A 440,674-nucleotide genomic window follows, 5' to 3' on the forward strand; every position below is an offset into this window, starting at 1 on the left:
ATGACGGAAAAGGGACTTAAAGAGGTGCTTAATCCCAGCGAAGTATTTTTATCTCAAAGAAATTATGGTGCTTCAGGTTGTGTTATCTCCTCTGCTATTGAGGGGACGCGTCCCATTCTTATTGAAGTCCAGGCACTTGTTGCATCAACCTCCTATGGTGTCCCGCAAAGAACTGCAATGGGTTTTGACTATAAGCGATTAAGCATTCTTAACGCTGTCATTGAGAAAAAACTTGGCTTGTTCTTAAATAAACATGATGTCTTTCTTAATATTGCTGGCGGCGTTAAGATTGATGAGACCGCCGTTGACCTTGCTGCAGCTATGAGTATATTTTCGTCTGCAAAGGATATTCCTGTTGATTCTGAGACCGTAATAATAGGCGAGGTAGGGCTTGCAGGAGAAATACGAACAATCTCAAGTATTGAAAAAAGAATAAACGAAGCTGAAAAACTTGGTTTTAAAAGAATTATATTACCAAAGAATAACTTAAAACATTTAAATATCAAAAAATATAAGATTGAAATAGTCGGTGTCGAAAAAATTAAAGACGCTGTTTCAGTTTTAATGTAATATATTATTAGCGGAGGTTAAAATGATTAAAAAGCTCACTACTTTATACAGACACATTATCGCCGAAGAGAGAAAAATCCCGGAGGCTACAGGACAACTTTCGGATTTACTTAGTGATATTGCTCTTGCATGCAAAGTGATTTCATTGGAAGTCAATCGTGCAGGATTGATTGATATTCTTGGGCTTACAGGTGATGAGAATGTTCAGGGCGAAGAAGTTAAAAAACTCGATGTTTACGCAAACGACACTTTAAAGAGCATAATGAGAATGGGCGGGCATGCATGCGCACTATGTTCCGAAGAAGAAGAAACCTTCGTTCCTATTGATGAAGTTTACAACGATTATTCGCATAAATACATTATTCATTTTGACCCGCTTGACGGCTCTTCAAATATTGACGCCAATATATCTATTGGAACAATTTTTTCTGTTTATAAAAGACTTTCTGCTCATGGTCCCGGCGAAATACATGACTGCTTGCAAGTAGGCTTAAAACAAGTTGCAGCTGGGTACGTTGTTTATGGTTCCAGTACTATTATGGTTTACACCGCAGGAAACGGTGTGCATGGATTTACACTTGACCCATCCGTTGGTGAGTTTCTAATTTCATATGACAACATGAGAATTCCTCAGAAATCAAAAACATATTCTGTTAATGAGGGTAACTATACAAAATGGTCAAAAGGAATACAGAAGTATGTTGATTACTTAAAGCAGCCCGATAAAGAAACCGGTAGGCCCTACTCATCCCGATACGTCGGTTCTCTTGTTGCGGATTTTCACAGGAATCTTTTATATGGCGGAATATTTATTTATCCTGCAGACGATAAGAACAAAAACGGCAAACTTCGCCTAATGTATGAAGCTAACCCCCTTGCATTTATTGTCGAACAGGCAGGTGGAATTGCAACAGACGGTAGAAATAGAATCCTCGAAATTATCCCTAAAGGACTACATCAACGCACCCCACTCTTCATTGGAAGTCCTGATGATGTCAAACTCGCAATGAAATTCCATTCAGAGGAATAAGTGTTTTTTACGTACGAGAGTATATAAATTATAATATTCTTAATGCTTTGTTTTTAGAATATCATTCTTATTCTATTCAACATTAACAGCTATGTGCCGAAGGTATGGAATAATTACGAAATAATATCTTGTTTGTTGAGGAAAGATTATTTAGTTTTAATTTAAATAAATTATTAAAAATCATGAAATGTAAATTATTTACTATTTTAATAATTACTTTCTTTATTTGCCCACCATTATTTTCTCAATTCTGGTCACAGCAGTACAGCAGTACAAATAAAATTCTCGGAGAATCTTTCTTTTTCAATCAGGATTCCGGCTGGATTGTCGGAGAAAATATTGTGATGAAATCAACTAATGGAGGTAGTAATTGGATTAATCTTATCGTTCCTTCTTTTTATACTTACGACGGAATACAATTTTTGAATTCTCAAACTGGTTGGATTGCAGGTTCGTACGGAGATTATCTGACCTCTACCGGCACTCTCCTTAAAACAATAGATGGTGGTGTAACATGGAGTACCGCATATAATTTTAATTGTGGTCTATGGGATGTAGTTTTTATAAACCCCGACATAGGATTTGTTTGTGGTGACAGGAAGTTCTTTGCTAAAACTACAAACGGAGGAGTAAACTGGGTTCAGAAAAACTTAGGTTTTACAATAAGCGAGTTTTTCCAAATGGCATTCCCGGATACTCTTACAGGATATGTCGTTGGAAGCCATAATGAAATATTTAAAACATCGGATGGGGGTGATACTTGGTTTCAGCAGATTGTGAATCACGAAACATGGTTACGTGATGTCTATTTTTTCAATGTCGATACTGGTATTGCCGTCGGTTCTTACGGTGTAATCGTTAAAACAACTGATGGCGGTAATAACTGGGTTCGGAAAATTATTCCCGGAATCTCCTCCTATCTTTTTTCGGTTCAATTCTTTGAATCTGGATCGGGTTGGGTTACAGGATGGGATAATACCCTGTTGAAATCAACTGATTACGGAGAATCGTGGGAGTCAGTAAATGGATTGCCGGGCAATAATAATATGTTAACCGATGTCAATTTCATTAATTCAGGTACCGGATGGTTACTTGGGTATGACGGAATTATTTTAAAAACTACTAATGGCGGTGTCACAATAAGCGCCCCTCAATTAGTATATCCATTAAATAATTCTACTATCCACACTGTTCAGCCGGGTCTGACTTTTACCTCAGTAGCAGGCGCATTCAATTACTTTATACAGATTTCTCCTAATAGTAGTTTCACTACACTTACCGATTATGCATATACAACCTCAAACCAATACCTCGTTCCCGCAGGGAAATTAATCGGTGGAAATAATTATTACTGGAGAGTGAAATCAATCGCAGGAACTATTGAAAGTCAATGGTCTTCAATATGGAGTTTCTACGTTCATCCGGACGCAATTATCAATATTAGTTCTGAAATTCCTAAAGATTATACTCTCGAACAAAATTACCCAAATCCTTTTAATCCTTCAACTAAAGTGAAATTTGGTATTAAAGAAAAGGGAAACCTTAATATAACAATCTATGACGCAAACGGTAAATCTATTATAAATGATAATAATAAAATGGTTAGTCCTGGATTTTATGAATACAATCTGAATATGAGTAAATATGCTAGTGGTGTATATTATTTCAGTTATTCAGTTAATAATATCCGAAAAACGATAAAAATGCTGCTTGTTAAATAAGGTCATAGGGAAATATCGGTTTGTATTTACCGTATACTACTGTCATGTCCCGGGATAAGCATTTGTATTATGTAATTTGAATTACAATTAATTTTTATATGATTTATATTGTGACATTATTTCTCAAAGTTTGATAGAAAAGAAGAAAATTGTCATAATTGGTCCTGCTTATCCTTACAGAGGCGGAAATTCACTCTACGTTTCATTTCTGTATGATTTGCTTAAAGATAAATTCGATGTCACAATAGTAAATTATACACTGTTGTATCCTTCAATTTTTTTTCCCGGTACAACCCAAAATGATACTAGCGGACACATTATAAAGGAAGTCGAAAGTAAGCGATTAATCAATTCCATAAATCCTTTTACTTGGTTTAAAGCAGCTAAATTCATAAATTCTCATAAAGCGGATTTAGTTATTTTTGATTGGTGGAATCCATTCTTTGGACCATCACACCGTGTAATCTCATCATTGATAAAAAAGCACTATCGCAATAAAATAGTTTTTATCACAGAGAATGTTATTTCTCATGAAGCAAGATTTGTTGACCGGCTATTAACAAAGATTGGGCTTAAAAATGCAGACACTTTTATTGCTCTTTCTAACGTTGTTGAAAACACGCTCAAAAATATTACACACAAAAAGATTTATAAGTCAGCACTGCCAATATATGGCTGTTACAATCTTGATAAGAATATTGATGTAAGAAAGCAAAAAGAGATTCTTGGCTTTTCTAAAGACGATGATGTATTGCTTTTCTTCGGTTATGTCAGGAAGTACAAAGGACTAAACGTTTTGATTGATGCCTATCCGGGTATTTTAGAAATAAATCCGAATGCAAGACTTCTCATTGTCGGTGAATTCTATGATTCCTCAGATAAATATTATCAGCAGATTGAAACTCTTGGAATAAAAGACCATGTTAAAGTTGTTCAAAAATTTGTTCCGAATGAAGATGTAGGTAGGTATTATTCTGTTGCAGACATCGTCATTCTTCCTTATTTATCAGGTACTCAAAGCGGTGTTTTGAATATTGCTTATGGGTTCGGAAAACCGGTAATAGTCACAAACGTTGGAGGGCTTGCAGAAGATGTCATAGATAATAATACGGGATATATAATTGAACCCAATAGCCCTTCCGAAATAGTAAATTCTGTAAGAAAATTCTTTAATGAAAGAAATAAAACAGATTTTAAATCTAACATAAATAAGAAACTTGAAGATAACTTATTTAATAAATTTCCTGAACTTGTTGTGAAAATAATGGAGGATATGAAATGATATTAAAACATGATTGCAGGTATTTTTCGGGAGACAGACCATGCAAATTTCACAAAGCTGAAGGAATTGTTTGCAGTGATTGTCCGCATTTTTCTCCCAAAGGGAAAATGATACTTATTATTAAACTCGATGCCATTGGTGATGTTCTAAGAACAACGTCTTTACTGCATTCTCTTAAAGAAGCAAATCCGGGTTCTTATGTATCATGGCTTACCAAATCAAATGCTTCCGACATGTTTAGAAATAATCATCTTGTTGACGAAGTATTGATATATGAAAGCGGTAATCTGAATGCTGTTCTTTCTATTATTGAGTATGACGTCATAATTAATCTTGATCCTTCCCCTGTGTCATCTTCCCTTGCCTCATTTGCAAAAGGTAAAACTAAAATCGGGTTCGGACTTGATTTAAAAGGCAATGTTTATCCATTTAACAAACAAGCAGAGGAATGGTTTGAAATGGGTGCTTTTGATAATCTGAAAGCTAAGAACACAAAAACCTATCAGCAAATTATTCACGAAATATGTTCTCTCCCTTACAGCAAAGGGAAAATAATATTTAATATTACTGAAGACGAGTCGCTTTTCGCAAAAGAATTTTATGACAAAAACTCTTTGTCGAAGTATAAGAAAATTATCGGCATAAACGCCGGTGCCAGTAACCGTTGGCAGTTTAAGAAATGGCGTCTTGAAGGCTATGCCGAACTGATAAAAGCCCTGCACAAAAAATACAACTGCGCCTTCCTGCTCTTTGGCAGCAAGAACGAAAAAGATATAAATGATTACTTAAGCAAGGAATGTAAAAATGTATTTGATACCGGTAGTGAAAATTCTCTTAGGGAATTTGCATCGTATATTAATCTTTGCGATGTACTTGTTACTGGTGATACTCTTGCACTTCATGTAGCCACAGCTTTGGAAGTACCGTCTGTTTGTATTTTTGGTCCCACTTCTCATACAGAAATCGAGGATTATGGTCTTGTCCGAAAGATTTATCCGAACATGGATTGTCTTGTGTGTTATAAAAATAAATGTGATTTTAAACCTAACTGTATGGAATTAGTTACAACAGATATGGTTTTTAATGAAGTAGTTAACATTTTAGAAAATTAATTTTTAAATATATTGAAATACGATCCGATTAAGAAAGTTTTTGGTAATATAGTGTCAAGAAATGTCTTCCTTAGAAGAATATTTTACAAACTTCTCGATTTAATGTTTCTGCGCTCATGGCATGTTAGAAAAATGGTTAAGCAGTTGTTTAAATCAGATGACACCTTAAATATTTTTGATGCGGGAATGGGTTTTGGTCAGTATTCATACTTCATGGCGAAACATTTCAGGGGCTGCAAGATACTTGGTGTTGATGTTAAAGATGAACAGGTCGATGATTGTATTTATTTCTTCGATAAACGTGGTTTTAAAAATGTGAAATTCGAAGTCGCCGACCTGACAGCAATAACAAATCAAAACGAATACGACTTCATTCTGAACGTAGATGTTATGGAGCACATTGTGGAAGACGAACTCGTACTTAAGAATTTTTCTAACGCTCTTAAACCCGGGGGCAGACTTTTAATAAACACTCCATCAGACCTTGGAGGCAGTGATGCTCATGACGAGCACGATGAAAGCTTTATTGAAGAGCATGCACGCAACGGTTATTCGAAGGAAGATATAACGGCTAAACTTGAAAGAGCAGGGCTGAAGGTAACTCATTTTAAATATACTTATGGAAAATACGGTACAATATCGTGGAGATTTGGAATAAAATATCCTATTCTTATTGCAGGGGTTTCAAAAGTATTTATACTTATACTACCGTTCTATTATCTGTTTACTTTATGGTTTGTGCTGATTTTTATGTGGCTTGATACAAAGACTGAAAACGAAGCGGGGACAGGTATAGTTGTTGTAGCACAAAAATAATTTATTCTTGAATCTCTTTGAAATACGTTAGTATAATAATAGCATTCGTTTTTAAAAAGTATTCCTCTGTTCTTGCTGTAATTATATTCCTGTTTTCATCTTCTCTATATTCTCAAACTCTAGTGGGTTCAATTAATCTTGAAGGAAATCATTTCTTTAACGACAACGAAATCAAGAACTCAATGCTTCTTAAAATTGATAAACCATTCCTTCAAGAACAGTTTAACTCAGACCTGAAATCCATTCGTGCTAAATATCGTGATTATGGATATCTGTACGCACGCATTGTTAACCCGAATTACGTGTACAACATCGATTCTTCCTACGTTGATATTTCGATTACTATTGATGAAGGCAAACAGGTTAAACTTGGCGAAATCATCATAACAGGAAATAATGTCTTTACAGTCGAGCAGATAAAAAGCAGTTTCGATACAAAGGTCGGTGTTATACTAGATCAAAACACACTCAACGGCGACATAAAATACTTACTCGATGAATACGAGAAAAAGGGAAGTCTGTTTACGAAGGTGTATATCGATGAAATATCTGTTTATGATGAAAATACTGAGCCCAAAATCCGCCTTAAAATTTCTGTAAAAGAAGAATCAAGTGTTATAATTTCCAACGTTCGAATTAAAGGAAATACAGACACGAAAGATGATGTAATTCTTCGGGAATTAAAGATTGAAAAAACAAAATCTGTTACTCGCGAAGATTTAAATAACATGAAATTTCGACTTGAACGTCTTAATATCTTCGAAACTGTTGACCAGCCAATGATTTATACACTCACCAACAAGAAGGAATCGGGGCTGCTTATTAATGTTAAAGAAGGAAATACAAATACCTTTGACGGTATTATCGGGTATGTACCTCCCGCTAATGAAACGGAAAGCGGCTACTTTACAGGATTGATAAACCTTTCGTTCCGAAACCTATTCGGCACGGCAAGAAGGCTGGATGCCCGCTGGCAGCAAGAAACCAAGTCTATTCAGGAACTTGAACTTAAGTACGGAGAGCCGTATTTCTTTGGTTTACCACTTAATTTAAGTGCAGGATTCTTACAAAGACTTCAGGACACGAGTTATACACGCAGAAAGTTTGATGCAAAAGGAGATATTCTTCTGACTGATAAGTTTACATTTGGTTTTACTGCTGGTATTGACAGGGTTATTCCGCCTGAAGATTCCCTTGCTTTGTTTACTGTCGCAGACTCAAGAATTCTTTATGCAGGGACGGAGATTCGTTATGATAGTCGCGACAATGTCTTTATTCCAAATAGTGGGTTTCTGTATAGAGCCATGTTTACATATGGCGATAAAAGAATTTACAACAGAAGCGGTTCAGTAAATTCTGCAGATCAATCCTTTTCTCTGCAGAGATATTCAATGGATGTTGATGTTTTCTTTTCGTTTTTTAAACGGCAATCATTACTTATCAGGCTATTTGCAGGACAGATTGACTCAGATAAGCTCGAAGACGCGGATTTTTACAAAGTTGGCGGTATTAAAAATATTCGCGGATATCGCGAAGAACAGTTTAGAGCCTCTCGATTCACGTACGGCACAATTGAACTACGGTATGCGTTTTCCCGTAAAAGTTTTGCCTCTGTATTTGTTGACCCGGGTTATTATTATAGACCCGAAGATCCATTAAACAACATTACAAAGCAGGAAAGTTTCCTCTTGGGATATGGACTTGGAATCAGAATTGAAACTGCCATTGGACTTATCGGCGTTAATTATGCAATCGCAAAGGAAGATGGTATCCTCGATGGAAAAATACACTTTGGTTTGATAAATGAATTTTAAATTACATGCCGGCATAACCGGCATGTAATTAATAAAATTATTTTTTAGGCTGTTCTACTTTAGGATTTGGAACCAGAGGGTCGTTATCTTGTGGTGGCATTGAAGCATCAACCTTTGCCATACCCTCTTTCTGAAATTCCATTGCTATTTCAGACATCGCTTTGTCAATCTTATCGGTTAACTCTTTTACATCAGGTTCCGTAATGTACTTGTTTACTAAAGTACCCGCTTCTTCCCTGTCTTTTAAACCAACCGACTGACAAATTTCCATATCTTTAGCTTCTACTAATCCGATTACAAGTTCGTTAAATTTATTTTCATCAAATGATTTTTCACCATTAGGTGAAACAACAATACATTGATCTATAAAACTCATACCTGCCTTCTTGTATTCATCTGAACTCACATATTTTTCGATTTTCTCTAAATAATTAATAACTTTTCCCTTTTCACCACCGCAGGATGATAAACCCATTGTTAATACTAAAACTATTAATACTAACCCAAACCTTAAAATTCTCATTACATATAATTTTATATTTCTAAAAGTCTGAAAAATTATGGAAGTTGCTTTTAAATTTCAAGTGTAATTAACTGTGATTTGTGTATCCTGAAACACCCGACCTACTGCAATCTAGTCACAACGTTAAATATTCTCTCACTTTTTCCTTATTAAAAAAACCTCAATTCTGTGCTGTTTTTAAGGATTCAAAACTATAGTTTGTTTTTATAACTTGCCTCAAACCGGCCTATGAATAGCCTCAAAAATATCCCGACTTTACCATAATCAAAAATCGCTCAAAATCGCAATATTTACATTTTTCTCATATTTCTTCGCATTGTTAATGGATTTTGATTTGTTTATATTTCATGTTATTTCTTAAAATACTGAAAATTATTAAATATTAGAAAGGATTAATAGTAATGGCATTAAAAATTGGAGATATTGCCCCCGATTTTAAGTTATTCTCTAAAAATACGACAGGCGAGCCAAAAGAATTCTCGCTTTCAGATTACAAAGGTAAAAAAGTGGTTATTTTATTTTACCCTTTATCATACACAGGTGTTTGTACAACAGAAATGTGTACAGTATCTGAAGGATTCGAGAAGTATTCAGTAATGGACGCGGTTGTTCTTGGTATTAGTGTCGATTCGATATTTACACAGGAAGCATGGGCAAAAGCTAACGGAATTACAATTCCTTTATTAAGCGACTTTAACTCAACGGTTTCTGAAGCCTATGGTACAAAATATGCAGATGGAGGTTTTGTTCTTGGAATGAATGGTGTCTCAAAACGTGCAGCATTCGTTGTTGATCCAGAAGGAAAGATTGCTTACGCTGAAGTTCTTGAGAACGCCGGAGATCTTCCAAAGTTTGATGCTATCCTTGATTGCTTAAGGAGCATTAAGTAAAGAACATTATACAATAATCCGTGGAAGGTTGTAAAACTTACCAGTTTATTAAATTTAATGAAAATATACAGACATTTAGATAAAAGTAATTACGACAAGAAAAGTATAGTTACAGTAGGAACATTTGACGGTGTGCACAGAGGTCATAGAGTTGTTATAGATAAACTTCAGGACTTAAAGAATAAATTTGGCGGGAGAACGGTTATTGTAACGTTTGACCCTCATCCGCGTCTGGTTCTTAGAAACCGCACGAATGAGATAAAACTGTTGTCAACAACTCATGAGAGGCTCGAGATATTTGAGCAACTGAATGTAGATGTAGTATATGTATTGAAGTTTACTACCGAATTCTCCGAGCATAGTGCTGAAGAGTTCCTGAGAGAGTATCTCGTTGGGGGAATCGGACTCGAACATCTGGTTCTTGGATTTGACCATTCCTTCGGCAAGAACAGGGAAGGCAACTATGAATCCTTGGTAAATCTGACAGACAAGTATAACTTCGATTTGTATAAAGTTGATGAACTTAAAGGCGAATCAAGAATCAACAGTACTACTATTAGAAATCTTTTATTGGAAGGAAATCTTTCCAAAGCAAAGGATATACTTGGTGAAGATTATACGTTCGAAGGAAAGATAGTAACCGGTGACAGAAGGGGAAACACATTGGGATTTCCTACTGCAAACGTTCATCTTTCGGACGAACACAAACTCTTACCTAAGAACGGAGTTTACTTTGTTAAGGTTGTTCTTGAGCATGGTGAGTATTACGGTATGATGAATATTGGTCATAGGCCTACTGTCTCATCAGGTAAAGATATCTTTATAGAAGTAAACATCTTTAACTTTGATATGGATATCTACGGTCAGAAGATTAAGGTAATACTTAAGGAGTATATAAGGGATGAGAAAAAATTTAATTCTCTGGATGAGCTTGTTATACAGCTGAACAAAGATAAAGAAGAGTGCAAAAAACATTTAATTAATAATTTAATTCATTAAAATGGGATTAACAAAAGAAGACAAACAAGCAATTGTTTCAAAATTCGGTAAAGCCGAAAAAGATACAGGAAGACCTGAGGTTCAGGTAGCAATTCTAACAAGAAGAATAAATGAACTTTCAGCTGAACATTTCGCAAAACACAAAAAGGACAATCATTCAAAAACCGGTCTTTTAAAGATGGTTGGTAAAAGAAGAAGGCTTCTGAAATACCTAGAAAAGAAAGACATTACGCGTTACAGACAGATTGTTAAAGATTTAGAATTAAGAAAGTAAACTTTAAAAAGAAAGATAAAGATGGTTTTTAGAAAAGCTATTGAGATTGGCGGAAGGAAACTTACGCTTGAAACAGGTAAATTAGCAAAGCAGGCAAACGGGGCAGTATTAGTTTCTTATGACGACAACGTAGTATTATGTACTGTTGTTGCAAAAGAAGAACCCAATGAGGGTCAGGATTTTTTTCCCTTATCAGTTGACTTCAGGGAAAAAACTGCCGCCGCCGGTAAGATTCCGGGTGGATTTTTCAGAAGGGAAGGAAGACCTTCAGAAAAAGAAATCTTATCCTCACGTCTTATAGACCGACCGATTAGACCGATGTTTGCAGAAGGATATTTTTGTGAAACACAAATTAATGTTACAGTATATTCATCAGACGGCGAATTCGATTGTGATGTTATAGGAGCAGTAGGAGCTTCTGCAGCATTGCTCATATCAGATATTCCATTCAACAATCCGATATCAGAGGTAAGGGTAACAAAGGTAAACGATGAATTTATCGTTAATCCAACATTCAGCCAGCTTGAAGCAGGTGATTATGATATTACAGTAGCAGGCACAGTATCTTCTATCGTTATGGTAGAGGGCGAAGCAAAGGAAGTTTCGGAAGAAGAACTTCTTGCTGCCGTGGAATTTGCACATAAACATATTATAGAACTCTGTAATTTTCAGAAAGAATTTGCATCAGAAGCAGGTAGACCTAAAAGAACTGTTGTGGTCCCGGAAGAAAATACGGAAATGCTAAATGACGTAAAGGCATTGTACGAAGAGGGTATTAAGAAACTTGACAGAACAATTCTCACTAAAGAAGAGAGACAGAATAAATCAAAAGAGCTTTCTGAACTCGTTCTTACATCACTTGCGGAAAAATATCCTGAGTCCGAGAAGAAACTGCATGAAATAATGCACGACATACAGCAGGTTGACATGAGAAAGATGATAGTTGAAGAATCAATCAGGCTTGACGGGCGTACTGCAACAGATATAAGACCGATAACGTGTGAAGTAGGTGTATTGCCAAGAACTCATGCCTCAGCTCTTTTCACAAGAGGAGAGACACAAAGCTTAACAACAGTTACGCTTGGTACGAAACGCGACGAACAGATTGTTGAAGGACTTATTAAGGATGAAGAAAACAAAAGAGTCATTCTTCATTACAATTTTCCTTCATTCAGTACCGGTGAAGTCGGTGGGCGTCCGGGTCCGGGCAGAAGAGAAATTGGACATGGAAACCTCGCAGAGCGCGCCTTAAAGAAAATGATTCCATCAGAAGCAGAATTTCCTTACACTATCAGAATTGTTTCAGACATACTTGAATCGAATGGCTCCTCATCTATGGCAACAGTTTGTGCCGGTTCGTTAGCCCTTATGGACGGGGGAGTGAAATTAAAAAGACCGGTTGCAGGAATTGCAATGGGACTTATTAAAGAAGAAGATAAAGTTGTTGTTCTCAGCGATATACTCGGTTCAGAAGACCATTTCGGAGATATGGACTTTAAGGTTGCCGGAACAAGCGAAGGAATAACAGCTATACAGATGGATATCAAAATTCAGGGCATTTCATTTGAAATAATGAAAACAGCTTTAACACAGGCAAAAACCGGTAGAATGCATATTCTTGGAATAATGAATGAAACTCTTGCTGAAGGAAGAGAAAGTATTTCTAAATATGCTCCACAATTATTTACGATTGAAATTCCAACCGATATGATTGGACTCGTAATCGGACCGGGAGGTAAAACTATTAGACATATTATTGCTGAAAGTAATGCGGAAATAGATATTAATGACGAAGGCAAGGTTACAGTTGCTGCAGTTAACAAGGTAGATGCAGACGTTGCAATCAATATGATTAAAGCTCTTACAGCGACTCCCGAGATAGGTGCAATCTATGACGGAACAGTAAAAGGTATTAAAGAATTTGGAGCATTCGTTGAAATCATGCCTGGTAAAGAAGGGCTTCTTCATATTTCAGAGATTGATGTAAAGCGTGTTGAAAAGGTTGCCGACGTTTTAAAAATGGGCGACAAGATACAAGTAAAGCTTCTTGGAATTGATGACAGCGGTAAACTAAAGCTTAGCAGACGTGCATTACTTAGAAAAGAAGGTGATGGAGGCGATAAAGAAGGACACAAGAGAAGAGATGGGCATTCAAGACCACCTCACAGAAAACCAAGAGAAAACAAATAAACATATAAAGCCGGTTTAAGCCGGCTTTTTTATTATATGATTTTATAAACTTCGTATTGTTTTGAAAGTGTGAATAATAAAATATAACTTTAACAAATATTGAATTATGAAAAACTTATTAATCGGATTAATTTTTCTATCAGTAATTGCTTCCTGTACAAATTCACAGGATGTGACCAAAAGTGACTGGTCTGCACTACAGTATTTTTATAATTCGGGACCACTTCCTCCTCCTTATCATTACAGTTATGAAATAACGATAAACAATAACGGCGAGTCTTCATTGAATTACCGTCTGGGGTATGACGAGCAAAAGCCTCCGATTAATTACAGTTTTAACGTATCGAAACAAGACCTCAAGCTGCTTTCGGAAAAAATAACTACTTCACAGCTTGCAACAGGAAAGATAAAAGCGGTTCCAGAGAATCAGCATCCTGTAGGTGGTTCACTTGAACGAGTGAAACTTATAATAACGAAAGAGAATCCTGAATTAGATCAACCGCCTGTTGCATTTGAGTCGCCGTATTTTCCTATAGAGATGTACAAGAAAAATCTGGATGAGTTGTATTCTTTTATTAAAAAACTCGTACCCGATAGTATTTGGGCAGATGCAGAAGCAAAGAAATCAGAATTCGAAAACAATCATAAAGAATAAAAAAAGAAATCTATTATTCTATTTTATTTCAGTATTGCCGACAAGTTTTTAACTATCCGGGGTCTATTACCTTTCAAAGTTTAAATTTCCATACTTATTTTCGGTAAGTACAGTTCAAGATTCATAAATATTGTGGATGATTTGCTTTAGATATATTACTAATATGAAACTGAATTAGTATTGTATTAGTGCTGTATTAGTACTGTATTAGTATTGTATTAGATATTGTGTAATATATGAAAAAACAGTGTATTAAGAATTTATTATTGAGAAACAGATGGTTTCAGGTTAAATTATTGATAAATCAGTGTTTTGCGTAGAATTTGGGAACATTTGAATTTTCGGATGGGAGATAAAAAAACCCCTTGGTTAAGGGGTTTTTTTATTTATTATTCTTGAAGTTTAATGTTTGTGAATATCTTTGTGCATTATTCTTTTCTTTTCTACTATCTTACCTTTACCATAGAGTTCTGAAATTGTTTTATGCATTTCTCTGTCGTTTTCTGCTCTCAACTGAGCAATTGAATAATCAATCATACTTTTAGGGAAAACTCCTTCTCTTTCGTAAAGTCCTCTTTTCTTTTCAAGAATATCGGCAGAATCTGCACAAGTTGTCGGTAAACTTGGAAATTCCGTATCAGTATTTTCCTCTTTTGTTTTTCCCTTGAAGTAAAGTTTCTCGGTTAGTTTCAGCGATTCTTCTGATTGTGTGAACCCATACTCTGCAGCCATTGTTATACCCGCCAACACCTGATGTACATTCGCACTTCCATCGGGAACTCGAAACTCTATGGTCTGCATACTATCAATCTTCATTGGTACACTTTTTTCTCCCGGGTTAACAAGTTCTGCAAGATTGCTTATCTTTGACCATCCAAGCGGTACTCTAACCATAGCTTTTCTGTTTGAATCACTCCAGAAAAATTGTGTGGGTGCTTCCATATTTGGCACAAGCCTTAAGTACGATGAAGGAACCGTATTTCCGAAGGCAGTTAAAGAGTCGGCAAAATGTAACAAACCTCCAATTAATTTATTTGAATGAGTTGTTAAATCTCCCTTCTCATCTACCATTATGCTCTTCCCGTCCTTCATAAGCTTAAGATGAAAATGCATTCCACTTCCTGCATAACCCTCTTCGATCTTAGGTGCGAATGTAGCAAGTATTCCATTTTGATATGCAATATTCCTAATGAGCCATTTTGCAATTACTATGTCGTCAGCTGCTTCTTCGATTGGAGTTGAAAGAAATTCTATCTCAAGCTGCTCTGCCATCTTGCCGTCAATTTCCGGATTTGCACTTACTATTTTTTCTATAAAACCTACTTCGCTATGTGCATATTTTACCTGTCCCGCTATATGTGTTATAATTCTTAGCATGTCAGATAATATTTTGCCTGATTTCAGGTAAGGACCTGAAGCGTGATAACCCTGCTGTTTGGGCGGGAAATACATATTGTTTATCGGATTAAACATAAGATAGAATTCAAGTTCCCCAAGTGCATGAAGCTCAATTCCTGTATTTTTCTTAAATAAATTTGCTGCTTTGTGCAGTATATTATCAGGTGTAAATGGTGCTAACTCACCATTCGCGGTAACATATCTGCATACTAAGTCAAGACTTGTACTGTTAAACGGATTAAGAAATGCAGTTTTATATACAGGTACAACATACAAATCCGACAGTCCGGAATCGACAAGACCTTTAAATAATGATGAACCATCAACTCTTTCACCCTCAGTTAAAACTATTTCAGCATTTTTTCTGTCAGGCAGGGGAATTCTTAATTCTTTCAGCTTACCGTCTAAGGCTATATAGTGAAACCTAATTGTCTCGATTTGTTTTTCTTCGATGACTTTCAGTAAGTCTTCCCGTGTAAAATCTTCCTTTGGTTTATCTAAAATCTTACTTAAAGGACTAGTTAACGCGTATTTTGTCATGATGCTTTGGGTTTTTAAGTTTTAGTAAATGAGAACTAATAAAATACTCTTTTTAAATTTCATTTTCTATGCGAATTTTCAGAACCACCAAAAAGGATTCGTTTAAGTGAAACAGGTTCTATTTAAGGAAAATAAGTTTTCTTGCCTGGGTGAAATTTTCTGCTTTAATCACGTAAAAATAAACTCCGCTTGAAAGTCCCGATGCGTTAAAACTAACCTCGTGCGAACCAGCTCTTTTATTCTCGTTTACCAGAGTAAGCAAATGTTTTCCTGTTAAATCATAGATTTTTATCGATACAAAAGTATTAATGGGAAGTTTGTAACCGATTGTTGTTACAGGATTAAAAGGATTCGGATAATTCTGTTCCAGCGAGAAATTTCCAGGAATTATGTTATAGGGATTATCAGGTGGAATCACGTCTGATAATGAGTATCTGAATGTTCGCCATTGTTGTGCATTAACCGGTGCAAAAGGCAATGTTGTCGAAATCGCTGACGCCAGCTGATATCCGCCTTTTCTAAAAATGTTTGTAAATGTATTTCCACCGTCAACAGAAATGTTTACTTCCAGACTGTCTGAAAATGTTGAAAGATAAACAGCATATGCCCAGTCAAATGTCAGAGTGTCAAAAGTTGATACACTGTCAAAAACCACGCTGAAAAGAGTATCTTTTTCTCCGATATTTGCATAGTCATAAAATGGCATTTTCACCGAACTGTATCCCCCAAGTGTTACACCATTAACTCCTTTTACTTTCTCAAATGTCAGGAAGCCATCAATGTTGTTAATTTTCCACCCTTTTGGAAGGAATTGTCCCTCGAAGTTTTCATAATTAAAGTATGAGACGGTATCATCAATAGCAGGTGAATATGAAAGCATTGAATAAGATTTTGCGGATCTATACTTGTATTCAAACTCGGGTTTAACAGTTTTGGGTGATTGTATTTTTACATTTTTTGTGTTAACAATCGAGGTGTAACTTTTTGCAGAGTTGTAAACAGTTCTATCAACATCGCTTTGAATAAAAGCAACGGTATAAATAGAGGTATCTTTCCATAATGTATCTATATGAAATCTTATTACAAACTGCTGGCTTCCAACATTTCCCGTAAGCGGAAACCCGTTTGCGTCGGGATACATTCTTCTGCATACGTCATAAAATATACTGTCGCCGCTTGCACCGATTGAATACTGATAATTCACTTGCCTCTCAACCGCTGCAATTCTTAACTTTAAATTTTTATTCAGCAAAGGATAGAGAAAATTCACTGTAACCACGGATTCAATCGTGTCAGGAGCAACCTGAGTGTTGGTAACAGATAGTCCTACCGGGGAACCTTCTTTAATAGTATTCTCATAAGGTATAAAAAGATTTGAATCGACATAATACGGCAATAAAATTCTTTCTCTTCCGTTAATTATTGAAACAGGAATCGAGTTAGAAAAATAATATGCTCTTCGTTCTTCAACCATAACGGTATCGAAGAGATACATGGAATCAATTCCCGGAGGTGGAAATCCGACGTGATATTTAATCGCGGATATTTTATTAAAATTATTATTTATAAAAGTATCCAGAAATAAGTTGTTAGAGCCGCAAGCAGGTGAGGTTGCTGCCGTAAACTCTTCGAGAAGAACGTTTCTTGAGGATCCGGTCAGAAAAAGAGAGGTCTGGCGTATAGTATCATTTAACTCTGTTGAATCTACAGTGCTTGCCAGATATGTCGTAAGCGTAATTTTCTGGTTTGCCGGAATTGACACAAGAGGGAATAAAGCATAACTCACCTGTCCCGAAGTTAGGGGCGGTACTTTAACCGAATCGTGATATCCTACTTCGGGTATTTGCAGAAACATCATTGTACTGTCAGTGAAGCTGTTTAAACCTATGTTTGATACAGTAATTTCCGGCGAAACATCATAGGAATCGGTGCCAGGAAGAAACGTTGTATCACTTTGAATGTTGTTAAACGATGTCACTGCAAGATCATAATTTACCCGGTTTCCCATAATCACATTATCGATGTATAAATTATTTCCAAAACCATTGTATACTACAAATTGCAGCATGACACCTTTTCTTGCCTGCAAGGATAGGTTGTTGGGAAACAGGAATGAAGTACCCATAAAGAACACAAACAAGACGAGATATTTAATACTTATTCGACTCAATCTAATTCATCCTTGTTTGTCTGAAATAAAATCTATAAAAGAAATACTCTATAGTAGTCAGTACGATTAAAGAAACAGAATCTTTCGGAAGAATTCTGCCGTAGCCATTTCCGTAAAGCTGTATAAAGCCTGTTATTTTCAGAAAGAACATTGCCACTTTGCCTGTAGGCAAAAATATTTCATAACCCTCGCTTGATATTATAAATCCAACAATGAGGTCTGAGATTGTCCATCCGACAGTAAACAGTATCACGATGAAAAATAAATTCAAAAAGGCCTGAACTATTCCATCTATCTGGTAAGATTTAGCGAAAGCCCAGACAGCAAATATTGCATGTGCAAAGAAAATTAATACCGGTATCAAAATTTAAACATATAAATTTTTAAAAAGCACTTTTAGAGAAAAACATTTCCTTTAAAGTCTTCAATATTATCTTAATATCAAAAACTAATGACCAATTTTCAATATAATAAATATCGTATTCAATTCTGGTTTGCATCGGAGATTCAGAACCTCTTAGACCGTTAACCTGAGCCCAGCCAGTTATTCCACATTTAACTCTGTGTCTTTCAAGGTATTTGTTCACAGTATTTTTCATGATATTAATAAAATACTCTCTTTCAGGTCTCGGTCCAACTATGCTCATATCTCCGCGAAGAACATTTAGGAACTGGGGTAATTCATCAAGAGAGAATTTTCTCAAATACGTTCCAATAGACGTATGCCTGCTATCATGCTTGGACGCAAATTTCGGCGTTCCGTCTGCCTCTGCGTCTATTTTCATAGACCTGAACTTAAGCATATCAAACTTGCTTCCGTCGATGCTTACTCTTTCCTGTTTGTAAAACACCGGTCCTTTAGAAGTTAGTTTTATCAGTAATGCTATAAACACTAAAATAGGTGAAATCATTATAAGGAGAAACAAAGAAGCAAAGATATCAAACAATCTCTTAACTATCCTATCCCAAGCACTCAGCGGGAAAGTTTTGATTATCATTAGAGGTATTCCGTGCAGCTCGGTAATCTTAATCCTGCTTGAAATAAGCTCCATGAAATCAGGAACAAGCATAAACTCAACATTAATGCCTTCACAGTTTTTGATAATTGTGTATAAATAATGGTTTTGTTCATGCGGCAAGCAGAATAAAAGATTTTGAATCCTGTTCTCTCTTATCATTTGCGGAATGCTTTCTATGTTTCCGAGGTATGTTTTAGCCTCTGCAAATTCACTTTCATTTTTATCATTCGCAAAGAAACCCACCATTCTGAAACCTGTAAACTTATCCTTTGATAATGTTTTGTATATTCCATCGGCTATTTCCGACATACCGACGATTGCTATGTTTCTTAGTCCGACGTTATTGTTGTAAAATGTCTTTTCAACTTTAAGCATTATGTATCTGCCGATTGTAATGTATAAGATGCCGAAAGTCCATATAAGCACAAAAACAAGCCGTGAATAAGACTCATCCCTGAAAAAAAAGGTTATTCCAATTGAAAGCAAGATGCTTACTGATACACATTTGACAATATGTATAAATTCATCTCCGATAAAAACAGTCCTTCGTAACTTATACATCTTGAAGTTCTGCAAAGTAAGTATCCATACCGGTAGAGTAAAAAGAGCAAAATATATATACATCGATAGTTCGGGAAATCCTTTTTCGACAGAAAATATGTTCGTGAAAGTTGTGTAAAACCTTACGTAATAAGCCGATAAAAATGCACCAAGTATAGCAGCAATATCCAAAATAACAGTAATTAAAGGTACTGTTATCTCAATTTTTGAAAGCTTTTGATTCAATTATTTAATGTTTATAATCTACAAAAATATATCTTTAATCTTTAATACTAAATGTAAATTAGAATAATAAATTCAGTTTGAATATCAGGCAATATTCATCAAATACATTGCGTCTTTGTAAGATGTAAGCAGCATTTTCTTAATAACCTTGTGTTCTTCCATTCTAAGTTGAGGATCTTTATCAATTATACCAAATGCGATACTTCTTGCAGAATTCAGAATATCCCTGTCTTTGTTAAGGTCGGTTAAGGCAAAATTCAATACTCCTGACTGTCTTGTCCCGAAAAATTCACCTGGTCCTCTTATTTCCATATCAACTTCTGATATTTTAAATCCATCCGTAGTTTTACACATTGTATTAAGCCGTCTTTTTGAAATTTCATCCAGATGTTTTGCTATTAAAATACAGTAGGACTGTTCTGCCCCCCTTCCAACCCTGCCTCGCAGTTGATGAAGCTGTGACAACCCAAATCTTTGTGCATCCTCGATTATCATGATTGTGGCATTTGGTATATCCAGTCCTACTTCAATAACAGTGGTTGCAACGAGTACTTTTATCTTTTGGGCTTTAAATTCATTCATCGTTTCTTCAATCTCATACCAGAACTTTCTTCCATGCACCATACCCAGATTATATTCTTTGAACACTCCGTTTCTCAAAATCTTAAAATTTTCTTCAGCAGATTTAAGGTCAAGTTTTTCTGATTCTTCAATAATCGGATAAATAATAAACGCCTGTCTTCCTTCGTTAATTTTTTCCTTTACAAAATCCCATATCTTGAACTTGTCTTCTTCTTTTCTCAGATATGTTTTTATCGGGAATCTATTTTTAGGAAGTTCATCGATAACCGATACATCCAAATCACCGTAATAAGTTAGTGAAAGTGTTCTTGGAATTGGAGTTGCAGTCATAACGAGTACATCAGGATTTAAGCCCTTATCTTTTAGTTTTGCTCTTTGCATTACACCAAATTTGTGCTGTTCATCTATTATTACAAATCCGAGGTTTTTAAACTCAACTGCCTCCTGAATAAGAGCATGAGTTCCAATTATAATATTTGATTTTCCAAGTCTTATGTCCTGTAAGATCTCCTCTCTTAATCTTTTCTTCTGACCTCCTACCAATAATGAAATCTTATAAGTTGTTCCTGCAGTTTTATTAAACTCATTAATAAAATTTGAAATTGTGTAATGGTGCTGCTCGGCAAGTATTTCTGTCGGGCACATCAGCGCTGATTGGTATCCGCTTTCAACGGCTATCAGCATTCCAAAAATTGATACAATAGTCTTACCGCTGCCGACATCACCCTGAAGAAGTCTATTCATAATATTTTTCGACTTCATATCCGAGTAGATTTCATTTATAACCTTCTTCTGGGCATTTGTCAATTCGAATTGCAATGCTTTTGTAAAATGTTCCGAAAGCCGTTTTATGTCAGTTGAAAACGTAATATTCTTAATCTCATTTTGAAGACTCTTTTTCTTAAGCGCCATTAAAAGCTGTACATAAAACAATTCTTCAAACGAAAGTCGTCTTCTTGCGGACTCAATATCATCAAACCGGTTCGGGAAATTAATTCTTAATATTGCATTTTTCTTTGCAATAAAATCATACTGTTTGATTATTTCTTCCGGTATGGATTCCTCAACAAATTGCGGATTCTGTTTTGTCAATGCTCTGAATGCATTAAAAACTATCTTCGATAGTGTGAGCGGTTTTATCCAGGTTGCTTTCAATACTCCTGATAGTTCATAGATAGGAATAATGTTAAATTTTAAGAAACCCGAATCTGCTTCATCAGATGTATTTATTTTCAAATGGTCTTTGTAATCAAGCCGTAAATTAAATGTCTTAAACGCCTCCGAGACCTTTCCATAAAACAGATAATCTTCGTTCAGTCTGAACTGCTTTGCTCTGAATTCAGTTGCCCCAAATATAGGTATTTCAACCGTTCCGGTTATATCTTCCAGAAGTATTGTGGTCGGATGATTAGGTCTAGCAGCTCTTTCAACCCATTTAACTTTTCCCAGAAGTAAGACAGTTTCCCTAAACCTTTCTCTTGCTTCCTCAATCGTTGCTCTGAATACGTAGGTTCTTGGAATAAATTGTAAAAAATCCTCAAGCTTACTTATCCCAATCTTTGCAAAAGCCTCTGCTCTTTTATCACCAACACCTTTTAAATACTTTATATCCATTGTATAAAGTTAAGTATTTTAAAAAAGATAATAAGTGAAGAAAAATAGTTTCATAATTCAAAATTATTTCATGAAATTAAATGTTATAATAATTATCTTATACAAATTTTAAATTAGTTATTATGCCATATTATCATAAACTCGGGAAAATACCGCAAAAGCGGCATACACAGTTCAGACAACCCGACGGTTCATTATATAAAGAAGAACTTTTTTCAACCATCGGTTTTGATAGTGTCCTGTCGAATGCTTATCATATTTATTCTCCGGCAAAAATTGAATCTATTGATACTGAGATAGTTGACCTTACTCCTAAGGAATGGTCAGATGCGGGTTTGAGACCCTATCATTTCAAAACAAAGGACACTCCTTTTAAGTCAGACTTTGTTTTTGGAAGAAACCAAATCATGTATAACAGTGATGTGATAATGAGCACTTGCCGTCCCGAATCGCAGACAGATTTTTTCTATAAGAACGCATCATGCGATGAGCTTATATTTGTTCATGAAGGCGAAGGTACACTTGAAACTAATCTTGGTATCCTGAATTTTGTTAAAGGTGATTATCTTGTCATTCCGAGAAGTATAATCTTCAGACTTGTTCACAAAACTCCTTTGAGATTGCTAATATTCGAAGCAGCCGGACCCATAACAACACCGAAAAGATACCGTAATGAATTTGGTCAGCTTCTTGAACATTCTCCTTATTGTGAGCGTGATATTCGTGTACCTCAAGAACTAATTACTTACTCGGGAAAAGGGGATTATGTAGTTAAAATTAAAAAAGAGAATAAAATACATTCGGTTCATTACGATTATCATCCGTTTGATATTGTCGGATATGACGGTTATTACTTTCCGTGGATTTTTAACATAGACGATTTCATGCCCATAACAGGAAAGATACACATGCCACCTCCAATTCACCAGACATTTGACGGACCGGGTTTTGTCGTTTGTTCGTTTGTTTCACGTATGCTTGACTACCATCCTCTTGCGATTACGGTTCCTTACAATCACAGCAATATAGACAGCGATGAAATGCTCTACTATGCAGACGGAAATTTCTTTAGCAGAAGAGGTATTGATTATGCCTCCATCAGTCTGCATCCCGGTGGACTCACTCATGGACCGCATCCGGGTACTGTTGAAGCATCACTTGGAAAACTTGAAACTGTTGAAACCGCAGTAATGATGGATACTTTCCGTCCGTTAAAGTTGACGGATTACGCTAAGCAGATTAATGATGCTGGATATTATTTAAGCTGGAAAGAATAATAGTTAATTAGTATCGCAGCTGCGTTTCATGCTTTAAAAAAGAAGTATGTTGTTTGCAGCCGCCATGAATTCTTTCTTGGTCATGATGCTGTCGCAGCCGATTTCAAAAAGTTGCTCTTTAATTTCGTTTGTTATGTCTGTTATTACTGAGAAAATTTTTATATTTCTGTTTTGTCCGGATTGTCTTGCGTTTTTTATAAAAGCGAAGTTGTTTTCCGTGTTTGTATCCATGTCGATAATTATCCAGTCTATTTGTCCGTCATTTTTGTTTTCCGTTATGGTTATCTGATGATTCAGCTTTGTCAGTGTAAGCGCTGCAATATTTAAAAAACCTTTAAAATCCCCGTCATCAGATATCAGCAAGATGTTTCTTGTCATACATTAACCGTTATACTGTATGTATGTGTTTAATATGTCAATCTTTTCCTCTTTGAGCTTCACGTCAACGAGCATCATGTCTCGCATCGAAACCATACCTATCAGTGAATTATTTTCAACAACAGGCAGGTGTCTGATTTTTTGCTGCTTCATTATTTGTAGTGCGTATTCAATAGTATCGCTCGAATCTATAACAATTACCTCCTTTGTCATCACTTCCTCTACTAAGGTCTTTTTAAGGTCGAGTTCTTTTACTATACATCTTCTAAGCAGGTCCCGTTCCGAAAATATTCCAAGCAGACCCGAAGAACTGTCAAGCACCGGAACAGCGCCGATATTGTGCAGGTCCATATACTTTGTTACATCGTACACACTCATTCCGGATTTTGCGAACAACAGTCTTATATCGGTTAAATAATCCTTTAGAGTTTTCATATATTATCCTTTCTAAATTTCATTAAAATAATTAATTAAGCTAATTATTGCAAGATGCGAAAGGAATTTATTTATGTATTTTACCTAATTTCCAAAATTCGTTTTTTAAATAAATTGACGGATTTGTCACTAAAAGGGGGAGTATTATTTAAGGCTATCTAAAGGCAAGTTAGAGGCAAGTTAGGGGCAAGAAAAGATTATGGGTAAATAAAAAATTTGAGACAAAAAACCTCACAAAAAAACCAACAATTCCACCAAACCCAAGTTTGACTGTTGCGGGCAGGCAAAGAAAACAAGTGGGCGGATTAATATATAAAAAGACTCCATTATTTTATGAATTACATAAATAATTTGCATTTTACTATAATCCAGAATCGAATTGATTGTCTTGAGTTGGTTGAGCAAACAAAAAGGCGGACTTTCGTCCGCCCTTTTGTTTGTTTATTATCGCTCTCTTGTTAATCCATATTTTACTTCGCGTTGTTAACTGTTCACAGTTTACAATTCTCTGTTTATTTTACAAGCATCATCTTCTTGGTCATTATATAATCCGCAGCAGAAGATTTAGTCATTATCCTGTAGAAGTAAGTTCCGCTTGAGAGGTCAGATGCATTGAACTGAACAGTGTAATAACCTGCCGTTCTTGAATCATTCACAAGTGTCTTTACTTCCCTGCCTGTGATGTCATAAAGTTTAATGCTTACTTTTGCATCTAGAGGTAATGAGAAATCAATCTTTGTTGTCGGATTGAACGGATTCGGATAGTTCTGACTAAGGTCGAATTTAGTCGGGAGTCCGACTTCAACTACGTTTGAAAGGTTATAATACTCAAAGTTTCCGTTGTTATCAATCTGCTTTAAGCGGTAGTTATACTTGCCGCTGTTGAGCTTTTTATCTTCAAACGTATAGCTAACAGGTGAAGTTGAATTTCCTTTACCGGTGATGTAACCAGCTTTTACCCATTGGTTAAGTCCCGTAACACTTCTTTCTACCTCAAATCCTGCATTGTTCATTTCGCTTTCGGTTTTCCAAGTAAGTCTTACATCTCTGCCATTTATTGAAGAAGTGAATGAAGAGAGCTGAACCGGCAGCGGATTATCGCTATCCGTAACAGTAAATGTAGAAAACGCTGTTAACCCAAATACTTTAATAGTGTTATTTGTAGTGTTTAATTGATACATTCCGGGACTTGTCCCTTCAATAAGGTAAGGAGTCCAGGTAACACCATTGTCGTCTGATTTTGCAAGTCTTACCTTACTTTCATCACTAACCGTACCAAGCTGAGCTTCTGAATAGGTGTACGTAATATCATATGTATATCCTGAACCGCCTGTTTGGGTAACGACAAAATAGCCGTTCATATACAAAGCCTCTTCGCCACCTGTTCCCGGAGGAGCAACACCCTGATAATAGTCAACATTCAGGTTAGTCATACCCCCGAGATTACTGAAATTAACATCAATAACCGGTAAACCGTAGAATGAAATAATATTCGGACCGATAACAGGAACAATAGATGCTGGTATTGGGTTAACCGAAGGTTTGCCGAATTCATAGGCACCTATATCGGGTGTACCAGCTGCAACTGTCAAAGGTCTTGGGTTTCCTGCATAATCCGTATTAATACCGGCGATATGAGAACCATTATTATAGACAGTCCAGCTGTTTACGTTTGTACCGTCAGGAATTAAATTAACGTCAGAAGTGAATCCAGGATTACCAGAAACTGAATAAGCGTCTTTTCCTGTAGCGGTTCTCCAGTCAGCCAGAGTAGTTTTGTCAGTCTGAACTGAGGCTTCATTAATGTTACCTAATATTGCCGGCTCACCAAAAGCATAATAATCATTAAAATCAATATTCGCGTAACCAGTATTAGGTGCAGCTGAATAAATAGAATAACTCTTATCTCCGGCTCCAGCTGAATTATCGTATGTATTAACAAAAATATTGTTTCCTACATCAATCGAATTTGCAGCAGAATTCATAACACAGAAAGCGGCTGATAGAGTAGCAGAGGCATGGCCAGCATAAGAGCCGTAAAGATTAACAGTATTATAATAAATATTTACGCCTCCTGTAGCACCGTCTATAGCAAGACCTAATACCCAGTAAGTACTCGAAGCATCAGAACCAGCCTGTACATTGTATATCAAATTATTGTAAACGTAAATATTGCTTGAATTCACGCCGGTAGATAGGTACAAACCTCTTGCACCGTATCCGCCTGTATGAGAATTAAGAAGACCGCTGATAGAATTATTAGCTATTAAAAGCCCTCCTGCACCGCTTGTATTTATACCATAAGGAATACCAGTTCCGGATGCCGTGACACCTGCAATAACATTGTTTGATATAGTGTAATTCTGAATGTAGCCGGATGAAACTGCAATGCCTCTTGGAGCGTAAGAACTAGTTCCGGTATAACTTAAATTCGAGATATTGTTTCCGGAAATCGTACCGTTAAAAGTACCTGTTGCAAACCAGACACCCGTACTGTTTGTTGTAAGCGATCCATGAGTAATGTTTGCAATGGTGTTATTTGTCACGGTTACACCGTTCACACCCTGAACGTAAACACCGGTTCCTGAAATCGGATTGACTGCGGAATTTATGGTGTTATTCGTCACGAGTGTACCTGAGCCATTAGTTTCTGTCATGACAGCAAGAATGTAAATAGCATGATAAGCTTTCTGAATATCATTATCCTGAATAGTGATATCATTAAAATATCCGGCAGCACCATTAGCACCATAAACAGTAATAGCCGTACTCGAGTTAACACCGTTTATAACGTTACAGTTTTTAATTGTAGTATTTGTAAGAGGTGTAGTGCCGGTTGAACCGATTCTAATAACCTGCGGAGAAGTAGTACTCAGATTCTCGACTGTTAAGTCTTTTGTACCTGCAGGAGAGTTTGAACCGTCAATAGTGACATAGCTATTCTTAATCAAGAATATCTGCGATGAAGCAGCCGTTCCCTGAATTAATGCAGTAACACCCACATTAGGTTTTATAGTAACAGTATTTACTGCAGTCGGCATACCTTCATTCTGAATATCTACTACTAATGGGAAAGTTTCAGAAGGATATGTTGCATCGTTTAGCAAGAACCGCGTAGCCCCGCTAACACCCCTTAGGTTGAGGTCAGTAAGAGCGGCAGTAATAGTCGCATAAATACCATTGACGCCATCCGGGAAATTTAATGACGGAGAATCACTTCTCTTCACGAAGAGTTTTCCATCATATGTTTTGCCGTTTTCCATTGGCACCCATTCAACTTCTTCGACTTCAATTAATTTTTTAACAATTGGTTTATCAAGGTTTTCACCGCTTGTTTCCGTGGACAGAAGCCCCTTGGAATTAGTTTTATTATTAGTTTTTGAATTAACATCCTTTTTATCCTGTATTTTTTCTTCCTTTAAGTTTTTATTATTATTCTGAACATTGGAAGTTATTTCTTCTTCGGCGACAGTTGCGTCGAAAGTAACTTCTTTCATTACTTTTTTCACAACCTTTTCGAAGTAAACGTTTTTACCGGATACCTGATTGAACAAGGTTGTACCGACTGTATAATCTCCTGCGAGAGAAGTGTTAGAGATAGTATAACTATTAGGTGTTGTCGGCGGAGTGGAAACAGCCGGCGGATTAAAAGTAAATCCGCTTGCACCTTCTGAAGGTGAGGCGCTCAGATTTGGTGTTGGAGCGATTATATCCTGTGCAACGATATAATAAGATACAACATCACCAAGTACAACACCGGAACCAAATGTAAAAGTATATTCATTTCCGCTTACGAAGGTTCCTGCCACTGAGTTATAAGAACCAGCGTTAATTTTCCAGTATAAAACCGGTAAACCCGTACCAGATGTCGGAACTCCGGATGCATCTGAAATGTCTGTAGAAAGAACTCTGTTTGAAGTAGATGCGGTATTCAACAGTGGAGTATAGACGATAGTCGGTCCTGATTGATCTACGCCTTGCTCATACGCTCCTATGCTTGGTGTGGTTCCGCTTCTGGGAATTCCGAGTATGTCCGTTAAAATACCTGCAATCGGTGTACCTGCTGCCAATACAGGAGATGTCAGTTGAGGCTGAAGATTAGTTCCTGAATTAAGCAGAGGATCCATATTAATAGTATTATCACCTTCGCCTGAACCTTCTTTCCACGCAGCATAAGTTGCTACTTCGGCTGCTCCATAGTATCCAAATGCAGCACCGGTCGTGTAATATGCATTATAATTAAGATTTGTAAATGTTGTTCCGGTTGGTGCATAAATTGTGTAATTTTTGGGAGTAGTACCGGATTTAGCGTTGTAGAGAATATTATTCCTCAAATCAATATTAGTTGCAGCGGTTGAAATATATAAACACATTGAATACAATCCTGATCCGGTATTTGCATAAGTACCTGTCTGGCTAATTGTATTATAATATATTTTATACCCGTCTCCACCGACTAATCTTATACCAGCGTTATAGAAATTAGATGTGCTTCCATAATATTGCAAATCATAAATAATGTTATTGTATATTTGATTATTGGAGTTTCCTGTTGCACTCGCAAAATACATTCCCGTAGCATAGTAGGCTGTCGTATTAGTTTGATTAAATGAATGAATCTTATTGTAACTAAATATAGAATTTGAAACATTAGCATTCAGATACATACCGTATTTACTCCCGTTATATATCATGTTATAAATTTCATTTTCAGAAACACTTGCCCCGTCCATTTCGGATAAATACATACCGTATCCTGTTACATAATCAGTTTCTACTGAAGAACCAATCGAATTACCTGAAATAATTAATCCTTCCAATATTCCTATTGAAGCAATTCCTCTTGCATAAATACCGTAATATACTTTTGAAATAGTGTTATTCTGTATCGTTAAATTATCGTTATCTGCCCCTGTTCCCGAGGTTGAGATTGAAGCACCGCCTGCATAAATCCCAAATATTGACGTAACTGTGTTCGCTCCGCCCATAATAATGCAATTTCTGATTGAATTATCCGTAGCACCTGCATTGGCTCCAAGACTGATAATTTGAAATACCGCAGAGTTTGAAGTTGAACTTGCGTTTGTAAAATTAAGATATTTCCCGCTGCCAGTATAACTACCGTCAAAAGTTATTCCGTCTGCACCGTTAAGCCTAATTAGCCCCCCCGTTTTCGTGCCTGAGATTGTTTTTAGAGTAGCATCGTTAGGCTGGATTGTAATTGTATATATTGCTTCCTCGCTTGTTTGATTCAAAGCAACATCTCCTGTTTCCGTCAGGTCAGAAGTGATTTTAACGGTTAAGTTTCCGGTAACTACCTTTTCGTTAATTGCTTTAAAAAGACCTGCCGGAGAATCTTCCGTTAATGAGGTGTATGTCTGTCCCGTACCGACTAAAACCTCTCCTGTTATTGCACCAGCAATCGAGTATTGATTAATAGAACCCGTTAAAGGGAACTCATCTGCCGTCAAATCAACAGATGTCAAAGACTGAGCAGGTATTCCTGAGTTTATATTTGTATTGCTTAACAAATCCTGAGCAATGACAAAATATTGTATTATTTCGCCGGTTGCAACTCCACCACCGTTTAGTATTGAATAGTCAATGGTAAAACTGAAAGGAGAACTTCCGCTTGATGTTTCAACCCATTTCCATCCGTCATCTGTATCAGTATTACCGGCATAAGTATTAGCATCAATAGTTTTCTTGTAATACACTCTTGGTTTTGTACCCGGGTCTACGCTAACTCCCGACGGGTCGGTAATAGTAACGTTACTGAAGACTCTTGTTGTTGTAGATGCTGAAGTACCAAGCGGTGTATAAGATATTACCGGTCCGGATAGGTCCTTTGGAATTCCTGCAAACTCATCAGCCCCAACGTCGGGTGCTGTTGCAGGGAATGAAGGATTATTCGGATAACCCGGGTTTGGAAATCTTGCATGACCGTCAAAATCTTCGTTGATATTTGGAGTGCTTATTGTATTACCTCCGCTTTCCAATTGAGTAGCTGTTATAGGATTAATGTGTAAATCATAAGGAGCAGCTGCAATATTAACGAAGTTGGGTAATGTTGAGAATGAAGAAGCATCTCTCGGGGTTACCCTGGCTTTATAAGCATCCATCGTCTGGTCAGAATTTGTTCCGTCATAAAATATTAAATTGCTTGCAGATGGAGAACCGGCATAAAGGTCATTATTGTTTGACTCACTGCCAAAATTAACTAAGTCTGTTGAACTACTTCTTCTGAAAGCAACCGTTAAGCCTGTTCCGGCGGGCACTGAGTTATTAACGATTATATTATTCCTCATATCCAGAACAGCAGTTGTTGGTGTTGCGCTTCGTGAGTGATAAATACCCGTTGTTCCAAAATTTGCCCCTGATGATGAAGCATTTAAATAAACTGTATTGTTATACACACCGTATGTGGAATTTGTGGAAGTGCTTGAAATATCAATACCCCTGACTGCATCAACACCTGCTGCGGAAGGGGCTTTTAAATCAGAGATAAAATTGTTGTAAATATATACTGTCGTTCCGGAACTTGCGGTTAAACCTCTTACGAGGCCTGTTGTCGTTCCTGTTGATGTTGATGAATTATTATAGATTTGATTCTTATACACATCAGCAGATATTCCTAATGTTTGAGTGAGAGATTGTAAAGAACCGCCTGAAGTATTATTATAAATATTATTTCCATAAATGTTTTTTGTTGCAGTCGAAACTGAATTCGTATACAAACAGTAAACAGTTCCTGTGCCTGAGGCAGAATTGTCATAAAGATTGTTGTTATAAATATTCTCAAAACCATTTGCACCCAAACCATAACTATACAGAATATACGTCGCGCCGGACGTACCTGACTTTATGTTGTTACGAATAATGTTATTATATATATTTACATTAAAAACATTACCATAACTATATAATAAATACATTCCACCAGATGTTGCAGTTGGGTATGTGCAATTTTCGATAATATTATCGTACAAATTTAGAGTATTTGTCGTACCTGTAGTACCCATATCATTTCTAATCGCATAAATCGTACTGGTAGTTGCACCGCCTTGAATCGTGACATTATTTCCGCGTATAGTAACATTCGAATTAATTCCCGTCGAAGTATACATACCGTAAAGAGTAGTTGTAGTTCCTGCACCTCCGTTAATAGTATTATAATTGACTGACAAACCATTTTGATAAATAGCATAAATACCGTAAGCTGTGGAACCAGCACCGCCGTAATTTGTAATGCTGTTCCCGGTGCCGGAAGCATTACCGATTTCGTTATTCTGGTCATAAAGTGTGTATGGAGATGATGCACCATATCCTGCAAGTCTGATACCAACATATACATTAGAGATTGTGTTATTATAAAACTTGCAATTATTTAGAGCATCGGTTTCGGCGGTTATTGTCAACGAAGTAGTAGCCGTTGCAATATGATTCCCTGCATATATACCATAAGAACCTGTATTAGTTTTGTTCAAAGTAATATTACAATTCTGAATCGTTACATACTGGCACCCGTCGAATGGTGATACATTTTGACTTTTAACTAATGCATATCCCCATTCCATCAGCTCCGTTGGAGTAGTGTTTGCGGCATTCTCCTGTAAATCAATGCCGTTTATCGTAACATAGTCAGTACCCTGAATTATCCAGATACCGTCAACTGAAGTAGATGTACCGGGAGTAAATGCGGTAATCAAAGGATTTAAGCCAATCACCGTTTTGTTAAATGTTATCGTATTGGTTGCGGACGTTAATCCGTTAAGTGTTGCATTTCCCAGCAGATAACCGCCCGCAGGCGCAGTTTCTGTACCATTTGCTGCAAGAGTAAACGTTACAGGACCGGTCATACCGGTTATAGCGTTAATTGCCGTAATAGCATCGGCAAGAGAAGTATAGCTTGCAGATAACGGAGGTGTTGTATTGGCCGGATTATCAACCGTCACCGCAATCTGAGCATTTGCACTACCCGCTAATATTAATGCAGCGAATAGTATAGTAAAGAGAGCGAATAAGTTTTTCATATATTTTTAAATTAAGTTTGAAAAATATTTGAATTAATTAAATAATAAATTGTTCTTTAAATTTTCTGATTCTTAATTATCAAAGTATTGTATAAACTTTTTATAGCAATAATATGATTAAGTGCATCTAAAACTACATGAATATAAACGCGTATTCATTTTTAAATCTATTATTTAAGTTTTCTTTGTTTTTGTATTTAATTTGTTATATGGGTAAAGCTTCTGGTTAGTAACTCCTGTTCGGCGTGACTGAATGATTAATGTAGTTATTCCGTATTTATACTTATAGTATGTCATCTGGAAATTTATTGTAATATAAAATCTCTTTTTATTAAATTCAATGTTTTATTGTTATCACAAATAAGTTTTTTTCTTATATGCGGGGAACCGAATGAACAATTGTAGTACAAACAAAAAGGCGGACTTTCGTCCGCCTTTTTAAAGCTTTCATCTGTAAGCTTACAGCGTTAAGTTAATCTCTGAACGCTATATCGCCTGTTCACTGTTTGCCGTTACCGGTTTACAGTTTCTATCTATATTACTTGACAAGTACCATCTTCTTCGTCATGATATAATCTGCACCCGAAGATTTTGTCATTATTCTGTAGAAGTAAGTGCCGCTGGAAATATCCGAGCCATTAAACTGGACAGTGTAATAACCTGCAGTTCTCTGGTCATTCACAAGCGTCTTAATTTCTCTTCCTGTAATATCATAAAGTTTGATGCTCACTTTAGCGTCAAGCGGCAGCGAGAAATCAATCTTCGTTACAGGGTTAAACGGATTCGGATAGTTCTGGCTTAGTTCAAACTTCGTCGGTAATCCAATTTCCACTACATTTGAAAGAGCGTGGTATTCGAAATTGCCGTTGTTATCTATCTGTTTCAGCCTGTAGTTGAACTTTCCGCTAGTTAGCTTTTTATCTTCAAATGTGTAGGTTGTAGGCGTTGAGATTGTACCCTTACCGGATACATATCCTGCTTTAACCCACTGGTTCATGTCGGCTTCGCTTCTTTCGATTTCAAATCCGGCATTGTTTGTTTCGCTTTCGGTTTTCCATGAAAGTCTTACATCTCTGCCGTTAACTGAAGACGTGAATGAAGCAAGTGATACAGGTAATGGAATATCCTGATCTCCAAATGCAAGTGCCATAGCATTCGCACCGTTCGGGCTTAAAGCAACACCGTCAAACATCGGACCGCCAATACCTAAGTAACGATAATTGAATCCGACAGTACCTCCGGGTCCGTTAACACCGAGAGAAGCGAGTGTAACGACTGTATTCGTTGCAAGCGGAGCATAAGACATTTCATCATTATAATTAATTATACACAATGAATTCAATGTCGGTGCATCCGAAATGTAAAGAGCAATTTGTACAGAAATATAATTTGTACCGTCTGCGCCTGTCCTGTCATAAAGATTATTGTAACTGATAACTATTTTGTCAGCAAAGATTTTATAACTAACGCTTGATGCCGGTGTATATGTTGTCCTGTTGTACATATCTCTGAAAGCAAATGCTATCATATTCGGAGGGTCACCGACTTGCGGTAAAGCTCCGGCAGGCGTCCAATTTGTCGCGCCCGCACCAAAAGTCAGATAACCATTGACACCAACGAAAACAGAAGTATAATCAGTACCAAAGAACTTAAATTTCTTTGAACCGCCGAATAGTACCTCTGTGTTTCCGTCATCATTGTCTACGAATGTTATAGGTGTAAAGTCAGTAGTCGGGAGCCATTCATAGCTCGGCTTACTTTCCGGGCTTCCGTTTGCTGTACTGTTCGAGTATTTATAGAAACCGCCCAATCCGTTACTGAAGGTTCCGTAATTCGGATTTTGCGGAAGAACGCTTACTTCATTGGAATGTTCTGAAGTACCTTCTGTATAAACAGCATCGACAACGTAATAATACCTCGTTCCGAGTACTGCACTAATGTCGTCGTAGGTTAATGCATTTATTCCCGTAAAGTCTTGTGTGTAAACACCCGTCTCAGTACCGCGTCTTAATGTATAGCTTGAAAGAACTTTCTCACCGTTTCTACCGTAGATTAAAGCCGCCGGTACACTGTGCTGAATTTCCTTTTTATTCGTATTTTTTACTTCTGAATCCTTTTTGACGTCTGTCAGGGTTTTAATCGGTATCAGCTTCATATCGGGAGATGGATTACCGGAAATTAAGTTATCACCCGATGTATTCATATATGCACGCATGAAGAAGTTACCAGGAGCGTCCGTCCAGTTTGCACCTGCATCAACTGAGTAAAAACTCCTGCTGTGCAATACTGTCATATCAGTTCCAACATAAGGTCCCGTAGTACTGCCCTCAGGCCACTGTACTGCAATATAAAATGTCTGGCCTGCTGTAACAGCAATCGGAGTCGTTAAGGTACAAAATACCCATGCTGACGATGTACCTACCCCCACATTGCTGAATGTTGCGTAAGGTGCTGCTAAATTTGGTTTACCCGTTCCGTCATCAGGACAGACCACTACCGAATTAAACATATTGCCTGCGGAACCTGCATAAGCCGTTATGGCAATTTGTGTTAAATTACCCGCGTGAGGCGCTGTAAGTTTATTCGTAAAATAATGATTTGTACTGGATGGACTGCTGAGCCAGTAATTTCCCTCAACAGTACCGTCATCAATTTTTATTTCACTGCCCGGCTGCGGTGCCTGCCAGCTTAATGAAGGTTTGTATTCTGCTGTTATTCCGCCCAATAATGACTGTGCAGGATTAACCGCACTTGTTCCTGTTAATGGAATATCATGAACAGATTTAACAATATTATCAACGATATGTAAGTTAGCTGTTTTATCTCCGATTGAAGTATTCGGTATAAACTGAACTCTTACCGTTCCTGATTGACCGTTGGTAAGATTCAATGTAGAAGCTCCTAATATCTGGAACTGTGTCGGATCCGTTCCTGTCAATGAAAAATCAGAGCTGTTAATAGTCAGTGTACCTCCGCCTGTATTAGTAATCGTAAACGTCTGGTCAACCGAACCTCCGCCGATTGTAACATCTCCATATGCCATCGATTCTGGTGAGATTGAGAATATTGGCACAGTCGGCGCTTCTTCTACTCTTATATTATCTAAATACAGATTATTTCCGTATCCACTAATTCCGACAAATCTAAGTTTATTCGCTCCTTCGGGAATAATGACACTCTTTGTTGCCCATTGTCCGGCAGTTGGTACGAAAGCACCCGAATTAACAGCACCACCGGTATTAAGAGGTCCGGAAGTTCCTCCATCATACAATACCAATTGAGTCCAGTCGGTTCCTGCGTTAGTAGAATAATCAATCCTTAACTGGTCATTTTCTCCGGAATATGTAGCATAAGCGTGGTCGAACTTAAGTAAAGGAGTAGTAAGTGCACCTCTATTAAATTCAAATGTTGTCATTTCACGGCTGCCGGAAGAGATACCATAAAAATTAACAAACGTTGAAGCTGTTCCTACTCCATATCCGCTGGCAGATGTTGACCTTGCCCAAGTGCTCGATAGTCCGTCAATTGCCCAGCAATTTGGCGGGAATGTAGCAAGTTCAAAGTCTTGTACAAACGGAGCCGTTGTTACACCGCAAAGAGTTGTTGCATTTGCGGTTACTCCGGGAGAATACAGAAGCTCCGACGGGTCGAACGGTTCGTTGTAAGAGAATGCCTTATAATAATAAGTTGTAGATGAGTTTAATCCTGAATGTGAATAAGAACCATCAGGACCTTTATAAATAATCGTTGCAGTTCCAAGAGGATCATCAATGTTGTATTCTTGACCGTTCACGGGTTCTCCGAATGCATCTGTAGTATTAACCGCTATCATCACAGGATTTGCACTGCTATTAGGTGTCCAGCCTAAATTAATCTGTGAGCCGCTGAATGGAGTGGCTGCGAAATCAGTCGGGTTCTCAATTGAAGGAGGTGTATATGTGTATTCGTCCGCTCCTATATCAGGAGTGGTAACGTCTCTTGCATCCCCGTCAAAGTCTGTAGTAATACCCGCAATAGGAGTTCCTGCATTGTTGACAGGCGATAACTCTGTTGGTGGGATGTGTAAATCTGTGTTGCTCGTGAATCTTGGGTCGCCTGATACTGAATTTGCGTCCTGACCTGTTCCTGTGGTTCCGCTTTTCCAATCTGCTAATGTAGTTACGGCTGCTCCCCTAATATAACCAATATTATTGGTTGTATTTGAATTAATGTAATAATCGTTATAATTAATTGTTGTAAATGGCACGGTTGGTGATGGTGCAGCCACAACAACACCGTTCGCGGATGGGGTACCGGATGTCATTCCTAATGTATTAGAGAAAACATTATTCACTGCATTTACACCGCCTGTAATTCCGCTTTGCAAACTTAAACAGGAAGAACCACCCCCTGTTAAAGTAGTACCGTACATGTTAATACTATTGTAATAGAGATTGATACCTGCATTACTGCTGGTACCTTCTATCATTATTCCAATAGGGTTATAAGTACTTGTAGGACTGGAATAGCCGTCCGCAGTTATATCATAAATGAAATTATTGGAAATTGTAATTCCCAAATTCGTTGCACCGATATTCATTCTTATACCTGCTGTTCCCCAACCACCAGTTCCTTCATATTTAATTCCGGATATTGAATTTCTTGTTATGTTGCTATTCGTTACACCGGTTGTTATGTATATACCCGCTTTACTGTATATAGAACCTATAAAGTTCCTGATCGTATTCTGAGAAATCAAAGTATTATCAGTATGGGTCATATAAATCCCATAATAACCTATATAATCTGTAGTTGTACCGACTGGGGCTCCAATAGTATTTCCTGTTATAGATATATTATCAGAGACGGAACCTGAAACACCTGTAATGTTAATTCCATGGTAAGCTTTATAAATATAATTATTACTAATTGTATTGTAATCGTTATCACTGCCGCTGGCTCCTATTGTTGCACCACCAACATATATTCCGTAATTCGTCGATACTGTATTTATTCCGTTTTTAAGAACACAATTCTTAATTGTGTTATAGGTAGCACCTGCACCCACACCTGCACTTCCTAACCATAAAGTGGCAGTTGAAGATGAGGTATTTGTGTTTTCGATAGTCAGACTCCTATCTGTACCGCCTGCATTCGAACCGTCTATAGTCACGTAGTCAGCACCGTTTAATTTAATAATAGATGTACCGCTGCCCACAATACTTGTAGTGACTCCTGTATTCGGTTTTATAGTTAATGTATTTGTGGCACTTCCGCCATCGAAAGCATTAATAGTAATAGGGAATGTCTCACCTGTTGTATACGGACCTGCGTCCATAAGCAAGAAATTAGTAGCCGCGCTTACCCCTCTTAAATTGAGGTCGGTAACAGCCGCTGTTAAAGTTGTATAAACTCCGCTTAGCCGCGAATCTTTAAACAAATCAGGACGTTCAGATTTCTTTACGTATAATTCACCTTTATATTCCTTACCGTTTTCCATAGGAATCCACGAAATTTCTTCAACCTCTGTCAATTTTGTACCTGTCATCTTTGTTTCGCCGCCGTTTTCTTTTGTTCCTTCCTCATAAACAGGAATTTCCTTCATTACCTTTGTTACAACTTTTTCAAAGTAAATATTCTTTCCTGTTAATTTATTGAACGTTCCGGCGCTGATTTGATAATCCCCCGAGAGAGGAGCTGCAACTATTAAGTATGAGCTTGGTGTAGTCGGCGGTGTAGAGGCTGCAGGTGGATTAGCAGTAAATCCTGCTGCTCCGCCAGCTGGATAAGCACCGACATTAGGTACATTATCCTGAGCAACAACATAATAACTTACAGTATCGCTAACAACTACTCCCGAACCCAATGTAAATGTATATTGATCACTGCCGATTGAGATCCCTTGAGCACTTGAATATGTACCGGAGTTTATTTTCCAGTAAAGAACCGGAAGACCGATACCTGAAGTAGGAACGCCTGAGGCATCCGTTATTGTTGATGTCAGTGTTCTATCGGTTAAACTGCTTGTATTGCCAAACGCAGTATAAACAATATTAGGAGGTGTTAAGTCCTGAGGAATACCGTCGAATTCATCCGCACCGATATCGGGTGCTGTACCTGTTCCGGCATAAGTTGGTTCTCCCCATCTAATATTGTTTTCAAAGTCAGTAGTAACAGCGATTGGAGTTGTTACTCTCTGTCCGCCGCTTTCAACCTGTGTTGCGACGTCAGTTTTAAGTTTTAAGTCATAAGGTGAAACTGCACTCACAAAAGGCGGATTTTCGGATGCCGCATTCTGGTCGCGTGTTGACATCCTTGATTTATAACCCGCGAGTGTCTGTTCGGGATTTGTTCCGTCATAGAATATAAGATTCTTCGCGCCGGGTGTGCCCGCATAATAGAGGTTATTATTTGAAGTCGTTGCAAAGTTTGTTAATGAAGTAGTTGTTTTATAGAATGCAACTGCTCTGGTTCCCGTTGTAACATCTGCATTGTTCACAAAAATATTATTTCTGAGGTCCAATGTGGGTGATGTACCTACATAAAGAGCCGCACTCTGGTTAGTGGCTCCGGATGAAATATAATCAAGATAAACTGTGTTGTAATAAACGTAAGCATTCGTACCTCCCGTCAGACTTAAGCCGCGAACCCCGGGAGAACCTGTTGATGCTGGAGCTTTAATATCATATATAAAATTATTGTATATATAATGATTCGTACCGCCGCCTATGTACAAGCCGTAAGCATAATAAGATGATGTTCCGCTATATGTAATATCGTATATTTTATTATTATAGATATTTGTTGTTGTAATAGTAGTGATATATATTGGGGCAACAGTGTACGCTGCCGTGAAAGTTTTGAAAACATTATTATATATATCACAAGTACCATCACTGGTATTGTAAATACCATAAACACTTGAAGAAGTGCTTGTACCTGTAACGTTTGTAAATGTATTATTATATATCTGATGAGATGATGCCGTTCCTAGTCCATCATAGAAACAATATATCGTAGTAGAGGCCGTAACATTGCTTATTGTTGTGTTAAACAGTTTGAAGTTTGTTTCGTATGGTGCATAAACTCCATAAACAGTTGAACTTGAACCTCCAATATTATCGATTAAGCTCGTACCGCCGTCTATTCCAACTTCATTCCCATCATCAAGATAGGTTGAATTACCTGAGAAGTAATAACCGTAATATGTATCCTGTATTGTATTATTGTAGAATTTATTAAAGTTATTCGCATTTGCTACTGATGTAGGAGCATTGGCATACGTATATACACCCCGTGAATTTATATTTGCTTTTGAAAGGTCAATTGTAGAATTTTTAATGGTGTTATATTTACAGCCGTCATCAGTTGGTCCCTGTATATAAATACCCCGATCAAGGTAATCTGATGAAGATGTTCCTGCGTCAAAAATGTCTATACCGTTAAATGTTGTGTAATCGCCGTAAATCCAAACGCCCATATCACTTGTTGCAGAAGTACCCAGAATATTTAGTTTAGGATTTGCACCTTCACCCGATTTTTGAAATATTATCGGATTTGTTTCTGTTCCGGTTGTGAATATAATGTAAGCATAATTATATGGACTTGCGGGTACAGTTTTATCCCATGTTTGTCCTGCCGCTACGTTGAAAGTAACGGGACCTGAGATGCCGAGTAAATTAAGATCATCGATTGCTGCTGTAAAAGTAGTATAGTTTGTAATTCCGCTGCCGCCCTGGTCGATTGTATATGTACCGGAGAGAGGAGCTCTTACCGTTCTGGAGCCCGGGGGATCTATAATGTCTGGTATTCTGATCAGTGCTTTTGCTTCAGAAGTAACAAACTGTGTGCATTGTGCGTCAACAACGTTATAAGGTGTGGCTGTTCCCGATATATCATATGCGAGCCAGAAATAGTTAACCCCACTTGATAAAGTCTGGGTACCATTTACTGAAAAAGAGCCATTAGGATTTGGAACTGCAATTCCAAATTGTGTGGCTGTAGAAAATTCTGTTGAAGTAGTATAATATACTCTCGCATTTGTTAAATCACTTGTGGATGTTGTTCCTGTTGTATTAAATGTAACTGAAGTAACGTCTAATGGATTTAAAGGTCCATCGGTAACTACTTTCAATCTGACAACTTCATTATTTGTTGAACCCTGTATTACCGGTGATGTAGTTGCTTGCTCCGTTGTTGATGATACGAAAATCATTCCTGTATTTGAAATAAGAGATATATCATCAATAGATATATACCATGGTGTGGAAGTAAGATCCGCTCTGATACCAATGTAATAAGTACCTGTTACGGCGGGTGTAAAAACACCTGAGAACAACTGATAATCTCCGTTTATGACTGCTGTCGAAGAAATTATACTATTTGTCATTCCGGCACTTGTTGCCTCGGTTCCATAACTTGCTAAAACATTCGTCCCGCCTGTTACATCCTGCCTTGCATAAAATGATAGTGTGTACTCTTGTCCTCCTGTTAAATCAACGCTTCTAAACATCCAGTCTGTGTTGCTGTATTTTAAATATGCGTTCCAGGAACCCGTTCTTGGTGTTCTGTTATAATTGACGAGTGATGTGTTAGCTAACCAAGAAGCAGTACCCGCAATAGACTCTTGTGTCCAACCGGTTATTGCAACATCTTGTACATTCCCTGATTCGAATCCTTCGTAAAATATTTCTGCATCCGGACTCTTAACCGGATTAATATTATCCAAGGGTTTTCCATAATCAAACGGATTAGCCAATGGGGTCTTTATGTCTTGTTGAAATGAATTTAAAGGCCGTGGAGTTCTCACTTCATCTTTAGGAGTAACTTCCTGCCTGAATTGTTCATCTTGCGAAAAAGCATAGTTAATGCTGAATAAAAAAGCAAAAACTATCAAGAGAGAGGATAATTTTTTCATGACATTTTTATTTAGTTTGTTAAAATATTAGTTAATAGCTGTTATTTAATAGTTGTATAGAATGAGAATAAGAAATACGATATAAGTATGTATTATATAATCGGAAAGAACAAGAAATGATTTCTCCAAGTTCTGCTCTCCGATGATTTTTACAGTGTGTATAAATGACCTTATAATTTTTATTCTCCTGTTTATTTAATTTACTTTTATAAATATTTCTTTAATTTTCGCAAAAACAAAACTAATTAGCGGATTTAATTCCTATTTCGTTTTAACTTATCCGCCCCTATCTATAATGAAGTAGCTAAAGATGTAAAATAAAACATTATTTCTTTTCAGTAAATACAAAGTTTTTTTAAAATAAAGATATATATTCGCTATTGTAACGGTTAGTATTAATTTATTTTCTTTCCATGGGAAAAATTATCGGTTACAATTCGTTTATAATATCTTTTACATTTTAAGAATTCTTTGAAATTATTTCAAAAATGAGAATTGTATGTAATCTTATGTTTAATTTTATTATTATTTAGCAGTTACAATTAGAGGATAATTCCTGGATAAAATTTAGGTATTGTAATATGTCTGCTTCAGAAAGGAAAATTAAGTCCGACATTCTTTTAGAGAGTTTATCGTCGAGAGAAATCGAACAATTTGATAAATACATAAAATCAAAACTTGACGGCAGCGGCGGCAGGATTTTGAATTTCTGGCGTAATAAGTTCAACACACTTAAAAATCAGGCCGAAGTCCGTCCAAAAAATGCTTCCGAAAATTATTCCAGAAAAACAATATCGGATTTTGTAAAGATTCTTGAATCGTTTATCGCGAAAAAAGTATACGATAAAGATTTATTGATTCAGAAGATTTACCTTGCTAAAGAGCTCCGCAGCCGTAATGTAGATAAATATTTTGAAACTTTGATTGATGATGTTTGTTCGATTAATTCAGTTAAGTTCTTAAAGGGATATTCATATATGTCGAATCTTCAAAAGCTTTACATAGAGGAATATCTTCTTTGCAATTCCCGAAACGAGGAAAGTAGTATGCACGATATAGCGGTAAAGATTCTTAAAAACGCGGAAGCCGTACTGATAAAAAGTGTACTGTTTGAATTCGTAAACAGAAAATTATATTCTACCGATTCAAAAAGGTTGAAAGATGAAATTCTTTCTGCCGATGATGCAGCACGCATCGTTGAGAAAAACTCCGCGGTTTATTCAATGAATTATCCGAATGTATACCTTGACTATCTTTTGTATAAGATGCTCAAAAAAGCCGGGGATTTGCAAAGAGTTTTTGACGTTCTGAAATATCTTAAAGAAAGAGAAAAAGAATTAGCGTATGACTTTGTGCAATTTGTGTATGAAACGCTCATACGGTTTCTTTCGGGAAGAATTAATTCAGGCTGTTCAGAAAGCCAAAGAACTCTTTACGAGCTTTTTGTAGAGATCGAAAGCAAGGGGCTGTTGAACAAAATCGGTAATTTTCAGCCTATGATATTTGTTTCTGCAGTAACAACATCGCTCTCTTATAACGACATAACTTTTGCCAATAAATTAATCACTCTGTACAAAGGGAAGTTAAATTTAAGGTATCGCGATGACGTTATAGCCGTATCTCAATCTTTAATCGACTTCGCCTCGGGTAAATATGAGAACGTGAAAAAGATTAACGGCGATTTTAAAACGAAAAATGTTTCTTTGTATTTATTCTCAAAGACGGCATTACTGAAGGCTTTGTTCGAGCTGAAGGAGGACAGGAATATAGTGCCGTTGATAGATACAACGAAACATTTTCTAAACAGAAAATTCCCAGGCAAGAATGTTCAAAAAGATAGTATTTTTAAGTTTCTGAATTATCTTAACGCGCTTTGTTCGGTCAGAAGAAAGAACGGTAGAGGCGCAGAGATGCTTATGGATAGAATACATGACGAAAAAACCTTTTTCCAGAAAAAATGGATTTTTTCTAAAGCAGAAGAAATGGCTGCAGAAGACAAGGAGTTACCAATAAAATACGAATAGTCGCGGATTAAGCAGAATCTATTGCCTGTTGAAAAAAAGCGGAAAGGCACGGAAGTAAACAAAAACTTAATGAAAAAACAGCTCACCGAAAAAACTATTGTAATGTGATTCGAGCTGATTTAACGAAAAAAGTATTTGATTGTCTGAGAAAACTGCCTATTCTTAGTCTTTTGGTAACTATGTCTTCTCGAATACTATATTATCTATCAGCCTTGTCTTACCGCAGAATACTGCAAGCGAAATCAGCATCTCGCCGTTAAAGTTTTTTAAGTCGGTAATCTCATCCAGCATTTTGTTATCCGTTATCGATACATACTGTACCGATAAATCATCGGATTTTGATTCTATCGTTTTCTTCATTTCCGACTTAATATCCTCTGAGTCGTAATAATTACCGTCTGTTATTCTGTCCTTTGCCTGATTAAGGGACTGGTTGATTACCGCCGCATTAGACTTCTGCTCATCGGTAAGGTATGTATTCCGCGAACTCATTGCCAATCCGTTGTCTTCACGCATCGTTTCGCAGATTCTAATCTCTACGTCGAGATTCAAATCGTTAACCATTTTTTTCAGCAGCGAAACTTGCTGTGCATCCTTCTGTCCGAAATATGAGAAATGCGGTTTTGTTATGTTGAATAGCTTCAATACAATTGTAGCAACTCCCTTAAAATGCCCCGGTCTGTACTTGCCTTCGAGCTTTTCAGATAGCTCCTCTACGTTTACATAGGCTCTGTAAAACTCGGGGTACATTTCTGTATCCTCGGGATAAAATATGTAATCTACCCCTGCCTGTTTGCAGATGTAATAGTCTCTCAGGAAATTACGCGGGTACTTCGTGAAGTCTTCGTTTGGCAGAAACTGTGAGGGATTTACAAATATGCTTACAGCAACTATGTCGCATTCATCCCTTGCAGCAAGCATTAGTGATACATGCCCCTCGTGCAAAAAACCCATCGTCGGAACAAAGCCTATAGTCTTGCCGGTACGTCTGTAATAATCGGCAATTTCCTGCATCGGCTTGATTTGCCTTATTACTTTCAATTATCCTGCAAAGTGTTTTAAAAGCTGAGCAAGCTTTTCTTTCAGGTTCTTTCTGTCAACTATTAAATCAAGGAATCCGTGCTCAAGCAGGAATTCCGAGCGCTGGAAACCCTTCGGTAAATCTTTGCCGGTCGCCTGTTTTATTACTCTCGGACCTGCAAATCCGATAAGTGCGTTCGGCTCGGCAATGTTAAGGTCGCCCTGCATCGCATAAGAAGCACTCGCTCCTCCCGTAGTTGGGTTCGTTATGAGAGATATGTAAGGTATTTTTTCTTCTGCAAGCTTTGCAAGTCTTGAAGAAATTTTCGCGAGCTGCATGAGTGATATTCCGCCTTCCATCATCCTTGCTCCGCCGCTTGATGAGATAATGATAAGAGGTGTTTTTGTCTTAAGGCATCTGTCAACTGCTCTTGAAATTTTTTCACCCAGTACGCCGCCCATACTGCCGCCTATGAATGAAAAATCCATCGCACAAACTACCGCAGGCATCTTGTTTATTTCTCCTGTTCCCCATCTTATGGAATCGAACAGCTCGGTTTTTTTAATCGTCTCGTCAATTCTTTTGTCGTATGGTTTAGTGTCCGTAAACTGCAGCGTGTCAACGGATTTCATCTTCTTGTCAAATTCTTTGAATGTTCCCTCGTCAAACAGAAGCTTGAAATATTCTTCGCTGCCTACCCTGAAATGATAACCGCATTTTATACAAGTGTATGAATTTGATTCCCACTGTTTCTTGTGCATCATCTCGCCGCACTCATCGCACTTTGTCCACATCCCGTCGGGAAGGTCTTGCTTCGGTGTGTCAGTAAGAATATTCTTTTCAGATCTTTTAAACCATGCCATTTTTTCTAAAATTTAATTTATAAAATTATTCCGCCTCAAGTTCACAATTCCGCTCCTCGCTCCCGGTTTCCTGACAGGGAACGCTGGGTTTATTTTACCTCTGACGTTTTATTTCCTAAAAATTGTTTCATGTAAAAAGGTTCGCTCGTCATGTAATCGCTTATTCGACCCGCTTTTATACACTTAACTGCAAGACTGTATAGAGCAGTCAGGTTTGTCTTGTCAAACATATTAACGGTACTCCTATCCGCGGGAAAATCATGAACGATATTATCATTAAGCAAGAGCAAACCTTCAATCTTCCCAAAATCTTTGGGTATTGCCGTTTGATAATCCGTTATTCTTTTACCATTCTCAAACACGGCATAGTAAAACTCACCCGATTTCATTCCCGAGGTTATGAGCGGTATAACTTTAGCTTTTCCGCCATTGCTCAGGTAGTACTTTTCAGCGATTAAATCCAGCGAATTAACCTCTATCAAATTAGCACCCGTCGCAAAACACATTGCCTTCGAAATTGCAGAACCAATTCTTAAACCGGTAAATGACCCGGGTCCGTTTGAAAGTCCTATAAAATCAATGTCTTGAAAGCAAAATCCCTTCTCGTCAAATTCAGATTTAATTTCATAAACGAGGTCATCAGCGTTTTTGCTGACATCGAGTGTTTTCAATATACAAAAATCGCTTTTCTTGTTATATGCAAATTCAATTTTTCTTGAGGCTGTGTCTATCAGCAATATGTTCATATTATTCGTGTTTCTTGTCAGTTTTAATGAAATTTATTAATCTTTCCTCTGTTTTTGAGCCGTATTCAATTAAAACCTTGTCAATTTCTTTATTCAGATATTCTTCTGCTATCTCAGGCCACTCAATAAGTACTATCGAATTAGTGTCTATATATTCATTAAACCCAATTACCTCAAGTTCAGCGGGGGACTTTAATCTGTACAGGTCTAAATGATATATTTTTATTTCATTATTATCTTTGTCAATGCCTTTGTATTCATTAACAAGTATAAATGTCGGACTGTTGACAATATCCTGAACTTTGAAATAATTGCAAATGCCTTTCACAAACTGGGTCTTACCGGTTCCAAGATTTCCCTTAAGCCCTACTAAACTTCCTCGCTTCAGTTCATCTGCGAATTTTCGTCCTGCGGCAATCGTTTCTTTTTCGCTCTTGGAAACTATCATTACCCCTTGCTTTCTAATATGGCTATCGGTAGTATCATTTCTTCCATCGATATCCCGCCGTGCTGGAATGTGTCGTTGTAATAGTTCAAATATTTATGGTAATCGGTCGGATAGACAAAATAAAAGTCTTCCTTCGCGATTATGTAATTCACAATACCATTCCTGACGGGTAGCTTGTAATCAGTTGGGTTCTTTATTAAAACAGCATTTCTCGGTTCCGCTTTTACGTTTCGTCCGTATTTATACCTGAGGTTTGTTGCTGATTCTCTGTCGCCCATCGCTTTTACTCCGTGCAGACACCTTATGCTGCCGTGGTCAGTGGTTATAATTATCTTAACTCCGGATTTTGTCGATAGCTGTCTCAGCATTCCGAAAAATGACGAGTGTTCAAACCACGACTCCGTAAGCGACCTGTATGCAGACTCGTCGGGAGCAATTTCCTTCAGAATTGCTGTATCGCTTCTGGAATGAGATATCATGTCAAGAAAGTTTATTACTATCGCATTCAAATGATTATTGCAGAACGAAATTATCTTGTTTTCTACTCCTCTGCTGAAATCCGAATCCATTATTTTCGTGTACTTTAACTCATTGCGAAGTTTTACTTTCTTACGTTCAAGAAGTTTCTGGAGAAATTCTTTCTCAAAATTGTTCTTTGAGTTTTCATCGTCGTCGCTCGTCTTCCATAGATTCGGATAGTATTTCTCAATCTCAGACGGATACATTCCTGCGAATATCGCATTCCTGCAGTAGGGTGTTGCAGTTGGTAAAAGGGAGTAATAATAATCTTTTGAAATTTTAAAATACCTGTCCAGATATTTTTCCATCATTACCCACTGGTCAAGTCTCATGCAGTCCACGACAAAGAAGAAAACAGACTTGTTCTTTTCAATCTCCGGTATAAGGTACTTCTCGGCAATCTCATTCGATAGCACAGGCTTGCTTTCACCGTTATTTACCCAGTTCAGGTAATTCCTTTCAACGTATTTAGAAAATCCTACATTGCACTCTCTTCTCTGATCTAATGCAGTCTGCTTTAGTCCAATCTCCGGATGTTCATCAAGTTCCATTTCCCAGTTTGTCATTTTAGCATGAATGTTTGCCCACTCTTCCCAGTCAGGATCATTCATCAGAGATACGGAAATCTGATTGAACTCCTGTATATAATCCCTCGAAACCTGATTTCCCTTAAGTTTACTGCCTTCAAGAAATTTCTTGCAGACAAGGAGTACCTGTTTTGGATTTACGGGTTTTAGCAGGTAATCATTAATTTTTTTGCCTATAGCATCTTCCATTAAACTTTCAGTCTCATTCTTCGTAACCATCACTACCGGCAGATTTGGCTTTAAGTCTTTAATCTCGGAAAGTGTCTCAAGCCCGCCCTTGCCGGGCATCATTTCATCCATGAAGACAAGGTCAACATTATTCTCTTTTATAAATTGTAAAGCGTCAACGCCGTTTGTCGCCTCTAATACTACATACCCCTTTTGTTTGAGGAACATAATGTTGGATTTCAGTAAATCTATTTCATCATCTACCCATAGAATGATTTCTTTGTTTTCCATGTTTTTTGCTTTAGTTAGAAAAATGGTATCAACTCGTCATTTATTCTTGTCTTATTCCTTTGTTTTCTGTTTAATGTTTTCTGTTTTAATGTTTTCTGCTTAATTTATAATTCCGTTTGTATTGCTGTCTTTTTGTTAATTTATAACAAATTTTCCTCAAATTCATTCTTATAATTCATCTCCATATTTCTGCCCGCTAAACGCTGCCCGCTATCTCTCTTGCCCGCTGTTTTCTTGTCCGCTGTTCTCTAAACGCTGCCCGCTGTTTTCTTGTCCGCTGCCCGCTGTCCGCTATCTCTTATGTCCGCTATCTCTTATGTCCGCTATCTCTTATGTCCGCTTAACGCTTTACGCTAATCTCTTAAAATCTCCACCACATTCTCCACATGATACGTCTGCGGAAACATATCCACCGGTTGTACTCTTCCTATCCTGTACTTTCCTTTGTTCATTATTATACTCAAATCCCTTGCTTGTGTTACAGGATTACAACTTACATAAACTATTTTCTCAAAATCCGAACCGCTCAGCACTTCACATATATCAGGATGCAGCCCCGACCTAGGCGGGTCAAGTATTACTTTGTTATAAGTACTATCTTTAAAATTCAATAGAAAGTCTTTTATATCCGACACTTCGAATTCTGCATTCTCAATACCGTTCAGCTTTGCATTCTCTCTTGCGCTTTCAATAGATTCTACAATCAGCTCCACACCCTTGACTTTATTCACCATCTCGGAAATGTAAATAGATATCGAACCCGTTCCGCAGTAAAGGTCAAGTATATTATCGCCTTTGGTAAAACCACCAAATTCCGTCGCGGTACTGTAAAGTTTTTCCGCTTGTAGAGTGTTAGTCTGGAAAAAAGAATTTGGCGAAATCTTAAATAAATATTCTTTGCTTCCGCCTATCAGCTTTTCGGTTATATACCCATTTCCATACAGTATTTTTACATCCTCCGCAAAAGCAACCTGCGCTTTCTTCTGTGTAAATGAGTTTATCAATGTCGTCACCAACGGAAATTCTTTCTTCATCTCTTCCGTGTATTCATTCATCAGTACTTCATTGTAATCGTACGTAATCAGATTCACCATCAAATCATCAGTCCTCTTGCATTCCCTTACTATCAGAAACCTTAAATATCCCGAATGCGTCTTTGTTGTATAAACCGAAACTCCTCTCTCCTTAAAAAACCTCCTTGCATGATTTAAAATATTGCTCGTAACCTCAGATTGTAAAAAGCATTCCTCAATATCAAGTATCTTGGTGTGAAATCTCGGCAGATGAAACCCAACCGCAAAGTTTTCCTTTTCTTTATTCTCATCAAGGTTCGTCAGCCATTTCTCGTCCGAAAACGAAAACTCCATCTTATTCCTGTAATAATATTCATTGTCAGATTTTATCGCAGGAGAAATTGTCAAATCTTTAATCCCGCCGATTTTATCAAAAGCATTCCTGACCGCATCGGTCTTATACTCTGCCTGCTTGTCATAACTGTAATTCTGAACCTTGCACCCGCCGCATACTCCGAAATGCTTGCACCTCGGCTTAACCCTGTGCGGCGATTCCTTATTAATATTTATCGCTATTGCCTCTGCATAATTCTTCTTTACTTTTCTTATCTTTGCAGTCACCTCGTCACCCGGAAGTGCATCCTTGCAAAACACTACAAACCCCTCACCTACCCTCGCCACCCCCATTCCTTCTGAGTTCAGCGACTCAATCTTTAGTTCTATTTCCTGATTCTTCTTTACCATTAAGTTTTTATAATTAATATCAAATTAAACATCCTGCCCTTCATAAAATATCCACAATTGCTTGTCAAAGCCATCTTCTCTGTTCTCTTTGCGACCTTTGTTCTTCTTTGCGGCCTCTGCGTTAAAATCTTTTTAAATAATCTTATTAGCTATATTATTCTATATATCGTCTTTGTGGCCTCTGCGAACTCAGCGGTTAAAATTCTTCAACATGTGTCTTCTTTCTTTTGTTTGTAGATTTATCTACGCCGAGTTCTCAGTGGAAAATAATTTTTTGTTTGCTTCTTTGCTGCATCGTGTTTTTGGTGTTTTAGTGATGGAAAATTTCCACTTTTCGAATATTGTAATTTAATTATATTACATCTAATTTTCATAAATTTTAATTACATGGACAGACTAATTTCGGTTAAATCACAAGACGACATACTCCAGCAGTACAGGCAGACTCCCATCGCCTCACTGCTCGAATACCATAACCTGAAAAAGTCATTTTCCTCTTATAACAAAGCCGAACTCCTTATCGGCATGTGCATGGATAACCGTAAACACATGCGTATTCCCGATAACTTTGCATTCATTATCCGTGCAGGCGGTGCGAACCTCCGTTACAGCGAGTTTAAAGTTTCATTCGCCATTGCAGTCGGTAAAGTTCAGAACATTGCTCTCATAGGACATAACAAATGCGGCATGGTGAACCTTGTTTCCCGGAAAAATGAATTCATAAATGGTCTCGTCGAAAACGCAGGATGGGATATAGAAAAAGCCGAAGAACATTTCAACCGGTTTGCACCCATGTACGAAATCGGAAACGAGATAGATTTTATACTCAGCGAAACAGTTCGGCTTCGCAGCAAATACCCGAAAGTTAACATTGCTCCTTTGCTCTATCTTGTTGAAGACCATAACCTTTATTTTATAAAAGAAGACTGAGAGTATAAATGAAAATATGTGTTTACTGCGCCTCAAGCCCCAAAGTCGATAAAATATATTTTGATGCCACCGAACGGCTCGGACACGAACTCGTACGCGAAAATGTAGAGGTTGTCTTCGGAGGCGGTGCACACGGACTAATGGGAATGCTCGCCGATACAATCCTTAAACACAACGGGAGAATTAAAGGCATTATGCCCAGATTCATGGACGATGTAGAATGGGGACATCCGGGTGTCTCAGATTTTGTTTACACCGATACAATGCACGAACGCAAAGCAAAATTCCTTCATGGCGTTGACGGACTCGTCGCACTCCCGGGCGGAACAGGCACGCTCGAAGAACTTCTCGAAGCCATTACTCTCAAACGTCTCGGACTATTCCTTAAACCTATCGTCATTCTTAATACAAGCGGATACTACGACCCATTGATTCAAATGCTTGAAAAAGCCGTCTCGCAAAAATTCATGAACGAAATCCATCTCAAAATGTGGCGCTTCGTATCCGAACCCGAAGAAGTTATCCCCGCCATAAAATCACACCCCGAATGGGATTCCGGCGCCATCAACTTCGCCCTCAGCAAATAGCTCTTCTCTTAATCCTGCTCCTCTGCCCGCTGCACGCTGAACGCTGTACACTGTCCGCTATCTCTTCTGCCCGCTGCCCGCTATCTCCCTGTCCGCTGCCCGCTATCTCTTCTTTCTTCTGTCCGCTGTACGCTGCACGCTGCACGCTGAACGCTGTACACTGTACGCTATCTCTCCTGTCCGCTGTCCGCTATCTCTTCTGCCCGCTGTTCTTAACTCGCTCTGTGCGTTCTTTGCATCCCGACTTGTCGGGATTCTTAACTCGTTCTTGTTCTTAATTCGCTCCTGTTCTTAATTCGTTCTTGTTCTTAACTCGCTCTTGCTCATAATTCGTTCTTGTTCTTAATTCGTTCTTGCTCCAAAAATTCATTTTATTAACATCATTTTTTTGGTTGAAGAAAATTTCTCGGTCTGTATTTTGTAAAAATATATTCCTGTCGGAAGTGCCGAAGCATCCCAGTTTACAGAATAAACACCCTGATTCTTTTCTTCATTCACAAGTTTTGTGATTTCCTTTCCGAGCATGTCATAAACTGTAATTTTCACAAAAGTCCTTTCTGGAATCGAATACTTTATAGTCGTTGCAGGATTAAAAGGATTTGGATAATTCTGCATCAGCTCATATTTTTCAACAGTATTGTTTTCATTCTGATTTACTGAAACAGGATTTGAATACTTTATCTTTAAACCCCAGTTCAGCAGAGTTCCTGTATTGCCGGTACTTTTATCAAATATTCTTAATACCCAGTATCCCTCAGTTTGTTCATTTGCAAAACTACCAAGCGGCTGCTGTGGCCTGTAAGCACCCGTAAATGGCGGTGTTCCCTGTGTTATTGAAACTGCTGCTGTATCAGTAAACATTGTGTTTGTAAAATTTTGTCCGTTGTTTCCGTTGTACTGACTCAGATATTTTACATTATTGCCTTTTATTAACGAAATCTGCAGTTCACCGTCGTTCGGATGAATTAGATTCAGGTCAACAGTTAAATCCTCAACGTTACCTGTCAGAGGTACATATATTGTATCTCTTGTTGACTGAAGGTCAAGTATTGGCTTTTGATTCGAAGATGAATATGAACTATGTGAACAAACAAAGTATCTCAGCAATTGCTGTGGAGGATTACTCCCGGGAGGATTCACACCCGTTGCACCTTCAGGAAGCGAAGTTGAATAAAGTCCCGATGTATCCTGTGCAGCTATGTAATACGTAATCTGCGTACCCGCGGGCTGTCCCGGAATTCTGAACCTGTAAATCTCACCGGCTATTTCGTAAGGAGTAACATAATTGAAATTTCCGTTCCCAACCTTGTAATAAACTCTCGGTGCCTTTAATCCCGTACCGACTGGCGCGCCGAATATCAGAGCCGCCTCAACAATCCTCGCGCTTGTATCGAATGAGGATACTACGGGCTGATGATTAATCATGTAAAATGATTCATCGGCAATTGAAAGTACTGCAGCAAGGTTTGCCTTAGCATTGTTCTTGAAATAGTTCATATTGAATAAACTGAATACATCTCCTGTTGTGTGATAATTAGGATGAAAATCGCTCGCGGGCTCAATCGAAGAAATAGCACCGATACCGTTATTCCAGAAAGCTAGATGGTCTGAGCCCCCTGAATTGTAAGATTTCAGCGCCGTCAGATTTAAATTGTACATTGAATAAGTTCTGATCAACATGTTTGCAAGATAATCGCAGTTCAGGTGAGTCATAATTCTTATCAGTCCGTCATTATTCCCGTCCCATGCAATCATATCCATGTTAATCAATCCAAATACAAATTCGTTGGGATTGGTTCTGCACGAATCCGCATAACCGTATGCACCCAGCAGACCAACTTCTTCCTCATCGAAAGCTATAAATTCAATCGTGTACTTCGGATTAAAATTTGCAACCAGTCTTGCAGACTCTAAAACAGCAGCCACACCCGAACCGTTATCATCCGCTCCTTTCATTGTATCGAGCGGACCAATACCCGCCCTTATATTGTCATAATGCGCACCTATCAAAATCTTAATTTCAGGATGCAGATAACCCGTTTTTCTTGCGATAACATTCACGTTATGCGAATTGTTTGCCTGATATCTGACCTGCAATCCAAATGACTGAAACTTTTCATAAATATACTGAGCCGCCATTTGATTGCTCGGCGAGCTTGCGTGACGAGAGTAAATCCCGTAAGGTACACCGCCTATCGCAACGACGGTATCACCGCTCAATTCCCTCACATACCTGCCCATATTCTGCTCAGACATAAGATTGATAATAGAATCAACTTTACTGCTGTAAATAATTTGTGAAAAGAGTATTGCAGGTGTAATAAGGGAAACCAGTATAAAAAGTATGTACTTTTTCATAACCGTTTATTTAAGTTGTTTTTCATAAACTTTCCTCCCCGTCCTTAAAAAAGCGGCGGTTTATTTAAAATACGTTCTCATAAAATTATAGTTTCAGATTAATAATGTCAGAATTCAAACCATCCGGAAAAAGTAAAATCAAAGTAGTGCTTATATGTGAAAGGTAACATCAAATTTCTTCATGCTCTAAAATATTGCCGTTGCCTTCAGGCAACGGAAAAAAGAGATGCCAAAAAAGAAAGGGCTTCAGCCCCATAACAGTCGCAGTGATCATTAAAAATATCTTGTTTTTATCTTTCTTTATATTACTTTGTTGTTTTAGTCATTTCTTTCTTCGACCTGTCATCCCCTGATGTTCTTACAGGGGATCTCATCAATTTATCTTCTCTATCTTTTCCCTTTTAAAGTTCACAGTTCTTCCCTCCGTTACTCTTACTTCTTACAGTTTACAGCTTTATTCTTACTGCTTACAGCTTACTGATTACAACTCACTGCTTACAGCTTACTGTTTACTGTTTTCTGTTTACTGTTCTCAGTTTACAGTTCTCAGTTCACGGTTCTCCTCCTCCTTTCCTCCTTCAGCTCTCTTAAAAATCTCTTTAACCTTCTCAAAATCCTTTTTAGACTCTTCCTTCCTGCCAAGTACCGATAATATAAGCCCCCTAATTAAATATAACGAACAGTCATCCTGAATCTTTGATATCAACAAATTCATATCTTCAAGCGCCTTCTCACTTTTCCCGATGCGGCAATATGCCGTTGCCCTCTCTTCATATGCAGTCACGCTGTCAGGGTCCCGCATTATTGCTTCATCAAAAAAGGGCTCTTCAAGTTCAAATTCCTGTCTTGCACAAAGTAATTCCCCAATCGAGCAGTAGCAGTCAGCGTGCTCATAACCCAGCTTCAGTGCATCCAAAAAATTCCTCAGCGCCTCATCATTTCTTTTCATTCTCTTCAAAGCAATTCCCATATTGTACCTGTACTTTCCCTCTTCGGGACACATATCAACCGCAGCACTGAAATATTCAACCGCCTCGACATGCTTCATTCCTCTGCCGAGAATCTTTCCCCTGTCATTCAATCTTTCTGCTTCTTCTTTCCCCATAAAATTATTAATTATATTTCTCTAAATACTCCTTTGCTTTATTCAAGCCAAGCAAATAAGCCTTTCCCAAAACAAATTACACTCATTAAAATACGCATCTGCATAATCAAGGTCAACTTCTATGTCCTAAAATATTGCCGTTGCCTTTAGTCTTATGTTCTGAGGTATCAACAATCAACCGACAACTAACAACTACATGCTCCCTTCATTATTAATCACAACATTTTTCGAAATTGTGCCACGAAAATTCTCATTTCTAAAAAATTTCTCCCCTTAAAAAAATCTTTTTCTTAAAATAAATCCCTGTTTTTTCTTTTTCTTAAAATCCGTACAAAAAAATCGACAAAAAGTTGCCGTGTCCAGATTTTGGTTTTTGTTGTGATTAATAATGAAAGGAGTATGTAAAATATGTTAATATAAATTTCCCTGTTATTTTTTAAATATCAAATCCCTGAAAATGCTCAAAAATCGCACTTTCATTTTTTCTTAATCTTTCGGTTATCTTGTACTCAGATTGGTCTTAAATTGGTTTCTGATATTTCTCAGGCCTTTTTATCAGAAAAATTCAGCAGCATGTACAATAAAAAAACCCGCATCGGCGGGTTTTCAAACTTATTAAATTTTCTGTTCACAGATCACTGTTCACAGTTCACGATTTACAACGCACTTTTATTTTACTAAAATCATTTTTCTCGTTTCAGAATACTTTCCTGCTGTCAGTCTGTAAACGTACATTCCGCTCGATAGTTTACTGCCGTCGAATTCGTATGCGTAGCTGCCTTCCGTTCTCGTTTCGTTGTTTATCAGTTCCGCTACCAGCTTGCCGCTCATGTCATAAACGCTCAGCGATACTGCCGATTTCTGCGGTATCACAAAGTTTATCATCGTCGTCGGATTAAAAGGATTCGGGAAGTTCTGCGATAGTTTAAATGTCAACGGCTCTGCGCCCTGGTTCGATATTCCCGATACTGTCGTTATTGAAAAGTTTATGTTTGATATGTCAAAGAAAATATTGTCGGCTGCTTCAACTTTTATTCTCGCCGTGCTTGTCGATACCATAGGAAGATTAACTGTTTCGCTTCCGTCATTCGGTGTGTTGGCTAGAAGCATTGTCTCAAATGTGTTGCCGCCGTCTGTTGAAAGTTTAATGTTTACGTTTGCGCAGTTTACTGGTGCTGTGTTTGTGCTCGCAACATCCCACGTTACCGTCTGCGGTATGTTTGCGTTTAGCGTTACTGCTGTGTTTGGTGATAATACCAGAAATGGTCCTGCCGATGCCGTAACGCCGTATGATATGAATTCAAACCCTTCTCCTCCGCCTCCAACTTTGTTATCCCTTGCAACAAGTACGAATGAAAGGTTTCTCGTATATGTCGGAAGTACTTCGCCTATTACCTGCACGTTGTTTAGCAGGCTCGATAGCTTTGGAAAAGTTCTCGTGCCCGTTGTAACTGGATTGAACGACCTGAATAAAGGTGCATTTCCCGTCGGTGCGTTCCAGCTTCCTGCAGGTCCTAAGTCATACTGCTCCCAGCAATAGGTCAGCGGATCGTTGTTTGCGTCTGTCGCTGTTCCTGTCAGCGTAAACGGTGTAGATTTAGGAATCGTCTGTCCTCCGGGTCCAAGCGTTACCACTGGATTGAAATTTCCCGTGTTTGTTACTACGGCGCATGAGTTTCCTCCGCCGTTTGAAAATTGTATTATCTCGTCAAGACTCTTTGCTAAAAAGTACGCGTCGCTGTTGTTTTGTAAATCATTCGGTGAACATATTCCCGCGTAAGCCATTATCGTCGAACCGCTTCCGGGCTCGTATGCTGTTACTGCATTCCTGTTTCCTCCGCCGCAGCTTCCTGTAGTTGAGTTAAATGTGTGGTTGGCGCCGTACTGATGTCCCATCTCATGTGCTACATAGTCTATGTAAAATGGATCGCCTATCGGTGATGGAAGTCCCGTAACTCCGCCTGCTTTCTGGCTTCCGCAAACACTGCTTAGGTATGCAACTCCTCCTCCGCCCGTGCTGAATACGTGTCCTATGTCGTAATTTGCTGAACCGATTATGTTATTGCATGTGGTTATGTTTTGACTAAGCATTGCATTTCCGTTCGTGTTTGAATATGGGTCGGTTGATGCATTCGTGTATATGAGTAAATCATTGTTAGGTATAAGCACCATTCTTATTGACACCTCTTTCTCATATACACCGTTGACTCTGTTAAGTGCCGTTACAACCGCCGCAAGACCCGCAGCCACGGTTCCTCCGTGGTACGTCGTGTATTCACCCGTTGTCGCTATCGCCGTTCTGTAGGTTCTAAGCTGTCCTTCAAGCAGCACCCTTGTTGTTCCGTGCTCGTGTTTTGAATCTTCTTCCTTGTTTATTACATCACATTGAAAGCTTTCTCTTGGTATTATTTTGCTCTTGTAATAGCTTATGTAATTTAATATGTCTCCCTTTGCATACGGATCTATAAATATTGAGTTTCCAGCCGTAAGTATCATTGCATGAAATCCTAAAGGTGTTATATCAATCTTTGCTGTTGCATACGGGTCATCAATTCCCTGCGCCGTGTATGTTTTAATTTCAGGATACTTAACTGCAAGCCCCTCATCCATTGTTGGCGACTCAACTATCCTGAATTTGCTGAATCCTCCCTCAGGCAGCGGTAAATAAAGTATTGTGTTTGAGTTGCTCGCAAATACGTTTTTCTCCTGCGGTGCCGAATTAAGTACATTCCTTATTTCAGGTATGTTCAGCGTTAATGTCCTGTATTCTTCAGGAATAATCACCCTCTCTCCAAGCGTCTGTACATTCTGTTTTGAAATATCCTGCCAGTAAGAAGTGTTCTGTGCATTAAGTGTAATAAAAGTGCCTAAGGTTACCATAAGCACCACCAAGTAATGAAACGTCTTTGCCATTTGTTAATTTTTTAAATTATGAGTATTATATTAAAACATTTTTTCTCAAATAATAATTCTTATTTTTCTTTTACTCTGTCATCCTCTCCGCTGTCATCCCCTCCGCTGTCATCCCCGCATGTTTTTAGCGGGGATCTAATCATGATTCAGACAGAAAGTCCAGTGATGCAAAAACAATAATCCCTGTCAACCCCGCATGTCTTTAGCGGTGATCTTATCTCATACCCTGTCATTCCAGCATGTTTTTAGCTGGAATTCAGTTACAAACATAGATCTATCCTCATCCATCAGCTCAATCTGTGCAGATTCGCGTTCTATTTCTGTTATTATTTCTCTGCATCCATCATACGCATTTATCTATTATTTTTTAACCTCAAATAACTTATTTTTAAAGAATTATTTATTTGAATGCAAAAAGATATAAGAAACGCCAGGGACGTTGTCCTTAAAGAAAAGAAAGAAATTCAGCTCCTCCTTAATAGGTTTGGAGAGAAACGATTTCAAAAGAATTTTTCCTCTGCAATCGATTCTATCTTTAAATGCAAAGGTAAAGTTGTTATCTCGGGAGTCGGTAAAAGCGGTATCGTAGCTCAAAAAATGGTTGCCACTTTTAATTCAACCGGCACCCACTCCGTATTTCTTCATTCTGCCGACAGCATCCACGGCGACCTCGGTATCGTTGAAAGCGGCGATGTCGTTATACTTATTTCAAAAAGCGGTGAGTCGGAAGAAATAAAAAACCTTATTCCTTATTTAAAAAATATCAAGATTAAAATAGTTTTAATCACTGGTAATCTTAAGTCTTCTCTTGCTAAAAAAGCCGATATTGTTATAGATGCCTCGGTTAAAGTTGAAGCATGTCCGCATAACCTTGCACCTACTTCTTCATCAACTGTAACTCTTGTTATCGGTGATGCTCTTGCTGTTGCTCTTCTTCAAAAACGCGGTTTCACAAAAGAAGATTTTGCATTCCTGCACCCGGGCGGAGTTCTCGGAAGAAAACTTCTTCTTAAAGTTGAAGATATTATGGTGCGTGATAAGAATATCCCCGTTGTTAAAAAGGATACTAAACTTAAGGATGTTATTTATGAAATGTCTTCTAAACGTCTCGGTTGTGCCGTCGTAATGAATAAAGATAGGATTGAGGGCTTTATAACAGATGGTGATATCCGCCGCCTGCTTGAAAACGATGTTGAGGTAAGGTCTGTCCTCGCAAAAGACCTCATGAACAAAAAACCTAAAACCATTCAACGTCAAACCCTCGCTAAAACTGCTCTGGAAATAATGGAGAAGAATAAAATTACACAGCTTATTGTCGTTGATAAATCAAAAAAACTTTGCGGCATTCTTCATATTCATTCTCTTATTGAACTTGGACTTTGATGCGTATTGCATATCCATACATATTAATCCTGCTCTTTGGGATTCTGCTCTCTGCCTGTGAAAATAAGTTCGTGCCGCCTAAAACCGACCTGAAATCTGAAGATATTCCCGAACAGGAAAGCTGGCATTCGTCTGTCGCATTCTCTGATTCGGGTAAGGTTAAAGCCATCCTTCGTGCAGGTCACATAATGGCTTTCAATAAAAAAGGTTATACCCTTATCGATAGCGGCGCCAAAGTTGATTTCTACAGGGATAAGGCTATTGTGTCAACTCTTACAAGCAAAAGAGGTAAAGTAATTGAACCGTCTAAAAACATTGAGATCTATGACAGCGTCGTTGTTGTGAATAATGAAGGAAGCATCCTGCAAACCCAAAAACTCTTCTGGGATAATCAAACTCAAAGAGTTTCGACCGAAGAATATGTAAAAATTAAAACTCCAAAAGAAGAAGTCGAAGGTATCGGATTTATTTCTGACCAGAACTTGAAGAACTATACTATTTTCAAAGTTACAGGAACGTTCGCTAAGTGATTAAAACAATCTTACATATTATTCTTCTTCTCTTCTTTGTTACCGGCATCTCTTTTGCTCAGGAAAAAATTGAACTGAAGAAGAGCGATAAACTTACAGGTAAAACGATTGACGGGAAGTCTGTACGCGAAGCAATCGGTAATGTTCACTTCGTGCAGGGAAACGTCGATGTTTACTGCAATGAAGCCGTTCAGTACATTGACGACAATAAAATTGAACTTAAAGGAAATGTTAAGATTTATCAGGACACTCTCTCGCTTTTTACCTCAAAAGCTACTTATATCGGTAATGAAAAGAAAGCAATCTGTGAAGGCAGCGTTACTCTTAAAGATAAAAATGCTACTCTGCGGGCAGACGGCGGAGTCTATTTCTTCAATGAAGCAAAAGCAATCTTTAAAGGTAATGTTATTATCATAAATCCCGAATATAAAATCACTTCAAGCGAACTCATTTACCTCCGTAATACAGAAGATTCTTTCGCAAGAGGAGATGTTATAGTTAATACTGATTCAGCCGTCATCAAAGCTCAGAGCATTGATTTCTTTAAACGGCAGGGTAAGACTTTTGCTGTTGATAATGTAAGCATTGAATCTGATTCTTCTATTATCTATTCAGATACTCTAACTGATTTATCCCTCGAAGACAAAAGCATTGCCTCCGGTAACGTGAAGGTTGTTAATCTTTCCAATAACCTTGTAGTCACCGGCGCTTATGCAGAAAATTACGATACAAGAAAATATTCTTTCGTCAAAGGTAATGCTCGTCTTACGCAGGTTGAAAACGAACGGGATACGCTGTTTATTTACAGCAGTATTCTTGAAACTTACAGGAATAAACCCGAACGATATGTGGCTAAAGAAAACGTTGAGGTTATTCGAGGTACCTTCCTCGCAAAGAGCGATACTGCAGTCTTTGCCCGTACTCTTGACGAGAATAAAGATGAAGTCTCCTTGTTTCCAAGGCCCGTCGTCTGGCAGGATAATCTTCAGCTCACCGCAGATTCGGTCTTTGCCTTAATGGAAAACAAAAAACTCTCTGAAGTCTTCGCAAAAAAACTCGAAGGTTATCCGGGAAGTAAGTATTCATTCATGCTGATTGCGAACAAAGACCCCTTTTTCTCTGAAAGGTTTGACCAGATTACTGGAAAGGATATTAAAATTAAATTTGAGAACGATTCTTTAAAGTATGTTGACGTTTACAAAAACTCATACAGTATTTACTTTGCTTTTGAAAATGAAAAAGCGAATGGAGTTAATCTCGTTGAAGGAGAAAATATGTACATCACTTTTGATTCACGTCAGCAGGTCTCTAAAATCAAAGTCGAGAAGAATATCCGTGGTCAGTATGTTCCCGAAGCAAAAATGGCAGAAGTCTCTATCCGTCTTCCCGGTTTTAATCTTAGAAGCGATAAACCAATCAGGAAACCCTAAATGCTCGAAGGTCTGTCTGAAAATAATATCCGCCCGAAAAGTAAAGTGGGACTAACTTCAGTTCCTTCCTATATCTGGTTTCTGCTCATTGTTTTCGTTACAGGAATGTTCTTATTCCTCGCTTTCAGAGTGCTTCTGCTTTACCTTAATTTTGAACAGGCAAAAGATATTCCGTTAAATACTGTTATCTACGCTTTATTCAACCGTGGAAGCCTTTTTGATGCGGCAGTTAATTCTTACATTCTTTTAATTCCTTTTCTTCTGCTTTCATTTGGTTATTTCTTTAAGATTAACTCTATACATTTGTATAAGTTATCCGTGATTATTATAAATGTTTTTTATGTTTCTGCAGTTGCCCTGTCGTGTGTTGATATCCCTTATTTTGCTTATTTTAATTCACGGCTGACTACAAGTATTCTTAACTGGAGCGATGAACTCTGGCTGAGTGTTTATGCAAGGTTTTCTGTTCCTGTTTACTATCCTTATGTCTTCTTATTTCTCGTATTGTCAGTGGGATTATGCTTCTGGTTTGTGTATATCGCTAAAAGAACAATCTATAATGTCCGCAATGAATCCGGTTCTGTTTTTAAGAAAATCGTTGTCTTTTTTGCTGCCGGTGTTTTACTCATTCTCGGTATGAGAGGGGATTACAAATCCAAAAACATGCCCTTAAATGTTGCTGACACGTTCTTCTCGGATTTCTCAATTACTAATCAGCTTGGTTTGAACCCTGTTTACAGCTTTGTGTTGAGCATGATGTCGGAAAATGAAACTATGTTAAGTCAGGAGGGTTTCCTTCAGATTACACAGAACTACATGAACATCAAAAGTAATTATGATTCTCCCGTTGCGAGAGACGTCTTATTTTCTGCCGAATCCCCTAAATGTAACGTTGTATTATTCATTGTAGAAAGCATGAGTGCTTTTAAATTCAAACGTTACGGCTATAAAGAAAATATTATGCCTTTTATGGATAGCCTCGCTAACGCATCCGCTACGTTTGATAATGTTTATACCTCGGGAGTGCATACTTATGACGGCATTTATTCATCACTCTTTTCAATGCCGTCTGGTCTCGATTTTAAAGCTATGACTTATCCCCTGACTGCAGGTCAGAAGCATTCCGGGATTTCGAATGTTCTGAAAAATTATGGTTACACTAACGCTTTTTTCTGTACCGGTAACAAAAACTTTGATAATATGAACGGCTTTCTGAAAAATAATGAATTTGATTTTGTCTTCAGTCAGGATGATTATCCCCCGGAATTTAACGTAACCGAATGGGGCGTACCCGACCATGTTATGTTCGATTATTCTTTGATTAAATTCAATGAGTTTTCAAAATCGGGAAATCCGTTTTTTGGTGTGTTTATGACCGTTTCAACACATGAAGCAATTGCTGTTCCTGACTGGATTCCGTTTAAACCTGCAGCCGAAGATTCATACGATAAAAGGTTTCAGTATTTTGACTGGTCTGTTTCTGAGTTCATGAAATCAGCACGTAATTCCGACTGGTTTAATAATACTATATTTATTTTTATTGCTGACCACGGACAGAATTTCGACCAGACTTATGATATGTCGCTTTCTTATAATCATACTCCGATGATTTTCTTCGCTCCCGGTATCATTAAACCCGGTCGCTTCGATAAACCGGGACTGCAGATTGACTTATTCCCGACTCTTATGAGTTTTCTTCAACTGCCTTATGTTAATAATACTCTTGGTGTTGACCTCAGAAACGAAGGACGGAAATATGCGTATTTCTGCTCTGACAATAAAATCGGCTGTCTGAACGACGAATTCTTTCTCGTCATTCGTAAAGAGGGTCCTAACTCTCTCTACAGGTATAAGAATAAAGAATTAGAGAATTATTATAACAGTAATCCCGTTCTTGCTGATGATATGAAAAAATATGCCTCGGCTATGATTCTGACTTCGTACTGGCTTGGCGGACACAATTTGTTACCCTTGCCGAAATCTAAAATAATGAAGCTTAACACTAATTGAATTTTGAAGGATAATATAAACATTCTTGTTGTTCAGATAGGTAAAATAGGTGATATGATCCTTACTACCCCGCTATTCGGAAGTCTTAAAAGAATTTTCCCCGATTGCTGTCTAAGTGTTCTTGCGAGTAAAAGTAATTCTGTAATTACTAAAAACCTTAATTGCATTGACCGGACTTATGTTTATGATAAAAAGACAATATCTACGGCAAGTCTTCTCATTAAACTTAGAAAGAAAGCTTTCGATTACTGGATTGACCCTAAAGACGAACTGTCAAGTACTTCTAAAATTCTTGTGAATTTATGCAAACCAAAACTGTCTATTGGTTTTAACTTTAATAAAAAAGTTTTCGATATTGACCTTCGAACTTTTGTAAAAGGTGAGCATCGGGTTGATATTAATCTGTCACCCGTTAACTATCTTTCTGATAGCGATAGGCTTAAGACACCGATTCCTCATGTCGATATTCCGGAAAAAGATTCTAAGATAATTTCTGAACGTTTAAATGTAGTAACTGCCCCCTTCGTCCTTCTGAACCTATCCTCTGGCGTTAGTTCACGATATCTGAAATTGGAAAAATGGATTGACCTTGTGGACGGTATTAATCCTGATAAGTACGTTATCTTAACTGGGATAAATAAAGATTATGATAACATTCATGCAGTTATAAGCTCTGTTAAACGGAAGAATGTTTTCTTCGTTGAAGCTAATACTATTTTTGAATTCGCTGAATTGATTAGAAAATGTAATTTGCTCGTTACCCCTGATACTTCAGCCGTTCATCTTGCTTCTTGCTTTAATGCACCGGTCGTCGGTATTTATCATAATGTAAAGTGGAACATAGTTAAGTTCGGACCACTTTCCGTTAAAAAGAGAATTGTTGTTTCAGCACACGAGAATTCATTGGATAGTATTGAATCGAAAGAGTTGATTGAGGCAGTAAATGAATTACTTCCCTAAAACCTTTTCATAAAACTTTTCGTATTCGCCGATTATTTTGTCGTCCTTAAAGAATTCTGCCCGCTCCCTTGCGTTCTTCTGGAATATCTGATATTTCTTTTCGTTCGAAAGAAGCTCTACGGCATATTTTGCCATTCTTTCTACGTCTCCGAACTCTGCTATATAACCGGTTTTTCCGTGAAGATTTAATTCGGGCAGTCCTCCTACACTCGAAGATATTACCGGTACCTCGCAGCTCATTGCCTCAAGTGCAGAGAGTCCGAAACTTTCCGACTGTGAAGGCATTATAAATAAATCTGCTATCGAGAGTATTTCTGGCAGTGAATCTTGCTTGCCCATAAACTTGACGTATTCTGTTATTCCCAGTTCCCTGCAGAGTCTTTCACATTCGCTTCTTTCGGGACCGTCACCCACTAATATCAACTTGGCTTTTATGCTTTTTCTTACTAATGAAAATATCTTTATTACATCAGGAACTCTCTTTACTGGCCTGAAATTCGATACGTGTATCAGTATTTTTTCATCCGTACTGGCGAAATTTCCCCGGAAACAGTCTGAACCCTTGTCCGTCTTTCTCTTGTATTTCTCTGTGTCTATGAAATTCGGTATAACCTCTATTTCTTTCTCTATAGAATAACTCGATACTGTTTTGTCTTTCAAAAATTTTGATACGGCTGTAACCCCGTCCGACTGCTCTATGCTGAACTTCATCGTGGAAAGAAAACTTGGCTCAAGTCCTACAAGTGTAATGTCCGTTCCGTGTAACGTTGTTATCATCTTTATGTTCTTCTTGTCTTTACTCCCGCTCTTAAGTATTTCTCTTGCTAGAAATGCACTCGTCGCATGCGGGATCGCATAGTGCGCATGTATTAGGTCAAGGTCGTTAAACTGTACTACTTCAACCATCTTGCTTGTCAATGCTATTGAGTACAAAGGGAATTCAAACAATGGATAGCTGTACATCTCTACCTCGTGATAAAATACGTTTCCGATGTATGTGCTTAACCTTGACGGCATTGCATAAGAAATGAAATGTACTTCGTGTCCTTTTAATGCCAGAGTTTTTCCGAGCTCGGTTGCTACAACTCCGCTTCCTCCGTATGTAGGGTAACATATTATTCCGATTTTCATATAAGGTTCTTTGTTAAGTTGTAATGTTATCAGTATTAAAACAAAAAATATATGTAAAAGATTTACATTGTAATTTTTATACAGAATAAATACAATGTTCTAAAAATAAAATTATGGACGTTAAATGGTTTCTCGCTCCTCATAAGAAGGAAATTAAACTAAACGATTACGATACCTCTTTCACCGGGAAATTCAAAGGGAAGGAAGAAGCTCAGCAAAAACTTCAGGATGATATTAATGAGATGGCTCATTTACAGGACGTTCTATATGCAAGCAACAAATATGGGCTTCTTCTGATATTTCAGGCAATGGATGCTGCCGGAAAAGATGGCACAATTAAACATGTTATGTCTGGAATAAATCCGCAGGGATGTGAAGTCTATAGCTTCAAAGCTCCCTCACAGCAGGAACTTGACCACGATTATATGTGGCGATGCATGAAATGCGTTCCCGAAAAGGGAAGGATTGGAATTTTTAACCGCTCATACTACGAAGAAGTTCTTGTCGTAAAAGTCCATCCTGAACTTCTGAAGTATCAGAACCTAAGAGAGAAGGATTTCAATAATGGTTTTTGGAATAAACGCTATGAGGATATTAACAACCTAGAAAAATATCTCGTCAACAACGGAATTGTAATATTGAAGTTTTTCCTGAATGTTTCAAAGAATGAGCAGAAGAAAAGATTCCTCGAAAGAATTAATAAAGAAAACAAAAACTGGAAATTCTCAGCTTCTGACGTTAAAGAAAGACTACATTGGGACGATTACCGTAAAGCTTATGAAAAAATGTTCAGCAAAACCAGCACCGAATACGCACCATGGTACATTATACCCGCTGATAAAAAATGGTTTACACGTGCCGCTGTTTCTGAAATAATTGTTAATACTTTGAAGAATCTCAATCTCGAATATCCAAAAGTTTCCGAAGAGCACAAATCAGAACTTCAAAGAATTAAAATAGAACTCGAAAAGGAATAAAACAATATTATTTTCGCTATAATAAAAATTATGTTGCTCTTGCCTTTAGTCCTGACTGTAGTCCTGACTTTAGTCAACGGATTATTTCTGTAATAATCCCCGGGTTTCTTCTTACTCTATTTTACTCTTGGGGCTGGGGCTATTAATTATCATTTTTCCGTGTTCCTGATTAATCTTGCTAATAAATAAACATTATTGAACTTTTCCTTTCTGGAAGGTTTTTGAATTGTAACTATACTGCCTTTAAGTTAATTTATTTGTTATTTATACTTAAAAGTTGTTGAATAATCTGCATTTTAGCAGATAAAATATGGCAAAATCTATAATTGGCATTTTATCGGTGTTCTTTTCCTTTTTTCTGATTGCGGATTCGTATTCGCAAGTTGATACCCGAAGTTTGCCTAAAAATAACTTTGCCCTGTTTTCCGACCTTTCTTCGAAAGGTCTCGATGAACTGCAGGATATAGTGACAGTTCTCGGAAAAAATAAGATCTTTAAAATCAGTATTGATGAAAAGTCGGAAGAAGCCGAATTTCTGCTTAATAATATAAAGCAAAAATTCTCTTCTTATAACTTTATCTACGGAAAAGAAGACGGTTTTGACTATAAAGTAATTATAAGCAGCATTAAGTTTTCTGTTGGTTATTCTGAACCGGATGCCGATAAAATTATAGGTGATGAAATGTTTGTGCGTGATTTATCGTCGGCTTTTAAGTTTTCTGTGCTGAATTCAGGTAACGATCAGCAGTCGGTCTTGAAAACTTACAGGGATGAAGTAAAAATTGAGTATTTTGATTACATTCAGGAAAGCAATTATGGATTTATGAAATCTGGTCTGCCGGATAAGCCCTTTTTGAAAAAGATCATCGTTCCTGCGATTATTGTTGCCGTATCAGCAATTGCTGCAATATTATTTTTTACAATTAGAAGCAAATAAAATTAACATATTAATGAAATATTATCTTTTTTTAACCGTTGTGATTCTTTCTTACTTTGCTGCGGGTTGTTCCGGTTCGGGTACTTCGGATATTAGCAAAATCGACGACCCCGAAAAGGCTTTTGCCGTTGCCATGAATAATTACAACAACAAAGATTATGTAGATGCCATTGAAGATTTTTCTCTTATGAAAGTTAAGTTTTCCGGCACGAGCATCAGCGATAAGGTTCAGTATTATTTGGCTATGAGCTACTTGAAGCAGGAAGAGTACATTCTCGCAGCCTATGAATTCGAATATCTTCTGAAAAATTACGCGACCAGCACTCTGGCTGTTGAAGGAAGATATCGGCTTGCTTTGTGCTATTACGGTATGTCTCCGCAGTATTCTCTCGACCAGACGTATACCTATCAGGCTATTATGGAATTAAAAAACTTTCTCGAGCTCTATCCGACTGATAAAAACGCTCCGGAAGCCGAAAAGAAAATTCGTGAGTTGCGCAACAAACTTGCTTACAAGGAACTTAAAGCAGCCGAACTGTACTCAACTTTGGGAGATTATAGGGCTGCAACAATCTATTATGAAAATGTTGTTAACGAATATTTTGATACAGACTATGCGGATGACGCCCTTTACGGGAAAATTACAATGCTTATTAAAAGGAAAAAACCGGCAGAAGCGAAAACTGAAATCGAAAGATTTGAAACTCGGTTTCCTAAAAGTCCTTTTCTGCCGAAAGTTAAATCAATTAAAAGTACATTGCCGAAATGATTATAAAATCTAAATTTGTTAGAGAGTCTCAGGTCCAGATGGTCGAACTCGTTCTTCCAAACGATACGAATATGCTCGGTAATCTGCTCGGCGGAAAACTTATGCACTGGATTGATATCGCGGCTGCACTCGCTGCCTCAAGACACTGCAATAATATTGCCGTTACCGCTGCCGTTGATAATCTTCAGTTTCACAAGCCGATTAAACTTGGCGATATCATTCGGCTTAAAGCTTCTGTAAACAGGGCGTTTAAAACTTCTATGGAAGTTGGTGTCAAAGTTGAAGTCGAAAACATTAAATTTGGTGAGGTGTTCCACTCGAATAGCGCTTATTTAACCTTTGTGAATGTTGATAAAGAATCGGGAAGACCAATCCCCGTTCCGGAAATTATTCCCGAATCCGATGAGGAAAAAAGAAGATTTGAACATGCTAAGAAAAGACGCGACCAGAGAGTTCAGGAACAGTCAGGTTTCATTCAGTAAATTATATACTTATGTCCGGAGTTTTTCTAAAAACTGTTGATCTCGAGAAAAGTTTTCTGAATAAAGTTATATTCAGAAACGTTAACCTTGAACTTAAATCAGGGGATTCTCTCGCCGTTACCGGACGAAACGGGTCGGGTAAATCAACCTTGCTGAAGGTTCTTGCAAATCTTATGAAACCAAATAAAGGTAAGGTCATTGTTAGTAATGATTCGGATGTGATTCCTGCGGATAAGTTGCATCTCTGTTTCGGTATGATTGCTCCTTATCTTAATCTTTATGACGAACTGACCGCCCTTGAAAATCTTGAATTCTTCTATGACCTTAAATGCGGTAATCTTCCCGATTCAAATAAAAAAGAGCATCTGAAATATCTGCTCAAAAGGATAAATCTCTTCAACCGCAGGAATGACGAGGTTAAGAATTTTTCTTCGGGCATGAAGCAAAGGGTTAAGCTTGCATTCGCAATTATTAACAATCCGGAAATTCTATTAATGGACGAGCCCCGTACTAACCTCGACGTCGAGGGTATTGACCTGGTCTATAAAATTGCGGATGAACATAAAGAAAACGGTATTCTTATACTCGCAACAAACGAACCCGAGGATACAAAGCTCTGCTCGGGCGTAATTTCAATTGAAAATTTTAAAACCGATGTCCAGAAGTAGATGACCGAAAATAATCCTGAACATAATAATAAAAGTGCTTCAAAACTTGAAGATTACAACCTGATTCAAAGTGCCCTGAAAGGCAATCAGGCTTCTTACGACCGTCTGATGAAGAAATACTACCGGCTTGTTTCTAACCTTATTAACCGGATGATTTATAACAAAGATGACGTTGAAGACCTTGCACAGGAAGCGTTCATCAAAGCATTTAATTCTCTCGATAAATTCGATCACCAGTTTGCTTTTTCAACATGGTTGTATAAAATAGCTTCTAATAATTGTATTGATTATCTCAGAAAAAAGAAACTTAGTACTGTCTCTATTGACAAGGAAATCGACAGTGAGGACGATGACCTCAGATTCGAAATTCCTGATAATGATTATAAACCCGACAGGAGAATCCTCGAACGTGAAAAACAGAAAATTTTGCTCGACGCTATAAACAGCCTGCCCGAAAAATATAAATCCGTTATTATCCTGAGGCATCAGGAAGAAATGGAATACGAAGAGATTGCTTCTAAGCTTGACCTCCCTCTCGGTACAGTAAAAGCACACATATTCAGAGGTCGCGAGCTGTTAAATAAATTTCTTAAAGATAAAATTCACCATTTTTAAGAAGATGAAGAAGCATGAAACACCTTTAATGAGGCAATACCGTCAGGTTAAAGAAAAATATCCTGATATGATTCTGTTGTTTCGTATGGGTGATTTCTTTGAAACCTTCGAAGATGATGCCGTCACAGCCTCTAAGGTTCTCGGTATTACTCTTACAAAACGCTCTAACGGAGGTGCATCTGACGTTCCTCTCGCAGGTTTTCCTCATCATGCACTCGATAATTATCTTCCTAAACTCGTTAAAGCAGGGTACAGAGTTGCAGTTTGTGAACAGCTCGAAGATCCTAAGTTTGCAAAAGGTATCGTTAAACGTGATGTTGTTGAAGTCGTTACTCCGGGTGCTAATTTCTCCGATAAGCTTTTAAACCATAAGTCAAACAATTTTCTTGCTGCTGTTTATCTGAAAGATAAAGTCTGCGGTCTCGCTTTCTGTGATGTTTCAACCGGAGAGTTTGCTGCTACCGAGGTACTCGATAAGAACCTTCTCGAACAGATTGAAACAATTAATCCGGCTGAAATTCTTATTCCTAAAAAGAATAAAGAGGCTGTATTAAAACTTCTTAATATTAACAGCGGTCCCCTCTACGACGGTGAGACACCTAAGCATACAATCACAAAAGTCGATGATTGGGTATTTAATCTTGACTATGCAAATGAATTACTTACAAACCAATTTGGTACTCAATCACTCAAAGGCTTCGGTATTGACGATATGAAAGAGGGTGTCATAGCAGCAGGTTGTGTTATGAACTACCTCAACGAAACACAGAAAAGTAAGCTCGAGCATATTAAAAAGATTTACAAATATAATTATACCGATTATATAATCCTCGACCCGTCCACAAAGCGCAACCTTGAAATCACTGCATCTATAAGTGAAGGCGGCAGGGAAGGCACACTTATTTCTATTCTTGACAGAACTCAAACACCGATGGGCGGACGCCTTCTAAAAAAATGGGTTTCTCGGCCGCTTAAACGTAAAGAACAAATTGAAAGACGTCTCAATGCTGTAAAAGATTTTTATGATAATAAAGGATTAAGAAAATCAGTTATCGAAAACCTCAAGTCTATCGCTGACCTTGAGCGGCTCCTTTCTAAAGTTGCAACGGGGAAGGCCGTTCCCAGAGATATTGTCCAGCTTAAAATCTCTCTCAAAAATGTTACGGCTATTAAAAAACTTCTCACTGATTTCAAATCTGATTCTGTTCTTGCACTTAAGAATTCTCTTATAGAATGCAATGAGCTTATAAACGAAATTGAAACCGTCGTAAATGAAAACTTCCTTTCAGGCAGCGATAATTACGGTGTGATAAATAAAGGATACAACAAAGAACTCGATGAAATTAAAGAAATTCATATAAACGGAAAAACATGGATTGAGAATTTTCAGAGCAAGGAACGTAAAAGTACGGGTATCAGTTCTTTGAAAGTCGATTATAATAAGGTGTTCGGGTATTATATAGATGTTACAAAGGCTAACCTCGATAAAGTACCCCCCTCCTACATTCGCAAGCAGACTCTCGTTAACAATGAGAGGTTTATCACGGAAGAACTTAAAGTTTACGAAGATAAAATCTTCAATGCCGAAGAGAAGATAGTTGCTATAGAAAATAAAATATTTCAGGAACTTCGCGAGTTTATTCTTAAGTTTACCGACAGCATTCAGAAAAATGCTTTGTTAATCGCTACAGTAGATACGCTCATTAGCTTTGCCGAAGTATCTGAATTGTATAACTATGTAATGCCGGAAATCTACGATAACGAAGAACTTGAAATTATCGAAGGCAGACATCCCGTTATCGAACAGCTGCTTTCGGCAGGCGAGAAGTACATTCCAAATGACACAAAAGTTGATACTGTTAATAACCAGATTCTTATTCTCACAGGTCCTAACATGAGCGGCAAGTCAAGTTACTTGCGCCAGACAGGGCTAATTGTTCTTCTTGCCCAGATTGGCTGCTTCGTTCCTGCTAAGTCTGCAAAGATTGGAATCGTTGATAAGATATTCACACGCGTCGGTGCTTCCGATAATATTGCTAAAGGTGAAAGTACTTTTCTCGTTGAAATGCACGAAGCCGCTAACATCCTGAATAATGCAACAGGAAAAAGCCTTCTTCTCCTCGATGAAATAGGCCGCGGCACAAGCACTTACGATGGAATCTCAATCGCTTGGGCTATAACGGAATATCTTCATGAAAATCCTAACATCCGCGCCAAGACACTCTTTGCAACGCACTACCATGAACTTAATTCGCTCGCTGAAAATTATGAACGCATTAAAAACTACCGTGTCGAGGTACGTGAGTATGGCGATAAGGTTATCTTCCTCAGAAAGATTACAGAAGGTACCGCAGACCATAGCTACGGAATTCAGGTTGCACAGATGGCAGGTCTTCCCGAAACAGTCACAACTCGTGCAAAGGAAATCCTGAAATCATTCGAGGATAAGAAATACCGCAAAACCCATAAAGACGATATTCAAATCAGTCTCTTTGAAGTTACAAAAGATACTGTCCTTAAGAATAAACTTAAAGATATTGATATTAACACAATTTCTCCCCTTGAAGCACTTAATTTGCTGAAGGGTCTTAAAGATGAACTTTAAATTTATAAACTTAAACCGGTAAAAATGAACGACCTCATACTAACTGAAGTAAATGACAATATCGGGATTATTACTTTCAATAATCCATCCAAAAAGAATGCATTAAATTCTGAATTACTTTTGCGGATTGTATCGGCATTAAAGGAATTTGAATCTCTGAAAGTTCGTGCCGTTATAATTAGGGCAGAAAAGAATGCAAAAGTTTGGTCTGCCGGCCACGACATAGACGAACTTCCGTTAAACGGCATCGACCCTCTCGGACAGGAAAAACCACTCGAACAGGCATTGAATGCTATCCAGCTTTTTCCCGCTCCCGTTATAGCAATGGTTGAAGGAAGCGTCTGGGGAGGTGCTTGCGACCTCGCTATTACGTGCGATATGGTTATTGGTTCTCCCGATTGTACTTTCGCAATCACACCCGCAAAGATTGGAGTACCATACAATGCAAGCGGTGTTCTTCATTTTATAAACCGTCTTGGTCTCAGCCATGCAAAGGAAATGTTTTTCACTGGTTCTCCGATTGACTCTATAACAGCTCTTTACTTCGGTATAATTAACCACATCATTGAAAACGATAAGATTGATGATTTTACATTCAGTCTTGCGAAGAAAATTTCCTATAACTCTCCGCTTTCTATAAGCGTAATCAAAGAGCAGTTCAGAATTCTAACTAACGCTCATCCAATAACCCCAAACGCTTTTGAGCATATAGAATCACTCAGACGAAAAGTCTATACAAGCGAAGATTATCTCGAGGGCATTAAGTCCTTTAAAGAAAAACGCCGACCGTCCTTTAAAGGAAAATAGCAAAATTTTAAAACCCATATACCGAAAACCCTCCGTCTACGGCTATGCACTGGCCTGTTACATAGGTTGATGCATCCGACACTAGAAATGCTGCCACCTTGGCAACTTCCTCTGTCTCGCCGTATCTTCCCATCGGAGTTCTTTCAAGTATGGATTTTAAATACTTGTTGTCATTAAGTAGTTTCTCTGTTAATGGAGTCTTTATATACCACGGTGCAATTGCATTCACTCGTATCCCGTGCCGTGCCCATTCAACCGCAAGATTCTTTGTAAGTTGTATTATTCCCGCCTTTGTCATCGCATACGGTGACCCCGTCCTTAATGCCGTGATTCCGGCTACAGATGAAATGTTGACTATTGATGCACTTTTTGCTTTCATCAGCAAAGGCAGCATCCTTACCGATATTCTAAAAACACTTTTGAGATTAGTGTCTATTATTGTATTAAATTCTTTTTCCGTGTATTCGTCCGATTTCTTTCTTATGTTAAACCCGGCATTGTTTACAAGGATGTCAACCCTGTTCCACTTCTTAGTTACTGCTTTCATTAGTTTCTCAATCCCCGCCGGTTTGCTTATATCCGCAGCAACCCCCGAAAGCTCTTTGCCTTTGTATGTTTTTATCATATCGTCAATCAAACGTTTGTTCCTCGCTGCAATAAATACTTCAGCACCAAGTTCAATGAATAACTTTGTTATCGCAAGCCCTATACCCTTACTTCCGCCTGTTATTAATGCCTTCTTGCCCTTTAGAGAATAAATTTCTTTCATATTATTATATTTTGTTTTTATAAATATATCTTCTTCGGTTTTCAAAAAATACTTAAATAATTTTCTGTTTCGTAACGTTTGTACACAGTTAATCTTTGGAAATCTTTTGTTATTAACCTCAATCTGGTTTCTTCTCACGTCCTGCAACACCCTATTTCCATATTTTGTTATTAAGATTAGATGTAAATTGTTCCAATGAAGGTCAAAAAAGATAAAGTAAAGATTATTACACTCGGGTGTTCAAAGAATCTTGTGGATTCCGAGCATATTTCCGCTCAGCTTAAAAATGGAAACGTTGAAATTGTTGAAGATGAAAACAAGGCAAACACTGTTATTATTAATACTTGCGGATTCATCCAGCCCGCTAAAGAAGAGTCTATTAACACTATCCTTGCCGCAGTTGAAAACAAACAGCAGGGCAAACTTAAAAACGTTTATGTTGCAGGGTGTCTTTCTGATAGGTATATGGAGGAACTTATAATTGAAATTCCTGAAGTAGATAAATATTTCGGTGCTACCAGCAAACCTAAAACAATGTATGATATACTCAATGCAATGGGTATAGATTATAAAAAGAATCTTGTCGGTGAACGCTCGCTTTCAACAAAACATTATGCATACCTGAAAATCAGCGACGGCTGCGATAATCCTTGCTCTTTCTGCGCCATTCCTATAATGCGCGGCGGTCATGTTTCAAAACCTTTAAAAGAAATTATTAACGAAGCAAAAAAGCTTGCGGATAAAGGTATTAAAGAATTACTCGTTATCGGACAGGATACTACCTACTGGGGTATGGATATAAACCGCAAACGTGAAATAGCAAAAGTCCTGAATGCTCTTTCTGATATTAATGGTATTGAATGGATTCGCCTAATGTATGCATACCCATCCCGTTTTCCCGATGGGCTGATTGAGGTCATTGCAAACAATGAAAAAGTATGTAAGTATATCGATATTCCCATCCAGCACATATCTGATAATATGCTTAAAATAATGAGGCGCGGTATCACAAAGAAACAACAGATACACCTTCTCGAATCACTAAGAAACAAAGTTGAAGATATTGCCATTCGTACAACCCTCCTCGTCGGTCATCCCGGCGAAACGGAAGAAGATGTACAAGAACTTGCTGACTTTGTCAGAGACTTTGAATTCGATAGGCTCGGCGTTTTCACTTATTCCCATGAAGAAGGCACTTATGCGCATACCTATAAAGATGATGCTTCCCAGCGTGAAAAGAATAAACGTCATAAGAAAATTCTTGATGTTCAGAAAAAAGTCTCCGAGAAAAAGAACAGGGGAATGCTTAACAGGGTTTGCAGGGTTATAATAGATAGAAAAGAGTTTGATTACTACATCGGAAGAACCTATAAAGATGCACCCGAAATTGACCAGGAAGTTTATATTAAATCTGAAAAGAAATTGATTGATGGTAATTTTTACGACGCAAAGATTTATGATTACGAAGAGTTTGATTTGTTTGGAGAAATAATTCATAACTAAATATTTAGGATTATGAAAAACAAGATTATTTTACTCGCTGTTATCGTTTACTGCCTGTCTGCTTTGGAGATTCAGGCACAGGGCAAGGAAAACCCGCTTCAGAATTTGAATGTCGGGAAGGAATATTTCTATCTCGACCCCCTCGTTTTCTATCCTCTCGATTCGGCAGTTGGCAGACTCGATGTTTACATCGAAATTCCTCTTGAAAACCTTCAGTTTAAAAAAGCCGGCTCAAACGATAACTATGAGGCTTCTTTTGACCTTAGAATAATAATTAAAGATTTCCTTGATCAACAGATTTTTACGCAGACCTATACCGAAAAAATTAACAGCACAAAAAACGAACAGAAAAATATTTCCGAGCAGTCTGTTTCAAACCTTAAAAATTATTTTCTGAAATCTGGTTTCTATAAGATTAATATTTCTCTTAAGGATAAGAATTCGGGAAATGAATACATTAAAGATTTTTCTGTTAATGTTAGAGACCCCAAAATAGACAGGATTCTTGCCTCTGATATTATGCTTCTTTCAGACTATTCCATAGACTCGAAAGGTGAACAGGAAATAACTCCCCTTATTAGCGGTAATATCGGAACTATAGAAAGCTTCTATATATTCTCTGAAATTCAAAATAATACTGAAGAAGATGTTACAAAAGTTTTCAGGATTGTTTCAGTGGACGATAGGGAAAAAGTTATGTTCGATACCACTATTTCTGTCGATATTAAAAAAGGAAAGAATCCCGTTATAGTAAAGATGGATGCGGCCGATTATTCAATCGGCAGTTATACACTCAAAATCTTTGAGGGATCAAAAGAGCTCACGGAAACTAAGTTTGTTTACAGATGGGGAGATGTTCCTATTTCCGTGAAAGACCTGGATGAGGCCGTAAGTCAGCTTCAGTACATTGCCACAACTAAAGAGCTCGATCATATAAACGATGCTGCCAATAATGAAGAGAAACTAAAAAGGTTTGTAAGATTTTGGAAAAGTATTGACCCGTCTCCGCGAACACCGAAGAATGAAATTATGATAGAGTATTATAATCGTATAAAAATCGCCAACGAGAGATATTCACATTATACTGAGGGCTGGAAAACTGACATGGGTATGGTTTTTATAATTTACGGAAATCCCAGCGTTATTGATAGACATCCTTTTGAAAGTGATTCCAAGCCTTATGAAATCTGGACCTATTATGACATTAACAGGCAGTATATTTTTGTCGATTATACTGGCTTCGGCGATTATCGCTTGACTACTCCTATCTGGGATGAAAGAACTCGAATCAGATTCTATAATTAACTTATAATCTGATTCTTCAAATTTTTTTGTTACACAACATTGATCTTAATCAGTGCGCACTCTTTATGTTTTGTTCTAAAGCTCTAAAATAATTCCGTGCTTATCTGCACTCTGTAATTTTATATCAGTAACTCTTCCTGCGCTTGTTAAGGTATTTCAGTAATGCCGTATCAAAAGGTGTTTCAGTCGTGAGCAAAACATAATCTATGTTGTTCTTTACGCACTCGGATTTATATTTCTCCGTAAAATTTATCATAAGCTTTTCATATTCCTTCCTAACATCCGATGGCTGCGAAAATAGTTCTTCTTTCGTTTCCGAATCAATAAGCCGCACGGGTGCCGAATCTATAAACGACATTTCTATCGGGTCAAGTACATGAAAAAGTATTACCTCGTTCTTATCATACCTGAAATGCCTAAGCGATTTCATCACTTCTTCTTGATTGTCGAACAAGTCGCTTATAATGATTATTATTCCTTTCCTGTTTATCTTATCCGCAATTATATTCAGGCATTCAGCCGTTCCCGTTGCTTCTGATGATTTTACGCTGGCGAGCTCTTTTAATATTAGTTTCAGATTTGCATTCGTCGAACGGGCAGGTATAAATTTTCTTATCTTCGTGTCATACACAGTCAGTGAAACTGCGTCTCTTTGAAGTAACATTAAATACGCAAGCGATGCCGCTATGTATGACCCGTATTCAAGTTTTGTAATTCCTGTGTCTGCTCTTTCTTTCTTTTCCTTTGAAAAAAGTTTTTTCAGCGAAGAACTCTTTGTGGCTTTTGAATATGAAAAATCCATCGACTTACTGATATCAAGAAGTATGTATGCTTTCAGATTCGTCTCTTCTTCATACTGCTTTATAAAATATTTATCCGTTCTTGCATATACCTTCCAGTCAAGATGTTTAAGGTCATCTCCGGGCATGTACTGTCTGTGTTCCGCAAATTCAACGCTGAAGCCATGATACGGTGATTTATGCAGCCCTGTCATGAATCCTTCTACCACAAACTTAGCTTTCAACTCAAGGTTTGAAAGTTTTGATAATGCCGCCGGATTTAAGTATTTAGTATATTCGCTGTTATTCTTCACTTAGTATAAATAAAAATGCCGTCCCAAAACAAACTCTGAAACGGCATATATAATATTCCTGTTTATTTCTTTGCGTCTTCCTTCTGTTCTTGCATCTGATGTTCCTCTATTGCTCTTGTTTTTGGAGGCTTACTGTCAACATTAGGATCTTGCTTCGTTTCCTTTTTTACTTCTGTTTTTGTTTCTGTCTTTGTTTCTTCATTCCCCGCATTCTGTAGTATTAACTCCTCAATCGATTTTCCGGTCTCAAGTACTTCAAGCATTCTTCTTGCTGATTCGCTCATCTTGTCATTTTCGTCTGCATCCTTCGGATATTTTTCAAGGAAAAGTCTGTAACTTGCCATTGCGTTTTCTTTGTCCTTTAAAGTCTCATCATAAATAAATGCAACCATAAAAAGTGATTGCTTTGCTTCTTTCTTGTCCGGATATTTTTCGTATATAGTCTTGTATATGTTTATTGCTTCGGGATAATTCTTCAAATTATCAAAGTTAATCCCTGCCATCTGATTGTATGCAAATATTACTTTATCTGAGTTTGGATATTTTGCAATAAATTCTTTGTATTTTGTTATAGACTGATTAAAAAGTTCGTTGTCGCTCTTCGCTACTGCACTGTCATACAAGCTCTTTGCCGCGTTTAAATACTCATCCTCAGTGTTTAAATTCTGCTCCTGCTTACCGCAGGAGATTATCATGGTCGCAAATAATATTGCTAATAATAAGTTAAATCCGGTTTTTATCATTTTCTTATTTATTTGTTTTTTAATTAAATTTGTGTAATTTAAACAATTATTCCTTAAATATTAATGAAAAAACTCAACCTGAACGAGAGCTTTATTTCCCGTATCTGGACAAATGAAGCGTATTATAAGGGACTAAAAACTACGGGTGGGAAGCCTGTAAAAATCATAAACTTCGGAATCCCGAATTCTGATTCAGGAGCAGATTTTAAAGATGCACTCGTTCAAATCGACGACGTTCTTTTTTCTGGCGACATTGAGATTCATCAATCCTTCAAAGACTGGGATTCACACAAACATAAATCCGATCCGAAGTATAATAAAGTAATTCTTCACGTTGTCTTCTGGGGCGATAACAACTCTGTTTCTTCATCCGAAAGCAAACGCGTTATTCCGACAGTCGTTCTTTCTGAGTTTCTTTCACAGTCAATTCACGATATATGGAAAGATATAATTAATAATCCTTCGCCGAAATTTAAACTCCCTTGTTTCGGACAGAATCATGTTGTAGGTGCTGAACTGAAAAAAGACTGGATTACCGACATGGGTATGCTTAGACTGAATTACCGCGCTGAGCGTTTGTATTCCCGCATCTCTCATCTTGAAAATGATTTGCACTATGATTCTAAAAAGGATGTCTGGGAAAAAGTCCTCTTTGAATATGTTCTCGAAGCGCTCGGTTTCTCTAAAAATAAATCGCAGTTCCTGACTCTTGCAAAATCAATAGATATTCGAAAACTTAAAAAGTATTCCGACGTTCTTACCCATATTGAAGCAGTCTTGTTCGGTACCGCGGGATTCCTGTCACATGATTCCGATAACGATTACTATATAAGTCTTTCCGCTGTTTGGAAATCCATTCAGCCTAAACTTAAATTCGAAACCATGCACCGCTCGGAATGGCAATTCTTCCGCCTGCGTCCGTTAAATTTTCCGACCCTTAGAATTGCCTATGCATCTGCATTCCTTAAAGAATTGATTAAAGAAGAACTTCTCAAACGTATCGTCTTCTGTTTTAAAAACAGCCCCAATGTATTTAAAGACTTAACAAACATTTTTCTTTCTATCGAAACTTCAGAGTTTTGGAAACATAACTACGATTTTAATAAACCATCTAAAAGTGAGTTCGCCGCCATCGGAAAAGACCGCGTCCGCGATGTAATCGTTAATGTAATCGTTCCTTTGCTGTACTCATATTCAAAAGTCTTCTCTGACGAAGACCTTTTTATTAAAGTAAAAAAGTTTTACAAAACTTCAAAAGACGGCAGTACTAACAGCATCATTAAAGTCATGAAATCTCAGCTTGAATATCCCTCAAAAACTGTCGCCGAGTCTCAGGGACTAATTCACCTCCATAATTTCTTCTGCGTTCACGGCAATTGCGGCGAATGCAAAATCGGTGAAAAAGTCTTCGATAAGTTCGCAGTTTCAGAAGCCCTCCGCATCATCCTGTATTAAATATAATATTGATTTATAGCTTGTCATCCCCGCATGCTCTTGGCGGCCTGCCTGCCGCAGGTTCACCTTTAGGCAGGGGATCTTATCAAGCACCTTTCAGAAACATACTCTCTTTCTCAATCTCATCCTTGTAAATCATACTCTTTCATTGTTATCAGTGTGCTAATTTCTTTCGTTCTTCATTACTTTCTCATACGATGTAAATTATGATTTTTGGTGTCTTTGGTGTTTTGGTGTTAAAAAGTATTTTTGATTAATGCTCTTAAACCCCTTAAACCTATTCTTTCCTCATCATCAGTGTGCAGCTCTTATTGTAAAATACTATCCTCGTTCATCCGCGTTTTTCTCCCCCTCGTTTCTTTTATACTAAAATATATTCCCAAATTTTACTATCTTGCTTTAATTCAAATAAAATAATTTATAACTCTAAAAATGAACAACATAGAAGAACAAAAGGAAAAGCTTAAAAGAGTACAGGACGTATTCAAACTCATCAAGGAAAAAGAAGTTAAAATGATAGATTTTAGATTCACCGATATGCCCGGTCAATGGCAGCATTTCTCCATTCCGGCAGATAAACTCGAAGAATCTCATTTCTATGAAGGTCTCGGTTTCGACGGTTCTTCTATTCGCGGTTGGAAGTCTATCAATGAGTCTGATATGCTTGTCATGCCCGATGCATCCTCAGCTAAGATTGACCCATTCATTAAACATAAATCGATTTTCATTATTTGCGATATCGTTGACCCTATGACAATGAAGCCCTATGATAGAGACCCGCGGCTTATTGCCCGTAAAGCCGTTGACTATATGAAATCAACAGGCATCGCCGACGTCGCTTTCTTCGGTCCCGAAGCTGAGTTCTTTATCCTCGATCACGTTGCATATAATATAAACGAATACTCAAGCTGGTATAGAATTGATTCCCGCGAAGGGTTCTGGAATACTGGCTCCGAATCTGAAGCAAATCTTGGTCATAAAATAAAAATTAAAGAAGGCTACTTCCCTGTTCCTCCGTCGGATTCTACAAATGACCTCAGAAATATGATGGTCGAAAATCTTATTAATCTCGGTATTGATGTCGAAGTTCAGCACCATGAAGTCGCTACCGCTGGTCAAAGCGAAATTGATTTCCGCTTCGGTCCTCTGCTCGATGCTGCTGATAATCTTCAGACTTTTAAATATGTTGTGAAAAATACTGCCCGCGAAGCTGGCAAAACCGCCACATTCATGCCGAAGCCCATTTTTGGCGATAACGGTAGCGGTATGCATACTCACGTTTCGCTCTGGAAAGACGGCAAGCCTCTCTTCGCTGGTGATCAATACGCAGGTCTTAGCGAAATAGCAGTTCATTTCATCGGAGGTATTCTAAAGCACGCTCCTTCTCTGCTTGCTTTTACTAACCCGACTACAAATTCTTATAAACGTCTTGTACCCGGATACGAAGCCCCTGTAAACCTCGTGTATTCAATGCGTAACAGAAGCGCCTGTATCAGAATACCATCGTATTCTAACAACCCAAAAGCAAAGCGTGTTGAGTTCCGCTGCCCTGACGGTACGGCAAATCCTTACCTTGCTTTCTCTGCTATTCTGCTTGCAGGTCTTGACGGTATCGAAAATAAAATCGACCCGGGTCCGCATGTTGATAAGGATATTTACCATCTCAGCGAAGCTGAGAAAAAAGAAATTCGTCAGGCTCCCGGCTCTCTTGAAATTTCTCTTGATAACCTTAAGAGAGACCACGACTTCCTGCTTAAAGGCGGGGTCTTCACAGAAGATATTATTCAGACTTGGATAGATTATAAGATGGATAAAGAGGTTAAGGAGGTTCAGCTTCGTCCGCATCCTTATGAATTCCATCTTTATTATGAAGTATAAAAATTATTTATTGATCTAATGACAGAAAATATTCAGAAAAAAACAGTTCTTGATAAAGGTTTTGTTGAAGTTATTGATAAGCTCGGCTCTGACTTAACAGTCGTTAATTCCGCTCGCGTTTCTTTCGGGAAAAAGAAGCAGGAATTTACGCAGAGAGACAGTGTTCTCGTCAGGTATCTCGCCGAAAATAAGCACTATTCACCGTTTCGGCATATAGTCGTTCAGTTTCATGTTAAAGCTCCTGAATTCGTCATGCGCCAGTGGTATAAACATGTCGTCGGTATTGAAACTTCTTCAAGCTATCCCACTAAAGACCATGCGTGGAATGAAATCAGCGGCAGATACGTGCCCGTTAACGATTTCTACACACCCGATGTCTGGCGTGCGCAGTCAGAAGATAATAAACAGGCTTCCGCAGGGGAAATAGAAAATCAGTCTGAAGCAAAAAAGATTTTCGACAATGCCATGAAGGAAATTCTTGGATGCTATGATAAACTTCTCGGACTCGGCGTAGCTAAGGAACAGGCGCGTGTTATTCTGCCCCTGAATCAGTTTACCGAAGTTTATTGGACAGCATCCTTTCAGGCAGTCATGAATTTTCTTGACCTGCGTGACAATGCCCATGCACAGTGGGAAATCAGAGAGTATGCTAAAGTCATTAAAGAGTTTATGCTTGAACTGTTTCCGGAAACAACAAAAATTTGGTTCGAAGTTCAGAATAAATAAAGCATCGTGAATATGAGTTTCTTACTCTATATACCTATTTGGCTGATGGTGATTATCGTTGCTCTGCTGAGCGTCGTAATCGCTTTCATTGGCTTTTATCTTATTCACAGGTTCTATGATTATGAACACCTCGAAAAATACCATAACGTTACAAGCTATCTTTTCAATGCCTATGGTTTGCTCTATGCTGTCCTCATCGCATTCGTTGTTTATATAAACTGGACTGATTATAATAACGCTCAGAATCATATCTATTCTGAGTCTAACCAGATTTCAAACCTGTTTTTTACAGTGCAGGGACTCGATGAACCCGTTCGTACTGACCTCATGATGAGTATTTATGACTACACTGAGATTATTAATAAAATGGAAATTCCTGAAATGCAAATGGGTGTTTATTCTTATAAAAGTAATGCGGCGTTTAATCGAATATGGGAAGACTTTATTAAAATCGATATTAAAACAATCAGCAATACAATCCTGTACGATAAGTGCCTGAATGAACTCAAAGGCATCAGCGAAGCCCGACGTTTCAGGTATTTCTACATAACAAACTCAATCCCGACTATTATTTGGGTTGTTATGATTCTCGGCTGCTTTATTTCATTCTCGTTCTCTTTCTTCTTCGGCGTGCGTGTCCGTTTTCCGTATTTCTTTCTCGCCATCGCGTTCACATTCATCAATATAATCATCCTGTATCTGATATATGTTCTCGACCATCCCTACGAAGGTGCTAACGCAATCTCCTATCACACAATGTCAAAGATTCTCGAAAATTTCAGCACCGTCCTGCAATCCCCAAATTAATTTTTAAAATAAATAACATTTTATTAGAACCACTTCCTGTTTGACATTACCGAATGCTCTTGGCGGGGATTTCATCACGTAATCAATTATTTTAATCACACATATGCGTACTTTGTCTTAAATCAGCTATGGAAAACACCCTTTGTGCAATTTATCATATCTTACCCTGTTTGTCATCCCCTCATGTTCTTAGAGGGGATCTCATCATGAAATCAATTTAATTTCTTCTCTTTTGTTTGTATCACTTGTCACGTCTAATGATTAGTCGTAAATTCCCTTAATACACAATATGACATAACCTCAAAAAATCAATACTCCGGATTCACCATCACCTCATCCGCGAATATCCACTTCCTCGCCGTGTTCACCGCGAAAACCCTTATAAACCTTGCCTCTTCATCAATGTCAATCATCGCCACATCAATCCAGCAGTCATAATAATCATAAGTATAATTATCAAATGTTATCACTGGCAGCTCTCTGAAATCATAACCGTCATTCGATAATGAAAACCGTACACTTCCGGGTAGAAATACCTCGTACGGTCTGTAATTTAAAAACCGTGCTCCAAGTGTTTTTATCCTCTGTACTGTTCCAAGGTCAATCGTTGCTATCAAATCGTTCTTGTCAAAACCAAGCCAGTTCTTATCGTATGTCGTCTCTGCTCCTAAAAGCCCGTCCGTCAGGTTTCCGCTTGAATTTTGTTCAGCAGGAGCAAACCCGTATGTTACTTTACTCGATATTCCTTCATGTTTTAAATTACCCATAAAAGTTGCACCCAGCAGCTTCCATCTTCCTTTTCCGCTCTTCCAGTCCATGTAATCTTTGTAAGCGCTCCCCGCATATATCGGATGCCCTAAAGGATATTCCGAACCCGGCTTATCAAGTATCCCGCATACCGCAAAACTTATTATCTCATCTACCCCTGCCTTGGTATGTCCTGCTAATTGTGATAAAAATCTCGGCAGTGGCGCAGGTATCAAAGCAGAGTTTCGTACGTTTAATTCTTTCTCCCAGGTGAAGATTTCACTGTTCGCCCAGAATGCAATGTTATTTGTATTGTGCATTTCTCTTAATCTTGCAAAGTTCTCTTTCATTTTTGGCAGCGGCAGTTTTTCTACTACACAGCCAATCTCATCCTGATAAGCAATTATATCTACATTCAATTTCGAAATCTGTGCTGAAAATAAACGCTCTGAAAAATCAACTGAACGTATTCCATACGGCGAAACCATTATCTTCGCACCGGGTGTTAAACTCCTTGCCTCAGCACTTAACCTGTTCGTTATATTTACATGCTCTTGCGATAAATACGGTACTATCACGCCTTCACAGGGATAGTACCATCCGTAAAATGATTTATGTTTTGAATAAAGCCCCGCAGTCTCCCGCAATATTTTTAATTGTGTCTCCAGAATTTCCTGCGTTAGTATATTGTCATCCTGATTAACCGCCCAGCCGGTACTCATAAATACTTTTAAGTTGTGCTCGTCCGCTGCATTCATCACCGCATCTATTGGACTCTCTCTCCCCGATGTGTATGCTGGCGGCATGAATGTTGAAGGGTAAAAAGATTTTCTTTCATTAGCGGCATACATTATAACGATATACTCCATTCCCATTTCCGATAGCTCTTTAATCTTCAATCTCCAGAGTTCCGGCGACGTCATATCAATACCCGCAGGATTCATATATTTATTCCTTTCGTCCTGATACGCAAAATTTATCCACGTACCCCTAACGCTCTTTATCGGATTCTCCGCCTGCCCTTTGCTGATTATTGGAAAAAGCAAAATCACCAAAATAACTGCTTTTAAAATCTTCATATCTGTATTATTAAAATATCATTAATTAATATTCATTAAATTAATCTCATTAATAAAATCTAAAAATTATCCCTTCCCAATTTAAAATTATTAATCAAAATTCATTAATGAAACTCAATAATAATATTCATTTAATCGCCCTTCTTAAAAATTCCGCAATGGCTGTACTCAAATAATTCGCGATGATATCATTGCCATAAATCTCCCTTGTGTCTCTCCCTCCATAATTTCCAATTTATACATTTCATATTATGGATAGTATTTCCACTCCTGCTTCCTTATATCCTTGTAAATATCATATTTTTCGTATGCCTGCGATATGCCTGCGATATGCCTGCGATATGTCTGCGTTATGCCTGCGATATGCCTGCGATATATTTATATTGCGTTTTATCTCCAAAATCACCATATTTAATCAAAAATCAAATACTATGGCAGTTAATAAGAAACAAGTCCTCGGAAAACCAACAGGCAGAGTTGGTGATGTCGTTTATCGCAATGTTAACGGCAAAACCGTCATCTCGGAATACGTAAAAACCATCAAAATCTCAAAATCAAAAAATTGTGTCAGCAATCGTAGCCGATTTGCTGTCTGCACCGATTTTGCCGTTGCCGCCTCTTCCGTTAATCCCATAAATAAAATATGGAAATATTCAAACGCTCTCGGAAGAAGCGCCTATACTAAACTGATTAAAGCAAACATAAAATCAGTCGATGACAGTAAGCCCTCTTCTGCATCAACCATTACCCCTCAGGGCGGTATAGACCTTTCTCTTTATAATGTTGCTGTTAGCAATAATTCCATTACCGTCGAATACAAAATCAACCGCGTCGCAGCCTCCGGACTTCTGCCGCCTTACACTTGCACTTTTCTCGCATTTTGTTTTGATAAAAGGTCTGATAATCTTGAAATAGAAGATGATTATTTTTCCATAACCGCAAACATTCCAAACGAATCAGGTGGGAGCACCGACTCCGTTTCATTCAATATAAATGATTATACAAAAAACTGTATCAATAGTTTTAAAAAAGCCCGCATCTATTTTGCCGCCGTAAAACCAAACGCTGGCTCCTCTAATGCGGAGTGGTCATCAACATCTTATAGCGAAATTGATTTACCCGTAATATAATCCATTTGCAATTGAAATTATTGCATAATTTTATAATCATAGCGGATATTATTTTGCCTTATGAAGAAATTTAAGATTAAGATTCACAATCAGATTCTGCTTGGTCTCATTCTTGGCGCCGTCTTTGGCTCCATCTTTCACATGAGCTCAAGCGATATTGAAGTCGTCTCAAAAGCTGGTATCGAAAAGGTTAAAGGTTTTTCTGAAGTTAAATTTCTTCTTGGCGATTCTGTGCTCAGCTCTTTCGACTCAAACTCTCAGCTTGCAATCATCAAGTATTCAAAATCATTCACAGATAAAAAACTCAAAGAACAGGTTAAAGTTAAAATCACTACTTTCGATAATCAGGAAAAAGTTTTTACCGAAGTCCGCGAAATCACAAAGTCTAAAACCCTCGGCGCTCTTATAAAGCCTGTCGGTGATATCTTTGTCCGCCTGCTTAATATGATTGCCGTTCCGCTCGTCTTTGCATCACTGCTTGTTGGTGCCGCATCTCTTTCCGACCTGAAAAACGTCGCACGTATCGGCGGCAAGACGGTTCTACTGTTTATGTTCACAACTGTTATTGCAATCACAACAGGTCTTTTGTTTGCAAATATTTTTCAGCCGGGCAATTTTATGCCGCCTGAAACAAAAACTATGCTCCTCCAGACTTTCAGCGACGAAGCATCGTCAAAAGTTCAGCAGGAAGTTTCGGTAAATATAGTTGACTTCTTCGTTAATATCGTCCCGCGGAATCCGTTCAAAGCCATCGCTGACGGTGATTTCCTGCAGGTGGTCTTCTTTGCTATTCTAACGGGAATATTCTTAACGCAGATTCCTAAAGATAAATCAAAAACCATTATCAATTTCTTCGATGGTCTCAGCAGCGCTATGATTCTTCTTGTTGAAAAGGTTATGCTCATAGCTCCGTTCGCTGTCTTTGCCTTGATATCGGCTACTGTCGCGGAGTTCGGCTTCAACATACTTCAAACCCTGCTTATGTACGTTGTTACTGTAGCATCAGGGCTTCTGTTTTTAATGATATTTGTTTACCCGACTCTCTTAAAAACTATCGCTCGGCAAAAAGTCCTGCCTATTTATAAAGCCCTGCGGCAGGTCATGATTGTTGCATTTTCAACCAGTTCCTCTGCTGCCACGCTTCCTCTCGAAATGGAAGTTGCTGAAAAGAAGCTCGGCGTCTCGAATAAAATTGCCAGCTTTGTACTGCCTCTCGGAGCTACTATAAATATGGATGGTACTGCATTATATCAGGCGGTCGCAGCAATGTTTATCGCTCAGGTGTACGGCATAGAAATGGACTTAACTAAACAAATCACAATTGTTATCACAGCCGTCCTTGCATCAATAGGCACAGCACCCGTTCCCGGCGTTGGACTGATTATGCTAATCATAGTTCTGCGCTCTGTCGGTATTCCCGAAGAAGGCATTGCCCTTATTCTCGGTGTTGACCGCGTTCTCGATATGGCTCGCACTATCCCGAACGTTGTCTCCGACTCATTCACGGCAGTTACCGTTGCAAAGAGCGAAGGCGAACTCGGCAAAATGCATTCGGACTAATGATTTCTTCCTTTAAAAACATGTTTCCTATTGCTATTTTTGTATAAATCATCTCATTAATAATATGATAAGCATTAAAGACGTAAATCCAAATCTTATTGAAGCTCAATATGCCGTTAGAGGTAAGATAGTTATAAGAGCACAGGAACTCGAAAACCAGGGAAAGAAAATTATTTATTGCAACATCGGAAACCCGCAGGCACTTAAACAAAAGCCAATAACCTTTATAAGGCAGGTGCTGTCTTTGCTTGAGTATCCTGACTTGATAGATAATAAAGATGCCGCAAAAATCTTTCCTTCAGATGTTATTGAAAGAGCAAAATATATTATGCAGAAGAATCCCACGGGTACAGGTGCTTACACCCAGAGTGCAGGCGTTCCTTTTATCCGTGAAGCAATCGCAAACTTTATCTCCCAAAGAGATGGTATCCCCGCGGATAAAGATAAAATAATGCTTACCGACGGTGCAAGTAAGGGTGTTCAGGCTGCTCTCACTCTCTTGCTTAAGAACTCTAACGACGGCGTCATGATTCCAATACCCCAGTATCCTTTGTACAGTGCGACTATCGCTCTTTATGGTGCTAAACAAATCGGTTACTTTCTCGATGAAAAGAATTCTTGGCAGTTAAATGAAAGCGAACTCGAAAAAAGCTACAGCAAAGCAAAACAAGAAGGTATAAATCCCGTTGCTCTTGCTGTCATAAACCCGGGAAACCCAACAGGCGCAGTTCTTTCCAAAGATAACATGGAAATGATTGTCCGTTTTGCTAAAGCTAAAAACCTCGTATTGCTTGCAGACGAAGTCTATCAGGAAAACGTTTATATCAAAGGTCTTGAGTTTACTTCCTTTGCGAAAGTAATGCACAGCATGAACGAAAAAGAGGTAACTCTATTCAGTTTCCATTCGGTCTCTAAAGGTTTTCTCGGTGAATGCGGTCATCGCGGCGGATATTTTGAAGTTAGAAATATTCCCGATGATGTGTTTGCACATCTTGTTAAGCTTCTGTCTATAGGGCTTTGCTCAAACGTTGACGGTCAGATCGTCACTTACTTAATGGTGGCTCCTCCTAAAAAGGGCGAACCAAGCTTTAACCTTTATATTAAAGAGCGTGATGGCATTCTTAAAGAACTCAAAGAGAAGGCTGAAATTCTCGGCAAAGGTTTAAATCAGATTGATGGAATGACATGCGAAATCCCTCAGGGTGCAATGTATGCATTCGTTAGGTTCGAACTGCCGCACAGCAAATCTGTTGATGTTAATAAGATGTCAGAAGAAGAAAGAGTTGCTTACGATTCCAAACGCGATTCAGATTACTGTTTTGCACTCCTCGAAGAAACAGGTATCTGCGTTGTACCTGGTTCTGGCTTCGGTCAGCTGCCATCTACAATGCACTTCAGAACAACATTCTTGCCGCCAAGAGAAGATATTCAGGCTCTTGTTGATAAAGTCAAGAACTTTCACGTTAATTATGTAAGGAATATTAGTTGATATAACAGCACTTTAATAGTGTGATAATTTTTGGTATAGAACAATTTTTGAAAAATAAGTAATTTATATCTGTTGTTTTTCATTTTTATTGTTCTCCTCCTTATTGACAGATGCGTTCCTCCTTAATGCATCTGTCTTTTTTTATGCCCAAAATTGTGTTCTGTTTCTAAGGTAACGCAAGCATCAATGCTTGCAACAATTTAAATATACTTATAGCTCTACCCTATGCACCTCTTCAAAATAAGACCCCTTGCTCGTCAGCGTACTCTTCATCAGGCAAACATTGTTAACAGTAAACTTTTCGTTTTCGCATTCAATCATCATATCTCTCATATGTATTCTCTCATTCTTTCTTACTCTGCCTAAAGTTATATGCGGTACAAACTTCTTACTCTGTTCAAATCCCAATTTATACATTATCTCATCAATCGCTTTGCTAAGCTCGTATGACTTTCTCTCTTTATCTCTTACATCCAGAAATACTACTCTCGGATTTCTTAAATCAGGAAATGCTGATACTCTGTCAAACTCAAACTCTATCCTCCCAATATTCATGCTTCTGATATTATCAAGTTCTTGTATTATAATATTCTTCAAACCGTCTTTTATATCTCCGATGAAGAACAATGTTATATGATATTTATCTTCTGCTTCCCATTTTATCTTCTCGGTTTTATCAGTATCCATTGTGCTTCTCAGTTCATCTTTGTATTTCTTAACAAGCTTTTGTGTACCTTTTTCCAGATTCAAAGATATAAATACCCTCATAACACTCCACTATAATTTTAATTTATTGATAAAATAAGACACCTATTAATCTAAAATTTATGATCTTCTAAATCAGTGCAAAATCTCATATTAATCTGTTGGATATCCCGTTTCAAAAGATTTTAACTATTTTTAAATACGATTTTATTGTTCTTTATATTACTCTTTTGGCTATAATATACCTATATTGCTATCTGGAGTGAATAGATTTATATTCCTAATCTTAACAAAAATTAATTTAGTATTAAATTAAGTCTTTGTTTTCTGACGAATTTATATTTTGAATTGATTTGTACTCTTTTTTAAAATAACTTATTAAAATTATCATGAAATTTTTAAGCAAAACTTTTTTAAGCACGACAATCTTATTCTTATTTATTCTCGTTTCATCAGATTTATTTGCTCAAACGCCTCAATATTATAATTTTACAGGTGCAGGTACAAGTAATAATTCTTTCCCGTTTGCTCAGACACCAGGTAAAGCAGTTCAATGGGTCTTTTATCCGGGGGATTTTACTCAACCATCGCCACTACCGGCGGGGAAGATGATAACAACAATCTATTTTGAAACAAGCACTACAGGTACAGGAAGCCGCACGTATACTGATCTTGTAGTGATGATGAAACAAGATACAATCACAAGTTTTCCACTCGGTACTTTCTATTCACCGCTTGATACAGTTTATTATGAACAATCTGCAACGCTTACATTTACCGCAAACACCTGGTTTTCAATAACACTTGAAAAACCATTTGTATATGATCCTACTAAAAGCTTGATTGTTTTTGTCGGTCAATGCGGCGGTTCAGGTACTGGAGGAAATATCTGGCAGCTGGACATTGCCCTTAATAGAAGAAACTGGTCCGTAGGAGGTTGTCCGTTTGTTCCTTATGTTGGATCTACTCCAAATTCAGCTGCTGCTAATTTCGGAGTTGATGTTACCGAAGCTACTTCGGTTACCCAAATATCCGCGGAAATTCCTTCAGAATATAAACTTTCTCAAAATTTCCCAAATCCGTTTAATCCCGTTACCAGTATTAACTTCTCCATGCCTAAATCTGGTATGGTCAACCTAACAGTTTATGATGCTATGGGGAGAAGGATATCGGAACTGGTAAACGGTTATCATAATGCTGGAGAATATAAGATCAACTTTGATGCATCAGCACTCGTGTCAGGAACATACTTTTACAAAATGACTGCTGAGAATTTCGTTGCATCAAAAAGAATGATTCTTCTAAAATAAGCCGTTGCTTCGTTATGATTGCTTTTGCTAATAAATGGAAAAGCAGAAAATAAATTATAATAAATATTAAGAGAGTTCATATAACCGATTCTGTCGCTTATATGAACTCTTTGATTTTACATCTATAATCTTTCTGAAATTTGTCACCTGTTTTTAAATTGAAAAACCTTTTTTAAATTAGTAATATGCTTAATTATTGAAAATGTAAATATGGCATATTGAACGAATCAGAAAAACTGCTTGCAGATAAGTTTATAGAGTTTGTGAACGTTGTCAGAAGATTAAGAAAAGAATGCCCCTGGGACATTGAACAAACACACAAAAGTCTTCGCCGCTGCCTTCTCGAAGAGTCTTACGAGGTTATTGAAGCTATTGATAATAGTGATATGACCGAACTTAGAAAGGAACTCGGCGATTTAATGCTGCAGGTTATTTTCCACGGTATTATGGCTGAAGAAACAAACGATTTTAATCTAATACAGGTTATTGAACAAGAAACAGCTAAACTGATTTACAGACACCCTCACGTTTTTGGTGACGCTGTTATCACAAACAGCGATGATGTTAAAACCAACTGGGAAAAACTGAAAAAACATGAAGGACGTAACTCTGTTCTTGACGGCATTCCAAAAGAACTGCCCGCTCTGTTTCGTGCATACAGGGTTCAAGAAAAAGCTGCTAAAGTTGGTTTCGACTGGAAAGACGTAAAGCCTGTTTACGATAAAATTCTCGAAGAAATAAACGAACTAAAACATAATATTGTGCATCATATATCACAGGATAAAATTGAGGATGAATTCGGAGATGTGTTGTTTTCAATCGTTAACTATGCCAGATTCCTTAAAATAAACCCCGAAGATGCTTTAAGAAAGACTATAGAAAAATTTATGTATAGGTTTCAAAAGATTGAAGAGTATGCTAAGACAAACGACCTTGAACTCGACCATATGACGTTTGAGGAAATGGATGAAGTATGGGTTAAAGTTAAAAACAATAGCAAGAACAATTTATAAATGATAACCAAGAACAATCATTCTGTAGGTATTATTCTGTTTCATAGGTTTCCTCGGAAGGTCATGTACCTTTTATTGAAGCAGCATCAAGGTCATTGGGGATTTCCTAAAGGTCATATAGAAAAAGGTGAGAGAATAATCGATACCGCTGTAAGGGAACTGAGGGAGGAAACAGGAATTAAGAAAATAGTATTTGTTAAAAAGAAAATTCTTCTCAGAGATAAATATTCTTTCAAGAACGGGAAATCTAAAGTAAATAAAAATGTTGATTATTATGTGGCCGAATCTCTCGTTGATAAAGTCAGGATTGACGGCAAGGAAATTCTTAACTATAAATGGTTATCCGTAGAAAAAAGTTTTGAAAGACTTACTTTTAGCAAGTCAAGAAAAATATTGAAAAGAGCAAACAAAATAATTAATGAGTATATTTCAGATAAGTAAAAAAGCAATCCTTACAGCTTTATTGCTGTCCTTCGTTTTTGTTGCGTCATTATCTGCGGAGAAACATGATAAAATATCGCAGCTTAAAGACAGTATTGATGCCATTGTAAAGACTATAAACTGTGACGTATCAATCCAGGTTGCAAGTGCTAATAAATACGACTTGCTTTATGAATACCAGCCCGAAAAGAAAATGATACCGGCATCAATATCAAAATTAGTAACTTCTGCAATAGCACTAAAATTTCTCGGGCCCGGGTACGAGTTTAAGACGGTTCTTTATACAGATGATGTAAATATTAGTGATGGTGTAATAAACGGAAATCTTTATATAAAAGGTTATGGCGACCCTGAATTTGATACGGCAGACTTATTCACCCTGATAAAAAAGTTTCTTGCCCAGAATATAACTGAAATCACAGGTAATATCGTATACGACGACTCGTATCTCGACAAAGAGTATTTTGGACTAGCCGACTATTACTCTGGTGATACCAAACTTCAGTACTGGCCCTTCGTTAACGCTTTATGCATTGATAGAAACGCTAGCAGAACAAACCCTTCCGTTGTTATTGCCAACACGATTGAATATGAATTCAAGGATAAAGGTGTAACGCTTGGAGGTATTATTGTTGCGGGAACAACACCGGACTCCCCAAAGGAAATAGCGCGTATTACTCATTCAATGGCAGAGGTTCTTGTAAGCATGAACAAGCCAAGCGATAATCAATATGCTATCACACTCTTTAAAGTGGTTGGAGCTGTTCATGATTCTGCTCCGGGAACACTTAATAAAGGAGCTGACGCTGTGGTTGAATTATTCACAAGCATTGGAATATCACGTAGTGAATATGAATTCCTTGAAGGTTCAGGATTAACAAGGTTTAATTATGCTACATCAAACGTCTATATACAACTCCTTAAATATATGTTCGATGACGTTAAAACATTTGATATTTTTTACAACTCCCTTCCTGTGGCAGGTGTCGATGGAACACTTAAGAAAAGAATGATCGATACCGAAGCAATGTACAATGTTCATGCTAAAACCGGCTCAATTAATGGTGTCAGCACTCTTGCCGGTTACGCTATATCAAGAGATAATGAACTGCTGATTTTTTATATTGCAATGAACGGATTCAAAGGTGCAAACTGGACACCTTATAGAGATAAGCAGGATGAAATTTGTGAAGTTCTTTGTTCATTCTCAAGAAATTAAATTTTGTATGAGCACTAAAGAACAGGAATTATCGAACACAGATATTGATACACCAACTCAGAAAAAACTTCTGATATTTAACTCCACACATTTCTGGGATCAGGTGATTCTTCAGCTTCAGAAAGCAACCGGATTTGATATTATACAGTGTGAACAGATTGCTATAATAGCTCACACAAAGGGTAAAGCAGTTGTAAAATCTGGTGAAATGGAGGAGCTTGTCAGAATAAATAAAGTTCTTAAAGAAATCAACCTCATTACAGAAATTCAGTAAATCTAATTTCGAAGTGTTTAGACCTTAAAAATAATCTTACAAAAGATTATCTTTATTCATGAACTTTAAACTCGAATCAAATTATAAACCAACCGGTGATCAGCCAAAAGCCATTGAGGAATTAACACGGGCTTTAAAAAGAGATGAAAAGTATCAGGTGTTTCTCGGTGTTACAGGCTCGGGTAAAACATTCTCAATTTCGAACGTGATTGAGAATATAGGCAAACCCGTACTTGTAATGTCGCACAATAAGACGCTTGCAGCTCAGTTGTTTGGTGAGTTTAAAAGATTCTTTCCCGAAAATCGTGTCGAGTTTTTTATATCTTATTATGATTACTACCAGCCCGAGGCATACATTCCTTCAACTGATACATACATTGCTAAGGATTTATCAATCAACGAAGAAATTGACAGGTTAAGACTACGGGCTACTGCATCACTGCTTGAAGGTCGCAGTGATATTATTATAGTTTCCTCTGTTAGTTGTATTTACGGCATTGGGGCTCCGGAAGATTATGCTGAACAGGTTCTTGTGCTTCGTAAAGGGCAAATGATTTCAAGAAAGCATTTGCTTACAACACTTGTTAATATCCATTACGTTAGAAACGATTCCGATTTCAGAAGAGGCAACTTCCGTGTAAGAGGAGATACAGTCGAAATCGTACCTGCTTACGAAGATGAAAAGGGTATAAGAATAGAGTTGTTCGACAACATTATTGAAAGAATTAGTTATATTGAAAGGTTAACCGGAAGAACAATTGGCGTTGATGATAGTGTATCAATCTATCCCGCAAAATACTTCGTTACAACTCAGGAAAAAATTGATGAGGCAATTGATGATATTAGAAAAGAAATGTACGAACAGATCCAGTATTTCCAGAAGAACGATAAACTTATTGAAGCACAGAGAATAGAGCAGCGTACAAACTTCGATATTGAAATGATTAAAGAAGTTGGATATTGTACGGGTATTGAAAACTATTCAAGACATCTTGACAGGCGTGCTGCAGGAACAAGACCTTCATGTTTGTTCGACTATTTCCCTAACGATTTTCTTTTGGTTGTTGATGAGTCCCATGTGTCTGTTCCGCAAATCAGGGGAATGTATAACGGCGACAGAATGAGAAAGAAGACTCTTGTTGAACACGGATTTCGCCTGCCGTCAGCTCTTGATAATCGGCCAATGACTTTTGAAGAATGGGAGGCAGCTATAAATCAAGTTATATTTGTAAGTGCAACTCCAAGCGATTATGAGCTAACTAAAAGCGGCGGCTCAATAGTTGAACAGGTGATTCGTCCAACAGGTCTTCTTGACCCCGAGATACAGGTAAGGCCGGTGAAGAATCAGATTGATGACCTTATAAATGAGATTAGAATAAGAAGCACTAAGAAAGAAAGAGTTCTTGTTACAACCCTCACAAAAAGAATGAGTGAAGACCTTACGGATTATTTAGAAGGTATTGGTGTTAAAGTTAAATATATGCATTCTGAAGTTGATTCCCTCGATAGAGTTGAAATACTTAGGGGACTCAGACTTGGAGAGTTTGACGTTCTTGTTGGCGTTAACCTTCTGCGCGAAGGGCTTGACTTGCCGGAAGTATCATTAGTCGCAATTCTTGATGCCGATAAAGAAGGGTTTCTGCGTTCCGAAAAGTCATTGCTTCAGACAGCGGGTAGAACAGCCCGAAACGTGAACGGACTCGTCATAATGTACGCCGATAAGGTTACGGATTCAATGAGGAAAGTTATAAACGAAACCGCAAGAAGAAGAAAGATACAGAATGATTACAACAAGGAACATAATATTGAACCTAAGACTATATATAAGACTTACGAGGAAATTATGTCGACTACTATAGTAGCGGATTCTAAAGCAAAATATGACCCTAAGAGAAAGTCAAAGAGTGACGAGAAAACCTCTCTGTCAGTTCTTACGGAGCCGCTATTCAAGAAGATTAATAAAGAACAGCGCAAAGAATTAATTGAGCAGCTAAGAAAAGAAATGATTAATTCTGCAAAAGACCTTGAGTTTGAGCGTGCTGCTGAACTAAGAGATGAAATTAAAAGACTTTCAGACGAATAATAATTTTATAATTTATGAGGAAAATCATAATAGTGTTACTCTTTATTTCAAGCGTCGATGTCTATTCACATACGATAGCAGGAAAAGTACTGGATGAAAGATATTTTCCTGTACCTAATGTAACAATTGCCATTACTGGAGGCGGATCTGCAAGTACGGGAAGTGACGGCAAGTTTATAATTTCAACTGACGACTGGAATTATGACCTTCTTCTTTATGATTTATCTTCAAATATCGGTGTTCTGTACAAAGACCTGTCTGTTAAAAATCCGGAGCTGATATTTTTTGGACTTAACGCATCACGTAATATCAATACTGAGTTTGTTAAAGTAGAATTTCCAATCTTGTCGAGCGGAAGAAGTGCAATTATAAAATTCTTAGCCGAGGATGTTTTCAGCTGCGAGGATGTCTTTGCCTCTGCGGGTGAAAGGACAAAAGTTGTTAACATTAACTTTCCCTCATACATTACAAGACTTAACGGCAGAATGATATACCTTGAAAAAACTCCGACAGCATACATAAAGTATTTAGAATATCCGATGACTATAATGAAAGAAGGATATCCGCAGACAGTAGTCTTCGATTCTTTGTCATACGGAAGGACACCAGGCACATCAAGCGTTACAATATATCCTCCTGCATTTGCTTATGATATGAAGGGCTTTTCTGTCTTTGCAGATTTTCTTTCACAGCACAGGAATGCAGAACTGACTTTAAACGTAACGGAAGGCGATATAATATCTTCCAAGATTATTGTACCTCAGAACTTACCGTATGGTTACAGATTAAAGATTGAAGGCAGGGGAGGATTAAAGAATGGCGGAAGTTTTGTCAGTAATACTTACTCTTATCCCGGAGCAACATACAACATAGGAACAGAAACCGCACCAAGACTTGATGCTCCGCAGGATAAATACTGGGGAGTTTCGAACAACACGATGTTTTCATGGGACTGGGGTACCGGAACAGGAATCTATGTCGTTCATTTCCATGCCTTCATGCCTGTGGGTGATTTTTATGTTGTTACAAGAGAAAGGGAACTTAAAAATCCTAAGGATATTGCTCGAAGCATTCTTGAAAGCAATGAATATTCATGGGAGGTCAGCAAATACCTAACTTATACTTCAGTTGATGATTACGTTAAGCCGAGATTGTTTGCAAATGACCTTGGATACAAGGCGGTTCTTACCTCAGAAATGAGAACGTTCAGGATTAATCCTTTTTAAAATATATCCTTCAGGAAGCGGTTATCTTTTCGCCAGTCTTTTCTGACTTTAACGAATAGTTTTAGGAAAACTTCTTTACCGATAAATACTTCAATATCTTTTCTTGCACGTTCACCGAGCTTTTTAATCATTTCCCCTTTCTTGCCAAGAAGTATAATCTTTTGTGTTTCTCTTTCAAGAATTATGTCAGCGTTAATGAAATCCTTCTGACTTTCTTCTCTTTCTTTAAACTCCCGCACTTCAACATGAACACTGTATGGAATTTCTTCTTCATATAGTTCGAGAATTTTTTCTCTGATTATCTCTGAAACGAAAAACTTTTCGGGTTTATCTGTAAGTGTTTCACGGTCGTAGTAAAAGTCACCCTCGGGCAGATGCTCAATCAGTTTAAGCTTAAGTAAATCAAGGTTTAAGCCCGTTACTGCCGATATTGGGATAATTTCTTCAAACTTTAATTCCTGCTGAAGCGTGACTATTTTGTCGGTAATCTGTTCCTGCTTAAGATAGTCACATTTGTTCAAAGCTATTATTCTTTTGAATGACGAAAACTCTCTTATAAAATCTTCTTCAATCTTCTTCAGGTCCTTAATAGTTATATTCATGCCGTCAATAAGATAGAGAACCAGGTCGGTTTCAAGAAATGATGACCTGATTTCTTTCTTCATAAATTTCTGCATTTCATACTTTGGTTCAAGAACTCCGGGTGTATCAACAAATATAATCTGATAATCTTTGCCTGTAAGAACTCCCTGTATTCTGTTTCTTGTAGTCTGCACTTTTTTGCTGACTGCCGACAATTTGAAATCAAGAAACTTATTCATAAGGGTGGACTTTCCCGCATTGGGTTTACCTATTATAGAAACATATCCGCTTTTAGTTACCATTAATTTATCACCCTTAACTGATTTTTATTATTTAATATTATCTGGGGTTTGCCGTTATATTCACCAATCTTACCTTTGACTTCAACTGTCTTGTTTTTATAATCCATTAAATCGCCGAAGACCTCAAACTTGTCGGGGAATATAACTGCCGTAAAAGTATTTTTTGGATACTTGTTGTCAAAGTTCAGGTAAGAAACCTTTTCACGAACAACCACATCTGCCACATAGCCCGTTACTACAGCATAGGAACCTTTTTTCCCGGCAGTCTCCGAGCTTTTTAATGTTATGTACTGTTGCGAGGTGTTCTTTTGGGGTTTTGAAACAGGTTCCTCCTTTGTTTCGATTTCTTCAGTACTTTCAGTTTCAGCAGTTATATTTTTCTCTTCAGCGGCGGCTTCTTTTTTCGGCTCTTCTGTCTTTATTATTTTAACTTCTTCCTTTTTCTGCCCGCAGGCTGTCAGTAAAACAAATGTAAACAATATTATGAACAGGGATTTCATAACAGATTTATTTAAGTTTATCTTTTGCTTCTTTCAGATAGTTTGATACCGACGCATCGTTCCTTAGTTCGGGTTTAAGCTTCAAACCATACTCAATGTCTTCGACTGCCTTGCTGTAATCACCAATGGCAAGATACAGAATTCCTCTGCGTATGTACGCTTCGCCGTCGGACGAGTCGAGCTCTATTGCCTTTTTATAATCTTCCATTGAAAGTTCATACTTCATAAGATACTTATAAATAGTTCCTCTGAAATAATAACTCTTAGCGATAGAAGGATCTGTCTGTATAGCTTTGTTAGCCTCAACGAGAGCTTCTTCAAACCTGTCAAGATTCAGCAGCAGTGCTCCGCGGTTCCAGTAAGTATCGACCTTTGAGGGGTCAATTTCTTCTGCTTTTGCGTAAGTATCAAGTGCTTCGTTAATTTTGCCAAGCTGTCCGTAAAGCGTACCAAGGGAGACCAGCGACATGATATCGTTCGGGTTTATCTGTAAAGCATGGTTCAAATCCTTGTAAGCGTTCTCAATATCATTCATGAATAAATAAGCAGCTCCGCGGTTTGAATAAGCCCTTCCGTAGTTAGTATCTAAATCGATTGCCTTGGTGAAATTTTCAATTGATGTTTCATAATTCTTCTGCATCAGATGGATAAATCCTATTGAGTTGTAAGCTGTTGATTCTTTTGGGTCTTTGCTGATGATTATTTTAAAGTAACTGAGAGCTGCTTCATAATCTCCTTTAATCAGAGCGTCATCACCCTTTTTGTAAAGTGTATCAATCGGCTGTGAATGCAGTAATGATGCGCAGAATAAGATGCTGATAAAAAGTGAAGTAAATAATTTAATGTTCATAATTTATTCTTAAAGAAAAACCCGCAGTGTAAAATATCCGCGGGTTAATAAATAAAATAAAATTAATAATTATCTATTTGTGCTCTCTGAAGTTTGCCCGAGTAGTCAATATAAACTGCTTTCCATTCAGTATAGAAATCATACACCGTCCAGCCGCCTTCTCTGTGTCCGTTACCCGTTGCTTTAACACCACCGAAAGGCATGTGCGCTTCCGCACCAATCGTTGCTCCGTTTATGTATGTTATGCCTGCCTGTATGTCGCGGACTGCTTTGAATGCATCGTTTACGTTGTTAGTAAATATGCTTGATGAAAGACCATACTCGGTTCCGTTAAGTATTTCTATACCTTCTTCGAGTGATGAGCATTTAAGAACAGCGAGAACAGGTCCGAATATTTCTTCTTTTGCAATTCTCATATCGGGAGTTACATCCTTGAATATCGTTGGTTTATAGAACCAGCCTTTTGCAAGAGAGCCATCCTTTGCATAGTCGCCGCCTGCAACGAGAGTTGCTTTGTCTTCGTTGAGCCCTATCTTAACGTAATCATTTACTGTCTCTCTTTGTTCTTTGCTGACGCAAGGACCTACATCAACGCCTTTGTCATTTCCGTAACCGAGTTTTAGTTTGTTTACTCTTGTTACAAGCATATCAAGAAATTTATCATGAATGTCTTTATGGAGTATCAGTCTTGAAGTTGCGGTACATCTCTGTCCCGTTGTTCCGAAAGCTCCCCAAAGAACAGCATCGAGAGCGAGTTCGAGATTTGCGTCGTCCATGACAATCTGAGCGTTCTTTCCGCCTAATTCGAGAGAAACTCTTTTTAGTTCTCTTCCGCCGACTTCATTAATTCTCTTTCCAACTGCGGTTGAGCCCGTGAATGAAATTAAATCTATATCCTTGCTTTCAAGAAGTGCCTCGCCGACAACTCTTCCGCTTCCATGGACAATATTGATTACTCCGGGGATATAATCCTTGCCGAGCACTATATGCATTGCCTCGTCAATAATCTTAACGAGAGTATTTGCAGTCTTTGGTGTTAACTCTGCAGGTTTGAAAACCACAGTATTTCCGCAAACGAGAGCAGGAAATATTTTCCATGTTGGGATTGCCATTGGAAAGTTCCAAGGTGTGATAATTCCGGCAACTCCAATAGGTACTCTAAAGCTCAGGTTCATTTTATTCGGGAGTTCGCTAGGTGCATTTATTCCGAAAAGTCTTCTGCCTTCTGATGCTGCATAGTATGCAGTATCAATGCCTTCCTGAGTGTCGCCTTTTGTTTCAGCGAATACCTTGCCCATTTCCCTTGTCATTTCATGAGAAATATCATCTTTTCTTTCGAGCATAATATCGCCGACAACTTTAAGAACATCGCCTCGTTTGGGTGCGGGCACGAGTCTCCATTTCTTTAAAGCTTCTTTTGCCGCTTTGATTGCTTCCTGAACATCGTCGTTTTCCGATGCTGGAAACATTCCTATTAAATCATCCACATCTGCAGGATTTCTATTCTCTGTATATTTGCCGCTCTTTGGTTCTTTCCATTCGCCGTTAATAAAATTTTTGAAGTGTTCCATATTGTAAAATGAGTTTATATATTAAGGTTTAATAAAATTTGTGAATTAATTAAAGAAAATATGCATTCGATATGAGATTAAAAATTCAAATAATATTAAATGAATTCAACCTGTAAATATCTCCTTCCAACTTTTGTCAAACGCCTATACTTATTTGCAGAGTGTTTCATTAATTTATTCGCTTATAATCAACACCTACGAACGAATACTACTTATTACAGTAAATAGAGAAAATCTGAAGTGTCATTATTTAACTAAAAGCATCCTCTTCGTTTCGCTAAAACCCTCCGTCATCAATTTGTAAAAATATACGCCGCTGCCGAAGGTCCGCCTATGCTCTGTGGCAGATTCAATATTAAACGTCACTTCGTACGTGCCGGGTGCAAGTTGTTCGTTTACCAAAGTTTCAACTTCTCTTCCAAGTGCGTCAAATACTTTTAATGTTACTACTGAATTCTGACTTCTGGATTCTGACTTCTGAATATCAAACCTTATCTTCGTCAGTGGATTAAACGGGTTTGGATAGTTCTGCCCCAATGAATATAAAGAAGGAATTTCAGTACTGACATTTTTAACAAAAGTAATACCTGCTGTCGTTGTTTTCATTATTTTTTTATTCAGCGGGGGAGGTATTCCCCATGTGGAAAGTATGACCCATCCCGTACTTTCATTAAGAAAGAATATTTTGTGAACACTTGAATTATAACCCCTTTTCTGTAAAATCCAGTTTGTTCCTGCATTCGTAGTATAAGATATTATGCAAGAATCAGAGCCAAAGAATCCACCGCACCATCCGGTTGAAGGATTAACAAAGAACATATCATTATATCTCTCGTTTTCTTCCGGGGTAAAATTCCAGTTATCTCCGCCATTTGATGTTTTGAAAAACCTTGTGGAGGTACCCGTACTGTTTAAAGCATAAGCTGTGTTATAATCAAATGCTTGAATTTTAAAAAAATAGGAGCTTACGTTTGCGGAATCACGATGCTGTACCGTCCACGTATCGCAACCATCTGTTGTTTTCAATATCCTCGTTACACTTGGTTGATAATCGCTTGTTCTTTTCGAAACCACATATCCTGTGTTCTGGTTTATAAAACTTAAACTATTGCAGTATTCCGAGAATTTCTCGCTGAAATTAATCCCTCCGTTCGTTGATTTATAAATACCCCCTTTATAAAAAACCTCAATATAAGCAATGTTGGAAACTATAATATCATTTACGTTAAAAGGGATAATGTTGGAAATAGCTCCGTTCATTGTATAAGATGAATCGTGAAAAATTTTTAACCAGTTATTACCGCTGTCCGTAGTTTTAAAAAGATATCGTGTATATGTGTATTCACTTATGTGGTGTCCACCTCCTGCAAATCCTGTGCTCTGATTCAGAAAAGAAATTGTTAAAAGTTCAGCCGGCGAAGTAAGGTTCAGTGGAACGGAAAACCAGTTCAATCCACCGTTCGTTGACTTGAAAATACAGTTTGTATCAGCCGTGATGAATCCGGTATTTGCATTTATAAATTCAATATCTTTAAGTTCCGCATTGATACCTGTACTATATACTATCCACCCGGTTTGTGACTTCAGACTAACACTAAAGATTAATAAAACAGTAAAAACAAAAACTATTCTCTTCATATATTATTTAATTAAAATCATCTTTCTTGTTTCACTAAAACCCCCCGTCACCAGTTTATAAAAATACACGCTGCTATTAAGTTCTGAACCATCGAAAGTGGTTTCATACGTGCCGTGCTGTAATCTTTCATTCACAAGTGTTTGGACTTCGCGGCCCATTATGTCATATATCTTCTAATGAAGAGGGAATCCAAGAATTTCCATTGTTAGAAAAATAATAAACTCCAGAATAATCATATCCTATTATGATTTTATTATCTGATACTATAATTGGATTAACAGCATTGTTATAAGTAACTGGAAACCCATTACTTATCTGCTCCCACTGGGCATTGGCGCTCATCGCCGCGAACATCATTAAAACAACAAATAGTTTTTTCATGATAGTAAAATTACTTAATATGACGGTTGTTTTCTGCTTTAAACATTCTTTAAATCTGGAATTAAATATTTAAAACGGGAGTCCGGCAAGTCGGTATCTCTCGGTTAAAAGTAAAAGAATTTCTTGTAATTATAAATGCTAATTATTTACCGTACAAAATATGATAGGATGAAAGAGTATAATCTACAAAAAGATATGTCAGAAATACAGACCTTCTACGAACTTTGAGAAGTTTTCGCCTATGTAGCGGAAGTTGTTCAATACGTGGAGTAAGAACTCGTCATCGGTTCTTTGTTTGTAGTAAGGGTTGCGTGTGAAGTAGCCGTAAAAGCGGCCGTTCTCATCAATAATCATTGGGGGTGTTGTTCCGTACTCATTCCATGGGCTGAGATGGCTGAACTCGTTCCCGAATTCGCTGAACTCGCTCCATATAGAGAGATTGTTTAACTTTGTGCCATAGATTCCATATTCATTCCAGATAGATTCGGAATGATACTGAGTACATGTTAGGCATCCGAGATATACGTCGTGGTTCTCTCCGCCGAAGAGCATTAGTTTCTGGGCGAAGAGCGATGAAGAAATCAAAAGGAACAATATTACGAGTAAACTTTTCATTGTGTTAAAATAGAATAAATACGGGAATAAAGCAAGAAAGCAAATCGCTTGAAAAATCGAATTGCAGATTAACACGGATGAAAAATATTAAAACAGAATATTTCAAATCGAAGGATTCAAAGCTTTCAAAGAGAAAATGAAAATTAGTAATTACAACGAACAGAAACTCTTTACCACCAAAACACTAAAAGAATATGGGGATTTTCTTTGTGAAAGAGCGAAAAAATATTAAAAAATGAGGGTATTGAATAAACAGCAAGTTAGTGAAGGCAGGATAAGACCAAGTTAAGACTAATTAGAGGCCAATTAGAGACAAGTTATGAAAAAGAAATAAGAGGGTTAAGAGCGAATTTTGAATTTGTTGTATTAACAGGTGTTTATATTTTGAGATTTTTGGTGAAAAGACAAGGAGAGTAGGATTTGAGATTTGATAAAAATCTTGAAGTGGAGTAAGAAATCGGTTGAAAAAAAGCGGAGAAATAGTTAATTTATATGTTCGGGCGGTTAGCTCAGTTGGTTAGAGCGCCACGTTGACATCGTGGAGGCCATTGGTTCGAGTCCATTACCGCCCACAAGAGTTTTATGAAGTAAGTTCTGTAATTCACACCTTATCAAACACTTCTTTTGGTATTTTTCGGGAACTTGCAGAACAGAAAATTATAATAATTTGGATAACATAATAAAAATAACGTTTCCTGACGGGACTGAAAAAGAATTCAGCTCAGGTGTAACATCTTTTGAAATTGCAAAAAGCATAAGCGAAAGATTTGCACAGCAGGTTTTATTTGCCGAAGTGAACGGAGTTCAGAAAGATTTATCAGCACCTATTACAAAAGATGCAAGGATAGTTTTTCACAAGTTTGATTCGGATGAAGGCAAAGAGCTTTACTGGCATTCATCTTCGCACGTAATGGCGCAGGCGATAGAAGTGCTTTATCCGGGCGCAAAGTTCGGCGTGGGACCTGCTATTGACAGCGGCTTTTATTATGATATTGATTCAGAGCACAAGTTTACCGAAGAAGACCTCAAAAAGATTGAAGAGCGCATGCTGGATATCGCAAAGAGGGATATTCAACCCTTGAGGGAAGTAATGAAAAGAACCGATGCTATAGAATTTTTCAAGACAAAGAGAAAAGACGAATATAAGGTTGAGATACTCGAAACGATTGCAAAAGATGAGGACATGGTCTCGCTGTACCATCAGGGCGGGTTTACAGACCTTTGCAGGGGACCGCATTTGCCGAGTACAGGTAAGATAAAAGCAGTAAAACTGATGTCAATCTCGGGTTCGTACTGGAGAGGTGATGAGAAGAACAAAATGCTTCAGAGGATATACGGAATAACATTTCCCTCTCAGAAGGAACTTGACCATCATTTAAAGATGCTTGAAGAAGCGAAGAAGCGTGACCACAGAAAACTCGGGAAGGAACTTGATTTGTTCTTCTTCCACGAAGTGAGTCCGGGTGCGCCTTTCTGGCTTCCGAACGGAATGATTATTTACAGAGAGATAGAATATTTTTCAAGACAGCTTCATGACAAATACAGGTATGACGAGATAAGCACACCGATAGTTGTGAAAGAGCAGTTATTCCAGACATCGGGGCACACATCACATTATCTTGAAAACATGTTCAAGATAATAACCGATGACGAGCCGATGTATCTGAAACCGATGAACTGTCCTGAGGCGACAATAGTCTATTCATCAAAGATGAGAAGTTTCAGAGACTTGCCTCTGCGTTTAAGCGAGCTCGGCAGGATGCACAGGAACGAGATACGCGGTGCACTTGGCGGGATGTTCAGAGTAAGACAATTTACGATGGACGATGCTCATATATTCTGCACTTACGACCAGATTCTTGAGGAAATAACTAAAGTGCTTCAATTAATGACAGAGACTTACTCAACATTTGGTTTTACTCCGATGTACTATCTTTCAACCAGACCTGATGAGGCAATGGGTGAGGTTGAAGTCTGGAATAAGGCGGAAGAATCCCTTGCACAGGCGCTAAAGGCGAATAACCTTTCTTATAAAGTAAATGAGAAAGACGGGGCTTTTTATGGACCGAAGATTGATGTACACATAAAGGATGCATTAAACAGAACATGGCAGCTTGCGACGGTACAGCTTGATTTTAATCTTCCCGAAAGATTTGATTTAACTTATGAAGGTTCTGACGGACAGAAACACAGACCGATAATGATACACCGGGCGATATATGGAAGTTTTGAAAGGTTCGTAGGAATACTGACCGAGCACTTTGCGGGAAACTTCCCTGCATGGATAGCACCTGTACAGGTTGCAGTACTGCCTTTAACAGACGCACAGCAGGAATATGCTAAGAGCGTTTACGATACATTGTTCAACGAAGGATTCAGAGTATATCTTGACGACAGAAGCGAAAAAGTTAATTACAAAATACGCGAAGCTGAGAACAGAAAGATACCATATATGCTCGTGCTCGGACCTAAAGAAGCACATAGCGGCAGCGTATCGCTCAGGATACACGGTGCGGGCGATAAGGGTGCTTTTGAATTGAAAGAATTCATGCAAAGAGTTAGATTAAACGTTACGGCAAAAAAAACAAAGTACGATTTTTAAATTTTAGGAAGGTTAAATAAATTAAAGACAAAAAGTACAAGGAAAGAGTAAACCAGGAAATAACCGCTTATCAGGTAAGAGTAGTAGATGAAGACGGGCAGCCGCTTGGAGTTATGCCGCTGCATGAAGCGTTAAGAACAGCAACCTCAAGAGGACTTGATTTAGTGGAAATTGCAGCAGGCTCGAAGCCTCCGGTGTGCAAGATAATAGATTACGGAAAGTATACTTACGATAGACAGAAGAAAGATAAACTGACGAAGAAGAATCAGAACGTAATGACGGTTAAGGAAATAAGATTCAATGCAAACACTGATTCGCACGACATAGAATTTAAGACGAAACATTTAAGACAGTTTCTTCTTGACGGACACAAGGTAAAGACCTCAGTGCTTTACAAAGGTAGAATGATAACGCATCCCGAAATAGGGCAGAAACTGATGAGCGACGTACTGGAAAAGCTGAAAGACATAGGGAAGATAGATTCAAAACCGAAGCTCGAAGGTAAGATGCTCACATGTTTTTTAGTACCGGATAAGAATAAAATACTTTCATACAGAGCGAAGCTTGCGAAAGAGATTAAGAAAGCAGATGTACCGGCTCTGACCGAAGCCGTTAAAGAAGAGACAACTGCGGAAGAGCAAAAAACACAAACAGAAAATTAATTAACAAATAAATAAAGCACAATATGCCTAAGATGAAAACGAACCGTGCATCAGCCAAGAGATTCAAGGTTACAGGCTCGGGGAAAATCAAAAGAGAGAAATCCGGCAGAAGTCACATTTTGACAAAGAAGTCACCTAAGAGGAAGAGACAGCTTGCAACGGCAACGCTCGTATCTAAAGGCGACGAAGGAAGAGTCAAAAGAATGATTCTTGCGGAATAACTTTCTGAAAGAAGTCTTAAAGAAAGACTATAAAGTTCTTTAAAATATTTATTCCTCCGAAAACAGGAATAATTTAAACAAGAAGAGGTCTCGAAATTCCGCAGCGCGGGATGCCTCAATTTTTAAATTAAACGAAAGGTAATATCAATGCCAAGGTCTAAAAACAAAGTCGCCGCACACAGGCGCAAAAAAGCAGTTCTAAAACAAGCCAAAGGATACGTAGGGGCAAGAAGCAAGGTTTACACTGTTGCGAAGAATGCAGTTGAGAAGGGCTTATCACACTCATACAGAGACAGAAAACTTAAGAAGAGAGTTTACAGAAATCTCTGGATAGTCAGAATCAATGCAGCAGCAAGAATAAGCGGAGTATCTTATTCGCAGCTGATGGGCGCATTAAGCAAGAAGAAAATAGATGTAAATAGAAAAACTCTTGCGGATATGGCGTACAACAACATTGATGCATTCAATGAATTTGTAAAATTCGCAATGAGCTAAGAGAAGAAAAAATTTTCTTATAAAAAGAAAGCGGACTTATAGTCCGCTTTTTGTTTATGGATGAAAGTTATTTCAAGGTTGAGCCTTTTGCCGCCCACCATTCGAGGATTTCTACTTTAAGGCGGCCTGCTATTACTGCCGGGTCTTCGTTGGCGAGGCGTTCGGCTTCTTCTTTAGATTTAACGCTGAATATTACGATGCCGCGAAGGTCGCCGTCACCGCCAAAGGGTCCTGCGATTTGTGTGTGTCCCTCTTTGTAAAGTTTTGAGAGGTGCTCCATGTGTCCTTTCTGTATGAGTGCTGTTTCAGCGGAGTCCTGAGTTCTATTATCACCGCGTTTAAGAAAACACATATAGTACTTTTTCATGATGAATGTTTGATCACCATCCTTCATTTCGAATTCGTCCTGAGAAAGGGCGGTGTTTGATATCATGCAGGATAGGAATATGAGAAGGAAGACAATGATTGTATTTTTCATAGTATTTAATGTTTATTTTTAATTGAATTAAGAAATAAAAAGAGTCTTTAATGAATATTAAAGACTCTTTTGTAAAACGCAAAATATAAATATTATTCCTTATCCTCAAGTACGAACTTCCAGACAAGACCAGCTAAGGCAGCTCCGATAAGTGGTGCAATAATGAACATCCAGAGTTGTTCGATTGCCGCTCCGCCAACGAACAGTGCGGGACCTATACTTCTTGCGGGATTTACAGATGTACCCGTAATAGGAATTCCGACTATGTGAATTATTACGAGAGAAATACCAATAGGTATTCCTGCAAAACCTGCAGGTGAATTCTTTGCCGTTGCACCGAGAATAACGATAAGAAAGATGAATGTTAAAACGACTTCAGCAATGAAACCTGAAATCAAAGGATATTTCATAGGTGAATATTCAGCGTACCCGTTTTGTCCGAGCCCGTTAGCAGCGATGTTATACGAGCTGAGACCTGATGCGATTAAATAAAGAATACCCGCACCTATGATAGCACCGATAATCTGAAATACAATATACATACCTGCGTCTTTGCCGCCGATGCGCCCTGCAACGAGTGCACCGACTGTAACAGCAGGATTAATATGGCAGCCGGACACGCCTCCTATTCCGTAAGCCATAGCAAGTACCGCAAAACCGAATGCAAATGAGATTCCGAGGAATCCAACTGAACCGCCTGATATAACTGCGGATCCGCATCCGATAAGAACAAGCACCATTGTTCCGATTAATTCGGCAATGTACTTTTTCATCTAATACTCCTTTTTAAGTTTTGAAATATTAAGGAATCACTCAGTTTCAATTTCATCAACAAAAATAAAAGCATCATCTCCAGCACCCGGGTGCCAAGCTGGAATTTTACCATAGTTAACAGCTGTAACTTTAATGTATCTTGCTTTGTGACTCTTATCAAGTTTTAAGATAAAATCTTTTATATTGATGTTCAAGTCCGTATCTAATATAGTGTTTTCGATTGACCCTATTTTCTGATAATTCATGTTATCGATTGAAGAATAAATATCGACGTACTTTGGCATCCATATCCAGCTTCTTGCGTCTTGAAGAAAACCTATGGAGATTTTACTAACATCATTTTCTTTTCCGAGGTCAACTACTGCTGAAAAATCCTGCCCCTGATAGCCCTGCCAGTTACCGAGCCGCCAATTCTTTTCTCCGCGTATATGGTCAATAAGGGCTTCCGGACCGCCGGCTGTGTATGACATGTTAGGAACAGACAGTAATTGAACTTTGATATCTTTTAAAATTTTGTAATAAACAGAGCTTATGGTTTCACTTTTATTTCCCTTGCTATCTACAGCGTAAGCAGATATTGAAGTGTTATCGATTATAGAAATGGGGTTTAAATATTCGGTAAACTGATTCGGAATTATATTATAATATATTTTCGCGTTTGGATAATTTACGAAAAGAGAAATACTTAGAGAGTCTTTAAATGTAAGACGACTTGTGTTTGTGTATGGAGATGGGATTATTTCATTATCAATAGGATTATCAGAGAGGAGATATTTATTAACTCCGCCAGTGCCGAATGATTTAGAAGGAAAATTTTCCATGTCGAATGTGATTGTGCCGCCGCTGAAAATATCATCCCAGTTTATAAAGGGACGTTTGTCTTCGTTTGAAACATTTTGAATATAAATGTTTTCATCCGATTGGTTGTTAGTTTTTATCGTGAAAGTTTTTCCGTTTTCGAGATTTATCTTTACTTCGTCGAATATAGGGCTGCCGAAAAGAAACTTCCCTGAGCCGGGTGTTACAGGATAAAAACCCATTGCACTAAGAATATACCATGCTGACATTTGCCCGCAATCTTCATTGCCTATGAGTCCATCGGGACTATCTTTATAAAACTCAGACATAATCTTTCTAACGATTTTTTGAGTTTTATGTGAGCTGTCAGTATAATTGTATAGATATGCAATATGATGAGAGGGTTCGTTGCCGTGGGCGTACTGTCCGATGAGACCTGTTATGTCAACCTGTTCGCGTCCTGTTGTTTTTGTATCGGCAGAGAAAAGTTCATCGAGCTTCTTTTCGAGATTACCGTCAAGATAATCATTCAATTGTTTAATATCATGCGGGACATAGAAAGAATACTGCCACGAATTTGCTTCTGTGTAGTTATTATCAACGTCTGTTGGATTAAAAGGGTCTTTCCAACCGTTGTTGAATCGAGGCCGCATAAATCCTGTCTGGGGATCAAAAACATTTTTATAAAACTGTGCTCGCTTTTCATATTCATCTTTATGAATATTTTCTTTAAGCGATTTTGCGAAATTTGCTATACACCAATCGTCGAAAGCATACTCAAGAGTTTTTGAGACAGACTCGTGCTCTTTATCGGCAGATATGAAGCCGTCGTTTCTATAATGCTGAAGCCCGTAAATATCGAGATTAGAGCTGTGCATCATTGCCTTTAATGCGAGTTGTTTATCGAAATCAGTTATACCGCTATTGTAAGCATCGACAATTACCGGCACGGAATGATAGCCAATCATGCAATCTGTTTCATTCGCTCCAAGTTCCCAAACCGGAAGTCTTCCGCCCTGTTCGTATTGAAGCAAGAATGTTTTAATGAAATCGGCAGAGCGTTTTCTTTCGATAATGTTTAATAAAGGATGTAAAGCCCTGTACGTATCCCAGAGGGAAAAGACAGTATAATATTCATGATTAGCTTTGTGAACTTTAAAATCTCTTCCCAAATAAGAACCATCAACATCGTTAAAAATATTCGGAGCTATTGCGGTGTGATACAAAGCAGTGTAGAAGATGCGGAGTTTATCTATATCTTTTGTCTTCACCTGAATTTTATTTAAATAATCATTCCAGAGTTCATTTGCATCTTTTCTGACCTTATCGAAATCTTTATTGCCGATTTCGGCTTCAAGATTAAGCTTTGCATTTTCTTCGCTAATAGCGGAGATGCCGACTTTTACAAGTAAGGGTTTTTGCGGGTTATCAAACTCGATGATTGCTTTTATGTTTTTTCCTTCTGCATAAGACTTTTCAGGAAGAAAATTATCATCTGAATATATACCTGCTCTTTTGAAATTGTCTGAGAATACAGCGTAGAAATATATACGCTGGTCTTGTGCCCAGGACTTTGACCGGCGGAAACCCGATACAGAATTATTGTTGACTATTTTAATATGAGATTCGAGAACTTCGTCGCGGTGCTTTAAATCGATAAAAACCTTTGCTTCATTACCTTCAGGGAAAGAATATTTGTGAAAACCAGCGCGGGTACTTGCAGTTAGCTCCGCTTTAATGTTAGATCGATTGAGTAGAACAGAATAATATCCCGGTTCGGCTAATTCGTTAAGATGAGAAAAAGATGAAGTAAAATTACGTATAGTATTTTTGTCAACTTCTATGAATTTATTATCAGTAAAAGGCATAAACAGGATATCGCAATAATCGGGTACACCGGTGCCGCTAAGATGTGTGTGTGAGAATCCGTAAATAATGCTGTCGGAATAGTGATAACCCGAGCATCCGTCCCAGCCTTTAAGTCTTGTGTCAGGGCTGAGTTGTACCATACCAAAAGGGACGGTTGCTCCGGGGAACGTATGACCGTGACCTCCGGTACCGATAAAGGGATTGACGTACTTAGTAAGATATAATTCATCTGATTCCTGAAAAGAAAAAGATGATAGAAAAACAAAAACCAAAGCTGGCAATATAAATCTTTTCATTGTGTTATTATAAGAATTAGTATTAATGTATAAATTATATATATAATGTTAAATTGCATTATTTGGTGGAAAGGGAGGATATAAGGCGAAAAACAGGGGTTATAAAATAGGGGCAAATAAAAAATCACGGGAACTTAATCCGCAATATATATGTATATACATATAAAGCAGGAAAGAATATGAAATTAGAAGAAGAAATAAAACAGAAATCATTCAAGAATCCTTACCAGAAACTGATGGTAAATATATTGTACACAGGGAGTTGGTTGGAACTAATGGAAACGAACTATTTAAAAGCTCAAGGATTGACCCTGCCTCAATTCAATGTGTTAAGGATACTAAGGGGTCAGTTCCCGCAACCTGTGACAGTTAATGATATAATAGACAGGATGCTTGATAAATCTTCGAATGCATCCAGAATTGTTGACAAACTTGTTGCAAAGAATCTGGCTGAAAGAAAAGTATGCAAGCAAGATAAACGAGCTGTTGACGTCATTATAACAAACAGGGGTCTGAAGGTATTATCTGAAATTGACAAAGAGCTTCCTAAATGGGAGAAAAGAATGAAATCTCTTTCCAGAGAAGAGGCGGACAAACTGAATCTTTTACTGGATAAACTAAGGGATTGTCCTATAAAGGATTTGAAATGACAAATTATATAAACTAAAATAAAACCAAAACAATATGAAGAAAAACTTATTTAAATTAACGCTGATAATAATTACAGCCTCAGCATTCATAATCACAGGATGCGGAAAATCAGAGAAAGACGTTAAAGTCGGTGAAAAGCAGACGGCAGGTGAAACCAAAGGAAAATCGCTTGTTGTTAGCACGACTGACAGCAAGGTAAACTGGCTGGGAAAAAAAGTTACAGGACAGCATAACGGCACTATTAATATACTAAAAGGTGAAGTAATGGTTGACAACGGAAAAATAACCGGCGGTAAGATTGAGATAGATATGAAAACGATAAAAAATCTTGACCTGACAGATGCAGAATTAAATGCAAAATTAGTAGGTCACTTATCATCCGCAGATTTTTTTGAGGTTGAAAAATACCCGACATCAAAATTGGAGATAGTTAAAGTAGAGGAATTGAAGGATGCAACAAAGCCAAATGTTAATTCAACTGTAACGGCAAACCTTACTATGAAAGATGTAACAAAAAGCATTACGTTTCCTGCAGAAATCAAGATAGAAAACGGTGTTTTGACAGCGAAGGCAGATTTTGATGTTGACAGAACAGACTGGAATGTAAAATATGGTTCAGGGAAATTCTTTGATAACCTTGGCGACAAGATGATTAATGACAAGTTCAACCTGAATATTTCAATATTAGCAAAGTAATAATAAAACAGAACATTGAGGGAAGCCTTTTGAGGTTTCTCTTTGATTAAATTATAATAAAAATCATGGCGTATAAATTTTCGGAAGAGTTTTTAATGAAGTCTTTATCATACGACGAATACATAAGACTGACGGACAGACTACTTTCAGAGGGAAAAACAACGGGTGAAAATCAGGAACCAGAAATGATTGAATATACGAAGCTTAATGCACAAAGGATGAACAGGATTTACAAAACATCGGAAGTAAAAAAAGAGTTCAAGGATGTACTCAAAGAAAATCAGCACTGGGTATTAATAACTGAACCATGGTGCGGTGATGCAGCAAATTCAGTTCCTGTTATTGCAAAGATTGCAGAGAGTTCTGATAAAGTAAAGTTGCACATACTATTCAGAGATGAGAACCCGGACGTTATGAATGAGTATCTAACAAACGGGTCTAAATCAATTCCTATGCTTATAATACTGGATGAAAATTATGAAGAAAAGCACGTATGGGGACCGCGTCCTGCAGAGATTCAAAACATGGTTCTCGAGTTTAAAAAGTCGGGAGAGTTTAATATGGATGAGTTGAAGAAAAATCTTCAGCTATGGTATTTTAACGACAAGACACATTCAACACAGAAAGAAATAATAGAATTACTAAAGAAATGATTACAACAATACATAAAGCTGATACAAGAGGATTTGCCGACCATGGATGGCTGAAAACAAACCATACATTCAGTTTTGCATCGTATTATAATGAGAGCAGAATGAATTTCGGAATGCTTAGAGTTCTTAATGACGATATAGTAGAAGGCGGAATGGGATTCGGGAGACATCCTCATAACAACATGGAAATAGTCTCAATTCCTATTTCAGGTGCGCTTGAACACAAGGATTCTATGGGGCATGTAGAAGTGATAAAAGAGGGTGAAGTGCAGATAATGTCAGCAGGTACCGGAGTGATGCATTCTGAATACAATCACTCAAAGACGAAAGAGGTTAACTTTCTGCAGATATGGGTATTACCCAAAGAGCAAAACATAAAACCAAGGTACGAACAGAAAAGTATTAACGATTCTGATGCGAAGAATAAGTTTTTAACCATAGTATCACCCGATGAAAACGATGACAATGCTGTTTGGATAAACCAGGATGCATATTTCTCGATTACTAAGTTAGACGCTGATACAGAAGTCAGTTACGATATAAAGCAGGAAGGAAACGGAGTGTATTTTTTCGTGATTGAGGGAGATGTTACTTCTGACGGAAATGAACTCGGAAGAAGGGACGGTATAGGAATTGAAGGCGCAGAGAAAATAAAAATCAAATCAAACTCTGACAGCCGCTTGCTTTTGATAGAAGTACCGATGAGATAAAATCAATAGCCCAATTGCTTCAGGATTTGATTTTGCAATTATGTTTGCCTTTGCAAGCCCTCTAACACCTCCTGCACAGCCGAGTCCCCAAAGCGGATAACGGTAAACGTTTGGATTAAGTCTGAGAAAATTAATAAGCAGAGCATCTAATGATGGTGTGCTCAAACCGGTTGTATTGACGAGAATAATATCGGTGATATCTTTGAAGCTGACGCCTGCAATTGACAAGTTTTTCATGAATGGCTCCCGCATACAATCCAACGCGATAGTTTTAAACAAATTATTTTTCTTGGTAAAAGATTTATCGCTTTGAAAAAAATCTATGAGAATACAAAAGTTTCTTTCCTTGATACCTGAATTGTCGAAAACTCAAGCAGCTTTTCCTAATTCGGCAGAACATCACCGAACAGAAATTTAGAGAAGGTTTTTGTTTCACCCTGCAGCAGCATACAATTGAAATCGGTTTTATGAATACTAAGAATTGTGCCCAAATAATTTTTAGTATGAAAACACATAAACCCTCTTATAAATTGCAGGCCAGCTTAGCCCCACAATTACCGGTTTTTATTATAACCGGTTTAAAGCCTTAAACTACTTTTTCTTTTTAGCAGTTTTCTTTGCTTTTTCTTTTTCCTTTTTGAGTCTTAATGCTCTTTCCTTTGCCCGCTGGATGGTGCGTTCGCGGTACTCGGGGTCATTGTAATATCTGTTACGAGCATTTTCCAGAGTCATTTTCTTGTACTCAGGGTCATTATGGTATTTTTCCCTGTAATACTTTTTTAGTTTTTCTCTGTACTCTTTGTCCTTTCTGTATTTCTCCCGCACCTTTCTGCGGATTTCTTCCCGGTTTTCATAATAATAATTTTCAGCCATGATACTATTATTTTTATTTATGAAAAAATAAGTTTGTGTTTTTATTTAAAGAACGACATACACAAAAATCGGTTAAACCTAAAACTAATTTTTCTTGTTATAATGTGTAATTATTCAAATCAAGAAAAATCACGCTCAATAATATAATAAAAGATTTTTTTAAATAAAAGCAAGAAAAAAATTGTTTTAAAACATTTTAAATTTACGTATACGGATAAAACAAAAATATACTGGGACTCTCAATATGAAGAGAACAAAGCAAGCTGGGATATGGGTTATGTTTCCACACCTCTCAAGGAGTACATAGACCAGATAACGAACAAGAACCTGAAAGTACTAATACCGGGTGCGGGAAACGCACATGAGGCGGAATACATGCATCTGCAAGGATTTCGTAATGTTCATGTTCTTGATGTATCAGAAGAAGCTCTCAAAAATTTTAAGGGCAGGTTTTCGGATTTTCCCGATGCCCATATTGTGTGCGGTGATTTTTTCTCGCATGAAGGCAATTACGACCTGATACTCGAGCAGACCTTTTTCTGCGCAATAGATCCTTCGGACAGGAAAAGATATTCCGATAAGATATACAACCTGCTGAAAGAAAACGGCAAATTAGCGGGAGTTCTTTTTAATCATGAGTTTGATAAAGCAGGACCTCCTTTCGGGGGTACTGAAAAAGAATACCGAAAATACTTCGGCTTGCGGTTTGAATATAAAGTATTTGAGACGTCTTACAATTCTATTAAACCGAGAGCGGGTCGGGAGCTTTTTATGATACTGGTGAAGAAGAATTAAAAGATTGTCACGAATTATTTAAGTAAATTGATTAAAATTGTTTTTTAGCACTAATTAAATTATTTTAGTTTACTTAATAATTAAATCAAATCTTTATGAAAAATAAAGCAACTATTTTCGTTTGTTTAATACTGGCTGCAACAGCCGCCTTCTTTATCATTTCCTGTAATACTAATGACAGCAACGTGATAAAGATAGGGCAATTCGCTTCATTAACGGGAAGCGAAGCGACGTTTGGAATAAGTTCTGATAACGGTATTAAACTTGCGGTTGAAGAGATAAATAATTCAGGCGGTGTGCTCGGAAAAAGAATAGAACTAATAACAGAGGACAACCAAGGTAAGCCAAATGAAACACAGACTGTAGTGCAGAAATTAATAAACAGGGATAAAGTAGTAGGCATTATAGGAGAAGTTGCTTCATCGAGGAGCAAGGCGGCTGCACCGATATGCCAGAATGCAAAGATTCCGATGATAACGCAGGCATCGACGAACCCAGAAGTAACCGCCATAGGTGATTACATATTCAGAGTATGTTTCATTGACCCATTTCAGGCAACGGTAATGAGCAAGTTTGCATTGAACTCGATGAAAGTAAAGAAAATTGCTTTGTTAATAGACCAGCGGAATGCATATTCGACGGGACTTGCGGAGAATTTCAAGAGGACATTCATAGAAATGGGAGGCGAGATAGTTGAAGAGCAGAAGTATTCGGCGGGTGATAAAGATTTCAAAGCACAGTTGACAGCGATAAAGTACAAAAATCCAGAAGCGATATTTATTCCCGGTTATTATACGGATGTTGGATTGATGGCGATACAAGCAAGAGAAATTGGTTTGAATGTGCCGTTGTTTGGGTCAGACGGCTGGGAATCTGACAAACTGACAGAAGGAAAAGCAAAGGACGCATTAGAGGGAAGCTTCTTTTCAACTCACGTATCATCTGAAGACCCGAATCCATTAATACAGAATTTTATAAAGAAGTACAGAGAAAAATATAAATCTGAACCTGATGCATTCTCATTTCTTGGATACGATGCAATGATGCTGATGGCAGATGCAGTAAAGAGAGCAGGTTCAACGGACGGAGACAAGATAAGGCAAGAACTTTCAAAGACGAGTAACTTCAAGGGAGTTACAGGAAACATTTCGATAAATGAGCAGAGGAATGCAATAAAGCCGGCAGTAGTGCTTGAGATAAAGGACGGCAAGTTCAGGTATAAAGAGACAATAGCTCCATGACAGAATTCATACAGCAGTTTATAAACGGACTTTCACTTGGGAGCATATATGCGCTTATAGCGCTCGGGTATACGATGATATACGGGATACTAAGGTTTATAAACTTTGCACACGGCGATGTGTTTATGATAGGAGCATATTCAGGATATTACCTTGCGATGCTGTTTGCGTTTACTACTTTTACCGGCGGTGCTTCAGTATGGATGGCAATACTTATACTAATTGGTTCGATGGCAGTCTGTTCGATACTCGGGTTTACGCTCGAAAAGCTTGCTTATAGACCTCTGCGAAATTCTCCGAAGCTAACTATATTAATCACTGCGATAGGTGTTTCGCTGTTTCTTGAATACGGCGGACAGCTAGTATTTGGTGCAGATCCGAAATCTTTTCCGACGTTACTTGAGAACAAATCATTATTCAGTATAGGCGGTGCAGCAGTATTTTCAAATTCGATAGTTGTGATAATAGTGTCGTTAGTACTTATGGTTATACTAAGATTCATAATTATGAAGACGAGGATAGGGACTGCGATGAGGGCTGTTTCGTTCAATCATAATGTAGCAAGTCTAATGGGAATAAACATAAACGGAGTAATAAGTTTTACGTTTATAATAGGTTCATCTCTTGCGGCAGCAGCGGGAATACTATTCGGATTGAACTATCCGAAAATTGACCCATTGATTGGAATCATATACGGTCTGAAAGCTTTTGTTGCGGCAGTGCTGGGCGGAATTGGAAACATAACCGGTGCGGCACTTGGCGGATACATACTCGGAATTGTGGAGACGTTTGTTTCGGGGTATTTATCATCGACTTACAGGGATGCGATAGCTTTTGCGATACTGATTATAATATTGTTATTTAAACCGACCGGATTATTAGGAAAGAAAGAAATAGAAAAAGTGTAAACAATACCCCCCTTGCTCGCAAGGGGGGGGTGAATTATTTATTTGCTATAAATATTTTTTACAAGGTTAATGTAGGCTTCTGACATATCGAATCCGCGCCTTTTCATCACCATCTTTGCAGTTTCAAATGCCTTATCAAGATTATACTTTTCCTTTTCACTACCTATTATATTCCACTCGAAGGATTCAATCAGCTTATCAGGGAAACCTCCTCCGGCTACGTTTGCGAATATACCGCATATTGTACCTGTGTTCAGCATAGTGTTTATTCCGAACTTTGAATGGTCGCCAACAATACTTCCGAGGAACTGCATGCCAGTATTTATATTATTACCGAATTGATTGACGCGAATTTTTGAATAATTATTTTTCAGGTTACTTGTAACAGTATCGGCACCGAAGTTTACGAATGGACATGCATAGGTATGACCGATAAAACCATCGTGCTGCTTGTTAACACAGCTGTGAAATACAGAGCTTGAAATTTCACCTGAGACTTTTGATGAATGACCTATAGAGCAAGGACCATAAATTTTAGAGCCAGATTTAACAAGTGCGTTCTTGCCGATATAGATTGGACCTTTTAAGTAAGTGAGGGGTTCGACGACTGCGTTATCATCGATAAAGATTTCTCCGCTTACAGTATCAAGTATAACGCCCGGATATACTTTAGCGGAGGGGCTTACAAAGTTATTATCATTATCCTGATTAACGTCGGTGTTTTTATCTTTACCTTTAACGCTATCGAGAAGGTAACTAAGGTCGAAGCCGAGGTTAACATCAAGCGATTTAAGAATATCCCATGGATGATTAATAATCTCGAAAATATTCTGGAATTGGTAATTAGTGTTATTAATCTTTTTCAAACCGAGGAAGAAATCGTTATTCAAACAAAAACTGAACTTATCTTTACGATTATTGATTTCATCGACGGATAACTTGGCGGCGACAATTGTATCCTCAAAGTCAATGACGCTATTGACGGACATGGAATCATTAATCCAATCGATAACTTTTTTAGAGAAGACAACTCTTCCATTGAGGAATATAGAATCTTCAGCGGGAAATTTATTAACGAGATTACTGTTGTTTTGAGTGACAAACTCAGCGATAGAATCTCTAACGAAGAGTTCGATCCTTGAATCAGCTGGCAGATAGTGTTCGATTCTTTCTTTCATAGAGAAAGCCCCGGCTTTAATATCGAAAGAAGCTCTTAAAAGATTTAAGGGATAGAGGTCTTTATATTTAGGGTCTTCAAAAATTATGTATTTCATAGTTTCAGGATTTTGATTCAAAAATTAAAAAAGCCGGCTTATTATACGAAAATAAAAGAGCCGGCTTTAAAAAGCGAGAACTATGTATTAAGCGTCTGTAGTCTTTTTGGTTTTACCGAATTTCTTATAGTATTTTTCAACACGTCCTGCTGTGTCAACGATTTTCTGTGTACCGGTAAAGAACGGATGACAGAGAGAACAAATTTCAACTTTTATTTCAGGAACAGTGGAACGAGTTGTGAATAAAACTCCTCTATTTTCACCACAATTGCAAATCACATTGCATTTATAATATTTCGGATGTATTTCCTTTTTCATAATTAGCGTTAATACTTTTACTTGTAAAACACATAATATAACATAAACGCAGTATATTTTCAAGGTTATTTGGAAAACGAGCGGTTTAAAGCGAAAAAATTGTGATGGTATTAAGAGGGTGAAATATTTTCTGTTTCACAAGTATTATTAAGATTAATATTGAAGAAATTGATGTAAATAGGGTGGTGAGTCTTTAATGAGATGTATTTTTATGCAGGATAAATCAAACTGTGTTAATACTGTATTAGTACTGTATTAGTGCTGTATTAGTACTGTATTAGATATTAATTAATATATGAGAAAACAAGATATTATTAAATTATTTATGATTAAGGGGTCGAAAATGTAATTAATATATTGATAAAACAGATATATAAGGAGGTATTTTGTTAATTTTAATGCGAAGGAGGGGATTAAACAAAATATTCCGGTTTTGCAGAAAAGTTAAATCGATTAAAGGTTAATGAAGGAGAGAAAAGAGAGGAGGTACGATTATAAATCCGAAGAATTTTAAGGATGAAATGTACAATTTATATTTTAGACTTGTAAAGGAAGGAATTAATAAATAATATTGAAATAATTAAATTAAAAAACAGAACGATGAAAAAGTATACGATGTTTTTTAGCTTATTGACACTCATAATTTCCTCTGTATATTCACAACAAGTAACACAAAATAATTTCACGGGAATCCTTGTACCAAACGGCAAAACCTGTATGCAAGGAATGCCACGACGATATGATGTATCCTCAGTTTTCACCTGCACGAAAGAAGTAGAAACGAATATACCCCTGCTTGCTAAAAGCGGGCAGGGGGTTTAAAACCATGTCTTTTTCAGAAAAATGGGTAAATGCAATCTACAAGATTGTAACGGGAGGGAATAAGTCAAAGTATATTCTTACACCTACCGGCGGGCTTATTTTTGTAACTTTTATTTTGTCATTTATCTTCCTATCATTTTATTTAGACAGAATTTTTAGTTTTTCTGATTTTCTACCTGCAACAACAGCTAAAATAACCGGTTTAGTTCTTATTATACCAGGGATAATATTTTCAGGGAAGAGCATATACATTTTTATCAAATCAAAAGGCACTCCTGTACCTGTTAATCCTCCATCTGAACTTATAACGGATGGAATATATGGTTACTCAAGAAACCCAATGCTTGCAGGATTGATTATGCAGTTATTTGGATACGGAATTTTCTGTAACTCAATAACACTTACTTTTATAGTTTCACCAGTGTTTATGCTCTTAAGCATTGCAGAACTAAAGTTTATAGAAGAACCAGAGCTTGAAAAACGATTCGGTGAAAAATATATATCATACAAGAAATCTGTCCCGATGTTTTTTCCGAGAATCTTTAAGAAATAAACCAGGAAATATTTAATCTTGATTATTTTTTAATGTTAATCAGATGTACTAAATTTTTCTTTCTCGAATTTCTTCCACTGCTTTTTTGCATAGTCAAGAAAACCCGCTGGTGCTGCGTCAAATGACGGGTCAACCTTTATTTCGCCGCCGTATGGTTCAACGTCTTTTATTGCAATAAGACGCGTTCCTCTAATTGCATACTTATCCTTTCCTTCATGCATCAGCAGTTTATACCCAAGCGGACTGACATCGCTTCTGCAGCCAAGTGTGTAAAGAAATGTACTTTCACCAATTCCGTTTTTGTTGATGTCGGTCACTGATATAGAATTTGAGATGTAATCAAGCGTCAGGTCAGCATCGCACTCCTTTACCAAGTCTTGTATCTTCCAGAAAAGCACAGCCGAATCACCCCGCACTAAAAACTGATAACCGAATAATTCCTTTGAATACGCTGCTTCCTGATCAAGATATTGACCGTCCATTTTTTCTTCTCTGACTTTTTTATCCTTAGTCTCGGTAATAAGAAGTACATTCAGACCGTTCTTGTCTTTCCAGCTTGCGCTCCCTTCAATTTTACCGGTGTACTTCAATGATTTGGGAATCTCTTTTATTCCGTATTTAACTTCAACTAATGAATCAGATGCGTCCGGATTATTAAGTCCAGCTCCTTCAAAAGAAGCACTATCGTGAGATTTTTTATGAACAGTCTCGGTGCTATCAACCTTTGGTTTTTCAGGTTCTGTTTTTTTCTCTTCCTTCTTTGTACAGCCGGAAAACAATGTTAATACTAAAATTAATAATAAAACATTCTTCATGATGATAAGTTTAATTTTAATTGTTTTATATTTAGTTTTGTTTTATCCCGCACAGTGAATATCGTTGAAAAACTCTTCAAAATTACAGCATTCAATAAGAAGCCACCCGCTTTTGCCGTTTGGTCTTTTGATTTTAAACCAGTTATAACATCTGTTTCCATCTTTAATTTCTTTCTTATCAAAACCAATCAGAACAACTTTCTCGTTTTGTTCTATAATTGTTGCAGAGCCTGAATTCTCATTACGTTCTTTTAAAAGATTAACAGGTACTTTAGCAGTAGCACTTTCATTTATTTTATAAAAATCAACAGGAACCTCCTCGAGTTTCAAACCGTCTTTTGAATAGATGTATGTTTCGTTTAAAGATGTAAACAATTTTGAACTTGTTGCAGAGACTTTACCTTTACCGTCAGGAGTAAAGTATTTTGAGTATAGGAACTTATCGGTTATAAGAACTGGTTTATCCGTAAATTTGTAAACCCTGTATTCCTGTATGAGGTCTGATCCTGTCTCCTCAGAGCCCGGATTTATCTTAAGAAGAAATTCTTTATATCCATCTTTTTCATCAATGTCTATTAATTGGGTTTCGATGTCTGTATAAGAGCTAGCTGTATCTGTAATACTTTTCCCGTCAAAGTCGATTACATATACAATATTTTTTGGCTCGACACCGGATTCAGGGGTGTAGGTTTTGAAAGTGACATTGTTTTTAATTGATTCAGGTGTTAAGCTCTCACTGAAAGTAAATTCTTTGCTAATATTTTTTTTAATACTATCTTCTTGTTTATAAAGCGAACTGCCAGAAGTATCTGTTTTAGTTTTCTCTGAGGTCTGAGGTGTCTTTTCTTTCTTCGTGCAGCCAATAATAATTAAAGCTGCCAAAATAACAAAAACAATCTTTTTCATTTTATGTTTACCCCCACAAGGTCTGCGTATGCTTCAAAATCGAGTACGCGTTTTTTCACGATTTCAATTCTATCGGATACTCTCATTGGTATGTACATGGTACCTTCAAGCTTTGCATAGATTGCGTCGATAAGTTTAAACTCTTTATCTCTAAACGCTATCCATTCGAGCTGTGCAGACTTTAGTTCTTTAGCTGATTCTTCATCAAGCTCTTTCATAAGAATTTTGTAAAGCCTGTTTAACTCGTTATCGTATTTATCATAGGCTTCGTTTAAACACTTGACCATACCAGCTGTTGACATATCTTTCTCCATGCAGTCTTCGATATATTTATCGATAGGGTGGTCGTATTTTTGCGCCATAAGCGGCATGGCAGCAAATAAAAACAAAATAATAAGTAATAATTTTTTCATAATATTTTGATTTAGTTTGTATGCAAGTAAGAATTATGTATAAGAAAGTAAAGCGGGGATTCGTTATTCGTCCGGCAATCGAAACAATCATTTCTAAAATAAATCATAGCTTAGAAACCATAAATTTATGGTACAATGTATGAATATGCTTTTTAATAATCAACATTAATATTTTGTGTGCTAATAATATGAAATTGAAATATTGATAAAAAGGCTTACCTAACCAATTAAGGATAATGGACATCAAATATCTTGAACTATATTTCATTTAAAAAGGTATCAAATTTGAAATGTTTTAATTTTATTTTAAAAGCATTATATTGAATGGTGGTTTTACAGCCTTTAAAAAAGCACATGAAAAAACCGATAATTTTATATATTATTTTTGCGTCACTGCTGTTTGGTATAAAAGCAAGTGCTTACGATACAACGTTTGTTTACGGAGTAACTGTTGATGATATTTCTGGTCTTACGAATGTCGTAAATGCTTTAAACAGACACGATAAAAAAGTAACCGTTCGTATTGTGTTCGACGAATGGATGCCCGCGACTTACTACCAGAATGCTGTTAACCAGATATATGATTCAAGTTACATCATGGGGGAATTGCTCGATAGCTACGTTATGAGTGAGTACAGCCTCGCACAGTATGTTGCACGTTCGAATGAATATCTCAGCCTTCTTGGCTCAAAAGTTTATATCTGGGAAATCGGAAATGAAATCAACGGCGAATGGCTTGGTACTACTTCATCTGTTGTTGCTAAAATGGATACTGCTTACAAAATATTCAAAGCAGCCGGTAAGAAAACGGCTTTAACTCTTTATTACAACAAGGACTGTTGGGAAAATCCCCTCAATGAAATGTTCCGATGGGTTAACACAAACGTTCCTTCCCACATGAAAACAGGACTAGATTATGTCTGGCTGTCTTACTGGGAAGACGACTGCAATGGGTTGCAGCCCAACTGGCAGGTTGTGATAGATAGCGTAGGCAAGATTTTTCCGAATGCAAAAATCGGAATCGGTGAATGCGGTACTTCCGACACATCAAAAAAAACACTTTATGTAAATAAATATTATGGCATTCAGGTAAATCATCCACGTTACGTCGGCGGCTGCTTCTGGTGGTATTACAGACAGGATTGTGTTCCGTACACAAAACCTCTTTGGACCGTCATTAATAATGCAATGAATAATATTATACTTCCTGTATCCGGAGAAAACGAAACTGAACTACCCACTCAATATATGTTATTTCAAAATTATCCAAATCCTTTCAACGCCGGTACAGTTATTCGATATCAACTGCCAATGGTAAGTGATGTATATATAGCAGTTTATGATGTATCGGGAAAGAATGTAAAGACACTTGTTAATGAACACAAAACAGCCGGAACATACAGTGTTTATTTTGATGGGTCAAAATTACCGAGCGGAACATATTTTATGAGAATGATTGTAAATGAGGGAAAAGAATACAGTTCAGTTAAAACGATTATTTTGCTGAAATAAATTTTTAGATTAACAGATTACTTCGCTAAACCGATAACAAAAGAATTTAAAGTAGAATAAATTTTTGAAATATTATTAATAATAATAAGTCCGGCAATTTTTACAGGGCTTATATTTTATTAACCAGTATGATTTGTTTAAGGCAGAGTACTCAAATCGTCTTCGTTAATGCCTCCCCATTCAATAACCGTAAATCCTTTTCTTTCAACCTTCTTAATTATCGGCGCTATCAATTCAGATTTTACGCTTACAGGTTTAAAGTAGAAATTAAGCCGAAGAATAGTTTCGGGTTTCGGTGAAACAATTAAATCCATATTCTCACTAAGAAACTTATCGTCAAGCAGCCGTATTTCATAATAGTTTTCTTTTCTTAAATCTTTGAGCCAGTATTCTTTGAACTGGTCTTTTTCCTTTTTGTTCAAACCCATTTGAGGCAGATATTCATCAAACCATTTTTCCAGTTCTTTGAAAGCGACAACCCAGCCCTCTGCGGGTAGTTCGACCTTATTCAGCTCAGCTTCATAAAACAGGTAATCGTACCTGTTGTCAATCAATCCATCCGGAGCAACTGTAACGTACCATCCGTTTTCATAGAGCGGTTCTGTTATAGTAAGTTTTCCATTTACTTTAACTTTTACTTCGACGCTCATAGTCTTTGCTGGATATAAATATACAGCAGGTTTTTTCACCGGTAGTGGTTTTGGGGATTCTCCAAAGCATAGTTCTTTGTATGCCTTAACAAAAGTACCGTTAATCGAATATTTGCTATCGATGTTATCGGTTAAACCTTGCATAGCGCACTCCATAACGTCGTCAGTATTTTCGGCAAGAAAAGAAAACGAAGTGTTTATAAGTTTTTTATAATCTTCGTTCATGTTTTTACATCCAAAAACGATTAGACCTATAATAGATTTATTATCATAAGCATTTTCATTATCCCCCTTGACAAGGTCTTTTATTTGAACCTGGACATAAAATCCTTTACCTTCGGCATCCTGAGGTGCAACAACAATTTTGCTTTTTTCAATCAGAGAAAATTCGGGTATATATGCAGTCTTTTCGTATGAAGCGGTTTTTCCTTCTTTGATAGCAGCCAGCAGAGAGTCATAAGTTCTGCATTCAACTTCTTTCTCCTGTCCGTAAGCGATAGAACAAAATGTTAGAGTAAATAACACAGCTAAAAAACTCATTCTATAATTATTCATATTATTATTTAGATTAGATATCTATGATTTAAACCATTGATGTATTAAAATGTTTCATGGATTACGGCGGGATGAATTTAAGTATAAAATATAAACGACAAACCCTCCATTTAGGAGGGCTTAGTCGGGATGATCCCGATTTATCGGGACGACCATATCGAGCTAAAGTTTATCTAAATTGCGTAAAATGAAATGGGTGTTTTTTATCTTCTTCAGTTTTAATTCATGTATAATGGCTTCAGACCTTGTTTCAAACATTTTTGAATAAATTAAATCCCATGGTCCTTTACCTTTTGTAGATGGATTTAGTATTATTATATCTGAATATTCTTTTTTCAAGATTATTAGTTTGTCCAATATACAGCTTTCCTGTTTTAGAAGATTTCAATATATACGTGTGATACATAAACGACAAACCCTCCATTTAGGAGGGTTTAGTCGGGATGACTGGATTCGAACCAGCGACCTCATCGTCCCGAACGATGCGCGCTACCAGGCTACGCTACATCCCGAAAATAATAACACAATATAATGCTTAATAATAAAACATTTAAGTCATTCAAGTTAATATTTATACCAAAACCATATAACCAATATCTAAAATCTTTTTAAGTCAGATCTGATTCCCTATTGTTTCATAATAGAGTATAATTGCGAATTTATAAGCTATTGTATTTACAGTGTTTGTCATTTTTGTCACTTTTATTCCACCTTGCTCTCTAATTTGTCTCAAATTAGTCTCGAATTAGTGTTAGCTTTGAGCCAAAGTTAATTGATATTTTTTTACCACAAGTTACTTTTAAAAAATAATAATTAAGTTCAAATTTAATTTTAAATTAAGGATTTCTAATTGCTTGTTAAGAAATTCTTGAAATACTTATTTTGCAGTTATGTTAGTAAACGGAAAGAAATACAGGACAATCTGGACAGATAAGAGCAACAAAGAAACTGTTTTTGCAATTAACCAGAACAAACTTCCTTTCAAATTTGAGGTTGTTAAAATTAAGTCTTCAAGTGCTGCTGTTTCAGCCATAAAAAATATGATAGTCAGAGGTGCCCCATTAATAGGGGCTGCAGGAGCATACGGTATCTATCTATCTCTGCTTGAAGCTGAAAAAAGATATAGCAAGCCCGACGACATAGATAAATACGTTATTGATTTTAGCCGTGTGATAATATCTGCAAGACCTACAGCAGTGAATCTCAAATGGGCTGTCTTTAAAACTCTTGATAATGTTTTAAAACATAAATCCATTACAGCAAAAATTCATTCTGCTTTAAAAACGGCGTCTGATATTTGTGAAAACGATGTTCATGCGTGTTTGAATATCGGTAAGTTCGGCTTAAAAATAATCAGGAGTCTGTCGGTTAAGAAAGGAAAAGAAAATATTAATATACTCACACATTGCAATGCAGGTTGGCTCGCTGTTATTGATTATGGTACGGCACTTGCCCCTGTTTACCTGGCGAAAAAAGCAGGTTTAAAAGTTCATGTATGGGTTGAAGAAACACGACCGCGGAATCAGGGAGCAAGATTGACTGCGTGGGAGCTCGCACAGAACGGTATAGACTATACCTTAATTACCGATAATGCAGGCGGTTATGTAATGCAGAAAGGTTTGGTAGATATGGTTATTGTCGGTTCTGACAGAACAACTCTTACAGGCGATGTATGCAACAAGATTGGTACTTATAAAACCGCTCTCGCGGCTTACGATAATAAAATTCCGTTCTATGCCTCTGTACCTTTGTCGTCTTTTGACCTGAATATGAAAGATAGCTTGAAAGAAATCCCTATAGAAGAAAGGAGTCCCGATGAAATTAAATATGCCGAATATTATGACGGAAATAAGATAAACAAAGGGTTAAGCACTTTTGACACTGCAAATATAAGAAATTTCGGGTTTGATATTACACCATCAAAATATGTAACGGGTATTATAACAGAAAAAGGAGTGATAAAGCCTAACGAAAGAAGTATAAGAAAACTATTCAGGTATGCATGATATGAAGATGAAGGAAGGTGTAATTAAGTATAATTATAAATGGAACAAGAAACCGCTTCCGTCTTCCTTAGATATTCACGAATTAATTTCATACCGAAACAAATTGTATCGCCTCGGACTTATAGGCGTTGATAAAGAGGGAATCGGTTATGGCAATATTAGTGTTCTGCATAATCCAACAGGTTCTTTTATTATATCAGCTTCGGGTACCGGCAGGATCAAAGTTGCCCGCAAATTCCATTTTACCATCGTTCACTCTGTCTCAGCGAATAAGAATTTTGTTTCTTGTACAGGCATGAAACCCGCATCTTCAGAGTCTATGACCCACGATGTTATTTATAAACTTTCAACTGATATAAAATGCGTTATACACATTCATAATCTTAAGCTCTGGAAAAAACTCTTTGACAAAGTTCCTACCTCCTCAATAAACATTCCGTATGGAACCCCCGAAATGGCTTTAGAAGTTAAACGTCTTTGGCTCAAAACGAATTTGGAAGAAAAGAAATTTCTTGTAATGGGCGGACACAAAGAAGGGCTTATCATTTTCGGTAATAATATTGAATCAGTATTCAATTTGCTAACGGGTAATTTTCTGTAGATAAATACATATTTTATATTGCGATAAATTTTTATTTTAATTAAATTTGATGAAATAAAAATTAATCTATTCGAATTTTTAATTCGGTAAAATAATCATTCTAATAGATAATCTAATAGATAATATAGGGGGAATATTATGAAGAATCCTTTGTTCAATCCTGTTGATTTGTACAGAATGCCATGGACATTACCCGATAATGGTATTTCATGGCTGGAACCAACTTCAAAATGCAATCTGTCATGCTACGGTTGTTACCGTAAGAATGTTCACAACTCTCATAAATCAATCGAGCAGATTAAGCATGAAATTGATGTTATTCAAAAACTCAGAAAATCGGACTGTATCTCAATCGCAGGCGGTGAACCTTTGTTGTATCCACATATAACTGATATGGTTGCTGAGATTAAATCACGAGGAATAAAACCTATAATCAACACTAACGGAATTGCTCTCACTAAAGAACTTCTTTCTGAACTTAAAAAAGCCGGAGTCTATGGTTTTACTTTTCATGTCGATAGCAAACAGAAGAGAGAAAACTGGACGGGTAAAACAGAACTCGAACTGAACGAACTGCGCTATCATTTCGCAAAAATGGTTGCCGATGCCGGAGGTATCGCTTGTTCTTTCAATGCTACCGTCTATGGGGATACTTTTAAATACATACCTGAAATGGTAAAGTGGGCGCAGAAAAATATTGATATCGTTAATACAGTGGTTTTCATTCTTTTCAGGTATGCAACTCCAGGACTTGGATACGACTTTTATTCAGGTGCGAAGAAAATTGAACTCGAAGGCGTTCATTATCATTCAGACAAAGAAGAAATTACAAGCATTCTATCTCCTGATGTTGTGGATGAAATCAGAAAATCCAATCCTGAATTTTTCCCCGCAGCTTTTTTAAATGGAACACACAAATCTGATTCTTATAAGTGGCTTCTCACTGAAAGAATAGGAACAAAGGATAAGATTTTTTCATATCTTGACCCTAAATTTATGGAGCTTATTATGGCAGGATATCATTATCTTTATGGCACTTATCTTTCTTACGGTTCTTCTAACAGCATTAACAAAGGAAGAACAACCATATTTGCACTATGGCCTTTCAATAAAAGTGTGAGAAGAGCTTTCAAAAGATATTTAGGATACCTGCTGCGAAACCCGTTTAGAATCTTCAAAAAGGTATATCTGCAATCCATTATGGTTATACAACCCATAGATGTTATGGCAAACGGCGAACAGAATATGTGCGACGGATGCCCTGATATTACAGTTTGGAAAGATAGAAACGGAGTTGACCAGCTTGTTTGGTCATGCAGACTTGAAGAACCTATGCAGTATGGTGAGTTCCTGAGAACAGTCCCCAAAGAAACTGTATCAAATAACTGATCAAATCAAATTAGTTTTTCCTGTTATTCTTCAGCTCTGAATAAGTAATAGGCGGAAGCTCAGTATTCATGTTTTTTGAATACTGATATTCCCACATTTTAAGGTAAGCGGTAAATTTATGTATTGCTGAAAATGATGCAAGTATAAATCCCTGAATCCCGTCTTTATAACCTTTCGCGAGGAAATACATCTTTATAAATTCGGCAAGCGGATTCAGTATGAAGTTTCTCTTTTTTACAATCAGGTCAGGAGTGTTTCGGAATTTGGTGTTTACGTCAAGAGAGCTGTAAATGTTCATTCTCCCGATGTAATCATATATATTATCGTATGTAAAATGATTTATGAATGAATTTATGTATTCAGGCTGAAAATCAGATTTTGTTGACCAGTGTGCGTCATGGTTATGAAGGAATTCTACATAAGATTTGTTCATAAGCCTGAATTGAAAGTCGTTTCCCCATCCGCCGTATTTAATCCATCTGCTAATAAAGTACGTTCTTCTTTGTATCTTATATCCGCCTTTGTTAAAATTTCCGTTGTTGAGAATTTTCTTAATATCATTTTTAAGTTCTTCAGTAACCTCTTCATCTGAATCAAGAATTAGTACATAATCATTAGTCGCAAGAGATACTCCGTACTCAAGCTGTCTCGAAGAACCCTCATAAACACGATAAAATATTCTCGGATTATATTCTTCGGCAATTGAAATTGTCTTATCCTTGCTGTACGAATCAACAACTATAATTTCATCGCACCATTTAACGCTCTCCAGCGCACGTCTGATATTTTTTTCGCTATTAAACGTCGTTATAAGAACGGAAATTTGTAAGTCCATATACAAATATATCTTATGCGGTTTTTAATAACTATGAACAAACAACTCGTATTGTACTGCGGGATAAAGTTGCTTAGTGACTCATAGTAAATTCCGATTGCAAAATTATATATATAACACCCAAAGTTCCAAAAGAACGAAATATCAATTTATGATATCCTAAAGCTTGGCCGTCAGGAAACTTTCAACATCGGTATCGCTTACAAACGGCTCACCGGGCGAAACATTGTTCACTTTGCCGTCTTTTACCCACTTTTCAAGCTCATCAACTAACGAAAACAAATGGTCAAAAGAATCAACAATAAATAGCAACGGCTGATAATGGTCTATTTCAAAGTACTGATTAACCGCCCATTCAAGCTGTATCGGATATCTCTGGACTTCCGGGGATTCTATTGAGTGTGTTATTTCTCCGTATGAACTTAAGAGACCGCTTCCATATACCCGTAAATCTCTACCTGAACGTATTAATCCGAATTCGACCGTAAACCAGAAAAAACGTGCCATTGCTTTAATCACTGACTTTGCTCTTTGCACCTGAAGTTCTTTATCTTTAAGTTCCTGTATCACCATCGCAGCTGATAATGCACACTCTCCGAATCGTACCAATGTATCTGCAAATGCCCCGTCAGTGTGCATCGGAACGTGTCCTGCTACGTCATGAAACATGTCGGGTTCGGGAAGGTAATCAAGTTTTGAAATGTCTCGGACTGTTATTGTAGTCGGAAAATCTCTGTTTCTTAAGCAATCAAAAAATATAAATGCGGGTATGTATCCGCTTACCGGCTTTGCTGAAAATCCTGTTAGAGGTCTTAAAAATGTATTTATCTCTTCAATTTTCGGTACTCGGTTCGGATCAAGGTTTAATTTCCCTACTCCTTCCAGGAATTTTGGATTAGCATATTTTTCCCACCGATCCTGAATACGTGCATAAAGATTCTTCCATGCCTCGTGGTTTTCTTCTGAATAAAGCTCGTACGGTTGATGAATAAACCTCTGTCCGTCCTGTTGAGCTTTCTCTATGAATGGAGCCTTTGTTGTTGTTAATCCTTCCATTTGATTACCCCCGTTATTTTATGATTTTTATTAACAGTGTATTACTAACTCGCGTATTGATGCTGTCGGTCCAAGACTTAGTAAATAACGTATTGTTAATGCTATGTCATTAGTTTGAATCATTTCTTCTGGTTTTAATGAAGCTCTGCCTGCCTTCTCGGTATTTACCCAACTTGGGCATAGTGCCGTTACTTTTATTCCGCTCGATGAAAGTTCCTGAGCAAGTGACGAGCTGTATCCTACCAATGCATACTTAGATGCGCAATAACCTCCTACATCGGCAAATGCTTCCACTCCGCATATTGATGCTATGTTAAATATGTATCCTCTGCCATTTCTCTTCATTGAAGGAAGTACACCTTGCACAAACCTTGTAGCTGCAAGAAAATTCACATCCATCAAACGCTGTAGCTCATCTGTTGGCATATCTGATGTTCCAGTTGGATAGTCACCGGCATTGTTAACCAGCACTGCTACCTCTCCGAGTTCGATATTCACTCTTCGGATAAACTCATCCGTACTCGCTCCGTCAGCAACATCAAACGCAGCTGTTATTACTTTTGTTTCTGGAAACAAACTCCTTATATCCTGTGCTGCCTTTTTAATATTCTCTTCTGTTAGTGACATCAAACCCAGCGAATAACCCTGACTCGCAAGCTCTGCGGCTGCCGCAAAACCAATCCCTCGGCTTGCACCCGTTACTATTGCAGCATTTTTCTTTTCAGATGTCACTATCAGATTTGTAATTGTTTTATATTTTTGAATATATCAATTTGAATTTATAAAATATATAAGGAAAATAATTCAGCGTAAATCATAAACTCATCATTCTTTTTGATATATTAAGTAAAACCAATTATAATCAGCAAAGAGTTTCAAATATAAATATTTTTCTATCCATATTTACTTTTAATTCTATTCTTCCTTAATTTTTAAAGTGTTTGCTGAATATGTACATGTTTACGTATTTATTATATCTTTTGCATTCCCGTTGGACAGGTGAACCATAATCTTCTGAAATAACATTTCTTTATTTTACAATCCCTTTTGTATCCAATTCAAATACAGTTGAAATTTGATACACATTCATACTAATTTGGTACGGAAAGACTTTAATTCTTTGTAAACCAGTCTAAAATTAGCTTTATTCTGAATAAAAGCTTGGTTAGCGTCTCAGAACCATTGAATTAATGTTTTATCAACTTTTACCCCCTTGTCAGTAGTATAAGTTTTCTCAGGAATGTGGGATTTCTCAATTGATAATTAATATTAAAAATTATATATTTATGTTTGTCAAAATTTTATAGATATTTTTGTTATGTCAGAACTTATATTAAAAGCCGAAAAAAGAAGCGGATTTAAAAGGTCAACCTCAAGGCAAATGAGAAACGACGGTTATGTTCCGGGCATTTATTATATTAATGGTGGGGAAAACATTGCTATTAAAGCAACCGAATTATCTTTAAGACCGGTCGTTTTTACAGATGAATCGCACGTTATTAATCTTGAAGTTAAAGGCGAGCCTAAACCTTTCAGCTGTATTTTAAAAGATGTTCAGTTTGACCCTATAACCAGTCGTTTAATCCACTTTGACCTGCTTGGTCTTAAAGCCGGTGAAATGATTAACCTTGAAATACCTGTTGCCTTAACCGGTAACGCTCCCGGAGTCAAAGACGGTGGTATATTACAGCACATTTTGCACAAACTTGAAGTCAAATGTCTGCCCCAGAATATTCCTTCGCACATAGAAATTGATATCAACGCTCTTTCTATTGGTGATGCAGTAAAAGTAGGCGATATTAAGATTGATAATGTTGAAATATTAAATGAAGCTAATGCAACAGTCGTGTCTGTCGTTCAGCCGGCTGCAACAACAGAACCGGAAGAAACAGCACCCGCAGAGGAAGGCACAGCGGAACCTGAGGTTATTACTAAAGGAAAGAAAGAAGAAGAAGCAGCAGCAGAATAATTTAATCATTATAGTTTTTAATAACCCTTTAACTAATCTTAGGTTAAAGGGTTTTTTAATTATTAAATCAGTATGAAACTTATAGTCGGCTTAGGAAATCCCGGCACTAAATACGAATTAACAAGGCACAATGCAGGATATATAATCATTGATTATGTTGCAGAATACCTTAATTCGACCTTTAAAGCCGGTAAAGGCGAGTACTATTTTACTCGTGCTAAATATAAAGGTGACGATATCATTCTTCTTAAACCCTCTACTTACATGAACAATAGCGGAATAGCTGTCTCCCAATTCTTTGAACTTCACCCCGAAATTAATCTTCGTGACTTATTGATAATATACGACGATTTCCAGTTAGAACTTGGCACTATCCGCATTAGGCAAAGCGGAAGCGACGGTGGACACAATGGCATTGCAAGTATTATCTATCATCTTAATACTGACGATTTTCCAAGAATGCGCGTTGGCATTGGCAAAGACGAGGTTATGAAGAAAGAAGAATTTGTGAATTTTGTTCTTTCAAATTTTGACGAACCCGAATTAGAAAAAATTAAAAATATGTTACCCGTTTACAGAGATTGCGTGTTTGCCTACATTAAACAGCCTTTAAAGTCTGTAATGAATATGTACAATAAGAATTTTCTCGTGAATGATAAGCCAAAACAGTCTTCAGATAGAAATACCTATGACGATACCCTCAAAATAGATAATCCTTAATTTAGCAGGAATGTTACGCCTGCAGAATTCGTACATTTTAAATTACTTTTATATTTTCTTTATTCATTTTATTTAATTACATTTACGGAATTTTACCGAAGGTAAATACTGCAAAATAGTAATCTTAGATAAAGAAAGAATTAATTTTATGTATAAACTAAATTAAAAACCATGTCACAAGAATTACTACTGATTTTTGGCGTTAGTATCTTTGCCATGGCATTCGCTGTTTATCTTATAAAGAATGTCATGAAGCGCGATACAGGAACTGCTAAGATGCAGGAAATTTCTAATGCTATCAAGGAGGGTGCGGAAGCATTTCTGAGAAGACAGAATAAAACAATACTCTGGCTTGCTCTTGTCACTACATTGCTAGTTTATTTGTTGTACACTTTCCAGAAACCCGAACTCGCACTGTGGGCTTCATTGTCTTTTATTCTCGGAGCATTGAGCTCTGTTGTATCCGGATATATTGGCATGTGGATTTCCATAAGAGCGAATATCCGTACTGCTTCTGAAGCAATGAATTCAATGAACGGAGCTCTTCAGACTGCATTAAGGGCAGGTGCTGTTTCAGGTCTCTTCATCGTTGCTTTATCATTATTAGGTGTTGTTGGTTTATTTACAATTGCTCTTTATTTAGGAGGATTAGAAACAAGTAAGATTCCGCTTTATATTGCAGGTTATGGTTTCGGAGCTAGTTTCGTGGCACTCTTTGCTCAACTTGGAGGCGGTATTTATACAAAAGCTGCCGACGTCGGTGCAGACCTCGTTGGTAAAGTTGAAGCAGGGATTCCCGAAGACGACCCGAGGAATCCTGCTGTTATTGCTGACCTTGTCGGAGATAATGTTGGTGACTGTGCAGGTCGTGGTGCAGATCTTTTCGAATCTACAGCTGCCGAAAATATCGGAGCTATGATACTTGCAGCAATGCTTTACAACGGTAATTCCGCAATATTTGGAAATAATCCGGAAATATTACTGCTTATAATTTTGTTCCCGCTTATTGCTCGTGCATTCGGATTAATATCTTCTGTTATTGGTATTATGTCGGTAAAGACGAAAGAAGATAAAGACCCCATGGATGCTCTTAACAGGGGTTACTATATAACTTCATTCCTAGCAATGGTTGGTTTTGCAGTTGCTTCATACTGGGTGTTCGGTACAGGTCCAGTTGCTTCTGCGGTACCAAACGCATGGTGGCATTTCCTTCTTTGTGGTATTATTGGTATTTTAACATCAGTATTATTCCTATGGATAACTCAGTATTATACAGAATATAAATACAGCCCTGTTCAGTCTATTGCTGAAGCATCAAAAACAGGTCCCGCAACAAACATTATTTCAGGTATCGCAGTTGGTTTTGAATGCGTTGCTTATCCTGCTATCGTAATATCAGCAGCTATTATCTCATCTTTTGCACTCGGAGTTTCAAGCGGATTAGAAAATGGTGGTTTCTTCGCAACCGCAGTTGCAACTATGGGTATGTTAGGTCCTGCAGCTTACGTGCTTGCGATGGATACATTCGGACCTATAACTGATAACGCAGGTGGTATTGTTGAAATGTCTCAGCAGCCAGAGGAAATCAGAGTTAAGACTGACAGGCTTGATGCAGTTGGAAATACAACGAAAGCTCTGACTAAAGGGTATGCAGTCGGTTCTGCTGCACTTGCAGCATTCTTGCTTTTCCAGGCTTTTATTGTTGAAATAAAAGAATACAGCCATAACTATAATTTCCCCGGAGTTGACGTATCTCAACCACCGGTATTTATTGGTGCTCTTATGGGTGCTATGCTTGTGTTTCTATTTTCTGCCTGGGCTATTAAAGCAGTTGGCAGAGCGGCACAAGCAATTATACAGAATGTTCGCGATCAGTTTAAACGCGACCCCGGTATTCTTGCAGGAACATCCAAGCCAAACTACGGCGAGTGTGTTGACCTTGTAACAAGAGCCGCCCTGAGAGAAATGGTGAAACCGGGACTACTTGTAGTTCTTACGCCCATATTAGTCGGACTTATTTTCAAGTGGCTCCACAAAATGGACCCTGTTGTATTTAAGGCAACGGGTGCTGAGGTTGTTGCCGCAATGCTTCTTATAGGAACTATCGTCGGCGTTATCGTTGCCCTGTTCTTGAATAATGCAGGAGGTGCATGGGATAATGCAAAAAAGTTTATAGAACTCGAACCGAGAGACCTTGCAAAGAATATGGGTAAAGGTTCTGATAAACACAAAGCAGGTGTCGTCGGTGATACCGTCGGCGATCCGTTCAAGGATACAGCCGGTCCCTCACTGCATGTGCTTATTAAACTTTTATCAACAGTTACGCTTGTATTAGCTCCTCTGTTTATTTAAATTTATTTATTAAATATTATACGAAACCCCGTTTATGCGGGGTTTTTTTGTTTGCAGTACTATTCCCTTTTAAAATTGCAGTACAGTATATAATTTACAATATGATATTACTGAAGAGATTTTTTAACGAGTATAAATTAGCTGACGAACAGAGATACAAAGATACTTGTTTGTACAATAAATTAATTCTCGAATGGAATTCAAGAGTAAACGTGATATCAAGAAAGAATACGTCGATTGAAAATATTGTATTAAATTCAATTTTCTTCCTAACTAAATATGATTTTAAATCGGACACTAAAGTACTGGATATAGGTACAGGCGGCGGCTTTCCCGGGATTCCGCTCAAGATATTATATCCCAAAATCAATCTTACACTATGCGACTCCATTCAAAAGAAGATTAATGTAGTTGACGATATTATAATAAGAATGAATATGGGAGATACTAAAGCAGTTTGCTGCAGGGCAGAAGAACTGAAGAAAAATAAGAAACATTTCAGAGCTTATGATTATATAGTCTCAAAATCAGTTGCTCCGCTTTCCGACTTGTATAAATGGGGTAAGGATTTGTTAAATAAGAATGGATTGTTTCTGTGTATTAAAGGGGGCGAAATGTTAGACGAAATACAAAATTTAACAAAGCATAATAATAAAGTATCAACAGAAATTATAGAATATGATTTCCCTGAAGAGTATAATATCGAAGACAAAAAACTCGTATTAATAAAAACTAAAGACTCTGTTATATGAAGTACAAATTACTTATTCTGTTTTTGTTTTTTGCAGCTTGCGTGTATTCACAGAATTACAGAATTACAGGAAAAATACTCGATGCAAAAACTAATAAACCCCTCAGATATGCAACAATCAAAGTCATTGAAACGGGTACCGGAACTAACGCAGACGATAAAGGAGAGTTTATTCTAAACGTAAAGGAGGGTTCTTACAATTTAGTTACTTCATACATAGGATATTTTACTGATACCTCGTCATTTTTTATTCAGGGGGAAAGTTCTGAACGAAACATATTTCTAAATCCAACGGAAATCTATACAGAGGTTATTGAAGTAGCAGGAGAAGACCCTGCCTATGAAATCATACGTAAAGCAATTAAATATAAACAAATATTTAAAAGAGATTTAAACGAATATAACTTCGATGCTTATTCCAAATTTGTGGCAAGGTCTAATTTGAATCTATACAATGACCCATCATTGAAGAAAGATTCCACAGGAATGAATATATTGGGGATACTCGAATCAGAAACTGTCGGATATTTCAGAAAACCGGATGAAGAAAAACAAATAGTTAAGTCAAAACGTGAAACTGCTAATATAATACGGGGATTTGCAATACCTATGATTGTGAATTTCTATGATGAAAGCATTGACCTTGGTGAAAATAAAATACCCGGTCCTGTTGCTGACGATGCTTTTGACCACTACGAGTATAAACTGATTGGAACAACATCAATAGACTCTACAATAGTATTTAAGATAAGCGTTATTAATACATCATCACTTTTGCCGCAGTTCCTCGGAAATATATATGTTATTGATAGTCTCTTCGCTCTCATAAAAGTTGACCTTGAAACAAACAGTGAGGTTGTAAAAGGTATCAACAAACTTACTTTCAGACAAAAGTTTTCTCCGGAGAAAGATAATGAAAAGAAAAATTTCTGGATGCCTACGGATGTTGAAATATTCGGTGAGGGAAGATTTGCAGGAATTGTAAAAGTTAAGATAGATGTATTTACAATTATTTCAGATTACAGATTAAACGAGAAAGCTCCTCCGTATATCTGGGATGATGTTATAGTAAAAGTTGAAAGGGATGCAAAAAAAGACACATCATATTGGAACAAAAACCAACTAATAAAAAATACAGCTGACGAGAAAGTAGCGTACAAAGTTATAGAAAAATCAATTAATGAAAAACCGGATGTAACATTGGGGCTTACCGGAATAAGTTTCGGTAAAAATTTCAAACTCGACCTGCTTGAAACGTACAAGTTTAACAGTGTTGCAGGTCATCAGCTCGGATTAAAGCTTAATTATGCTAAAGATTTCGGAAGAGTAAATTCTTCTTTGTATTATGGTTACGGTTTTGACGACAAAAAAGCTAAAGTTAAGTTTGATTTATCAACCCAACTTTTAAGAGACAGGAGCTTACGGTTTAATTTTTCAGGCGGAAGTTATCTTTTCTCACCGTTTATGAAGAGGGGGCTGATGGATGATTTGTTAAACATTCTTTACACGCTGGGTACAAAGAAAGACAGGTATGCTTATTACAATTATCTGGGTTTCAACGCGGATGTAATTAAAGGAATTATCCCTCAGATTGCATTAGGACTCGGGTATCAGCAAGCTGAAAGAACTTCTGCTAAGGTCAATTCCGATTACAGTATTATCAAAAGACCAAACAGCTATTCTATGCAGCCTGTAATAAACGATGATATCAGACGCTCAATCAGTATTATCCTAAGAATTGATCCTAACAATTACAGGGCTATTGACTGGGGAGACGGTGATTTCACAAGGTTCAGAATAACTGAATTTCCTTACATAACGATGTCTTATGAAAATGCTTCAAAAGATTTATTAAATAGCACTTTTGATAACAGGAAATACAGCATTGAGGTATACGGTTCTAATAAATTTTCATCAAGAATACGTCCAACATATAAGATGGGATTTAAATTTATGAATGGCTCAGTTCCTTTTCAGGATTTATTATACTTCGATGTGTTTAAATCGGCTGATGATGCTATGACATTTGCCGCGATGGATTACAATGAATTTGCAGGAACTCAGCTTGCATACTTTAACATTGAGAACAACTTCGGAAAATTCTTTCCAAGGAGCGTACCTTTGCTTAATACAATTGATTTAATACTATTCTTTAATGCAGGACGGAGTCTGATTTCTGACGATGCCCAAAAAATACTGCTTAATGACTTTGTTAAAAGCACTGATGGTACGTTTTTGGAGGCGGGATTTGCTCTTGCTAATGTTCTGGACGTAGTGAGATTGAACTTTGGCTGGAGACTTAATAATTACAAACCGGGAAGCAATTTTATATTCTATTTAAGTTTCTTCTAACAGTTTTACAAATGATATTATTTGTATGTTTAATAATTACTTAATATTAATTATTATTGACTGGAAGTGTATAATAAATACACACTATATTTAAAATCACATTTTCAAATTTAAAATAAAAATGAAAAAGAACATCTTTGTAACTACGGCTGTTGTAATAACAGCCTTTTTCTTTATTGTATCTGATTTACCGGCTTATCCAAATGGTTTTACGGGCGGGACCAAAAAGAATCCTGGTACAAGTGGATGCGCCAGCTGTCACGCATTTAACACTGTTATTTCGGGTTTAATTACTGGTCCGGATACAGTAACAGCAGGTCAAACGTACACGTATACATTGACAATTACAAACTCTGGGGGGAGCGGTGATTTAGGTGTTGACATAGCGGCAAAGGTCGGATCATTATCAATTATTGCCGGACAGCAGCTAAAAGTAATGGGTACGGAATTAGTTCATCAAAACGGAGGTATTCCATATTCAAGTCCCAAGAGTATTACATTTAGCTATTCGGCTCCCAGTACTGTTGGATCAGACACCTTATACGCAACTGTTGATAGAGGATATTCAGGACGCTGGAATTATGCCCCCAATAAAGGAATCTATGTAAAACTTGCTACCGGTATTATTAACAATGAAATTCCTGTTAAATTCTATCTGTCTCAGAATTTCCCAAATCCATTTAATCCGGTAACTAAGATAAAATATGGAATTGCAAAAGAAACAAACGTGAGTGTAAAAGTTTTTGATTTACTTGGCAAAGAAGTTGCATCACTTGTGAATGAATATCAAGCTTCGGGCAATTATTTTACAACATTTGATGCGGCAAAATATCCGACAGGAATTTATTATTACAAGATACAAGCAGGCGATTTTACAGAAGTAAGAAAAATGAGTTTGATAAGATAACTGTTGAACGTATTTTTATTATAAAAGTACAGAGATGTAATTCTGTACCTGTTTAATTTAAAAACTAATACAATCAGAATTGTAATAATGTTTTAAACGTTATATTTTAATATAAGTAAAATTCAATTGAGCATGAAATATCTAATTATTTTTATTTTAATGATAAATTCTAATATGCTGTTTTCACAAGATTATAAGTTAACAACTGACGAGAAAAAGAACGCTCCGATGCTGGTCGGTTCAATCACCCGCACATTGTTAACTGAGGGTGCTTTTGGTGAATGGTTTAATAAGAGCTATGATATACATAAACTTGACCAGAGATCTCTTGATAAAGTAAACAGAGATTTCTTAAACCTAAACATTACCATTATTCTTGGGACATGGTGTGGAGACAGCAAAGAGTTTGTTCCGCCATTTCTGAAGATTCTTGATACGCTTAACTTTCCCGAGTCAAACCTTCGTCTTATATGTGTTGACAGGCAAAGGCAGGGAATTGCCGATGAGGTAAAAGACCTTGATATAAAGCTTGTACCTACATTTATATTTTACAAAGACGGAACGGAAATAGGGCGGATAATAGAAAGTCCGAAACTAGGACTTGAAAAGGATTTTTTAAAGATAACAACAGAATAAACATAATTTAAATGAAAAGGTTAGTACTAATAATATTACTTGTTTCAATTGTATATTTTGGGTTTAACGACAAACCTGAGATAAAATATGCAGGTGTTGATAGAATAAAATCGGAGAATCTGATGAAGACGGTTGAATATTTATCATCACCGGAATTAAACGGAAGGCTTGGAGGCAGTGAAGGATATTACAAGGCCGCAGCATTTATAGCAGAGGAGTTTAAAAAACTCGGATTAAAACCTATTGGAGACGAAGGGTACTATCAAAACTTTACCGTTGAGTACAATGAAATACTTGCCCCATGTATATTTGCAATGATGAATGAAGACGGAACGATGAATGCTTACAAATTGGGGGATGATTTTGTATGCAGAGGATTTACGGGTTCCGGTAAGTTTAATACAGAAGCAGTATTTACGGGATATGGATTTTCGGATAAAGCTAACAACTTTGATGAGTATGCAAATATTGACGTGCGGGGAAAAATTGTGATAATGTTTAAACAGGCACCATCCTGGAAATTTGGAGAAGAAAACTGGAATCAATCATTAAGATACAGAGCAAAGAATGCTTATGAAAAAGGAGCGGTTGGAATTATTTTTGTTTCAAAGCCGAATGATAAAAATCCTCAGAAGCCAATCGGCAGTGTGATGGACGGTGAGGGAGAGCAACTTGAAAATTTTCCTATGATACATGCCGATATTTCTGTGGTTGACAGGATACTTACTTCATCAGGAAAGAATTTAAAAGAACTACAGACGGAAATAGACAACGGAAAAAAGCCTTTATCGTTTGTTACAAAACAGAAAGTTTATCTCGAAGTGACTGCAAAATATGATAAAGCGAGAAGGACTATGAATGTGGCAGGACTTCTTGAAGGCAGCGATGAAAATTTGAGGAATGAATACTTAATAATCGGTGCACATTTAGACCACGCGGGCGGACAAGCAGGGGAAATATATTTTCCCGGAGCGAATGATAACGCATCGGGGTCTGCGTCTGTTTTAGAGATAGCAAGAGCTTTTATCGAATCAGGAGTTAAACCAAAGAGGTCAATATTATTTATTCTATTCTCAAATGAAGAATCGGGGCTTAACGGTGCAAAGTATTACACTGACAATCCACTTGTGCCGATTGAAAGAACCGTGGCTATGTTTAATAATGACTGTATAGGACACGGAGACAGTATACAGATTGGAAACGGAAAAAGTGCACCAATATTGTGGCAGTTAGCAAATTCAATTGATTCTGTAAATTCAAATTCTATGATAATGAGAACGTGGAACGGCGGCGGAGCAGATGCAGAGCCATTTCACAAGAAGAAAATTCCAAGCTTGTACTTTGTTACTTATTTTAGTTATACACATCTTCATTTACCGAGTGATAAACCAGAGACTCTAAATCCAATATTATTTGAGAATATTAGCAGGTTAGGTTATATGTCTGCGTATGAAGTTGCGATGGGTAATTACAGCAAAGAAACAATAATTAATTAGAATAGCTTTACTATTTAATATTTAGTAATATCTTTATATCTTTAAAACTTATATAGATAAATAAATAACAAAATTCATAAAATAAACTGGAGAGAAAATGAAAAAGATCTTTACAATTCTGTTAATATTAGTAACAGTATCAGCTTTTGCACAGACTGCACAATGGTCTTTTGTAAGCTATTTGCCGGCGCCTAATCCACCGGTTAATTCAATTACAGTACCGGATGCAAACACAATTTGGGTTGTTTGTGATGCTTCAGGTGGAGCGGCAAGAGTATACAAATCAACAAACGGCGGAGTAAACTGGCTTTTAAGAAATGGCGGTTTACCTTCAGTAAATGGTTATTCAATATTTGCTTTTGATACTACAACGGCATTTGTTGGAAATACTAACGGATCGTTGTTTAAAACAACAAACGGTGGATTCAACTGGACAAGTGTTTTAACCGTATCGGGTTCTTTCAGCAACGGTATACACATGTTCAACACTAACTACGGTATTTATTCAGGTGATCCGACGGGTTCTGGAGTTCCTTACCAATTCAGAATTACATCTGACGGCGGCAATACATGGGTGTTAGCACCTAATGCTCCTATTGCTACGAGTGAGTGGGGTGTAATTAATGCTTGGGATTTCACGGATTCATCACACGTATGGATTGGTTCAGCAAACACCGTAGCAAGTGCAACAACTGCTAAAATTTTCAGAACATCAACAGGATACTTCGGTTCATGGGCAAACACAGTTGTTACAGGAACAGGCGGTTCGAGTGGATGTTACTATCAAGCAGTTGGATTTGTAAATAACACAAACGGTATGGTCGGTTCAAGCGGAGGCGATTTAAGAAAAACAACAGACGGAGGTGTTACATTCACGGCAGTTACTGCTCCATGGACAACGGGAACAGTTGCGGTAATAAACATGAATGCATTGAAAGACGGTTCAAACACCATCAGAGTGACAGTTGCAGGTGATACGACAAGGATGTTCAGAACAACAAATCTCGGAACATCATGGATAAGAGAGCCATTACCGACAGAAGCAACAACAGGTCAGGTACAGCATATTCAGTTCCTTTCTGCTAACGTTGGTTTTGCAGGTCTTGGTGCATCCGGCGGTATAGGTGGATTCATTAAATACTCAATTCCGACAGGAATAACACCAATAAACAGCAATGTACCTGCAGAATTCAGTTTATCGCAGAACTATCCAAATCCATTTAACCCTTCAACGTCGATTAAATTTGCATTACCTAAATCAGGAAATGTAACATTAAAGGTTTACAACGCAATCGGTAAAGAAGTTGAAACACTGATTAGTGAGGAAATGGGTGCTGGTAATTATGAAGTTTCTTTTGATGCTTCGAGGTTAAACAGTGGAATATATTTCTACAGGTTGAACACGAATGGTTTCTCAGAAACAAAGAGAATGATGCTTGTCAAGTAAATTTTCTTAAATCATTAACAATAATTTTTATGAAGGGGCATCTTGAGGGGTGCCCTTTTTTAAATTAAACATTATGAACAATACAAAATATTTCGCAACTGCAATTCTTTTAATATCATTATCAATGATGGGTTTTAATGATGCATATTTACCAAAGTACAAGATGATAAATGATGTAGTTATAAAGAGGAATGACGGAGCGCTTTACATGAAGGGTATGATAAACATTAAGTTTAAGGACGAAGCAGGCGGTTTTTCAGTAAAGGTATTCAATATAGAAAAACTTGATAAATCACTTTCTGAAATTTCTGTTTCAAAACTGGAGCAGCGTCATCCTTTAAATCCAGTGATTGCTAAACGGATGATAGGCGATGAAGAGCTTGCAAAAGTTTTCGCTGTTTACTACACAGGAGAGATAGATCCGACAGAAGCGGCGAGAAAAATACTTGATGAGAATAAGGACATAATTGAATGGGCAGAACCTGATTTTGTTTATGAGGCAGATTTTATTCCGAATGATCCCAATATTGCCAGTCAATACCATTTATCAAGGATAGCAGCTTACACGGCATGGGATATTTCGCAAGGGGATACAAATGTAGTTATAGGGATAGTGGATTCAGGCAGCGATCTTGACCATCCCGATCTTACGGCGAACATAAAGTATAATTATGCAGAGATACCAAATGATATGATAGATAACGACGGGAACGGATATATTGATGACTGGAGGGGCTGGGATTTTGCAGGACCAAATTATTTATCGCTTTCTGAGGATAACGATCCGAATATTGTTTCATCATACTGCGAGCACGGGTCTCACGTATCAGGGTGTGCTTCGCAGGTGACCAACAATGGTGTTCATGGAGCAGGAATAGGATTTAAATGTAAGCTGCTTATAAGTAAACATGGTGCGGATAATGACAATACTGGAAGCGGTTATTCTTATGTTTACAACACAAACGCAGGGCTTACATACTGCTATCAGAATGGTACAAAAGTTATAAACTGCAGTTTCGGAGGTACGGCACCATCTACTTATACACAACTTGTGATTAACAATGCATGGGCAAATGGAGTTATAACAGTTGCTTCTGCGGGCAATGAGGGAGTAAATTCACCGAGGTATCCTGCATCATATCAGAACGTTATTTCCGTTGCATCGACGACATCTTCGGATACGAAGTCCTGGTTTTCAAACTATCATTCGACTGTTGATGTCTGTGCACCGGGTTCAAACATTTTAAGTACGTTATACAATAATTCCTATGCATATTTTGACGGAACATCGATGTCAGCACCAGTAACATCAGGGACGGTTGCGCTCATATGCTCGAAGTTTCCCAGTTACACACCAGAACAGGTTGTAACAAGACTTTTAACAGGCTGCGACAGTATTTACAATTTGAATCCGGGTTATGTAGGATTGCTTGGTGCGGGAAGAATAAATGCATTTAAATCACTGCAGCCATTGACATCAATATCACAAAACGGAATGGAAGTACCTACTGTATTTAAACTTGAGCAGAACTATCCAAATCCATTTAACCCAATTACTAAGATTAATTTCTCATTACCTAAATCGGGAGTTGTAAAGCTTACAGTCTATGATTTAAAAGGAAGCGAAGTGGAAACGCTTGTTAATGAAAACAAACAGGCAGGAAATTATGCCGTTAGTTTTAATGCCTCAATGCTTTCCAGCGGACTTTACTTTTATAAATTAAATTCAGGAAGTTATTCTGAGGTTAAGAAAATGATGCTTATCAAATAGAGGTTTTTTTACATGTATTCCCAGATGGATATTTTTAAACGGATACAAATTAATCGCATAAAACTGTTTTAAAGTCAATTGAAACTATTTAATATTATACTTAATTTGTTTCCAATTAAAAAATAAACATGAAACCTTTTATTGCGATAGTAATAATTATAAACACAATATTTTTCGGAGCGATGGCATATTACTCAAAGTTAACGTATGAGCTTACCGAGGTACAGACAATAGTCATAAAAGCGGAAATGGATACAACAAATATCCGTTTGAAGAGCATTAACACAGCGCTTGATGACAAGCTGTACGGGATAATGCATAACATATCGAATCCTAATACGAACAAGTAAAGGAGTTTTCTTAATTACATTATGTAGCAACCCTGTGAGTAAGGATAGGGTAATTTAGTGATTTAATAAGGTGCCTTTATTTATATACATTTCTTTTAACAGTTATTCCTTTTTTTTCAATTGAATATCTTGATTATTTTGTTTATTTTAAACAAATTAATTTCTTATAGATGGCTAAAGGGTACAACGTTCTTTTTGTAACCAGTGAGGTATTACCATATTCCAAAACTGGGGGTTTGGCAGATATATCAAATTCATTACCACAGGCGATGAATTCCTTAGGGAATGAAGTCAGAATCATAACTCCGAAATACGGACCGCTCGATGAAAGGCGCCTTCAGATACACGAGATAAAAAGACTTAAAGATCTCAGCATATCAATGCATGACAGGAATTACAAGTTCAGTATTAAGTCTTCTTTTATTCACGGGAAAAACACTAAGGCACAGATGTATCTTCTGGAGAACAATGATTTTTTCAAGAATAAAGGGATATATTTAAACAGTCGAACAAAAAGAGATTTTGATAATAATGACGACAGGTTTTTATTCTTTTGCAAGACTGTTATAGAGATTCTTGAAGTTCTGCAATGGAAGCCAGACGTGATACATTGTAACGACTGGCAGACGGCGCTTATACCTGCATTGCTGAAGACTGTCTATAAGGATAACGAACACACCAAAGGAATTAAGACCGTTTTAACGGTTCATAATCTTGGATATCAGGGAGATTTTCCTTATTCAACGTTTACAAAAACGGGATTATCTGATGAGGTATATAAAGAAGTAGGATTTGAAAAGGGACGGTTTAATTTTTTAAAAGCAGGTTTGCATTATGCAGATAAGATAACTACTGTTTCCGAGAAATATGCGGAAGAAATAAGAACTGATAAAGAATTTTCTTTTGGTATGGATGACGTACTAAACAAGAGGAAAAAAGACATATTTGGAATACTTAACGGAATAGACAGAGTTACATGGCATCCTACATTTGACAAGATAATAACTTATAGATACACATTACAGGAAATACCCCTAAAATGGGAAAATAAGAGAGAGCTCCTTCACAGGTTTAATTTCGAGATGAAGGAAGATGTACCATTAATTGGTTTCATAAGCAGGCTTGTAGAGTCGAAAGGTTTTGAGCTTATGAAGAAAGTACTTCCAGCGCTTATGAAAGAGGATGTACAGTTGATAATACTCGGCACGGGAGAAGATGAGTACCACAAGTTTCTCACTCAAAGCAAGAAAAAATATCCTAACAAATTAATAGTTGTACTTGATTTTAACGAAGATCTTGCACATCATATTCAAGCGGGAGCAGATATGATGCTGACACCATCAAAGTACGAACCCTGCGGGTTAACGCATTTATACAGTCTTACATATGGGACAATTCCTGTAGCGAGAAATACAGGCGGATTAGCTGACACTATAACTGACTATAAAAAGCCTGACGGCAATGGAATCCTTTTTAACAAGTTTGATGCAAACGAATTTCTTAAATCGATTCAGACTGCGATAGGAGTTTACAGGAAGAACAGGCAGAGATGGAACCAGATGATAAGGAATGCAATGGCACAGGATTTTTCGTGGAAAGTATCAGCAGCAAAATACATGCACATGTATAAGACTTTAATATCCTCGAAATAGAGTTTATACGCTGATTTCATGAAAAGGGCTGTTTTTCTTGACAGAGACGGGACGCTTAACTATGATGTCGGGTATCTTTCAAAACTTGAAGACATATACATTTTTGACGGGGTAGTAGATTCTCTTAAGCAGCTAAAGGAATCGGGATTCTTGAATATTATTGTAACAAACCAGTCAGGCATTGCAAGAGGTTATTTCAGTTTATCAAACCTAAAAACCATTCACGAAAAATTTCTCAATCTCCTTTCATACGATGGTGAATGTTTAATAGACGATGTATTCTTTTCGCCTTATCATATTGACGGAGTTATTGAAGAATACACAAAAGCGAGCGACTGTAGAAAACCTGGAACAGAGATGATAGAAAAAGCAGTGGACAAATATGACATTGACCTTTCAAGATCATACTTCATTGGCGACTCGCTTGTGGATATGCAATGCGCCCAGAATGCCGGTTTGAAGAAGATACTCGTAAAAACAGGATACGGCACAAAAACAATTAACGAGTGCCATAAGCTAGGTGTAGAGATTGATTTTATATCCGCAAACTTTTCAGAAGCTGCTTCTTACATCTTAAAATCAGGATAAATAGGTAAATACCGGGTTGTAAAAGTCATGACAAAGTCTCTACAAATTAACAATTGATTATATTATCTTATCTATTTAATATTAATATTTTACGTCAAAATTTGGGAATAACAGCAAATATATTCAATAAAATTATAACTTTAGTTGTAATTGTTGCATGTTTGGCAACAATACAGTCATGCGAGAATAATCCGAATGATTTGGGGCTCGAGTTTATTGTATCAGATACGCTAAGCACAAAACTTCTGGATTCAAACAAGGATTCAATACAGATAACAAACAACAACTTCAAGAAATTCGTGAACACATTTCCATCACCGTATATACTTGTTGGTTCATATTTGCAAAACGGAGCAATTTATACATCAAGAGCATTCGTAAGAACTCTTGGGGTATCGAATTCTTACGCAGGAGCAACCGTACTTTCTGCGAGAATAAAGATAAATTATGCTTCTTATGATTACAGAGATTCTACGGGAACAGTGGGTTTTAATGTATATTCGATATTAAGCCAGTATAATTTTACAACCATTACTAAAGATAGTATTTCCGAATCAAACATAGGAACGACAGTTCTTGGTTCTTATAACGGAACAGTAACAGATACGAATTCTATTTATATACCATTTGATAACGCAACTGCGAAGAACTGGCTCGAATACGCAGCTGATACGAATTACGCTCAGAAGAATTACGGATTAGCATTTGTTCCTAATGCAAGTTCTAATACAATAAAAGGTTTTGGAGGTTATTTCAATAGTGTCTCAAACTTAACGCCGCAGGTGATAATAGTTGCCAACAAAAACAATGTAACCGATACTTTATCGTATCCGCTTGAAACTATTTCTTTCCCTGACGTTATAAATCCTTACTTTCCGACGGATAGAATTGTAATTCAAAACGGAATAAGTTTAAACAGCATTATTAATTTCAACCTTAATAAACTTCCCCCGAGGGTAATTGTAAACGATGCGTTTTTGAGACTTAAGATTGATTTGCCAAATTCATCATTGAGGTCGATATCATCGAAAACGATGCAGTTCTCAATGATGACTGATACATTGGCAAAAACAAATGACGGTACAGCATACGAAACGTTACTTGAGGATTCCATGACGGTTTCGATCCATCTAACTCCTTATTTTCAGAAATGGAATTACGGAACAGCCGTAAATTATGGCGTTCTGATAAGAAATATTTATAACGTGATTAATCTTGACAGATTTGTATTCTATGGACCGGGTGTTCAGGACACGACTTTAAGACCCAAGCTATTAATTAGATATACACCGAGGGGATAAGATGATGAAAAAGACAAAGATAATAATAGGAGTCATATTAATATTTACGGCAGTGAATCTGCTAAAGGCCCAGGAAGAATTCAGTATGGGCTCTTTGTATTCAGCATATGGTGTAGGTTTAATGCGGTACTCGGCAAGCCACAGAACTGACGCAATGGGAATACAGGGTATAGGGTTACTCGGGAATTACATAAACAACCTTAATCCTGCATCGAACACATACTTAAGGAATACACTCGTGACATTAGGCGTGTCGGGACTTCTGCTAAAAACTTCAAACGATGAGAAGTCTGTTTCAATGTCGGACGCAAACGTAACAGGATTTAATATTGGGGTGCCGGTTTGGGATAATTACGGAATGGTATTGCTGTTTGGATTTAATCCAGTGTCAACGGTTCAGTATAAAATATCGGGAATAGTCGATCAAGCAGGAACAACTTTTACGGAAACGTTTGCGGGACTTGGTGGGCTTTCGAGAATAAACTTTGGTGCGGCAGGAAAACCTTTCAGGTTTTTAAGTCTTGGTGCCGAGTTTGATTATACATTTGGAAACGTAAAAGAACTATCGTTTTTTAATTTTAATACATCAACAACTTTAAATACATACATAAAAACAGAAAACGACCTTAAGGGAAGTTATTTCAAGGGAGGCGCAGTTCTTGAGTTCGGTTATATATTTCCGAAAAGTGTTATATTTGATAACCTTAACATTGGTTTTTACTTCCAGACAAACTACAAACTAACGTCATACGTCGACAAGATAAGTTTATCAACTCTCGGTTTTGATACTACTAACACAACGTATCCAGATGTAGAAATGCCGGAGAGTTACGGATTTGGCATATCGAAAAAGATAGGCCGGCAGCTTATTATTTCATCGGACATAATGTTTCAGAAATTCAGCAAGTTTAAATCGACCTCACTGGTTCCGGGAGAATATGCGGATAATTTCAGAGTAGGTGCAGGATTTGAAATACTGCCGAATCCTGAATCCGACAAAACTTTCTGGGAGAGTTTATATTACAGGGGCGGTTTTTCTTATGATAATTCGATAATGAAGATTAACAACGAGCAAGTTAATAATTATGCCGTAAGTCTTGGTGTTGGAGTACCTCTAAACAACGAGGCTGCAATTGATTTTGATGTTACAGCAGGAATGCGAGGCAATACTGATATCGGATTAGTAAAGGACAGTTACATTAAATTTAATTTAGGACTTAATTTTGGGGAATTTTGGTTCTTAAAATCAACAAGAGAAGATTTATAATTTTAATATAGAGATGAAAATAGTAATAGGATCTGATCACAGAGGGTATCCTCTGAAAGAGCAAATAAAGAAATATTTCGATAACAGCAAAATCGAATACAAGGATATAGGGACAACATCTACTGAAAGTGTTGACTATCCTGATTATGCAAAGCTTGCCGGAACAGCAATCAATGAAGAAGATTTTGATTACGGTGTTTTAATTTGCGGAAGCGGAATCGGTGTATCTATAGCAGCAAACAAGGTGAAAGGACTCCGTGCTGTAAATGCGAACAATAACAACATGGCTGAGATGGCTAGGAAGCACAACAATGCCAACGTTATATGTTTCGGTTCAGACTTTATTGATTACGAAAAAGCGATAAGATTTTTTGAGATATTTATTAACACCCGTTTCGAGGGCGGGGAGCGGCATGAACGCCGGCTTGGTAAATTAGAAAACAATTAAAATTTATTTTTATGGACAACTTAATAAATAAAGATCCAAAGATTTATGAAGTAATAGAAAATGAGACAAATCGTCAAGCACAGAAGCTTGAAATGATTGCCTCTGAAAACTTTACATCAGAAGCGGTGATGAAAGCACTTGGTTCAACACTAACAAACAAGTACGCCGAGGGGTATCCGGGTAACAGATATTACGGAGGCTGCGAGCACGTTGACGTAGCAGAGAATCTCGCTAGAGACAGAGCAAAAGAGCTGTTCGGAGCGGAATATGCAAACGTTCAGCCTCATTCGGGAAGTACTGCAAACATGGCAGTTTATTTTACATTCCTGAAACCGGGTGATAAAGTTATGGGTATGGACCTTTCACATGGCGGTCACTTAACTCATGGTTCTCCCGTAAATTTTTCAGGACAGCTTTATAATTTTGTTCCTTACGGAATAAATCCGGAAACAGAAATGCTTGATTATGATTTAGTGATGGATGCCGTTATTAAAGAGAAGCCGAAGATGATTACTGTTGGTGCGAGTGCATACTCGAGGAATATTGACTACAAAAAGTTCAGAGAGATTGCAGATAAGGTAGGAGCATTTTTATTTGCTGATATTGCTCATCCTGCAGGATTGATTGCAAAGAAGTTACTTAATGACCCTATTCCTTACTGTCACGTTGTAGCAACGACGACACACAAGACGCTGAGAGGTCCAAGAGGTGGAATGATACTGATAGGAAAGGATTATGAAAATCCTTTTGGCAAAGTAGCACCAAAATCAGGTAGAGTGAGAAAGATGTCAGAGCTTGTTGATTCAATGGTTATGCCGGGAGTGCAGGGTGGACCTTTGATGCATGTTATAGCCGCAAAGGCAGTAGCTTTTCTGGAAGCCTTGCAGCCGGACTTTCTTGAATATGCTAAACAGGTTATAAGGAATGCGAATGCATTAGCAAATAAACTTGTATCGCTTGACTTTAAGATAATCTCGGGGGGGACGGATAATCATCTTATGCTTGTTGATTTAAGAAACAAGAACATAACGGGAAAAGCAGCACAGGAAGCACTAGACGAGGTTAGCATTACCTGCAATAAGAACTCTGTACCTTTTGATGACAAGAGTCCTCTGATAACGAGCGGTATAAGGCTTGGAACTCCTGCTCTTACGACAAGGGGAATGAATGAAGCTGATATGGAAGTGATAGCAGAATTGATTAATAAGACAGTTTTGAATCCGAAAGACGATAAAATAAAAGCAGAAGTAAGAGAAGCGGTGGCAGCGCTATCGTCTCGTTATCCGCTTTATGGCAGAAAATAGTGACATGGGTTTTCTCGACCATCTTGAAGAATTAAGATGGCGATTAATAAAAGCGCTTATCGGAATTATAGTTGGTGCAATATTGACAGGTATTTTCATTGACTGGATTATGAATATTATACTGTTTGCACCCGCAACAAAAACGACACCTCCGTTGTCCATTATTAACTTAAGACCCTACGGACAGTTTCTGATTTACATGGAGGTAATCTTCATCGGAGGTGCTGTTATCAGCGTACCGAACATTATTTACCAGATATGGAAGTTTATAGAACCGGCTCTGAAGCCTAATGAAAGAAGGTATGTTACATCTGTTGTAATGTTTACCTCGGTATGTTTTTTAGGCGGAGTAGTATTCTCATATTATCTTATGCTTCCTGCAGCACTTGGTTTCTTTGCGAATTTCGGCTCGACAATCATAGAGAACAAGATATCAGCGGATGAGTACATGAGTTTTGTACTTTCGATGGTCTTAGCAGCAGGGATTGTATTTGAACTACCAATGCTTTCATTCTTTCTTTCAAAGATAGGTATATTGAAGCCTGAATTTATGAGGAAATACAGAAAGCATGCGATTGTTGCCATACTGCTACTTGCGGCAATAGTAACACCGGGTCCTGATATAACGAGCCAGCTTATGCTGGGGGTACCGTTATTGTTATTGTATGAAATTAGTATTTTAATTTGTAAATATTCTCAAAAGAAAACGACGTGAATTTAAACAAAATAGCATCGCCGATTAAGAGTGAGCTTGGAGAGTTTCAGAAAATATTTTCGGGTACGCTTAAGTCAAACGTTGCACTTGTTGACCTTATAACAAAGTATATTCTAAAACAGAAGGGAAAAAAAGTAAGACCGATACTTGTCCTTCTATCGGCAAAACTTTGCGGAAAGATTTCTTCAAGAACGTATGTGGCAGCAACGCTTGTTGAACTGCTTCACACAGCAACACTTATTCATGACGATGTTGTTGATGATGCAAAAACAAGAAGGGGTATTGCATCAATAAATTCCGTCTGGAAGAACAAAGCTGCTGTATTGATGGGTGATTTTCTTCTTTCGAAGGGATTACTTGTATCGCTTGATAATAACGAGCCGGATTTCCTAAAAGCCACTTCCGAGGCTGTTAAAAGGATGTCTGAAGGTGAACTTCTTCAGATACAGAAAGCACGGAACTTTGATGCAACAGAAGAAACATATTTCAGGGTTATATCAGATAAGACTGCATCTCTTATAAAAACATGCTGTAAGATAGGAGCAATGAGCTCATCGAACGATAAAGATAAAATTAACAACTTGGCAGCATACGGCGAAAATCTTGGTATTGCTTTTCAGCTGCGTGATGACTTGCTTGATTATACAGGCAGAAAAAAGCTCCTTGGTAAAGCTACAGGGAATGATTTAAAAGAAAAGAAATTTACTCTACCGCTGCTTAAAGCATTAAAAAATGCACCGACGAAGAATTCAAAAGAGATTATGAGACTGATTAAAAGCGAATCCCACAAAAAATTTGATTCAGTTTATTATTTTGTCGAAGAATACGGCGGTATTGAATATACGCAAAAAAAGATTTCAGAATATTCGGAACGGGCTCTTGCATCACTTAAAAGTTTTGCAAACAACGAATCAAAGGAGTCTCTTAAAGAGCTTGTATCTTTTGTTTCTACCAGAGAGCATTGATTTACATGCATTTGAAAAGCATCTTACATTCTTGAAAATATGAGAAGCAGCATTTCTAGAATTATTTCTGGAGGTCAAACAGGATCTGACAGAGCAGCTCTGGAAGCCGCTAGGCTTCTGAATATTAACACGGGCGGATACTGTCCCAAAGGCTATAAAACAGAAGATGGTTATGACAAATCTTTAAAGCAGTTCGGACTCAAGCAAACCCAGACAGATAATCCCACAGAAAGAACCATATTAAACATAAAGGTTTCTGACGGTACTGTAATATTTGGGAAAATATACAGAAGGAGGAAAGTAATAAGTCCGGGGACTTTGTTAACTCTTAATTCGGTAAAAGAATATCATAAACCTTTTCTCGTTAATCCCACAAGAAAACAATTTCAAGACTGGTTATTTAAAAATAGAATTAAAATACTGAATGTAGCAGGGAACAGACTTAGTGAGAATCAAAAGATTTATGATTCGGTATTTAATTTCATGATGAAATCATTTATAGATACTGCTCTTATTGAATTTAGGAAGAAGATGCTTATAATTAGGGAGAATAACATTTTAGGTTCAAAAGATATGCTGAATAACATAATATCTGCTTCAATAAAGTATTTAAGGAATACTCATATCGAACAGCAAAATGCTATTTCTGTAATATTAAAAGAAACAGAATCGTTTACTCAAGGTAAGAATTCTGAGATGATGATTCTATACAGATTTATAAAAGAATTAAAACACGAGATTAAGAGTAACCCTAAAAAGGATATTTTGAATTATCTTATTGCCAGAAGAAAAAGTTTAAAGGATTCGTCTAAAAAGCTGACTCTTTCTACAATGAAGGAAATACAATTTGAAAACAAAACGGTACTACTTATAAGCAATAGTTCAAGTATTACTTCTTTATTTAAAGAACTTTCAAAGATGGAAATCCGGGTAAATGTATTACAGTGCAAATCTTATCCAGGTTGTGAAGGAATAGTACAGGCGGAAGTTTTAAAGTCTTATGGCTTTAAAGTAAAACTGATTCATGAAAGAGATATTAAATATTATGTTCAAAAAGCTGACATGGCTTTGCTTGGTTGTGATGCTTACAACAAAACGTACTTTTCTAATAAAACAGGTTCTTTGGAAATAGCAAAAACATTTTTTAAGTTTAATAAGCCTGTGTATGTGTTGTCAGAAAAGGCAAAGTATTCTTCTGGTTTTTATAAAAAGCATAATTTATCCGGAATGTTTGATACGGTGCCGCAGGCGTATGTGACAAAGTTGATAAAGTCATAACTTTTGAAAAATTATGTTGTACATATTTTATAAGCAATGTCAGATGAGAGCAAATGAATTGTTTATGAATACGGTAATAGATAGTTTTGATTCAATAATTAATTTAAGAAAAATATTTATTAAAAAGCAAACCAGTATTCTTAAATGGCGAAAAAGGCTTTAATAGTTGGAATATCAGGACAAGATGGTTCGTACCTTTCCAGACTTTTAATAGAGGAAGGATTTGAGGTTAACGGCTCTTCACGAGATGCAGAAGTTACTTCCTTTTCCGGATTAAAGAAGCTTGGAATATTTGACAGGGTTAAGCTGGTATCTATGTCACTTACTGATTTCAGAAGTACAATGCAGGTAATTTTGGACCTTAAGCCAGACTATATATTCAATTTAGCTGGACAGTCATCTGTCGGACTTTCGTTTATGCAGCCAGTTGAAACTTTAGAAAGTATTAGTCTCGGAACACTTAATATTCTTGAGGTAATAAGGTTTCATAGACTAAATGTAAAATTCTACAATGCAAGTTCAAGCGAATGTTTTGGAAATATTAAAAGCGAATATGCTGACGAATCGACTCCATTTCATCCCTCAAGTCCGTATGCAGTGGCAAAATCGGCTGCATACTGGCAGGTGTCAAATTATAGAAGTGCATACAATCTTTTCGCGTGTTCGGGTATTTTGTTCAATCATGAATCTCCTCTGAGGCATGAAAGATTCGTAACAAAGAAAATTATTAAAGCAGCTTGCAGAATAGCAAAGGGCTCGGATGAAATACTCAAACTCGGGAATATATCGATAGTTCGTGATTGGGGATGGGCACCGGATTTTGTTAAGGCAATGTTTATGATACTTGAAAATGAGAAGCCTGAGGATTTTGTGATTGCAACAGGCAAAGCAATTTCACTCGAAGAGTTTGTAAAAATTACTTTCGAACAGCTGAATCTGGATTATAAGAAGTACATTGAAATTGATGAAAGCTTATTCAGACCGGATGAATTAATGTACATCAAGGGCAATCCCGGTAAGGCTTTAAAATTACTCGGATGGAAGCCAATATTTTACGTAGAGGATGTAATAAAGAACATGATTCAATATGAACTAAATAGTAGTATAGTTTGAAAATATATAGAAAAAACCTGCATATATTCTTCTTAAAAGTTATTAAATCTTTGGACCGGGTAAAATAAATTATGAAGTTTATAAAATATCATCTGCCACTTATACTGTTCCTTCTGTTAATATTTATAATGTCTTCGCTACCCGGTGAAACAATTTCAAGTATATCCTTCAAATTCAGTGATAAGATTTTGCATGCGGGTGCATACTTTATCTTGTACTTCCTTTTTCATCACTCTTTAAGTAAGCAGGGGAAGTTCGAGTTCATAAAGGAAAATGCTTTTTTGTTTGCCTTCCTGTTTACTGTGCTGTATGCTGCCTCTGATGAGTTTCATCAAATGTACAATCCCACAAGGAATGCCGATGTATATGATTTAGTTGCCGATGCTGTAGGCGGACTCATTGCTTATTTTTCGGCAAGGTTCATTATTTTCTTAAAAAGCCGGAATGTAGATAACATATCAGCCTGACATAATTCTTTGAGGATTTTATATACAGAAACTTTGTTATAAATAACATGAAGAATTTTATATTAATATTCATTTTAACGGGTATTGTTATTCTTAATTCCTGTTCGGAAAACCCTCAGAATATTGGATCCCGAAATCAGTCCCTTCTATATCAGAAACAGGGACTTGTTGATAGTCTTGTTGGAACTTGTTCTTCATATCTAATTAGAAATTTCACTCTGGATACTATTGATTTCAGTGGTTACTCAAATGGAGTTTTTGAGAAGGATTCTTATACCGACGGGGACTTATCGGAAATTATAGTATACTACATAAATGCAGATACTAGCGTAAATATTGTCCATCTTGAAGGACAGTCGCAAATTAATTCAACAACACAAATCAAATTTCATCCTCCCAGCACAAAGAATAAATATTATCTTCGACTGAAACTATTTTCAAGCGTTTGTACAGGTCAGATGTATCATCTAAAGCTAAGGAACATCCGCATTTACGGTGAAGGATTAAAATAAGCCCACTATTTGTGTAATAATCTATTTTTGTAAAATTTAAATCTTTCATTAAAATCCGGGGATATTTTTAATAATAACATTAAGAAAAAATAAATAACAGTCACGATGGTACTTCTAATAAATATGTCTAAAAGAATATTATCTATTACAGGAATATTATCACCAATTAAATAGATAACTGCACCGCAAATAATTATAACTATTTGCTTATAGCTAAATGGCTGCATTTGATACTTTCTAAACAGGAAAAGCCATTTAAGAAAATTGAAGGACAAATATGCTAGAACAAACCCCAATGCTGCACCGATTCCTCCAAAGACAGGTATTAATACTAAACCCGCTGAAATGCAAATTATTAACAATAGAACATTAAAAAAAGAATCATATTTATATTTTGGTGAATTTAATATTATGTCCGAATTTAATCCGGTAGCTACATCAATAAGAATTCCCAAACCAATTATTGGAAAGAAAACAAAATTTACATTATAGTCTGAGTTTTTTACAAAATGAAATAGATTGTTTCTATTAATAATAACACCAACATAAATAAGTAGGCCGAATATCAGTTGAATTATAGATGTACGTACATAAATATCTCTTATTTGATTCAGATTGTTTTCTTTCCAAGCAGTTGCAATTATGGGGACTGCTATTCTTGACATAGCTCTTAATGGTATATATATTACCGATGCTAAATGATAATACAAATTATATATTCCCACCATTGATAATCCTACCATTGAACCAATCAAAAGTGCGGGAATTCTGAGACCGGTCTGCATGGCTGCACCCGATATTAGTGTGTAGAAACCATACTTTGTTATTTCGACTAATTTGAAAAAATGAAGATTCTTAAATGACACATTAAGTGAATACTCACGGGATAAAATAATTTGAAAAAGAATTAATAAAGCACACACCAGAAAAATGGAAATATAATATATTATGAATTCGTGGAAATTAATTATTCCATAGATGTAAAGAAATATCCCAATTGTTGTCAAGATACGCAAAACAACTTCCCTAACGAATACTGAAAAGCTTGTCCTTAGCACTGCTCGAACTAGAACTTCAAAAATGTTGAATACTAGAGATAAAAAAGCAAATGGGATTAGAATGAAATAATAATCAATAAACATAGAAGATTTTTGTATGTAAGCACTGACTATCAAGGGTCTAAAAATAAGATACAATATTGATATTATTGTAAATCCAGAAAATGTAATTAGAAAAACATAAATAAGAAATCCCTCATGCTGCTTATCCACTGATTTATAAAAAGGGAAAAATCTTATTACGCTAGTTGTAAGCCCTCCAGCTGAAAGGAGAGAATACACTTCCGCAATAATAATTAATAATTGAATTAGCCCAAACTGTTCTGTTGTAAAATAATTAGGAAACAAAAGGATAAGATTTATATATCCAAGTAAAACTCCTATGTATGAAAATATTGAATTTTTTATCGATTGAGTACGTATAATTCCCAATGTATTAGTATTAATTCTTATTTATATTATTTTAATCACATAAATAAAAATAATCATTTTTAAAAGAATATAATAGGAAAGGACACTTATTATAAAATCACAACTCATTTAAATTGGAATCAACAATTTAGTGTTTGTAAAATTGAAACTCTGGTATTAATGAAATTCCTTCCTGTTTTTTTCTGCAGGGGGTAAATATTACCTTGAATATAAAAGTATAGATTTATAAAATTACTCATTGATACAGGGTGTTTGTTTAAAGCGTTAAATTCAAATGAACTTTTTATTGTATATTTAGTAGGTATTATTTACCCTGATTTTAAACGCAAAATTCATTTTCAATATGAAAAGTTTAATTTATATCGCTTTGGTATCGTTGGCATGTGCCAATATTTCATTTTCTCAAACTGGTTGGTTTAATCAATACAGCAATACTGCTAATCATCTTAGGGATATTCAGTTTGTAAACCAGAGAACTGGATGGGCTGTCGGCTGGAATAATACAATATGTAAAACTACAAATGGAGGACTGTCATGGTTTCCAGTGTATTCCCCGTCGTCTCAAAACAGTTTTCAATCCTGTTTTTTTGTTAATGAACTGACAGGCTGGGTAGGTGGTGGAAACGGTAACAGCACCTCATATATTTATAAAACAACAAACGGAGGGGGGAACTGGAATATTCAATATAATTCAAGTTCCCAAATGATAATGAAGATTTATTTCTCGGGAGTTTCTGATGGAACAGCGGTAGGCTTAGGAGGTAAATTACTTTACACTACTAATGGAGGTTTAAACTGGATAAATAAATCTTCCGGTGTATCAAGAAATTTTACAAATGTCTTCTTTGCTGATTCAAATTCTGGGTGGGTAATAGGTGACAGCGGTGTTGTTTTGAAAACAACAAACGGAGGAACGATATGGTCTCCTTATTTCAGCGGGTCAAATCAGAACCTTGAGGGTATGTATTTTTTATCTACACAAATAGGATTTATTGTGGGTTATAACGGTGTTATACTAAAAACTACAGATAGCGGTATTAACTGGATTCCAAAATATTCAGGTTCTTCAAACTGGCTTAATTCAGTTTGCTTTGTAAACGATAATACAGGATGGATATCTGGTGGAAATTACTATAGTTATGGAGAAATATTAAAAACTACCAATGGAGGGGAAAATTGGATAGGTCAGACAATACCATATGTTCCCTGGCTTGCCGATATTTATTTCCATAATTCTGACACTGGTTGGGTAGTAGGAAGCAACGGTACTATACTAAGTACAGTAAACGGGGGTATGCCGGTACCTTCAGCTCCAAACCTTATTTTTCCCTCAAATAATTCGATTAATTTACCACTAAACACAACCTTTAGGTGGAGCAGTGTTGCAGGAGCGGAACAATATTCAATCCATATTTCAACAGTTCCTCATTTTGCCGTAATTGTTGATACAGCAACTGTTGACACAAATTATTATAATATTCCTGAAGGTAAACTTATTAATAATCTTACGTACTTCTGGCACGTAAAAGCATCCAACCATGTAGGAACAAGTCTATGGTCGGCAACTTTTATGTTTTCATCAATTACAACAGGGGTAAATACTATATCACAGTCTATACCAAAGGAGTATAAATTATACGATGCGTATCCTAATCCGTTTAATCCAGTTACAAAAATAAAATTTGATTCACCTAAAAATTCTTTTGTTCAATTAAGGATTTTTGATTTATCAGGAAAGCTTATTGAAACTTTGTACGAAGGAAACAACATACCAGGAACTCACGAGTATAGCTGGAACGCAGATAAATATAACTCAGGTGTGTATATTTTTCAGCTAATTTCTAAAGAATATAATTCTTCAAAAAAATTAGTATTAATAAAATAAAACACACACTTTACTAATTTTATTTTATTATTCTCTTATGGTCGTCAAACCTCGGGAAATTGTAAATCACTGCTCCTATCATTACCAGGAATCCTGCGGAAGCGTATATTAAATTCTGGTTTACAAATAATGAAGTTGTTATGCATAACAATCCCCCAAGGTCGCAAAGAGCAAAAGGTAAAACATGAGCATTAAAATAACTTGCTTCGAACTTTTCATTAGTGACTTTCTTTAAAAGCAGTTTTTTCAGGAGCACTGAAAACCCGCAGCACGCAAGGCAAAAGACAAAAGTTGAAATATTCAGGTATTCTAAATGAGGATTAATATTCGTTGATGATACAAATATCCCGGATGCAAATATTAAAAATACTCCAAACAGAATTATTAGCCCGAGAAACCGTATCTTTCTTGCTACTATCAGTATCTCAACTTCTTTAACCAGATTGTGTTTCTCCATAATTATAAATTAATTCTTTGTTTATGTTCAAATTTAACATTATTTTTATACATATTTTATGTCAAATGAATAAAGAAAGAAAAGGAATAAACAATCCGAACATTCTGGCGGACGACGAAAGGGATTATATTTCACAGGTTCGCCCTAAAAGTTTTAAGGATTTTACTGGACAGTCGAAAATTAAAGAAAATTTATCTGTATTCATCAAGAGCGCCAAGAAACTTGGCGAATCTCTTGATCACGTTCTTTTTACAGGTCCTCCGGGTCTCGGTAAAACAACTCTCGCTAACATAATAGCAAATGAAATGAAGACTGATATTATAAGTACTTCAGGACCTGTAATTGAAAAACCGGGAGACCTTGCGGGAATGCTGACTAAACTTAAGAGAAATCAGATTTTATTTATTGATGAGATTCACAGAATCCCAAAAGTAGTCGAAGAGTTCCTTTATTCAGCTATGGAAGAGTATAAGCTTGATATCATGATTGACCAGGGTCCGGCAGCACGCAGCATCCCGATAAAACTTGAACGTTTTACACTTATTGGCGCGACGACAAGACAGGGTTTGTTATCCTCCCCAATGCTTGATAGGTTTGGAATAACATGCAGGCTGGAATATTATTCCATTGAAAATCTTATTGATATAGTAAACCGTTCTGCCGGTATTTTGAAAATAAAAATCACAAAAGAGGGAGCGGCTGAAATTGCTAAACGCAGCCGTGCTACTCCGCGGATTGTAAACAGACTGCTTAGAAGAACTCGTGATTTTGCTATTGTTAAAGGTGATGGTACTATTGATACAGATATTGCAAGGTATGCTTTAGAGTCTCTTGGAGTTGATGAATATGGACTTGATGCTATCGATAAAAAGATACTCGAAACAATTATCTCAAAACATAATGGCGGTCCCGTAGGACTTTCAACAATTGCCGCTTCAATTGGAGAAGATGCAGGTACGGTAGAAGATGTCTATGAACCGTTTTTGATGATTGAAGGATTTATAAAGCGGACTCCTAAAGGGCGTGTGGCTGCTCCTCTGGCTTATAAACATCTGAATCTTTCAAAACAGAAAGGGGATACACTTTTTAATGATTAATTTCTTGTAAAAAAATCCATTAAAAACTCTTGCTTTATTTCCTTAAAAATAAAACTAAAAGTTGTTAATTTTGGTTATAATTATTAATGGCAAAAATCTATAAACAAATACTAATAATCATCGCTGTTAGCATTGTCTTGGGACTAACTGCAAATGCTATAAATCCCTACGGTGTTAAAATTATACTCGATAAAAACATTTATGCCCTCGATACTGCAAAGCAAAAAAAGACGTTGAATGATTTTGTAAATGATCCTTATGATACAACATCAAACAAGAATCACAACAATGTTTTAAAAGGACAGATGAACAGGGAAGGATTTATTGAACCGGAAAATATTACAGTCGAACTGGCAAAAAATGTTTTTGATAGGAACGCTTTATTTATCGATGCAAGAACAAAGGAAGAGTTCGATTCTTTGCATGTTAAAGGAGCAATTAATCTTCCTTATGAAGAATTCAGAAACAAACCCTATTACCAGAAAATCGAAACAATGAAGAAATACAATAAAGACGGTCTTATTGTTGTTTACTGTAATGGCGATAAATGTGAAGTTAGTATTGACCTCGCTTATGAAATTGCAAAGCTTGGCTTTACAAGTGTCAATATTTATCGTGGCGGTATTAAAGAATGGAGTTCGAAAGGATTTCCTACAGAGCCATAAAACATGAAAGAGTTTTTATCAAATAAATACGTGGTTGTTACTTTAAGAGTTTTACTCGGATTAATTTTTATTTATTCTTCAATCGGTAAACTCTTTAATCAGGCGGATTTTGCTAAAGCAATTTTGAGATATGATTTTCTGCCGATTTATTTCGTTAATCTTCTTGCAATTGTTTTACCATGGCTTGAGTTTATCGTCGGTTTGCTTCTTATTGCAGGTATCTACAAAAAAGCCTCAGCCTTTCTTGCAGGTGCCTCACTGGTTATGTTCTTAATAGCATTAATATCAGCAGCTGTGCGTGGACTCGATATAAGCTGTGGTTGTTTTTCACTTGAAGAATCCTCCTCAAAAGGCGATATTATATTTAGGATAATTCAGGATTTCTTCATGCTTGCAGCTGTTATCATTGTGTATAAGTTCGGAGATGATAAGAAAGAAGAAGCACCCGAAATTTCAACAGGAATAACTAATTAATTAACTTATAAATAAATATTATGAGCAAATTTTTCGAATCAAAAACAGGGAAAACTACTTATTTCGTAGTTGGAATGGCAGTTATTGTCACGATTATATTTTTCGTATTGAACAACTCAAAGTTAACTGCATCATTGAAAGCTCCGAAAATTGTCTTCAAAGAGGATGTACATGACTTTGGAAAAGTACCAAGAGGTCCAGAACTTCAATACAATTTCAAGTTTACTAACAAAGGAAATGCTAACTTAATAATTGAAAGAGTGCAGACTTCCTGCGGTTGTACGGGAGCAACTGTCGGAGAAAAGACCGATTACAAGAAAAATGAATCAGGTGAAATTAAGGTTAACTTCACTACTCAGGGTAGGGAAGGACATCAGGAAAAAACAATCATAATCTATTCCAATGACCCTGAAAACCCTCAGAAAGTTCTGACTGTCAAATGTGATATTGATCCGGCTATGACTTACTAAAATTTTTATATCAACAAAAAGCCGTCTTTATGACGGCTTTTTTGTATCTAATTTCCTGTTGAAAACAACTTACAGTTTTCTATATATTTATAAGAAAGTGTTACAAGTTTTGAATTTACGTTTTGTGAATATTTTATCGCACTGTTAAAATCTTCTTCCGCATGTGTAAAATTTCTTAGTAAGTAATAATTAAATCCTCGCCTGAAATAAATAAAACTGTCCTGAGGATATTCCAGCATTTGCCTCGTTAAATTTACAACGTTTGTATTTATATTATCGAGAATCAAAACGACGTATTGTGACTTATAATTTGAAAAAAATGAGCTTGCATACAAATTCGAAAGTAAATCAAGGTCTCTGAAAAAATTCGTTGTATCCCCGATTGTAGTGTATAGTATCGCTCTTATGTATAAATACATTGCGTTTGAAGGATCGATGTTTAATGCTGAGTTTATGTCCTTTAGTGCCATGTCGTATTTCCCTAAATCTGTATAAGCATTTGCCCTTCCCCAGTATCCCTCTGAACTAAACGCATTTTTCTGTATTGAGCGGTTGAAATCATCAAGAGAATTTTGCGGCATGTTCAGCTTCAAATAAGCATATCCTCTGCTTTCATAATACTTGTGGTATCCGGGGCTTAGATTAATCGCAGTTGAATAGTCCCTCAATGCATTATCAAACCGCCTCAAAGATTCATAACATACGCCTCTCTCATAAAAAGCTTTATCATCATTTGTATACGATTTCAGATATTCATTATAATATTTAATTGCCTCTTCAAAATTGCCAGAAATATAGTTTCTTCTGGCATTGTCGTAAATATTATTTCCTGTTACCTGTGCTTTTACTGCTGTAACATACAGTATGGCAAAAACCATTAGAAGTAAAATTATTCTCATTGTTCAATTTGGTTACTTTATTCAATATAAAAAATTGTCTGCAAATTAATCAGAGAAATAATTATACCTAAATTTCCGTCTCTGTATACGACAATAATTTGCTAAGTGTATTAAATTCATTTAAGTAAGTTAAAATATTGTTTACTATGAATGATAGATAATCAAAACCTTTCTTGAAGATACTTATTGACTTCCTTCCAGGGTTTTAAATTTTCAGAGGATTAATATTATCAAACCGGATACCCGTCATAATGCCCCCCAATAAGCTATGCTTACGACTAGCAATAATTTATTTATTCTTTCGAGGCCTTTAAAGCGAGTATCCTCAAAGTTAAATCCTTTGGTTTTAAAAGCTCCGAATATACTCTCTATGTTGAAGAGTTTCTAATTGTTATTTAATTAGTGGAAACATTCGATGAACCGGCTTTGTGTTATCTTTTCAAATTATTGTCGTGTAAAAAGAATTTCCGTTCAATCTATTTTGGTGTACCTGATTATCTCTTTTCCTTTGCTTCTTAATGATAGTTGCATCTTTTCCAGTTTCCATGAGTCAACTTCCTTTAGCAAACTTATATATCTGCTCTCAAAATTCCCTTCGCAGAATTTCTTAGTCTGTGAAAAGTTGTTAAAATATAAATATGAATCGCCCGTATATATGTTCCCGGATATATCGTTGCAGTTTGTCGTTCCATAAAACTTTCCATCGTTTAAATGTAATTCGATGTAGGGAATTCCTTCAGGAAAGTCTTCCCTTCTGATTTCCTTTCCGTCCATCCACTTAATCGCCCATATATCGTTTAACCTTTGTGTTTCTCTTGAAATCAGCGGATTGCTGGTTGCAATTATATACCTGCCGCAGCCTGTATAACGTTTATCTCTTCTGCTAAGCATTACCGAAAACACATTCTTCTCACCGCTCATGCTGTTAACGCATTCCTCTGCCTTTATGCTAAGCGTTACTTCATCATCGAACTTATACATAATAATATTAGCAGCGGTATCGATAACAGGTGTCGTTGCAGGATATCTTAATGTTCTTTCTCCTGCAATAAATATTCTTATCGAATCTTCAACGTCAAGTTCTGCGCTCCAGAACGGTTCATTTCCCGAAGCAAAAAAATCTATTCCAAGCGCTCGCTTCTTACTGTAATCGTTGGGTTCTGTCTTGTCCGTATCTTTGAAATCCTTTTGAGTTGAACATCCTGCAAATACAAAGATTAGAATAAGTATTAATATATATTTTATCATACTTCAGTCTTCCTTCCTGAAATAATATTCTCTGTCATCTCCCATAATTTTTTCTGAAATTCTTTGTTGAACGTAAATTCTTTTGATAACTTTTCCTTTCCCTTTATGAAGTATTTTCCCGTGACATTCCTGAATTGTTCCGCCGATACAAGAGGATATATGTATTCTGCTGACTTATCAGCCGATATAAAAAATGGTTTTATCACTGATATCAGAATCTTCGTTATAAACGGGACGTTGTCATAAATTCTCGTTCTTACTACTCCGGGATGCAGACAATTTACGGTAACATTACTACCCTTTAGTTTTTCAGCAAGTTCATACGTGAACATGATGTTTCCCGATTTTGAACTGCCGTAAGTTCTTAACTGATGATAATTCCTCTCCGACATTATATCATTAAAATTAATTTCCGAATGTGCCTCTGATGCAATATTTATTATTCTCGAAGGTGCTGAGGATTTCAGTAAATCAAGCAATAGTTTTGTCAGAAGAAAATAACCTATGTGATTTGTGGCAAAGACTTTTTCAATTCCATCTATCGATAGTTCTCTCTTGGGAAGGCTCAAACCTGCATTGTTTACGAGCACATTCAGGTTTTTATAATTCGATTTCACCTCATTAGCAAGCTTCTCGATTTCTTTTAGTGAGGAAAGGTCTGCAAGAAACAATCGCACTAATTTACTTCCTGAACAGCTTGTCACATCTCTGAAAGCCACCTCTGCTTTTTTCCTGTTTCTCCCAACCATAATCACTTCATAACCTGCTTTAGCGCATATTTTCGAAAGCGACTTACCGACACCCGAAGTTGCCCCTGTTATAAGTACTGTCTTATTCATGAATATATAATTAAAGGAACAGCGAAATAATCCAGTAAAATCCGGCACCCGATAACATCGAAAGCGGTATCGTCAAAACCCATGCCCAGACTATCTTTCCGGCTACACCCCATCTTACTGCCGAAAGTCTTTGTATGCTTCCAACCCCCACAATCGCTCCTGTTATTGTCTGCGTTGTACTTACAGGTATCCCAAGTATGGCTGTCCCGATTAAAGTTGTCGCACCCGCAAACTCTGCACAAAATCCCCCAATTGGTTTCAGTTTTGTAATTTTCATCCCCATCGTTTTTACTATTCGCCAGCCGCCATACATCGTCCCGAGAGCTATTGCTGCATGACAAAGAAGAACCACATAAAAAGGTATATAGAATGAATCAATAAAGTTAGCAGAAAACAAAACTCCTGCTATTATTCCCATCGTCTTCTGTGCATCATTCGTTCCGTGACCAAGACTGTAAAATCCCGCCGATACTAACTGAAGCTTCCTGAAGACTTTATCCACCTTCACAGGTTTCATATCCTTTACTACCCACGTAATAACGTACATGTTTATTACTCCAAGTACCAGACCAATTACTGGTGCAAGAACTATAAATGCAATCACTTTTATCCAGCCCGGTAATATTAAAACTCCCCATCCTAATTTCATCACAGCCGCTCCGCCGTATCCTCCTATTAGTGCATGCGACGAACTTACAGGCAATCCGATATACCAGGTAAATAGATTCCAGAAAATAGCGCCAAGTAAGCCTCCCGTTAATACCCACGCATCTATATCAGTAATATCAACAAGCCCCTTGCCGATTGTCTTTGCTACCGCTACATCAAATGTAAATGCAGCTACGAAATTAAAAAAAGCAGCGAATAATACGGCTTTTTGTGGTGTCAGTACCTGTGTTGATACTATCGTTGCAATAGAATTTGCTGAATCATGAAATCCGTTTAAGAAATCAAATACAAGTGCTATGAATATTACAATAAGTACAATTTCTATCATCCTACATATTTTTGATTAATGCTCCCTCAATAGCAAGTGTTGCCGTCTGGCATTTATCTACTGCCTTTTCGAATTTTTCCAGAATCTCTTTCTTCTTAATCACTTCAATCACATCGCTTTCATTATCAAAAAGATATATTATCGAATCTCTGAATATTGTATCACCCTCAGTTTCAAGATTCCTGACCGAGATAAGTTTATCCAGTGTTTCCCTATACTTGTTCTTAGTCATGCTTCTCACGGCTGAAACAAGCAACTCTGTCTGAGATAGTATTATAGAGGCAAGTTGGGGACCGTACTTTAAGTTAGTTTTAACCTTGTACATTTTAAACTTTGCTGCAATACTGTCTATTCCGTCAACAACATCGTCAAGACTGTTTGTAATAGCAAATATATCCTCTCTGTCAATCGGAGTTATAAATGTATCGTTCAGCTCATTTTTGACAGTGTGAGTGTAGTCATCGCATTTGTTCTCAATAATGTGTATCTGCGAAGCAATGTCTTCAATGTTCTCTGGCTCCCTAACTATCTTATCAAGTAGTTTAGCAGCTTCGAATGATTCTTCGGTAATTTTCAGGATAAGTTCAAAAAATTTGGGTTGTTTAGGTAGAAATCTTTTTAACATTTAAGCAAGATTTAAATTATTAAATTCCTTTTGAATACGTGCAAAGTAATATTATTTGAACATAAAATACATGTAAAATTCAACTTCTCTTTTGCTGATTTTTATCACTTTCCTTCGTGTAATAAAATCAGTTCTTAATTCGTGGTAAACCGCCTCATCCTTGCCCGTCAGTCTGCCTGCCACAAGCAGGTGTTTTATTGCTTTAATCTCTAAATCAGTACAAATTATAATTCATCAGTTCTTACAACCTACGCTCTTAATAGATTGTTACATTATTAATTGAATTTTTCTAATCATTCTAATTCCTTATTTTTACTAAACATTTTATTAACCCTATCAAACAATCATGAAACTTGAACATTTAGGCATAGCAGTTAAATCACTAGAAAACTCCGTCCCCCTATTCGAAAAAATCTTCGGAGTCAAAGCCGGTGATATGGAATACGTCGCCGAACAAAAAGTAAACGTCAGAAAAATTAGACTTGAAAACTTTGATATTGAACTTCTCGAAGCCACCTCGGAAGATTCACCCATCGGTAAATTCGTAGAGAAAAGAGGCGAGGGGATTCATCATTGCTCTTTTAACGTTCCCGATGTTGCTTCTAAACTCGAAGAGCTAAAACAAAATGGTATTCAGTTAATCGACCAGCAGCCGCGTGTTGGTGCGGAGGGTATGTTGATTGCATTTCTTCATCCTAAATCTACTAACGGAATTCTTATGGAACTTGCTCAGCATAACAAATGATTTTTATTAACACCTGCTGCTTGTAAAAGTAGCAGGTGTTAAAATCTATATATCCAGATAGCTCTGCTCTTCTTCTACAAAGAGTTTCAGCACCTGTTGTTTCGTCTCAGCCAAAAGTAATTTCGCCCTGAACTCATCCTTGTTCATTAATCTCGATATCCTGCTCAATAATTTTATATGTAAATTCAACATGCTGTCTTTTCCGACTAAAAGAAATACAAACTTTACCGGTTCCCCGTCAATCGAATCAAAATCTACCGGCTCCTTTAGAATTGCAAATGCTGCAACTATTTCCTTTATCTCATCCGATTTACCGTGAGGTATAGCAAAACCCTTGCCGACACCCGTCGATACCAGCTTCTCCCTCTCAAATACGCACTTGCTCACTGCTTCATAATCCAATATGTTGCCCGAATTTTTTGCCAGCATTAACATCTTCGCTATGGCATCATTCTTGTCTTTTACCGCCAGATTTACTTCTATTATCTTTTCAGATAATATATCGCTTACTTTCATTTCAAATATATTAAATTTCTAAAATTAGCTTATATAGTCTTGTATTATATTCTTGTATAAATTTAAAAGATGGTCTGTCTTTTCTTCAGTGTCCGTCTCCACGTTTAAATGCACTAAATTCCTTGATTTATCTGGAATGCATAGTACTGTATCAGTCTCGTTTAAAAACACCTTCACTCCGTCTATCAGCTGTTGTTTATATTGTATCGTGTCTTCCATAAACAATCGCATAATCTTTCCCTTGTCTTCCCTCGTGCAGGGTATGTTTACTTTCTTCATCATAAGGTTCGGTATTAGATTGTCCACATCCTCCACAGTCATTTTTATCTTTGCCTGCATCTCAAGTATTTTTGCTATCGCAAACATTCCGTCTGTTGCATATATAAATTCAGGGAAAAATACGCCGCGCCTTGTCCCGCCTACAAACCTTACTTCCTTGTCATTGCATGCTGTCATCATGCTGTAATGTGAATCTTTCACCCTTATCACTTCCGTCCCGTATTCTGACGCTACCATGTCAACCTCTCTCGATGCTTGTACTGGTACGGCAACCTTCTTTACTCCCGGCGTTGACATCAAAAACATCTTAAGCACTACCACAAGAAATCTGTAATCATTCAAAACCCTTCCCTCATGTGTTGCCAGCCAGAGCTTCTCCCCGCCCGCATCTACCATAAAACCAAGGTCAAAATTCAATGACTTAACTACATACCTGAAGTTCTCAAACGATTTCTTAAATTCATTCTCTTCTCTCGTAATCCTTTCCTTGTCAAGATGTGCCGAAAGCGAAACAACCTCGCAGTTGAACTCTCCGAGTATGTTCGGAAATATAGTTGACGTTATTCCGTGTGAATAATCAAGTACTAGCTTGAATTTTCTTTTCCTTATAATCTCTATGTCTAATGAATCAATAAAATGCTCTTTGTATTTCAAGTTTGTTCTTTCGGGATATTTCAGTGTTCCTACGTTTAAAAAATCCGCCCTCTTGTATTCCTCACTGAAAAATGACCTCTCTATCGATTTTGTCTTGCTGCTCGATAAATCCTTGCCGTCTTTATCAAGAAATATTATATCCGTCGAACCCGGGTCAAACGGCGACTTCCTCACAAATATTCCTCCCGAATGTCCCCCGCTCTTCAGCTCTTGACGTAAAATCGGAATCGGTATCACCTGTAAATCCGATACGTTCACACCCGCCGATAACGCACCTGATGTTATCGAACGCTTTATCATGTTTGAAATGTCGTCTATGTCCCGTCCCGCAAGCATGCTTTTGTTCTGTCCTAAAAACGCTCCGTAAACTGAACCAAGCTTTGCCGCAAACTCTGGATTTATCTGTAGGTTTGAAAGCCCCGTTATTCTTGAATCCGTGAAAAGGTCATTGAAGAACGTGTCTTCCTGTATTAAGCTTCTTGTTATCTTTGCATTGTTGTCTATCGTCTTCTTGTCCCATATCTTTATGCTCGAACTGATAAACACATTCTTTCCTATCAAACAATTGTCGCCGATAAAAACAAAATCATTTATTCTCGTGTTCTCTCCGACTTCGCAGTTCTTCCCTATCACGTCATAAAGCACTTTCGCATTCTCATGGATTATTACATTGTTCCAGATTATTGAGTTTTTTACTTCTGCTCCCTTCTCAATCAACACTTCATTACCTATCACAGAGTTCTCAACTGTCGCACTCGCCTCTATCATCGCAGTACTGCTTATGCAGCTTCCGTTTGTATCGTTAAAACTTATATGACTCAGCTTTCCCGCAAGCACATCAAGGTTTGCAGATATGTATTCTTCTAAATTCCCGACATCCCTCCAGTATCCCGTGCTTTTAAAACCGTACAAAGGAATCTGATACTCCAGTAGATAAGGAAATAAATCTTTTGAGAAATCATAATTTTCACCCTCGGGTATGTATTGAAACACATCTTTGCTGAAACAGTAAATGCCCGTGTTTATCGTATCCGAAAAAACCTCCGATGAAGATGGCTTCTCAAGAAACCTCACTATCTTATCGTCGTTATCAGAAAGCACAATTCCATATTGTAGAGGATTCTCCGAACTGTAAAGAGATAATGTAGCAACGGATTTTTTCTCCCTGTGATATTTGTGTATCGCTCCAAGGTCAAAATCTGTCAGCACATCTCCGCTTATTACTAAGAAATCATCTTTTATGTATTTCTCGGAAAGCTTTACTGCACCCGCCGTTCCGTAATCTTTGTCGGGCAGTACATAATTTATGCTTACTCCGAACTGGGAACCGTCATCAAAATATCTTCTTATAATTTCAGGCTGGTAATAAAGCAGCATCACGAAGTCAGTAATGTCATGCTTCTTAAGCAGTGTTATAACATGCTCAAGCATTGGAACATTAACAATCGGAACCATTGGTTTCGGTATGCTGTTCGTCAAGGGTCTTAACCTTGTCCCAAACCCGCCTGCCATTATTACCGCCTGCATAACTTCTTTGTTTAATTTATATTATATATTAAATCTATTTCTTTTCCTTCTTATTAAAATCAAAGTCTACGCCAGGTGCATTCTCGCTGCCTTCCTTGCCTTTGAAGTACGGCTTTTCTTTAAACCCGAAAATCTTCGCTGTTATTATCGTTGGAAAACTTCTGACCTGAGTGTTGAATGCCTGTACTGCTTCGTTAAACTTCTTTCTCTCTACTGATATCCTGTTCTCTGTTCCCTCAAGCTGTGATTGAAGCTGAAGAAAATTCTCGTTCGCTCTTAATTGTGGGTAGTTTTCCGTAACAACAAGCAGTCTCGATAACGCCGATGAAAGCCCGTCCTGTGCCTGCTGGTACTTTGCAAATTTCTCTGGGTCGTTTAGGTCTTCAGCGCTTAGCTTCACCTGTCCGACTCTGCTTCTCATTTCTGTTACTTCTGTCAGTACACTTTTTTCAAAATCTGCCGCACCCTGAACCGTCTGTACAAGATTCGGTATAAGGTCTGCCCTTCTCTGATATTGGTTCTCTACTTGAGCCCATGCTGAACTTATCGTCTCCTCTGAAGATACTAATGAGTTGTAACCGCATCCCGAAAATGAAGACGCTACGAAAAGTATTACAACTACTGATAACAAATACTTTGTAAGTTTCATATTAATTTAAAATAGTTTAATTGTTAAAGTTAACTAACAAAGTATTAATTTTAAACATTATAAAAACTATAAATCGCACTTACCCGATTACAAACAAAAAAATCTTCGTTAATCCTTTTCCTCATAGTTATATGTCATTTTAAAGCTTAACAAATTGTTCTTCGCACTCGAGTCGCAGATCTGTCTTCTTTTTGGCAGAGAACCTTTACATTCTTTGCGTCCTATGTACATCTTTGCGATCCTTGCGTTGAAATTTTTTATATGTTTTTTCTTTGTTTGTGCGTCTTTCAAAAATTTACTAATAAATACTCGCCGATAATTCCTTTTCCCTCTAAAAATCCTTCTTCATCTGCATATTATAATACAGGAAATAAAAAGTAAAGACCTCTTGACAATCACAAAAAATTATATTATCTTCATAAAGTTGGACACACAATCAGCTGTTTATTACCTAAAACATTAAAAACAGCTAATCGCCCACATAAACACCTATATTTTAAAATCCACTCTAAACCCACTCTAAATCCACTCCATATTCACTCTAAAAAAATTTTAATTAGTCCTTACTCGGTTCTTCCTCCCTCCTTAATCAGGTGCGAATCATCCCTTCTCGTCATTCGGTAATTTTCGAACAATTTTCCCCCCGCATTACTAATTAGATTTTCTGCTATTTTTGTTTTTAGTAAATTATCTCTTTTACTTATTTACTGCAAGAATATACGTTGAATGAGAATTCTCTACGATAATGAAATATTCCTGATTCAAAAATACGGAGGTGTCTCCCGCTATTATTTTGAATTAATAAGAAGGATGCCGGGATTTAATACTCAGGTCCTTCTCAATATGGGAAGGTTTATAAATGAATATGGTCTCGAAAATTATTCCGATAAGTTTTCAGTGTTTTACGGCTCTAAAATAAAGCACATTCCCAAAACTAAACTTCTGTCCATTACTCTGCAGAAACCTCTCTTTGAAAGGTTTGCCGCAAAACAGAATTTTGATATAATGCACCAAACTTACTTCGGTGATATAAACGTAAGTAATGAACATAAACGAATCGTCACCGTCTATGACTTTACTCACGATAAGTTCTCCGAAAACTTCTCGAAACTTGATAGGTCTGCAAAACTTAAGAAAATTGCAATCGATAAAGCTGACGGTGTTATTTGTATCTCTGAATCAACCCGCAAAGACCTTGAAGATATGTATGACCTTAAAAACAAAAAGATTAAAGTTATATATCTCGCAAATTCTCTTAAATATGATATTAACGAGAAGTCAATCATAGATGGCAACTACATTCTCTACGTCGGCGACAGAAGAAGCTACAAGAATTTTTCTGTCATGATAAAACTGTTTGAAGTTAATAAAGCCCTCAATAATAAATATAAACTCATTTGCTGCGGTGGAGGTGCATTCACAAAAGCCGAATCGGAAATGATTTCCAAGGCCGGACTTCAAAACACATTCGTGCAGGTCGGAGCAAATGATAAGAAAATGGCTAACCTCTACAAATATGCAGCCGCATTCGTTTACCCCTCTAAATATGAGGGTTTCGGAATACCCCTGCTTGAAGCCATGTACTATGGCTGTCCTATCGTTGCATCAAACGTTGGTTCTTTACCCGAAATTGGCGGCAATGCAGGTCTGTACTTCAATCCCGATTCTCCCGATGAACTTTCCTCTTGTATTGATACCATTATAAACGATGCAATTATTCGTAACGATTTAATTCAAAAAGGGTACGATAGAGAAAAGCTATTCTCTTGGGATAAATGTGCCGAAGAAACATATAACTTCTACAGGGAGGTTTTATCTTAAATGAACAACTTTAACCCAAAACCAAAAGTTAGCATCATTACAGTTGTTTTTAACAATAAAGAGAACCTCCTCAAAACAATTAATGCTGTCCGTTGTCAGAAGTATGATAATCTCGAATACGTTATTATTGACGGTGCTTCTACCGATGGCACTCTCGATGTTATTAATTCAAACAAAGATGTCATCAGTTATTTAGTAAGCGAAAAAGACAAAGGCATTTATGACGCTATGAATAAAGGACTTAAGGTCTCTACGGGAGATTATGTCTGGTTCATAAACGCTGGCGATATACCCACCGAAGATGATATTCTTAATAAAGTATTCTCTGAATTTACTGACGCCGACTTGTATTACGGCGATACAGAGATGGTTGATGAAACCGGACAAAGCTATGGTAACCGTACCCTGAAGATTCCTCCCAAAGAGCTCAACTGGAAAAAAATGATTGACGGTATGCTTGTGTCTCATCAGTCTATGATTGCAAAGCGAAATCTTTGCGAAGAGTATGATATTAATTATAGGTTTGTCGCCGATATAGACTGGGCAATCAAACTTCTTAAAAAATGCACTAAAGTTGTAAACACAAAACTTACCCTGTCTAAGTTCTTAATCGGCGGCTATTCTCGGCAGTACACAATTAAATCTTTAAAAGAAAGATTCCGTATGCTCTGCACTCATTTCAGTTGCATAAGCGTCATTTTAAATCATGTTAAACTATCTTTAAAATTCACTGTTTATATCATTAAAAGAAGAAAATTATTATAATATGTCAAAACTAAAACTGTATAAGATTAAGTCTGAAATGGCTTTAAGAAAAATTGGCAATAAGTTTGGAGTAGATGTAAAAATGACTGATGAAGAGATTCTTGTTAAGCAGTTACATAATAACAATGTTGACATGATATTCGATATAGGTGCCAATACAGGGCAGTTCGGCGAGCTGATTTATAAACTTGGCTACAAAGGAAAGATGGTTTCTTTTGAACCTCTTAAAAGTGCTTATGAAGCCCTGTCAGCAAACAGTAAATCCTACCCTGACTGGACTCCTGCTGAACGTTGTGCCATAGGTGAAGAAGACGGTGAAATAGAAATGCATATATCCGAAAACTCCATAAGCAGCTCGGCTCTTACTATGCTTGAAGAACATGAGACCGCCGCCCCCAAATCCAAATATGTAGGAACTGAAAAAGCAAATGTATATAAACTTGATTCTGTTTTCGATAAGTATTCTTCAGGATGTAAAAACATTTTAGTCAAAATTGATACACAGGGCTATGAAGATAAAGTTCTGAACGGTGCCGTCAATTCCATGTCCAAAATCAAAGGTTTTTATTTGGAAATGTCTCTTGTAAAACTTTATGATGGACAGGTTCTATTTAAGGAATTGTATGAAAGAATTCTTTCCTGTGGTTTTGAATTATATGGTATCCAGCCGGCTTTCGTCAATAAGAAAACAGGAAGAGTCCTGCAGGTCGATGCCACTTTCTTCAGGTCATAATAAATGAAGCGGATTCACTTTTCGTAAACCCGCTTCATTGAGAACATAACGGATATATATCAGCCATGAAAAACAATCACTAATTGTTTGAAGGAAGCAATATCTCATTTATCGCTTGTACAAAACCCTCTTTAGGCATTGCTCCTGCCGACATCTGCGGCTGCCCATCTTTAGGAATAAACAAAATCGAAGGAATGCTTCTTATTCCAAAAACTGCTGCAAGCTCTTGCTCGACTTCGGTGTCAACCTTGTATATATCTACCTTGCCGTCATATTCTGTCGCAAGCTCTTCCAGCACAGGGGCTACCATCTTGCACGGTCCACACCAGTCTGCATAGAAGTCTATTATTGCGGGCTTGTCACCCTCAAACTTCCAGTCTTTATTCGTTTCGTAATTAAATACTTTTGACTTAAATGTTGCTGCTGTTAAATGTTCCATCTTACCTTTTTTATCCTTTTGATTATTTAAACTTGTTGTGTTTACAGTATTCTTATCTCCGGTTTGTGTGTTTCCTTCCTTAGAGCAGGAGGTAAACATCCCGAATCCTGTAACCAGTAATACTGTCGTTATTATATAATTTACCTTTTTCATTCTTTATTTAGTTTAATATTAGTTGCTATTAGCAAGTTATATATATAAAGACATAAAATCAACAGTAAAAGTTCCGCAAGACAATCCACGATTTCGATACAAAAATCTTATCAGCAATTACTCTATATATTACACCATGTGTTAATAATAAATATTGACTATTAAAGTTATAATGTTATATTTGTTTAAAATTATTTTGATTAATTGTAAATATTTTTGAGATTAGCACTTACATACAACGTTAAAAACGATAACGGCGGAAACATAGAGCAGACAGGCATTTCGGGGAATGCGGCAAAATACATTAACCGTAACCTTGTTGAGAATTATCCCGAACGTCTTGACGATACTTATGCTGAATGGGATTCAATGGAAACTATCGATGCTATTCGCAATGCTTTTGAATCACATGGGCATACTGTTGAACTTGTCGAAGCTAATGAGGATGCTTACAAGAAACTCAGAAACCTTAAGCCTGATTTTGTTTTTAATGTTGCAGAAGGATCTAACGGTGCTTCACGAGAGTCGCAAATACCCGCAATGCTCGAAATGCTCGGCATTAAACATACAGGCAGCGATTCAATCACAATAGGTGTCTGCCACGATAAGTCCCGCTGCAAAGAAATACTTTCTTACTACAACATTCCTAATGCGAAATTCTTCATTACTGATAAAACTATAAAGAATGATTCTGGATTTAAATACCCCAAGTTTGTGAAACCTTTGCATGAAGGCTCCTCAAAAGGTATTTATGACTCATCCCTTGTTAATAGTCTCACCGAATTAAATAGTGAGATTTCAAGAATTAAAGAAAGCTACAATCAACCCGCACTCGTTGAGGATTATATCTCTGGCAAGGAGTTTACCGTTGCAATGCTCGGTAATGGTGATGATGTAAGAGTATTGCCAATTGTGGAAATAAATCTTGATACAGTTCCTGAGGGCTTTAATAAAATATATTCTTACGAAGTAAAATGGTTCTTCGATACTCGCGAAAACCAGCTCGATATTTTTAAATGTCCTGCTGAAATAGATAAAAACATTTATGAGAGTATTGAAAAAGTTTGTAAAGATACATTTAATGTCCTTCGACTTAAAGACTGGGCTCGTATTGATATTCGTCTTGATGAAAACAATGTTCCAAACGTTATTGAGATTAATCCTTTGCCCGGTATTCTTCCTAATCCTCAGGACAATTCCTGTTATCCAAAGTCCGCAAGGCATGCAGGCATGGATTACAATACGATGTTAAACACAGTATTAAATGAAGCAGTTAAAAGATACTCAGTATATTAAATGAAAGTTAGCATATTATATAACGACCCGCTGCAATACACAAAAGACCGCATCTGGGATGACGGTGTTACTGATATAGATAAAGTCGATGAAGCAATAGATATGAGCGAATATGGCGTTCTCGATGAAATGAAATCTGTTCAGCGTGCTCTTAAAACAAGCAACCACGATACAAAAATTGTTCCTGTCGCTCTCGACCCTTACAAACTAATTGATGAGCTTCGCAATAACAGACCCGATATTATTTTCAATCTTTGCGAATCACTCGACGGCGACCCTACTCAGGAAATGACAATAGCCGCGCTGTTTGAAATACTCAAGATTCCTTATACCGGCTCGCGTGCATTAACTCTCGGTCTTGCTTTAAATAAAGCACGTGTAAAAGAGATACTTAATTATTACGATATACCAACAGCATTACATTTTATTTCCACAAGTCCTTCAAAGCTAAACGAAGAAGGTTATTCAAAGCTTAAAGATAAATATCCATTAATAGTAAAACCATCCCGAGAAGATGCAAGCATAGGCATAGAGAATAATTCTATCGTTCACGACGAAACCCAACTAAAAAATAGAATAGAGTTTGTACTCGATAAACATAAGCAGCCCGCATTAGTTGAACAGTTTATAGACGGTCGTGAAATAAACGTTAGCGTTATCGGAAATGTAGTCAAAGATATCAACGACTTGATAGTATTTCCTATCTCGGAAATTGACTTCTCTGCATTGCCTGCAGACCTTCCGAAGATTGTGAGCTACAACAGCAAATGGATGTATAACACTGTTGAGTTTGCAGGTACAAAAGCTGTGTGTCCGGCAAAGAATATGTCTCCCGAACTAGAAGCATTGATTCAAAAGACGGCAAGGACTGTTTATCACCTCGTTGGTGCATCCGATTATGCACGAGTTGATTTCAGGGTTAAAGACGGTGTTCCTTATGTTCTTGAATTAAATCCCAATCCGGATATCTCATCTGACGTAGATGAAGATACAGGTTTTACTCGCAGCGGAAAAGCATACGGCTGGTCTTATGAACAGCTTATTTCAAACGTAATTGATTTTGCCTGGGAAAGATGGCAAAGAATATTTGCAGAAAAGAATTAGTTTAATGATACGCAAATTTATAAATACTGACAGAAACAAAATTGAGAAAATACTCGTAGATACGAATAACTTTAATCCAGATGAGATAAAGATTGCTATGGAACTTGTAGATGTTTACATTAACGACCCCGCTCAAAAGGATTATGAAATATTTGTCGATGAAGCCGAGGACAAAGATATTAATGGCTACGTATGCGTTGGTCCAAGACCTTTAACAGTAGGCACTTACGACCTTTACTGGATTGCGGTTAATCCGAACGTACAATCAAAAGGTGTTGGCAGTAAACTGATAAATTACATAGAAAATTATTTAAAAGAGAAATCGGTAAGATTAATCTTAATAGAAACAAGCGGTAAACCTTCTTATGAGAAAGAAAGAAAGTTTTACCTTAAAAACTTATACAAAGAGTTTGTTGAAATAAAGGATTTTTACAACGTAGGGGATTCTCTGGTTATTTACGGAAAGTATCTCTGAATAAGAGTTTAAATTATTTAAAAACTAATATAAGGAAAACTTTATGGAACTTTGGCAACAAATGATTCGCGACAGTGTTCATTCTGTTGACCAGCTCGTCGAGAAATTTGGGATTAAGCACGAGGTTGCATCTAAGCTTGATAAATTCTTTCAGGCAAGGATTAACCCGTACTACTTATCCCTTATCAGAGAACCAAATGATCCCATCTGGCGTCAGTGTGTTCCTGACGAAGTTGAGCTTGAAGATATCGATGCTCCGGAGGACCCATTGAACGAAGATGATATGAGTCCTGTTCCGAACATTACTCATAGATATCCTGATAGAGCTCTCTTTCTCGTGACTTCGCAATGCGGACTCTACTGCAGGTTCTGCACCCGTAAGCGTAAAGTCGGCGACTCGCATAAAATATCTATGAGAACTTTTGAATCTGCTTTCAACTACCTCGAACAGCATACAGAAATCAGCGATGTTATTCTTTCCGGCGGTGACCCGTTAATGCTGACTGATGCTATGCTTGAAAAAATCCTTGTGCGTCTTCGTGAAATAAAGCATATACAAATTATTCGGCTTGGTACAAAAATGCCATGCGTCCTTCCGCAAAGAATAACACCTAAACTCGTGAATATGCTGAAGAAGTATCATCCTATTTATATTAATACTCACTTCAATCATCCTTGGGAAATTACAGAAGAGAGTAAAAAAGCATGTGCAATGTTGGTTGATGCCGGATGCCCGGTTGGTAATCAGTCTGTATTAATGAAAGGGGTTAATGACAATGCTGATACTATGAGAGAACTGATGAAAGGACTTCTTTCCATAAGAGTACGACCATATTATATATATCAAGCCGACCTTACTAAAGGCGCTAACCATTTCAGAACGCCGTTAAGCGTTGGACTCGATATTATGGATAAACTCCGCGGACACATATCGGGACTTGCTGTTCCTCAGTTTGTAATCGATGCGCCCGGTGGAGGTGGTAAGATACCAATGCTTCCGAATTATGTAATATCAAAAGATGAAAACAAAATTATACTTCGCAACTTCAAGTATAATATATATGAATATCCTGAAGCTAAAGATGAATCACATATAACAGATAAAACAGTTTATCTTAGAAAGAATAAAAGAAAGAAGCAGCAGGTCATTACCGATACTGAACTTGTTAAGAATCTGAAACAACCTGTAATGAGTACAGAAAACTGATACTATTAATTATATAGCTTATACCAAAGGTCATCATTCGATGACCTTTTCCATTATTACTTGATTTTACAAGACATTAACTTTAAATTTGAATGAGGTCTATCCAATCAAAAACTAAAATAATATATTATGAAAAAGATTATTATTTTTACTCTACTTTTATTCCTTTTTGCCGGATGCAATAAAATCAAATCATTGCTTCAGGACGATAAGAAAACGGATTCAGACAAAAAGGAACAGGTTACTACAGAAAACCAGGAGCTGCCTCCCGACAAATCAAACTCGGATAATGAGCTCAGAAAGAAAGAACTTGAACTGAAGGAAAAGGAACTTGAGTTGAAAGAAAAAGAGCTTGATATAGAAAAGAACAAAAACGAATCACGAGAAGATACCCGCAGAAACACTTCTTCAAACCAGAACACAAGAGTTGAAAGAAATAATTACGGTACCCCGGGAAGTTATCCTGAAGGTTCTCTTAGATATTTGAATTATAATGATATTTCTGGCCGCTCAAAATGGGAACTTAGTGTTATGCGGAATGAAATTTATGCCAGACATGGTTATATTTTCACTTCAAACATGAGTATTAAGAATCATTTTGAAAGCAAATCCTGGTATGACCCGAGATATTATAACGTAGATAAAAGGCTCTCAAAAGTTGAGAAGTGGAATATTAACTACATAAAATCCTTTGAGTGATATGAAACCTTTTGGTGCCGTAACACGTCTCAAACAGAAAACATGAAAGGAGTTTTAAAATGACAGGACATGATCTTTCGGAAATTTTAGTTCCCATATTCGGGATACTATTTACAATCGGATTACCTTTGCTTCTTGTTTTCTGGATTATTTACACAAAACACAGGGAAAAAATGAGGCTAATTGAAAAGGGCTTTACTCCCGAAGAAGCAAGAAAATTCTTCTCCGAATCAGAAAAGAGACCCAGAAATCCATACGGAGCATTAAAATGGGGTATTCTCTTCCTATTTCTCGGAGCTGGTATTTTTACCGCAAACGTACTTCAGGAATTATACGACTTTAATGACGGCGTTACATTCGGACTTATAATGCTTTCAATAGGTCTTGGATTCGTTGTCTATTATTTATTGGTTCGCGGAAAGCTCAGCGATGATGCATCGAAGAAACAAAATATTACTAACAATTAATGCAGACTGACATGAAGAACAATAATAAATACTTCGTCTGGATTGCCTTAATTGTGATCATTACAGTAATGCTTATTGTATTTCAGGGATGCAATCTAATGAAAAAAAGGTATCCAAAGACCATAACGAAAGAACTTGTTTTTAATTCTGCTGATTACCAAAAACTTATTGTTGATAATCCGAATGGAACTGTCAATGTTAGAAAAAACGAGAATGACAGTTTGATTATAATTAAAGCAGAAGTAACAAAAAATTTAACGAAGAAAGAACTTGATAAACCAGTTGAAGATGTAATGTTAAATATTGATACAACCGGTAGAACCATATTTCTTTCAGCAACCAATGTAAGAGAAAAATCCGGTTTTCGAATTCAGTGGGATTTTAACTCAGGAGAGACAATCTATACTATCTATGTTCCTGCTGGAATTGAAATAGAAGTTGAATGCACAAACGGCAAGGTTGACCTCAGGGATTTCAACAACAATGTTTCTGCCGACCTTACAAACGGAAGTATTAAGGTTAAAAATGTTTACGGCAATATAAAAATTGAATTAACAAACGGAAATATTAGCGCAGAACTTGATTCTACAAAAAGCATTGATTTCAGAACAACAAACGGAAGTATCAAACTTGCAGTAGGGGATAAATTCTCAGGATTATTTGATGTTCAGACGAAAAACGGAAAAATAAACCATAACGATATCGAGTTTACCAATACCACTGAAAGAAAGAATGAGTTTAAAGGTTCGCTTGGTAATGGTGATGAAAGAGTTAAATTAGAAACAACTAACGGCAGAATTACGATTGATAAAAAGTAACTGATTGAAGTGGAAGTCAACCTCGATATAGTAAAACGAATACAAAATGGAGAATCACAACTTTTTGCAGAGATTGCTAATGCTTACAAGGATAAGGCTTTTTCCCTGACTATGAAGATACTTAAAAACAGGGAAGAAGCCGAAGATTCACTTCAGGATGCTTTTATGAAATTGTACAAAGCGATTATTAACGGAAACTACGAGGCGAAATCAAAATTCTCTACATACTTTTATTCAATTGTTTACAACTCGGCTATTGACCTTTACAGAAAGTACAACGTAAGAAGTTTCAACATAACATCAATCGAAATAAACGATTCAAACTACAACGAAGGTGATGAACTCAGTTTTAATTTTGAGACAAAGATTGACAAGAATCAGGTTAACACGGCAGAATATTCAACAGATAAGAGAGTTACAGAATCAGAAATTAAAAATATTATAAATCAGTATATAAATGCCATACCGGAGCAGTACTCGGTAATACTTAACATGTTCTTTCTTAACGACCTCTCGCACGAGGAAATATCGGTTATTCTAAAGATACCCGTTGGTACCGTAAAGAACAGAATATTCAGGGCAAAAGAGAAAATGAAAGAGCTGCTGTTCAGGCATTTTAATAAAGAAGAATTGTTAGAATATATTAAGGTTTGATTATGGAAAACAATAATAATATAAACAGGTTTATTGATAAAAGCTTTGAAGGGGCGCTGCTTGAAAAAACAGGCACCAACTTTACGGAGAACCTGATGAAAGAAATAGAACTCACTAAAGTATTCAAGAAAGAAGATAAAAGAACATTCGGTTATCTTAATATTTTAATTATTTCTATCGCGGGTGCAGTTATAACTTCAGGAATAGCCCTGCTGGTTTTACTCGGTTCGGGTGCAAGTGAAAACGGTGAAAGAGAAGGGGTGTTTTCTGTATTAACAAGTATGTTTGATAACATAAATCAACGGCTCTATTCGCTCATAGGAATTTCATTCACGGAAAACATACTCCTTTATTTTGGCGGTATAGTTGCTGCGATAATCCTGTTTACTTTTCTTGAAAAGGCAGTACTTAAGCGAGGTTACAACTAACTGAAGTGTGTTAGAAAGAATTTAAACGCACCTTCTATCAGTATAAATGTAGCCAGTACTCCTCCAAACGCTCCGCCTAAATGTGCCTCATGTCCTATGTTACCAAACTTATTTTTAACTCCGTAAATTGATACCCCTACGTACACGAATGCAAAAAGAAAAGCCGGCATAGGTATGAAAAATACAAGCAATTTGCTGAACGGAAAAAAGAGCACATAGGAAAATATAATTCCCGAGATTGCCCCCGAAGCGCCAACTGCAACGTAATTCGGATTCTTATAATTAAAAACCAGTGTTAACAGTGAGCCTGACAGTAAACTTATAAAGTAAATTAAAAAGAAGTAAAGACTCCCTAAAACCTGCCCGAAGTTCATAACAAACATTCCTTCCAGTACGGTTCCGAACGAAAAGAGAGTAAACATGTTAAAGGCAATGTGCATAAGGTCTGCATGCAGGAATGCAGACGTCACTACTTGATAGTATTTATGATGATTGACTATCTCATACGGCCACTCTGCAAACTTTTCAAAGAATTCGGGCCTCATGTATTTTATCCATACATAAATAGCAATGTTAGCGAATAGTAATGTATAAGTTACGGGTGCGTCCATTCTTATTTTAATATTTTATTTGTGATGCCGAATCCTTCATAAATTAATCCGGTATAAATTTGTACTATCTCAGCGCCAAGTATCATCTTATCTTTGTAATCAGATTTATTAAAAACTCCACCGACACCTATTAAAACAAAATCCTTTTTTCCTTCATTAAGTTCATTAAGTTTCTTTAAAACGATATCCGAAATTGCCTTTACAGGTTTGCCGCTCAGTCCGCCATCTTCTACAATTTGTGTTAATAGATTTTCTCTTGAAAGAGTTGTGTTTGTTGCTATGATACCGTCAAGTCCGTAATACGTTGCGGCATTATATATTGTTTCTATCTCATCATCATTCAAATCGGGTGCAATCTTTAGAAATATGCATTTCTCGGGAAGTTTTTTTGATTTTACAATCTCATTTCGCTTCATTATAATTTCAAACAGCAGGTTGTTTAAATGCTTATCACTCTGCAGTGTACGCAGACCTTCCGTGTTTGGGGAGGATATATTAATTGTGAAGTAATCGCCCGCCTCATAAAGTACATCAAGGCATTTTATGTAATCTTCCGCTGCCTTTTCAATAGGTGTATCTTTGTTCTTTCCAATGTTGACACCAACAATAAAATCCTTTCTCGTATTCTTCTTTGCTTTAAAAATTTTCTCTTTTAATTTCTCCGCACCTTCATTATTAAACCCCATTCGGTTTATTATTCCCTCATCCTTAATAAGCCTGAAAAGACGCGGCTTTGGATTTCCCGGCTGAGGAAGGGGAGTTACTGTCCCAACCTCAACGTGTGAAAAACCTACCACATCCCAGAACTCAATCAGGTCACCGTTTTTATCAAGTCCTGCAGCAACGCCGAGCCTGTTCCTGAATCTTAAATCTCTAATCGTAAATTTGTTCGAAACATCCTCGAATGAATAGAAAGGTCTCAACATAGGGAATGACCATCTGAAAAGAGGTAAAGTCCCGAAAATCAGGTTATGAACTGTTTCGGGATTAAACCTGAAAAGCAATGACCTTATTATTTTATATATCAAATGAAATAATATTTACTTTATCATCGGAATTCTGATACCGAACTTCCTCATTTCATCTTTTGCCTGCTCGTATCCTGCATCTGCATGTCTTACTATACCCATTGCAGGATCATAAGTCAGGCATCTTTCAAGCCGTGTCTTTGCATTTTCCGTTCCGTCTGCAACAATCACCATTCCCGAATGTATTGAATTTCCGATTCCCACACCGCCTCCGTGATGAAGCGAAACCCAGCTTGCACCGCCTATGTTGTGAAGCGCAAAGTTCAGCACAGGCCAGTCTGCAATGGCATCCGAACCGTCCATCATCTTTTCTGTTTCGCGGTTTGGCGACGCCACGCTTCCGCAGTCAAGATGGTCGCGACCTATTACTATTGGTGCTTTTACTTTTCCTGTTCTTACAAGTTCATTGAAAATAAGTCCAGCCTTTGCTCTGTCGCCGTAGCCCAACCAGCATATCCTTGAAGGCAGCCCCTGAAAGTGCACCTTTTCTTTTGCGGCTTTCAGCCATTTGTGAAGAAGTTTGTTATCAGGAAATGCTTCCATGATTGCATCATCCGTTGTAAAGATATCGTTCGGGTCGCCAGAAAGCGCAACCCATCTGAAAGGACCCTTACCCTCGCAGAAAAGCGGACGAATGTACTCGGGTACAAATCCCGGAATTTCAAACGCCTGTGCAAATCCGTTAGCTTCTGCTTCTCCACGCAGGTTGTTTCCGTAATCAAAAGTTATTGCACCCTTCTTCATAAACTCCCACATAGTCTTGCAATGAACAACAGCAGTCTTGCGGGCAAGCTCCTGATACTTCTTCGGGTCTGATTTTCTAAGTGCCAATGCTTCTTCAAAAGACATTCCCATAGGCACGTATCCGTTTAACATATCATGAGCAGAGGTCTGGTCAGTAAGAACATCGGGAATAATATTTCTTTTTAAAATTTCCGGAAGAACTTCTCCTGCATTGCCTTCAAGCCCAACCGAGAGTGCTTTCCCGTTTTTCTTAGCTTCCATAATAAGTTTCAACGCTTCATCAAGGTCTTTGGCAAGAACGTCAGTGTAACCCGTATCAATTCTTTTCTGAATTCGTGATTTATCAACGTCAATGCCAAGTATCGCACCGCCGTTTAGCGTTGCTGCAAGCGGCTGTGCACCACCCATTCCGCCGAGTCCGCATGTAAGCACGAATTTACCTTTCAGGTCGCTATTGAAATGCTTTCTTGCGCATTCGGCAAATGTCTCGTAAGTACCCTGAAGTATCCCCTGCGTGCCAATGTAAATCCAAGAACCCGCTGTCATCTGACCGTACATTGTAAGCCCGAGCCCTTCGAGTCGTCTGAACTCGTCCCAGGTCGCCCACTTCGGAACAATTTGCGAATTCGAAATAATAACTCTCGGTGCGTTTGTGTGTGTTTTGAAAACGGCAACTGGCTTTCCCGATTGCACGAGCATCGTTTCATCATTCTCAAGGGTCTTCAGTGTCGCAACGATTGCCTCATAGCATTCCCAGTTCCGAGCTGCCTTGCCGCTTCCTCCGTAAACAATCAGGTCATCGGGTCTTTCCGCTACCTCCGCATCAAGGTTGTTCATCAGCATCCTCATAGCAGCTTCTGCCTGCCAGTTTTTGCACGACATTTTATTTCCTGTTGGTGCCTTTATATTTTTTGCCATAGTATATTATAAGAAAAAGTTAAGTTCAGAAATTGTATACAAAAATAACAGTTATATACCTCAAAATATATTTATAAATTGGGTACACAAGGATCGAATATAAGACCGTAATACAAAGACCTAAAATGTTTCCTTTTGTCTTCTAGTTCGATTACCCAGCTTCATGAAACGAAAAGTTATTATGCTTTAAACTCTCAGAGTAGGTTAAATGTGATTAACTAAAGGTGAAGCCGTGGTACAAACACAAAGGCAAACTGCATCTGCCTTTGTGTTAATGAACATTTGTTATTTATATCTACTTTAATAAAATCATTCGTTTTGTTTCCGAAAATTCTTCTGCGGAAAGTTTATAGAAATAAATGCCGCTGGAATATGCCGATGCATTCCAATCCGCCTGGTAGGTGCCAGGCTGAAGCCTTTTGTTAACGAGCGTTTCGACTTCGCGTCCCATTACATCATAAACTTTAAGCGACACATTGCTGGCAGCGGGCAAAGAAAAACGGACAATTGTTCTTGAATTAAACGGATTCGGGTAATTCTGCTCCAATGAGTAAGACGCAGGTGTTTCTGTTGAAACGCTCTCAACTCCGGTCAGCAGGGTGTCTCCGTATGTAAAGCCGTTTATTCTGCAGCCGACAAGGTAAGTAGTAAAGCCGGATATTTCCCAAGTATAAACGCTTGTTATGCCGAAGTATTTTGATAAGGTCCTTTCAATCAAAATAAGGCCGTCTTCGGAAAACGTTTTCTGTTTTGAGGAGTATCCGAATACGGATAAATTTGCAGTGTCTTTACAAATTGAACGAAATGGACCGTCGCATTTCCATAGTGTATCACCTTTTCTTGAAAAAAGTGAATCAGTCCTTCTTTCGTTTGACAGATTATTGCAGGTGTATCCCGCGGCATATCCTGTTAACAGCCCCGTCTGAGTGTCCACTCTGTACCAGTTTCCGTAGTTCCACATACCCGGCAAAGGATTTGAAAAATAATAAAATCTCTTACCGTTCATTACGCTGTCTTTTACAATTGTAAACTTCTGTCTATCATAATATGGAGGGTACATAGAAGGTGTATGATAGACATACATATTGCCCACACTCATCGGGAAATAATCCAGTGCCTCGTTTTCTTCACCGCCAGTAACTGTTTTATAAACTCTTCCTATTTGACCCGAAAACCATGCCGTACCGACAGCCCAGCCTGTATGATTGTTCACAAAATATAAAGAGTATAAATTTGCGTTTCCTTTTTTCTGAATTTGCCAGTTTGCTCCGCCGTTCGTGGTTTTTAAAATCATAACGGAATCGGGATAGTAATTCCCTGAAACCCACCCTGTATTAGCGTCTGCAAAGTATAAAGACAAATATTTATTATAAGGCATTGCAGATGTATCCCATGAAACACCGCCGTTCGTAGTGCGAGCAAACTTAGTGTACAAGCCCCTATTGTAAAGAGCAAAACCTGTGTTAGCGTCTTTAAACATCATGTTATGGTTTCCTTGAGCAAAGACGGTCAGGATTGAGGAATCCCTGAATGCCATGCTCCAGTTAGCACCGCCGTCTGTTGTTTTGAATATATGCCTTTTCATATAAGGAACATCAGTGCCGTAAGTTGTGCTTACATATCCCGTCATCTCATTAATAAAACTCAGTTTATCATGTCTTGTATCACTCAAAAATGTTGTTGAATAAAAATTTGCCCCTGCATTTGATGAAACAAACATCCAGCCCGCCGAGCTCATCGATCCGCTTCCGCCTGCTGCCAGATATATTCTGTTTCCGACCGGGAATACATCTGTAAAAGAAACATCACACATTAATCCCGATGATTCGTATAACCGTGACCAGCTCTCACCGCCGTCTGTTGTCCTGAACAGATACTGCCTCGATACATAAGGGTTAATATATCTTCCTCCGCATGCATATCCTGTCGCCGCATTTAAAAATCTTATTGCAAGAATGCTTGATGTATCCGGCAAAACCTTTTGCTGCCATGAGTTTCCGCCGTTAGTGGTTTTAAGAATTGACATACCTCCATCAGCAAATCCTGTATTCTCATTAATAAAATATACAACATTAAAAGAGTTTGCTGTACCCGGGTTTTGCTGAAACCATCCGGATTGTGATATTGCAGCCGTGTTGAGTGTTAAAAATAATGAAACAATCGTAAGAAAAATTTTCATAACTTTAAGAAAATATATTTTTGTTTCCGGTAAAAATTTCAATGCCAGATATCTTCACCGTTTCTGTGGTAAGCAATTTTAAGATTATATATAAACAGGTACTTTATAATATTCAAAAATATTTCATAAAATAAAACACCTATTTCTGTCTCTTTTTTATTTATGAATTTATAAACGCTTATTTTTTAAAAAACGATTTCTAATTAAACACCAATTCAAGACCAATCTTAGAACAGTAAATAGTAATCTGTGATCAGTAATCAGAGGGAATTATAAGAGACCAATTTAAGACCAATCTGAGTACAAGGAGAGCGCAAGATTAAGAAAAAATGAAAGTGCGATTTTTGAGCATTTTCGGGGTTTTAAAATTAAAAAAATAACAGAGAAATTTTATGCTTGTATTACAGACCCCCCTCATTATATATAACAACAGAAATGAAAACGGGGTCACTCCTGAAATTTTTGAAAATTTTTTGAAGAGTTATAAGTGTATGGAAAACAAGGGTTTAGGTCAGAGCATAAAAAATAACGGCTTAAAAATAAAGTTGTATTTAATCTTTGCATGACCCCATTTTTAAAATAATTGTTATATACCTCAAAATATATTTATAAATTAGGGTACACAAAGATTGAATATAAAACCGTAATACAAAGACCTAAAATGTTTCCTTTTATTATCTAGTCCGAATTCCCAGCTTCATGAAACGAAAAGTTATTATGCTTTAAACTCTCAGAGTGAGTTAAATGTGATTAACTAAAGTCGAAAAAATTGTACAAGTAAAAAGGCAGGTTGCAAACCTGCCTTTTTGTCAATAAGCATTTGTTATGTATATCTACTTTAATAAAATCATTCGCTTTGTTTCTAGAAAATCTCCTGCGGAAAGTTTATAGAAATATACCCCGCTGGAATATGCTGATGCATTCCAGTCTGCCTGGTATGTGCCGGGCTGAAGCTGTTCATTCACGAGCACTTTCACTTCGCGACCCGTGGCATCGAATACTGATATTTTTACTGATGATGCACGAGGTATTGCGAACTTTATGTTGGTTGTTGGATTAAACGGATTCGGGTAGTTCTGTTCGAGTGAAAACTCCGAAGAAACTTCTGTCGAAATATTTTTTATGCCGACATTTCCAGTCGGGTTGCGTTTGTAGTAGATTTCATGGTTGCCGTCGCGTAAGTCAATCCATACTACATGCACGAGCAAACCTGAGACAGCGATAGAGGGCAAACTGGAATAATCATTGTTATTTGTCAGACGCGTATCTGCTTCCCATGATGCTCCGCCGTCTGCGGAGCGTTTGTAGTAGATCTCAGATTTGCCGTCGCGCCAGTCTTCCCAAATTACATGCACAAGTAAACCTGAAACTGCGATGGAGGGATACCTAGACCATTCAGTGTTATTCGTAAGGCGTATATCTGCTTCCCAGGTTGTTCCGCCGTCTGCGGAGCGTTTGTAGTATATTTCGGCATTTCCGTCTCGCCAGTCACACCATACTACATTGATGGGTGTATCCGAGACTGCGATGGAGGGTGAATGGGAATCATCTGTATTATTCGTCAGACGAGTATCTGCACCCCAGTTTGTTCCGCCGTCTGTTGAGCGTTTGTAGTAGATTTCATTGTTGTCGTCCCGCCAATCATACCATACTACATTTATGAGTTTACCAGAAACTGTAATAGAGGGTATGTAGGAACCTGCATTGTTGTTTGTCAGGCGAGTATCTGCTCCCCAGTTAATACCGCCGTCTGTTGATCGTTTATAGTATATTTCCCAGTTGCCATCGCAAATGTCTTCCCATACTACATGCACGAGTGAACCGGAGACTGCGATGGAGGGAAAATCGGACCAAGCATTGTTATTCGTCAAGCGAGTATCAGGTCCCCAAGTTGTTCCTCCGTCTGTGGAGCGTTTATAATAGATTTCAAAGAAGTTGTCGTTGCGACTATCCTTCCATACTACATGGATGTTTAAACCAGAAACTGCAACGGAGGGAGACTCAGAATAAGCCGTGTTATACGTCAGACGAGTATCTGCTTGCCAGATTGTTCCGCCGTCTGTTGAGCGCTTGTAGTATATTTCCCAGTTCCCTTCGCGATTGTCATACCATACTGTATGCACGACATTTCCGTTTGTAGCAATACACTTTGTATTATTCAAAGAGGTATAAGAACTTCCGGAGGCATTCGTCAGCCTCACATCCGGCTGCCACTGTGCATTTGCCAAACCTGCAAATGTTAAAAACATTAACACGTAAATTAACTTCTTCATATCCGATTTATTTTATAAAACCTTTCATTTCAATCCTCACAAAGTTTGAGTTGAGTAAGGAGAATAAAAAATATTATCGAAAATCATTTGTTAAAATAAACTAATTAAAATAACAGTTATATACCTCAAAATATATTTATAAATTAGGGTACTCAAAAGAATCTTTTTCCTTAATGATATTTTTTGAAAGAAATTTGATTTTTTCGATGTGCGACAACATTTTTGCAAGTTATTTTTTATATTTTAACCCGAGAAAATTCAACACCAATTTAAGACCAATCAGAGTACAAGGAGAGTGCAAGATTAAGAAAAAATTAAAGTGCGATTTCGGAGCATTTTCAGGGTTTTAAAACTTAAAAAATAACAGAGAAATTTTATGCCTGCGTTACAGACCCACCTCATTATATATAACTACTGTAATCAAAAAAGGGTCACGGCTGAAATTTGTGAAAATTTTTTGAAAAATTTTAAGTGGCTGTAAGACAAGGGTTTAGGTCAAAACATAAAAAATAACGGCTGAAAAATAAAGTTGTATTTAATCTTTGCATGACCCCATTTTTAAAATAATTGTTATATATAATAAGGGAAGACAATAGAAATCAGCGTACAGGAGAGATAGCGTACAGCGTTCAGAAGAGCCGTGAACTGTAAACTGTGAGATGTAAACTGTGAGATGTAAACTGTGAGATGTAAACTGTGGAAAAGTGAATATACACCTTTCATTAATAATCACAACAAAAACCAAATTCTGGACACGGCATATTTTTGTCGATTTTTTTGTACGGAATATAAAAGACGGGAGATACAGAGATTTATTTTAGGAAAAAGATTTTTTTAAAGGGAAAAATTTTTTGGAAATGAGAATTTTCGTGGCACAATTTCGAAAAATGTTGTGATTAATAATGAAGGGAGCATGTTAGTTGAGGATTGTTAGTTGTCGGTTGTCAGGGAAAGAAAAATAGTATACCACCAAAACACCAAAAGAGCAGTAAATAGTTGATAGCTCATATGGAGAGATAAAATATTTTAAATACATCAAATTGAACAATTTGTATTCGAGCACAAATGGAAAATGTAATACGCATTTTTTGAAGATACACCTTTCATTATTAATCACAACGAAAATTGAAACTCTATTAATTTTCACCACTAAGATACGGAGGGCACAAAGAAGAAAATAAAATTTCAGGATACAAAGTGGACTAAGAACACGGCGCAGCCGATGACTACAAATAAAACAGAGAAAAACAAATGATAGAAATTTTTTCCGCAAGGTCGCAGAGAAGAACAAAGGACGCAAAGGAGGCAGAGAATAACAAGTTATCTTGATAAGATTCCCTGTAAGAACATCAGGGAATGACAGGCAAAATAATGCAAGATGGAATACCTAACGGCATTCTTTTGGTTGGAAGGATTGTTTGCTACAGACGAGAGAGACAGTGTACAGCGTTCAGCGGACAGAAGAGATAGCGTTCAGCGGACAGAAGAGATAGCGTTCAGCGGACAGCGCTCAGCGGACGGAAGGGCAAAGAGACAGTGTACGAGTATAGCGTTCAGCGGACAGATGTAAATTTTAATTGAAAAGGCTGGATGAAGTGTGAGGTATAAACTCTCATGGTAAAAATTATTTGTGCTTATGGTTTTAACCTTTAATTTATTTTTTAAAATAAACATCTTTCTTATTGTTAAAAAACTAATTATTAAAAACTGATAGTCAAAAAAACTGATTGTTAAATAAATGATTTTATAAATATGAAGTTAGCTACTGTAATAATGGCTGCGGGCAAGGGCAAGAGGATGCGTAATCCTGAAAAATCAAAGGTTATGTTTGAATTGAAAAGTAAACCGATGATTGAATATGTTATTAACCTAGCGCTTAAAATTCATTCCGACCTGATTATTCCTATTGTAGGTCATCAGAAGCAGTCGGTGATAGATTTTCTATCGGAAAAGTTTTCACACGATATAGATAGAATAAAGTTTGCTCATCAAGACGAGCAGCTGGGTACGGGCCATGCGCTAATGCAAACGAGGGAGCTGCTTGAAAATTTTGACGGCGACGTGCTGATACTTTCGGGAGATGTTCCGCTGCTGAAATATGAAACAGTTATGAAGTTTCTGAACTACCACTACGATAATCATTTTCAGGCAAGTATGCTTTCTGCAATGTTTGAGAATCCATTCGGTTACGGAAGGGTGATTAGAGATGAAAACGACACGCTTTTGGAAACCGTTGAAGAAAAAGATGCAACGGATGAGCAGAGAAAAATTAAAGAAATAAATTCCGGCATTTACATCGTAAACTGCAAGCTATTGTTTGAAGCTTTGCAGACTCTGAAGACAGACAACGCTCAGGGCGAGTATTATCTGACGGATATATTCAAGTATTTCAGAGACAATAAGATTAAAATAGGTGCTGTGCCTGTTGATGATAACCTTGAAATAACGGGTATCAACACGGTAGAACAATTGGAAGAATTAGAAAAATTAATTGATTAAAATATGTCAGAGATTATTTTCAGTGTTTCGGGAGTAAGGGGTATTTACGGCGATTCGCTTACGCTTCCCGTTGTGGTTCATTACACGCTTGCCTTTGCAAAATTTTGCAGGGATAATAAGAAAAGCAAAAAGATTGTTGTCGGACGCGACGGCAGACTTATGGGCGACGAAGTATCTGCGGTTGCGGTATATACCTTATCCATAGCGGGTTTTGAGGTGATTGATATCGGTGTTGCACCGACTCCTACTGTACAGATTGCAGTTGAGAAACTAAAAGCAGCTGGAGGGATTGCAGTTACGGCTTCGCACAATCCCCAGCAATGGAACGGACTGAAGTTTCTGGATTCAGACGGAACGTTCCTTAAGAGCAGACAGATAGACGAAGTGAAGAAGAATATCAAGACAAAGAAATTTAATTTTGTAAACGCAGATAAACCCGCAAAGGTAAAGGGAGACAAAGCATGGCTTGATAAGCATGTAGACCTTGTACTGAAGCAAAAGAATATTAACGTAAAGAAAATACAAAGCAGAAAATTCAAGGTTGTTGTTGATGCTGTGAATGCTTCGGGTTCTGTGATAGTTCCTAAACTGCTGAACAAACTCGGATGCAAGGTCACTGAGCTTTACTGCAACGGGTCGGGAAAGTTTCCGCATACACCCGAACCATTGCCGCATAATTTAAAACTTTTATCGAAAGCAGTAGTAAAGAATAAAGCCAATATCGGTCTTGCGATTGACCCGGATGGCGATCGCCTTGTATTGATTTGCGAAGACGGAAAACCTTTTATTGAAGAAAATACGATTGTTACGGTAGTAAGAAATGTCTTGAAAACATCGTTCAAAAAAGGAAATAAGGTTTGCGTAAACATGTCAACAACAAGAGCAGTTGAAGACGCTGCGAAAGAACACGGTGCGAAAGTGAAGAGAACGCCTGTCGGAGAAATAAACGTAGTTAACGAAATGAAGAAAGTAAAGGCAATCGTCGGCGGCGAGGGCAGCGGAGGCGTGATAGTCCCTAAGGTACATTACGGCCGAGATGCAAGCGTTGGTATAGCTTATGTTCTTAATGAACTTGCAGATTTCAAGGGTAAGGTCTCTGAATACAAGAAGACAATACCGCAGTACCATATAGAAAAAGCAAAGATTGAAACTAAAGGAGACCCTTCAAGACTTCTGAAGAGAATTGAAAAAGAATACAGAAAGAAGGAGTGTAAGGTCTCAACCATAGACGGTGTAAAGCTTGACTTTCCTGAATACTGGATACATCTTAGAAAGTCGAATACAGAGCCGATAATTAGAATTATTACGGAAGCAAAGAGCAAAGCAGAAGCTGTTAAAATACAAACAGAATTTTTAAAGAACCTGAAGTATAAATAAGAAATTGTGCAGAGCATACTTTCAATAAAAGACTTACGGACTTACTTTCATACCGACGACGGAATTGCAAAGGCAGTTGACGAGGTGAGTTTTGATTTGAAACAAGGCGAAACACTTGGTATAGTCGGTGAATCGGGCTGCGGAAAGAGCGTTACGGCGCTTTCAATACTGCGGTTACTTCCGAAGGATATTGGTATAATTGAAGGCGGAGAGATTTTATTCGAGGGAAAAGATATAGTAAAGATGACGGAAAAGGAAATCAGAAGCATACGCGGGAACAAGATAAGTATGATTTTTCAGGAGCCTATGACGTCTCTCAACCCTGCTTATACATGCGGTAACCAGATAGTTGAAGTGTTGAAAACTCATCAGAATTTATCGGGAAGTGAAGCAAAATCAAAGACTATTGATATATTAAACAGTGTCGGAATACCTTCGCCCGAACAAAGGTTTAAAGAATATCCGCATCAGTTATCAGGAGGGCTAAGGCAGAGGATAATGATTGCAATAGCTCTTGCCTGCGAGCCGAAAATACTCATTGCTGATGAGCCGACGACCGCTCTGGACGTGACTGTACAGGCACAGATACTTGATTTGATAAAATCAATGCAGGAGAAATACAACATGAGTGTTATACTTATAACGCATGACCTTGGAGTTGTGGCGGAAACATGCAGCAGGGTGATTGTAATGTATGCATCGAAAATAGTTGAGGAAGGACTTGTTTCTGAAGTCTTTAAAGAGCCAAAACATCCATACACCCTTGCTTTGATGGAATCTATTCCCAAGCTGAACGAGAAGAAGGAAAGATTATACACAATAGAAGGTTCAGTTCCTTCGTCAATGGAGTACAATGCAGGTTGTCATTTTGCAAACAGGTGCAATCTTGCAGATGAGAAGTGTCATGCTGAAGAGCCGTTATTAATAAGGCTTTCGGAGACTCACAGTGCTTCATGTTTTAAAATTAAAGAGACAGTACAATGATATTACTTAAGAATATTTCAAACCTTGTAACATGCGCTAATCCCGAAGGTAAAGCAAAGCGCGGAAAAACTCAGGGTGATATTTACAACATTAAGAACGGTTACCTGCTTTTTAACGGAACGATTATATATTCCGGAAATGAAAATGGGTTCAGCAAATTCATAAAGCAGAACAAAGTTAAGAATTACAAAGAGATAGACTGCAAAGGAAAAACCGTAATGCCAGGGTTTGTTGATTCGCACACACATCTTGTTCATGCGGGTTCGAGGGCAGATGAATACGAGATGAAGATACAGGGAAAATCCTACGAAGAAATCGCAAGAGCAGGGGGCGGTATTTCAAATACAGTCAAAGCAGTCCGCAAGGCATCGAAAAGTGAACTGAAAAAGATTTCCGAAAAACGCCTGTACAATTTTATTAAATACGGCACTACAACACTTGAGGCAAAATCAGGTTACGGGCTTGACGTAAAGAATGAAATTAAACTGCTTGAAATCATAAATGAACTCAACGAGAATAACAAGTACGGTGCGGATATTCTTCCCACATTTCTTGGTGCACATTCAATTCCACCAGGCGTAAGCAAGAAAGAATACATCGATATCATCTGTTATGAAATGATTCCGCAAGCTGCAAAAAGAAAACTTGCGATGTTTATAGACATATTTTGCGAGAAGGGTTACTTCGACGCGAAAGATACAGAACAAATACTTTCAATCGGTGCAAGATTCGGAATGATTCCCAAGGTGCACACTGACCAGTTTTATTCGATTGGCGGTATAAGTGCAGCAAAGAAAGTGAAAGCAATATCAGTTGACCATCTGGAGGTTTTAAATCATAAAGGAATAAATCAGCTCAAAGGAACGGATATAATTGCGACACTTTTACCGGGATGCTCATACTTTCTGAATATGGTATATCCTTCTGCAAGGAAACTTATAGAAAGCGGCATACCCGTTGCACTTGCGACAGATTTCAATCCAGGGAGCTGCAACACTGAAAACATGCAGATGATTATGTCGCTTGCCTCTTTGAAAATGAAAATGACAGCAGAAGAAATAATAAACGCTGTTACAATAAACGGTTCTTTTGCATTGAATATCCAAAATAAAACAGGTAGTCTTATTCCCGGAAAACAGAGCGATATACTCATTTTTGATTTTCCTGCTTATAAGGATTTGATTTATCATTTTGGTGTAAATCAACTGGTGAAAGTATATAAAAAAGGGAAAAGTATCCTTTAAGACTAATTTAATTACAGTTAACTAATATAATTTACTGATTTAATGGAACACATGGTACATAGTGAATCAGAAAAGTATAAATCTGATTTACATAATGCACTTAAGCAGAGATTCGCGGATAAACTGAACGATGAAGACCTTGATTTTATCACAAGGTCTTACGATAAGTATATATTTGAAATGATTAAGCTGATGAGGGAGGGAAAAAGCGCCCACGAAAAGTTCTTTTCGGATATAATTCTAAAATCAATAGACGCGATCATAGGTTTCAACAAGGAGAGACAGATTTTCCTTTGGAACGAGGGTGCTGAAAAGATATTTCAGTACACCAAAGATGAGATTACTGACAAGAATATTGGTATGATTTTACATTCCCATACAGGAGCATGGGAACGAGGTGAAGAAGAGCTGAATTCTCTTCAAAAAGAAATAGATGAAAAGGGATTTGTAACAAACTACGAAACACTTGGTCTTGCAAAAGACGGAAGAATAATTAACATAAGCTTGTCCCAGTTTCCTATTTTTGGAGAAAAGGAATCCTCCAAGGCGGACGGTCAGAAGGCGGAATTTCTTGGAAATGTATCGATCATAAGAGATATTACCGTAGTCAAAGAACTTGAAAAGGAATTAAGAGAATCAGAAAATCTGGCTCTTATAGGGCAGGTAGTATCTTCGATTGCACACAACCTTTCTAATCCTCTTAATATTATTTCCGGTAACGCCGATTATCTTCTTCTCGAAAAGAAAGAGGGTGACCCTGACTATGAAGAACTTAAAGTAATAGTTTCGGAAGCAACACGCATCACAAAATCAATACGTTCGATTCTGAATTTTGCAAAACCGATTACACTGATGAGGGAGGAAGTGAAGCTTAATGACTTACTGACTGATGCGCTCAGCGGATTCAAGTTTCTAACCGGACAAAAAGAGATTGAACTTAAAAAGAATTTTTGCAAAGAAAATCCAAGCGTAAAAATTGACAAGGAACTTTTCAAAGATGTGTTCCTGAACATTGTTGGTAATTCGATTCAGGCAATTCCCGTAAACAAAAAAGGGCTTATAAATGTAAAGACTTTTACCAAGGGAAAATTTTCTTACGCAGAGATTACGGATAACGGAGCGGGTATTAACCAAAGCGATATTAAAAATATTTTTAAACCTTTTTTCAGTACTAAGGGTTACGGAAAAGGTACCGGGCTGGGTCTTGCATTCACAGAAAGAGTAGTAAAAGAGCACAACGGTACGATAAAAGTTAAGAGCGTTCCCGCACAGGAGAATGGGAACGAGGGATACACATCTTTCCAGATAGGCATTCCTTTGATTGAGAGCCGGAGCTAAGAGCTGGAAACCAAAGCCAGCAGATAGATTCTATAATAGAAGATAGAAAAAGCAACGACAGAAAGAGTAAATTTTACCTGCAATTGTGTAGAAAAATTCCCTGATTTTCAGTAATATTCATTTTAATTAATTCAATTAATGCCATATAGTATAAAAGTACTTCTTGTTGATGATGAAGTAAACCAATCTGCACTACTCAGGAAGGTTTTGCAGAAAAAAGGTCTTAACGTTACTGAAGAGAATGACAGTGTTAAAGCAAGAGAGATTCTTGAAAAAGAGTTCTTTGATTTGATTGTCTCGGATTTACAGATGCCTGAGGTTTCAGGGATGGACTTGCTGCTGATGAAACCGAAGGATACACTATTCATTATGATTACAGGTTACGGCTCGATTTTAACGGCTGTTGATTCGATGAAGAACGGTGCTTATGATTACGTTAATAAGCCTTTTAATCTTGAAGAGTTTATGCTGAAGATTGATAAGGCTATTGAGAAGATTAAGATTACAAGAGAGCTGAATGGATTCAGGGCGCTTGTTACGGAGAGAGAGCCTTTTCCCGGTATTATTGGCACGAGCAAGAGGATGCTTGAGGTGTATGACTTTATAGAGAAGACTTCTAAGATAAACGTGAATGTGCTTGTTTGCGGGCAGAGCGGTACGGGTAAGGAGCTTGTTGCAAGAGCACTTCATTTCAGCAGCGAAAGAAAGAATAATCCTTTCGTTGCGATAAACTGCAGCGCTATTCCAGAGAATCTGCTTGAGAGTGAACTTTTCGGGCATACAAAGGGAGCTTTCACGGGTGCTATTGAAAATCAAAAAGGAGTCTTTGAGCAGGCGCACGGCGGTACTTTGTTTCTTGATGAGATAGCAGAGATGCCATATCAGCTTCAGGCAAAGCTGCTGAGGGTTCTTGAAAACTGGGAGTTTAAACCAATTGGCAGTGATAAGGTGAAAAGGGTTGACGTTAGGCTGATTTCCGCAACTAACCAGAACATTCAGGAAATGATTTCCGCAAAACGTTTTCGCGAGGACCTCTATTACAGAATTTCAACTATTTCGCTAAACTTACCGACTCTTAACGACAGACTTTCGGATATTCCTGCTTTGACTTATTACATTCTTAAAAATGTAAGCAAGAAATTCGGTAAAGAAATAAAGATTACCTCAGACGCTATTTCTCTGCTTTCCAGACATAATTACAAGGGAAATATTCGTGAATTGGAAAATATTCTTGAGCAGGCAGCAGTTACTGCGGCTAACAATAGGATTGATGTGAAGAATCTATCTATATCAGAAGATAACAATTTTCTTGACGATTGTCTTAGCAATGCACATGGTATGAGCCTTAAAGACCTCGAAAAAAAGTACATTTTAAAAGTACTTCAGCTGACAAAAGGGAATAAAAAGAAAGCCGCTGAGAAGCTTGGTATTGACAGGAAAACACTTTATAACAAATTAGGGGAGTTTGGGATTGGGAGGAGTTAGCAAAGATCAGAATTTAGAATTGAGAAGAGCGGGAAGAGTAAGCTGATGGAAGCCAGCATTCGTATGCCGGAGCATTGTAATTAGGGAGTAAATATTCTACACTGTAAGTCCGTTTTTTCTACACGATACAATTAACACACCACAAAAATAAAAGTGTAAAAAATTACCACTGTTTTCGGACTAAAATTCATATTTTAAGTCCTTTATATCCACATTTTCTTTTTAATCTCATTTTATAACAATTTATAATCAGACGAATCATGGTACAATATTTGCTATAATATTATTATAAATTTAGAATTGGTGGAGAAACGAGTAAAAATATATTGCATTACTGATGAGATTTGCTGCCTGATTAAAAAGGTTCTTAATAAGCATAATATTATTTCAAAGTGCGAAAATTATAAAGAATTATCGGTCACCAAATCTATTGACGAAATTGTATTTGAATGCAGAAACTCTGCTGATGTAGTGGTGCTGGACCAGGAACTGGACAGGGAATTTAAACAACGTATGGTTACGGCTCTTAACCATTTGACTTTTATATGTTTGCCGTCTTTGAAGGATAACGACCTTCCTGATGTACCGGAAAATGTTTATCAGATTTCAGAACCATTTAAACTAAGTGAGTTTGAAGAGGTTCTTTTAAGGATATTGAATGAGAAAACTATTTAAATTAACATTCCCAGGCCAGAGTATGGGAACGAGGACTTATTAAGGATGTATAATAGAAAATTAACAATTTTCACGCTTTCGGCTTTTCTTGTTTTAAGTGTTTTTATTGTCGCATTTAATTACACGGTTATTAAAGCAAGAAATTCGGAAGAGTGTTTTGCCTGTCATGAAGATAAAGACCTGACAATGGATGTAAACGGAAAGAAAAAATCATTGTACGTTGACGCATCATTGTACAAGAAATCATCTCACGGAGGATCTGATTGCAAGGATTGCCATGAAGGATACAATCCGGATGAGATTCCGCACAGCAAGAAGAAAGTTGATATAAAATGTCAGAACTGCCACGATAAGTTTCCCCCTATTGAGAAAAGTGTTCACGCGAAGAACGACTGCAACTCTTGTCACAATCCGCATTACCAGAAACCTGTTAAAGAAATTAAGGCAAACCAGACAGATGATTGCCTAAAATGCCACAATAATAAGAACGTAAAAGATTACATCACAAGCATTCATTCTAAAAGAAATGTTGGATGCAACGGATGCCATAACGGCGGACATGACGTGAAGAAGATTTCGAAGAGTGAGATAAATTCTTCCTGCGGAAAATGCCACGGAAAACACCAGTCAGATTTCAATAACAGTATTCATCAGACTGTTATGCGAGATGGAAACAAGAATTCACCGACATGTGTTGATTGTCACGGTGCACACAAGATAATAGCCAACAAACTTTCAATCGAATCACAAGCGTGCTTGAAATGTCATCTTGATGAAAAACTTTTCCCGGGAGAAGAAAAAGGTTCTGCTAAGTTTGTTGCTAAGTATAAAACAAGCATTCACTCCTCAATTCAGAAAGACGGAAAACAAGCAGCCGGATGTGTTGACTGTCACGGTGACCACATGATAGAATCTACATCGGACCCGACGAAGTCAACAGTAAAAGCAAAGATGATGGAGACATGCGGAAAATGTCATGCTAATGAAGTAGAACACTACAATAAATCATCACACGGTGTTTCGTTTAAAAACGGTGATCCGAATGCACCTACATGTTCTACCTGTCACGGTGAACACAGCATAAACTCAGTTCTGCAGTCGGATGAATTCTCAAAGATAAATCAGACTGAAATGTGTCTTGATTGCCATAAAGACAATAAAGTAAACCCGAATAAGAATACACATCTTGACGATTACAAAAGCAGTTACCACTATTTAGCACTAAAGGAAGGTAATTTGAAGGCGGCAACATGCAGCGATTGCCACGGTCCGCATGAGATGAAAAAAGCCTCAGACCCGGAATCGCAAATTTTCAAAAAGAATATTGATAAAACTTGCGGGCAGTCAGAATGCCATGTTCAGCAAAAAGCAGAATTCGACGGAAGTATTCATCAAGTAAGTTTAATGACGAAAGAAAATTCAGATTCACCGACCTGCAACACATGTCACGGTGCGCACCAGGTAGTTACGACGGATTCACTCGGAAACAAGGAAGGTTCAAAGCAAAGAGGTATTGTTAAATTGTGCTCGAGCTGTCATGCGTCAGTTGAGATAATCAGCAATAATGATCTTAAGAATGTAACCAAGAACTATAACGAAAGTTTTCACGGCCTTGCAGTACGGGGGGGTTCAAACAGAGCTGCCTCCTGCGAAAGCTGCCACGGTAATCATAACATCAGACCTTCTTCAGATTCTTTATCATCTGTGCATCCCAATAATCTTGGGAAGACATGCGGTTCGTGTCATCCGGGAGCAGACAAGGTATTTATTAACACAAAGATACACGTACTTGACGCAGAAGTTGAGAATCCGCTTCTATACTGGATTACAAGATTCTATATCATACTAATTGTTGCGGTAATCGGCGGAATGATTTTGCACAACATTCTGGATTACAGAAGAAAAATTAAAGATAAAAAGGCGGTTTAGGAAATATATGAAACACGAGGAAAAATATTTAAGAATGACATTTAACGAGAGGATTCAGCATTTTCTGCTCCTCTCATCATTTATAACACTCGTTATAACAGGTTTTGCCCTTAAGTACCCTGAAGCATGGTGGGTTGCCTGGGGTCCAAAAGTTTTTGGTGAGTATGCATTTGAATTAAGAGGACTTATACACAGGATAGCTGCTGTTGTTATGGTTTCGGCATCCTTTTATCATCTTTTGTACATAATATTTACGCAACGCGGAAGAAAACTTGTCGCTGATCTTTGGTTTTACAGGCAGGATCTTACTGATCTTATGGAATCACTCGGATATATAACCGGAAAGAAAAAAGACCGCCCAAAATTAGGAAGGTTCAGTTATATAGAAAAGGCGGAATACTGGGCGGTAGTATGGGGAACGGTTGTTATGGGTGCGACAGGCGCAGTATTATGGTTTCAAAACTTTTTTCTACCGATTATCAATGTATCAGGAATGGACATTGCGACAGCTATTCACTGGTATGAGGCAATACTTGCATCATTGGCTATATTAGTCTGGCATTTTTATTTCATATTTTTAAATCCGGATGTGAGACCGATGAACAAAGCATGGTACACAGGATTTCTTACAAGACATCAGATGGAAAATGAACATCCGAGAGAGCTTGAAGAAATTGAAGCAGCAGAAAAGGCGGAGACAGTTAATGAAGTATAATTCAAAGAGTTTTCATTATTAAAAAATAAATGCAGTTGTAATAAAATAAAACAACAGAGTCATGGACGAAAACAAGGACAAAAACTCAGAAGTTAAAAAGAAGAAGAGATTCTTTAAGAATGTAACAGGTTTTAGAAGATTCCTTCTTTTTACAGGTATTTACTTTTTTGCTTTTGTTGTATTTTTTGCTGTATCTGCAGAATATACATCAAGACCTTCTTTTTGTCCAACCTGCCATTACATGGAACCGTTTTATAACAGTTGGAAATCGTCATCTCACAACAACGTTCAGTGTGTTGAATGTCATTTTGAACCCGGTCTTCAAGGCACGATAAAAGGAAAGTTAAACGGGCTTGTGCAAATAGTCAGTTATGTGTCAACATCTTATAAGAAAAGAAAACCCTGGGCTGATATTCCAGATAATACCTGTTCCCGTTCAGACTGTCATGTCAAACAGAGCATTCAGGATACAACTTATGAGACGAAGGGAATATTATTCAACCACAAGCACCATCTTTCAGAATTGCGTAGAGGAAAAAAGCTTAAATGTACAAGCTGTCACGGTCAGATTGTGCAGGGTTCTCACATGCAGGTTACATATGAGACTTGTTTTAACTGTCATTTCCATAAGTCTGATGACCCAGAACACAAATATGATAAACTTGCGGACTGCAAAACCTGTCACGAACTTAATAATAAAACAAAAGAACAACTTGCATCAATGCGGTATAATCATAATACTGTAGTTGAGACTAAAATAGAATGTTCAAGCTGTCATACGAATGTTATTAAGGGGAAAGGCGAAGTCGGAAAAGAAAGATGTTTCCAATGCCATTTTGAAGATAACAAACTTGATAAATATTCCGACACAGAATTCATGCACAGCACTCACATTGCGAAACATAGCATGAGCTGCGGATATTGCCATTCGCCAATAAAACACAAAGTAGAAAAACTGGATGTAAATGCACCACCTGATTGTCAGTCATGTCATTCGGGTGCACATTCATCGATGGTAAATCTTTATGCAGGTGAAAAAGGATTTAACACAGAATCCTCTCCAAGCTCTATGTTTTTAAGCGGAATCGATTGCAAAGGCTGCCACGTACTTCATGAAACAACGAGCAAGAGCGTTAATGTTGATAAATCACGTCAGGATGCCTGCGACAAATGCCACGGAAAAGGATATGGTAATTTAATAAAGCAGTGGGAGGCATCCTCATTAAAAAGACTTGCAGTTATTAAATCAATTTACAATACGGCGAGCAGCACAGTAAAGAATTCTTCAAGCAGCAGAAAGAATGAAGCATTGTTAAAACTCGATGAAGCAATGCACAATATAAAAACCGTCGATGTTGGAAAAAGTGTACATAACATACAATTTGCTGACAAGCTCCTTGTCGGCAGTTACGGTATAATGAAAGAAGCCTTGCAGATTGTCGGGTCGAACAAACAACTTCCAGAGTTTAAAGCAAGCACAGAGTATGTACCGAATGAATGCTATAACTGTCATGGAGGTATTCAAGAGGTAAAAGTAAATGCTTTTGGAAAATCATTTTCGCATAAAACTCATATTGTAAAGCAAAGACTGCAATGCGACAGGTGTCATTCAAATGCAAAGAAACACGGGGAGTTAATTCTGAGTCAGAATTCCTGTAATTCTTGTCATCATAACAATGCGAAAAGCAATGAAACATGCGGAAATTGTCACAGTATTCAGGAACAGACATACAACGGAACCCTGAACGGTAAAAACGAACCTGACATAATGAAACAGGCAGGCGTTGGTTGCACAGATTGCCATCTCGAAAAAGGATTAATCTACAAACCCGATGATAAAAACTGTGCAAAATGTCATGATGCTGAATACTCAAAAATGATGGCAGAATGGAAATCAGATGTAAATAAATCGGCAGGAACTATAAGGGAAATTATTGGTAAAATTAATATGGATAACGATTCGGAAGTAATAGAAGCAAAGAATTTAATAAATAAAATATCGGCATACAGGAGTCTTTATGTGCATAATTATGGATTGATATCAGACCTGTTAAGCCAAAAGAAAAAAGCGCTTGAAAAATACGCAAAATAATATTGATTTTGATTTACCTAGAAAATATTTATATTTATTAACTTAACTAAACCATACAATTATGAAAAGAAAAATTTTCATTACTGTTAGTGTAACGTTATTTGTTGGAATGTTCCTTTTTTCATTTTCAACATATATTCCCACTCACGAAACAGGTTCGTTTAAGTATGTTGGTGCAGTAAAATGCGCCGGAGCCTGCCACAAGTCTGAAGCTCAGGGCAAACAGCTTGATATATGGCAGAACTCATCACACGCAAATGCGTGGAAAACTCTCGAAACTCCTGAAGCAGATAAAATTGCAAAGGACAAAGGATTTGATTCGAAGGCAGTAGAAACCCCTGCCTGTATTAAGTGTCACGTTCTTGGCAAAGATCTTGATCCTGCTGAGTTTACAGAAACATTTGATAAAACTCAGGGTGTTCAGTGCGAAAGTTGTCATGGTCCCGGTTCAGAGTACAAAGCTATGTCAATCATGAAGGATAAACAAAAAGCCATTGAAAACGGCTTAATTCTTACAGAAGGTGAATCAGCCTGTACAGGATGCCACAATGACGGAAGTCCTACATTTAAAGGTTTCAATTATGCTGAAATGTGGGCAAAGATTCAGCATAAAAAACCTTAAGTATCAGATTTCATGCAGATTAGGTCATAGTTAGATGAAGACCTAATCTGCAATTATATAAGTGAGGAATTTTAAAATAATTTACTTCATACTATGAGGAAGTTTACAGTTTTTACGTTTATTTTGTTTTTTGCTATATTGGCTTCCGGATTGACTCAGACTTTAAACCTTCGGTTTAACAACGCTTTTTATACATGGAAGCGTGTTGATTCGTTAACAGGAACCAATACAGATGCAACTTACACAACACACCTCAAAGGTTATCAGAATCTTGCATTCGACCTAAATTTCGGTAAATGGACGCTGAGTTCTTTTGTTCAAACAGATGAGGATGTTATTAATAAAATAGACAAGGGGTTTTCTTTTAGGTTTTACGATGTTTATTTAAAAGGAAGCAACCTATTTAACGTACTTGATCTGAAACTTGGACGACAGTACGTTACTGCGGGCTCGGGCAGAGGGACAATTGACGGGGCACACTTCAAGTTAAAACTTGGTGACAGAAAACAATATCAGATTGTCGGTTATGGAGGTTACCTTACCCCCCTTGACTATGATTTTCAGGGATACAAACAACTGCAGGATAATTTTCTTGCGGGAGGTCAATTCCTGTATTACGGTGTCAAAGATATGTCCATCGGGCTTAGTTATGCAATGAAGAGGAGAGGAACGGACCCCTATTATACAATCCGTCCTGACGAACTCTTTAACCCTAAGGTAGTTTACATTGAAACTGAATCCAAGTCCGAGCAGATTGCAGGTGCTGATGTTTCATATAGAATTAATAAAAAGCACAATGTTTTCGGACGTGCTTATTATGATATCAATATGAAGAAGCTTTATAAAGTTGAGATAAACGGGAATTTTGCATTAACGGATAAAGTTAAATTTTCTATCGGCTACTATTATAAGCAGCCACAGATAAGCTACAACTCAATATTCTGGGTATTTAATCAAAAGAAATATCAGGAAGTAGAAAGCGGAATTGATTATGCAACAAAAATATTTGGTACTGATGCGAATGTATATGGAAGGTTTGGCGGAGTCTTTTATGAAAATGACAATTCGTTAAAGTTCCAGGTTGGAATTTCTAATCCATGGTATGGTCTGGGAATAATCAAGTACACAGGTTATGCAGGAGAATCAGAGGGCGCTTTCGGTTACTTCAATCATGACTTATATCAAAACAAGTTTATACTGACTTCTAACCTGAATTATTCGAGATATAATCTTGGTAATTATAATTCGGACAAAATGGATGTATTCGGCGGAGCTCTTGGACTCACATACAGACCTGTAAATCATTTTTCAATTGATGCTCAAGGACAATTCATGACGAACGAAATCTATAAGTTTGATACAAGATTCCTTCTAGGGTTCAATCTCTGGCTCTTTACTAATTTTAATAAATAAACATAAGCAAATTATGAATTTAAAAAAGTTTTACATCGTATTTTTATCCGGAGCATTTTTATTCGTTTCGCTCACTGCTTATGTTTCAAAGAATAAGAGTATAACAAAAGTATTCGGTGAATCCGAAATTGTTAAAGTGAGCAATCAAAGCAATAAAGATGTAATTAAGTTCAACCACCAGGTTCATGCTTCGAAGGATGTCGGTTTAGTATGCAAAGATTGCCATAACGCCGCCTATGAATCACGAAGGGCGACCGACAATCTAAACCCAAATCACGACAACTGCGTTGCATGTCATGACGTTAAAGACGATAAAGAATGCAAGCTCTGTCATTACGACGGTGTTTATAAGAAAATCGGATCGGCACCCAAAGAACTTGTATTTGCACATAAAAGACATGTTGCACACAAGATGAATTGTGATTACTGTCACGTTGGAATTGAAAATGTCAAATACGCAAGTGATGCAATAAATGGAGGATTTCCCAACATGGAAAATTGCTATACATGCCATGACAATAAACAGCAGACCAATTCATGCGAAGCTTGTCACACAAATCTGACAAACCTGAAACCGATGGATCACATGAGTTCAAATTTTCTGAACGAGCACAAGATAATCTATGATGCATCCTCAAATACTGCTTTGAACAACAATTGTATGATGTGCCATTCGAACTTCTTCTGTGAAAACTGCCACCAGCCGGTGAAGTATCAGGGATTAAATACACCTAAAAATTTCTATGCTCCGTATTACAGCAAAGATCAGGTAACACGTGTTGACAGGAGTGCTTTACAGAAATTATCAGCTGTTCATGACTTGAATTATCAGTTTACTCATGGACTTGATGCAAGACAGAAATCGTTTGAATGTAAAACATGTCATGATCCGGTTGATTTCTGTGCGGCATGTCATCAAAACGGAGGTAATCTTCCGACAGGACTAATGCCAAAGAGCCATCTTGTAACCAACTTCACAACGTATGGAGTGGGAACAGGAGGTGGTATTCATGCTGAACTTGCAAAACGTGACATGGAATCATGCGAAGCCTGTCACAGTGTAAATGGTGCTGACCCGACATGCATACAATGTCATGTTGACAATGACGGTATAAAGGGAACTAATCCGCGAACACACGAATCAGGATTTATGAGAGATGATAAAGGCAGCTGGCATAACACAAAGGGCGCAATTTGTTACACTTGCCATTCTGATGCTAATGCCCGTCCTGACGGTATGCCTGGAGTCGGTTTCTGCGGTTACTGTCATACAAAACTAAAGTAAATAATTAAGATTATGAAAAAAATATTTATATTGTATTCATTAGTCCTGTTTGGGTTTTTCGTGTTAATCTACGGCTGCAGCGAGGTTAAAAAAGACCTTGTGGTGGCTCCAACACCTGAGCTTCATCCAAGCGGATGGATTGACCCGTCCTCAGCTGATTTTCATGGAGCATGGTTTTCGGGTAATGACTGGAATCTAAATGGCTGTAAGTCATGTCACGGCGGAGATTACAACGGCGGAACAACGGGAGTTTCATGTAATACTTGTCATACCGGAGGTCCAGAGGCATGCAACACCTGTCACGGAAATAACAACCATATATATCCACCACTTGCTTTGAACGGTGCATCACAGAATACAGACAGAGGCGTTGGTGCGCACGTGAAGCATATGATTACCGATTCAACTAAGCGGTTTTCTAAGGTTGTTCCATGTAATGAGTGCCATCTGGCTGTAAGTTCATTTTCAGATCCTAACCATATTATTAAGGATGGAAAGAGTTCGGCAGGAGTGGTATTCGGTACACTTGCAAAAACCGTAACAGATAGTGTAACACCAAACCCACAGTGGGATCAAAATCTACAGACATGTTCAAGTGTTTACTGCCACGGCATGTTTAAAAATGGAAATCAGAACGCTGCTCCTGTGTTTAATGATCCATCATCGGTTGTTTGCGGCTCATGCCATGGAAACGCTACAACAGGGAGCCCATTACCGGGCGGTACACATCCGAATCTGTATCCGAGCATAACACAATGCTGGCTTTGTCACGGCGGAGTTATGAATTCCAACGGAACATTTAAAGATAGAACAAGACATGTAAACGGAATAGTTGATATTGGTATCAAATAAAGTAAATCAGCATTTCTAATATTAACCCCGCTTATTTGGGCTAAGCGGGGTTTCAAAAAACTGCTTAGGAAATATACCAAAAACACGCATTAGGGGAATAAAATTAAGGTTTTAGGTTATCAATAAATGTAACTTAATTACTATTTATGGTGTTATTATTAACAGAAATTAAAGTTCGATTTAACTATATTTGCAAAATTATAAAATTAACATTAATCAATACTTAAAAATGAAGAAACTACTTTTATTGTCAATATTTGCGCTACTTATAGCAGGTTGTTCAAAAATGGAAGAGAAGAAACCAGGGATGGACAACAGCAAAAACACTTCTCAAAACCAGCAAGGAAATAATCAGGATCCGCATTCACAAATGCCTCCTAACCATCCTGATATAAGTCAGAATACGCAAGGTAACATGACTGACGCTGCGGGTGACGATGCTAAAGATCCAAAAGCAGATGAACTTTCAAAAGGCGCATACGATTTCGAAAGCAGCTACAAAAAAGACAATAATTTAAAGAAAGAACTTATACAAAAACACATGACAGCGGGTAATTATTTAATGTTTGAGGCAAATTTAAGTCCCAAAAAGAAATACAAGCCGGCATTAATGCATTACCGTCGTGTATTAGAACTTGACCCAACAAACGCAGAAGCTGAGAGAAATAAGGCACAGATTGAAGAGATTTATACAAGTATGGGAAGGCCTATTCCACAGGATTAAATTTAGCCAATGAATAATATTTATAAGTATAGTGTTTTTGTTTTAATCTCTCTGGTTTTAGTCGGGACTTTTGTAGTACCTATTCCGACAATTCCCGGATTGTATGATAAAGCAAGAATAATATATCTTCACGTACCTCTTTCCTGGATTGCAGTAGTTTCATTTCTTTTATCCATGATAAATTCGGTTCAGTATCTTAGAAAACGCGACCTTATTTATGATGTTCGGTCGCATTCAGCTGCGGAGGTTGGATTTCTATTTACAATACTTGCAACAGTAACGGGTGCATTATGGGCAAAATTCAACTGGGGAACGTACTGGAATTGGGACCCGCGTCAGACTTCGATTTTTATACTATTACTTATATACGGTGCCTATTTTGCGCTTCGTTCAGCAATTGATAACTATGAACAGAAAGCAAAACTTGCATCGGTATATGCAATAATTGCTTTTGTTACAGTACCATTCTTTATATTTATCATGCCGAGGATTGTAGAATCACTACATCCGGCAGATACAATAATAGATTCGCAGGGTAAGATTTCGATGAATCCTGTTATGTTCACAATTTTTATGTTCTCGTTGTTTAGTTTTACTCTTTTGTTTTTCTGGATTCTTAACATTAAAATAAGATTAGAAAAACTAAAATTACAAAGAATTCAAAAAATTAATAATTAATAAAATGCACGATTTTTTAGAGCAGAATGCAATGTATTTAGTCCTGATAATAGCTCTTGTAACATGGGCAGGATTATTTATATACTTATTTTCAATTGACAGAAATTTGAAGAAACTCGAAGGAGCAGAGCATGACAAGTAAAATAAAAATAATAATAGCATCACTTATAGTAGTTATTTTTGTTGTGGTTGGATTTTATTCTTTCATGGACAGCAAGATAGAATATGCATCTTTTAAGGAAGCACAGAAGAAGATGAAAATGGTAGAAGTGAAGGGAGTATGGCAGCAGAATAAAGAAACAAAATACGATGCGGATAAAGGCACATTCACATTTTACATGAAAGATGATGACAGTACCGAAATGAAAGTTGTACTTGACGGTGCAAAGCCGAATAATTTCGATATTGCAACTATGGTAGTTGCGAAGGGGAAAGTAAAAGACGACGTCTTTTACGCAAAGGAAATATTGACAAAATGTCCTTCGAAGTACGAGGGCAAGGGTGAGGACGTGATGAAGTCCTCGAATGTTAACTAAATTAAACACTATGGTTGGTAAACTTCTTATCTATACAGCTTTTATAGCATCTGTTATCTCTATCATTGGTTTCTTCCTTGCACATAATGGGAAAGAGAATTTCCTGAAAATGGGAAGGGTATTTTTTCATATAACTTCTATCAGCATTATTACGGCAGCATTATATCTGCTGTACAACATACTTACGCATAACTTCCAGCTTTCTTACGTTTGGGAGCAAAGTTCGACAGACTTGCAACTTCCACTTTTGATTTCAACCTTCTGGGCAGGACAGGAAGGCAGTTTTATGTTGTGGGCGTTATTAACTGCTGTTATAGGTGTATTTTTGCTTAACTATGTATCCAAAGGTGAAAGAATGGAACCCCAGGTCATGGTAATGTTTACACTGGTTCTAAGTTTTATTACATTAATATTAATATTAAAATCACCATTCCATTATCTTTGGGAATCGTTTCCAAAAGAAGTTGACTACGGTTTTATGCCGCCAGAAGGGCGTGGACTTAATCCTCTGCTGCAGAATTTCTGGATGGCAATTCACCCTCCAACTTTATTTATAGGATTTGCTTCGCTGACAGTACCGTTTGCATTTGCGATGGGAGCACTTCTTAAGAATGATTTTGACAGCTGGACATCATTTTCAGTACCGTGGATTCTCTTTGCGGGCGGCGTACTTGGGCTTGGAATAATGATGGGCGGCTACTGGGCATACAGCATACTCGGATGGGGCGGTTACTGGGCATGGGACCCGGTTGAAAACTCATCCCTGATTCCGTGGATTATTAACGTAGCGAGTCTGCATACAATTATTGCACAAAGGAAAACAGGAGGGTATAAGAAGACAAATCTTCTTCTTAGCATACTTGCATTTCTGCTTGTGTTATATTCAACGTTTTTAACAAGAAGCGGAATACTCGGCGATTCGTCTGTGCATTCATTCGTTGATCCGGGAGCGGAAGTATATCTTGCTCTTGTTGTATTTATATCTACCTTTACGCTTATCTCGCTTGGAATGATACTCGTTCGCTGGAAGAGTCTGAAAGATATCAGAATCGAGAGTTCAAAGCTAATGACAAAAGAATCATTTTTATTTATAGGAGCTTTGCTGCTTTGTGCATCTGCGCTTGTAATCTTTGTTGGCACGAGTCTTCCGATAGTATCACAATCAAAAGTTGACCAGACTTTTTATAATAATATGAATCTTCCTGTTGCGATATTTCTAATGTTTACTATGGGAATAAGTCTTTACATTGAATGGAAAGAAACTGAGCTGAGTAAATTCTGGAAGAACATGATTTTACCAACGGCTTTTTCATTGATAACACTTGTTATACTTATCACTATAGGTTTAAGGGATCCGCTATATATTGTATTTGCATTCGTTTCACTGATTGCGTTTTTTGTTAATGCAAGATTTGCGATACGAATCATTAAAAGCGGTACGATGAATTTCGGAGGAATGTTCGCGCATATAGGGATAGCACTATTCTTTCTCGGAGTAATCGGGTCGGCACGATACAGTCAGGATGTTGACCTTTCTCTTGAAGAGGGGAAACCACAGGAAGCATTCGGTTATCAGTTTACATACGTTGGTGCGAATACATTCATGGACCCGAATAATAAAAGGGATACAATGTATGCTTTCAACATAAAAGTTGAAAAGGAAAACAAAGAAATGACGATGAGACCCGTGATGTTCTACAGTAAATTTTCACAGGGTGTTATGAAAAGCCCGGATATAGCATATTTTTCTTATAAAGATTTGTATATATCGCCAATGAGCCTTGAAGAATCGAATCCTTATCCGCAGGAATCGATGTACGAGCTGAAGAAAGGAACGAAAACAAAGGTCAACGAACTTGAAGTTGAGTTTGTGGATTTTGATTTCGGCAATATGCAAAAGGGCGGCAAGGAAATGGGTTCGGGAAATTACACACTCGGAGCTATTATAAAAGTTACGGACGGAGGAGTTACAGAAACCATGAACGTTAGAACAAAATTTGTTGATGGTACTCCACAGCCGAATCCAGTGATGATGGAAAGCAGCAAGAAATATGCCTTCTACTTTCTAAACATGTCTGTAAGAGGTGAGGAAGAAGGCGGAACAACAGCCGTGTTTTCAATCATGGACGCTTCAAAAAGCCCACAGCAGCAAGCAGGGGAAACACTTGTTGTTAACGCAGCTATTAAACCTTTCATCAGTGTTTTATGGACAGGTATAGTAATACTATTTGCCGGGTTTATAGTTGCAATCGTGCGAAGAAGAAAAGAACTGCTTGTTAAACATCCAGAGAAACATGAAGAGCACAGTACAGGAAACGGCAGCAAACAAAAGAATAAGAAGAAATAACATTACACGATAGTTGTTTTACATAAGCCCCCGAATATTTGGGGGCTTTTTATTTTCTATTCTATCAGAACATACTTACTTCTGCACTTAAATTTTATTTAGGGTTATATTAAATACAAATTCAAACACAGGAAGTTGTTAACAAGCTTAATAAAATGCAGTGTTACTTATGCATAAATATCTTAATTTTACGTTATAATTAATCAAAATACGTCTAATTATTGAGAAAGCTGACTCATGACGAAATAAAATCTGTAAGAAAAGATTTAACCAATATAAAAGAGTTCAAGCGAAACCCTATATATCTTCTTTGTGACAGCATTCGGAGTATTTTCAACGTTGGCGCAGTATTCAGGGCTTCGGATGGTGCTTTCATAGAGAAAATATTTCTGACAGGATATTCACCGTATCCGCCGCGCAAAGAGATAGAAAAGGTTGCGCTGGGAGCAACGCTGAGTGTACCATGGGAATACGTAAAAGACCCTATTGAGGTTGTGAATCGCCTGAAAACAGAAAAGATAAAGATAGCGGCGTTAGAGCTTACGGATAAACCGCGGATGATATGGGAATTAACGAAGGAAGATTTCCCGCTGTGCCTTATTCTGGGGAATGAAATAACGGGTGTTTCAAAAGAGCTTATTGATGCATCGGATTTTTCAGTTGAACTTCCTATGCTTGGGATAAAGCAATCGCTGAATGTATCGGTAGCGACGGGAATTGCATTGTATGAAATGATACGTATATTAAATTACAGTTAAGAATTTGGAAACACGCATAATAAATAGTGTTGAAATAGCGGCGGAAGAAATCCTTAAAGGTAACGTTGTTGCATTGCCGACTGAGACTGTTTACGGGCTTGGAGCGGACGCACTAAACGAAGACGCAGTATTGAAGATATATGAGACTAAGAAACGTCCAGATTTTAATCCGCTGATTGTTCATGTACAGGATATATCAGAGTTTGAAAAATATGCAGAGAATATACATCCTGACGTTTATAAACTTGCTGATTTTTTCTCACCCGGACCGATTACTTTTATACTTAAAAAGAAGAGCATAATACCCGACATTGTAACGGCGGGACTTGATACGGTTGCTCTCCGTGTACCTTATCACGAACTCTTTAAGTTTGTGTTAAAGCTCACAAAGACACCGATAGCAGCCCCATCAGCGAATATGTTCGGAAGAATATCGCCGACGGCTGCATCAGAAGTGATGAAAGAATTGAAAGGGAAAATAAATTTTATACTCGACGGGGGGAAATCTTCAGTTGGTATTGAATCAACCGTTTTAAGTTTTGAAGGAGGCAGGGTTACAATATTCAGACACGGTTACATAACAAAAGAAGATATAGAAAAAGTTATAGGCAGAAAAGTTTATGAATTTGATGAATCGGCAGAAGAGAATAGAATAGCATCTCCAGGACTTCTTAAAAGCCATTATTCACCGCTCACACCGCTTTATCTTGCCGAGCACACGTTTGATTTAAAACGGCTGATAGATGAGCTTGACGATAATAAGATTGAAGGTCTAGAAAAGGAGTCTATAGGAATCATGGACTTCAGCATTTACGACAACTTCAGGGAACTATCCAAAAACCTGTTTTCTGATTTGAGGAATATTGATGAGCGGCATTATAAGATTATATTTGCATCAAAAGTAAAGAACATAAAGCTTGGACGCGCGATTAATGACAGACTTGAAAAAGCTTCAGCCGGCACGATAAAGTACAACGGAAAGAAGATAATTTTTAAAGATAAATAAGTTTTTAAGCTATATGAAAAAGTATTTTATAATTATCGCCGCGATAGTATCAATAAGCATAACAACAATATCTGCTAATGCACAGAACGAGCATATATTTCTAATTGATAATTCGGGCAGCATGTCGGGATACTACCGCGAGGCGAACAGTGCATTTAAAATATTCTGCAAGGCAATGATAAAGAATGCTGTTAAGCAGGATGATTACGCAAATGTACTTCTGTTTACGAAGACAGATTCAAAGCGTGCACTTGTATCGCCAAAAAGTATATTTAGCGGAAACGGTAAAGAGCTTGTAGTTGACCAGCTTACAGAAAAGTTTACTCTTATGCGAGCAAATGACGGGGGTTTCGGGACTACCGACCTGATAGAAGCACTCGATAAATCACTCGAAAAAATTAAAGGAGAAAGTGCTGTTATATGGCTTATAACGGATAACATAAACGATAACAGCGGAAGCGGGGATTCTTCTTACTTCAATACGCTTGAATATTATAAGCGACTTCGCAATGATGAAAACATTCGCAAGGTTCTGCTGTATCCCATTCCCGAGAAGATTGTTGAGGCAGGTTATGAATCAAACGGGTACGTTGTTTACGGAATTGTTTATTCAAAGAGCGAACTGAACCAGACAAGACTTGAGGGATACGATAAGCTTATTCGCGGCATAGGCATTAAGCAAAAACCGATAACTTTAAAGCCGCTTGATATTGGCACGATTGTACTGATTCCAAAAGTTACGCAGAGCAAAATAGCTCCCGGAAAGCTTTACTACGACGGCAAGGCGCTGCGGGGTTTTGATTTTCAGGAAAACGAAAAAATCAAGGAAACATTCAGCGACCTTTCGCTTAAATCAAATTTATTTCCGTATATAATCCGAAGTGCAAAGCTTAACGTAAAACTTGACGATTTTAAGTCGTCGGATTATTCAGTAAAGTCGCTGGGGACGCAGACCATTACTCCTTCGACGGTCAGCAACGTTTCGCCAGAAGGGGAGGTAAAAGGATTTTCAGTTCTTTTTGATATGCCGGAAATATCGCCTAAGTTTTCTTTTAATACAATATTTAAGGAAGATTTCACAGTAGGGGGAAACCTTGTGCTTGAGGTTACTAACGTTGATATACTGCTCGATGAAAATTATATAAATAGTTTTAAACAGCTATTTGCTTTACAGACTATTCCTGAAATATTCAAGCCCGTGCTGAAGGATAAAAAGATACAGACATACATACCTCTTGAAATACGGATTAAATACGGTGCCTGGAGATTGTTTGCACTTATAGGATTAATAATACTCCTTGCTACGATTTTGTTTATTCCTGCATTCCTTCTCCTTAAGAAAAAATGTTTTACGATAGTTGTTAACGACAGGGAAGAGCAGTCGTTGTGTCTGAATTCGCTTAAGTCATACGAAATATACTCTGAAGATTCGGTTAATTTAGGGGCTTTGAAGAAATCAATCGGCGGTGCGATAAGATTCTCTTGCTCAAAGTTTACAACATCTCCGGGAAGGGTTATAACTCTTATTGAAGGATTACCAGTAACAATAGAAACGGAAGATGATAATTTCAGAAAGAACTCATACACACTGCTTTTGAAAAAATCCGAGAATGTGTCTCCATCTGAGGAGTCTGAAATATCAAAGTATCATTAATTATTTGCAGAGAGTTTATTGACAAAGCAAAAGATAATATTATTTCTGATTATATTAATTACTTTTGCTTTAACGGGATATCTACGCTCGCAGCAAGACCCCAACTATAAAGAACTTAAACTTCAGATTACATATACGGATACGGTTCTTGTAACGAATGAAAAGTTTGTAGTACCAAATACTGACGTAATAATTCTTGACGGCAAAACTCTTACAAGGTATTCCGATTATGTTTTCGATTACAAAAACGGCATTATATCAGTTTCAAAAGAACTATTCAGCAAGTATTCATTCGATACGCTTAGAATTTATGATGTGTACGTCAGGTATGATATTTTCCCTTACAACATAAAAAGCGAGTATTCCATATTCGACTTAAAAATAGAAACGGATACACTCACGGGCGATACGATACAGATTGCAACACAAACGACAGATTTCATTGACAACATATTTGAGGGAACGGACCTGCAGAGGACGGGAAGTCTTTTCCGAGGGTTTACGCTCGGGACTAATAAAGACCTTTCGCTCAATTCGGGTTTTAGATTACAGTTGAATGGAAAACTTACAAGTGATATAGAAATAAACGCAGCGTTAAACGATGAAAGCACACCTATTCAACCCGAGGGCAACACGCTGAAGCTTCAGGAGCTTGACAAAGTATATATAGAAATAAAAAGCAGTAACCTTGGTGCAACGCTCGGCGATATAGACGTAAAACTTCAAACGTCGGAATTCCTAAACTTCAACAGAAAGATACAGGGAGCAAAGGGGTACGGGGAGTTTGAATTCGGGAACTTTCTCGTTACAGGTGCAGTCTCGCGCGGAAAGTACAACAGCAATACTTTTAACGGAATAGACGGTGTACAGGGACCTTACAGGCTGAGCGGTGCAACGAATGAAATAAACATACTCGTACTTTCGGGAACGGAGAGAGTTTACATAGACGGACTGCTTATGACACGCGGCGAGCAGGCGGATTATGTCATAGATTACGGACTCGGGCAGATTACGTTTACGAACAAACGAATCATAAACAATGCAACGCGAATTGTGATTGAGTTTGAGTATTCGGACAGGAAGTACAGCCGCTCCCTTATTGTAGCAAACAGCGGTTACAAGTTATTCGATAAAAAGCTTACGATAGGAGTTTCGTATCTGAACGAAACGGACAACGAGGATAAGACCATTGATTTCACACTCAGCGATTCGGATAAGGTTATACTCAAGAATGCAGGCAGCAACAGACTGAAGGCATCACGTTCGGGAGTGGTTTACGTCGGGTACGACTCTTTAAATAATCCAACGGGTGCATACGTAAAAGTTGATACACTAATAAATGGTTCGGCGTTTACTTTTTATAGATTTAAGCCGGGAGATTCACTTGCTGTTTATCAGGTTACTTTTTCATACGTAGGAGCCGGAAGCGGAGACTACAACAGTGTAAGTACATACCAGTACGATTTTGTAGGAATAGGACGCGGTTCTTATTTGCCGATTGTATATTTGCCGGTGCCGACATCGTACCAGATAGCAGGGGTAACGTTAGATTATGCAATAAACCGAACGCGGGATTTATACTTTAAGTTTGAAGGAGCGTACTCGCTTTTCAATTCAAATAAGTTTGCTGAATCAGACTCAAAGACCGGAGGAGCTGCATTCAACGGGGAAATCGGATTCAGGAAAGTTAAGTTTAACATGTTCGGAATTAATTTCGATAACATAACGGCATCCTATAAAGAAAGAATGATTGACAGAAAATTTACAACGCTTGACAGGATTAATTCAGTAGAGTTTAACAGAAACTTTGACCTCTTCGATTCCACTACAGCTACAGAGCATTACCGAGACGCAAACCTTCTGATAGCGCCGGGGCAGAACATGAAGATGTCGGGAAGTTTTGCGCAGCTTATACGCGGAGATTTTTTCAATTCAACAAGATTCACGGGAGGGCTTGAGTTTAACACAGCAGGTTCGTCCGGATTTAATAAGAACCTTCCCGTAGTAAAGTACAATGTTGAGAATATTTCAAGCAATAATGAAAACATAAACCGTTCGGGAAACTGGTTTAAGCAGACGGCTTTTCTGGGGTACAAGAAATTTTTCGGTGATGAAACAAAACTAAGCTACATGGAAATCTCCGCGGGATTAAACAATGAAAACAGAAAATCATCAATAAGTACGATGACAATAGGTGACAGTCTGCTGTATGACAGTTTCAGATTTCTTGAAATTGCTCCCCGCATATCATTCAACAATATAATAAACTTTAATTTTTTTGCCGAGTTCAGTTACAGGGATGACGATGTACCGAGCAATGGTATGTTAGCTTCATTTTCAAGAGCTTTTACTCAGAGATACGGGCTGCTTTATCAGGGAGTACAGTGGTTCTATGCAGATATGGATTTCGCAATCAGAGATAGAAACTATTCGAGCATTGCTCTTGATCAAGGGAATGTTGATAATAAATCTGTTCTTGTGAATTCAAGACTTCGTTTCACGCCGTTGAACAACGCCGTTACTGCCGATGTTCTTTATTCAGTAACCAGCGAACGCACTGCAAAGATACAGAAACTATACGTACTTGTACCTGTCGGGCAGGGGAATTACATTTATCTTGGCGACCTTAACAACAACGGCATACAGGATGAAAACGAATTTCAGCTAACGAACTTTGACGGGAATTACATAAAACTGAACGTACCAACAGACCAGTTCTTTCCGACGGTTGACCTAAAAACATCATTCAGGATAACGCTTAAGCCATCGCGTTATTTTTTCTCAACGGGTAAGGGAATCTTTGCAGATATTTACAATAATTTTTCTGCCGAAACATACATCAGAATTGACGAGCGCAGCAAAGATCCTGTGACAGACAACATATATTTCATGAAGCTAAGCACCTTTCTAAACGACTCGAACACACTCGCGGGTGCACAGCTACTTCAGCAGGACGTTTACCTGTTTGAGAACAATCCCTCGTATTCATTCAGATTCAGGTATCAACAGCTTACAAACTTCAGCCAGTACAGCAGCGGAAACGAAAGGGCTCTCAACATACAGCGTTCCATTCGTGCAAGACTAGGGCTTACATCTGACATAACAGCTCAGCTTGATTACGTAATAAAGACAGACAGAAACATAGCACCCGTAAACTCAGTCCGCAACAGGAATATATCGGGATACAGCATAAACTCAGACCTTGCATACAGACCCATACCGAGCATAGAAAGCGGATTCCAGTTCAACTATACAAAATCGGATGACATATATCCGGTAAAACCAATGACGGCAAAGATAAACCAGCAGATACTCAGATTTATTTATTCGTTCACGTCGCTCGGAAGACTGCGGCTCGAAATAGAGCGAGACGAAGTAATACTCAACACAAGCGTGACAAATTTCCCGTACGAGCTGACATCAGGAAGACCATCGGGCAAGAGCTATTACTGGCGTACTGTCTTCGACTATAGCATCAGCAAAAACATTCAGGCAACACTTAACTACGACGGCAGAGTAGAAGGAAGCAAACAGGTCATACACACAGGCAGGGCACAGGTTACAGCGTTCTTCTAAATAGGATTTTATTTTGTGCATTATTGAATTATTGCGATAATGATCCTAATGTAGTATGGATAACGTACGGAGGCTACGACAACGAAAGAATTTTCAAATCAACAAACGGTGGAGCAACATGAACAAACATATCTTCAGGACTGCCGGGCATTCCCATAATGTGCGTTGTTCAGTATAAATCAGTAACGGACAGAAATGTACTATACGTAGTAACGGATGCTGGTGTTTTTGTAAAGACGGTACAAACGACTGGACTTCATTCAGCAACGGACTACCGAGTACAGTAGTACCGGAGCTTGATATATACTATACTCGACAATGGGTGACAGGCTGCATGCAGCAACATTTGGGAGAGGACTCCGGGAAACACCGGTATCAACAACGGGAATAAGCGTAATATCAACAGAGCTTCCTTTTGATTATTTGCTCGGGCAGAACTATCCAAATCCTTTCAATCCCGTAACGAAGATAAACTTCCAGATACCAGCAAGAGGAAATGTAACGATGAAAGCTTACAATCAACTTGGACAGGAAGTAGGAGTACATGTGAATAAGATAATGGATGCAGGGTATTATTCGACGGATTTTGATGCATCAAAACTTTCCAGCGGTATCTATTTCTACAAGCTGACAGCGGGCAATTTCACACAGACCCAAAAAATGATGCTCATAAAATAAGTACAAGGAGAAAATAGCTCAACAATGAATGCCCAGTGTTCCCGGGCATTTTTTATGGGAATAATTTTTCACTAAATTGACCCTGCAATCCAGATTAAGTATGGTCTCTATTTCTTTACCGTACTAAATTTTGGGGACGAATCTGCAGATAAGAATAATAAAAATTTTGAGACTAATATGAGATAAATCAGAGTGCAAGGAGACACCAAGTATGAATCGAGTATTCAGGATTTTATAGTTAATTCTGAGATCATGTTTTTCACACCTACTTCAGGTTCAATTGCTGAAATATCGAATCTTTTTTCGAATTTTGTACTGTCGAATATGTAATCCTGATTATACTGATACATCATTTCAGGGAATTCTTTCAGAGTGGGAACGAATAAGCCCAGCAAACTGACTATCCATTCAGGAAATTTCTGAATCTTAGGTTCGCAGTACAACTCTTTAGCAATAAGTTCTATCCATCCGAGGCTTGTTAGTTTTTCCTTTGTTGTTGGCACATGCCAGATTTGATTGTAGGCATCGGATGTGTTGCCGAGTAACGCAACAGCTTTCGCAGCGTCGGGTGTGTAAGTGTAGGTATGGATGCAATCGGGGTTACCAAAAATCTGTGCTTTTTTCCCTTTGATTAAATTGTCGACTACCATGATTTTTAATACACTACTTTTATTCTCCGGTCCATAAAAATCAGCAGCTCTTGCGATTAAAGCATCGAGGTCTATTTTTTCGATTTCGTTCATAATTAGTTCGTGAATCTTAGCCCTTACTTCACCTTTTTTGCTTGGAGGATTAACCGGTGATTCTTCATTCATAAATGGCACAGCATTTTTGTCATACATGTAAACATTATCAAAAAAAACAAGTTTTGCTTTGTGCTTTTTACAAGATTTAATAACTTCTGTTATGAACGGTACCCATATCCTTTGCCATACTTTGAGTTTGTATTCAAATCCAATTGTAACGTAAACCACGCTGCTTCCTTCGATTGATTTATCTATTCCCGCGAGGTCAAAGACATCGAGCGGATAAAGCAGGTCGGTGTCGTTTATTTTTTGAGGATTTCGAGAGATCAGTCTAATATCGCAGTTGTAGTTCTTCAATTCACGTGCGAGCGGCTTGCCAATTGCCCCTCCAGAACCTAATATTGTTTGCAGCATGTTGTTTTCAAAAATTTGTTTGTATGATGACACAAAATTATGTTCTCTTTTTCTATTTTTCAATCTAAAATGTATGAGGTTGAAGTTAATTATTGTTGTGAGAGTTATGATTGGAGTTTCGGATTTTACGGGGCATTTATCCGCTTGCAATAATTTAGAAGGTAATGATACCCTTTGCTCTCAACCCGGAAGATTGAGTTACTCATTGTAGCATTTGGCTACGAACAAATAAGAGCATTGAAACATATTTTACCACAGAGTGCGTCCTCCACCGAGTATGTCTCGAAACAAAAACTAAGGTAACGCTTAAGAAAAAACCTTAAAAGTCACCGGATCCCTGCTTTCGTCGGAATGAAAGGGGTGTAAAAGTGGTTATGAGACGGACTCCACGGCGAATCTACGACTCGTACACAGAGAAAACATATTAAATTATTGTTGGTAATAAATTTTTAAAACAAAGCATATCAACCGCGACGGATCTGCAACTCGAAAGCAAATGCTGTTTGACACGTCGATACTTCGACAAAGCGAGCACAGAAAAGTTTTAATTTTATTAATACACAAATAAAATCATATTCAAGAAATAATGACAATTAAGAATTTTAAAGCATTTCCTGCTCTACTGCTTCCAAGGCATCTTTACCTGAAAGGTTTTTCTTCTTCTTATCCAATGCATCTGTTATTTTGCCGTAAATAAGAAGTGCAATTGCTGCTACAACACCGATTCCAGCAAAGTAAAACCAGATGTAATAAGCTTTGTCGTATGCGGTTGCAAGAAGTTCGGGTGCAACAGTTGCAGGGTCAGGACAGTATGCTGTCAGTAAATATCCCGATAATCCAAATCCTAATAATGACGATAGAAATGAATGAAGATGCGAAAATCCGAGGTACAATCCTTCTTCTCCTTTTGGTGCTTGGAGAGAAAAGTATTCAAGATAACGCGGAGATATAAAGCATTCTGCAAGTCCCTGAAAAACAATACCGACTATTAACATTACTGTTATTGGATGTGCCGTAAACAAACCAAAGAATGAAACAGATGTTCCTGTGTATGTTTCAAGAAGATAGCTCGATGCCATTGAAAGTGCTGATATCGGCATAAGAAACATTCCTACAGACATTGAATAAACTGCCCTAACTTTTCTCATTAGGTTAGTTATAAAATAAACAGAAACTACCACCACGAATGGGTTTACGTTTGCTATCCATTCAGGTGATGCCGCTTTGCCTACTGTTCTTAAAATATACTTTGGCATGGTTGCGTAAAGCTGATGCTGTATTATCCAGAACCCCGTAACAATAAGTATCAACGCTATCAGTCTTTTGTTTACAACTATTCTAATAAAACTGTCCCATACTTCTTTCAGTTTTTTTCCTTCGCCCGATAAGTCCGCATTTTTATATAGAAGAAATACTACTATAAGAGCAATGAGCGTCATAAGCCCTGCATACAAATTTACGTACACAAGCCCTAATTCAAGCCTTAACGGATATGCAAACGTTTTGCCGAGAAACGCACCTATGTTTACCATACCGTAAAATATAGAAAATCCCTTTGCACGGTTTTCTTCAGTTGTCGTCTTTGCTATCGTTCCGGTTATTACAGACTTTATGAACGATCCGCCAAACATAACAATTGCAAGAGCCGGCAATACCATCACCTTAAATGGAAATAAACCCAAAGCTGTATATCCAATCGTCAGTAATGAAAATGCAAGCAATATTGATTTCCTGAATCCAATCTTATCCGCATAAGCTCCCGCAAACGGCGGTAAGAAATAAAGTCCCGCTGAAAACACACCGCCTATCCATGCTGCCCAGATATCGTCGTATCCTACTACTGTGGTAAGGTATAAAGTTATCGCTATGAAAAATCCGTAATATGCTGCTCGCTCAAACAGCTCAACCGTGTTCGCAACCCAGAACTCTCTTGAATATTTAACTTTCGCCATTAATTAAGTTTAGTTATAATAATATAATAAGTTTTATGAAAAAAGCGTATTGAATTAAGACAACGAAATTGCTTTATGAATTTACTATTTTACATAATTAGTTTATTTACAGAGCGTATGGATGGTTTGAATATTATTCTAAGTCAAATTAAAGCAAACGGAAATTCTACAAACCTAATAGGAATGCAGCGTTTCGGAATCCGTTTTGAAGAAGCTTTCGGATGCAGCATACCGTTTCTCAGAAGCCTTGCTAAACGCTACAGGAACAATCACGAACTCTCACTCAAACTATGGGAGACGGGTATACACGAAGCCCGCATAGTTGCTTTCCTTATTGAAAATCCGGAGATAGTCACAAAGCGACAGATGGAAAAATGGCTTAAGGACGTTAAATCATGGGATATCTGCGACGGCCTTTGTAGCAATCTGTTCAGAAAAACCAGATACGCTTTCGATAAAGCAATCGAATGGTCTTACAGAAAAAAGGAGTTTGAAAAACGTGCAGGATTTGTAATGATGGCAGTTATGGCGGTTCATGACAAGACCCTCACGACGAGTGAGTTTGATTTATTCCTGAAAAGAATAAAAGAGGAATCTTACGATGAAAGAAATTTCGTGAAGAAGGCTGTAAACTGGGCGCTGAGGCAGATAGGCAAGAGGGATCACGAACTTTATGAGAAAGCAAAAGCCTGCGCTGAGGAAATAAAAATGCTTGATTCAAAGTCTGCGAGATGGATAGCCAGCGATGCATTGAGAGAATTCCGTACGGAAACGACTATGAAAGTTCTCGCGAGAAGGATGTTTAAACAAATATAATCCTAAAAAATGAATAAATTTCTAAACAGGTTTGTTAATTTCTGGTATTCCGAAATCAGTCTTACGGTTTTCCTGATATCTATAATACTTCTAAACTTTTTGATTATTCCCGTTTCGGACAAATTTGATTCAGGTTCAATCATTGAAAAATCTCTTTATTTGTTAGTTATAATTTCCGGAGCTTCGGCTTTGACTGAAAACAAAGTTTTCAAATTTATTGTAACTGCATTTTCGGTTATGGCTTTCATTGTATGGATATTCAACAGAAATCATAATATACACCTGCTTAATATTGTTGATGCATCATCGCAGATGTTGTTTTTCCTATTACTTTTGATACTGATTTTGATTCGAGTGTTTAAAGGAGGTATCTTTACAATGGAAAGGCTAGGCGGTGCCATAGCAGGATTTCTACTGACAGCAAACGTTTTCACGGCTGCCTATCAGATGATGAGCCTGATTTATGGTGACGGCGTATTTAATGTCAGTAACGTAAACATAGCAGGTCTAAACCATTTCAGTTTTATTACTATAACTACTGTCGGATACGGTGATATAACTCCAGTGCACCCATTTGTACGTTCTTTGAGCAACCTCGAGGCAGTTATCGGTCAGCTTTATCCTGCAGTACTTATTGCAAGACTGATATCGCTCAAACCTCAAAAGAAGCAAGGTGATAAAAATATAAATGTGTAATGATATTTTATACAATTGAATTATATTCAATATTTCTATAAGTTTGATAAAATAATTTTATTTCCCTATTAAACAATAATTAGGAGCAAAAATGATTTCAAGGATTTCCATTTTTCTTTTGTTGATAACAGCCCTTTTAATTTCTTCCTGCGGGAAAAAGGAAGTTACAGCACCCGTACCTCCAGAAATTAAATTCATTACATCTATAGAAAAGGATGTTCCTGTTAAACAGGAATGGGTAGGACAAACACTCGGTGCGGAGGATATTGAAGTTCGGGCACGAGTTGACGGCTTTATAACAGGAATTTATTTTACGGAAGGCACTCAGGTCTCGCAGGGTGCGTTGTTGTACACAATCGATACTCCTGACCTTCGGCAAAGAGTGGCTGAAGCGGAAGGAAATCTTGCAGCTGCGCAAACTATGCTCGTTCAGGCAGAATCTGACGTTTTGCGTTATACACCTCTTGCAGAAAAAGGAGCAGTGAGCACCCGACAGCTTGAAATAGCAGTAGCAACAAGAGACGCCCGTCTCGGAGATGTTGAATCTGCAGAAGCCTCTTTGAAGCTTGCGAAGATTAATCTTGGGTATTCCAGCATAACGTCGCCAATTTCGGGAATAATAGGCATTACGAATCTTAAAATAGGTGATTACGTCAGTAAACTCACGACCGGACCGCTTAATACAGTATCGAACGTTGACCCGATTCTCGTCAGGTTTTCAATCAGTGAACAGGAGTACATCGCTCTTACGAAAAGATATATGGAAAAGGCAAAGAATCCCAGCATCAGCAGGGAAGAAGCCAAATCGATTCTTGAAATGATTCTGGCTGATGGTTCGACTTATAATTATACAGGTACGATTAATGTTTTACAAAGACAGATTGACCCTTCAACGGGAACGCTGATGCTGCAGGGTACTTTCCCAAATCCCGATAAGGTTATAAGACCCGGACAGTATGCAAAAATAAGAACTATAGTAAGCGTGCTGAAGAGTGCAGTAGTTGTACCTACTAAGTGTATTTTTGAGTTGCAGGGAATGCATCAGGCATATGTGGTGAATGCACAGGGTTTAACGGAAATAAGAACACTAAAAATCATTACAAAGATTGGACAGCTGGCTGTAATCGGGTCCGGGATAAAAGTAAACGAGAAAGTTATATCAGAGGGTATTTTAAAAGTCAAACCCGGCATACCTGTAAAGCCTCTTGATGCAAACACAGAGCTCGATTCTTTAATCATTAAGGAAGGGCTTAAATAATGTCGAAATTTTTTGTTAACCGGCCTATTGTTGCTATGGTTATTTCCATAGTGCTTGTGCTCGTGGGAATAATCGTTATGAAAAGTCTGCCGATTTCTCAATACCCGGACATAGTACCGCCGAATATAAACGTATCTACAACATATACAGGCGCTTCATCTGTTGATATAGAACAGTCCGTTGCAACTCCGCTTGAGCAGCAGATAAACGGTGTAGAGAACATGATTTACCTGAAGTCAATAAATGCCGGCGACGGTACGATGACTCTGCAGGTTACTTTTGATGTCGGCTCTGACCTTGATAATTCAAACGTTCTTACTCAGAACCGTGTATCTCAGGCAACTTCATTTCTGCCGAATTCAGTGAAACAATATGGTGTAGTTATAAAAAAGTCACTTGTGTTTCCTCTTTTGCTGTTCTCTTTAACTTCAAAGGAAGGAAAGTTCGATAATGCATTCCTCTCAAACTATGCAGCAATAAATATAATCGATGAGCTTAGCCGTACGAATGGCGTTGGTGATGTTCGTGTATTCGGGGGGAGTGACTATTCGATGAGAATATGGCTTAAACCCGATATGCTCGGAAAGATGGGTATTACTATAACCGATATTACAAATGCCATTCAGGAGCAGAATGTAATTTCTCCGGCGGGACAGATTGGTGCCGCACCCGCTCCTCCGGGAACAGATTTTACTTATACTGTTAGGACTAAAGGGAGGCTTTTAAACGAAGAAGAGTTTGGAAAAATAATTATTAAAACTCATCCTGACGGTTCCCAGCTTTTTCTTAAGGATATAGCACGTATTGAGCTTGGTTCGTTGATTTACAGCATACAGGGAAGGAACAACGGAAACAATGCCGCTGTTATTGCCGTCTATCAGCTTCCCGGCTCGAATGCACTGCAGGTTGCCGAAGATGTGAAGAAAGTTGTCGAAAACGCTGCAAAAATTTTTCCCCCCGGTATAGAATACGATGTTTCGCTCGACACAACCCTGCCCGTTGAAGAAAGTATAGCTGAAATTGTTGATACACTTTTTGAAGCAGTACTTCTTGTTATTCTGGTCGTGTTTGTGTTTTTACAGAACTGGAGAGCAACCCTTATTCCTTTAATCACCGTTCCTGTTTCGCTCGTGGCAACCTTTATAATGTTTCCTCTGCTGGGATTTTCAATCAATACTCTTTCCTTGCTCGGGATGGTGCTTGCGATTGGTATTGTTGTTGACGACGCTATTGTTGTCGTTGAAGCTGTTATGCACCACATTGAGCAGGGCTTATCGCCGAAAGAAGCTACGCTTAAAGCAATGTCGGAAGTAACGAGCCCTGTCATAGCAATAGCTCTCATACTTGCTGCTGTGTTTATTCCCGTTGCATTCATGGGAGGTATAACCGGAAGCCTCTATCAGCAGTTTGCTGTAACAATAGCAATCTCTGTTCTGTTCTCGGCATTCAACGCTCTTACTCTCAGTCCTGCGCTCGCTGCAATGCTTTTGAAACCCAAAGGCGGAAAGAAATCTCCGCTTGACAAATTCTATGTTTGGTTTAATAATAGGTTTAGCAGCTTTACGAACGGTTATATGTCGCTGACAGCAGTACTCGTAAGAAAAACAATCCGCTCTGTTTTATTCATAGGTATTATAATTGTTCTTCTACTTGTTTTATTCAAAGCAGTGCCCACAGGATTTGTTCCGGAGGAAGATAACGGTTATTTTATGGCAAGCGTGATTCTTCCCGATGCGAGCTCAATACAGAGAACTGATCAAGTCTGCAAGAAGGTTGAAAAGATTTTTGCGGAAACACAGGTTATTGATAATTATACGACAGTTGTCGGGTATAACTTTATATCAGGTGTAACGGGCAGCAATGTAGGCGGATTTTTTATAGCTATGAAGCCTTGGAGCGAAAGGACCGGAGACGGTGAAACTTCTTTCGAAATAATCCAAATGCTTAATAAACGGCTTGCAAATGAGATACCCGAGGCGGTAGCGTTCGTTTTTGGTCCTCCCGCTATTCAGGGACTCGGAACAGGTTCGGGATTCTCTTTTATGCTTCAGGATAAGAGCGGAAACACTCCCGAAGAACTGTTTATGATGACGCAGAAGTTTATGGCTGCTGCAAAACAAAGGCCTGAGATTGGTTCGATTACTTCATTCTACCGTTCTAACGTTCCTCAGATATATGCAGATATTAATCTTGATAAAGTACTAAAACAGGGAATTGATATCGGGTCTGTTAATCAAACGCTCGGCACTTTTCTTGGTTCGAGTTATATTAACGATTTTAACAAGTTCGGAAGAGTCTATCGTGTTTATCTTTCAACCGAAGGAGAATACAGGGATGCTTTAAGTGATTTCGGTCAATTCTTTGTTAAGAATAATAAAGGCGATATGGTACCGCTAAGTTCAATTGTTTCAATTAAAAATGTTACCGGTCCCGACTTTACAAACAGGTTTAATCTTTACAGAAGCGCCCAGATGACGGGTGTCCCGGGGGAGGGGTACTCGTCGGGAGAATGTCTGAATGCTCTAAAGGAAGTTGCTGCGCAAGTCCTACCGACAGGATGGGGCTACGACTGGTCTGATATGTCTTATCAGGAAGAAAAAGCTGCGGGAACGGGCGCGACTGTTTTCGTACTTGCTCTTGTTCTGGTATTTTTAATACTTGCTGCTCAGTATGAAAGCTGGTCACTTCCCATGAGTGTTCTGCTCGGTACACCGTTCGCAATTTTTGGAGCCATGCTCGGACTGTGGATTTCGAGATTCTTTAGCGAATCATACGTAAATAATATATATGCGCAAATAGGTTTTGTTACCCTAATCGGTCTCGCAGCAAAGAATGCTATTCTTATCGTCGAGTTTGCAAAGGAAAGAAGAGAAAAAGGCGAGCCGATTATTCAATCTGCACTTGAAGCAGCACAACTAAGGCTACGTCCGATTTTAATGACATCATTTGCATTTATACTTGGTGTTGTACCTCTCGTCCGTGCTGCCGGTGCTGGTGCTGAAGCCAGAAAGGTGATGGGTATGGCGGTGTTTTCAGGATTGCTTGTTGCAACATCGCTTGCAATTTTTCTCATTCCGTCATTATTCGTTATGGTTGAGAAGTATTTTGTTAGAGAGAAGAAATCGGATACTAATCAGGATGTCTTTTTGCCTCCGCCGGAGATAACAGACAAGAAAGGGGATGAATAATATGAAAAAATATATAATAATATTATTCCTTGTGATTATAGGCGGATGTTCGGTTGGTCCTGACTATCAGAAACCCGATCTGGATATACCAAAAGGTTTTTTCAGCGACGATTCTATAAAGATAAAGGACAGCCTTTCCTTAGCGGTTGCAGATACTTCGTGGTGGTCTTTATTCAATGATCCGAAACTGACAGAGCTGATTAATACGGCCATAAAAGAAAATTCTGATATTCTTATGGCATCTGCACGTATTGAGCAGTATCTCGGGCTTTACGGAGTTTCAAAGGCAGATATGTATCCACAAATCAATGGGCAGTTATCGGGAAAATACGGACAGAATTCTTCTGTAAACACTGGCACGGACATGAATCCAAAAAGAGCCACTTTTAATATCGGTATTTCTGCCGATTGGGAGATTGACCTGTGGGGAAAGATACGCCGTTCGAATGAATCCGCAAGGGCAGAGCTGCTCGCTGCCGAAGAATCAAAAAGGGGAATTGTGTTGTATATTGCCTCTCAGGTTGCTTTGTCTTACATCGATTTGCTTGCACTTAAAGCACAACTTCAGATTACAAAAAATACAATTGATTCAAGAGAGTATTCGCTTTTTCTTTTCAGACTGAGAAGGGCGCAGGGTGACTTATCTGACCTTGAACTTGCTCAGCTGGAGTCTGAATACTGGACAGCACGAGCGAAACTCCCGCAGATTGAAAAAAGTATCGTTCAGGTTGAAACAGCCATAAGTGTTCTGATTGGGAAGAATCCGCAGAGGATTGATACTGATAATCTTCTTGACAGTCTTTCCGTACCCGATGTGCCGTCAGGAATTCCTTCAAAGGTTCTTGAAAGAAGACCTGACATAAGACAGGCAGAGCAGAAGCTCATTTCTGCTAATGCTAAGATTGGTGTTGTGAAAGCAATGTATTATCCGAGTATTTCATTAAGCGGTTTACTCGGTCTTGCGAGTAATGACCTGACCACAATACTTGATCCCTCAGCTTATTTATGGAATGTTGCAGGCAATATTACCGCTCCTATTTTTACGGGAGGAAAAATATCAAGTCAGGTTGAAGTTGCAGAAGCAGTAAAAAAAGAACTACTTCAGTCGTATATATCCACAGTTAGAAATGCATTCAGAGAATCGGAGAATGCTTTTTCCGACAGGGTTTTTACACAGGAACAGCTTGAACTCGAGGCTAAGATGGTAGAATCACTCGAGCTGTACAAAAGTCTTGCTGATATGAGATACAACGAAGGGGTTTCGAGCTATCTTGAAGTGCTTGATGCAGAAAGGTCACTGTTTTCCGCTCAGCTTGAATATGTCAATACAAAATCTATATTGTACAAAAGTATTGTGAATATTTACAAAGTTCTTGCAGGCGGATGGGTTGACAAATTAAACGATAATACCGTGAAATGATTAGAGATATAAATAAAATAAATTAGAAATTTTTATTTCCCTTCCCAGGCTCAGCTTGGGAAGGGTGTTTATAAATTCTCTATCTGTTTTATTATGATATTTTGTTCTTTGTAGTAAATTTTTGCTTAAATGCCAAAATCATTTCTTAGTATCTGTCTTGCCCCTTCTTCAAATGTCCTTGGTTTAAAGTCCGGCATTATCTTTTTCAGTCTTTGAATGTCAGTAAGTTTTTGATACATCCCGTCTGGTTTTGATGTATCCCAATTTATTGATCCTTCATAACCAACTAAATTTTTCGTAATACCAATGTATTCGGATATTGAGAGATCAGTTCCTGTACCGATGTTTACTATTTCTGAACTGTTGTAGTTTTCCATTAAAAACACTAATCCATTCGCACAATCATCAACATGAAGAGCCTCTCTTCTTGGTTTTCCCGTTCCCCAGAATGTTGGAACAATATTTTCTTTCTTCGCCATAACTAACTTTTTTATCATAGCAGCTATAAAATGACTGTTGTTTAAGTCGTAATTATCTTTTGGTCCGTACATGTTTGTAGGCATTATTTCCAGAGTATTTAAACCATACTGGTCCCTGTATAGCTGGCATGCAATTACCCCCATTCCTTTTGCAATCGCATAACCTTTATTTGTTTCTTCGAGAGGACCTGCCATAAACCGTGATTCATTAATAGGTTGCGGATTTTCTTTCGGGTAGATACACGTCGAACCAGTGAATAGCACTTTAGTTTTGGGAGAATGATTCTTAACTGATTCAAGAGTATAAAGTATCATTAGAGCATTCTGATATAAAAAGTCAGCCTGTCTTGAATTGTTTGCAAGAATGCCTCCAACAAGTCCTGCTACCATGAATAAATATTCAGGTTGCATGTTTATCATAAAATCATCTACCATCTGTTTGTTAAGAAGGTCAAACTCAGTATCTTTTGAAACAGCATAAACATTTTCATATCCTTTACTCTTTAAATTCCTTACGACTGCACTTCCGAGCATTCCCGTTCCGCCGAATACAACTATTTTAGATTTTTTATCCATTTTATGATTATATTATTAATATTTTTCTTTCTGTCATTTCTTCAATTGCATACTTTATTCCTTCTTTTCCCATGCCGGAAAGCTTCATTCCACCGTACGGCATTGAATCAACCCTGAAGGCTGATACTTCGTTTATAACAATACCTCCTGCTTCGATGTTCTCGTATGCGTACATTGCATTACTCAGATTATTCGTAAATATACCTGCCTGCAAACCGTAATCTGAATTATCAAGCTCTTTGATAACCTCCTTGAAGTCATTGAATCTCTTTAAAACCATTACCGGGGCGAACACCTCTTTAGAATTAACATTACACGCAATAGGAACATCACTCATTAATGTAGGTTCAAGCACAGAACCGTTTCTTTTTCCTCCTGTCAGAACCTTACCACCCGATTCTAATGCTTCCTTAATCCATCTTTCAGCACGTTTTGCCTCAGTTTCATTTATCATCGGACCTGAGAGACAGTCCTCGTCATCCGGATTTCCGTAAACCACTTTTTTGGCAGCTTCAACAATCTTCTTTTCGAATTCGTCGTATAGATTCCGGTGAACATATACCCTTTGCACGGAAATACATGATTGACCGGCTCCATAAAATCCCCCTGTTATTATTTTGGGAACAGCTATCTCTATATCTGCCGACTCATCAACGATAACTCCTGCATTACCTCCTAATTCAAGCGATATTTTTTGTTTACTTAGCTTACTTTTTATTCTCCATCCGATAAGAGGACTGCCTGTAAAGCTAACCATTTTTATCCTGTCGTCTGCAATAAATTCCTCTATTTCGCTTCCCGATAAAGTTACTATGTTGACCGGGCAATATCCGAGTTTCATTTCGTCAGAAACCTCTTTTATTATCTTAACAATTTCAATACCGCTGCACAATGACGCTGTAGCAGGTTTTAAAAGCAATGTATTACCCGAAGCGAGAGCGGGTGCAATCTTATGAGCTACTAAATTAACGGGAAAATTCCATGGAGTTATACCAAAAATCACTCCAATCGGGAATCTTTTTATGTATCCGTTTTTGTTCTCCGTTCCTTTTAATTGGTCAAGAGGAATTATCTCACCTTCAATCCTTTTCGCTTCTTCTGCTCCTGTTTTAAACGTGAAAATTGCTCTGTCCATCTCAGCAAATGAGTACTTTATCGGTTTTCCGGTTTCTAATGTAATTAAACGGGCAAGTTCTTCTCTTCTTTCACTGATTTTTGTGCTGATTTTTTCTAATAGTTCACCTCTGCTGTAAGAAGGAATAAGTTTAAATTTTTGAAAAACACTGCTTAGGTAGTTTAGCGATACATTTACCTGTTCTTTGGTTGTTTTGTATACCCTTTTTACAATTTTGTTTGTGTAAGGATTGATAATTTCTACGAAACTATCCGACTGTGCAAAATTATTTTCTACAATAAACTTTTCTGTTTCCATGATAATAAAATTTTATAAAAGTATTAATAATATATCAATAATATTAGTCAATGTTCTTTACCCGTACAAAGAGAATTTATGATGCAAAAAGTTATTCATACTTAATATCTTCTAACATTTATCTGCATTCTGTTTCCCTTAAACCTTTTAAACACTAAGCATAATAAACGCCAGCCCTGTAAACACATATAAACAAAGGGATGACAGATGTTTGTATTTTTAATTCAGTTATACATAATTAAAATTATCGCGCTATTTTTGTTAAGGTTTTTTTATTTCATACTGTAAAAAACAAAATGTTATAAAAACAAAGGATATGACACTCGAATTTCAAAGACAAGTAAAATTATTTAAATAGTCAAGCGGAAAATTTGTGAAAAACTTTAAATTGGATGTTTGATTTTAAATTTAAATCTTGTAACTTGCAAATACAAACCAACAAGTAATTCTTTAAAATAATCGTATTGTAATAAAAAATTTTAACAAGGGGATTTATCAGAACGAATGAAGATAAATAAGTTATTTACGAATTCAATAGCACTAAACCAAATAGAGTATGATAGGCGTTCATCTGTTATCCGTAACCCCGATGGATCAGTTGTTTTTGAGATGAATAATATTATTGTACCTAAGCATTGGTCACAGGTTGCTACGGACATAATTGCTCAGAAATATTTTCGTAAAGCAGGTGTCCCAAAAGTTTTAAAGAAAGTATACGAAGAAAATGTACCCGTCTGGCTTCAGAAAAGTGAAATCGATATTGAAAATTCCGATTCGACGGAATTGTATTCCTCCGAATTCGATTCACGTCAGGTCTTCAACAGACTTGCAGGGTGCTGGACTTACTGGGGATGGAAGTATAAATACTTCGACACAGAATCCGATGCTAAGAATTTCTATAACGAGCTGTTCTATATGCTTGCTATGCAGTTTGCCGCTCCGAATTCTCCACAGTGGTTCAATACAGGGCTGCACTGGGCTTACGGTATTACAGGTCCTTCGCAGGGGCACTTCTACGTTGACCCCGATTCCGGAAAGCTGACCCGCTCGTCTGATGCTTACTCACACTGCCAGCCGCATGCTTGTTTTATTCAGTCTGTCAGCGATGACCTCGTTAACGAAGGCGGTATAATGGACCTCTGGGTTCGTGAAGCAAGATTGTTTAAGTACGGTTCGGGTACCGGTTCTAACTTCTCTAACATCAGAGGGTCCGGGGAAAAGTTAAGCGGAGGTGGAAAATCATCGGGATTGATGTCTTTCCTGAGAATCGGAGACAGAAGCGCCGGTGCTATAAAATCGGGTGGTACAACACGAAGAGCCGCAAAGATGGTCGTTCTTGACCTTGACCATCCTGATATTGAAGATTTTATCAACTGGAAAGTTGTTGAGGAGGAGAAAGTCGCTGCTTTGGTTGCCGGTTCAAAACAGCTTAACTTGCATCTCAATAAAATTCTGGATGCATGCAGAAATCCGCTTCATCCCGAAGATGACGGTACCGACAGATTAAAGAACAAACAACTCGCTCAAGCTATAAAAGATGCGAGACGCGCATACATTCCCGAAAATTATATAGAAAGGGTAATTCAGTTATCTAAACTTGGTTTTAAGGAAATATTTATTCCTGTTTACGATACTGATTGGAATTCGGAAGCCTATGCAACTGTCTCAGGTCAAAATTCCAATAACAGCGTTCGAGCAACAAATGATTTTATGAAAGCTGTTGAAATGGATGATAAATGGAATCTGTACTGGCGTGTTGAACTTAAAAGATCAGCAAAAGAAAATAGAACTCCAAAGCCATCAAAGACTCTCAGAGCGCGTAAACTCTGGGATGATATTGCTTATTCAGCTTGGGCTTGTGCTGACCCGGGTATTCAGTTTCATACAACTATCAATGAATGGCATACATGTCCTAACGGCGGTGAAATAAAAGCTTCAAACCCGTGCAGTGAATATATGTTCCTCGATGACACAGCGTGCAATCTTGCATCTTTGAATCTCATTAAGTTCTTCAATAGCGATTCCCGTAAGTTCGAAGTTGAAAAGTTCAGACATGCTTCACGTATCTGGACTATCGTTCTTGAAATAAGTGTTCTAATTGCACAGTTCCCAAGCAGGGAAATTGCAGAGCTTTCATTTAAGTATAGAACTCTCGGTCTTGGATATGCAAACCTTGGTGCTTTACTTATGATTCTCGGTATTCCTTATGATTCGGATGAAGCAAGAGCTATTACAGGTGCAATTACTGCAATATTGCACATGCGCTCTTATGCTGCTTCTGCCGAACTTGCAAGAGAACTAGGTCCTTTCCCTGAATTTCCAAAGAACAGGGAAAACATGCTTCGAGTAATTCGTAATCATAAACGGGCTGCTTATAATGAAAATAAGAAAGAGTATGAGGGGCTTTCAATCTATCCTGTTGGTATAGATAAAAAATTCTGTCCCGATGATTTACTTAAAGCCGCTCGCGAAGATTCCGACCGTGCGCTTGAACTCGGCGAGAAATTCGGATACCGTAATGCTCAGGTAACTGTTATTGCGCCTACAGGTACTATTGGTCTTCTCATGGATTGCGACACAACTGGTGTGGAACCTGACTTTGCACTTGTAAAGTTCAAAAAACTTGCAGGCGGTGGCTATTTCAAAATTATTAACGAATCAGTACCTCCTGCATTAAAATATCTTGGTTATAGTGAAAACGAAATTGACGATATTATTAAGTATACTAAAGGTTACGGCTCTCTTATCGGATGCCCTCACGTAAATCCACAGTCATTAACCGACAAAGGATTTACTATGGAAGTTATTAAACAGGTCGAAAAATCACTTCCCGGTGTGTTCGATATTAATTTTGCTTTCAACAAATATACTCTCGGTGCAGCTTTCTGCAAGAACGTTCTTACATTTACAGAAGAACAACTTGATGATTATAATTTTAGTATACTAAAAGCTCTTGGATTTACTAAAGAACAGATTGATGAAGCTAACGACTATATTTGCGGTACGATGACTATTGAGGGTGCTCCGCATCTTAAAGAAGAGCATTATTCGGTATTTGACTGCGCGAATAAATGTGGTAAAAAAGGAACACGCTATATTCTTCCTGAAGCCCATATTAAAACTATGGCTGCGGCCCAGCCGTTTATTTCAGGAGCTATCTCAAAGACAATAAATCTTCCAAATCATGCAACAATAAAGGATATGAAGAATGCTTATATGCTTTCATGGTCTCTTGGTCTGAAGTCGAACGCGTTGTACAGGGACGGTTCAAAGCTTTCTCAGCCTCTCAATAGAATTACTGATGAAGCATTTGAATTTGAAGAGGAAGAAAAATCCGAAATAACTGTTACTGCTAATGCTGATATTGTAAAGGTTGCAGAGCGTATTATTCACAGGTATATTGCAAAAAGAAGAAAACTTCCTTTCCGCAGAAGAGGTTATACACAGAAAGCAAAAATCGGAAATCATAATGTTTACCTGCGTACAGGTGAGTATGATAACGGACAGCTTGGCGAAATATTTATTGATATGCATCGCGAAGGCGCAGCTTTCAGAAGTCTTATGAACTGTTTTGCAATTGCTGTGTCTCTTGGTCTTCAGCATGGTGTCCCGCTTGAAGAGTTTGTTGATGCTTTTGTATATACTCGTTTCGAACCTAATGGCATTATTATTGGTAATCTAAATATTAAAATGGCTACATCTATAATTGATTATATTTTCCGCGAACTTGCCGTTACTTATCTTGCTCGTACTGACCTTGCTCATATTCCTGAGGACCAGATTGCAATCAGTCCTGTCGATTCACTGGCAAAGACAGAAAAGGATAAAGATATCGAGTATTATGAAGAAAAGATTTACAGTGAAAGAATAGTTGAAGAGAAAATAAAAGAGACGCCAAAAGAAACAGAAATTGTTGTTGACCATTCGGTACCTATTAGGATTGTCAGTAATCCAGCTGGTAACGGAAACACAAGAACATCTGAAAAGGTAAGGGTTGAAGAAGCTCTTCTTAAGGGTTATACTGGGGATATTTGCCAGGAATGCGGACAAGCAACAATGGTACGTAATGGTACATGTCTCAAATGCATGAGCTGCGGCTCTACAAGCGGTTGTTCATAGTTAATACTTTTAATAAAGTAAATAAAAAAGGGCAGATTATTTATCTGCCCTTTTTATTAAGTTCAAATTTTTTACGCTTATTTTCATTCTTACTTTATTACCCCATGCTTCTTCCCGACCTTCTCAAAAGCCGAAATACATTTTTCAATATCATTTGTTGAATGCGCTGCTGATATCTGAATTCTAATTCTTGCCATTCCCTTAGGTACAACGGGAAAGAAAAATCCAACTGCATAAATTCCTTCGTCGTATAAATCCTTCGATACATTTTGAGCGAGTACGGCATCATCCTCAAATTTTCTGAAAAGCACAGGTACTATTGGATGTACACTTTCAATTATATCAAAACCTAATTTGTTCATTCCGCTCCTGAAATATTCAGTGTTCTTCCTTAACTTTTCCCTTAAGTCATCGCTCTTGTCAAGCATCTCGAATGCTGTAATTGCTGCACCTATAACCGGCGGAGCCACAGAATTAGAGAATAAATATGGACGTGAACGCTGTCTTAACATATCGATGATTTCCTGTTTTCCCGTTGTGAAACCTCCTGTAGCACCTCCCATCGCTTTTCCTAGTGTAGAGGTTATTACGTCAACCTCTCCAAGCACTCCGCAATGCTCTATTGCACCCCTTCCTGTTTTGCCAAAGAATCCTGTTGCATGCGAATCATCAACCATCACCATCGCATCATATTTATTTCCAAGTTCGATTATTTCTCTGAGTTTTCCTATGTCTCCGTCCATAGAAAACACACCGTCGGTTGCAATCATAATATTTTTTGCAGGATGCGGCGGTGCTTCAAGACCGCTGTGGTCCCAGATATCCGAACCTTCGCGTGCGAGTTGCAGTTTTTCCTCAAGCGAACGCATGTCAGAGTGATTGTAAATTAGCCTGCGTGCTTTGCATAACCTTATTCCGTCTATTATACTCGCATGGTTCAGTGCATCTGTAATAATCGTATCTTCTGGACCGAGTATCGATTCAAACAAGCCTCCGTTTGCGTCAAAACATGAAGAATATAATATTGTATCCTCTGTGTGATAAAAATCTGCAATAAGCTTCTCAAGTTGCTTGTGAATATCCTGCGTTCCGCAGATGAATCTTACAGACGCAAGCCCGAACCCATGTGTATCAAGTATTTCATGTGCTGATTTTATTATATCAGGATGGTTAGCCAGTCCTAAATAATTATTTGCGCAGAAGTTCAATACTTCCCGTGGTTCTGAATTATCCGGATATTTCACTTTTATACATGCTTTTTGGTCTGAAAGAATTATTCTTTCATCTTTGTATAACCCTGAATTCTTGATTTCCGAAAGTTCTTTCGCTAAATCTAACTTGGTCCTTATGTACATAAAATAATGTTTTTTACAATAATAATAAACCTCACTTTAAAAATAAGTAGAAATAAAAAAGCCGAACAATTCGATTCGGCTTTAATTATATTATTTCCTTATATTCTTACATTCCGTATCTGTCAATAATTTCTTGTTTTGTTTTTCCTAAGATTTCATATTTCTTACCGACTTTCACAAAAGCATCAAGAGCTTTTTCAAGATGATGCATTTCATGTGCCGCTGAAAGTTGTGTGCGAATTCTTGCCTGTCCTTTTGGAACAACAGGGAAGAAGAATCCTACTGCATAAATTCCTTCGGCAAATAAGTCTTTTGAGAAGTCCTGTGATAATTTAGCATTGAAAAGCATAACAGGAACAATTGCTGTTTCACCTTCCTTAATAATAAGTCCGGCTTCTGTGAGTGACTTTCTCCAGAATGCAGTATTCTTCTCAAGTTTGTCTCTTCGTTCAGTCGTCTTTGAAATCAGGTCAAGCACCGCCATTGATGCTTCAACGATTGACGGAGCTACAGCGTTAGAGAATAAATATGGTCTTCCTCTTTGTCTGCATAGCTCTACAATTTCCTTTCTTCCTGAAATACAGCCTCCCGAAGCCCCTCCAAGTGCTTTACCGAGTGTTGTGGATATAATGTCAATTTTACCCATTACTCCAAAATGCTCAGCCGTACCTCTTCCGGTTTTACCTATGTAGCCTGATGTATGAGCTTCATCTATAAATACCATGGCATTGTACTTTTCTGCAAGTTCAACTATTTTGTCGAGTTTTGCGAGGTCGCCGTCCATAGAAAACGCACCGTCTGTAATGATAAGTCTGATCCTCTTGTCCTGATGAAGCTTTAGTTTTTCTTCCAAATGCTTCATATCAGAATGCTTAAACGTATCCTGCTGTGCTTTTGCAAGGCGGATTCCGTCGACTATTGAGGCATGTATCAACCTGTCAGCTATCATTACATCCTGATCCGTCAGTACTGCTTCGAATACACCTGCATTCGCGTCAAAACATGACGGGAATAAAATTGTATCTTCAGTACCTAAAAATTCTGTTAGTTTCTTTTCAAGTTCTTTGTGTGTATCCTGTGTACCGCAAATAAACCTGACTGACGACATGCCGTAACCTCTGTGATCAAGCCCTCTGTGTGCTGCCGCAACAACATCAGGATGCGAGGACAACCCAAGATAGTTATTCGCACACATGTTAATCACTCTCTTTTCAGCGCTTCCTATCGGATATTGAACTTCAATTTCCGAATCCTGTGGTGCGCATATAGCTCTTTCTTCCTTGAATAAACCGGCAGTCTTTATTCCGGTCACTTCATCTAAAAGTGCCTTCCTTATAACTTCTGAATAAGCCATTCTATAACTCCTATAAATTTAAAATTATTTTTAACAACAACGCACACTGATTTAACTGACGTTTTATTATTGTCTATGATTAAAATTTATTCTTTACCAGTGTAAATCATAAACCAATCAGTTCTTTTAGTGTGTCAATCTTTAAAAATCAATTATCTTACTTCACGCCCATTTCTTTCAGCAGGGTTATTATGTTGTTTACGCTGTCAAACGCCTCCGGTGTTGCCTTTGCATCAGGTATCGATAAATTATACTTTGTCTCTAAAAACACCTTTAAAGATACCATAGAAAACGAATCTACTATCCCGCCCGATATAAGCGGCGTATCGTATGTTACTTCTCTGTCATCTCCATCCTCAAGGTATTCATTCCTGACATATTCCAGAATTACATCTTTTGTTTCCATTTTTTACTCCGTTTTAAGTTTATTAAAATTTATTCTGTTATTTATTCTACATATCATTTTCAAGTGTCGATGTATCACCTATTTCTTCTCCCCATTCCTTCGCTCTCAGCAGCCTTCTCATTATCTTTCCGCTTCTTGTCTTGGGCAGTGAATCAACAAATTCAATTTCCTGAGGCATTGCAAGTGCCGATAATTTCTTCCTTACGAAATTCATTATTTCAAGTTCAAGCATCTTGCTCGGTTCGTTACCCGGTTTTAAAGCTATAAAGGCTTTCACTACTTCCATGTTCACAGGATCTGGTTTACCAACAACAGCCGACTCCGCTACCGCGGGATGTTCAAGCAGTGCCGATTCAATCTCAAATGGACCTACAAGATGTCCCGCAGTGTTTATGACATCATCGTCTCTTCCTACGAACCAGAAGTACCCGTCTTCGTCAATGCTTGCTCTGTCTCCGCAGAGATACCAGCCGTTCTTAAACTTGCTCTTGTATGTTTCTTCATTGTTCCAGTATGTTCTTATCATTGAAGGCCATCCGGGTTCAATTGCTATCATCCCGACTATTCCCTTTTTCTCAATAGGCAGAAATGTCCTTAAATCAACAACTGTTCCTTTTATTCCCGGAAATGGTTTCCCCATCGAACCGGGTTTAATCTTCATTCCCGGATAGTTACTTACCATAATACTACCTGTTTCTGTCTGCCAGAATGTATCATGAAACATCATTCCGAATGCTTCCTGCGACCATAAAACCGCCTCTGCATTCAAAGGCTCGCCTACGCTTGCTAAATGTCTAAGTGACGATAAATCATATTTCTTCACAACTGCTGTTCCTTCTTTCATCAACGAACGTATTGCTGTTGGTGCCGAATACCAGACTGTTACCTTCTGCTTTTCAGCAAACCTGTACCAGTTGTCAGCCGTGAAACCTATTTCGGTCACGACCTGCGTTACGCCGTTTGACCATGGACCTATTATCCCGTACGATGTTCCTGTAACCCATCCCGGGTCTGCTGTACACCAGTATATATCATCATCTTTTAAATCAAGTACGTACTTTGATGAAATGTATTGGGATATCAGCGAATAATGAACATGCTGCGCTCCCTTTGGTTTTCCCGTTGTACCCGATGTGTAATGAAGTACGGACCTTGTCTCTGCCTTTGTCGGAAATATTTCAAAATCTTCTATCATCTTTTCTTTCTCAATGTTCAGCGCATACTCTCTTTCTCTTAATGGCTTGCTCCCATCATCATCTACCACTATTATATACTTCATATATGGCATCTTTTCAAGAATGTTTCTAACCTTCGGCAAATGTTTCTTCTGAGTAATTATTGCAGTCGTTTTTGCATCTTCTAATCTTGTTAAAAGTGATTCTGAGCCGAATGCCGAAAACAGAGGCTGAGCAATCGCACCAAGTTTAAGCACTCCTAAAAATCCAATATAAAGCTCGGGTATTTTGTCCATGAACAAACAGACTCTCTCGCCGTCTTTTACTCCTAAGTTCTTTAGAAAATTTGCTATCGTGTTCGAAATCAGTCGTATATCGTTAAACGTATATTTCTTCTCTTCGCACTTAGCATTTTCCCATATCAGTGCTAATTTGTCTGCATTGCCTTTCTTGCAAATTCTGTCTGAACAGTACCAACCTATGTTGATAACGTCTCCATCTGTGTACTCTAATTCTTTCTTTGAGATTTCCCACGAAAAGGTTTTTACTTCCTCTTCATAAGTTTTCATGTTTGAGGGTTTTGTAGGCATTTTTTAATTCGTTTTATTTATAAATGTTGTATGTAATCTCAATAAAATCTGTGTTTACCTCTATCTTGCAGTCAGCATTTTTAATTAACATTATTTAATCAAATGGATTAATTATTGCAGAAGCAGGATATTTGAGTTTGTTAAAAAAAGTAAAACGGATTTTTCCATAAATAAGGTGTCACTTAAATTTACTCAAAATATATCAAATTTTGCGATAATTCTATTCATTTATTTTAAAATTTGATGTAAAAGAAAATACCCTTTATCAAATAAAGGGTATTCCAAAAACACCTTCCACTGAATATTTTTCAATCTTTCCATCTCTTTCTCGCGGGCAATAATATCCTCTCTAATTTGTGCAAATCTGCTCAATCCGTGTTTATCCGCGTTCTGTTACATCCCTACAACCCCACTTTAACATTCACATAAAAATTCCTCTCCGCAGCAGGTATCCAGTATGGCGTCCCAGTCCAGTCAACACTTCCCGACGTTTCATACAATCTGTCAAAAATATTATTCACCTTCAGCGAAAACTCCAGACTGCTCAAGTACCCCTTTAGCTTCTTATCCTTCACCGACCCCATTACATCATACGATATCCCCGCATTAAAAACCGTATAAGCATTTATAAACTTATCAGCATACCCCGCGGTATTCCTTAATATTGGATTCTTCCGCTCGTTTTCCGAGTTATCCAGATACTGCTTGCCGATGTGCTGTGCCGTAACGTAAACGTTCAAGCCGAAATCCGTCATGTAATTCAACGACAGGTTTGCTATTATTGAAGGATTAAGCAGTATCTTATTCTCCGAATAATCATTTCCGTAAATAAGATTCCCGAGCGAATCAGAACCAAGTATTTCCTTGTAATCCTTAAAATAATTATCTGATAAATTTATGTTACCCGTTAAATATAAGTTCTTTAAAAGATTTGAACTCGCAAAATTAACAAACGGTCGAAGTTCAAAATCAAACTCTATCCCCTGATGAACCGATTTACCCGCGTTCCCGTTAATCGGCTGTCCTACGTTGTCAAGTTGTCCATTGCTTACTATTTCATTGCTGAAATTCATCATGTAAAGATTCAGATTAGCTTTCAATACGTTTGATGTATATCCCGCTCCGAGTTCGTAACTCAGCATCTCCTCCGGCTTAACGTATGGGTCTTCATATATGTTGTTTAATGTGTCAATTACCCTGAAATTCGGCTTGGAGTAAGGGTCTTCAGCGTTGTATATATCCTTCAGTCTCGGCTCTCTATTAGCCATTGAAAAATTACCGAACACTCTGAAGTTATCATCAATGTTATAGTTAAGTCCTGCTCTCGGAGTAAGAAAGTTGTAATCTACATTAAATTCATAGGGCTTGTACTTGTCATTTGCAATGCTATATCTGTGATAAGCAAACTGCAGTCCTAACATTCCCGTCAATTTCGGGGTTATATGATATACCTCGTTTGCAAAAACTGAAAACGTATTCTTCTTTCCTTCATAGTAGTAGTATTGATAATTATCGGGAGTACCCTGAGGCAGTGCGCTTCCGTATGTTATTTCTCCGTAATGTTCCGAATTGTGAATTCTTGCCTCGCCGCCTATTACAAGCGTTCCTTTCTCGCCATTATGTTTTATCTGAACTTTTGGATACCATCCGTAATCATTGTTGTTTACATATAAATTAGTTACCAAATCCGATTTGTCAATCACGTAGCCCTTCCCCGGCTCTATATAAAGCGTACCGTCTGGATTTCTTCTGTAATATGATGAATTATAAACACTCGAATCACTCGTAAAGAAAGGATTTAATCTGAAATAAGAAAAATCATATCCGTAATAAACAGGATAATTCGTAATAAAGTATCCTTCACCCCTTATGTAACTCAGCGTATTAGAAATCATCACATTCTTTGATGGCTGTGTGTTAAAAACAAGTTCATAATGCGGCTGAAAATAGTTGTCCGTCTCATTGTCAAAATTCAGGAAGTTGTACCTGCGGTCCTTTCTTGCGTCACCCGTTATCTTTCCGTCGAGATAATCTTTTGTTACTCCCAAATATGCAAGATGATTCTTTATTGGACTTCCATACGCATTGAATTTCAAAACTGAGTTAGAACCGAATGTCTTTCCCGCACTCAGAAAAAATGACCAATGGTCTGACCATGATAAATCCCTGTAACCGTCGCTCTGAGTCTTTGAAAGCTTGCTATAAAAACCAAATCCCGACTCAGTCAGCCCCGAAGAATATTCCATCGAATACCTTTTTGAGTTATAATCCCCGTAACCCGCACTGAAATTTATAAACTTCTTATCAAAATAGTTTATCGTTTGCAAATTTATAACCCCGCCTATTCCCGACGTTCCGTAAAGTGCCGTTCCTATTCCTCTCTGTATCTGTATGTTCTCAATGGATGAAGTTATATCGGCTAAATCAACCCAGTAAACCTGATGGTCTTCTGCGTCATTCTGAGGAACTCCGTTTGTTAGTATAGCAACCCTTCTCTGGTCGAATCCTCTTATCGAAAAGTAGGAATATCCCACTGAAGCTCCCGATTCCGAATAAGCATTTACGCTCGTGTTACCGTTTAAGAACATCGGCAAATCCTGCATCCAGAATCTCTCTTCTATTTTCTCTCTCCCGATATTCTGAAATGTAATAGGTGTCTCACGCTCCACTCCAAGCAATGCATTCACCTCAATCGTTTCAGTCTTGTACTTTGATGTATCCGATTCATCAGACTGTGAATATGAAACGGAATTCAGGAATATAAATCCTGTCAACATCATTAATAACTTTTTCATTTTAAATTTCCATAAATAAAAAACGCTTAAACCTTTTCCGAACCTGATAAAGTGAAAAAATTTAAGCGTCAAAATCCGTAGTAATTTCCTACGCCGGCATTATCCGTCAGGTTCTAAGGGTTTATTCTCAGCATCCCTGCTTTTAGCAGGGCAGCACCCCAATACTCTATTCTAAAGAACTATTACAAACTTATATATATTGAACAATATTTGCAAGTCTTGAAATATGAAATCATTTTCTACTTTCCCTTATTTATGATTATTAAAAATCCCGTCATGAGGTAAGATATGATAAAAGAATTAGTTATTTTAGATTACCTTTATGTCAGCAAAAATATCTTTGGGCTTATTTTTTAAGTAATCTTTTATTAAAGATTGTATTTTGTCATAATCTGCATTTATATCTTTAAATTCATTTTCGTGTTTCAACCATACATCATTTATACGTTTACTGTCAATATCATATCTAAGTCGGGTTTCAAATTCATCCATAAATTTATCATTATGTCTTAAATGTTCATAAATTATATGAAGGTTATCGTTCTCAACTTTATTAAGATATATCGATAGCATAGATAAATGCTTATTGTAAACATTGCTTGCAGAATTAACACTTTTGCCAGATAATATTTGTTTGCATTTTAAGTTCTCAATAATCTGACGTATAATATCCTTTTTAAGTACAATTGTATACAAATTTCTTATCAACTCATTTCGCAAAGCTTTTTTAACCCTCCTTCTATGTAATATGTCACGTATCAATCTAATAAAAACATTACCAACAATACCAACAACTACACCAATAAGAGCCCATACCCCATTATTTTCTATTATTTTATATATTAAATCCCACATATATTTTATTTTTCTCTTTTTCTAATTATATTTTATTACTTTGCATAAGTTTCCTTTATTGTATCAATTACTTGCTTGCCATTATAATAAAATACCTAATAAGTTATCTTTGTTATAATTATTATTTATTTACAAACTTAACAGTTTTAAGGTGTAAAACAAGTCTTGATTTTGGATATGATTTTTTAAATAATTTTCAGATAATATCATTAGATACTATTTTATCATCAACATTTTTCTTGTCTGGGTATATCCGCTGGTTATCAATTTATAAAAATAAACACCGCTTGTTAGTTGTGAACCATCAAAAGATACTTCATACACTCCAAGCTTAAGAGATTCATTCACGAGAGTTTGTACTTCGCTGCCCATCACGTCATACACTTTCAATACAACATTGTCATTCTCGTGAAAGCGGGAATCCATGGCGACATCAAATTTTATTTTCGTTGTCGAATTAAACGGGTTCGGATAGTTCTGAGATAATGAAAACGATGAAGGTATTTCAGTTGATATTTGAGTAATACCTATAGTTTCGGTATAAGTGCGTCTCCATACGGAATAAGAATTTGTTCCTGCTAATAGATAATTGTTTGTTTTTAATAAAGCATTTACATTAGGAATACAATCGAAACCTTGGTTTTTATTAAACCAATTTACGCCAACATCAGATGATAGATATACACCACTATCTGTTCCTGCGATAATATTATTATCGAGTGTTAAAAGTGAATGAATATATCTATTATTCAATCCAATTGGGTACCAACTTTCACCATTATTTGATGTGAGATAAACACCCCTTTGATTAGAAGTTAAATCTACTGTGCCTGCAATAATGTTATTTCCGAATGTCGCAAGCGGAGAAACAGATTTATTATTTAGACCAATTTGAGACCAATTTATGCCGTTGTTCGTGGAAAAATATACTCCACCCGTACTATTACCAAAAACATATGTTCCTGCATATATATTATTTCCGTTTATCATAATACATGTGACGGGTTTATTAGTTAACCCCGTTTGAATCCAATCAGAGCCATTATTAATTGAAATATAGACGCCGCCCACACCAGATGGAACATTGTCTACTCCTGCAAAAATACTATTTCCAAGTGCAGCAAGAGATGTTATATAAAGATTATTTAAACCAGTCTGAGCCCAAGTAAAACCTTCATTTGTTGATCGATAAATACCTTTTTGAGTAGAATAACTTGTTGCTCCTGCAAAGATATTTGAGCCAAGTGTTAAAAGGGAGTGAACAGATTTATTGCTCAATGATGTCTGAGACCAAAAAGCGCCATCATTTTCTGATAGATAGATACCACTATATTCTGTCCCAGCAAAAATTTTATTACCAAGTTTCGTAAAAGACCTAACATCTAGTTTATTTAATGAAGTTAGAGACCAGCTAATACCGTTATTATTAGAGATGTAAATGCCGCCGTAATTATCAACCCCAGCAAATATATTATTTCCGTTAACAACTAAGGAACGAACCGATTTATTTATTATTGTAGATTGTATCCAACTCATTCCATTATCAGTCGATCTATAGATGCCGCCCGAACCAATTGGATTATCGTAAACTCCTGCAAAAATACTATTTTCGTAAACAGCAAAAGCGCAAACCGTATTATTAGTTAATGAAGATTGAGACCAATTATTTCCATTATTACTTGATACATAAATACCACCTGTACCGGATGGGTTGTTTAATGCTCCCGCAAATATTTTGTTATCAAGTGATATGAAAGCATAAATTTTTTGGCAATTTAATGCAGTATGAGACCAGTTAATTCCGTTATTCGTGGAGAGATAAATGCCGCCAAAATGATCCGTTCCGGCATAGATATTATTTCCGTATATCGCCAGTGCAGTAACATGTTTATTTTTTAATCCAAATTGAGACCAACTGATTCCGCTGTTAGTTGATATAAAAACGCCACTATCTGTTCCAGCATAAATTTTGTTTCCGTTAACGGTAAAAGCCTCAACTATATTAATATTTAAAGAAGATTGGGACCAACTATTACCATTATTTGAAGAGAAATAAATTTGTGATGATCCGGCAAATATATTATTGCCGAGTGCAGCGAGTGAATTAATAGATTTGTTGTTAAAAGTGGTCTGTGTCCACGAAGAACCATTATTTGTTGAGATAAAGACACCTTCATTATTTATCCCGGCAAATATGTTATTTCCGAGTGTTGTAAGGGAATAAACATGTTCACAACCGTATAATCCATCACTCTGCAACCATTGTGCATTAGCTTTAAAATTCATCGAAACAAAAATAAAAACGAGTAAAATAGAAATTGTTTTATTCATAGTCTAATAAGATTACTTTAGATTTTGTCATAAAAATATATTATGTGTAAGGTGCCTTCCCAGAAATCTTTTTGTCTAAATTTTGCACTTTTAGGTAGTTATTAAATTAAGAAAAAAAGTTATCTATTCTTATAAAGATAGTACTCTTTGGAAACATATAGAAAAAAATTAATTTAATCAATTGAAAAAAATATATACTTGTATTGGCATCCATCATTTTTTTCACCTGTTCTCTAATTTAAATTTATAAGTGCGCTGAAAGTGCGCATAAAGTGCGCATAATCTACGCATATTTTTGCCTTGCTTTAATTATGTGTTCTTTCTCTGCTCGTAGCAGACAGTAAATAACTGTACGGAAATTTTATCGCATCACCAATTTATGTTGACAAATCAAATTTTAAAGACTAAATTACATTTGAACCGGTTGACTGCGACGTAGCCTTTTAGGCATTGTGACGCTTTAGCGATCACCTGGAGCACGACTCCTACTCTTTAAAGAGTAATTATTGTCTCCCCTTTAGGGTTGAGACTTTTACTGCAGTCCCGGTTCATTTTTTGTCCCTGAATTACCTTTTCTCTTAATCTTTATCTCTAAATTTCATATTTTGTTTATCTAATAAAACTATTAATACTATAAGGAATAATAAAAATGGCAGAATGGGATATTTTATCCAAAGAAGATATAAAACTTATTCAGGATTCTTTCGGCAAGCTCTCTGACAAATATCAGGAAACAGGCGATATCCTTTACAAGCATCTTTTTGAAACTTCACCTGAGGTCACAAAAATATTCAAAGGCGATATGAGCGAACAGGCGAGAACATTCATGAGGATGATTAAAACAGTCGTTGAAGGTCTTAATAATATTCACATTATAATGCCCGCTATACAAAGTATGGGCAGCAGGCATGTTGACTATGGTGTAGCACCCGAACAATATTCCAACTTTAAGAAATCGTTAATGTTTGCATTCGATAAAGTTCTGGGTAAAGATTTTGATGAAAAGACTAAAGACGCATGGAGCAGGCTCTACGATGTTCTTCAGGATTTAATGAAAAGTAACAACTGATTAATTCTAACACGAAATAAAAAAGGGGCTTTGAAGCCCCTTTTCTGTTTTAATATTATATAAGCAGTTTATAATTATTCAATGCCTTCATGTAATTAGCTCTTTCAAAAGCACCCGGGTCTGCGACCGATTTCTGGCTCATGCTTCCCTTCATCTGCTCAATTGAATCATATTCTTTTTCCGTCATCCATTGCTCAACTTCTTTAAGTATCTCAGTCACTCTTTCAATCCCGTTCGCGAGCAGTTCTGATGTCATGCAGGTTATATCCGCACCAGCCATTACCATCTTTAATACATCTTCGAAAGTATGTAAGCCTGTTGTTGCAGCAAGATTAGCTTTCACCTTGCCATAAAGAATCGCTATCCACCTTAAAGGAAGTCTCATCTCCCAGTTGCTGCTGAGGTCAAGATTCGGAACTACTTCAAGGTTCTCTAAATCTATATCCGGCTGATAGAACCTGTTAAACAACACAAGCGCGTCCGCACCAGCTTTGTCAAGCTTCACAGCCATATTCGACATCGATGAAAAATACGGACTTAATTTCATTGCTACAGGAATCTTTAATGACTTCTTAAGTTTGTTTAAGTCTCTTAAATAAATCTCCTCTATTATTGTGCCGTCTTTTTCGGGATTGGTAGCTAAGTAGTAAACATTCAACTCCAGTCCGTCTGCTCCAGCCTGCTCAATGAGTTTGCCGTACTTCATCCATCCGCCCGCCGAAATACCGTTTAGACTACCGATAACAGGAATATCCACGGCGCCCTTTAAATTACTGATGTGCTTTAAATATTGGTCAGGTCCAAGATTAAACTCGCCCGCAGCAGGGAAGTAGTTTAGTGCTTCCGCAAAGCTCTCCGTTCCATAAGACATATAATGGTCAAGTTCATTTTCCTCATGCTTTATCTGCTCTTCAAATAAAGAGTAAACGACAACTGCCGAAGTGCCCGCATCCTCAAGTTTTTTAACCATATCAACGGTCTTTGACAGCGGCGATGCTGAAGCAACTATAGGATTCTTTAACTTCAGCCCCATGTATGTTGTTGATAAATCCATTCTGTTATAATTTATGTTTTAAAATTTAATTATTGTTTGTTGTCTGAATCTTTCGCCATTTTCTCATATATCTTCCATTTCTCGTCAACCGCCTGCTGTGCGAGTTTCATAAGGTCTGCTGCATGCTGGGGTTCTGATTTCGTAAGCATCTTGTATCTTGTTTCTTTATAAGCGTAATCTTCAAACTTAATCTTTGCCGCTCCGGAGTCAAGCTTTAATGGGTTCTTACCCTGTGCTGCATTTCTCGGGTCGTAACGGAACAGCGTCCAGTAAGATGAATCAACTGCTGCTTTCTGGCTCTCAAGTGCTTTCTGCATGTTTATTCCGTGAGCTATACAATGCGAGTATGCAATAATTATCGAAGGTCCGTTGTATGACTCCGCTTCGAGGAATGCTCTCAGAGTTTGTGTATCGTTAGCACCCATCGCAACTTTTGCTACATAAACATGGCCGTAATTCATCGCCATCATGCCAAGGTCTTTCTTTGCTACAGGTTTGCCCGATGCCGCAAACTTTGCAACTGCACCAAGCATCGTTGCCTTCGACATCTGTCCGCCTGTGTTTGAATACACCTCTGTGTCAAGCACAAGGATGTTAACGTTCTTTCCCGATGCGAGTACGTGGTCAAGACCGCCGTAACCAATATCGTAAGCCCATCCGTCACCTCCCATTATCCATACAGATTTCTTCACGAGATAATCTGCAACGGTCAATAAATCTGCCGCTTCCGGTGATTTTATCTTTTCAAGTTTTTCCTTTAATATTTTTACTCTTTCTCTCTGATCGTGAATACCCGCTTCATCAGTCTGGTCTGCATTAAGAATGTCATTTGCTAACTGCTCGCCAATCTGTGACGCAAGTCTCTTCACCAGTTCTTTGCCGTATTCATTGTGTTTATCAATGGAGAGTCTCATGCCGAGTCCAAATTCCGCATTGTCTTCAAACAATGAGTTCGACCATGCCGGTCCTCTTCCTTCGTTGTTTTTTGCCCATGGTGTTGTCGGCAGGTTGCCTCCGTATATTGAAGAACAGCCCGTTGCATTCGCAATTATCGACCTTTCGCCGAACAACTGTGATACAAGTTTTACGTATGGCGTCTCGCCGCATCCAGAGCATGCGCCCGAGAATTCAAACAGCGGCTGCAGGAACTGGCTGCCCTTTATAGTTGTAACGTTTGCCTTTGTTCTGTCAAATTCCGGTAAAGTTAAGAAGTAATCCCAGTTTGTTCTTTCCTGTTCGCGTAGCGGGAACTGAGGTACCATATTAAGTGCCTTAAGTTTAACTTCTTTCTTATTCTTTGCAGGACATATCTCTACGCAAAGTCCGCACCCTGTGCAATCTTCAACCGCAACCTGAATCGAGTATGCCGTACCTTCTTCAAATTCTTTTCCTTTTGCTTTCATGTGCTTGAATGTCGGAGGAGCATTCATGAGTGCCTTCTCGCCATAAGCTTTAATCCTTATCGATGCATGAGGACAGATAATAGCGCACTTTCCGCATTGAATACATATATCCGGATCCCATGCAGGTACTTCCAGAGCAATATTCCTCTTTTCCCATTGTGCTGTTGCCGATGGGAACGTTCCGTCAACAGGCATCTGACTTACGGGTATATCGTCTCCAAGCCCTTCCATTATCCTTGCAAGAGTATTCTTCATGTATTCAGGTGCTTTATCAGAAACTGTCGGTGGTATTTCTACATTGCTTAACTTCATGGTTGAGATATCTATCTTATGAAGATTCTCAAGCGTCTTATCAACTGCGTTAAAGTTCTTCTTCACAATCTCATCACCCTTCATGCCGTAACTCTTCTTAATTGATTTCTTTATCTGTTCAATTGCTTCATCTTTTTCCAGCACTCCCGATATTGCAAAGAAACAAGTTTGCATAATCGTGTTAACTCTTGAACCCATTCCTGTTTCTTTCGCAACGGAGTATCCGTCTATCAAATAAAAGTTTAACTTCTTATCTTTAATTTGCTTAGTCACGCGTCTTGGAAGCTTTTCAAGAGTTTCGTTAATATCAAATGGACTGTTAAGGAGGAATACACCACCTTCTTTCAAGTCCTTAAGCATATCAAATTTTTCAAGGAGATTGAATTGATGGCAGGCTACAAAATCAGATTTCTGAATAAGATAAGTTGACTTAATAGGTTTCTTCCCAAACCTTAGGTGCGAAACTGTTGTAGAACCCGACTTCTTAGAGTCATACACAAAATAACCTTGTGCGTAGTTATCTGTTTCCTCACCAATAATTTTAATTGAATTCTTGTTAGCGCCGACTGTTCCATCCGCACCCAATCCATAGAATAATCCACTGAACATTCCTTCTATTTCTATCGCAAAATTCTTATCGTAATCAAGGCTCAGTTTTGTAACATCATCATTAATACCTACAGTAAAATGATTCTTTGGCTCATCCTTTTTCAGTTCATCAAACACAGATTTAATCATCGCAGGCGTAAACTCTTTCGATGAAAGTCCGTAACGTCCACCCACAACCTTTGGCATTTTATCAAACGGACAATTTTCGCTTAGTGAGGTTATTACATCCTGATAAAGCGGCTCACCGATTGCACCCGGTTCTTTTGTTCTGTCGAGTACTGCTATCTTTTTAACTGTCTTTGGAAGTGATTCAGCGAAATGCTTTATTGAGAAAGGTCTGAAAAGTCTTACCTTAAGCAAGCCGACTTTCTCTCCCAACTTTCCGCTCAGGTAATCAACAGTTTCTTCTGCCGCTTCTGCACCCGAACCCATCAGAATAATTATCCTTTCGGCATCCTTTGGACCATAGTAATCAAACAAGTTATACCTTCTGCCCGTTATCTCAAAAAACTTATCCATTGCTTTCTGAGTCAAACCGATACATTCGTTATAAAATTTATTTACAGTTTCTCTTCCCTGGAAATATACGTCGGGATTCTGAGCAGTACCTCTTATAAAAGGATTATCAGGAGTCAACGCTCTTGCCCTGTGCATTTTAACATAGTTGTCATCAACCATAGCTTTCAAATCTTCTACAGTAAGCTGCTCAATCTTAACTACTTCATGCGAAGTCCTGAAACCATCAAAGAAATGAAGGAATGGAATCCTTGACTCCAGGGATGCTTTCTGAGATATCAAAGCAAAGTCCATAACTTCCTGAACGTTATTCGAACAAATCATCGCAAACCCTGTCTGCCTTGTTGCCATAACGTCGCCGTGATCCCCAAATATTGATAATGCCTGCGCTGCTAATGAACGGGCTGTAACGTGAAACACCGTTGAAGTTAATTCACCGGCTATCTTATACATATTTGGAATCATCAGAAGTAAACCCTGTGATGCTGTGAATGTTGTTGTAAGTGAACCGCTTTGAAGCGCCCCGTGAACTGCACCTGAGGCTCCGCCTTCACTCTGCATTTCGTAAACTACCGGAATTGTTCCCCAGATATTTTTCTGACCGACTGCCGACCATGCATCAGAAAATTCACCCATGGGGGAGGAAGGTGTAATTGGATAGATTGCTATTACTTCATTGGTCTGATGTGCTACATAAGCTGCGGCTTCATTTCCATCAATTGTAACTTTTTTCCTTGTGGACATTTTAATGTGGACTCCTTATAATTAATTAAACGTAAATTGTTTTTCTGTATGCTATAATATTGCTTATATGTATTTGAGGTATCGTATCAATTATAATAGTTTATAGATAACGGGGAACATCAATATTGAAGTCATCTCATTTGCATCCATAAATTTAACAATTTTCTTCTATCAATAATATATATAAATTTAGTAGTTTTTATTTTTAGAAATATCTTACCAAAGCAAATGAAAATAAAAGTTTAAAACACAATATTCGGGAAATATTCGCCCTCTTCTTGCTTGAGATAGCGATTATTATACAATTGCGGATTGGAAATCGGGGTTTTCTTTAGCTTTTTCAGATTTAATCTGCTTCTTTGTTTTAATACTCTTTATTCTTTCGTGTTCTTTTACGTCTGCCTCATGGAGTTCAAAACCCTTTAAGATAAAACCCTCAGCATTTTCGCATAGTACCGGAACATCGTTTTCGTAAAATACGATTGAAAAGAATACCATCGCCTTGCTGAATTCATCCAATACTTTTTTATAAGACTTTTCAAAAGGAAAAGAGAATGTATTACCTTTTTCTTCAAACTTGAAAGCACTTTCAGATTTTTTAAGGATAATGAATTTGTGATTATCCTTAATTTTATTGGTTTTTTTCTCGAGAGGATAGGAAAGATGAATTAACAGGAAGAAATCACATTGAGGCTTAAAATCATCAAGCAGGCTTTTTTCCGCTCCAAATTCTAAATTAAATTTTGATGAATTAATGTCATAATTTAATATCTTTATGTCATAAATATTTTCCGGAGTGAGCATTGCTTTTGTGCTCAGATAATTGTTTGAAGACAATTTGCGATTAACAGCGACAACCTTATTGAAAGTGGAGCTTTCAATGTATTGATATTCTTTACTAAATTCTGAGACATAAACTTTCCAGACCTTCTTTAGTTTATTGATTTTGCAGACTGCCGACGCAAATTTTGAAACCACGCCCATTGAACTTAAAACGGCTTTTGCAGATTCGGTATCCGGCTTAGTTGATTTTTTGGGGGCGGCACCGACAAATTTCTTTGTTCCGCGCATTTTATAAACAAGAGAACCAATCTGCCCTTGTACATTACCTAAATGTGTATCCCTCACTTTTGCCATGTATAAAACTAAACAAAAAGTACAAAAAATGAAATGTTAAAATATGATTTTTAAAGTATAATAATAGCGGGTGTACAGCGAAGTTTAAGGCAGGCTATATGCAAGGTTTAGAGCACAAGTAAAAGATAAATAGAGGATAAGTAGTAAATAAGTAGAATTTGAGTAAAGAAACAGTAGAAAAGTAGTAAATAATTAATAAATAACTAATAAATAATCGTTATTAATTTATTGTTTATACAAGCATTAATGTCAATTAACCTATTCATAAACATAATATTGATCCTTATATATTTCACTGTTTTCGAGGTTTTATTAGAACAACAAACTAATTTGTTCTGCTAAAAGGCAAATCAAATTTACAAAATAAAATAGATAATTTACATAAAAAAGTCAAGTCAAAAATGCAAAAAATAAATGTTTTTTTCACATTTCACAGAAAGAAAATTTTATTTTAAAATCACGGCTCTTTTTACATCCCTGAACTCTGTTGTTTCAATTAAGTAAAAATAAACTCCGGAAGCAAGTACTCCGGAATTCCAGTTCAACTCATATACCCCTGCTTTTAGATTATTATTTACGATCTCACTTACCTCCTTTCCAGAAACATCATAAACTCTAAGCCTCACAATTCCATCCTTAGGTATCTGAAACTTTATTTTTGTCTGAGCATTAAAAGGATTCGGATAGTTATTAAAAAGCTTGAACTCAGATGGAATCTCATTCGAAATATTTATAATTCCAACCGGTCCTACTGTAAAATTAAACACAGTTGACCACGGACTTTCACCCATAGCATTATAAGCCTTTAATCTCCAGTAATATTTTACATCGTGCCCGAGTACACCCTGCCTTATAACAAATGGGGTGTTTGCTAAAGTTGTGTCGTAAGTTACAGTTCCAAAACCGATATCCGTAGAAAGTTGAATCCTGTAACTGACGGCATAGAAATTACTGTCCCAGAGGAAATACGGTGTAATCGGCTGATTCAGTGAGTTATTAAGCGGCAGTAAAGGTGTCGGTGCAACAGGAATATTCAGAAAAACAAGGAAAGCTGAATCCTTTGAGAACAAATTAGAAAACTGGTCTGCAACAGTGCATTTATGGTAACCCGTTGAAGCTTTTCCGTCAATAATAATGTTTCCGGATAAAGTTGTATCATTGATTATTACAACACTATTAGTGTTTATTCCGATACTATCAAAAAATATTTCAAAATAAGGTGACAGTGTCCATTCTGTTCCCGTTCCATATACTCTGATAGGAAAGGTTTTTCCCTGTTTTCCAGTATCCGGAACAACTCTTGAAAGCACCTGGGAAAATAGTAATCCGGTATTTAATAAAATTAAAATTAAAAATAATAGCTTCTTCATTTCTCAATATTGATTATTAGATTTAAGATAATCCTTAATTTTTAAAAAAACACTATAATTCTTAATATCTTTTGTATTCAATTCTTTGTTTTCAAGTTCTTTCAACAAATTAAAAGCATCATCTTTTCTTCCTTCGTTTGTGTATAAAGAAAGCAGATTTATTTGCGGTTCAATATAATCCGGAAACAAACTTCTTATTTCAAGATATTGCTCTTCTGCTTTCTTTGTATTACCCAGCATATAAAACGCTCCTGCTTCGTTGTTCATGATTACAGGATAGTACTTCATTAATTCTCGTGAATTCTTGAAACTTTCGAGAGCCTTTTCATAATACCCAAGTTCGAAATATCCAACTCCTCTGTAAAAATCGACAGGCATCTTATTCATATCTATCTTATAATATGTATCTGAAACCTCGTTCAATTTCTCAAGCATGCGAGTATACTGTCCATTTGCTTTCAATTGCATGGCTTCAAGATAAGTTTTCTCATTAGTGTATTTATTAATTCCAAACCAAACACCTAATATAAAAAGAGCGAGACCAATAATTATCGAATATCTCAGAACTGAGAAATTTTTCTTTAATCTATTGTAAAGGTCCGAGTAACCGACGGCTAAAGAAATAATAAAAAGAGAAAAGGCCCAAACATTTTCGGAGGGAAATGAAAAGAACATAGCTATGGTAATCCCTACAGCCATAAGTAAAAATGGCATGATAAGTATTTCTTTCTTGACGTTTTTAAATAGAAGATAGATCCCTGTGAAAATAAAGCCGGTAAAAATTACTAATCCAAAAATACCATACTCAGCCAGTATTTCAAGGTATTCATTATGCGGATTCACCGCAGAGTTCATTCCGATGGTTGCATCAGTGTAAGAATGTTCGTCATATTTCGGGTATAATCCTTGCCAGTTTCCATGACCAATCCCTGTAAGCGGGTTCTCCTTAAACATTTTTAACGATGCGTTCCAAAAGCTTATTCTTGATTTACTTGTATAATAATCTTCATCAATCATACTTAAGAAAGTATCTTTAAGTCCACTTCTTTCCTGTTCGTTATTATGCGGGACTACCCAATAAATAATACCAGAAAAACATATTGCTATTATTAATGAAAGAAAAAGTCTTTTGTAATTTACCTCCCGCTTATGAGATGAGAAAATGAAATACATAAATAACATAAGGATTATAATAAATGCAATCCAGCTTGTTCTTGTTTTTAAATACATCAGTAAAAAAGTCTGCAGTGTAATTACACAAATACTTAGAATTGTATATTTAATTTTCAAATTTTCATTTTTACAGCTTATCATTGAAAAAACGAGAGAAAAACTTATTAATGAAAGCATTATCTCAGATGATACTACCCTATCAAAAACCAACCGAATTCTTTCATGCTGAATATCTGATTGGTTTTCAATAAAAATATAAACCACAAAAACCAACGTAATTATAAATGAAGCAAGTAATATGGCTTTAAATAAAAAATATAATCTGTTATTATTGAAGGATAAATAATGCAGCGTTATAAAAAAAATGCCTATATATATACAATATAGAAATATGTCCATTGGATCAGTTACAAATATTGTTCAAATATACATATTTTATGAGTGAAAAGAATTGAATTTATAAACTGACATGAATTATACTGGTTCAATAAAAATATTTAAAGAGAACAGTCATATTTTATACACTCAGATTGTTGATAAGATTTATTATTTTGTCTTCTGGACACTCTTAGCCAGATCTTTATTACCCGATTTATACGGAAGTATTATTATTGTTTTTACATCTGCAAATCTTATGGTAACTTTATTCGGTTTTGGATTACCTATACATATCCAAAGAGAAGCTGCGCTGAATCCCCAAAAGGGAAATGAAGGTTTAACATCTATTTTCTCTGTAAACCTGCTGTTATTAATCCCATTTTCTATTATATCCGTAATAATTTTCATGGTAGTTTATCCGTCGTCGAGTATTGAATCCAAATTACTTTTACTGGTTCTTTTTGCATTCATATCAAACGAATTGCTTCTAACCGGAATTTTAAAAGGACAGCAAAAATACTCGACTATATTTTCTATAACCGCGGTTCTCAGAATAATAACAATTGTGGTATTCTTTATAGTATACATGTTCTGGAATAACAGTTTTGGAATTATATACACATTCCTTGCGGGTAATTTTTTATTCATTATTATCTTATCGTTTGCTTCGGGTCAGTTTCCCGGGGGGCTTAAGTTTTCCAATATCAGGTTTGGTAATTTCACAAAACTAATTATAGTTGTCTTTCCTCTCTGGCTTGCAACTGTTTTTAATTTCCTTTATGACAGGATAGATGTATTTTTGATTTCAAAGCTTGTAAGCCTGGAACAGCTATCCTTTTACAGCATAGCGTATGGTGTGATGAAATCCTCAACTATAGCGTTTAGTTTTATGCTTGTGGGAGGTCTTACAAAAGCAACATCATATTCAGGGGATAAAATTGAAATGCGGAATTTTATTGTTAAATATTCAAAATTGTTTCTTGTTATTAGTTCGTTGATTTTAATCATGCTGTTAGTATTTGCTGATATATTGCTTGTATTTCTTTATACTGATAAATACTCTGAATCCGCATTAATACTCAGGGTTCTTGCTTTTGCAATTATTCCTCTATCTCTTAACAACCTAACCGGAACAGCTTTAAACGGAGCGGGAATGTATAAAGAAAACCTCTATATAACTATAATTGGATTCTTGTTTAATCTAACAGCAAATTTATTCGTCATACCAGTTTCTGGTATTATTGGGGCGGCTTTTGTTACGATAGTGACCGAGATTATTATATTAACAGGAGATTTTGCAATTATTAAATATAAAGGACTGGCATAAAATGGGAACATCAAACTGGCAGAATATATCTTATGTAATTGAAATAATAAAAACCATAAATCCCTACAAAATATTAGATTTTGGCATGGGTTTTGGTAGATGGGGTATTCTCGCCAGAGAATTTCTTGAAATCTGGGACGATGAAAATTATACAGGAGCATGGAAACGTCAGATTGACGGAGTTGAGGTGTATGCAGATTATATAAAGCCATATCATCATTACTTTTATTCTAATATATATATTGAAGAAGGTTATGGATGGATAAATAAATGTATATGCGAATATGACCTTGTTATTTTCGGAGATGTGATTGAGCATTTTGAAAAGAACATGGGATTAATGTTGATTGAAAAAGCACTTACTTTATCACAATTCGTACTGATAAATATTCCTTTGGGAGCATATTGGGAACAAACTGAAAAGAATAAGAATAAATATGAAGAGCATAAAAGCGTTTGGTCAAGCAGCGACTTTAATATTTATCAACACAGAATAATTAAATATTTCAGGGATAATACGGGCAGAAAATTTTGTGTTGTCCTGATTTCTAAAGAGCCCATAGAATTAGAGAAAGCGATTCTTGAAAGATATGGAAAGTACTTTCATATAAAGAATTTTCTCAGGTACAAGTTGAAACTTAATAAATTAGTTGAGTATATCGAAAGAAAGAAATATTAAAGTTATCTTTGCGGGTAGGTATAATGAAAACGAAATCCTGACCGGACCGGAGAAGGTTTGCAAAAGGGTATTTTCAGAATACGCTCAAACCGAGCAGACAGTATTTATTGATTATTTTCGAGACGGGAGCAAATACGGCCTTTTTAAAAAATTATTTGGATTTGAGAAAATTACAGAAGCTAATAAAAGTCAGGTGATGCGGTTCGGAATTTTTAGGATGCTCATTCATTTATATAAACTAAATCCTGAAATAATACACATACTTTCGTTCGAGAGATATACTTCTTTTATTTTTATATTGAAGCTGATTACACGCTGCAAAATTTATTACACCGCTAATGGAATAATAAGACATGAAAATAAATATTACAACAAGGAAAGTTTATTCAGTGTTATAAAAAACGTAATTACAGAATCGGCGATTATGTATCTGAGTGATATCGTATTTTATCTTTCTGACAGGTCAAAGACTATTATACTTTATTATTACAGAATTAATAAATTCAAATTAAAACCTGCAAGAAACGGGTTGGACGATTGTTTTCTTAAGTTACAGGAAGGAAATGTGGAAAAAGAAATTAACTCAATAGTTTTTATTGGCGATTTAGAACGTAAAGAAAAGGGAGGGGATTTTCTTTTGGATGCATTATCGCTTGTCGATTTGAGTTTTACCTTGTATATTATAACCGATAATAAAAGTTCATCGGATTACCAAATTAATAATTTGTCCAAAGTCATATTTATAAAAAAGCTTAAACCATTAGAACTTTCTTATTTTCTATTAAACAAAAATATTATTGTTGCATCCGGTGAATATGACCAGTTTAACATTGCCGTGCTTGAAGGCATTTCCTGCGGTATGTATCCGGTGCTTACATTTCAAACAGGAATAAGTGAAATAGTCAGTAGTTTTGCGGAATGCTCAATCGTTGAATACGGTGATATCAAGAAGCTTTCATTGATTATATCTTCATTGATAAGTAACAAAGTTACGTTAAAGTCGAAACCTAATCTTGGTATATTTAGATGGGATAATGTATACCGGGATTATTATCTTAAACATTATTTACACAAGGTATGTTGACGGCATGAATAATAATATTTTAATAATTACTAATGAACTTAAGCATGTATGCGGGGTTTCGAACCATATAAAGAATCTTGTAAATGGATTTGACAAGAAATACGGGAACTATAATTTTATTCTTTTGTGCGGTAAAAAAGAAGAGGGGATTGATGAATTTTACAAGTGTAATATTATTATTAATGATAATTTGCTTCATTCGAGAAGAAATATTCTCTCGATTATACGTTCGGTGTTTTTTGTAAGGAAGATTATAAATCAGTATAACATTGGAATAATACACTCCCATAATCATTATGCGGCAAATATTTCCCGACAAGCAGCTGTATTTAAAAGAACAAAAACTGTTCAGACAAACCACGGTATTTTGAAAGAAGCAGGGAGGTTAAATCATTTTAATGCAGATTATTATGTCGTTCTTTCTGAGAGGATAAGAAATCATCTTTTATCTCTGGGAATATCAGCAAACAAAATAAGAATTATAAAACAGGGAATTTCTGAAACGTATATACCGAAGCAAAAAAATCAAAACGAAAAGCTTATTGTTTTTTCAGCCTCAAGATATACTGAAGAAAAGTCAATGGATGTTTACATAAATGCGGCAAATATTATAAGTAAAGAGCTTCCCGGATTATGTGACTTCTTTATATCAGGTGAGGGTGAATTAGAGGAAAAGTTAAAGAATTTAAATAATGCGAAAGGCGGTGCTGTAAAATTTGTTAATCCAAAATCAGACTACAGAGATACACTCAAGAAGGCACATATTTTCGTGTTTAATTCTATAAAAGAAGGTACTCCAATTGTTCTTCTTGAGGCACTTTTTAGTGGTTGTAAAGTAATTACTTCATCTTTTGAAGGCTATGATGAGGTGCTGAAAGTTGCAAAGAATCTTATAGTTTATGAACCCGAAAACCTTGATGAACTTAGGGCTAAGCTTAAACAAGCCATTCAAAAATATTCAGGAAATGAAGATGCTAATTTTATTCAAGAAAATTTAATGCAGGAATATTCTTTAACGAATATGATAAGCAAACACAATGAATTGTATTCGGAAATACTCAAAGAGAAATAGGCGTTATCATGGGATTATTTGAAGATAAAATAACTGTACTAATGCCGGTATATAATTCCGAAAATACTGTAGGGGCTTCAATTAAGAGTGTTCTTAACCAGTCTTACAAGAACTTCAATTTCATCATTGTAAATGACGGTTCTACTGATGGCAGCGATTCTATAATCCGTTCATTTACAGACGACAGGATAAAATATTATGTCTGTGAGCACGAGGGGCGTTCTACGGCTTCTAACTTTGGGATTTCAAAAGCAGAAACAGAGTATGTAGCAAGAATTGATTCGGACGATTTATTTTTCAAGGATAAACTTGAAAAGCAGGTAAATTATCTGAAAAATAATAAAAGCATTGATATTTTATTCACATGGTCAATATTTTACAATAAGAACATGAGATTAAGATACTGGAAAAGTCCTGAGACAGATATAGAAATAAAGCAAAGACTTATGTACCTGAATCCGATAAATCATTCTTCTGTAGTTTTCAGAAAGAAAATTTCTGAGGAAGTAATGAGTTATAATGAAAACATGGATGTTAATGAAGACTATGAACTATGGCTTAGACTATCCCGAAAAGCTGTGTTTCACTGTATTCCGGAGTTTCTTGTATTTTCTGAATTAAGAACTGAAGATAGAAACAAACAATATTTTAACGGTGAGCTAAAAAAATTATTGGTACAGAATCTTATAAATAGCGGGGTAGAAGACACCAAAGAACTTAACGGATTGCTCGGGAAAATCGAGTACTATTACGGTGATATAAGAGAAGCCCGGAATCATTTTTCAAGATGTTATATTATGAAGAATTTTAAACATATACTTCTTGCTCACCTTCCAGGATCGATACAGAGAAAATACCGCGGGTACAAGTACTCAATGCTATTTTCAACAGATACATTGAGAGCAGGTAAGTTTAAAAGAATTCTTAAAGACCTTATAAATCAAAATGTCTGAAAGAAACAAAACAATAACAGGTTATATAATTATTACATTTGTATTTTTGGCGTTTCTTATGGTAAGCGGAATTTTGCAGACCGGTTTTCTTTCTGACGACTATGTGGCAAGTAATTCAGCAAACATATCAACACTAAAGGACAAGTTTACAAGTAATATCAAATTTCATAACAGCCTACTTTTCAGGCCGTTATGGTCGCTGACTTTATGTTTGGATATAGTCCTTACGAAGTTTTTTGAGCTGAATGCAGGAAATTTCATTATCCCTATTATTCATAACCTGATACTGTATTTATTATTTGCACTAATTCCATCTTTGATATTGCTATATCTTACCAGAGACAAGTATCTGTCATACCTGTATTTCGTTTTGATTCTTCTATTCCCTAATAATCTTCATTCATTATTATGGATGGTTTGCAGACATGACACGCAAGCAGGTATTTTAGGAATGCTCAGTATGTTGTCTATGCTTTTATATATTGATAAAGAAAAGCGATTATACAAATACATTTCCGCAGCACTGTTTCTGTTGTCACTGATGTTTAAGGAAGCTGGACTTGTTTTTGCGTTTTTAATTGTTTTCATGGTCTTCTATTTGAAGGATAAGAATTACAGTTTTAAGGTAAAAGATTATATACTTCATCTTGCGTTTCTTCTTGTCTATTCTGCTTATAAGTTATACTTGCTTGGCGGTTCTTCGGACAGATTAATAAATTATTTTTCCTTTTCTCTTTCTGAAAGATTGTACGTGATTCCCAAAGCCTTGTTTTCATTTTTTTCTTTTGCTGATTATTTATCCACGGATTATTTCCTGAATACTTTAGATATTGAAAATTTAGCCCTGGCATTGTTTCCTTTATTATGTTTTTTATCAATATTCTTAATTGTTTATAGAAGGAGCCTTAAAGGGATTTTTCTATTTGGGCTATTCCTAATATTAATAATTCCCAATATTATTGCAGGCTATTTCAGTCCGCGTCTTGTGATTATACCTTTTGCAGCAATATTTTTGTTTGTATTTTACGATTTTAAAAGTCTTAATTATAAGAAGCAAATATACGTGAAGATAATAGTTATATTGGTAATAATGTTTTTTGTTCCAGGTGCTAAATCCATGATTGAAGATTATAAAGAAGCGTATAAATTACTAATGAATAAAAACACTATTGTAACAGATGAATTAATCAAACAAGAACCGAAGAAAATTTTCCTGCTACTTCCGTCAAGAATAAAACAGGTGCATGTGTATGACAATATTCCGACCGTGTATAATTATTATAAGTACAATGATTTTGTGTATGAAGACGATGTTGATGGTTTTGTGAATTATGCGGCTCTCGATTTAGAGTCGCTGAAATCAGAGATTAAAATCAGCAAGTTAAACGATACTGTTTTTACTGCTTATTGTACGGGGATTACACAGTATTTTTACAATTCGCTAAATAATTCCGTAATTGATTACGAAAATGAATATATAAAATGTGAGTTTATTAAAGATAAAATGTTTCTGAATAAGAGCAAAACAGTTAAAATTACCTTAAAAAAGTCAAGGTCTTATGACTATATAGCGCTGACCAATAAATCAATTATGCATATTAATTCTGAATGATACCAAGGGTCTTACATATTACTCCTACCTTTAATTACACCTGCGGGAGGTCGTATTATCATTATATCACGCTCAAGCATCTGAGGAAATATAACTGTTATAATTTCTTGTTCTCAAGAGAGAAAACTGCTCAAAAACGTCTGGAGGAACTTGACATAGATTTTTTAATAAATGATAATATTGGATCAAATAATCCTATTCACTATACAAAAATATTAAAACAAATACATGGAATTGTTTCGGATAAAAACATAAACATTCTTCATTCTTACAGCAGGGCAACTGAATTTCTTTGCACATTATATAAAAAGTATATCAATAAAAATATAAAAACAGTTAATACGGTAATGAGTCTTGTCAGCAGGAAATTTTTTGTTGAGTATAAATCCGATAGAATAATTTCAATAAGCAGGTGTGTAAATACAGAGCTTACGGATAAATTCAAAATACCCAAAGGAAGAATTAAACTAATATATAATTTTGCAGAACCACCAATAAAGGAATACATTTCTATAAAGAGAAAAGAATCCGGCTTCGTAATACTATCAGCAGGAAGATTTCACGAAGAAAAGAATTTTAAAACACTTCTTCGGGCTTTGCATTTTATAAACAATCCTCAAATATCTCTAAAATTAGTCGGAAGCGGTAAACTGGAGGCAGATTATAAAAAATATATTTTGAAGCATAATATCAAAGCGGCTATATTTCCATCTCAGAATGATCTTGCTCCATTATTTGCTCAATGTGATATTTGTGTTCTGCCTTCTGTTGTTGATCCTCTTCCTACCTTTATGATACAAGCAGGATTATTTAAAAAACCGTTTATTGGTTCAGATGTTGATGGAATCGGTGAAACAATAGAACATGAAGTAAATGGCTTAACGTTCGAAAAGAAAAATTACAAAGAATTAGCGGATAATATTATGAGGTTTTATGAGGATAAAAAGTTAATGATAAAGTGTTCCGATAATCTTTTTAGTTTAGTTTCTGAAAGGCATTCTCCTGATAAGAATATCGATCAAATATACAATTTATACATCGAATTATTATCTAAATGAATAAAGAATTCAAAATACTTGATATAAGTTACAATGAGATTGCAGATTTGCTTTTACTTGAATCAAAGAACAGGTGTGTTCTTCTGACTTATTATAATTTCAATACTAACATACTAATTAATAAGAAACCTGAATTTTGTTTATTACTAAAAGAACATTTTTATATTCATAATGATGGAATAGGTTCTTACCTCTTCTCTAAAAGTCTGTTTGGTAATAAACTAAGGTATAATATTAACGGATCAAATCTTTATCCTGTATTGGTAAAAAAACTTCTTGACTCAGACAAGAAGGTTTTTGTGCTTTTTTCCCATAATAATAATAACAACATGATTAAATCACTTGTAAAAGAATCATTCGGTGAGAAAAGTGAATTAATTAAATATGCCGTGTATGAGGGTAATAATGATGATACTATTAAAGAGAAAATTAGAACCTTCAATCCGGATGCAATTTTTGCAGGTTTAGGACAACCTTATCAGGAAGAATGGGTATTCAGAAATAAAGAATTAATTAATACCGGGCTTATGATTTGTTCGGGCAGCGGATTTGAATATATTGTAAACAGAAAAAAGAGAGCACCCGAGAGTTTTCAAAAAGCAGGATTTGAATGGTTGTACAGGCTCTTTCAGGAACCCACAAGGCTATGGAAAAGGTATATTATTGGGATTCCGGTTTTTCTATTTCATGTCTTAAGGCAAAAGATTAAATTAATAATTAAAAAGCCCGATATTTCATGAAGCGGATTCTTTTCATCTTACTAATATTTTCGAATATTTCAATTGCACAGAATTTTAACTGGATAACTCCTAATAAGTCATACCTCAAGCTTTATGTCATTGAAGACGGAATTTACAGATTGAACAGAACTGATTTTATAAATGCAGGTATTAATCCGACATCAATAGATCCAAGAACAATCAAAGTTTTTTTCAAAGGCGCAGAACTACCAATCTATTTTTTCGGTCAGGATAACGGTGTTTTTGAGGATACTGATTTTATGGATTTCTACGGTCAGAGAAACTACGGGGGAAATACAATTACTTACAAAGAACAGGGCGGAACTAATGTAGTAGATTACACCACAAATGAGTTTTACAATTTGTATTCTGACACGAGTGTTTACTGGATTGGCTGGGATGGGGCTAATGGGCTGCGTTATGCTGATTATAATTTCTCTTCTTCCAGTACTTACACACAGAACTTCTTTTATTCAACTGTTCATTTTGAGAGGGACTTAATTTATTCCTTAGGGGAAAAAAGAAACAACAATGATTATAGAAATTTTAATAATGAAAAGGTATCCGGAGAGGGCTGGTACTGGCGGGAAATGAACAGAGGAAATTCGGTAAGCGATACCATCAGAACTCCTTTTCTTACTCCCGGCAACCTGCCATGTTCGCTGAAAGTATTTGCATATCCTAACTCTTTTGTGGATTCAATATTTAACGAGCATAGATTGGTTGTAAGGGTTAATGGTAACATTGTAGATACTTTGAAAACTGATAATTACAAGCGGATTGATACAACTATTATCTTTTCATCTTCACTTCTATCAGTATCCTCATTGAACCAAGTCTCTTTTACTTATACAGGAGCAGGTACATACGTTGGAGTCATGCTTTTCGATAATTTTGAGTTGAATTATCCTAAAAAATTTGAGCTTGATAATTCCAGGATTATGTTTGGCGTTAACAGTATTGATACAAGTGGAATTAAATACAATATAAGCGGTTACAACTCTTCTCAGTCTCTTAGTATTTATGATGTTAAGAACAATCTAAGAATTACCGGTATATCTTCTTCTTCAGATACCGTTATATTCACGGGTAAACTTAATGGGAAATTCGAAGTAAACAATAATATAATTACAAAAAAACCTCTTAGAATAAAGCAAAGGTCAGTACCTAATCTTGTGACAAATTCGCAGGGTGCAGATTATCTAATTGTTTACAACAAAGTTCTTGAATCATCAGCAGAGCAACTGAGACAGTACAGAGCATTAAAAGATGGTTACAGGTCAGCAAAGTTTGAGATAGAGGATATATATGATGTGTTTGGATACGGACTTGAAAATCCAACGGCAGTCAGGCTTTTTGTGAAAAATATTTCTGACACCTGGCCTCAACCAAAGGTTAAATTCCTTTGTCTTTTTGGGAGGGGATCATTAGACCCAAAGAAAAATTCATCATCATCTGTTTATTACAGCAATCTTGTACCTGTTTACGGAAACCCGATATCTGACGGTTATTTTGCAAATTTCAATTTGAACGCATTTACATATTATCACCAAATATCTGTCGGCAGGATTCCTGCACTTTCAAATCAGGAGGGTAATGATATAGTCTCTAACATTATTCAGTACGAAAATCAATCATCAACTCCTGAAAAATGGTTTAAGAATTTTGTATTTATTACAGGTGGAATGACCATACAAGAGCAGATACAATTTGCAAATCAGTCTAACTATTTTATTAATTCGTACGTAAAACCTTCCCCAAACTCCGGTTTTCCTGTAAGGGTTTTCAGAAACGATTCGGCTGGGGGAGTTACTTTTAATTATCAGGATTCAATAAAAAATGCGATAAATTCTGGAAGTACTATTACAAATTATATAGGACATGCAGCAAGTTCAAACTGGGACAACGGGCTTGATGACCCTTCGGTATTATCAAATCAGTATAGAATGCCTGTTGTTTTCAGCATGACTTGTTTTACCGGCAAGAACGCCGAAACTGAGTTTAGAAGTTTTGGTGAAAAGTTTGTTTATATGCTGGGAAAAGGTGCGGTTGGGTTCGTTGGCAGTACTGGCTGGAGCTTTTCATATTCCGGAAATCGATTTAATGAACAGATGATACGATGTTTTTCAAAGGATACATTAAGAAGAATAGGAGATATTGTCCGTTATGCATCACGAGTTCTTTCATATGATTCTATGGATTTTGCAGCAAGAAATACAGTGAACTGTTATGGAATGCTGGGAGACCCTGCGGTAAAACTTCTAATGCCAGTATATCCCGAATATGGAATTGGTCTTTCAGATTATAAATTTTCAAATGATTTTCCCTCAATTAGAGAGCCCGTAAATCTTTCGGTATATCCGTTTAACATGGGAATATTTTCAGATTCAATGAAAATATCGTTTACAATCCTTCGGAATGGAGTGCAGTATAAAAATAAAGATACTGTGATTAAGAATTTCGGTCTTACTGATACTGTTAACTATAATTTTGTACTTGATTCTGCTGGAAACTATTCAATTAGTGTCAAGTTAGATCCTGATAACTGGAACACGAAAGAGGTAAAAACAAACAATGATATATTAATTCCCATTGTTTTAAAAAACCTGTCTTTTATACCGCTTAAACCATTAGATAACCAGGTGGTAAGTACTGATAGTGTTGAGATTCTTGGGATTAATCCTAATATTGACCCAGGAAGCGGCCAGGTTAAACTTATTCTGCAGATTGATTCAACAAAGAATTTTAATTCTACTTTCCAAAGAACTTATTTCGTTAGTAATCCTCAGGGATTAACAACAAAATTCAGGATACTTTTGCCTGCAAAGGATTCAAATATTGTATATTTCTTCAGAATGAATTCTATAGTTAATTCTGATACAACGGGATGGTCGGAATACAGAAGATTTATTTACCGGAATTCATTAACAGAGTCTTCGACAAAGGGTACCAGCATTAATCAGCAAGTAAATATCATTAAAAAGTTTGTGAACCAGTATAACATTTCTGACCTGGTTAATGCAGGCGGTACTCAAGACAGTCTGACAATTTCTTCTTACAAAGGAAATATTATTGCTCAATCATGGGGCAATAATTTAACAGAGCTGACTTCTCTTACAGTTGGAAATACAGTTAAAAATCTAATTGATTCTGTAAACTGGGGTGGTTTAATTGTGTTTAAATTAAATAAGACAAATTCAAGGATACTTGAAATCCAAAGATTCCGGTTTTCAACGAATGCTGCAAGCGATTCAGCACTTGCATATCTGAATACTTTTGATGACAGACATATTCTTGTGCTTCTTAAAGCAATACCTTATAACACAAATTTTGGAATGAACAGCAGCCTGCGTTCAAAGATAAAGCTGTTTGGAAGTACATCTGTGGATTCCGTAAACCTACAAAATTTTTCAACGTGGAGCCTCATAAGTTACAATCAATTTCCAAACGCGGTTAAAACAGAAAAATTTTCTCCAGTGTTTGCACCATCTGTTTCAAGCATGGAACCTCTTCTTCTGCATGATTCTGCTTACGTTTATCACTACCTTATACCTGCCCAGACATATGGAAATTTCAGATGGTCACAACTTATACCTCAATATTCGAACATGTTTTTCGATGTTTACGGTATAAACAGGTCAAATCAAACAGTCTTAATCTATAAGAATCTTGTCAACAGTACTTACGTAAATCTTGATACCGTGAGTTCCGTTATTTACCCAGGGCTGAAACTTGTTACGCGCATGTATATAGATTCACTTAATGGAATTAATCCACCAGTGCTTAAGAGTATAATGTATTCATATACTCCATCACCAGAAATCATAGCGGATAATTATTCATTTATTAAAAGTGATTCAGTTTTTAATGATGGTGATACAGTTAATATATCAGTTAATTATGGCAATTACGGATTTTCTGAAGCAAATGGTCTGCTTAATAAATGGTACGCAACGTCCCCCAGCGGTTTAAGATTGCTTCGAGCAGACACGATTAATTTTAATTTAAAAGTTGATTCAGTTACAAGCTCATCGGTCAGGCTTCCAACTATAGGGCTTCGGAACCCAGGGAAGAAATCGGACACAATCACTATTTACTTTGAAACATCTTTGATAAACGGGCAGAATGAGTTCTATACATACAACAACACTGCGCTTACCAGGATTATCATAAGCGGGGATACTACAAAACCTATTGTAGATATTACTTATGACGGTATTAATGCCATAAGCGGCGAGTATATTTCTGCAAACCCTAATATAGTTATGAAGTTTTATGATAATAGTAAAATATTCATAAAAGACACTTCAAACATTAGGGTTCAGCTTGATGACGTTAATGTGTGGTATTACATTAACGGGATGAAGAATCCACTAATTGATTTACAGTTCCCTGATGAAAAATATTTACAGGCAGTATTATATTTCAAGCCACAGCTTACGGATGGTGAGCACAAATTCAGGTATGTATCATATGACAATAGCAACAACTATGCTGATACAATAATACACTATTTGAGCGTAAATCCTGATTTGAAGATAATAGATCTAAAGAACTTCCCGAATCCGATGACAACGGAAACAAGTTTTCTTGTAAATCTTTCAGGAAGCATGCCTCCTTCTAACTCGAGAATTAAAATTTATACTGTTGCCGGCAGACTCATAAAAACAATAGAATCACCTTTAAATATTGGTTTTAATCAGATATTTTGGAATGGGAGGGACGAAGATGGCGATTATATAGCAAACGGAGTATATTTATATAAACTTATAATAGAAGGAAATAGTAAGAAAGAAACCTCTCTTCAGAAGCTTGTTGTGTTAAAGTAATATGAAAAATATTTAGAATAATACTTTTCAAATGAAAGTTGTTAAATCACAAAATAAATTTGCAGATAATACAGCACACGTAAAAGGCATAAATATATATTATGTCTTCATCTTCGCTTTATTTTTGAACTTTTCTGCTCAAGCTCAGAATTATAATTGGATTACACCAAACCAGACCTATCTTAAAATGTACGTTTCAAACGATGGAATGTATAGAATTGATAAAAATGATTTTGTTAATGCTGGAATTGTTGTATCATCAATTGATCCAAGGACTGTAAAGGTTTATTTTAAGGGAAATCAAATACCAATATATTTTTTTGGTGAGGATAATGCTTCATTTGATGATAGTGATTATTTCGATTTTTACGGGCAGCGAAATTATGGCGGTATAACAAAATCATATGATATAGCAAATAATGTCGTATACTCAACAGATGAATATTTCGACCTATATTCAGATACATCGTTTTATTTTGTAGCGTGGGGAGGGGCTTTTGGATTACGTTATAATGACTATAGCACATCTGCTTTTACGAATTACCCGATTAATTTTTACTATGAGAGACTTCATTTCGAGCAAGATCTTATTTATTCGCTTGGGCAGAATGTTTCAACGAATGATTTTGGTTATTTTAATAATGAGAAGTATATAGGAGAAGGGTGGTATTGGAGAGTATTACAAACCTCGAATTTTATTGACCAAGCTTTTAATGTTAATTCTCTTCCCACAGCATCGCAGCAATGCAGGTTGAAGATATTTGCTTATCCGGGAAATCAGACAACATCAATATTTAATGAACATCGTCTGGCGTTAAAGATGAATTCTACACAACTTGATACCCTTTTTAGGGATGATTTTAATAGATTCGATACGACAATATATTTTTCAAGTTCAGTATTAGTAAATGGAAATAATACATTTAGAGTATTAAACAGACCTGCCACAGGATTTGCAGGAGTAATTAATTTTGATATGTTTGAAGTTTCATATCCAAGGGAATTTGTGTTCAATAATAATTTATTGTCATTTAAAAGTGAAATCAGCGATACGGCGGCAAAAATATTCAGAATCAGGGGTTATGCTCCATCCCCGCCTTTATTTATTTATGATAATAAAAACAGTATTCGAATTTCTAATTTTACTTTTTCAGGTGATACACTTATTTTTTCGGGAAAGGGCAACGGCGAATATCAGATAATTAATAACAATATATCACTCAAACCCATTAGAATAAAACAAAGACAGGTTCCGAACCTTGTAACTTCGTCTTCAGGAGCAGATTACATTATAGTATATAACAGACTTTTCGAAGGACCCGCAGAACAATTACGCGCTTACAGAAATGCAAAAGATGGTTTTCGTTCTTTTAAAGCAGAAATCGAGGATATTTACGATGTTTTTAACTACGGAATGGAAAGCCCTGCGGCAATTAAGAGGTTTACAAAAAATGCTTTTGACACTTGGCAAACACCGAAATTTAAGTATTTATGTTTGTTAGGCAGAGGCTCGCTTGACCCTAAACGGAATCTTGGTTCTTCATCTGCATATTACAAAAACTATATTCCAGTATATGGCAATCCAACTACCGATGGTTATTTTGCAAACTATACTTTGAATACATTTAATTATACAAGGCAAGTATCTGTCGGGAGATTGCCTGCTTATACAGTTCAGGAAGCTCAAGATATGGTCAACAAAATAATTTTGTATGAATCAGGGGAAAGCAATCCGATTAATCTTTGGAAAAGAAATCTAATGATTACAGTTGGGGCATCAAGGTCGGAACAGCTTCTTTTTATTGATAGAGCAAACTCATTTATAAGTGCATACATACAGACACCTCCTGTATCAGGAGAGCCCAGAAGAGTTTTTAAGAATGACACAACAGGTTACGTCACTTATAATTATAGAGATTCAGTAATAAACGAACTAAACAGAGGTTCACTGATAGCGAACTATATAGGGCATGCGGGAAGCAGTACTTGGGAAATGAGTCTTGATAATCCAACGGAGCTTACAAACAATTTTTTCCAGTTTGTTCTTAGTATGACATGCTTTACAGGAAGGAGCAGCGAGGGAAATGTTAGAGGATTTTCAGAGAAATTTATTCTATCTCCTAATAATGGTGCGATTGGTTTTATCGGGACAACAGGGTGGAGTTTCTCGAATACAGGGAACAATCTGAATGGATATTTATTAAAGGCATACGCAAATGATACTCTTAGGAGAATAGGAGATATTCACGCTAAAGCATCCAATTATCTAGCACCGGATTCTTCAACATTTGGTATAAATACCAATAATTGCTATAACCTGATTGGGGATCCAGGTGCAAAACTGCTTCTGCCTGTTTATCCAGAGTTCTGCATTACTGAAAGTGATTATGAACTTTCAAATAAAAATCCTTCCTTAAATGAAATCATGAACTTAAGAATTTTCCCTGGGAATTTTGGACTTCATGCAGATTCGTGCAAAATAAGGTACCAGCTATTTAAGGGTAATACAATCAATATATTAAGAGATACGGTCGTTTACAACTGGGGATACGTGGATACTATAGATTACAGGTTTAAGATTGATTCTATGGGTTTGTATGAAATGAAAATTACTCTTGATGTTGAAAACTGGCATACCCGGGAACTGACAACAAACAATTCAATTGATATCCCTATAATTGTTAATAACAGCGCTTTTGCACCTCTTAAACCAGTTAATAACCAAATTGTTTATAATGATTCAGTAAAGTTCGTGGGTTTGAATCCGAACATTAATCTAAACCATAACTCAGTAAAACTTCTTCTTGAAATTGATACAACATTAAACTTTAACTCAGGTCACAAAAAAACTTACTATAAAAATGGTTACAGTGGAGTAAGCACTGAGTTTAGTGTTCCATTTACTGGTCAGGATTCGAGCATTGTAGTTGTATGGAGAATGGGGGCAATAATAAACAATGATACTTCGGAATGGTCGTCAGTAAGTATGTTGAAGGTTAATGATGATGGCTTACTTAATGATTCGCTTCTAAAATTGAACTTAAACAAGAATTTACAATATGAAAATAAGCTTTTTAATCTAAGTAATTATCTTAATAATATAATCTTAAAAAGCTTTAATGGGAGTTTATACGTCAGGTCATTAGGCGGAAATTCATATGAAGCTTCTTATTTCAGAGTAAATAATTCTGCGCTGTATATTGATCAAAGCAGTCCTTTTGCAGGATTAAGTATGCTAAAAGTAAAAAGAAATACCGGAAGAATTGAAAAGTTTTTTAATTTAAGAATGAATACCGGAACATCTTCGGATTCAGCGTTAGCGTTTTTAAATACATTTGATACGACTTCATTTCTATTATGTCTTAATGCTTCTTACGTTCCCGGGGGTTATGGTTTTAATACGGCAACAAAAGAAAAGATGAGACAATTCGGCAGTATTTATGCGGATTCTGTTCAAGCGTTTGGGTTTTTCCATACATGGAGTTTCATAGGTTATTTGGGGGCTTTGCCAAGTCAGGTATCTGAACAATATTTTTATTTTATACCAGCCAGGGGTTGGCTGGAATCAATAAGCCAGATGTCACCATTGTTTTTGAATACAAACGGATATATAACGCAGACCTTTGGACCTGCACAGAGGTGGCAGAACTTTAATTGGGAGCAGGAGGTGTATCCGAATTCGGGTTTATATTTTGATGTGTATGGTATTAACAGGAACAATCAGGAAATGCTTTTGATGTCGAATGTTACTACAAATAATAATGTTGACCTTTCGGGAATAGATGCTTATCAGTATCCGTACTTGAAACTAATTACGACGCTTTCTATTGATTCGTTGTATGGTTTTCAGTCGCCAGTTTTTAAGGGAATAAACCTGAATTATGTGGGGACGCCCGAGATTGCTTTAGATAACAATTCTATATTTAAGTCGGATTCGATTGTTAGTGCAGGGGACAGTATAGGTATCGGCGGGCTTTATTATAATGTGGGATATGTACCTGTAAATGGGCACGTGAGAACGTTCAGCGCTCTTGACGGTGCAGGGAATAAAGTACATTTGCGGACTGATACGGTACTTGCACAACTGAAAGTGGATAGCTCGATGTTTGTTAAAGCTACGTTCAAAGTAAACGGTCTTCCGATTCACAAGAAGTATAATAATCAGGTTTCGATTGTGTTTGAAGTTAATTCCTTGAATCAGAATGAAATTTATGATTATAATAATTCAGTGATATCAACATTTGTTGTTAAAGGCTCAATAACCGACATAAACACTGAAGTGTTTTCAGATGGAGTTAAATTATTTGGGAATGATTATGTGCGCTCGAATCCTGAATTGTTAGTTAAGCTTTCGGGAAATTCTGTTGATGAGCTGCTTGGTACTGACACATCGGTTTTCAGGATTATGCTAAACAATAATTTTATTTCATTAAATCCCGCAAGTTCAAAATCAAAAGTAAGAACTAATCTAATAAAAGAAGTCGATAAGGGTACGCTGGTACTTAAATTTACTCCTCAGCTTCAGAATGGAATTAATGATTTAAAACTTATTACTTATAAGAATAATTCTTACGATACTGCAAAGTTTGTTTTGAATGTTACTAATGAAACTTCATTGAAGGATGTTTATAACTACCCAAATCCTATGAAGACAGAAACTGTGTTCTCATTTACACTTACAGGTAATCAACTGCCGACAGAGTGCAGGATTAAAATATATACTGCAGCAGGGAGGGTTATAAAAGAAATAAATGTACCAGCAGGTATCGGTTTCAATCAAATTCAGTGGGATGGACGTGATGGTGATGGCGATTATATCGCTAATGGTGTTTATTTCTACCGCGTTGTTTTCAAAGGTTCTACTGAAGCGGTTTCTGACATAAGAAAGCTTGTGGTCTTAAAATAATAATTCCCTTCTTTTACATTAGTTTTACACACTTTTTAACGTTTAGTTAGCGTATGATAAGCCTTTGAACAGCGTTAGGTAAGACTAATTACTACCAAATTCGGAAGAGACCCAAAAAGAACAAATGAAAAAATTTGCTTGACAAAGCGGTAGAATTTCTATAATTTTGTATTAACTAAATAGTTTAACCAATTGGTTTAAGTAAATGGATATTGTAAATCAGGACAAAATAGAAGATTCTACAGAAAGAAAGATACTTGAAGCATCAAAACGAATTTTTCAGCGGAAAGGCATGTACGGTGCGAGAATGCAGGAGATTGCTGATGAGGCGGGGATAAGTAAAGCGTTATTGCATTATTACTTCCGTTCAAAGGATAAGCTTTTTGATGCTGTTTTTCAGGATGCCGCAAAGAGTTTCTTTTCAAAAATTCGGGAGTTAATAAATGTAGATAAACCATTGTTTGAGAAAATTGAGTATTTTGTAGAGCAGTATCTCGTGCTGCTTATGCAAAACACTTTTATTCCTGCATTTATTATTACAGAAGTTCATCAAAATCCAGATAGAATTAAAAATATGTTTCTTGAAAGCGGAGTTAATCCAGGATTGATATTTTCGAACGAAGTAAACGCAGCAATAGAAAAAGGAGTTATACGACCAATAGACCCAAGGCAGCTAATAATTAATATTGTCGGACTTTGTGTTTTTCCGATTGCTGCGAGACCAATAATAAAAACGATACTAAATCAGAGTGATGATGAATTTGTGAATTTTATAGAAGTAAGAAAAAGAGAGCTTGCTAATTTTATAATTAATGCAATTAAAGTACATTGATATGTATTACAAATTTTTAATACCCGTTCTAATACTCTTTCAGTCATTAACTGCATCCTTGCATGCACAGAATAGTCCTGTAACTTTGAAAGAGTGTTATAGAATTGCTTATGAGAACCATCCAAACTCAAAGCAAAAAGAATATTATAAATCAATCAGTTCGTTGAAGCTAGAAAACATAGGTTTAAATTTTCTGCCTCAGATATCTATAAAAGGGCAGGCGACATATCAGTCAGATGTAACAGAATTAGTTCTGAGCAACCCGATGTTTCAACCGCCTGTAATAAACAAAGATCAATACAGGATAACGATGGACGTCCGACAGCTTATCTATGACGGGAGCAACACTTCATCATTGAAGAATACTGAATCGAAGCAGGTACTTGTTGATGAACAAAAAGTTGAAGTTGATTTATTTTCTTTAAAGCAAAGGATAAATGATTTATATTTTTCAGTTTTGCTTTTTCAGCAAAGAATGAGAGTAAATCAACTGCTAATCAACGATTTGAAGTCACGTATAGCTGAAACTGAATCCCGCGTAAAGAATGAGCTTAACCTACCCGCGAATCTGTACATACTTCAGGCTCAGCTTATTCAGACAGAACAAGAGATGGAGAACTTAAACACAGACAGAGAAGCATTTTTAAAAATGCTCAGCGAACTTATAGGATATACGATACCCGAAAAAACAGAACTTGAATATCCACAATATCAAACGGTGGTTTTAGATGATAACCTTTCTGAAAGACCTGAAAACAAGCTGTTTGAGTACCAGAAAGAACAGCTTAACTCATATTCAGATGTAATTTCCTCACGTATACTTCCGAAACTTTCTGTTTTTGGTCAGGCAGGATTAGGAAGGCCGGGACTAAATATGCTTGATAACAACTTTAAACCATTTTACATGGTTGGGCTTAATGTTACATGGAATCCAATTAACTGGGGTGCTGATAACAATGAAAAGCAGATATATCAAATTAATCAGAAGATTGTTGATTCGCAGAAAGAAACATTTGAGAAGAACGTGAAAGTTTCTCTCGAAAAATATAAATCTGATATTGACAAATACGAGAACCTAATTCAAAAAGATGAGGAACTGATTGCATTAAGGGAAAAGATAGTTGAATCTACTTATTTGCAGCTGCAGAACGGAACTATTACGTCAACGGTTTATTTGACGGAACTTAACAATAAAACACAAACGCAGTTAATGCTTGAAACGCACAAACTTCAGCTTCTTCAAGCGAAAATAAATTACTTAACAACAAAAGGAGTTTACTAATATGAAAAATATAATAAGTATAATCATAGTTCTTTTATTTTTATCGGGATGCTCGAATGATAAGCAGAAGTCAGATGCATTCGGTAACTTTGAAGCGACAGAGACTATAGTTTCCTCTGAATCGAGCGGTCAGCTGAACGAATTCCACGTTGAAGAAGGTATGCTGATAGAAGAAGGGGAAACAGTCGGTTATATAGATACCAATCAGCTTTACTTGAAGAAGAACCAGCTTGCCCAGCAGAAAAATACAACACGTACGAAGTTTAAAAATGTTTCTGCTCAAGTATCCGTTCTACAAGAACAGAAGAGAGTAGCACTGCGTGAAAAGGAAAGAATAGAGCGGCTTCTGAAAGATGAGGCAGCTACGGGTAAACAGCTTGATGATATCAACGGCAGTATAGATGTTATTAACAGGCAGATAAACTCAATTGAGATGCAGAACACTACTACTAATGAAGAACTAAAAGGTCTCGATGTACAGATATCGCAAATTGTTGACCAGCTTCAGAAAAGCAGCATTACCAATCCCGTTAAAGGTACAGTAATATTAAAGCTGGCAGAGCAGGGTGAAATTGTTAGTTTTGGCAAGCCTCTTTACAAGATTGCGGATATAAGTACAATGGAGCTACGTGCTTACGTCAGCGGAGCACAGCTAACGGAGATAAAACTCGGGCAAAAAGTAAAAGTACTTATTGATGATGGTGCGAAGGGATACAAAACGATGGAAGGAGAAATCAGCTGGATATCGTCAAAGGCTGAGTTTACACCAAAGATTGTTCAAACAAAAGAGGAGCGTGTAAATCTAGTTTATGCGGTGAAAGTAAGAGTAGTCAATAACGGCACGATAAAAATCGGAATGCCCGGCGAAGTAGTTTTTAAATAATGGATTCAGTTATAATTGAAAATCTTACAAAGTCATACGGAGATATAATTGCCGTTGACAAAATTTCACTGACTGTAGAAAAGGGAGAGATATTCGGGTTCATCGGTCCTGACGGAGCAGGTAAGACTACATTGTTCAGAATACTTACAACACTACTGATACCGGATAAAGGCAATGCAACAGTTGAGGGTTATGATGTGGTTAAGGAGTTTAAAAAGATAAGATTAATAACAGGATATATGCCGGGCAGGTTTTCACTTTATCAAGACCTAACCGTTGAAGAAAACTTAAATTTCTTTGCTTCAGTTTTTGGCACAACGATAAGCGCAAATTACGAATTAATAAAAGATATATACGTAATGCTTGAACCTTTCAACGATCGTAAAGCCGGAAAACTTTCGGGAGGAATGAAGCAGAAACTTGCTCTATGCTGTGCACTCATACATAAACCGGAAATTCTTATACTTGATGAGCCAACAACCGGAGTTGATCCAGTATCAAGGAATGAATTCTGGGATATGCTAGGGAATCTCCGCAATGAGGGAATTACCATAGTTGTTTCAACTCCATACATGGATGAAGCGAGTAAATGCGACAGGGTGGCACTGATTCAAAAAGGAACACTTCTTGAAATTGATTATTTGAGAAACATACTTTCCCGTTATCCAAAGAAATTATTTTCGCTCAAATCTGATAATATGTATCAATTACTTGTTGATCTGAGGGAATATAAGCATTCTGGTTCTGTGTTTTCTTTCGGAGATTCTTTACATTTTACAGATAAATGCGAAAATGAAAACGGTGAGAGAATAATTGATTATCTGAATAGAAAAGGACACCATAATATAGCATTAAATATAATTACTCCGACAATTGAGGATTGTTTCATGGATTTAATGAGCAAATAATATGAGCCGAGAATATATAATTCATGCAGAAAATCTGACAAAGAAATTCGGTCATTTTACGGCTGTTGATTCCATCTCTTTCCATGTTGAAAAAGGCGAGATATTCGGTTTTCTTGGAGCGAACGGAGCAGGAAAAACGACTGCCATGAGAATGTTCTGCGGGCTTTCAACCCCTACATCGGGCAAAGCAGTGGTTGCAGGTTTTGATATTTATAAAGAAGCTGAAAAGATAAAGAGAAATATCGGATATATGAGTCAAAAGTTTTCGCTATACGATGATTTGACAGTAACTGAGAATATAAGATTTTACGGGGGAATATACGGACTTCCAAAATTTTTACTGAAAGAGAAAACGGATTATTTAATTGACCTTCTAAAGATAGCAGATGCACGGAATAAACTTCTACGTTCTTTACCACTCGGCTGGAAACAAAAACTTGCTTTTTCTGTTGCCATAATCCACGACCCGAAGGTAGTTTTTCTTGATGAGCCGACCGGAGGAGTCGATCCTGTAACACGCCGTCAGTTTTGGGATATGATTTATGAAGCAGCTCACAATGGTGTAACTGTAATCGTGACGACACATTACATGGATGAAGCGGAGTATTGCAACAGGGTTTCGATGATGGTTGACGGCAGAATAGCTTCATTGGATACGCCTGATAATTTGAAGAGACAGTATAATTCTGAAAACATGCACGAAGTTTTCGTGAAGATTGCGAGAGGTAAATAAATGAAAAGATTTCTTGCATTCGTGAAGAAAGAATTTAAGCATATACTTCGTGATTACAGAACACTACTAATTTTATTCGGTATGCCAATTGCTCAGATACTGTTATTTGGCTTTGCAATTACGAATGAAATCAAAGACGCAAAGATTGCTATATTAGATTTTTCTAAGGACAATATAACTCAGGAAATCAGTAATAAAATACTGTCTTCCGGGTATTTTATGTTATATTACAACCTCAACAATGTAAATGACATTGAGCCAGCTTTCAAAGAAGGAATAATAAAAGAAGTAATAATATTTGAACCTGATTTTGGACATAATCTTGGTAAATCCAATCTTGCAAACGTGCAGATAATTGCAGATGCATCGGATCCAAACTTAGCTAATATGTTAATCGGATATACATCATCGATTATTCAGGATTACCAGCGTGAATTAACACAGGGGAAGATAATGCCTTCTGTAATAAATACAGAGATTAAGATGCTGTACAATCCTAATTTGAAAAGCGTGTTTATGTTTGTACCAGGACTGATGGCAGTGATTCTTCTTCTGGTCTCGGCAATGATGACTTCGATATCTATTGCAAAGGAAAAGGAACTTGGTACAATGGAAGTACTGCTTGTATCTCCGCTTAATCCTTTTCAGATTATAGTGGGGAAGGTTATACCTTATTTTGTTATATCTTTAATAAATTATGTGGTAGTAATTGTTTTAGCTAAATATGTTTTTCTTGTTCCTATTGAGGGAAGTATTGTGCTTCTGGTTCTTGAGAGTGTTTTATTCTTAATAACTTCTTTATCGCTTGGAATACTGATATCAACGGTCAGTAACAACCAGCAGACAGCGTTGATGATATCTCTTTCAGCATTAATGCTTCCAACAATTATACTTTCGGGATATATATTCCCGATAGAGAACATGCCCTTTATTTTACAGCTACTGAGTTATATAATTCCGGCAAAATGGTTTATCATAATAGTACGAGGCATCATGCTTAAGGGAATAACATTTGATTATATTTATCTGGAGACGCTTGTTCTTATCGGAATGACGCTATTCTTTATACTATTAAGCATTAAAAGATTTAAAGTAAGACTTGAATAAATGAGAACAATATTTATAATACTCAGGAAGGAATTTCTTCAGATATTCAGGAATAAAGCGATGATACCGCTAATTTTCTTTTTGCCTGTAATTCAGTTACTAATTCTTTCAAATGCCGCAACGTATGAAATTAAAAACATTAGGTTCAATGTAGTTGATTTTGACCAGTCACATTATTCACGTGAGCTTGTGTCAAAATTCACGGCGTCGAATTATTTTGTATTAAACGAGGTATCTTTTTCCGTCGATAATTCCGAAGAGAGTTTTAAAAAGAATCAATCGAAGTTAATAATTCACATACCAAAAGATTTTGAAAAGAAGTTCAGGGCAGAAGGACATTCAGAAATTCAGCTTGTAATAAATGCTGAGGACGGGGCCGCTGCAGGAATTATTAACAATTATGCCTCAAACATTATTCGTCAGTTCAATGTAGATAAGGGATTAGAATCTTTTATGACTTTTGACATCGTTCCGATTATAAACGTAAATTATGCAAACTGGTACAATCCTGAATTAGAATACAAAACATATATGGTTCCGGGAATCCTTGTAGTTCTTGTAACAATGATAGGAGCTTTCCTTTCAGGAATGAACATAGTAAAAGAAAAGGAAATAGGAACGATAGAGCAGTTGAACGTAACACCGATTAAAAAATATCAGTTCATTATTGGAAAACTTCTGCCATTCTGGATAATCGGGATGGGGGAGCTAATGTTCGGGCTGATTCTTGGAATATTAATATTTAACATTCCCCTTATTGGAAATCCCATTTTTATACTAATGCTTGCGGCTGTATATCTTTTCGTTGTACTTGGTATGGGACTTCTAATTTCTACTCTTACTGATACACAACAGCAGGCGATGTTTGTTGCCTGGTTCTTTCTTGTTCTGTTTATTCTTATGGGAGGAATATTTACTCCGGTTGAGAGTATGCCTAATTGGGCACAAACAATTGCTTTCTTTAATCCTATAGCACAATTTAACCGCGCTATGCGGATGATTATGCTAAAGGGTTCAGGATTCAAAGATGTACTCCCCACACTTTATTTCTTTATCGCTTATGCAACTGTTATGATGTCGCTTGCAGTATGGCGTTACCGGAAGACGGAGTAAATAAAAATCATAATCTGATTTATAAATAAACAGATAATTCCATTTTAAATAACATTCACATTTTGTATAATTCTTTGTTCCTAAAAATAAAATTAAACATTTAATAATATGAATTACAGTTACTCTAAATCGACCGATTTAACGTACGAATCAGCAATAGACAAAGTCACAGAATTGCTTAAAGAGAATGGTTTCGGAGTACTTACAACGATTGATGTAAAAGAAACGCTTAAGAAAAAACTTGACGTTGACTTCGATAAATACATTATACTTGGTGCCTGCAATCCACCATTTGCATACGAAGCACTCATCGCTGAGGATACTGTTGGTCTGCTTATGCCTTGTAACGTTGTCGTGCACGAGAAAGCAGGGAAAGTAAAAATCTCCATATTCAATCCCATGGTAATAGCTCAAGTGTCGAATAATCCAAAACTGAAGGAGTTGTCTGAAAAACTTAATGAAAGAATCAAAACTGTTTTATCGAGCTTATAATGTCATTAAAGAAAATAGTCGTACTAACGGGTGCGGGTGTAAGTGCTGAAAGCGGACTATCGACATTCCGTGATGCGGGCGGGTTGTGGGAAGGACACGATGTATATGAAGTCGCCTCACCGCAGGGCTGGAAGAAAGACCCCGATGTTGTTCTCAGGTTTTATAATGAAAGGCGAAGACAACTAGAACGTGTACAGCCAAATGCTGCACACGTTGCTATTGCTAAGCTTCAGGAAAAGTTTGATGTTTCCGTAATTACTCAGAATGTAGATAATCTTCACGAGCGCGCAGGATCACAGAGTGTTCTTCATCTTCACGGTGAACTTACAAAAGCAAAAAGTACTTTACCTCCGTATAATGTTTATGACATAGGTTATACAGACATTAACAAAGGTGATATGTGTGAAAAGGGTGGGCAGCTTAGACCGAACATAGTTTGGTTTGGAGAGCCCGTGCCACTTATAACAGATGCTGCAATAATTGCAGAGACAGCGGATGTCTTTATGGTTGTCGGAACTTCTCTTGTTGTGTATCCTGCGGCAAGCCTGATTGACTATGTTAAAAGGGATGCTATGAAATACATCATTGACCCAAATAAGCCCAGCATAAACAGTTTTTATAAAAATCTTGAGTATATAACAGAGAAAGCTACGGTTGGGACAGTTACATTAGTTGAAAAACTTTTGAATATGTAAATGCCAATAGGAAAGAAAAATATACTCATTACCGGACTCGGCGCAGTGGGGGGGTATTTCGGGACATTCCTCGCATTGAATAAAAACAATAACGTTTGTTTTCTATCGAGAGGGGATACCTGTAAACATTTCAAATCATACAGGTTAATACTGAAAAGTTACAAGGGGTACGAATTATCATTCAAACCTAAAGTATCTGATAACACAACGACATTCAAGAAGAAATTCGATTATGTTTTTGTCTGTACAAAATCAAATGATACTGCATCACTTATCCCGCAGATTCAAAAAGTTGTAACAAAAAATTCTCAGATTATATCGCTTCAGAACGGCATATATAATTACAGATTGATAAAGAAAACATTCGGGTCTGCCAGAACTTTACAGTTAATATGCAAAATCGGTGTTGAGATGGATTTGAAATATACTATTCTTCATTCATCTCTCGGCTTTATTCAAGCAGGTGAAATGAGTGGCAAGTACAGCAAAAGGATAAAGACTATGTATTCAGTCCTTAAAGAGTCAGGTATTGACGTCAGAATAATAAAAAATATCAAGGAGGAAATCTGGATTAAGTATGCATGGAATACAATCTTTAATTCATTAACGAGCATAGGTAGTGTAACAGTCGATAAGTTATTCAGGTTAAAACAAACAGAAGAGCTTGTTGAAAATATTTACGAAGAAATTAAAATGATTGCGAAAACGCAGGGAATTTTGTTTGATGGAATTGCGCGCAGAAAAGTTATTGAAGATTCCAATAAACTTGGTGCGTTTAAGACCTCTTCGTATCAGGACAGGCTGAAGGGCAAAGTGCTTGAGACGCCTTATTTCACGGGTGAATTGCTAAGGCTTGCGGCGAAGAAAAAAATAGAAACACCTTTACTTAAAGCCGTTCACGCACTTTCGCTTGCAATATAGTTCTAAACGTTTTTGAGAACGCCTACATAGAGCAATGCAAGTATAATCACCCCAAGTACGAGCCGGTAAATTATAAAAACGAGATTGCTTCTTGTTTTCAGATAGTTGATTAGAAAAGCTATTGCCAGATAACCGACTATGCCCGATACTATTGTTGACAACATTAATCCAATAACATTTTCGTGAAGAAGTTCGGCTCTTTCGCTGTAAAGTTCATAAACACCGCTTAATGCAATTGCGGGTATGCTGAGCAGGAAAGAATATCTAGCAGCTGTTTCCCTTTTAAGACCGCAGAAAAGTCCAGCTGTTATTGTAACACCGCTTCTTGAGCTACCGGGAATGAGAGCAACAGCCTGTGCAAAACCTATAATTATGCCATCCCACACTGTTATTTCTTTTAAATCTTTTCTATGGTCGGCGATTTTCTCTGCTATATAAAGAAGAATAGCGAGGAAAATAAGTGATGCTGAAATCACATAAAGTCCTCTGAAATCACCTTCTATGTATTTCTTTAGTGTTAGACCAAAGAATGATATTGGTAATGTACCTAAGATAATAAGCAATGACAGTCTTGCGTAAGGGTCTGAAAAATTTCTAGTTTTAAGAGCGTTGAAAAATCCTTTAATTAATTCGGATATATCATTTTTAAAGTAAACAAATGTCGCAAGCAGTGTGCCTATCTGAATAACGGCTGTGTATGCTGCTCCCGGGTCTTCCCATCCGAGCAGTGCGGGTACAACACGAATATGCGCAGTACTGCTAATTGGGATGAATTCAGTCAATCCCTGTATTATACCGAATAATATACCTTCTAAAATCTTATCCATGATTAAAAAATATAGAATTCAATTCCTATTCTTATTCCAAGCATAAAGCTGCTGAGATTAACAGTATCTCCTGCGGAATTTTTAATCTCTTTACCGGTATCGTCTTTAAGGTTACCCGCAAATACATTGCCAACATAACCACTAATGTATCCAGCTAAGCTACCCCCCATCTGAATTGAAAAAGATCCCTCAGCCTTAGCAAGTAATCCTGTTGATGTAAAGATACCAGAATTGGTTGTGTATGACTTTGAGTCAAGGCTTGAAAAAACAGGACCTGCAGATACACCGAATTTAAGAAAATGATATTCACCCGGGAACAGGTAATTTGCACCCAATAATATCTGATGATTTGAGTAGTCGAAGGACTGATTAGGGTAATCATCAACTTTATTACTTTTAAGAAAGTAGCTATAATCGAGTTTCAGGGCAATCTTTGAAGCCACCTGTCTTTCAACACTTCCGAAAAATTCGAAACCTGTTTTAAAATCTTTTAGTTTTCTGCTATCGGCTACGTTGTTATAACCGGGCAGTTCGTATCCAATAAATGTATTAAGAGATTTATTGTTACCGTAAGCTGCACCCATCCCGAGTGCGAAGGATGTATAATGTTTCGCCTTGTTCCGCTTTGCGAACGATACCGTTCCACCGTCCTGTGATAAGCCAGTTTCCGATAAAAGTAACAACAAAGCAAAGAAGGCTACTTTTGAGATTAATAAGTGTTTTTTCATTTTTGTTCTCCTACGCGTCTATGTTAGCGTATTTTGCGTTTTCTTCGATGAATTTTCTTCTTGGTTCTACTTCCTCGCCCATTAATATTCTGAACATCTTATCAGCGGCAGAGGCATTCTCATTCGTAACCTGCAAAATAGTTCTTGTTTCTGGATTCATTGTTGTTGCCCAAAGTTGTTCGGGATTCATTTCACCGAGACCTTTAAATCTTGATATGTGAACCTTTGAGCTTCCTTCGCCAGCTACTGATTCATCACCGACAACAACTACAGATTTCTTGTCAACTTTTAATGCTTTAAGCATATCATCTCTTTCATCGACATCGTAGGCGTACATTTCAGTCTTTCCTTTTTTTATTTTGAATAAAGGCGGCTGCGCTATGTACAATTTACCAGTGTCAATAATCGGTTTCATGTGTCTGTAGAAGAATGTAAGGAGAAGCGTTCTGATGTGTGAGCCGTCAACGTCGGCGTCGCACATGAGAATAATTTTATCGTATCTTACTTTGCTATCGTTGTACTCCTCGGAATCGCCAATACCTGCTCCAATTGCAGTAATCATCGAACGTATTTCCTCATTCTCAAATATTTTATTCTTTCTTGCTTTTTCAACGTTAAGTATTTTACCCTTCAAAGGAAGAATTGCTTGAAATCTTCTGTCACGCCCTTGTTTTGCTGAGCCTCCTGCAGAATCTCCCTCGACGAGATACAATTCGCAAAGTGCAGGGTCAGTCAGGGAACAGTCTGCAAGTTTTCCGGGTAGTCCTGATATTTCAAGGGCATTCTTTCTTCTTGAGAGTTCGCGTGCATGTCTTGCGGCTTCTCTTGCCTCTGCAGCTCTAACGCATTTCTCAAGAATCTTTTTAGCAACGGACGGGTTTGTTTCAAGGTATTCGTTAAGCTGTTCGCCGGTTATAGACTGCACAATCCCTTTCACTTCACTGTTGCCAAGCTTAGTCTTCGTCTGTCCTTCAAACTGAGGTTCGGGTACTTTTGCACTAATAACGCATGTCAGTCCTTCCCTGAAGTCATCGCCAGTCAGGGTGAGTTTATCATTCTTTATAATTCCGTTCTTTAATCCATAGTTGTTAAGTGTTCTTGTGAGAGCAGACTTAAAACCTTCGAGATGTGTACCGCCTTCGATTGTGTTAATGTTGTTAACGAAGGAAAGAATATCATCACTGTAAGAGTCATTGTACTGAAATGCAATCTCAAGTTGTATGTATTCCTTCTCACCTGAAATGAAAATAGGTTTTGATGTAATTAACTTTTCACCTTCGTCAAGGTATTTTACAAAATCAACAAGGCCGCCCTTAAACTTAAATTCGTCGGATTTTCCCGTTCTTTCATCTTTCATAATTATCTGAAGGTCCTTGTTCAGATAAGCAAGTTCTCTAAGTCTGTTTTCAAGAGTCTCATACTTAAATGCAGTATTCTTGAATATTTCTTTGTCGGGCATAAAAGTAATTCTTGTGCCGGTTTTCTGTTTGACCTTTCCTGTTTCCTTAACCGGTTTAACAGCAACACCTCTGACGTATTTCTGATAAAATATTTTTCCGTCTCTATAAACCTCTACCTCAAGGTATTCGCTAAGTGCATTAACGACAGATACGCCAACACCGTGCAGTCCTCCTGACACTTTGTACGTATCTCTGTTGAATTTACCGCCTGCGTTTAGCTGTGTCATTACCACCTCAAGGGTTGAAATCTTTTCGGTCGGATGATTGCCCGTTGGTATGCCTCTACCGTTATCATCCACAGTTATCGAGCCTTCTTTGTTAATGGTTAGTATTATTTTATCGCAGAATCCGCCCAGTGCTTCGTCTATCGCGTTATCTACAACTTCATACACGAGATGGTGAAGACCCCTCGACGATACGTCACCGATATACATCGCAGGTCTTTTTCTTACATGCTCAAGCCCCTTCAGAACCTGTATATCCTTTTCTGTGTATGACTGGTTGCCATTGTTATTGTTATTCTTTGCCATGTTGTATAGTTTCAGTGTTTAATAATTTATACGAATACAATTTCTTTTATTAAAGTTTTACTTTTTATTCCCTGAAGTTCAGAGTTTAGTTTCTTTATTATTTCTTCCTTTCGGTTGTTTAACTCAAACCTCCACACCGGATTTTCAACGTTTACAAGAAGCTTGTTGTTTTTAATTCCAGATGGAGTTGCGAATTTTGAAATCGTTTCTCCAACGCATTCTTTCCATACGTTGAATATTTTCAGCTCGTTTTCTCTATCTCTCACTCCGAGTACTTCGCTGATGTTATTAATCTCGTCCACAAGGCATGAAACCTTGTTGTCTCTTAATTTAGTATTTATTCTTTTACCTGCCAATCACTCTTCCATTTTCTATTTGAAAGTAATCTATTTCCGCACTTTCGTAAAAATTTTTCAGGTTATCCGCATAGTCCTTGCTTGTTGTTGTAAGGAATATCTGCCCATATTCTTTTAAATGGGACACAATCTTCGAAACCCTTGTAGAATCAAGCTCTGAGAGCAAGTCGTCAAGCAGAAGAACGGGAGAATTTTGAAGATTGTCCTTTAGAAAATGATATTCCGCCAGTTTAAGAGCTATAACAAAGGTTTTATGTTCTCCCTGCGATGCAAAATTCTTTAACTCAAAACTTTTTTTCTCATCCCCGTTAACCATTTTGCTAAGACTAAAAAGGTAATCGTCTTTGTGAATTCCTGTTACAGAAACACCTCTTGCAATTTCTTCATTCATCCTTGTTTCAAGATTAATCAGAAATAATTCCTTCAGCTCACCAATTTTTGCTTCTGCATTTCCATCAGCGGAAATAATATCAGCATCCAGATAACTGCTGACGTACTTAATTCCGGGTTCATCATCTTTATCGATTAAATACGAAAAACTCCTTTGAAAATACCCGCTGAATATTCTCAGCAAATCAAACCTTCTTCTTAATATCTCTCCAGAATAATCCGCCATTTTCTCGTTTATTGAAGTCAGAAGAGTTTTGAATTCACTAGCGGGAATTGCATTCCCGTTAATCTGGTTCTTAAGCAGTGCGTTTTTTTGTTTAAGTATCCGCACATAGCTCGATAGAAAATCAAAATATACCCTGCTCGTCTGTGCAAGTAATATATCAAAGAACTTTCTTCTTTCAGAAGGATTCCCGTAAGTAATATCAAGGCTGTGGGGAGACAAAAATACAATCGGAAATCTACCGAAAATCTCACTCGTCCATCTTCTAACTTTTTCTTTATTAAGATGAAAAATTTTCTTCTTCGAAACAGAGTCGTAATTAAGGTAAACATTGTACTCAGTCCTGACATCATTCTCGTAAACACCTTCAACATTAAAGCCCGAAGAATTGAATTTCACGCAGTCAGATTCCGAAGAATTTAAAAAGCTCTTGCCAAAAGATATGTAGGAAATTGCCTCGAGTACGTTGGTTTTTCCTTCTCCATTATTGCCGTAGATATAGTTAAAGCTCTTATTGAATGTAAATTGCTGCTCGTTATAATTTCTGAAATTTAATAATTTAATACTATTTAAGAGCACCTTTTGTATCTGTTAACCGACTCTTACCGGCATTATTAATTCCATATAATTTTCTTCCGAAAGCGAAGCAACGGGCAAAATAATTGATGCTTTTGCCGGAGCGCTAAAAGTGAATAACACTTCGTCTGTTTCTATCTGCGAGAGACAGTCAAGCAAGTAAGATACGTTGAAGGCAATGGAAAAATCTTCTGTTATGTCGTCACCGTTATTAGTCTTAAAATCGCATTTTAGCGTTTCTTCTCCTTCACCTCCTATTTCAGGATTGTCTGATTTTATTTTCAGTTCGTCGCCGGATATTTCTAATTTAATTTTCTTCGTAACTGAATCCGTAAAAATCACCGCTCTTTTTAGAGCACTAATGAGGTCGTACCTATTCATAAGTAATTTTTTGTCATTATCCTTAGGTATCACCGATTCGTAGTTCGGGAAAGTATCATCAATAAGTTTTGAGTAAACATGAAAATTATCCATTGTACATTTTATCATCACATTGTCAAACTCAAGGATAATGTTTGAATCTGAAACAATCTTAGGGATTAAATCAACCGTTTTTATCGGGAGTATAAAATTCTCATCTTTTGAATTTGTGTGCGAGAAATCAGTTGTTATAACCTTACCGAGTCTGAAACCGTCAGTAGCAACAAATCTAAGCTCATTCTTTCTGAGGTCGATAAAAACGCCTGCCATGTTTCTTCTTATCTCATCGTTCTTCACCGAGTGTTTCACTTTTTGCAGAAATTTCTTGAACTTTGCACCTGAAATGTTAATTTTTGACATATCGGGTTTTTCCTGCGGCAGAGGAAAATCTTCAATTGGCTCTCCGAAGAAAGAATATTTACCGTTTTTTGAGTTTACAGTAATCTTAAATTTGTCGTTAGCCTCAAACTTAATTTTTAGTTTCTCGGTATGCTTTGTAAAAGTAGCAACAGCGACCTTTCCAAGTTCCGTGACAGCTTTTTCAAGTTTGTTAAATTCATTCCTTAGTTCTTCGGATGGTATAGTACCAATTTTCTCTCTAAACAGCCTGAACTCTTCTTTTAAGCCTTCGAATGTTTCCTCGGGTATAGACCCTTTATATTCAAGTACTTCTTTATTCTTATCGTATTTAATTGAGTATAAATTAATTTCAGGTAATAAACCTTCTCCACTCAGAAGCCCGAAGATTTCCTTGCTAAAAGGAACACCAACAACCACTGATTCATTTTTAATAATCATGGCTTTCAGGAGTTCAAGCAATTTTCTTGCAGGTACAGCTATACCACCGTCTTCTTCACCGTCAACATTCAAATCAGTAGTTATAAAAGCCTCAAGGTCAGTCGATACCATACTAAGATTATTTTTCGATAACTTAAAGTACAAATTTGTGATTATCGGCAAAGTTGTATGTGAAGAACCCGGGACAACATAATTTAGTTTGTTTACAGCATTAAAAAACTTCTCGGCAGAGATAGAGAATTTCATAAAATATATAAATTAAATTTTAAGAATTTTGTATGTTTATTCTTTGAATTTTATCATTTAACCTATGAAAATAGCTAAAATAATCGATATTTACAATTTATAACAAACACTACAGAAGCCTTAAATATTAAACATTTAAGGCAGTTTTCTAACAATTTTTTCATTAAATTTTACAGTCATTTTCACCATTTGAAAACACAAGAGTCTTTTAATTTATCGCCATAGGATTTCAAATCGTACTCATTATAAATATCAGGTTATTTTGGTTTTATTTCCTATCTATAATAAAATAACTTCTTGAATATTATTCCACAATAATTATTACTAACTTTATACAGAAAATAAATCATGGGAAGTTTCACTAATATAGGTTTCGGAAGCTACAGAATAGATAACAGAATCGAAGAGCATTTCAATTCTCTGAAAAAGGCAATCGAATCGGGTATCACAACAATTGATACATCCGCAAATTACAGCGACGGCAGGAGCGAGATGCTTATCGGGAATATTTTAAATGATCTTGTAGAGAACGGCAGCATGAAGCGGGAAGATTTCTTTCTTGTAACAAAAGGCGGCTACATGCAGGGTAACAATTACAATTTTGCGTTGAAGAAAAAGGAGCAGGGCATTCCTTTTCCCGAAGTCGTGGAGTTTGATAACGGACTCTGGCATTGCATACATCCTTTATTTCTTGAAGATCAGATTAACCGCCAGCTGTACAGACTAGATCAGGCTGATAAAGGTTACATTGATGTTTATCTCCTACATAATCCCGAATACTATTTAAAATACGCTCGAAAAAACGCATACGATAAAAAAGAAGCAGCGGAGGAATATTACAAACGAATAAAAGCAGCATTCAAGTTTTTCGAGGAGAAAGTGAGCGAAGGCAAAATAAAGTATTACGGAATTTCTTCGAACACATTTACCGAAAGCAGCGTCTATTTTGATTTCACGTCACTTGAGAGGGTGTATGATATTGCGGTAAACATATCCGAAAATCATCATTTCAAAATTATACAGCTTCCATTCAACCTCATAGAGTCGGGCGCATTTTTTGAAAAGAACCAGCAGCAGAACACAAAAACAGTTCTTGAATTTGCAAACGAACACGGCATTACCGTCATAGTAAATCGTCCTCTTAATGCAATAACAGAAACAGGATTAGTACGTCTTGCTGACTTCAGTACTGACCAATTCAGCAAGGAAGAGCTATTAAAATATCTCGAGGTAATATCATCAATAGAAGAAGATTTTTTAACCGGAGCAGAAGCAAATCTTTACCTTGAACCAAAAGATTTAAAGATTCTGAAATCAAACTTTAATTTCAGCGAAATGCTCAAAAACAACTGGGAGCGTTTCGGTTCGATTGAACATCTGAACGACTACATTGAATTTTCTTTCTCGTACAGACTACATGGTCTAATGGATTTCTTTGAGGATAAGGTTAAGGACGAGCATTATTCGGATATATTCGATAAGTACGTAAAATTTGTTTTCAAAGTGCTAAACCTTATTACAAACTACTACAAAGAGAAAGCAAACCTGCGATCAAAACATTTTCATACAATAATTGATAAGCACCTTGAAAAAGAATTTCATTATCTAACTCTTTCTCAGAAAGCTGTGTTGGTGGTAAACTCAGTACCGGGAGTGGATTGTGTTCTTGTGGGTGCGAGAAAAGAGGCGTACGTTGACGATATAAAACAAGTACTCTTTTCTGAAAGAACGAAACAATATTCTGAAATATTAAGTAATATTAAAGAAGAAGTTTCAAAAGAATTAGAATAAATCAACGATGAAGTTTTCTGAAATAAACACGACAAAAAATAAGCTGTTCCTATTAGGATTTCTTGTACTGCTTTTAATAGTTCTTTTTGTAATCTACAGGTTAAACCAGCGAGAAGAAAAATCAGTTGTTCAGGATGTGAATACAGTTTCACTGAAAGTGCTTTCCCCAGATGAACTGAAAAGGATTATACCTTTGAAAATAGATTCAATAGCTTCTCTGTTTGCAATCCGCAAAGAATGGGTGAAAGATTTAACTGAAAATTCCAGTACTGAGAAGCAAACAAAAGGAAAGCAGCAAAAAACAAAGAAGTCTCCTAAACTGAACATCAATGAGGTTTTATGGTTCTCACGTGAAATCACAATTCCAAAAGATGTCTCTTCATCGGAATTCAACTTTGCACTTAAAAATTCTTTATACGAAATTGATTTTGATTGTATAGGAACTGAGGACCCACGCTCGAGAAATCTTCTGATAAATATTTACAACAAAAAAGATTCCTCCCGCAAAACAATAGGCAATGTGAACCTCGTATTTTCTGATAACATAAGGCGCGAGTCTGCTGATATCTGTTTAATAATCAACAAGGTGGAGGATAACTCAATACCGGATCTGGAAAAACTTCTGGCACTGCCCGATAAATTTTCTGTTGTGCTTCCAGATATCGTTTCAAAAATAGATGCTCAGACGGTCGTTCTTGATTCGAAGCGTGATTACGTTATATTCGCTGATATAGGAACTGAGGATGATTTGCTTGCTGAATTCAAACATGAAATGCCTACAAAGGTCTGGCGTTCAAAAGTAAGGTCAATGTGTTACGAGTACGATAAAGCTGCAGCTGTAATACTACTTAACCCGAGAAAAATAAATCCTTATGAAACAGACCTGCTTACAGAATTTGCAAGATACAATTTAAAAGCGTACAAAGACACGATACTCGTTAAGTTTGATTCGGAGGAAGACAGTGACAAAAAGATAAAAGCTTTCTTCAATGATATTGTACTCAGAAGCCAGAAGGGGGCAAGAAGCATTATCTATCTTGTGAACTTCAACAACGAAGACATGCAAGTATTCAGAAATGAAAGCTTCAAATTGAAACGCAAAGGGTACAATTTCTATACGCTCACAGAAATAATGAAACGAAGACAAAAACTACTTGAACAGGAAGTAAAAACCGAAGTTACGGGATGACAGAAGAGCATTCCCGCCTGATGAAAACCGCACTGAAAGAAGCTGAAAAAGCTTATGATATGGGGGAAGTACCGGTTGGTTGTATAATTGTTTTTGAAAAGAGAATTATTGCCAAAGCACATAATCAGGTTGAAACATTATGCGATCCCACTGCTCATGCTGAAATGATGGCCTTAACCTCTGCCTTTGCATCACTTGAAAGCAAAGTGCTAAAAGGATGTTCAATGTACGTAACGCTTGAGCCCTGCTCAATGTGTGCAGGATCAATAGTTCTATCAAAGCTTGACAAACTTTATTTTGGCGCTTACGACAATAAAGCGGGGGCATGCGGCTCAGTTCTAAACATTACAAAAAGCACATCATTAAATCACTCAGTAAATGTTTACGGCGGTATTCTTGATATTGAATGCAGCAGTCTATTAAAATCATTCTTCAACTCGAGACGTAATTACACAAATCATTAATTAAGAAAGGAATTAACTAATTTTTTAAGTGTCCGTCTTTACTTTGCGGGAAGTGATTAGAATTATTTTTTTGATTTGCACTTCGTAGTTTTCCGATTTCATAAAATAAACTTAACCCCCTTGTTGTTAATAACAAAAAAATCACCTTTTTCAAAATACAGTGCATTCATAAAACTGTTATCGGAATTTTGTTTGTGTTCAAGGTCAATAACAATTACCTTCGAATTGTACATGTATTGAATTTTTTCAAAGATAGTATGTCCAAGAACAATCTTATCTGCGTTGAAATGCGCCAGAATGCTGTCTAACTGTTCAGGTGCGACAGTGTTTTGAGCTACTCCTCTGAACCAAACAGGACTGCTTCTGCCTATAAAAACATCTTCTTTTATTTCCTGTATAGAAAGGCCGTAGTCAAGTCGTTTTCGAAATTCACTGTTAATTTCATTGATAGTAAACTTTGAAAAAGGAAATGAGCCCCCGATACCACCATGAACAAACAAGATATTTCCGATTAGTTCTATACAATTCTTACTTCTCAGCCATCTGCCAAGTTCTGTATTGACAGAATACCAATTTTCATAGGGGATTTTAATCGAATCGGCATTAATAAAATATTTCTGTCTGAGATATCTGTAATCGCCGATTAAGTTCATAACATCATGGTTGCCCAAGATAAAATGTACTTTACCGCTGGCACTTTCTGCTTCGCTTTCGAGCTTATAAATAAGCCAGAGGCATTCAGTAACGTTAAGTCCGCGGTCGAACATATCGCCGACAATGACAAGATGACCGGAACCGAAAATCCAATTAAAATTAGTGTCAATTACGCCCGCACCTTTTAAAATCATCAAAAAGCCGTTGAAGTTACCTTCTATATCCGAAATCATGAGCATTTTGGAAGGGAAAGTATAAACATCATTTTCTGTATTGATTTCACTTTTTAATTTAAAGAAGAAGCTTTGTTTTGTCTCATCCACGAAGCATGAAAGGAATTCTGTTTTTGATATGCCTTTTGAGTATGGTTTGAAAGAATTACCATGAGGTGTAATTCCTGCTGCATAAGTTTTCCCGTCCGAATAATAAACAATCGGACCATCGCTGCTATAGAGTGAATCCGCAAAAAGAGTATTATTTACCCGTGCAGAAACTAAATTAAGAAATAATGCGAATATAAGTAAAAATTTTTTCAAAATGACAATTCTTTTTGGATAATATAAACCTTTCAATCATTTTTAAAAATCAAATTAGTATTTCAAATCATCCTAAGAGCAGTGAACTGTTAGAAGTAAGAAGTAAGATGTAAGCTGTTCCGACAAGTCGGGATGCGAAGAGCGCATAAACAGTTAACTGTAAACAGGAAACTGTAAGAAGTAAGATGTAAGCAGTAAACTGTCCCGACAAGTCGGGATGCAAAGAACGCATAAACAGTAAACAGTGAGTTTTTAGTTATGAATAGCGAAAAATATTTCAAGACCAATTTGAGTACAATCTGAGTACAAGGAGAGCGCAAGATTAAGAAAAAATGAAAGTGCAATTTCAGAGCATTTTCAGGGATTCAAAACTTAAAAAATAACAGAGAAATTTAAAAACCATATTTTACACACTCCTTTCATTATTAATCACAACAAAAACCAAAACTTGGACACGGCAACTTTTTGTCGATTTTTTTGTACGGATTTTAAGAGACAGAAAATACAGAGAATTATTTTAAGAAAAAGATTTTTTTAAAGGGAAAAATATTTTTAAAATGAGAATTATTGTGGCACAATTTCGAAAAATATTGTGATTAATAATAGGAGGGCATACTTTAGTAATGGATTATAGGTAAAAGAGTTTCTGGTGCAGTTATAAATCGGAAAAAATATTATGAAAAAAGAAAAGGGAAAAAAGAAAATCCGGAAACAGATATGATAGCATTAATCAAAGTTCATCGAAGCCGCGTTCGAAGAAATCAACCATTTCCGTGCAAAGTTCATTTTCGTCAGGTCCATCAAACCTCAGTTCAAGTACGGCTCCTTCCTCCGCAGCAAGTGTCATTACTCCAATTATTGATTTGCCATTAACTTGAAATCCATCACGGGAGAGAAAAAAATCGGCTTTGTATTTTGCAGCGATTCTGACGATTGTTGATGCGGGTCTTGTATGCATACCGGCCTTGTTTACAATTGTTACATTTTTTAATATCATCAGTACCTACGAAGTTCTTTTTAATAACATATCAGAAAACCATTTAAGCATATTTTTTGCGTCTGATTCTATTATATGTTCAAGCTGTTCATTTGCCATTGTTGTATATTCTTCTACTTTATTCGCAGCGGATTCGAGTACCCCATATTTGTGGTAAACATCTTTGATCCTCATTACGTCTTCCGAATTTTTAACGCCTTTATTTTCAATTACGTAATGAAGAAGCTGTTTATCTCCATTATCAACGGCACTTTCAAGTGCTTTTAATAAGAGATAAGTTTTCTTGCCTTCGTAAAGGTCACCTCCGATTTTTTTGCCAAATTTTTTCTCGTCGGCTACGATATCAAGCAGGTCGTCCTGAATCTGAAAAGCGAGTCCTGTGTAAAGTGCATAGTATTTCAAAGCCTCAATTTCTTTGTTGGATGCATTTCCAATAAGAGCTCCAATTTCAGCACAACATTTTAAGAGCCCTGAAGTTTTTTTATCAATCATCATAATGTAATCATCAATCTTAACTTTTTTTCTAAGTTCAAATTCTTTATCATAGCTTTGTCCTTCGCATACTTCAATAATAGCTTTCGTGAATGATTTTGCGATTTCCTGAATTCTGTCGGATTTTGTTTTAAGGAGTGATTTATAAGCATAACCGAGCAGACCGTCACCTGCGAGTATCGCTGTATTACTATCCCATTTTTTGTGTATAGTTTCTCTACCTCTGCGTGTATCAGCGTTGTCCATGATGTCATCGTGCACAAGGGTGAAGTTGTGAAGTATTTCTATTGCCGTAGCAGCGTCAAGGGCATCTTCAGCTACCCCGCCAACAGCTTCGCAGCAAATAATTAACAGCATGGGTCTGATTCTTTTGCCACCACCGTCGAGAATGTATTTCATCGGTTCGTATATACCAATTGGGGCTACATTCGGCGTGAAAGTAACTAACTTGCATTCAATCAAATTTTTATAAAAGTCGTATCTCTCTTTAAAATTTGTCATTAATAACTTATTGTTTCATAGGAAAATAGACAAAATAAAATCATAAAGAAGTGATAAAAGGTATGCGATAAATACTCAGGTATCACATTTTTCCATATATTTGTATAAATAAAGAATATGCATCTTTGAACGGAACTTAAAATATTTTTCCAAGTTTAAATAATAAAAGAAATACAGCATTTTGAATTAAATTAACGGAATAAAATTTCTATATTTAATATTGTTTAATTAAACATCTTATGAATATATTATGACAAAAAAACTAATCTTGGCTGCATTAATTCTTTCAATTTTTGCAGTATTCTCAGTAAACAATTCGGTCAATGCACAGTCTAACCCGACTCTTAAAGTATCTGTCTCCAAATCAGTAAAACCAGGGGGTGTTGGTACATTAACGATAAAGTTCAAACATGGTCCAAAAGTAAAGATACCGGGTGAGCCGCCTATTGAAATTACTCTAAACGGCGAGGGTATCACAGCACAGGGCAACCCAATATTTTCTACTGATGCTGAAGGATATATTAAAAACTCAAAAGTAACTTATAAATTTAATGTCGGCAGTGACGTCCAAACCGGCACTACTATTTCACTATCCGGCAGGGTTAAATTTGGATACTGCAGTACTGAAACAGGCATATGTAAATTCGGCGATAAGAATTTCACAGTCAACGTAAAAATAAAGTAATACTGCAATCATTAATGACCGGGTCAATGTTCTTTATTTCAGATGTTCATCTTGGTATGAAGCAATATGAACATAAGAAATTACAGGAAGACCTGATAATAAGTTTTTTCGAAAAACTGATAAATGAAAAAGCCTCCGAATTAATAATCGTCGGAGACTTTTTTGATTCATGGATTGAATACAGACAGGTAGTGCCAAAGGGTTTCTATCGTGTTTTCTCAAAGCTCTATGATCTTGTGAATGCCGGTGTTAAGGTTACTTATCTTGCCGGCAATCATGATTTCTGGCGAGGGAAATATCTTCAGGAAGAGTTTGGTATCGAAAAGCTTGATAACCATCAGGAAAGAACTATTGAAGGAAAGAGGTTTTTTATACACCACGGAGACGGTCTTGCGTATAAAGATACGGGTTACAAGGTATTAAAGGTAATATTGAGGAACAAAATTTCCCAGTTTCTTTATTCTTTGCTGCATCCTGATTTTGGATTATGGCTTGCGAGGAGTACATCTTCAAGGTCGCGTGATTATACTTCACAGAAAGATTATTCCGAAAAAGACGGTTTGAAAGATGCCGCTTTTATGAAGATTAAGGAGGGATTTGATTTTGTGTTAATGGGGCACAGGCACAGAGCTATGATGTTAAAAGAAGGAACGGGCTATTACGTTAATCTTGGCGACTGGATGATAAACTTTACATATGGTGAATTTACTAATGGTACTTTTTATTTCAGAAAATATTACGACTTTAATGGTCAGAAAATTGTTGACGAATTAATAAGGGATTCAAACTCATAAATGTTCGGTAAGTCAAAAAATAAGAAGAGAGAAGAAGAACTGGATAAATATTTTGCGGATAAGAAATACCGCAAAAAAGTATCCAGAAAGAGAAGCACTGAAAAGTTCTCTCTGGGTTTTATTGTTTTTGTTTTGACGACAGTTCTGCTTGCTGCAACCGGTTATCTGGTCTATCTTTCACAATCTTTACCATCCCTGGAGGAACTTGAAAATCCAAAGATTGAAGAAGCTACGAAAATTTATTCAGACGACGGAGTTCTTATTGACAAGTTTTTTCTGAAAAACAGGACGAAAGTTACGTTTGAAGACATTCCCAAAGACATGATTAATGCTCTTGTTGCTGTTGAAGACAGAAAGTTTTTTAATCACTGGGGTGTTGATGTACAGAGAATATTTCAGGCATTTATAAAAAACGTTTTAAGTTTCAGTCTTAAAAGAGAAGGTGCTTCAACGATAACACAGCAACTTGCAGGAAATCTTTACCTTAACAGAAGGGAAATTACGTTTAACAGGAAATTGCGTGAGGCAATGACGGCAGTGCAGATAGAACGGACTTATACAAAAGAAGAAATTTTAACTTACTATCTGAATACTGTGTATTTCGGAAAGGGTGCATACGGAATCGAAGCTGCAGCAAACACATTTTTCAGCAAAGGTTCGAAGGAACTGAATCTTGATGAGTGTGCAATACTTGTGGCATTACTTAAATCTCCGGCAAAGTATGACCCTGTTGACAATCCAGAGAATTCTAAGAACAGAAGAAATCTCGTGTTGAATTCAATGCTGGAGGAGAATTATATAACACAAGAGGTCTACAATACGTCTGTAAACAATCCAATAAAAGTTGCTTTCAATCAGCAGGAAATAAACTCGGAGTCAATGGCGCCTGAGTTTACAGAGTACGTCAGACAGTTAATGCAGGTAAAAGCCGAGAAGTATGGATTTGACCTTTACCGTGACGGTTTGAAAGTATACACAACACTTGACACAAGGTTTCAAAAACATGCGAACGATGCAGTAATAGAGCAACTCAAATCTTACCAGAAATCATTCAGCAGTTCATGGAACTGGAAAAACCACAAAGACATACTTGAGAGCAATGTTGATAAATTTATTAAGCAGACGGAGGAATACAAAAAAGCAGTAACTGACGTTGATAAGAAGAAAATCTATGATATGATGAAGAGTAATCCTTCAATCACAGATTCTGTAAAAAAACTCGCAACAACCGTGCAAGTTGGATTTGTTGTTATGAATCCAAGGAGCGGAGAGATAAAAGCAATGATAGGTTCGAATCCGAGTACGAGAACAAAGTACGGATTAAATCATGTTACGCAGGTAAGAAGACAACCGGGTTCTTCATTCAAGCCTTTTGTTTATGCTGTTGCGGTTAATAACGGTTATTCTCCCGGATATTTGATTTCAAATGACCCCGTGGTTGTGAATGTCGGCGGTAAAACATGGTCTCCAAAAGGGGGGGGAACGGGCGGAATGGTTACAATGCGCACTGCTATTGAGAAGTCAATAAACGTTGTTGCAGTCAGAACAGCGATGGAACTTGCGCCGATTGAACAGGTGATAGAGCTTGCGAAGAAAATGGGTATAAAATCAGAACTACCGAATTTCCTGTCGCTTGCGCTTGGGGTTGGAGAAGTTACACCTCTTGAAATGACGAATGCATTCGGAACATTTGATAATGAAGGAATATGGGTTGAACCGATTGCTATTACGAGAATTGAAGACAGGAACGGAAATCTGATAGAGGAAGCCATTCCGGATACAAGAGAAGTCCTGAGCGAAGAAACAGCTTACATTATGTCCGATATGATGGAAGGAGTAGTAAATGACGGAACAGCAGCATCAATCAGAAGGTTTTTTAAGAGGCCCGCAGCGGGCAAAACAGGGACATCGCAAAACTATACAGACGCGTGGTTTGTAGGTTATACACCTCAGTTTGTAGCGGGCTGCTGGCTTGGTTTTGATGATGCGAGAATAAAGTTTGGCGGATCATACGGGCAGGGAGGAAAAGCCGCGGCACCGATCTGGGGAAGGTTTATGCAGCTGCTTTATTCGGATGAAAACTTTGATTTTCCGATTGAATACTTCCTAATGCCGGATAATGTTCAGGAAGTTACTATCTGCGCCATAACGGGATTGCTGGCAGGACCTTCATGCCCGGGAGAGATAGAACTTGTAAATAAAAGATTAATTCCGAGGAAATGTACTTCAAATCACATAACATACGACTCTTTAGCTTCATCTCCACTTGATATCGAACAATAGCAAAATAAAAAATATATTACGAAAGGATTAATTAAATTGGAAAGAACACTTTGTATTATCAAACCCGATGCTGTAAAGAAAAAAGTACAGGGAAACATTATTCAGATGATACTGGATGCAGGATTTACAATACGAGGAATGAAGCTAATTCAGATGTCAAAAGAACAGGCACAGAAATTTTATGAAGTACATAAGGAGAGGTCCTTCTACAGCGAGCTTGTAAGTTTTATGACATCGGGACCAGTTATTCCGATTGCGCTTGAGAAGAAAAATGCTGTCGCAGATTATAGGAACCTAATTGGTGCAACTGATCCAGCGGAAGCGGCGGAAGGAACGATAAGAAAGAAATTTGCAGGTTCAAAAGCGGAGAATGCAGTACACGGTTCTGATTCGGTTGAGAACGGAAGGATTGAAGTGGAGTTTTTCTTTCCTGAGAAAGAGCTTGTTTAGTAAAACGAATATTAAAAAGAGAAAAGATTAGCTTTTACTGCAGACAAGAAAAGAGATAAACCAAAGTACAGTATTTAATTATCCGTATTGGGTTCAGGTCTTTTTACTCTGATTGATTTAACGACTCTTTCAATCTCACCTTTATATTTCTCGAATGATGGCTGAACCGTAAATGTGTTTACGAAAATATTATCAGTTTTTGTAGATACATAAAACCTGTAGTAGGTAAGCTTGCCTTCAGTTTTCGGGTCTATAGAATAAATTGTTGTTTTTGTAAGCGTATCCTCATTAAATACTTTCGTAAACTGGAACTGTCCGAACCTATCTCCTTTGGTATCAATCTCAATATTCATAGTCAAGGTCTCTTCCTTTTTGACAGTTGTATCAACGAGTATCACCCCTGTAAACAACGATGTCTGATTAAGGTCACGAGCATCTATCTGTTTCCAGTTAGGCGGAAATCTTCCGATAAGTCCGACTTCGTTTTCTGACAGATTCTTCAAGAGCGAATCCGGCATAAGTGATGCGTTCAACTTTGTTGTATCGACAACACCGTTTTGGTACCTTGTTGTATCGTTGGCTTTTCTAAGGGAATCGAGTTCTTTATTTAATGCCGTATCGTTTTCTGTGAGACTTTTATCCAATTTAGGAAGATTAACTCTTGGAGGAGTAATTCTCTTCGGAATAATTTTTGGAGGAGATATATCTGACCCTGTTTCAGAGTCTGTCTTCAACTCTTCGGGTCTATTTGGGTCGTCAACGTTTTGTGCGAGCTGGTTCAGGTTTTCGGGAAGGTCTTGCATAACTATAAGTCTTTTCTGGACAACTTCTTCGTCTTCTTTAATATTACCTGATCCGAATGAATAGAATAAAATTGCGGCAATGATAGTGATAGTATTTGCTGCTGCAAAACCTCTTTGCAGATTCTTTCTAATGAACTCCTTGTTCTTTCTCCATGGATTCTTTCTTCCGATTTTTAGCTCGAGTTTTTCTTCATCCGTAAGTCCGTTTAAACTTTCTTCAGGCGGTTCGGCAGCAGATTTCGTGAGTCTGCTAAGAATATCCACTACTAATGGGTTTGGAGTAAGTCCCGGAGTTTTAAACTGTACTGCTTTATCCGGCTTTTTGACGTCCAAATTATCGGGTTTATCAGCATCGTCTCCTATTTTAATAAAAACTTCAACGTCCTGTTTTGCAATACCCTGACGCGGATGAATAAATATCTTATTAGACTGCGTCTCTTCTCCGTCTTCGATGTTTGTCTTATCGAGAAGAGAACTGTCAACTGAAATTGATTTATTCGTTGAGATCTTTATTCTTAGAACATTTTCGCTGATTAAACTTATCTGATAGTTACTTTCTTTCTTTCTGATTTCAGTTTTTATATCGTCGGTTTCACTTTCAGCATCCGCTGCAGGTTCTTCGATACCAATTTTTACGAGAACTTCTATTTCCTGTTTTAATTCTTCGGCTTTAGGATGAATGTAAATTCTGTTGGACTGAGTTTCTTCCTTAACTATTACATTACAGTCAATAGTAACGGATAGGTTTGTTGTAGTTCTAACGCGTAGGACTCTTTCGTCAATTAAATTAACCTGATATTTACTGTCATAGGCAGTTGATTCAACAATATCTTCAGTATTTGTATCCTCAGTATCATTATTTTCGGGTTCAATCTTATCCTCAACAAGCTCGTTCTCCGGTTCAACTGGATTTATAATGTTATCATTTAGCTCTTTTGAAGTAAGATCTTCTGAATGAAAAATATTTTCCTCCTGATTGATTTCATCAGGTATTACTTTTCTTTGCTCGGATAAATCACCATTATCTAATGGTTTTTCATTACCATCGCCGTCTAAGTTGTTGTTTATATCGTCTTTATTTAAAGTATCGCTCATTTAATAATTATCACATAAGTTAAGTATCTTATACTTAACTTTAAATTCATTTCATACATATTAAGTTAAACTACAATTGTGTCCAATTTGTTCAATATTTATTAAAAATATTATTATTTGAGAATAATATTTCCCAAAATTATTAATATTTGAATTGTAACTGTTACAATAACAAGATATTTTTAAAGATAATTAAATTCACATTATGAAAAATCTTTTACTTGCTATAATTCTTTTCATGTTTTCCTGCAGTTTGATAAATGCTCAGGAAACAGGTGTACTTACAGGAGAGAAGAAGATACTTGACCATTCGGTTTATAACGACTGGAAGCGACTTGAGAATATAAAGATTTCTAATGACGGAAAGTTTACAACTTTTGAGGTTAACAAACAGAAGGGAGACGGCGTTCTTAATCTAAAGAACTTACTGAATGATGAGGAATTAATCATTCCGCGAGGTTACGAAAGTTCGTTTTCTTCGAGCAGTGAATATGCTGTGTTTAAAATCAAGGTACCGGAAGATTCGCTAAGAAAGCTCAAACTTGCAAAGAAGAAGAAAGAAACATTCCCGAAGGATTCGCTGGGGATAGTTTTGCTGAATGATATTAAGAAGCCGGGTTCGAAGTATTCGGGGCTTATCTCATTCAAGCTGCCGGAAGAGAGCAGCCAGCTTGTTGCATTTATGCGGGCACCGGAGGGTATGAAGAAGGATACTGTTTCTAAGAGTGATATTGATGTTTATGAACTGAATGTACTTAATCCCGTAACGGGCAAGAATAAAACATTCAGCAACGTGTATGAATATAATTTTTCAAAGAACGGAGACGCACTTGTTTATTTATCGCTGATAAAGGGCAAGGTTGATACGACAAAAGTATTCGTTTTAAAGAAGGATGCTGAGAATCCCGAGCTGCTTTTTTCAAAAAAGGGTTACGGCAAAGATATTACGGTTGACACAAAGGGTGGGCAGGTTGCGTTTATTCATTCGCCCGATACTGCAAAGGTTAAAAGGTACGGACTTTATTTTGGTGATACAAAGTCAGTCAGTATGATTGCCGATAACAACAGTTCTTTTCTAGAAACAGAATGGGAAGTAAGCCCGTACACTGATTTGATGTTTTCGGAAGACGGCAGCAAGCTTTATTTCCATACTGCTCCAAAGCTGCAGCCGGAGCCGAAGGACACGCTGCTTGATGAGGAAAAGCACAAAGTGGATGTCTGGAATTATCAAGACCCATTCCTTCAGACACAGCAGCTTCACGATCTTGAGAAAGCAAAGAAGCAGAAATTTCTTGCCGTTTATGATATAGGGCAGAAGAATATTTTACAGATTGAAGACGAGAAGTTTGAAACGGTGAAGTATCCGAGGAACGGCAACACGGATTACTATCTCGGCATTGACGAGAATCCTTACAAGCGTTCGCAGTCATGGATTCAGCCGGAGCAGAAGGATATTTATTCTATTAATTTTAAGAATGGAAGCAGGGTGCTTGTAGCAGAAGGCGTGCAGTATAACGAATCGCTTTCGCCCACGGGGAAGTTTATTGCGTGGTTTGATAACGCTGACAGTTCTTTTTACGTTTACAACAATCAGAACGGCACAAAGATGCAGCTTACAAATAATGCAACAGTTAAATTTTATGATGAGCTGAATGATGTACCGAACATTCCCAATCCTTACGGCATTGCGGGATGGACAACGAATGATGAGTATGTGCTGGTTTATGACAGGTTTGATGTTTGGAAAATTCCTACAGGCGGCAGCTCAGAACCAGTAAAGCTTACAAACGGCAGAGAAGGTAACACTGTTTACAGAATACAGAGAATTAATTTTGACTCAACAAACATAGGGCTTGATGAAGTGCTTTTAATAAAAGGAATCAATGAAACAAACTGGAAAGAAGAATTCTGGTCTGCGACTGCAGACAAGGGGTTACAGAATAAGCTGATTGCTCTTGACAACAAGTTTGTTTCTTTATTCAAAGCGAAGAAATCGGACAAGCTCGTATTCCAGAAATCTTCTTACACGGAGTTTCCTGATTTATGGAAATCGGATATGAGCTTTAAAGAAATTAAAAAGATAACCGATGCAAACCCTCAGCAAAAGGAATATTATTGGGGAACGGTCGAACAGGTTTACTGGAAAGACTCGGCGGGCGTTGAGCAAAGGGGACTTCTGCTGAAGCCCGAGAACTTTGACCCAAGCAAAAAGTATCCGATGATAGCCTATTTCTACGAGAAATCATCAGACAGGTTTCATTCACATACCATTCCAAATCCGAGTCGTTCTGTAGTGAACTTTCCGTTGTATAACAGCAACGGTTACATAATTTTTATGCCCGATATATCTTACAAAATCGGATATCCCGGCAAGGGTGCATTCAATGCGATTGTCAGCGGTGCAAAATATCTTGCCGATACATATTCATACATTGACAGGGACAATATAGGTTTGCAGGGTCAGAGCTGGGGCGGTTATCAGGTTGCGTATTTGGTTACGCAGACTGATTTCTTCAAGGCGGCAATGTCGGGTGCACCAGTTTCAAACATGACGAGTGCATACGGAGGCATCAGATGGGAATCGGGAGTGAACAGAATATTTCAATATGAAAGAGAGCAAAGCAGAATCGGCGGAACGCTCTGGGAAAAGTTTGATTTATTCGTTGAGAACTCACCTCTATTCTTTGCTGACAAAGTAAACACTCCGCTTATGATAATGGCTAACGACGGCGACGGTGCAGTGCCGTGGCAGCAGGGGATAGAATTTTTTGTTTCGCTAAGGCGGCTGGGCAAAATCGTTTACATGGTGAACTACAACGGCGACGAACACAATTTAATGAAGTGGCCTAACAGGGTTGATTTATCAATACGCATGAAGCAGTTCTTCGACCATTATTTAAAGGGCGAGCCGATGCCGTTATGGATGAAAGACGGAGTGCCCGCAGTAAAGAAAGGACTCATAAACGGGTACTGATAATCTGTTATAAAGAGATATTCTCGTCTGAAATGTGTCAGAGCTTTTATGGTGTTCAACGATGATGGCTTTATTTAAAAAATCAGCACTAAGACTTACATCTATATTGATTTAAAATTCAATAAATGAAACATGTTCATATAATATTTCAAAATGAATAACTATAAAATCGTACTACCATTGTTTGTTATAATGTTATTATTCTTCGGGTTGTTTCAATCATGCAGCGAGGATAATCCCATAATTCATTCAATGATCCGGTAGTTATTGATAGTAATCTGTTCGATTGGAAATTAGATACTTTTTTAGTTCATCCATTTAAATATTTCTATGTTGCAGATACAAATAATATTTATATTGCTGGAAAACCCGCCTCGGTTCACATAAATAACGGATTGATACAACATATCAATCATAATGACAATGATTTTTATGCTACCTGTATGACAGGTACTAATGCAAATAATGTATTTATAGGCGGTGGTTCTCTTTAGACAAGCAATTCAAAGTTGAAGCGTTGGAATGGTAGCAGTATTGTTGATATAACTATGCCTATTGACTCTTCATTTAGAATTGTTAGAATGGAATCCCTTTCAGATAATGAAATCTGGATGTCAACAGCAAGTAATACGATTTATCAATTCGAATGAAGCAGTTCTTCGACCACTATCTGAAAAGCGAGCCAATGCCCCATTGGATTAAAGACGGAGTGCTCGCTGTAAAGAAAGGACTTATAAACGGGTACTGATGTAAGTAGATATTCTCGTCTGAAATGTGTCAGAGCTTTTGTAATACTTTTGGAATTACTGTAGCCTGTCATCGCTACTCGTGATAGGATGTTAATATAGCAGATTAAACTTGTTGATGAGTTTAAAATTATACTGAGAAGAACTTTTACCGCAATCCACGAGTTAAAAGGAACTGCTATTAAAGAAAAACTTTTACTTCATGCTCATCGCGAATATCACAGAATACAATGCATTAATTATTTTTTTATTTCACTGCGACATTCAGTTCCTGGAGGCAAGCAATTTAACCCCGTAGGCGGATTAAAATTATTATCACGCCATATCTCACGACAACAAGCGCAGGTAATAATTTTTTCAACTTCTATACCATTTTCAAAGCATAAATAGCTCACCAAATCAGTTGGATTTGAACAGATTTGTATAAATGGATTAAATATATTACAACAAGGTAAATTTCTTGTTGAATCTAAGGTCACATTGTTGTTTGCTTTGGGTGTAACATTAGCTTCAGAATGGTTATGGCCAATGAACAGAACAACTATGACACCAGCTAATAAAAAGAAACTTAAAATAATTCTCATATTGACTTGACTTTTAATTAAATATTAATATAATTTTAATTGGAATAAAAATGAATGTCAAGTCAAATTAAATAAATTACTAATACAAAAAATTTTAAAATTATTTAAGGAAATAAGTTATGAAAACAAAACTATTTTTAGTAGCGACAATAATATTTGTACAAATCATGATTTGTGGAACCGCAATTTCACAATCCCTATCATGGAAAAAGTGTTCAAATATCCCTTCGTTTACGAATCCGTACGATGCGTATGACGACATAGCTTTTATAAATACGTTGACGGGATGGGTAAACCATCACAGCGGGAAAGTTTACAAGACAACGAACGGAGGGATTGACTGGATATTAATATTTAATGATTCATCATATTATTTTTCAAATAAACTATCGTTCTTGAACGAATTAACTGGATGGAGCGGATTAACAAATGGTCTTTGTAAAACAACAAATGGAGGTGTAAGCTGGACAAAGCAGAATATTCCATCGATGAGCGGTATATCATTTCCGGGGATATCGGTTGTGAATTCAAACTTAGTTTATGTTTGCGGAAATTCCCAAGGTATACCAAAGATTGCAAAAACTACGGATAATGGAACTACATGGTCTGTTACCAGCATAAATTTGTTATTAAACGGAGTATACGATATTAAGTTTTTTAATGAAAACATAGGATTAGCAGCGGGTTACAAGAACGGAAATTACCTCATAAACTCTAATGGCTCGATACTATATACAAGTAACGGAGGTGCGAATTGGTCGAACAGATACACAACAAATGCTGTGGGAGTTAATGCGTCAAAAATATTTTTTAACTATGACAATTCAGTAGGAGGAGTAGTTATTGAAGGTGCAGTAACACCATCAGTTTTTCTAAAAACATTAGATCAGGGATCAACTTTCAGCGAGATTGCGTTTACTAATTCATCGTACATTTCACAGGCGATTGGTTTCAAGAATTCAAATATAGGTTGGGTAGGAGGTTCCAAATTAACGAATGCTCCTATTTATTATACTGTTAACGGCGGAAATTCTTTTGATACTGTTAGATGGGGACGAAATATTACTTCCTTCGTATTTGTAAATGATACAATTGCCTTTGCATCCGGATATAATATTTATAAGTATTCAAACGGATCTGATGTAGGAATTGGGAATAACAATGAAGAAATCAGAAGTTATTATCTCTCACAGAACTATCCAAATCCATTTAATCCTTCGACTAAAATAAACTATGTGTTACCAAATCGAGGGTTTGTTTCATTGAAAGTCTATGATAACAATGGCAGAGATATACAAACCCTTTTGAATGAAAATCTTAATGCAGGGACTTATAGTGTCGAATTCAACGGAGAAGGATTATCGAGTGGTATTTATTTCTATAAAATAGATGTCCGCAGCAGCAGTTCTTCGATAGGAAAATTTACGGATGTGAAGCGTATGGTGCTTGTAAAATGATTTTGCATAAATAGCCCTTTATTTACATCAACTGAGAATAATTTGCTAAAGTCAGGAAAAGTCGATTTATGTCTCATATCTAAAACGGTACAAAATTTCTTTTCCCCTTGACTTTTCTATCTATTTTTAGAACATTTACTTATCATGATTATTCAAAATAGTCATATTGGATTGACTTGCTGCTTAAGATTTATAAAAAAGAAGCCTACTATAACTTCCTGTAAATACACTTAATTATTTTATCATCCCATAAACGTCCCATGAACATCCCATTAACATGCCTTGTCTATACCATGTTCTAAGCCTGCAGGCAGGATGCCCGTAGTCCGCGCGCAGCCTGCATCAGGCATCAAATATGCAGTAACAAGTATTATTTAAGCTTATTTTATGGAAAACGTACAAAATCAGCATTAAAATGTTAGTTTGGAGACTATATATTCAGGTTTAAGATCTCCCGTGAGGGGGTTGTGGTAGTAAAGAGGGAAGTCAAAGAAAAAGGGTTTGTAACAGTGTTGTTACAAACCCTTTTGGTAAAAGCTAATTATTCCAGCCGGCTTCGCTTTTATATTTTGTGAAATACACAATGATATCGGCTTCGCTCTTGTACTCAGTGAAGTAGATTTGCCAGTCGGCATCTGATTTATATTTAGTATAATACCAAATACCACTCATTGGGGCTGCTTCGCTTTTATACTTACTTTCATAAACAATCAGGTTCGCTTCGCTTTTGTAACGCGAAACATAAATTATCTTATCAGCTTCACTTTTATATTTAGTGATGTAAACAATCTGAGATTGAGCGTCTTTAACTTCGCCGAATGCAAACAAAGCGGCAAAGAGAGTAAATACTAATAAAAACTTTTTCATAGTATTAGAGATTAATTTCAACAAAATAAACTTTATCATCTTTTTGAGCAAGGAATGATATAACCCCTTTTTTATCGTCAAGTTTAAGATTGTTCACAGAATTATATTCGGCAATTTTTTGTCCGTTTTTAAAGAGTATATTATTGCCGGATTTACCATCGGTTCCGTAATTATAACCCGTATAGTAGAAATCATTATTATACATTTTCAAGTCAGCAATGAATTCGAATTCAGGTGATTTCCATGATTTACCTACGGCGTAATACTTGGTGATAGATTCGCCTTCAGCTCCCGTTATATTACTTGTTGCGACATAAACATAGTCGTTGAAATCATTAACGAGCAAGAAAGCAGGTTCGTACTCGCCGACATACATATTATCATAAGGACCAAACTTTTCATTACCAATAATATAATAACTTTTATTCGGGATATTTTTTTCGTAGTCACCGTAAATCATTGCAGTGTAAGAAAGCGTACCTAATTTATTTACGCTAAAAGAACCAATGCTTGAGTATGTATCGTATGATATTTTTGTTTTACCTTTGTACAAAGATGTGTTATAATTAACGTCAGATACGTAATAATATGGAGTATCGTCATTGAAGAAATTTATATTCCAGATTGAGTTTGCAGAAGCAAATTCTTTTCCGTCAATGAACAGTTTGGTTACATAAGTACCATCTTTAAGTGTGTCTGTGCCAGTATAAACAAGTTTGCCCGAGGGGGTGAACAGAATATCATAAGCACCTTTTGAGAAGTTTTTGCTTACAATCTCACTGCCTTTAACAATGTATGCATCAGATGGAAACTCCACGTCGAAATCTTCAGAAGCAGAATAAACAGGAATGTTATCTTTATCAAAAGCATTTGAGAGATATATTGAAGCAAATCTGGAATACTTTTTATCTCCCTGTACGACAAAATAATAATTTTTCCCGTTGACAATTTCTTTTGCGACAAAACATACGTTTCCTTCTTTATCTTCGTAGGTGCTATAATACTGTATTTCATCATAAGGTCCGTATTCCTTCTCACCAACAACGAATACATGTTTACCGTTTTTACTTGCTGCATAGTACTCTTTTCCAGTTTTTGTGAAACCTATTTCGAAAGCGGGTTCACCTTCGCCGTAAACCTTCTTGGCTGCGGCAAGAAAGATAGTATCATAACTTTTGCCGTATTCGAGTTGTTCGGATGCAAAACTATACTTTACCCTTGTGTCCTTACCATTTTGGTAAGCAATAAAATAAATTCCATCATCTTTTTTCACGAGAGGGGTTTGAATGTTGCTGCTTGACAGTATTTCCATACCGTTTCTTAAAAGGAAATAATCAGCAGTGTAATTTTCATCGTTTGAAGTAATGATAGCAACGGCGAAATAGTTTCCAGAGTTATCGTAAACAATATCATATGTCTGGAAATAGCTGTACTCTTTTGAGTCGCCTTTATTGCTAGTGATACGGGTTTTTTGAGTTACGGTATCATAAATTGCGTAAACAAACGAGCCGGTATTTTCGTCATAGTTAAAATCGTACATAGTATATGGGTCTGATTTTAGATTATCATAGACCAGTTTTTCCTTAACATTCTGGGCATAAATGACGCCGGTAAAAAGCACAAGAAATAATAATAGTGTTAGTTTTTTCATGTATTTATTTTAATTATTTGATATGATAATAAACCTTATTTTATCTAATTTGTTCCCAATAACTGAATTTATTTTCATAAAACGCTATACACCGAAGACTGTTACGACAATATTTCTGCTGCCGCCCCTATTTCGATGTTCACAAAGATAAATTCCCTGCCATGTTCCGAGATTAAACCTTCCATTTGTCACGGGAATGTTAACACTTGATCCTATTAATGTAGATTTAATATGCGAGGTCATATCGTCTGAACCCTCGAGTGTATGCAAATAAAAGTCAGAATCTTCAGGAACGGTTTCATTAAAAAACGATTCCATATCCTGTCTGACAGTCGGGTCAGCATTTTCGTTTATAGAAATTGATGCCGAAGTGTGTTTTATGAATATATTAGCAACACCTTTTGTAATGTCGCGTAATTCAAAAAGATTACCCAGGATTTCATTAGTGATAAGATGAAACCCTCTCGGGCGGGATTCTAACGATATTTCTTTTTGAATTAATTTCATGATTCAGATATTACAAAAATATGGGTTTAATCCATAATTTCCTAATCTGATATAATTTGAAAATATGATAGCGAAAACCAAAGAGCAAAATTGAATTGCGAAATGTAATATAAATTAGTATTCTTAGTTGCTGAAAGGAGAACAGCAGAATATTGATTTAAATTAACAATATTTAACAACATTTAAATTTAAAAAGATGAAAAACAATCCTGTAACCTGGTTCGAAATCTATGTCAATGACATGGACAGAGCAAAAAAATTCTATGAAACAATATTCGCAAATGAAATGACCGTTATGGTAGTACCTGAGGGAATGAATTGTAAAATGACGGCATTTCCTTACGTGGAAGGTTCACCCAATACAACAGGTGCACTTGTACAATCGTCAGATATAAAAGCGGGCGGGAACAGCACGCTGGTTTACTTCGAAACGGAAGATTGCCTTGCTGAACAGAACAGAGTGGAGCAAGCCGGTGGAAAAGTTGTGGCGCCGAAATTTGCAATAGGTCAATACGGGTTTTGCACATTATGTATTGATACAGAAGGAAATATGTTTGGACTTCATTCGATGAAATAGAACCGTTTGCAAAATTAACATAATAATCATGGAACAAATAAAATTAGGTGTATTTTCTATTAGTTTAAATGTCAAGAATATTCATTCTTCAAAAGAATTTTATGAAAAGCTTGGCTTTATAGTTTTTGGCGGAAATATAGAACAAAACTGGCTGATAATGAAAAACGGAAACTCAATAATTGGATTATTTCAGGGAATGTTTGAGCAGAATATTATCACATTTAATCCCGGATGGGATGAGAATGCAAAAAACTTAGAGGTTTTTGATGACGTAAGGGTGATTCAGAAACACTTAAAAGAAAACGGAATAAATCTGACAAAGGAAGCTGATGAGACTACTACGGGACCCGGGCACATTACGCTTACAGATCCTGATGGCAACAGTATATTAATTGATCAGCACAGATAGGAAATGAAACATAAAATTATTAATATTCTTTTATTGTTATAAAAATAACAAACTTTTGAAACTTTTTGAATAAAAAGTAATATAATAAGGTACAACTTTAATTAAACTAATAACACATGAACAGATTCAAACACTATGGATTGATACTGCTTGTTATCGGAGTAGTCTCTTTCGGCTTTACTTTTAAAGCAAATATAGGAAATGACTATGTTAATTTTGTTCAATACGACAAAACGACAGTAAAAATTCCTATAAAAATTATAGAAAGAATCAGGAGCAATTTTGTTTCAGCGGAATTACCTGACTGGTCGCAATTATCACCGGAAAAAGACGGGTATGAAGGCACAAGAACCCTTGAGCTGTATGATTACATAAAGACACAGGGAATAGCAGAACCGAAACAGATAATAGTTGCGGTGATGGATTCAGGGTTTGAGATGGATCACCCTGATTTAAAAGCAAACTTATGGAAGAATGAAGCAGAGGTGAACGGACAGGCGGGTGTTGATGATGATAATAACGGATATGTTGATGATTTCAACGGATGGAATTTTCTTGGAAAAGCCGTAGCTTTGAACCTTGAGGTTACGAGAGAATACGCAAGGCTTAAGAAGGAAGGAGTTTCTGAAACAGACCCTTATCACAAGAAGGTAAAAGATGAATATGATGAAAAGAAGGCAGATGATGTTAGCACATATGACTATATAAAGGTACTTTCGGGCAACATGAAAAAGTCGGTTGATGTCCTGAAAGCAAATAATGTGACAACGGACCCAAAGAAATTGATGGAAATTAAAGAAACACTTACGGGTGAATCAAAAGATGCAGCGGAGAGTATATTAGGTTCATATATGCTTATGGGAGTATCGCCTGACGATATATTTGGATATGAAAAAGAATTTGAATCAAAAGTGAGTTTATCTTACGACCTTAATTTTGACCCTTCAAGCGTTATAGGTGATAATTCTTCAGTCCTTGATGAGAAGAATTACGGCGATAATGATCCATCTGTAAAGGTGAGTTCACACGGAACACACGTTGCAGGAATAATCGGTGCAACAAAAAAGGGAATTGGGCAGGCTCCATTTGTAAAGCTGATGTATTTAAGAGTAGTTCCGGCGGACGGTGATGAGAGGGATAAAGACGTTGCAAATGCAATTCGTTATGCAGTGGATAACGGTGCGGATATAATTAATCTCTCTGCAGGAAAATATTTTGCGCCGGGCAACAATCCACAGTATGTTAAAGAGGCGATAAAATATGCAGAATCTAAGGGAGTATTATTTGTCGTAGCGGCGGGTAATGAAGGAACAAACATAGAGACAAGGTTAAACTATCCTCCGAAGTTTTACAGAGAAAATGGAGACATGAAATATTTTAACAACTTGCTTTGCGTCGGTGCGAGTACATGGATGAAGCAATGGAGCACAGAAAAAGACCCATCGAACAAAGCGAGGAAATATGACCTTGCGGCATCGTTTTCAAATTTTTCGGACAAAGTTGTTGATGTTTTTGCTCCGGGAGTAGAAGTAAACTCTACGGTACCCGGCGGTAAATACCAGAGTCTTGGCGGAACATCGATGGCGTCACCGAATGCTGCCGGTGTAGCTGCTATCATAAAGGGATATTTTCCGAATCTTACGGCTTCTCAAATAAAAACGATTATAATGGAGTCAAGCAGAAAGTATAACGGACTTGTTGTAAAATCTAAAGAGCTGGGAAAAGTTGAATTTGATAAGTTATCAAAAACTGCAGGTGTTGTGGATGCATACAATGCATTCATGATGGCACAGAAGATGAAGTAAGATTTATTCGAGATATAAAAGAAAGAGGTGCCTAACAGCACCTCTTTTTGTATGCTAAAGATTTTAAACTAAAACGGATAAAATGCCGCACCAACTCCCAACGAAAGATCAAATATGTTTGACTCTTCGCTTTTAAGCATGAACGTCTCGCGGGCTTTTATATACACGTTTATTCCGATAAAATCACCAAACCCTGCAAGGAGTCCAAACGATATCTGAGGGAACAAGCCTGCTTTTTTAGTATCGGTAAAATAACCTCCTCCAACGTTCATAAGTATGGCGGCAAAATCACGCGCCAGCAGTGGTATGATGTAATCAGCGAATGCTCTTATATGGTTGTTCCTTTCCTCTCTGAAAATATAGGAATATTCAAACCCCATCTTTACTTTTGCACCGGGGAGAATCACGTTCACTTCTTTAGTCAGCCCAAAATAAACTTTGCTGTTTTCTACGACAAGCATCGGATTTAATGGCCAAAACATCATAATTGGTTTATAAAGCTCAAAGTCCTCTGTCTTTTCGAGCGTATTTTTATAAACTGATTTCGAATTATTCTTGCTATTGAAATCAGAAAGCTTTATACTCTGTGTATAAGCGTTTATCGATAATAATAAAAGCAATATAAGAGCTGCTGCTATTTTCATAAAATTTTAAATTTGGTTATCATAATAAATTTAGAATTTTAAAACAAGTTTAAATTTTTTACTTTGAAGATAAGGTTTAGAATTTGAACATTACAGCTCACGAGAAAATCAAACCCAATGAAAGAGTTTATACATTTACATAACCATACACACTATTCTTTACTCGATGCTATTTGCACGGTTGACGGATTAGTTGATGCAGCGGCAGAGAATAAAATGTCAGCGGTTGCAATTACCGACCACGGGGTAATGTACGGTGCTATGGAGTTTTACAATAAATGCAAGAGAAAGGGTATAAAGCCGATAATAGGGTTTGAAGCTTATGTTGCTCAGGGCAGTTCGAGATTTGATAAAACAAAAAGAAGTGATTATGCGTCGGATGTAATAGACACGGAGAATTCTGACGGACTTTCTGTGACGAATATAAATTACGCACATTTAATACTACTTGCAAAAAACGAAACGGGGTACAGAAATCTTCTGAAGCTAAATTCGATAGGGCATACAGAGGGTTTTTACTACAAGCCGAGAATAGACCTTGAAGTGCTTGATAAATACAAAGACGGCATTGTGGCGCTATCTGCATGTGCCGGAGGTGTTATATCGTGTTACATTGTCCGTGACAACTTAGCAAAGGCTAAAGAGATGGCGGGCAAGTACAAGGATATTTTCGGAGAGGATTTCTACCTTGAGATACAAAACCATTTGACTCTTGAATCGGAGAAAAAAGTGCTTCGAGAAATGCCGAAAATTGCGAAAGAATTCGGTCTTAAACTTATAGCAACGAATGATGTTCATTACATTAAACCCGAGCATGCAATTGCGCATAACATTTATCTTCATCTAAGTTCGAAGCAGAACAAGAACATCGGTCCGCGTGATTTAACGACAGAGCTCCGGTATGGAACAGACCAGATTTATTTCAAGACAGCTAAAGAGATGATTGACCTATTCAAAGATTTTCCAGATTCGATACACTCGACTCTTGAAGTTACGGAGAAATGCAATCTTGAAATAGATACAAAAGCAAACCACATGCCGAGATTTCCTATTCCGAAGGAATCGGGTACAAAAACACTTGATGAATATCTCGAAAAGCTTTCCATTGAGGGTATGCACAGAAGGATTAAGAAAATTACTCCTGATGTTGAAGAGAGGCTGCACTATGAATTAGGTGTTATTTCGAAGATGGAGTTCTCGGGTTACTTTTTAATTGTTGCAGATTTTATCAATTCTGCAAAAGCCCGCGGAATTCTTGTAGGCCCAGGAAGGGGCAGCGCAGCGGGAAGTCTTGTTTGCTACTGTCTCGGAATAACGAACGTTAATCCGCTTGAATATAATCTTCTGTTTGAACGATTTTTAAATCCGGAAAGAATATCAATGCCTGATATAGACATAGATTTTCAGGATGACAGACGTGACGAGGTAATACAGTACGCAAAGGAAAAATACGGTGAAGACTCCGTTGCACAGATAATAACGTTCAACAAGCTGGCACCAAGGGGTGTTCTGAAAGATGTGGGCAGGGTATTGAATTTTCCATATAAAGAAATTAATGATTTAACAAAATTAATTCCTATACTATTCGGTAAGGTGAAACCTCTTTCGGAGTGCCTTAAGGAGGTGCCGGATTTTAGCGCATATTTTAATTCAGTAGACGGTGCAGTGAAGCTTGACAGAAGAAGTATGTTTGAATATGCAAGCGTACTGGAAAACCTGAACAAGAACTCATCTATTCATGCATCGGGTGTTGTAATAGCACCATCAAACATTTCAGATTACGTTCCACTCTCAAGAGCAAAAGACCCTGAGAAGAAGGGCGGGGACGAGGACGATCAGATAGTTTACTGCACACAGTATGACATGAATATGCTTGAAGATGCGGGACTTATAAAAATGGATTTTCTCGGACTGAAAGAATTAAAAATAATTGGAAAGACATTAAATCTTGTAAATGAAAATCACGGATTAAATATTACAACAGACAACATACCGCTTGATGATAAGGATACATACGAATTATTCTCTGCAGGAGCGACGGTTGGAATTTTTCAATTTTCAAAAAACAAGATGAGGGAGTATCTTTCTAAGCTTAAACCGAAGGATATAAATGACCTTGCTGCTATGAATGCACTTTACAGACCAGGACCTATGAAACTAATTCCTGATTTTATTGAGAAGAGGTTCGGCAGGAAGGAAATTTCATACCTGCATCCGCTTATGTCGAATGCTTTGAAAGACACTTATGGAATAATAGTTTATCAGGAGCAAGTGATGCAGATTGCCCGCGAAGTAGCAGGGTTTACGATGGCGCAAGCAGATAACATGAGAAAAGCAATGGGAAAGAAGATTAAGGAAAAGATGCAGAAGATTAAGACAGATTTTATTAAAGGTGCCGTTGCGAATAAAGTTGAAAAGAAAATAGCCGAGCAGATATTCACATTGATATTAGATTTTGCAGATTATGGTTTTAATAAATCTCACGGTGTAGCGTATTCAATACTTGCTTATTACACAGCATACCTGAAAACGCACTACCCGCTTGAGTTCCTGGCAATTTCTATGGAAGGCAGGAAGGATGACGAAACAGAACTTCAGTATCTTGCGGAGGAATGTTCACGGATGAAGATACGGCTCAGACAGCCCGATATAAATGAAAGTTTTACTAATTTCAAAGTTAAGTATACGGATACAAAAACGAAGCAGGGAGAAATCATATACGGATTAAGTGCAATCAAGAATGTCGGTGAGAAAGCGAGTGATGATATAGTAAAAGAAAGAGAAAGAAAGGGTGTGTATAAAGGTTTTGTGGATTTTCTTATTAGAGTTGATTTAAGGCTTGTTAACAAGAAAACGGTTGAAGGTTTGATATTTTCAGGTGCTTTCGATTCTATCGAAAAGAACAGGCGTAAGCTTATAGAAAACCTTGAAAGAGCAACGATGTTTGCATCGAGAATAAAAGAGAAGCCTGAGTCGAAAGGACAGCATGGTTTGTTTTCTGATACTCCTGAGCTAAATGGTGTATCTGAATTAAGGCTGGAGGACCATGAAGAATTTGATGAAGTAATAAAATACAATCACGAGAAAGCAGCGCTGGGGTTTTATCTGACAGGGCATCCCCTCGAAAAATACAGAAAGCAGATAGAGAACTTTGTTAACCTGAGCTTTGGTGAAGATATAAACGAAATAGAACCTTCGAAGCTTGACAATGCCCAAATGTGCGGAGTGATAAGCGATTTATCCGTAAAAGAATCGAAGAGAGGAACCAAGTTTGCGATATTCAATTTAGTAGATTTTTACGGAAGAGGGGAGTGCGTTGCATTTTCAAAGATTTATGAATCACGTAAAGATTTATTCAAAGAAAACCAGCTTGTGTTCGTAAGAGGTAAGGCGGAAGAATCAGGTGATAAACTAAAACTTGTGATTGACAGCATTTATTCCATAGACCATTTTCAGGAAACACTCGGGAGCAACATAACCCTGGTACTGGATCCGAAAAAGGTTGGGAACGTGGATATGGAAAGGATAAGAGCACTGGTTGATAAAAATCCAGGGACCTGCGGATTGTTTTTTACCGTTATCGAGAACGGTAAAGTTAAACAATACAGGTCAAAAGAGTACAAAATAAATCTTAGCAATGAATTAATTTCGAACTTGAAAAATATACTTGGAGAAGATAATTTACACATAAACTAACAAACAAAACTTTAAATTAATAAGAAAGGAATAATATTAATGCACCCATTAGAAATTACAGACTCGAATTTTGCTGCTGAAGTAGAGCAGTCAGATGTACCAGTATTGATAGACTTCTGGGCAGTCTGGTGCGGACCCTGCAGAATGATTGCACCGATTGTTGAAGAGCTTGCGGGCGAATATCAGGGAAAAGCAAAGATCGGAAAAGTTGATATTGATAACAATCCGATGATAGCGGCTAAATTCGGAATAAGAAGTATCCCGACGCTGTTAATTTTCAAAGGCGGACAGGTAGTCGACCAGATAGTGGGCGCTGTACCAAAGGGTAGTATTGTTGATAAGCTGAACGCACAACTTTAGAATAAAAAGTATGTTTTAAACCGAGCCCTGTATGGAAACGTGCAGGGCATTTATTTTTCCCGTAATAATTTATAATGTGGCTTGCTTATTGCTATCAAGTAGTTATAATATTATTAAATATACCTTGAAATTCGAATAGACTTTTCATAGAATTAACAGAGGAACAAAATAAGGAAAAACAATGAAAATGTTTTTCTTTAAGATAACAGATTTGTTTTAATTCAAAGACTTTGACACATTAGTTCAGAGTCACAGATGAAAAAATGAGAATGCAAGAAATGAAAGTTCATTCTCAAAAGAAATGAGTGGGAAAACCGGAAAACATGTCATTGTTGAAAAGCGGTTTTACGAGTTCAATCCGGTTACATGAAAATACAAATGATAATTTGCCCGAAACTGAGGCAAGGTCCTTGTGCTTAACAAGGGGTATTTAAGTGATACGGATTATCTCGAGACGCTGTAAGATTTGCGGTAGTTGATTTCGCAAATATAAGATACAAATAATGAGTGTTACCGGGAACCCTTATATTCTTCCAATGATAAGGGGGTAAACTTGACAATGGAAGAATAGGGTACTGATGATATAGGGTAAATGTTCAAGTACCCGCGTTTAAGTCAGCTTTATATCTGGTGAAATTATTTCTTTCGTCAGAAAATAGGTTGACAAACATAATCGGAGACTTATATTCAGTCTCCGATTATTTTTATGAGTACTCTTTTCTTTCTTTTACCGTCGAATTCACCGTAGAAGATTTGCTCCCATGGACCCATGTCTAATTTCCCCTGAGTAATAGCAACGACTGTTTCCCTTCCCATGATTGTTCTTTTCAGGTGTGCATCAGCATTATCTTCAAATCCGTTGTGTTTATACCGGGAATAAGGTTTTTCGGGTGCGAGTTTCTCGAGCCATGCTTCAAAGTCATTATGGAGACCAGATTCATCATCGTTAATAAACACGCTAGCCGTGATGTGCATAGCATTCACTAAAACTAATCCTTCTACAACATTGCTTTCTTTGACACACTTTTCAACGTCAGTAGTTATCTTTATTAATTCTCTTCTTTTAGAAGTGTTAAACCATAGTTCTTTTCTGAATGATTTCATGTTCATAAATTAATATCTAAAATAATATGTTAAATAAGTAAACAAAATAATTGATATATCACGGGATTTCAGGTGAAAAAGCTGATATTAAAATAAAAAGTAAATATAAGACATGAAAAGAATTGTTGTATTAGGTACAGGATTTGCGGCATTCAGATTTATAAAGAAGATAAATACAAAACTTTATAAAGTTACGGTAATTAGTCCGAGAAATCACTTCTTGTTTACTCCTTTACTTCCGAGTACTACAGTAGGAACGATAGAGTTCAGGAGTATTATAGAACCGATAAGGAATGTAAAGAATATAATTTTCCATCAGTCTTACTGTATAGAAGTTGACACTTTGAATCGTAACGTAAAATGTCTTGACGTTGATACAAAACGTCAGTACGAGATTGATTATGATTACTTAGTTATTGCGGTCGGTGAGGTGACGAGTACGTACGGAATTAAGGGAATAAAGGAAAATGCGCTTTTTCTGAAGGAGCTTGATGATTCAAGAAAGATACGAACAAGGGTAGTAGATTGCTTTGAGAATGCATCGTTACCGGGATTAACCGAGGAGGAGAAAAGAGACTATCTCAGGTTTGCGGTATGCGGCGGCGGTCCGACAGGTGTTGAGTTTGCAGCGGAATTGCACGATTTCATTGAAGACGATGTAAAAAGAAAGTACAAATATTTAGGTGACCTTGTGGAGTTAATTCTTATCGAGGCAAAGGAATCGATTCTTGCATCGTTTGATGAAAAACTAAGTGAATATGCAATGAAAGTTTTCAAAAGGCAAAAAATTTCTTTAAGAACAAAATCTTTTGTTGAGAGTGTTGATGAAAGAAATATTTATCTTAATAACGGCGAAAGGATAAAATATAGTCTTCTTGTCTGGGCAACCGGAAACACTTCAACTAACTTTGTTAACAATTCGGGTTTAGCAACTGACCGAACGGGGAAGATAATTACCGACGAATTCTTAAGGGTAAAAAAAGATGATGGTTATCAAAGTAATATATTTGCAATCGGTGACTGTGCGGTCATAGAAGGTCAAGAGCTTCCGGCAACAGCACAGGTTGCACAGCAGCTTGGTCTTTTTTTGGCTAAATATCTGAATAAAAAAATGAATGTATCACTTCCATTTAAGTTTAAAAATCTCGGGATGCTTGCATATATAGGAGGTCATAAAGCTCTTGCTGATACGCCGCAGTTCAAAGGTACGGGTTTTAAAACATTTTTGCTCTGGCGAAGTGCTTACCTAACGAGACTTGTTAGTTTCAAAAACAAACTGCTTGTTATATTTGACTGGACAAAGACATTATTCTTCGGAAGAGATGTGAGTAATTTTTGATATAGACTCATGATTACGGTCAACCCTGCCGATTCAATGACCTTTAGCTGAACGCGGAATAATATCGAAAGGCAGCTTATTGTAAGTGTCAATTTCTATATATTCAATATTCGTGATATTTTTATATAATACACATTCCTTTCTACTACATTAAACTGTCTAAAATCCGCATGATTCAGCAGGTATTACAAAAAGAATAAATTAATACATTAAAAGCCTTTTTCAATTTTCTTATATTATACTAATAAAATTATTTGTAATGTTACTGAAGAAAACAAAAAAGTTGGAAGTTCAGATTGATGAATTTCTTGACAAAGTATTGAACGGAGGATTGTATCTTAAGCAGGGGATCAAGTACTATCTGAAAAAAGATTCTGAACTGTTTATTGATGCACTGAATAATTTAGACACAACTGAAAACGATGCTGATACGCTCAGACGAACAATAGAGACAAAGCTTTACAGTCATACTTTAATTCCTGAGCAGCGAGGAGATGTACTTGGACTTCTTGAAAGTGCCGATAAGGTTCTTAACGGCTGCAAAGAGATATTATTTCAATTTTCTGTTGAAAATCCGGATATTCCTCAAGACCTCGAAGACAGGTTTCTTGACCTGGCAGACACATCGATATCAGCTGTAGAGTGCATGATATCTGCTGTTCGTTCTTACTTCACGGAAATTCAGATTGTACGCGATTATATAAATAAAACCATTTTCTTTGAAAAGGAATCTGACAAGCTTGCAGATAAATTGAAACGTGATATTTTTGAAAGAGCAGATATTGAGCTTAGCTGCAAGATGCATATTAGAACTTTTGCTGTAAACATAGAAAAGATTGCAGATGCTGCTGAAGACGTCTGTGACAGGCTTTCTATAGCTGTAATTAAAAGATACGGTTAAGAAGTGATGGCATGGTTCTATCTATTAAGCGGATTATTTCTCGGCTGGAACCTCGGTGCAAACGATGCCGGTAACATATTCGGTACTGCTACTAGTACGAAGGTTCTGAAATATACAACAGCTGTAGTCATATCCTCTATTTTCGTTCTTCTTGGAGCAATGATTAGCGGATACGGTGCAGCTCATACAATCGGAGAGCTCGGTGACGTAAATGCCATTGCGGGTTCATTTACGGTGTCGCTATCGGCTGCACTAACAGTATTTTTGCTGATGAAGAAGGGACTCGTTGTTTCGGTTTCTCAATCAATTATAGGAGCAATCATCGGCTGGAATTTATTTACATCATCTCCTACTGACATTAAATCTTTAGCAGAAATTGTATTTTCATGGATATTAAATCCTGTTCTGGCGGGAATATTTTCGTTTGCAGCATATTACGTTTTAATACGAATTCTAAAAAAGTCAAAACTTCATTTGCTTGAGACAGATCAGCACTTAAAAAGATTAACCATTCTCGTGATTGCGTTTGGTGCATACAGTCTCGGAGCAAACAACATCTCAAAGGTAGTGGGTGTTTTCATGTCTTCTTCCCCATTCACGGATATAAGAATTACGGAAACGTTCGTTATTACAGGAATGTACCAGCTTTTCTTTACAGGTGCATTGTCGATTGTAATCGGAATTATTACATATTCAAACAAGACTACAGAAACGGTAGGTAAACGTATATTCAAGCTCACTCCGCTTTCTTCTATATCGGTGATATTTGGGGCTTCTCTTGTTCTATTCCTGTTCTCATCTACAATGATAGATAAAGCATTAAACTCAGTTGGACTGCCTTCCTTTCCGCTCGTACCTGTTTCTATAACTCAGGCAATAGTCGGTGGTGTTATGGGTATTGGATTTGCTAAAAGCGGCAGATACCTGAATTATAAGATATTAGGAAAAATAGGACTCGGCTGGATTATAACACCTCTTGCATCAGCTGTAATTTGCCTGATATTCCTTTTTATTGCGCAGAATGTTTTCAATAGGGAAGTCTATAAGACTTTCAGCTTTGAAACGAATAAAGAAGTAATCAAGCAAATAATGTCCGCAGAAATTCCTGTAGATTATCTTTTAAAAAATAGAGATACAACTTTTAACAGTCAGCAAGAGTTCAGATATTACCTCAGTAGGCTTGGGTACACAAAGGAAGACCATATATACAACATATTTAAGATTGCAAAACTGGAATATTACAGGATAGATTCGAATTACGCTAAGGAGAAAATGAGTCCAAACCGCTATACTCAAGACCAGATTAATTCGGTAAAGAGCTTACATAATCAGTCATTCAATCACAAATGGATGCTGATTAACAAACTGGAAATGTTATCTGAAGATTGGCAGTCATTACCGGCTGTTTATTCAAATGAATATTACAATAGAGAACTTAGAATAAAACTTAACACAGTCTGTGATTATTTTTACATCAAGTAAGAAGTAAAAATAACTCCTTTAAAAATTAATTAGTAACTGGTTTTATCTTTTTTTAAATCCCATGTCTCGAATGACATAAGAGCTTCGTCTCGCAAGTGCTGTGTTAATTTAAGTTTTCGTTTACCGATAGGTTTATCAAGTTCCTTATAAATAAAGTCATCAATAAATCCGATCTTCGCGGCGTCCTTTTTAGAAGTACCATAATAAACTCTGTCAATTCTAGCCCAGTAAATAGCCGAAAGGCACATTGGACAGGGTTCACAGGACGTATATATTTCGCAACCTTTGAGGTCAAATTTCTTTAAATTTTTAGCAGCTTTTCTGATTGCGTCTATTTCAGCGTGAGCAGTCGGGTCATTAATTAATGTAACTAAATTAGTGCCCGAAGAAATCACTTTACCATCTTTTACAATTACAGCGCCAAACGGTCCACCGCCTTTTTGTATGTTGTACAAAGAAAGACGTATAGCCCGTCTCATGAAATCGTCGTTATACATTTACTTGTTAATTTTATCCTTGAGTTCTCTGAAAGATTTTCTGTCAAATATGCTGATTGCTCTGTCTATGTAATCAAGTGCCTGAGTTTTGTTTCCAAGGTTAAGGTTCAGTATCGAAAGGTAGTAATAACATGATGCTTCGTTTACACTTCCTTTAACATATCCAAGGCATTTATTAGCAAGCTCAATCCCTTCAAGGTTCATTTCCTTTGTAATACTCTCGTTCTTCGTAATTCCGTATATTTTTGACAGCAGATATTGACCATAGCTAAAGCTTACATCTTCGTCGCTGTTACCGTATTTTAAAATAAGCTCATCGTAGTATTCATCACCCGTTGCATAATCATTATTTTCCATCGTTGATTCGGCAAGAAAAATCAAAGCTTGCTTTGTCAGGTCACTTTTCGGATACTTATTCACAAAAGCATTAATATCTTCTTTTTTGCCGCTAATCTGTGCAAGATACAACTCGGCATCGTCTGTCCATCCTGAATTATTCTTTGAATCCAAGCTTACGACTTTTTCCAAATATTTCTTCGCATCCCCAGCATTTCCACCTTCAAGTATTTTTTTCCCCAGCCTGAAATTAGCTTCTATGTCATTTGCATTTTCTGAAAGAGTCGCCTGAAGGCTCTTTAGTGTATTTTTACCACTAACAAAGTCTTTCATTGCGGGAAGAAAATCCTTAACGGGAAGATAACCCACAATTCTGTCAATCTCATCACCATTCCCGTCAACAAACACAACGGTTGGGTATCCTGCCACCTGAAATTTTTTTGCAAGTTCAATTCCTTCACCTTTTTCTGCATCAATCTTCCAGTTTACCTGATTCTTGTTCGCAAAATCGGCTACCTCTGAATTCGTATATACCTTTTTGTCAAGCTCTACGCACCATTTGCACCAGTCTGTGTAAAAATCCACCATTAATACTTTATTCTCAGACTTTGCTTTTGAAAGAACTTCCGCATAAGTGCCGTTTGTAAATTGTATTTCGTTGGCATTAGCTTTGATAAAAATCAAAAGAAATACTATAACTAAAAACGATTTAATTCTCATAATTAATTTATTTAAAATAATTAGCAAATTTACGTTTTCCCCAATTAAATTGAAATGCAACTGTAATAAGTAAAAGGACAAAAAACCCCCCGGATTGTTACCCCGGGTTTAACCATATTCCTATATTATTTCATAATATCAAATTATTTGAGTAATAACATTCGTTATATTTCGGAGAAATCTTTCGTTGTTAATTTATACCCCCCCGAAGTTAAATTATATAAATCTTCAATGGATTTAACTATTTATAAATAAAGCTTAATTTTTGCATTTTATTGAATTACTATTTAATAATATGAATATATTTGATTGTATTATTTTATTATATTATGTTATGAAAAGGTTTACCCTGAATATTTCCCTTGTTACATCTTTTATTAATCAAACTAAAATTAGCTATGAGAACTTTACAACTTTCAATCTTCAAAAGCACGATTGTGTTTTTGATTGTTTTACTTTTTAGCGCGGGTGATTTAGCGGCACAAACACCTCAACATTATAATTTTAATACAACTATTGGGAGCAACAATTTCCCGTTTAACATTACCGCAGGGAAATTGATACAGTTTTTAATTCTTCCCGGAGAGTTGAATCAACCCACTCCGGCTCCTTCAGGTAATATTACAACTTTATACGTGTTCTGTAAAACAGCTTCTGTTACTTTTACTGACCTGACTATTAAAATGGGGCAATCTACCATTACTACTTTGCCATCTGGTGTATTTTACACAGAGCATCTGGACACGGTTTATTACAATCCATCAGCTTTAATTAATTCTGTTAATGGTACTTTTACACCGATTGTTTTAAACACTCCTTTTAATTATGACAACACAAAGAGTCTGATTATTGAAATTAGTCAATGTGGTGCTTCTGCGACAGGTATGGGACTTTATCACACCTCATTTACAGGTACGAATAGAAGAACTTACAACCAAACTGCTGGTGGTTGCAACTACATTTATCAGGGACAGGGTTCTCAGCTCATGCACTGTGGTATTGACGTTTCAACAGGACCACCGGTTCCATCGGGAACTTGGACTGAGCAGGTATCGGGATTAACTTCAGTATTATATTCGGTTTCGGCTGTCGATGATGACGTAGCATGGGTTTGTGGTGCAGCCGGTAAAGTCCTACGAACAACAGATAAAGGTGTTACATGGACAAACGTCAGTGGAAATTTGCCCTCCTCCATTGCTATGTATAACATTTTTGGATGGGATGCAAATACAGCTATTGTAACAGGTTCATCAACGAGTTCATTCATTTACAAAACATCAAATGGTGGTATGAACTGGATAACTGTAAACACATTAGCTGGAGGTTTTGATGACAATCTCTGGATGACAAGTGCAACAAATGCATACTGTATAGGTGACGTAGTTGGTGGAAACTGGAATTTATTAAAGAGTACAAACGGGGGTGATAATTGGACCTCCTGGTACACAATGCCCTCGACGAACACGAGTGGTACGTACAACAACGCTGCTTGTTTCTCGGGTAATCAGGTATGGTGGTCTCCGGTCGGTGAAAGCAAAATTAAGCACACAACAGATATGGGCGTAAGCTGGGACGACCAGACAATTCCATTAGCAAATATTACGGCAATTTGCTTTAATAGCACGTCAACAGGTTTAGCCGGTGGTTCGTCTGCTTCCCCAGGTTTGCTAAAAACTACAAATTCAGGTGTAAACTGGACAGCTTTAACTAGTCCGTATCCGTCATCTTCAATCTCAGGTATTGTTGGTGCTGCGTCAACATATTGGGCTTCACAGCAGGGTACTGGTATAAGTAAATCAACAGATGATGGCGCCACCTGGACAACTGATTATACCTCTCCTGCCGGTAGTTTCTATCACATAACAAAATCACGCATGGGTGCAACAATCTGGGGTATCAGAAGCAATGGAGGTATTTCAAGGTACGGGCAGCCGATAGTTGCTGTTAACCCTTCAACCTCGGAAACACCAGCAAACTATAAGCTTTCACAGAATTTTCCTAATCCGTTTAACCCGGTAACAAAAATTAGTTATTCATTACCTAAAAACGGTTTTGTAACTCTTAAAGTTTATAATGCTCTTGGTGTAGTCGTTGCTAATCTTGTTAACGATAGTAAAGCAGCTGGAAATTACTCTGTTGACTTCAACGCAAGTGAATTCTCCAGCGGAATATACTTCTATAATATTAACGTGAACGGATTCACCGACACGAAGAGAATGATGTTAATTAAATAATCACAGAATATAAATCTCCCAAAAGACCCGTTGCTTTCAGCAACGGGTCTTTTGTTCTTTAAACCTAGTGTTTTGGTTTCAAATCCGAGTTAATATTCTTAATTTAAGAACGCATTAAACCCTATTACAAAACTGAATGAATTATATCCTTTCCGGCTTGATTCTCCGCTTTTATTAAGCGTTTTCTGACCGTAGTCAAATCCTAACTTCAGAAGACTATTACCTGCTATGTTTATCTTTACCCCGCCCTCTATCGCCCATGCAATCCCTGAATAGCTTGATGAACTACTTCCGTATGAGAGGCTGTTGTATCCGAATGCTCCCTGTACATAGGGATAAGCCAATGATTTTGTGTTAAAGTTGTATGAAGGTGCCGCATATATCGCAAATGTATAGGTAGTTGAACGTCCTCCGTAGCTTATTATTTCCAAAGCAGGTATAATTCCAATCTCAAATCCGTCAGTGACAAAATATCCAGCATAGGGATAAAGTTTGAATGTATTTATTCCATCACTATCTGTATTCCCGTTCGATACAGTTTGTATGTAAGAAAAACTTGCAGAACCGCCTAACTCCCATGTGCTCTCTTTAGCAAAGTTCTGCTTAGTCTGTGTATATGAACTTGATGCAATAAACAGTGTAATTGCACCAAATAATAAAACATTTTTAAATATCATTTATTCTTCCTTCCCATTATTTTACATTTTTAAAATGTAATTTATATAATATACTCATCAAAAAATATAATGAATTAATTACACCTTTTATTTAATAGTATGTCTAACATAAAAGTTATTATTGATGAAAGACCGGCAGATATAGGAAACTTTGCTGTCGGACGAATGCTTCCCTACAGAAATAAAAGAATGGTAGGGCCTTTTATTTTCATAGACCATATGGGACTTGCTGATTTGAAACCTGAAGAAAATGTAGATATCGGTCCCCATCCTCATATCGGACTCGCTACTCTTACATATCTTTTTGAAGGAAGTCTAATGCATCGTGATTCACTCGGTAATACTGTTGAAATTAAACCCGGTGAAGTAAACTGGATGACCGCAGGTAAAGGGATTGTTCATTCTGAAAGAATCCCCGGTTATCTAAGGAACACCCATAAAAAATTTCATGGTCTGCAGATATGGATTGCTCTGCCTAAAGATAAAGAGCAAATGGAACCCGAATTCATTCATATCGAAAAGGATAGTATCCCCGAATGGTTCGATAGCGATGTATTATACAGATTAATTGCTGGTGAAGCACTCGGGAAAGAATCTCCTGTCCCTGTTTACAGCAAAATGTTTTTTCTGGAAATAAAAACTAAATCAAAATCTATTATAAACATTTGCAGGAATCTTTTTGGTGAAGCCGGTTTTTATATCCTTGAAGGTGGTCTGATTCATGATGGCGTTGAATATAAATCAAAACAATTAATCGTTCCTGAAGATTTATCCGATTTCGAATTCGTACTTGAACCTGAAAGCACTATTTATATAATTGGAGGCTTACCATTTTCTGAAGAAAGATACATTTACTGGAACTTTGTATCATCCGAAAGATTGCTTATTGAAAAAGCTAAAGAGATGTGGTCAGCCCGGAAGTTTACTGAAATTTCCGGTGAAACAGAATTCATTCCTTTACCTAAACCTAAAGCTAAATTATATGTCATTAAGAAAAGTTCAGCAGGTCATTAAACCAAGACCCCATCATTATGTCGGCGATGGTTTTCGTGTCCATAATTTTATCCCCGCAGTGAGTTATTTGAGTATGCAGAGGATGTCGCCGTTCCTGCTTCTCGATTATGGCGCAGAATTTTATTTTCCGCCCGCAGAAAAACCACGCGGAGTAGGGGTGCATCCTCACCGCGGATTTGAAACCGTAACCATTGCATACAAGGGTAAGATAGCTCATCATGATAGCACTGGCGCCGGCGGCGTTATAGAAGAAGGCGATGTTCAGTGGATGACCGCCGCTTCAGGTATTTTGCATAAAGAATATCACGAAAAAAACTGGGCAAAGCAAGGCGGCAATATGCAAATGGTACAGCTCTGGGTTAACCTACCTGCAAAAGATAAAATGTCTGAACCAAAATATCAGGCTATTACAAACAGTATGATGGCAAAACATCAGCTTCCCGAAAATGCAGGCTTCATTGAAGTGATATCAGGTTCTTACAAAGATGCAAAAGGTCCTGCTTTCACTTTCACTCCCGTTAATCTTATGAATGCAAAATTAAACAAAGAAGGTAAGTCTGATTTTAGCTTTCCTGCGGAATACAACACAGGTCTGCTTGTTATAAATGGAGAAATTAAAGTTAACGAATCAGAAATCGCTCCAACTGATAACTTTGTTTTGTTTGAAAATACTGGTGAAGACTTTACTATCGAAGCAATTTCAGATTCTGTTGTGCTTGTCATGAGCGGCGAACCTATTAATGAACCAATTGCTTCTCAGGGACCTTTCGTTATGAATACCCGTGATGAACTCATGGAGGCATTTAACGATTTCTACAACGGTAAATTCGGTTTCTTAGAGGATTAAACATTACCAAATAAGACATAAAGATTTGATACTTATAGTGACGATATTCTCACGGTCAATTTATAATACTAACTCTTAATATTAATGAAGTCCCTTTAGGTTTAACTGGTGTAGGTAGGGACTACATCTCAATAGCATTTTTATTCTAAATACGCCATGAACTAATAACATCTGTAATTAGTTTTTGTTGTAAATACAATTTTATAAAATATACCAAATCAAAATAATTATGCTAAAATCAAAAGGATATGCTGCACAAGACGAAATATCAGGATTAGCACCCTGGAATTTTGAGCGCCGCGAAGTCGGCTCGCACGATGTACAAATTGAAATTCTTTATTGCGGTGTATGTCATTCAGACCTGCATCAAGTAAGAGGAGAATGGGGAAACTCCATTTATCCCATGGTACCGGGGCATGAAATTGTCGGTAAAGTTACTAAAGTCGGAAATCATGTTAAAAAATATAAAGAGGGCGACCTTGTCGGAGTCGGATGTTTAGTCGATTCATGCCGTACATGCGATAGCTGCAAAGATGGACTCGAGCAGTTCTGCCCAAGTGGTTCAATGACTTATAACGGTTATGAGCAGGATAAAGTAACGCCCACTTACGGCGGATATTCAAACAACGTGGTTGTTAACGAAGATTTCGTGCTCAGTGTTTCTGATAAACTAAACCTGCCTGCTGTTGCACCTCTTCTTTGTGCTGGTATTACAACTTACTCACCGTTAAGATACTGGAAAGTCGGTAAGGGTCATAAACTTGCAGTGCTTGGACTTGGCGGACTCGGTCACATGGGCGTTAAATTCGGTGTTGCCTTCGGTGCTGAAGTCACAGTCTTAAGCACTTCAGTCTCAAAGAAGGATGATGCCTTGAAACTTGGTGCTCATAAATTTGTAGTTACAAAAGATGAGAAGCAAATGAAGGAAGTTTCAGGCTACTTTGATTTTATTCTCGATACTGTATCTGCCGAACATAATTACAATCAGTACCTGAATTTACTCCGTCCGAACGGGATTCATATTTGTGTAGGTGCTCCGGCTTCCCCCTCACAAATATTTCCATTCAGCTTAATCATGGGAAGAAAAAGTCTTGCCGGCTCATTAATCGGCGGTCTTCCTGAAACCCAGGAGATGCTCGATTTCTGCGCCGAACATAATATTGTTTCTGATATTGAACTTATTGACATAAAAGATATTAACACTGCTTATGAAAGAATGCTGAAAAGCGACGTACGTTACCGCTTTGTAATCGATATTGCAACATTGAAATAATGTTTTTTAAATTACTCCCTCTTTGTATTCAGAGGGAGTTTTTATTTCATGAGCATTAAATCGATAAATATCCCTAAAAATGTCCGAATAAATATTAAATCATAAGGTTTTTTTGTTTTATTTTTCTTTCATTGCTTTTATTCTGCGAATAATCTAATATTTACTAATTACAAACTAAACAAAACTTACTATGAAAAAAATATTCTTAATTATTATCACTGTCTTAGTTCTTTTTTCTGAGATATCTCTTTCTCAGACATGGACACAAACATTAAACGGTATTCCTATGTGGGCTATGACCAAGGATAGATATGGAAATATTTATGGAGGGTCTTCAGGTACTGTTAAAGAAATTTATAAAACTACTAACGAAGGACAGAACTGGTTGACTCTCTTATCAGGCAGCCCTTCAAATTTCCTAGGACTTTCTGTTGATTCTCTTGGAAATATTTTTGCCGCTAACGTTTCTAATGGTGTTATGAAATCCACTGACGGAGGAAACAACTGGGTAAACATCCCTGTATCAACTTTCGGTAATAAAAATGTTCAATCAGTCGTTTGCGGTATAAATGGAGTAGTTCTTGTAGGGTGCAACACGGGCGGTGTTTATCGCAGTACTGACTTTGGTACGACTTTTCCCGATACATCTTTACAAGGTATTACTATCGTGACTTTGGTTGTTGACAGATACAATTCAAATATTATTTACGCCGGTGCATCTTCAACTACAGGGTTAACAGGTTTTTTTCTCTCCACTAACTCTGGATTTACTTTCTCTGGACCTTTTAACGTCAGCAATTGCTGGGGTGTAATGCAAAAATCGCCAAATGATTTATACATGATTACCACATCAACCGGTACTCCATTTTCTAAGTCCACTAACGGTGGTTATAACTGGTCAACGGTTTCTGCTCAGCCAGGCTCTATGAGGGGTTGCTCACTCGACCTAACGGGGAACATTTATATAAACGGCAATGGCGGTGTGTTTAAATCTACGAACGATGGACTATCATTTACCAATACTGGAATAACGGCAAGCGGAAATCAAATCGTCAGCCATGGTAATAAAATGTATGCCGCAACAACCGGATCAACAACAGGCGGCGTTTGGATTTATACCGATACAACTTTAACCTCCATTACCCCGGTATCAACAAGCATTCCGGGAAATTTTATGTTAAAGCAAAACTTTCCCAATCCTTTTAATCCGGTTACTAAAATAGAATTTTCCGTACCACTAACAGAGTTCATTACTCTAAAAATATTCGATATTATGGGCAGAGAAATCCGTACACTCGTGAATGAAAGATTACAGCCCGGGACGTATGAAAAATCATTCGATGGTTCTGAATTAACAAGCGGAGTTTATTTTTATAAAATTACTATTGGAGATTTTGTATCAACGAGGAAAATGTTACTCGTGAGATAATTATATTAACAATATATTTCGCTAAAGAATATATTTGTTGGATGACCCTTTAATGAGAATCTGTTGCTTTAGTGTTAAAGATAAGCTGTAAAACAGATATTTTGATATAAACATCTGTTGAGGTGTATTTACCGATATGAATAATAAAGATTGAAATATCTGTTTTCTTATTATTGCAATAATTTCTTTATAAGATTCAATAAATCAATTTTTAAAAATGGTTTTGAAATATAATCATTTACTCCACCTTTAATAAATTTTTCCCTGTCTCCGACCATAGCGTATGCCGTTAAAGCTACTACAGGAACATTTTTATATCCTTTTATTTCCCTGATTTTTTTCGTCACATATAATCCATCATCATTTCCTAAATTTATATCCATCAAGATCAAATCGTACTTATTCAAATTTGCCAGATTAATTGCACCCTCGCCATTTTTCGCTTTATCAAGAACATAATAACCACTCAGAAAAGTATCAATCAGCATTAATGTAGTATCATCATTATCGACAGCCAATATTCTTTTCCTTTCATTTTCCGAGACTATCTCTTTTTTAACTGTGGTGCTTTTCAAATCTTGTGAAATTTCAAGTTCCTGGTTAATAATCTCTTCTTTAAAATCAGCATCCAAGTTAGTCGGCAGTGTTACTGTAAATACTGACCCCTTTTCTAATTCACTTGTTACAGTTATAAAACCACCCATCTTTTCAACAAATTTTTTCGTCAGGCTTAATCCAAGTCCTGTTCCTTCAAAACCCCTGTTTAGTCCTTCGCTAACCTGCCGGAACTCTTCAAATATAAGGTCAAGTTTGTCAGCTGGTATCCCTATGCCGGTATCCTTTGTTACTATGGCTACATACCGTTTATTCTCGATTAATATCTCGTTTAATTTAACAACAACACCACCTTCTATTGTATATTTTATCGCGTTATTAATAATGTTGTTTATTATATCTCTAACCAATCTTTCATCTAAGTTAACTGAGATTGATTTGTCGCAATTTTCACTTTGAACTTTTAATCCCTTTGATTCTGCCAGTTTTTTATAAAGATTAACAGCTGTCTTAACTGTTTCGCATATATTAAATCTTTTATTATTTAATTCTAATTTTCCTGCTTCTATTCTTGATAAATCTAAAATTAAATTCAATGTCTCCATTAACCGGTTTCCGCTATTAAATATACTGTCTGCCATGGTATAATGATCATCCTTAGTGAGTTCGCTTCTTAACATATCTGAATATCCTAATATTCCTACCATTGGAGTACGTAACTCATGACTCATATTAGCCAAAAAACTTGTCTTTAGTCTTTCGGATTCTTCAGCTTTATCTCTGGCTTTAATTAATTCCTGTTCCGATTGCTTCCTTTTTGTGGTTTCTAGGCTCGTACCTATAAGAAAAGAATTATTCTCTACATCTAATCTTTGAATTGACAGATAAAACCATTGTATTATGCCGGTTTGGAATTCGAACCTCAGTTCTATTTCAGAATGACCCGATTCTTTAGCGTCCTGAATTGATTTTTTAGCATTTAATAAATCTTCATTGTAAACATAACGAAAAATATTTTCATCGTGTTCATATTTAATATTAACAAACCGCATTTTTTTACTGAATTCATTTTTTCTTATATAATTACCGTCAAGATCGGTCATAAAGAAGCCCCCCGGAAGTGTTTCTATTATAGCATCGCTTAATCGCTTTTCGTTTTTTAATGCCTCTTCTGAAATCTTCCGCTCTGTTACATTCCTAACTATGGATAGTATTCTGCTTTCACCTAATGATACGAACCTGGTTTCAAAAGAAAGCTTTCCGTTTGGTAAATTAATGTCATATTCAAACGGTTCAACTATTTGATTTGAAGAAACCTTTCTTAATATTTCTATAAAATTATTTGACGCTGGTGTCTCTAAGTAATCTTTAATATTACTCCCAATAATATTCTCTGTTTTATCAATAAAAATACTAACATCAGGTGCGTAATATTCCAGAAAAGTTCCGTCTTTATCAAATATAAACATTAGGTCTGGTTGTGCTTCAAGAAGTGCTTTATATCTTTTGGTAGCCTCGGTTTTTTCATTCACCTCCCTGATAAGATTTTCTTTCTGCTCTTTAAATTTCTTAACGAGATTTGCAACATCACCAAACTCGTTTTTCTGATCCAATAAATTGCTAACGTATATTAAGTCGTCTTCTTCAAGACTTTTGACAATATTTTTAAGTGGTATAGTTAACCACTTATTAGTAAAATACACAAAGAATAAAATAGTAATAACTAAAACTCCAAAACCAACGAATAATAGTTTCTTTATATTACTTAACTCGGACTGAAATTCAATTTGTGTCGAGAATATTAATTCTGCTAAAAATTTGTCCTGATAATCTTTCAATTGTCTGTATATAATCTCTTTATTATCGTTAAATGGTGGGTGCGATTTTTGCTCTGAAAGATTTATCTCCAGTTCGAAGCCGGTTATTTTGCTGACCTCATTAATGTACTCGGAATCCCATTTTTTTGCAGATAATAAATATCCGACTTCTTTTGTTGTATAATAAATATCATACGTTGGAACTACAACCGCTGCAAATATTTCATATATCGATTCATCCTGTCTGAGAAAAGTGTGAAATGTTTTATCGTTTTTAAACCACTCCAATATTTCATTTTCGCTTATTCTCAGATAATTAGATACTGTATCGGTTTCAGCAAAAATGTTTCTGCCGGATACATCGTAAACGCTTAAAAAATTCATATTAAAAGTCTCAAGAATAGCATTGAAGTTTTCTTTTGCCCAGACTGTATCTTTTGTTTTAATAAACTTAAACATATCATCCCAGGCTGAATTATCAATTGTAGGTTTCAGGAAACTTGCGGCTTTTAAGTCAAGTACTTTTTCAACGATTTTTTCATCACTGAGATGTTTTGATTGCATGTAGATGCTTATTTCTCTGTTGCGGATGTATAAATACCCGATAAGAAATAACACTAATACCAAGATGACGGAAAGAAATAGTATCCTAATTTTATTATTAGTCTTCATCTTATATGTTTTAAACTAATATTCACTTTATGTCCTCAATAGTGTATATTCTGGGGATAAAAATCTATACAAACATATAAAATAATTTGTAATGATTATTTCAATATTAGTTCTAATAAGTATTAAATGCAACTGCAAAATTATGCATTACATCTTGCATTTTTCCAGTATTAGTATGTGTCAAAAATGTCACTAATAAAAAAATATACGTTGTTTTTAGCCTAAACTTAATTAGTCTCTAATTAGTCTCTAATTAGTCTCTAATTAGCCTTATAGACATCCTCTGATTGCTTGTGACAAAATCGACATCCTCGGTTTAATTCTTCGAAGGATAAATTATTTAAAAGAATTTTATTTCTTGAACATTAATAATATTTTATTCATATTATGCGATGAAAGGAGAAACTATGAGACTTAACAAAAAACTACTTGACCACCCGTTCTATCAGTTGTGGGCGAAAGGAGAAATTACGCGGGAACAAATAGCTGAGTATTCGTACACATATTTTGAGTTCATCCGGGAAATTCCAAATCTCTGGTTAAAGGCTGTCGTAGGACTGAACGCTGTATCGAAAGAATCCACTAAGATTATTGCCGAAGAAACAGAGCATATTTCTTTGTGGAATGATTTCAGAATTAAACCGCCTAGCGATAATTATCCATCAATGAACGATATTATTAAAGAACTTTCAGAAATGAACCCGTCGGAATTGCTCGGTGCAATACATTCTTTCGAAATTCAGCAGCCCGAAGTCGCTAAAACAAAGAAAGAAGGGTTACTGAAACATTACAACTTCGAGGAGTCGAAGACTAAATACTTCGATGAGCACATGAACGAAGAAGAGCATATTGCATACGGTAAAATGCTATCTCAAAAGTTTGCAGACAAGTCCGATTTCGAAAAAGGATTTAAAAGAGGTTCTGAGATCTTTTACAATGCGCTAGATAGATTCATGAAAAATTAGTTTAAAAATCGAAGGAGAACTCAGTGTACATTATCTTCCTGTATCCGTGTATTTTCAATCTTCATTTTGCTGGGGAAGAGGTAATAGAAGATTTAATATATCGTGTCACAATGCCCGTTTAAACGGGCAGAAAGACACTACCCTCCGAATTCCTCCATCAGCAATGTTGCTGCATCAGTCTCAATCTTTTCATAAGGAACTTCAAGAAGTTTCTTTAAGAGCGAAAACCAGTTCTGCTCATTCCCTTCTATTGGCAAAGCTATTAAGTCCTTTTCTGTGAATCCGTTCATCTGTGCTAACTTGTACAAAATCAGTTTTGCTGCCCATTGATGTGAGGTATCGTCTTTATTCGCATTTACTATCTTCTCAAACAGTGTAACTAATATTAGTCTCCTTAATCCGTCTGAATTAACTAATTCATACAGATAAGCAGAAAACTCAGGATTAATTTTCAGTAATATTTCACATATATCCTTTTCTGTTTTGAATGTACTGTCTAAAGAGAAAAAATCCTCTCCGCCTATATTATTGTAAAAGTATAAAAGTACTTCCGGTACTGATTTACCGATTCTTTGTGCCAGCTTGTAGTCGTTTAAATGTCTTATCTCATGATAAGCATTCGATTTCTTCACGAGTTCCGTGAATGTCTTGTTAATAACATACTTCCGGCTTTCTTCTTGTATTTTGCCGAGTATGAATTTTCTGTCATTGTTGTCTTGGACAAATCCGCTGACCATCAATCCTATTTCTTTTTGCGCATACTGCTCATCATTATCAAACAAACGCAAATACCTTTCAATCACGTAATCCAGGCTTTCTGCAAGTATGAATGCGAACGGGGAATTCGGAAGCTTTATTCCAAGAAACTGCTCCCTCAGGTTTAGTCCGTCAATTCTATTTATAATATGTACGATTGAACGAATGTTTTCCCTTTCAAGAATCACGGAATCTGTAATCTCATATGACATCAGAAGCGATTTTGCATTACCGTTCTTGTACCTATATTCAAACATTAATGTTGTAAAAGGATATCCTTTGTTATACAGCTCAAGGTTCAATGAGTTTGTTGCGTTATATATGGAATCAAGCTCCGATGAATTCTCTAATAGTTTTATTAGAATCGCCGTCTTTCTTAATATCACCGAATCAATTAAGCTCTTAAAAACATTCTCTTTAACAGCGGTATATTTATCTGATTTCCTCCAGTCGCTGTTAATGTAATACTCACGGGCATTGTTTAAAGCTGAAATAAGGTTAGCAGCATCATTTTTAAAAAAGTTCTTTACGGACTTGGTCTTCTGCTCTTCAGCAACGTAAGAAAAGTTGTTCATCCTTTCATACATGAAGTTTGCGGAGACCTTACTGTCCTTGACTAAATATCCTCCTTTAAGTAGTACTGTAAAATTATGATTTCCGTTGGATAAATATAGCGGATCAATTTTTATGTTTGCAATTTTAATATTTCCAATTTCCGTGTAATTCAAACTGCTGAACATTCTTCTTTCGTATAGCCTCCCGTCAACAAATATTTCTACTACCTCAGGCGTCATTTTCCCTTTAATTAATATTGTGGTTGCGAATTCAGTCGAAACAAGGATACTTTTATCTGGTGATATAAGGTAAACTCTGAACGAATTCAGGTTGTATATCCTGTATCCGACAAATACCGTCAGGACTATTGCAGATATCGCAAGAAGCGGAAGCAGTACATAATATTTCAATGACTTGTTCATTAACAAATATCACTAACTATAGGTGAAGAAAAAAGGAATATAATTATTCTTATACTTAAAATTTCTTTGTCGTGTCCCCTTAAAAATTCTCATCAAATGAGAATATTTGCATTTCTAAATTTTATATCTTTGTATAAGTTTAAATCTAATGATGAAGAATTTATACATATATCAAGCATCAGCAGGTTCAGGTAAAACACGTACACTCGTACAGGAATACCTTATCCTTGCTTTCAAAAATCCTGGTAACTATAAGCATATTCTCGCTGTCACATTCACGAATAAAGCTACAGAGGAAATGAAAACCCGTATCATCGACTATCTTGTGAAACTGTCAGAAGGTAATGATGAAAAGCTTGCTCAGGATATCATATCAACCTTGAAACAACGCGGATGGTACAGCAAAACTTTTGATATTTCAAAAACTGCTGCACAGGTTCTAAGCGGTATTCTGCATGATTATTCTAGCTTCAACATTAGTACAATTGACAGTTTCTGCGTTAGAATTATTAAAGCTTTCGCAAAAGAACTTGGTCTGCCTGTTGGTTTTAATCTTGAACTCGATACCGATATGGTTCTTGATGAAATTACATCCTCTATGCTCGACAGCATCGATACTGATTATTTGCTCACTAAATATTTATCAGAATATCTGGATTCCCGTCTTGATGATGAAAAGACATGGAACATCGATAAAGACATAAAAGAGTTTGGTAAACAAATTGTAAGTGAAAACTTCTGGCTTCGTAAACTTAACAGTACGGAAGATGTTTATGATGATAAGAATAAGGTACTTGAACTCGTTAATGATATTAGGCAAGTCAAATTCTCGTATGAAAATAATCTTAAATTAAAATCCCATAGTATAATCGAATTAATAAATCAGGAAGGATTAACCCACGCCGACCTTGCTGGCGGTTCAAAGTCAGGTATCCTTGCTTATTGCGAAAAGCTTCAAAAAGGACCTGCTGAACCGTATAAAACTCTCACAAAATATTTCAACGAAGGAAAAAGTTTCTTTAAAAATAATGCAAAAATCGAAAATGATGTCATACGTTTTTATTCTGAAATCATCCATCTGATCAGTACGCAAGCGAGATCTTACAACACAGCAAATATAATCTTCAAAACTATATACAACATTGGTATTCTCGGCGATCTCTTAAGGTTCCTTAATTCTTACAGGAAGAAAAACAGAACAATTTTATCAACAGATATTAACAGTTTCCTAAGGTTGTTGATTAGCGATGATATTTCACCGTTTATATACGAAAAGCTTGGCATAAAACTAAATTATTTTATGCTCGATGAATTTCAGGATACTTCTCGGTTTCAATGGGACAATTTAAAACCTCTTATTATCAACTCACTCAGCGAAAACAATAATTCACTCATTGTCGGCGACGTAAAACAATCAATCTATAGATGGCGTAATGGAGATATGCGTCTTCTCCTGTACGGTGTTAAAAGGGACCTGCACGCTTTCAGTTCAATGATTAGTGAGGAATCACTAAAAACAAACTGGCGTTCTCATAAACAAATCGTTGATTTTAACAACAGGTTTTTCTTGACTCTTAAAAACAGGTTTGCAAATCTTGACGATTCTTCGAACGAATACATGATTCAGTCATACGAGGAAAATTCAACGAAACAACTAATAAGCGGAGAAAAAACTGACGGTTACGTAGAGGTAAATTTCTATGAAGAAGATAAAGAGACAGGTATAAGCGCGAATGAACAGTCAGAAAAGCGAGTTACTGAAATTATTAATGAAATTTTAAAAGATAACTATAGTCTTGGTGACGTACTGGTTCTTGTACGCAAAACAAAAGATGGCAGAGAAATCTCTGAATCTATCGCGAAAGCAGGTTATAGTGTTGTCTCGGAACAGTCTCTTCTATTAATATCTTCAGCAAAAATAAATTTTATCGTAAGTACACTTAAATATCTGAACGACAGTCGTAATAAGCTATCAAGAACAGAAATGCTTTATAATTATAACCAGATTAAAAATCTGAATTATTCGAATTCGGATATTTTAAATGATTCAATCGAATTAAACGGAAAGATTTTTGTTGAAATCATGCCCGATGAATTCTTTAAAGATGATGAAAAACCTAAACATCTTCCCGTTCTTTACAACCTTACCGTTTATGAACTTGTCGAACATATAATTAGTATTTTTGAACTCAATAACGATGCTGATCCTTACATAGTAAAATTTTTGGAGGAGGTGAACAGGTTTGCTCAGGAAAAAGAATCTGACATATATTCATTCCTTGATTATTGGGAAGACAATAAACATAAACTTTCTATAAGCGTTCCTGACAATATGAATTCTGTAAGAGTAATGACCATTCATAAATCAAAAGGACTCGAAAGCAGAATAGTAATCATTCCTTATGCAAACTGGAGTATAGAAATAGACGGTAACAAAGATAAAATCTGGGCTTCAACCTCCGAGGCACCATTTAATAAAGCATCTGCTTATTATGTGAAAGCAGTGAAAGAGGCGAAGTCCACATATTTCGAAAAAGATTACCTTGAAGAATCTAAACTGGTCAGGCTCGATAACATCAACCTTCTCTACGTAAGTATGACCCGTCCAACTGACAGGCTGTATTTGAACGTGCCCGTCAAATCTGTATCATCTATTGCCGATTCAATAAAATCTTCCATTGAATCAGATTTTGAAGTCAAGAATAACAAACTTATTCTCGGGGAAAGGACAATTTTCAAGGATGAAGATAATGGAAAAAGTAAGAATAAGATAAGAAAGGAATTTATAAAACTTGAAAGTATTAACTCGTCACCATATTTTAAAAAACTGTTCATAAGACCTTCATATCGAAAGCTAAAAGTGATCGGAAATGAGAGGTTTCGATTAAAGACTGATAATGGAGTAGTTGTCCATAAACTTCTCTCATACATAACTACCAAGCACGATATTGATTCTGCGCTCATTAAGGGATTAATGGAAGGCATAATCAGTTCAGCAGAAAAGGAGAAGTTTAAAACTCTGCTGACCAAAACAACAGAATCGGAAGAAACACGTGATTGGTTCGACGGTAGCTATAGCGTTAAATCTGAGTCTGAGATACTTACTACCGATAACCGGATTCTGCGTCCCGATAGGGTAATGATGAAAAACGACTGCACCGTTATAGTAGATTACAAAACCGGACGCGAAGAACAAAAACACAGCTCACAACTGGACGAATATGCTGAAATTCTGTCTGAAATGGGTTATAAAAAAGTTCATAAATATCTGCTGTATATCACCGACAAAGCGAACGAAATAAAAATTAAAGTGAAAGACCTTAACGGAGGAATGAATGAATAATTTTATCGCATCGGTTGCAGCAAAAATATTTGCAGCACACAGTGGAAATCTTGGTAGCGTTCTTGTTGTGTTCCCTTCCCGTAGGGCAGGAGTGTATTTCCGTAAAGAACTTTCAGCATTGCTTGATAAACCTGTTTGGTCGCCCGCAGTAATGAGCATAAACGAATTTGTAGTATCATTTTCAAAACTTGAGCTTGCGGATAAGCTGACGCTTATAATGAAGTTATATAAATCGTACTCAAAGCATTTCATCGAAGAACCATTCGATGAATTCTATTCATGGGGTGAAATGCTGCTGAAAGATTTTGATGAGGTTGACAGGTATCTTGTAAACGCAGAGCTTCTTTTCAGAAAGCTTAAAGATGAAAAAGAGATTGAACACAGGTTTCAAACCGAATTAAACGAATACGCAAAAAATTTCTGGGGAAGTCTTATTAATTTAAGGTCAGACAATGAATACGCAAAAAAATTTCTTGATATCTGGAATAGTCTATTCGAAATCTATTCCGGTTTCAGAAATGACCTTACAAAAGATGGACTTGCTTATGAAGGGCTTGCTGCGAGGGAAATCGCAGAGAATATCGGTAATTCTTCATCATTCGATAAATATGTTAAAGTTTATTTTGCTGGTTTCAATTCTCTTAATAAATGTGAGCTTAAAATTATTAGTTCACTTAAGGAAAAGGATAAATCAGTAATTTTCTGGGATGCTGATAATTATTATCTCGACGATATAAAACAGGAATCGGGTTCATTCATCAGAAAATTTCATGAACAGATCGGCGGAGAAATAATCCTGTCGGATGACTCGCTAACTTCTGGAACAAAACAAATTGAAGTAGTAGGCTCGCCGCTGAATTCAGGTATGGTAAAAGCATTCGGCAGTAAGCTTGAACAGGAAATCAAAGGTCGTAAGGTATCCCCGGAAAATACACTTGTCGTTATACCCGATGCTTCCGGTCTTTTACCGGTTCTTTATTCTATACCAGCAAACTCTGGTAATTTAAACGTTACGATGGGATTGCCTCTGAAGTCAACCCCTTTGTACAATCTCATTAGCATTATAAACAAGCTTCACTCTGGAAAAATATTTGAGGATGAAAAACCTAAGTTTTACTACAAGGATGTTATTAATTTATTATTGCATCCATACATTAAGTTTGCCTCTGCAAAAGATATTTTCGCATTTATCAGAAAAGTAAGAGAGGAGAATATAGCATATATTGATGTTTTCAAGGAATTCCTGAACACTCTCGGTAATAAAAGCATTAAAATTATTTTGACTCAGATATTTACCTCTGGTCCTGATGTAAACGAATTAATTAACAACCTGAACGGTATCATTAATTCCCTTGCAATCAGAATTGAAGAAAGCACCGATTCAGACGGTGATTACAAAGTTTTTCAGCTTGAATATCTTTACTGTTTTTCCACTCAGCTGAACCGTCTTGCAGATGCCTTGACTGCCGGAGATGTTCGGCTTAATCAGTTTACATTTTGGAATATGCTGAAGCAGATATTAAACTCAACGGGAGTTGTTTTCACAGGCGAACCGCTTAAAGGACTTCAGGTGATGGGTCTTCTTGAATCAAGAAACCTTTCATTTGAAAATGTTTTTATACTGTATATGAATGAGGATTCAATGCCCACTACAAATCAGATGTTAAGTTACATTCCTTATTCACTTCGCAAAAGTTTTGGTATGCCGACTTATGAGGAAAGCGATTCAGTAAATGCTTACTATTTCTGGAGCCTGGTTCAGAAAGCAAAGAACTTGTATCTTTTCTACAATTCAGAAGCAGGTAATGATGTTAAAGAAATGAGCAGATATATTCAGCAAATAGAGAAAGAACTTCTGCACGTAAACAAGAATATAAAGTACGGTCACGTAATTGTAAGTCCTGAAGCGAACGAAATAAAAGATAACAGGATTGTAATTACGAAGACACCCGAGCTGAATGAATTTATGCTGAGTCGTATTAAAAGAATGTCCCCAACCTACCTTGCCGATTACATTAACTGCGGATTGCAGTTTTACTTAAGGAAAGTACTTAACCTGAAAGAAGATGACGATGTGGAAGAAGTTTTCAGTCCCGCTGTGTTCGGTACGGTTTTTCACGGCATTATGCAGAAACTATACGAACCCTATATCGATAAAGTCATTTCGGACGATATTATAAATACTATCATTGATAACGTTAATAAAAACTATGATGATGTTTTTGAAACATTCTTAAAATCTGACAAAAAACTTTCTAATGTAAATTTCTCCGCAAAAGGCAGAAACTTGCTTTACAAATCAATAATTCAAAGACTCGCTATTCGTCTGCTGCAACAGGAAAGAAACCGAAATCCCTTCACGGTAAAAGCTCTCGAAAATGAAATGTACACATCAATTAAGTTTAACGTAAACGGAAAAGAGCGGGAAATCAGTATTGGCGGCATAATAGACAGGATTGATGAAGAGAGCAACATTACTACTGTTATAGATTATAAAACAGGAAATGATTACATAGTGACTTTGTCTGCAAAAAACTATGAAAAGTACTGGGAAGAATTTCCTGCAAGCACAAAATATAAAGCAAACCTGCAGACGATGCTTTATGCCTATATGTTGTGGATGGAGAAACCCGATAAAAAATATAACGCAGGTCTGTATGCCTTAAAAAATCCGAGAGAGAATATTAAGACAATCAGTGCAATTCCGTTTACTGATTCCGATATGAAACGATTCGAATCAGTTCTGGTATATCTTCTCGAGGATGTTTTCAATGTTGAAAAACCATTCACACAGACAGAAAATCTTGATAACTGCAAATACTGCGATTTCAAAACCTTATGCAGACGCTTGTAATTATTTGTTATCATAAAATTAAGAATAGGCAGAATTTTAATATTATTATACAAAAATTCATTTTAGTTAATATTAGGGTATGAAAACATCATTTTTAGCTTATTTTTGAAATTTTATGCTAAAAAATTTTCTTGACATTTATATTCAATATATCTATTTTACTTCGTTAGGGATAGCTTTCAAGAGGGAATATCTAAAAGGGAATATCTAACACAGTGATATCAAATATTAATATCTCATTTATCAGGAAATTATCGGTATTATCAGTATAAAGTAATTTGTATTAAAACAAAATCAGGGAGATTATGTTTACTGGTAATTATAAAATTAACGTAAATTCAACCTCAGCTGTTATTCATTCGATATCCGAATATGCTGTTAGCGCATTGTTATTCCCAAATTCAGACTCAAAAGGTTCGTTATTTATATCAGTTTTAAAAGTTTATTTTTATTAATTAAATTAAAAAAACTATTATGAAAAGATTACTATTAACCGTATTTCTTGTTTTAAGTTTTGCGGTATCATCATTCAGCCAGATTACATGGACTCAGGTTTCTTCAGCAGGCGAGTTCTATAAAATTGTGAAAACATCTGACGGTAAATATCTCGCTAATTCATCTACATTTTCTCCAGTCTATCAATCTACTGATTTAAATACATGGAATATAACACCCGGTGTAATTCCTGCTATGGTTACTCCCGGATTCTTTAAAGACCATACGGGTAAGGTTTTTATAGGTACAGGCAACGGTCTTTATTATACACCAAATAACGGGTTAACATGGAATTCTGTGGCAGGATTTCCAGCGGCCTACGGTTTTCTCATGGATATGACTGAGGATGCATCAAATATACTTTATGCTGGTACTGCTCAAACAGGAACGCCTGGAGTTTATAAAAGTACTGACGGGGGTGTCGCATGGACCTTTATAGGTCAGAATCATATTGTTGATTATGAATTGGTACCCGAAACGAATCAACTTTATACATTAGCTTTTCCTGATCAAATTCATGGCAACGTATATTATTCAAATGATCATGCAAATACATGGACAGAAGTTACAGGACAACCATTCTCTGGTTCAGCTATTATAATAAAGCACTATGGCAGTAGTGTGTATGTCATTAGAAATAACGGTGAAATTTATGTTTCAACTAATAACGGCGTAAATTGGAATTATTATTCTACAATATTAATTTCCGGAACACCTTGGCCATACTTTAATGATGCTCTGATTCTTGATAATGGAATCTGGTGGGTAGGAATCACAGGAATCGGTTTATTCAGAAGCAGCGATAACGGTTTAACCTGGTCTCAGCAGAATAATGGCATTAATGGAAGCTTACATTATTTGTACAACGATGGACCAACCGTTGTCGTAACAACATCTGCTGGTATTTACAAGTATGTTGAACCGGTATTTGCTCCGACTTTATTAGCACCTGTAAACAACTCAATTAGCAATTCAACAACACCTACATTGGATTGGTACAATGCTGCTTATGCTACTAAATATGAAATACAGATTGCTACGGATGCGACATTTACTAATATTATTCTCGATCAAATAACATTTACTTCGCATTATACAGTTTTACCAAATCAAACGTTAAATTATAATTCAAATTATTATTGGAGAGTATTTTCATATAATGAGAATGGATGGAGCGGACCTTCGGCTGCATGGACTTTTAAAACTATGATTTATCCATTATGGACTTTGTATCAAACCGGCGTTCCATATTCTTTATTTGGGGTTGATTTTTCAAGAACCAATACAGAAATTGGTGTTGCTGTCGGGCAGGGTGGTACAGTTATTAAAACAACAGACCATGGTCAGGAATGGACTCTGACATATTCTAATGTTAATATCTGGATGAACGATGTTCAATTCGACCCGAATTATGATGGAGTAGTTTGGGCAGCAGGAATGGGAGGTGTTATCATAAGGTCAACTAACAACGGTGATACATGGACCGAAGTTAGACCATTCAGTTCCCCCGACCACACAATTCGCGGAATTGCTGTAAAACCCGGTCAATCCGGAAGTGTATCTTTTGTTGGTTATGCAGGTACATTCTTTGAAACCAGTAATTATGGTCAATCTTTTACACAAAGATATGATATACCGTTTACTATGCATTCAATTGCATATCCCAATAATTATTCAACAAGTGGTAAAGGAATTATATGCGGTACTGATGGTAAAGTCTGGAATACAACAAATTATGGTGTAAACTGGACAGCAAGAAACACAAACCGTTATGATTATCTTAATGATGTCGTTTATCTTGAAGATTGGTCATCAGCTATGATTTGTGGAAATAACGGCACGATACTTAGAACAACAAATAATGGAAATAGCTGGTCCGTTAATATTCAGTATTTAACAAGCGAACATCTCCGTTCAATTGATGCTTATAGTGTGCAGGTAACGGTTTGCGGTGACAATGGAAAAATCATGACCTCAAATGATTACGGTAATTCTTTTACTGACCAGCTTAACGGCGAAAACAGACATTTATACGGTGTTGCATTGAGGTCTGGATCCGTTGGAGTAGTGGTTGGCGAAATTGGTTCAGCTGCAAACGGCGCATTGTATTTCACTGCTATGAATGGCGGTTATGTCGGTATCACACAAACAGGAAGTGAGATTCCACAGGATTATTCTGTCAGTCAGAATTATCCGAACCCGTTCAACCCGACAACTAAGATTAATTTTTCCTTGCCTAAACAGGGACTCGTAACGATTAAGGTTTACGACCTCCTCGGTAAAGAAATAGAAACACTCGTTAACGAAGTTAAATCAGCCGGAAAATATACAGTTGATTTTAATGGGTCAAAACTTTCAAGCGGTGTGTACTTCTACAGAATTCAGGCAAACGATTTCGTTGATGTAAAACGAATGATGCTCGTTAAATAAAGTTGTTCTCAATATTTTAATCAAAAGGCGGTCGGCTTTGACCGCCTTTTTGATTTCTTCTTTACAATTTACTTACTCTTCCTGTGCGTTCGGTGCATCCCGATTCTCATTATCGGAACTCATCCCATTCTACCAAATAATTGAAATAAAAATTATTTAATTCATTATTGACATTAATGAATATTATTCCTATTTTGTCAAACCTGTTAAAAGAAGAATGCACAAGTTAGGGAACTTCAATCCCTCCAGAAACAGTTAACAGGTATAGGGGGAATTAAAAGAATAAATTTATTATTATTTTAATTCATAAAGGGGAAAAGCTATGAAATCGAAAATCTTACTACTCGCATTAATTGCGATTATGGGCATCGCGTCATTGACCGAAGCCCAGGTCCCGTCATACGTACCGGCAAGTGGTCTCGTTGGTTGGTATCCGTTTAACGGCAATCCGAATGATATTAGCGGTAACGGAAATAATGGAACATTGTATAATGGTATCACGCTAACGAATGACAGATATGGCTATGCTAATTCAGCTTACAATATTGATGGTATAGATAACTTTAACGTTAGAGGATTAAATTTACCTGTTAATCTTTTAAATGGTTCTGATTATTCAATCAGTGTCTGGATGCAGACAACTAATACAGGCAAAATAAGACAAACCGTTTTTAATTCAAATCCTCATGCAATAGCGTTACTGAATTATAATCATGATTTTTCACCCGGTATTATGGGTGGTTGGATTTCAGACGGAACAGAACCGTGGATTGTAACGGGTGCAACGAACAATTTTACTATGCCTGCATATACAACATGGAATAATATCGTAGTAGTCAAAACAGCTGCTGAAGTGAAATATTATGTTAATGGAACATTAGCAAGAACTCAGCCTATTGGTCCTATTGGAAATGATGCATTTAGTCTGAATTTCGGAACCATCGGTTTTGACGGCGGCTGGGGTTATCATACTTTTGAAGGTAATCTTGATGATATCGGGGTTTGGAATCGTGCATTAACTCCTTATGAAATTGATGTTTTACATCAAAGTACTTTTGCAGCACCGACTTTAATTTCTCCGTTAAACGGTGCGTTCGGTGTTTCTACCTCACCGAATTTTGACTGGTCAGACATTCCTTTTGCAACAAAGTATCATCTTCAGGTTTCAAACTTACCTGATTTTTCGAATTTATTAATAAATAAAAATGACATAGCAGTATCAAACTATACTCCTCCTGCACCATTGGCATTTAACACTACATATTATTGGAGAGTTTATGCTGGTGATAATTTCGGATGGAGCTATGCATCCGATACATGGAGTTTTGGTACAATGACAACACCACCTTGGTCTCTCTATCAGACCGGCGTTCCGTATTCTTTGTTTGGAGTTGATTTTGCTCCGGCTCCATTCGACCATATTGGTGTTGCAGTAGGACAAGGTGGAACTGTTATAAAAACTACCGATGCAGGCGAAGAATGGACATTAACTTATTCAAACATAAACATCTGGATGAATGACGTTCAGTTCGACCAAAACCAGCCCGGCGTTGTATGGGCTGCAGGTATGGGCGGAGTCATCATTAGGTCTTTTGATTATGGAAGCACTTGGACAGTCGTAAGACCGTTCAGCACACCGGACCATACAATTCGTGGAATCGCTGTAAAACCAGGAGCATTCGGTCATGTATCATTTGTTGGTTATGCCGGGACGTTCTTTGAAACTAACAACAACGGGGCTACATTCAATCAGAGATTTGATATTCCGTTTACGATGCATTCAATCGCATATTCTCCGCAGTTCAATTTTGACGGAAGAGGCATTATAGCTGGTACTGACGGTAAAGTATGGAATACGACAAATAACGGTCTAAACTGGGTAGCAAGAAATTCAAATCGTTATGATTATCTTAACGACGTTGTATTCCTTAATCCTAACGAAGCAATGATTTGTGGTAATAACGGAACCATACTTCGTTCAACAAACTGGGGTAAAACCTGGACTGCCAATGTTCAGTATCTGACAATCGAACATTTGCGTTCAATCGATGCGTACGATCAGAAAGTCACCGTTTGCGGAGATAACGGAAAAATTATGACTGCCAGCGATTGGGGCTTTACATTCGTTGATCAGCTGAACGGTGAGAACAGGCACTTCTATGGCGTTTCTTTAAGACAATCGAGCATAGGTGTTGTAGTTGGAGAAGTTGGAACTGCAGGTACCGGTGCACCGCTTTACTATACAACAATGAATGGTGGTTATGTCGGTATTACTCAAACAGGAACCGAAACTCCAAAGAATTACTCTTTAAGCCAAAACTATCCGAATCCGTTTAACCCGATGACTAAGATTAACTTTGCAGTACCAAAGCAGGGACTTGTTACATTAAAAGTATATGACATGCTCGGAAAAGAAGTAAAAACTCTTGTAAATGAAGTTAAATCAGCTGGTTCCTACACGGTTGATTTCAACGGCTCACAGCTCTCAAGTGGTGTTTATTTCTACAAAATACAGACAAGCGAATTCACCGAAGTAAAACGAATGATGCTTGTAAAATAAAAATTAATATAAAACAATAATACAAAAGAGGCGGCCAGCAATGGCCGTCTTTTTTATAAATCATTTTCTTCCTTTTTCCTTGAATTTTTAATCTTGTTAAATTGTTCGATTATTTATGATAAATTAAAAACTACTTTTAGTATATTAGCATGAAAAATTATAGATTCTTTCTCTTAATTTCATTGTTCTTCTTTGCTTTTGACACCTTTTCTCAGGTAAATCTTGATACTGACCCAAAACAGAGGATTTTTCAAAGTCCTTCTAATGCACCATTCATTTCAGCATGGGACAAAGTTCCTGATGCTATTAGAAACAGAAATTCCTTTAGAAGATATGAGTGGTTTTACAGGTCACGACTCGATGAAAATGGAGACTTTCCTAAAGAGCATATTGATCGTCAGAAAGCAACAGAATTGCAGAAAATACAAAATTACATTATTGAAAACGATGGTCCTATGAGCGATCAGTGGACCAATATCGGTCCTTTAGCCATTGATATGACAAGCAGTTTCATTCCTTACTGGGGTAACGTAAGCGGAAGAGTTAGAGGAATGGATATACATCCCACAAATCCCAACATCATTTACATAGGAGCCGCTGCAGGCGGTATTTGGAAAACAACTGACGGCGGTGCATCATGGACAGATAAAAGCGGCGACCTGAATCTTCTCACATTCGGAGCGATAGCTATTGACCCTTCGAACACAGAAATAATTTATGCGGGAACGGGTGAAACCCGCTGGCTATTTAATACTGTAACATTTGAAGGAGACGGATTGTATAAATCCACAAATGGCGGAAATAATTGGACTAGAATAATTAATGGCTTTGGATCACAGACTCAATTCTCCGACATTCAGGTATCACCATCTAACTCTAATGTGATATTAGCTTCTATCGGAACGGGAAACTATAATAATCCGGGTGTGTCGAATCAGGGAGTATGGAGAAGTTCTGATGCAGGCGTTACATGGACAAGGGTAATAAATCTAACAGGTGCATTTGATGTTGCTTTTCATCCGACAGACGGAAATCTGGCTTATTCTGTTATAGGTAATACAGAAGCTTCCGGCGGATTTATGGTATCAACTAATGCAGGTGTAAACTGGTCTCAAAGCAATACAGGATTGCCGGCAAATACATCCAGAGGAAGACTTCAATTTGAGATTTCAAAATCTAATCCTTCAATAATGTACTGCCTTGTATATCATAATACAGCCATTTCGGCAACCAGAACAACATGTGCATACAAATCAACCGATGCTGGTGCTAGTTGGTCTCAGATTTCTACGGGTGTTAACATTGCAGGCTCTTATGATGGTACAAATGTAAGCGACCAGGGCAGTTACGACCTTTGCCTTTCTATAAGTCCTACTAATTCAAATAATGTTTTCTTTGGGAATGTTGAAATATGTAAAACAACGGATGGTTCAAACATTTCTTTTGTAAGAAACCCTGCCGGATACAGTGCCGGTGCCGGTGCATGGGATTGCTATACACACGTAGATATTCATAAAATAATGTACGCTCCATCAGATGCAAACATCATTTATGTATGTTGTGACGGAGGAATTTATCGTTCATCAAATTCGGGCTCGACATTTACGCATTTAAATAATGGCGTAAACACAATTCAGTTTTACCGCATTGCTTCGCATCCTACTAATGCGAACATTCTATACGGAGGTGCTCAGGATAACGGCAATTTCAGCACAACTGATAAAGGAGCTACAAGCTGGGCATTTGAAACCAGCGGAGATGGTATGGAGTGTTTTGTGGATTATTCAAACACTAACAATGTTTTCATGAGCACACAGTACGGTTCTTTGAACAAGAGTACAGATGCAGGTGCTACTTGGAATAACGTAGTTGGCTCAAGCAGTGGTACTACTGCCTGGACGGCTCCTTATTGGCAGCATCCGACTGTTCAAAATGCAATATATGCTGCATATGGAAGAGGAATTATCCGTTCAACTTCCAATGGTAATGCAGGAACTTGGTCTTTTATTGCAACTTCAATAACTACAAACAGACTGACTTCCGTTGCACATTCATCCGTTAATACTAATAATATGTTAGCTGTTGCAAGTTATTTTACAACATCACCCAGTATTTATAAATCAACCAATGAAGGTATTGGCAGCTGGACAGATATTACATCAAACGTTACAGGTTCAGGATTCTCAGGCACCATGATACATGGAGCAGTCGCACATCCGACAGATGAAAACACTTTTTATCTTACTCGGGCTTCCTATACAACAGGGCAAGTTTTAAGAACTACAAATTTTGGAACGAACTGGACTGATATAAGCTCAGACCTTCCGGCGATAACTGTTAGCGATTTATTCGTTGACCCTGCAAATACTAACCACCTATATGTCGGCAACGATTTTGGTGTCTATTGGTCGTCTAACTCAGGTGCGAATTGGATTAAGCTCACAAACGGATTTCCTATGGTACCGGTACTTGATTTCAGTTATTTCAGCAACGGTGGAACACGTTATCTGAGGGCTGCTACACACGGCAGAGGAATTTATGAACTTAGTATTGATGTACCATTACCTGTAGCATTGCAGTCATTTACTTCTTCTGTAACAAATCGTGATGTAAAACTAAATTGGATTACGTCTCAGGAATCAAACAATTCCGGTTTTGAGGTGGAAAGAAAATCAATAGACGGCAGCTGGTCGAAAATTGGTTTTGTAAATGGTAACGGAACAACAAATACAGAAAGGTATTATTCTTACGAAGACAAAAATCTTTCTACTGGTAAATTTAGTTACAGATTGAAACAGATAGACTATAATGGTAATTTCGAATATTTCAACCTTAATAGTGAAATTGAAATTGGAATTCCGCGAAAGTTTGAGCTTAGTCAAAACTATCCTAATCCATTTAATCCGACAACCAAAATAGATTTTGCTATTCCCGTTGATTCAAGAGTATCATTAATAATATACGACATCACCGGCAGGGAAATCATTCGTCTTATTAATAATGAATTAAGAAAAGCAGATTTCTATACAGTGCAGTTTAATGCAGCGGGCAATACAAGCGGCATCTTTTTTTATAAGCTTTCAGCAGAAGACTTTACACAAACCCGCAAGATGATAATGCTCAAATAAAAAATTTTAAAGAATGAATTATATAAAGGCGGTCAGCAATGCCCGTCTTATTTTTTACAAAGGAATAGCATCATTTAAAAAAGCACGGATTCCCGGGTATTTCGGAATTATTATTTTATTGATTCTGTGCATTTTTTAAATTACATTATATATCTATTCAATTTAGAGGCTGGGGCAGGGATAATAATAGATTAGTCGTATTTATTATTTAAATCACATTTTTATTTTATGATATATAAAGTACCGGACAATTTGCTATGAGATCGATTTATATAATTCTAACGGCTGTAATACTGTTTCTCTTTTCTTTGAGTTTTAATTCAGAAACAGTATTTTTTATTCTTATTTCAGTAATTGTTGTTTTCTTTGTTTACAAACTCTCACGCAGGTAAAGCCCATATTACTATTTCTTAGAAAACAGACTTGTCACATTATGGCAAATACGTCAGTGAAAAATAACAATTTTTTTACAAGCCGATTACTGATCAAATTTGAATGCAAGATGAACCTATTAAAACGAATTATATTACATCATTCCTGGATGTTGAGTTACCATAAGAACTGAAATTTTTCCAGAAGAACATCGAGGAATAAAAAATTTAAGATTAGTTTATTAACAAACAACTATTTAGCCAAACTGTTTCCTGTTTAAACTTTCGTATAAAATGAATAAATTTATAATCAATTTTGAAAATTATTAATTAAACTATAAAAATATTATGGCAGAAAAGAAAGATTTTTTAAGAGAAAAGATTGAACATATTGATATAAAGAAGCATAACATTGTTCCGCTTGTTGAGTCGTATAAGAATATGGCGTTTCAGGCACGCAATCTCTACCGTGCTTCACATTATTACGATATGATGCTTGAAGATAAGAACTGTTCAGTGATTCTATGTCTTGCGGGTTCTCTTTTTTCGGCTGGTTTGAAGAATGTTGTAGTGGACATGGTGAGAAATAATATGGTTGACGCAATTGTTTCAACCGGTGCAATTATGGTTGACCAGGATTTCTTCGAAGGTCTCGGTTTTAAGCATTACATTGGTACACAATTTGTTGATGATAACGAACTGCGTGACCTAATGATTGACAGAATATACGATACATACATTGATGAAGAAGAACTCAGGGAATGTGATTTCACCATTGGAAAGATTTGCGATGCTCTTGAACACAGACCTTATTCATCCCGTGAATTTATCTGGCATATGGGTGAGTACCTAGCTAAACACGGTAAGAACAAGGATTCGGTAGTACTTGCGGCTTATGAGAATAACGTCCCGATATTCGTACCTGCATTTTCGGACTGTTCGGCTGGGTTTGGGATTGTTCATCATCAGTGGCACAATCCGGATTCTCATGTTTCGCTCGATTCTGCAAAAGATTTTCTTGAGTTAACTAAAATTAAACTTGATGCTTTCGAGACAGGACTGTTTATGGTTGGCGGAGGTGTACCAAAGAATTTTACGCAGGATGTTGTAGTTGCTGCGGACGTTCTTGAAAAAGAGGTTCCTATGCATAAATATGCGATTCAGATTACCGTTGCTGATGAGCGAGACGGTGCTCTATCGGGTTCAACGCTTAAAGAAGCTAGTTCATGGGGTAAGGTTGATATGACTTATGAACAGATGGTTTATGCTGAAGCAACCATAGCAATGCCTCTTATTGTTGGTTATGCTTATCACAAGGGAAACTGGAAGAACAGGAAGAAGAGAGAATTTAATAAAATGTTTCCAAATAAATCCGTAAAATTTTAAGAGCAATATTTGAAGCACACGATTGAAAGTAAGTATACATTTTTGTTGAATCTAAATTAGCGTAAGCATAATGAAGAAGTATAGGTTTAAAGGAAAAATTATTCAACATGGCAATATGGATGCGGGTTACGTTATATTTCCGTATGACGTAAAAAAGGAGTTTGGAACTGGACGGGTTAAAATCAAAGCGACTTTTGACGGTGTACCTTACCGCGGTTCGCTTGCACCTATGGGAGTGAAGGAAGGGTACCCGCTTTTAGTATTAAAAGATATTCGTAAAGCTATATATAAGACTTTCGGCGATGTTGTGAATGTAGTTCTTGAAAAAGATACTGAAGAAAGAACAGTTGAGGTTCCCGATGAACTGGCAAAAGTATTCAGAAGGAATAAAAGACTTAATAATGGGTTTGATGCGATGTCATACTCTCACAAGAAAGAATACGTGAACTACATTAATGATGCAAAGAAACCGGAAACAAAGTTAAGAAGAATAGAGAAAGTTCTTGCAGCAATTGAAGAACATATAGAGAGTAAAGCGAAGAAGAAAAAGTAAATGTCGTTTTTTGAAATAGTGCTTATAGCAATCGGGCTTGCAATGGATGCATTTGCTGTTTCAGTTGGAGCTGGTACGCTTTCTGTAATGAACAATTCGCGCTCTGCAATAAGGCTCTCTTTTCACTTTGGACTTTTTCAGTTTCTTATGCCTGTTATCGGATGGTTTCTTGGAACGTCCGTTCAGCGTTATATAGAATCAATTGACCATTGGGTTGCATTCTTACTGTTGGCTTATATAGGTATAAAGATGATTCATGGAAGTTTTAAAAAAGCAGAGGCAAAAAAAGATAATCCTTCGAAAGGGAAGAACCTTATTATTCTTAGTCTTGCAACAAGCATTGATGCACTCGTTGTAGGTTTTACTTTTGCGCTTTTGAATGTTAATATATGGTTTGCAAGTGCTACCATTGGAATTATTACTGCTGTTATGTGTGCGGGAGGCGTATGGGTCGGAAGCAGGCTTGGGATGAGGCTTGGCAGTATTATGGAAATATTTGGCGGTATAATTCTGATTATAATCGGTTCTAAAATATTAATTGAACATTTATTCTATCCATAATTTATGAAAGGACAAAAACAGGAAAGTTATACATCGTCACTCGCAACTCTGACAATGCTTTTCTTCATGTGGGGATTTATCACAAGCGTGAACGATATTCTTATTCCGTTTCTAAGAGGCGTTTTTGAATTATCACACTTTGAGGCAAATCTTGTACAGTTTGCATTTTTCGGTGCATACTTTATAGTTTCGCTTTTGTATTTTATTCTCTCGCTTATCATAGGCGACCCTATTGCGAAAATTGGATATAAAAACGGTATTATTATAGGGCTGCTGCTTTCTGCAATTGGCTGTTTTCTTTTCTATCCGTCAGCACAGTATCACCTTTTTGGTTTCTTCCTTGCGGCTCTTGCTTGCATAGGATTTGGACTTACCCTTCTGCAGATTGCCGCAAACCCTTATGTGGCAATGCTCGGCAAGCCGGAAACTGCTTCGAGCCGTCTGAATCTCGCTCAGGGATTTAATTCTTTCGGCACGACCATAGGACCCGTAATAGGCGGATTTCTTATATTTAATTATTTTCTTACTGAAGCAAATCCGGGAGCGAACTCAGTAAAAACTCCGTACATTATTTTCGGTGGTCTTTTTCTTGTACTTGCAGTTTTCATACAGTTTGCTCATTTACCGCCATTTACTGGTCACGACAAGATAGAGCGCAAGCCCGTTGCTCTGAAGCATTCGAATCTTTTCTGGGGTATGTTTGCAATCTTTTTCTACGTTGGTGCGGAGGTTTCTATAGGTAGCAATTTAATAGCTTTTATGAGCCTTGAAAACATTGCTGGTTTCAGCGAAGAAACGGGCAGCAAGTATGTGGCTTTTTACTGGGGTGGGGCAATGATAGGCAGATTCCTCGGATCAATATCTTTAAGCGAAATGAAAGCATCCAAGAAATATCCTTTGATGTTTCTCGTCGGAATTGTTCTGTTTGTTATTATATTTACGATTACTAAAACAGATTTCGAGAATGTTTGGTATTATCTGATATTTCTTGTTGCTAATTATTTTATATTCATCCTCGGAAAGTCTATGCCAGCAAGAACTCTCGCAATCTTCAGTCTATCTGCAATAGTTCTGCTTGGGGCGGGTCTTCTTACTTCGGGAATGATAGCTTTGTGGTCTGTGCTTGCCATTGGACTTTTTAATTCAATCATGTGGTCAAACATATTTACGCTTGCAATCGATGGGCTTGATAAATACACGTCGCAGGGTTCATCTCTGCTTGTCATGTGTATCGTAGGAGGTGCAATACTGCCGCTTTTACAGGGACTGCTAGCCGATATACTCGGAGTTCAGAACTCGCTCATAGTTCCGCTGATTGCATACACTTATCTGATATTCTACGGTTTGTTCGGGTATAAAAAGAAATTTAATGGAGAAACAATATGATAAATACAGTTGTCGGAATAGATGTAGGCGGTACTAACTCACCTTTTGGATTTGTTGATAAGGAAGGAAAAATTATTGCAAAGGGTTCCATTAGAACAGACGAATATGAAAAGTTTGATGATTATCTTAATGCGTTGATTTCGGAAATTAAAAGGACAAACAGAGAACATAATCTATTAAAGATTGTCGGATACGGTATCGGTGCACCGAACGGCAATTACTACAAAGGTACGGTCGAAAACGCACCGAATCTGCGATGGAAGGGAAAGATTGAGTTTGCGCATATGATGACAGAAAAGACGGGGTTGAAAGCATATTTAACAAACGATGCAAACGCGGCAGCAATCGGTGAGAAGGTATTCGGAAACGCAAAGGGTATGAATGATTTTATCGTTATTACGCTCGGCACAGGACTTGGTAGCGGTATTTTCTGCGGAGGAAAGCTGCTTTACGGTTCAACAGGATTTGCTGGCGAACTGGGACATACTATAGTTTTAGAAAACGATCGTCTTTGCGGGTGCACAAGGCACGGCTGTCTTGAAACTTATGCATCAGCAACGGGAATAGTAAGAACGGTAATTGAAAAACTTTCAGGAAGCGGGATTGATTCTTCTTTAAGAAAACACAGGGAAGATGAAATTACATCAAAGTTAATACATGAAGCTGCGGTTGCAGGGGATAAACTTGCACTCGATTCGTTCGAGTACACAGGGGCAATACTTGGTAAAGCACTCGCAAATGCCGTAGCATTTTCAAGTCCTGAAGCAATCTTTCTTTTCGGCGGACTGGCAAATTCGGGTTCATATATATTTGAACCCACCGTACGTCACATGGAAGAAAACATGCTCAATAATTTTAAGGGGACTGTAAAAGTACTGCCGTCAGGTCTTCAGGAAAACACAGCTGCCATACTCGGTGCAGCAGCACTCTGCTGGAATGAAGTAAGTTAAGTTGCTGTAAGAAGGAATGACACCTATAAATTCACTTAAGTCTCAGTTCTCTTGATTTCCATTTCCCGAGTTTAAACCAAATTGTAATAATCACACCCTTAAGTACAACGGTTGAACATATTGCAATCCATATTCCGTTTAAACCCCATAGCATTCCGAATAAATAAGCGAACGGTATTCTAAGTGCATTCATCGGCAACCCTACAATTGCAGGCGGCAGCGAGTCACCAGCACCCGAGAAGGCACCACTGAGAACAACTTCTGCAGCGGAAAATATCAGCACTGAAGCTGCAATTTTATTGTAAACGGAAGAAACATTTATCACGTCTGCATCATTTATGAAAAACATTGCCACCTCTTTGCTGAATAAAAATAGCAGTATGCCGTAAACTGCCATGACAATTGAAGCGTATCCGAGAATCTTGAATGCTAATTTTTCAGCTCTGTCGGGATTTCTTGCACCAATGTTCTGACCGACGAGTATAGAGCTTGCGAGAGAAAAACCGACAGTAATCTGATATGCAAGAGATTCAGACCTGTGGCCGATTCCAAGTGCTGCGAATGCTGTCGTGCCGAAATCGGAAACAAACCGTGACACAAAAACATATATAAGAGAGAAACCGACTCCGTTTATCGCAATGGGCAAGCCTATTCTGAATGTTTCAAATATAATGTCCTTGTCAAATCTATATTTTCTGACAGAACAAATCAGATCTCTCTTTTTCAATATATAGTATCCTGCAAAGAAAGCAAGTGAATAAGCAGCGATGGTTGACATAGCTGCGCCCGTCATATTCATTGCTTTAATAAATCCAAATCCAAATATAAATAACGGTGCAAGAAAGAAATTCATGCTAACGGCAAATACAAGAAGATACATCGGAGTTTTCGTATCACCTGTTCCCCTGAATATAGCAGTTGTTGTTGAAAGAAGTGTTATCCCTGGAAAACCTATCAGTAGGGTTATCAGGTATTCATTGCTGAGAGCGGACTGTTCTTCTCCAATATTCATAAGTGTGTTAAAGTAAGGCAGAACCGGTATCAAACACAAACTTAACATCACAGTAAAGAAAAACGTATTAACAAGATTATACGTGGATATCTTTTTTTCAAGTTCAGTATTCTTTGCACCTGTCGATTGTGCTATTAGAGAATTTGTCCCCGTAGCGATCATCTCGCCGAATGCAAGGAAACCCCAGATTAAAAAAGTTGCCGTTGTAAGAGCTGCAAGTGGAAGCTTGCCAAGCTTGCCAACCCAGAATGCATCAACAATGACAAACAAAGACCTTACTATTGTCTGCATTACAGCGGGTATAGCTAAATTGAGTATTAGTTTTCTGTCTGACATATTTAAGGAGTATCAAGATAGGAATTATTACCTTTTATAATAATTCAAAAACAACATTTGTTTTATTTTATATGCACAATACCCGTTCTTTTAGTAATCTTTATACTCACTCAAGGTCAATATTATCGTTAAAAACTATCTTTTACTTTATGTTTGTAATAGGTATTTTTTTCAAATTAAAGGAAAAACGTAGAGGATTGAATAATAACATATTAGACCGAATAATTGCTGATATTGAGAATAAAAACTATGGTTCAGCTATATCAGATTGCAATGCACTTATTGAACAGTTTCCAGATAACATAAAGCTGTATGAAATCCGATCTGTCTGCTATTATGCCACAGGTGACTTTGATTCTGCTATTGATGACTTGTCGGTTATTATTCAGAGGTTATCGGATTCTCATGATGATGATAATTACTTGTTGAGCCTATACAAAAGGCGCGGCAGGAATTATATGAGAAAACAGGAATGGGGCTCTGCGGTTGATGACTTTGTAAAAGCAATTAATATAAATGATACCGTTCCCGAAGTTCATAACAATCTTGCAGTTTGTTATAGAAGAGTTGACAACTTTGAGGATGCATATATTCATGCTACAAAAGCAATCGAGTTCAGGAGTAACTTTCCCGAAGCTTATAACAACCGTGCAAACATAAATGTATGTCTTCAGAATTTCGAGGACGCAATTTCGGATTATTCGGAGTCCATAAATCTGAATCCCCACAATCCAAAAACTTATTATAACCGAGCAAGCATTTATTATGAAATCTTCAACGACCTTGAAAACGCAAAAGAGAATTTCCTTGCTTCCGTAAAGCTTAACCCTGATTATGAAAAGGATATTTGCAATGAATACCCCGAACTAAAAGAAATACTTTTTGAAACTCAGGAAGATGTAACAGACGGATTTCATAATGAAGAGCAATATAATGATGAATCCGATGAAACAAATGAAAAAAGCTTTTCGGGAGAAGAGGATAAGAACCTGGATGAAATAGAAAACTTGATATCGAAGTTTGATGATACTAAAAAGTATACAGAAGACTCCTCTTCAGATACTAAACGTGCAGATGAAGAAATGGTCGTTCCGGAATTTAACTTTAAATCAATATTCAGAAATCAGGAACAAACTGACGATTCCCAATCAATCGAAGAACAAAATCAGGCAGAGATAAAACCGGTTATTAGTGATGATGTCAAGAGTCTTCATGACGAAATAATTTCTGATTCAGAAATTAAAACTTCTGAAACTATAAACTTACCCGATTTTAATGAGGTAAAAAAACCCGCTCCGTATGTTCCTACTTCACGTAAAACTACGTCGGAGAAAAAGAGTCTCTTTACTTCACCGTTGTTTTTTACATCAGTCTTTGTCCTTATTGTTGCAATTATTTTGTTGACGGTCTTGAAGCTGCAAAACACTTATGAAACTCAGCCTGTTACCACACTTACAAACCAGGAAGAACCGAAACATGAAGTAAATGATGAACCAAAGAAAGAAGTAGAAGAGGAACCGAAAGAAGAGATTAAACAGGAAAAAAAAGAAGATAACAAGGAAACTCAGAATCCGCCGGTTCTTGAATCTAGAAATCTTGGATTCATCGGAAGTAAACAGTCCTTTGTATTGTTCAGCGAACCCGATGGTTATTATGTCCAGATAGGTTCGTTCAGAGAAAAGTCAAAAGCTGAAGAGAGGCTGAAGCTTCTGACCGGACAAAATATAAAAGGTGCAATCGTTGAGACGGATTTAAAAGAGAAAGGTATTTATTACAGAGTGCGTGCTGGTGCGTTTATAAATGAAGAAGAGGCAAAACAAGTAACTACAAAACTTGAATGATAGAAGTTAACTTTGATAAAATTACTAAGCTTTCTAAACAGGAAAGATATTCTGAAGTCCTGAGTCAGGTGGAAGCTCTGCTGAAAGATGAAAATAATCTTATCGCTAATCTATCCAACGTTGTTTCGTTACTAAAGTACAGTTTTGATTATTACCTTTGGGTAGGATTCTATTTCTACGATGCGGAAAGGAATAATCTTGTCCTCGGTCCCTTTCAGGGCAGAATTGCTTGTACAAGAATTGAAATTGGGAAAGGTGTATGCGGAACTGCTTTCAAAAACGGAGAAACATTAGTAGTTAATGATGTGAACAAATTTCCCGGACACATATTCTGTGACAGTTCTTCAAAATCCGAGATTGTAGTACCGGTTTTTAGAAATGATAAGATTGTAGGTGTACTGGATGTTGATAGTGCCGTCTATTCTTCGTTTGACGATGTTGACAGAAAATATCTAAATGAACTTTCTTTAATAATATCGCGAATATTTTAAAGTGAACGCTCAAACGCTGTTAAATAAATCGAGAATAAAAAGCTCTTTCAGTAAAGAGCTTTCCGAGAACATTTTCCGTTTTTTATTTGATGAGGTACGAAGGATTATTAAAGAGGAAAAACATATTTCGATTTCAGAACTCGGTGATTTTTCAATTGTACACAGAAAAATGCAGACACGAGTCGATGAAGGAGGACGTGCTGAAATACTATTGCCGCCGAAAGATAAAATTATTTATAATCCGTCTGATAGTTTAATCAACAGAATGAAGAATGATGATTAAACCGGAGCTCGTAAGAAATATTGTAAACAAATTTGAAGTAGGGGAGGCGGAAGTAGCATCTTTCGTTGACAATATTTTCGTATCAATGTCCGATGCACTTAGAAAAGGAAAAAACATAAATATCCCCGAGTTTGGAAAGTTTAAGGTAATTAGTAAAACGAAAGAGGGAATTAAACAAAGATACATATCTTTTTCCCCGGTCAGGCAGTTTGCTGAATCTGTTAATGACAATTTTAACAATCTTCAACCCCAGATTACAAAAGCAAGAAACTTAAAGAGCAATGAAATCCTGACAATACGTGAATGTATGTCTGATGAGGATGACGAGGATTATCTCCGATTTATTTTTGATGAAGAGCTTGATACTCAGGTTACCGAGGAAACCCCTCCCGACATAATTTCTGTCTCGGACTCGAATGTTAACGAAGATAACTCGGTAGCAAAAACCTTTAATGGGAGCACTGAAATTATTTCCGAAGACGCAACAATATTCGCAGATTCTATTGATGAAGAAAAGGCTGACACCGAATCTGCTTTTGAACTCCCTCATAAACAAAGAAGGTTTTTACATGACCTAAAGGATGATTTTAGTACTGAGGATATCGATAATGAAATTACAGATCTTATTTTTAAAAGAGACGAACTTCTGAAAGAATTAGAATTGTCAGAAACTTCTTCAGACGTTAAAGAAGAAGAAACATCTCCGGAATCAGAACTTTCAGATGACGATATAATAATTCCGTCAAGTGAAGAATCGGAACCAAAGGTAACAGAAGATGATATTATCATCCCGTTAGAAACCGCCGAAGATAAGGAAACTGGAAAGGATGATGATAAAACTCCTGAATCTTTAGATAAACCCGAAGAGAGCAGTGAAGATATTAATAAACATCTGATTCCTGAAACAAGTAATGTAGAGTTACGCATATTTCAGAAACTCCTATCAGACCAACCTTCCGAGCAAAAAGATGATGTTCTTTTGAAAAAATCCGAACAACAACAGGATGTTATTTCTTCTAATGAACCCGCAACTCTCACTGATGCTCTGGATAATCTTCAGAATGAAAATATTATTCAGCCTTTGGATACAAGTGATAATAAGGAACCAAAATCTTTCAACGAAGTTTTCGTTAGCAAAGAGCCTCAGTATGGTGTTAAATCGGTTACTCCAAAAGAAAAGAAAAAACCGCTTAGTGTTTTCATGAAAGTTTTAATCTATACTTTTTTCATTGCGTGTGCCGCAGGAATAAGCTTTTTCTTGTATAAAACACTTTTTGAAAATTTGGCAAGCACGGGTATTATTGAAAATTTGAAGTTGCATAATTCCGATTCGCTAAAAAATCACTTTGCAGATGATGAGCATGTAAAAGGGGAAAGTGTGTTGATTGAGAATGCCAACGGAAATATCTTTCGTAAAATTGACCCCTTTGTCTACATAGAAAATAATGTATGCGATAATATTGGAGAAGCTTCAGATAAAGAAGCAAAACTAAAATCTAACCTCGTCTCGTGCCGGATTGAAGCTTTTATGACGCTTGATAATGTTATTCAGTACAGGGTGCTTGTTGGTCCTTTTGAATCACTAGAAATAGCTAATCAGTACAACCTTGAAAACAAATCCGTGTTGAATTCAGTTAAATAAGCTGTATCGTTTTCATTGCTGTACTTTTCTTTTTAAAATCCTTTCAGTTATCGCAGCTATAAATATCAGTACCGTTATAATCAAAAGTATGTCAGGGAATAAATAAGGATTTCTTGTGTAAAAGGTGATATCTCTACTCAATCCAATATCTCCGCTTATTATAGCTTTCTGATTTATTTCGGTCTCATCGTAAATATTTCCGTATGAATCAAGAAAACATGAGATTCCTGTGTTTCCGCATCTTGCTATCCATCTCCTGTTTTCAATTGCTCTTAAAACAGCAAATTGTTTATGCTGATGAGTTCCGAATAATTTTCCCCACCATCCGTCATTCGTTATAATTACCGAAAATTGTGAACCCTTTTCCACGAATGAAGCAAAATATTCAGGATATATCGTTTCGTAACAGATTGCTGTGTTGAACTCTGCCTTATCTCCAAGTTTAAATATTGTGGTATCTCGGCCAACTTGAAACGAACTAATACCAACAGACCATCTTATTATATCCCTGAAAAAAGGAATCTTTTCCTGATAAGGCATTCTCTCACTCGCTATGACAAGCTTGTTCTTCGCGTATTTCTGATGAGATACTCTTTCTTCATAAGGATTTATAAGCACTGCTGAATTAAAAGAATCGTATTTCTGACCCGATGTTTTATTTATTTTCGAATCCGGTTTTGCTATTATGCTGTCGTTGTAGTATACAAGGTCAGGTGTACCTATTAGAAGAGGTGTCTTTATGCTGTCGATCGTATTCTTTATCAAATCATATTTATCCGTGTAGTAATCATTAAGAAGATAAAAAGGAGTTGCTGTTTCAGGAAATATTATAAGGTCTGATTTTACCGATGCACTATCGGTTACTCTAAGCAGTTCAACATAGTCGTTCACAAGCTCGTTTTGTTTTGAACCCCATTTTTTCCAGGGATTTACATTTGGCTGAACAATGCTTATTCTTAACTTTCCCTCTGAATAATTTCCGTTATGCTTGTTGTATGATTTTGCTGTAATACTGTAAATATCAGGAAGGAAAAACAAAACAATAATAATTAATGATATGTAAATTACTTCTTTTCTTTTTAAAAATACTGGCAATGACTCTTTGCTCACAGAAGCTTTTTCAATTATCAGATAAAGCAGACATCCGATATTCAGCACCCAGAAAGATATTCCGTAAACCCCCGTTATTTCTATGAATTGAATTTTATGTAATGCCGTAGTAAATGCATTTCCTGCCGTTACCCAGGGAAAACTTACTTCGGGCAGTGCGTAAAGATATTCTATTGTAACCCAAATAAACGGTAAAGTAAATACAACCGCAGATTTTAAGTATGCTGCAAGTCTTTTCTGTGTATAATAATAAAGAACCAACGGCAAAGTCAGCAGTGCACTGTGAATCACTATTGTTATAAACCCGCCGGCAATCAGAAACTTATCTGCTCCTTCCCTAAGTCCGCTTAAACTTATCCATGAAACTGTCACCATTTCGAACGACAGGAACGTAAAGTATGACCTTAAAAATACTTGTTTAAAATTCCCTGAATTGTGAACCGTGTAAATAAGTAATGCAATCCCTATGAAGTAAAGCGTGTAAATGTTGATGGGTGGAAATGCTAACGCAAGACTTAGACCTGTGATTATATAGAGTAAGGTTCTTTTAATCTTCAAATCAGTTCTTTAGAATTTTATACTTTTTGTTAAACGAGTCCCAGAGGAACACAAAGAACATTCCTATTGAAACACCTATTATCATACCGATGAAAACGTCGGATGGGTAGTGAACCCCGACAAACACTCGCGAGATAGCCATTAGGAATGCACCGATGTAAAATGAAATTGAAAACCTTGGGTAGAAATGTGAGAGAACCACCGCTCCCGCAAAGTTGTTTACTGCATGTGAAGACGGGAACGAAAAGGATTGCGTGCATCCCACGAGCAATCTGACATCCGGCAGTACATTGCAGGGACGTATTCTTTCCACTGCATTTTTTATGAGATTACTGCTGATCTGATCGCTTGTTGCTACAAGCAGTATAAGTACTATCGCCACTATCCTACCGCGTTTCCCCGCACCTATCAAAAGGTAAAGAAACATGATAGCATAAAATATTTTCCAGTGGTTCAATTCTGTAATAAACGGCATCAGAAAATCCGTTGCTGGATTCGCAATCGTCTTGTTTATAAAGTAAAATATACTGACGTCTATTCTGTAAAGGAAATCAATCATTACTTGTGTATTATCGTTACTGTCGTTGCGGAACACCCCTTCTTTTCTCCGATAAACCCAACTTCTTCCGAAGTGGTTGCCTTTATCGAAACATTCTTGCAGTTTATTATTGCTGAAATCTTTGCTGCCATGTCTGGGATGTACTTTGAAATCTTAGGTTCCTCAAGCAAAATCATCGAGTCAGTGTTGCTTATTTTCCAACCGTCTCTCGAAATAAGATCGTAAACTTGCTTCAGTAAAACAAGACTGGAAATATCCTTGAAAGCAGGGTCAGTGTTCGGGAACTGATGTCCGATGTCTTTATGTCCTGCAGCGCCAAGCAGTGCGTCGCATAGTGAATGTAGCAAAACATCGGCATCCGAGTGTCCCTCAAGCCCTGTAATGTGTGGTATTTCCACTCCGCCTAATATTAGCTTCCTTCCGGTTGCGAGCTTGTGTACGTCGTAACCGTATCCTATTCTGAAATTATAGTCTGACATAAATTCAAATTAGAACTTTTATTGTTTTAAAACAATCAAATTTGCAGTAATAATCCTGATTATCCCGCATTCAAACCAATCCTTATCACGCCCTCGCCGTATTTCTGTTTAAGCTTGTCAAGATGATAAAACGGGATGTGAGTGCGTCTTGTGAATAATTCAAGGTTACAGGAGTTTGTATCCTCGTGAAGGTCAAAAACCGTCATGCCGAACATTCTTGCAGGCAGATTCTCATTCGGCTGAGGAAAGTTTTTCAGAATTTCAAGTGCCGATTCATATACTATCCGGTCGTCGTTTGTGTGCGATGGAAGATGCATGTCTCCGGACGCATACCTCAAGTTCCCGTATCTTAATACAAAGTATAAATATCCCGCAACAAGTTTCTTGTTGCGCATTTTCCTGCAAAGGTACTCTGCAACACGTCTGACTTCATTCTTTACCTCATCGATATTGTAAATGTTGTTGGTAAGCGTGTGATGGTGGTTTAGTGACTTCTCATGCGTTGACCTCCTGAAGATTTCCGATGAGTCCTCTCCGCGTGCAAGCCGTCTGAAAACTATTCCGTTAACTCCGAATTCCTTGCGAAGCACGCCCTCCGATGAGTTTACAAGATCTCCTATGGTGAATATGTTCATAAGGCTCATGCGTCTTCCTATTCTTGCCCCGACTCCCCATAGCCTTCTGACGGGAAGTGGATAGATTTTCTTCTCTCTGTCATCAGGCGTTATTACAGTCAGTCCGTCAGGTTTTTTAAATTTTGTTGCCATCTTTGCGTATGACTTATTGTATGAAACCCCTACGCTGCATGTGAGGTCTTCCATCTCGAGTATTTTATCCTTTATACGCTGTGCAAATTCCTTCGCCTCCTTAAAGTTCTTCACAAAGTCAGAAACATCAACAAAATACTCGTCAACACTATACTGCTCCGTGAATTCCGGCGGAACAAACGTCCGCAATCCTCTCATAAGATTCTGTATGATTACTTCATACTTTGGACCGTAACAGGGAAGTGAAATAAGCTTCGGACAAATTTTCTTTGCCTCCCAAAGGCTCATGCCTGTATCAATTCCGAATGTCCTCGCCTCGTAAGATGCCGTCATCACAATTCCTTTCATGCCGGTTGTGCTTCCGACTGAAACAGGCTTTCCTCTAAGGTTTGGATTGTCCCTCTGCTCTACTTGTGCGTAAAATGCATCAAAGTCAATATGAAGGAAAATCTTCGGTTTGCATAGTCCAAGATGCGGGTTTAAGTCTCTGTAATGAGGAAAAGAGTAAAGCGGCATCAGCCTTATCCTCTTGTACATCGCGTCGTAGCCCTGCTCGCTGCGCGGTATGAAGAATGATGAACTAATCTTATCCATATGATATATATTAAAGGTTAATATTCTATGGCATAAATATATATGGTATATTTGTAAATATCAAGTCATCAGAAAATAATTGCTGGGAGTTGCTAAAATTAATCCTTTGCAGGTTATTCGTAATTAGCGGAAAAAACGACCTATTATTAAGGTTTCACAGCTGTAAATTCCCGTGAAACCTCTAATGTTCAGTCGAAAGAAGTTTTATATTTTGTGTCCTGAAAATGCTTATTGAAGCTGATGTACGCTGGTTCTTTCCGTGCGCCTTTCCTTCCCGCTTTCTTTCTTCTCCTTTTTCACCACCTTATTAAGGCTTCCTTTAAGATAGCAGTCATAGCATACATCAAGCACCATGTCGTTATAGATATCCACATACTCTTCATGAATCGTGTATATGTATTCGTCGTCTTCAAGAACTATCTCGAAATCATAAGTGCCCGCATCCAGAATCATATTGAATGACTCGAACGGTTCGAGGTCGTAGTATACCTGATTCCGGCTCCATCCGTGGTTTCCATAATCGTACGTACGGAAATATAATTCCGTCATGTACATATCGTTGTTGTTATTGTAAACAGAGACGTTGTATGATGAGTTATAGATAAACTGTTCGCATCCGTTGATGAAAACCGCAGAAATCAAAATTCCAAGTAGTATTAATTTCTTTCTCATTTTTGTCTCCTTTACTGTTGCTTTACTTCAATTCTTAGACAATCAGTATTGCAATTTAGGTTTAATTCTTGTTGCATTTTATACCTGTTTGATATGTCTTTGTTCCCGCATTATTCCTGAATTGATTCTTGTTTCGCCCCCTTGTCCTGAACTGTTTAAAAGCATACAGCCGTAACTTTTCCATTCTCGTGATGCAATTAAATTTATCTTCTTCCCAATTCTTCAAAGCTTAAATCCAGCAACTTGTATTTCTCCCATCCTTTGTAATCAAAGTGCCACCATTCTGTCGGGTAATAGCTAAACCCGAAATGTTCCATAATTCCAAAAAGCAATTTCCTGTTAGTAAGTACAGTGTCAGGCAAATCACTGTAATCTGGATGTGCTTTTTCCGTGAAATTATCATATTCGGTTGGCATCGGTAGCTCTTTTCCCGTGCTCAGTTCAACCAATGTCAGGTCCACTGCACAGCCGCGGTTATGACGCGAACCTTTTCTGGGATTTGCCACGAAATTCGTGTCTGGATATACTTCAAAAAATTTGAGCGATGCGGCGTACGGTCTGTATGCATCATAAATCTTAAGGCCTATCATAAAATGTGAAAGCGAATCCTGTACCTTCTGTAAGGCATCAAAGACAGGCCTCCTCGCAAATGCTCTCGGTGATAAATAAATTACTTTCCCTGTAAAATTATTAACCGTTGCATATCGTATGTCAAGATAAATGCCTCCTATCTTTCCGAGGTCTTCAAGCTTCCAATCTGGATTTTGTTTGACTTCTCTGTCATATTCTTCCTTACTCTGTGTAATGTCAAGATTGTAAGGATTTAACTTTTCAGTTTTACTTTCGTTCGTGCATCCGAAGAGAATAAAACAAAGATTTAATGCTGCCAAAAGTAACATAGATTTCATCTTCATCATATTGTTTTCTGCTTAAATATTAAACTAATAATATATATAAAAACTTAATCATTAAAAAGTTCGTGATATATCAAATCACGTCATTTTTGCACATTACTTTTAAATTGAAAAAGCTATTTTATTCATAATTTCTTGTTAATGGAATATCCAAAATTTGAAAACAAATTATACTATGAAGTATATTAAATATCTGCTGGCAATATTTGCCGCAATTATTATCAGTTCTAACATTTCAGCTCAATCAGCTGAAGAAATAGTAAACAAGCACATTGAAGCCCTCGGAGGTACCGAAAATATTCAGAATGTGAAATCATTAAAAGTTAACGGCTTTGCAAAAGTTATGGGAATCGATATTCCGTATACTACCTACAATCTCGCTCCCGATAAGACTTACTTCGAAATGTCTATCGAAGGTTTTTCGATAAAACAGGCGTTTGACGGAATCAAAGCTTGGTCACTAAACCCTCTTTCAGGTTCAAGCACACCAGAGGTTGTTGAGGGTGATGAAGCGAAAGGTATAAAGGATAGAGGAATCATTTTCGGCAGACTGACGACATATAAAAATGACGGTGCATCAATCGAAATGTTGGGGAAGGAAAAAGTGGAGAATGTTGACGCTTATAAAATTCTATATACTGGAGCAGATGGCAAAAAAGTTACTTACTACATCAGTACTGAATCCAACCTCGTCGTAAAAGTTCAGAAAAAAGTTACCGTTAATGGATCCGAAATGGATTCCGAAACTGTTTTTTTTGACTACAGAAAAATTGGCAGCGTAATGATGGCTTATGCAATGAATACTAAGGTCAAAAATTCACCGATGGGGTCCCAAAATATTACAATAGAAAATATTGAAATAAATCCTACTTTTGACGAAACAATTTTTTCTATGCCGTCTAACTAATTCTTGAAATCCCGGCTGCAAATTATCCGGGATTTTTATTTCTTCTTCTCGTCCTAAATCCTATATTCCATACTATTCCATCCATTAACATTGTGCTGTTTTTGGATATCGGGAATTAAGCGTTTTTTGGCCACAAAAATTAACAAACAAATAACACAGGGACATCAAAGCTTCATTTTTTATGTATGCCTGCGATATGTCTGCGATATACCTGCGATATGCTTGCGATATATAAATATATTATTATAATGTCAAATTCCTCTGATTTTGATATAACGGATAAAAACTGTGGATTAAGAGAATTCTGGATTTCTTCTCACGAAGATCCATAAAAATGAAAAGTCATTTCATGATATATAGCTAATAATTAATTGTAAAAACAGTATATTAATGAAATTTTTCTCTGAAATAATATCAATAATAACAGTGTAATATATCCACATTTAATCACCGTTTGTGTAAAATCTACACACAAATAATAGAGAACTATTAAATAATCATTGTTTTATCAATTACTTAATCTTTGGCACAAGAATTGAAGTTATATATATTAAATGATTAAAAATTTTACAATATTAAAGAAATAAATTTTATAATTTTATGAAAAAATTGCTTACAGTTTTGATGGTTTTGGTTTTGACAGCAAGTGTTATGTTTGCTGCTCCAAAACCCAAAATTATGGTTCAAAGTGTTACTCCTTACTTGTGGTCGACGAGCACTGTCCTTCGCTCGGATTCGTGTATTACAACAGGTCTTAGCACTGTACCAAATCAAACTTATGTCTATTTGTCAGTTATGAACGTAGGTGATACCGCAGCCGTTCAGACAAGCAACTGGACATTTAATTCAAAACCTGCGGGTTCATCCGCAGCATTAACATCAATACCTTCCTTGGGTTGGTATAAGTTTTTTGCTGATGTTAAAGGAGTTTACGTTGTTAATGTTTCCATCACAACATCAACAGGTTCAAAAGACTCAACATTGCAAGTTACATCTGGTGATTTTGTAGGTGTTGGTGGTTTTGATGGTGTCCCTGCATTATACCCAAATTGTATGTCTTGCCACTCTGTTAACCTACAAGGATTATTCAACAGATGGAAGGTTAGTGCTCATGGAACTACGATGAAATATAATTTAGATTCAGGTTCAGCAGGTTTTGGTACTTCTTGTTTTAGATGCCATACAACCGGATATGACAACAGAAAATTCGCACTTAATGGCGGTTTTGACGATAGAGCAAGAACTTTAGGCTGGAGTTGGTCTGCTTATTCACCTCCGAAACCAGGTAACTGGGATTCTCTAAAAACCAAATATCCTTCACTTGTTGCTTACGCAGGAATTGGCTGTGAAAGCTGTCACGGTGCAGGTAGTGAACACACGTTCGGTGGGGATACTACGAAGATTGCTGTCAATTTTGACTCTAAAGCCTGTTCTTCATGTCACGATAATCCATGGAGATACCCTCAGGTTGCTCAGTGGGAAAATTCTTTACACTCAGACCCAGTTTTCGAAGGTAGAAATGTCGCGGATAACCAAAGAAACAATAGAGGAAGTGACTGTAATATGTGTCATGACGGTAGAAATCATATCGATTATACATATAAAACTGTTGGCGGACCAAATTACTTTACGAATCCTGCTCTCGTTAAAGGAGATATGACGTCAATCGGATGTCCTACATGTCATGATCCTCACGGCAATTCTAATGATTTTGCTTTAAGAAATTACCCATCAGATACACTGGCAAATGGTTATAATTATTCAAATGCTGGTGAAGGTAAAACTTGTATTGCTTGTCACCAGTCAAGAAGAAATAGTAAAACTTATGTTACTGTAAAAGGTTCTTTCACTAGTACTTGGGGACCTCACCATTCAACTCAGGGTGATGTTCTTATGGGGCAAAATGCAAGTAATTTTGGATTCCCGTATATTTCAGGTGCTCATAAAAATATTCCCGGTACATGTGCTGGTTGTCATATGGCACCAACAACGGATACTGGTACAGTTACAAGAGATAAAGTCGGTGGTCATTCAATGTCTATGCATTATGAACCAACAAACTACGACCACGTAAAAGGTTGCTTAGGCTGTCATCCGGGCGTTACAAGTTTTGATGATTTCATTGCACCTGAAGATTTTGACGGCAATGGTTTTATTGAACCATGGCAAATAGAGTTTGATGGGTGTGTTAAAAACTTAAGAATCGCGTTGCCTCCGGCAGGTGTTGATTCTGTTTCTTGGCAGTTAATTGCTAGAGACTCTATGAATCTTAATGTAAGAAAAGCGTTCTTCAACTACCAAATGATTAGTTATGACGGTAGTCGCGGGATGCATAACCCATTCTATGCAATTCAGGTACTTCAGGTATCTAAAAGTCTAATTGTTGGAGTAAATCAAATTGGTTCGGAAATCCCCGTCAAGTTCGATTTAAGTCAGAACTATCCGAATCCTTTCAATCCAACAACAAAGATTAACTTCTCATTACCTCAGGCTGGACAAGTCATTCTTAAGATTTATGATATAACGGGTAAAGAAATTATGACTCTCGTTAATAAGAAATTTGATGCAGGTAAATACTCAGCGACCTGGGAAGGCGTCGATGATAACGGCAGTAAAGTTTCATCTGGTGTTTACTTCTATAAAATAATAGCAGGAAACAACATTCAAACTAAGAGAATGGTGTTGATTAAATAAAAGTGTTTTTCATAGCTTTCTCCTTTTCTAAGCTCGGGACAACCTCCTACGTCCCGGGCTTCTTTTTTTAATGTTGCTGCTTATTCTTGTATTATTTATTATATTTTGATTAAGTTGTATTTAATCTATTTTTACATTTATAACATTCTATATTATCGACAAAATCACATTATAAATGGTAAAAGATATTTTTCTTAAAAGAACGCTGAATGTTATTCGTAACGTAGATAAGTTTCTGAAAAAACCAGATGAAAATTATCTTCACGATATACGAACAGAATCCCGGAAGTTGGAATCGTTGTTTATTACGCTCGGAGAATTGTCAGGTAGTAAAGAGTACAAAGTATATTTACGTAAAATAAAGCAGTTCATCAGACTCTTCAGTCCTTCACGGGAAACAGATGTCTGTATTCAGATTACTGTTGAATACCTGAAAATTACTGCAGATAATATCCTGATTGTAAAATTCTTGAATAATCTTAAAACACAATCCGTTGAACAAAGAAGACGAATATTTGTAGATAAAAAGCTTGTTGATTTCTTGTTAAGTAAATCATCGCTTGAGGATTTCATTAGAAACAAAATGTTCGAATCTGTTGGAGAAATCAGCCGTGAAAAGATCAGCAGATTTCTTGGTATTCAGGTTTGTTTCCTTTATGATAAAATGATGATTTATAAAAATGATGTTTTATCGGGTCTCGAAAACAAAAATCAACTCCATAAAATGAGGCTGCGTGCCAAACCTCTCCGATATACTCTTGACTTTCTAAATGAATCACTGGATTTACAGCTTTCTGACGTTGGAATTAAGATTAAAACTATGGTTGCCTTAGCTGGCGAAATTCATGATTATGATATGCTTATTGAAAAAGTTGGAGAGTTTATAAATATTGCTAAACAGTATCAGATTAAACCATCAGAAGAAATTGACAGTATTATGGATGTATTTATACAACATATGAATAACAAAAGAAATCAGGATTACTTAAACTTTAAAGCATTAGTAACGGAAATAGATTCCGAAAAAGATTCAAAGGGCTTTATTATAATCTAATATCTGCAATACTAATAATCATTCAATTAAAAAGTATTTTCCATATCGGTACTCAGTTACTTTGCGTTTCGGTTTGTAAACACGTGGTCTTGGATTGGTCATAAATTACTGTTTTACGTCATCTTTATCTTTATAAAAATTCTATCTTAAACAAAATTTAATCAGTCCTTCAATCGTTTGTCCATCATTCAATTCGAGAAACGTATTTTTATCTCTATTCAATGCTAACCAGTTCGAAATAACCTTTATCTCGTCAAGCTCTATTTGCGAGAATTTATGTTTGACGAATTTATTCAATGAAAAGTATAGGGTCTCTATAACTTCAGATAATTCTTCTGTTACAGGTCTCTGGTCAAAATCATCGTCACGATTGAGTGTTATCGTTCTTGCAAGTTTTCCGTTCTGAATAAAAAACAATTCTCTTTTGTCCTCATTGTCACATTTTATTATTATCTTCTTATTGTTAATAGCCGAAGTAATTACTTTCTGATAGCTCATTACTTTAACTATATCAGCAAGCCTGTCTCTGTATAATGCAGCCTTCTCAAAGTTCTCGTTTTCTGCATTCTTGCTCATTTGCTCTCTTAGAAAACCTGTAATTGAATTACTTCCTTCGCTGATAATAAACCTGTGTACTTTATTTACTTCATCCCTGTATTTTGACATTGGTATCGTCATATTGCATGGTGCCTCACATTTGCCGATATCAAAATACATACAGTTAGAGTTCGTCTTCTTTGCCCTTATCGTTTTGTCCTCGCATTTTCTCAGCTTATACCGGTCATAAATTTCTTTATGTATATATCTTGCCGTTCCTTTGCTCATAAAAGGACCGTAATAGTATGCATTATCGTTCTCTATTTCATAAACATTATCAAGTTTAGGAAATTCATTTTGTACATCAAACTTCAAAAAAGGATGAAACCTGAACCTCTTGATAGCGGTATTAAATCTCGGTTTATATTTCTTTATCATCTTTGATTCAAGTATCAAAGCAGATAATTCTGAATCGGTTATCTCGAACTCTACTTTCCTTACGCTGGTAAGAAGTTTTCTTATCTTGTATGAATGATTGTCATTATGTCTGAAATATGATGATACCCTGTCCTTTAAACTTTTTGCTTTACCGATGTATATAATTTCATTAGAGGAACTTCTCATTAAATAAACCCCGGGATCCTTTGGTATGTCCTTCAGTGAAAGATTAACACGCTTTAAAGCTAACGGTCTTTTCTCCTCGGTGAATATCTTTGAGTTTTGAAATTTTATTATCTCATCAATCGTTTCATAATCGTATTCCTCCTGCAATAACTGGATAAAATGAATAAGTATTTTTGCAGTGGCAAGTGTGTCGTCGTATGCCCTGTGCTTGTTTTTTATTCTTATGTTAAGGTGCTTTGCTACATTTCCCAGTGACTTGCTGCCTAAATTGCGCAGTAACCTTCTTGAAAGTTTACAAGTGCATAGTGTATTTAAGTTCAGATAATAGGGTTTATCAAGTCTCTTAAATGATTCAGAAACAAATTTGTAATCAAAGCTTACGTTATGCCCAGTGAATACTGTTTCTAAACCGTTATTATCCGTTATGAAATTTCTTATTTTATTCGCCACTTCGGCAAATGATGGCTTGTCATAAACATCTTCATTTGTTATTCCGGTAAGTTGTGTAATGCCATAAGGAATGTGTTGTCCCGGGTTTATAAGTGTAGTATATGTGTCTATGATTTCATCATTTCTTATTTTTATCAATGAAATCTCTGTAATCCTGTTGAACTTTGAGGATAATCCTGTGGTCTCAACATCGCATACAACAAACGTTGTATCTTCAATCAAATTTTTAGTCTTATCCTTTGTTGTCATTATTCATAATTCATGGAATTATAAAAGCGTGATTTATGGAAAATAATCTGTAATTTATTATCATTTGATGATAATAATTTAGAATTGAATAACTGCATTAAAAGAGTTTCCGTTAGAAGATATTGTAACATTGCTGCTAATCAAATCGTTTATTATATTATTTATCACGTCAGCACATATTGTGAGTCCAAGTATTGCTCCTGCGGACATGTTTCCGGTATTGCTGTCAGGACGACCCTTTTCGTTGAATAAATTGTTTTTAAAATCTATAATATCCTTTCGGAAAGCATAAACAAGAGCTGCCGAGCCGCTGCCTATAACCATCCCTCCCAATACATCGCTCGGATAATGAACTCCGAGATATATTCTTCCGTATCCGATTAGTGCAGCATACAAATAGGATACTGCAATTACTGCTGGTTTATCAGGATATCTTAGTGTTAATGAAGTTGCTATAGAAAAAGCTGTTGCTGTGTGTCCCGATGGGAATGAATACCTGTCAGTAGGGGAGTTATCCTTTCTAAAATATACGTCTTTTAAAGATACATAAGGTCTTTCGCGTTTTACTATGTACTTTAATCCAGCTGTTACTCCTAAACTAGTTAGTTCAGAGACCATCATAAGTACCGCCGAGTTCTCATCATAATAATTAGTATTATATCTTGCAACACCCGCCATTCCAAAAGGCAGTACAATGCTGAGAGGTAATACTGATTTGTCTGTTATTGGTAATACTGTGTTTGAAAATCCGTTTCTTGAATTATTAATGCTCCTGAAAAGCTTAACATCAATTCCGGTATTAAGTTTTTCTTTTTCTAAATCCCTGAATCCTTGTGATTGGCTTTCTGAATAGATTAAATTTAATGAACAAAATATCAGAAAAATTATAAACCTGCTCATGATGTTCTAATTTTGAACCGTTCCTGATTCTATTAACAATCTTATTAAATATTATTTTGTTTTAACCAGTCGTCATTATGAAACTTCGATAGATATCTTTCACCCGTGTCACATACGATAAAAACCACCACTCCTTTTTCGTCAAGCTTTTTTGCAATGTTTAATGCTGTATATACTAACGTACCCGTTGAAGCACCACAGAAAATTCCTTCCTCTTTTGTAAGCGCTTTACATGTATCAATAGAATCTTTATCGCTCACTTCAATCACTTTATCAATAAGTTCAAAATCCATTATTTCAGGTATCATGTCGAGACCAATACCCTCGACTAAATAAGGTTGGCATTCTCCTGTTTTTCCTTTCTCCTTGTATAGTTTCGCGATTGAACCTATAGGATCTGCCGCTATTATTTTAATGTTTGGATTTTTTTCTTTTAAGTATCTTGCCGTTCCGGTAATTGTTCCCCCTGTTCCAAGACCTGCAACGAAATGGGTTATTTTACCCTCTGTTGCTTCCCAGATTTCTGGACCTGTAGTAAGATAATGTGCTGTAGGATTTGATTCGTTAGTGTACTGCGCTATGTATAATGAGTTTGGTGTTGTTTCTGCTATTTTCTGAGCTTTATTCATGTAATATTCAGGATGGTCATGTCCAACATTCTTCGGCACTACTACGACTTCCGCTCCAAATGCTTTTAGATAATTTCTTTTTTCTTGTGACACCTTATCTGTTACAACTATAATAGATTTATAACCCTTTACAGCAGCAGCAAGTACAAGTCCTATACCAGTGTTACCGCTCGTTGCCTCTATTATCGTCCCGCCGGGTTTTAGTTTGCCTTCTCTTTCGGCATTCTCAACCATTAGTTTTCCAATTCTGTCTTTAACACTACCCCCGGGATTTAATGATTCCATCTTCCCGAGTACTGTGGCTTTAATTCCTTTTGTGAGTTTATTTAGTTTTATTAGTGGAGTGTTCCCGACTAATTCTAAAACATTATTCTTATACTTCATTTTGCTGCCTTTATAAAATTTACCCAAGCGGTTTCATTAATGGAAACAACAGAACGTCTCTGATATTAACAGAATTCGTAAGTAACATTACTATTCTGTCAACCCCCATCCCGACACCCGTCGTCGGTGGCATTCCAACTTCTATTGCTTTTACAAAGTCTTCATCAAAAGGATGTGTGTCTTCTTCCCCCCCTCTTCCTCTTTCAACCTGACTTTCAAGAAGTCTCCGTTGAAGTATTGGGTCGTTCAGTTCGGTGTATGCATTCCCGACTTCCCATTTGTTAATGTACGGTTCAAATCTCTCAACGTATATTACCTTTTCGGGATCGTCTTTCATTTCTTCTAACTCTGCAAGTGAATATTGCCTTAACGGTTTGCAAAGCGGCGTTGTATCAATCGGATGATTTATAACAAATGTTGGCTGTTTTAATTCCTCCTCACAGAGTGCTTCAAATAATGCTGCTATAACAAGTCCTTTGCTGTGTGCAAGCTTTGGATCAAGGTCTATGTCATTCTTCTTCATGAACATTATTATTTCATCTTTCTTCATCGAAAGAACATCAATACCGGTTTTCTCCGTTATTGCATCTGTCATTTGAAGTCTCTTCCAAGGACGGGCAACATCAATCTGAGTTCCCTGATATTCAAATTTGGTTGAACCGTGAACAGCTATACATGCTGACTCAACAACTTCTTCAAACATGTTCATGCTGTCTGTATAATCACCGTATGCTTGATACCATTCAACTTGCGTAAACTCAGGGTTATGTGTTCTGTCTATTCCTTCATTTCTGAAGTCTTTAACGAATTCGTAAACCCTGTTAAATCCCCCGACTATCAGTCTCTTTAAATATAACTCATTTGAAATTCTCAGGTATAAAGGAATGTCAAGTGCATTATGATGCGTTATAAATGGTCTCGCGTTTGCTCCACCGTAGATTGTTTGCAATGTTGGTGTTTCTACCTCAAAAAATCCGTGCTTTTCGAGTGTTGCTCTAATGGACTTGATTACTTTTGTCCTCTTAATAAACGTATCCTTTACGTTTTCATTAACTATAAGGTCAATGTATCTCTGTCTGTAGCGTAGTTCAACGTCCGCAAACGCATCATGGATTATTTTCTCACCGGATTCAGTGATTTCTTCCTTTACGATTGGAAGAGGAAGAATTGATTTTGTAAGAAGTTCAAGAGATATGCTGTGTATCGATACCTCCCCCGTCTTCGTTCTGAATACAAACCCTTTAACTCCGATAATATCACCGATATCAAGCATCTTCATTATCGCATAACTTACTTCACCTACTTCATCTTTCTTGATATAAACTTGTATCCGGTTTGTGTCGTCCTTAATGTGACAAAACGTTGCTTTTCCCATTCTTCTAATAGCAGAAATCCTTCCAGCTATTGAAACGGTGCTTTTCTTCCTGAGCTCTGCTTCAGTCTCATCTTTGGGGTCAGTAAAATTCTTAAGTATATCATCCGCCTTGTCTGTAACGTCATATCTGTGCGGGTAAGGGTTTACTCCAAGTCTCTTGATTTCTTCAAGCTCTTCTAATCTTCTTTTTACTAATTCGTTTTGTTCAGTCATTTTATTTATTAAATTTATTAATTTCTTCTCTATTAAGCTTTCTGTACTCGCCCGCATTTAGACCTTTAACAGTTAGGTGTCCGTACGAAATACGGTGAAGTTTCCTTACGAAATATCCATATCCTTCAAACATTCTGCGAACTTGCCTGTTTCTGCCCTCTGTTAAGGTTATCGATACAATACTTAAATCATTCTTATTCGGATGAACTATCTTGGCAGGTGCTGTCTTTTTACCGTTAAGTTTTATCCCTCCTGATAGCTTGGCCCTTAGCTTTTCTTCAAGAGGTTTCGAGAGAGTGACTATGTAAGTCTTCTCAACCTTGAATTTTGGATGCATCAACTTATTAGCAAAATCACCGTCATTCGTAAGAAGTAAAACTCCGCTTGTATCACTGTCAAGTCTTCCTATTGGAAAAACTCTATCGTTCGTCTTAATAAGATCAATAACAGTTTTTCTGTTCTTCTCGTCATCTGTAGTTGTTATAAATCCTATCGGTTTGTGTAGTATAAAGTATTTCTTGTTAGCTTTTTCTCTTATGCGTTCGCCGTCAAGCCTTACCTCATCTATCTCGGGATTAATCTGTAAACCCTGCTCAAGTATAACCTTGTTGTTTACGGTTATTCTGCCTTGATTTATGAACTCATCAATCTTTCTTCTTGCAAATTCTGTATTGTTCGAAAGATATTTGTTTAGCCGTGTGTAATTTTCACTTTCCTTCATTAATTCGTGTTATCCTCATTTTTACTTTCGGAATCATCATCTGCGTTCTTAAAATCATCATTTATTTCAGTATCAAATCCTGTATCTTTGATTATTTCGCTTTTATACCCTTCCACTATATTCTCTTCATTAAAGTCAATTTCGTTATTCGATTTTTCAAATTCCTCCTTTTGCCCTATTTCTTTCTCTGCACTCTCATCGAAGTTTAACCGTTCGTTCGGCGAACTGCCAGTAAATTCTTCTTGCCCCTGACTGCTCATTGAATTAAACAAATCAATATCTGCTTCGGAAATTCCTTCTATCTTTTCGTTCTTAAGTATGTCATTTATTTCCTTTAGCTTAGGTAGGTCTTCTATTGCGTTTAATCCCAGTACTTTAAGGAAACTTATCGTCGTGCCGTATAGTATCGGTCTTCCCGGACCGTCAGCCCTGCCTTTAATCGTGATAAGATCCCTTTCGAGAAGCGAGTTAACAATGTAATCAACATTTACTCCTCTGACAAATTCAATCTCAGAACGCGTGATTGGCTGTTTGTATGCTATGATTGCAAGTGTTTCAATTGCAGATTGGGAAAGCTTTTTCTTTTGAGTTTCTGCAGTAAGTTTTCCGAGAAAGTGAGAATACTTCTTTCTAGTTGCAAATATATAACCACCGGCAAGTTTTATTATTTCAAATGAGTTACAGTTATTTTCGTATTCTTCGTTCAACTCATCTATTGAAACTTCAATTTCTTTAATTGAAACGTTTATTCTGAAAGTGTCTAAAAGGTCTTTTATTTCTCTTATTGTAATTTCTTCGTCAGATGCAAAGATTAAAGCTTCAACAATATTCTTAATTCCGTCCGTAATCAATTCAAGTGTTCGTTTATAATTTTTATTAAAGAAAATTCAGACAGGTTTTTTTCATTAAATATAATCCCGAGATAACCTTCCAGTGCTAACTGTAATATAGAAAGAAATGTACATATTACAACCATTTTCTCATCCATCGTAGATATCAGTTCTTTATAGTTTATAGATAATCGCGTCTTGAAGAAGTTTATCAAAAATTCTCTCTGAATTTCAGGTGTTGTATTCATTAACTCTATTGGATGTACAATTTCATGTCTTACATTCGTGATTACATGTTTGTAGCCTTTAATCAGGTTGAAAATTGTCAGGTTTTGAAGTCCGGCATCATTCAATACATCTAACTCAACTTCTTTCGGATCTTTTTTAAAATAGAGTCTGAAATATCTTTGCCTTGCACTTTCTTCATACTTCAGAAGTTCTGTTGACGCGTCTTTAAATCTTTTGTACTCGAGTAATTTTCTTATAAGTGTATATCTGGGATCCTCTTCTTCTGCTTCATTTTCTACTATCTGAGGTATAAGCATTCGTGCTTTAATTTTCATCAGTTCCGCAGCCATAAGTAGGAACTCTCCGGCAAGTTCAATATCAAGTGTCTGCATATAGTTCAGAAACTCAAGAAAATCTTTCGTTATTTTTGATATTGGTATGTCGTATATATTTAACTCCTCTTCTTTTACAAAGTGGAGAAGTATATCAAGAGGTCCCTCGTATTCGGTCAACTTCGCCCAATAATCACTCGGCTTTGGTGCGTCTTGTTTTATAATATTATCAGTTATTTCTTCCAAATTTAATGTAATTATAAATATACTAAATGAGCCGTCGAGTTTAAATGTAATAGTTGCTTACAGTATTTTCATCTTACAATAAACATTTTTACATATGAGTTTTTGTCAGCCGTCCTTTCAGTCGGTATCTCATAATTAAATACAGTATTAAGGCATTAATTTGCGAAATTATATTAACTTATATCATTTAAAAACATAATCAAAATACTTATTTTTATACAATTAAACCGGAATATATGCCCACATCAATTTTAAAATATCTCGGAAATTTAAGAACCGAGATGACTCATGTGAAATCAGGACAGGTAGTTGTTACCGATGCACCGTTTGATAATAATGGGAAAGGAGAAGCCTTTTCCCCGACAGACCTTATGTCATCTTCGCTTTGCGCTTGTATGATTACAATCATGGGTATTGCAGCTCAAAATCACGGTTTCTCAATTGACGGAGCGACTGCCGAAATTACAAAAATAATGTCCTCTGAACCGAGAAAAGTAGCTGGAATTCATATAGAAATTAAATTTCCCGCAAATAATTATTCAGATAAAGAGAAGAAAATAATTGAGCATATTACTAAAACGTGCCCAGTTGCTCTGAGTCTACATGAAAGTGTTTCTCAGGAAGTTAAGTTGACTTATTCATAATTTATTGTGAGTTGAAAAGATTTGTAATGTGAGAACATTATTTAATCATTCACCAATTCTATTTTATTATTAACATAAAATCTAAACATAATATTATCGAAATGAAAAACATTATTGCTTTATTCCTGATTTTAGGATTTGTAACATCTTCCTTTGCTCAGCCGATAATTGATAAAAACAATATGGATTTGAGTATAAATCCCGGAGATGATTTCTTTAATTATGCAAATGGAACATGGATAAAAAATACTCCAATGCCGCCTGACTTGACCCGTTACGGAGCATTCGATGAGCTTCGTGAAAATAATGACCGTCAGCTTAAAGCTCTTATTGAGGAATTATCGACTCAGAAAAGTACTCCGGGTTCAAACAAACAAAAAATTGGTGATTTATTTGCCAGTGGCCTGGATGAAGCAAAAATTAATTCACTAGGATACCAGCCTATAAAAAGCAGACTCGAAGAACTTAAAAATATAGATTCAAAAGAGGACTTAATTAAGTTTATCGCATACCTGAATACAAGCGGGTCGTCATCATTCTTCGGTTTCGGTTCTTCACCCGACCGTAAAAATAGTTCTATGAATATAGCTTCGTTGAGACAGTCTGGCATTACTCTTTCGAACAGGGATTATTATCTAAAAGATGATGAGAGGAATAAGTCAATAAGAACCGAACTTCAAAAATATATGACAGAGTTGTTCAAACTTGTCGGATATGATGAAAAGCTTGCAGCAGCAAAGGCAAAGATGCAAATAGAGTTTGAAATAATTCTTGCAAATTCCTCATTCTCTAATCTAGAGCTTCGTGATCCCGAGCTGAATTATAATAAAATGTCTTTAGATGACCTATCAGCCTTAAGCAGCGGTTTTGACTGGAAGCTTTATATGAAGCAGATAGGAGTCGAAAATCCTGGTGATATTAACATTGGACAGAAAAAATATTTCGAGGATTTTGGAAAACATTTTAAGGATACAGACCTTGAAGTTTTAAAAAATTATGTCGAATGGAGACTTATAAATAATGCTTCTACTTATTTATGCAGTGATTTTGTTGAAGCTAACTTTGCTTTCTATGGAAAGTTTATGTCAGGTGCGCAAGAAATTAGACCTCGCTGGAAGCGTGTACTGGATGTTGTTAATGGTTCTCTTGGTGAAGCTTTGGGAGAACTCTATGTTGAAAAACATTTTTCTCCGGCGGCTAAGCAGAGAATAAAGGATTTGGTTGCTAATATCAAACTTGCTATGTCGGATAGAATTAAAAAACTTGACTGGATGTCAGATGAAACCAAAATGCAGGCGTTAATTAAGCTTGATAAAATGGGTATTAAAGTTGGTTACCCTGATAAATGGGAAGATTATTCAAAGATAGAAATCTCACGAGATTCGTATTTTGATAATATTTTGAATGTAAGAAAATTTAATTTTAACAAAAACATCAGCGAAATTGGTAAACCGGTGGATAAAACAAAATGGGGAATGAGTCCGCAGACTGTTAACGCTTATTATTCTGGAACCAATAATGAGATCTGTTTCCCCGCAGGTATTCTTCAGCCTCCATTCTTCTTTGCGGAAGGTGATGATGCTGTAAATTACGGTGGGATTGGCGCAGTTATTGGTCACGAGATTACTCACGGTTTTGATGATCAGGGAAGAAAGTTTGATGCCGAGGGAAATCTCAAAGATTGGTGGACAGATGATGATAAAGCCAAATTCGAAGCAAAAGCTCAGATACTTGTCGATCAGTATAATAACTTTGTCGTGCTTGATACGTTTAAAGTCGATGGAAAGTTTACACTCGGTGAAAATATTGCCGACCTTGGTGGTATTACTCTTGGTCTTGAGGGATTGAAAAAAGCTTGGGATAAAAATCCTCCTGCAAAAGAAATTGAAGGATTCACACCCTTGCAAAGATATTTTCTCTCTTATGCACAAATTTGGAGAGGAAGTATTCGTGAAAAAGAACTTCTCAAAAGATTAAAAGAAGATGTGCATTCACCTTCTCTTGCGCGTGTAAACGGTATCGTTTACAACATACCGCAGTTCTACGAAGCGTTCAATATCACTTCTGGGAAAATGTACAAAGATCCCGCTACAAGAGCTGTCATCTGGTAAGATAAGTTTTTAAGTAAAATGACGAGGCTGTCCCTGAAGACTGTCTCTATCATTTTTCTGTGTATCTTTCCGTAAAGATTCAGTTTCTACTGAGTAGCTCCTGTTTTTTCTGATCCTTTCCTTTCTGAAAAACCTACGGTTTGAGGTTTTTCACCTATTCTTAAAATACTTAATCACTAATTCATCAATTACTTCCTGCTTTATTGGTTTTGATAAATATCCGTTGCATCCCGCTGTAATTGCTTTTTCTTCATCGCCTGCAAGTGCAAACGCCGTCTGTGCTAAGATAATTACATCGTTGTTTAATTTTCTTATCTCTCTTGTTGTATCGTAACCGTTCATATTTGGCATTTTTAAGTCCATCAATATTAAGTCAATATCTGGATTGTTGCGATATATCTCCAGTGTATCCATCCCCGTTGTTGATGTTAAAGTATCCTTGCTGTATTTTTTAACCATTAATTCAAGAAGCATGCTGCATTCCTCATCATCTTCGGCAATCAAAATTTTGAGCTTCTTTAATTGTTCATCTTTCTTTTCTGATTTTCTTTCGATCGATTCATTCTTATTTTTCTTTCTAATATTAAATGGAATTGTAAAGTAAAATGTAGAACCATTTCCCTCGTCACTTTCTACCCGAATTTTACCCCCAAGCATTTCAACATATGCTTTGGTAATCGCTAATCCAAGACCGGCGCCTTGAAACGCCATTTTATCCGAAATATCTGCTTGTACAAAACTCTTAAATATTTCTTCCTGCCTGTGTTTTGGAATCCCTATACCTTCATCTCTTACATAAAACTCAAGATAATCCTTTTCTTTCTTATAACCGAAGTTAATCGTACCTTTGTACGAAAACTTTATAGCGTTTTTCACAAGATTCGTAAGTATAGCGTAAAGTTTTTCCTTGTCAGTTGTTATTTCGACATCCGTATCTGGCAATGAATTATCGTAAGACAATTTTAAATTTTTGCTTTCTGCTTCGGGTTTGAAAAAAGTATAAATATATTCAATTTGCTGATTTATGTTTGATTCAGATAATTTTACTAATGCTTGCCCCGATTCTATTTTCGAAATATCTACTATATCGTTTATAATATTAAGCATACGTGCACCGCTTTTTTCTATTATACTTATGTAATTTTGTTGTTCTTCTCCAGTTAACTTCGGCTCTTTAAGTAATTGTGCAAATCCCAGAATTCCGTTCATCGGTGTTCTGATTTCATGACTCATGTTGGCAAGAAATGCTGACTTTAGCTTGTCGCTTTCTTCGGCTTTTTCCTTTGCTCGTATCAGTTCTTCTTCGGTTTTCTTTCTCTCTGTTATATCATATATTATCCCGTGCCAAAGCGTGCTTCCATCTTTCATTTTCTCGGGAACTGCATGGCTGAACCTCCACCTTAATCCCTTTTTGGGTAAGACTACTCTGAATTCACAGTAAAATACATTTTGAGTTCTTGCTGATTCGAATATTAAATCCGATACTCGTTGTATGTCATCCGGATGCAGTCTACCGAAAACTGGCGTTGCATCTTCTCTCACTTCTTCTGGTGAGTATTCGTATATTTCATTCATTCCTTCACTGGAATAAGGGAAGCATGAGCTCCCGTTTTCATATAATCTGTATTGGTATATTACTCCAGGTACCTGATTGGAAAGTTTCAAAAGCATTCGATGGTTATAAGCTAATGCATCTTCTGCTTTTTTTCTTTCTTCAAGAAGTCTAATCTTCATAAGTGCAAGACTTACTTGTTTTGCAACGGACTCTATAAAGTTTATTTCCTCATTTGTCCAGACTCTTGGCTCGGAAATTTGATTTATCGTAAATAAATAGTATCCATATTCATTGAACGCGAACGGATACCATAAAAGACTTTTTATATTCAAATCTCCGTGTAGAAGATTTTCTCTTTTATCCTTCTTTATTAATTCATTAATGTCATTTGAGTGACTTTCAATGTGCTTTCGGCTTTTCCTTATTCCTTTAAAAGTATTCAGAAACATTTCTAAAGAAGTAAATTGTCCCTTTGTCGATTTTATTTCATGTCTATCTTCCCGGAGCCATTCACACAATCCTTCGATACTTTTTCTTTCGAATGATATATCATAAATTGAAATTCTGTCTGCCTTGAGTGTTTCTCCTACAATCATGTTTGTGTTTTTCAGTATATCGTTAGAGTCGTCGTTTGAACTTATAATTTCAGCAATTTCATTCAATGCTGTGGTAAATAATAATTGCTGTTTTAGTTTTAATTCCGATTGCTTTCGTAATGTTATATCTGTATCTCCTCCCTTATATCCGACAACATTACCAGTGTCATCTAATAAAGGATATCCATTCGTTAAAAGGCAAACTGGATGTCCATCTTTGTGAATATTCCAGTTTTCTAAATTCACTATTACACTCTTTGTCTCAATTAGATTTTTAAATATCTCATTTACTCGTTTGCTTTCTTTCTCTTGCATAAAATCAAAAGGTGTCTTTCCCATTATTTCTGCTGATGTGTATCCCAAAATCCTTTCAATATTTTCCGATGAGTAAACATATTTGCCGTTTTTGTTTACTTCCCATATCCAATCCGAAGTGTTCTGTAAAACTAATCGGTAACGCTCTTCACTTTCCTTTATTATTTCATTGTACTCTATATTTCTTAAACTCTTCAGTCCTATACCTGCTATTATTTCAATGAACACTTTTATAAACTCTAAATAAGCTATTAGTTTGTCTTTCGTCCAGACGGGTACTTTTTTTACAGCGTCTAAATATTCTTTCTCGTTAAATTCGTATTTTTTTGCCTGTCCTTTGAAGAATTCGATATCAGGCTCCTCAAGAAAAAATTGTCCTGTAAAAAAATTCCCTAAATGATTTCCGTCAATTATTATGGGTGTTGCATTGTCTATTAATCCGTGAGGACAAGTGTAGCTTACCGCTGGATTAGCCTCTTCTATGTGATTTAATATATATTGATCACTCTTAACGCATTCACGTTCGCATAACGGATTTATTCTGTGGAATTTTGTACAAATGTCTTGCCATGCTACCGCTGTTAGTACCTTGCCGTCATTGTCAATTATTGCTGACGGAAATGAATAAACGGAATCAAGCTTTTCCTGTAAATTCTGGAATAACTTAACATCGATTAAATCCTCAAGTTTGTATCTCAGTAATATAATAAGTGAATAATTTATTAATTTTGAAATATTTTCTCTTTTATTTATTAATTAAATAAAATGAAAATGTTATCCCGTATTTTCCTCTCGTCTGTAAAAGTACTGTTGATTTTTATTCTGCAATATATTTTTTTCTGTTTTTTCCTTAATTTCGTCAGCTTCTAATATTACCTTAAATTCACTTCCGATTCCGGCTGTTAGAGTGCAGCTCCATGCTAACCACCATCCTAAACCTAAACCGCTGTATGTTTTGTTTATTCTGTATTGATGAAGAAACACTGCAATCTGGATTAAATGCGTAATTACGACTAATATCGCTACTGTCTCTGTATCTATATTTATACAATAGTCATAATTAATGTGTTATGTGCTAATTGAATTTAAATTAATTTAATTCGTAATAAATTACAAGTATTATTTTTGAAAATATGAGTTTTGAATTATTTTTACGGAGTATTAAAAATTTTCTTGATATCGCTTTAGAGAAGATATTTGTTATTAGAGCTATGTGTCAACCTCGTCATTTAATAACACAATTGTAAATTCACTTCCTGCCCCCTCGTCACTTTTTACTCGAAGCTCTCCATTATGTCTGTCAATAAACTCCTTGCATAATATCAAACCAAGTCCCGTACCCGGCTCATTGTCTGTTCCGTAACGACTCAGTTGCTTGCTGTCAATCTTAAAAAGATTTTCCAAAATTTCTTTGCTCATCCCGATTCCTGTGTCTTTTACTGTAATTTCAGTCTTTTTGCTGTCTTTCTTTGCGGTTATATCAATTCTGCCGCCCTTATTCGTAAACTTCAATGAATTCGATACTAAGTTTCGTAATATTGTGTCAAGCATGAATCGGTCGGTTGTTACCTCAAATCCATCAACTGCCGTGAATTCAAGTTTTATGTCTTTTTTATTTGCCGTTTCCGTAAACAGATTAATTACTTCGAATATGAAATTTTTCAACATGAGCTTTTCGGGATTGTATTCTGTCATTCTCCCCTGCATTTTTGCCCATTCAAGAAGGTTTGTAAGTAGTCTGTAAAAGTTGTTTGCACTCTTGTTTAAGTTCAACGATATTTCCTGTATTTCTTCTCTTGTAAGTTGCTGTATGTCCGTCGCCATTAGATTCGATAAACCGAGTATCCCGTTAAATGGGCTTCTTAAATCGTGCGAAATTATTGAAAAGAACTTGTCTTTTTCTAAGTTTAATTTCTCAAGTTCTTTATTCTTTCGTCGAATTTCGTCCTCAGCTTTTTTCCTTTCTGAAATGTCTCGTGTCACGCCATGAATTTCTATTCTTCCGGTTTTATCATTCAAATAGAATCGTGTTACTAACTCTGTCCAAACGTTTGTTCCGTCTTTACGTGGTTGCTCTATTATATTTGTGTATGATTTTCCAAAGAACTCAGTATCATTTTTAAGTTTTTCAACCATCATGTTCGCATTTTTTCTGACATATGCACTTCCTTCGATAGTCAGTGCTGAATCAATTGTACTTGAAATAATCTCCTCCGGTGTATATCCTCTAAGTTTAAAAACAGAGGGGCTTATGTACAAAAATTTCATCGTCTCAACATCCATTGTCCAAATAACATCTGCCATGTTTTCAGCCAGAAGTCTGTATTTCTCCTCGCTTTCTCTTATTATTTCTTCTTCTGCTTTTCGCTCGGTGATATTTCTCGATACGCTTAAAATATGAGGTTCTCCCTGGAAATTTATGATTTGCCCGGATAGTAATCCAGTTATTCTTTTTCCAAACTTATTTATAAATCTTACCTCGAAATTTTCACAGTACCCCTTCTCGATTATTCGTTGAATAAACTTCTTCCTTTCTTCTATGTCTTCCCAGATATTTAAATCAACCATCGATTTACCTATAACTTCTTCTCGTTCGAATCCCATTATTTTTGTAAAACCGGCGTTTGCATCCACAATCATTCCATTTTCAATCTTCGTTAATAGTACATCATCCGGGCTTGAGTTGAATAATAGTTTAAAATCCTCTGATGAATCTCTGAGTTCAGAACTCAATCTTTGGTTTAACATCAGTATAATTCCGAAAGTCCAGAGAATTCCCGAAAGAAATACATTAGTATATTGAATGAAATTAAATATTGTCGCGTTAAAGAGATTAATATTTTCTCTGTAGTAAAAATTTAAAAACGAGATTACAATAAACACAATACTGTGTATGAATAATGCCGAAGCAGTAAAATTTGCTGAAGTTTTTATTGAATTTGGTTTATACCTGAAAAGACTATAAGAAATTAAGAATGTTACTAATCCGATAAACAGGTTGTTTGTAGTTGTCCTATAAGGTGCGAAATTATCAATAACAGTAACGTAAAAATGCACTACTAAAAAAACTATAGAGCTAATCAGTATAAGATTCTTATGGATATCCCGCCCAATAAATCGCATTATTCCGATGTATAAAAATATCATACAGAGTAATATCATCATATTCTGTAATAGCAGAAAATAATCAGCAAAAGGTATATGGCTCCGGAAAAGCATTATTAAAAAAACAGCTGATTCCGCACCCGCCCAGAGTAGCCACCAGCCTATACCGGCATATTTTTTATTAATTTTATACTGATAGTAAAGTACGATGAATTGAATAATCGACGCAAATAATATAATAGAAATTATCGTTCTTATACTTAAATCCATTTTAACAATAGAGTAATGGGTAGAAGATTTAAAGTAAATTACTAAAGTAATAATAAAAAGACAAGGATTTTCCTGTTTCCCTGCATTTCTTGAACGGATTCGACGTTTTATTCTCTTTCCTGTATCGCTCTTACCGCACTTAATACCAGCTTTCTTGGAGAAAATCTGATAAATTGAACTACCAGCTTGTTCAATAATCCAGGAACAACCGTAAGGCTTTCCTTCATCATTTCTCTATATCCAAAATCCGCCACCTCTTTTGCGCTTGGTATGCGTGTAAGCTTGAATAGTTTACTTTTTCCTAAATTAGCAGAACTCTGAAATTCTGTTTCCGTCGGACCCGGACATAGTATCGTTACACTAATTCCTTTTCCTTTCACTTCTTTGCTTATTGCCTCGCTGAAAGATAAAACATACGCCTTCGTTGCGTAATATACAGCCATCATAGGTCCAGGTTGAAATGCTGCCATCGATGCAACGTTTAATATTTTTCCTTCCCCTTTCTCTATCATTGGTCTCATGAACAGGTACGTCAGTTTTGTAACGGTTTTTATATTTACATCAATCATACTCTCTACTTTCTTCCAGTCCGACTCATGAAAATATCCCCAGTCCCCGAATCCGGCATTGTTAACAAGAAGGTCTATATGAATGTTTTCTTCCTGAAGCGTGTCAAAAATCGATTGAACTTCAATCATGTGACATAAATCTTTTCCCAATACTTTTATTTTCACATTATGTCGTTTAATTAAATCATTCGCAAGTTTCTCCATCCTTTCCGTTCTTCTTGCGGCAAGCACTAAATTGTACCCTTCTTTTGCAAAATTCTTCGCAAACTCTACTCCCAATCCTGCTGATGCACCTGTTATTAATGCCGTTTTTTTCATTATTTCTTTCGTTTAAAAACTTAGCTTGTAAATAGTTATAAATTTAAAAAATCTTACCTAATCCACGTTCTTTTTGCTATTCTTTAAAAATTCTTTCATTATCTTTGATACACTTTTTCTTGCCCCCGCAGACAAAGTCTTCATATATTGACTTCCCGTCAGAAAACTTATCTCGTTCGTAAGTTCAGGATATTTCTTCGCCATTTTTAATAATATTTTTAATGCATTGTATCTCACCGATGCCTGTTTACTTATATCTTTCCAAATTGTAACGCAATGCTCAAAAAGTAAGCCCTCAAGCTCATCTTCTATTTCTAATTTTTGAAGTATCTTCAGCAGTTCCCGCTGCTGATTATTCCTTCTATCAGGGAGTATCTTTATAAATGTATTAGTATACCCTTGCATTCTCCCGCCAGCCTCATCAATGCAGCTCCAAAGAAGAAATGCAGCTCTCCAGGAATAAGGTTGTTTATCGGTAATCGCTAATTGTATTGCTTCTTTAAAACTTTCTGGATGACTATTCAAATACTCTATCATTTCTTCTTTATTCGAGTGAGTCAAAACCCCTTCTAATTCTGTCTCCATTAGTTTCCTATTTCTTAAAATTTACTCATTTCAATTTACATTATCAAAATAATAATATTTTCTCTTAGCGTTCTTTGTCTCCGAGTCGTAGATCCTCTTCGAAATCTGTCTTATACACTTTTACCCACGCGTGTCATTCCTGCGGAAGCAGAAATCCGGTGCCTTTTAATGATTTATTCTTTAACGTTACCCTGGTTATTGTAGTTTTGCGACAAGCCCCTAGTTATAATTCTCGCATGTTCTTAGCGGCCTGCCTTCCGCAGGTTTACCTTTAGATTTTACTTTATGTTTACCTTTAGGCAAGAAATCTAATACCAACTTTTTAAAGAAGATACAAAATTATTTGTTACTCCTAACTCATTAAAACTATCTTTTCACCCTCAAATATTCAAATCAGGCAGCTTACCGTTTAGGTCTCTTGCTTCGAATATTTTCTATAAATGCTTGATATTTCTTAAAATTATTTTTATCCGTATTTTATTAATTAATGTATTTTGTCTTAGTTTAAAATAAAAACATCAAAAGCAATGATACCCAATTCTATCAGGTAAGAATAAGGGTTTGCAAAATTCAAAGTCCATCCCATCCGCTGATTTCTTTTTGGTAAAATAAATCTTGGGTCCTTGGAGTTAAAAAAAATTCCCCATTTATAATTATCCGTATTGTTTCTCCTTCTGTCTGGATCGTTCTTATCAAATTGTGTTTTCATTTAATAAGAATTATAATTGATTATTTAATTCAATTACGGATAATATTTCAGGGCTGATTCAAGGTCGTGAATTGGTTTTAAAGAAATCTCTGTTCCGTTTTCACCCTTAGCAGAATAATCAAACGGGTTATCAAGATTTTTAATTAGTAAATACATATAAGATATTAAGAAGGTGACAAGGGATGTAAAAAACAATGATGAGTGAAATGTGCCAATTACAATTATTAACAGACCGAATGCGATTAAAAGGCCCATAACTTGTACAATTGCATAAGTAGAGCTGACAAATTCAGTGTCTCTTATTGTGTCAATTCTTAAAGTCATCTTTCTTATGCTGTTCTGATCGGTTTTCATTTTAATAATATAGTTGGGCTGAATACCTTCTTTTTCGAATTCAACAAAGAAGTCATTCATTAAGCTGACTTTGATTAAAATGGAATTTATCTTTTCCTTTTGTAAAATCAATCAATTAATGAAGTAATAAATGATTTTTGAAATTCTATAAATTTAAGGGCTGTATCAGAACTTTTACCTTTATATATTGTGTCGGTATCGTCGGACAATGATTTCATAGTCCCAGATAGCTCGCTTGGAAGTTTTTCGCTTTCTTTATAATCGGTAAAAATATCGCTGATCAGAAATCCTAATAGAAATATGGTTCGGGCAACTAAACTCGTGAAGAGGGCATTTAACTCCATAATCTCAAATCCTAACTTATGAGCGAGAAATTTTATTACTGCAATTAAAATAATTAAAGGCATTATCCTAAGTGCTATTGACCATTTCTGCTAAATATGTTTCTTTGTTTTACTGACTAATTCTTGTGATATCATGTGCCTGATTATTTAGGTCTTAATTTATTTTAATAATACTCAATTCGGATTTTAATATCAAAGACATACTTTATATGTTCAAAAAATCAGGTTGTTCGCTGTAAAGGACTTATGATTTGATTATAATCTCATTACCAATTTCATTTATAAAGAAATTTTATTATCGTAATATCATTATCTTGGAACTTATCTCCTTGTAAAATGTATAAATCATTAACACATTATATAAATTTAATTTATTATGAGAAAAATATTCTTGATAATTCTGCTTGCATTCAGTTCCTTAACTTTCGCAAATATGGCATCTCCTTACCGAGAAGGTACTAAGGTCGCATCGGCTTTTACAAGTAATGATATAGATATTCTTAAAGAAAGAATTTATGTGACGTTGAACAAAGAGAGTTCAACTGCCGATTATTTTGTCGAGTACGTTATCAAATCTGATAAAGACGGAAGTCAGATTCCTCTCCTTTTCTTTGCTCAAGATTATAAAGGGAATTATAAAGTCTGGGTCGACGGCAGGGAAGTCATCGTTCAAAAAATCCCCGACCATTATACCTCTGGTGCTTTTGATAATTTCTCAAAATCTTTTTACAGTAATAATAAAAATAATCCCGAAGTTGCTGTCCAATGGAAAGAAAATTCAAATAATATTTATCCTTTAAAAGATTTAATATATTTCGAAGTTGATTTGTTACAGGGCGAACATATTATCCGCGTGGAATATACAGCAAACATCTGGGAAAATCGCTCTAACTGGATAAAAGAATATGGTTACAGATATTCACTTTCCCCCGCGAAGTACTGGAAATCATTCGGCAAGCTGGAAGTATCTGTTAATGCCAACGAACTCGGCGAAGATATAAAAACAAATCTTGGACAGCCGTCATTGGGAAAGCTTGATTCTGTTGCCGTTTGGAAGTTTGAAAAGTTACCGGCAGATTTATTTGAAATAACTTTTACACCTAAAGTCAGTTCGTTTGCTAACCTTCTTCTTAAATTAGAGCCCTTTGGTCTGTCATTGATAATTGGTTCTTTACTGCTAATCATTCATTTGTTATTGATGTGGAGATACAGAAAAATCAATCCTTCAAAAAGATTCTCGTGGGTTATGCTTGTTGGTAATCTTGTCGTTCCCGCTATCGCTCTTATTTTCTTCGTTTATGCATTCGGTCTTATTGATGATGTTATTGGCTCTCACGCAAGCAGATATCACGGCTATAACTTTCTTGTATTACTCTTGTATCCCGTTGTCATGCCCGCATATTTTATTATAATGTGGATTTTGGACTGGGTTATGAAGAGAAAATTTCATAAATAAAGTTTTTCTTAAACACAAAAGGGGCTTTAGCTTTTTTTGAAATTTCAAAGTATATCGTTATTTTAGTGTTACCGTTCTTTTCATTTCCGATATTAATAGATACCAGATGAAATTATTGCAGAACAGGAAATTAGATAAGCGAGTATAGAATATAAAATTAGTCTCGTTAATATTTTATTATCTGAGAATTATTCCTTTGCACTCTAGTGATTTATCAAATATAAAAACATTTGGAAGGACATCCGATATTTGTAAAATAATTTGTTTATAAATTTCCCTGTTCTTGGGATCGATATGCATGAATATTGTATTTCTTGGCTTTATATATTCGTTAATCAATTCAATGCCTTTGCCCTCTCGGTTTGTCAGAAAAAGCCGTTCAAGAAATGCTATATCGATGTTTTCATCTTTTAAATTAAACTTTTTTAACTGTTCCTCGTTCCAGGGATTTATATCTCCGCAGTGAAATACTCGGATTTCGTCTGTCTCAAGCAGAAAGCCTATGTTTTCCACGTTTTGGTGAAGATTTATCTCATTACCTGTAATGGAGTCTCGTCCCATGTAGCGGCTGTGTTCAAGACGGTAAATCTTTATTTTCATTCCATCTATTATAACTGCTGTATCTCGATTAATATCTGGGGTAAATTCCAAAACACTATTCTGTATATCCTTAAACCCATCTGCAGATTCAAGTTTCTTATATACTTGTTCTGGACATACAACTTTACATTTTGAATTCTTCAGCAAATGCTTTACAACCATTTCCTTGTTAAAATGGTCAGAATGATTATGGCTGATAAATATTAAATCTATGTTATCAAAAGGGGGAGTTGCTTCTTCAAGTTTTACTTTTGTATCAGAGGTAGGCACATCACACCAGTTAGCATTAAATCCGCCGAATAAGCCGTCAAACAAAATCTTTTTTCCGCTTGCTTCCACCATAAATCCTTCATTTGCTATATAGCAGACTGTTGCTGAATTCTGAGAATATGTCTCATTGCAAATGATAATTAATAGCAGTATTAGTATTGCATTTTTCATTTCAAGGGAAATTAGTTTGAAAATATTCGAACTTCTATATAAAGATACGATTTGTAATTTGATAAGGTTTCAGATCCCGTTATTTCAATTTAAAAATCATAGAAACTTATTTTTATTCGCACACGAAGAACTCTTACATCGATCCGATAAAAAATCATCTTTAATAATAAGAAAATCCTCAGATCTTAAATACAAATAATAAAGAATTAAACACCAAAGGGGCTTTCGCCCCTTTGGTGTTTAAGTTTATACTTTTTGGAATTATTTCAGAATTACCATTCTCTTTGTTGCCGAAAAATCTTTCGATTCAAGTGTGTAAAAATAAACACCGCTCGGAAATAGCGAAGCATCCCACTCAACACCGTAGGAACCCGCATTTCTTTCTTCGTTAATCAGTACCGCAACTTCTTTTCCGAGCATATCGTAAATTCTCAATGTAACAAATGTATTCTTCGGTAAATCGAATCTAATACTTGTTGTCGGATTAAAAGGATTCGGATAGTTCTGATATACTGCAAATTTATCCGGTATTGTGTTCAAATTATTTTCTATACCCACAACCAGCGTAGCAGTCTTCAGAACTATGTTGTTGTTAGGGTCAAAGGCTACCGTTGTCGGCTGTCTGTTAAAATCGAATGAGAACGTCTGGTTGTTAACATCATTCATTACTCTTATTAAAGTATCCGCACCCGATGAAAACGATACCTTTATTTCAATAGGCATCTTATGAAAAACTGTGTTCGACTGGGTTTGCTTTGCAGTGAAATTCACTCTGTAATTTCCGCCTCCGATATTTGAAATGCCGTATGTATTCTGGTATGCCGGATGATTTGGTTCCTTAACCCACTGGTCAATAAACCATGCTAAATCCTCACCCGCAACCGAGCTCATCTTTGCGGTGAAATCATCAGTCGTAGCATTCTTCATTTTAAAATTAACCGTGTCAGTTGCGTACGCCTTCAAACCCGCAAAGAACAGCGAATCCCCGATTGTGTACCTAAGCATGTGCAATACGCATGAACCTTTATAATAAGTAATAGGTCCGTTGAATAATTGATTTGTTGGCGGAGTTGTAATTGCCCATGAAGGATTGTAAATCGGCCAGCCCGGATTTCCTGAAAGATAAGAACTTGCATCTCCGTTTATGTTACTCTTATATGCACTGTATCCTGTAATCTGCTCCATGTAAATCGCTTCTAAATATGTCGCAAACCCTTCATTTAGCCACAAGTCAGCCCATGTTGCGCAGGTAATCATATCACCAAACCATTGATGAGCGTATTCATGTGAAATCAAACTCGTTACGGAACTCCATGATGGCGAAATCGTAGTCAAAGTCTGGTGTTCCATACCACCTCCGTAACCTGAAACAGAAGCAAAACCGTTCTTTTCAAATGGATGCTCGCCGAACAATTGCGAAAATATTGTTGTCATGTTTGGCAGTGCATTCTTTGTCGGTGTTATGTTCTCGCCCGAACTGTAATATAAACGAAGTGGAATACTGTCAAGTGGATTTGATAATTTGTGCCAATATATAATATCTAACATATATCCCGTCTTGCCCGTCAATACTGCTAAATAAGTTGGCAGCGGATCGCGGCTAATCCAGCGGTACCAAATCGTGTCGGCATTTACTGTTGAATCGGCAAGCCTTCCGTTTGAACCAATTTTTACGTTCGAAGGTACTTTAACCGTAATGTCAAAAGTCGCCTTATCCGCAGGTCTATCCCAGCATGGGAACCACCTTCTCGAACCCTCAGGCTCTGTGTTTGTATAAACAAATCCTGAACCTACATTAAACGCTCCGTCGCTAACATTATTATGACGGTACTTTATTACTAAATCAACTAACTCTCCGGGAGTATAAGTCCTGTCAAGATTAATCGTTACCATATTCGTCGATGAACTGTGAGTGAAAACAAGACTTGTTTCGTTCAAAAGCTTTACAGAATCAATTACTAACGAAGTGAAATATGCATTCATCTGAATCGAGTTTAATGTCGAATCAACTCTGAATGTAAGCTGCTCTGTTCCCGTGTAACTCCTAACGGAATTTTTGAAACAGGTGTAAATATCCAGATCAAGTTTATAGTTTAATACGTCATACGTATGCTTCGGAGTGTTTGGTGACAGCTCAAGCAGATTGATGTGCTCGCTTTTCGATTTGTTGTGTGAACAAATCTCGGCACCCGTCATTCCTATGTAGTCCTGCGCCGATGCTATCGTACTTAGAATTAATACAAGAGAAAGCGATAATAATTTTTTCATTTATTAAATACTAATTTATTAAAATAATTGTTAAAAATATTGTTGAATGTTTTAAAATAACCATTCATTTGATAATTAATAATCCAAATTATTTAAATATTTTTGACATTCCGGCAAGTTCTTTATTACATTGCCTTTCTTTCTTAAGCTCTGCCTGGAAAAGCACCCCAAAATTATTATCAATCTGTTTTTTCAGTGTGAAATTTTTCAATTCGTGTTATTTTTTATATAAATTTTCTCCAAATTATATTTTAGATTTTCATCTTTTTCATACATTTAGCACATAAAACCTTAAAAACATGTAACTTCTAAAAGTTCCAATAAAAATGGAATAAAAAATTATACATGTTCCAATGTCGTAAAAACAGTTAATTAATATCTCTTTATACGCTAATCCAACGCTGACCATACGCTGATTTAACGTTAATTTAATGTATCTAAATAAGATGAACTGACAATGACAACCGCACTTTCATATACTTACTGCAATTAGATATCCTAGCACTATTGATACCACCCAAAGAATTACACCATAACCTATACTGTTCATTCCAACTCTTTTTAAAGTATCAAGATTAACCGCATACCCCACCATAAATAATGCCGGCGACATTAGCATTTTTCCGTATGATGCAATGCTTGAATAATAATCCATCGGCAGAAAAGTTGTTATCAATGTAGCTAAAACAAACAAAGCAATGAAATAAGGAAACTTTGAACTGCCCTTTGCCTTGTGTATAAACTTATAAAATATTGTTAGCGGTATTATCCATAGCGTTCTTGTTAGTTTTAGTATCGTTGCAATTGCTAATGACGTTTCATTAACTGCAGAAGCACCAACAACCGAACTTGTATCATGAATACTCAGTGCGCACCAGATACCGTATATTTCAGGTGAGATTTTGAAGTTTATAAACAAAACCGGAAACACAAACAGTGCGACTGCATTTAATAAAAATACAACACCCGTTGAAATTGCAATATCATCATCTTTCGCATCTATTGCCCCTGATACTGCTGCTATAGCACTTCCTCCGCATATGCAGGTTCCGACATTTATTAATACCGATAACTTTTTATTCAGTTTAAATACATACCCGAGTATTGTCCCGATAACAAGAAGTGTTATTATTCCTGCGGCAGTTTGGTATAATCCCTTCGAGCCAACGCTTATTACCTGATTAAAGCTCAACCCGAATCCCAGCAGTACAACTGCCGTTTCCAGAGTGTACTTCCTGTATGTGCTTAGTTTTGGGGGATTATAAAGTATTTTATACATTCCGAGCGCTATACCAAACAACAATGCCCATACTGGATTTAGGAATAATGTAAATATTACAACTGCAAAAAAGACATACTGACTCTTTAAGAAATTTGACATGCAATATTTATTGTTTTATACAGCAGATTAATTTATAAAACTTAAAATCATAATTTCCAACCGCAGAATCAACCACATAAAGCATAGTAAGTTACAAAATTAAACAACTCTTGCTTTTTGTTTTTATCTTTTGCAAATCCGCGCTCAATATTTAATGTATCTCAGAAATCCTTCTTATTAAATTTTCTTCTCGCAAGCAATGTGGGTACTATTATCCATATAAATGAAACAAGCAGCAAAATTACAATCCCGTATGCTTGCCCGAAGAATTTAATAAAATTTGCTCCTGAATAACCGAACAATGAGGCTATATCTAAATTAATAAGTATATAAAGCCGTGTCAAATCAATCGGATTTAATGCTATAAGTATTACGGATATTTTATCAAGAGGGAAGTCATTCAACAAGAAATACATTATTAATATTATTCCATCAAAAACAATTGCCATAAAAAGCCAGATACCTATCAGCATCCCGATTCCCTTTATTCTTTCATCGTAAATTATTGAAACCAATAATGAGATTGACGTAAACATCGCTATTAGCAATATCCCTGAAACCAATAAATTAAGTATCAGCATCGTGCTGCCGAATATCAGAAGCGGAAAAATTACTCCAAGTATGTAACTAAAAATCAAAGCTAATGTAAGCGAAAAATATTCTGCCATGAATATCTGCCCTCGCTTTACAGGATAAGTAAGCAGCGTCTCTATAAACTCTTTAGAATTGTAATAATGAAGCGATACGTAAAGTATGTTAACCAAAGGCATTAGGTATATCACAACGTTTAAAACTGTTATTACAGTCTTTGTTTCGTCCCTGTTAAGATAATTTAATCCGACAGTCAGTAAAAATAACGTTGCCGTATAAAAGAATATAAACTTGCTCCGCGCAACGTCTCTGATAATATATTTCATTATCTTTCTCATGTCTCATCCCTTAAAGTAGTTTGCAACCTCCGAAGCAATCTGCCTGCTGTCCCTCTCTGAAAATTCGCTGTTCATCATCTTATCATATTTTAGTTTTCCTTCATGTATATAAATCACTCTGTCTGAAAGCTCTGTTACATCGCTCATTATGTGTGTCGTAAAGAGAATAAGTCTATCCTTCTTTTCTTTCAAAATTTTATTCTTCAAAATCTCCGATGCATAAGGGTCTAATCCCGCAGTCGGCTCATCAAGTATTATTACACGGCTTCTGAACATAAAAACAATTGCCGCTGCAATCTTCTGTTTCGTGCCTTGCGATAATGACGAAAACTTCGACTCAAGTATTAATTCTATTTTATATTGCTCGTAAAGTTCATCGTCATAATCTTGTGTGTGGTTTTTTAGCGACTTCGTTATCTCTATTATTTCTTTTACCTTAAGGTTATCAGGATAGATAGCAGTCTGCGGCATGTAACCGAGGTCGGTCTTAAAAGCGAAATCTTTGTAAATATCACTTCCGTTATATTCTATATCGCCCTTTTCTGGATTTACCAAACCAAGCAGTACTTTTAAAAATGTAGTCTTGCCCGAGCCGTTGGGTCCCAGCAATGTAACTACACTCGGACTTTCAAGCGTAAGGTTATCTAACTCAAGCCTGAATTTCTTTCCGTATGTTTTAATTATTTTATTAACTCTCAGCATGTATGTTCTCTTTCATCAACGGCTTTTCATCTATTAAAGATTCAGGCGTAAATGCAGGCGATACCTTCTCAGCCAAATCTATTACATTCACCATAAAACTATTCAGTAAAATTATCGCATCGGGACTCGTCTCAATCAGCAGCGAAAATAGATTCATCGGTCTGTATGCAACATCTCCTATACCGTCTTTTTCCAGATCATATCCGTTGTATTTATCCCAGTAGTTGTACTCAAACTTGTTTGTGTTCCTCGAAGAGTTTGTCGCAAGGTCAAAAATATTGTTCTTGAATTTATTGTAACTGAATACATCATCGTAACAATTTCCAAGTATCTTCATTGCCCAGCCGTTATTCTCAAACCTGTTGTTCTGCACTGTAAGTCTATTAGAACCCTCTGAATAAATTCCGACAGTATTCTTCGTAAAGTTATTAAAATATATTATGCTGTTGTCAATATCCTTTAGAAGCAGTCCGTATGCATTTTCTCCCCAGTTGTCAAAAAATTTATTCCATATCATTTCAACTCGTTTCGTGTACATTACTGCTACTCCGGCACCATTCATCGAAAAATTGTTAAGAATATATTTGTTACCTTCCGAAAACATAAAATGCAATCCGTACCTTAGATTTTCACTGCTTGCATTGTTTAATATTATGCTGTTCTTTGCAAACTCAAGATATATCCCGTCACGCTGTCTTTTAATCGTATTGCTCGATATAATAATGTTATTGCAGTTCCAGAGGTGTATGCCGTTGCCGGAAAATGACTCTGATACCGAGTTACCTATTATTACGTTGTTATATACGAAAGAATTGTTTGCGTTCGAAAGGTATATCGCAAAAAAACTGTTCTCTACTATGTTGTTTTGTATCTTAACTCTTTCTGAATTTTGTACTTTAATTGCACAAACATCATTTACAAAACTGATTCCTGTGTTCCTAAACTTTATTCCTTTTATTGTCACATCATTTGCTTCTACCGTTAAAATACCGGATTCTTTTTCAGCGTCAATTATTGGATTGTTTATCCCTATCACTGTCAGCCCATGTTTGTTAATCGTAATATCTCTAGCCTTGTATTCTCCATTCTCTATAAATAGTGTATCATAATCAAATGTACCCGAAAAATATGTCTTCAAATCCTGTGTGTGCTTTATCGTATCACTCGAAGCATAAGCTCTGTAACTGCTGAATGCAGCCAGAACCAAAATAAAGCAAATCAGCTTCCTCAAAGTCTTACTTGCTTATTTGTGTTTTTAGCTCGTCCCAGCTGTACACATCCCCGCCTACTGAATTTTTTGCAGTCTCCGCATCAGACTTTGTCTTATAAGCGCTCAGGTTTTCTCCCATCGGGCTTCTTCTCTTTGGGCTGATTAGATAATATGAAGTTCCTGCTGTTATAAATACTCCGGGATTGTTAAAATCAGTTACATACATTTCCTTGATATCGAGTGTGTTCTTCTTTATGTAATCAACCATGCATTCTGCAGCGTCAAATTTATATGCCTTCAACTTTGTGTTTAGTACTTCTGCACCAAATCTGTTGTCCATTATTTTCATGTTGCAGTGTGCACATACATCCGAACTGTAATTAATAGGCTCAGGGTCGCTCGAACAGCCGTAAAGTAATCCTGAAAGAAATAGTAATGTAAATGTTATAAATACTCTATTCTTCATTTTTGTTAAACTTAAATTCGTAAATTAATAAAAGCGTTGAAATAATACCTGCAAATATCAGTATATAACCGCCGTATGAAGGATATGAATGCGCCGTGAAATTTAAAAGTTCCTTCGAACCGATTAATGGCGGCTGATATGTCATGCCCGGTATTCTTATTGCAGCCGTTGTATCAAGATTATGTCCGTAATCATATTCCCATACATAAAAATCAATACCCCCTGCAATCCCGAATACAATCAGTAAAGACACCCATATAACCATTAAACTCTTCTTTGCTTTATATATAGTTAATGCAAGTAGAAGTATTAGTAATCCAAGTAAATATGGCATGAACTGAAGTTCCTTAATTGAATCAGGTTCTATTCTTTTCATTCCTATGTAGTGATTAAGACCGTTTACAGTGTTAAGGTCGCCCGTCATTTTGTAAATCCATATCTCAAATCCAAGTCCCTCAGGATATTGCGGCGCCTCAAGTGCTATGTCCCAGACAGGTAAAAAGTATACCAGTATTAATCCAATTCCGATTAATGATAGTATTATTCTTGTAGATTTTTTCATTCGTGTGATTTAAAGAGAGACTGCAAGTTCGAGACCCGCAGTCTCTTAAAGCTGAGATTATTTATTTTCGTCTTTTTTGTAGTTTGAATTAAAGTATATCGGTACATTTGAATTCTTATCCGATACTCTCAGGTATCCCTGCATTTCTTGATGGAGTGCCGAACAGAAGTCCGTGCAGTAATAAGGATAAATTCCAGCTGTCTTCGGAATCCACTTTAATGTACAGGTCTCGCCCGCCATAACAAGCAGTTCAGAATTCTCATTTCCTAATATTGCAAAACCATGCGGCAAGTCCCAGTCCTGCTCAAGATTTGTCACATGAAAATATACCTCGTCACCAACCTTTACTCCTTCTATGTTATCAGGCGAAAGATGAGAACGTATCGCCGTCATGTAAACATGTACTTCATTTCCCTTTCTTTCTACTCTCGCATCCTTCTCGGATTTTACCACATATGGATGGTTGTTTTCTTCTATCTTAAAGAATTTAACGGAGTTCTTCACAACTAATTCCGCAGGTATCGCTTGTGCATAATGAGGCTCGCCTACTGTCGGAAAATCAAGCAGCAGCTTCATCTTGTCACCCGATATATCAATCAATTGCGACGACTGGTTCAGCTCTGGACCAGTTTGCAAAAATCTGTCCTTTGTAATCTTGTTCATTGATACAAGATATTTCCCGTAAGGTTTCTTGCTGTCTCCGCCGGGAATCATTAAATGACCGACCGAATAATAAACTGGCATTCTGTCAACAACTTCCCTTGTGTCAACCTTCCATTTTACTATCTCTGATGAAACAAACATAGAAGTGTATGCAAATCCTTTGTCATCAAATTCTGTATGTAACGGTCCTAATCCCGGCTGCTGTACTTCACCCGCTAATACCGACTCATACTTCAACACTGGAATTCCCTCAACATTTCCATCAAACTCTTTATTGTCTATTGCCTTCACCATCTTCGAGAATGAAAATACTGGAATCACTGACGCTAACTTGCCACCGCCTACTATGTATTCACCAGTCGGATCAACATCCGCACCGTGAGGTGATTTTGGGCAAGGCATATAGTACATCGCATCTGCAATATCCTCTGGCTTCAGTACTCTTACTTTCTTCTGCATCTCGCTTGTTGCCATATGTTTCTTGTCATCATAAATATTATGCGCATAGTTCGCATCCATTTCTGTACCTTTTCCGTTCTTTACGTATTCTTCTACCTTCTTCCAGTTTATCGCAAGTATAAAATCCTTATCCTTCTGGCTCGCATTCACTTCAAGCAAACTGTTTGCCTGCTCTGAATTGTAGCACGAAAAGAAGAACCAGCCGTCTGAAGGTCCTTTTCCCGCATGACTTAAATCATAGTCAAATCCCGGTGTTACTATCTGAAATGCTATACTCATCCTTCCGTTGTCTGGTGCTACCTTTACAAATGAAAGCACTCCCTTGAAATTCTCTTTATAAGTGTTTATAGGTACATCCCTGTTCTCAAACGGAATACTGAACCGCGTCCCCGCTACTATATATTCTGTATTAGGTGTCATAAACGGCGACGAATGGTTTCCTGCACTGTTCGGTATCTCAAGTATCTCGTCTGTCCTGAATGTACTTAAACTTATTCTTGCAATCCTTGGAGTATTATTCCCGTTTAAAAATATCCATCTGCCGTCTGGAACTCCATCCTTCATCGAAAGTTCTGAATGGTGTGAATCATCCCATGGTATAAAACCGTATGAAGTATTTAGCATAGGCTTAGTCTCTTCTGAATATCCCCATGCGTTTTCAGCATTCTGTGAAAATACCGGAACTACCCTGAATAGCCTGCCCGATGGTAATCCATAAACCGCAAGCTGTCCGCTGAATCCTCCCGAAAGAAATGCGTAGAACTCATCGTATTTTCCCGGCTCTACATAAACTTTATTTGGTGCGTCAGATTCTACTAACGGACCTTTTGACGATTTACTTTTTCCGCAACCGCCAATAATTATCAGGCTTGCTGAAATGAGTAATAAGATGACATTTACTTTTTTCATAAATGATTAATTTGAATTATTTTGAATCAACCGACCTGAAGTATTCGAGGATTGCTCTCGCCTCAGGTTCAGTTACGTTTTGAAAAGTCATTTGTGTTAAGTACTGTGCCATTAATTTCTGTGCCTCAATGTTCTCCTTTGTCATCTTTTCAGGATTTAGAATCATGTTCATTATCCATTCCGGTTTCCTCTTCTGTGTTACTCCTTTTAAAGGCGGTCCTACAAGTTTTTCATCAAACTTGTGACAGGAGACACATTTTGCTTCAAATACTGTCTTGCCCTGATCTACAAGTGCCTTGTCTATTGTTGCTGAAAGTTCAACTTTCTTTATAGGTCCAACTCCTATTTCTTGATTATCCTCTCCGCAGCCCTGCATTATTACTGTTAAAAATGCTGCAGCAAAAATGTTGATTAAAAATACCCGCTTAATTCTTGATTTCATAATTATATATAATTTATATGTTTGTAAAAAGACTATTTAATCTGATTAAAGATTGTAATTGCCGAACTAAATGTCAAGTCCTTTATCAGAGTAAATAGTCCGATTTAAAAATCTCTCTTTTCTACTGCTTTTTCGAAATATTTTGTTTTAGATTAAATTGAACTTTTTTATAACTCTATATTCATTGAAACGTATTATCTAATTAGGTAATATTGTCAACTAATTAAAATCATTGTTTTATGAATAAAAGAATTTATAATATTTTCTTTGGCTTATTTATAGCCTTTGTATTTACTCTTAATACGGGTTTTGCTCAAACCATTAAATCGGATGTATTCGACCTCGGAAAAATGTGGACTTTTGAACACGCTCCCGTTGACTACTTCGAAAAAACTTATGGTTTTAAAGCAACTCAGGAATGGCTCGAAGACGTTAAACTCTCTGCAGTTAGATTTGGTAACGGGTGTTCTTCGTCTTTTATTTCTGAGGATGGACTCGTTATGACAAATCATCACTGCGGAAGAGGATATGTTTCTACTGTTATGAGTGAAGGAGAAGACCTCAGCAGAACAGGCTTCTACGCAAAGACTCTTGCTGATGAAAGACCCGTTCCAACTTTGTGGGTCGATCAACTTCAGAAAACAATCGATGTAACTAAAGATATTATTTCTGCTATGGATGCGACTAACACGAATGAGGAAAAGGCTAAGATTAAAGCCGATAAAATAAAAGAAATCGAATCAAAGTATAACACTGAAACAGGTTTGAAATGCAATGTGATTACTTTCTACAACGGCGGAATGTACATGCTTTACTGCTACAAAAGATTTAATGATGTAAGGCTTGTCTTCTCTCCTGAAAACTATGTTGCAGGTTTTGGAGGCGACCCCGATAACTTTACTTATCCTCGCTACGATTTCGATTGCGCCTTCTTCAGGGTTTACGAGAACGGTCAACCTTTAAAATCTAAAAACTTCTTCACATGGAGTAAGAACGGAGCCGAAGACGGTGAGACTGTATTCGTAATTGGAAATCCCGGTAGTACTGAAAGATTAAAGACTATAGCTCAACTCGAATTTGCAAGAGATTATACTGTCCCGGCAGGGCTTTATCAATTAAACTTCATGGCTGAGTATCTCGCCCAATTTATAAAAAACAACCCCGATAAAGAACTTCGTTACCAAAATACTTTGTATGGAGTTTTAAATTCTCAAAAAGTTTACAAAGGTCTTTATAAAGCATTGAAAGATAATGATATGATGGCAAGGAAGAAAGACTTTGAAGATATTCAAAAGGCAAAGATTGATGCTTCTATGGAAATGAAATCGAAATACGGAAACATCTGGAATGAAATTGAAGAAGGGTCAAAAGATTATGCAAAGATTTTTAATGATATAACCGGCTATGAAGTGCCTAATCGGTTTCAATCAAGATATGTTGCTATTGCAAAAATTATCGTTAGAAATACTTTTGCTGGTAAGGTGACTCCTGATTCTTTGATTACCGCTGTTTATGACAATCTTGACTCAGATTATAATAAAGGACTTCTTGAACTTGACATGAATATCGTTTACGATAATCTTGGAAACGATAATGCTGTTGTTAAATCAGCATTTAATAACAATGATAGGGTGGGTGCTGTTCAGTATGTACTCGAAAACTCAATGTTGACGAACAAAGACGGTGCGATGAAACTTGCTAAAATGTCTGCAGATGAACTTAAATTAGTAAAAGACCCGATCATCAAGTTTATTATGAACTCTAAATCTACTCTCGGAGGATTGCAGGCAAAAAGAAAGGAAATTGACGCTCGAATTAGTATTAATGGACAAATGCTCGGTCAGGCACTCTTTGGATTGTATGGTACTTCCATACCTCCCGACGCAACTTTAACACTTAGAATTGCCGATGGTGTGGTAAAATCATTTGAGTATAATGGTACTATTGCACCTCCGTTTACTACCTTCTACGGTCTATACGATAGGTATTACTCTCATGGCAAGAAATATCCATGGACACTTCCCGAAAGATGGAAAAATCCGCCTTCTGAATTTAAACTTGAAACACCTTACAATTTGGTTTCAACTAATGATATTATCGGAGGAAACTCTGGTAGCGCAATGATTAACAAAAACGCTGAAGTAGTCGGACTCGTTTTTGACGGCAATATTGAAAGCCTTCCTGGTAGGTATATATTTACAACTGAATTTAACAGAACGGTCTCCGTTGATTCGAGAGGCTTACTCGAAGCAGTTAAGAATCTTTACAAAGCAAATAGACTTGCTTACGAAATGGAAAATGGAAAGATGTTAAAGTAAATTATTATTTCAATAATTATAACCCCGTTGTTTTTTAACAACGGGGTTTTCTTTTATAGCAAACAAATATTCTGTTAATAAAATAGTCAAATTTTAAAGTGACTGAGTTGATAAATTATTCAATAGTATAAAATCAATTTTAGATGTATTTTTACCACTTGTTATCCTTAAGATTAATTTAATTTAAAACAAGAACAATATGCAGGAGATACTTAATCAGTTAAAAGAACTATCTAACAATCTTTACTGGACTTGGAATAATGATTTTCACGAGATTATGGAAGAAATAAATAAGGATTACTGGAAATGGTCTTCAAAGAATCCAGTAAAATTTCTTAATGCTATTGACAAAGGATATCTCTTCGATGTAATCGAAAAAAGAAACCTCAGATACAGAATACATAATCTTTACAGGGAGTACAGAAAATATATTACTTCTAAAGAAACTTACTTTGAAAAGAAATATTATAAGACTGAAAAGCCGGAGATTTGCTACCTTTCAGCAGAATATGGACTTGCTAAAAGTCTCAGGTTTTATTCCGGCGGTTTGGGAACGCTTTCTGGCGATCATCTTAAATCAGCGTCAGACCTCGGAATTCCTCTTGTCGCAGTAGGTCTGGCTTACTCATATGGATATTTCAGACAGATTATCACAGATGACAATAGGCAATCTGAACTTTATGAGTTAAACGATTTTGACTCTATGCCAATGCGTCTTGTGCTTGATGAAGAATACAGACCGTTAAAAATTACTATTGAATTACCGGGAAGAAAACTCTATGCTCAAATTTGGCAATTAAATGTCGGTAGAATTAATCTTTATATGCTTGATACTTTTGTTGATGAAAATAATGTTGATGATAAACGCATAACTGATATTCTTTACGGTGGAGAAGCGGAAAAGCGAATTCTGCAGGAAATACTCCTCGGTATCGGCGGTATGAGAGTCCTTGAATTACTCGGAATCGAAGCTAAAGCGTTTCATATTAATGAGGGACATTCTGCTTTTCTTACCTTTGAAAGAATTAAGAATACTATGAAAAAACATGGTATCGGGTTCAAAGAAGCGAAAGATTTTTGCTATTATTCAAACATATTTACAACACATACACCCGTACCTGCTGGTATTGATATTTTTCCAAGATGGATGTTCGAAAAGTATTTTGGAACCTTTGCAGCAGAAGAACTGAAAATTGATTTTAATAGGCTTTTTGAAGAGGGTAATAATTTGTACGGTCAGTCAATGGTAGATAACTTCAACATGGCATACTTAGCTATTAATAATTCCAATTTCATAAACGGCGTAAGTAAACTTCACGGTGAAATATCACGAAAGATGTGGGCTTTACCCGATACCCGCTCGCAGATTGATTCAATTACAAACGGAGTTCACACTAAAACGTATCTCTCAAGTGTTTCTGAGAGAATATATAAAAATCATTTTGGAAATGATTGGTTTAATGTTGAGAATATCTGGGGAAAAATTGCTGAATTACCGGATGAAACTTTATGGTCTTTGAGAAATAAAAACAGAAAGAAACTTGTTAACTTTGTTAGAGAAAGAACTGCTGACAATATAAAGATACATCATGAAAGTGAAGATAAAATTGCCGAAGCATATTCTTTGCTGGATGATTCTGCTCTAACTATTGGATTTGCAAGAAGGTTCGCTACATATAAACGCGGTACACTTGTTTTGCGCGATATTGATAGACTTAAAAAGTTAATGGACGATAATAAGAGAAAAGTTCAGTTCATCTTCTCTGGAAAAGCTCATCCAAAAGATGAACCTGGTAAGAACTTCATCCATGAAATTCTTAAATTTGCGCATAACAACGGACATAAAAACAATATTATATTTCTTGATAACTACGATTTGGATGTTGCCAAGAGTCTTGTAGGTGGTTGTGATGTTTGGTTGAACAATCCTAGAAAACCACTCGAAGCCTCTGGAACAAGCGGTATGAAGGTTATTGCCAACGGAGGTATTAATCTCTCTATAACTGATGGATGGTGGGTAGAAGGTTTCTCAAAAGAAACAGGTTGGGAAATAAAAAGTCCTGAAAATTATGATACATTGTCTGATGATGAAATTAACAATTTTGAGAGCAAATCTTTATACGATACACTTGAGAAAGAAATTATTCCTATGTTTTATGATAGGGATAAAAGAGATATTCCTGTTAACTGGATTAATATGATTCGAGGATCAATTAGAGTTTTGACTCCTTTTTTTAATACTGGCAGAATGGTAAAGGAATATCATGAAAAGTTTTATTCTAAAGTCAGATAAAATCTTTTTAATTTTATTATAATTTTATGGAAAAGATAATGATAATCGGGTGTTCAGGACAGATTGGTTCTGAACTTACTTTAGCATTGAGAGGTGTCTTTGGCGGTGAAAATGTTTTTGCTACCGATATAAAACAAGCACCGGCTGATATTATCGATAGCGGACCGTTTCAGATTCTGGATGTAATGAATGAAAAAAACCTAATTCATTTTGTTATTCGTAATAAGATAACTCAGGTTTATCACCTCGCTGCTGTACTTTCTGGCAATGCCGAAAAACTTCCTTTGCAAGCTTGGGATATTAACATGAAAAGTCTCATGAACATCTTAAACCTTGGAAAAGACAATGGTCTTAAAAAAATTTTCTGGCCAAGTTCAATTGCTGTTTTCGGTCCAACAACTCCAAGGATTAATACACCTCAACTCACAATCATGGAACCGTCAACAGTATATGGTATCTCAAAACTTGCGGGCGAGAGATGGTGTGAATATTATTACTATAAATATGGACTCGATGTTAGAAGTATTCGATATCCAGGCCTTATAAGTTATAAAACTGAAGCAGGCGGAGGTACTACTGATTATGCTGTTGAAATATTCTACGATGCTGTTAAGAAAAAGAAGTATGAATGTTTCTTAAAAGAAGATGCAAGTCTGCCTATGATGTTTATGCCTGACGCTATTGAGTCAACTATTAATCTTATGGAAGCTGAAGCTGATAAACTTTCTATTCATTCAAGTTATAATCTTGGTGGTATTAGTTTTAATCCCGCTGAGATTGCTCAAGCAATAAAAAACCACATCCCTGAGTTTGAAATAACTTACAAACCGGATTTTAGGCAGAAGATTGCTGAATCATGGCCTGCAAGTATTGACGATAGTGTGGCAAGAAAAGACTGGGGCTGCAAATATGATTATGACCTTACTAAAATGACTAAAGTTATGTTCCAGGAAATCAGCAATAAATTAAAGATGTAAATATTAAGGGCTGATTCTTCAATTATCAGCCTTTTTATCATACAAATGAGTTTCCACGATAAAATACCTCAACACAGAAAAGGACTCGTTTATATTTCTGTAACAGCCCTTCTTTGGAGTTCAAGTGGTTTGTTCATAAAAGTTCTATCGGATCTCAATGCTTTTCAGATTTCATTTTATCGTTCGATAATTGCAGCTCTGACAATTTTTATAATCCTTTATATTAAGGAAAAAAGGATTACATTTGAAACTGATAAATTAACAATTCTTGCATCAGTATTTTATTCGGGTATTTTAATATTCTTTGTTCTTGCGAATAAACTTACTACTTCTGCAAATGCTATTTTTCTTCAGTTTACTGCACCCATATATTTACTGTTCCTTGAACCGTTATTCCTAAAGACCAAATTCAGGAGAAAAGACCTCGTAACGATTATAATTTGTGTTTGCGGTATGTTTCTTTTCTTCATGGGTAAACTTGAGATAGGGAATATATACGGAAACCTAATAGCAATACTCGCAGGTATATGTTTTGCTTTGTTTTCATTGTTCGTTAAATGGAAGAAAACGAGTGGAAGTAATAATACTATTTTAAGTGTAGTCTACGGAAACCTGCTTATTGGAATTATATGCTTTCCTTTGGTAAATAGCGAGCTAACTTTATCGCCAACAGAATTTTTCATCTTATTCTATATGGGTGTTGTTCAGATAGGAATAAGCTATTTTATATTCAATATTGGAATAAGATATGTTTCAGCAACCGAATCTATGGTTATTGGAATGCTTGAAGCAATCTTTAATCCTATTTGGGTATTTCTTGGAGTTGGTGAGGTGCCGGCACCTTCAGCGGTTGCGGGGGGATTAATAATTCTTGCTGCAATATTATTCCATAATTTTCTTCCCATTAAGAAAACAATTAAATAAAAATAAAACTTACATAAATAAATTACAGAGTTTTGTAATATTTAACAGAATGAAGTTTTTACTCTTCTTAAATGCCTCTCTTATGCTTCCGTAGTTCGTATATCAACTTAATCGTGTCGAAAAGTTTTCAGTTTCTGTTTGCTATTTATAAAAAGTTGATAATCCGGCTTACGGGCTTCAGGAGAGTTTTAGTATACTATTATGTCCAAAAGATTATTTAAAGAGAAAATTTACAATGTTTTTTGCAAAAAATTCTGGAAGCTGATACATCAATCCGTGACCTGTACCTTCTATAACACTTAATATTGGTGAATTTATTAATTGCGAAAGCACATACGAATTTTCGCATGGTACAACCTTGTCTTCCTTGCCGCAAATTATCAAAACAGGAATTTGTAACTTATTCAAGAGTGTTTCTGATCCTCCCCCGAGTTTTAACCAATCCTGAACTGCTTCATACTGTAATTTTAAAGTTTCAGGATTGAAGGATTCTTGAACATTGGGTAAATATTTCCATGGTCTCTTATGTAATGCAAGCCAGCTATCAGGAAATAGCGTATTTATTAATTCTAATGGCGAGGAAAAAGGATTTGAAAGAATATTACTAACATTGTCTGCTGGATTAATCGTTTTTGTTCCGCCGCAATTCGTAGCATACAAAATAAGTCTATGTACTCTTTCGGAATGATTGATTGCAAACATTTGAGCAACAAATCCTCCCATTGACCAACCGAGAACATTTGTCTTCTCTATGTTCAGTTTATTCAATATCGTGTGAACATCATCAGCTAAAGTATTAATCGAGAATGAACCGGATAAATTCTTGCTATATCCAACACCTCTGTAATCGAAAAGTATAAGAGTAAAATATTCTTGAAGAATTTTAATTAATTCTGTGCTCCATAAATCCATCGTCGAAGCAAATCCAGTACACATAATCAATGGTTCCCCCGAACCCAATATTTTATATGCAATTATTGCGTCCGGAGAATTTACAAACTTTAGATCATCCATTATTATACATTAAAAACGAACTGTTACTTACTTCAGTTTGAGTGTTTTGTATAAGAAGTTAATAGCTTACATTTCGGCGTATTGCACACACCTACTTTTTTAAGCTTCCAGTAGGATTTAATGTATTTCTCTATGCTCTTGTTAACGGTCTCTTGCGATTTTAATTCAGCAAGATAATTGTACCTACCGATATAATCTTTTTCAATTTCGAGAAAAACCAGATCGGTGATATCAGGAGGACATTTATACCTAAAATGGTGAAACTTCTTGTATAAAATATCCTCGGTTATTTCCTTCATAAATATGTTTTTACTTATTCGAAAAATGAGATTCGTCTCATGCTTAATGTAAGGAATTTAATCATAAATGGTAACTCTATTAATTTACTCCAACTTTAAAAGAAAAATTATAAAAATAAACTTTTATTTGTTCTAAAAATTATTACCGTTAAGAAATTCAGTAGTTTTACATAAGATCAGCAATATATTATCAGGAATTAACTTTAAATCGGGTGATGGATTAACATCAATCGTATCCCGCAAAACATCTTTTATTCCAATCACTGAGTAACCGTATTTTTTTCTCAGATCAAGTTCTCTTAAACTTTTACCTATAAAATTATCGGGAACCACAATTTCAACAATACCATATTCAGGGGCGAGCGGAATATGAGCAATCAGATTACTTAATGTTAGGCTTTCAGCGAGCCTTTCGGCAATATCACGTTCTGGGTAAATTACTTCGTTTACTTTAAGTGCGTTTAGCACTTTTGCATGGTCTTCGTTTCTAACTTTAGCAATAATTCTTCTTACACCCAAGTCTTTAAGATAAAGTACAAGCAAAGTACTCGTTCCGACATCGGATGCGGTTGCAACTATTACCGTATCAACATCTTTGTCTATAAACTCTTTCAAAGTTCTTAAGTCCAATGCATCCGCTATGACAGCCTCAGTCACATAATCCTTTATATCTTCAATTTTTTTCTTATCAATATCTATTGCAATAACCTGGTTGTTTAATTTCGAAAGAGAAACAGCAAGATTAAACCCGAACCTTCCGACTCCTATTACTACAAATTGTTTCATTATTATTTTATAATATTTTATACAATCAATATGTTTGCGTCAGGATATTTATAAAACTCACTTTTTACACCACCCCCAATAGCATAACCAATTATTAAAGGTCCAACCCTTCCGATTAACATTGTCAGCGATAAAATAATTTTACCTATAAAAGATAATTCCGGAGTAAATCCAGCTGAAATTCCGTTATTACCAAGAGCTGAAACCGTTTCAAATAATATATGCAGAAACTCCTGGTTTTCTGTCATAGTAAGGAGAAGAACTGAAATAAAAATCCATGATAATCCCATAAGCATTATTGAGAATGCTCTTGTTAAATTAACAGGTTTTATTGTACGCTTAAAAACATTTACATTCTTCTTGTCAAAAATAAATGTGAACAAAGCCAGTACTAATGAGGCAAACACTGTGGTTTTTATACCGCCTCCGGTTCCGCTGGGAGAGGCACCTATAAACATTAAAAATACCATTGCAAAAAGTGAAGCATTGCTTAGGATTCCGACATTCACCGTATTAAAACCCGCCGATGTTGATGAAGTACCTGACTGAAAAAAAGCTGTCAACACTAAATTATATTCGTGATTTTTCGGATTTAATCCCTCAGATAAAATCAGAAAAAGCGTACCGGCTATTATCAAAGATACTGATGTTGTTAAAGCAAGTTTTGAATGTGTTGATAATTGTGCCCTGCTGTTTTTCTTCCTTAATTTCTTTGCGTACATTGATAAATCATAAATCACAAAAAATCCGAGACTCCCTGCGTATGAAGTCGCAATAATTGAAAAGTTTACAAAATAGTCATTATGAAAACCTGCCAAATTATCCCTGAACAAAGAAAATCCCGCTGTACAAAATGCAGAGATACTGTGAAAAACACCCAGTCTTAATGCTTCGAAAAATCCATAATCATTCGTCCAGTATACTGTCAGCAATAAAGCCGAAACTCCTTCAATAATAAAAGTATATTTAAAAACTTTCCTAGTAAACAGCATGAGATCTAGTTTCGAAGTGCTGATTGATTCTCTAATCATAACCTTATTAAAAAATGATAACCTTCCTCCCAATAAAATAACCGCAAGAGCAAAAAACAACATATACCCTATATTCCCAACCTGTATGAGCATCATAATAACAAATTGTCCAAAGTACGTGAAATAATTTGCAGTATCTACAATGATCAATCCTGTTCCTGAAATTGCAGATGTGGTGGTAAAAACAGCATCAATAATTGATAGAGAGTTATTTTCTGCTAAAGAAACGGGCAGCATCAACAATATACTACCTGCTGTAATGAAAATCAGATAACCGAGTAATAAGGTTTGTGCAGTAGTAAACTTTTCAAATATGTTTTTCTTTCTATCCTTGATATGCAATATCATTGTTTTGAGATATCATTCGCAGAATTTGATTTCTCTAACTATAAGTGACAGTTTCGTTTATCCTTCTTAAAATATGATTTTAATAAATATACTTATAGTTAAAGTTTAAATCTATATAAATTATCTTCAAATAAAATCATCAATGCAAAATATAATCGTGGCCTAAATATTCTTTTTTTAAAATAGTATGGCAAACAAGGAGAACTTATAACAATTCTGTTTATTGTAATTATTTCTGATAAAATATGTTTGTAATATGTATAATTATAAAGTATAATTAAGTATATTTATTCAAAATAAAAACAACTATTAATTTATGAGTAAAAAAATTACTAGAGGATTTAAATACATTCTAAGTATATTTCTGTTAAGTCTTGCATTCACAGGTGCAGAATGCGAGAATATACTGAATAACTTAGTTGCAGGAGATGTGACAGGATCCTGGCAACTCGTTAAAATGGAGGGAAATCTCCAGGATGTATGTCTTGGTGAAATTGCAACCTTCAATAACGGGACTGCAATTCTTCGCTGTCCGGGAGCAACTTCAATTACAAAAAGTTACACATATTCAAACAATGTTTTGACGTACACATCCACAGGAGTGTCGTATACGGTTTCATTTACACAGGTAAACGGAGTCGATAAAATGATTTTTCGTGCATCTGGAATTGAACGTGTTTTAACTTACGATAAATATTCTACTATGGAGGTAACAAAATGAAGAAAATTATAATGAACATTGGGCTATTTACGGTATTAGTAGCCGTACTTGTTTTTATTTACGGCTCAATGGATATAAAAGAAAACAACGCCGTTACTCAAGTAAAAGCAAAACAAGAAATTCTTGTACCTGTTCAGAAACTTGAAGTTATGATAAACGAAAGCAAATCAAAGTATAGATTCGATAATATAAATTTATTCGAATTTCAAAATACCCCTTTCACCAAGAATGACATAAATAGAGATATTAAGAAAGCAGCTAATTTAAAGATTGATAAATCTTCTCTCGCAAATTTATACAGAAATAAGAACCAGTTTATTACTTTAACTATACCAATTGATTCGAAAAATTCTCTGACACTTGACCTTAAAGAAGTTCAGCTTCTATCAGATGATTTTAAATTAACTTTAGGAGAAGGAGGTAATCAGAATTTCAACAAAGGAGTATATTATCGCGGATTAGTAAACGGTGAGAACAATTCTTTAGCAGCTATAAGTATATTTGAGAATCTCGTTATGGGGGTTGTTTCCAGCGAATTAGGTACTTTCAACATTGGTCCCATTAATGATAACTCGAACAATACTAATTATATTATTTATAATGAAAAAGACCTTCTCGTTAATAATGATTTTAAATGCAAAGTTGATGGTCTTGATATGCATTTATACAAAACTGATGAAAACCTTTCCTCCCATAAAGAAACAGGTGATGCGATTACAGGAAGGCTGCCGGTAAAAATTTATATCGAAGCGGATTATAAACTATATCAGGATAAAGGTTCTGATATAAATGCAGTTGGAAATTTCATTTCAGGATTCTACAATTCAGTAGCGACAATTTACCAGAATGAATTTATTCCCATACAAATTTCTGCGATAGTTGTCTGGGATACACCCGATCCATACAGATTCCTGAGCGATTCGTACACGTATCTGTTGAAATTCGGAGGAAACAGGAGGGACAATTTTAATGGTGACCTTGCTCAATTGTTAAGTTCGAGACCTCTTAATTTAGGTGGTATTGCATGGATTGGAATGCTTTGCGGAAGCTATAATACACAGGACAGCTCTGGAAGATTTTCATTCTGCAATATTGATCCGACATACTTCAGTTATCCAACTTATTCGTGGACTGTAATGGTGGCAACACATGAACTCGGTCATAATTTTGGTTCTATGCATACACATGCTTGCTGGTGGCCGACAAGATTGAATGCAATAACAGCAATTGATTCCTGCTATTATGCCGAAGGTAATTGCTTTAGCGGGACCAAGCCTACAATCGGTACTATTATGGGTTATTGTCATTTACAGGAAGCAAATGGCGGGAGTATAGACCCAAGACTCGGTTTTGGTTCAATGCCCGGTGATACTATCAGATTAAGATACAATCAGTGCAGCAAGTTTGGTGGCGTCATAAACTCTTCAGAAGCTCCGACTATGTTTGCTTTGATGCAAAATTTTCCAAATCCGTTTAATCCTACAACTACAATACGAGTTGCATTGCCAGAAAATTCCTCTGTGACACTGAAAGTTTATGATATTAATGGAAGGGAAGTTGCCACTTTATTAAACAATGAAATTTCTTCTATTGGCTTCATCAACTACATATTTAATACGAGTGTTTATAATCTTTCAAGCGGCGTATATTTTTATAAAGTATTTGCTTCTGATCTAAACACAAAATCTTTAAAATTCACTGAAGTTAAACGAATGATTTTACTCAAATAAAATATGAAAAATTATATATATATAATATCAGCGTTTGCAATCTTATCCCTCATTTATTCAGGCTGTACAAACTGCTCGGAAAAAGAAGTTGTTTACAGTCCTTTTGTAAAATCTTTTTTAGGTAATTATAATTTTAAGATGACTGATTCAATCGGAAATACATTGGTCGAAGGGATAATCAGCCCCAAAGATTATGTTGACCCTAATATTGTCGGTACTTATACTGTTACAAACTTTATTGAAAGCAGTTTTAAATCCGAAATTTATCAATCAGGTAGTTTTACAGGAATTCTGGACGAAAAAACTAAAAAAGCATTTGTTAATTTGAACCCCAAAGTTGCCGATAATAACATATTTCTGAGGCTTGAAGTGTTTGGTAATGAGTTGAAAGGAACCTGGGAAAAGTCAACTGTGATGGGTCTTAAAGGCAAGGGTAATTTTAATGCTTCAAAGAATTAATTAATTTTTCAGAAATTATAAAAAGCAGCAAAGATTCTTAAAAATCTTTGCTGCTTTAAAAAATAAACGTTTTCAATTTATGTCAAATAACGAACTCAACAGAAGAGATTTCTTAATAAAAAGCGCTAAGACAATTGCTGTAGGTGCATTTGCGATCAGTTCTTTCGACGTACTAAAACTTATGGCATCATCCGAGTTCTATGAAAATCACGAAAGGACAGTAGAGAAAATCATTAATGTGGGCGACTATCCTACTCTCGCAAACGTCGGCGGTTATGCAATGATTACAGAAAAAGTAATTGTAATAAGAAAATCCTCATCTAAATTTATTGCAATAAATATTGTTTGCACACACAAGAAATGTGATGTAGATTATGACGGAAAAGGGTTTGAATGTCCTTGTCACGGTTCTACTTTTAACGGTAATGGAAAAGTTCTGGAAGGACCTGCTACAAAAAACCTTAAATCTTATAAAGTAACGTATAATTCATCTGATAACACTCTTACAATAAACATGTAATATTAAACCGCATTATGAAAGTATGTTTTATTACGAGCGAGTGTGTACCTTACGTTAAAACCGGCGGACTTGCTGATGTTAGCGGTTCACTTCCTGAAGCATTAAACAAAAACAATGCAGAAGTAAGAATATTCCTTCCTCTTTATGACATTATAGATCGAAACAAAAATGAAATTATACCGGCAGAAGGATTGTCGGATTCTGTTGTGATAAAAGGAAACAGTCATGATTATAATGTTTTTCATACAAGACACAACGGAATTCTTGATGCTTTCTTTATAGAATGTCCCAAATATTTTAATCGTGGTGTTGTTTATACGAGTGATAACGATGAAAATGAACGGTTTATACTTTTTCTGCACGCAGTATTAAAAACACTTCAGAAATTAAAATGGGTGCCGGATGTTTTTCATTGCAACGATTGGCAGTCGGCTTTGATTCCTGCAATGCTGAAACTGCAATATTCATGGGATGCTCTCTTTCAAAAATCAAAGACACTATTATCAATACATAACATAGGTTATCAGGGAATTTTCACCGAAGATTCCGTGGTTAAAGCCGGATTCGAAAATAGTTTGTTTGTACTCGGGGGACCTTTTGAGTTTAATGGATTCGCTAATTTTCTTAAAGCGGGAATATATTACGCTGACGTAATATCTACAGTTAGTCCAACTTATGCTAAGGAAATTCAGACTCCTGAGTTCGGTTCAGGTCTTGATGGAGTTCTTCGTTCACGCGGAGGAAATGTTTACGGAATTCTGAACGGGATAGATTACAACGATTGGAATCCGCAGACAGATAAACTTATAAAGAAAAATTATGCATTCACAACCTTAAAGGATAAATACGAGAACAAGAAACATCTGCTTGAGATATCTGGTCTTGAAGCCGACGTGAATATTCCTCTCTTTGGAATTGTATCCCGGCTTGCATGGCAGAAGGGATTTGAATTGATACTTGAATTAATGAACAAGCGAATTGACGAAAACTTTAGGTTAGTGATACTTGGTGCTGGTGAAAAGAAATATGAAGGTGCATTTTCCGCTTTGATGAATAAGTATCCAGACAAAGTTAAAATATACATAGAGTATAATAACGTAATAGCTCATCTGATAACAGCAGGGTCGGATTTTTTCTTCATGCCGTCAAGATACGAACCTTGCGGACTGAACCAGCTGTACAGCCTTAATTACGGAACTCTTCCGATAGTAAGAAATGTTGGCGGACTTGCTGATACAGTGATTGATATTGAAAATGAAAACGGAAATGGCTTTTCATTTAACGAGTTTGAACTGGCGGGTCTTGAATATTCATTCGATAAAGCATTAAGATTGTATAAAGATAAAAATAAAATGAAGACTGTTATTAAGCGGGGCATGTATTCTGATTTCAGCTGGGACAAGTCAGCAAAGGAATATCTCAAACTTTATGAACAAATTACTTCTTAAACTAAATTGATTTGTTTATCAGTTTATTCCTCAAAACAACGATTGCTATGATGGTTATAAGTGTCATAAAAATTGATCCCGAAATAAATGGATAGTGATAATCAAATTTGTCATAAATAAATCCGCCCCAAAGCGGACCCAGAAATCTTGCAAGAGAGCTTAATGACTGGTTTATGCCAAGCACCCCCCCCTGATCCTGTCTGCTGACATTCTGTGAAATTAAACCAAGTGCCATCGCATTGTTTAAACCATTACCAAAAGCGAGTACTGTCAGGACTGCAAGAAGAATCCAGACGTTTGAAGAGAATGGTATAAAAAACAGCCCAATTGCAACGAGTACATTTCCGAATATGACAGATTTATCTTCACCGATATATTTCTTAAATGGTTTAATAAGTGTGGACTGCACTATTGCTGCAATTATTCCAAGGAAGGATAAAAGATATCCTGTCTGTTCTTCATTCATATCCAAACCATCTTTTCTCTCAATAAAATATTGGAAATTTCCGAATATGTTTGCGAATGAAAACGTAATAAAGAAGAAAATGATAACGTAAATTCCTACATCTTTATGTTTTAATACATCATTAACGGCTTTCAGATTAACAATTTTCACGTCTTTGAAGCTAAAATTCTTTCTATTACTTAACCTTAAATCATCTGGAAGCGTTTCCTTAAAAATGGCAACACAAACAACAAGAGAAATAAGTGAAAATATTGCCGAGAATATTAACGGTACTCCGTAACCGAAATAGTGTGAAAGAAATCCGCCGAGTGCAGGACCGAACACAAAACCCAGACCGAAAGCAGCACCAATAATTCCCATTCCCTTGGAACGATCTTCGGGAGTTGTCACATCAGATACTACTGCCTGTGCAGCGGAGAGGTTGGCTGAAAAGAACCCTGCAAAAGCCCGTGCTGTAAAAAGCAAAGCAACTGAGGGTATTACATTCGTGAAAACAAGTGCCATTAATGTATAAGCAATCACGTTTCCCGCAAGTGACATTTTTAAGATTGGTTTTCTTCCATAAACATCAGACAACGAACCCCAGACCGGAGTAAAAATAAATTGCATTAAAGAGTATATTCCCGTCAGCAATCCGATTTCAGTTTTGCTCATTACAAGAACTTTTTCAGTGAAGAAGGGAAGTACGGGTATAATTATTCCAAAACCAAGAAGGTCAATAAAGATTACGAGAAATATTACAAACAATGCCCTTTTGTTGTTCATAGGTTAAAATCCCTCGCTGACAGGTATTGGACAGAAAGAAACCACAAAGATAAAATATGAGAACCATCCGAGGATAATTCTTGACCTTCCGAGAGGCTCGTTTAAATCTCTGCAAACAGGCGGATGTTTTATTTTAATTATAAAAAGTATTAGTAATGCCCAAACGAGCCAGTTGATTGAACCGATTGTAATATTAATATTTAATAACGGCAATATTCCGATAAATCCAAAAAACAGCAATGTGTAGAAAACAACATATCCAACATACTTTGATTTCTCGCCAAACATTGTGTACGAAATATGGCCGCCGTCGAGCTGTCCGACAGGCATCATATTGAGAGATGTAATTAACAGACCGAACCAGCCCACGCATAAAAAGGGATAGTGGTAAATTTCATTCATAGGGGGTATGAATACGGTGTTGTTTAAAGAAAATAACTTCTCCAGAACAAGAAATACGACGTTGTATCCGAACGTTAAACCGCCCGTAGGTATTCCTGTATTAGAATATTCAGGGTGTATCTGATATAAATAATCAATAGGAGGCAGAGTAGCAAAGCCTATGACGAGAAAGATTATTGTTAAAATCCAGCCTGCGATAGGTCCAGCAATTCCAACATCGAACAAAGACTTTCTTGAATGATTCGGTGAAAGCATCTTTATTACTGCACCCATTGTTCCGAAAGGATTAAGGAACAGGAACGGAAAAGGTATATAATAAGGAAGCGTAACTTCAATTTTATGAAACCTTGCTGCAAAGTAGTGACCGAATTCGTGTGCGGTTATCACGCTGAGAATGAGTATTGAATATGTTAATCCTTTGGTAAAATTATCAAGCTGATAAGGGTCTATGTTTTGCCATCCGACACCTGCCAGAGTTGTTGTAAAAAATGTAAGAAGAAAGAGTAGTATGTTTATTAAGAATAGAGGTTTTTTTCTTCTATTGTTATAATCACTGCGTACATCCTCTGCTTGATAATAGTTTTCGTTTGAATCCTGCATTAATAAAAATAAATTTATTCTAATTGAAAATCAATTTTATAAAGAACCTTTAAATTGACTGTAATAATTCATAATTTGCATAAAAATTATATTGGACAGCACCGAAAACAGGAATGAAAACAGCAGAATAAAAGCTCCGCTTGCTAACATGCAGCCCGCGTTGTTTGTAGTTCTTTCTTTGATGGTTGTATTCATCTCATATCAGATTTTCGGAGGACTCTTGAGTTTGTTCATATACGGTGATGACCTTAAAACACTCGATACAGATGTTAATACAGCGAGAATAATAATATCCTTCTCGCAGTTCATGTTCATCCTGGTTCCTGTGCTTTTGCTAAATATGCTGCAGGGAACCAGACCAAAAGAAACATTCCGGCTGAATAAACCAAAGCAGTCGGTGTTCTGGCTTGGAATTGCAGGTATGGTAGTTGTTCAGCCTGCCATACAGTCTTTTATGTATCTGCAGAACTTATTGCTTAAATCACTGCCGTTTGGTGGAGAGGCAATAAAACAGATAAAAGAATTGATGGATGCACTTGAGGCAGTTACTCTTAATCTTGTGAATGCACACAGTATAGGTGAATTTGTGCTTGTTGCTTTTGTGATAGCAGTAACTCCTGCAATATGTGAAGAGTTTTTCTTCAGAGGTCTTGTTTTTCATAACTTTGAACGTACTATGATAAGCAGTAAAGCAGTATTCCTGACAGGTTTTATATTTGCTGTATTTCATTTTCATCCTTTTAACCTGATTCCTTTAATTCTGCTCGGTTATTATCTGACGTATGTAGTCTATTATTCAAGCAGTATTTTAACCGGGATAGCTGTTCATTTTGTGAATAATTTTCTTTCGGCTTATCTTGTATTCCGTTACGGTAAAGAGGGATTCGAGAATCCTGAAGGTACAATATATGATAATATGCCTCTGATTGTTACAGGAATAATTTCATTTGTTTTGTTTATAATAATTCTGTTCTTTATAAAGAACAAGGGTACCGAAAATAAAGATAAAATTGTGATTGATGTCTAATACAACAACAAGAGTATTAATTGGTGTAATAGGAATTCCGCTGATTCTGTTTTTAGTCTATGCGGGCGGTTATGCTTTCTTTGCATTGGTATTGTTGATTCAGTCCTTATGTTTTTATGAACTCATTATAATGTTCAGACAAAAGGATTTAATGACCGATATTTATACTACGGTTTTATTGTCAATAATTACATTAACATTTCACGTATATTATCCTGAATACTTTAATTCAATTTTTATTACTGCTTTACTTTTCACCTTTCTTCTAATAGCATTAAGCAGTAAGGAAAACAAAGTTAAAACAGCAGGGCTGGTTTTATTCGGACTCGTATACATCACGATACCTTTTACTTTGCTTTTTGAGCTTGGAAAAAACTATCTTTTAGTTTACCTGCTGTTATTCCTTATCTGGGCTAATGACAGTTTTGCTTTTTTCGGAGGCAAGTATTTTGGCAGACACAAGTTTTCCAAAATTAGTCCGAATAAAACCGTTGAAGGTCTGATATGCGGGTTTATATTTACAGTTGTAACATCGATTGTTTTCCATTTCATAATAAAAGAAATCACGTTGACGGACAGTCTCGTAATAGGAGGTCTTGTGAGTGTAATGGCTCCTACGGGAGATTTGTTCGAGTCATTCCTGAAGAGATACACAGGAGTAAAAGATTCATCGCATTTAATCCCGGGACACGGAGGGATACTGGACAGGTTCGACAGTTTAATATTCTGCACTCCTTTTATATATATTTATTTTAAACACATAAAATATTTAATAAATTAACTTGAATGAGAAAATTAATTTTATAATTTTAACTTAAACTGATTTCAATATTGAAAAGAAGCAAAGAAAAGAAGAAAGAAAAGAATAATCTAATGGAACCGTATGACGACGACGTCATGAACGACCCTGAGGATAATGAAAAGTATTCAACAGACGATGAAGATCTTTTAGAGGAAGAAAGGAAACTCTTAAGTAAGAAACCCAGAGCAAAGTTAGTAAGCGTTTATGAACTAATCGGAAAACCGGGGAAGTACAGCAAAGACGGAACTATTGATAAGAAGAAATATCTCGAATTACTATCCTTAATAGAAAAGCATAACGTTCTCGTTCATTTCAACAGTGAATACTCAATTAAGGAAAAATACGAGTTTATAACGAATGAAGTATTTGCACAGTTCGTGGAAAACGACAAAGGAAAGACAAGCAAGGTTTTTGTTTACGAAGATTACCATCCGGATAAATACTCAGATATTGAAGACGAGGAGGAGTATACCTGATTGGCACTCCTTAGCAGTAATCCGGGAAATCTCGGCTCACATATTATTGACTTTAACCTAAGAGGAACTGACGGCAAATATTACAGCGCAGGCAGTTTTCAAAGCTCAAAGGTTCTTGTCCTGATTTTCATGTGCAATCATTGCCCTTACGTAAAAGCTGTTATCGACAGGTTTGTAAACCTGCAGACAAAGTACGTTGATGATGGAGTTCAGTTTATCGGTATTAATCCAAACGATACCGAATTTTATCCGGAGGACTCATTTGAGAATATGATAAATTTTGCCAAAGAAAGAAAAATTAATTTTCCTTATCTTGCAGATGAGACACAGCAGACGGCAAGGGATTTCGATGCAGTTTGTACCCCAGATATTTACCTGTATGACTTGAACAGAATACTAAAGTACAGAGGCAGACTTGATGATAACTGGAAAGAAGAAGAGAAGGTAACAAGTCATGACCTTGACGATGCAATAAAGTCGATTTTACTCGGAAATGAAATCAGAAAAGAACAGGTTCCTTCGATGGGCTGTTCAATAAAATGGAAGAAATAAAATATAACTATATGCCAAAACTCGTAATAGTCAGACACGGACAATCACAATGGAATCTTGAAAACAGGTTCACAGGATGGATAGACATAGACCTTTCTCCGAAGGGAATTGAGGAAGCACACTATGCAGGTAAGTTACTAAAGGGTTACAAGTTCGACAAAGCGTTTACCTCTGCGCTAGTCAGAGCCCAGAAAACTCTGGATATAATTCTTGAAGAAATTGGTCAGCAGAATATTCCTGTCGAAAAAGACCAGGCGTTGAACGAAAGAATGTACGGAGATCTTCAGGGTTTGAATAAAGACGAAACAAGAAAGCAGTACGGGGACGAACAGGTGAAGCTATGGAGGCGCAGTTACGATATACAGCCTCCGAACGGCGAGAGTCTGAAAGATACTGCTGCGAGAGTTCTGCCTTACTGGAATGCAAAAATTGTTCCCGAGCTGAAAGAAGGTAAGAACATTCTAATATCAGCTCACGGAAACAGTCTGAGGGCGTTGATAATGCATCTTGAAGATCTTTCGAAGGAAAGGATTCTTGAGACAGAGATACCGACCGGAAATCCAAAGATATACGAGCTGGACGAAAATCTTAATGTATTAGAAACCAGATACCTCTAATTTGAATAAAAAGTCCGGTATAAAGAACATAATATTTGACCTCGGGAATACACTCGTGTATTTCGACCTTGGGTATTTTTACAGCGGAATTGCTGAGAGAGAGAAGAGACTAAATGCAGCAAAGTTTAAGAAATTTATCATAAAGAACAGGCTCGATATTAAACTTATAACCGGACGACTCAGTCACAAGGATTTTTTCAAAAAACTTAAAAAGAAGTTTGACCTTAAGATAGGTTATAATGATTTTATTTACTTTTATTCTGATATATTCTGGGTAAATGAAAACATGAAAAGATTTCTTGAGAAGATATCAAGAGTTAAGAAGTACAAACTCTACCTGCTTTCAAACACTGATTCGCCGCACATTAATTTTATAAATAACAATTTCCCGTTTATAAAGATTATCAAGAATCGTGTACTTTCGTACAAAGTAAACATGGCTAAGCCTGATAAAAAAATATTTCAGTACACACTCGATAAATTCAAACTGCTACCCGAAGAAACGGTGCTGATTGACGACATTAAAGAGAATTTACTATCGGCTCAGAAACTTGGTATCAATACAATTCATTACAGCAGTCACAGGAAATTCACGAGTGAAATTTCCAGACTGATAAAGTCTGTAAAATAAAAAGTTATTTAGACGAACAGGGACTGCATGGCAATCTCTGTTCGTTTAAATAAAGCTATCAGAAGTTGGAAGTAAAAAGTTTTGGAAATATAAATGATACTTCTGCTTTAATTGCCCACTTCGGTCCGTATTGCGGTTTTTTAACATAGTAATAATAACCCGCCTGAATATTTACAGGAATATCACCAAACGTAAATAACCTGCCGATGTCAAATCCAAGAGGAATCGTCCATTTATCGTCTTCCGGTGCTTTCCAGTCTGCAGTTATCGTTGGTTCTGTGCTGATATACCAAAGGTCGGGTAGATTTTTAATGATATACAACTGCAAAAGGAAAGCATTTATTTCCGGATAATTCTCATCACCCGCAAAAGACCAGGAATTCTGAGCATACATACCCAGCGTCCACCCTTTTGGTTGCGTAAGAAAACATATTCCCGGTCCCGCCGTCCATTTCTTTGAACGGACAGGGTCAATAGTTGCGGTAGGGAATGTTAAGATAGGTCCGAGTCCCCATATATATTTCCCGGGATCAGAGGGAGTGAAAAACATATCAATAGTTATGTCACCCAGCCCTGTCACGGACTTATTCACATCCACAGGTGCAGTAATAACCGGGAAAATAGTTCTGGTAATCACATTAACGTGTTTTCATAATTTAAACGGCAAAACCATCTGAATGTTCAGTTCATTCAAAGTCCGGTCATTATTATAACCGAGGTTAAAATAAGTGTTATTTTGAATAGGAAGGAAATTCAGATAAGCTAATGGATTTTGAATTATTTTCTGGAGTTGCTCGTCGGTATATTGCTGTGCTGAAGGTGTTGAATAGTAAAACAGTATACCCGAGAGTAAGATTAAGAAAATCCTTAATTTTGTTTTCATAGCGATAAAGTATTTAATTAAACAGTGTAATGTCTAACGAATAAATCCAAGAGAAAACACAAACTTTTTCTTTCGTGTTTTCCTTGCTGAAATATATTATACTTTTATACTAATATCAGAGTATATATTTAACAAAAGCAAAAATGAATTTCATCAAATATTAAATTATATTGATGCATATAACAATACACTTTTTAGTGCATATTCCGGCGAGAAAATTGAGGGATAGCGTATTAAGATTAATCATTAGGATTGATAAGGATAGAATAAAAATACTGTCAGACCGGCAATGCTGCCTGACAGTAAACAGATTAAAATCTTTTTATCATGAAATCTTTTGCATGTCCGTTGCTGAAACTTTCGTGAGATTCTATCATCGCGTAGGCGTTATGATTATGAATGCTTTCGAAGTTTTCTGCTTCAACGTGATACCATAGTATCTTATCGTTTTGCTTTAGTTTAGTAACAACGTTTCGTACAACGTCTTCAACGAAGACAGGATTTTCATAAGCTTTTTCTGTAACGTATTTTTCATCTTCTCTTTTAAGGAGAGTGAAAAGTTCACAGCTTGCACTTTGTTCAACAATGCTTATAACGTCTTCAAACCATACAATATCATTGAACCTTACAGCAACCGTTACTTCACCGCGCTGGTTATGTGCACCGTATTTAGAGATATTTTTCGAGCAAGGACAAAGGGTTTTAACCGGAACGACAACAGTCATAATTACGTCTTTCTTGTTCTTGTTCACTACAGCATGAAACTTAATCCTGTAATCGATTAATGATGGTTTCCTGCTGACAGGAGCAAGTTTCTCCTTGAAGTAAGGAAAGTCAAGTTCGATATGAGCAGAATTTGCATGAAGCTTGTTTTGCATTTCCTTAAGAATCTCAAAAATAGAGTCAATGTGAATTTCTTTCTTGTTCATCAGGACTTCAACGAACCTGCTCATGTGAGTACCTTTAAACTCTTTTGGAAGATCGACTGTCATTGCAAAAGTAGCCACAGTATACTGAACACCGCCATCCTTGTCTTTAACAGTTATTGGGTATTTGAGATTTTTAATGCCGACTTTATCGATTGGTATATCACGGATATCCGTCTGATTCTGTGTATCAGGAAGTGTGCATTTTAGTTCTTCTGTAATTGTGCTGTTCTTATGCATATTAATGTTTTTATTCTAATTTGTTTCGGTAACGCATCTGAAAGGAGTAGTGTCACAATCGATTGAGATGCTGAAAAGATTACCATTTCCATTTAAAACAAAATTCCAAATATAAAGTTTATCTGAATCAGGAATGTGTGCTTTCATGATTTCGGATTGAGGTACAAACACAAAACTGCCTTCCGAGAAATCAGCCGGAAGCTTATCAACGGATTTATTGTACATGAGCAAGAACATCATGATGTTTCCGATATTTGGATAGTTCTTTTCGGTAACTATACCAAGAAGACTCCAGTCATTCGTTTTCGAAACTATGCCGCACTCTTCGTAAGCTTCCCTAACAGCGCACAAGAAAGGGGATTCCGCAATATCGGTTTTGAGTTTGCCTCCCGGAGGTGATAGAAATCCCATGTTAGGATTATTGGTACGTTTAAGAAGAAGAAAATCTCCTTCGGAGTTTTTAATATAGAGCAGAGTAGCGAGCTTCAAAGGGCAAGCAGAGTAAGAAATAACAGGGAAGTGTTATTTAGCTTCCCTGTGTAAAACGTGTTTTTTCGCGAATCTGTCGTATTTCTTAAGTTCGAGTCTTTCTTTAGTATTATTTCTGTTCTTGTATGAAACGTAAACACTTTTTCCTTTGTGTTCACCCTCAACGCTAACGAGTTTAATCTTGATTCTCGCACCTTCTTTTTTCTTTGCCATGTTAGAATATATTTAATTTTAATAAGTACCGGAGGAGGGACTTGAACCCCCGACCTGCGGATTATGATTCCGACGCTCTAACCAGCTGAGCTACTCCGGCAGCATGTTTCTAAAAAATCAGGACATTATCCGGAAGCTGCCTGAATTTAATAGAACAATGAAAATAATAATTTCTGCACGATAATTCAATGTATATAATGGGAAATTTGAAGTTGAATTTTAAAGGGATTTAAATGCAGAATTCAAGACTTCAAAATGTGCCAAAATAGTCAAAATTGTATGTTTTTAAACTCTTAAACTTTTTTTCTGAAAAAGTTTAAAAATGAGCAGTTTTTGGGTTTGGCTTGACACTAATTTAAGTCCAATTAGAGCGCAAGGTAAGGCCAATGTTAAAAAAGAAATAAGGGCAAAAGATAAAGTACTGTATTTACAGAGATTGTAAAAAAATTGTCTAAATCACTTAAGTATACTGATTTTTTTATTTGAAATTAGTTAAGGGTTTTAATGTTTTTATTTTATAAGTAACCGTATCCTTGTTTAATTGTATTGGATTTTAACTTATGCTAAGAGAAGGTTGTGAAGAATGTGAAATTCAGGAACTTGTACTCTTATATTGAAAAAAGAATTATAAATGACTAAATTATCATAATGAAAATGAGCAGCAAATTAGCAATTCTTTTCTCATTTATGATTCTTTTAACAATACCGGCAGAATCATATTCACAGGATAGCTGGTGGAAAGAAAAGAAATTTAAAACTGAGAATGCGAAGAAGAAATATGAGCTTTGCAAGAAAACGTTTAAGGAAATATCGAACGGATTCTCGTACGGCAGTGTAAGCCTGATAAGCAAATATTTTAACGGTGAAGTATTTCTTGATATTATGAGCAACGAAAAAGGATATTACAGCACCGGTCAGGCGGAATACATAGTTTCGGATTTCATAGACTATTTCAAAGTTACGAGCGTAAAGCTGATAAACTCATATTACAAGAATTCTTATGCTTTTGTAATGGGAAAGTATTCTTACAACATAGGTTCGGGAAAACGTGAATTAAAATTATCTGTATCTCTGAAGTACCAGAATTATTCGTGGTACATTGACCAGATAAACCTGAATTAAAAACTTAAACACTCCGCACTTGTACTTAACTTACTTATTCCCCCGCAAGTATAAAGTGATGTCAGTTCTGCTGATAGTACTGCTGATATGGATATTCGCAGTAAAGATAACCTCCAACTTTATCATATCAAGAGCAACCGAGACCGAAGGGCAGATAATAAAAGAAAAGAACGAAGAAAGAGAAAAACAGCTTGATTTAAGTTTTAATAAACTTGCAGGCAGGCTTAACGAAGCGTCTTTAAAAATATCCGGAAATCTTGATGTAAGAAGGGACATCGAGAGAAGCGATATGAAGAGACTCTATGAAAATGTGCTGAATATAAGCTCGGGCGACAATTACGACATTGAATTGTTTGATAAAAGAATAGAGCAGGTCTTTTACAAAGGAAAGCAGCTATACCCCGAAATAATACTTATACAAAAAGCATTGAACGGAAAATCCACGATGATAATAAAAGAAATCGGGTTTTTTACGTACCTCATTAAGTACACACCAATATTCAGGCTGGATAATGAAACGTATGTACAGGGTGTACTTGTTTTCGGAATACTTATAGACAGCAGGTACAGTCCTTCGCAGTATGAATTCAACGGAAAGCTGTTCACTGAAGAAATCGCAAAAGATTTTAGCGAGCCCGTTAATATAATACCGGCAGGACCGGCGGAAATTTTTTCCAATAAGGACACTCTTTCATCCCTGTACGGAAAGCTGGTGCTCCGCAGTGATGAAGGGAATACGATCGGGTATCTCAGCTTTCCAAGATACAATTTTTCGGAGCACAGGAATAACATCGAAGAGTTATCAGGAACTATGCTTTCGGTACTTGGATTTCTATTTACAATACTTTTAATACCCATACTGCTGAAGTTTGTAAATCTTTTTAAATCAATCTGGATAAGACTTTTGTTATTCCTGATGACACTGCTTGTAGTGAGGTTCTTCTGGATATTGAGCGGGTTTCCTTCTGCATTCATGGACCATGAACTTTTCAATCCGCAGTTTTTCGCATCAAAGCTCGGCGGCGGAATCTTCCAGTCGCTAGGTGATGTACTTATCACAATATTTTTCGTGGTAGTATATTCCTCATTTTTAATCAAGAATGTATTTGTACATATATCGGAAAGCAGACAGGAAAAAAACGGATTAAGGTTTTTTCATGCAGGATTATTCATTCTTGCTATCGTTATATATTTCGGTTTGTTCAACGTGTACGGTAGCGTTATTCAGAGCCTTATATTTGATTCTAACATAAAGCTTCTTGATAAGTCTAACATAATACCCGACACTCCGCTTTTTGTAACACAACTTTCTATACTGCTTATAACTTTTGCGTATATACTCATAAATGTATCGCTTGTAATAACTCTCATTAACAGTTCGAGAAGCATTTTACATCAGAAGTTTTACAGGAAGTCGTTTATACTCATTCTTTTGGTTTTATTCCTTGCAGTCAATGAATTCTTCAATGCTGTTCAAATAGATTTTTTCATAATAGATGTTTACAGGATTATAATCACACTTCTTGTTTTTTCAATTTCCACTTATTTTTTCAGGCAGATAAGTTCAAAGAGAAACATACCGCTTTTTACAGTGAAGAATTTGTCTTTAATTCTACTCGGTTGTATCATAATAACGCCCGTGCTGATACTGGAGTTTACGAAATCGCAGGAGACGTTCTACGCTGAGAAGATAGGTGCCGGGCTGACGGAGAATCAGAACGATAAGATTATATTCCTTCTTTCCGACGAGCTAAGTAAGCTTCAGGAAGATAAATACATAGACGAGTATATAACCGATGAATACAAAGCCGTAAAACTTCCATACTTTATCTGGAGCAAGGGAAAATTCAACTTTGAAAAGTACAAATCGGATATAATACTGACAGACACGTCTAAAAGAATTATTAGCGATTTTAACAACAGCAACAATCTGATTAACAGTGACAGTGTGATCGCATTCTTAAAGACGAATTATTTTTCGCGGAATATAGTCGATGAAATAGACGAATCGGATACGTTACAGGAAGAATCAGATTTTGATGCTGACAAGGATTTTGACATTACGGAAACACCCGAGCCGATTTTCTTCGACAATATTATAATAATTGAAAACACTAACGAAAAGTACTTTGCAGGAATTCTTCCGATTGAAAACGAAGAATTGCGGAATACACAGTATGCACAGCTGAAAGGATACGTTATTGCTATTCTGAATTCTGAAACGATAAATCTTTTTACTGAGAATCAGTTTACGGGTAACTCAAACATTAACAGCGGCAACATATCGGACAGATTAATCTCAAAACCTGTAATAACGGAAATACTGAACGATGAAATAATTAACTCAACCGATGCAGAGGTATCTAAAAGCGTACTGAAATTTACAGGACTCTTCAAAGAGAGTGTAAAAGCAACAGAGAAAAATAGTACCTGGCGTTACGACCCTCTCGTAAACGAAAGGTACCGTTCATACTACATAAAGATAAACAGTCCCGTTAATTCATCCGACGAAAGAATTTTTGTGATAAGCATTAAGCGCGATGATTTCAGTCTCCTTATGTTTTACTTCCTTAAGTTTGTACTGTTTGCATTAACAATCTTTGTTGTTTTTAACATAATTTATTCATCAAGATATCTTCTAAACATACGTTCTCTTCAAATAGATTTCAGGTCGAAGCTCTTCCTGACATTTATATTCGTATCAGTGATACCTATTGTCATACTAGCAATTTACACGAGGACGTACATTAGCAGCAAGAATGATACGAGTTACAGGAACCAGCTGCTCTCTGACCTCGGGCTTCTGAACGAGACGCTTAAAGATGAGAAAGTTTTATTTAACAGGTACAAGCCGACAGATACGATAAAGTTTGCCGGCAGAGAAATACTCACAAAGAGCTACGGCAACGTTGATAAAAACTTTAACATATTCGTTAAGTCAAAGTTGATTGCGACGACGAATGAAGAGCTTTACAAATCAGATTTTCTGGATACACGCGTTCCGGAAGAGGGTTACTTCAACATACTGATACTCAAGCGCGACCTTTTTCTTGAAAGCAAGGAAATACAGGGACAGAATTACTTAGTAGGATATAAACCGCTGAAGGACAGGAATAATAACGTTAACGGAATAATATCATCATTATCGGTTTACAGGCAGAAAGAGATTCAGGAAGAGCTGACTGAGACGCTGACGTTTATATTCGGTTCATACTTTATTGTTATTATAATTTTATTTGTCATAGTAGGATTTATTACAGCAAAACTTTCAAAGCCGATATCCGTACTTCAGGAGGCAACGGAAAAAATTGCAAAAGGTGAGGAAGATGTGGTAATCGATATTGACCGAAGCGATGAATTCGGAAGTTTGGTGGATTCGTTCAACAAAATGACGCATGACCTGAAGAAGTCAAGAGAGGCGCTGAAGAAGGCTGAGCGTGAAGCCGCATGGAGAGACATTGCGCGAAGGGTTGCACATGAAATAAAGAATCCGCTTACACCTATGAAGCTTTCAATACAGCATCTTTACACACTGTATCAGGAAAGAGAGTTTGAGGAATTTGAATATGCACTGAAAAAAACAAAAGAGCTGATTACACAGGAGGTTGAAAAGCTTGCGAATATTGCAACGGCATTTTCCGATTATGCAAAACTTCCGAGAAGGAATTATGAGCTGCTTAACATTAACGAAGTGCTGGAAGATGTTATATCGCTTTACTCATTGAACAAGGAATTGATTATAGAGAAAGAGTTAAGCGAAGACCTAAGTCTTGTGAAAGCCGACAGACAGGAAATGAACAGAGTGTTCCAGAATCTTTTCAGGAATTCAGTACAGGCGCTCGAGGAAAAAAACAACAGCGATGGACGATGCATGATTTGCATTAAGTCATACAATAAACTTCACAAAGTAGTGGTTGAAATCCGGGATAACGGCAGCGGAATGGACGACGAGATGCTAAAAAAACTTTTTGAACCTAACTTTTCAACGAAGACCACAGGCATGGGTCTCGGGCTTTCGATAATAAAGAAAGCGCTTGACGATATGAAAGCAGGAATAAAGTTTACAAGCAAAAAAGGGGAAGGAACGACCGTGGTTCTGGAGTTTGAGGTACCGCAGTAATTTTACAATGAATAAAAATAATAGAACGCAGATTGCAGCTGATAGAACCGATAAACTCGGATAAAGATTTTTATATAAGAGATTAGCACACCTGCCTAAAGGTAAACCTTCTGCAGATTAACCGTTAGGCAGGCTGAAAAAACCGAGTTATTTATGATTTATACTGATAGAAATAACGTATTTTTTATTTCACTCATTCCCAAGCTTTATCAAGGGAAAAGAATAAATATTAGATGTTATTTAATGATATACCCATGTAGGTTTTGCTATTGGGATATCCGATAAAACATCTAAGATTATTTAATCAGCATCATCTTCTTCGTCATAATAAAATCAGCACCAGTAGACTTTGCAATAATCCTGTAGAAATAAACACCGCTTGAAAGTTCTGCTGAATTGAACTGAACAGTGTAATATCCCGCTGTCCTTTGTTCGTTCATAATCGTCTTCACTTCCCTTCCTGATATGTCATACAGTTTTATGTTTACCCTGCTGTCAAGAGGCAGGTCGAAGTCTATCTTTGTCGTCGGATTGAACGGATTCGGGTAGTTCT

The 440,674-nt window shown here is 36.7% G+C and carries 363 protein-coding genes, 3 tRNA genes and 1 riboswitch (1 of these 367 running past the window's edge); of the genes, 216 read left to right on the forward strand and 150 right to left on the reverse strand.

Features of this window, described 5'->3' with window-relative positions:
- The 7 genes from radA to WC644_06090 form a co-directional block, all read left to right on the forward strand.
- A protein-coding gene (gene radA / locus WC644_06060; protein MFA5011502.1) for a DNA repair protein RadA crosses the window boundary here: on the forward strand, positions 1 to 570 show its 3' portion. It extends 798 nt beyond the left edge of the window; only the last 570 of its 1,368 coding nucleotides appear in the window; its start codon lies beyond the left edge, outside the window; it ends in the stop codon at positions 568 to 570.
- A gap of 22 nt (positions 571 to 592) precedes the next feature.
- A complete protein-coding gene (gene fbp / locus WC644_06065) occupies positions 593 to 1,600 on the forward strand; it encodes a class 1 fructose-bisphosphatase (protein ID MFA5011503.1) in 1,008 nt (335 codons plus the stop codon).
- A 182-nt stretch (positions 1,601 to 1,782) separates the two neighbouring features.
- On the forward strand, positions 1,783 to 3,321 hold the full coding sequence (locus WC644_06070) for a YCF48-related protein (protein MFA5011504.1): 1,539 nt from the start codon (positions 1,783 to 1,785) through the stop codon (positions 3,319 to 3,321).
- Positions 3,322 to 3,451: 130 nt separating this feature from the next.
- Positions 3,452 to 4,603 carry a glycosyltransferase gene (locus WC644_06075; GenBank protein ID MFA5011505.1) on the forward strand — a complete coding sequence of 384 codons (1,152 nt, stop codon included), beginning with the start codon at positions 3,452 to 3,454 and terminating at the stop codon, positions 4,601 to 4,603.
- Entirely contained in the window at positions 4,600 to 5,715 is a 1,116-nt protein-coding gene (locus WC644_06080) for a glycosyltransferase family 9 protein (GenBank protein ID MFA5011506.1), read from the forward strand. Before WC644_06075 ends, WC644_06080 begins: the two co-directional genes overlap by 4 nt.
- Positions 5,716 to 5,727: 12 nt before the next feature.
- Complete coding sequence (locus tag WC644_06085; protein MFA5011507.1) at positions 5,728 to 6,531, forward strand: methyltransferase domain-containing protein; 804 nt, start codon at positions 5,728 to 5,730, stop codon at positions 6,529 to 6,531.
- Positions 6,532 to 6,548: 17 nt separating this feature from the next.
- Complete coding sequence (locus WC644_06090; GenBank protein ID MFA5011508.1) at positions 6,549 to 8,345, forward strand: POTRA domain-containing protein; 1,797 nt, start codon at positions 6,549 to 6,551, stop codon at positions 8,343 to 8,345.
- A gap of 37 nt (positions 8,346 to 8,382) precedes the next feature.
- On the opposite strand, the gene WC644_06095 is transcribed toward WC644_06090, so the two are convergent.
- Positions 8,383 to 8,868, reverse strand: coding sequence for a hypothetical protein (locus WC644_06095; GenBank protein MFA5011509.1), 486 nt, complete (start codon positions 8,866 to 8,868; stop codon positions 8,383 to 8,385).
- A 401-nt stretch (positions 8,869 to 9,269) separates the two neighbouring features.
- Between WC644_06095 and WC644_06100 the strand changes: the two genes are divergently transcribed.
- From WC644_06100 to WC644_06120, 5 genes are all read left to right on the forward strand, one after another.
- A complete protein-coding gene (locus WC644_06100) occupies positions 9,270 to 9,758 on the forward strand; it encodes a redoxin domain-containing protein (GenBank protein MFA5011510.1) in 489 nt (162 codons plus the stop codon).
- A 57-nt stretch (positions 9,759 to 9,815) separates the two neighbouring features.
- On the forward strand, positions 9,816 to 10,757 hold the full coding sequence (locus tag WC644_06105; GenBank protein ID MFA5011511.1) for a bifunctional riboflavin kinase/FAD synthetase: 942 nt from the start codon (positions 9,816 to 9,818) through the stop codon (positions 10,755 to 10,757).
- 1 nt (position 10,758) lies between these two features.
- Positions 10,759 to 11,031 (forward strand): 30S ribosomal protein S15, encoded by a 273-nt coding sequence (rpsO, locus tag WC644_06110; protein ID MFA5011512.1) that lies wholly within the window; start codon positions 10,759 to 10,761, stop codon positions 11,029 to 11,031.
- Positions 11,032 to 11,052: 21 nt separating this feature from the next.
- Complete coding sequence (gene pnp, locus WC644_06115) at positions 11,053 to 13,221, forward strand: polyribonucleotide nucleotidyltransferase (GenBank protein ID MFA5011513.1); 2,169 nt, start codon at positions 11,053 to 11,055, stop codon at positions 13,219 to 13,221.
- 106 nt (positions 13,222 to 13,327) lie between these two features.
- Positions 13,328 to 13,876, forward strand: a complete 549-nt coding sequence (locus WC644_06120) for a hypothetical protein (protein ID MFA5011514.1) — start codon at positions 13,328 to 13,330, stop codon at positions 13,874 to 13,876.
- A 402-nt stretch (positions 13,877 to 14,278) separates the two neighbouring features.
- Here the strand turns inward: WC644_06120 and WC644_06125 are convergent, their stop codons facing one another.
- From WC644_06125 to recG, 5 genes are all read right to left on the reverse strand, one after another.
- On the reverse strand, positions 14,279 to 15,814 hold the full coding sequence (locus WC644_06125) for a glutamine synthetase family protein (protein ID MFA5011515.1): 1,536 nt from the start codon (positions 15,812 to 15,814) through the stop codon (positions 14,279 to 14,281).
- Positions 15,815 to 15,932: 118 nt separating this feature from the next.
- A complete protein-coding gene (locus WC644_06130) occupies positions 15,933 to 17,984 on the reverse strand; it encodes a T9SS type A sorting domain-containing protein (protein MFA5011516.1) in 2,052 nt (683 codons plus the stop codon).
- 1 nt (position 17,985) lies between these two features.
- Complete coding sequence (locus tag WC644_06135) at positions 17,986 to 18,348, reverse strand: hypothetical protein (GenBank protein ID MFA5011517.1); 363 nt, start codon at positions 18,346 to 18,348, stop codon at positions 17,986 to 17,988.
- Between the two features lie 19 nt (positions 18,349 to 18,367).
- On the reverse strand, positions 18,368 to 19,789 hold the full coding sequence (locus WC644_06140; GenBank protein ID MFA5011518.1) for an undecaprenyl-phosphate glucose phosphotransferase: 1,422 nt from the start codon (positions 19,787 to 19,789) through the stop codon (positions 18,368 to 18,370).
- A gap of 84 nt (positions 19,790 to 19,873) precedes the next feature.
- Positions 19,874 to 21,985, reverse strand: coding sequence for an ATP-dependent DNA helicase RecG (gene recG, locus WC644_06145; GenBank protein MFA5011519.1), 2,112 nt, complete (start codon positions 21,983 to 21,985; stop codon positions 19,874 to 19,876).
- 122 nt (positions 21,986 to 22,107) lie between these two features.
- Between recG and WC644_06150 the strand changes: the two genes are divergently transcribed.
- A complete protein-coding gene (locus tag WC644_06150; GenBank protein ID MFA5011520.1) occupies positions 22,108 to 23,262 on the forward strand; it encodes a homogentisate 1,2-dioxygenase in 1,155 nt (384 codons plus the stop codon).
- 33 nt (positions 23,263 to 23,295) lie between these two features.
- Here WC644_06150 and WC644_06155 read toward each other — a convergent pair whose 3' ends face one another.
- From WC644_06155 to WC644_06170, 4 genes are all read right to left on the reverse strand, one after another.
- Positions 23,296 to 23,640, reverse strand: a complete 345-nt coding sequence (locus tag WC644_06155) for a hypothetical protein (protein MFA5011521.1) — start codon at positions 23,638 to 23,640, stop codon at positions 23,296 to 23,298.
- Between the two features lie 3 nt (positions 23,641 to 23,643).
- Positions 23,644 to 24,075 carry a CBS domain-containing protein gene (locus tag WC644_06160; GenBank protein ID MFA5011522.1) on the reverse strand — a complete coding sequence of 144 codons (432 nt, stop codon included), beginning with the start codon at positions 24,073 to 24,075 and terminating at the stop codon, positions 23,644 to 23,646.
- A gap of 512 nt (positions 24,076 to 24,587) precedes the next feature.
- Positions 24,588 to 32,108: a T9SS type A sorting domain-containing protein gene (locus WC644_06165; GenBank protein ID MFA5011523.1), complete on the reverse strand. Its 7,521-nt coding sequence runs from the start codon at positions 32,106 to 32,108 to the stop codon at positions 24,588 to 24,590.
- 538 nt (positions 32,109 to 32,646) lie between these two features.
- The gene (locus WC644_06170; protein ID MFA5011524.1) at positions 32,647 to 41,004 is read right to left on the reverse strand and encodes a BNR-repeat neuraminidase N-terminal domain-containing protein; all 8,358 of its coding nucleotides are present in this window, start codon (positions 41,002 to 41,004) and stop codon (positions 32,647 to 32,649) included.
- A gap of 581 nt (positions 41,005 to 41,585) precedes the next feature.
- Here WC644_06170 and WC644_06175 point away from each other — a divergent pair.
- Positions 41,586 to 43,028: a hypothetical protein gene (locus tag WC644_06175; GenBank protein ID MFA5011525.1), complete on the forward strand. Its 1,443-nt coding sequence runs from the start codon at positions 41,586 to 41,588 to the stop codon at positions 43,026 to 43,028.
- 177 nt (positions 43,029 to 43,205) lie between these two features.
- On the opposite strand, the gene panC is transcribed toward WC644_06175, so the two are convergent.
- The 6 genes from panC to rlmD form a co-directional block, all read right to left on the reverse strand.
- On the reverse strand, positions 43,206 to 44,069 hold the full coding sequence (panC, locus tag WC644_06180) for a pantoate--beta-alanine ligase (protein MFA5011526.1): 864 nt from the start codon (positions 44,067 to 44,069) through the stop codon (positions 43,206 to 43,208).
- Complete coding sequence (accD, locus tag WC644_06185; GenBank protein ID MFA5011527.1) at positions 44,070 to 44,912, reverse strand: acetyl-CoA carboxylase, carboxyltransferase subunit beta; 843 nt, start codon at positions 44,910 to 44,912, stop codon at positions 44,070 to 44,072.
- Positions 44,913 to 45,001: 89 nt separating this feature from the next.
- Positions 45,002 to 45,658 (reverse strand): tRNA (adenosine(37)-N6)-threonylcarbamoyltransferase complex dimerization subunit type 1 TsaB, encoded by a 657-nt coding sequence (gene tsaB, locus WC644_06190; protein ID MFA5011528.1) that lies wholly within the window; start codon positions 45,656 to 45,658, stop codon positions 45,002 to 45,004.
- A gap of 1 nt (position 45,659) precedes the next feature.
- Positions 45,660 to 46,106, reverse strand: a complete 447-nt coding sequence (gene tsaE, locus WC644_06195; GenBank protein MFA5011529.1) for a tRNA (adenosine(37)-N6)-threonylcarbamoyltransferase complex ATPase subunit type 1 TsaE — start codon at positions 46,104 to 46,106, stop codon at positions 45,660 to 45,662.
- Positions 46,106 to 47,671 carry a response regulator gene (locus tag WC644_06200; GenBank protein ID MFA5011530.1) on the reverse strand — a complete coding sequence of 522 codons (1,566 nt, stop codon included), beginning with the start codon at positions 47,669 to 47,671 and terminating at the stop codon, positions 46,106 to 46,108. The genes tsaE and WC644_06200 overlap by 1 nt, the downstream gene beginning before the upstream one ends.
- 353 nt (positions 47,672 to 48,024) lie before the next feature.
- Positions 48,025 to 49,428, reverse strand: a complete 1,404-nt coding sequence (rlmD, locus tag WC644_06205; GenBank protein ID MFA5011531.1) for a 23S rRNA (uracil(1939)-C(5))-methyltransferase RlmD — start codon at positions 49,426 to 49,428, stop codon at positions 48,025 to 48,027.
- Positions 49,429 to 49,815: 387 nt separating this feature from the next.
- On the opposite strand from rlmD, the gene WC644_06210 reads away from it, so the two are divergent.
- Entirely contained in the window at positions 49,816 to 50,358 is a 543-nt protein-coding gene (locus WC644_06210; protein MFA5011532.1) for a carbonic anhydrase, read from the forward strand.
- 8 nt (positions 50,359 to 50,366) lie between these two features.
- Positions 50,367 to 50,945, forward strand: coding sequence for a TIGR00730 family Rossman fold protein (locus WC644_06215; GenBank protein ID MFA5011533.1), 579 nt, complete (start codon positions 50,367 to 50,369; stop codon positions 50,943 to 50,945).
- On the opposite strand, the gene WC644_06220 is transcribed toward WC644_06215, so the two are convergent.
- The 4 genes from WC644_06220 to WC644_06235 all read right to left on the reverse strand — a co-directional run bounded on the left by WC644_06220 (position 50,935) and on the right by WC644_06235 (position 57,321).
- A complete protein-coding gene (locus tag WC644_06220) occupies positions 50,935 to 51,090 on the reverse strand; it encodes a hypothetical protein (protein ID MFA5011534.1) in 156 nt (51 codons plus the stop codon). The genes WC644_06215 and WC644_06220 overlap by 11 nt on opposite strands.
- 221 nt (positions 51,091 to 51,311) lie before the next feature.
- Positions 51,312 to 53,303, reverse strand: coding sequence for a M20/M25/M40 family metallo-hydrolase (locus WC644_06225; GenBank protein ID MFA5011535.1), 1,992 nt, complete (start codon positions 53,301 to 53,303; stop codon positions 51,312 to 51,314).
- A 532-nt stretch (positions 53,304 to 53,835) separates the two neighbouring features.
- A complete protein-coding gene (locus WC644_06230; protein ID MFA5011536.1) occupies positions 53,836 to 54,408 on the reverse strand; it encodes a tetratricopeptide repeat protein in 573 nt (190 codons plus the stop codon).
- Positions 54,409 to 55,077: 669 nt separating this feature from the next.
- On the reverse strand, positions 55,078 to 57,321 hold the full coding sequence (locus tag WC644_06235; GenBank protein MFA5011537.1) for a reprolysin-like metallopeptidase: 2,244 nt from the start codon (positions 57,319 to 57,321) through the stop codon (positions 55,078 to 55,080).
- 408 nt (positions 57,322 to 57,729) lie between these two features.
- Between WC644_06235 and WC644_06240 the strand changes: the two genes are divergently transcribed.
- Genes WC644_06240 through WC644_06260 form a run of 5 tightly spaced genes read left to right on the forward strand, consistent with a single transcriptional unit; the run spans position 57,730 to position 63,634 of the window.
- Positions 57,730 to 58,704, forward strand: coding sequence for a KpsF/GutQ family sugar-phosphate isomerase (locus tag WC644_06240; GenBank protein ID MFA5011538.1), 975 nt, complete (start codon positions 57,730 to 57,732; stop codon positions 58,702 to 58,704).
- Positions 58,704 to 59,234, forward strand: coding sequence for an LPS export ABC transporter periplasmic protein LptC (gene lptC, locus WC644_06245; GenBank protein MFA5011539.1), 531 nt, complete (start codon positions 58,704 to 58,706; stop codon positions 59,232 to 59,234). Before WC644_06240 ends, lptC begins: the two co-directional genes overlap by 1 nt.
- Complete coding sequence (locus WC644_06250; GenBank protein ID MFA5011540.1) at positions 59,231 to 60,664, forward strand: OstA-like protein; 1,434 nt, start codon at positions 59,231 to 59,233, stop codon at positions 60,662 to 60,664. Before lptC ends, WC644_06250 begins: the two co-directional genes overlap by 4 nt.
- Complete coding sequence (locus WC644_06255) at positions 60,665 to 62,674, forward strand: sulfatase-like hydrolase/transferase (protein ID MFA5011541.1); 2,010 nt, start codon at positions 60,665 to 60,667, stop codon at positions 62,672 to 62,674.
- A gap of 3 nt (positions 62,675 to 62,677) precedes the next feature.
- Entirely contained in the window at positions 62,678 to 63,634 is a 957-nt protein-coding gene (locus WC644_06260; protein ID MFA5011542.1) for a glycosyltransferase family 9 protein, read from the forward strand.
- On the opposite strand, the gene bshA is transcribed toward WC644_06260, so the two are convergent.
- Positions 63,623 to 64,765, reverse strand: a complete 1,143-nt coding sequence (bshA, locus tag WC644_06265) for an N-acetyl-alpha-D-glucosaminyl L-malate synthase BshA (GenBank protein MFA5011543.1) — start codon at positions 64,763 to 64,765, stop codon at positions 63,623 to 63,625. The two genes, WC644_06260 and bshA, sit on opposite strands and share 12 nt — an antisense overlap.
- Before the next feature lie 113 nt (positions 64,766 to 64,878).
- Here bshA and WC644_06270 point away from each other — a divergent pair, with 113 nt between their 5' ends.
- The 8 genes from WC644_06270 (at position 64,879) to scpB (WC644_06305) (ending at position 72,625) form a co-directional block, all read left to right on the forward strand.
- Positions 64,879 to 65,742, forward strand: a complete 864-nt coding sequence (locus tag WC644_06270; GenBank protein ID MFA5011544.1) for a polyphosphate kinase 2 family protein — start codon at positions 64,879 to 64,881, stop codon at positions 65,740 to 65,742.
- A 310-nt stretch (positions 65,743 to 66,052) separates the two neighbouring features.
- Positions 66,053 to 66,679, forward strand: a complete 627-nt coding sequence (locus tag WC644_06275; GenBank protein MFA5011545.1) for a hypothetical protein — start codon at positions 66,053 to 66,055, stop codon at positions 66,677 to 66,679.
- Positions 66,680 to 66,692: 13 nt separating this feature from the next.
- Positions 66,693 to 67,448 carry an outer membrane protein assembly factor BamD gene (bamD, locus tag WC644_06280; GenBank protein ID MFA5011546.1) on the forward strand — a complete coding sequence of 252 codons (756 nt, stop codon included), beginning with the start codon at positions 66,693 to 66,695 and terminating at the stop codon, positions 67,446 to 67,448.
- A complete protein-coding gene (locus WC644_06285) occupies positions 67,445 to 67,930 on the forward strand; it encodes an acyl-CoA thioesterase (GenBank protein ID MFA5011547.1) in 486 nt (161 codons plus the stop codon). The genes bamD and WC644_06285 overlap by 4 nt, the downstream gene beginning before the upstream one ends.
- Positions 67,931 to 67,941: 11 nt before the next feature.
- A complete protein-coding gene (locus WC644_06290; GenBank protein ID MFA5011548.1) occupies positions 67,942 to 68,598 on the forward strand; it encodes an ABC transporter ATP-binding protein in 657 nt (218 codons plus the stop codon).
- Complete coding sequence (locus tag WC644_06295) at positions 68,599 to 69,213, forward strand: sigma-70 family RNA polymerase sigma factor (GenBank protein MFA5011549.1); 615 nt, start codon at positions 68,599 to 68,601, stop codon at positions 69,211 to 69,213.
- A gap of 4 nt (positions 69,214 to 69,217) precedes the next feature.
- Complete coding sequence (gene mutS / locus WC644_06300) at positions 69,218 to 71,818, forward strand: DNA mismatch repair protein MutS (protein ID MFA5011550.1); 2,601 nt, start codon at positions 69,218 to 69,220, stop codon at positions 71,816 to 71,818.
- A gap of 24 nt (positions 71,819 to 71,842) precedes the next feature.
- Complete coding sequence (scpB, locus tag WC644_06305; protein MFA5011551.1) at positions 71,843 to 72,625, forward strand: methylmalonyl-CoA decarboxylase; 783 nt, start codon at positions 71,843 to 71,845, stop codon at positions 72,623 to 72,625.
- Positions 72,626 to 72,632: 7 nt separating this feature from the next.
- Here scpB (WC644_06305) and WC644_06310 read toward each other — a convergent pair whose 3' ends face one another.
- Positions 72,633 to 73,394, reverse strand: a complete 762-nt coding sequence (locus WC644_06310; GenBank protein ID MFA5011552.1) for an SDR family oxidoreductase — start codon at positions 73,392 to 73,394, stop codon at positions 72,633 to 72,635.
- Between the two features lie 195 nt (positions 73,395 to 73,589).
- On the opposite strand from WC644_06310, the gene rimO reads away from it, so the two are divergent.
- Positions 73,590 to 74,897: a 30S ribosomal protein S12 methylthiotransferase RimO gene (gene rimO, locus WC644_06315; GenBank protein ID MFA5011553.1), complete on the forward strand. Its 1,308-nt coding sequence runs from the start codon at positions 73,590 to 73,592 to the stop codon at positions 74,895 to 74,897.
- Between the two features lie 12 nt (positions 74,898 to 74,909).
- Positions 74,910 to 76,202 (forward strand): GWxTD domain-containing protein, encoded by a 1,293-nt coding sequence (locus WC644_06320; GenBank protein ID MFA5011554.1) that lies wholly within the window; start codon positions 74,910 to 74,912, stop codon positions 76,200 to 76,202.
- Positions 76,203 to 76,326: 124 nt separating this feature from the next.
- Here the strand turns inward: WC644_06320 and WC644_06325 are convergent, their stop codons facing one another.
- Both WC644_06325 and WC644_06330 read right to left on the reverse strand, forming a co-directional pair.
- The gene (locus tag WC644_06325; protein ID MFA5011555.1) at positions 76,327 to 77,295 is read right to left on the reverse strand and encodes a DUF58 domain-containing protein; all 969 of its coding nucleotides are present in this window, start codon (positions 77,293 to 77,295) and stop codon (positions 76,327 to 76,329) included.
- Between the two features lie 62 nt (positions 77,296 to 77,357).
- Positions 77,358 to 78,038 carry a tetratricopeptide repeat protein gene (locus WC644_06330; GenBank protein MFA5011556.1) on the reverse strand — a complete coding sequence of 227 codons (681 nt, stop codon included), beginning with the start codon at positions 78,036 to 78,038 and terminating at the stop codon, positions 77,358 to 77,360.
- A gap of 63 nt (positions 78,039 to 78,101) precedes the next feature.
- Here WC644_06330 and WC644_06335 point away from each other — a divergent pair, with 63 nt between their 5' ends.
- The 4 genes from WC644_06335 (at position 78,102) to WC644_06350 (ending at position 82,904) form a co-directional block, all read left to right on the forward strand.
- Positions 78,102 to 79,493 (forward strand): DUF2851 family protein, encoded by a 1,392-nt coding sequence (locus WC644_06335; protein MFA5011557.1) that lies wholly within the window; start codon positions 78,102 to 78,104, stop codon positions 79,491 to 79,493.
- Between the two features lie 432 nt (positions 79,494 to 79,925).
- On the forward strand, positions 79,926 to 81,371 hold the full coding sequence (gene glnA / locus WC644_06340) for a type I glutamate--ammonia ligase (protein MFA5011558.1): 1,446 nt from the start codon (positions 79,926 to 79,928) through the stop codon (positions 81,369 to 81,371).
- 18 nt (positions 81,372 to 81,389) lie between these two features.
- Complete coding sequence (gene thyX / locus WC644_06345; GenBank protein ID MFA5011559.1) at positions 81,390 to 82,097, forward strand: FAD-dependent thymidylate synthase; 708 nt, start codon at positions 81,390 to 81,392, stop codon at positions 82,095 to 82,097.
- 12 nt (positions 82,098 to 82,109) lie between these two features.
- The gene (locus WC644_06350; GenBank protein ID MFA5011560.1) at positions 82,110 to 82,904 is read left to right on the forward strand and encodes a hypothetical protein; all 795 of its coding nucleotides are present in this window, start codon (positions 82,110 to 82,112) and stop codon (positions 82,902 to 82,904) included.
- A 308-nt stretch (positions 82,905 to 83,212) separates the two neighbouring features.
- On the opposite strand, the gene WC644_06355 is transcribed toward WC644_06350, so the two are convergent.
- Positions 83,213 to 84,730, reverse strand: coding sequence for a DUF4434 domain-containing protein (locus WC644_06355; GenBank protein MFA5011561.1), 1,518 nt, complete (start codon positions 84,728 to 84,730; stop codon positions 83,213 to 83,215).
- Positions 84,731 to 85,161: 431 nt separating this feature from the next.
- On the opposite strand from WC644_06355, the gene WC644_06360 reads away from it, so the two are divergent.
- The 3 genes from WC644_06360 (at position 85,162) to WC644_06370 (ending at position 88,909) form a co-directional block, all read left to right on the forward strand.
- Positions 85,162 to 85,860, forward strand: coding sequence for a hypothetical protein (locus WC644_06360; GenBank protein MFA5011562.1), 699 nt, complete (start codon positions 85,162 to 85,164; stop codon positions 85,858 to 85,860).
- A gap of 60 nt (positions 85,861 to 85,920) precedes the next feature.
- Positions 85,921 to 87,420, forward strand: a complete 1,500-nt coding sequence (locus WC644_06365) for a dicarboxylate/amino acid:cation symporter (protein MFA5011563.1) — start codon at positions 85,921 to 85,923, stop codon at positions 87,418 to 87,420.
- A 64-nt stretch (positions 87,421 to 87,484) separates the two neighbouring features.
- Positions 87,485 to 88,909, forward strand: coding sequence for an aminotransferase class I/II-fold pyridoxal phosphate-dependent enzyme (locus tag WC644_06370; protein MFA5011564.1), 1,425 nt, complete (start codon positions 87,485 to 87,487; stop codon positions 88,907 to 88,909).
- Positions 88,910 to 89,119: 210 nt separating this feature from the next.
- On the opposite strand, the gene thpR is transcribed toward WC644_06370, so the two are convergent.
- The gene (gene thpR, locus WC644_06375; GenBank protein ID MFA5011565.1) at positions 89,120 to 89,677 is read right to left on the reverse strand and encodes an RNA 2',3'-cyclic phosphodiesterase; all 558 of its coding nucleotides are present in this window, start codon (positions 89,675 to 89,677) and stop codon (positions 89,120 to 89,122) included.
- Positions 89,678 to 90,003: 326 nt separating this feature from the next.
- Between thpR and WC644_06380 the strand changes: the two genes are divergently transcribed.
- From WC644_06380 to WC644_06410, 7 genes are all read left to right on the forward strand, one after another.
- A complete protein-coding gene (locus WC644_06380) occupies positions 90,004 to 90,924 on the forward strand; it encodes a T9SS type A sorting domain-containing protein (protein ID MFA5011566.1) in 921 nt (306 codons plus the stop codon).
- A 218-nt stretch (positions 90,925 to 91,142) separates the two neighbouring features.
- Positions 91,143 to 91,937, forward strand: coding sequence for a nucleoside triphosphate pyrophosphohydrolase (mazG, locus tag WC644_06385; protein ID MFA5011567.1), 795 nt, complete (start codon positions 91,143 to 91,145; stop codon positions 91,935 to 91,937).
- On the forward strand, positions 91,938 to 92,378 hold the full coding sequence (locus WC644_06390; GenBank protein MFA5011568.1) for an NUDIX domain-containing protein: 441 nt from the start codon (positions 91,938 to 91,940) through the stop codon (positions 92,376 to 92,378).
- Entirely contained in the window at positions 92,356 to 93,597 is a 1,242-nt protein-coding gene (dacB, locus tag WC644_06395) for a D-alanyl-D-alanine carboxypeptidase/D-alanyl-D-alanine-endopeptidase (GenBank protein ID MFA5011569.1), read from the forward strand. Before WC644_06390 ends, dacB begins: the two co-directional genes overlap by 23 nt.
- A gap of 7 nt (positions 93,598 to 93,604) precedes the next feature.
- Entirely contained in the window at positions 93,605 to 93,871 is a 267-nt protein-coding gene (locus tag WC644_06400) for an ATP-dependent Clp protease adaptor ClpS (protein MFA5011570.1), read from the forward strand.
- Positions 93,872 to 93,929: 58 nt separating this feature from the next.
- Entirely contained in the window at positions 93,930 to 95,954 is a 2,025-nt protein-coding gene (uvrB, locus tag WC644_06405) for an excinuclease ABC subunit UvrB (protein ID MFA5011571.1), read from the forward strand.
- 14 nt (positions 95,955 to 95,968) lie between these two features.
- On the forward strand, positions 95,969 to 97,180 hold the full coding sequence (locus WC644_06410; GenBank protein MFA5011572.1) for a hypothetical protein: 1,212 nt from the start codon (positions 95,969 to 95,971) through the stop codon (positions 97,178 to 97,180).
- Here WC644_06410 and era read toward each other — a convergent pair.
- From era to WC644_06450, 8 genes are all read right to left on the reverse strand, one after another.
- Positions 97,177 to 98,064 (reverse strand): GTPase Era, encoded by an 888-nt coding sequence (era, locus tag WC644_06415; GenBank protein ID MFA5011573.1) that lies wholly within the window; start codon positions 98,062 to 98,064, stop codon positions 97,177 to 97,179. The two genes, WC644_06410 and era, sit on opposite strands and share 4 nt — an antisense overlap.
- On the reverse strand, positions 98,064 to 98,564 hold the full coding sequence (locus WC644_06420) for a hypothetical protein (protein ID MFA5011574.1): 501 nt from the start codon (positions 98,562 to 98,564) through the stop codon (positions 98,064 to 98,066). The genes era and WC644_06420 overlap by 1 nt, the downstream gene beginning before the upstream one ends.
- Before the next feature lie 7 nt (positions 98,565 to 98,571).
- The gene (locus WC644_06425) at positions 98,572 to 99,414 is read right to left on the reverse strand and encodes a tetratricopeptide repeat protein (protein ID MFA5011575.1); all 843 of its coding nucleotides are present in this window, start codon (positions 99,412 to 99,414) and stop codon (positions 98,572 to 98,574) included.
- A 62-nt stretch (positions 99,415 to 99,476) separates the two neighbouring features.
- On the reverse strand, positions 99,477 to 100,985 hold the full coding sequence (locus WC644_06430) for an aldehyde dehydrogenase family protein (GenBank protein ID MFA5011576.1): 1,509 nt from the start codon (positions 100,983 to 100,985) through the stop codon (positions 99,477 to 99,479).
- A 246-nt stretch (positions 100,986 to 101,231) separates the two neighbouring features.
- The gene (locus WC644_06435) at positions 101,232 to 102,623 is read right to left on the reverse strand and encodes a YCF48-related protein (protein MFA5011577.1); all 1,392 of its coding nucleotides are present in this window, start codon (positions 102,621 to 102,623) and stop codon (positions 101,232 to 101,234) included.
- 3 nt (positions 102,624 to 102,626) lie between these two features.
- A complete protein-coding gene (locus WC644_06440) occupies positions 102,627 to 102,782 on the reverse strand; it encodes a hypothetical protein (protein MFA5011578.1) in 156 nt (51 codons plus the stop codon).
- A gap of 4 nt (positions 102,783 to 102,786) precedes the next feature.
- Positions 102,787 to 103,005 carry a hypothetical protein gene (locus WC644_06445; protein MFA5011579.1) on the reverse strand — a complete coding sequence of 73 codons (219 nt, stop codon included), beginning with the start codon at positions 103,003 to 103,005 and terminating at the stop codon, positions 102,787 to 102,789.
- A 198-nt stretch (positions 103,006 to 103,203) separates the two neighbouring features.
- Positions 103,204 to 103,695 carry a hypothetical protein gene (locus tag WC644_06450; GenBank protein ID MFA5011580.1) on the reverse strand — a complete coding sequence of 164 codons (492 nt, stop codon included), beginning with the start codon at positions 103,693 to 103,695 and terminating at the stop codon, positions 103,204 to 103,206.
- Between the two features lie 423 nt (positions 103,696 to 104,118).
- On the opposite strand from WC644_06450, the gene WC644_06455 reads away from it, so the two are divergent.
- The 5 genes from WC644_06455 to rplT all read left to right on the forward strand — a co-directional run bounded on the left by WC644_06455 (position 104,119) and on the right by rplT (position 107,600).
- Positions 104,119 to 104,192: transfer RNA gene (locus WC644_06455), tRNA-Val, on the forward strand.
- 95 nt (positions 104,193 to 104,287) lie between these two features.
- Positions 104,288 to 106,222, forward strand: coding sequence for a threonine--tRNA ligase (gene thrS / locus WC644_06460; protein MFA5011581.1), 1,935 nt, complete (start codon positions 104,288 to 104,290; stop codon positions 106,220 to 106,222).
- A 20-nt stretch (positions 106,223 to 106,242) separates the two neighbouring features.
- Positions 106,243 to 106,884 (forward strand): translation initiation factor IF-3, encoded by a 642-nt coding sequence (infC, locus tag WC644_06465; protein MFA5011582.1) that lies wholly within the window; start codon positions 106,243 to 106,245, stop codon positions 106,882 to 106,884.
- Between the two features lie 23 nt (positions 106,885 to 106,907).
- Positions 106,908 to 107,105: a 50S ribosomal protein L35 gene (gene rpmI / locus WC644_06470; GenBank protein MFA5011583.1), complete on the forward strand. Its 198-nt coding sequence runs from the start codon at positions 106,908 to 106,910 to the stop codon at positions 107,103 to 107,105.
- A 147-nt stretch (positions 107,106 to 107,252) separates the two neighbouring features.
- A complete protein-coding gene (gene rplT / locus WC644_06475; protein MFA5011584.1) occupies positions 107,253 to 107,600 on the forward strand; it encodes a 50S ribosomal protein L20 in 348 nt (115 codons plus the stop codon).
- A gap of 67 nt (positions 107,601 to 107,667) precedes the next feature.
- Here the strand turns inward: rplT and WC644_06480 are convergent, their stop codons facing one another.
- From WC644_06480 to WC644_06490, 3 genes are all read right to left on the reverse strand, one after another.
- Complete coding sequence (locus tag WC644_06480; protein MFA5011585.1) at positions 107,668 to 108,033, reverse strand: YciI family protein; 366 nt, start codon at positions 108,031 to 108,033, stop codon at positions 107,668 to 107,670.
- Positions 108,034 to 108,170: 137 nt separating this feature from the next.
- Positions 108,171 to 108,851, reverse strand: a complete 681-nt coding sequence (gene aqpZ / locus WC644_06485) for an aquaporin Z (GenBank protein MFA5011586.1) — start codon at positions 108,849 to 108,851, stop codon at positions 108,171 to 108,173.
- 36 nt (positions 108,852 to 108,887) lie between these two features.
- The gene (locus WC644_06490; protein MFA5011587.1) at positions 108,888 to 111,815 is read right to left on the reverse strand and encodes a GH92 family glycosyl hydrolase; all 2,928 of its coding nucleotides are present in this window, start codon (positions 111,813 to 111,815) and stop codon (positions 108,888 to 108,890) included.
- Positions 111,816 to 111,994: 179 nt separating this feature from the next.
- On the opposite strand from WC644_06490, the gene WC644_06495 reads away from it, so the two are divergent.
- From WC644_06495 to WC644_06510, 4 genes are all read left to right on the forward strand, one after another.
- A complete protein-coding gene (locus WC644_06495; GenBank protein ID MFA5011588.1) occupies positions 111,995 to 112,465 on the forward strand; it encodes a MarR family transcriptional regulator in 471 nt (156 codons plus the stop codon).
- 34 nt (positions 112,466 to 112,499) lie between these two features.
- Positions 112,500 to 113,162, forward strand: a complete 663-nt coding sequence (locus WC644_06500; protein MFA5011589.1) for a YceI family protein — start codon at positions 112,500 to 112,502, stop codon at positions 113,160 to 113,162.
- Positions 113,163 to 113,227: 65 nt separating this feature from the next.
- Positions 113,228 to 113,815, forward strand: a complete 588-nt coding sequence (locus tag WC644_06505) for a thioredoxin family protein (protein MFA5011590.1) — start codon at positions 113,228 to 113,230, stop codon at positions 113,813 to 113,815.
- On the forward strand, positions 113,812 to 114,525 hold the full coding sequence (locus tag WC644_06510; GenBank protein MFA5011591.1) for a pirin family protein: 714 nt from the start codon (positions 113,812 to 113,814) through the stop codon (positions 114,523 to 114,525). The genes WC644_06505 and WC644_06510 overlap by 4 nt, the downstream gene beginning before the upstream one ends.
- Here the strand turns inward: WC644_06510 and WC644_06515 are convergent.
- Both WC644_06515 and WC644_06520 read right to left on the reverse strand, forming a co-directional pair.
- Positions 114,478 to 114,876 (reverse strand): hypothetical protein, encoded by a 399-nt coding sequence (locus WC644_06515; GenBank protein ID MFA5011592.1) that lies wholly within the window; start codon positions 114,874 to 114,876, stop codon positions 114,478 to 114,480. The genes WC644_06510 and WC644_06515 overlap by 48 nt on opposite strands.
- Positions 114,877 to 115,116: 240 nt before the next feature.
- A complete protein-coding gene (locus WC644_06520) occupies positions 115,117 to 115,398 on the reverse strand; it encodes a hypothetical protein (protein ID MFA5011593.1) in 282 nt (93 codons plus the stop codon).
- Positions 115,399 to 115,623: 225 nt separating this feature from the next.
- Here WC644_06520 and WC644_06525 point away from each other — a divergent pair, with 225 nt between their 5' ends.
- From WC644_06525 to WC644_06535, 3 genes are all read left to right on the forward strand, one after another.
- Positions 115,624 to 116,193 (forward strand): methyltransferase domain-containing protein, encoded by a 570-nt coding sequence (locus WC644_06525; GenBank protein ID MFA5011594.1) that lies wholly within the window; start codon positions 115,624 to 115,626, stop codon positions 116,191 to 116,193.
- 95 nt (positions 116,194 to 116,288) lie between these two features.
- The gene (locus WC644_06530; GenBank protein ID MFA5011595.1) at positions 116,289 to 117,434 is read left to right on the forward strand and encodes an ABC transporter substrate-binding protein; all 1,146 of its coding nucleotides are present in this window, start codon (positions 116,289 to 116,291) and stop codon (positions 117,432 to 117,434) included.
- Positions 117,431 to 118,342 carry a branched-chain amino acid ABC transporter permease gene (locus WC644_06535; protein ID MFA5011596.1) on the forward strand — a complete coding sequence of 304 codons (912 nt, stop codon included), beginning with the start codon at positions 117,431 to 117,433 and terminating at the stop codon, positions 118,340 to 118,342. Before WC644_06530 ends, WC644_06535 begins: the two co-directional genes overlap by 4 nt.
- 38 nt (positions 118,343 to 118,380) lie before the next feature.
- On the opposite strand, the gene WC644_06540 is transcribed toward WC644_06535, so the two are convergent.
- Together WC644_06540 and rpmE are read right to left on the reverse strand one after the other, a co-directional pair.
- Positions 118,381 to 119,616 carry a putative sugar nucleotidyl transferase gene (locus WC644_06540; protein MFA5011597.1) on the reverse strand — a complete coding sequence of 412 codons (1,236 nt, stop codon included), beginning with the start codon at positions 119,614 to 119,616 and terminating at the stop codon, positions 118,381 to 118,383.
- A gap of 87 nt (positions 119,617 to 119,703) precedes the next feature.
- On the reverse strand, positions 119,704 to 119,934 hold the full coding sequence (gene rpmE / locus WC644_06545; protein ID MFA5011598.1) for a 50S ribosomal protein L31: 231 nt from the start codon (positions 119,932 to 119,934) through the stop codon (positions 119,704 to 119,706).
- 826 nt (positions 119,935 to 120,760) lie between these two features.
- On the opposite strand from rpmE, the gene WC644_06550 reads away from it, so the two are divergent.
- Entirely contained in the window at positions 120,761 to 121,309 is a 549-nt protein-coding gene (locus WC644_06550) for an isoprenylcysteine carboxylmethyltransferase family protein (GenBank protein ID MFA5011599.1), read from the forward strand.
- 35 nt (positions 121,310 to 121,344) lie between these two features.
- Here the strand turns inward: WC644_06550 and WC644_06555 are convergent, their stop codons facing one another.
- From WC644_06555 to WC644_06565, 3 genes are read right to left on the reverse strand one after another with little or no spacing between them, the layout of a single operon-like run.
- Positions 121,345 to 122,124: a hypothetical protein gene (locus WC644_06555; protein ID MFA5011600.1), complete on the reverse strand. Its 780-nt coding sequence runs from the start codon at positions 122,122 to 122,124 to the stop codon at positions 121,345 to 121,347.
- Between the two features lie 42 nt (positions 122,125 to 122,166).
- A complete protein-coding gene (locus WC644_06560) occupies positions 122,167 to 123,030 on the reverse strand; it encodes a hypothetical protein (protein MFA5011601.1) in 864 nt (287 codons plus the stop codon).
- Positions 123,027 to 123,443: a lysozyme inhibitor LprI family protein gene (locus tag WC644_06565; GenBank protein ID MFA5011602.1), complete on the reverse strand. Its 417-nt coding sequence runs from the start codon at positions 123,441 to 123,443 to the stop codon at positions 123,027 to 123,029. Before WC644_06565 ends, WC644_06560 begins: the two co-directional genes overlap by 4 nt.
- Before the next feature lie 354 nt (positions 123,444 to 123,797).
- Here WC644_06565 and WC644_06570 point away from each other — a divergent pair, with 354 nt between their 5' ends.
- Positions 123,798 to 124,955 carry a T9SS type A sorting domain-containing protein gene (locus WC644_06570; GenBank protein MFA5011603.1) on the forward strand — a complete coding sequence of 386 codons (1,158 nt, stop codon included), beginning with the start codon at positions 123,798 to 123,800 and terminating at the stop codon, positions 124,953 to 124,955.
- Between the two features lie 137 nt (positions 124,956 to 125,092).
- Here the strand turns inward: WC644_06570 and WC644_06575 are convergent, their stop codons facing one another.
- The 3 genes from WC644_06575 to WC644_06585 form a co-directional block, all read right to left on the reverse strand.
- The gene (locus tag WC644_06575) at positions 125,093 to 126,160 is read right to left on the reverse strand and encodes a hypothetical protein (protein ID MFA5011604.1); all 1,068 of its coding nucleotides are present in this window, start codon (positions 126,158 to 126,160) and stop codon (positions 125,093 to 125,095) included.
- A gap of 162 nt (positions 126,161 to 126,322) precedes the next feature.
- Positions 126,323 to 126,517, reverse strand: coding sequence for a hypothetical protein (locus WC644_06580; protein ID MFA5011605.1), 195 nt, complete (start codon positions 126,515 to 126,517; stop codon positions 126,323 to 126,325).
- 81 nt (positions 126,518 to 126,598) lie between these two features.
- Positions 126,599 to 126,672 (reverse strand) — tRNA-Pro (locus WC644_06585).
- Between the two features lie 378 nt (positions 126,673 to 127,050).
- On the opposite strand from WC644_06585, the gene mtnA reads away from it, so the two are divergent.
- The 3 genes from mtnA (at position 127,051) to WC644_06600 (ending at position 130,156) form a co-directional block, all read left to right on the forward strand.
- Positions 127,051 to 128,166, forward strand: a complete 1,116-nt coding sequence (mtnA, locus tag WC644_06590; GenBank protein ID MFA5011606.1) for an S-methyl-5-thioribose-1-phosphate isomerase — start codon at positions 127,051 to 127,053, stop codon at positions 128,164 to 128,166.
- A 1-nt stretch (position 128,167) separates the two neighbouring features.
- Entirely contained in the window at positions 128,168 to 128,767 is a 600-nt protein-coding gene (locus tag WC644_06595; protein MFA5011607.1) for a class II aldolase/adducin family protein, read from the forward strand.
- Positions 128,768 to 128,905: 138 nt separating this feature from the next.
- Positions 128,906 to 130,156 carry a radical SAM protein gene (locus WC644_06600; GenBank protein MFA5011608.1) on the forward strand — a complete coding sequence of 417 codons (1,251 nt, stop codon included), beginning with the start codon at positions 128,906 to 128,908 and terminating at the stop codon, positions 130,154 to 130,156.
- 10 nt (positions 130,157 to 130,166) lie between these two features.
- Here the strand turns inward: WC644_06600 and WC644_06605 are convergent, their stop codons facing one another.
- The 3 genes from WC644_06605 to WC644_06615 all read right to left on the reverse strand — a co-directional run bounded on the left by WC644_06605 (position 130,167) and on the right by WC644_06615 (position 132,779).
- Positions 130,167 to 130,991, reverse strand: coding sequence for a glycosyltransferase family 2 protein (locus WC644_06605; protein MFA5011609.1), 825 nt, complete (start codon positions 130,989 to 130,991; stop codon positions 130,167 to 130,169).
- Between the two features lie 159 nt (positions 130,992 to 131,150).
- On the reverse strand, positions 131,151 to 132,047 hold the full coding sequence (locus WC644_06610; protein ID MFA5011610.1) for a phenylalanine 4-monooxygenase: 897 nt from the start codon (positions 132,045 to 132,047) through the stop codon (positions 131,151 to 131,153).
- Between the two features lie 30 nt (positions 132,048 to 132,077).
- The gene (locus WC644_06615; GenBank protein ID MFA5011611.1) at positions 132,078 to 132,779 is read right to left on the reverse strand and encodes an SDR family NAD(P)-dependent oxidoreductase; all 702 of its coding nucleotides are present in this window, start codon (positions 132,777 to 132,779) and stop codon (positions 132,078 to 132,080) included.
- 586 nt (positions 132,780 to 133,365) lie between these two features.
- Here WC644_06615 and WC644_06620 point away from each other — a divergent pair.
- The 23 genes from WC644_06620 (at position 133,366) to WC644_06730 (ending at position 158,408) form a co-directional block, all read left to right on the forward strand.
- Positions 133,366 to 134,016, forward strand: coding sequence for a 50S ribosomal protein L25 (locus tag WC644_06620; GenBank protein ID MFA5011612.1), 651 nt, complete (start codon positions 133,366 to 133,368; stop codon positions 134,014 to 134,016).
- A gap of 72 nt (positions 134,017 to 134,088) precedes the next feature.
- On the forward strand, positions 134,089 to 134,736 hold the full coding sequence (gene pth, locus WC644_06625) for an aminoacyl-tRNA hydrolase (GenBank protein ID MFA5011613.1): 648 nt from the start codon (positions 134,089 to 134,091) through the stop codon (positions 134,734 to 134,736).
- 171 nt (positions 134,737 to 134,907) lie between these two features.
- Complete coding sequence (locus tag WC644_06630; GenBank protein ID MFA5011614.1) at positions 134,908 to 137,088, forward strand: sodium-translocating pyrophosphatase; 2,181 nt, start codon at positions 134,908 to 134,910, stop codon at positions 137,086 to 137,088.
- A 101-nt stretch (positions 137,089 to 137,189) separates the two neighbouring features.
- On the forward strand, positions 137,190 to 137,840 hold the full coding sequence (gene rsmG, locus WC644_06635) for a 16S rRNA (guanine(527)-N(7))-methyltransferase RsmG (protein ID MFA5011615.1): 651 nt from the start codon (positions 137,190 to 137,192) through the stop codon (positions 137,838 to 137,840).
- Entirely contained in the window at positions 137,837 to 140,191 is a 2,355-nt protein-coding gene (locus WC644_06640) for a DUF5686 family protein (GenBank protein MFA5011616.1), read from the forward strand. Before rsmG ends, WC644_06640 begins: the two co-directional genes overlap by 4 nt.
- 121 nt (positions 140,192 to 140,312) lie before the next feature.
- Positions 140,313 to 141,098 carry a choice-of-anchor V domain-containing protein gene (locus tag WC644_06645; protein MFA5011617.1) on the forward strand — a complete coding sequence of 262 codons (786 nt, stop codon included), beginning with the start codon at positions 140,313 to 140,315 and terminating at the stop codon, positions 141,096 to 141,098.
- Between the two features lie 132 nt (positions 141,099 to 141,230).
- Entirely contained in the window at positions 141,231 to 141,734 is a 504-nt protein-coding gene (locus WC644_06650) for a thioredoxin family protein (protein ID MFA5011618.1), read from the forward strand.
- 11 nt (positions 141,735 to 141,745) lie between these two features.
- Positions 141,746 to 143,230 carry a M20/M25/M40 family metallo-hydrolase gene (locus tag WC644_06655; protein ID MFA5011619.1) on the forward strand — a complete coding sequence of 495 codons (1,485 nt, stop codon included), beginning with the start codon at positions 141,746 to 141,748 and terminating at the stop codon, positions 143,228 to 143,230.
- Between the two features lie 97 nt (positions 143,231 to 143,327).
- Positions 143,328 to 144,677, forward strand: a complete 1,350-nt coding sequence (locus tag WC644_06660) for a T9SS type A sorting domain-containing protein (protein MFA5011620.1) — start codon at positions 143,328 to 143,330, stop codon at positions 144,675 to 144,677.
- 73 nt (positions 144,678 to 144,750) lie between these two features.
- Positions 144,751 to 146,448: a S8 family serine peptidase gene (locus WC644_06665; GenBank protein MFA5011621.1), complete on the forward strand. Its 1,698-nt coding sequence runs from the start codon at positions 144,751 to 144,753 to the stop codon at positions 146,446 to 146,448.
- 128 nt (positions 146,449 to 146,576) lie between these two features.
- On the forward strand, positions 146,577 to 146,798 hold the full coding sequence (locus tag WC644_06670; protein ID MFA5011622.1) for a hypothetical protein: 222 nt from the start codon (positions 146,577 to 146,579) through the stop codon (positions 146,796 to 146,798).
- Positions 146,799 to 146,968: 170 nt separating this feature from the next.
- Positions 146,969 to 148,450: a glycogen synthase GlgA gene (gene glgA / locus WC644_06675; GenBank protein MFA5011623.1), complete on the forward strand. Its 1,482-nt coding sequence runs from the start codon at positions 146,969 to 146,971 to the stop codon at positions 148,448 to 148,450.
- A gap of 18 nt (positions 148,451 to 148,468) precedes the next feature.
- Positions 148,469 to 149,038: an HAD family hydrolase gene (locus WC644_06680; GenBank protein MFA5011624.1), complete on the forward strand. Its 570-nt coding sequence runs from the start codon at positions 148,469 to 148,471 to the stop codon at positions 149,036 to 149,038.
- A gap of 161 nt (positions 149,039 to 149,199) precedes the next feature.
- On the forward strand, positions 149,200 to 150,339 hold the full coding sequence (locus WC644_06685) for a hypothetical protein (GenBank protein ID MFA5011625.1): 1,140 nt from the start codon (positions 149,200 to 149,202) through the stop codon (positions 150,337 to 150,339).
- Position 150,340: 1 nt separating this feature from the next.
- The gene (locus WC644_06690) at positions 150,341 to 151,606 is read left to right on the forward strand and encodes a hypothetical protein (protein MFA5011626.1); all 1,266 of its coding nucleotides are present in this window, start codon (positions 150,341 to 150,343) and stop codon (positions 151,604 to 151,606) included.
- Positions 151,607 to 151,619: 13 nt separating this feature from the next.
- The gene (rpiB, locus tag WC644_06695) at positions 151,620 to 152,054 is read left to right on the forward strand and encodes a ribose 5-phosphate isomerase B (GenBank protein ID MFA5011627.1); all 435 of its coding nucleotides are present in this window, start codon (positions 151,620 to 151,622) and stop codon (positions 152,052 to 152,054) included.
- A gap of 11 nt (positions 152,055 to 152,065) precedes the next feature.
- Complete coding sequence (gene glyA, locus WC644_06700) at positions 152,066 to 153,358, forward strand: serine hydroxymethyltransferase (protein ID MFA5011628.1); 1,293 nt, start codon at positions 152,066 to 152,068, stop codon at positions 153,356 to 153,358.
- On the forward strand, positions 153,345 to 154,073 hold the full coding sequence (tatC, locus tag WC644_06705; GenBank protein ID MFA5011629.1) for a twin-arginine translocase subunit TatC: 729 nt from the start codon (positions 153,345 to 153,347) through the stop codon (positions 154,071 to 154,073). Before glyA ends, tatC begins: the two co-directional genes overlap by 14 nt.
- Positions 154,070 to 155,038: a polyprenyl synthetase family protein gene (locus WC644_06710; protein MFA5011630.1), complete on the forward strand. Its 969-nt coding sequence runs from the start codon at positions 154,070 to 154,072 to the stop codon at positions 155,036 to 155,038. Before tatC ends, WC644_06710 begins: the two co-directional genes overlap by 4 nt.
- Before the next feature lie 39 nt (positions 155,039 to 155,077).
- Positions 155,078 to 156,316, forward strand: coding sequence for a putative molybdenum carrier protein (locus tag WC644_06715; protein MFA5011631.1), 1,239 nt, complete (start codon positions 155,078 to 155,080; stop codon positions 156,314 to 156,316).
- A 144-nt stretch (positions 156,317 to 156,460) separates the two neighbouring features.
- On the forward strand, positions 156,461 to 157,429 hold the full coding sequence (locus WC644_06720) for a GDP-mannose 4,6-dehydratase (GenBank protein MFA5011632.1): 969 nt from the start codon (positions 156,461 to 156,463) through the stop codon (positions 157,427 to 157,429).
- Positions 157,430 to 157,500: 71 nt separating this feature from the next.
- Complete coding sequence (locus WC644_06725; GenBank protein ID MFA5011633.1) at positions 157,501 to 157,896, forward strand: VanZ family protein; 396 nt, start codon at positions 157,501 to 157,503, stop codon at positions 157,894 to 157,896.
- Positions 157,897 to 157,943: 47 nt separating this feature from the next.
- Positions 157,944 to 158,408, forward strand: coding sequence for a hypothetical protein (locus tag WC644_06730; GenBank protein ID MFA5011634.1), 465 nt, complete (start codon positions 157,944 to 157,946; stop codon positions 158,406 to 158,408).
- Between the two features lie 5 nt (positions 158,409 to 158,413).
- Here WC644_06730 and WC644_06735 read toward each other — a convergent pair whose 3' ends face one another.
- Complete coding sequence (locus tag WC644_06735; GenBank protein ID MFA5011635.1) at positions 158,414 to 159,898, reverse strand: polysaccharide biosynthesis C-terminal domain-containing protein; 1,485 nt, start codon at positions 159,896 to 159,898, stop codon at positions 158,414 to 158,416.
- Between the two features lie 343 nt (positions 159,899 to 160,241).
- Here WC644_06735 and WC644_06740 point away from each other — a divergent pair, with 343 nt between their 5' ends.
- The gene (locus WC644_06740) at positions 160,242 to 161,783 is read left to right on the forward strand and encodes a YCF48-related protein (protein MFA5011636.1); all 1,542 of its coding nucleotides are present in this window, start codon (positions 160,242 to 160,244) and stop codon (positions 161,781 to 161,783) included.
- A gap of 19 nt (positions 161,784 to 161,802) precedes the next feature.
- Here WC644_06740 and WC644_06745 read toward each other — a convergent pair whose 3' ends face one another.
- On the reverse strand, positions 161,803 to 162,240 hold the full coding sequence (locus WC644_06745; protein MFA5011637.1) for a hypothetical protein: 438 nt from the start codon (positions 162,238 to 162,240) through the stop codon (positions 161,803 to 161,805).
- Between the two features lie 65 nt (positions 162,241 to 162,305).
- On the opposite strand from WC644_06745, the gene ruvB reads away from it, so the two are divergent.
- From ruvB to WC644_06765, 4 genes are all read left to right on the forward strand, one after another.
- On the forward strand, positions 162,306 to 163,337 hold the full coding sequence (gene ruvB, locus WC644_06750; protein MFA5011638.1) for a Holliday junction branch migration DNA helicase RuvB: 1,032 nt from the start codon (positions 162,306 to 162,308) through the stop codon (positions 163,335 to 163,337).
- 86 nt (positions 163,338 to 163,423) lie between these two features.
- Positions 163,424 to 164,002 carry a rhodanese-like domain-containing protein gene (locus tag WC644_06755; protein ID MFA5011639.1) on the forward strand — a complete coding sequence of 193 codons (579 nt, stop codon included), beginning with the start codon at positions 163,424 to 163,426 and terminating at the stop codon, positions 164,000 to 164,002.
- 3 nt (positions 164,003 to 164,005) lie between these two features.
- Complete coding sequence (locus tag WC644_06760) at positions 164,006 to 164,476, forward strand: MauE/DoxX family redox-associated membrane protein (protein ID MFA5011640.1); 471 nt, start codon at positions 164,006 to 164,008, stop codon at positions 164,474 to 164,476.
- A gap of 20 nt (positions 164,477 to 164,496) precedes the next feature.
- Complete coding sequence (locus tag WC644_06765; GenBank protein ID MFA5011641.1) at positions 164,497 to 164,946, forward strand: DUF1573 domain-containing protein; 450 nt, start codon at positions 164,497 to 164,499, stop codon at positions 164,944 to 164,946.
- A 47-nt stretch (positions 164,947 to 164,993) separates the two neighbouring features.
- Here the strand turns inward: WC644_06765 and WC644_06770 are convergent, their stop codons facing one another.
- The 6 genes from WC644_06770 to WC644_06795 all read right to left on the reverse strand — a co-directional run bounded on the left by WC644_06770 (position 164,994) and on the right by WC644_06795 (position 169,737).
- Positions 164,994 to 165,845 carry a tetratricopeptide repeat protein gene (locus WC644_06770; protein MFA5011642.1) on the reverse strand — a complete coding sequence of 284 codons (852 nt, stop codon included), beginning with the start codon at positions 165,843 to 165,845 and terminating at the stop codon, positions 164,994 to 164,996.
- Between the two features lie 471 nt (positions 165,846 to 166,316).
- Positions 166,317 to 167,093: an META domain-containing protein gene (locus WC644_06775; GenBank protein ID MFA5011643.1), complete on the reverse strand. Its 777-nt coding sequence runs from the start codon at positions 167,091 to 167,093 to the stop codon at positions 166,317 to 166,319.
- Positions 167,090 to 167,932, reverse strand: a complete 843-nt coding sequence (locus WC644_06780; GenBank protein MFA5011644.1) for an SDR family NAD(P)-dependent oxidoreductase — start codon at positions 167,930 to 167,932, stop codon at positions 167,090 to 167,092. The genes WC644_06775 and WC644_06780 overlap by 4 nt, the downstream gene beginning before the upstream one ends.
- 10 nt (positions 167,933 to 167,942) lie before the next feature.
- Entirely contained in the window at positions 167,943 to 168,929 is a 987-nt protein-coding gene (locus WC644_06785; protein MFA5011645.1) for an inorganic phosphate transporter, read from the reverse strand.
- Position 168,930: 1 nt separating this feature from the next.
- On the reverse strand, positions 168,931 to 169,554 hold the full coding sequence (locus tag WC644_06790; GenBank protein MFA5011646.1) for a DUF47 family protein: 624 nt from the start codon (positions 169,552 to 169,554) through the stop codon (positions 168,931 to 168,933).
- Positions 169,555 to 169,605: 51 nt separating this feature from the next.
- Complete coding sequence (locus tag WC644_06795; GenBank protein MFA5011647.1) at positions 169,606 to 169,737, reverse strand: hypothetical protein; 132 nt, start codon at positions 169,735 to 169,737, stop codon at positions 169,606 to 169,608.
- 163 nt (positions 169,738 to 169,900) lie between these two features.
- On the opposite strand from WC644_06795, the gene mce reads away from it, so the two are divergent.
- The gene (mce, locus tag WC644_06800; GenBank protein ID MFA5011648.1) at positions 169,901 to 170,299 is read left to right on the forward strand and encodes a methylmalonyl-CoA epimerase; all 399 of its coding nucleotides are present in this window, start codon (positions 169,901 to 169,903) and stop codon (positions 170,297 to 170,299) included.
- A gap of 45 nt (positions 170,300 to 170,344) precedes the next feature.
- Here the strand turns inward: mce and WC644_06805 are convergent, their stop codons facing one another.
- From WC644_06805 to WC644_06815, 3 genes are read right to left on the reverse strand one after another with little or no spacing between them, the layout of a single operon-like run.
- Entirely contained in the window at positions 170,345 to 170,815 is a 471-nt protein-coding gene (locus WC644_06805) for a PTS sugar transporter subunit IIA (GenBank protein ID MFA5011649.1), read from the reverse strand.
- Positions 170,816 to 170,839: 24 nt separating this feature from the next.
- Positions 170,840 to 173,275, reverse strand: a complete 2,436-nt coding sequence (locus tag WC644_06810; protein MFA5011650.1) for a sugar phosphate nucleotidyltransferase — start codon at positions 173,273 to 173,275, stop codon at positions 170,840 to 170,842.
- A 34-nt stretch (positions 173,276 to 173,309) separates the two neighbouring features.
- Positions 173,310 to 173,924: a LemA family protein gene (locus WC644_06815; protein MFA5011651.1), complete on the reverse strand. Its 615-nt coding sequence runs from the start codon at positions 173,922 to 173,924 to the stop codon at positions 173,310 to 173,312.
- Positions 173,925 to 174,650: 726 nt separating this feature from the next.
- Here WC644_06815 and WC644_06820 point away from each other — a divergent pair.
- From WC644_06820 to WC644_06830, 3 genes are read left to right on the forward strand one after another with little or no spacing between them, the layout of a single operon-like run.
- Positions 174,651 to 175,745, forward strand: a complete 1,095-nt coding sequence (locus WC644_06820) for a glycosyltransferase family 1 protein (protein MFA5011652.1) — start codon at positions 174,651 to 174,653, stop codon at positions 175,743 to 175,745.
- Entirely contained in the window at positions 175,746 to 176,510 is a 765-nt protein-coding gene (locus tag WC644_06825; protein ID MFA5011653.1) for a glycosyltransferase family 2 protein, read from the forward strand.
- Between the two features lies 1 nt (position 176,511).
- On the forward strand, positions 176,512 to 177,243 hold the full coding sequence (locus tag WC644_06830; protein ID MFA5011654.1) for an FkbM family methyltransferase: 732 nt from the start codon (positions 176,512 to 176,514) through the stop codon (positions 177,241 to 177,243).
- A gap of 79 nt (positions 177,244 to 177,322) precedes the next feature.
- Here the strand turns inward: WC644_06830 and trxA (WC644_06835) are convergent, their stop codons facing one another.
- On the reverse strand, positions 177,323 to 177,835 hold the full coding sequence (gene trxA, locus WC644_06835) for a thioredoxin (GenBank protein ID MFA5011655.1): 513 nt from the start codon (positions 177,833 to 177,835) through the stop codon (positions 177,323 to 177,325).
- Between the two features lie 216 nt (positions 177,836 to 178,051).
- Here trxA (WC644_06835) and WC644_06840 point away from each other — a divergent pair, with 216 nt between their 5' ends.
- The 9 genes from WC644_06840 (at position 178,052) to WC644_06880 (ending at position 184,983) form a co-directional block, all read left to right on the forward strand.
- Positions 178,052 to 179,131 (forward strand): ATP-grasp domain-containing protein, encoded by a 1,080-nt coding sequence (locus WC644_06840; GenBank protein ID MFA5011656.1) that lies wholly within the window; start codon positions 178,052 to 178,054, stop codon positions 179,129 to 179,131.
- Positions 179,132 to 180,235, forward strand: coding sequence for an ATP-grasp domain-containing protein (locus tag WC644_06845; GenBank protein MFA5011657.1), 1,104 nt, complete (start codon positions 179,132 to 179,134; stop codon positions 180,233 to 180,235).
- A 4-nt stretch (positions 180,236 to 180,239) separates the two neighbouring features.
- Positions 180,240 to 180,710 (forward strand): GNAT family N-acetyltransferase, encoded by a 471-nt coding sequence (locus tag WC644_06850; GenBank protein MFA5011658.1) that lies wholly within the window; start codon positions 180,240 to 180,242, stop codon positions 180,708 to 180,710.
- Positions 180,711 to 180,753: 43 nt separating this feature from the next.
- Positions 180,754 to 181,917, forward strand: a complete 1,164-nt coding sequence (locus WC644_06855) for a KamA family radical SAM protein (GenBank protein MFA5011659.1) — start codon at positions 180,754 to 180,756, stop codon at positions 181,915 to 181,917.
- 129 nt (positions 181,918 to 182,046) lie between these two features.
- Positions 182,047 to 182,616, forward strand: a complete 570-nt coding sequence (locus WC644_06860) for a YARHG domain-containing protein (protein ID MFA5011660.1) — start codon at positions 182,047 to 182,049, stop codon at positions 182,614 to 182,616.
- 59 nt (positions 182,617 to 182,675) lie between these two features.
- Positions 182,676 to 183,083 (forward strand): DUF6249 domain-containing protein, encoded by a 408-nt coding sequence (locus WC644_06865; protein ID MFA5011661.1) that lies wholly within the window; start codon positions 182,676 to 182,678, stop codon positions 183,081 to 183,083.
- 11 nt (positions 183,084 to 183,094) lie between these two features.
- On the forward strand, positions 183,095 to 183,901 hold the full coding sequence (locus WC644_06870; protein MFA5011662.1) for a DUF4097 family beta strand repeat-containing protein: 807 nt from the start codon (positions 183,095 to 183,097) through the stop codon (positions 183,899 to 183,901).
- A 9-nt stretch (positions 183,902 to 183,910) separates the two neighbouring features.
- Positions 183,911 to 184,555 carry a sigma-70 family RNA polymerase sigma factor gene (locus WC644_06875; protein ID MFA5011663.1) on the forward strand — a complete coding sequence of 215 codons (645 nt, stop codon included), beginning with the start codon at positions 183,911 to 183,913 and terminating at the stop codon, positions 184,553 to 184,555.
- Positions 184,556 to 184,557: 2 nt separating this feature from the next.
- Positions 184,558 to 184,983: a hypothetical protein gene (locus tag WC644_06880; protein ID MFA5011664.1), complete on the forward strand. Its 426-nt coding sequence runs from the start codon at positions 184,558 to 184,560 to the stop codon at positions 184,981 to 184,983.
- Here WC644_06880 and WC644_06885 read toward each other — a convergent pair.
- From WC644_06885 to WC644_06905, 5 genes are all read right to left on the reverse strand, one after another.
- Positions 184,980 to 185,594, reverse strand: coding sequence for a rhomboid family intramembrane serine protease (locus tag WC644_06885; GenBank protein ID MFA5011665.1), 615 nt, complete (start codon positions 185,592 to 185,594; stop codon positions 184,980 to 184,982). The genes WC644_06880 and WC644_06885 overlap by 4 nt on opposite strands.
- Before the next feature lie 2 nt (positions 185,595 to 185,596).
- Positions 185,597 to 186,622: a quinone-dependent dihydroorotate dehydrogenase gene (locus WC644_06890; protein MFA5011666.1), complete on the reverse strand. Its 1,026-nt coding sequence runs from the start codon at positions 186,620 to 186,622 to the stop codon at positions 185,597 to 185,599.
- Positions 186,623 to 186,634: 12 nt separating this feature from the next.
- On the reverse strand, positions 186,635 to 188,284 hold the full coding sequence (hutU, locus tag WC644_06895; protein ID MFA5011667.1) for a urocanate hydratase: 1,650 nt from the start codon (positions 188,282 to 188,284) through the stop codon (positions 186,635 to 186,637).
- A gap of 295 nt (positions 188,285 to 188,579) precedes the next feature.
- A complete protein-coding gene (locus WC644_06900; protein ID MFA5011668.1) occupies positions 188,580 to 190,463 on the reverse strand; it encodes a T9SS type A sorting domain-containing protein in 1,884 nt (627 codons plus the stop codon).
- A gap of 833 nt (positions 190,464 to 191,296) precedes the next feature.
- Positions 191,297 to 192,736 carry an exo-alpha-sialidase gene (locus WC644_06905; protein ID MFA5011669.1) on the reverse strand — a complete coding sequence of 480 codons (1,440 nt, stop codon included), beginning with the start codon at positions 192,734 to 192,736 and terminating at the stop codon, positions 191,297 to 191,299.
- 1,378 nt (positions 192,737 to 194,114) lie between these two features.
- Between WC644_06905 and WC644_06910 the strand changes: the two genes are divergently transcribed.
- The 25 genes from WC644_06910 to WC644_07030 all read left to right on the forward strand — a co-directional run bounded on the left by WC644_06910 (position 194,115) and on the right by WC644_07030 (position 223,203).
- A complete protein-coding gene (locus WC644_06910; GenBank protein MFA5011670.1) occupies positions 194,115 to 194,306 on the forward strand; it encodes a hypothetical protein in 192 nt (63 codons plus the stop codon).
- 182 nt (positions 194,307 to 194,488) lie between these two features.
- Positions 194,489 to 195,235: a sugar phosphate nucleotidyltransferase gene (locus tag WC644_06915; protein MFA5011671.1), complete on the forward strand. Its 747-nt coding sequence runs from the start codon at positions 194,489 to 194,491 to the stop codon at positions 195,233 to 195,235.
- Positions 195,236 to 195,238: 3 nt separating this feature from the next.
- Positions 195,239 to 196,612, forward strand: a complete 1,374-nt coding sequence (gene glmM / locus WC644_06920; GenBank protein ID MFA5011672.1) for a phosphoglucosamine mutase — start codon at positions 195,239 to 195,241, stop codon at positions 196,610 to 196,612.
- Positions 196,613 to 196,618: 6 nt separating this feature from the next.
- Complete coding sequence (locus WC644_06925; protein ID MFA5011673.1) at positions 196,619 to 197,596, forward strand: ABC transporter ATP-binding protein; 978 nt, start codon at positions 196,619 to 196,621, stop codon at positions 197,594 to 197,596.
- The gene (gene hutI, locus WC644_06930; protein MFA5011674.1) at positions 197,593 to 198,840 is read left to right on the forward strand and encodes an imidazolonepropionase; all 1,248 of its coding nucleotides are present in this window, start codon (positions 197,593 to 197,595) and stop codon (positions 198,838 to 198,840) included. The genes WC644_06925 and hutI overlap by 4 nt, the downstream gene beginning before the upstream one ends.
- 51 nt (positions 198,841 to 198,891) lie before the next feature.
- On the forward strand, positions 198,892 to 200,178 hold the full coding sequence (locus WC644_06935) for an ATP-binding protein (protein MFA5011675.1): 1,287 nt from the start codon (positions 198,892 to 198,894) through the stop codon (positions 200,176 to 200,178).
- Positions 200,179 to 200,316: 138 nt separating this feature from the next.
- Positions 200,317 to 201,663 (forward strand): sigma-54 dependent transcriptional regulator, encoded by a 1,347-nt coding sequence (locus WC644_06940; protein ID MFA5011676.1) that lies wholly within the window; start codon positions 200,317 to 200,319, stop codon positions 201,661 to 201,663.
- Positions 201,664 to 201,963: 300 nt separating this feature from the next.
- Complete coding sequence (locus WC644_06945) at positions 201,964 to 202,338, forward strand: hypothetical protein (protein ID MFA5011677.1); 375 nt, start codon at positions 201,964 to 201,966, stop codon at positions 202,336 to 202,338.
- Positions 202,339 to 202,383: 45 nt separating this feature from the next.
- Positions 202,384 to 204,267: a cytochrome c3 family protein gene (locus WC644_06950; GenBank protein ID MFA5011678.1), complete on the forward strand. Its 1,884-nt coding sequence runs from the start codon at positions 202,384 to 202,386 to the stop codon at positions 204,265 to 204,267.
- 7 nt (positions 204,268 to 204,274) lie between these two features.
- Entirely contained in the window at positions 204,275 to 204,982 is a 708-nt protein-coding gene (locus WC644_06955) for a cytochrome b/b6 domain-containing protein (GenBank protein ID MFA5011679.1), read from the forward strand.
- A 61-nt stretch (positions 204,983 to 205,043) separates the two neighbouring features.
- Entirely contained in the window at positions 205,044 to 207,074 is a 2,031-nt protein-coding gene (locus WC644_06960) for a NapC/NirT family cytochrome c (GenBank protein MFA5011680.1), read from the forward strand.
- Between the two features lie 61 nt (positions 207,075 to 207,135).
- Positions 207,136 to 207,696 (forward strand): cytochrome c family protein, encoded by a 561-nt coding sequence (locus WC644_06965; protein ID MFA5011681.1) that lies wholly within the window; start codon positions 207,136 to 207,138, stop codon positions 207,694 to 207,696.
- Positions 207,697 to 207,789: 93 nt separating this feature from the next.
- The gene (locus WC644_06970; protein MFA5011682.1) at positions 207,790 to 209,109 is read left to right on the forward strand and encodes a hypothetical protein; all 1,320 of its coding nucleotides are present in this window, start codon (positions 207,790 to 207,792) and stop codon (positions 209,107 to 209,109) included.
- 13 nt (positions 209,110 to 209,122) lie between these two features.
- Positions 209,123 to 210,394, forward strand: a complete 1,272-nt coding sequence (locus WC644_06975) for a cytochrome c3 family protein (GenBank protein MFA5011683.1) — start codon at positions 209,123 to 209,125, stop codon at positions 210,392 to 210,394.
- Between the two features lie 12 nt (positions 210,395 to 210,406).
- Positions 210,407 to 211,246, forward strand: coding sequence for a CxxxxCH/CxxCH domain-containing protein (locus WC644_06980; protein ID MFA5011684.1), 840 nt, complete (start codon positions 210,407 to 210,409; stop codon positions 211,244 to 211,246).
- Between the two features lie 229 nt (positions 211,247 to 211,475).
- Entirely contained in the window at positions 211,476 to 211,970 is a 495-nt protein-coding gene (locus WC644_06985; protein ID MFA5011685.1) for a hypothetical protein, read from the forward strand.
- Between the two features lie 9 nt (positions 211,971 to 211,979).
- Positions 211,980 to 212,648, forward strand: coding sequence for a cytochrome c biogenesis protein CcsA (ccsA, locus tag WC644_06990; protein ID MFA5011686.1), 669 nt, complete (start codon positions 211,980 to 211,982; stop codon positions 212,646 to 212,648).
- Between the two features lie 4 nt (positions 212,649 to 212,652).
- Entirely contained in the window at positions 212,653 to 212,790 is a 138-nt protein-coding gene (locus WC644_06995) for a CcmD family protein (protein ID MFA5011687.1), read from the forward strand.
- Entirely contained in the window at positions 212,780 to 213,184 is a 405-nt protein-coding gene (locus tag WC644_07000) for a cytochrome c maturation protein CcmE (protein MFA5011688.1), read from the forward strand. The genes WC644_06995 and WC644_07000 overlap by 11 nt, the downstream gene beginning before the upstream one ends.
- Positions 213,174 to 215,531 carry a cytochrome c biogenesis protein CcsA gene (gene ccsA, locus WC644_07005; GenBank protein MFA5011689.1) on the forward strand — a complete coding sequence of 786 codons (2,358 nt, stop codon included), beginning with the start codon at positions 213,174 to 213,176 and terminating at the stop codon, positions 215,529 to 215,531. The genes WC644_07000 and ccsA (WC644_07005) overlap by 11 nt, the downstream gene beginning before the upstream one ends.
- A gap of 221 nt (positions 215,532 to 215,752) precedes the next feature.
- Positions 215,753 to 216,289, forward strand: a complete 537-nt coding sequence (locus WC644_07010; protein MFA5011690.1) for a TrmH family RNA methyltransferase — start codon at positions 215,753 to 215,755, stop codon at positions 216,287 to 216,289.
- Positions 216,290 to 216,293: 4 nt separating this feature from the next.
- Positions 216,294 to 217,295 (forward strand): L-threonylcarbamoyladenylate synthase, encoded by a 1,002-nt coding sequence (locus tag WC644_07015; GenBank protein MFA5011691.1) that lies wholly within the window; start codon positions 216,294 to 216,296, stop codon positions 217,293 to 217,295.
- 13 nt (positions 217,296 to 217,308) lie between these two features.
- Positions 217,309 to 218,949: a hypothetical protein gene (locus tag WC644_07020; GenBank protein ID MFA5011692.1), complete on the forward strand. Its 1,641-nt coding sequence runs from the start codon at positions 217,309 to 217,311 to the stop codon at positions 218,947 to 218,949.
- 18 nt (positions 218,950 to 218,967) lie between these two features.
- On the forward strand, positions 218,968 to 222,525 hold the full coding sequence (locus tag WC644_07025) for a hypothetical protein (protein ID MFA5011693.1): 3,558 nt from the start codon (positions 218,968 to 218,970) through the stop codon (positions 222,523 to 222,525).
- Between the two features lie 318 nt (positions 222,526 to 222,843).
- Entirely contained in the window at positions 222,844 to 223,203 is a 360-nt protein-coding gene (locus WC644_07030; GenBank protein MFA5011694.1) for a T9SS type A sorting domain-containing protein, read from the forward strand.
- Between the two features lie 224 nt (positions 223,204 to 223,427).
- Here the strand turns inward: WC644_07030 and WC644_07035 are convergent, their stop codons facing one another.
- Complete coding sequence (locus WC644_07035) at positions 223,428 to 224,426, reverse strand: NAD-dependent epimerase/dehydratase family protein (GenBank protein MFA5011695.1); 999 nt, start codon at positions 224,424 to 224,426, stop codon at positions 223,428 to 223,430.
- A 539-nt stretch (positions 224,427 to 224,965) separates the two neighbouring features.
- Positions 224,966 to 226,315, reverse strand: a complete 1,350-nt coding sequence (locus WC644_07040; GenBank protein MFA5011696.1) for an MFS transporter — start codon at positions 226,313 to 226,315, stop codon at positions 224,966 to 224,968.
- Between the two features lie 75 nt (positions 226,316 to 226,390).
- On the opposite strand from WC644_07040, the gene WC644_07045 reads away from it, so the two are divergent.
- The 5 genes from WC644_07045 to WC644_07065 all read left to right on the forward strand — a co-directional run bounded on the left by WC644_07045 (position 226,391) and on the right by WC644_07065 (position 233,693).
- On the forward strand, positions 226,391 to 227,131 hold the full coding sequence (locus WC644_07045; protein MFA5011697.1) for a DNA alkylation repair protein: 741 nt from the start codon (positions 226,391 to 226,393) through the stop codon (positions 227,129 to 227,131).
- Between the two features lie 9 nt (positions 227,132 to 227,140).
- Entirely contained in the window at positions 227,141 to 227,827 is a 687-nt protein-coding gene (locus tag WC644_07050) for a potassium channel family protein (GenBank protein MFA5011698.1), read from the forward strand.
- A 91-nt stretch (positions 227,828 to 227,918) separates the two neighbouring features.
- Positions 227,919 to 229,085: an efflux RND transporter periplasmic adaptor subunit gene (locus WC644_07055; protein MFA5011699.1), complete on the forward strand. Its 1,167-nt coding sequence runs from the start codon at positions 227,919 to 227,921 to the stop codon at positions 229,083 to 229,085.
- A complete protein-coding gene (locus WC644_07060; protein MFA5011700.1) occupies positions 229,085 to 232,273 on the forward strand; it encodes a multidrug efflux RND transporter permease subunit in 3,189 nt (1,062 codons plus the stop codon). The genes WC644_07055 and WC644_07060 overlap by 1 nt, the downstream gene beginning before the upstream one ends.
- Position 232,274: 1 nt before the next feature.
- Positions 232,275 to 233,693 (forward strand): efflux transporter outer membrane subunit, encoded by a 1,419-nt coding sequence (locus WC644_07065; protein MFA5011701.1) that lies wholly within the window; start codon positions 232,275 to 232,277, stop codon positions 233,691 to 233,693.
- A 125-nt stretch (positions 233,694 to 233,818) separates the two neighbouring features.
- Here the strand turns inward: WC644_07065 and WC644_07070 are convergent, their stop codons facing one another.
- On the reverse strand, positions 233,819 to 234,748 hold the full coding sequence (locus WC644_07070) for a GDP-L-fucose synthase (protein MFA5011702.1): 930 nt from the start codon (positions 234,746 to 234,748) through the stop codon (positions 233,819 to 233,821).
- A 7-nt stretch (positions 234,749 to 234,755) separates the two neighbouring features.
- Complete coding sequence (locus WC644_07075; protein ID MFA5011703.1) at positions 234,756 to 236,180, reverse strand: aldehyde dehydrogenase family protein; 1,425 nt, start codon at positions 236,178 to 236,180, stop codon at positions 234,756 to 234,758.
- A gap of 504 nt (positions 236,181 to 236,684) precedes the next feature.
- Here WC644_07075 and WC644_07080 point away from each other — a divergent pair.
- Entirely contained in the window at positions 236,685 to 240,299 is a 3,615-nt protein-coding gene (locus WC644_07080; GenBank protein ID MFA5011704.1) for a vitamin B12-dependent ribonucleotide reductase, read from the forward strand.
- A gap of 89 nt (positions 240,300 to 240,388) precedes the next feature.
- Here the strand turns inward: WC644_07080 and kbl are convergent, their stop codons facing one another.
- The 7 genes from kbl to WC644_07115 form a co-directional block, all read right to left on the reverse strand.
- Positions 240,389 to 241,654 (reverse strand): glycine C-acetyltransferase, encoded by a 1,266-nt coding sequence (kbl, locus tag WC644_07085; protein ID MFA5011705.1) that lies wholly within the window; start codon positions 241,652 to 241,654, stop codon positions 240,389 to 240,391.
- A gap of 106 nt (positions 241,655 to 241,760) precedes the next feature.
- A complete protein-coding gene (locus WC644_07090) occupies positions 241,761 to 243,008 on the reverse strand; it encodes a glycine C-acetyltransferase (protein MFA5011706.1) in 1,248 nt (415 codons plus the stop codon).
- A 157-nt stretch (positions 243,009 to 243,165) separates the two neighbouring features.
- Positions 243,166 to 243,414 (reverse strand): acyl carrier protein, encoded by a 249-nt coding sequence (locus tag WC644_07095; GenBank protein ID MFA5011707.1) that lies wholly within the window; start codon positions 243,412 to 243,414, stop codon positions 243,166 to 243,168.
- Between the two features lie 46 nt (positions 243,415 to 243,460).
- Positions 243,461 to 245,179, reverse strand: coding sequence for an acetate--CoA ligase (gene acsA, locus WC644_07100; GenBank protein ID MFA5011708.1), 1,719 nt, complete (start codon positions 245,177 to 245,179; stop codon positions 243,461 to 243,463).
- Positions 245,180 to 245,580: 401 nt separating this feature from the next.
- Complete coding sequence (locus WC644_07105) at positions 245,581 to 247,974, reverse strand: TonB-dependent receptor (GenBank protein MFA5011709.1); 2,394 nt, start codon at positions 247,972 to 247,974, stop codon at positions 245,581 to 245,583.
- Between the two features lie 67 nt (positions 247,975 to 248,041).
- Positions 248,042 to 248,145: riboswitch (TPP riboswitch) on the reverse strand.
- Positions 248,146 to 248,283: 138 nt separating this feature from the next.
- A complete protein-coding gene (locus WC644_07110) occupies positions 248,284 to 248,829 on the reverse strand; it encodes a hypothetical protein (protein MFA5011710.1) in 546 nt (181 codons plus the stop codon).
- A 216-nt stretch (positions 248,830 to 249,045) separates the two neighbouring features.
- Positions 249,046 to 251,160: a T9SS type A sorting domain-containing protein gene (locus tag WC644_07115; protein ID MFA5011711.1), complete on the reverse strand. Its 2,115-nt coding sequence runs from the start codon at positions 251,158 to 251,160 to the stop codon at positions 249,046 to 249,048.
- Between the two features lie 649 nt (positions 251,161 to 251,809).
- On the opposite strand from WC644_07115, the gene WC644_07120 reads away from it, so the two are divergent.
- On the forward strand, positions 251,810 to 252,229 hold the full coding sequence (locus WC644_07120) for a globin domain-containing protein (protein ID MFA5011712.1): 420 nt from the start codon (positions 251,810 to 251,812) through the stop codon (positions 252,227 to 252,229).
- A gap of 55 nt (positions 252,230 to 252,284) precedes the next feature.
- On the opposite strand, the gene WC644_07125 is transcribed toward WC644_07120, so the two are convergent.
- The 5 genes from WC644_07125 to WC644_07145 all read right to left on the reverse strand — a co-directional run bounded on the left by WC644_07125 (position 252,285) and on the right by WC644_07145 (position 260,946).
- Positions 252,285 to 253,283, reverse strand: coding sequence for a dihydroorotate dehydrogenase-like protein (locus WC644_07125; protein ID MFA5011713.1), 999 nt, complete (start codon positions 253,281 to 253,283; stop codon positions 252,285 to 252,287).
- Between the two features lie 29 nt (positions 253,284 to 253,312).
- Positions 253,313 to 256,867, reverse strand: a complete 3,555-nt coding sequence (nifJ, locus tag WC644_07130) for a pyruvate:ferredoxin (flavodoxin) oxidoreductase (protein ID MFA5011714.1) — start codon at positions 256,865 to 256,867, stop codon at positions 253,313 to 253,315.
- A gap of 297 nt (positions 256,868 to 257,164) precedes the next feature.
- The gene (locus WC644_07135; protein ID MFA5011715.1) at positions 257,165 to 258,004 is read right to left on the reverse strand and encodes a hypothetical protein; all 840 of its coding nucleotides are present in this window, start codon (positions 258,002 to 258,004) and stop codon (positions 257,165 to 257,167) included.
- Positions 258,005 to 258,450: 446 nt separating this feature from the next.
- A complete protein-coding gene (locus WC644_07140) occupies positions 258,451 to 259,374 on the reverse strand; it encodes a T9SS type A sorting domain-containing protein (protein ID MFA5011716.1) in 924 nt (307 codons plus the stop codon).
- A 3-nt stretch (positions 259,375 to 259,377) separates the two neighbouring features.
- Complete coding sequence (locus WC644_07145) at positions 259,378 to 260,946, reverse strand: O-antigen ligase family protein (protein ID MFA5011717.1); 1,569 nt, start codon at positions 260,944 to 260,946, stop codon at positions 259,378 to 259,380.
- Positions 260,947 to 261,016: 70 nt separating this feature from the next.
- Between WC644_07145 and WC644_07150 the strand changes: the two genes are divergently transcribed.
- The 20 genes from WC644_07150 (at position 261,017) to WC644_07245 (ending at position 288,151) form a co-directional block, all read left to right on the forward strand.
- Positions 261,017 to 262,252: a polysaccharide biosynthesis C-terminal domain-containing protein gene (locus WC644_07150; GenBank protein ID MFA5011718.1), complete on the forward strand. Its 1,236-nt coding sequence runs from the start codon at positions 261,017 to 261,019 to the stop codon at positions 262,250 to 262,252.
- Between the two features lies 1 nt (position 262,253).
- Positions 262,254 to 262,931 (forward strand): class I SAM-dependent methyltransferase, encoded by a 678-nt coding sequence (locus tag WC644_07155; GenBank protein ID MFA5011719.1) that lies wholly within the window; start codon positions 262,254 to 262,256, stop codon positions 262,929 to 262,931.
- A complete protein-coding gene (locus WC644_07160) occupies positions 262,903 to 264,015 on the forward strand; it encodes a glycosyltransferase (GenBank protein ID MFA5011720.1) in 1,113 nt (370 codons plus the stop codon). The genes WC644_07155 and WC644_07160 overlap by 29 nt, the downstream gene beginning before the upstream one ends.
- The gene (locus WC644_07165) at positions 263,966 to 265,087 is read left to right on the forward strand and encodes a glycosyltransferase family 4 protein (protein ID MFA5011721.1); all 1,122 of its coding nucleotides are present in this window, start codon (positions 263,966 to 263,968) and stop codon (positions 265,085 to 265,087) included. Before WC644_07160 ends, WC644_07165 begins: the two co-directional genes overlap by 50 nt.
- Positions 265,088 to 265,095: 8 nt before the next feature.
- Positions 265,096 to 266,040 carry a glycosyltransferase family 2 protein gene (locus tag WC644_07170; protein MFA5011722.1) on the forward strand — a complete coding sequence of 315 codons (945 nt, stop codon included), beginning with the start codon at positions 265,096 to 265,098 and terminating at the stop codon, positions 266,038 to 266,040.
- Positions 266,033 to 267,652 carry a hypothetical protein gene (locus WC644_07175; protein ID MFA5011723.1) on the forward strand — a complete coding sequence of 540 codons (1,620 nt, stop codon included), beginning with the start codon at positions 266,033 to 266,035 and terminating at the stop codon, positions 267,650 to 267,652. Before WC644_07170 ends, WC644_07175 begins: the two co-directional genes overlap by 8 nt.
- A gap of 107 nt (positions 267,653 to 267,759) precedes the next feature.
- Entirely contained in the window at positions 267,760 to 268,710 is a 951-nt protein-coding gene (locus WC644_07180) for a glycosyltransferase family 4 protein (protein MFA5011724.1), read from the forward strand.
- Positions 268,707 to 269,450 carry a WecB/TagA/CpsF family glycosyltransferase gene (locus tag WC644_07185; protein ID MFA5011725.1) on the forward strand — a complete coding sequence of 248 codons (744 nt, stop codon included), beginning with the start codon at positions 268,707 to 268,709 and terminating at the stop codon, positions 269,448 to 269,450. Before WC644_07180 ends, WC644_07185 begins: the two co-directional genes overlap by 4 nt.
- Positions 269,447 to 274,279, forward strand: a complete 4,833-nt coding sequence (locus WC644_07190) for a C25 family cysteine peptidase (protein MFA5011726.1) — start codon at positions 269,447 to 269,449, stop codon at positions 274,277 to 274,279. Before WC644_07185 ends, WC644_07190 begins: the two co-directional genes overlap by 4 nt.
- A 31-nt stretch (positions 274,280 to 274,310) precedes the next feature.
- Positions 274,311 to 279,185 carry a C25 family cysteine peptidase gene (locus WC644_07195; protein ID MFA5011727.1) on the forward strand — a complete coding sequence of 1,625 codons (4,875 nt, stop codon included), beginning with the start codon at positions 274,311 to 274,313 and terminating at the stop codon, positions 279,183 to 279,185.
- 205 nt (positions 279,186 to 279,390) lie between these two features.
- The gene (locus WC644_07200) at positions 279,391 to 280,017 is read left to right on the forward strand and encodes a TetR/AcrR family transcriptional regulator (protein MFA5011728.1); all 627 of its coding nucleotides are present in this window, start codon (positions 279,391 to 279,393) and stop codon (positions 280,015 to 280,017) included.
- Position 280,018: 1 nt separating this feature from the next.
- Positions 280,019 to 281,299 carry a TolC family protein gene (locus WC644_07205; GenBank protein MFA5011729.1) on the forward strand — a complete coding sequence of 427 codons (1,281 nt, stop codon included), beginning with the start codon at positions 280,019 to 280,021 and terminating at the stop codon, positions 281,297 to 281,299.
- A 1-nt stretch (position 281,300) separates the two neighbouring features.
- On the forward strand, positions 281,301 to 282,182 hold the full coding sequence (locus tag WC644_07210) for an HlyD family efflux transporter periplasmic adaptor subunit (GenBank protein MFA5011730.1): 882 nt from the start codon (positions 281,301 to 281,303) through the stop codon (positions 282,180 to 282,182).
- Positions 282,182 to 283,090: an ABC transporter ATP-binding protein gene (locus WC644_07215; protein ID MFA5011731.1), complete on the forward strand. Its 909-nt coding sequence runs from the start codon at positions 282,182 to 282,184 to the stop codon at positions 283,088 to 283,090. The genes WC644_07210 and WC644_07215 overlap by 1 nt, the downstream gene beginning before the upstream one ends.
- A gap of 1 nt (position 283,091) precedes the next feature.
- Positions 283,092 to 283,823 carry an ABC transporter ATP-binding protein gene (locus WC644_07220; GenBank protein MFA5011732.1) on the forward strand — a complete coding sequence of 244 codons (732 nt, stop codon included), beginning with the start codon at positions 283,092 to 283,094 and terminating at the stop codon, positions 283,821 to 283,823.
- Positions 283,824 to 284,930 carry an ABC transporter permease gene (locus WC644_07225; protein ID MFA5011733.1) on the forward strand — a complete coding sequence of 369 codons (1,107 nt, stop codon included), beginning with the start codon at positions 283,824 to 283,826 and terminating at the stop codon, positions 284,928 to 284,930.
- A complete protein-coding gene (locus WC644_07230) occupies positions 284,931 to 286,043 on the forward strand; it encodes an ABC transporter permease (GenBank protein ID MFA5011734.1) in 1,113 nt (370 codons plus the stop codon).
- A 108-nt stretch (positions 286,044 to 286,151) separates the two neighbouring features.
- A complete protein-coding gene (locus WC644_07235) occupies positions 286,152 to 286,535 on the forward strand; it encodes a DUF302 domain-containing protein (protein MFA5011735.1) in 384 nt (127 codons plus the stop codon).
- Entirely contained in the window at positions 286,535 to 287,230 is a 696-nt protein-coding gene (locus tag WC644_07240) for an NAD-dependent deacylase (GenBank protein MFA5011736.1), read from the forward strand. Before WC644_07235 ends, WC644_07240 begins: the two co-directional genes overlap by 1 nt.
- Positions 287,231 to 288,151: a ketopantoate reductase family protein gene (locus WC644_07245; protein ID MFA5011737.1), complete on the forward strand. Its 921-nt coding sequence runs from the start codon at positions 287,231 to 287,233 to the stop codon at positions 288,149 to 288,151.
- A gap of 2 nt (positions 288,152 to 288,153) precedes the next feature.
- Here the strand turns inward: WC644_07245 and WC644_07250 are convergent, their stop codons facing one another.
- From WC644_07250 to dnaN, 6 genes are read right to left on the reverse strand one after another with little or no spacing between them, the layout of a single operon-like run.
- Positions 288,154 to 288,978 carry an undecaprenyl-diphosphate phosphatase gene (locus tag WC644_07250; protein ID MFA5011738.1) on the reverse strand — a complete coding sequence of 275 codons (825 nt, stop codon included), beginning with the start codon at positions 288,976 to 288,978 and terminating at the stop codon, positions 288,154 to 288,156.
- 2 nt (positions 288,979 to 288,980) lie between these two features.
- Complete coding sequence (locus WC644_07255) at positions 288,981 to 289,706, reverse strand: hypothetical protein (GenBank protein ID MFA5011739.1); 726 nt, start codon at positions 289,704 to 289,706, stop codon at positions 288,981 to 288,983.
- 10 nt (positions 289,707 to 289,716) lie between these two features.
- A complete protein-coding gene (gyrB, locus tag WC644_07260) occupies positions 289,717 to 291,696 on the reverse strand; it encodes a DNA topoisomerase (ATP-hydrolyzing) subunit B (protein MFA5011740.1) in 1,980 nt (659 codons plus the stop codon).
- Between the two features lie 26 nt (positions 291,697 to 291,722).
- Positions 291,723 to 292,052, reverse strand: coding sequence for a DUF721 domain-containing protein (locus WC644_07265; protein MFA5011741.1), 330 nt, complete (start codon positions 292,050 to 292,052; stop codon positions 291,723 to 291,725).
- On the reverse strand, positions 292,042 to 293,244 hold the full coding sequence (recF, locus tag WC644_07270; protein ID MFA5011742.1) for a DNA replication and repair protein RecF: 1,203 nt from the start codon (positions 293,242 to 293,244) through the stop codon (positions 292,042 to 292,044). Before recF ends, WC644_07265 begins: the two co-directional genes overlap by 11 nt.
- A gap of 12 nt (positions 293,245 to 293,256) precedes the next feature.
- Positions 293,257 to 294,705, reverse strand: a complete 1,449-nt coding sequence (gene dnaN, locus WC644_07275) for a DNA polymerase III subunit beta (GenBank protein ID MFA5011743.1) — start codon at positions 294,703 to 294,705, stop codon at positions 293,257 to 293,259.
- 348 nt (positions 294,706 to 295,053) lie between these two features.
- Here dnaN and WC644_07280 point away from each other — a divergent pair, with 348 nt between their 5' ends.
- The 3 genes from WC644_07280 to tadA are packed head-to-tail and all read left to right on the forward strand — an operon-like array spanning position 295,054 to position 298,149.
- Positions 295,054 to 296,496 (forward strand): aldo/keto reductase, encoded by a 1,443-nt coding sequence (locus WC644_07280; GenBank protein MFA5011744.1) that lies wholly within the window; start codon positions 295,054 to 295,056, stop codon positions 296,494 to 296,496.
- Positions 296,497 to 296,503: 7 nt separating this feature from the next.
- On the forward strand, positions 296,504 to 297,685 hold the full coding sequence (locus WC644_07285) for a hypothetical protein (protein ID MFA5011745.1): 1,182 nt from the start codon (positions 296,504 to 296,506) through the stop codon (positions 297,683 to 297,685).
- Positions 297,682 to 298,149, forward strand: coding sequence for a tRNA adenosine(34) deaminase TadA (gene tadA, locus WC644_07290; GenBank protein ID MFA5011746.1), 468 nt, complete (start codon positions 297,682 to 297,684; stop codon positions 298,147 to 298,149). Before WC644_07285 ends, tadA begins: the two co-directional genes overlap by 4 nt.
- A 98-nt stretch (positions 298,150 to 298,247) precedes the next feature.
- Here the strand turns inward: tadA and WC644_07295 are convergent, their stop codons facing one another.
- The 3 genes from WC644_07295 to WC644_07305 form a co-directional block, all read right to left on the reverse strand.
- Complete coding sequence (locus tag WC644_07295; GenBank protein ID MFA5011747.1) at positions 298,248 to 299,339, reverse strand: metallophosphoesterase; 1,092 nt, start codon at positions 299,337 to 299,339, stop codon at positions 298,248 to 298,250.
- 730 nt (positions 299,340 to 300,069) lie between these two features.
- Positions 300,070 to 300,336, reverse strand: a complete 267-nt coding sequence (locus WC644_07300; GenBank protein MFA5011748.1) for an HPr family phosphocarrier protein — start codon at positions 300,334 to 300,336, stop codon at positions 300,070 to 300,072.
- A 6-nt stretch (positions 300,337 to 300,342) separates the two neighbouring features.
- On the reverse strand, positions 300,343 to 301,329 hold the full coding sequence (locus tag WC644_07305; GenBank protein MFA5011749.1) for a polyprenyl synthetase family protein: 987 nt from the start codon (positions 301,327 to 301,329) through the stop codon (positions 300,343 to 300,345).
- Positions 301,330 to 301,579: 250 nt separating this feature from the next.
- On the opposite strand from WC644_07305, the gene WC644_07310 reads away from it, so the two are divergent.
- From WC644_07310 to ndk, 4 genes are read left to right on the forward strand one after another with little or no spacing between them, the layout of a single operon-like run.
- Positions 301,580 to 302,014 carry a hypothetical protein gene (locus WC644_07310; GenBank protein ID MFA5011750.1) on the forward strand — a complete coding sequence of 145 codons (435 nt, stop codon included), beginning with the start codon at positions 301,580 to 301,582 and terminating at the stop codon, positions 302,012 to 302,014.
- 26 nt (positions 302,015 to 302,040) lie between these two features.
- Complete coding sequence (locus tag WC644_07315; protein MFA5011751.1) at positions 302,041 to 302,808, forward strand: UDP-2,3-diacylglucosamine diphosphatase; 768 nt, start codon at positions 302,041 to 302,043, stop codon at positions 302,806 to 302,808.
- Entirely contained in the window at positions 302,809 to 305,091 is a 2,283-nt protein-coding gene (locus WC644_07320; protein ID MFA5011752.1) for a PBP1A family penicillin-binding protein, read from the forward strand.
- 36 nt (positions 305,092 to 305,127) lie between these two features.
- A complete protein-coding gene (ndk, locus tag WC644_07325; protein ID MFA5011753.1) occupies positions 305,128 to 305,541 on the forward strand; it encodes a nucleoside-diphosphate kinase in 414 nt (137 codons plus the stop codon).
- Between the two features lie 74 nt (positions 305,542 to 305,615).
- Here the strand turns inward: ndk and WC644_07330 are convergent, their stop codons facing one another.
- Complete coding sequence (locus tag WC644_07330; GenBank protein ID MFA5011754.1) at positions 305,616 to 307,439, reverse strand: hypothetical protein; 1,824 nt, start codon at positions 307,437 to 307,439, stop codon at positions 305,616 to 305,618.
- Positions 307,440 to 307,644: 205 nt separating this feature from the next.
- Between WC644_07330 and WC644_07335 the strand changes: the two genes are divergently transcribed.
- Both WC644_07335 and WC644_07340 read left to right on the forward strand, forming a co-directional pair.
- On the forward strand, positions 307,645 to 310,413 hold the full coding sequence (locus WC644_07335) for a prolyl oligopeptidase family serine peptidase (GenBank protein MFA5011755.1): 2,769 nt from the start codon (positions 307,645 to 307,647) through the stop codon (positions 310,411 to 310,413).
- Positions 310,414 to 310,922: 509 nt separating this feature from the next.
- On the forward strand, positions 310,923 to 311,063 hold the full coding sequence (locus WC644_07340) for a hypothetical protein (GenBank protein MFA5011756.1): 141 nt from the start codon (positions 310,923 to 310,925) through the stop codon (positions 311,061 to 311,063).
- A gap of 335 nt (positions 311,064 to 311,398) precedes the next feature.
- Here the strand turns inward: WC644_07340 and WC644_07345 are convergent, their stop codons facing one another.
- Positions 311,399 to 311,743: a hypothetical protein gene (locus tag WC644_07345; GenBank protein MFA5011757.1), complete on the reverse strand. Its 345-nt coding sequence runs from the start codon at positions 311,741 to 311,743 to the stop codon at positions 311,399 to 311,401.
- Between the two features lie 119 nt (positions 311,744 to 311,862).
- Between WC644_07345 and WC644_07350 the strand changes: the two genes are divergently transcribed.
- Positions 311,863 to 313,200, forward strand: a complete 1,338-nt coding sequence (locus WC644_07350) for a T9SS type A sorting domain-containing protein (protein ID MFA5011758.1) — start codon at positions 311,863 to 311,865, stop codon at positions 313,198 to 313,200.
- 537 nt (positions 313,201 to 313,737) lie between these two features.
- On the opposite strand, the gene WC644_07355 is transcribed toward WC644_07350, so the two are convergent.
- The 3 genes from WC644_07355 to WC644_07365 form a co-directional block, all read right to left on the reverse strand.
- The gene (locus WC644_07355) at positions 313,738 to 314,067 is read right to left on the reverse strand and encodes a DUF6150 family protein (protein ID MFA5011759.1); all 330 of its coding nucleotides are present in this window, start codon (positions 314,065 to 314,067) and stop codon (positions 313,738 to 313,740) included.
- A gap of 4 nt (positions 314,068 to 314,071) precedes the next feature.
- Positions 314,072 to 315,718, reverse strand: a complete 1,647-nt coding sequence (locus tag WC644_07360) for a hypothetical protein (protein MFA5011760.1) — start codon at positions 315,716 to 315,718, stop codon at positions 314,072 to 314,074.
- Positions 315,719 to 315,802: 84 nt separating this feature from the next.
- Positions 315,803 to 316,225, reverse strand: coding sequence for a secondary thiamine-phosphate synthase enzyme YjbQ (locus WC644_07365; protein ID MFA5011761.1), 423 nt, complete (start codon positions 316,223 to 316,225; stop codon positions 315,803 to 315,805).
- Between the two features lie 196 nt (positions 316,226 to 316,421).
- Between WC644_07365 and WC644_07370 the strand changes: the two genes are divergently transcribed.
- The 3 genes from WC644_07370 to WC644_07380 all read left to right on the forward strand — a co-directional run bounded on the left by WC644_07370 (position 316,422) and on the right by WC644_07380 (position 319,016).
- Positions 316,422 to 316,802 (forward strand): VOC family protein, encoded by a 381-nt coding sequence (locus tag WC644_07370; GenBank protein ID MFA5011762.1) that lies wholly within the window; start codon positions 316,422 to 316,424, stop codon positions 316,800 to 316,802.
- Between the two features lie 37 nt (positions 316,803 to 316,839).
- Positions 316,840 to 317,211 carry a VOC family protein gene (locus WC644_07375; protein ID MFA5011763.1) on the forward strand — a complete coding sequence of 124 codons (372 nt, stop codon included), beginning with the start codon at positions 316,840 to 316,842 and terminating at the stop codon, positions 317,209 to 317,211.
- 116 nt (positions 317,212 to 317,327) lie between these two features.
- Positions 317,328 to 319,016 carry a S8 family serine peptidase gene (locus WC644_07380; GenBank protein ID MFA5011764.1) on the forward strand — a complete coding sequence of 563 codons (1,689 nt, stop codon included), beginning with the start codon at positions 317,328 to 317,330 and terminating at the stop codon, positions 319,014 to 319,016.
- Between the two features lie 68 nt (positions 319,017 to 319,084).
- Here the strand turns inward: WC644_07380 and WC644_07385 are convergent, their stop codons facing one another.
- On the reverse strand, positions 319,085 to 319,660 hold the full coding sequence (locus WC644_07385; GenBank protein MFA5011765.1) for a hypothetical protein: 576 nt from the start codon (positions 319,658 to 319,660) through the stop codon (positions 319,085 to 319,087).
- Between the two features lie 117 nt (positions 319,661 to 319,777).
- On the opposite strand from WC644_07385, the gene dnaE reads away from it, so the two are divergent.
- The gene (gene dnaE / locus WC644_07390) at positions 319,778 to 323,356 is read left to right on the forward strand and encodes a DNA polymerase III subunit alpha (protein MFA5011766.1); all 3,579 of its coding nucleotides are present in this window, start codon (positions 319,778 to 319,780) and stop codon (positions 323,354 to 323,356) included.
- A 39-nt stretch (positions 323,357 to 323,395) separates the two neighbouring features.
- Entirely contained in the window at positions 323,396 to 323,716 is a 321-nt protein-coding gene (gene trxA / locus WC644_07395; protein MFA5011767.1) for a thioredoxin, read from the forward strand.
- 687 nt (positions 323,717 to 324,403) lie between these two features.
- Here trxA (WC644_07395) and WC644_07400 read toward each other — a convergent pair.
- The gene (locus WC644_07400; GenBank protein ID MFA5011768.1) at positions 324,404 to 324,820 is read right to left on the reverse strand and encodes a secondary thiamine-phosphate synthase enzyme YjbQ; all 417 of its coding nucleotides are present in this window, start codon (positions 324,818 to 324,820) and stop codon (positions 324,404 to 324,406) included.
- 112 nt (positions 324,821 to 324,932) lie between these two features.
- Here WC644_07400 and WC644_07405 point away from each other — a divergent pair, with 112 nt between their 5' ends.
- The 3 genes from WC644_07405 to WC644_07415 all read left to right on the forward strand — a co-directional run bounded on the left by WC644_07405 (position 324,933) and on the right by WC644_07415 (position 328,542).
- A complete protein-coding gene (locus tag WC644_07405) occupies positions 324,933 to 326,159 on the forward strand; it encodes an FAD-dependent oxidoreductase (protein ID MFA5011769.1) in 1,227 nt (408 codons plus the stop codon).
- Between the two features lie 259 nt (positions 326,160 to 326,418).
- Positions 326,419 to 327,060, forward strand: coding sequence for a DUF47 family protein (locus WC644_07410; GenBank protein MFA5011770.1), 642 nt, complete (start codon positions 326,419 to 326,421; stop codon positions 327,058 to 327,060).
- 6 nt (positions 327,061 to 327,066) lie between these two features.
- Positions 327,067 to 328,542: an inorganic phosphate transporter gene (locus tag WC644_07415; protein MFA5011771.1), complete on the forward strand. Its 1,476-nt coding sequence runs from the start codon at positions 327,067 to 327,069 to the stop codon at positions 328,540 to 328,542.
- A 29-nt stretch (positions 328,543 to 328,571) separates the two neighbouring features.
- Here WC644_07415 and WC644_07420 read toward each other — a convergent pair whose 3' ends face one another.
- Positions 328,572 to 329,039: a nucleoside deaminase gene (locus tag WC644_07420; protein MFA5011772.1), complete on the reverse strand. Its 468-nt coding sequence runs from the start codon at positions 329,037 to 329,039 to the stop codon at positions 328,572 to 328,574.
- On the reverse strand, positions 329,040 to 330,095 hold the full coding sequence (locus tag WC644_07425; protein MFA5011773.1) for a thioredoxin fold domain-containing protein: 1,056 nt from the start codon (positions 330,093 to 330,095) through the stop codon (positions 329,040 to 329,042).
- Between the two features lie 398 nt (positions 330,096 to 330,493).
- Between WC644_07425 and WC644_07430 the strand changes: the two genes are divergently transcribed.
- On the forward strand, positions 330,494 to 332,329 hold the full coding sequence (locus tag WC644_07430) for a T9SS type A sorting domain-containing protein (GenBank protein ID MFA5011774.1): 1,836 nt from the start codon (positions 330,494 to 330,496) through the stop codon (positions 332,327 to 332,329).
- Positions 332,330 to 332,427: 98 nt separating this feature from the next.
- Here WC644_07430 and WC644_07435 read toward each other — a convergent pair whose 3' ends face one another.
- Entirely contained in the window at positions 332,428 to 333,006 is a 579-nt protein-coding gene (locus tag WC644_07435; protein ID MFA5011775.1) for a hypothetical protein, read from the reverse strand.
- A gap of 99 nt (positions 333,007 to 333,105) precedes the next feature.
- On the opposite strand from WC644_07435, the gene WC644_07440 reads away from it, so the two are divergent.
- The 4 genes from WC644_07440 to WC644_07455 all read left to right on the forward strand — a co-directional run bounded on the left by WC644_07440 (position 333,106) and on the right by WC644_07455 (position 337,569).
- Positions 333,106 to 334,020: a pirin family protein gene (locus WC644_07440; protein MFA5011776.1), complete on the forward strand. Its 915-nt coding sequence runs from the start codon at positions 333,106 to 333,108 to the stop codon at positions 334,018 to 334,020.
- Entirely contained in the window at positions 333,989 to 334,867 is an 879-nt protein-coding gene (locus WC644_07445; GenBank protein MFA5011777.1) for a pirin family protein, read from the forward strand. Before WC644_07440 ends, WC644_07445 begins: the two co-directional genes overlap by 32 nt.
- A gap of 229 nt (positions 334,868 to 335,096) precedes the next feature.
- Positions 335,097 to 336,140 carry an NAD(P)-dependent alcohol dehydrogenase gene (locus WC644_07450; protein MFA5011778.1) on the forward strand — a complete coding sequence of 348 codons (1,044 nt, stop codon included), beginning with the start codon at positions 335,097 to 335,099 and terminating at the stop codon, positions 336,138 to 336,140.
- A 190-nt stretch (positions 336,141 to 336,330) separates the two neighbouring features.
- On the forward strand, positions 336,331 to 337,569 hold the full coding sequence (locus WC644_07455; protein ID MFA5011779.1) for a T9SS type A sorting domain-containing protein: 1,239 nt from the start codon (positions 336,331 to 336,333) through the stop codon (positions 337,567 to 337,569).
- A 170-nt stretch (positions 337,570 to 337,739) separates the two neighbouring features.
- On the opposite strand, the gene WC644_07460 is transcribed toward WC644_07455, so the two are convergent.
- On the reverse strand, positions 337,740 to 340,613 hold the full coding sequence (locus WC644_07460) for an ATP-binding protein (protein MFA5011780.1): 2,874 nt from the start codon (positions 340,611 to 340,613) through the stop codon (positions 337,740 to 337,742).
- A gap of 407 nt (positions 340,614 to 341,020) precedes the next feature.
- On the opposite strand from WC644_07460, the gene WC644_07465 reads away from it, so the two are divergent.
- Positions 341,021 to 341,578: a hypothetical protein gene (locus WC644_07465; protein ID MFA5011781.1), complete on the forward strand. Its 558-nt coding sequence runs from the start codon at positions 341,021 to 341,023 to the stop codon at positions 341,576 to 341,578.
- A gap of 137 nt (positions 341,579 to 341,715) precedes the next feature.
- Here WC644_07465 and WC644_07470 read toward each other — a convergent pair whose 3' ends face one another.
- The gene (locus WC644_07470; GenBank protein ID MFA5011782.1) at positions 341,716 to 343,311 is read right to left on the reverse strand and encodes a hypothetical protein; all 1,596 of its coding nucleotides are present in this window, start codon (positions 343,309 to 343,311) and stop codon (positions 341,716 to 341,718) included.
- A gap of 148 nt (positions 343,312 to 343,459) precedes the next feature.
- Between WC644_07470 and WC644_07475 the strand changes: the two genes are divergently transcribed.
- The 10 genes from WC644_07475 to WC644_07520 all read left to right on the forward strand — a co-directional run bounded on the left by WC644_07475 (position 343,460) and on the right by WC644_07520 (position 363,328).
- Positions 343,460 to 346,654 carry a UvrD-helicase domain-containing protein gene (locus tag WC644_07475; GenBank protein MFA5011783.1) on the forward strand — a complete coding sequence of 1,065 codons (3,195 nt, stop codon included), beginning with the start codon at positions 343,460 to 343,462 and terminating at the stop codon, positions 346,652 to 346,654.
- Positions 346,647 to 349,508 (forward strand): PD-(D/E)XK nuclease family protein, encoded by a 2,862-nt coding sequence (locus WC644_07480; GenBank protein ID MFA5011784.1) that lies wholly within the window; start codon positions 346,647 to 346,649, stop codon positions 349,506 to 349,508. The genes WC644_07475 and WC644_07480 overlap by 8 nt, the downstream gene beginning before the upstream one ends.
- A gap of 474 nt (positions 349,509 to 349,982) precedes the next feature.
- A complete protein-coding gene (locus WC644_07485; GenBank protein ID MFA5011785.1) occupies positions 349,983 to 352,433 on the forward strand; it encodes a YCF48-related protein in 2,451 nt (816 codons plus the stop codon).
- Positions 352,434 to 352,755: 322 nt separating this feature from the next.
- Positions 352,756 to 354,993, forward strand: a complete 2,238-nt coding sequence (locus WC644_07490) for a LamG-like jellyroll fold domain-containing protein (GenBank protein MFA5011786.1) — start codon at positions 352,756 to 352,758, stop codon at positions 354,991 to 354,993.
- A 149-nt stretch (positions 354,994 to 355,142) separates the two neighbouring features.
- Complete coding sequence (locus WC644_07495) at positions 355,143 to 358,121, forward strand: T9SS type A sorting domain-containing protein (GenBank protein MFA5011787.1); 2,979 nt, start codon at positions 355,143 to 355,145, stop codon at positions 358,119 to 358,121.
- A gap of 719 nt (positions 358,122 to 358,840) precedes the next feature.
- A complete protein-coding gene (locus WC644_07500; GenBank protein ID MFA5011788.1) occupies positions 358,841 to 359,878 on the forward strand; it encodes a deoxyhypusine synthase in 1,038 nt (345 codons plus the stop codon).
- Positions 359,879 to 359,948: 70 nt separating this feature from the next.
- Complete coding sequence (locus WC644_07505) at positions 359,949 to 360,431, forward strand: YdeI/OmpD-associated family protein (protein MFA5011789.1); 483 nt, start codon at positions 359,949 to 359,951, stop codon at positions 360,429 to 360,431.
- Positions 360,432 to 360,992, forward strand: a complete 561-nt coding sequence (locus WC644_07510) for a manganese efflux pump MntP family protein (GenBank protein MFA5011790.1) — start codon at positions 360,432 to 360,434, stop codon at positions 360,990 to 360,992.
- 3 nt (positions 360,993 to 360,995) lie between these two features.
- Positions 360,996 to 362,378, forward strand: coding sequence for a sugar MFS transporter (locus WC644_07515; GenBank protein ID MFA5011791.1), 1,383 nt, complete (start codon positions 360,996 to 360,998; stop codon positions 362,376 to 362,378).
- A complete protein-coding gene (locus WC644_07520) occupies positions 362,375 to 363,328 on the forward strand; it encodes an ROK family protein (protein MFA5011792.1) in 954 nt (317 codons plus the stop codon). The genes WC644_07515 and WC644_07520 overlap by 4 nt, the downstream gene beginning before the upstream one ends.
- A gap of 31 nt (positions 363,329 to 363,359) precedes the next feature.
- Here WC644_07520 and WC644_07525 read toward each other — a convergent pair whose 3' ends face one another.
- Entirely contained in the window at positions 363,360 to 364,676 is a 1,317-nt protein-coding gene (locus WC644_07525) for an MATE family efflux transporter (GenBank protein ID MFA5011793.1), read from the reverse strand.
- A 197-nt stretch (positions 364,677 to 364,873) separates the two neighbouring features.
- Here WC644_07525 and WC644_07530 point away from each other — a divergent pair, with 197 nt between their 5' ends.
- From WC644_07530 to WC644_07545, 4 genes are read left to right on the forward strand one after another with little or no spacing between them, the layout of a single operon-like run.
- On the forward strand, positions 364,874 to 366,517 hold the full coding sequence (locus tag WC644_07530; protein MFA5011794.1) for a tetratricopeptide repeat protein: 1,644 nt from the start codon (positions 364,874 to 364,876) through the stop codon (positions 366,515 to 366,517).
- The gene (locus WC644_07535; GenBank protein ID MFA5011795.1) at positions 366,514 to 367,008 is read left to right on the forward strand and encodes a GAF domain-containing protein; all 495 of its coding nucleotides are present in this window, start codon (positions 366,514 to 366,516) and stop codon (positions 367,006 to 367,008) included. The genes WC644_07530 and WC644_07535 overlap by 4 nt, the downstream gene beginning before the upstream one ends.
- A 1-nt stretch (position 367,009) precedes the next feature.
- Positions 367,010 to 367,291, forward strand: a complete 282-nt coding sequence (locus WC644_07540; protein MFA5011796.1) for an HU family DNA-binding protein — start codon at positions 367,010 to 367,012, stop codon at positions 367,289 to 367,291.
- A complete protein-coding gene (locus WC644_07545) occupies positions 367,281 to 368,933 on the forward strand; it encodes an HU family DNA-binding protein (GenBank protein ID MFA5011797.1) in 1,653 nt (550 codons plus the stop codon). The genes WC644_07540 and WC644_07545 overlap by 11 nt, the downstream gene beginning before the upstream one ends.
- A gap of 12 nt (positions 368,934 to 368,945) precedes the next feature.
- Here the strand turns inward: WC644_07545 and lnt are convergent, their stop codons facing one another.
- The 6 genes from lnt to WC644_07575 all read right to left on the reverse strand — a co-directional run bounded on the left by lnt (position 368,946) and on the right by WC644_07575 (position 374,589).
- Positions 368,946 to 370,601 carry an apolipoprotein N-acyltransferase gene (gene lnt / locus WC644_07550; GenBank protein ID MFA5011798.1) on the reverse strand — a complete coding sequence of 552 codons (1,656 nt, stop codon included), beginning with the start codon at positions 370,599 to 370,601 and terminating at the stop codon, positions 368,946 to 368,948.
- 1 nt (position 370,602) lies between these two features.
- A complete protein-coding gene (locus WC644_07555; GenBank protein MFA5011799.1) occupies positions 370,603 to 371,196 on the reverse strand; it encodes a phosphatase PAP2 family protein in 594 nt (197 codons plus the stop codon).
- Positions 371,160 to 371,639 (reverse strand): 2-C-methyl-D-erythritol 2,4-cyclodiphosphate synthase, encoded by a 480-nt coding sequence (ispF, locus tag WC644_07560; GenBank protein MFA5011800.1) that lies wholly within the window; start codon positions 371,637 to 371,639, stop codon positions 371,160 to 371,162. Before ispF ends, WC644_07555 begins: the two co-directional genes overlap by 37 nt.
- A gap of 59 nt (positions 371,640 to 371,698) precedes the next feature.
- Complete coding sequence (locus tag WC644_07565) at positions 371,699 to 373,000, reverse strand: DNA polymerase IV (protein MFA5011801.1); 1,302 nt, start codon at positions 372,998 to 373,000, stop codon at positions 371,699 to 371,701.
- 228 nt (positions 373,001 to 373,228) lie between these two features.
- A complete protein-coding gene (locus WC644_07570) occupies positions 373,229 to 373,672 on the reverse strand; it encodes a hypothetical protein (GenBank protein MFA5011802.1) in 444 nt (147 codons plus the stop codon).
- Between the two features lie 203 nt (positions 373,673 to 373,875).
- The gene (locus tag WC644_07575) at positions 373,876 to 374,589 is read right to left on the reverse strand and encodes a M15 family metallopeptidase (protein ID MFA5011803.1); all 714 of its coding nucleotides are present in this window, start codon (positions 374,587 to 374,589) and stop codon (positions 373,876 to 373,878) included.
- A gap of 172 nt (positions 374,590 to 374,761) precedes the next feature.
- Between WC644_07575 and WC644_07580 the strand changes: the two genes are divergently transcribed.
- The 3 genes from WC644_07580 (at position 374,762) to WC644_07590 (ending at position 379,241) form a co-directional block, all read left to right on the forward strand.
- Entirely contained in the window at positions 374,762 to 375,493 is a 732-nt protein-coding gene (locus WC644_07580; protein MFA5011804.1) for a hypothetical protein, read from the forward strand.
- A 600-nt stretch (positions 375,494 to 376,093) separates the two neighbouring features.
- A complete protein-coding gene (locus tag WC644_07585) occupies positions 376,094 to 378,187 on the forward strand; it encodes a T9SS type A sorting domain-containing protein (protein MFA5011805.1) in 2,094 nt (697 codons plus the stop codon).
- 175 nt (positions 378,188 to 378,362) lie between these two features.
- A complete protein-coding gene (locus WC644_07590; GenBank protein MFA5011806.1) occupies positions 378,363 to 379,241 on the forward strand; it encodes a CHAD domain-containing protein in 879 nt (292 codons plus the stop codon).
- A 141-nt stretch (positions 379,242 to 379,382) separates the two neighbouring features.
- Here the strand turns inward: WC644_07590 and WC644_07595 are convergent, their stop codons facing one another.
- The 7 genes from WC644_07595 to WC644_07625 form a co-directional block, all read right to left on the reverse strand.
- The gene (locus tag WC644_07595; GenBank protein ID MFA5011807.1) at positions 379,383 to 381,101 is read right to left on the reverse strand and encodes an exonuclease domain-containing protein; all 1,719 of its coding nucleotides are present in this window, start codon (positions 381,099 to 381,101) and stop codon (positions 379,383 to 379,385) included.
- A 78-nt stretch (positions 381,102 to 381,179) separates the two neighbouring features.
- Positions 381,180 to 382,001, reverse strand: a complete 822-nt coding sequence (locus tag WC644_07600; GenBank protein MFA5011808.1) for a phosphatase PAP2 family protein — start codon at positions 381,999 to 382,001, stop codon at positions 381,180 to 381,182.
- A 44-nt stretch (positions 382,002 to 382,045) separates the two neighbouring features.
- On the reverse strand, positions 382,046 to 383,014 hold the full coding sequence (locus tag WC644_07605) for a cysteine synthase family protein (protein MFA5011809.1): 969 nt from the start codon (positions 383,012 to 383,014) through the stop codon (positions 382,046 to 382,048).
- A gap of 19 nt (positions 383,015 to 383,033) precedes the next feature.
- The gene (lysS, locus tag WC644_07610; GenBank protein MFA5011810.1) at positions 383,034 to 384,602 is read right to left on the reverse strand and encodes a lysine--tRNA ligase; all 1,569 of its coding nucleotides are present in this window, start codon (positions 384,600 to 384,602) and stop codon (positions 383,034 to 383,036) included.
- Position 384,603: 1 nt separating this feature from the next.
- Positions 384,604 to 385,323: a pseudouridine synthase gene (locus WC644_07615; GenBank protein MFA5011811.1), complete on the reverse strand. Its 720-nt coding sequence runs from the start codon at positions 385,321 to 385,323 to the stop codon at positions 384,604 to 384,606.
- On the reverse strand, positions 385,323 to 386,174 hold the full coding sequence (scpB, locus tag WC644_07620; GenBank protein ID MFA5011812.1) for an SMC-Scp complex subunit ScpB: 852 nt from the start codon (positions 386,172 to 386,174) through the stop codon (positions 385,323 to 385,325). The genes WC644_07615 and scpB (WC644_07620) overlap by 1 nt, the downstream gene beginning before the upstream one ends.
- Positions 386,171 to 386,959 carry a segregation/condensation protein A gene (locus WC644_07625; GenBank protein MFA5011813.1) on the reverse strand — a complete coding sequence of 263 codons (789 nt, stop codon included), beginning with the start codon at positions 386,957 to 386,959 and terminating at the stop codon, positions 386,171 to 386,173. Before WC644_07625 ends, scpB (WC644_07620) begins: the two co-directional genes overlap by 4 nt.
- Positions 386,960 to 387,195: 236 nt before the next feature.
- On the opposite strand from WC644_07625, the gene WC644_07630 reads away from it, so the two are divergent.
- Both WC644_07630 and WC644_07635 read left to right on the forward strand, forming a co-directional pair.
- A complete protein-coding gene (locus WC644_07630) occupies positions 387,196 to 387,603 on the forward strand; it encodes an OsmC family protein (protein MFA5011814.1) in 408 nt (135 codons plus the stop codon).
- Between the two features lie 101 nt (positions 387,604 to 387,704).
- On the forward strand, positions 387,705 to 389,714 hold the full coding sequence (locus tag WC644_07635) for a M13 family metallopeptidase (protein MFA5011815.1): 2,010 nt from the start codon (positions 387,705 to 387,707) through the stop codon (positions 389,712 to 389,714).
- Positions 389,715 to 389,864: 150 nt separating this feature from the next.
- On the opposite strand, the gene WC644_07640 is transcribed toward WC644_07635, so the two are convergent.
- The 8 genes from WC644_07640 to WC644_07675 all read right to left on the reverse strand — a co-directional run bounded on the left by WC644_07640 (position 389,865) and on the right by WC644_07675 (position 398,497).
- The gene (locus WC644_07640; protein MFA5011816.1) at positions 389,865 to 392,933 is read right to left on the reverse strand and encodes a PocR ligand-binding domain-containing protein; all 3,069 of its coding nucleotides are present in this window, start codon (positions 392,931 to 392,933) and stop codon (positions 389,865 to 389,867) included.
- 21 nt (positions 392,934 to 392,954) lie between these two features.
- Positions 392,955 to 393,164: a hypothetical protein gene (locus WC644_07645; protein MFA5011817.1), complete on the reverse strand. Its 210-nt coding sequence runs from the start codon at positions 393,162 to 393,164 to the stop codon at positions 392,955 to 392,957.
- Positions 393,165 to 393,389: 225 nt separating this feature from the next.
- On the reverse strand, positions 393,390 to 395,555 hold the full coding sequence (locus WC644_07650; GenBank protein MFA5011818.1) for a PAS domain S-box protein: 2,166 nt from the start codon (positions 395,553 to 395,555) through the stop codon (positions 393,390 to 393,392).
- Positions 395,556 to 395,662: 107 nt separating this feature from the next.
- A complete protein-coding gene (locus WC644_07655) occupies positions 395,663 to 396,442 on the reverse strand; it encodes an SDR family oxidoreductase (protein MFA5011819.1) in 780 nt (259 codons plus the stop codon).
- A 57-nt stretch (positions 396,443 to 396,499) separates the two neighbouring features.
- Positions 396,500 to 397,027, reverse strand: a complete 528-nt coding sequence (locus WC644_07660) for a hypothetical protein (GenBank protein MFA5011820.1) — start codon at positions 397,025 to 397,027, stop codon at positions 396,500 to 396,502.
- Between the two features lie 499 nt (positions 397,028 to 397,526).
- On the reverse strand, positions 397,527 to 397,736 hold the full coding sequence (locus tag WC644_07665; protein ID MFA5011821.1) for a DUF5808 domain-containing protein: 210 nt from the start codon (positions 397,734 to 397,736) through the stop codon (positions 397,527 to 397,529).
- 33 nt (positions 397,737 to 397,769) lie between these two features.
- Entirely contained in the window at positions 397,770 to 398,150 is a 381-nt protein-coding gene (locus WC644_07670; protein ID MFA5011822.1) for a hypothetical protein, read from the reverse strand.
- A 47-nt stretch (positions 398,151 to 398,197) separates the two neighbouring features.
- A complete protein-coding gene (locus tag WC644_07675) occupies positions 398,198 to 398,497 on the reverse strand; it encodes a hypothetical protein (GenBank protein ID MFA5011823.1) in 300 nt (99 codons plus the stop codon).
- A 313-nt stretch (positions 398,498 to 398,810) separates the two neighbouring features.
- On the opposite strand from WC644_07675, the gene WC644_07680 reads away from it, so the two are divergent.
- A complete protein-coding gene (locus WC644_07680; protein ID MFA5011824.1) occupies positions 398,811 to 399,890 on the forward strand; it encodes a hypothetical protein in 1,080 nt (359 codons plus the stop codon).
- A 177-nt stretch (positions 399,891 to 400,067) separates the two neighbouring features.
- Here the strand turns inward: WC644_07680 and WC644_07685 are convergent, their stop codons facing one another.
- From WC644_07685 to WC644_07735, 11 genes are all read right to left on the reverse strand, one after another.
- Positions 400,068 to 400,931 carry an MBL fold metallo-hydrolase gene (locus tag WC644_07685; GenBank protein ID MFA5011825.1) on the reverse strand — a complete coding sequence of 288 codons (864 nt, stop codon included), beginning with the start codon at positions 400,929 to 400,931 and terminating at the stop codon, positions 400,068 to 400,070.
- A gap of 261 nt (positions 400,932 to 401,192) precedes the next feature.
- The gene (locus WC644_07690; GenBank protein ID MFA5011826.1) at positions 401,193 to 403,199 is read right to left on the reverse strand and encodes a M1 family aminopeptidase; all 2,007 of its coding nucleotides are present in this window, start codon (positions 403,197 to 403,199) and stop codon (positions 401,193 to 401,195) included.
- A gap of 88 nt (positions 403,200 to 403,287) precedes the next feature.
- Positions 403,288 to 403,410 carry a hypothetical protein gene (locus tag WC644_07695; protein ID MFA5011827.1) on the reverse strand — a complete coding sequence of 41 codons (123 nt, stop codon included), beginning with the start codon at positions 403,408 to 403,410 and terminating at the stop codon, positions 403,288 to 403,290.
- Positions 403,411 to 403,671: 261 nt separating this feature from the next.
- Positions 403,672 to 404,580: a putative sulfate exporter family transporter gene (locus WC644_07700; GenBank protein MFA5011828.1), complete on the reverse strand. Its 909-nt coding sequence runs from the start codon at positions 404,578 to 404,580 to the stop codon at positions 403,672 to 403,674.
- Between the two features lie 161 nt (positions 404,581 to 404,741).
- Positions 404,742 to 405,509 carry an ABC transporter permease subunit gene (locus WC644_07705; protein ID MFA5011829.1) on the reverse strand — a complete coding sequence of 256 codons (768 nt, stop codon included), beginning with the start codon at positions 405,507 to 405,509 and terminating at the stop codon, positions 404,742 to 404,744.
- Positions 405,510 to 405,512: 3 nt separating this feature from the next.
- Positions 405,513 to 406,211, reverse strand: coding sequence for an ABC transporter ATP-binding protein (locus WC644_07710; GenBank protein ID MFA5011830.1), 699 nt, complete (start codon positions 406,209 to 406,211; stop codon positions 405,513 to 405,515).
- Positions 406,198 to 407,442, reverse strand: a complete 1,245-nt coding sequence (nosD, locus tag WC644_07715) for a nitrous oxide reductase family maturation protein NosD (GenBank protein MFA5011831.1) — start codon at positions 407,440 to 407,442, stop codon at positions 406,198 to 406,200. The genes WC644_07710 and nosD overlap by 14 nt, the downstream gene beginning before the upstream one ends.
- Positions 407,443 to 407,446: 4 nt before the next feature.
- Positions 407,447 to 407,887 carry a nitrous oxide reductase accessory protein NosL gene (locus WC644_07720; protein ID MFA5011832.1) on the reverse strand — a complete coding sequence of 147 codons (441 nt, stop codon included), beginning with the start codon at positions 407,885 to 407,887 and terminating at the stop codon, positions 407,447 to 407,449.
- Positions 407,877 to 408,449, reverse strand: coding sequence for a hypothetical protein (locus tag WC644_07725; GenBank protein ID MFA5011833.1), 573 nt, complete (start codon positions 408,447 to 408,449; stop codon positions 407,877 to 407,879). The genes WC644_07720 and WC644_07725 overlap by 11 nt, the downstream gene beginning before the upstream one ends.
- 57 nt (positions 408,450 to 408,506) lie before the next feature.
- Positions 408,507 to 410,480, reverse strand: a complete 1,974-nt coding sequence (gene nosZ / locus WC644_07730; protein ID MFA5011834.1) for a Sec-dependent nitrous-oxide reductase — start codon at positions 410,478 to 410,480, stop codon at positions 408,507 to 408,509.
- A 16-nt stretch (positions 410,481 to 410,496) separates the two neighbouring features.
- Positions 410,497 to 410,922, reverse strand: coding sequence for a cytochrome c (locus WC644_07735; protein MFA5011835.1), 426 nt, complete (start codon positions 410,920 to 410,922; stop codon positions 410,497 to 410,499).
- 239 nt (positions 410,923 to 411,161) lie between these two features.
- On the opposite strand from WC644_07735, the gene WC644_07740 reads away from it, so the two are divergent.
- The 4 genes from WC644_07740 to WC644_07755 all read left to right on the forward strand — a co-directional run bounded on the left by WC644_07740 (position 411,162) and on the right by WC644_07755 (position 417,434).
- Positions 411,162 to 413,240, forward strand: a complete 2,079-nt coding sequence (locus WC644_07740; GenBank protein MFA5011836.1) for a S46 family peptidase — start codon at positions 411,162 to 411,164, stop codon at positions 413,238 to 413,240.
- Positions 413,241 to 413,439: 199 nt separating this feature from the next.
- Positions 413,440 to 415,533 (forward strand): alpha-glucan family phosphorylase, encoded by a 2,094-nt coding sequence (glgP, locus tag WC644_07745; protein ID MFA5011837.1) that lies wholly within the window; start codon positions 413,440 to 413,442, stop codon positions 415,531 to 415,533.
- A gap of 26 nt (positions 415,534 to 415,559) precedes the next feature.
- Positions 415,560 to 416,510 (forward strand): NAD-dependent epimerase/dehydratase family protein, encoded by a 951-nt coding sequence (locus WC644_07750; protein MFA5011838.1) that lies wholly within the window; start codon positions 415,560 to 415,562, stop codon positions 416,508 to 416,510.
- A gap of 45 nt (positions 416,511 to 416,555) precedes the next feature.
- Positions 416,556 to 417,434 carry a DMT family transporter gene (locus WC644_07755; GenBank protein MFA5011839.1) on the forward strand — a complete coding sequence of 293 codons (879 nt, stop codon included), beginning with the start codon at positions 416,556 to 416,558 and terminating at the stop codon, positions 417,432 to 417,434.
- A gap of 213 nt (positions 417,435 to 417,647) precedes the next feature.
- Here WC644_07755 and WC644_07760 read toward each other — a convergent pair whose 3' ends face one another.
- The 4 genes from WC644_07760 to WC644_07775 all read right to left on the reverse strand — a co-directional run bounded on the left by WC644_07760 (position 417,648) and on the right by WC644_07775 (position 420,912).
- On the reverse strand, positions 417,648 to 418,448 hold the full coding sequence (locus WC644_07760; protein MFA5011840.1) for an alpha/beta hydrolase: 801 nt from the start codon (positions 418,446 to 418,448) through the stop codon (positions 417,648 to 417,650).
- A 32-nt stretch (positions 418,449 to 418,480) separates the two neighbouring features.
- Positions 418,481 to 418,747 (reverse strand): hypothetical protein, encoded by a 267-nt coding sequence (locus WC644_07765; protein MFA5011841.1) that lies wholly within the window; start codon positions 418,745 to 418,747, stop codon positions 418,481 to 418,483.
- Positions 418,748 to 418,879: 132 nt separating this feature from the next.
- Entirely contained in the window at positions 418,880 to 419,533 is a 654-nt protein-coding gene (locus tag WC644_07770) for a TrkA family potassium uptake protein (protein ID MFA5011842.1), read from the reverse strand.
- A 17-nt stretch (positions 419,534 to 419,550) separates the two neighbouring features.
- On the reverse strand, positions 419,551 to 420,912 hold the full coding sequence (locus tag WC644_07775) for a potassium transporter TrkG (protein ID MFA5011843.1): 1,362 nt from the start codon (positions 420,910 to 420,912) through the stop codon (positions 419,551 to 419,553).
- A 316-nt stretch (positions 420,913 to 421,228) separates the two neighbouring features.
- Here WC644_07775 and WC644_07780 point away from each other — a divergent pair, with 316 nt between their 5' ends.
- From WC644_07780 to WC644_07800, 5 genes are all read left to right on the forward strand, one after another.
- Positions 421,229 to 421,633: a hypothetical protein gene (locus WC644_07780; protein ID MFA5011844.1), complete on the forward strand. Its 405-nt coding sequence runs from the start codon at positions 421,229 to 421,231 to the stop codon at positions 421,631 to 421,633.
- The gene (locus WC644_07785; GenBank protein ID MFA5011845.1) at positions 421,630 to 423,363 is read left to right on the forward strand and encodes a M12 family metallo-peptidase; all 1,734 of its coding nucleotides are present in this window, start codon (positions 421,630 to 421,632) and stop codon (positions 423,361 to 423,363) included. The genes WC644_07780 and WC644_07785 overlap by 4 nt, the downstream gene beginning before the upstream one ends.
- A 3-nt stretch (positions 423,364 to 423,366) precedes the next feature.
- A complete protein-coding gene (locus WC644_07790) occupies positions 423,367 to 423,822 on the forward strand; it encodes a hypothetical protein (GenBank protein ID MFA5011846.1) in 456 nt (151 codons plus the stop codon).
- A 79-nt stretch (positions 423,823 to 423,901) separates the two neighbouring features.
- The gene (locus WC644_07795) at positions 423,902 to 424,342 is read left to right on the forward strand and encodes a ubiquinol-cytochrome c reductase iron-sulfur subunit (protein ID MFA5011847.1); all 441 of its coding nucleotides are present in this window, start codon (positions 423,902 to 423,904) and stop codon (positions 424,340 to 424,342) included.
- Positions 424,343 to 424,356: 14 nt separating this feature from the next.
- Positions 424,357 to 425,790 (forward strand): glycogen/starch synthase, encoded by a 1,434-nt coding sequence (locus WC644_07800; GenBank protein ID MFA5011848.1) that lies wholly within the window; start codon positions 424,357 to 424,359, stop codon positions 425,788 to 425,790.
- 1 nt (position 425,791) lies between these two features.
- On the opposite strand, the gene WC644_07805 is transcribed toward WC644_07800, so the two are convergent.
- Together WC644_07805 and WC644_07810 are read right to left on the reverse strand one after the other, a co-directional pair.
- Positions 425,792 to 427,021, reverse strand: a complete 1,230-nt coding sequence (locus tag WC644_07805; GenBank protein MFA5011849.1) for an MFS transporter — start codon at positions 427,019 to 427,021, stop codon at positions 425,792 to 425,794.
- Positions 427,022 to 427,024: 3 nt separating this feature from the next.
- Complete coding sequence (locus WC644_07810; GenBank protein MFA5011850.1) at positions 427,025 to 428,023, reverse strand: site-2 protease family protein; 999 nt, start codon at positions 428,021 to 428,023, stop codon at positions 427,025 to 427,027.
- Between the two features lie 91 nt (positions 428,024 to 428,114).
- On the opposite strand from WC644_07810, the gene WC644_07815 reads away from it, so the two are divergent.
- Genes WC644_07815 through WC644_07840 form a run of 6 tightly spaced genes read left to right on the forward strand, consistent with a single transcriptional unit; the run spans position 428,115 to position 432,128 of the window.
- Positions 428,115 to 429,050: a CPBP family intramembrane glutamic endopeptidase gene (locus WC644_07815; protein MFA5011851.1), complete on the forward strand. Its 936-nt coding sequence runs from the start codon at positions 428,115 to 428,117 to the stop codon at positions 429,048 to 429,050.
- The gene (locus WC644_07820) at positions 429,043 to 429,831 is read left to right on the forward strand and encodes a phosphatidate cytidylyltransferase (GenBank protein MFA5011852.1); all 789 of its coding nucleotides are present in this window, start codon (positions 429,043 to 429,045) and stop codon (positions 429,829 to 429,831) included. Before WC644_07815 ends, WC644_07820 begins: the two co-directional genes overlap by 8 nt.
- A gap of 50 nt (positions 429,832 to 429,881) precedes the next feature.
- Complete coding sequence (locus WC644_07825) at positions 429,882 to 430,328, forward strand: hypothetical protein (GenBank protein MFA5011853.1); 447 nt, start codon at positions 429,882 to 429,884, stop codon at positions 430,326 to 430,328.
- Positions 430,329 to 430,880 carry a thioredoxin family protein gene (locus WC644_07830; GenBank protein ID MFA5011854.1) on the forward strand — a complete coding sequence of 184 codons (552 nt, stop codon included), beginning with the start codon at positions 430,329 to 430,331 and terminating at the stop codon, positions 430,878 to 430,880.
- Between the two features lie 11 nt (positions 430,881 to 430,891).
- A complete protein-coding gene (locus WC644_07835; GenBank protein ID MFA5011855.1) occupies positions 430,892 to 431,497 on the forward strand; it encodes a 2,3-bisphosphoglycerate-dependent phosphoglycerate mutase in 606 nt (201 codons plus the stop codon).
- Position 431,498: 1 nt separating this feature from the next.
- Positions 431,499 to 432,128 carry an HAD-IA family hydrolase gene (locus tag WC644_07840; GenBank protein ID MFA5011856.1) on the forward strand — a complete coding sequence of 210 codons (630 nt, stop codon included), beginning with the start codon at positions 431,499 to 431,501 and terminating at the stop codon, positions 432,126 to 432,128.
- A gap of 58 nt (positions 432,129 to 432,186) precedes the next feature.
- Here WC644_07840 and WC644_07845 read toward each other — a convergent pair whose 3' ends face one another.
- The 6 genes from WC644_07845 to WC644_07870 all read right to left on the reverse strand — a co-directional run bounded on the left by WC644_07845 (position 432,187) and on the right by WC644_07870 (position 434,979).
- Positions 432,187 to 432,765, reverse strand: a complete 579-nt coding sequence (locus tag WC644_07845; protein MFA5011857.1) for a neuromedin U — start codon at positions 432,763 to 432,765, stop codon at positions 432,187 to 432,189.
- 12 nt (positions 432,766 to 432,777) lie between these two features.
- A complete protein-coding gene (locus WC644_07850) occupies positions 432,778 to 433,011 on the reverse strand; it encodes a hypothetical protein (protein ID MFA5011858.1) in 234 nt (77 codons plus the stop codon).
- Positions 433,012 to 433,322: 311 nt separating this feature from the next.
- Positions 433,323 to 434,177 (reverse strand): GTP cyclohydrolase FolE2, encoded by an 855-nt coding sequence (gene folE2, locus WC644_07855; protein MFA5011859.1) that lies wholly within the window; start codon positions 434,175 to 434,177, stop codon positions 433,323 to 433,325.
- 15 nt (positions 434,178 to 434,192) lie between these two features.
- Complete coding sequence (locus tag WC644_07860; GenBank protein MFA5011860.1) at positions 434,193 to 434,666, reverse strand: NUDIX domain-containing protein; 474 nt, start codon at positions 434,664 to 434,666, stop codon at positions 434,193 to 434,195.
- 33 nt (positions 434,667 to 434,699) lie between these two features.
- Positions 434,700 to 434,879 carry a 50S ribosomal protein L33 gene (rpmG, locus tag WC644_07865; protein MFA5011861.1) on the reverse strand — a complete coding sequence of 60 codons (180 nt, stop codon included), beginning with the start codon at positions 434,877 to 434,879 and terminating at the stop codon, positions 434,700 to 434,702.
- Between the two features lie 26 nt (positions 434,880 to 434,905).
- Positions 434,906 to 434,979, reverse strand: a tRNA-Met gene (locus tag WC644_07870).
- Positions 434,980 to 435,533: 554 nt separating this feature from the next.
- Here WC644_07870 and WC644_07875 point away from each other — a divergent pair.
- On the forward strand, positions 435,534 to 436,001 hold the full coding sequence (locus WC644_07875; GenBank protein ID MFA5011862.1) for a DUF4783 domain-containing protein: 468 nt from the start codon (positions 435,534 to 435,536) through the stop codon (positions 435,999 to 436,001).
- Between the two features lie 58 nt (positions 436,002 to 436,059).
- Complete coding sequence (locus tag WC644_07880; protein MFA5011863.1) at positions 436,060 to 440,121, forward strand: ATP-binding protein; 4,062 nt, start codon at positions 436,060 to 436,062, stop codon at positions 440,119 to 440,121.
- A gap of 296 nt (positions 440,122 to 440,417) precedes the next feature.
- On the opposite strand, the gene WC644_07885 is transcribed toward WC644_07880, so the two are convergent.
- Positions 440,418 to 440,674: T9SS type A sorting domain-containing protein (locus WC644_07885; protein ID MFA5011864.1), on the reverse strand; the 257-nt coding region annotated here is incomplete at its 5' end.

The organism is Ignavibacteria bacterium, assembly GCA_041649015.1.
Taxonomy (GTDB): Bacteria; Bacteroidota; Ignavibacteria; order Tepidaquicellales; family Tepidaquicellaceae; genus CAIKZJ01.

What these genes read in the sequence shown, in the direction of transcription:
- WC644_06575 (MFA5011604.1), bottom strand. Translation starts at nt 126,160, where the DNA reads ATGAATAATTATAGAATGAGTTTTTTAGCTGTGTTATTTACTCTAACA.
- bamD (MFA5011546.1), top strand. Translation starts at nt 66,693, where the DNA reads ATGAAATATTATCTTTTTTTAACCGTTGTGATTCTTTCTTACTTTGCT.
- WC644_07150 (MFA5011718.1), top strand. Translation starts at nt 261,017, where the DNA reads ATGAATTATACTGGTTCAATAAAAATATTTAAAGAGAACAGTCATATT.
- WC644_07600 (MFA5011808.1), bottom strand. Translation starts at nt 382,001, where the DNA reads ATGAGCAGGTTTATAATTTTTCTGATATTTTGTTCATTAAATTTAATC.
- ispF (MFA5011800.1), bottom strand. Translation starts at nt 371,639, where the DNA reads ATGTCAGACTATAATTTCAGAATAGGATACGGTTACGACGTACACAAG.
- WC644_07775 (MFA5011843.1), bottom strand. Translation starts at nt 420,912, where the DNA reads ATGATATTGCATATCAAGGATAGAAAGAAAAACATATTTGAAAAGTTT.
- WC644_06150 (MFA5011520.1), top strand. Translation starts at nt 22,108, where the DNA reads ATGCCATATTATCATAAACTCGGGAAAATACCGCAAAAGCGGCATACA.
- WC644_07580 (MFA5011804.1), top strand. Translation starts at nt 374,762, where the DNA reads ATGAAGTATATTAAATATCTGCTGGCAATATTTGCCGCAATTATTATC.
- WC644_06170 (MFA5011524.1), bottom strand. Translation starts at nt 41,004, where the DNA reads ATGAAAAAATTATCCTCTCTCTTGATAGTTTTTGCTTTTTTATTCAGC.
- WC644_07755 (MFA5011839.1), top strand. Translation starts at nt 416,556, where the DNA reads ATGAGTTTCCACGATAAAATACCTCAACACAGAAAAGGACTCGTTTAT.
- dnaE (MFA5011766.1), top strand. Translation starts at nt 319,778, where the DNA reads ATGAAAGAGTTTATACATTTACATAACCATACACACTATTCTTTACTC.
- WC644_06830 (MFA5011654.1), top strand. Translation starts at nt 176,512, where the DNA reads ATGTCAAAACTAAAACTGTATAAGATTAAGTCTGAAATGGCTTTAAGA.
- WC644_07425 (MFA5011773.1), bottom strand. Translation starts at nt 330,095, where the DNA reads ATGAGAATTAAATCGTTTTTAGTTATAGTATTTCTTTTGATTTTTATC.
- WC644_06620 (MFA5011612.1), top strand. Translation starts at nt 133,366, where the DNA reads ATGTCAGAACTTATATTAAAAGCCGAAAAAAGAAGCGGATTTAAAAGG.
- WC644_06095 (MFA5011509.1), bottom strand. Translation starts at nt 8,868, where the DNA reads ATGAGAATTTTAAGGTTTGGGTTAGTATTAATAGTTTTAGTATTAACA.
- WC644_07790 (MFA5011846.1), top strand. Translation starts at nt 423,367, where the DNA reads ATGAAAAATTATATATATATAATATCAGCGTTTGCAATCTTATCCCTC.
- WC644_07250 (MFA5011738.1), bottom strand. Translation starts at nt 288,978, where the DNA reads ATGGATAAGATTTTAGAAGGTATATTATTCGGTATAATACAGGGATTG.
- WC644_07820 (MFA5011852.1), top strand. Translation starts at nt 429,043, where the DNA reads ATGTCTAATACAACAACAAGAGTATTAATTGGTGTAATAGGAATTCCG.
- WC644_06235 (MFA5011537.1), bottom strand. Translation starts at nt 57,321, where the DNA reads ATGGCAAAGACGTTTCATTACTTGGTGGTGCTTATGGTAACCTTAGGC.
- WC644_07045 (MFA5011697.1), top strand. Translation starts at nt 226,391, where the DNA reads ATGAATTTACTATTTTACATAATTAGTTTATTTACAGAGCGTATGGAT.
- tsaB (MFA5011528.1), bottom strand. Translation starts at nt 45,658, where the DNA reads ATGAACATATTGCTGATAGACACAGCCTCAAGAAAAATTGAATTTGCA.
- WC644_07765 (MFA5011841.1), bottom strand. Translation starts at nt 418,747, where the DNA reads ATGAAGGAAATAACCGAGGATATTTTATACAAGAAGTTTCACCATTTT.
- WC644_07710 (MFA5011830.1), bottom strand. Translation starts at nt 406,211, where the DNA reads ATGCTGAGAGTTAATAAAATAATTAAAACATACGGAAAGAAATTCAGG.
- WC644_06270 (MFA5011544.1), top strand. Translation starts at nt 64,879, where the DNA reads ATGGACGTTAAATGGTTTCTCGCTCCTCATAAGAAGGAAATTAAACTA.
- WC644_07380 (MFA5011764.1), top strand. Translation starts at nt 317,328, where the DNA reads ATGAACAGATTCAAACACTATGGATTGATACTGCTTGTTATCGGAGTA.
- WC644_07145 (MFA5011717.1), bottom strand. Translation starts at nt 260,946, where the DNA reads ATGGACATATTTCTATATTGTATATATATAGGCATTTTTTTTATAACG.
- WC644_07125 (MFA5011713.1), bottom strand. Translation starts at nt 253,283, where the DNA reads ATGGATTTATCAACAACATACATGGGGCTGAAGTTAAAGAATCCTATA.
- rpmE (MFA5011598.1), bottom strand. Translation starts at nt 119,934, where the DNA reads ATGAAAAAGGAAATACATCCGAAATATTATAAATGCAATGTGATTTGC.
- WC644_06720 (MFA5011632.1), top strand. Translation starts at nt 156,461, where the DNA reads ATGGCGAAAAAGGCTTTAATAGTTGGAATATCAGGACAAGATGGTTCG.
- WC644_07170 (MFA5011722.1), top strand. Translation starts at nt 265,096, where the DNA reads ATGGGATTATTTGAAGATAAAATAACTGTACTAATGCCGGTATATAAT.
- WC644_06310 (MFA5011552.1), bottom strand. Translation starts at nt 73,394, where the DNA reads ATGAAAGAAATTTATTCTCTAAAGGGCAAGAAGGCATTAATAACAGGC.
- trxA (MFA5011767.1), top strand. Translation starts at nt 323,396, where the DNA reads ATGCACCCATTAGAAATTACAGACTCGAATTTTGCTGCTGAAGTAGAG.
- WC644_06255 (MFA5011541.1), top strand. Translation starts at nt 60,665, where the DNA reads ATGCTCGAAGGTCTGTCTGAAAATAATATCCGCCCGAAAAGTAAAGTG.
- WC644_07280 (MFA5011744.1), top strand. Translation starts at nt 295,054, where the DNA reads ATGGGAAGTTTCACTAATATAGGTTTCGGAAGCTACAGAATAGATAAC.
- WC644_07235 (MFA5011735.1), top strand. Translation starts at nt 286,152, where the DNA reads ATGAATTACAGTTACTCTAAATCGACCGATTTAACGTACGAATCAGCA.
- WC644_06225 (MFA5011535.1), bottom strand. Translation starts at nt 53,303, where the DNA reads ATGAAAAAGTACATACTTTTTATACTGGTTTCCCTTATTACACCTGCA.
- thyX (MFA5011559.1), top strand. Translation starts at nt 81,390, where the DNA reads ATGACAGAAAATATTCAGAAAAAAACAGTTCTTGATAAAGGTTTTGTT.
- WC644_07055 (MFA5011699.1), top strand. Translation starts at nt 227,919, where the DNA reads ATGATTTCAAGGATTTCCATTTTTCTTTTGTTGATAACAGCCCTTTTA.
- fbp (MFA5011503.1), top strand. Translation starts at nt 593, where the DNA reads ATGATTAAAAAGCTCACTACTTTATACAGACACATTATCGCCGAAGAG.
- WC644_07605 (MFA5011809.1), bottom strand. Translation starts at nt 383,014, where the DNA reads ATGAAGTATAAGAATAATGTTTTAGAATTAGTCGGGAACACTCCACTA.
- WC644_06380 (MFA5011566.1), top strand. Translation starts at nt 90,004, where the DNA reads ATGAAATTTTTAAGCAAAACTTTTTTAAGCACGACAATCTTATTCTTA.
- WC644_07175 (MFA5011723.1), top strand. Translation starts at nt 266,033, where the DNA reads ATGTCTGAAAGAAACAAAACAATAACAGGTTATATAATTATTACATTT.
- WC644_07410 (MFA5011770.1), top strand. Translation starts at nt 326,419, where the DNA reads ATGTTACTGAAGAAAACAAAAAAGTTGGAAGTTCAGATTGATGAATTT.
- WC644_06430 (MFA5011576.1), bottom strand. Translation starts at nt 100,985, where the DNA reads ATGGAACACTTCAAAAATTTTATTAACGGCGAATGGAAAGAACCAAAG.
- WC644_07110 (MFA5011710.1), bottom strand. Translation starts at nt 248,829, where the DNA reads ATGTGGGATTTAATATATAAAATAATAGAAAATAATGGGGTATGGGCT.
- mutS (MFA5011550.1), top strand. Translation starts at nt 69,218, where the DNA reads ATGAAGAAGCATGAAACACCTTTAATGAGGCAATACCGTCAGGTTAAA.
- WC644_06070 (MFA5011504.1), top strand. Translation starts at nt 1,783, where the DNA reads ATGAAATGTAAATTATTTACTATTTTAATAATTACTTTCTTTATTTGC.
- WC644_07535 (MFA5011795.1), top strand. Translation starts at nt 366,514, where the DNA reads ATGATAGAAGTTAACTTTGATAAAATTACTAAGCTTTCTAAACAGGAA.
- rpiB (MFA5011627.1), top strand. Translation starts at nt 151,620, where the DNA reads ATGAAAATAGTAATAGGATCTGATCACAGAGGGTATCCTCTGAAAGAG.
- WC644_07255 (MFA5011739.1), bottom strand. Translation starts at nt 289,706, where the DNA reads ATGAAAAAACACTTATTAATCTCAAAAGTAGCCTTCTTTGCTTTGTTG.
- WC644_06970 (MFA5011682.1), top strand. Translation starts at nt 207,790, where the DNA reads ATGAGGAAGTTTACAGTTTTTACGTTTATTTTGTTTTTTGCTATATTG.
- WC644_07350 (MFA5011758.1), top strand. Translation starts at nt 311,863, where the DNA reads ATGAAAACAAAACTATTTTTAGTAGCGACAATAATATTTGTACAAATC.
- WC644_06880 (MFA5011664.1), top strand. Translation starts at nt 184,558, where the DNA reads ATGGAAAACAATAATAATATAAACAGGTTTATTGATAAAAGCTTTGAA.
- ccsA (MFA5011686.1), top strand. Translation starts at nt 211,980, where the DNA reads ATGAATAATATTTATAAGTATAGTGTTTTTGTTTTAATCTCTCTGGTT.
- WC644_06370 (MFA5011564.1), top strand. Translation starts at nt 87,485, where the DNA reads ATGATAAGCATTAAAGACGTAAATCCAAATCTTATTGAAGCTCAATAT.
- acsA (MFA5011708.1), bottom strand. Translation starts at nt 245,179, where the DNA reads ATGCCTACAAAACCCTCAAACATGAAAACTTATGAAGAGGAAGTAAAA.
- WC644_06290 (MFA5011548.1), top strand. Translation starts at nt 67,942, where the DNA reads ATGTCCGGAGTTTTTCTAAAAACTGTTGATCTCGAGAAAAGTTTTCTG.
- WC644_07345 (MFA5011757.1), bottom strand. Translation starts at nt 311,743, where the DNA reads ATGAGAATTATTTTAAGTTTCTTTTTATTAGCTGGTGTCATAGTTGTT.
- dacB (MFA5011569.1), top strand. Translation starts at nt 92,356, where the DNA reads ATGAGTATATTTCAGATAAGTAAAAAAGCAATCCTTACAGCTTTATTG.
- WC644_06495 (MFA5011588.1), top strand. Translation starts at nt 111,995, where the DNA reads ATGAAATTAGAAGAAGAAATAAAACAGAAATCATTCAAGAATCCTTAC.
- WC644_07240 (MFA5011736.1), top strand. Translation starts at nt 286,535, where the DNA reads ATGTCATTAAAGAAAATAGTCGTACTAACGGGTGCGGGTGTAAGTGCT.
- nosZ (MFA5011834.1), bottom strand. Translation starts at nt 410,480, where the DNA reads ATGAAAAAAGTAAATGTCATCTTATTACTCATTTCAGCAAGCCTGATA.
- mce (MFA5011648.1), top strand. Translation starts at nt 169,901, where the DNA reads ATGAAACTTGAACATTTAGGCATAGCAGTTAAATCACTAGAAAACTCC.
- WC644_06865 (MFA5011661.1), top strand. Translation starts at nt 182,676, where the DNA reads ATGACAGGACATGATCTTTCGGAAATTTTAGTTCCCATATTCGGGATA.
- WC644_07805 (MFA5011849.1), bottom strand. Translation starts at nt 427,021, where the DNA reads ATGAACAACAAAAGGGCATTGTTTGTAATATTTCTCGTAATCTTTATT.
- WC644_06200 (MFA5011530.1), bottom strand. Translation starts at nt 47,671, where the DNA reads ATGGAAAACAAAGAAATCATTCTATGGGTAGATGATGAAATAGATTTA.
- glyA (MFA5011628.1), top strand. Translation starts at nt 152,066, where the DNA reads ATGGACAACTTAATAAATAAAGATCCAAAGATTTATGAAGTAATAGAA.
- WC644_07315 (MFA5011751.1), top strand. Translation starts at nt 302,041, where the DNA reads ATGTTCTTTATTTCAGATGTTCATCTTGGTATGAAGCAATATGAACAT.
- WC644_07795 (MFA5011847.1), top strand. Translation starts at nt 423,902, where the DNA reads ATGTCAAATAACGAACTCAACAGAAGAGATTTCTTAATAAAAAGCGCT.
- WC644_07520 (MFA5011792.1), top strand. Translation starts at nt 362,375, where the DNA reads ATGATAAATACAGTTGTCGGAATAGATGTAGGCGGTACTAACTCACCT.
- WC644_06175 (MFA5011525.1), top strand. Translation starts at nt 41,586, where the DNA reads ATGTCTGCTTCAGAAAGGAAAATTAAGTCCGACATTCTTTTAGAGAGT.
- WC644_07850 (MFA5011858.1), bottom strand. Translation starts at nt 433,011, where the DNA reads ATGAAAACAAAATTAAGGATTTTCTTAATCTTACTCTCGGGTATACTG.
- WC644_07205 (MFA5011729.1), top strand. Translation starts at nt 280,019, where the DNA reads ATGTATTACAAATTTTTAATACCCGTTCTAATACTCTTTCAGTCATTA.
- WC644_06815 (MFA5011651.1), bottom strand. Translation starts at nt 173,924, where the DNA reads ATGAAACTTACAAAGTATTTGTTATCAGTAGTTGTAATACTTTTCGTA.
- WC644_06760 (MFA5011640.1), top strand. Translation starts at nt 164,006, where the DNA reads ATGAAAGAGTTTTTATCAAATAAATACGTGGTTGTTACTTTAAGAGTT.
- WC644_07880 (MFA5011863.1), top strand. Translation starts at nt 436,060, where the DNA reads ATGTCAGTTCTGCTGATAGTACTGCTGATATGGATATTCGCAGTAAAG.
- WC644_07545 (MFA5011797.1), top strand. Translation starts at nt 367,281, where the DNA reads ATGATGATTAAACCGGAGCTCGTAAGAAATATTGTAAACAAATTTGAA.
- WC644_07080 (MFA5011704.1), top strand. Translation starts at nt 236,685, where the DNA reads ATGAAGATAAATAAGTTATTTACGAATTCAATAGCACTAAACCAAATA.
- rplT (MFA5011584.1), top strand. Translation starts at nt 107,253, where the DNA reads ATGCCAAGGTCTAAAAACAAAGTCGCCGCACACAGGCGCAAAAAAGCA.
- WC644_06805 (MFA5011649.1), bottom strand. Translation starts at nt 170,815, where the DNA reads ATGAAAGTAAGCGATATATTATCTGAAAAGATAATAGAAGTAAATCTG.
- WC644_07460 (MFA5011780.1), bottom strand. Translation starts at nt 340,613, where the DNA reads ATGAAGACTAATAATAAAATTAGGATACTATTTCTTTCCGTCATCTTG.
- rlmD (MFA5011531.1), bottom strand. Translation starts at nt 49,428, where the DNA reads ATGGTAAAGAAGAATCAGGAAATAGAACTAAAGATTGAGTCGCTGAAC.
- WC644_06680 (MFA5011624.1), top strand. Translation starts at nt 148,469, where the DNA reads ATGAAAAGGGCTGTTTTTCTTGACAGAGACGGGACGCTTAACTATGAT.
- WC644_07095 (MFA5011707.1), bottom strand. Translation starts at nt 243,414, where the DNA reads ATGGAAACAAAAGATGTAATTCTGGAATATGTCAGGAATGAATACCTT.
- WC644_07750 (MFA5011838.1), top strand. Translation starts at nt 415,560, where the DNA reads ATGGAAAAGATAATGATAATCGGGTGTTCAGGACAGATTGGTTCTGAA.
- WC644_06490 (MFA5011587.1), bottom strand. Translation starts at nt 111,815, where the DNA reads ATGAAAAGATTTATATTGCCAGCTTTGGTTTTTGTTTTTCTATCATCT.
- WC644_07575 (MFA5011803.1), bottom strand. Translation starts at nt 374,589, where the DNA reads ATGATGAAGATGAAATCTATGTTACTTTTGGCAGCATTAAATCTTTGT.
- WC644_06910 (MFA5011670.1), top strand. Translation starts at nt 194,115, where the DNA reads ATGGAATACCTAACGGCATTCTTTTGGTTGGAAGGATTGTTTGCTACA.
- WC644_07365 (MFA5011761.1), bottom strand. Translation starts at nt 316,225, where the DNA reads ATGAAATTAATTCAAAAAGAAATATCGTTAGAATCCCGCCCGAGAGGG.
- WC644_07185 (MFA5011725.1), top strand. Translation starts at nt 268,707, where the DNA reads ATGAATAAAGAATTCAAAATACTTGATATAAGTTACAATGAGATTGCA.
- WC644_07115 (MFA5011711.1), bottom strand. Translation starts at nt 251,160, where the DNA reads ATGAATAAAACAATTTCTATTTTACTCGTTTTTATTTTTGTTTCGATG.
- WC644_07470 (MFA5011782.1), bottom strand. Translation starts at nt 343,311, where the DNA reads ATGAACAAGTCATTGAAATATTATGTACTGCTTCCGCTTCTTGCGATA.
- WC644_07740 (MFA5011836.1), top strand. Translation starts at nt 411,162, where the DNA reads ATGAATAAAAGAATTTATAATATTTTCTTTGGCTTATTTATAGCCTTT.
- WC644_07475 (MFA5011783.1), top strand. Translation starts at nt 343,460, where the DNA reads ATGATGAAGAATTTATACATATATCAAGCATCAGCAGGTTCAGGTAAA.
- WC644_07785 (MFA5011845.1), top strand. Translation starts at nt 421,630, where the DNA reads ATGAAGAAAATTATAATGAACATTGGGCTATTTACGGTATTAGTAGCC.
- WC644_07590 (MFA5011806.1), top strand. Translation starts at nt 378,363, where the DNA reads ATGGTAAAAGATATTTTTCTTAAAAGAACGCTGAATGTTATTCGTAAC.
- WC644_06935 (MFA5011675.1), top strand. Translation starts at nt 198,892, where the DNA reads ATGGTACATAGTGAATCAGAAAAGTATAAATCTGATTTACATAATGCA.
- WC644_06215 (MFA5011533.1), top strand. Translation starts at nt 50,367, where the DNA reads ATGAAAATATGTGTTTACTGCGCCTCAAGCCCCAAAGTCGATAAAATA.
- WC644_06390 (MFA5011568.1), top strand. Translation starts at nt 91,938, where the DNA reads ATGATAACCAAGAACAATCATTCTGTAGGTATTATTCTGTTTCATAGG.
- WC644_07480 (MFA5011784.1), top strand. Translation starts at nt 346,647, where the DNA reads ATGAATAATTTTATCGCATCGGTTGCAGCAAAAATATTTGCAGCACAC.
- WC644_07300 (MFA5011748.1), bottom strand. Translation starts at nt 300,336, where the DNA reads ATGATATTAAAAAATGTAACAATTGTAAACAAGGCCGGTATGCATACA.
- WC644_06400 (MFA5011570.1), top strand. Translation starts at nt 93,605, where the DNA reads ATGAGCACTAAAGAACAGGAATTATCGAACACAGATATTGATACACCA.
- WC644_07385 (MFA5011765.1), bottom strand. Translation starts at nt 319,660, where the DNA reads ATGAAAATAGCAGCAGCTCTTATATTGCTTTTATTATTATCGATAAAC.
- WC644_07220 (MFA5011732.1), top strand. Translation starts at nt 283,092, where the DNA reads ATGAGCCGAGAATATATAATTCATGCAGAAAATCTGACAAAGAAATTC.
- ruvB (MFA5011638.1), top strand. Translation starts at nt 162,306, where the DNA reads ATGAATAAAGAAAGAAAAGGAATAAACAATCCGAACATTCTGGCGGAC.
- WC644_06655 (MFA5011619.1), top strand. Translation starts at nt 141,746, where the DNA reads ATGAAAAGGTTAGTACTAATAATATTACTTGTTTCAATTGTATATTTT.
- aqpZ (MFA5011586.1), bottom strand. Translation starts at nt 108,851, where the DNA reads ATGAAAAAGTACATTGCCGAATTAATCGGAACAATGGTGCTTGTTCTT.
- WC644_06550 (MFA5011599.1), top strand. Translation starts at nt 120,761, where the DNA reads ATGTCTTTTTCAGAAAAATGGGTAAATGCAATCTACAAGATTGTAACG.
- WC644_07660 (MFA5011820.1), bottom strand. Translation starts at nt 397,027, where the DNA reads ATGGAGACAGAATTAGAAGGGGTTTTGACTCACTCGAATAAAGAAGAA.
- WC644_07065 (MFA5011701.1), top strand. Translation starts at nt 232,275, where the DNA reads ATGAAAAAATATATAATAATATTATTCCTTGTGATTATAGGCGGATGT.
- WC644_06915 (MFA5011671.1), top strand. Translation starts at nt 194,489, where the DNA reads ATGAAGTTAGCTACTGTAATAATGGCTGCGGGCAAGGGCAAGAGGATG.
- WC644_06660 (MFA5011620.1), top strand. Translation starts at nt 143,328, where the DNA reads ATGAAAAAGATCTTTACAATTCTGTTAATATTAGTAACAGTATCAGCT.
- hutU (MFA5011667.1), bottom strand. Translation starts at nt 188,284, where the DNA reads ATGGCAAAAAATATAAAGGCACCAACAGGAAATAAAATGTCGTGCAAA.
- WC644_07405 (MFA5011769.1), top strand. Translation starts at nt 324,933, where the DNA reads ATGAAAAGAATTGTTGTATTAGGTACAGGATTTGCGGCATTCAGATTT.
- WC644_07355 (MFA5011759.1), bottom strand. Translation starts at nt 314,067, where the DNA reads ATGAAAAAGTTTTTATTAGTATTTACTCTCTTTGCCGCTTTGTTTGCA.
- kbl (MFA5011705.1), bottom strand. Translation starts at nt 241,654, where the DNA reads ATGTACATAAGGACCAAGTTAGATTTAGCGAAAGAACTTTCGGAAATC.
- WC644_06975 (MFA5011683.1), top strand. Translation starts at nt 209,123, where the DNA reads ATGAATTTAAAAAAGTTTTACATCGTATTTTTATCCGGAGCATTTTTA.
- WC644_07030 (MFA5011694.1), top strand. Translation starts at nt 222,844, where the DNA reads ATGGGTGACAGGCTGCATGCAGCAACATTTGGGAGAGGACTCCGGGAA.
- glgA (MFA5011623.1), top strand. Translation starts at nt 146,969, where the DNA reads ATGGCTAAAGGGTACAACGTTCTTTTTGTAACCAGTGAGGTATTACCA.
- WC644_06155 (MFA5011521.1), bottom strand. Translation starts at nt 23,640, where the DNA reads ATGACAAGAAACATCTTGCTGATATCTGATGACGGGGATTTTAAAGGT.
- trxA (MFA5011655.1), bottom strand. Translation starts at nt 177,835, where the DNA reads ATGAAAAAGGTAAATTATATAATAACGACAGTATTACTGGTTACAGGA.
- WC644_06425 (MFA5011575.1), bottom strand. Translation starts at nt 99,414, where the DNA reads ATGAACATTAAATTATTTACTTCACTTTTTATCAGCATCTTATTCTGC.
- WC644_06530 (MFA5011595.1), top strand. Translation starts at nt 116,289, where the DNA reads ATGAAAAATAAAGCAACTATTTTCGTTTGTTTAATACTGGCTGCAACA.
- WC644_06725 (MFA5011633.1), top strand. Translation starts at nt 157,501, where the DNA reads ATGAAGTTTATAAAATATCATCTGCCACTTATACTGTTCCTTCTGTTA.
- WC644_06870 (MFA5011662.1), top strand. Translation starts at nt 183,095, where the DNA reads ATGAAGAACAATAATAAATACTTCGTCTGGATTGCCTTAATTGTGATC.
- WC644_06165 (MFA5011523.1), bottom strand. Translation starts at nt 32,108, where the DNA reads ATGAAAAACTTATTCGCTCTCTTTACTATACTATTCGCTGCATTAATA.
- WC644_07335 (MFA5011755.1), top strand. Translation starts at nt 307,645, where the DNA reads ATGAAAAATCTTTTACTTGCTATAATTCTTTTCATGTTTTCCTGCAGT.
- WC644_06670 (MFA5011622.1), top strand. Translation starts at nt 146,577, where the DNA reads ATGAAACCTTTTATTGCGATAGTAATAATTATAAACACAATATTTTTC.
- WC644_07215 (MFA5011731.1), top strand. Translation starts at nt 282,182, where the DNA reads ATGGATTCAGTTATAATTGAAAATCTTACAAAGTCATACGGAGATATA.
- WC644_07050 (MFA5011698.1), top strand. Translation starts at nt 227,141, where the DNA reads ATGAATAAATTTCTAAACAGGTTTGTTAATTTCTGGTATTCCGAAATC.
- WC644_07090 (MFA5011706.1), bottom strand. Translation starts at nt 243,008, where the DNA reads ATGGCTTATTCAGAAGTTATAAGGAAGGCACTTTTAGATGAAGTGACC.
- WC644_07670 (MFA5011822.1), bottom strand. Translation starts at nt 398,150, where the DNA reads ATGAATGACTTCTTTGTTGAATTCGAAAAAGAAGGTATTCAGCCCAAC.
- WC644_06610 (MFA5011610.1), bottom strand. Translation starts at nt 132,047, where the DNA reads ATGGAAGGATTAACAACAACAAAGGCTCCATTCATAGAGAAAGCTCAA.
- hutI (MFA5011674.1), top strand. Translation starts at nt 197,593, where the DNA reads ATGATATTACTTAAGAATATTTCAAACCTTGTAACATGCGCTAATCCC.
- WC644_07760 (MFA5011840.1), bottom strand. Translation starts at nt 418,448, where the DNA reads ATGGATGATCTAAAGTTTGTAAATTCTCCGGACGCAATAATTGCATAT.
- WC644_07485 (MFA5011785.1), top strand. Translation starts at nt 349,983, where the DNA reads ATGAAAAGATTACTATTAACCGTATTTCTTGTTTTAAGTTTTGCGGTA.
- accD (MFA5011527.1), bottom strand. Translation starts at nt 44,912, where the DNA reads ATGGCATGGTTTAAAAGATCTGAAAAGAATATTCTTACTGACACACCG.
- WC644_06770 (MFA5011642.1), bottom strand. Translation starts at nt 165,845, where the DNA reads ATGAGAATAATTTTACTTCTAATGGTTTTTGCCATACTGTATGTTACA.
- WC644_07510 (MFA5011790.1), top strand. Translation starts at nt 360,432, where the DNA reads ATGTCGTTTTTTGAAATAGTGCTTATAGCAATCGGGCTTGCAATGGAT.
- WC644_07680 (MFA5011824.1), top strand. Translation starts at nt 398,811, where the DNA reads ATGAGAAAAATATTCTTGATAATTCTGCTTGCATTCAGTTCCTTAACT.
- WC644_06730 (MFA5011634.1), top strand. Translation starts at nt 157,944, where the DNA reads ATGAAGAATTTTATATTAATATTCATTTTAACGGGTATTGTTATTCTT.
- WC644_07455 (MFA5011779.1), top strand. Translation starts at nt 336,331, where the DNA reads ATGAAAAAAATATTCTTAATTATTATCACTGTCTTAGTTCTTTTTTCT.
- rpsO (MFA5011512.1), top strand. Translation starts at nt 10,759, where the DNA reads ATGGGATTAACAAAAGAAGACAAACAAGCAATTGTTTCAAAATTCGGT.
- WC644_06520 (MFA5011593.1), bottom strand. Translation starts at nt 115,398, where the DNA reads ATGGCTGAAAATTATTATTATGAAAACCGGGAAGAAATCCGCAGAAAG.
- WC644_06885 (MFA5011665.1), bottom strand. Translation starts at nt 185,594, where the DNA reads ATGGACGCACCCGTAACTTATACATTACTATTCGCTAACATTGCTATT.
- WC644_07780 (MFA5011844.1), top strand. Translation starts at nt 421,229, where the DNA reads ATGAGTAAAAAAATTACTAGAGGATTTAAATACATTCTAAGTATATTT.
- WC644_06435 (MFA5011577.1), bottom strand. Translation starts at nt 102,623, where the DNA reads ATGAAGAGAATAGTTTTTGTTTTTACTGTTTTATTAATCTTTAGTGTT.
- WC644_07570 (MFA5011802.1), bottom strand. Translation starts at nt 373,672, where the DNA reads ATGAGAAAGAAATTAATACTACTTGGAATTTTGATTTCTGCGGTTTTC.
- WC644_06740 (MFA5011636.1), top strand. Translation starts at nt 160,242, where the DNA reads ATGAAAAGTTTAATTTATATCGCTTTGGTATCGTTGGCATGTGCCAAT.
- WC644_07420 (MFA5011772.1), bottom strand. Translation starts at nt 329,039, where the DNA reads ATGTATAACGACGATTTCATGAGACGGGCTATACGTCTTTCTTTGTAC.
- WC644_07615 (MFA5011811.1), bottom strand. Translation starts at nt 385,323, where the DNA reads ATGAAGGAAAGTGAAAATTACACACGGCTAAACAAATATCTTTCGAAC.
- WC644_06955 (MFA5011679.1), top strand. Translation starts at nt 204,275, where the DNA reads ATGAAACACGAGGAAAAATATTTAAGAATGACATTTAACGAGAGGATT.
- lptC (MFA5011539.1), top strand. Translation starts at nt 58,704, where the DNA reads ATGCGTATTGCATATCCATACATATTAATCCTGCTCTTTGGGATTCTG.
- WC644_06755 (MFA5011639.1), top strand. Translation starts at nt 163,424, where the DNA reads ATGGCAAAAATCTATAAACAAATACTAATAATCATCGCTGTTAGCATT.
- WC644_06080 (MFA5011506.1), top strand. Translation starts at nt 4,600, where the DNA reads ATGATATTAAAACATGATTGCAGGTATTTTTCGGGAGACAGACCATGC.
- WC644_07500 (MFA5011788.1), top strand. Translation starts at nt 358,841, where the DNA reads ATGGCAGAAAAGAAAGATTTTTTAAGAGAAAAGATTGAACATATTGAT.
- WC644_07490 (MFA5011786.1), top strand. Translation starts at nt 352,756, where the DNA reads ATGAAATCGAAAATCTTACTACTCGCATTAATTGCGATTATGGGCATC.
- WC644_06240 (MFA5011538.1), top strand. Translation starts at nt 57,730, where the DNA reads ATGCAAAAAGATATAAGAAACGCCAGGGACGTTGTCCTTAAAGAAAAG.
- WC644_07140 (MFA5011716.1), bottom strand. Translation starts at nt 259,374, where the DNA reads ATGAAGAAGCTATTATTTTTAATTTTAATTTTATTAAATACCGGATTA.
- WC644_06595 (MFA5011607.1), top strand. Translation starts at nt 128,168, where the DNA reads ATGAAGATGAAGGAAGGTGTAATTAAGTATAATTATAAATGGAACAAG.
- WC644_06780 (MFA5011644.1), bottom strand. Translation starts at nt 167,932, where the DNA reads ATGAATAAGACAGTACTTATAACAGGGGCAACTTCGGGTGTCGGTAAG.
- pnp (MFA5011513.1), top strand. Translation starts at nt 11,053, where the DNA reads ATGGTTTTTAGAAAAGCTATTGAGATTGGCGGAAGGAAACTTACGCTT.
- WC644_07360 (MFA5011760.1), bottom strand. Translation starts at nt 315,718, where the DNA reads ATGAAAAAACTAACACTATTATTATTTCTTGTGCTTTTTACCGGCGTC.
- WC644_06445 (MFA5011579.1), bottom strand. Translation starts at nt 103,005, where the DNA reads ATGAAAAAACTATTTGTTGTTTTAATGATGTTCGCGGCGATGAGCGCC.
- WC644_07000 (MFA5011688.1), top strand. Translation starts at nt 212,780, where the DNA reads ATGACAAGTAAAATAAAAATAATAATAGCATCACTTATAGTAGTTATT.
- WC644_07310 (MFA5011750.1), top strand. Translation starts at nt 301,580, where the DNA reads ATGACAAAAAAACTAATCTTGGCTGCATTAATTCTTTCAATTTTTGCA.
- rpmG (MFA5011861.1), bottom strand. Translation starts at nt 434,879, where the DNA reads ATGGCAAAGAAAAAAGAAGGTGCGAGAATCAAGATTAAACTCGTTAGC.
- uvrB (MFA5011571.1), top strand. Translation starts at nt 93,930, where the DNA reads ATGAACTTTAAACTCGAATCAAATTATAAACCAACCGGTGATCAGCCA.
- glnA (MFA5011558.1), top strand. Translation starts at nt 79,926, where the DNA reads ATGAACAACATAGAAGAACAAAAGGAAAAGCTTAAAAGAGTACAGGAC.
- WC644_07445 (MFA5011777.1), top strand. Translation starts at nt 333,989, where the DNA reads ATGTCATTAAGAAAAGTTCAGCAGGTCATTAAACCAAGACCCCATCAT.
- WC644_07040 (MFA5011696.1), bottom strand. Translation starts at nt 226,315, where the DNA reads ATGGCGAAAGTTAAATATTCAAGAGAGTTCTGGGTTGCGAACACGGTT.
- mtnA (MFA5011606.1), top strand. Translation starts at nt 127,051, where the DNA reads ATGTTAGTAAACGGAAAGAAATACAGGACAATCTGGACAGATAAGAGC.
- WC644_06555 (MFA5011600.1), bottom strand. Translation starts at nt 122,124, where the DNA reads ATGAAGAATGTTTTATTATTAATTTTAGTATTAACATTGTTTTCCGGC.
- thpR (MFA5011565.1), bottom strand. Translation starts at nt 89,677, where the DNA reads ATGAGGGTATTTATATCTTTGAATCTGGAAAAAGGTACACAAAAGCTT.
- WC644_06940 (MFA5011676.1), top strand. Translation starts at nt 200,317, where the DNA reads ATGCCATATAGTATAAAAGTACTTCTTGTTGATGATGAAGTAAACCAA.
- WC644_06350 (MFA5011560.1), top strand. Translation starts at nt 82,110, where the DNA reads ATGAGTTTCTTACTCTATATACCTATTTGGCTGATGGTGATTATCGTT.
- WC644_06745 (MFA5011637.1), bottom strand. Translation starts at nt 162,240, where the DNA reads ATGGAGAAACACAATCTGGTTAAAGAAGTTGAGATACTGATAGTAGCA.
- WC644_06645 (MFA5011617.1), top strand. Translation starts at nt 140,313, where the DNA reads ATGAAAAAGAACATCTTTGTAACTACGGCTGTTGTAATAACAGCCTTT.
- WC644_07230 (MFA5011734.1), top strand. Translation starts at nt 284,931, where the DNA reads ATGAGAACAATATTTATAATACTCAGGAAGGAATTTCTTCAGATATTC.
- nifJ (MFA5011714.1), bottom strand. Translation starts at nt 256,867, where the DNA reads ATGTCCACAAGGAAAAAAGTTACAATTGATGGAAATGAAGCCGCAGCT.
- pth (MFA5011613.1), top strand. Translation starts at nt 134,089, where the DNA reads ATGAAACTTATAGTCGGCTTAGGAAATCCCGGCACTAAATACGAATTA.
- WC644_07585 (MFA5011805.1), top strand. Translation starts at nt 376,094, where the DNA reads ATGAAAAAATTGCTTACAGTTTTGATGGTTTTGGTTTTGACAGCAAGT.
- WC644_07320 (MFA5011752.1), top strand. Translation starts at nt 302,809, where the DNA reads ATGTTCGGTAAGTCAAAAAATAAGAAGAGAGAAGAAGAACTGGATAAA.
- WC644_07495 (MFA5011787.1), top strand. Translation starts at nt 355,143, where the DNA reads ATGAAAAATTATAGATTCTTTCTCTTAATTTCATTGTTCTTCTTTGCT.
- WC644_06995 (MFA5011687.1), top strand. Translation starts at nt 212,653, where the DNA reads ATGCACGATTTTTTAGAGCAGAATGCAATGTATTTAGTCCTGATAATA.
- WC644_06965 (MFA5011681.1), top strand. Translation starts at nt 207,136, where the DNA reads ATGAAAAGAAAAATTTTCATTACTGTTAGTGTAACGTTATTTGTTGGA.
- WC644_07070 (MFA5011702.1), bottom strand. Translation starts at nt 234,748, where the DNA reads ATGGATAAAAAATCTAAAATAGTTGTATTCGGCGGAACGGGAATGCTC.
- WC644_06980 (MFA5011684.1), top strand. Translation starts at nt 210,407, where the DNA reads ATGAAAAAAATATTTATATTGTATTCATTAGTCCTGTTTGGGTTTTTC.
- glmM (MFA5011672.1), top strand. Translation starts at nt 195,239, where the DNA reads ATGTCAGAGATTATTTTCAGTGTTTCGGGAGTAAGGGGTATTTACGGC.
- WC644_07435 (MFA5011775.1), bottom strand. Translation starts at nt 333,006, where the DNA reads ATGATATTTAAAAATGTTTTATTATTTGGTGCAATTACACTGTTTATT.
- WC644_06860 (MFA5011660.1), top strand. Translation starts at nt 182,047, where the DNA reads ATGAAAAAGATTATTATTTTTACTCTACTTTTATTCCTTTTTGCCGGA.
- WC644_07705 (MFA5011829.1), bottom strand. Translation starts at nt 405,509, where the DNA reads ATGAGAAAGATAATGAAATATATTATCAGAGACGTTGCGCGGAGCAAG.
- glgP (MFA5011837.1), top strand. Translation starts at nt 413,440, where the DNA reads ATGCAGGAGATACTTAATCAGTTAAAAGAACTATCTAACAATCTTTAC.
- WC644_06420 (MFA5011574.1), bottom strand. Translation starts at nt 98,564, where the DNA reads ATGAAATCCCTGTTCATAATATTGTTTACATTTGTTTTACTGACAGCC.
- WC644_07020 (MFA5011692.1), top strand. Translation starts at nt 217,309, where the DNA reads ATGAAAAAGTATTTTATAATTATCGCCGCGATAGTATCAATAAGCATA.
- WC644_06330 (MFA5011556.1), bottom strand. Translation starts at nt 78,038, where the DNA reads ATGATAAAAACCGGATTTAACTTATTATTAGCAATATTATTTGCGACC.
- WC644_07245 (MFA5011737.1), top strand. Translation starts at nt 287,231, where the DNA reads ATGCCAATAGGAAAGAAAAATATACTCATTACCGGACTCGGCGCAGTG.
- WC644_06650 (MFA5011618.1), top strand. Translation starts at nt 141,231, where the DNA reads ATGAAATATCTAATTATTTTTATTTTAATGATAAATTCTAATATGCTG.
- WC644_06845 (MFA5011657.1), top strand. Translation starts at nt 179,132, where the DNA reads ATGAAAGTTAGCATATTATATAACGACCCGCTGCAATACACAAAAGAC.
- WC644_07165 (MFA5011721.1), top strand. Translation starts at nt 263,966, where the DNA reads ATGTATACCGGGATTATTATCTTAAACATTATTTACACAAGGTATGTT.
- tadA (MFA5011746.1), top strand. Translation starts at nt 297,682, where the DNA reads ATGACAGAAGAGCATTCCCGCCTGATGAAAACCGCACTGAAAGAAGCT.
- WC644_07285 (MFA5011745.1), top strand. Translation starts at nt 296,504, where the DNA reads ATGAAGTTTTCTGAAATAAACACGACAAAAAATAAGCTGTTCCTATTA.
- rpmI (MFA5011583.1), top strand. Translation starts at nt 106,908, where the DNA reads ATGCCTAAGATGAAAACGAACCGTGCATCAGCCAAGAGATTCAAGGTT.
- WC644_06105 (MFA5011511.1), top strand. Translation starts at nt 9,816, where the DNA reads ATGAAAATATACAGACATTTAGATAAAAGTAATTACGACAAGAAAAGT.
- WC644_06410 (MFA5011572.1), top strand. Translation starts at nt 95,969, where the DNA reads ATGAGGAAAATCATAATAGTGTTACTCTTTATTTCAAGCGTCGATGTC.
- WC644_06985 (MFA5011685.1), top strand. Translation starts at nt 211,476, where the DNA reads ATGAAGAAACTACTTTTATTGTCAATATTTGCGCTACTTATAGCAGGT.
- era (MFA5011573.1), bottom strand. Translation starts at nt 98,064, where the DNA reads ATGGTAACTAAAAGCGGATATGTTTCTATAATAGGTAAACCCAATGCG.
- WC644_07635 (MFA5011815.1), top strand. Translation starts at nt 387,705, where the DNA reads ATGAAAAACATTATTGCTTTATTCCTGATTTTAGGATTTGTAACATCT.
- WC644_07810 (MFA5011850.1), bottom strand. Translation starts at nt 428,023, where the DNA reads ATGCAGGATTCAAACGAAAACTATTATCAAGCAGAGGATGTACGCAGT.
- WC644_06505 (MFA5011590.1), top strand. Translation starts at nt 113,228, where the DNA reads ATGGCGTATAAATTTTCGGAAGAGTTTTTAATGAAGTCTTTATCATAC.
- WC644_06230 (MFA5011536.1), bottom strand. Translation starts at nt 54,408, where the DNA reads ATGGGGAAAGAAGAAGCAGAAAGATTGAATGACAGGGGAAAGATTCTC.
- WC644_07655 (MFA5011819.1), bottom strand. Translation starts at nt 396,442, where the DNA reads ATGAAAAAAACGGCATTAATAACAGGTGCATCAGCAGGATTGGGAGTA.
- WC644_06690 (MFA5011626.1), top strand. Translation starts at nt 150,341, where the DNA reads ATGATGAAAAAGACAAAGATAATAATAGGAGTCATATTAATATTTACG.
- WC644_06440 (MFA5011578.1), bottom strand. Translation starts at nt 102,782, where the DNA reads ATGGGCCGCGAAGTCCAAACACTTGTGAATGAAAGATTACAGCACGGC.
- WC644_06320 (MFA5011554.1), top strand. Translation starts at nt 74,910, where the DNA reads ATGAAAAACAAGATTATTTTACTCGCTGTTATCGTTTACTGCCTGTCT.
- WC644_07505 (MFA5011789.1), top strand. Translation starts at nt 359,949, where the DNA reads ATGAAGAAGTATAGGTTTAAAGGAAAAATTATTCAACATGGCAATATG.
- WC644_07630 (MFA5011814.1), top strand. Translation starts at nt 387,196, where the DNA reads ATGCCCACATCAATTTTAAAATATCTCGGAAATTTAAGAACCGAGATG.
- WC644_07400 (MFA5011768.1), bottom strand. Translation starts at nt 324,820, where the DNA reads ATGAAATCATTCAGAAAAGAACTATGGTTTAACACTTCTAAAAGAAGA.
- WC644_07685 (MFA5011825.1), bottom strand. Translation starts at nt 400,931, where the DNA reads ATGAAAAATGCAATACTAATACTGCTATTAATTATCATTTGCAATGAG.
- WC644_07120 (MFA5011712.1), top strand. Translation starts at nt 251,810, where the DNA reads ATGGCAGAATGGGATATTTTATCCAAAGAAGATATAAAACTTATTCAG.
- WC644_07735 (MFA5011835.1), bottom strand. Translation starts at nt 410,922, where the DNA reads ATGAAATCAAGAATTAAGCGGGTATTTTTAATCAACATTTTTGCTGCA.
- WC644_06500 (MFA5011589.1), top strand. Translation starts at nt 112,500, where the DNA reads ATGAAGAAAAACTTATTTAAATTAACGCTGATAATAATTACAGCCTCA.
- WC644_06810 (MFA5011650.1), bottom strand. Translation starts at nt 173,275, where the DNA reads ATGCAGGCGGTAATAATGGCAGGCGGGTTTGGGACAAGGTTAAGACCC.
- WC644_07190 (MFA5011726.1), top strand. Translation starts at nt 269,447, where the DNA reads ATGAAGCGGATTCTTTTCATCTTACTAATATTTTCGAATATTTCAATT.
- WC644_07770 (MFA5011842.1), bottom strand. Translation starts at nt 419,533, where the DNA reads ATGAAACAATTTGTAGTAATAGGAGTCGGAAGGTTCGGGTTTAATCTT.
- rsmG (MFA5011615.1), top strand. Translation starts at nt 137,190, where the DNA reads ATGATATTACTGAAGAGATTTTTTAACGAGTATAAATTAGCTGACGAA.
- WC644_07690 (MFA5011826.1), bottom strand. Translation starts at nt 403,199, where the DNA reads ATGAAAAAATTATTATCGCTTTCTCTTGTATTAATTCTAAGTACGATA.
- WC644_06960 (MFA5011680.1), top strand. Translation starts at nt 205,044, where the DNA reads ATGGACGAAAACAAGGACAAAAACTCAGAAGTTAAAAAGAAGAAGAGA.
- WC644_06480 (MFA5011585.1), bottom strand. Translation starts at nt 108,033, where the DNA reads ATGATATCAAACACCGCCCTTTCTCAGGACGAATTCGAAATGAAGGAT.
- WC644_07430 (MFA5011774.1), top strand. Translation starts at nt 330,494, where the DNA reads ATGAGAACTTTACAACTTTCAATCTTCAAAAGCACGATTGTGTTTTTG.
- WC644_06510 (MFA5011591.1), top strand. Translation starts at nt 113,812, where the DNA reads ATGATTACAACAATACATAAAGCTGATACAAGAGGATTTGCCGACCAT.
- folE2 (MFA5011859.1), bottom strand. Translation starts at nt 434,177, where the DNA reads ATGCATAAGAACAGCACAATTACAGAAGAACTAAAATGCACACTTCCT.
- tsaE (MFA5011529.1), bottom strand. Translation starts at nt 46,106, where the DNA reads ATGATAGTTTCCAAGAGCGAAAAAGAAACGATTGCCGCAGGACGAAAA.
- ccsA (MFA5011689.1), top strand. Translation starts at nt 213,174, where the DNA reads ATGTTAACTAAATTAAACACTATGGTTGGTAAACTTCTTATCTATACA.
- WC644_07720 (MFA5011832.1), bottom strand. Translation starts at nt 407,887, where the DNA reads ATGAAGAATAGAGTATTTATAACATTTACATTACTATTTCTTTCAGGA.
- WC644_07225 (MFA5011733.1), top strand. Translation starts at nt 283,824, where the DNA reads ATGAAAAGATTTCTTGCATTCGTGAAGAAAGAATTTAAGCATATACTT.
- tatC (MFA5011629.1), top strand. Translation starts at nt 153,345, where the DNA reads ATGGCAGAAAATAGTGACATGGGTTTTCTCGACCATCTTGAAGAATTA.
- WC644_07650 (MFA5011818.1), bottom strand. Translation starts at nt 395,555, where the DNA reads ATGGATTTAAGTATAAGAACGATAATTTCTATTATATTATTTGCGTCG.
- rimO (MFA5011553.1), top strand. Translation starts at nt 73,590, where the DNA reads ATGAAGGTCAAAAAAGATAAAGTAAAGATTATTACACTCGGGTGTTCA.
- WC644_07450 (MFA5011778.1), top strand. Translation starts at nt 335,097, where the DNA reads ATGCTAAAATCAAAAGGATATGCTGCACAAGACGAAATATCAGGATTA.
- WC644_07200 (MFA5011728.1), top strand. Translation starts at nt 279,391, where the DNA reads ATGGATATTGTAAATCAGGACAAAATAGAAGATTCTACAGAAAGAAAG.
- WC644_06285 (MFA5011547.1), top strand. Translation starts at nt 67,445, where the DNA reads ATGATTATAAAATCTAAATTTGTTAGAGAGTCTCAGGTCCAGATGGTC.
- WC644_06570 (MFA5011603.1), top strand. Translation starts at nt 123,798, where the DNA reads ATGAAAAAACCGATAATTTTATATATTATTTTTGCGTCACTGCTGTTT.
- WC644_06905 (MFA5011669.1), bottom strand. Translation starts at nt 192,736, where the DNA reads ATGAAGAAGTTAATTTACGTGTTAATGTTTTTAACATTTGCAGGTTTG.
- WC644_07525 (MFA5011793.1), bottom strand. Translation starts at nt 364,676, where the DNA reads ATGTCAGACAGAAAACTAATACTCAATTTAGCTATACCCGCTGTAATG.
- WC644_06900 (MFA5011668.1), bottom strand. Translation starts at nt 190,463, where the DNA reads ATGAAAATTTTTCTTACGATTGTTTCATTATTTTTAACACTCAACACG.
- WC644_06100 (MFA5011510.1), top strand. Translation starts at nt 9,270, where the DNA reads ATGGCATTAAAAATTGGAGATATTGCCCCCGATTTTAAGTTATTCTCT.
- WC644_06125 (MFA5011515.1), bottom strand. Translation starts at nt 15,814, where the DNA reads ATGACAAAATACGCGTTAACTAGTCCTTTAAGTAAGATTTTAGATAAA.
- WC644_06355 (MFA5011561.1), bottom strand. Translation starts at nt 84,730, where the DNA reads ATGAAGATTTTAAAAGCAGTTATTTTGGTGATTTTGCTTTTTCCAATA.
- WC644_07465 (MFA5011781.1), top strand. Translation starts at nt 341,021, where the DNA reads ATGAGACTTAACAAAAAACTACTTGACCACCCGTTCTATCAGTTGTGG.
- WC644_06950 (MFA5011678.1), top strand. Translation starts at nt 202,384, where the DNA reads ATGTATAATAGAAAATTAACAATTTTCACGCTTTCGGCTTTTCTTGTT.
- WC644_06565 (MFA5011602.1), bottom strand. Translation starts at nt 123,443, where the DNA reads ATGAAAAAATTATTACTTATTATTTTGTTTTTATTTGCTGCCATGCCG.
- WC644_07875 (MFA5011862.1), top strand. Translation starts at nt 435,534, where the DNA reads ATGAGCAGCAAATTAGCAATTCTTTTCTCATTTATGATTCTTTTAACA.
- WC644_06365 (MFA5011563.1), top strand. Translation starts at nt 85,921, where the DNA reads ATGAAGAAATTTAAGATTAAGATTCACAATCAGATTCTGCTTGGTCTC.
- WC644_06160 (MFA5011522.1), bottom strand. Translation starts at nt 24,075, where the DNA reads ATGAAAACTCTAAAGGATTATTTAACCGATATAAGACTGTTGTTCGCA.
- WC644_06825 (MFA5011653.1), top strand. Translation starts at nt 175,746, where the DNA reads ATGAACAACTTTAACCCAAAACCAAAAGTTAGCATCATTACAGTTGTT.
- WC644_07565 (MFA5011801.1), bottom strand. Translation starts at nt 373,000, where the DNA reads ATGGATAAGATTAGTTCATCATTCTTCATACCGCGCAGCGAGCAGGGC.
- WC644_06855 (MFA5011659.1), top strand. Translation starts at nt 180,754, where the DNA reads ATGGAACTTTGGCAACAAATGATTCGCGACAGTGTTCATTCTGTTGAC.
- WC644_07075 (MFA5011703.1), bottom strand. Translation starts at nt 236,180, where the DNA reads ATGGAAACAGAAAAGTTTATTGTAGAAAATAATTTTGCACAGTCGGAT.
- dnaN (MFA5011743.1), bottom strand. Translation starts at nt 294,705, where the DNA reads ATGAAATTCTCTATCTCTGCCGAGAAGTTTTTTAATGCTGTAAACAAA.
- WC644_06775 (MFA5011643.1), bottom strand. Translation starts at nt 167,093, where the DNA reads ATGATAAAATATATATTAATACTTATTCTAATCTTTGTATTTGCAGGA.
- WC644_06820 (MFA5011652.1), top strand. Translation starts at nt 174,651, where the DNA reads ATGAGAATTCTCTACGATAATGAAATATTCCTGATTCAAAAATACGGA.
- WC644_06790 (MFA5011646.1), bottom strand. Translation starts at nt 169,554, where the DNA reads ATGTTAAAAAGATTTCTACCTAAACAACCCAAATTTTTTGAACTTATC.
- WC644_07700 (MFA5011828.1), bottom strand. Translation starts at nt 404,580, where the DNA reads ATGTCAAATTTCTTAAAGAGTCAGTATGTCTTTTTTGCAGTTGTAATA.
- WC644_07440 (MFA5011776.1), top strand. Translation starts at nt 333,106, where the DNA reads ATGTCTAACATAAAAGTTATTATTGATGAAAGACCGGCAGATATAGGA.
- WC644_07135 (MFA5011715.1), bottom strand. Translation starts at nt 258,004, where the DNA reads ATGGCAAAAGTGAGGGATACACATTTAGGTAATGTACAAGGGCAGATT.
- lysS (MFA5011810.1), bottom strand. Translation starts at nt 384,602, where the DNA reads ATGACTGAACAAAACGAATTAGTAAAAAGAAGATTAGAAGAGCTTGAA.
- WC644_06275 (MFA5011545.1), top strand. Translation starts at nt 66,053, where the DNA reads ATGGCAAAATCTATAATTGGCATTTTATCGGTGTTCTTTTCCTTTTTT.
- WC644_07415 (MFA5011771.1), top strand. Translation starts at nt 327,067, where the DNA reads ATGGCATGGTTCTATCTATTAAGCGGATTATTTCTCGGCTGGAACCTC.
- WC644_06850 (MFA5011658.1), top strand. Translation starts at nt 180,240, where the DNA reads ATGATACGCAAATTTATAAATACTGACAGAAACAAAATTGAGAAAATA.
- WC644_06765 (MFA5011641.1), top strand. Translation starts at nt 164,497, where the DNA reads ATGAGCAAATTTTTCGAATCAAAAACAGGGAAAACTACTTATTTCGTA.
- WC644_07060 (MFA5011700.1), top strand. Translation starts at nt 229,085, where the DNA reads ATGTCGAAATTTTTTGTTAACCGGCCTATTGTTGCTATGGTTATTTCC.
- gyrB (MFA5011740.1), bottom strand. Translation starts at nt 291,696, where the DNA reads ATGGCAAAGAATAACAATAACAATGGCAACCAGTCATACACAGAAAAG.
- WC644_06295 (MFA5011549.1), top strand. Translation starts at nt 68,599, where the DNA reads ATGACCGAAAATAATCCTGAACATAATAATAAAAGTGCTTCAAAACTT.
- WC644_07595 (MFA5011807.1), bottom strand. Translation starts at nt 381,101, where the DNA reads ATGACAACAAAGGATAAGACTAAAAATTTGATTGAAGATACAACGTTT.
- WC644_07800 (MFA5011848.1), top strand. Translation starts at nt 424,357, where the DNA reads ATGAAAGTATGTTTTATTACGAGCGAGTGTGTACCTTACGTTAAAACC.
- WC644_07105 (MFA5011709.1), bottom strand. Translation starts at nt 247,974, where the DNA reads ATGAAAAAGTTATTAATGATGTTGACAGGATTTATATTCCTGAATTCC.
- WC644_06600 (MFA5011608.1), top strand. Translation starts at nt 128,906, where the DNA reads ATGAAGAATCCTTTGTTCAATCCTGTTGATTTGTACAGAATGCCATGG.
- WC644_07155 (MFA5011719.1), top strand. Translation starts at nt 262,254, where the DNA reads ATGGGAACATCAAACTGGCAGAATATATCTTATGTAATTGAAATAATA.
- WC644_07210 (MFA5011730.1), top strand. Translation starts at nt 281,301, where the DNA reads ATGAAAAATATAATAAGTATAATCATAGTTCTTTTATTTTTATCGGGA.
- recG (MFA5011519.1), bottom strand. Translation starts at nt 21,985, where the DNA reads ATGGATATAAAGTATTTAAAAGGTGTTGGTGATAAAAGAGCAGAGGCT.
- WC644_06785 (MFA5011645.1), bottom strand. Translation starts at nt 168,929, where the DNA reads ATGATAGAAATTGTACTTATTGTAATATTCATAGCACTTGTATTTGAT.
- WC644_06540 (MFA5011597.1), bottom strand. Translation starts at nt 119,616, where the DNA reads ATGAAATACATAATTTTTGAAGACCCTAAATATAAAGACCTCTATCCC.
- WC644_06560 (MFA5011601.1), bottom strand. Translation starts at nt 123,030, where the DNA reads ATGAAAAAGATTGTTTTTGTTATTTTGGCAGCTTTAATTATTATTGGC.
- WC644_06360 (MFA5011562.1), top strand. Translation starts at nt 85,162, where the DNA reads ATGGCAGTTAATAAGAAACAAGTCCTCGGAAAACCAACAGGCAGAGTT.
- WC644_06630 (MFA5011614.1), top strand. Translation starts at nt 134,908, where the DNA reads ATGTCACAAGAATTACTACTGATTTTTGGCGTTAGTATCTTTGCCATG.
- WC644_07725 (MFA5011833.1), bottom strand. Translation starts at nt 408,449, where the DNA reads ATGAAAAAATCTACAAGAATAATACTATCATTAATCGGAATTGGATTA.
- WC644_07305 (MFA5011749.1), bottom strand. Translation starts at nt 301,329, where the DNA reads ATGACAAATTTTAAAGAGAGATACGACTTTTATAAAAATTTGATTGAA.
- WC644_06535 (MFA5011596.1), top strand. Translation starts at nt 117,431, where the DNA reads ATGACAGAATTCATACAGCAGTTTATAAACGGACTTTCACTTGGGAGC.
- WC644_07330 (MFA5011754.1), bottom strand. Translation starts at nt 307,439, where the DNA reads ATGAGCGATACTTTAAATAAAGACGATATAAACAACAACTTAGACGGC.
- scpB (MFA5011551.1), top strand. Translation starts at nt 71,843, where the DNA reads ATGAACGACCTCATACTAACTGAAGTAAATGACAATATCGGGATTATT.
- WC644_07370 (MFA5011762.1), top strand. Translation starts at nt 316,422, where the DNA reads ATGAAAAACAATCCTGTAACCTGGTTCGAAATCTATGTCAATGACATG.
- WC644_06665 (MFA5011621.1), top strand. Translation starts at nt 144,751, where the DNA reads ATGAACAATACAAAATATTTCGCAACTGCAATTCTTTTAATATCATTA.
- WC644_06640 (MFA5011616.1), top strand. Translation starts at nt 137,837, where the DNA reads ATGAAGTACAAATTACTTATTCTGTTTTTGTTTTTTGCAGCTTGCGTG.
- WC644_07665 (MFA5011821.1), bottom strand. Translation starts at nt 397,736, where the DNA reads ATGAAAACACAATTTGATAAGAACGATCCAGACAGAAGGAGAAACAAT.
- WC644_06605 (MFA5011609.1), bottom strand. Translation starts at nt 130,991, where the DNA reads ATGGACTTACAAATTTCCGTTCTTATAACGACGTTTAATAGCGAAAAA.
- WC644_07515 (MFA5011791.1), top strand. Translation starts at nt 360,996, where the DNA reads ATGAAAGGACAAAAACAGGAAAGTTATACATCGTCACTCGCAACTCTG.
- bshA (MFA5011543.1), bottom strand. Translation starts at nt 64,765, where the DNA reads ATGAAAATCGGAATAATATGTTACCCTACATACGGAGGAAGCGGAGTT.
- WC644_06335 (MFA5011557.1), top strand. Translation starts at nt 78,102, where the DNA reads ATGAAAAAACTCAACCTGAACGAGAGCTTTATTTCCCGTATCTGGACA.
- WC644_06120 (MFA5011514.1), top strand. Translation starts at nt 13,328, where the DNA reads ATGAAAAACTTATTAATCGGATTAATTTTTCTATCAGTAATTGCTTCC.
- WC644_07675 (MFA5011823.1), bottom strand. Translation starts at nt 398,497, where the DNA reads ATGCCTTTAATTATTTTAATTGCAGTAATAAAATTTCTCGCTCATAAG.
- WC644_07835 (MFA5011855.1), top strand. Translation starts at nt 430,892, where the DNA reads ATGCCAAAACTCGTAATAGTCAGACACGGACAATCACAATGGAATCTT.
- WC644_07195 (MFA5011727.1), top strand. Translation starts at nt 274,311, where the DNA reads ATGAAAGTTGTTAAATCACAAAATAAATTTGCAGATAATACAGCACAC.
- WC644_06210 (MFA5011532.1), top strand. Translation starts at nt 49,816, where the DNA reads ATGGACAGACTAATTTCGGTTAAATCACAAGACGACATACTCCAGCAG.
- WC644_06715 (MFA5011631.1), top strand. Translation starts at nt 155,078, where the DNA reads ATGAGAAGCAGCATTTCTAGAATTATTTCTGGAGGTCAAACAGGATCT.